This window comes from Streptacidiphilus rugosus AM-16, from assembly GCF_000744655.1.
In the GTDB taxonomy this organism is placed as follows: Bacteria; Actinomycetota; Actinomycetes; order Streptomycetales; family Streptomycetaceae; genus Streptacidiphilus; species Streptacidiphilus rugosus.
In genome coordinates, this window is sequence record NZ_JQMJ01000003.1 from 397,777 (window position 1) to 849,827 (window position 452,051).

415 protein-coding genes, 9 tRNA genes, 1 other RNA gene, 9 pseudogenes and 1 riboswitch (2 of these 435 only partly in view) are annotated in these 452,051 nt (G+C 71.5%); of the genes and pseudogenes, 211 read left to right on the forward strand and 223 right to left on the reverse strand.

Features of this window, described 5'->3' with window-relative positions:
* The 6 genes from BS83_RS05240 to BS83_RS05265 all read left to right on the forward strand — a co-directional run.
* Nucleotides 1–1,042, forward strand: partial view of a PP2C family protein-serine/threonine phosphatase gene (locus tag BS83_RS05240; protein ID WP_037601456.1) — the 3' portion only. Its footprint begins 470 nt before the window's first position; the window shows 1,042 of its 1,512 coding nt (coding positions 471–1,512); the start codon falls outside the window, past its left edge; it ends in the stop codon at nucleotides 1,040–1,042.
* A 34-nt stretch (nucleotides 1,043–1,076) separates the two neighbouring features.
* On the forward strand, nucleotides 1,077–2,453 hold the full coding sequence (locus BS83_RS05245; RefSeq protein WP_037601458.1) for an FtsW/RodA/SpoVE family cell cycle protein: 1,377 nt from the start codon (nucleotides 1,077–1,079) through the stop codon (nucleotides 2,451–2,453).
* 75 nt (nucleotides 2,454–2,528) lie between these two features.
* Nucleotides 2,529–3,986, forward strand: a complete 1,458-nt coding sequence (locus BS83_RS05250) for a peptidoglycan D,D-transpeptidase FtsI family protein (protein ID WP_037601460.1) — start codon at nucleotides 2,529–2,531, stop codon at nucleotides 3,984–3,986.
* 191 nt (nucleotides 3,987–4,177) lie between these two features.
* Nucleotides 4,178–6,160: a Stk1 family PASTA domain-containing Ser/Thr kinase gene (gene pknB / locus BS83_RS05255; protein ID WP_063774096.1), complete on the forward strand. Its 1,983-nt coding sequence runs from the start codon at nucleotides 4,178–4,180 to the stop codon at nucleotides 6,158–6,160.
* A 63-nt stretch (nucleotides 6,161–6,223) separates the two neighbouring features.
* On the forward strand, nucleotides 6,224–6,652 hold the full coding sequence (locus BS83_RS05260; protein WP_037602680.1) for a PPOX class F420-dependent oxidoreductase: 429 nt from the start codon (nucleotides 6,224–6,226) through the stop codon (nucleotides 6,650–6,652).
* 44 nt (nucleotides 6,653–6,696) lie between these two features.
* Nucleotides 6,697–7,359 (forward strand): class I SAM-dependent methyltransferase, encoded by a 663-nt coding sequence (locus BS83_RS05265; RefSeq protein ID WP_037602682.1) that lies wholly within the window; start codon nucleotides 6,697–6,699, stop codon nucleotides 7,357–7,359.
* Nucleotides 7,360–7,368: 9 nt separating this feature from the next.
* On the opposite strand, the gene BS83_RS05270 is transcribed toward BS83_RS05265, so the two are convergent.
* The 5 genes from BS83_RS05270 to BS83_RS05290 form a co-directional block, all read right to left on the reverse strand.
* On the reverse strand, nucleotides 7,369–8,232 hold the full coding sequence (locus BS83_RS05270) for a class E sortase (protein WP_063774097.1): 864 nt from the start codon (nucleotides 8,230–8,232) through the stop codon (nucleotides 7,369–7,371).
* Complete coding sequence (locus tag BS83_RS05275; protein WP_037601461.1) at nucleotides 8,229–8,873, reverse strand: aminodeoxychorismate/anthranilate synthase component II; 645 nt, start codon at nucleotides 8,871–8,873, stop codon at nucleotides 8,229–8,231. The genes BS83_RS05270 and BS83_RS05275 overlap by 4 nt, the downstream gene beginning before the upstream one ends.
* Nucleotides 8,873–9,145, reverse strand: coding sequence for a hypothetical protein (locus tag BS83_RS41440; protein WP_051942661.1), 273 nt, complete (start codon nucleotides 9,143–9,145; stop codon nucleotides 8,873–8,875). Before BS83_RS41440 ends, BS83_RS05275 begins: the two co-directional genes overlap by 1 nt.
* Nucleotides 9,146–9,218: 73 nt before the next feature.
* Nucleotides 9,219–9,926 carry a class E sortase gene (locus tag BS83_RS05285; RefSeq protein ID WP_037601462.1) on the reverse strand — a complete coding sequence of 236 codons (708 nt, stop codon included), beginning with the start codon at nucleotides 9,924–9,926 and terminating at the stop codon, nucleotides 9,219–9,221.
* A gap of 47 nt (nucleotides 9,927–9,973) precedes the next feature.
* Nucleotides 9,974–10,672 (reverse strand): DUF881 domain-containing protein, encoded by a 699-nt coding sequence (locus BS83_RS05290; protein ID WP_037602689.1) that lies wholly within the window; start codon nucleotides 10,670–10,672, stop codon nucleotides 9,974–9,976.
* Between the two features lie 235 nt (nucleotides 10,673–10,907).
* On the opposite strand from BS83_RS05290, the gene crgA reads away from it, so the two are divergent.
* Complete coding sequence (gene crgA, locus BS83_RS05295) at nucleotides 10,908–11,165, forward strand: cell division protein CrgA (protein ID WP_037601465.1); 258 nt, start codon at nucleotides 10,908–10,910, stop codon at nucleotides 11,163–11,165.
* Between the two features lie 203 nt (nucleotides 11,166–11,368).
* On the opposite strand, the gene BS83_RS05300 is transcribed toward crgA, so the two are convergent.
* Together BS83_RS05300 and BS83_RS05305 are read right to left on the reverse strand one after the other, a co-directional pair.
* Nucleotides 11,369–12,181, reverse strand: coding sequence for a rhomboid family intramembrane serine protease (locus BS83_RS05300; protein ID WP_037601468.1), 813 nt, complete (start codon nucleotides 12,179–12,181; stop codon nucleotides 11,369–11,371).
* A gap of 128 nt (nucleotides 12,182–12,309) precedes the next feature.
* The gene (locus BS83_RS05305; protein WP_037601471.1) at nucleotides 12,310–12,834 is read right to left on the reverse strand and encodes a peptidylprolyl isomerase; all 525 of its coding nucleotides are present in this window, start codon (nucleotides 12,832–12,834) and stop codon (nucleotides 12,310–12,312) included.
* Between the two features lie 216 nt (nucleotides 12,835–13,050).
* Here BS83_RS05305 and BS83_RS05310 point away from each other — a divergent pair, with 216 nt between their 5' ends.
* The gene (locus tag BS83_RS05310; protein ID WP_037601474.1) at nucleotides 13,051–13,806 is read left to right on the forward strand and encodes a DUF5324 family protein; all 756 of its coding nucleotides are present in this window, start codon (nucleotides 13,051–13,053) and stop codon (nucleotides 13,804–13,806) included.
* 68 nt (nucleotides 13,807–13,874) lie between these two features.
* On the opposite strand, the gene BS83_RS05315 is transcribed toward BS83_RS05310, so the two are convergent.
* The 11 genes from BS83_RS05315 to dnaA all read right to left on the reverse strand — a co-directional run bounded on the left by BS83_RS05315 (nucleotide 13,875) and on the right by dnaA (nucleotide 27,286).
* Nucleotides 13,875–13,947: transfer RNA gene (locus tag BS83_RS05315), tRNA-Ala, on the reverse strand.
* A 167-nt stretch (nucleotides 13,948–14,114) separates the two neighbouring features.
* Entirely contained in the window at nucleotides 14,115–14,246 is a 132-nt protein-coding gene (locus BS83_RS47240) for a DLW-39 family protein (protein ID WP_232248059.1), read from the reverse strand.
* Between the two features lie 195 nt (nucleotides 14,247–14,441).
* Nucleotides 14,442–14,518 (reverse strand) — tRNA-Ile (locus BS83_RS05320).
* 81 nt (nucleotides 14,519–14,599) lie between these two features.
* Nucleotides 14,600–15,376, reverse strand: a complete 777-nt coding sequence (locus tag BS83_RS05325; RefSeq protein WP_037601476.1) for a DUF3566 domain-containing protein — start codon at nucleotides 15,374–15,376, stop codon at nucleotides 14,600–14,602.
* A gap of 177 nt (nucleotides 15,377–15,553) precedes the next feature.
* Nucleotides 15,554–18,178 carry a DNA gyrase subunit A gene (gyrA, locus tag BS83_RS05330; protein ID WP_037601478.1) on the reverse strand — a complete coding sequence of 875 codons (2,625 nt, stop codon included), beginning with the start codon at nucleotides 18,176–18,178 and terminating at the stop codon, nucleotides 15,554–15,556.
* Nucleotides 18,179–18,219: 41 nt separating this feature from the next.
* Nucleotides 18,220–20,226, reverse strand: a complete 2,007-nt coding sequence (gene gyrB / locus BS83_RS05335) for a DNA topoisomerase (ATP-hydrolyzing) subunit B (RefSeq protein WP_037601480.1) — start codon at nucleotides 20,224–20,226, stop codon at nucleotides 18,220–18,222.
* Nucleotides 20,227–20,504: 278 nt separating this feature from the next.
* Nucleotides 20,505–21,023, reverse strand: coding sequence for a DUF721 domain-containing protein (locus BS83_RS05340; protein WP_037601482.1), 519 nt, complete (start codon nucleotides 21,021–21,023; stop codon nucleotides 20,505–20,507).
* Between the two features lie 203 nt (nucleotides 21,024–21,226).
* Entirely contained in the window at nucleotides 21,227–22,354 is a 1,128-nt protein-coding gene (recF, locus tag BS83_RS05345; RefSeq protein WP_037601485.1) for a DNA replication/repair protein RecF, read from the reverse strand.
* 60 nt (nucleotides 22,355–22,414) lie between these two features.
* Nucleotides 22,415–23,290, reverse strand: coding sequence for a phosphogluconate dehydrogenase (NAD(+)-dependent, decarboxylating) (gene gnd / locus BS83_RS05350; protein WP_037601487.1), 876 nt, complete (start codon nucleotides 23,288–23,290; stop codon nucleotides 22,415–22,417).
* A 167-nt stretch (nucleotides 23,291–23,457) separates the two neighbouring features.
* Entirely contained in the window at nucleotides 23,458–24,600 is a 1,143-nt protein-coding gene (gene dnaN / locus BS83_RS05355) for a DNA polymerase III subunit beta (RefSeq protein ID WP_037601490.1), read from the reverse strand.
* 799 nt (nucleotides 24,601–25,399) lie between these two features.
* Nucleotides 25,400–27,286, reverse strand: a complete 1,887-nt coding sequence (dnaA, locus tag BS83_RS05360) for a chromosomal replication initiator protein DnaA (protein WP_037601493.1) — start codon at nucleotides 27,284–27,286, stop codon at nucleotides 25,400–25,402.
* A gap of 366 nt (nucleotides 27,287–27,652) precedes the next feature.
* On the opposite strand from dnaA, the gene rpmH reads away from it, so the two are divergent.
* From rpmH to BS83_RS05400, 9 genes are all read left to right on the forward strand, one after another.
* Nucleotides 27,653–27,790, forward strand: a complete 138-nt coding sequence (gene rpmH / locus BS83_RS43560; protein WP_034089364.1) for a 50S ribosomal protein L34 — start codon at nucleotides 27,653–27,655, stop codon at nucleotides 27,788–27,790.
* Between the two features lie 30 nt (nucleotides 27,791–27,820).
* Nucleotides 27,821–28,240, forward strand: a complete 420-nt coding sequence (rnpA, locus tag BS83_RS43565) for a ribonuclease P protein component (protein ID WP_037601496.1) — start codon at nucleotides 27,821–27,823, stop codon at nucleotides 28,238–28,240.
* A 26-nt stretch (nucleotides 28,241–28,266) separates the two neighbouring features.
* A complete protein-coding gene (gene yidD, locus BS83_RS05370) occupies nucleotides 28,267–28,563 on the forward strand; it encodes a membrane protein insertion efficiency factor YidD (protein WP_037602691.1) in 297 nt (98 codons plus the stop codon).
* Nucleotides 28,564–28,566: 3 nt separating this feature from the next.
* Complete coding sequence (gene yidC / locus BS83_RS05375; protein WP_051942663.1) at nucleotides 28,567–29,661, forward strand: membrane protein insertase YidC; 1,095 nt, start codon at nucleotides 28,567–28,569, stop codon at nucleotides 29,659–29,661.
* A 43-nt stretch (nucleotides 29,662–29,704) separates the two neighbouring features.
* Complete coding sequence (locus BS83_RS05380) at nucleotides 29,705–30,232, forward strand: Jag family protein (RefSeq protein ID WP_037601499.1); 528 nt, start codon at nucleotides 29,705–29,707, stop codon at nucleotides 30,230–30,232.
* A gap of 112 nt (nucleotides 30,233–30,344) precedes the next feature.
* Nucleotides 30,345–31,085, forward strand: a complete 741-nt coding sequence (gene rsmG, locus BS83_RS05385) for a 16S rRNA (guanine(527)-N(7))-methyltransferase RsmG (protein ID WP_037602695.1) — start codon at nucleotides 30,345–30,347, stop codon at nucleotides 31,083–31,085.
* 371 nt (nucleotides 31,086–31,456) lie between these two features.
* Nucleotides 31,457–32,593, forward strand: a complete 1,137-nt coding sequence (locus BS83_RS05390; protein ID WP_084713151.1) for a ParA family protein — start codon at nucleotides 31,457–31,459, stop codon at nucleotides 32,591–32,593.
* Nucleotides 32,590–33,741 (forward strand): ParB/RepB/Spo0J family partition protein, encoded by a 1,152-nt coding sequence (locus BS83_RS05395; protein WP_037601505.1) that lies wholly within the window; start codon nucleotides 32,590–32,592, stop codon nucleotides 33,739–33,741. Before BS83_RS05390 ends, BS83_RS05395 begins: the two co-directional genes overlap by 4 nt.
* A 299-nt stretch (nucleotides 33,742–34,040) precedes the next feature.
* Nucleotides 34,041–34,658 carry a GNAT family N-acetyltransferase gene (locus tag BS83_RS05400; protein ID WP_037601508.1) on the forward strand — a complete coding sequence of 206 codons (618 nt, stop codon included), beginning with the start codon at nucleotides 34,041–34,043 and terminating at the stop codon, nucleotides 34,656–34,658.
* 137 nt (nucleotides 34,659–34,795) lie between these two features.
* Here the strand turns inward: BS83_RS05400 and BS83_RS05405 are convergent, their stop codons facing one another.
* From BS83_RS05405 to BS83_RS05440, 8 genes are all read right to left on the reverse strand, one after another.
* Nucleotides 34,796–35,968 carry an N-acetylmuramoyl-L-alanine amidase gene (locus BS83_RS05405; protein ID WP_037601511.1) on the reverse strand — a complete coding sequence of 391 codons (1,173 nt, stop codon included), beginning with the start codon at nucleotides 35,966–35,968 and terminating at the stop codon, nucleotides 34,796–34,798.
* Between the two features lie 93 nt (nucleotides 35,969–36,061).
* On the reverse strand, nucleotides 36,062–36,394 hold the full coding sequence (gene trxA, locus BS83_RS05410) for a thioredoxin (protein ID WP_037601515.1): 333 nt from the start codon (nucleotides 36,392–36,394) through the stop codon (nucleotides 36,062–36,064).
* 86 nt (nucleotides 36,395–36,480) lie between these two features.
* Nucleotides 36,481–37,449 (reverse strand): thioredoxin-disulfide reductase, encoded by a 969-nt coding sequence (trxB, locus tag BS83_RS05415; protein ID WP_037601518.1) that lies wholly within the window; start codon nucleotides 37,447–37,449, stop codon nucleotides 36,481–36,483.
* Nucleotides 37,450–37,552: 103 nt separating this feature from the next.
* Complete coding sequence (locus BS83_RS41445; RefSeq protein WP_051942664.1) at nucleotides 37,553–38,599, reverse strand: anti-sigma factor family protein; 1,047 nt, start codon at nucleotides 38,597–38,599, stop codon at nucleotides 37,553–37,555.
* A complete protein-coding gene (gene sigM / locus BS83_RS05425) occupies nucleotides 38,596–39,336 on the reverse strand; it encodes an RNA polymerase sigma factor SigM (protein ID WP_232248061.1) in 741 nt (246 codons plus the stop codon). Before sigM ends, BS83_RS41445 begins: the two co-directional genes overlap by 4 nt.
* 173 nt (nucleotides 39,337–39,509) lie before the next feature.
* Nucleotides 39,510–41,306, reverse strand: coding sequence for a protein kinase family protein (locus BS83_RS05430; protein ID WP_037602702.1), 1,797 nt, complete (start codon nucleotides 41,304–41,306; stop codon nucleotides 39,510–39,512).
* Between the two features lie 463 nt (nucleotides 41,307–41,769).
* Nucleotides 41,770–44,073: a murein biosynthesis integral membrane protein MurJ gene (gene murJ / locus BS83_RS05435; RefSeq protein WP_037601521.1), complete on the reverse strand. Its 2,304-nt coding sequence runs from the start codon at nucleotides 44,071–44,073 to the stop codon at nucleotides 41,770–41,772.
* Between the two features lie 108 nt (nucleotides 44,074–44,181).
* Nucleotides 44,182–46,476, reverse strand: coding sequence for a DUF6049 family protein (locus tag BS83_RS05440; RefSeq protein WP_051942665.1), 2,295 nt, complete (start codon nucleotides 46,474–46,476; stop codon nucleotides 44,182–44,184).
* Nucleotides 46,477–46,831: 355 nt separating this feature from the next.
* On the opposite strand from BS83_RS05440, the gene BS83_RS05445 reads away from it, so the two are divergent.
* Nucleotides 46,832–48,352: a CCA tRNA nucleotidyltransferase gene (locus BS83_RS05445; RefSeq protein WP_084713153.1), complete on the forward strand. Its 1,521-nt coding sequence runs from the start codon at nucleotides 46,832–46,834 to the stop codon at nucleotides 48,350–48,352.
* On the opposite strand, the pseudogene BS83_RS05450 reads toward BS83_RS05445, so the two are convergent.
* The 3 genes and pseudogenes from BS83_RS05450 to BS83_RS05460 form a co-directional block, all read right to left on the reverse strand.
* Nucleotides 48,321–49,654, reverse strand: a pseudogene (locus BS83_RS05450) (MFS transporter). The gene BS83_RS05445 and the pseudogene BS83_RS05450 overlap by 32 nt on opposite strands.
* A 241-nt stretch (nucleotides 49,655–49,895) precedes the next feature.
* A complete protein-coding gene (locus BS83_RS05455) occupies nucleotides 49,896–50,978 on the reverse strand; it encodes an inositol-3-phosphate synthase (protein WP_037601522.1) in 1,083 nt (360 codons plus the stop codon).
* A 155-nt stretch (nucleotides 50,979–51,133) separates the two neighbouring features.
* A complete protein-coding gene (locus BS83_RS05460) occupies nucleotides 51,134–51,742 on the reverse strand; it encodes a PadR family transcriptional regulator (RefSeq protein ID WP_037602709.1) in 609 nt (202 codons plus the stop codon).
* A 457-nt stretch (nucleotides 51,743–52,199) separates the two neighbouring features.
* Here BS83_RS05460 and BS83_RS05465 point away from each other — a divergent pair, with 457 nt between their 5' ends.
* A complete protein-coding gene (locus BS83_RS05465; protein ID WP_037601527.1) occupies nucleotides 52,200–54,818 on the forward strand; it encodes a transglycosylase domain-containing protein in 2,619 nt (872 codons plus the stop codon).
* 142 nt (nucleotides 54,819–54,960) lie between these two features.
* Nucleotides 54,961–56,538: a glycosyltransferase family 87 protein gene (locus BS83_RS05470; RefSeq protein ID WP_084713154.1), complete on the forward strand. Its 1,578-nt coding sequence runs from the start codon at nucleotides 54,961–54,963 to the stop codon at nucleotides 56,536–56,538.
* Between the two features lie 128 nt (nucleotides 56,539–56,666).
* Here the strand turns inward: BS83_RS05470 and BS83_RS05475 are convergent, their stop codons facing one another.
* The 3 genes from BS83_RS05475 to BS83_RS05485 form a co-directional block, all read right to left on the reverse strand.
* On the reverse strand, nucleotides 56,667–57,701 hold the full coding sequence (locus BS83_RS05475; RefSeq protein ID WP_037601530.1) for an alanine racemase: 1,035 nt from the start codon (nucleotides 57,699–57,701) through the stop codon (nucleotides 56,667–56,669).
* 70 nt (nucleotides 57,702–57,771) lie between these two features.
* Nucleotides 57,772–58,890 (reverse strand): lipid II:glycine glycyltransferase FemX, encoded by a 1,119-nt coding sequence (locus BS83_RS05480; protein ID WP_037601532.1) that lies wholly within the window; start codon nucleotides 58,888–58,890, stop codon nucleotides 57,772–57,774.
* Nucleotides 58,891–59,047: 157 nt separating this feature from the next.
* Nucleotides 59,048–59,365, reverse strand: coding sequence for a hypothetical protein (locus BS83_RS05485; protein ID WP_037601534.1), 318 nt, complete (start codon nucleotides 59,363–59,365; stop codon nucleotides 59,048–59,050).
* Nucleotides 59,366–59,662: 297 nt separating this feature from the next.
* Here BS83_RS05485 and rpsF point away from each other — a divergent pair, with 297 nt between their 5' ends.
* From rpsF to rplI, 4 genes are all read left to right on the forward strand, one after another.
* Nucleotides 59,663–59,953, forward strand: coding sequence for a 30S ribosomal protein S6 (gene rpsF, locus BS83_RS05490; RefSeq protein WP_037601535.1), 291 nt, complete (start codon nucleotides 59,663–59,665; stop codon nucleotides 59,951–59,953).
* Between the two features lie 103 nt (nucleotides 59,954–60,056).
* Nucleotides 60,057–60,644: a single-stranded DNA-binding protein gene (locus BS83_RS05495; RefSeq protein WP_037601537.1), complete on the forward strand. Its 588-nt coding sequence runs from the start codon at nucleotides 60,057–60,059 to the stop codon at nucleotides 60,642–60,644.
* Between the two features lie 82 nt (nucleotides 60,645–60,726).
* A complete protein-coding gene (rpsR, locus tag BS83_RS05500; protein WP_030254746.1) occupies nucleotides 60,727–60,963 on the forward strand; it encodes a 30S ribosomal protein S18 in 237 nt (78 codons plus the stop codon).
* Between the two features lie 19 nt (nucleotides 60,964–60,982).
* Nucleotides 60,983–61,429 carry a 50S ribosomal protein L9 gene (gene rplI, locus BS83_RS05505; RefSeq protein ID WP_037601539.1) on the forward strand — a complete coding sequence of 149 codons (447 nt, stop codon included), beginning with the start codon at nucleotides 60,983–60,985 and terminating at the stop codon, nucleotides 61,427–61,429.
* A 241-nt stretch (nucleotides 61,430–61,670) separates the two neighbouring features.
* Here the strand turns inward: rplI and BS83_RS05510 are convergent, their stop codons facing one another.
* Nucleotides 61,671–63,029, reverse strand: coding sequence for an MATE family efflux transporter (locus BS83_RS05510; protein WP_051942666.1), 1,359 nt, complete (start codon nucleotides 63,027–63,029; stop codon nucleotides 61,671–61,673).
* A gap of 309 nt (nucleotides 63,030–63,338) precedes the next feature.
* On the opposite strand from BS83_RS05510, the gene dnaB reads away from it, so the two are divergent.
* The 3 genes from dnaB to BS83_RS05525 are packed head-to-tail and all read left to right on the forward strand — an operon-like array spanning nucleotide 63,339 to nucleotide 65,882.
* Entirely contained in the window at nucleotides 63,339–64,880 is a 1,542-nt protein-coding gene (dnaB, locus tag BS83_RS05515; protein ID WP_051942667.1) for a replicative DNA helicase, read from the forward strand.
* A 26-nt stretch (nucleotides 64,881–64,906) separates the two neighbouring features.
* Nucleotides 64,907–65,263 (forward strand): cyclic-phosphate processing receiver domain-containing protein, encoded by a 357-nt coding sequence (locus BS83_RS05520; protein WP_037601545.1) that lies wholly within the window; start codon nucleotides 64,907–64,909, stop codon nucleotides 65,261–65,263.
* A 4-nt stretch (nucleotides 65,264–65,267) separates the two neighbouring features.
* Complete coding sequence (locus tag BS83_RS05525; RefSeq protein ID WP_051942668.1) at nucleotides 65,268–65,882, forward strand: hypothetical protein; 615 nt, start codon at nucleotides 65,268–65,270, stop codon at nucleotides 65,880–65,882.
* A gap of 133 nt (nucleotides 65,883–66,015) precedes the next feature.
* Here the strand turns inward: BS83_RS05525 and BS83_RS05530 are convergent, their stop codons facing one another.
* Nucleotides 66,016–67,254, reverse strand: coding sequence for a GNAT family N-acetyltransferase (locus tag BS83_RS05530; protein WP_037601551.1), 1,239 nt, complete (start codon nucleotides 67,252–67,254; stop codon nucleotides 66,016–66,018).
* 185 nt (nucleotides 67,255–67,439) lie between these two features.
* Between BS83_RS05530 and BS83_RS05535 the strand changes: the two genes are divergently transcribed.
* Nucleotides 67,440–70,676 (forward strand): BTAD domain-containing putative transcriptional regulator, encoded by a 3,237-nt coding sequence (locus BS83_RS05535; RefSeq protein ID WP_037601554.1) that lies wholly within the window; start codon nucleotides 67,440–67,442, stop codon nucleotides 70,674–70,676.
* Here the strand turns inward: BS83_RS05535 and BS83_RS05540 are convergent.
* Nucleotides 70,660–71,424 (reverse strand): ABC transporter permease, encoded by a 765-nt coding sequence (locus BS83_RS05540; protein ID WP_037601557.1) that lies wholly within the window; start codon nucleotides 71,422–71,424, stop codon nucleotides 70,660–70,662. The two genes, BS83_RS05535 and BS83_RS05540, sit on opposite strands and share 17 nt — an antisense overlap.
* The gene (locus BS83_RS05545; protein WP_084713155.1) at nucleotides 71,421–72,443 is read right to left on the reverse strand and encodes an ATP-binding cassette domain-containing protein; all 1,023 of its coding nucleotides are present in this window, start codon (nucleotides 72,441–72,443) and stop codon (nucleotides 71,421–71,423) included. Before BS83_RS05545 ends, BS83_RS05540 begins: the two co-directional genes overlap by 4 nt.
* Nucleotides 72,444–72,601: 158 nt before the next feature.
* Between BS83_RS05545 and BS83_RS05550 the strand changes: the two genes are divergently transcribed.
* Nucleotides 72,602–73,591 carry a sigma-70 family RNA polymerase sigma factor gene (locus BS83_RS05550; RefSeq protein WP_051942669.1) on the forward strand — a complete coding sequence of 330 codons (990 nt, stop codon included), beginning with the start codon at nucleotides 72,602–72,604 and terminating at the stop codon, nucleotides 73,589–73,591.
* Between the two features lie 135 nt (nucleotides 73,592–73,726).
* The gene (locus BS83_RS05555; protein ID WP_037601562.1) at nucleotides 73,727–73,939 is read left to right on the forward strand and encodes a DUF4287 domain-containing protein; all 213 of its coding nucleotides are present in this window, start codon (nucleotides 73,727–73,729) and stop codon (nucleotides 73,937–73,939) included.
* A 19-nt stretch (nucleotides 73,940–73,958) separates the two neighbouring features.
* On the opposite strand, the gene BS83_RS43570 is transcribed toward BS83_RS05555, so the two are convergent.
* On the reverse strand, nucleotides 73,959–74,444 hold the full coding sequence (locus tag BS83_RS43570) for an SsgA family sporulation/cell division regulator (RefSeq protein ID WP_051942670.1): 486 nt from the start codon (nucleotides 74,442–74,444) through the stop codon (nucleotides 73,959–73,961).
* Between the two features lie 394 nt (nucleotides 74,445–74,838).
* Here BS83_RS43570 and BS83_RS05565 point away from each other — a divergent pair, with 394 nt between their 5' ends.
* Entirely contained in the window at nucleotides 74,839–75,219 is a 381-nt protein-coding gene (locus BS83_RS05565; protein WP_037601564.1) for a GatB/YqeY domain-containing protein, read from the forward strand.
* A 144-nt stretch (nucleotides 75,220–75,363) separates the two neighbouring features.
* On the opposite strand, the gene BS83_RS05570 is transcribed toward BS83_RS05565, so the two are convergent.
* Nucleotides 75,364–75,978, reverse strand: coding sequence for a TetR/AcrR family transcriptional regulator (locus BS83_RS05570; protein ID WP_051942671.1), 615 nt, complete (start codon nucleotides 75,976–75,978; stop codon nucleotides 75,364–75,366).
* 111 nt (nucleotides 75,979–76,089) lie between these two features.
* On the opposite strand from BS83_RS05570, the gene BS83_RS05575 reads away from it, so the two are divergent.
* The 6 genes from BS83_RS05575 (at nucleotide 76,090) to BS83_RS05600 (ending at nucleotide 82,719) form a co-directional block, all read left to right on the forward strand.
* A complete protein-coding gene (locus BS83_RS05575; RefSeq protein WP_051942672.1) occupies nucleotides 76,090–77,124 on the forward strand; it encodes an ABC transporter permease in 1,035 nt (344 codons plus the stop codon).
* A gap of 182 nt (nucleotides 77,125–77,306) precedes the next feature.
* Nucleotides 77,307–78,725 (forward strand): serine hydrolase domain-containing protein, encoded by a 1,419-nt coding sequence (locus BS83_RS05580; RefSeq protein WP_051942673.1) that lies wholly within the window; start codon nucleotides 77,307–77,309, stop codon nucleotides 78,723–78,725.
* Nucleotides 78,726–78,814: 89 nt separating this feature from the next.
* Entirely contained in the window at nucleotides 78,815–79,813 is a 999-nt protein-coding gene (locus BS83_RS41450; protein WP_051942674.1) for an MBL fold metallo-hydrolase, read from the forward strand.
* A 147-nt stretch (nucleotides 79,814–79,960) separates the two neighbouring features.
* On the forward strand, nucleotides 79,961–80,422 hold the full coding sequence (locus BS83_RS05590; protein ID WP_037601566.1) for a MerR family transcriptional regulator: 462 nt from the start codon (nucleotides 79,961–79,963) through the stop codon (nucleotides 80,420–80,422).
* Complete coding sequence (locus BS83_RS05595) at nucleotides 80,422–80,778, forward strand: thioredoxin family protein (protein ID WP_037601568.1); 357 nt, start codon at nucleotides 80,422–80,424, stop codon at nucleotides 80,776–80,778. The genes BS83_RS05590 and BS83_RS05595 overlap by 1 nt, the downstream gene beginning before the upstream one ends.
* Nucleotides 80,779–80,961: 183 nt before the next feature.
* Complete coding sequence (locus tag BS83_RS05600; RefSeq protein WP_084713157.1) at nucleotides 80,962–82,719, forward strand: globin domain-containing protein; 1,758 nt, start codon at nucleotides 80,962–80,964, stop codon at nucleotides 82,717–82,719.
* A 46-nt stretch (nucleotides 82,720–82,765) separates the two neighbouring features.
* Here the strand turns inward: BS83_RS05600 and BS83_RS05605 are convergent, their stop codons facing one another.
* The gene (locus BS83_RS05605) at nucleotides 82,766–83,260 is read right to left on the reverse strand and encodes an NUDIX hydrolase (RefSeq protein WP_332262313.1); all 495 of its coding nucleotides are present in this window, start codon (nucleotides 83,258–83,260) and stop codon (nucleotides 82,766–82,768) included.
* 250 nt (nucleotides 83,261–83,510) lie between these two features.
* Here BS83_RS05605 and BS83_RS05610 point away from each other — a divergent pair, with 250 nt between their 5' ends.
* Together BS83_RS05610 and BS83_RS05615 are read left to right on the forward strand one after the other, a co-directional pair.
* Nucleotides 83,511–84,263, forward strand: coding sequence for an IclR family transcriptional regulator (locus BS83_RS05610; RefSeq protein ID WP_037601573.1), 753 nt, complete (start codon nucleotides 83,511–83,513; stop codon nucleotides 84,261–84,263).
* A gap of 103 nt (nucleotides 84,264–84,366) precedes the next feature.
* Entirely contained in the window at nucleotides 84,367–84,786 is a 420-nt protein-coding gene (locus BS83_RS05615) for an SsgA family sporulation/cell division regulator (RefSeq protein ID WP_037602730.1), read from the forward strand.
* A 51-nt stretch (nucleotides 84,787–84,837) separates the two neighbouring features.
* Here BS83_RS05615 and BS83_RS05620 read toward each other — a convergent pair whose 3' ends face one another.
* Nucleotides 84,838–85,215 (reverse strand): phage holin family protein, encoded by a 378-nt coding sequence (locus BS83_RS05620; RefSeq protein WP_037601576.1) that lies wholly within the window; start codon nucleotides 85,213–85,215, stop codon nucleotides 84,838–84,840.
* A gap of 126 nt (nucleotides 85,216–85,341) precedes the next feature.
* Here BS83_RS05620 and BS83_RS05625 point away from each other — a divergent pair, with 126 nt between their 5' ends.
* On the forward strand, nucleotides 85,342–85,659 hold the full coding sequence (locus BS83_RS05625; protein WP_037601579.1) for a cupin domain-containing protein: 318 nt from the start codon (nucleotides 85,342–85,344) through the stop codon (nucleotides 85,657–85,659).
* A gap of 181 nt (nucleotides 85,660–85,840) precedes the next feature.
* Complete coding sequence (locus BS83_RS05630; RefSeq protein ID WP_037601582.1) at nucleotides 85,841–86,041, forward strand: DUF5326 family protein; 201 nt, start codon at nucleotides 85,841–85,843, stop codon at nucleotides 86,039–86,041.
* 102 nt (nucleotides 86,042–86,143) lie between these two features.
* Here the strand turns inward: BS83_RS05630 and BS83_RS05635 are convergent, their stop codons facing one another.
* Nucleotides 86,144–87,451, reverse strand: a complete 1,308-nt coding sequence (locus BS83_RS05635) for a YibE/F family protein (protein WP_063774098.1) — start codon at nucleotides 87,449–87,451, stop codon at nucleotides 86,144–86,146.
* Nucleotides 87,452–87,663: 212 nt separating this feature from the next.
* Here BS83_RS05635 and thiC point away from each other — a divergent pair, with 212 nt between their 5' ends.
* Nucleotides 87,664–89,466, forward strand: coding sequence for a phosphomethylpyrimidine synthase ThiC (gene thiC, locus BS83_RS05640; protein ID WP_037602733.1), 1,803 nt, complete (start codon nucleotides 87,664–87,666; stop codon nucleotides 89,464–89,466).
* Nucleotides 89,467–89,541: 75 nt separating this feature from the next.
* On the opposite strand, the gene BS83_RS05645 is transcribed toward thiC, so the two are convergent.
* Nucleotides 89,542–90,900: a hypothetical protein gene (locus tag BS83_RS05645; protein WP_037601585.1), complete on the reverse strand. Its 1,359-nt coding sequence runs from the start codon at nucleotides 90,898–90,900 to the stop codon at nucleotides 89,542–89,544.
* A 149-nt stretch (nucleotides 90,901–91,049) separates the two neighbouring features.
* On the opposite strand from BS83_RS05645, the gene BS83_RS41455 reads away from it, so the two are divergent.
* The gene (locus BS83_RS41455) at nucleotides 91,050–91,613 is read left to right on the forward strand and encodes an ATP-binding protein (protein WP_051942676.1); all 564 of its coding nucleotides are present in this window, start codon (nucleotides 91,050–91,052) and stop codon (nucleotides 91,611–91,613) included.
* Between the two features lie 821 nt (nucleotides 91,614–92,434).
* Nucleotides 92,435–92,737, forward strand: a complete 303-nt coding sequence (locus BS83_RS05655) for a hypothetical protein (RefSeq protein ID WP_037601588.1) — start codon at nucleotides 92,435–92,437, stop codon at nucleotides 92,735–92,737.
* A 441-nt stretch (nucleotides 92,738–93,178) separates the two neighbouring features.
* On the opposite strand, the gene BS83_RS43575 is transcribed toward BS83_RS05655, so the two are convergent.
* The 5 genes from BS83_RS43575 to BS83_RS05675 all read right to left on the reverse strand — a co-directional run bounded on the left by BS83_RS43575 (nucleotide 93,179) and on the right by BS83_RS05675 (nucleotide 96,014).
* Nucleotides 93,179–93,469 (reverse strand): ribosomal protein L7/L12, encoded by a 291-nt coding sequence (locus BS83_RS43575; RefSeq protein ID WP_198035146.1) that lies wholly within the window; start codon nucleotides 93,467–93,469, stop codon nucleotides 93,179–93,181.
* 187 nt (nucleotides 93,470–93,656) lie between these two features.
* Nucleotides 93,657–94,091, reverse strand: coding sequence for an SMI1/KNR4 family protein (locus BS83_RS05660; protein WP_198035147.1), 435 nt, complete (start codon nucleotides 94,089–94,091; stop codon nucleotides 93,657–93,659).
* 280 nt (nucleotides 94,092–94,371) lie between these two features.
* Nucleotides 94,372–94,575 (reverse strand): hypothetical protein, encoded by a 204-nt coding sequence (locus tag BS83_RS05665; RefSeq protein ID WP_157596933.1) that lies wholly within the window; start codon nucleotides 94,573–94,575, stop codon nucleotides 94,372–94,374.
* A gap of 285 nt (nucleotides 94,576–94,860) precedes the next feature.
* Nucleotides 94,861–95,331: a PH domain-containing protein gene (locus tag BS83_RS05670; RefSeq protein WP_037601597.1), complete on the reverse strand. Its 471-nt coding sequence runs from the start codon at nucleotides 95,329–95,331 to the stop codon at nucleotides 94,861–94,863.
* A 263-nt stretch (nucleotides 95,332–95,594) separates the two neighbouring features.
* Complete coding sequence (locus BS83_RS05675) at nucleotides 95,595–96,014, reverse strand: hypothetical protein (RefSeq protein WP_037601600.1); 420 nt, start codon at nucleotides 96,012–96,014, stop codon at nucleotides 95,595–95,597.
* 1,012 nt (nucleotides 96,015–97,026) lie between these two features.
* On the opposite strand from BS83_RS05675, the pseudogene BS83_RS48820 reads away from it, so the two are divergent.
* Both BS83_RS48820 and BS83_RS05680 read left to right on the forward strand, forming a co-directional pair.
* A pseudogene (locus BS83_RS48820) lies at nucleotides 97,027–97,194 on the forward strand (transposase domain-containing protein); the annotation flags it as partial.
* Nucleotides 97,195–97,243: 49 nt separating this feature from the next.
* Entirely contained in the window at nucleotides 97,244–98,392 is a 1,149-nt protein-coding gene (locus BS83_RS05680) for an IS4 family transposase (protein ID WP_051942677.1), read from the forward strand.
* 402 nt (nucleotides 98,393–98,794) lie between these two features.
* Here the strand turns inward: BS83_RS05680 and BS83_RS05685 are convergent, their stop codons facing one another.
* Entirely contained in the window at nucleotides 98,795–99,118 is a 324-nt protein-coding gene (locus tag BS83_RS05685; protein ID WP_157596935.1) for a hypothetical protein, read from the reverse strand.
* Nucleotides 99,119–99,293: 175 nt separating this feature from the next.
* Between BS83_RS05685 and BS83_RS05690 the strand changes: the two genes are divergently transcribed.
* The 9 genes and pseudogenes from BS83_RS05690 to BS83_RS05730 all read left to right on the forward strand — a co-directional run bounded on the left by BS83_RS05690 (nucleotide 99,294) and on the right by BS83_RS05730 (nucleotide 110,085).
* Nucleotides 99,294–100,310 (forward strand): IS110 family RNA-guided transposase, encoded by a 1,017-nt coding sequence (locus tag BS83_RS05690; protein WP_051942372.1) that lies wholly within the window; start codon nucleotides 99,294–99,296, stop codon nucleotides 100,308–100,310.
* A 585-nt stretch (nucleotides 100,311–100,895) separates the two neighbouring features.
* The gene (locus BS83_RS05695) at nucleotides 100,896–102,149 is read left to right on the forward strand and encodes an IS701 family transposase (RefSeq protein WP_051942678.1); all 1,254 of its coding nucleotides are present in this window, start codon (nucleotides 100,896–100,898) and stop codon (nucleotides 102,147–102,149) included.
* A gap of 253 nt (nucleotides 102,150–102,402) precedes the next feature.
* Nucleotides 102,403–103,400, forward strand: a pseudogene (locus BS83_RS43585) (IS5 family transposase).
* Between the two features lie 536 nt (nucleotides 103,401–103,936).
* Nucleotides 103,937–104,052 (forward strand): annotated as a pseudogene (locus BS83_RS45135) (IS5/IS1182 family transposase); the annotation flags it as partial.
* 793 nt (nucleotides 104,053–104,845) lie between these two features.
* The gene (locus BS83_RS05710) at nucleotides 104,846–105,334 is read left to right on the forward strand and encodes a hypothetical protein (RefSeq protein WP_037601609.1); all 489 of its coding nucleotides are present in this window, start codon (nucleotides 104,846–104,848) and stop codon (nucleotides 105,332–105,334) included.
* Nucleotides 105,335–105,464: 130 nt separating this feature from the next.
* Nucleotides 105,465–107,105, forward strand: coding sequence for a hypothetical protein (locus BS83_RS05715; RefSeq protein ID WP_157596937.1), 1,641 nt, complete (start codon nucleotides 105,465–105,467; stop codon nucleotides 107,103–107,105).
* A gap of 6 nt (nucleotides 107,106–107,111) precedes the next feature.
* On the forward strand, nucleotides 107,112–107,840 hold the full coding sequence (locus tag BS83_RS05720) for an ABC transporter ATP-binding protein (protein WP_063774099.1): 729 nt from the start codon (nucleotides 107,112–107,114) through the stop codon (nucleotides 107,838–107,840).
* A 68-nt stretch (nucleotides 107,841–107,908) separates the two neighbouring features.
* On the forward strand, nucleotides 107,909–109,054 hold the full coding sequence (locus BS83_RS05725) for an ABC transporter permease (RefSeq protein ID WP_232248064.1): 1,146 nt from the start codon (nucleotides 107,909–107,911) through the stop codon (nucleotides 109,052–109,054).
* Nucleotides 109,048–110,085, forward strand: a complete 1,038-nt coding sequence (locus BS83_RS05730) for a hypothetical protein (RefSeq protein WP_037601617.1) — start codon at nucleotides 109,048–109,050, stop codon at nucleotides 110,083–110,085. Before BS83_RS05725 ends, BS83_RS05730 begins: the two co-directional genes overlap by 7 nt.
* Before the next feature lie 27 nt (nucleotides 110,086–110,112).
* On the opposite strand, the pseudogene BS83_RS43590 reads toward BS83_RS05730, so the two are convergent.
* Together BS83_RS43590 and BS83_RS05740 are read right to left on the reverse strand one after the other, a co-directional pair.
* Nucleotides 110,113–110,431 (reverse strand): annotated as a pseudogene (locus BS83_RS43590) (IS630 family transposase); the annotation flags it as partial.
* Between the two features lie 9 nt (nucleotides 110,432–110,440).
* Complete coding sequence (locus BS83_RS05740; protein ID WP_037601623.1) at nucleotides 110,441–111,217, reverse strand: GntR family transcriptional regulator; 777 nt, start codon at nucleotides 111,215–111,217, stop codon at nucleotides 110,441–110,443.
* A gap of 228 nt (nucleotides 111,218–111,445) precedes the next feature.
* Here BS83_RS05740 and BS83_RS05745 point away from each other — a divergent pair, with 228 nt between their 5' ends.
* From BS83_RS05745 to BS83_RS05765, 5 genes are all read left to right on the forward strand, one after another.
* Nucleotides 111,446–111,871: a hypothetical protein gene (locus BS83_RS05745; RefSeq protein ID WP_051942679.1), complete on the forward strand. Its 426-nt coding sequence runs from the start codon at nucleotides 111,446–111,448 to the stop codon at nucleotides 111,869–111,871.
* Complete coding sequence (locus tag BS83_RS05750; RefSeq protein WP_037601626.1) at nucleotides 111,868–112,119, forward strand: hypothetical protein; 252 nt, start codon at nucleotides 111,868–111,870, stop codon at nucleotides 112,117–112,119. The genes BS83_RS05745 and BS83_RS05750 overlap by 4 nt, the downstream gene beginning before the upstream one ends.
* A 155-nt stretch (nucleotides 112,120–112,274) precedes the next feature.
* Entirely contained in the window at nucleotides 112,275–113,645 is a 1,371-nt protein-coding gene (locus tag BS83_RS05755) for an FtsK/SpoIIIE domain-containing protein (RefSeq protein ID WP_232248065.1), read from the forward strand.
* On the forward strand, nucleotides 113,642–113,833 hold the full coding sequence (locus BS83_RS05760) for a hypothetical protein (protein WP_037601629.1): 192 nt from the start codon (nucleotides 113,642–113,644) through the stop codon (nucleotides 113,831–113,833). Before BS83_RS05755 ends, BS83_RS05760 begins: the two co-directional genes overlap by 4 nt.
* A 133-nt stretch (nucleotides 113,834–113,966) precedes the next feature.
* Nucleotides 113,967–115,388, forward strand: coding sequence for a replication initiator (locus BS83_RS05765; protein WP_084713161.1), 1,422 nt, complete (start codon nucleotides 113,967–113,969; stop codon nucleotides 115,386–115,388).
* A gap of 131 nt (nucleotides 115,389–115,519) precedes the next feature.
* Here BS83_RS05765 and BS83_RS05770 read toward each other — a convergent pair whose 3' ends face one another.
* Nucleotides 115,520–117,157: a recombinase family protein gene (locus BS83_RS05770; protein WP_232248066.1), complete on the reverse strand. Its 1,638-nt coding sequence runs from the start codon at nucleotides 117,155–117,157 to the stop codon at nucleotides 115,520–115,522.
* Between BS83_RS05770 and BS83_RS05775 the strand changes: the two genes are divergently transcribed.
* Entirely contained in the window at nucleotides 117,156–117,305 is a 150-nt protein-coding gene (locus BS83_RS05775; protein WP_037601632.1) for a hypothetical protein, read from the forward strand. The two genes, BS83_RS05770 and BS83_RS05775, sit on opposite strands and share 2 nt — an antisense overlap.
* Nucleotides 117,306–117,908: 603 nt before the next feature.
* Entirely contained in the window at nucleotides 117,909–119,834 is a 1,926-nt protein-coding gene (locus BS83_RS47245; protein WP_063774101.1) for a putative Ig domain-containing protein, read from the forward strand.
* A gap of 176 nt (nucleotides 119,835–120,010) precedes the next feature.
* Here BS83_RS47245 and BS83_RS41460 read toward each other — a convergent pair whose 3' ends face one another.
* Nucleotides 120,011–122,044: a TolB family protein gene (locus BS83_RS41460; RefSeq protein WP_051942680.1), complete on the reverse strand. Its 2,034-nt coding sequence runs from the start codon at nucleotides 122,042–122,044 to the stop codon at nucleotides 120,011–120,013.
* Nucleotides 122,045–122,365: 321 nt separating this feature from the next.
* On the opposite strand from BS83_RS41460, the gene BS83_RS05795 reads away from it, so the two are divergent.
* Nucleotides 122,366–124,177 (forward strand): PKD domain-containing protein, encoded by a 1,812-nt coding sequence (locus BS83_RS05795; protein WP_198035148.1) that lies wholly within the window; start codon nucleotides 122,366–122,368, stop codon nucleotides 124,175–124,177.
* A 70-nt stretch (nucleotides 124,178–124,247) separates the two neighbouring features.
* Here BS83_RS05795 and BS83_RS45145 read toward each other — a convergent pair whose 3' ends face one another.
* A complete protein-coding gene (locus BS83_RS45145) occupies nucleotides 124,248–124,397 on the reverse strand; it encodes a hypothetical protein (RefSeq protein WP_157596941.1) in 150 nt (49 codons plus the stop codon).
* Nucleotides 124,398–124,421: 24 nt separating this feature from the next.
* On the reverse strand, nucleotides 124,422–124,712 hold the full coding sequence (locus BS83_RS05800; RefSeq protein ID WP_157596943.1) for a hypothetical protein: 291 nt from the start codon (nucleotides 124,710–124,712) through the stop codon (nucleotides 124,422–124,424).
* 302 nt (nucleotides 124,713–125,014) lie between these two features.
* Between BS83_RS05800 and BS83_RS05805 the strand changes: the two genes are divergently transcribed.
* Nucleotides 125,015–126,046: an aspartate-semialdehyde dehydrogenase gene (locus tag BS83_RS05805; RefSeq protein WP_037601637.1), complete on the forward strand. Its 1,032-nt coding sequence runs from the start codon at nucleotides 125,015–125,017 to the stop codon at nucleotides 126,044–126,046.
* An 86-nt stretch (nucleotides 126,047–126,132) separates the two neighbouring features.
* Here the strand turns inward: BS83_RS05805 and BS83_RS05810 are convergent, their stop codons facing one another.
* The 3 genes from BS83_RS05810 to BS83_RS05820 form a co-directional block, all read right to left on the reverse strand.
* Nucleotides 126,133–127,047, reverse strand: a complete 915-nt coding sequence (locus tag BS83_RS05810) for a hypothetical protein (RefSeq protein ID WP_051942682.1) — start codon at nucleotides 127,045–127,047, stop codon at nucleotides 126,133–126,135.
* A 242-nt stretch (nucleotides 127,048–127,289) separates the two neighbouring features.
* A complete protein-coding gene (locus BS83_RS05815) occupies nucleotides 127,290–128,477 on the reverse strand; it encodes a metallophosphoesterase (RefSeq protein WP_084713243.1) in 1,188 nt (395 codons plus the stop codon).
* Between the two features lie 161 nt (nucleotides 128,478–128,638).
* Nucleotides 128,639–129,748 carry a LacI family DNA-binding transcriptional regulator gene (locus BS83_RS05820; protein ID WP_037601640.1) on the reverse strand — a complete coding sequence of 370 codons (1,110 nt, stop codon included), beginning with the start codon at nucleotides 129,746–129,748 and terminating at the stop codon, nucleotides 128,639–128,641.
* A 306-nt stretch (nucleotides 129,749–130,054) separates the two neighbouring features.
* Here BS83_RS05820 and hisC point away from each other — a divergent pair, with 306 nt between their 5' ends.
* Nucleotides 130,055–131,146, forward strand: coding sequence for a histidinol-phosphate transaminase (gene hisC, locus BS83_RS05825; RefSeq protein WP_037601643.1), 1,092 nt, complete (start codon nucleotides 130,055–130,057; stop codon nucleotides 131,144–131,146).
* A gap of 116 nt (nucleotides 131,147–131,262) precedes the next feature.
* Here hisC and BS83_RS05830 read toward each other — a convergent pair whose 3' ends face one another.
* The gene (locus BS83_RS05830) at nucleotides 131,263–131,823 is read right to left on the reverse strand and encodes a hypothetical protein (RefSeq protein WP_051942683.1); all 561 of its coding nucleotides are present in this window, start codon (nucleotides 131,821–131,823) and stop codon (nucleotides 131,263–131,265) included.
* A 204-nt stretch (nucleotides 131,824–132,027) separates the two neighbouring features.
* On the opposite strand from BS83_RS05830, the gene BS83_RS05835 reads away from it, so the two are divergent.
* From BS83_RS05835 to BS83_RS05880, 11 genes are all read left to right on the forward strand, one after another.
* A complete protein-coding gene (locus BS83_RS05835) occupies nucleotides 132,028–133,386 on the forward strand; it encodes an efflux RND transporter periplasmic adaptor subunit (RefSeq protein WP_157596945.1) in 1,359 nt (452 codons plus the stop codon).
* Nucleotides 133,383–134,138, forward strand: a complete 756-nt coding sequence (locus BS83_RS05840) for an ABC transporter ATP-binding protein (RefSeq protein WP_037601649.1) — start codon at nucleotides 133,383–133,385, stop codon at nucleotides 134,136–134,138. The genes BS83_RS05835 and BS83_RS05840 overlap by 4 nt, the downstream gene beginning before the upstream one ends.
* Nucleotides 134,135–135,349, forward strand: a complete 1,215-nt coding sequence (locus tag BS83_RS05845) for an ABC transporter permease (protein WP_037601651.1) — start codon at nucleotides 134,135–134,137, stop codon at nucleotides 135,347–135,349. The genes BS83_RS05840 and BS83_RS05845 overlap by 4 nt, the downstream gene beginning before the upstream one ends.
* Nucleotides 135,342–135,755 (forward strand): hypothetical protein, encoded by a 414-nt coding sequence (locus BS83_RS45150; RefSeq protein ID WP_157596947.1) that lies wholly within the window; start codon nucleotides 135,342–135,344, stop codon nucleotides 135,753–135,755. Before BS83_RS05845 ends, BS83_RS45150 begins: the two co-directional genes overlap by 8 nt.
* On the forward strand, nucleotides 135,752–135,928 hold the full coding sequence (locus BS83_RS45155; RefSeq protein ID WP_157596949.1) for a hypothetical protein: 177 nt from the start codon (nucleotides 135,752–135,754) through the stop codon (nucleotides 135,926–135,928). The genes BS83_RS45150 and BS83_RS45155 overlap by 4 nt, the downstream gene beginning before the upstream one ends.
* Nucleotides 135,929–136,184: 256 nt before the next feature.
* Entirely contained in the window at nucleotides 136,185–136,892 is a 708-nt protein-coding gene (locus BS83_RS05855) for a response regulator transcription factor (RefSeq protein WP_037601656.1), read from the forward strand.
* Nucleotides 136,867–138,378, forward strand: a complete 1,512-nt coding sequence (locus BS83_RS05860; protein WP_084713164.1) for a sensor histidine kinase — start codon at nucleotides 136,867–136,869, stop codon at nucleotides 138,376–138,378. The genes BS83_RS05855 and BS83_RS05860 overlap by 26 nt, the downstream gene beginning before the upstream one ends.
* Nucleotides 138,379–138,660: 282 nt before the next feature.
* A complete protein-coding gene (locus tag BS83_RS05865) occupies nucleotides 138,661–140,202 on the forward strand; it encodes a cytochrome ubiquinol oxidase subunit I (protein WP_037601659.1) in 1,542 nt (513 codons plus the stop codon).
* Between the two features lie 21 nt (nucleotides 140,203–140,223).
* The gene (cydB, locus tag BS83_RS05870) at nucleotides 140,224–141,219 is read left to right on the forward strand and encodes a cytochrome d ubiquinol oxidase subunit II (protein ID WP_037601662.1); all 996 of its coding nucleotides are present in this window, start codon (nucleotides 140,224–140,226) and stop codon (nucleotides 141,217–141,219) included.
* A gap of 28 nt (nucleotides 141,220–141,247) precedes the next feature.
* A complete protein-coding gene (gene cydD / locus BS83_RS05875) occupies nucleotides 141,248–144,970 on the forward strand; it encodes a thiol reductant ABC exporter subunit CydD (RefSeq protein ID WP_037601665.1) in 3,723 nt (1,240 codons plus the stop codon).
* Between the two features lie 48 nt (nucleotides 144,971–145,018).
* On the forward strand, nucleotides 145,019–146,815 hold the full coding sequence (locus tag BS83_RS05880) for a GAF domain-containing sensor histidine kinase (RefSeq protein WP_051942685.1): 1,797 nt from the start codon (nucleotides 145,019–145,021) through the stop codon (nucleotides 146,813–146,815).
* A gap of 29 nt (nucleotides 146,816–146,844) precedes the next feature.
* Here BS83_RS05880 and BS83_RS05885 read toward each other — a convergent pair whose 3' ends face one another.
* Nucleotides 146,845–147,837 carry a helix-turn-helix transcriptional regulator gene (locus BS83_RS05885; protein WP_037601668.1) on the reverse strand — a complete coding sequence of 331 codons (993 nt, stop codon included), beginning with the start codon at nucleotides 147,835–147,837 and terminating at the stop codon, nucleotides 146,845–146,847.
* Between the two features lie 257 nt (nucleotides 147,838–148,094).
* Between BS83_RS05885 and BS83_RS05890 the strand changes: the two genes are divergently transcribed.
* The 3 genes from BS83_RS05890 (at nucleotide 148,095) to BS83_RS05900 (ending at nucleotide 150,663) form a co-directional block, all read left to right on the forward strand.
* The gene (locus BS83_RS05890; protein WP_051942686.1) at nucleotides 148,095–148,472 is read left to right on the forward strand and encodes a hypothetical protein; all 378 of its coding nucleotides are present in this window, start codon (nucleotides 148,095–148,097) and stop codon (nucleotides 148,470–148,472) included.
* A gap of 127 nt (nucleotides 148,473–148,599) precedes the next feature.
* Complete coding sequence (locus BS83_RS05895) at nucleotides 148,600–148,818, forward strand: hypothetical protein (RefSeq protein ID WP_037601671.1); 219 nt, start codon at nucleotides 148,600–148,602, stop codon at nucleotides 148,816–148,818.
* A gap of 180 nt (nucleotides 148,819–148,998) precedes the next feature.
* On the forward strand, nucleotides 148,999–150,663 hold the full coding sequence (locus BS83_RS05900) for a CHAP domain-containing protein (RefSeq protein ID WP_037601674.1): 1,665 nt from the start codon (nucleotides 148,999–149,001) through the stop codon (nucleotides 150,661–150,663).
* Between the two features lie 72 nt (nucleotides 150,664–150,735).
* Here the strand turns inward: BS83_RS05900 and BS83_RS05905 are convergent, their stop codons facing one another.
* Nucleotides 150,736–151,536 carry a Cof-type HAD-IIB family hydrolase gene (locus BS83_RS05905; RefSeq protein ID WP_051942687.1) on the reverse strand — a complete coding sequence of 267 codons (801 nt, stop codon included), beginning with the start codon at nucleotides 151,534–151,536 and terminating at the stop codon, nucleotides 150,736–150,738.
* Between the two features lie 68 nt (nucleotides 151,537–151,604).
* Between BS83_RS05905 and BS83_RS05910 the strand changes: the two genes are divergently transcribed.
* The 6 genes from BS83_RS05910 to BS83_RS05930 all read left to right on the forward strand — a co-directional run bounded on the left by BS83_RS05910 (nucleotide 151,605) and on the right by BS83_RS05930 (nucleotide 160,199).
* On the forward strand, nucleotides 151,605–154,847 hold the full coding sequence (locus tag BS83_RS05910) for an AfsR/SARP family transcriptional regulator (RefSeq protein ID WP_063774131.1): 3,243 nt from the start codon (nucleotides 151,605–151,607) through the stop codon (nucleotides 154,845–154,847).
* A gap of 149 nt (nucleotides 154,848–154,996) precedes the next feature.
* Nucleotides 154,997–156,385 (forward strand): MFS transporter, encoded by a 1,389-nt coding sequence (locus tag BS83_RS05915; protein WP_063774102.1) that lies wholly within the window; start codon nucleotides 154,997–154,999, stop codon nucleotides 156,383–156,385.
* A gap of 44 nt (nucleotides 156,386–156,429) precedes the next feature.
* Nucleotides 156,430–156,579, forward strand: a complete 150-nt coding sequence (locus BS83_RS45160; protein WP_157596951.1) for a hypothetical protein — start codon at nucleotides 156,430–156,432, stop codon at nucleotides 156,577–156,579.
* 112 nt (nucleotides 156,580–156,691) lie between these two features.
* Nucleotides 156,692–157,207 (forward strand): hypothetical protein, encoded by a 516-nt coding sequence (locus BS83_RS05920; protein WP_157596953.1) that lies wholly within the window; start codon nucleotides 156,692–156,694, stop codon nucleotides 157,205–157,207.
* A gap of 11 nt (nucleotides 157,208–157,218) precedes the next feature.
* Nucleotides 157,219–159,561: a bifunctional polysaccharide deacetylase/glycosyltransferase family 2 protein gene (locus tag BS83_RS05925; RefSeq protein WP_084713165.1), complete on the forward strand. Its 2,343-nt coding sequence runs from the start codon at nucleotides 157,219–157,221 to the stop codon at nucleotides 159,559–159,561.
* A 35-nt stretch (nucleotides 159,562–159,596) separates the two neighbouring features.
* Nucleotides 159,597–160,199 carry a hypothetical protein gene (locus BS83_RS05930; RefSeq protein WP_037601684.1) on the forward strand — a complete coding sequence of 201 codons (603 nt, stop codon included), beginning with the start codon at nucleotides 159,597–159,599 and terminating at the stop codon, nucleotides 160,197–160,199.
* A gap of 19 nt (nucleotides 160,200–160,218) precedes the next feature.
* Here the strand turns inward: BS83_RS05930 and BS83_RS41465 are convergent, their stop codons facing one another.
* Entirely contained in the window at nucleotides 160,219–161,082 is an 864-nt protein-coding gene (locus BS83_RS41465) for a heavy metal-binding domain-containing protein (protein WP_051942688.1), read from the reverse strand.
* A gap of 131 nt (nucleotides 161,083–161,213) precedes the next feature.
* Here BS83_RS41465 and BS83_RS05940 point away from each other — a divergent pair, with 131 nt between their 5' ends.
* A complete protein-coding gene (locus BS83_RS05940; RefSeq protein ID WP_037601687.1) occupies nucleotides 161,214–162,101 on the forward strand; it encodes an LLM class flavin-dependent oxidoreductase in 888 nt (295 codons plus the stop codon).
* A 249-nt stretch (nucleotides 162,102–162,350) separates the two neighbouring features.
* Nucleotides 162,351–165,218: an AfsR/SARP family transcriptional regulator gene (locus BS83_RS05945; protein ID WP_232248067.1), complete on the forward strand. Its 2,868-nt coding sequence runs from the start codon at nucleotides 162,351–162,353 to the stop codon at nucleotides 165,216–165,218.
* Between the two features lie 90 nt (nucleotides 165,219–165,308).
* On the opposite strand, the gene BS83_RS05950 is transcribed toward BS83_RS05945, so the two are convergent.
* The 12 genes from BS83_RS05950 to BS83_RS06005 form a co-directional block, all read right to left on the reverse strand.
* Nucleotides 165,309–165,560, reverse strand: coding sequence for a hypothetical protein (locus tag BS83_RS05950; protein WP_037601690.1), 252 nt, complete (start codon nucleotides 165,558–165,560; stop codon nucleotides 165,309–165,311).
* A 90-nt stretch (nucleotides 165,561–165,650) separates the two neighbouring features.
* The gene (locus tag BS83_RS41470) at nucleotides 165,651–166,553 is read right to left on the reverse strand and encodes a hypothetical protein (RefSeq protein ID WP_051942689.1); all 903 of its coding nucleotides are present in this window, start codon (nucleotides 166,551–166,553) and stop codon (nucleotides 165,651–165,653) included.
* Nucleotides 166,547–166,765, reverse strand: a complete 219-nt coding sequence (locus BS83_RS05960; RefSeq protein ID WP_037601694.1) for a tautomerase family protein — start codon at nucleotides 166,763–166,765, stop codon at nucleotides 166,547–166,549. The genes BS83_RS41470 and BS83_RS05960 overlap by 7 nt, the downstream gene beginning before the upstream one ends.
* A gap of 42 nt (nucleotides 166,766–166,807) precedes the next feature.
* Nucleotides 166,808–167,728, reverse strand: coding sequence for a cysteine synthase A (cysK, locus tag BS83_RS05965; protein ID WP_037601696.1), 921 nt, complete (start codon nucleotides 167,726–167,728; stop codon nucleotides 166,808–166,810).
* Nucleotides 167,729–167,849: 121 nt separating this feature from the next.
* Nucleotides 167,850–169,112 (reverse strand): ATP-grasp domain-containing protein, encoded by a 1,263-nt coding sequence (locus BS83_RS05970; protein ID WP_037601699.1) that lies wholly within the window; start codon nucleotides 169,110–169,112, stop codon nucleotides 167,850–167,852.
* Nucleotides 169,109–169,894, reverse strand: coding sequence for a hypothetical protein (locus tag BS83_RS05975; RefSeq protein WP_037601702.1), 786 nt, complete (start codon nucleotides 169,892–169,894; stop codon nucleotides 169,109–169,111). Before BS83_RS05975 ends, BS83_RS05970 begins: the two co-directional genes overlap by 4 nt.
* Nucleotides 169,891–172,380, reverse strand: coding sequence for an ATP-grasp domain-containing protein (locus BS83_RS46295; protein ID WP_198035149.1), 2,490 nt, complete (start codon nucleotides 172,378–172,380; stop codon nucleotides 169,891–169,893). The genes BS83_RS05975 and BS83_RS46295 overlap by 4 nt, the downstream gene beginning before the upstream one ends.
* A gap of 77 nt (nucleotides 172,381–172,457) precedes the next feature.
* Nucleotides 172,458–173,753 (reverse strand): MFS transporter, encoded by a 1,296-nt coding sequence (locus BS83_RS05990; RefSeq protein WP_037601704.1) that lies wholly within the window; start codon nucleotides 173,751–173,753, stop codon nucleotides 172,458–172,460.
* Nucleotides 173,750–174,775: a PLP-dependent cysteine synthase family protein gene (locus BS83_RS05995; RefSeq protein WP_037602809.1), complete on the reverse strand. Its 1,026-nt coding sequence runs from the start codon at nucleotides 174,773–174,775 to the stop codon at nucleotides 173,750–173,752. Before BS83_RS05995 ends, BS83_RS05990 begins: the two co-directional genes overlap by 4 nt.
* Before the next feature lie 53 nt (nucleotides 174,776–174,828).
* Nucleotides 174,829–174,960 (reverse strand): hypothetical protein, encoded by a 132-nt coding sequence (locus BS83_RS48230; RefSeq protein ID WP_269664836.1) that lies wholly within the window; start codon nucleotides 174,958–174,960, stop codon nucleotides 174,829–174,831.
* Nucleotides 174,957–175,565 (reverse strand): serine O-acetyltransferase EpsC, encoded by a 609-nt coding sequence (epsC, locus tag BS83_RS06000; RefSeq protein ID WP_198035150.1) that lies wholly within the window; start codon nucleotides 175,563–175,565, stop codon nucleotides 174,957–174,959. The genes BS83_RS48230 and epsC overlap by 4 nt, the downstream gene beginning before the upstream one ends.
* A gap of 81 nt (nucleotides 175,566–175,646) precedes the next feature.
* Nucleotides 175,647–176,249 carry an NADPH-dependent FMN reductase gene (locus BS83_RS06005; RefSeq protein ID WP_051942690.1) on the reverse strand — a complete coding sequence of 201 codons (603 nt, stop codon included), beginning with the start codon at nucleotides 176,247–176,249 and terminating at the stop codon, nucleotides 175,647–175,649.
* Nucleotides 176,250–176,563: 314 nt separating this feature from the next.
* Here BS83_RS06005 and BS83_RS06010 point away from each other — a divergent pair, with 314 nt between their 5' ends.
* From BS83_RS06010 to BS83_RS06050, 9 genes and pseudogenes are all read left to right on the forward strand, one after another.
* The gene (locus BS83_RS06010) at nucleotides 176,564–180,466 is read left to right on the forward strand and encodes a non-ribosomal peptide synthetase family protein (protein WP_084713166.1); all 3,903 of its coding nucleotides are present in this window, start codon (nucleotides 176,564–176,566) and stop codon (nucleotides 180,464–180,466) included.
* A gap of 395 nt (nucleotides 180,467–180,861) precedes the next feature.
* On the forward strand, nucleotides 180,862–181,578 hold the full coding sequence (locus tag BS83_RS41475; RefSeq protein ID WP_157596957.1) for a hypothetical protein: 717 nt from the start codon (nucleotides 180,862–180,864) through the stop codon (nucleotides 181,576–181,578).
* Nucleotides 181,579–181,613: 35 nt separating this feature from the next.
* Nucleotides 181,614–182,438 carry a hypothetical protein gene (locus BS83_RS06015; protein WP_157596959.1) on the forward strand — a complete coding sequence of 275 codons (825 nt, stop codon included), beginning with the start codon at nucleotides 181,614–181,616 and terminating at the stop codon, nucleotides 182,436–182,438.
* Nucleotides 182,435–183,229, forward strand: coding sequence for a flagellar basal body-associated FliL family protein (locus BS83_RS06020; RefSeq protein WP_037601711.1), 795 nt, complete (start codon nucleotides 182,435–182,437; stop codon nucleotides 183,227–183,229). Before BS83_RS06015 ends, BS83_RS06020 begins: the two co-directional genes overlap by 4 nt.
* Nucleotides 183,226–184,836 (forward strand): hypothetical protein, encoded by a 1,611-nt coding sequence (locus tag BS83_RS41480; protein WP_157596961.1) that lies wholly within the window; start codon nucleotides 183,226–183,228, stop codon nucleotides 184,834–184,836. Before BS83_RS06020 ends, BS83_RS41480 begins: the two co-directional genes overlap by 4 nt.
* A 129-nt stretch (nucleotides 184,837–184,965) precedes the next feature.
* Nucleotides 184,966–185,916 (forward strand): ABC transporter ATP-binding protein, encoded by a 951-nt coding sequence (locus BS83_RS06035; protein WP_037601717.1) that lies wholly within the window; start codon nucleotides 184,966–184,968, stop codon nucleotides 185,914–185,916.
* Entirely contained in the window at nucleotides 185,909–186,802 is an 894-nt protein-coding gene (locus BS83_RS06040; RefSeq protein ID WP_037601720.1) for a hypothetical protein, read from the forward strand. The genes BS83_RS06035 and BS83_RS06040 overlap by 8 nt, the downstream gene beginning before the upstream one ends.
* 78 nt (nucleotides 186,803–186,880) lie before the next feature.
* Nucleotides 186,881–187,735, forward strand: a pseudogene (locus BS83_RS06045) (ABC transporter ATP-binding protein); the annotation flags it as partial.
* Nucleotides 187,736–187,752: 17 nt separating this feature from the next.
* Nucleotides 187,753–188,472 (forward strand): ABC transporter permease, encoded by a 720-nt coding sequence (locus BS83_RS06050; RefSeq protein WP_037602819.1) that lies wholly within the window; start codon nucleotides 187,753–187,755, stop codon nucleotides 188,470–188,472.
* Here the strand turns inward: BS83_RS06050 and BS83_RS06055 are convergent, their stop codons facing one another.
* The gene (locus BS83_RS06055; RefSeq protein ID WP_084713167.1) at nucleotides 188,473–189,747 is read right to left on the reverse strand and encodes a serpin family protein; all 1,275 of its coding nucleotides are present in this window, start codon (nucleotides 189,745–189,747) and stop codon (nucleotides 188,473–188,475) included.
* A 179-nt stretch (nucleotides 189,748–189,926) separates the two neighbouring features.
* On the opposite strand from BS83_RS06055, the gene BS83_RS42765 reads away from it, so the two are divergent.
* Nucleotides 189,927–192,812, forward strand: coding sequence for an RHS repeat domain-containing protein (locus BS83_RS42765; protein ID WP_063774103.1), 2,886 nt, complete (start codon nucleotides 189,927–189,929; stop codon nucleotides 192,810–192,812).
* Nucleotides 192,813–192,861: 49 nt separating this feature from the next.
* Here the strand turns inward: BS83_RS42765 and BS83_RS06065 are convergent, their stop codons facing one another.
* The 3 genes from BS83_RS06065 to serS form a co-directional block, all read right to left on the reverse strand.
* Nucleotides 192,862–194,112 (reverse strand): CynX/NimT family MFS transporter, encoded by a 1,251-nt coding sequence (locus BS83_RS06065; RefSeq protein ID WP_037601726.1) that lies wholly within the window; start codon nucleotides 194,110–194,112, stop codon nucleotides 192,862–192,864.
* Nucleotides 194,113–194,333: 221 nt separating this feature from the next.
* Nucleotides 194,334–195,152, reverse strand: coding sequence for an HAD family hydrolase (locus BS83_RS06070; RefSeq protein WP_037601728.1), 819 nt, complete (start codon nucleotides 195,150–195,152; stop codon nucleotides 194,334–194,336).
* Between the two features lie 29 nt (nucleotides 195,153–195,181).
* Nucleotides 195,182–196,459 carry a serine--tRNA ligase gene (gene serS / locus BS83_RS06075; protein ID WP_084713168.1) on the reverse strand — a complete coding sequence of 426 codons (1,278 nt, stop codon included), beginning with the start codon at nucleotides 196,457–196,459 and terminating at the stop codon, nucleotides 195,182–195,184.
* A 205-nt stretch (nucleotides 196,460–196,664) separates the two neighbouring features.
* On the opposite strand from serS, the gene BS83_RS06080 reads away from it, so the two are divergent.
* On the forward strand, nucleotides 196,665–197,474 hold the full coding sequence (locus BS83_RS06080; RefSeq protein ID WP_037601735.1) for a polysaccharide deacetylase family protein: 810 nt from the start codon (nucleotides 196,665–196,667) through the stop codon (nucleotides 197,472–197,474).
* Between the two features lie 342 nt (nucleotides 197,475–197,816).
* Here BS83_RS06080 and pheA read toward each other — a convergent pair whose 3' ends face one another.
* The 7 genes from pheA to BS83_RS06115 form a co-directional block, all read right to left on the reverse strand.
* Nucleotides 197,817–198,749: a prephenate dehydratase gene (gene pheA, locus BS83_RS06085; protein ID WP_037601738.1), complete on the reverse strand. Its 933-nt coding sequence runs from the start codon at nucleotides 198,747–198,749 to the stop codon at nucleotides 197,817–197,819.
* 152 nt (nucleotides 198,750–198,901) lie between these two features.
* On the reverse strand, nucleotides 198,902–200,173 hold the full coding sequence (gene efeB, locus BS83_RS06090) for an iron uptake transporter deferrochelatase/peroxidase subunit (RefSeq protein ID WP_037601741.1): 1,272 nt from the start codon (nucleotides 200,171–200,173) through the stop codon (nucleotides 198,902–198,904).
* A gap of 69 nt (nucleotides 200,174–200,242) precedes the next feature.
* Nucleotides 200,243–202,312, reverse strand: a complete 2,070-nt coding sequence (locus tag BS83_RS06095; RefSeq protein ID WP_051942695.1) for a copper resistance protein CopC — start codon at nucleotides 202,310–202,312, stop codon at nucleotides 200,243–200,245.
* Between the two features lie 10 nt (nucleotides 202,313–202,322).
* Nucleotides 202,323–202,805 (reverse strand): copper chaperone PCu(A)C, encoded by a 483-nt coding sequence (locus BS83_RS06100; protein WP_051942696.1) that lies wholly within the window; start codon nucleotides 202,803–202,805, stop codon nucleotides 202,323–202,325.
* A gap of 20 nt (nucleotides 202,806–202,825) precedes the next feature.
* Complete coding sequence (locus BS83_RS06105) at nucleotides 202,826–203,515, reverse strand: SCO family protein (protein WP_051942697.1); 690 nt, start codon at nucleotides 203,513–203,515, stop codon at nucleotides 202,826–202,828.
* 95 nt (nucleotides 203,516–203,610) lie between these two features.
* Nucleotides 203,611–204,363: a YcnI family copper-binding membrane protein gene (locus tag BS83_RS06110; RefSeq protein ID WP_037601746.1), complete on the reverse strand. Its 753-nt coding sequence runs from the start codon at nucleotides 204,361–204,363 to the stop codon at nucleotides 203,611–203,613.
* 204 nt (nucleotides 204,364–204,567) lie between these two features.
* The gene (locus BS83_RS06115) at nucleotides 204,568–205,374 is read right to left on the reverse strand and encodes a hypothetical protein (protein ID WP_037601749.1); all 807 of its coding nucleotides are present in this window, start codon (nucleotides 205,372–205,374) and stop codon (nucleotides 204,568–204,570) included.
* A gap of 277 nt (nucleotides 205,375–205,651) precedes the next feature.
* Between BS83_RS06115 and BS83_RS06120 the strand changes: the two genes are divergently transcribed.
* The gene (locus BS83_RS06120; protein ID WP_037601751.1) at nucleotides 205,652–206,182 is read left to right on the forward strand and encodes an ATP-binding protein; all 531 of its coding nucleotides are present in this window, start codon (nucleotides 205,652–205,654) and stop codon (nucleotides 206,180–206,182) included.
* A gap of 93 nt (nucleotides 206,183–206,275) precedes the next feature.
* Entirely contained in the window at nucleotides 206,276–207,043 is a 768-nt protein-coding gene (locus BS83_RS06125) for a MerR family transcriptional regulator (RefSeq protein ID WP_037601754.1), read from the forward strand.
* Between the two features lie 31 nt (nucleotides 207,044–207,074).
* Here the strand turns inward: BS83_RS06125 and BS83_RS06130 are convergent, their stop codons facing one another.
* From BS83_RS06130 to BS83_RS06145, 4 genes are all read right to left on the reverse strand, one after another.
* Nucleotides 207,075–208,076, reverse strand: a complete 1,002-nt coding sequence (locus BS83_RS06130; RefSeq protein ID WP_051942698.1) for a helix-turn-helix domain-containing protein — start codon at nucleotides 208,074–208,076, stop codon at nucleotides 207,075–207,077.
* A gap of 743 nt (nucleotides 208,077–208,819) precedes the next feature.
* Entirely contained in the window at nucleotides 208,820–210,295 is a 1,476-nt protein-coding gene (locus BS83_RS06135; protein WP_037601757.1) for an aminopeptidase P family protein, read from the reverse strand.
* Nucleotides 210,296–210,490: 195 nt separating this feature from the next.
* Nucleotides 210,491–211,768: a PP2C family protein-serine/threonine phosphatase gene (locus BS83_RS06140; protein ID WP_063774105.1), complete on the reverse strand. Its 1,278-nt coding sequence runs from the start codon at nucleotides 211,766–211,768 to the stop codon at nucleotides 210,491–210,493.
* 212 nt (nucleotides 211,769–211,980) lie between these two features.
* Nucleotides 211,981–212,577, reverse strand: a complete 597-nt coding sequence (locus tag BS83_RS06145) for a hypothetical protein (protein ID WP_051942699.1) — start codon at nucleotides 212,575–212,577, stop codon at nucleotides 211,981–211,983.
* A gap of 397 nt (nucleotides 212,578–212,974) precedes the next feature.
* Between BS83_RS06145 and BS83_RS06150 the strand changes: the two genes are divergently transcribed.
* Nucleotides 212,975–213,628 carry a bifunctional DNA primase/polymerase gene (locus BS83_RS06150; protein WP_037601760.1) on the forward strand — a complete coding sequence of 218 codons (654 nt, stop codon included), beginning with the start codon at nucleotides 212,975–212,977 and terminating at the stop codon, nucleotides 213,626–213,628.
* Nucleotides 213,629–213,887: 259 nt separating this feature from the next.
* Here the strand turns inward: BS83_RS06150 and BS83_RS06155 are convergent, their stop codons facing one another.
* The 4 genes from BS83_RS06155 to BS83_RS06170 all read right to left on the reverse strand — a co-directional run bounded on the left by BS83_RS06155 (nucleotide 213,888) and on the right by BS83_RS06170 (nucleotide 218,232).
* Entirely contained in the window at nucleotides 213,888–214,862 is a 975-nt protein-coding gene (locus BS83_RS06155) for a DUF5926 family protein (protein ID WP_037601763.1), read from the reverse strand.
* 214 nt (nucleotides 214,863–215,076) lie between these two features.
* Nucleotides 215,077–215,580 (reverse strand): ATP-binding protein, encoded by a 504-nt coding sequence (locus tag BS83_RS06160; RefSeq protein WP_037601765.1) that lies wholly within the window; start codon nucleotides 215,578–215,580, stop codon nucleotides 215,077–215,079.
* A gap of 319 nt (nucleotides 215,581–215,899) precedes the next feature.
* Complete coding sequence (locus BS83_RS06165; protein ID WP_051942700.1) at nucleotides 215,900–216,766, reverse strand: glycerophosphodiester phosphodiesterase; 867 nt, start codon at nucleotides 216,764–216,766, stop codon at nucleotides 215,900–215,902.
* 68 nt (nucleotides 216,767–216,834) lie between these two features.
* Nucleotides 216,835–218,232: a purine-cytosine permease family protein gene (locus BS83_RS06170; protein ID WP_051942701.1), complete on the reverse strand. Its 1,398-nt coding sequence runs from the start codon at nucleotides 218,230–218,232 to the stop codon at nucleotides 216,835–216,837.
* Between the two features lie 284 nt (nucleotides 218,233–218,516).
* Between BS83_RS06170 and BS83_RS06175 the strand changes: the two genes are divergently transcribed.
* The 3 genes from BS83_RS06175 to BS83_RS45165 all read left to right on the forward strand — a co-directional run bounded on the left by BS83_RS06175 (nucleotide 218,517) and on the right by BS83_RS45165 (nucleotide 221,471).
* The gene (locus tag BS83_RS06175; protein ID WP_037601768.1) at nucleotides 218,517–220,073 is read left to right on the forward strand and encodes a S1C family serine protease; all 1,557 of its coding nucleotides are present in this window, start codon (nucleotides 218,517–218,519) and stop codon (nucleotides 220,071–220,073) included.
* 92 nt (nucleotides 220,074–220,165) lie between these two features.
* Nucleotides 220,166–220,252 (forward strand) — tRNA-Ser (locus BS83_RS06180).
* Between the two features lie 478 nt (nucleotides 220,253–220,730).
* Nucleotides 220,731–221,471, forward strand: coding sequence for a hypothetical protein (locus BS83_RS45165; protein WP_157596963.1), 741 nt, complete (start codon nucleotides 220,731–220,733; stop codon nucleotides 221,469–221,471).
* A 107-nt stretch (nucleotides 221,472–221,578) separates the two neighbouring features.
* Here BS83_RS45165 and BS83_RS41485 read toward each other — a convergent pair whose 3' ends face one another.
* Entirely contained in the window at nucleotides 221,579–221,965 is a 387-nt protein-coding gene (locus BS83_RS41485) for a DUF6221 family protein (RefSeq protein WP_051942702.1), read from the reverse strand.
* Nucleotides 221,966–222,032: 67 nt separating this feature from the next.
* Here BS83_RS41485 and BS83_RS06190 point away from each other — a divergent pair, with 67 nt between their 5' ends.
* Nucleotides 222,033–222,800 carry an IS5/IS1182 family transposase gene (locus BS83_RS06190; RefSeq protein WP_037601771.1) on the forward strand — a complete coding sequence of 256 codons (768 nt, stop codon included), beginning with the start codon at nucleotides 222,033–222,035 and terminating at the stop codon, nucleotides 222,798–222,800.
* A gap of 554 nt (nucleotides 222,801–223,354) precedes the next feature.
* Here the strand turns inward: BS83_RS06190 and BS83_RS06195 are convergent.
* The 3 genes from BS83_RS06195 to BS83_RS06205 form a co-directional block, all read right to left on the reverse strand.
* Entirely contained in the window at nucleotides 223,355–223,627 is a 273-nt protein-coding gene (locus BS83_RS06195) for a hypothetical protein (protein ID WP_157596965.1), read from the reverse strand.
* 286 nt (nucleotides 223,628–223,913) lie between these two features.
* A complete protein-coding gene (locus tag BS83_RS06200; RefSeq protein ID WP_037601777.1) occupies nucleotides 223,914–225,485 on the reverse strand; it encodes a hypothetical protein in 1,572 nt (523 codons plus the stop codon).
* 267 nt (nucleotides 225,486–225,752) lie between these two features.
* On the reverse strand, nucleotides 225,753–226,166 hold the full coding sequence (locus BS83_RS06205; protein WP_051942703.1) for a hypothetical protein: 414 nt from the start codon (nucleotides 226,164–226,166) through the stop codon (nucleotides 225,753–225,755).
* A gap of 345 nt (nucleotides 226,167–226,511) precedes the next feature.
* Here BS83_RS06205 and BS83_RS06210 point away from each other — a divergent pair, with 345 nt between their 5' ends.
* The 5 genes from BS83_RS06210 (at nucleotide 226,512) to BS83_RS06230 (ending at nucleotide 231,686) form a co-directional block, all read left to right on the forward strand.
* Nucleotides 226,512–227,486 (forward strand): hypothetical protein, encoded by a 975-nt coding sequence (locus BS83_RS06210; protein ID WP_037601780.1) that lies wholly within the window; start codon nucleotides 226,512–226,514, stop codon nucleotides 227,484–227,486.
* Nucleotides 227,487–227,709: 223 nt separating this feature from the next.
* A complete protein-coding gene (locus BS83_RS06215) occupies nucleotides 227,710–228,006 on the forward strand; it encodes a hypothetical protein (protein WP_037601783.1) in 297 nt (98 codons plus the stop codon).
* Nucleotides 228,007–228,139: 133 nt separating this feature from the next.
* Complete coding sequence (locus tag BS83_RS47250) at nucleotides 228,140–229,450, forward strand: OB-fold domain-containing protein (RefSeq protein WP_063774106.1); 1,311 nt, start codon at nucleotides 228,140–228,142, stop codon at nucleotides 229,448–229,450.
* Nucleotides 229,447–230,631, forward strand: a complete 1,185-nt coding sequence (locus tag BS83_RS06225; protein ID WP_037601787.1) for a lipid-transfer protein — start codon at nucleotides 229,447–229,449, stop codon at nucleotides 230,629–230,631. Before BS83_RS47250 ends, BS83_RS06225 begins: the two co-directional genes overlap by 4 nt.
* Nucleotides 230,632–230,672: 41 nt before the next feature.
* Nucleotides 230,673–231,686: a GNAT family N-acetyltransferase gene (locus BS83_RS06230; protein WP_037601790.1), complete on the forward strand. Its 1,014-nt coding sequence runs from the start codon at nucleotides 230,673–230,675 to the stop codon at nucleotides 231,684–231,686.
* Nucleotides 231,687–231,787: 101 nt separating this feature from the next.
* Here BS83_RS06230 and BS83_RS06235 read toward each other — a convergent pair whose 3' ends face one another.
* Entirely contained in the window at nucleotides 231,788–232,792 is a 1,005-nt protein-coding gene (locus tag BS83_RS06235; protein WP_084713169.1) for an EamA family transporter, read from the reverse strand.
* Between the two features lie 137 nt (nucleotides 232,793–232,929).
* On the opposite strand from BS83_RS06235, the gene BS83_RS06240 reads away from it, so the two are divergent.
* Both BS83_RS06240 and BS83_RS06245 read left to right on the forward strand, forming a co-directional pair.
* On the forward strand, nucleotides 232,930–233,748 hold the full coding sequence (locus tag BS83_RS06240) for a DUF1906 domain-containing protein (protein WP_063774133.1): 819 nt from the start codon (nucleotides 232,930–232,932) through the stop codon (nucleotides 233,746–233,748).
* 184 nt (nucleotides 233,749–233,932) lie between these two features.
* Nucleotides 233,933–235,600, forward strand: a complete 1,668-nt coding sequence (locus BS83_RS06245) for a long-chain fatty acid--CoA ligase (protein ID WP_037601796.1) — start codon at nucleotides 233,933–233,935, stop codon at nucleotides 235,598–235,600.
* 73 nt (nucleotides 235,601–235,673) lie between these two features.
* On the opposite strand, the gene BS83_RS06250 is transcribed toward BS83_RS06245, so the two are convergent.
* From BS83_RS06250 to BS83_RS06275, 5 genes are all read right to left on the reverse strand, one after another.
* Nucleotides 235,674–236,552, reverse strand: coding sequence for an RNA polymerase sigma-70 factor (locus BS83_RS06250; RefSeq protein ID WP_037601799.1), 879 nt, complete (start codon nucleotides 236,550–236,552; stop codon nucleotides 235,674–235,676).
* Nucleotides 236,553–236,609: 57 nt separating this feature from the next.
* Nucleotides 236,610–238,229, reverse strand: a complete 1,620-nt coding sequence (locus BS83_RS06255; RefSeq protein ID WP_051942704.1) for an LCP family protein — start codon at nucleotides 238,227–238,229, stop codon at nucleotides 236,610–236,612.
* A gap of 47 nt (nucleotides 238,230–238,276) precedes the next feature.
* Complete coding sequence (locus BS83_RS06260) at nucleotides 238,277–239,035, reverse strand: class I SAM-dependent rRNA methyltransferase (protein WP_051942705.1); 759 nt, start codon at nucleotides 239,033–239,035, stop codon at nucleotides 238,277–238,279.
* 67 nt (nucleotides 239,036–239,102) lie between these two features.
* On the reverse strand, nucleotides 239,103–239,612 hold the full coding sequence (locus tag BS83_RS06270) for a SigE family RNA polymerase sigma factor (RefSeq protein WP_037601801.1): 510 nt from the start codon (nucleotides 239,610–239,612) through the stop codon (nucleotides 239,103–239,105).
* 169 nt (nucleotides 239,613–239,781) lie between these two features.
* The gene (locus tag BS83_RS06275) at nucleotides 239,782–243,258 is read right to left on the reverse strand and encodes a PAS domain-containing protein (protein WP_063774107.1); all 3,477 of its coding nucleotides are present in this window, start codon (nucleotides 243,256–243,258) and stop codon (nucleotides 239,782–239,784) included.
* A 184-nt stretch (nucleotides 243,259–243,442) separates the two neighbouring features.
* Here BS83_RS06275 and BS83_RS06280 point away from each other — a divergent pair.
* Nucleotides 243,443–243,533 (forward strand) — tRNA-Ser (locus BS83_RS06280).
* On the opposite strand, the gene BS83_RS42770 is transcribed toward BS83_RS06280, so the two are convergent.
* Nucleotides 243,524–243,808, reverse strand: a complete 285-nt coding sequence (locus tag BS83_RS42770; protein WP_157596969.1) for a hypothetical protein — start codon at nucleotides 243,806–243,808, stop codon at nucleotides 243,524–243,526. The genes BS83_RS06280 and BS83_RS42770 overlap by 10 nt on opposite strands.
* A 316-nt stretch (nucleotides 243,809–244,124) precedes the next feature.
* Here BS83_RS42770 and BS83_RS06285 point away from each other — a divergent pair.
* Nucleotides 244,125–244,200, forward strand: a tRNA-Arg gene (locus BS83_RS06285).
* Nucleotides 244,201–244,253: 53 nt separating this feature from the next.
* Here BS83_RS06285 and BS83_RS06290 read toward each other — a convergent pair.
* The 14 genes from BS83_RS06290 to BS83_RS06355 all read right to left on the reverse strand — a co-directional run bounded on the left by BS83_RS06290 (nucleotide 244,254) and on the right by BS83_RS06355 (nucleotide 255,109).
* Entirely contained in the window at nucleotides 244,254–245,549 is a 1,296-nt protein-coding gene (locus BS83_RS06290; RefSeq protein ID WP_037601805.1) for a tyrosine-type recombinase/integrase, read from the reverse strand.
* Nucleotides 245,549–245,737 (reverse strand): helix-turn-helix domain-containing protein, encoded by a 189-nt coding sequence (locus BS83_RS06295; protein ID WP_037601807.1) that lies wholly within the window; start codon nucleotides 245,735–245,737, stop codon nucleotides 245,549–245,551. Before BS83_RS06295 ends, BS83_RS06290 begins: the two co-directional genes overlap by 1 nt.
* 230 nt (nucleotides 245,738–245,967) lie before the next feature.
* Nucleotides 245,968–247,401: a DNA primase family protein gene (locus BS83_RS06300; RefSeq protein WP_084713170.1), complete on the reverse strand. Its 1,434-nt coding sequence runs from the start codon at nucleotides 247,399–247,401 to the stop codon at nucleotides 245,968–245,970.
* Between the two features lie 154 nt (nucleotides 247,402–247,555).
* Entirely contained in the window at nucleotides 247,556–248,458 is a 903-nt protein-coding gene (locus tag BS83_RS06305) for a bifunctional DNA primase/polymerase (RefSeq protein WP_037601812.1), read from the reverse strand.
* Between the two features lie 107 nt (nucleotides 248,459–248,565).
* Entirely contained in the window at nucleotides 248,566–248,820 is a 255-nt protein-coding gene (locus BS83_RS06310; RefSeq protein ID WP_037601814.1) for a hypothetical protein, read from the reverse strand.
* Nucleotides 248,820–249,035, reverse strand: a complete 216-nt coding sequence (locus tag BS83_RS06315; protein ID WP_037601815.1) for a hypothetical protein — start codon at nucleotides 249,033–249,035, stop codon at nucleotides 248,820–248,822. Before BS83_RS06315 ends, BS83_RS06310 begins: the two co-directional genes overlap by 1 nt.
* Before the next feature lie 19 nt (nucleotides 249,036–249,054).
* Complete coding sequence (locus BS83_RS41490) at nucleotides 249,055–249,462, reverse strand: hypothetical protein (RefSeq protein ID WP_051942706.1); 408 nt, start codon at nucleotides 249,460–249,462, stop codon at nucleotides 249,055–249,057.
* A 209-nt stretch (nucleotides 249,463–249,671) separates the two neighbouring features.
* Nucleotides 249,672–251,801: an FtsK/SpoIIIE domain-containing protein gene (locus BS83_RS06325; protein ID WP_408640980.1), complete on the reverse strand. Its 2,130-nt coding sequence runs from the start codon at nucleotides 251,799–251,801 to the stop codon at nucleotides 249,672–249,674.
* 135 nt (nucleotides 251,802–251,936) lie between these two features.
* A complete protein-coding gene (locus tag BS83_RS06330; RefSeq protein WP_037601818.1) occupies nucleotides 251,937–252,173 on the reverse strand; it encodes a hypothetical protein in 237 nt (78 codons plus the stop codon).
* A gap of 47 nt (nucleotides 252,174–252,220) precedes the next feature.
* The gene (locus BS83_RS06335; RefSeq protein ID WP_037601821.1) at nucleotides 252,221–252,589 is read right to left on the reverse strand and encodes an RRQRL motif-containing zinc-binding protein; all 369 of its coding nucleotides are present in this window, start codon (nucleotides 252,587–252,589) and stop codon (nucleotides 252,221–252,223) included.
* The gene (locus BS83_RS06340) at nucleotides 252,586–253,398 is read right to left on the reverse strand and encodes a DUF2637 domain-containing protein (RefSeq protein WP_037601824.1); all 813 of its coding nucleotides are present in this window, start codon (nucleotides 253,396–253,398) and stop codon (nucleotides 252,586–252,588) included. The genes BS83_RS06335 and BS83_RS06340 overlap by 4 nt, the downstream gene beginning before the upstream one ends.
* Nucleotides 253,395–253,610, reverse strand: coding sequence for a hypothetical protein (locus tag BS83_RS06345; protein WP_037601827.1), 216 nt, complete (start codon nucleotides 253,608–253,610; stop codon nucleotides 253,395–253,397). The genes BS83_RS06340 and BS83_RS06345 overlap by 4 nt, the downstream gene beginning before the upstream one ends.
* Nucleotides 253,607–253,885 carry a hypothetical protein gene (locus tag BS83_RS06350; protein ID WP_037601830.1) on the reverse strand — a complete coding sequence of 93 codons (279 nt, stop codon included), beginning with the start codon at nucleotides 253,883–253,885 and terminating at the stop codon, nucleotides 253,607–253,609. The genes BS83_RS06345 and BS83_RS06350 overlap by 4 nt, the downstream gene beginning before the upstream one ends.
* Nucleotides 253,886–254,329: 444 nt before the next feature.
* Nucleotides 254,330–255,109, reverse strand: coding sequence for a GntR family transcriptional regulator (locus BS83_RS06355; RefSeq protein ID WP_037601833.1), 780 nt, complete (start codon nucleotides 255,107–255,109; stop codon nucleotides 254,330–254,332).
* 17 nt (nucleotides 255,110–255,126) lie between these two features.
* Here BS83_RS06355 and BS83_RS06360 point away from each other — a divergent pair, with 17 nt between their 5' ends.
* Nucleotides 255,127–255,588: an NUDIX hydrolase gene (locus BS83_RS06360; RefSeq protein ID WP_037601836.1), complete on the forward strand. Its 462-nt coding sequence runs from the start codon at nucleotides 255,127–255,129 to the stop codon at nucleotides 255,586–255,588.
* Between the two features lie 231 nt (nucleotides 255,589–255,819).
* A complete protein-coding gene (locus tag BS83_RS43610; RefSeq protein WP_198035151.1) occupies nucleotides 255,820–257,598 on the forward strand; it encodes an AAA family ATPase in 1,779 nt (592 codons plus the stop codon).
* 412 nt (nucleotides 257,599–258,010) lie between these two features.
* Here BS83_RS43610 and BS83_RS06365 read toward each other — a convergent pair whose 3' ends face one another.
* On the reverse strand, nucleotides 258,011–258,280 hold the full coding sequence (locus tag BS83_RS06365) for a hypothetical protein (RefSeq protein ID WP_037601839.1): 270 nt from the start codon (nucleotides 258,278–258,280) through the stop codon (nucleotides 258,011–258,013).
* On the opposite strand from BS83_RS06365, the gene BS83_RS06370 reads away from it, so the two are divergent.
* A complete protein-coding gene (locus BS83_RS06370; protein WP_232248069.1) occupies nucleotides 258,267–258,572 on the forward strand; it encodes an Imm32 family immunity protein in 306 nt (101 codons plus the stop codon). The genes BS83_RS06365 and BS83_RS06370 overlap by 14 nt on opposite strands.
* Nucleotides 258,573–258,684: 112 nt before the next feature.
* On the opposite strand, the gene BS83_RS06375 is transcribed toward BS83_RS06370, so the two are convergent.
* Nucleotides 258,685–259,377: a DUF6348 family protein gene (locus tag BS83_RS06375; protein ID WP_037601842.1), complete on the reverse strand. Its 693-nt coding sequence runs from the start codon at nucleotides 259,375–259,377 to the stop codon at nucleotides 258,685–258,687.
* Nucleotides 259,378–259,620: 243 nt separating this feature from the next.
* On the opposite strand from BS83_RS06375, the gene BS83_RS06380 reads away from it, so the two are divergent.
* On the forward strand, nucleotides 259,621–260,154 hold the full coding sequence (locus tag BS83_RS06380) for a hypothetical protein (protein ID WP_198035152.1): 534 nt from the start codon (nucleotides 259,621–259,623) through the stop codon (nucleotides 260,152–260,154).
* Nucleotides 260,155–260,218: 64 nt separating this feature from the next.
* Here the strand turns inward: BS83_RS06380 and BS83_RS43615 are convergent, their stop codons facing one another.
* Nucleotides 260,219–260,371, reverse strand: a complete 153-nt coding sequence (locus BS83_RS43615; RefSeq protein WP_408640973.1) for a hypothetical protein — start codon at nucleotides 260,369–260,371, stop codon at nucleotides 260,219–260,221.
* Nucleotides 260,372–260,505: 134 nt separating this feature from the next.
* On the opposite strand from BS83_RS43615, the gene BS83_RS06385 reads away from it, so the two are divergent.
* A complete protein-coding gene (locus BS83_RS06385) occupies nucleotides 260,506–261,108 on the forward strand; it encodes a hypothetical protein (protein WP_157596971.1) in 603 nt (200 codons plus the stop codon).
* Entirely contained in the window at nucleotides 261,077–261,712 is a 636-nt protein-coding gene (locus BS83_RS06390; protein ID WP_063774109.1) for a DUF4240 domain-containing protein, read from the forward strand. Before BS83_RS06385 ends, BS83_RS06390 begins: the two co-directional genes overlap by 32 nt.
* Here the strand turns inward: BS83_RS06390 and BS83_RS06395 are convergent.
* From BS83_RS06395 to BS83_RS06405, 3 genes are all read right to left on the reverse strand, one after another.
* Nucleotides 261,694–262,359, reverse strand: coding sequence for a pyridoxamine 5'-phosphate oxidase family protein (locus BS83_RS06395; RefSeq protein ID WP_037601846.1), 666 nt, complete (start codon nucleotides 262,357–262,359; stop codon nucleotides 261,694–261,696). The genes BS83_RS06390 and BS83_RS06395 overlap by 19 nt on opposite strands.
* On the reverse strand, nucleotides 262,356–262,802 hold the full coding sequence (locus BS83_RS06400; RefSeq protein WP_084713173.1) for an ACT domain-containing protein: 447 nt from the start codon (nucleotides 262,800–262,802) through the stop codon (nucleotides 262,356–262,358). Before BS83_RS06400 ends, BS83_RS06395 begins: the two co-directional genes overlap by 4 nt.
* A gap of 151 nt (nucleotides 262,803–262,953) precedes the next feature.
* Entirely contained in the window at nucleotides 262,954–264,477 is a 1,524-nt protein-coding gene (locus BS83_RS06405) for a S53 family peptidase (protein ID WP_037601848.1), read from the reverse strand.
* 278 nt (nucleotides 264,478–264,755) lie between these two features.
* Here BS83_RS06405 and BS83_RS06410 point away from each other — a divergent pair, with 278 nt between their 5' ends.
* From BS83_RS06410 to mscL, 3 genes are read left to right on the forward strand one after another with little or no spacing between them, the layout of a single operon-like run.
* Nucleotides 264,756–265,304: a MarR family winged helix-turn-helix transcriptional regulator gene (locus BS83_RS06410; protein ID WP_232248070.1), complete on the forward strand. Its 549-nt coding sequence runs from the start codon at nucleotides 264,756–264,758 to the stop codon at nucleotides 265,302–265,304.
* Nucleotides 265,301–266,998, forward strand: a complete 1,698-nt coding sequence (locus tag BS83_RS06415; protein WP_157596972.1) for an MDR family MFS transporter — start codon at nucleotides 265,301–265,303, stop codon at nucleotides 266,996–266,998. The genes BS83_RS06410 and BS83_RS06415 overlap by 4 nt, the downstream gene beginning before the upstream one ends.
* Before the next feature lie 36 nt (nucleotides 266,999–267,034).
* The gene (gene mscL, locus BS83_RS06420; protein ID WP_037601850.1) at nucleotides 267,035–267,463 is read left to right on the forward strand and encodes a large conductance mechanosensitive channel protein MscL; all 429 of its coding nucleotides are present in this window, start codon (nucleotides 267,035–267,037) and stop codon (nucleotides 267,461–267,463) included.
* Between the two features lie 3 nt (nucleotides 267,464–267,466).
* Here mscL and BS83_RS06425 read toward each other — a convergent pair whose 3' ends face one another.
* Entirely contained in the window at nucleotides 267,467–268,096 is a 630-nt protein-coding gene (locus tag BS83_RS06425; RefSeq protein WP_037601852.1) for a nucleoside/nucleotide kinase family protein, read from the reverse strand.
* Between the two features lie 139 nt (nucleotides 268,097–268,235).
* A complete protein-coding gene (locus BS83_RS06430; RefSeq protein ID WP_037601854.1) occupies nucleotides 268,236–269,189 on the reverse strand; it encodes an aldo/keto reductase in 954 nt (317 codons plus the stop codon).
* 125 nt (nucleotides 269,190–269,314) lie between these two features.
* Between BS83_RS06430 and BS83_RS06435 the strand changes: the two genes are divergently transcribed.
* Nucleotides 269,315–269,512, forward strand: coding sequence for a hypothetical protein (locus BS83_RS06435; protein ID WP_037601856.1), 198 nt, complete (start codon nucleotides 269,315–269,317; stop codon nucleotides 269,510–269,512).
* 57 nt (nucleotides 269,513–269,569) lie between these two features.
* Here BS83_RS06435 and BS83_RS45170 read toward each other — a convergent pair whose 3' ends face one another.
* Together BS83_RS45170 and BS83_RS45175 are read right to left on the reverse strand one after the other, a co-directional pair.
* Nucleotides 269,570–269,854, reverse strand: a complete 285-nt coding sequence (locus tag BS83_RS45170) for a hypothetical protein (RefSeq protein ID WP_037601858.1) — start codon at nucleotides 269,852–269,854, stop codon at nucleotides 269,570–269,572.
* Nucleotides 269,851–270,330, reverse strand: a complete 480-nt coding sequence (locus BS83_RS45175; protein WP_051942708.1) for a hypothetical protein — start codon at nucleotides 270,328–270,330, stop codon at nucleotides 269,851–269,853. The genes BS83_RS45170 and BS83_RS45175 overlap by 4 nt, the downstream gene beginning before the upstream one ends.
* 162 nt (nucleotides 270,331–270,492) lie before the next feature.
* On the opposite strand from BS83_RS45175, the gene BS83_RS06450 reads away from it, so the two are divergent.
* Nucleotides 270,493–271,323, forward strand: a complete 831-nt coding sequence (locus tag BS83_RS06450; RefSeq protein ID WP_051942709.1) for a tyrosine-protein phosphatase — start codon at nucleotides 270,493–270,495, stop codon at nucleotides 271,321–271,323.
* A gap of 168 nt (nucleotides 271,324–271,491) precedes the next feature.
* Here BS83_RS06450 and BS83_RS06455 read toward each other — a convergent pair whose 3' ends face one another.
* The 4 genes from BS83_RS06455 to BS83_RS46300 all read right to left on the reverse strand — a co-directional run bounded on the left by BS83_RS06455 (nucleotide 271,492) and on the right by BS83_RS46300 (nucleotide 274,218).
* Nucleotides 271,492–272,328 carry an RNA polymerase sigma factor SigF gene (locus tag BS83_RS06455; RefSeq protein ID WP_198035153.1) on the reverse strand — a complete coding sequence of 279 codons (837 nt, stop codon included), beginning with the start codon at nucleotides 272,326–272,328 and terminating at the stop codon, nucleotides 271,492–271,494.
* 215 nt (nucleotides 272,329–272,543) lie between these two features.
* Nucleotides 272,544–273,491 (reverse strand): RNA polymerase sigma factor SigF, encoded by a 948-nt coding sequence (locus BS83_RS06460; RefSeq protein WP_232248163.1) that lies wholly within the window; start codon nucleotides 273,489–273,491, stop codon nucleotides 272,544–272,546.
* Between the two features lie 217 nt (nucleotides 273,492–273,708).
* Nucleotides 273,709–274,002: a Dabb family protein gene (locus BS83_RS06465; protein ID WP_037601860.1), complete on the reverse strand. Its 294-nt coding sequence runs from the start codon at nucleotides 274,000–274,002 to the stop codon at nucleotides 273,709–273,711.
* Nucleotides 274,003–274,053: 51 nt separating this feature from the next.
* A complete protein-coding gene (locus BS83_RS46300) occupies nucleotides 274,054–274,218 on the reverse strand; it encodes a hypothetical protein (protein WP_198035154.1) in 165 nt (54 codons plus the stop codon).
* A 469-nt stretch (nucleotides 274,219–274,687) separates the two neighbouring features.
* Here BS83_RS46300 and BS83_RS06470 point away from each other — a divergent pair, with 469 nt between their 5' ends.
* From BS83_RS06470 to BS83_RS06490, 5 genes are all read left to right on the forward strand, one after another.
* Complete coding sequence (locus BS83_RS06470) at nucleotides 274,688–275,518, forward strand: pentapeptide repeat-containing protein (RefSeq protein WP_051942710.1); 831 nt, start codon at nucleotides 274,688–274,690, stop codon at nucleotides 275,516–275,518.
* Between the two features lie 107 nt (nucleotides 275,519–275,625).
* On the forward strand, nucleotides 275,626–275,979 hold the full coding sequence (locus tag BS83_RS06475; protein WP_037601862.1) for a YciI family protein: 354 nt from the start codon (nucleotides 275,626–275,628) through the stop codon (nucleotides 275,977–275,979).
* A gap of 148 nt (nucleotides 275,980–276,127) precedes the next feature.
* A complete protein-coding gene (locus BS83_RS06480) occupies nucleotides 276,128–277,366 on the forward strand; it encodes an RNA polymerase sigma factor (protein WP_037602905.1) in 1,239 nt (412 codons plus the stop codon).
* 382 nt (nucleotides 277,367–277,748) lie between these two features.
* Complete coding sequence (locus BS83_RS06485) at nucleotides 277,749–278,243, forward strand: hypothetical protein (protein ID WP_037601864.1); 495 nt, start codon at nucleotides 277,749–277,751, stop codon at nucleotides 278,241–278,243.
* Nucleotides 278,244–278,521: 278 nt separating this feature from the next.
* Nucleotides 278,522–279,991 (forward strand): AAA family ATPase, encoded by a 1,470-nt coding sequence (locus BS83_RS06490; protein ID WP_037602908.1) that lies wholly within the window; start codon nucleotides 278,522–278,524, stop codon nucleotides 279,989–279,991.
* A gap of 104 nt (nucleotides 279,992–280,095) precedes the next feature.
* Here BS83_RS06490 and BS83_RS06495 read toward each other — a convergent pair.
* The 4 genes from BS83_RS06495 to BS83_RS06510 form a co-directional block, all read right to left on the reverse strand.
* Nucleotides 280,096–280,182, reverse strand: a tRNA-Ser gene (locus BS83_RS06495).
* Nucleotides 280,183–280,267: 85 nt separating this feature from the next.
* Nucleotides 280,268–280,768: a tRNA adenosine(34) deaminase TadA gene (gene tadA / locus BS83_RS06500; protein WP_157596974.1), complete on the reverse strand. Its 501-nt coding sequence runs from the start codon at nucleotides 280,766–280,768 to the stop codon at nucleotides 280,268–280,270.
* A gap of 40 nt (nucleotides 280,769–280,808) precedes the next feature.
* The gene (locus BS83_RS06505; RefSeq protein WP_037601866.1) at nucleotides 280,809–281,381 is read right to left on the reverse strand and encodes a tRNA adenosine deaminase-associated protein; all 573 of its coding nucleotides are present in this window, start codon (nucleotides 281,379–281,381) and stop codon (nucleotides 280,809–280,811) included.
* Nucleotides 281,382–281,598: 217 nt separating this feature from the next.
* Nucleotides 281,599–281,850 (reverse strand): hypothetical protein, encoded by a 252-nt coding sequence (locus BS83_RS06510; protein WP_037601868.1) that lies wholly within the window; start codon nucleotides 281,848–281,850, stop codon nucleotides 281,599–281,601.
* Nucleotides 281,851–281,971: 121 nt separating this feature from the next.
* Between BS83_RS06510 and upp the strand changes: the two genes are divergently transcribed.
* Nucleotides 281,972–282,610 carry a uracil phosphoribosyltransferase gene (gene upp, locus BS83_RS06515; RefSeq protein ID WP_037601870.1) on the forward strand — a complete coding sequence of 213 codons (639 nt, stop codon included), beginning with the start codon at nucleotides 281,972–281,974 and terminating at the stop codon, nucleotides 282,608–282,610.
* 166 nt (nucleotides 282,611–282,776) lie between these two features.
* Here upp and BS83_RS06520 read toward each other — a convergent pair whose 3' ends face one another.
* The 4 genes from BS83_RS06520 to BS83_RS06535 all read right to left on the reverse strand — a co-directional run bounded on the left by BS83_RS06520 (nucleotide 282,777) and on the right by BS83_RS06535 (nucleotide 285,323).
* The gene (locus tag BS83_RS06520; RefSeq protein WP_051942711.1) at nucleotides 282,777–283,478 is read right to left on the reverse strand and encodes a LytR C-terminal domain-containing protein; all 702 of its coding nucleotides are present in this window, start codon (nucleotides 283,476–283,478) and stop codon (nucleotides 282,777–282,779) included.
* A 129-nt stretch (nucleotides 283,479–283,607) separates the two neighbouring features.
* Entirely contained in the window at nucleotides 283,608–283,904 is a 297-nt protein-coding gene (locus BS83_RS06525) for a type II toxin-antitoxin system VapB family antitoxin (protein WP_030253738.1), read from the reverse strand.
* Nucleotides 283,905–283,919: 15 nt separating this feature from the next.
* Nucleotides 283,920–285,086 (reverse strand): hypothetical protein, encoded by a 1,167-nt coding sequence (locus BS83_RS06530; protein WP_037601874.1) that lies wholly within the window; start codon nucleotides 285,084–285,086, stop codon nucleotides 283,920–283,922.
* Nucleotides 285,087–285,110: 24 nt separating this feature from the next.
* A complete protein-coding gene (locus BS83_RS06535) occupies nucleotides 285,111–285,323 on the reverse strand; it encodes a hypothetical protein (protein WP_037601876.1) in 213 nt (70 codons plus the stop codon).
* A gap of 347 nt (nucleotides 285,324–285,670) precedes the next feature.
* Here BS83_RS06535 and BS83_RS06540 point away from each other — a divergent pair, with 347 nt between their 5' ends.
* On the forward strand, nucleotides 285,671–287,095 hold the full coding sequence (locus BS83_RS06540) for an MFS transporter (protein WP_084713174.1): 1,425 nt from the start codon (nucleotides 285,671–285,673) through the stop codon (nucleotides 287,093–287,095).
* A gap of 43 nt (nucleotides 287,096–287,138) precedes the next feature.
* A complete protein-coding gene (locus BS83_RS06545; protein ID WP_037601878.1) occupies nucleotides 287,139–289,034 on the forward strand; it encodes a S9 family peptidase in 1,896 nt (631 codons plus the stop codon).
* Between the two features lie 235 nt (nucleotides 289,035–289,269).
* Here the strand turns inward: BS83_RS06545 and BS83_RS06550 are convergent, their stop codons facing one another.
* The 6 genes from BS83_RS06550 to BS83_RS06575 all read right to left on the reverse strand — a co-directional run bounded on the left by BS83_RS06550 (nucleotide 289,270) and on the right by BS83_RS06575 (nucleotide 296,236).
* The gene (locus BS83_RS06550; RefSeq protein WP_037601881.1) at nucleotides 289,270–290,049 is read right to left on the reverse strand and encodes an SURF1 family protein; all 780 of its coding nucleotides are present in this window, start codon (nucleotides 290,047–290,049) and stop codon (nucleotides 289,270–289,272) included.
* Between the two features lie 20 nt (nucleotides 290,050–290,069).
* On the reverse strand, nucleotides 290,070–291,350 hold the full coding sequence (locus tag BS83_RS06555) for a hypothetical protein (protein ID WP_037601883.1): 1,281 nt from the start codon (nucleotides 291,348–291,350) through the stop codon (nucleotides 290,070–290,072).
* The gene (locus BS83_RS06560; RefSeq protein ID WP_232248077.1) at nucleotides 291,350–291,985 is read right to left on the reverse strand and encodes a SigE family RNA polymerase sigma factor; all 636 of its coding nucleotides are present in this window, start codon (nucleotides 291,983–291,985) and stop codon (nucleotides 291,350–291,352) included. The genes BS83_RS06555 and BS83_RS06560 overlap by 1 nt, the downstream gene beginning before the upstream one ends.
* Before the next feature lie 202 nt (nucleotides 291,986–292,187).
* On the reverse strand, nucleotides 292,188–293,264 hold the full coding sequence (locus BS83_RS06565; protein WP_037601885.1) for an aspartate-semialdehyde dehydrogenase: 1,077 nt from the start codon (nucleotides 293,262–293,264) through the stop codon (nucleotides 292,188–292,190).
* Nucleotides 293,261–294,580 carry an aspartate kinase gene (locus BS83_RS06570; protein ID WP_037601887.1) on the reverse strand — a complete coding sequence of 440 codons (1,320 nt, stop codon included), beginning with the start codon at nucleotides 294,578–294,580 and terminating at the stop codon, nucleotides 293,261–293,263. The genes BS83_RS06565 and BS83_RS06570 overlap by 4 nt, the downstream gene beginning before the upstream one ends.
* 135 nt (nucleotides 294,581–294,715) lie before the next feature.
* Nucleotides 294,716–296,236 carry an MFS transporter gene (locus BS83_RS06575; RefSeq protein ID WP_084713176.1) on the reverse strand — a complete coding sequence of 507 codons (1,521 nt, stop codon included), beginning with the start codon at nucleotides 296,234–296,236 and terminating at the stop codon, nucleotides 294,716–294,718.
* 87 nt (nucleotides 296,237–296,323) lie between these two features.
* On the opposite strand from BS83_RS06575, the gene BS83_RS06580 reads away from it, so the two are divergent.
* Nucleotides 296,324–296,824, forward strand: a complete 501-nt coding sequence (locus BS83_RS06580; protein WP_037601888.1) for a MarR family winged helix-turn-helix transcriptional regulator — start codon at nucleotides 296,324–296,326, stop codon at nucleotides 296,822–296,824.
* Between the two features lie 114 nt (nucleotides 296,825–296,938).
* Here BS83_RS06580 and BS83_RS06585 read toward each other — a convergent pair whose 3' ends face one another.
* The 5 genes from BS83_RS06585 to ffs form a co-directional block, all read right to left on the reverse strand.
* Nucleotides 296,939–297,601 (reverse strand): DUF5063 domain-containing protein, encoded by a 663-nt coding sequence (locus BS83_RS06585; protein WP_051942712.1) that lies wholly within the window; start codon nucleotides 297,599–297,601, stop codon nucleotides 296,939–296,941.
* Nucleotides 297,594–298,193, reverse strand: a complete 600-nt coding sequence (gene recR / locus BS83_RS06590) for a recombination mediator RecR (protein WP_037601890.1) — start codon at nucleotides 298,191–298,193, stop codon at nucleotides 297,594–297,596. The genes BS83_RS06585 and recR overlap by 8 nt, the downstream gene beginning before the upstream one ends.
* A 179-nt stretch (nucleotides 298,194–298,372) precedes the next feature.
* Complete coding sequence (locus BS83_RS06595) at nucleotides 298,373–298,717, reverse strand: YbaB/EbfC family nucleoid-associated protein (protein WP_037601892.1); 345 nt, start codon at nucleotides 298,715–298,717, stop codon at nucleotides 298,373–298,375.
* 243 nt (nucleotides 298,718–298,960) lie between these two features.
* Nucleotides 298,961–300,970, reverse strand: a complete 2,010-nt coding sequence (locus BS83_RS06600; protein WP_157596976.1) for a DNA polymerase III subunit gamma and tau — start codon at nucleotides 300,968–300,970, stop codon at nucleotides 298,961–298,963.
* Between the two features lie 46 nt (nucleotides 300,971–301,016).
* An RNA gene (gene ffs / locus BS83_RS42775) (signal recognition particle sRNA small type) lies at nucleotides 301,017–301,113 on the reverse strand.
* 120 nt (nucleotides 301,114–301,233) lie between these two features.
* Between ffs and BS83_RS06605 the strand changes: the two genes are divergently transcribed.
* The 4 genes from BS83_RS06605 to BS83_RS06620 all read left to right on the forward strand — a co-directional run bounded on the left by BS83_RS06605 (nucleotide 301,234) and on the right by BS83_RS06620 (nucleotide 302,542).
* Nucleotides 301,234–301,318, forward strand: a tRNA-Ser gene (locus BS83_RS06605).
* 85 nt (nucleotides 301,319–301,403) lie between these two features.
* Nucleotides 301,404–301,967 (forward strand): SMI1/KNR4 family protein, encoded by a 564-nt coding sequence (locus BS83_RS06610; protein WP_051942713.1) that lies wholly within the window; start codon nucleotides 301,404–301,406, stop codon nucleotides 301,965–301,967.
* A 33-nt stretch (nucleotides 301,968–302,000) separates the two neighbouring features.
* A complete protein-coding gene (locus BS83_RS06615; RefSeq protein ID WP_037601894.1) occupies nucleotides 302,001–302,279 on the forward strand; it encodes a type II toxin-antitoxin system Phd/YefM family antitoxin in 279 nt (92 codons plus the stop codon).
* Nucleotides 302,276–302,542, forward strand: coding sequence for a Txe/YoeB family addiction module toxin (locus BS83_RS06620; RefSeq protein ID WP_037601897.1), 267 nt, complete (start codon nucleotides 302,276–302,278; stop codon nucleotides 302,540–302,542). The genes BS83_RS06615 and BS83_RS06620 overlap by 4 nt, the downstream gene beginning before the upstream one ends.
* 504 nt (nucleotides 302,543–303,046) lie before the next feature.
* On the opposite strand, the gene BS83_RS06625 is transcribed toward BS83_RS06620, so the two are convergent.
* The gene (locus tag BS83_RS06625; RefSeq protein ID WP_037601899.1) at nucleotides 303,047–303,667 is read right to left on the reverse strand and encodes a TetR/AcrR family transcriptional regulator; all 621 of its coding nucleotides are present in this window, start codon (nucleotides 303,665–303,667) and stop codon (nucleotides 303,047–303,049) included.
* 114 nt (nucleotides 303,668–303,781) lie between these two features.
* Here BS83_RS06625 and BS83_RS06630 point away from each other — a divergent pair, with 114 nt between their 5' ends.
* The 3 genes from BS83_RS06630 to BS83_RS06640 are packed head-to-tail and all read left to right on the forward strand — an operon-like array spanning nucleotide 303,782 to nucleotide 307,858.
* Entirely contained in the window at nucleotides 303,782–305,239 is a 1,458-nt protein-coding gene (locus BS83_RS06630; protein WP_051942714.1) for a purine-cytosine permease family protein, read from the forward strand.
* Entirely contained in the window at nucleotides 305,236–306,309 is a 1,074-nt protein-coding gene (locus BS83_RS06635; protein WP_037601901.1) for a DUF917 domain-containing protein, read from the forward strand. The genes BS83_RS06630 and BS83_RS06635 overlap by 4 nt, the downstream gene beginning before the upstream one ends.
* Entirely contained in the window at nucleotides 306,299–307,858 is a 1,560-nt protein-coding gene (locus BS83_RS06640) for a hydantoinase/oxoprolinase N-terminal domain-containing protein (protein WP_037601902.1), read from the forward strand. The genes BS83_RS06635 and BS83_RS06640 overlap by 11 nt, the downstream gene beginning before the upstream one ends.
* A gap of 532 nt (nucleotides 307,859–308,390) precedes the next feature.
* Here BS83_RS06640 and BS83_RS06645 read toward each other — a convergent pair.
* From BS83_RS06645 to BS83_RS06660, 4 genes are all read right to left on the reverse strand, one after another.
* Nucleotides 308,391–308,672 (reverse strand): type II toxin-antitoxin system RelE family toxin, encoded by a 282-nt coding sequence (locus BS83_RS06645; protein ID WP_037601904.1) that lies wholly within the window; start codon nucleotides 308,670–308,672, stop codon nucleotides 308,391–308,393.
* Nucleotides 308,673–308,877: 205 nt separating this feature from the next.
* A complete protein-coding gene (locus BS83_RS06650) occupies nucleotides 308,878–309,585 on the reverse strand; it encodes a hypothetical protein (protein WP_037601906.1) in 708 nt (235 codons plus the stop codon).
* Between the two features lie 94 nt (nucleotides 309,586–309,679).
* The gene (locus BS83_RS06655; RefSeq protein WP_157596980.1) at nucleotides 309,680–310,417 is read right to left on the reverse strand and encodes a hypothetical protein; all 738 of its coding nucleotides are present in this window, start codon (nucleotides 310,415–310,417) and stop codon (nucleotides 309,680–309,682) included.
* 8 nt (nucleotides 310,418–310,425) lie between these two features.
* Nucleotides 310,426–310,971 (reverse strand): RNA polymerase sigma factor, encoded by a 546-nt coding sequence (locus tag BS83_RS06660; protein ID WP_037601908.1) that lies wholly within the window; start codon nucleotides 310,969–310,971, stop codon nucleotides 310,426–310,428.
* Between the two features lie 67 nt (nucleotides 310,972–311,038).
* On the opposite strand from BS83_RS06660, the gene BS83_RS06665 reads away from it, so the two are divergent.
* Nucleotides 311,039–311,914, forward strand: a complete 876-nt coding sequence (locus BS83_RS06665; protein WP_051942715.1) for a serine/threonine-protein kinase — start codon at nucleotides 311,039–311,041, stop codon at nucleotides 311,912–311,914.
* A 140-nt stretch (nucleotides 311,915–312,054) separates the two neighbouring features.
* Here BS83_RS06665 and BS83_RS06670 read toward each other — a convergent pair whose 3' ends face one another.
* Complete coding sequence (locus tag BS83_RS06670; RefSeq protein ID WP_037602936.1) at nucleotides 312,055–312,786, reverse strand: SDR family oxidoreductase; 732 nt, start codon at nucleotides 312,784–312,786, stop codon at nucleotides 312,055–312,057.
* A gap of 95 nt (nucleotides 312,787–312,881) precedes the next feature.
* On the opposite strand from BS83_RS06670, the gene BS83_RS06675 reads away from it, so the two are divergent.
* Both BS83_RS06675 and BS83_RS06680 read left to right on the forward strand, forming a co-directional pair.
* Nucleotides 312,882–313,733, forward strand: coding sequence for a LysR family transcriptional regulator (locus BS83_RS06675; protein WP_037601909.1), 852 nt, complete (start codon nucleotides 312,882–312,884; stop codon nucleotides 313,731–313,733).
* Nucleotides 313,734–314,064: 331 nt separating this feature from the next.
* A complete protein-coding gene (locus BS83_RS06680; protein ID WP_232248079.1) occupies nucleotides 314,065–315,006 on the forward strand; it encodes an AraC-like ligand-binding domain-containing protein in 942 nt (313 codons plus the stop codon).
* 219 nt (nucleotides 315,007–315,225) lie between these two features.
* Here BS83_RS06680 and BS83_RS06685 read toward each other — a convergent pair whose 3' ends face one another.
* Nucleotides 315,226–316,467, reverse strand: a complete 1,242-nt coding sequence (locus BS83_RS06685) for an MFS transporter (RefSeq protein ID WP_198035155.1) — start codon at nucleotides 316,465–316,467, stop codon at nucleotides 315,226–315,228.
* Nucleotides 316,468–316,808: 341 nt separating this feature from the next.
* Here BS83_RS06685 and BS83_RS06690 point away from each other — a divergent pair, with 341 nt between their 5' ends.
* From BS83_RS06690 to BS83_RS41495, 3 genes are all read left to right on the forward strand, one after another.
* Complete coding sequence (locus BS83_RS06690; protein ID WP_157596982.1) at nucleotides 316,809–317,336, forward strand: TIR domain-containing protein; 528 nt, start codon at nucleotides 316,809–316,811, stop codon at nucleotides 317,334–317,336.
* Nucleotides 317,337–317,484: 148 nt separating this feature from the next.
* Nucleotides 317,485–318,027 carry a hypothetical protein gene (locus tag BS83_RS06695; RefSeq protein ID WP_037601917.1) on the forward strand — a complete coding sequence of 181 codons (543 nt, stop codon included), beginning with the start codon at nucleotides 317,485–317,487 and terminating at the stop codon, nucleotides 318,025–318,027.
* Entirely contained in the window at nucleotides 318,024–319,049 is a 1,026-nt protein-coding gene (locus tag BS83_RS41495) for a sigma factor-like helix-turn-helix DNA-binding protein (protein ID WP_051942717.1), read from the forward strand. Before BS83_RS06695 ends, BS83_RS41495 begins: the two co-directional genes overlap by 4 nt.
* A gap of 56 nt (nucleotides 319,050–319,105) precedes the next feature.
* Here the strand turns inward: BS83_RS41495 and BS83_RS45180 are convergent, their stop codons facing one another.
* The gene (locus BS83_RS45180; RefSeq protein WP_157596984.1) at nucleotides 319,106–319,258 is read right to left on the reverse strand and encodes a hypothetical protein; all 153 of its coding nucleotides are present in this window, start codon (nucleotides 319,256–319,258) and stop codon (nucleotides 319,106–319,108) included.
* Between the two features lie 324 nt (nucleotides 319,259–319,582).
* Between BS83_RS45180 and BS83_RS06705 the strand changes: the two genes are divergently transcribed.
* Nucleotides 319,583–319,816, forward strand: a complete 234-nt coding sequence (locus BS83_RS06705; protein ID WP_037601919.1) for a hypothetical protein — start codon at nucleotides 319,583–319,585, stop codon at nucleotides 319,814–319,816.
* Nucleotides 319,817–319,866: 50 nt separating this feature from the next.
* On the opposite strand, the gene BS83_RS06710 is transcribed toward BS83_RS06705, so the two are convergent.
* Entirely contained in the window at nucleotides 319,867–320,433 is a 567-nt protein-coding gene (locus tag BS83_RS06710; RefSeq protein ID WP_037601920.1) for a hypothetical protein, read from the reverse strand.
* A 164-nt stretch (nucleotides 320,434–320,597) separates the two neighbouring features.
* On the opposite strand from BS83_RS06710, the gene BS83_RS06715 reads away from it, so the two are divergent.
* Together BS83_RS06715 and BS83_RS06720 are read left to right on the forward strand one after the other, a co-directional pair.
* Nucleotides 320,598–321,263: a DUF6000 family protein gene (locus tag BS83_RS06715; protein ID WP_051942718.1), complete on the forward strand. Its 666-nt coding sequence runs from the start codon at nucleotides 320,598–320,600 to the stop codon at nucleotides 321,261–321,263.
* Nucleotides 321,264–321,359: 96 nt separating this feature from the next.
* Nucleotides 321,360–322,535, forward strand: coding sequence for a hypothetical protein (locus tag BS83_RS06720; RefSeq protein ID WP_037601922.1), 1,176 nt, complete (start codon nucleotides 321,360–321,362; stop codon nucleotides 322,533–322,535).
* Between the two features lie 52 nt (nucleotides 322,536–322,587).
* Here BS83_RS06720 and BS83_RS06725 read toward each other — a convergent pair whose 3' ends face one another.
* Nucleotides 322,588–322,908, reverse strand: coding sequence for a hypothetical protein (locus BS83_RS06725; RefSeq protein ID WP_037601923.1), 321 nt, complete (start codon nucleotides 322,906–322,908; stop codon nucleotides 322,588–322,590).
* Nucleotides 322,909–323,041: 133 nt separating this feature from the next.
* On the opposite strand from BS83_RS06725, the gene BS83_RS06730 reads away from it, so the two are divergent.
* Nucleotides 323,042–323,620 (forward strand): RNA polymerase sigma factor, encoded by a 579-nt coding sequence (locus BS83_RS06730; RefSeq protein WP_232248081.1) that lies wholly within the window; start codon nucleotides 323,042–323,044, stop codon nucleotides 323,618–323,620.
* The gene (locus BS83_RS06735) at nucleotides 323,617–324,276 is read left to right on the forward strand and encodes an anti-sigma factor (RefSeq protein ID WP_037601925.1); all 660 of its coding nucleotides are present in this window, start codon (nucleotides 323,617–323,619) and stop codon (nucleotides 324,274–324,276) included. The genes BS83_RS06730 and BS83_RS06735 overlap by 4 nt, the downstream gene beginning before the upstream one ends.
* Before the next feature lie 83 nt (nucleotides 324,277–324,359).
* Here the strand turns inward: BS83_RS06735 and BS83_RS06740 are convergent, their stop codons facing one another.
* A complete protein-coding gene (locus BS83_RS06740) occupies nucleotides 324,360–326,021 on the reverse strand; it encodes an FAD-dependent monooxygenase (RefSeq protein WP_037601926.1) in 1,662 nt (553 codons plus the stop codon).
* A gap of 142 nt (nucleotides 326,022–326,163) precedes the next feature.
* Between BS83_RS06740 and BS83_RS06745 the strand changes: the two genes are divergently transcribed.
* Nucleotides 326,164–326,628 carry a hypothetical protein gene (locus tag BS83_RS06745; RefSeq protein WP_037601927.1) on the forward strand — a complete coding sequence of 155 codons (465 nt, stop codon included), beginning with the start codon at nucleotides 326,164–326,166 and terminating at the stop codon, nucleotides 326,626–326,628.
* Nucleotides 326,629–326,858: 230 nt separating this feature from the next.
* On the opposite strand, the gene BS83_RS06750 is transcribed toward BS83_RS06745, so the two are convergent.
* The gene (locus BS83_RS06750) at nucleotides 326,859–327,908 is read right to left on the reverse strand and encodes a LysR substrate-binding domain-containing protein (protein WP_084713181.1); all 1,050 of its coding nucleotides are present in this window, start codon (nucleotides 327,906–327,908) and stop codon (nucleotides 326,859–326,861) included.
* A 70-nt stretch (nucleotides 327,909–327,978) separates the two neighbouring features.
* On the opposite strand from BS83_RS06750, the gene BS83_RS06755 reads away from it, so the two are divergent.
* On the forward strand, nucleotides 327,979–329,073 hold the full coding sequence (locus tag BS83_RS06755) for a YeiH family protein (protein WP_037601929.1): 1,095 nt from the start codon (nucleotides 327,979–327,981) through the stop codon (nucleotides 329,071–329,073).
* 48 nt (nucleotides 329,074–329,121) lie between these two features.
* Here BS83_RS06755 and BS83_RS06760 read toward each other — a convergent pair whose 3' ends face one another.
* Together BS83_RS06760 and BS83_RS06765 are read right to left on the reverse strand one after the other, a co-directional pair.
* Entirely contained in the window at nucleotides 329,122–330,465 is a 1,344-nt protein-coding gene (locus BS83_RS06760) for an MFS transporter (protein WP_084713183.1), read from the reverse strand.
* On the reverse strand, nucleotides 330,462–331,697 hold the full coding sequence (locus BS83_RS06765) for an aminotransferase class V-fold PLP-dependent enzyme (RefSeq protein ID WP_037601931.1): 1,236 nt from the start codon (nucleotides 331,695–331,697) through the stop codon (nucleotides 330,462–330,464). Before BS83_RS06765 ends, BS83_RS06760 begins: the two co-directional genes overlap by 4 nt.
* On the opposite strand from BS83_RS06765, the gene BS83_RS06770 reads away from it, so the two are divergent.
* A complete protein-coding gene (locus BS83_RS06770) occupies nucleotides 331,696–333,114 on the forward strand; it encodes an aminotransferase-like domain-containing protein (protein WP_037601933.1) in 1,419 nt (472 codons plus the stop codon). The two genes, BS83_RS06765 and BS83_RS06770, sit on opposite strands and share 2 nt — an antisense overlap.
* A gap of 106 nt (nucleotides 333,115–333,220) precedes the next feature.
* On the opposite strand, the gene BS83_RS06775 is transcribed toward BS83_RS06770, so the two are convergent.
* The 4 genes from BS83_RS06775 to nicT form a co-directional block, all read right to left on the reverse strand.
* Complete coding sequence (locus BS83_RS06775; RefSeq protein ID WP_037601935.1) at nucleotides 333,221–333,901, reverse strand: vitamin K epoxide reductase family protein; 681 nt, start codon at nucleotides 333,899–333,901, stop codon at nucleotides 333,221–333,223.
* Between the two features lie 32 nt (nucleotides 333,902–333,933).
* The gene (locus BS83_RS06780; RefSeq protein WP_051942719.1) at nucleotides 333,934–334,788 is read right to left on the reverse strand and encodes a thioredoxin domain-containing protein; all 855 of its coding nucleotides are present in this window, start codon (nucleotides 334,786–334,788) and stop codon (nucleotides 333,934–333,936) included.
* 129 nt (nucleotides 334,789–334,917) lie between these two features.
* Nucleotides 334,918–335,574 (reverse strand): hypothetical protein, encoded by a 657-nt coding sequence (locus BS83_RS06785; protein WP_157596986.1) that lies wholly within the window; start codon nucleotides 335,572–335,574, stop codon nucleotides 334,918–334,920.
* A 76-nt stretch (nucleotides 335,575–335,650) separates the two neighbouring features.
* Nucleotides 335,651–336,787: a Nickel transporter NicT gene (gene nicT / locus BS83_RS06790; protein WP_037601939.1), complete on the reverse strand. Its 1,137-nt coding sequence runs from the start codon at nucleotides 336,785–336,787 to the stop codon at nucleotides 335,651–335,653.
* A gap of 32 nt (nucleotides 336,788–336,819) precedes the next feature.
* A riboswitch (cobalamin riboswitch) is annotated at nucleotides 336,820–337,021 on the reverse strand.
* An 80-nt stretch (nucleotides 337,022–337,101) separates the two neighbouring features.
* Between nicT and BS83_RS06795 the strand changes: the two genes are divergently transcribed.
* From BS83_RS06795 to BS83_RS06805, 3 genes are read left to right on the forward strand one after another with little or no spacing between them, the layout of a single operon-like run.
* Nucleotides 337,102–337,455 (forward strand): ArsR/SmtB family transcription factor, encoded by a 354-nt coding sequence (locus BS83_RS06795; RefSeq protein ID WP_037601941.1) that lies wholly within the window; start codon nucleotides 337,102–337,104, stop codon nucleotides 337,453–337,455.
* A gap of 36 nt (nucleotides 337,456–337,491) precedes the next feature.
* Complete coding sequence (locus BS83_RS06800; protein WP_037601943.1) at nucleotides 337,492–338,448, forward strand: sigma-70 family RNA polymerase sigma factor; 957 nt, start codon at nucleotides 337,492–337,494, stop codon at nucleotides 338,446–338,448.
* 57 nt (nucleotides 338,449–338,505) lie between these two features.
* Nucleotides 338,506–339,078 (forward strand): dihydrofolate reductase family protein, encoded by a 573-nt coding sequence (locus BS83_RS06805; protein ID WP_037601945.1) that lies wholly within the window; start codon nucleotides 338,506–338,508, stop codon nucleotides 339,076–339,078.
* 46 nt (nucleotides 339,079–339,124) lie between these two features.
* On the opposite strand, the gene BS83_RS06810 is transcribed toward BS83_RS06805, so the two are convergent.
* Nucleotides 339,125–340,252 (reverse strand): cation diffusion facilitator family transporter, encoded by a 1,128-nt coding sequence (locus tag BS83_RS06810; RefSeq protein ID WP_084713184.1) that lies wholly within the window; start codon nucleotides 340,250–340,252, stop codon nucleotides 339,125–339,127.
* Between the two features lie 147 nt (nucleotides 340,253–340,399).
* Between BS83_RS06810 and BS83_RS06815 the strand changes: the two genes are divergently transcribed.
* Nucleotides 340,400–341,161: a maleylpyruvate isomerase family mycothiol-dependent enzyme gene (locus BS83_RS06815; protein WP_232248084.1), complete on the forward strand. Its 762-nt coding sequence runs from the start codon at nucleotides 340,400–340,402 to the stop codon at nucleotides 341,159–341,161.
* Nucleotides 341,162–341,439: 278 nt separating this feature from the next.
* Here BS83_RS06815 and BS83_RS46305 read toward each other — a convergent pair whose 3' ends face one another.
* On the reverse strand, nucleotides 341,440–342,189 hold the full coding sequence (locus tag BS83_RS46305; RefSeq protein WP_051942720.1) for a MerR family transcriptional regulator: 750 nt from the start codon (nucleotides 342,187–342,189) through the stop codon (nucleotides 341,440–341,442).
* 72 nt (nucleotides 342,190–342,261) lie between these two features.
* On the opposite strand from BS83_RS46305, the gene BS83_RS06825 reads away from it, so the two are divergent.
* The 6 genes from BS83_RS06825 to BS83_RS06850 all read left to right on the forward strand — a co-directional run bounded on the left by BS83_RS06825 (nucleotide 342,262) and on the right by BS83_RS06850 (nucleotide 348,030).
* Nucleotides 342,262–343,242, forward strand: coding sequence for a daunorubicin resistance protein DrrA family ABC transporter ATP-binding protein (locus tag BS83_RS06825; RefSeq protein WP_037601946.1), 981 nt, complete (start codon nucleotides 342,262–342,264; stop codon nucleotides 343,240–343,242).
* Between the two features lie 53 nt (nucleotides 343,243–343,295).
* Nucleotides 343,296–344,099, forward strand: a complete 804-nt coding sequence (locus BS83_RS06830; protein WP_037601947.1) for an ABC transporter permease — start codon at nucleotides 343,296–343,298, stop codon at nucleotides 344,097–344,099.
* A 263-nt stretch (nucleotides 344,100–344,362) separates the two neighbouring features.
* Nucleotides 344,363–345,325: a metal ABC transporter solute-binding protein, Zn/Mn family gene (locus BS83_RS06835; RefSeq protein WP_037601948.1), complete on the forward strand. Its 963-nt coding sequence runs from the start codon at nucleotides 344,363–344,365 to the stop codon at nucleotides 345,323–345,325.
* A gap of 5 nt (nucleotides 345,326–345,330) precedes the next feature.
* A complete protein-coding gene (locus BS83_RS06840) occupies nucleotides 345,331–346,224 on the forward strand; it encodes a metal ABC transporter ATP-binding protein (protein ID WP_232248086.1) in 894 nt (297 codons plus the stop codon).
* Nucleotide 346,225: 1 nt separating this feature from the next.
* Nucleotides 346,226–347,122, forward strand: a complete 897-nt coding sequence (locus BS83_RS06845; RefSeq protein ID WP_037601950.1) for a metal ABC transporter permease — start codon at nucleotides 346,226–346,228, stop codon at nucleotides 347,120–347,122.
* Nucleotides 347,119–348,030 carry a metal ABC transporter permease gene (locus BS83_RS06850; protein ID WP_051942721.1) on the forward strand — a complete coding sequence of 304 codons (912 nt, stop codon included), beginning with the start codon at nucleotides 347,119–347,121 and terminating at the stop codon, nucleotides 348,028–348,030. Before BS83_RS06845 ends, BS83_RS06850 begins: the two co-directional genes overlap by 4 nt.
* On the opposite strand, the gene BS83_RS06855 is transcribed toward BS83_RS06850, so the two are convergent.
* On the reverse strand, nucleotides 347,975–348,502 hold the full coding sequence (locus BS83_RS06855) for a MarR family winged helix-turn-helix transcriptional regulator (RefSeq protein ID WP_232248087.1): 528 nt from the start codon (nucleotides 348,500–348,502) through the stop codon (nucleotides 347,975–347,977). The genes BS83_RS06850 and BS83_RS06855 overlap by 56 nt on opposite strands.
* A 114-nt stretch (nucleotides 348,503–348,616) precedes the next feature.
* On the opposite strand from BS83_RS06855, the gene BS83_RS06860 reads away from it, so the two are divergent.
* Complete coding sequence (locus BS83_RS06860; RefSeq protein ID WP_232248089.1) at nucleotides 348,617–349,636, forward strand: EamA family transporter; 1,020 nt, start codon at nucleotides 348,617–348,619, stop codon at nucleotides 349,634–349,636.
* On the opposite strand, the gene BS83_RS06865 is transcribed toward BS83_RS06860, so the two are convergent.
* Complete coding sequence (locus tag BS83_RS06865) at nucleotides 349,612–351,009, reverse strand: dipeptidase (RefSeq protein WP_051942722.1); 1,398 nt, start codon at nucleotides 351,007–351,009, stop codon at nucleotides 349,612–349,614. The two genes, BS83_RS06860 and BS83_RS06865, sit on opposite strands and share 25 nt — an antisense overlap.
* A gap of 128 nt (nucleotides 351,010–351,137) precedes the next feature.
* Here BS83_RS06865 and BS83_RS06870 point away from each other — a divergent pair, with 128 nt between their 5' ends.
* The 3 genes from BS83_RS06870 to BS83_RS06880 all read left to right on the forward strand — a co-directional run bounded on the left by BS83_RS06870 (nucleotide 351,138) and on the right by BS83_RS06880 (nucleotide 353,006).
* Nucleotides 351,138–351,653 carry a MarR family winged helix-turn-helix transcriptional regulator gene (locus BS83_RS06870; RefSeq protein ID WP_037601952.1) on the forward strand — a complete coding sequence of 172 codons (516 nt, stop codon included), beginning with the start codon at nucleotides 351,138–351,140 and terminating at the stop codon, nucleotides 351,651–351,653.
* Entirely contained in the window at nucleotides 351,650–352,114 is a 465-nt protein-coding gene (locus tag BS83_RS41500; RefSeq protein ID WP_051942723.1) for a winged helix DNA-binding protein, read from the forward strand. The genes BS83_RS06870 and BS83_RS41500 overlap by 4 nt, the downstream gene beginning before the upstream one ends.
* Nucleotides 352,115–352,190: 76 nt before the next feature.
* Nucleotides 352,191–353,006, forward strand: a complete 816-nt coding sequence (locus tag BS83_RS06880) for an SDR family oxidoreductase (RefSeq protein ID WP_037602980.1) — start codon at nucleotides 352,191–352,193, stop codon at nucleotides 353,004–353,006.
* A gap of 303 nt (nucleotides 353,007–353,309) precedes the next feature.
* Here BS83_RS06880 and BS83_RS06885 read toward each other — a convergent pair whose 3' ends face one another.
* Nucleotides 353,310–355,340 (reverse strand): glycosyl hydrolase family 28-related protein, encoded by a 2,031-nt coding sequence (locus tag BS83_RS06885; RefSeq protein ID WP_037601954.1) that lies wholly within the window; start codon nucleotides 355,338–355,340, stop codon nucleotides 353,310–353,312.
* 228 nt (nucleotides 355,341–355,568) lie between these two features.
* Here BS83_RS06885 and BS83_RS06890 point away from each other — a divergent pair, with 228 nt between their 5' ends.
* Together BS83_RS06890 and BS83_RS06895 are read left to right on the forward strand one after the other, a co-directional pair.
* Nucleotides 355,569–356,600 carry a hypothetical protein gene (locus BS83_RS06890; protein WP_037601956.1) on the forward strand — a complete coding sequence of 344 codons (1,032 nt, stop codon included), beginning with the start codon at nucleotides 355,569–355,571 and terminating at the stop codon, nucleotides 356,598–356,600.
* A gap of 44 nt (nucleotides 356,601–356,644) precedes the next feature.
* Complete coding sequence (locus tag BS83_RS06895) at nucleotides 356,645–357,124, forward strand: SRPBCC family protein (RefSeq protein WP_051942724.1); 480 nt, start codon at nucleotides 356,645–356,647, stop codon at nucleotides 357,122–357,124.
* Nucleotides 357,125–357,133: 9 nt separating this feature from the next.
* Here BS83_RS06895 and BS83_RS06900 read toward each other — a convergent pair whose 3' ends face one another.
* The gene (locus BS83_RS06900; RefSeq protein WP_037601958.1) at nucleotides 357,134–357,946 is read right to left on the reverse strand and encodes a hypothetical protein; all 813 of its coding nucleotides are present in this window, start codon (nucleotides 357,944–357,946) and stop codon (nucleotides 357,134–357,136) included.
* 123 nt (nucleotides 357,947–358,069) lie between these two features.
* Nucleotides 358,070–359,746, reverse strand: coding sequence for an APC family permease (locus BS83_RS06905; RefSeq protein ID WP_051942725.1), 1,677 nt, complete (start codon nucleotides 359,744–359,746; stop codon nucleotides 358,070–358,072).
* A gap of 217 nt (nucleotides 359,747–359,963) precedes the next feature.
* Here BS83_RS06905 and BS83_RS06910 point away from each other — a divergent pair, with 217 nt between their 5' ends.
* The 3 genes from BS83_RS06910 to BS83_RS06920 all read left to right on the forward strand — a co-directional run bounded on the left by BS83_RS06910 (nucleotide 359,964) and on the right by BS83_RS06920 (nucleotide 362,623).
* The gene (locus BS83_RS06910) at nucleotides 359,964–360,191 is read left to right on the forward strand and encodes a hypothetical protein (RefSeq protein WP_037601960.1); all 228 of its coding nucleotides are present in this window, start codon (nucleotides 359,964–359,966) and stop codon (nucleotides 360,189–360,191) included.
* Nucleotides 360,192–360,263: 72 nt separating this feature from the next.
* Entirely contained in the window at nucleotides 360,264–361,409 is a 1,146-nt protein-coding gene (locus BS83_RS06915; RefSeq protein WP_037601962.1) for an SPFH domain-containing protein, read from the forward strand.
* Between the two features lie 149 nt (nucleotides 361,410–361,558).
* The gene (locus BS83_RS06920) at nucleotides 361,559–362,623 is read left to right on the forward strand and encodes a TolB-like translocation protein (RefSeq protein ID WP_037601964.1); all 1,065 of its coding nucleotides are present in this window, start codon (nucleotides 361,559–361,561) and stop codon (nucleotides 362,621–362,623) included.
* Here the strand turns inward: BS83_RS06920 and BS83_RS06925 are convergent.
* Both BS83_RS06925 and BS83_RS06930 read right to left on the reverse strand, forming a co-directional pair.
* The gene (locus BS83_RS06925) at nucleotides 362,614–363,165 is read right to left on the reverse strand and encodes a hypothetical protein (protein WP_037601966.1); all 552 of its coding nucleotides are present in this window, start codon (nucleotides 363,163–363,165) and stop codon (nucleotides 362,614–362,616) included. The two genes, BS83_RS06920 and BS83_RS06925, sit on opposite strands and share 10 nt — an antisense overlap.
* A gap of 53 nt (nucleotides 363,166–363,218) precedes the next feature.
* Nucleotides 363,219–364,136: a trypsin-like serine peptidase gene (locus tag BS83_RS06930; RefSeq protein ID WP_051942726.1), complete on the reverse strand. Its 918-nt coding sequence runs from the start codon at nucleotides 364,134–364,136 to the stop codon at nucleotides 363,219–363,221.
* 159 nt (nucleotides 364,137–364,295) lie between these two features.
* Between BS83_RS06930 and BS83_RS06935 the strand changes: the two genes are divergently transcribed.
* The 4 genes from BS83_RS06935 (at nucleotide 364,296) to BS83_RS06950 (ending at nucleotide 369,090) form a co-directional block, all read left to right on the forward strand.
* Nucleotides 364,296–365,099 carry a sulfite exporter TauE/SafE family protein gene (locus tag BS83_RS06935; protein WP_051942727.1) on the forward strand — a complete coding sequence of 268 codons (804 nt, stop codon included), beginning with the start codon at nucleotides 364,296–364,298 and terminating at the stop codon, nucleotides 365,097–365,099.
* Nucleotides 365,100–365,286: 187 nt separating this feature from the next.
* On the forward strand, nucleotides 365,287–366,870 hold the full coding sequence (locus BS83_RS06940; RefSeq protein WP_051942728.1) for a N,N-dimethylformamidase beta subunit family domain-containing protein: 1,584 nt from the start codon (nucleotides 365,287–365,289) through the stop codon (nucleotides 366,868–366,870).
* 46 nt (nucleotides 366,871–366,916) lie between these two features.
* Nucleotides 366,917–368,461, forward strand: coding sequence for a glycosyltransferase (locus tag BS83_RS06945; RefSeq protein ID WP_051942729.1), 1,545 nt, complete (start codon nucleotides 366,917–366,919; stop codon nucleotides 368,459–368,461).
* A 32-nt stretch (nucleotides 368,462–368,493) separates the two neighbouring features.
* Nucleotides 368,494–369,090 carry an acyltransferase gene (locus BS83_RS06950; RefSeq protein ID WP_037601968.1) on the forward strand — a complete coding sequence of 199 codons (597 nt, stop codon included), beginning with the start codon at nucleotides 368,494–368,496 and terminating at the stop codon, nucleotides 369,088–369,090.
* Between the two features lie 69 nt (nucleotides 369,091–369,159).
* Here the strand turns inward: BS83_RS06950 and BS83_RS06955 are convergent, their stop codons facing one another.
* The 6 genes from BS83_RS06955 to BS83_RS06980 all read right to left on the reverse strand — a co-directional run bounded on the left by BS83_RS06955 (nucleotide 369,160) and on the right by BS83_RS06980 (nucleotide 378,443).
* Entirely contained in the window at nucleotides 369,160–370,443 is a 1,284-nt protein-coding gene (locus BS83_RS06955) for a nucleotide sugar dehydrogenase (protein WP_037601970.1), read from the reverse strand.
* Nucleotides 370,444–370,445: 2 nt separating this feature from the next.
* Nucleotides 370,446–372,041, reverse strand: a complete 1,596-nt coding sequence (locus BS83_RS47260; RefSeq protein WP_037601971.1) for a glycosyltransferase family 2 protein — start codon at nucleotides 372,039–372,041, stop codon at nucleotides 370,446–370,448.
* On the reverse strand, nucleotides 372,038–373,570 hold the full coding sequence (locus BS83_RS06965) for a glycosyltransferase family 4 protein (RefSeq protein WP_037603000.1): 1,533 nt from the start codon (nucleotides 373,568–373,570) through the stop codon (nucleotides 372,038–372,040). The genes BS83_RS47260 and BS83_RS06965 overlap by 4 nt, the downstream gene beginning before the upstream one ends.
* A 144-nt stretch (nucleotides 373,571–373,714) precedes the next feature.
* Nucleotides 373,715–374,722, reverse strand: coding sequence for a Gfo/Idh/MocA family protein (locus tag BS83_RS06970; protein WP_037601973.1), 1,008 nt, complete (start codon nucleotides 374,720–374,722; stop codon nucleotides 373,715–373,717).
* Nucleotides 374,719–375,831, reverse strand: a complete 1,113-nt coding sequence (locus BS83_RS06975; protein ID WP_037601975.1) for a DegT/DnrJ/EryC1/StrS family aminotransferase — start codon at nucleotides 375,829–375,831, stop codon at nucleotides 374,719–374,721. The genes BS83_RS06970 and BS83_RS06975 overlap by 4 nt, the downstream gene beginning before the upstream one ends.
* A 395-nt stretch (nucleotides 375,832–376,226) precedes the next feature.
* The gene (locus tag BS83_RS06980) at nucleotides 376,227–378,443 is read right to left on the reverse strand and encodes a terpene synthase family protein (RefSeq protein ID WP_037601977.1); all 2,217 of its coding nucleotides are present in this window, start codon (nucleotides 378,441–378,443) and stop codon (nucleotides 376,227–376,229) included.
* Between the two features lie 151 nt (nucleotides 378,444–378,594).
* Between BS83_RS06980 and BS83_RS06985 the strand changes: the two genes are divergently transcribed.
* Nucleotides 378,595–379,779, forward strand: a complete 1,185-nt coding sequence (locus BS83_RS06985) for an ROK family transcriptional regulator (RefSeq protein ID WP_037601979.1) — start codon at nucleotides 378,595–378,597, stop codon at nucleotides 379,777–379,779.
* Between the two features lie 64 nt (nucleotides 379,780–379,843).
* Here the strand turns inward: BS83_RS06985 and gltX are convergent, their stop codons facing one another.
* Together gltX and BS83_RS06995 are read right to left on the reverse strand one after the other, a co-directional pair.
* Nucleotides 379,844–381,202, reverse strand: a complete 1,359-nt coding sequence (gene gltX, locus BS83_RS06990; protein ID WP_232248166.1) for a glutamate--tRNA ligase — start codon at nucleotides 381,200–381,202, stop codon at nucleotides 379,844–379,846.
* Between the two features lie 179 nt (nucleotides 381,203–381,381).
* Entirely contained in the window at nucleotides 381,382–382,587 is a 1,206-nt protein-coding gene (locus BS83_RS06995) for an alpha/beta hydrolase (protein WP_084713189.1), read from the reverse strand.
* Between the two features lie 436 nt (nucleotides 382,588–383,023).
* Here BS83_RS06995 and BS83_RS07000 point away from each other — a divergent pair, with 436 nt between their 5' ends.
* Nucleotides 383,024–384,385, forward strand: a complete 1,362-nt coding sequence (locus BS83_RS07000; RefSeq protein WP_157596988.1) for an MFS transporter — start codon at nucleotides 383,024–383,026, stop codon at nucleotides 384,383–384,385.
* Nucleotides 384,386–384,470: 85 nt separating this feature from the next.
* Nucleotides 384,471–384,938: a nuclear transport factor 2 family protein gene (locus BS83_RS07005; protein WP_232248091.1), complete on the forward strand. Its 468-nt coding sequence runs from the start codon at nucleotides 384,471–384,473 to the stop codon at nucleotides 384,936–384,938.
* Between the two features lie 113 nt (nucleotides 384,939–385,051).
* Here BS83_RS07005 and BS83_RS07010 read toward each other — a convergent pair whose 3' ends face one another.
* On the reverse strand, nucleotides 385,052–385,723 hold the full coding sequence (locus BS83_RS07010; RefSeq protein WP_037603015.1) for an enoyl-CoA hydratase-related protein: 672 nt from the start codon (nucleotides 385,721–385,723) through the stop codon (nucleotides 385,052–385,054).
* A gap of 107 nt (nucleotides 385,724–385,830) precedes the next feature.
* Here BS83_RS07010 and BS83_RS07015 point away from each other — a divergent pair, with 107 nt between their 5' ends.
* Nucleotides 385,831–386,760, forward strand: coding sequence for a glutaminase (locus tag BS83_RS07015; protein WP_037601980.1), 930 nt, complete (start codon nucleotides 385,831–385,833; stop codon nucleotides 386,758–386,760).
* Nucleotides 386,761–386,781: 21 nt separating this feature from the next.
* On the opposite strand, the gene BS83_RS07020 is transcribed toward BS83_RS07015, so the two are convergent.
* Nucleotides 386,782–387,258, reverse strand: a complete 477-nt coding sequence (locus BS83_RS07020; RefSeq protein ID WP_037601982.1) for a hypothetical protein — start codon at nucleotides 387,256–387,258, stop codon at nucleotides 386,782–386,784.
* A 103-nt stretch (nucleotides 387,259–387,361) separates the two neighbouring features.
* On the opposite strand from BS83_RS07020, the gene BS83_RS07025 reads away from it, so the two are divergent.
* Nucleotides 387,362–388,120, forward strand: coding sequence for a methyltransferase domain-containing protein (locus BS83_RS07025; protein ID WP_037601984.1), 759 nt, complete (start codon nucleotides 387,362–387,364; stop codon nucleotides 388,118–388,120).
* A gap of 122 nt (nucleotides 388,121–388,242) precedes the next feature.
* Here the strand turns inward: BS83_RS07025 and BS83_RS07030 are convergent, their stop codons facing one another.
* Entirely contained in the window at nucleotides 388,243–388,899 is a 657-nt protein-coding gene (locus BS83_RS07030; protein WP_157596990.1) for an AfsR/SARP family transcriptional regulator, read from the reverse strand.
* A 206-nt stretch (nucleotides 388,900–389,105) separates the two neighbouring features.
* On the opposite strand from BS83_RS07030, the gene BS83_RS07035 reads away from it, so the two are divergent.
* Nucleotides 389,106–392,090 (forward strand): AfsR/SARP family transcriptional regulator, encoded by a 2,985-nt coding sequence (locus BS83_RS07035; RefSeq protein ID WP_037601987.1) that lies wholly within the window; start codon nucleotides 389,106–389,108, stop codon nucleotides 392,088–392,090.
* A gap of 82 nt (nucleotides 392,091–392,172) precedes the next feature.
* Nucleotides 392,173–392,334, forward strand: coding sequence for a hypothetical protein (locus BS83_RS45190; RefSeq protein ID WP_157596992.1), 162 nt, complete (start codon nucleotides 392,173–392,175; stop codon nucleotides 392,332–392,334).
* A 167-nt stretch (nucleotides 392,335–392,501) separates the two neighbouring features.
* Here BS83_RS45190 and BS83_RS07040 read toward each other — a convergent pair whose 3' ends face one another.
* Together BS83_RS07040 and BS83_RS07045 are read right to left on the reverse strand one after the other, a co-directional pair.
* Nucleotides 392,502–393,821 (reverse strand): RNA polymerase sigma factor, encoded by a 1,320-nt coding sequence (locus BS83_RS07040; protein WP_232248092.1) that lies wholly within the window; start codon nucleotides 393,819–393,821, stop codon nucleotides 392,502–392,504.
* Complete coding sequence (locus tag BS83_RS07045) at nucleotides 393,818–394,153, reverse strand: YciI family protein (protein WP_037601988.1); 336 nt, start codon at nucleotides 394,151–394,153, stop codon at nucleotides 393,818–393,820. Before BS83_RS07045 ends, BS83_RS07040 begins: the two co-directional genes overlap by 4 nt.
* 200 nt (nucleotides 394,154–394,353) lie before the next feature.
* On the opposite strand from BS83_RS07045, the gene BS83_RS07050 reads away from it, so the two are divergent.
* Together BS83_RS07050 and BS83_RS07055 are read left to right on the forward strand one after the other, a co-directional pair.
* Nucleotides 394,354–395,544 carry an acyltransferase family protein gene (locus BS83_RS07050; RefSeq protein ID WP_051942732.1) on the forward strand — a complete coding sequence of 397 codons (1,191 nt, stop codon included), beginning with the start codon at nucleotides 394,354–394,356 and terminating at the stop codon, nucleotides 395,542–395,544.
* Between the two features lie 120 nt (nucleotides 395,545–395,664).
* A complete protein-coding gene (locus BS83_RS07055; RefSeq protein WP_051942733.1) occupies nucleotides 395,665–396,741 on the forward strand; it encodes a S1C family serine protease in 1,077 nt (358 codons plus the stop codon).
* 86 nt (nucleotides 396,742–396,827) lie between these two features.
* Here the strand turns inward: BS83_RS07055 and BS83_RS07060 are convergent.
* Nucleotides 396,828–396,901, reverse strand: a tRNA-Pro gene (locus tag BS83_RS07060).
* A 132-nt stretch (nucleotides 396,902–397,033) separates the two neighbouring features.
* Nucleotides 397,034–397,107 (reverse strand) — tRNA-Pro (locus tag BS83_RS07065).
* A 179-nt stretch (nucleotides 397,108–397,286) separates the two neighbouring features.
* On the opposite strand from BS83_RS07065, the gene BS83_RS41505 reads away from it, so the two are divergent.
* The gene (locus BS83_RS41505) at nucleotides 397,287–398,306 is read left to right on the forward strand and encodes a LysR family transcriptional regulator (protein WP_051942734.1); all 1,020 of its coding nucleotides are present in this window, start codon (nucleotides 397,287–397,289) and stop codon (nucleotides 398,304–398,306) included.
* A gap of 37 nt (nucleotides 398,307–398,343) precedes the next feature.
* Here BS83_RS41505 and BS83_RS07075 read toward each other — a convergent pair whose 3' ends face one another.
* Nucleotides 398,344–399,303 (reverse strand): metallophosphoesterase, encoded by a 960-nt coding sequence (locus BS83_RS07075; protein ID WP_037601990.1) that lies wholly within the window; start codon nucleotides 399,301–399,303, stop codon nucleotides 398,344–398,346.
* 141 nt (nucleotides 399,304–399,444) lie between these two features.
* Between BS83_RS07075 and BS83_RS07080 the strand changes: the two genes are divergently transcribed.
* A complete protein-coding gene (locus tag BS83_RS07080; protein ID WP_037601993.1) occupies nucleotides 399,445–399,912 on the forward strand; it encodes a GatB/YqeY domain-containing protein in 468 nt (155 codons plus the stop codon).
* Nucleotides 399,913–400,030: 118 nt separating this feature from the next.
* On the opposite strand, the gene BS83_RS07085 is transcribed toward BS83_RS07080, so the two are convergent.
* A complete protein-coding gene (locus BS83_RS07085; RefSeq protein WP_037601995.1) occupies nucleotides 400,031–402,295 on the reverse strand; it encodes a transglycosylase domain-containing protein in 2,265 nt (754 codons plus the stop codon).
* 400 nt (nucleotides 402,296–402,695) lie between these two features.
* On the opposite strand from BS83_RS07085, the gene BS83_RS07090 reads away from it, so the two are divergent.
* Nucleotides 402,696–403,016, forward strand: a complete 321-nt coding sequence (locus BS83_RS07090; RefSeq protein ID WP_037601997.1) for a WhiB family transcriptional regulator — start codon at nucleotides 402,696–402,698, stop codon at nucleotides 403,014–403,016.
* Nucleotides 403,017–403,182: 166 nt separating this feature from the next.
* Here BS83_RS07090 and BS83_RS07095 read toward each other — a convergent pair whose 3' ends face one another.
* Nucleotides 403,183–404,316: an ArsA family ATPase gene (locus BS83_RS07095; protein WP_037603028.1), complete on the reverse strand. Its 1,134-nt coding sequence runs from the start codon at nucleotides 404,314–404,316 to the stop codon at nucleotides 403,183–403,185.
* 65 nt (nucleotides 404,317–404,381) lie between these two features.
* Nucleotides 404,382–405,413 (reverse strand): ArsA-related P-loop ATPase, encoded by a 1,032-nt coding sequence (locus BS83_RS07100; RefSeq protein ID WP_037601999.1) that lies wholly within the window; start codon nucleotides 405,411–405,413, stop codon nucleotides 404,382–404,384.
* A gap of 95 nt (nucleotides 405,414–405,508) precedes the next feature.
* On the opposite strand from BS83_RS07100, the gene BS83_RS45195 reads away from it, so the two are divergent.
* The 4 genes from BS83_RS45195 (at nucleotide 405,509) to BS83_RS07115 (ending at nucleotide 407,827) form a co-directional block, all read left to right on the forward strand.
* On the forward strand, nucleotides 405,509–405,664 hold the full coding sequence (locus BS83_RS45195; RefSeq protein WP_157596993.1) for a DUF4177 domain-containing protein: 156 nt from the start codon (nucleotides 405,509–405,511) through the stop codon (nucleotides 405,662–405,664).
* A 5-nt stretch (nucleotides 405,665–405,669) separates the two neighbouring features.
* Nucleotides 405,670–406,134, forward strand: coding sequence for a RidA family protein (locus BS83_RS07105; RefSeq protein ID WP_037602001.1), 465 nt, complete (start codon nucleotides 405,670–405,672; stop codon nucleotides 406,132–406,134).
* A gap of 68 nt (nucleotides 406,135–406,202) precedes the next feature.
* Nucleotides 406,203–407,060, forward strand: coding sequence for an NUDIX hydrolase (locus BS83_RS07110; protein WP_051942735.1), 858 nt, complete (start codon nucleotides 406,203–406,205; stop codon nucleotides 407,058–407,060).
* Entirely contained in the window at nucleotides 407,057–407,827 is a 771-nt protein-coding gene (locus BS83_RS07115; protein ID WP_232248094.1) for an MBL fold metallo-hydrolase, read from the forward strand. Before BS83_RS07110 ends, BS83_RS07115 begins: the two co-directional genes overlap by 4 nt.
* 262 nt (nucleotides 407,828–408,089) lie before the next feature.
* On the opposite strand, the gene BS83_RS07120 is transcribed toward BS83_RS07115, so the two are convergent.
* The 5 genes from BS83_RS07120 to BS83_RS07140 form a co-directional block, all read right to left on the reverse strand.
* A complete protein-coding gene (locus BS83_RS07120) occupies nucleotides 408,090–408,764 on the reverse strand; it encodes a Crp/Fnr family transcriptional regulator (protein ID WP_037602003.1) in 675 nt (224 codons plus the stop codon).
* 137 nt (nucleotides 408,765–408,901) lie between these two features.
* Complete coding sequence (locus tag BS83_RS07125) at nucleotides 408,902–410,527, reverse strand: LCP family protein (protein WP_037602005.1); 1,626 nt, start codon at nucleotides 410,525–410,527, stop codon at nucleotides 408,902–408,904.
* A complete protein-coding gene (locus BS83_RS07130) occupies nucleotides 410,520–410,924 on the reverse strand; it encodes a DUF6542 domain-containing protein (protein ID WP_198035157.1) in 405 nt (134 codons plus the stop codon). Before BS83_RS07130 ends, BS83_RS07125 begins: the two co-directional genes overlap by 8 nt.
* Nucleotides 410,925–411,365: 441 nt before the next feature.
* Nucleotides 411,366–411,980 (reverse strand): NUDIX hydrolase, encoded by a 615-nt coding sequence (locus BS83_RS07135; RefSeq protein WP_084713190.1) that lies wholly within the window; start codon nucleotides 411,978–411,980, stop codon nucleotides 411,366–411,368.
* Nucleotides 411,981–412,091: 111 nt separating this feature from the next.
* On the reverse strand, nucleotides 412,092–413,324 hold the full coding sequence (locus tag BS83_RS07140) for a hypothetical protein (RefSeq protein ID WP_408640975.1): 1,233 nt from the start codon (nucleotides 413,322–413,324) through the stop codon (nucleotides 412,092–412,094).
* A 124-nt stretch (nucleotides 413,325–413,448) separates the two neighbouring features.
* On the opposite strand from BS83_RS07140, the gene BS83_RS07145 reads away from it, so the two are divergent.
* Both BS83_RS07145 and BS83_RS07150 read left to right on the forward strand, forming a co-directional pair.
* A complete protein-coding gene (locus BS83_RS07145) occupies nucleotides 413,449–414,186 on the forward strand; it encodes a COG4280 domain-containing protein (protein ID WP_037602008.1) in 738 nt (245 codons plus the stop codon).
* On the forward strand, nucleotides 414,183–414,383 hold the full coding sequence (locus BS83_RS07150; protein WP_037602010.1) for a hypothetical protein: 201 nt from the start codon (nucleotides 414,183–414,185) through the stop codon (nucleotides 414,381–414,383). Before BS83_RS07145 ends, BS83_RS07150 begins: the two co-directional genes overlap by 4 nt.
* Nucleotides 414,384–414,615: 232 nt before the next feature.
* Here BS83_RS07150 and pdxR read toward each other — a convergent pair.
* Nucleotides 414,616–416,021 (reverse strand): annotated as a pseudogene (gene pdxR / locus BS83_RS07155) (MocR-like pyridoxine biosynthesis transcription factor PdxR).
* 47 nt (nucleotides 416,022–416,068) lie between these two features.
* Here pdxR and BS83_RS07160 point away from each other — a divergent pair.
* Nucleotides 416,069–416,557, forward strand: coding sequence for a carboxymuconolactone decarboxylase family protein (locus BS83_RS07160; protein WP_051942737.1), 489 nt, complete (start codon nucleotides 416,069–416,071; stop codon nucleotides 416,555–416,557).
* Nucleotides 416,558–416,833: 276 nt separating this feature from the next.
* Here the strand turns inward: BS83_RS07160 and BS83_RS48825 are convergent.
* The 3 genes and pseudogenes from BS83_RS48825 to BS83_RS07175 all read right to left on the reverse strand — a co-directional run.
* Nucleotides 416,834–417,247, reverse strand: a pseudogene (locus BS83_RS48825) (UbiD family decarboxylase domain-containing protein); the annotation flags it as partial.
* Between the two features lie 142 nt (nucleotides 417,248–417,389).
* Entirely contained in the window at nucleotides 417,390–418,271 is an 882-nt protein-coding gene (locus tag BS83_RS07170; protein ID WP_037602014.1) for an aldo/keto reductase, read from the reverse strand.
* Nucleotides 418,268–419,182, reverse strand: coding sequence for an NAD-dependent epimerase/dehydratase family protein (locus BS83_RS07175; protein ID WP_037602016.1), 915 nt, complete (start codon nucleotides 419,180–419,182; stop codon nucleotides 418,268–418,270). The genes BS83_RS07170 and BS83_RS07175 overlap by 4 nt, the downstream gene beginning before the upstream one ends.
* Before the next feature lie 71 nt (nucleotides 419,183–419,253).
* Here BS83_RS07175 and BS83_RS07180 point away from each other — a divergent pair, with 71 nt between their 5' ends.
* Nucleotides 419,254–420,189 carry a LysR family transcriptional regulator gene (locus BS83_RS07180; protein ID WP_051942738.1) on the forward strand — a complete coding sequence of 312 codons (936 nt, stop codon included), beginning with the start codon at nucleotides 419,254–419,256 and terminating at the stop codon, nucleotides 420,187–420,189.
* Nucleotides 420,190–420,380: 191 nt separating this feature from the next.
* Here the strand turns inward: BS83_RS07180 and BS83_RS07185 are convergent, their stop codons facing one another.
* On the reverse strand, nucleotides 420,381–421,388 hold the full coding sequence (locus BS83_RS07185; protein WP_198035158.1) for a DUF5937 family protein: 1,008 nt from the start codon (nucleotides 421,386–421,388) through the stop codon (nucleotides 420,381–420,383).
* A gap of 178 nt (nucleotides 421,389–421,566) precedes the next feature.
* Between BS83_RS07185 and BS83_RS07190 the strand changes: the two genes are divergently transcribed.
* The gene (locus BS83_RS07190; protein WP_037602020.1) at nucleotides 421,567–422,409 is read left to right on the forward strand and encodes an isocitrate lyase/PEP mutase family protein; all 843 of its coding nucleotides are present in this window, start codon (nucleotides 421,567–421,569) and stop codon (nucleotides 422,407–422,409) included.
* Nucleotides 422,410–422,639: 230 nt separating this feature from the next.
* On the opposite strand, the gene BS83_RS07195 is transcribed toward BS83_RS07190, so the two are convergent.
* The 3 genes from BS83_RS07195 to BS83_RS07205 form a co-directional block, all read right to left on the reverse strand.
* Complete coding sequence (locus BS83_RS07195; RefSeq protein ID WP_037602022.1) at nucleotides 422,640–423,227, reverse strand: HhH-GPD-type base excision DNA repair protein; 588 nt, start codon at nucleotides 423,225–423,227, stop codon at nucleotides 422,640–422,642.
* 139 nt (nucleotides 423,228–423,366) lie between these two features.
* Nucleotides 423,367–424,296 carry a hypothetical protein gene (locus tag BS83_RS07200; protein ID WP_037602024.1) on the reverse strand — a complete coding sequence of 310 codons (930 nt, stop codon included), beginning with the start codon at nucleotides 424,294–424,296 and terminating at the stop codon, nucleotides 423,367–423,369.
* Between the two features lie 68 nt (nucleotides 424,297–424,364).
* On the reverse strand, nucleotides 424,365–424,991 hold the full coding sequence (locus BS83_RS07205) for an RNA polymerase sigma factor (RefSeq protein ID WP_232248096.1): 627 nt from the start codon (nucleotides 424,989–424,991) through the stop codon (nucleotides 424,365–424,367).
* Between the two features lie 184 nt (nucleotides 424,992–425,175).
* Between BS83_RS07205 and BS83_RS07210 the strand changes: the two genes are divergently transcribed.
* From BS83_RS07210 to BS83_RS07225, 4 genes are all read left to right on the forward strand, one after another.
* Nucleotides 425,176–425,937 (forward strand): response regulator transcription factor, encoded by a 762-nt coding sequence (locus BS83_RS07210; RefSeq protein ID WP_084713191.1) that lies wholly within the window; start codon nucleotides 425,176–425,178, stop codon nucleotides 425,935–425,937.
* Nucleotides 425,934–427,319 (forward strand): HAMP domain-containing sensor histidine kinase, encoded by a 1,386-nt coding sequence (locus tag BS83_RS07215; protein WP_037602026.1) that lies wholly within the window; start codon nucleotides 425,934–425,936, stop codon nucleotides 427,317–427,319. The genes BS83_RS07210 and BS83_RS07215 overlap by 4 nt, the downstream gene beginning before the upstream one ends.
* A 132-nt stretch (nucleotides 427,320–427,451) precedes the next feature.
* Nucleotides 427,452–429,680 carry an MMPL family transporter gene (locus BS83_RS07220; protein WP_198035159.1) on the forward strand — a complete coding sequence of 743 codons (2,229 nt, stop codon included), beginning with the start codon at nucleotides 427,452–427,454 and terminating at the stop codon, nucleotides 429,678–429,680.
* The gene (locus BS83_RS07225) at nucleotides 429,677–430,381 is read left to right on the forward strand and encodes an LmeA family phospholipid-binding protein (RefSeq protein WP_037602027.1); all 705 of its coding nucleotides are present in this window, start codon (nucleotides 429,677–429,679) and stop codon (nucleotides 430,379–430,381) included. The genes BS83_RS07220 and BS83_RS07225 overlap by 4 nt, the downstream gene beginning before the upstream one ends.
* A gap of 321 nt (nucleotides 430,382–430,702) precedes the next feature.
* On the opposite strand, the gene BS83_RS07230 is transcribed toward BS83_RS07225, so the two are convergent.
* A complete protein-coding gene (locus BS83_RS07230) occupies nucleotides 430,703–431,173 on the reverse strand; it encodes a DIP1984 family protein (RefSeq protein ID WP_037602029.1) in 471 nt (156 codons plus the stop codon).
* A 192-nt stretch (nucleotides 431,174–431,365) separates the two neighbouring features.
* Entirely contained in the window at nucleotides 431,366–432,814 is a 1,449-nt protein-coding gene (gene argG, locus BS83_RS07235) for an argininosuccinate synthase (protein WP_037602031.1), read from the reverse strand.
* A 368-nt stretch (nucleotides 432,815–433,182) separates the two neighbouring features.
* Between argG and BS83_RS07240 the strand changes: the two genes are divergently transcribed.
* From BS83_RS07240 to BS83_RS07255, 4 genes and pseudogenes are all read left to right on the forward strand, one after another.
* Entirely contained in the window at nucleotides 433,183–435,543 is a 2,361-nt protein-coding gene (locus BS83_RS07240; RefSeq protein WP_037602033.1) for a molybdopterin cofactor-binding domain-containing protein, read from the forward strand.
* Between the two features lie 73 nt (nucleotides 435,544–435,616).
* Nucleotides 435,617–436,093, forward strand: a complete 477-nt coding sequence (locus tag BS83_RS07245) for a (2Fe-2S)-binding protein (RefSeq protein WP_037602035.1) — start codon at nucleotides 435,617–435,619, stop codon at nucleotides 436,091–436,093.
* A gap of 222 nt (nucleotides 436,094–436,315) precedes the next feature.
* Nucleotides 436,316–437,107: an SDR family NAD(P)-dependent oxidoreductase gene (locus BS83_RS07250; protein WP_037602036.1), complete on the forward strand. Its 792-nt coding sequence runs from the start codon at nucleotides 436,316–436,318 to the stop codon at nucleotides 437,105–437,107.
* Between the two features lie 114 nt (nucleotides 437,108–437,221).
* Nucleotides 437,222–437,713 (forward strand): annotated as a pseudogene (locus BS83_RS07255) (endonuclease III domain-containing protein); the annotation flags it as partial.
* Between the two features lie 138 nt (nucleotides 437,714–437,851).
* Here the strand turns inward: BS83_RS07255 and BS83_RS45200 are convergent.
* The 6 genes from BS83_RS45200 to BS83_RS48830 all read right to left on the reverse strand — a co-directional run bounded on the left by BS83_RS45200 (nucleotide 437,852) and on the right by BS83_RS48830 (nucleotide 442,055).
* Nucleotides 437,852–438,592 carry a hypothetical protein gene (locus BS83_RS45200; protein ID WP_157596995.1) on the reverse strand — a complete coding sequence of 247 codons (741 nt, stop codon included), beginning with the start codon at nucleotides 438,590–438,592 and terminating at the stop codon, nucleotides 437,852–437,854.
* Nucleotides 438,593–439,036: 444 nt separating this feature from the next.
* On the reverse strand, nucleotides 439,037–439,438 hold the full coding sequence (locus BS83_RS07260; RefSeq protein ID WP_063774112.1) for a DUF6527 family protein: 402 nt from the start codon (nucleotides 439,436–439,438) through the stop codon (nucleotides 439,037–439,039).
* Nucleotides 439,435–440,604, reverse strand: coding sequence for a ThiF family adenylyltransferase (locus BS83_RS07265; RefSeq protein ID WP_037602038.1), 1,170 nt, complete (start codon nucleotides 440,602–440,604; stop codon nucleotides 439,435–439,437). The genes BS83_RS07260 and BS83_RS07265 overlap by 4 nt, the downstream gene beginning before the upstream one ends.
* The gene (locus tag BS83_RS07270; protein WP_037602040.1) at nucleotides 440,579–440,839 is read right to left on the reverse strand and encodes a multiubiquitin domain-containing protein; all 261 of its coding nucleotides are present in this window, start codon (nucleotides 440,837–440,839) and stop codon (nucleotides 440,579–440,581) included. The genes BS83_RS07265 and BS83_RS07270 overlap by 26 nt, the downstream gene beginning before the upstream one ends.
* A 249-nt stretch (nucleotides 440,840–441,088) precedes the next feature.
* A complete protein-coding gene (locus BS83_RS07275; protein ID WP_037602042.1) occupies nucleotides 441,089–441,607 on the reverse strand; it encodes an ImmA/IrrE family metallo-endopeptidase in 519 nt (172 codons plus the stop codon).
* Entirely contained in the window at nucleotides 441,594–442,055 is a 462-nt protein-coding gene (locus BS83_RS48830; protein WP_084713192.1) for a helix-turn-helix domain-containing protein, read from the reverse strand. The genes BS83_RS07275 and BS83_RS48830 overlap by 14 nt, the downstream gene beginning before the upstream one ends.
* Before the next feature lie 213 nt (nucleotides 442,056–442,268).
* Here BS83_RS48830 and nth point away from each other — a divergent pair, with 213 nt between their 5' ends.
* From nth to BS83_RS07295, 4 genes are all read left to right on the forward strand, one after another.
* Nucleotides 442,269–443,177, forward strand: a complete 909-nt coding sequence (gene nth / locus BS83_RS07280; RefSeq protein WP_084713193.1) for an endonuclease III — start codon at nucleotides 442,269–442,271, stop codon at nucleotides 443,175–443,177.
* Nucleotides 443,174–443,920: an NUDIX hydrolase gene (locus BS83_RS07285; protein ID WP_051942740.1), complete on the forward strand. Its 747-nt coding sequence runs from the start codon at nucleotides 443,174–443,176 to the stop codon at nucleotides 443,918–443,920. The genes nth and BS83_RS07285 overlap by 4 nt, the downstream gene beginning before the upstream one ends.
* 183 nt (nucleotides 443,921–444,103) lie before the next feature.
* The gene (locus tag BS83_RS07290; RefSeq protein ID WP_037602043.1) at nucleotides 444,104–445,282 is read left to right on the forward strand and encodes a MarP family serine protease; all 1,179 of its coding nucleotides are present in this window, start codon (nucleotides 444,104–444,106) and stop codon (nucleotides 445,280–445,282) included.
* 173 nt (nucleotides 445,283–445,455) lie between these two features.
* Complete coding sequence (locus BS83_RS07295; protein ID WP_037602045.1) at nucleotides 445,456–446,154, forward strand: metal-dependent hydrolase; 699 nt, start codon at nucleotides 445,456–445,458, stop codon at nucleotides 446,152–446,154.
* A gap of 69 nt (nucleotides 446,155–446,223) precedes the next feature.
* Here the strand turns inward: BS83_RS07295 and BS83_RS07300 are convergent, their stop codons facing one another.
* From BS83_RS07300 to BS83_RS07325, 6 genes are all read right to left on the reverse strand, one after another.
* A complete protein-coding gene (locus BS83_RS07300) occupies nucleotides 446,224–446,376 on the reverse strand; it encodes a hypothetical protein (RefSeq protein ID WP_232248098.1) in 153 nt (50 codons plus the stop codon).
* 168 nt (nucleotides 446,377–446,544) lie between these two features.
* Nucleotides 446,545–447,486 (reverse strand): alpha/beta fold hydrolase, encoded by a 942-nt coding sequence (locus tag BS83_RS07305; RefSeq protein ID WP_037602049.1) that lies wholly within the window; start codon nucleotides 447,484–447,486, stop codon nucleotides 446,545–446,547.
* Nucleotides 447,487–447,642: 156 nt separating this feature from the next.
* Nucleotides 447,643–448,089, reverse strand: a complete 447-nt coding sequence (locus tag BS83_RS07310) for a phage holin family protein (RefSeq protein WP_084713194.1) — start codon at nucleotides 448,087–448,089, stop codon at nucleotides 447,643–447,645.
* A gap of 82 nt (nucleotides 448,090–448,171) precedes the next feature.
* Nucleotides 448,172–449,461, reverse strand: coding sequence for a Na+/H+ antiporter NhaA (nhaA, locus tag BS83_RS07315; RefSeq protein WP_051942742.1), 1,290 nt, complete (start codon nucleotides 449,459–449,461; stop codon nucleotides 448,172–448,174).
* A gap of 105 nt (nucleotides 449,462–449,566) precedes the next feature.
* Nucleotides 449,567–451,525 (reverse strand): acetate--CoA ligase, encoded by a 1,959-nt coding sequence (gene acs, locus BS83_RS07320; RefSeq protein WP_232248100.1) that lies wholly within the window; start codon nucleotides 451,523–451,525, stop codon nucleotides 449,567–449,569.
* A gap of 124 nt (nucleotides 451,526–451,649) precedes the next feature.
* Nucleotides 451,650–452,051: the 3' portion of a carbonic anhydrase gene (locus BS83_RS07325; RefSeq protein WP_051942743.1), read on the reverse strand. 357 nt of this gene lie beyond the right edge of the window; the window shows 402 of its 759 coding nt (coding positions 358–759); its start codon lies off the right edge, out of view — the gene reads right to left on this strand; its stop codon occupies nucleotides 451,650–451,652.

The following is a 452,051-nucleotide window of genomic DNA, read 5'->3' on the forward strand; positions in this document are numbered from 1 at the left end:
GCTGATCATGCGCGCGCTGATGGGCACCGGCGAGGTCGAGTCCGACCTGTCGATCCGCGAGGTCCGGGCCGGCGACCGCTACCTGCTCTGTTCCGACGGCCTCTCCGGCGTGGTCAGCCACCAGACGCTGGAGGAGACGCTCGGCAGCTACTACTCGCCCGAGCAGACCATCGCCGAGCTGATCCAGCTCGCGCTGCGCGGCGGCGGCCCCGACAACATCACCTGCGTGGTCGCCGACGTCCTCGACGTCACCGACCAGGACACCATGGCGGCGCAGTTCACCGACGCCCCCGTCGTCGTCGGCGCGGTCGCCGACGGGCCGCCCACGCTGGCCCACCCCGTCGTCGCCAACACCCCCGCCTCCCGCGCCGCCTCGCTGGGGCGCCGCAAGCCGGACGCGTCGGCGGGCGAGGAGCAGCCCGAGGGCGGCTACCAGGAGTACCAGGAGTTCGAGGGCGGCTTCGACGACGACTACGAGCCGGAGGGCCGCCGCAGCCGGCGCCGCGCCAAGGAGCGCAAGCGCCGCGGCTGGCTGATGCCCACGACGCTGGGCGTCACGGTGCTGGCGCTGCTCGGCGGCGGCTCGTACTTCGGTTACCAGTGGACGCAGTCGCAGTACTTCATCGGCGCCAACGGCGACCACGTCGCCATCTACAAGGGCGTCTCGCAGAGCCTGGCCGGCCTCAAGCTCTCCGCGGTCTACCAGGACGAGCCCGGGGTGCCGCTGAAGTTCCTGCCGGTCTACCAGCAGACCGGCGTCAAGGACACGATGTCGGCGTCGAGCCTGAGCGACGCCCAGCGGCAGATGGACGTCCTGAAGCACCAGTCCGACGTCTGCCGCACGGTGGCGGCGCAGAAGGCGACGCCCGCGCCGTCGACGCCCGCCCCGAGCCCCAGCCCGTCGGCGAGCGGAAAGACCGTCCCGCACCCCAGCGGCTCGGCGAGCCCGAGCGCCACGGCGCACCCCTCGCCCACGGCCTCGTCCGGGCCCACGCTGAGCGCGGCGGACCAGAGCCTGGCCCAGCAGTGCGTGTCCTCCTGACCCGGCCGCCGGCCCGGTCCTGGCGGCCCCGACGGTGACGACCACGGGGAGCCTGACTGCCACGATCACCCCGCAAGGGGCGCCCAACCGTCGCAACACCGAGCTCTCCCTGCTCGTCTTCGCCGTGCTCGTGCCGGTCCTCGCCTACGCGGAGACCGGCATCGCCATGGACGGCCGGCTTCCCGCCGGCATGCTGGGCTACGGCCTGGGCATGGGCGCCTTCGCGCTGCTGGCACACCTCTCGGTGCGCCGCTGGGCCCCGCACGCGGACCCGCTGATGCTGCCGATCGCGGCCCTGCTCAACGGGCTCGGCCTGGTCTTCATCTGGCGGCTGGACAAGGCCGCCCAACTGCACCCGAACTACCCGGCGGCGGAGAACCAGCTGCTCTGGTCCGGACTCGGCATCGCGCTGTTCATCGCCGTGATGGCCCTGGTCGAGGACCACCGGCTGCTGCAGCGCTACACCTACCTCTCCGGCTTCGCCGCGCTGGTCCTGCTGGCGCTGCCCGCGTTCTTCCCGGCCCGCGCGAGCGACCACGGCGCGAAGATCTGGCTGCACCTGGGCGGCTTCTCGATCCAGCCCGGCGAGTTCGTGAAGATCCTGCTGCCGGTCTTCTTCTCCGGCTTCCTCATGGTCAAGCGGGACGCCCTGGCGCTGGCCAGCCGCCGCCTGCTCGGCCTCTACCTGCCGCGCGGCCGCGATCTGGGCCCGATCGTGGTGGTCTGGGCGCTGAGCCTGCTGATCCTGGTCTTCGAGACGGACCTCGGCACCTCGATCCTCTTCTTCGGGATCTTCGTGGTGATGCTCTACGTCGCCACCGAGCGCACCAGCTGGGTGGTGTTCGGACTGCTCATGGCGGGCCTCGGCTTCTGGGCCGTCGCCCTGACCGAGGGACACGTCCAGTCCCGGATCCACGAGTGGCTGCACCCGCTGCCGGCCTCCGGGGGCGGCGTCGGCCAGATCGCTCAGGCGCTGTTCTCCCTCGGCGCCGGCGGCACCGTCGGGACCGGGCTGGGGGAGGGCCACTCCTGGCTGATCGGCTTCGCGGCCAAGAGCGACTTCATCCTCGGCACCATCGGCGAGGAGCTGGGCCTGGCCGGGCTGATGGCGGTGCTGCTGCTCTACGCGCTGCTGGCCGAACGCGGGCTGCGCACGGCGCTGGCTGCGCGCGACCCCTTCGGCAAGCTGCTGGCGGTCGGGCTTGCCGCCGCCTTCACGTTGCAGGTGTTCATCGTCGCCGGCGGAGTGACCGGTACGATCCCGTTGACCGGTATGACCCTGCCGTTCATCGCCCAGGGCGGCTCGTCCGTGATCACCAACTGGGCGCTGGTCGCCATCCTGCTGAAGATCAGCGATGTCGCCCGCAGGCCGCCGCCGGGGACGGCGGTGCAACCGAACGAGGGTCCGTAGCCGTCGTTGTATCGTGCCAGGAGTCCGACCAGGTCCTGGTTGTCCCGCCTGTCCGCCGACCGGAGTGAGCGCCACGTGAACAAGCCGATCCGCAGGGTCTCCGTGTTCTGCCTGCTCCTGGTGCTGGCGCTGATGATCCGCGCCAACTGGGTGCAGGGCGTCGACGCGACCGCGCTGGACGCGAACGTGCACAACCAGCGCACCGTCATCGAGGCCTACAGCTACCCGCGCGGCGACATCATCGTCGGCGGCCAGCCGGTCACCAAGGACCTCCTGGTCAACGGCAACAGGTACAAGTACCGCCGGGCCTACGTGAACGGCCCGATGTACGCACCGGTGACCGGCTTCTCCTCGCAGGCCTACGGCAGCAACCTGCTGGAGAACGTCGAGAACCCGATCCTGGCCGGCACCGACTCGCGGCTCTTCTTCCGCAACACCCTGGACCTGCTCACGGGCAAGCAGAAGCAGGGCGGCAACGTCGTCACCACCATCAACCCGAAGGTCCAGCTGGCGGGCTGGAACGGGCTCCAGGGCAAGAAGGGCGCGGCCGTCGCACTCGACCCGAGCACCGGCCAGATCCTGGGCCTGGTCAGCTTCCCCTCCTACGACCCGACCAGCATCGCCGGCATCACCGACGTGCAGAAGACCTGGGTCGCGCTCAACGACGACAAGAGCCAGCCGATGCTGAACCGGGCGCTGCGGCAGACCTACCCGCCCGGCTCGACCTTCAAGCTGATCACCGCGGCGGCGGCGCTGGAGACCGGACGCGTCACCGACATCGACGCGGGCACCGTCACCCCCGACCCGTACCCGCTGCCGAACACCAAGACCAACCTGAACAACGAGGCGGGCGACACCGGCTGCCTGAACGCCTCGATCAACGAGGCGCTGCGGATCTCCTGCAACACCGTCTTCGGCAAGCTGGGCGCGGAGATCGGCACGGACCGGATGGTCCAGGAGGCGCAGAAGTTCGGCTTCAACAGCTCCAGCCTGACCATCCCGGTCGGCGTCACCGCCAGCAACTACGACACCAAGATGGACCTGGCGCAGACCGCGCTCTCCTCCATCGGCCAGTTCGACACCCGGGCCACCCCGCTGCAGATGGCCATGGTCGCCGGCGCGATCGCCAACGACGGCTCGCTGATGAAGCCGTACCTGGTCGCCCAGGAGCGCTCCGCCAACAACACGGTGATCTCGCAGACCTCCCCGCAGCAGCTGTCCCAGGCCACCACGCCCGACGTGGCGGCCAAGCTGCAGACGATGATGGTCAACGTCGTCCAGAACGGAACCGGAACCACCGCGCAGATCCCCGGCGTCCAGGTGGGTGGCAAGACCGGCACCGCCCAGCACGGTGTGAACAACAGCGACAACCCGTACGCGTGGTTCGTCTCCTGGGCCAAGGCCCCGAACGGCAAGCAGATCGCCGTCGCGGTCGTGGTCGAGTCCAGCAACACGCTGCGCAACGACATCTCCGGCATGATGCTGGCGGCCCCGATCGCGAAGGCGATGATGCAGGCGTACATCGGTCAGTGACCTGCTGCGGACCCGGCGTGACCGATCCCACGTTCGGCGCGTTCGTCCAGCGCAGACGTATTCCAGTCTTGTATCAGGTACGTCGGCGAATCCGCTTTGACTCCCGGGCCCGGTAGCGTATCCGCCAGCAGCGGTCTGTCCGCCTGCGCCACCGACAGCCGGGCAGAGCGAAGAGGGAGAGGGCTCGAACCATGGAAGAACCGCGTCGCCTCGGCGGCCGGTACGAGCTGGGCGGCGTCCTCGGGCGCGGCGGCATGGCCGAGGTCTACATCGGCCACGACACCCGGCTCGGGCGCGCCGTCGCCGTCAAGACGCTGCGGGCCGACATGGCCCGTGACCCGTCTTTCCAGGCCCGGTTCCGGCGCGAGGCCCAGTCGGCCGCGTCGCTGAACCACCCCTCGATCGTGGCGGTCTACGACACGGGCGAGGACTACATCGACGGCATCTCCATCCCGTACATCGTGATGGAGTACGTCGACGGCTCCACCCTGCGTGACCTGCTGCACAGCGGTCGCAGGCTGCTGCCGGAGCGCGCGATGGAGATGACCATCGGCATCCTCCAGGCGCTGGAGTACTCGCACCGCAACGGCATCGTCCACCGCGACATCAAGCCCGCGAACGTCATGCTGACGCGCACGGGCCAGGTCAAGGTGATGGACTTCGGCATCGCGCGCGCCATGGGCGACGCGGGCATGACGATGACGCAGACGGCCGCGGTGATCGGCACCGCCCAGTACCTCTCCCCCGAGCAGGCCAAGGGCGAGCAGGTCGACGCCCGCACCGACCTGTACTCGACCGGCTGCCTGATCTTCGAGCTGCTGACGCTGCGCCCGCCCTTCGTCGGCGACTCGCCGGTCGCGGTGGCGTACCAGCACGTGCGGGAGGAGGCGCAGCCGCCGTCCGCCTACGACCCCGAGGTGCGCCCCGAGTACGACGCGATCGTCATGAAGGCGCTCGCGAAGGACCGCGACTACCGCTACCAGTCCGCCGACGAGATGCGGGCCGACATCGAGCGCGCCCTCGACGGCCTCCCGGTCGCGGCGGCCGCCGCGCCGACGGTCGCCTTCGGCATGGGCGGCTACGGCCAGCAGGCCCCGCAGCAGGACCAGTACGGCCGCACCATGGCCATGCCCCAGCAGGGCGGCGCCGCGGCCCAGCCCGGCGCCACCAGCATCCTGCCGGGCGTCGGCCAGGGCTACGACGCCGGCGGCGACGGCTACGACCCGTCCGGCGGCGGCTACGACGACGGCTACGGCGGTCGCGCCAGCCGCAGGGCCGGGAACGGCGGCGGCGGCCGGAACAAGAACACCTCGGTGATCGTGCTGATCGTCGCGGCGGTCCTGGTGCTGCTCGGCTCGTTCTTCGTGGCGAAGTCCATGTTCGGCGGCACCGCGGACCACGCGCAGAGCGTGCCCTCCTTCAAGGGCCAGGCCTACGCGGACGTGAAGACCCAGGTCACGAACATGGGCAACAACATCCAGCTGGTCAAGGGCCCGCCGGAGCAGTGCGACGCGAACGTGGCCCAGAAGGACCAGGTCTGCGAGCAGTCCCCCGCGGCCGGCACCACGATCCAGCCGGGCGGCACCATCACGGTCCGCCTCAGCAGCGGTCCGCTGACGGACGGCGTGCCGAACATCGCGGGCATGTCGGTCCAGGACGCGACGAACGCGCTGCAGGCCAAGGGCTTCCAGCTCGGTCAGACGACGCAGCAGGCGTCCGACACCGTACAGAGCGGCCAGATCATCAGCTACTCCCCGAGCGGCTCGCAGCCCAAGGGCACCTCGATCAACATCGTGGTCTCCACCGGCCAGGCCCTGGCCAACGTCCCTTCGGGTCTCGAAGGACAGAGCCCGGACGCGGCCTGCCAGCAAATCACGGCGGCCAAGCTGAACTGCAGCCGGCAGAACTCGACGAACTACGACGCCCAGTACCCGGCGGGGACGGTCTCGGCGGTACTGGTCAACAACCAGCCCGCCGACGGACAGCAGGTCAAGGCGGGCACCGTGGTGGTCATCATGATCAACCCGGCCGACCCGAACGCCGGCGGCAACAACAACGGCGGTCAGACCGGGAACCCTACGGGAACCGGCACCCCAGGCATCATCGGGGGCCGGGTAACGGAAACGGCAACGGGAACCCGGGCGGCGGCTGATCACGTCCGCCCGACAGCCTGACGAATCGCACCGAGGACGCCGTCCTCGGTGCGATTCGCTTGTCCGGAGGGGATCATGGACGCCATGGCCACCAGGATGAACGAGACCGAATGGCGCGCCTTCCTCAGCGCCGGCACCCGCACAGGCAAGCTCGCCACCGTCCGCAAGGACGGGCGCCCGCACATCGCGCCGTTCTGGTTCGTGCTGGACGGCGACGACCTGGTCTTCAACACCGGCAAGGAGACCGTCAAGGGCCGCAACCTCGCCCGGGACGGGCGGGTCGCGATCTGCGTCGACGACGACCGTCCGCCGTTCTCCTACGTCATCGTCGAGGGCACCGCCACGATCAGCGAGGACCTGCCGGAGGTTCGCCACTGGGCGGCCAGGATCGGCGGCCGGTACATGGGCGAGGACCGGGCGGAGGCCTTCGGGGAGCGGAACGGCGTACCGGGGGAGCTGCTGGTGCGGGTCCGCATCGAGAAGGTCCTCGCCGAGGGCCGCGTCGCCGACTGACCGGCCACTTGTCGGCGGCGCTGCGGGTTCAGCAGACTGGCGCGGTGAACGTCAGCACCGCGGCGGACTTCATCCGCGCCCGCACCCGGCTCGTCGCCAACCCGTTCGTGCCCGAGGTCCTGCTCCACTGCGCCGACCAGGTCTTCGACCTCTGGTCGGAGACGGAGCGCAGTACCGGCACGACCGACGCCCCGCCGCCGTTCTGGGCCCAAGCCTGGGCGGGAGGGCTGGCCCTGGCCCGCTACGTTCTGGACCACCCGGAGACCGTCGCCGGGCTCCGCGTCCTCGACCTGGCCTCGGGCTCAGGGCTGGTCGCCGTCGCGGCGGCGAAGGCGGGCGCGCGGAGCGTCGCGGTCAGCGAGATCGACCCGCTCGCGCTGGACGCCCTCGCCCTCAACGCGGAGGCCAACGCCGTCAGCCTGGGCCCGAGCCTCGGCGACGTCCTGGACGCCCAACCCCCTTCCGTGGACGTCGTCCTGGTGGGTGACGCGTTCTACGAGCGCACCATGGCCGCCCGCGTCCTCGCCTTCCTCCACCGCGCCCGCTCGGCGGGCGCCACGGCCCTGGTCGGCGACCCGGGCCGAACCTACCTCCCCCGCACGGAGTTCGACGCCCTCGCCTCCTACGCCGTGCCCGTGCAGCGGGAGTTGGAGGACGCTGAGGTCAAGCAGACCGCGGTGTGGCGCCTGGCCGACGTCGGCGGGTGACAGCGGGCGTCAGCCGGTCAGCGCGGCGGGCTGCTTGCCCTCGCTCTTGGGGAGGTCCTCGACCAGGGTGCCCCAGACGGCCATGCGGTAGGTCGAGGTGAACTCGGGGGTGCAGGTCGTCAGGGTGATGTAGCGGCCGGGCTTGGTGAATCCGCTCTGCGGGGGGACCGGCGCGATGACGCTGACGTTGTTCGGGGAGGTCTGCGCGAGCGATCCGGTGACCTGGTAGGTGTACCAGTCGTAGGCCGTCTCCACGACGATCTTGTCGCCGGGCACCAGACGGGGGATGTAGCGGAACGGTTCACCGTGGGTGTTGCGGTGGCCGGCCAGTGCGAAGTTGCCCGAGGCGGCCCACGGGAAGGCCGTCTCCTGGGCGCCGGTGTAGTGGCCGACCAGGCCGTTGTCGAGGACGGACTCCTTGTCCACGCCCTCGGCGATCGGGGTCTTCACGTCCAGCTTGGGGATGTAGATGATCGCGAACTTCGTGCCGACGGGCTCGGACGCCGGATACGGCGGGTGCGCGGTCGATCGGGCGTTGCCGCCCCACTGCTGCTCCAGCGTCGCGGCCTGCCCGTGGGCGTAGTCGTCGGCACGGACGTTGGTCCACCACAGCTGGTAGGCGACGAAGAGGATCATCACCACGCCGAGCGTGATCAGCAGTTCGCCGAAGGCCCGCACCGCCAGGATGCCGGGGCCGTCCTGACTGCGCCGTGCGGCTCTGCGCCGGGCCGCCCGCCCGCCCGCACGCCCGCCCGTGCGGGACGACGGCGCGGGAGTCGGCGGGGGGTCCGGGGGGACGGCCCGCAGCTGGAGGGTCCGGTCGTCCTGCCAGTGGTCGTCCTGCGCCTCGGGTTCCGGGCGCAGCGCGGTCACGCGACCGCCGCCCGGCCGATCACCGGAGCCAGCCCGACGGAGCGGGCGACCGCCTCCGGGTCTCCGCAGCGGACGAGCCAGTTGGCCAGCATCCGGTGGCCGCCCTCGGTGAGCACCGACTCCGGGTGGAACTGGACGCCCTCGACCGGCAGCTCACGGTGGCGCAGGCCCATGATGACGCCGCTCTCCGTCCACGCCGTCACATGCAGCTCGTCGGGCACCGTATCCCGCTCGACGGCCAGCGAGTGGTAGCGCGTCGCCGTCAGCGGCGAGTGCAGGCCGGCGAAGACGCCGCCGTCCTCGTGGCTGACGGGCGAGGTCTTGCCGTGCAGCAGCTCGGGCGCCCGGCCGACCACCGCGCCGTAGGCGACGGCGATGGACTGCAGGCCCAGGCAGACGCCGAAGACCGGCAGGCCGACCGACGCGCAGTGGTGCACCATCTCCACGCAGACCCCGGCTTCCTCCGGCGTGCCGGGACCGGGGGAGAGCAGCACCCCGTCGTAGGCCTCGCGCGTCACCGAGGCGACGTCCACCTCGTCGTTGCGCAGCACCTCGCACTCCGCGCCCAGCTGGTACAGGTACTGGACCAGGTTGAAGACGAAGCTGTCGTAGTTGTCGACGACGAGGATGCGCGCGGTCATCAGGCTGGAACTCCTGGGTTCAGGTTCGCGACCGGGAGGCGGTGCGCGCCGTTGAGCGTGGACGGGGACGGCCCGGGGGAGGGCGAGGTGGAGGAGGAGCCGGCGCCCCCGCCCGTGCCGTTGACCGTCACGTCGCCGAAGGGGAGCAGCGGCTCCACCGCGGGGAAGACGAACTGGAACAGCACGAAGACCACGGCCAGGAAGAGCAGCAGGCACTGCAGGGCGCGCACCGGCACGCTGCCGGGCAGCTTGCGCCACAGAAAGCCGTACATCGAGCGAGCCTCCTCCGCTCCTCCTGTTCGCACCAGATTAACGGGCGCGTCCGTGCCTTCGGACCGCATCGCGTCAAGCCCCGGACAAGCCCGTCGGGGTGCCCGCCGAGACGGGCGAAGTCGAAACGAGACGGCCCCATTCGATCAACCGATGACTGTGTCCCCACGCCGGGTCACAGGTCGTCAGCGTCAGGTAGGAGCCCGGCGACCTGTAGCCGGACTCCGGCGGCACCGGGTCCAGCACCCCGATGTCGGTCGGCAGTGTGCGCAGGGGTGTGCGGTCCAGGACATAGACGTACCAGAAGTGGCCGTCGTCGATGTAGATCCGGTCCCCCGGACGCAGCAGCGGGAAGTCGTTGAAGGGGTTGCCCCACGTCCGGCGGTGGCCGGCGAGCGCGAAGTTGCCGGGCTGGCCCGGCTCCGCGGTACCGGTGTAGTGGCCGATGCCCTTCTGCAGGTCGGTCTCGCCGGTGCCCTCCACGATCGGCTTCTTCCAGCCCCGGCCCAGGCGCGGGATGTAGAGGACCGCGAAGGCCTCACCCGGCGGGTACGCCACCAGCGAGGGGGCGGCGGAGGGCGCGGCCGACGGCGCGGCGGCCGGCGCGGACGGGGTCGGCTGCTGCGGCTGGTCCCACTGCTGCTGGAGCCGGTCCATCTCTCCCGCCATCGCGTTGTCGGCGGAGATGTTCGTCCAGAACAGCAGATAGCAGGTGAGGAGCACGATCAGCGCGCCCGCGGTGATGCACAGCTCGACGAGCGTGCGGCCGATCAGCCGTCCCACCCCGGGCCTCCCCCACCAGCGGGTCACGGTCTGCCGTGACCACCGCGCTACTGCGCCTTGGCGTACTGGAGGTCCACTGTGCCGGAGTAACCGGGAAGAGTCATCGCCTTCGACTGATCCAGTTTCCATCCCAGCCCGTAGGCCGCCACGTACTGCAGGTAGTTCTGGATGTAGCTGTCGCCGTTGAGCGAGGCGACCAGCGCGCTCGGCGTCCCGACGGCCTTGACCACGTAGGGAGGGGAGTAGACCCGACCCTGGAGGATCAGCTGGTTGCCGACGCAGCGCACCGCGCTGGTGGAGATCAGCCGCTGGTCCTGCACCTGGATCCCGCGGGCGCCGCCGCGCCAGAGGGCGTTGACCACGGCCTGCAGGTCCTGCTGGTGGATGACCAGGTCGTCGGGCTGCGGCTGGGGCACGCCGGGGATCTTGGCGGTGGCGTTGGGCGGGGCGTCGTTGAGGGTGACGGTCACGCCGGCCCCGGAGAGCGGGTCCAGGCCGGCGGCCTTCTCCAGCACCGCGAGCCTGGCGGCGTCGGCGGGGTTGTTGGAGTGCTGCTGGGCGAGCTGGTCGACCTGGGCGCGCAGGGCGGCGACGTCCGCGTCGGCCGTGGCGTTCTGCTGGCTGCGCTGCTGTATCAGGTCGGAGAGCCGGAGCAGGGTGTCGTCGTTGCGCAGATCGGTGCCCTGGGCTGTGTGGGCGCTCGTGTAGAAGAGGAAGCCGGCCAGCCCGAAGATCAGGCATGTCAGGACGCGACCGACATATCGCCCCGGTCGACGGACCTCGGGCGTTCCCTCGTTCGGAGAAGTTTCCGCGACTGGCGGAACTTCTTCGGAATCTGCCACGTACCCTTATCTCCTTCCGACTCCGGGAACCACTACGCTAACGGACGCTGGCGTAGTGTGCGGTGCCCGGTATCTCGCTCGGGTGCCTCGCGAAGTTGCCGCACCTGCTGTTGGCCCACAGTCCCCGGGAGCCCTTCTCGTGCCGAAGTCACGCATCCGCAAGAAGTCGGACTACACCCCGCCGACCACGACGACCGCCACGCCTGTGAAGCTGAAGTCCGGCCGCGGTTTCGTCGCGCCGATCATGCTCGGGCTCTTTCTCGCGGGCCTGGTGTGGATCGTCGTCTACTACGTGACCAGCGCCCAGTGGCCGATCAGCGCCATCGGCAACTGGAACATCGTCATCGGCTTCGGGTTCATCGCCGCCGGGTTCGGTGTCTCCACACAGTGGAAGTGACTTGTCCACAGGCTTGTCCACACTGGGGAAAACCCCGACTATCTGTGGATAACTTGAACCGGACGATCGCCCGCCCGCTCCAGGGATCGGGCACAATGCGCAGGTGAACGCGCGTAGCGAAGCTCACATCGAAGAGGCCCGCACAGCTGTGCGGGCCTCTTCGTCGTACTTGTGGAAAACCTCACCCTGCGATCACGCCGTGCTCACGTGATCTGCACCGCCGCGTACAGGCTGACCCCGGCCACCAGAGCCGCCACCAGCACCACCCCGAGCCCCTGCACCGCGTTCCTGCGGTCGGCCGGCGCGTAGGCGTAGCCCGCGGCGATGAGCATGCCCGCGACCAGGCCGCCGATGTGCGCCTGCCAGGCGATGAAGCCGAGGGAGAAGGTCGCGACCAGGTTGACGACAAGCACCGCGATGATCGGCCCGAGCTGGTAGCCGCGATGGCGGTGGATGACGATCACCGCGCCCAGCAGTCCGAAGATCGCTCCGGAGGCGCCCAGCACCATCTTGGCCGGATCGGTCGCCATCACCAGCGCCGAGCCCGCCAGCCCGGAGACCAGGTAGAGGGCGAGGAAGCGCATCCGCCCGAGCACCTTCTCCAGGTACGGGCCCAGCACCCACAGCGACCACATGTTCATCGCGATGTGCAGGATGTTCTGGTGCAGGAAGACCGAGGTGATCATCCGGTACCACTGGTGCCCCAGCACCACCGCGTCGCCCTGCATGATCCAGCGGGCCACGAAGCCGTCGCCGCCGGTGAACGCCAGCAGCCACACCACCAGGTTGGCCGCGATCAGCGCCTTGGTGACCAGCGCGCCGTCGCGCACCACCTGGCCGCCGTACTCGGTGCGCGGCGCGGCGACCCGCGCCGAGGAGCGGCCCTCGTGGAAGCAGTCCAGGCAGTGGAAGCCGACCGCGGCCTCCACCCGGCACTCGGGGCAGACCGGCTTCTCGCAGCGCGAGCAGCGGACGCCCGTCTCGCGCCCCGGGTGCCGATAGCAGTCCGGCAGCATGTTCGCTGGATCCCCCTTCGATCGTGCAGATCCTCGGATGTCACGGACGGCGGATGCCGACAGGGCCCAGTCTCCCTCAGCGGAGGCGGGGCCCTGTACGTCGCGGTGATGAGAATCCGCGCAGCGGATCAGCGGCGGGTGATCTCCACCGACTCGATCACGACATCCTGCGCCGGGCGGTCGTTGCCTCCGGTGGCGACGCCGGCGATGGCGTCGACGACCTTCCTGGAGGCCTCGTCGGCGACCTCGCCGAAGATGGTGTGCTTGCGGTTCAGCCAGGTGGTCGGGGCCACCGTCACGAAGAACTGCGAGCCGTTGGTGCCCGGGCCGGCGTTCGCCATGGCGAGCAGGTACGGGCGGTCGAAGACCAGCTCGGGGTGGATCTCGTCGTTGAACTCGTAGCCCGGGCCGCCGACGCCGACGCCGAGCGGGTCACCGCCCTGGATCATGAAGCCGGGAATGACCCGGTGGAAGATCGTGCCGTCGTAGAGCCGGTCGTTCGTCTTCGCGCCCGTGCCCGGGTGGGTCCACTCGCGGGTGCCCTCCGCCAGCTCCACGAAGTTCGCCACGGTCTTGGGGGCGTGGAAGGGGAGGAGCTTCAGCTCGATGTCCCCGTGGTTGGTGTGGAGAGTGGCGAGCAGTTCCTGAGCCACGATGCGCCTTCCTTGAGTCCTTCGTGGGAGCGGACGCGCGCGTGGGCGCGCGACAGCCGACAGAAGGATCCTCCCACGCCCTGTGCATCGGCTCCCAAAGGAGCAGGATGCGAAGTGAAGGATCCGTTTTTCAGCGCGCCTGGGAGCGTTTCAGGCGGCATGATCTTTCATTGGGTGGATAGGTGACAAACAGGACGCCCGAGGAGGAGGTTTCCGGTGACCCGGATCGACACAGCTCGCGAGGCAGCCAGTCGCACCCGTGAGCAGCTCACGCCCTATGCCGTGAACGCGAAGGACGCCGCGACACAGTACGGCGAGGAGGCCTGGCAGAAGTGGGCTCCCGTCATCGGCTCGAAGGTGGAGCACGCACGCCTGGCGGCCCAGAGCCGGGTCCAGGGCCAGGTGGTCCCCCTGTGGGACCAGGCGCGCGGCAACGTCCCGCCCGCCGTCGACGAGGCCGTGGTCAAGGCGGCCCGGCAGGCGAAGGCGGCCGCACAGCAGGCCAAGGTGGCCGCGGCGGTCGCTGCCGAGCAGGCGCGCAGCGTCGCGCAGGAGAGGGTGCTGCCGGCCACCCAGCTGGCGGCCCACCAGGTCCACGACCGGTCGGCGGCCGCCCTGCCGGTGCTGCGCGGCCAGGTGTCGCTGGCCGAGATCGAGGCGCTGACGGCGGCTCATGCGCGCGCGGCGGCCCGCAAGGGGCGCTGGGCACGGCGCGGATTCACTCTGCTGGCCGTAGGCGCACTGGCCACCGGCGGCCTCGCGGCATGGCGGTGGTACCAGCGGCAGAGTAACCCCGACTGGCTGGTCGAGCCGCCGACCACGCCGATCCCGCTGCGGGAGACCCAGCCGGGCTCCGGCGGCTCCAGCGCCAGCGCGGCCGTGAACGGCTCACTTCCGCTCGACCCCGAGGTCGAGGCCAAGGAGGCGAAGGAAGCCGAGGCCAAGTCGAAGGAGAAGAAGCCGGAGAAGTGAGCGCGATGCGCCCCCGGCAGCACGAAGGGCCCCACCCGCGGACGGGTGGGGCCCTTCGTGTCGATCTGTGGAGCCTAGGGGAGTCGAACCCCTGACATCCGCCATGCAAAGACGGCGCTCTACCAACTGAGCTAAGGCCCCGCGAACTGCCGCGGACAAGCGTACCCGCTCGACACGGCAGCGCAGACCACCTTTACGCACCAAGATCGCTAAATGTCACACGTGAAGCATTTGGCGATCATGCTCGACGCGATCACGCTCGGCGTGACCGTGCTCCGAGCGATCCTGCTCGGTGCGCGTCGCTCGGCTCAGCGCGAGCCGGCCGGGATCGGGTCGGTGGCCTCGGTCCACAGGTCCTGCTCGGCGCGGTCGGCCTGGACCTGGCGGTAGACGAAGTACCCGCCCAGAACGGCCAGAACAACCAGCAGAAGCTTCTTCACCGCGAGACCTCGACTTCCTCGATGACGTCCTTGCCGCGATGCTACACCCCAGCGAGGAGGCCCAAGACCGGCTCAGGCCAACGTAAGAACGCCGTCGCCCCGCCGAGCCCCCGCCCGGCCGCGACCCGGCGGGGCCCTCCCCCGGAGGGGAAAATGCTGATGCCCCGGATGGAGAACCATCCGGGGCATCCACGCTGGTGGGCCTAACAGGACTTGAACCTGTGGCCTCTTCCTTATCAGGGAAGCGCTCTAACCGTCTGAGCTATAGGCCCGCGCTGCGTTGCGTTGAAAGATTAGCGCACCTGCAGCGGTCTGCCCAAATCCGTTCCCTGAGGTCAGCCGATCAGGGCCGGTCAGTCCTCTTCGGCGAGGGTCAGTTCGACGCCTCCGGTCATGCCGGCGGCGGTGTTGTAGATGAACGAACCCAGCGTGCACAGCGCCGTCAGCAGCACCACGTCGATCACCGCGATCAGCAGCGTGAACATGAAGACGTTGCCGAAGGACAGGTACGACTGGAGGTCGAAGCCGCTGGAGGCGTCCGCACCGGTGGTGGCCTGCTTGAGGGTGCCGCCCAGCGAGCTGAAGACGCCGGCCGCGTCCAGGACCATCCACAGCAGCGAGACGCCGACGATGGTCACCACGCCCAGCGCGATGGACAGCAGGAAGCTGACCTTCATCACCGTCCACGGGTCGGTCCGCACCACGCGCAGGCGCGCGCGGCGGGTCCGGCCGGACGGCGGGGCCGCAGGGCTGGGACGGCCCGCTGCGGGCCTGTTGGCGCCGCCGGGGGCGCGGTCGGCCGCCGCGCCGGGCACGGGGGTGCCCCGCGGCGGCGTGGGCTGGCCCTTGGCGTACGTCGTGGGCGTGGAGTAGCCGCCGCCCGAGGTGGCGGGCGCGGTCGCCGGGGCCGCCGGAGTGGCCGCCTCCGCCGCGGCGCGGGCCTGCGCCTGCTCGCCGTTGGGGCCGCCCTGGCGGCGACGGGGGGCCTGCGGGCCGCTGTCAGCCCCGACGGCCGGCATCACCGACGTCGAGCCCGCGTCACGCCCGGCACCGCCGGCACCGCCGTTCGCCGCACCGGCGGCGTTCTGCGCCCGCCCTGCGGCACCAGCCGATCCCGTGGGTCCACTCACCCTGGTCCTCCCGCATTCCCCTCCAGGGCCGGGGAGGCCCTGGTGTGTCGTCACGCCCTCACGCTGCACACGTGATGGTTCAAAGCGCAAGCAGTCAACCTGGACAGAATCCTGACACGGGCCTCGGTGCGATGCACCGGGGCCCGTGGCTCAGTCCTCGTCAGCGCTGGTCAGCACTCACTCGGCGTCGGTGTCGGAGGGCGGCGTGCCCTCCTCCGGCGCGACGGTCCCGATCGAGTCGACCGGCCCGTCCTCGCCTTCCTCCACCTCGTCCTCGGCCGCCGCCTCCGCGTTACGGGCGATGCCGACGACCGCGTCCTTCTTGCCCAGGTTGATCAGTTGGACGCCCATCGTGTCACGCCCGGTTTCACGTACCCCGGAGACCCGCGTACGGATCACCCCGCCGCCGAGGGTGATGGCCAGGATCTCGTCGGCCGCCTCGACGACCAGCGCGCCCACCAGCGAGCCGCGGTCCTCGACGATCTTCGCCGCCTTGATGCCCAGGCCACCACGGCCCTGGACGCGGTACTCGTCCACGCTGGTCCGCTTGGCGTAGCCGCCGTCGGTGGCCGTGAAGACGAACGTACCGGGACGGATCACGCTCAGGGACAGGAGCTCGTCGTCCTCACGGAAACTCATGCCCTTCACACCTGAGGTCGCCCGGCCCATCGGGCGCAGCGCGTCGTCGGTGGCGGTGAAGCGGATCGCCTGCGCCTTCTTCGAGATCAGCAGCAGGTCGTCCTCGGCGGAGACCAGCTCGGCGCCGATCAGCTCGTCGTCCGCGCCGGTGACCTCGTCCTGCCGCAGGTTGATCGCGATCAGGCCGCCGGAACGGGGAGAGTCGTAGTCCTTCAGCGCGGACTTCTTCACCAGACCCGAACGCGTCGCCAGCACCAGGTAGGGCGCCGCCTCGTACGTGCGCACCGCCATCACCTGGGCGATCTGCTCGTCCGGCTGGAAGGCCAGCAGGTTGGCCACGTGCTGGCCGCGGGCGTCACGCCCGGCGTCCGGCAGCTCGTAGCCCTTGGCCCGGTAGACCCGGCCCTTGTTGGTGAAGAAGAGGATCCAGTTGTGCGTGGTGGTCACGAAGAAGTGGTCGACGATGTCGTCCTGCTTCAGCTGCGCACCGCGCACGCCCTTGCCGCCGCGCTTCTGCGAGCGGTAGAGGTCCGAGCGGGTGCGCTTGACGTAGCCGCCGCGGGTGATCGTGACGACGATGTCCTCTTCGGCGATGAGGTCCTCGACGGACATGTCGCCCTCGTAGGGGATCAGCGTCGAACGCCGGTCGTCGCCGTACTTCTCGACGATCGCCGTCAGCTCCTCGGAGATGATCTGACGCTGCTTCGCCGGCGAGTCCAGGATCTCGTTGTACTCGCGGATCTTGGCCATCAGCTCGTCGTACTCGGCCGTGATCTTCTGGCGCTCCAGGGCGGCCAGACGGCGCAGCTGCATCTCCAGGATCGCGTTGGCCTGGATCTCGTCGATCGCCAGCAGCGTCATCAACGCCTGGCGGGCCACGTCGACCGTGTCCGAGCGGCGGATCGTCGCGATGACCTCGTCGATCGCGTCGAGCGCCTTGAGCAGGCCGCGCAGGATGTGCGCGCGCTCCTCGGCCTTGCGCAGCCGGAAGCGGGTGCGGCGGACGATGACGTCGATCTGGTGGTTGACCCAGTGCCGGATGAAGGCGTCGATCGAGAGCGTGCGCGGCACGCCGTCGACCAGGGCCAGCATGTTGGCGCCGAAGTTGGTCTGCAGGTCGGTGTGCTTGTAGAGGTTGTTCAGCACGACCTTGGCGACCGCGTCGCGCTTGAGCACGACCACCAGGCGGGTGCCGGTGCGGGCCGAGGACTCGTCGCGGACGTCGGCGATGCCGCCGATCCGCGCGTCCTTGACCAGGTCGGCGATCTTCAGCGCCAGGTTGTCCGGGTTGACCTGGAACGGCAGCTCGCTGATGACCAGGCACTGGCGGCCGTGGATCTCCTCGACCTCGACCACCGCGCGCATCGCGATCGAGCCGCGGCCGGTGCGGTAGGCGTCCTCGATGCCGCGGCGGCCCACGATCAGCGCGCCGGTCGGGAAGTCCGGGCCCTTGATCCGCTCGAGCAGGGCCTCCAGCAGCTCCTCGTTGGAGGCCTCGGGGTTCTCCAGGTACCAGAGCGCGCCGGAGGCGACCTCACGCAGGTTGTGCGGCGGGATGTTGGTCGCCATGCCGACCGCGATGCCGGTGGAGCCGTTGACCAGCAGGTTGGGGATGCGGGCCGGCAGGACCTGCGGCTCCTGCGAGCGGCCGTCGTAGTTCGGCGAGAAGTTGACGGTCTCCTCGTCGATGTCCCGCATCATCTCCATGGCGAGCGGCATCATGCGGCACTCGGTGTACCGCATGGCGGCGGCCGGGTCGTTGCCCGGGGAGCCGAAGTTGCCGTTGCCGTCCACGAGCGGCATCCGCAGCGACCACGGCTGCGCCAGGCGGACCAGCGCGTCGTAGATCGAGCTGTCGCCGTGCGGGTGGTAGTTGCCCATCACGTCGCCGACGACGCGGGCGCACTTGTAGTAGCCCTTCTCGGGGCGGTAGCCCCCGTCGTACATCGCGTAGAGCACGCGCCGGTGCACCGGCTTCAGGCCGTCGCGGACCTCGGGCAGCGCACGGGAGACGATCACGCTCATCGCGTAGTCGAGGTACGAGCGCTGCATCTCCGTCTCGAGCTCGACCGGCTCGATCCTGGTGTCCAGCTGACCGGGCAGCCCGGTCACGTCGGGGTTTTCCTCCGGCTGCGCGCCTTCGGGGCGGTTGTCGTCGACCACGGGTGGTCAGTTTCCTTTCGCTGGCGGTACTGCCGGACCTCTTAGACGTCGAGGAAACGGACGTCCTTGGCGTTGCGCTGGATGAAGGAGCGGCGGGCCTCGACGTCCTCGCCCATGAGGATCGAGAACAGGTCGTCGGCGCGGGCTGCGTCCTCCAGGGTGACCTGGGAGAGCAGGCGCACGTCGCGGTCCATGGTGGTGACCCGCAGCTCCTCGGCGTTCATCTCGCCCAGACCCTTGAAGCGCTGGATCGCGTCGTCCTTGGGCAGCTTGCGGCCGCCCTGGCGCCCGGCCTCCAGCGTGGCCTCCTTCTCGCGCTCGGTGTAGACGTACTCGACGTCGTCGCGACCCCACTTGATCTTGTACAGCGGCGGGCGGGCCAGGTAGACGTGGCCTCCCTCGATCAGCGGCCGCATGAAGCGGAAGAGCAGGGTGAGCAGCAGCGTGGAGATGTGCTGGCCGTCGACGTCGGCGTCCGCCATCAGGATGATCTTGTGATAGCGGAGCTTCTGCAGGTCGAAGTCGTCGTGCACGCCGGTGCCGAAGGCCGAGATCAGCGCCTGGACCTCGGTGTTCTGCAGCACCTTGTCGATGCGGGCCTTCTCGACGTTGAGGATCTTGCCTCGGATCGGCAGGATCGCCTGCACCCGCGGGTCACGGCCCTGCTTGGCCGAGCCGCCGGCGGAGTCACCCTCGACGATGAAGATCTCGCACTCGGTCGGGTCCTTGGACTGGCAGTCCGAGAGCTTGCCCGGCAGCGAGGCCGACTCCAGCAGCCCCTTGCGCCGCGTCAGGTCCCGCACCTTGCGGGCGGCGACGCGGGCCGTGGCGGCGGTGATCGCCTTGCGGATGATGTCCGCGGCCTCGTTCGGGTTGCGGTCCAGCCAGTCGTTGAAGTGCTCGTGCACGACTTTCTGCACGAAGGTCTTCGCCTCGGTGTTGCCGAGCTTCGTCTTGGTCTGGCCCTCGAACTGCGGCTCGCCCAGCTTGACGCTGATGATCGCGGTCAGACCCTCGCGGATGTCCTCGCCGGTGAGGTTGTCGTCCTTCTCGCGCAGCAGCTTCTTGTCCCGCGCGTAGCGGTTGACCAGGCCGGTCAGCGCCGCACGGAAGCCCTCCTCGTGCGTACCGCCCTCGTGGGTGTGGATGGTGTTCGCGAAGGAGTACACGCCCTCGTTGTACGAGGTGTTCCACTGCATGGCGATCTCGACGGAGATCTTCTTGTCCTTGTCCTCCGCCTCGAAGTCGATGACGGTGGGGTGGATCACCTCGCCCTTGCGGGAGTTGAGGTACTTCACGAAGTCGGAGATGCCGCCCTCGTAGTGGTACCGCACCGCGTTCGGCTTGCCGTCGTCGTCGGTGTGGTCCGGACGCTCGTCGGTCAGCGAGATCGCCAGGCCCTTGTTCAGGAAGGCCATCTCCTGGAAACGCCGCGAGAGCGTGTCGAAGGAGTAGTCGGTGGTCTCGAAGATCTCCGGGTCGGCCCAGAAGGTGACCGTGGTGCCCGTCTCCGAGGTCTCCTCGTGCTGGGCCAGCGGGGCCACGGGGACGCCGCTCTTGTACTCCTGCGTCCAGCGGTGGCCGTCGGTCCGCACCTCGACCGCCAGGCGGGTCGACAGCGCGTTCACCACGGAGACGCCGACGCCGTGCAGACCGCCGGAGACGGCGTACCCGCCACCGCCGAACTTGCCGCCCGCGTGCAGCACGGTGAGCACGACCTCGACGGCCGGCTTCCCGGTGGTCTTCTCCACGCCGACCGGGATGCCACGGCCGTTGTCGACCACGCGCACCGCGCCGTCGGGGAGGATCGTCACCTCGATCGAGTCGGCGTGCCCGGCCATGGCCTCGTCGACGGAGTTGTCCACGATCTCCTGCACCAGGTGGTGCAGACCCCGCTCGCCGGTCGAGCCGATGTACATGCCCGGACGCTTGCGGACGGCCTCGAGCCCCTCGAGCACCTGGATGGCACTGGCGTCGTACGACTTCTCGCCGTCGCCGCTCACGCCGTTCTCGTCGGGAGACTGGTTGGGGTTGCCGGACTCGGCCACGAAACGCCCTCTCTGGCACAACGCGGGCCGCTTCCCAACCCAGTGGGCAGGCTGGAGGCGGCCACGGCGTTCGACTCAATACCGCAAGCGGCAGTGTTTGAGTTCCAGTCTACCGGTACGACTGACATAGATGGGGCTTTGCCGCCCTCTGAACGGCCCGTGCCGGACGTCAACCACGCCCCGACATGTCCCCACACCCGGCCGGGGGGCCTACGCCGCTCTGGAGCCCGTTTCTCGGCTCCGCCGCCTACGGCGCGTCACACCCCCTCCTGTGTGCGTCAGCCCCAGGTGTCCCCGGGCCCCTTGCTGCCCGGCGCCCGCAGCCGCCCCCGGTACCGGGCCGGCCCCGCCGACGGGCCCTGGACCTTGATGAACCGGACCGTGCCGTCCCCCAGACCGGTGTTCAGTGTCTTGAGCAACTGCGGTGCCATCAGGCGGAGTTGGGTGGCCCAGGCAGTGGAGGAACAGCGCACGGTGAGCACCCGCTCGTCCTCGTCGAAGGTCTCCGGCTCGCAGTGCGCGGCGATGTCCTTCCCCACGATCTCCGGCCACCGACCCATCACCCCGCCGACGGCCGCAGGCGCCTCCCACCCCCGCTCGGCCAGCAGGCGGCTGATCGCCGACCCCAACGGCTGCGGATCCCGCCCGTCCGCCCGCGCGCCCGACCTCAGCCCGGTCCGGCGGGCCTGCTTCTTCTGACTGGCGGCCTCACCGCGGGCACGGGCCTGCTCCTTGGCCGCACGAAGCGCGACGCGGGCGAGGTCCACACCGCTGAGCTCGGGAGTCTCCTCCGCCATGTCGCGTCTCGCCTTCCCCGGGGGGCACCTCCCGGCCGAAGGCTGGGGGACTGTGGACAAAGAAACAAGAGTACGCGGCAGCCCCCTCAGGGGCGCGAGGAACTGTGCGACGAGCCACCCACGCAGGTCGAGCCCGGAACGCGCAGGGCCATCCGCTCGTCAGTGGTTGCTCGCGCAGTTCCTCGTGCCCCTGGACAGTGCAACTACAGCTTGGTGACTTCGCCGTTCAGGACGGAGAAGCGGGTGCCGCTCAGCGCATCAGGGACGTCCTCAGGGACCGCCGCCGTGACCAGGACCTGCTCGCCGGTGACCACCCGCTCGGCAAGCCGCTCGCGCCGCCGCGCGTCCAGCTCCGCGAAGACGTCGTCCAGGATCAGCACCGGCTCGCCGCCGTCCTCCCGCAACAGGTCGTAGGAGGCCAGCCGCAGCGCCAGCGCGTACGACCAGCACTCGCCGTGCGAGGCGTACCCCTTCGCCGGCAGCTCGCCCAGCCGGAGGCCGAGCTCGTCCCGGTGCGGGCCCACCAGCGTCAGCCCCCGCTCCAGCTCCTGCTTCCGCGCGGCCCCCAACGCCGCCAGCATGGCCGCGTGCAGCGCCTCACGGCCGCCGCCCAGCGGAACGCCCTCGCCCATCGACGAGCGGTACTCCAGCAGCGTCGGCCCGCCGCCGGGCGCCAGCTCCTCGTACGCCCGCGCCACCAGCGGCTGCAGGGCCGCCACCAGATCCAGCCGCTGCGCCAGCAGCTCCGCGCCGGCCCGCGCCAGGTGGTCGTCCCACACGTCCAGCGTCGACAGCTCCACCCGGCCGGACGAGCGCCGCGCCATCGCCGCCGTCTTGAGCAGCGCGTTCCGCTGCTTCAGCACCCGCTCGTAGTCCTGCCGCACCCCGGCCAGCCGCGGCGCCCGCAGCGTCAGCAGCTCGTCAAGGAAGCGGCGGCGCTCGCCGGGATCGCCCTTGACCAGGGCCAGGTCCTCCGGGGCGAACAACACCGTGCGCAGCAGGCCCAGCACGTCGCGCGGCCGGACGTTGTCGCTGCGGTTGATCCGGGCGCGGTTGGCCCGGCCGGGGTTCAGCTCCAGCTCGATCAGCGTCTGCCGCTCGTCGCGGACCACCATGCCGCGCACGATCGCCCGCTGCGCGCCCGCGCGCACCAGCGGGGCGTCGCCCGCGACGCGGTGGCTGCCGAGGGTCGCCAGATAGCCGACCGCCTCGACCAGGTTCGTCTTGCCCTGGCCGTTGGGACCGGTGAACGCGGTGACGCCCGGGTCGAGCGGAACCTCGACCCGGGCGTAACAGCGGAAGTCGGCCAGCGAGAGATGCGCGACGTGCACAGCTTCCTTCGCAGGTTGTGGATAACTCTGTTGGAACAGTAACGACTTGAGCTGCGTGGGCTACTTGCTCTCGACCGCGTGGCCGCCGAACTCGTTGCGGAGCGCGGCGATCATCTTCATCTGCGGGGAGTCGTCCTGACGCGAGGCGAACCGCGCGAAGAGCGAGGCGGTGATCGCGGGCAGCGGCACCGCGTGGTCGATCGCGGCCTCCACCGTCCAGCGGCCCTCGCCCGAGTCCGCGGCGTAGCCCTTCAGCTTGCCCAGGTGCTCGTCCTTGTCGAGGGCGTCCACGGCCAGGTCCAGCAGCCAGGAGCGGATGACCGTGCCCTCCTTCCAGGAGCGGAAGATCTCGCGGACGTCGGTGACGCTGTCCACGGCCTCCAGCAGCTCCCAGCCCTCGGCGTAGGCCTGCATCATGGCGTACTCGATGCCGTTGTGGACCATCTTCGCGAAGTGGCCGGCGCCGACCTTGCCCGCGTGGACCGAGCCGAAGTCGCCCTCGGGCTTGAGCGCGTCGAAGATCGGCTTGACCTTCGCGACGTCCTCGACGGAGCCGCCGTACATCAGGGCGTAGCCGTTCTGCAGGCCCCAGACGCCGCCGGAGACGCCGCAGTCGACGAAGCCGATGCCCTTCTGCGCGAGGTCGGCCGCGTGCTTCTCGTCGTCGGTCCAACGCGAGTTGCCGCCGTCGACGACGATGTCGCCCGGCTCCAGCAGCTCGGCCAGCTCGTCCACGGTGGACTGGGTCGGACCGCCGGCGGGGACCATGACCCACACCACGCGCGGCGCGGCCAGCGAGCCGACCAGCTCCTTCAGGCTCGTGACGTCGGACAGGGCGGGGTCGCGGTCGTAGCCGACAACGGTGTGGCCCGCGCGGCGGATGCGCTCGCGCATGTTGCCGCCCATCTTGCCGAGACCGATGAGTCCGAGCTGCATGACTAGTCCTTTGTTCCGTGGTGACTGTCCGCGGCCCCGTTGCCGCCAAAGATTGAGCCTAGCTCCGAGAGCCGTTCGCACCACCTCAGGGGCGCGAGGAACTGCGCGACAAGCCACCCGAGTGGCCAGTCCCCGAACAGGCAGTCCTCGCGCCTCCGACGGTGCTGTCAGCCCGAGAGGCGGACCGGCATGATCAGGTACTTGTACGCCTCGTCCGCCTCGGACTCCTGCGAGGCCTTGCCGCTGAGCAGCGCGGGCTTCGTCGCCGTGGTGAAGCTGAGCTGCGCCACCGGGGAGTCGATGGCCGAGAGGCCGTCCAGCAGGTAGGCCGGGTTGAAGGCGATCGAGATGTCGTCGCCCTCCAGGTCGGCGTCCAGCCGCTCGGACGCCTGCGCGTCGTCGCCGGAGCCGGCCTCCAGGGTCAGCACGCCCTGCTCGAAGCTGAGCCGCACCGGGGTGTTCCGCTCGGCGACCAGGGAGACGCGCTTGACGGCGTCCACAAAGCTCTGGGTGCCCACTGTGCCGACCGCGGAGAACTCCGTCGGGAAGAGCGCCCGGAACTTCGGGAACTCGCCCTCCAGGAGGCGCGTGGTCGTCCGGCGCCCGGCGCCCTCGAAGCCGATCAGGCCCTCGCCCTTGCCGCTGCCGGCGAGCGCGATGGAGACGTTGTCGCCCGCGCTCAGCGACTTCGCCGTGTCCAGGAGGGTCTTCGCGGGCACCAGGGCCACGGCCGACAGGCCGGGCTGCTCCGGCTTCCACAGCAGGTCGCGGACGGCGAAGCGGTAGCGGTCGGTGGCGGCCAGGGTAACCCGGTCGTCCTCGATCTCGACCCGGACGCCGGTGAGCACCGGGAGCGTGTCGTCGCGACCGGCGGCGACGGCGACCTGGGCGACCGCGGCGGCGAAGGCGTCGCCGGGGATCGTGCCCGAGACCGTCGGCATCACCGGCAGCGCGGGGTACTCGTCCACAGGAAGCGTGGGGAGTGTGAATCGCGAGCTGCCGCAGACGACGAGCACCCGCACGCCGTCGGTGGAGATCTCCACAGGCCTGTTGGGAAGCGAGCGCGAGATGTCGGCCAGCAGGCGACCGGAGACCAGGACGGTGCCCGCCTCCTCCACGTCCGCCTCCGCCTCGACCCGCGCGGAGACCTCGTAGTCGAATCCGGACAGGCTCAGCTTGCCGGTGTCGTCCTGGCTCTCGGCCGTCAGCAGCAGCCCGGCGAGGACCGGCACCGGGGGCCTGGCAGGGAGACTGCGCGCGGCCCAGGCCACGGCCTCCGCGAGGACGTCACGCTCGACCCGGAACTTCACCGGTAACCGCCTCCTGATGTGGGTAGGACGCTTCTGCGCCCTGGTTGCCGAGGAACAGTCTGACGCATACCACGGACACCTGAGGCAGATGGGCCGAAGTGGGATCGAACGCGTGTCGGGTCAGGCGTTCTCCACAGATCTGGCCCCCACCTCCTTTTGGATCAAGACCGAGCTATCTATGGTGGGTAGTAGTAGTAGGCCTTGTGGAAACCGTGGATAACCCCATTCCGCCCTGGTCGGAGCCGCTTTTCTGTCCACACCGGCTGGGGACGGCCGCGGTGGAAAAACTACGCGCTCTGTGGATTCAGCACCCCCTGTGCACAGGGAAGTTGGGTTGTCCCCAGGTTGTCCACCGCTCCGTCCCCAGCTTTTCCCCCGGTTACCCACAGCCCCTGTGGCAACATCACGGAACCCATTTCCCTCGTCCCGGTGAAATGCCTCGTGATGTTGCCGTTCTGTGGACGTCCGTGTGGAGAACCCGGCCATTCCTGGGGATAACCGCCCCGACCCTGGGGACAGCGCGTGGATAACTCGGGCGGGCGGTTGACGCGGCTTCAGTTCTCCACAGCCTGTGGACGACCGCTTCCCACAAGTCCACAGGGGGTTGAGCTGGGACGATCCTCCCAGAGCCGGCCGTCCTGTGGACCGATTCTGGATAACTCCCTTCTCCCCAGGGTGTGGACGGAGCAAAGTCCCCATGGCTGTGGGCGACGCCGTCCGCGGGACCGGGGAAACGACGATGGGGCGCCCCGGAGGGCGCCCCATCGCACGGCAGCGGTCCGCTCGCGGACCCGCCGCGTCAGCTCTTGATGCGGTTGGTGAGCTCGGTCACCTGGTTGTAGATGGCCCGGCGCTCGGCCATCATCGTGCGGATCTTCCGGTCCGCGTGCATGACCGTGGTGTGGTCGCGGCCGCCGAAGGCCGCGCCGATCTTCGGCAGCGAGAGGTCGGTGAGCTCGCGGCACAGGTACATGGCGATCTGCCGCGCCGTCACCAGCACCCGGCTGCGCGACGAGCCGCAGAGGTCGTCCACGCCGAGCCCGAAGTACGCCGCGGTCTGCTGCATGATGACGCCGACCGTGATCTCCGGACCGTCCTCCTCGCCGCCCGGGATCAGGTCCTTGAGCACGACCTCGGCCAACTGCAGGTCCACCGGCGCCCGGTTGAGGCTGGCGAAGGCGGTGACCCGGATCAGCGCGCCCTCCAACTCACGGATGTTCCGCGAGATCCGGGAGGCGATGAACTCCAGCACCTCGGCGGGGGCGTTCAGTTGCTCCTGGATCGCCTTCTTGCGAAGGATCGCGATGCGGGTCTCCAGCTCGGGCGGCTGGACGTCGGTGGTCAGCCCCCACTCGAAGCGGTTGCGGAGCCGGTCCTCCAGGGTGACCAGCTGGCGGGGCGGCCGGTCGGAGGAGATCACGATCTGCTTGTTGGCGTTGTGCAGGGTGTTGAAGGTGTGGAAGAACTCCTCCTGCGTCGACTCCTTGTTCTGGAGGAACTGGATGTCGTCGACGAGCAGGATGTCCATGTCGCGGTAGCGCTGCCGGAAGCCGTCGCCCTTGTCGTCGCGGATCGAGTTGATGAACTCGTTGGTGAACTCCTCGGAGCTCACGTAGCGGACGCGGGTCCCCGGGTAGAGGCTGCGGGCGTAGTGGCCGATGGCGTGCAGCAGGTGCGTCTTGCCGAGGCCCGACTCCCCGTAGATGAACAGGGGGTTGTAGGCCTTGGCGGGGCTCTCGGCGACGGCGACCGCGGCCGCGTGGGCGAAGCGGTTGCTGGAGCCGATGACGAAGGTGTCGAAGAGGTACTTCGGGTTCAGCCGCGCGGCCGGCTCGTCCTTGCCCGGCAGCGCCGGGGAGCTGCCGCTGGAGCCGGTCCCCGGGCGCGGCAGCGGCGGGGAAGCCGGCTGGGCCGTGGGGACGGCCGGGAGCATGCCGCGCTCCGGCTCGCGCTCGTCACGTTCGGCCTGGCCGCGGTCGGCCGGGTAGCCGGACTGGGGCGGCTGGGTCTGCGACGGCGAGGAGGAGAGGTCGGGCGGCGCCGGCAGGTGCCGCTGCGGCGGCTCGTGCTGCTGGGTGGGCGGCTGCGGCGGGAGCTGGACCGGCAGCTGCGGCACGGCCCACTCGTCCTGGTACGCCGCCTGCTGCTCCTGGTACTTGGGCTCCGGGTACGTCGCCTCTTGGTAGTTCTGCTCCTGGTACGGCTGCTGCTCGGCGTACGGGGCCGGCTGCTGCTCCTGGTACGGGGAGGGGTCGCCGTAGTGGCGCTCCGCCTGGTAGTGCGGCTGCTGGGGGCCGAACGGCGGGGTCTGCTGCGGGTAGCCGTAGGAGTGCGGCGGCGGGGTCGGCTGCTGCGGGGCCTGCGGCTGGTAGACGGCGGGCGGCTGCGGCACGGGGCCGGGCTCGGGGGCCATCAGGCCGGCGTTGGCGTCGACGACGACCGCGATCAGGATCGAGCGCCGGAACTCCTGGCCGAGCAGCTCGGTGATCTGCTGCACCAGGCGGCCCTCGAGCACGCTCTTGCCGTACTCGTTGGGCGTGGCCAGCAGGGCGGTGTTGTGCATCATCCCCATGGGATGCGTCTGCTGCAGCCAGTGCTTGTCCTTGGCCCCGACCTCCGGATCGCTTGCCAGTCGCTCGACGACTCGCGCCCAGGCGGAAGCGAGATCGTTGGTTGTGTCAGCCACTGGTGCACGCCTTCGCTGGCTTGGTCGGGGCAGGAGATCCTTGGAGAGTCTGTCAACGGTAGGCGGCAGGCGTGCCCCGGTTCAAGTTGTTGTCCACAGGCTGTGGGCGACGTGTCGCGGCTGGTCCGTGGGCGGAAGGTCCGGGCAGGTCCGGGCCGGTTTGACCCGTGGACCCCGTTCCGCGTACCGTAACGAGGTCGAGTTGTCGATGGCCGCTGCCGCATGCCCGCGGAGTCTCCGCAGCCGAGGCGCGCAGCTACGGGCGTCGTGGATCACCGTACAGAACGGGTTATGGGGATCGCGCGGACGCACGGTGACGGCCAACCGATGTATCGCCGCCCCTTCGATTGACCCTGGAGTTACCCCGTGAGCAAGCGCACTTTCCAGCCGAACAACCGCCGTCGCGCGAAGACCCACGGCTTCCGCCTGCGGATGCGTACGCGTGCCGGTCGTGCGATCCTCGCGGCTCGCCGCGAAAAGGGCCGCGCCCGTCTTTCCGCCTGATAACCGCCTGATCACCAAGGTCGTGCTGTCGTGCTGCCCTCCGAGTATCGGCTGAGGCGGCGCGAGGACTTCGCGACCGCGGTACGGCGGGGCCGCAGAGCCGGCCGCCCGCTGCTCGTCGTGCATCTCTCTCCGGCCGGTTCCACCGGTCCGGAGGGGGGCGCGGCGACGGAGCCTGCAAACCCGCATGGCGCCGGGGGGAACTTTCTCCCGGCGCGTGCGGGTTTTGTTGTCAGCAAGGCTGTGGGGGTGGCCGTGGTCCGCAATCGCGTCAAGCGACGACTTCGTCACCTCATGGCCGAGCGTATGGGCGACCTGCCCGCAGGTAGCCTGATAGTGGTACGCGCGCTTCCCTCGGCCGCCGAGGCGGAGTACGCGGACCTGGCACGCGATCTGGACTCCGCGTTGCGCAAACTCAAGCCCTCATCGCCGACGGGAGCAGGGCCGTGACGTACCTGCCGTGGCTGGTGGTCGGGCTGGTCGCCCTCTTCGCAGGGAAATACCTGTTGCTGGGGCTGATCAAGCTCTACCAGTGGACCATCAGTCCGCTGCTGGGCCCGGTGTGCCGCTACCACCCGTCCTGTTCCCGTTACGGGTTCGAGGCGATCAAGGTGCACGGCGCGCTGAAAGGCACCGCCCTGACCGCCTGGCGCATCCTCCGGTGCAATCCGTGGAGCGCCGGCGGCTTCGACTACGTCCCGGAACGAAAGCACCCGGTCTGGTACCGGCGGCTTCGGAAGCCGGTTCCCCCGACCACTGCCCAAGGAGTCTGACCCGTGGGGTTCCTCGATACCATTCTCAAACCCCTGTACTACGGCGTCTCCTGGGTCGTGGTGCAGTTCCACACCGTGTTCGGGGCGATCTTCGGCAAGGACTCCGGCGCGGCCTGGGGCCTGTCCATCGTCATGCTGACGGTGCTGGTGCGAGCGGCGATGATTCCGCTGTTCGTCAAGCAGATCAAGTCCATGCGGACCATGCAGGCGCTCCAGCCGAAGATGAAGCTGATCCAGGAGCGCTACAAGAACGACCGCCAGAAGCAGTCCGAAGAGATGATGAAGCTCTACAAGGAGGCGGGTACCAACCCGGCTGCGAGCTGTCTTCCTCTTCTGGTGCAGTCCCCGTTCTTCATGTCGCTGTACGGCGTGCTGAAGAACGTCTCTCAGGACAAGGCCGTCGGTGTGATCACCGGCACGCTGTTGACCAGCGCCAACGCCGCCGTGATCTTCGGTGCGCCGATCTCCGCGACGTTCGTCGGGTCCAGTGAGACCAGTGTGAAGGTCGTCACGGCGATCTTCATCCTGACGATGTGCTTCACGCAGTTCCTCACCACGCGCCAGCTCATGACGAAGAACGTCGACCTCACGGTCAAGACGCCGTACATGCAGCAGCAGAAGATGATGATGTACGTCCTCCCCGTCATCTACATCTTCTTCGGTATCAACATGCCGGTCGGTGTCCTGATCTACATGGTCACCTCCAACGCGTGGACGCTCGGTCAGCAGCTGGTCATCATCCGTCGCAACCCGACCCCGGGCTCCGTCGCCTGGAAGGAGCGCCAGGCGCGTCTGAAGGCCGCTGGCAAGCTGAACGCGGACGGGACCGAGATCAAGACCTCGGTGGCCTCCCTGGTCAAGGGCGGCACCGCCGCTCCCGAGGACGCCGAGCCCGAGCAGGTCGCGGTGCGGGTCCAGCCGAAGCGGCAGACCAAGGCCAAGCGCGCCTCCGGTGGCGGTGGCGGCGGTGGCGGCGGTCAGCAGTCCGGTGGCGGTGGGGGCGGTACCAAGACCGCGCCGGCCCGCGGCCGGGCCACCGGGGGTGCCACTCGCACCCAGGGCACCGGCGGCCAGTCCTCGAACAAGAAGAAGTCCTGAACCTCATCTCCCACCCCCTACTGATCATCGAAGGAGTCGATCCGTGACGGACGGCACCGTGGCCCCCGCCGAGGGCGCCTCGTCCAAGAGCGAGCTGCTGGCCAATCTGGAGCAGGAGGGGGAGATCGCCGCCGACTACCTGGAGGCTCTCCTCGACATCGCCGACCTGGACGGCGACATCGACATGGACGTCGAGGGCGATCGTGCCTCCGTCTCGATCGTCGGTGAGGGGCCGGGCGCCGCGCGTACGCTTCAGCGCCTGGTCGGCCAGGACGGCGAGGTGCTGGAGGCCCTGCAGGAGCTGACCCGTCTGGCGGTGCACCGGGAGACCGGAGAGCGCAGCCGGTTGATGCTGGACATTGCGGGGTTCCGGGCGGCCAAGCGTGCGGAGCTGACCGCGCTGGGCGAGCAGGCGGCCAAGGACGTGAAGGAGAACGGCGAGCCGGTCCGGCTGCGGCCGATGACCCCGTTCGAGCGGAAGGTCGTCCACGACGCCGTGGCCGCGGCGGGTCTGCGCAGCGAGTCGGAGGGCGAGGAGCCCCAGCGTCGCGTGGTCGTGCTCCCGGCCTGATCGGTCCTCCGGCCGATCGGTACGTCTGAAGAGTGGTAGCGGGATTCGTCCGGCCCCGTTCGCAGTTCTGCTGCGGGCGGGGCCGTCGTGAGTAGAGGAGTGGTGCGGCGTGGTGGAGGCCCAGCCCGAGGAGTTCGACACCGACCTCGGGGAGACCCCGGCGGTCGCTGCGGAGATCTTCGGCGAGCGACTGGAGCTGGCCGAGCGTTACGCCGCCCTGCTCGCGGACGCGGGTGTCCGGCGCGGCCTGATCGGTCCACGTGAGGTGCCGCGGCTGTGGGAGCGGCACATCCTCAACTGCGCGGTGCTGGGTGAGGCGCTGCCGGACAAGCGGTCACTCTCGCTCTGCGACGTCGGCTCGGGGGCGGGCCTTCCCGGCATCCCGGTGGCGCTGGCCCGGCCCGACGTGGAGATCACCCTGCTGGAGCCGCTGCTGCGCCGCACGACTTTCCTGGAGGAGGTCGTCCGGGAGCTGAGCCTGGCCAACGTCACCGTGGTGCGCGGTCGTGCGGAGGAGATGGTCGGCAAGGTCCAGGTCGACGTGGTGACCGCGCGTGCGGTGGCGCCGCTGGACCGGCTGGCCGGCTGGGGGCTGCCGCTGCTGCGCCCGTACGGGCAGATGCTCGCGCTCAAGGGCGAGTCGGCCGAGCAGGAGGTGGCCGAGCACAAGGCCGCCCTGCAGAAGCTGGGCGCGGAGACGTGGTCGGTCGAGGTGATCGGCGCGGAGGTGGTCTCCACGCCGACGCACGTGGTGCGGGTCCAGGTGGGCGAGAGCCCCGGCGGTGTGCGGGCGGCCGCGCGCCGTGCGAAGGCGGCGAAGGCCGCCCGTGGCGGGGCTCGGCGCCGGCGGTAGCGGCGGAAGGATTTCATGATCGGCAAATGCTTCACGTGAAGCACTTTGCGATCATGGAGCCCGATCAAGATCCATAACTGTTTCACGTGAAGCATTTAGTGATCTTGGTCGCGCTCCAATGGGTTGGGAGTGACGGAGTGTCGAACCGTCAGATTTGACGTAAAACGGGCATCGTGTTGCTCGTGAAACGTCGCTCCCTGCTCTCCGGCATCCTCAGCCGAAGCCGCGAGGCCGCCAACCGCACCCGTCCTGCCCGTCCTTCGAGTGAAGATCTCGCACCCAGGGGGCCGGAACGTCCCCAACTTCCCCCCAGGCCCCGTGAGCTGCGCGATGATTCTCACGACAGCCCGGAGCGCGAGGGGGGCGGACCCATGTCTGCACAGCACCTGTCAGCACAGCAGCACCTGTCGACGCAGCATCCTGCCGCCGTGGAACCAGTGCCGGGCCCCAGGACGCAATCTCCGTTCGACGACCCTGATCGCAGTGTCCATCCGGCACCGTCGCATGAAACACTGACGGACATGCAGGACTCCGACACTCCGCCGCTCGCGGACGACACTCCCATCGCGCGCGCCGCGCAGGCCGCTGTCTCCGCGATGACGCGGGTCGGCGAGCCGCTGCCGCGCCCCGCCCAGACCAGGGTGATGGTGGTCGCCAACCAGAAGGGCGGGGTGGGCAAGACCACGACCACGGTCAATCTGGCCGCGTCGCTGGCTCTGCACGGCGCGCGGGTCCTGGTCATCGACCTCGACCCGCAGGGCAACGCCTCCACCGCGTTGGGCATCGACCACCACGCCGAGGTGCCCTCGATCTACGACGTCCTGGTGGAGGGAAAGCCGCTCGCGGACGTCGTCCAGCCGGTCGTGGACGTCGAGGGGCTCTTCTGCTGCCCGGCGACCATCGATCTGGCCGGCGCGGAAATCGAGCTGGTCTCGCTGGTGGCCCGGGAGAGCAGGCTGCAGCGGGCCATCGCCGCATACGAGCAGCCGCTCGACTACATCCTGATCGACTGCCCGCCCTCGCTGGGTCTGCTGACGGTCAACGCGATGGTGGCCGGCCGCGAGGTGCTGATCCCGATCCAGTGCGAGTACTACGCGCTGGAGGGCCTCGGCCAGCTGCTGCGGAACGTGGACCTGGTCCGAGCCCACCTCAACCCGGATCTGCACGTCTCCACCATCCTGCTCACCATGTACGATGCGCGCACCCGGCTTGCCTCCCAGGTGGCCGACGAGGTGCGTGGTCACTTCAGCTCCGAGGTGCTGCGGACCAGCATTCCCCGGTCGGTGCGTGTCTCCGAGGCCCCCAGCTACGGGCAGACGGTGCTCACGTACGACCCGGGTTCCAGCGGTGCGCTCTCCTACCTGGAGGCCGCCAAGGAGATCGCGCTTCGCGGCGCGGAGGCGGATGCCGCAGCCGCCGAGGTGGCCTATGCGGCAGGGGCGTCCGGGGTCTATCCCCAGCAGCCCCGCATGATCGACCAGCACAGCACGATGGAGGGGAACCGGTGAGTGAGCGTCGTAGGGGTCTTGGCCGTGGCCTGGGAGCACTGATCCCGGCCGCAGCTTCACCGGTCGGTGCCCCGACCGCCCCCGGGACCCCTTCTCCCGCGGCCGCGCCGGTGCTCGGGTCCGAGCGCGGGATCGCCGCGGTGAAGATCGCCGGACTGAACGGCGCGGGCTCGTCGGCGTCGGTTCCGGTCAGCACCATGGAGCGCGAGCCGGAGTCGGTCGACACCGTGCGGCCGGAGGAGGACCCGAGCGGGCTGCGGCCGGTCGAGGGCGCCTGGTTCGCCGAGCTTCCGCTGGAATCGATCACACCCAACCCGCGCCAGCCGCGTGAGGTGTTCGACCCGGAGGCGCTCAACGAGCTCGTCATCTCCATCAAGGAGGTGGGCCTGCTCCAGCCGATCGTGGTGCGCCAGGTCGGCTCCGAGCGCTACGAGCTGATCATGGGCGAGCGCCGTTGGCGCGCGAGCCGTGAGGCCGGCCTGGACGTCATCCCGGCCATCGTCCGCTCCACGGACGACGAGAAGCTGCTCCTGGACGCGCTGCTGGAGAACCTGCACCGCGCCCAGCTCAACCCGCTGGAAGAGGCGGCCGCCTACGAGCAGCTGATGTTCGACTTCTCCTGCTCGCAGGGTGAGCTCGCGGACCGCATCGGCCGCTCCCGCGCCCACGTGAACAACACGCTTCGGCTGCTGAAGCTGTCGCCGTTCATCCAGCGCCGGGTCGCGGCCGGGGAGTTCGCCGGGGGTCACGCCCGCGTGCTGCTGACGGTCGAGGACGAGGAGCTGCGGGAGAAGCTCGCGGCGCGCATCTCGCCGGAGGGCCTCTCGGTCCGTGGCCTGGAGGAGATCGTCGCGGTCATCGGCTTCGACGAGAACCCCGCCTCCCGCAAGCCTCCGGCGGCCCCGCGGGCCGGGCGTCGGATCTCCCCGGCCTTCGCCAGCCTGGCCAACCGGCTCTCGGACCGCTTCGACACCCGGGTGAAGGTCGAGCTCGGCAAGAACCGAGGCAAGATCGTGGTGGAGTTCGCCTCGGTCGACGACCTCGACCGCATCCTCGGCTCCTTCGCCCCGGGCGAGGGAGCGATGCTCCGCCAGGGGCTGGAGGGCGATGGCGGCCACGCCGAGGCCATCGAGGAAGACCAGGACTGACCTGCACTCAGCTCCCCCGAGGGACCAAGATCACGAAATGCTTCACGTGAAGCACTTTGAGATCTTGGTCCCTTCGTCTTGAGCGGGCTTGGAGCGTGAGGGCTTCTGCATGCGAGCGGGCGTGGCTAGGCTGCGCCCCGAGGAGGCAGCCATGGAGAGGCAGCACCGGAGTACGGAACGCACGTCACAGGTCGCGCTGATCGCCCTGGGGTTGGGCGTCGGCGGTGCGGCCGGATTCCTCGGCGGACTGGTGCGTGATCGCGCTGCCGTCTCGGGCCGGGTGCGCCTATCGTGGATGCATGGGACGCAGGCTGGTACCGCTCACTCTCGACTCGCTCGCCGATCTCCCACTGCCCTGTCGGTCCTGTGTCTTCTGGGAGCTGGATCCGGTCAGTGGTGAGGCTGCCGTCAAGGACGGCCAGGCCGAGCTGGAGAAGGAATCCTGGATCTCCGCCGTGCTGCTGGAGTGGGGTTCCTGCGGACGGATCGCCTATGTCGACGACGTCCCGGCGGGCTTCGTGCTCTATGCACCCCCCGCCTATGTGCCGCGATCGCTCGCCTTTCCGACGAGCCCGATCGCGCCGGACGCCGTGCAGCTGATGACGGCTCGGGTACTGCCGGGCTATCAGGGGCAGGGCATCGGGCGGACCTTGGTGCAGACAGTCGCCAAGGATCTGGTGCGGCGCGGCTTCAAGGCGATCGAGGCCTTCGGTGACTCCCGCTGGGAGGAACCCAGCTGTGTACTGCCGACGGATCACCTGCTGGCGGTCGGCTTCAAGACGGTGCGACCGCATCCCCGCCATCCGCGCCTGCGGTTGGAGGTGCGCTCGGCGATCTCCTGGAAGGGCGAGATGGAGGTGGCCCTGGAGCGGCTCCTCGGGGCGGTCCAGAAGGAGCCCTCGCTCCGGCCGCTCTGAGCCGTCCCGTGCTCGTCCACGGATGCCGGTGCCCTCTGCCGCTCAAGATCTTCAACTGCTTCACGTGAAGCACTTTGCGATCATGAAAGCAGTCCAAGATCACGAAATGCTTCACGTGAAGCAGTTGAAGATCTTGGTCAGGCGAAGGCCGCCGGAAGGTGCAGCACGCCGGTGGGTGCGTCGTCCTCCGGGGGAAGGTAGACCCGCTGGACGGCCACGGCGATCGCCTCGACCGCCTGGGCACGCACCTCGGCCGAGCGCAGCCGCTCCGCGTCCGAGGCATTGGTGAGGTAGCCGAGCTCCAGGCGGACGCAGGGCATCTTCGTGGAGCGCAGCAGCGTCCAGGTGCGGGCATGGCTGCGGAGGTCGCCGAGGCCGCAGCGGGCCACCAGCTCCCGCTGGGCCAGCCCGGCGAACTGCTTGCCGGTGTGGGACCAGCGCCCGCGGCTCTCGTCGCCGTAGTAGTAGCTGGCGACCCCGCCGATGCCGGGGTTGGTGTGGCCCTCCAGATGGAGCGAGATCATGAGGTCCGCACCGGTCTGGTTGGCGAAGCGGGCACGCTCGGTCTCGTCGGGGGCGGTGTCCGCGGTGCGGGTCAGATAGGTGCGCACGCCCAGCGCGGTCAGGCGTCCCTCCAGCCGGCTGGTGATGTCCCAGACGATGGCCGCCTCGTCGGCCTCGTGCGCCTGGATGCCCGGATCGGTGCCGCCGTGGCCCGGGTCGATCACGATGACTTTGCCGTTCAGCGCGGGCCCGGAGTGGCGCAGCATCTCGGTCTCCCGCATCACGTGCGGCGCGCCGCCGACGACGGTCCGGGAGAGACGTTCGAGGACCACGTAGGTGGTCGGCCCGAGTGTGCCGTCCGGGTGCAGACCCATGTTGCGTTGGAACTCGCCGACCGCCTGGGCGGTGGCCGGGCCGTAGATCCCGTCGACGCGGCCGGGGGTGAAGCCCATGTCGAGCAGCCGCTGCTGGAGATGGGCGACGTCGTCGCCGACCTGCATGCTGCTGGGGGTGTAGCTGAGCACGCGATCGCCGAGCCGCCAGCGGGCCTCGTTGAGGTGACGGTAGGTCTCGGGGCCGACGATGCCGTCGGTGGTGAGCCCACGCTGCTGCTGGAAGTGGCGGACCGCCGCGTCCACGGCCGTGTCGAAGAGGGCCTCGGCCGAGGGGATGTGACGGCCCTGGCGGACCGGCGGCGCCTCCGGCAGCAGGCCGAGCAGGCCGAGCTTGAACCGGATCTCGGCAACGGCGGGACCGCTGTCCCCGAGCTTCCAGTGGTACGCGTGAGAAAGGCGCTGCTGGGACATAGCCAAGATCGTACGCCGCAGCCCCCATGTTTCACGTGAAACATGGGGGCTGCGGTGGTGAAGATCCTTTGCGAGTGGGTACCCGCGCAGGCCCTACTGTCCCAGGAACTCGGCCAGGTCACGCAGAAGGGCGCTCTTCGGCTTGGCGCCGACGATGGTCTTCACGACCTCGCCGTTCTGGTAGACGTTCATCGTCGGGATCGACAGGACGCCGTACTTCGCCGGGGTCTCCGGGTTCTGGTCGATGTCGATCTTGGCGATGGTGAGCTGGTCCGCGTACTCGGTCGCGAGCTCCTCCAGGATCGGGGCGACCTGGCGGCACGGGCCGCACCAGGTGGCCCAGAAGTCGACCAGGACGGGCTTCTCGCTCTTGAGGACCTCGGCGTCGAAGGTCGCGTCGGTGACGGTGATGGTGGCGCCGGCCACGGGGGTCTCCTCGGGTTTGCAGGTGCAGGTCGTGTGGTGGTGCGGGGCCCGCTGTCGGGCAGGCGGGCGGCCGTTGGGCCGGTGGGTCAGACCGCGGCGGGCTGCTGCTCGGCCTCGGCATGGGCCAGGGCGGCGAGGTAGCGCTCGGCGTCCAGGGCCGCGGCACAGCCGGTGCCGGCCGCGGTGATCGCCTGACGGTAGGTGTGGTCGACGACGTCGCCCGCGCCGAAGACGCCGGAGACGTTGGTGCGGGTGGACGGCGCGTCCACGCGCAGGTAGCCCTCGTCGTCCAGCTCCAGCTGGCCCTTGAAGAGCTCCGTGCGCGGGTCGTGGCCGACCGCGATGAACAGACCGGTGACGGCCAGCTCACGGGTCTCGCCGGTCTCGGTGTCGTTCAGGGTCACCGAGCTGAGCTTGCCGCCCTCGCTGTGGAGCTCCGCGACCTCGCTGTTCCAGGCGAAGGAGATCTTCGGGTCGTTGAAGGCCCGCTCCTGCATGGTCTTGCTGGCGCGCAGCTCGCCGCGGCGGTGCACAACGGTGACGGACTTGGCGAAGCGCGACAGGAAGGTCGCCTCCTCCATGGCCGTGTCGCCGCCGCCGACGACGGCGATGTCCTGGTCGCGGAAGAAGAAGCCGTCACAGGTAGCGCACCAGGAGACGCCGCGTCCGGAGAGCTCGTCCTCGTGCTCCAGACCGAGCTTGCGGTGCTGCGAGCCGGTGGTGACGATGACGGCCTTGGCGCGGTGGACCGTTCCCTCGGAGTCGGTGACCGTCTTGATGTCGCCGCTGAGGTCGACCGCGATCACGTCGTCCGGGATCAGCTCGGCGCCGAAGCGCTCGGCCTGGCTCCGCATGTTGTCCATGAGCTCCGGGCCCATGACGCCGTCGCGGAAGCCGGGGAAGTTCTCGACCTCGGTGGTGTTCATCAGGGCGCCGCCGGAGGAGACGGAGCCCTCGAAGACCAGGGGCTTCAGCGAGGCACGTGCGGTGTAGAGAGCGGCCGTGTAGCCGGCCGGGCCTGAACCGATGATGATCACGTTACGGACGTCGCTCACTGAATCTCCTGAATGCTTCGCACCGGGGCTGAACACTTCAACCTTTGGGCTGCCGGGTTCCACCCCCGTCAACGGTTCCCAAGTGTCTCGCATTCCCGGCGCTTCACGCGCGCGGCACCGACTGCTGGAGCAGAACGACCGGAGAAGTGCAGGAGTCCTGGACGAGATACACGTCCCAGCGGTGCGCCGGATCGTCCTTGTCGGGGTAGAGCAGAGCGAAGACCTCGACACCGAGATAGCGCCCGACCCCCTGGAGCTCGGGGGGCGTGGACTGCTTCGTGGCGTTCAGGACGCAGGCGGGGGCCGTCGGTTCCGGCGCGGAGGACAGCCTGCCCGCGTCAGGATGCGTCGTCCGGCCCGAGGCCGACGGCGCCGAGGAGGCGAAGGGCGCTGCGGAACCGTTGGCAGCGGTGGCGCCGGGCCCCCCGGCCGAGTTCATCCGCAGGGTGTGGTCGCGCGCCAGCTGCTGGATCTGACCGCTCAGGCCGGCCTGGGTGAACTCGTAGCCGGGCGCCGGGGAGGCGGCGGGGTGAACCGGCCCGGAGACGCTGCCCGCGGCGCTGCTGCTGGCGCCGCCGTCGATGTCGCCGCCACTGGAGACGGCGAGGCCGATGCCCCCGGCGGCCGCGAAGATCGCCAGTGTGGTCAGGGCCCGGCGCAGCCGTGTCCGGCCGCGCGAGCGGCCCGCCGGACGGTTGTCCGCCGGACGGCGACTGGACTTCTGCAGGCCTGCCGCGCTGCCGACCGCGTCGTCGTCCGCTGCCACGTCCGTCGCGTCCGTCGCCGTCACCGCGGGCGCCGGTGCCAGGTTGGCCGCTTCGGCTTCTGCTGCCTCGGCACCACCGGCTTCGGCACCCCCGGCGTCGGCACCCCCGGCTTCGGCAGTCTCCGCAGCGGCGGGGCGGGCGGCCTCGGCGGCCAGGACGGCGTCGAGGCGTGCGGCGACGTCCTCGGGCATCGGGCCGGGATCGGGTTCGGCGCCGAGCAGCTCGCGGAGCTCGACCAGGGCGTCGTGGACCTCGCGGCACTCCGGGCAGTCGCCCAGGTGCGCGGTCAGCTCGGCGCTCTCTTCCGCGGAGAGCAGGCCCTCGATGTGATCGGAGATGAGCTCGGCCTCGGGGTGGGCCGGGTGCACGGTGGACTCGCTCATGCCTTCAGCTCACCTCCTGCTGCCTGGGTCGCGGTCGCTCCTGCCGATGGGACGTGTCTCCCGGCAGGTGGGTTCCCCTGGTCCCTCGCGTGTCCTCGGGAGTCGCCGGGGTCGGGGTTCCGCCGTTCAAGATCGCTAACTGTTTCACGTGAAGCATTTAGCGATCTTGGTCCGTCGGCGCCGCGCAGATGGCTCAGATGGGACAGCAACTTCGCTCTCGCCCGTGCGCAACGGCTCTTCACCGTGCCGACCGGAACGCCGAGCACCTCGGCCGCCTCCGCGACGGGATAGCCCTGCATGTCGACCAGGACCAGCGCGGCCCGCTGTTCCTGCGGCAGCGTCGACAGCGCCTCCGACAGCTCGCGGCGCAGCTCGCCGCGCTCGACGGAGACGTCCGCGCCCTCGTCGTGGCCGGCCGCCTTCTCCAGTGCGCTCTCGTCCTCGACCAGGCGGACCCGGCGGGTCGCGGCGCGCCGGGCGCGGTCCAGGCAGGCGTTGACGACGATCCGGTGCAGCCAGGTGGTGACCGCCGAGCGGCCCTGGAAGGTGTGGGCGGAGCGGAAGGCCGAGATCATCGCGTCCTGGACGGCGTCCGCGGCCTCCTCCCGGTCGCCGAGGGTGCGCACGGCGACGGCCCAGAGCCGGTCCCGGTGGCGGCGGACCAGCTCGCCGAAGGCGTCGGGATCGCCCTCCAGATGGCGACGCAGCAACTCCGCGTCCTCGACCGGCTCGGTCACCCTGCCCTCCACCCCCTCGGCGTCATCGGGACGTCCGTACGAAAGTCGGGGTCAAGCCTGCCATCCCGGAGGTGTCCGCGTCAGCCCGCTGTCTCGATCAGTGGCTGTGACGAAGAGCCCAGGCAACGGGCGGCGGACCGGCCCCGACCGGTCCGCCGGGGCCCGGCCCGCTGTCAGCCGAAGACCTGGATCTCGGAGATGCCGCCCCGGAAGTGCCCGGCCTCCGTGGGGTCCGGCGGCAGCGAGGTGACGTGGACCAGGATGTAGCGGGTCTTCACCGGGGTGGCCAGCACACCGCTGTCCAGCGCGGTGCCGGAGAGCAGTCCGCTGTTGCTGATGCGCTGGCTGAAGCCGCCCAGGTCCGCCGGAGGGGTGGCGCCGGAGGCGTCGCCGGGCGCGGCCAGGATCTCCATGGTCTGCCCCGACGTCGGGATGGTGACCTTGACCTCGGAGACGCTCTGGACGCTGCCCAGGTCGACCAGGATGCCGCTGCCGTCCTTGCGAGGGGGCAGGTTTCCGAAGTTGGCGTAGCCCTGGTAGCTGGAGGTGGTCCAGGCGGTGGTCGGGTTGCCGTCCGCGGCCAGGCTCGCCTGGTTGCCCGCTATCGCCTCCGCCAGCGGGGAGAACTCCGTCGCCCCGGCGATCGTCAGCCGCTTGAGCGCGGGATGGCTCGCGCCGCCGTCGCCCGGGTGGTGGCCCGTGGTGCCCTGGTCGAGCTGGGTGTTGCCGGTGCTGGGGTTGGTCGGGGACATCAGCGCCTCGGCGGTGCCCCAGCTGCCCAGTCCGATGGCGCCCAGCACGACCAGGGAGACGACCCACTTGAGTGCCTTGCCGGAGCGTCCCGGCAGGGCCGGTGGCAGCGGCCGGGCGGCAGTGGCGGTCGGTCCACCGGGACCGCCGTGCGCGCCGCCGTGCGGGCCGGAGGCGGCCCCGGCCGACGCGGCGGGCTGCTGTCCGGCCGGACGGTGGGTCGGGTAGCTGGGCAGGACCAGGGGCTCGGGAGCCGGCTGGCGGACCTTCGGCAGCGCCGCGACGGCCTTGGCCAGGTCCTGCGGTGTGGTGATCGGTTCCAGCTTGCCGCCCGGCTCCGCGCAGAGGGTGCGCGCGGTGAGGTCGGACAGGCCACGGTTCACACCGGCCCTGACCCGCTCGGCCGGAACGGTGCCGAGGCTGCGCGGCAGGCCCTGCAGCCCGTACCGGTCCTCCGGGTAGGGCCAGCGGTGCGTGAGGGCGGCGAAGAGCAGGGTGCCGATCGCGCGGGTGTCCTGGAGCGCGGCGTCGGCGCTGTCCTCGGGGTCGAGTCCGCGCAGCGCCGCGTTCACGGCGATGCCGTCGATCCGGTACTGGCCGCTGTCCGTGCGCAGCACGGAGGCGGGCGTGAGCCGCAGATGGGCCAGGCCGCGCCGGTGGGCGGCGGCCAGCGCGTCGGCCAGCTGACGCACCAACTGGTAGGCGTCGTAAGCCTCCAGCGGCTCCTCGAGGAGCAGCTTGTCGAGGCCGGTCGCGTCGGGCAGCCACTCGCGGACGATGTAGACGATCCCGCCGTCCTCGACCGCGTCCAGCACCTGCACGAAGCGCGGATCGCCCAGGAGGGCGGCCTGGCGGGCGGCGGCGAGCGTCGCCTTGGCCCGCGGATGACCGGCGGAGAGCAGGTGGACGCCGACGGCTCGGCGAAGCTTCTCGTCCGTGGCGCGCCAGGAACTGAACACGCCCGCCTGGGTGATGCACTCCTCCAGCCGGTAGCGGGAGGCGATCCGGTCGCCGCTGTGGCGCTCGGGGGCGGAGGGCAGCGGGGCGGCCGCCCCTGGCGCGGCGGTCTTGTCGGCGGTCTCTTCCGGGGTCGCCGCGGCGGCGGGCGCGGTGGCGTCGCTCCCGTCGGCGGGCTCGGGCTCGGAATCTGCGGCGGCCTCCGACGCGGGGGCATCGGCCGCTTCTTCTTCTTCGGCCGGCTTGTCGTCGGTCGGCTCCACCGGGGTCGACGCGCCGGCCGGCTTCTGTTCGCGCGGCTTCTCGTCGGTCGGCTCTTCGGCCTCGCCCTCCGCCGCTTCGGCCGCCGACGCCCCTGCCGTCGGGTCCGCCGACGCCTCTGCCGCGGTGTCGCGTCGCGCTTCAGCGCGCTTCCCGAACACGGCAGTTGGTTCGTCGTCAGGAGGGGTGTCCGCGGCGGCCAGTTCGGCCGCCAGCGCTGCGGCGGACAGTGGCGCGGTCGACTCCGCCGCCCTGTCCGTCGGCTTCTCGTCCGCCCGAGGGCCGCCCGTGGTCGTCCCCACGGCCGTCTCGCTGCGCTCTGCCACCGTTGTCCTGCCTCCCCAAACCGCACTGCCATCGATCATGTTCCGAGCCCACGATCAATTGTGCCAACTCGCTCCCCCAGGTACGACCGTCGGAGGGGCACCTTGGTTGCTCTGGTGAGCCGAATCGTGCGGTAGGTCCTCAGCGTCCGATTTTCGCGCGAACCATGCCGAGAAGCGAGTTGAGCTCCTCGATGCGCATCCGCTGCGCGATCACGACGAAGAGGGCCAGCTGGGCCAGCCCGCCCACCGCGACGGCGGCGATGCCGCCGACACGGCCGTGGCCCGCCACGTCCAGCACCGCGAAGCAGAGACCCGCGCCGACCAGGGCCGGCACGATGCTCGCGCCGACGAGCTTCGTGTAGGTCTGCTTGATCCGCTGACCGTCGAGGTCGCCGATCCGGCGGCGCAGTCGCGGCACCGCCACCATCAGGCCCACCACGTAGGCGAGGCCGTAGACGAAGGCCATGCCGGTGACCGCCCACTTCGAGGGGAGCAGGCCGTAGCAGATGACCGAGAGGAGCGCCTGGCTGACGGCGACCCAGACCGTGTTGTAGAAGGGCGTCCGGGTGTCCTCGTACGCGTAGAAGCCGCGCAGCAGCACGTACTGCGCGGAGTACGGGATCAGCCCGAGCGCGAAGGCGGAGACCATGTAGCCGATCGACACGTTGTTGTAGATCAGCGCGCCGATGGCAGGACCGAGAGCGAGGAAGGCGAAGGACGCCGGGACGATCGCCACGGCGGAGGTGCGCAGACCGTAGGAGAGGTCGTCGCGCACCGCCGTGCCGTCCTCGTCGGCCGCGGCCCGCGAGATGCGCGGCAGCACCGCGCTCATGATCGAGACGGTGATGACGGCCTGCGGCAGCTGCCAGATCAGCAGGGCGTTCTGGTAGGCGGCCAGACCCTTGCCGCTGTCGCCCGACGCGACACCGGCGGCGGTGGCGAGCTGGGTGACGACCAGGAAGCCGACCTGGTTGGCGAGCACGAAGAGGAAGGTCCACTTGGCGAGCTTGGCCGCGTGCCCGAGCCCGTGGCCGCGCCAGTCGAAGCGCGGCCGGAAGCGCAGGCCCGCGCGGCGCAGGTAGGGCAGCATCGCCAGCGACTGCACGACCAGGCCGAGCAGCGTGCCGATGCCGAGCAGCCGGATGCCCGCCGCGGGGATCGCCATGTGGCCCGGCTCGCCCATGTGGGTGCTGGTCCACGGTCCGTAGACCCAGATGAACATCGAGAAGGTGAAGATGATGACGATGTTGTTGAGGACCGGGGTCCACATCATCGGGCCGAACTTGCCGCGCGCGTTCAGGATCTGGCCCATCACCACGTGCAGACCCATGAAGAAGATCGTCGGCAGGCAGTAGCGGGCCAGGGCGACGGTCGCGTCCGCCGACTCGGGGGTCGACATCGCGGTGTTGGAGACCATCCGCACCAGCAGCGGGGCGGCCACCACGGTCACCAGGACCACGAGTCCGAGGCCGACGACGACCAGGGTCAGGAGTCTGTTGGCGTAGGCCTCGCCCTCGTCCTCGTCGTTCTTCATGCTGCGGACCAGCTGCGGCACGAACACCGCGTTCAGGGCTCCGCCGCCGACGAGGATGTAGAGCATGGTGGGCAGCGTGTTGGCCACGCTGTAGTTGTCGCCCAGCGTCGCGACGCCGATCGCGGCCGCGATGATCATCGTGCGCAGGAAGCCGGTGCCGCGCGAGACGAGGGTGCCCGCCGCCATGATCGCGCTGGAGTTGAGGATGCTCGCGACCTTGCCCTTGGGCGCGGCCGCCTCGGTCGCGGCCGAGGCGTCGGCCGAACCCGCGCCGGCCGGGTCCTCGCCGGAGCGCTGCGGCAGATCGGCCGGGACCAGCAGCGGGATGGTGCTGGTGGCCTCGGCCACCGAGTCGCCGCCGGCCTCGCCGTAGAGGCTGGGTCCGCTGTCGCGGAAGAGGAAGTCGTAGGCCGCGTCCTGCTCGTGCTGCTGCCGCGCCTGGGCCTGCTCGCGCGCCTGCTGGCGCCGTCCGGCCCCGCTGATCAGCTCGTCGACGCCGACGTACGGCTGCTCCTCGCCGCCCGGCTGCTCCGGCCAGGGGCTGTGCCCCGACTGCTGCGGCGGAAGCGGCTGGCCCTGCGGAGGCTGAGGGTGCTGAGGAGGCTGGGGGTGCTGCTGCGGGTCGTGGTAGGCCTGGCTGAAGCCCTGGGGCTGGTGTGGCTGCTGGTACGGCTGCTGCGGGTGTGGCTGCTGGTACGGCGCGTACTGCGGCTGCGGGGCGTCCACGGCCGGGCCCGTGTGGGACTGGGCCTCGAAGGGCCGGGCGTCGAAGCTCTGCTGGTCGTACGGCTGCGCCTGCCCGTAGGGGTCCGTCGCGTAGGGATCGTGCGCATAGGTCTGATCCAGGTACGGATCAGGCGCATGCCCGTCGCTGCCCTGCGGGGTCCTGCCGTCGCGCGGCGCGCTCATGCGTCTCTCTCCGGATCGATGCGTTCCAGTGCCCGTAGCGGGATGCCAGGTTCCAGATTCCAGGTGCCAGGTGCCTACCCTCTCACCTCTCGGACGCCCTACGGCGTCTCACGGCTCCTGGATTTCGGGGTTCGCGGCTTCCAGCGCCGCATTCTTCTTCCGCTTCCAGTACAGCCGCAGCCCGGCCAGCACGACCAGCAACCCGCCGCTCGCGATGACGGTGATCACCCCGGTGGAGACCGACGTGACGTTGACGTTGAACGGCAGCTCGGCGATCGGCTTGGTGGGGTCCTGGGTGCTGTACAGCGTGGCCATCATCGGGACGGTCCCGTTCGCCGTCGTGGTGACCTTGAACTTGAACGTGCTCTTGGTCCGCCCGCCCGCGATGGTGACGTCGTAGTCGACCGAGTCGACCTGCAGACGCTTCGGGCTGGAGCTGTACAGCGAGAGCCGCAGCTTGCTCACGGTCTGCTGGAGGTCGTTCTCGACCGAGACCGCGACCTGAGCCGAGGAGTTGTTGCCCGGCACGACCACGTCGGTCGCCTTGGGGATGATGGTGACCGCGTTCTGCAGCAGCCTCATGAAGTTGTCGGCCGACTGACTGTAGGTGTCGGCGGCGGACCGCTCTCCGCGCCAGCCCGTGGAGACCGAGCGGACCATCGCCGCGCCGAAGGGCTCCCGCAGCCGGTCCGGGCGGGTCAGGATCTGCTGCAGGGTGGCCAGACCGTTCCCGATGTTGTTGACCTGGTCGAAGACCGTGCCGCTCAGCTCGCTCTGGCGCGGGCCCGCCGGGTAGCTCGACGGTACGGAGGTGTTCGCGCCGTCCGTCGCACCGGCGGCGACGACCGCGTTCAGGTCGGCGGTGGTCAGCCACTTGCCGGTCTGGGCCTCGGTCAGCGCCTTGGCCAGGGTCTGCGCGGTCGCCGTCGACATCTGCCGCGGGGCCTGGACCACGATCGAGCGCTGCTCGTTCGGGCGCTCCTCGGTGATCTTCAGGGTCTCGGCCAGGAACTGCTGCGTCGCCGCGGTCTGCCGGGCCTGGGTGGAGAGGTCACCGGCGAAGATGTCGGACAGGGCGCCGTCCGCGACCACCGCGGTCATTCCGCCGCCGATCGGGCGGGCGGCGTTCGGCGTGAAGTTGAGATCGCCGGTGTCGGGCAGCGAGGCGCCGTTGACGATGATCTGGTTGTCACCCATCGACTTCGCGACCTTGACGATCGAGGAGTCGGTGTAGCCCTGGTAGGGCCAGGCCAGGTTGTGCGCGGCGTCGACCTGGAGCCGGTCCAGGCCGAGCGCCCCGGCGGTGAGCGGCAGCAGGGTGCTGAGCTGCTGCCTGCCGGCGGCGTTGTGGGCGAGGGAGGCGATGTCAGGATCGGCGTAGGGCAGCGAGACCACGTCCGGCTTGCCCGCCCCCAGCGTGGTCTGCAGGCTGCTGAGCCAGGCCGCGGCGGCCTTCGACCCCGTCCCGGGCTTGACGCAGTTGCAGCCGCTGTTGGCGCCCTGGCTGTCGTCGGTGGTGGCGACCTGGTAGGGCTTGGTCATCGCGTAGACCGTGTCGATCAGGTCGGGATCGATCACCCAGGTCGGATGCAGGCCGGGGTAGGTCTGGTTGATGCCGGCCAGCTGGTTGAGCCGGCCCTCCTGGGCGAGCGAGGCGGCCAGGTCGTCGTCGGTGAAGACGGGTTCCTCGACGTGGGTCGAGGGGTCGATGTACGTCTGCGCCTGGATCTTGGGGGACTCGGTCAGCGGCCAGAGCGTGGCGACCTTGGTCGGCTTGTCGCTGGAGTTCGCGGCGTGGATCGGCAGGAAGGTCCGGGCGATGCCGAGCGCGGGCTTGCCCTGGTTGACCCGGTCCGCCGTCTGGGCGTCGATGCCCAGGGCGTAGACGCCGTCCGGCTGGGAGCCGAAGAGCTTGCTGACGGGCGCGGTGATGGTGAAGTTCGCGCTGGCGCCGACGGCCAGGGTGCCGATCTTCGCCTGGAGCGCCGAGTCGGTGAGCTCGTCGCCGTCGTCGGAAGAAGGGGTGGGCCCGGCTGCCGCCGTGTCCTCGATCGCGGACCGGGTCCCCAGGGCCTTGCCCGTCGTGGTCAGACCGACGTGGAGCCCGTCGAGCACGGAGCGGCCGTGGTTGGTGACCGTGCCGCTCAGCGACACCTGTCCGGTCGGGGCGGGCGCGGAGGGCGTCACTGTGTTCAGCGTCACGGCGACGGTCGCGCTCGACGCCATGGGCGCGAGGCCGGTGCTCTGGGGGGCGGTACCCACGGCGAGGGGAACCGCGTCGGGCGTCAGGTTGATCTGCGGGGCCGCCTCGGCGGCTGGAGCCAGCGTCGGACCGGCCAGCAGGACCAGGCCGGACGCGAGCGTCAGCCGCCCCCAGGCCGCCAGCCTGCCACCGCGTCGCACTCGCGCGCGAAGGGTTCCGCCGTCCGTTGCCGCCTCGCCCACGCGCCCTCGCCGTTCTTGTCGCTGTCCCCAGGGATGCTCGCCGCGCGTTGCGCGCCCTGGCATGGTAACGACGCCGGGTGGCCCTGTGTGCCGCTGGGCAGGCCCGGATGGGGGCGGAAGCGCAAACTTGTTCCCGTGCGCCCGGTCGGATTGTGCGGCGGCCGGGCGCCTGCTGGGTCCCGCCTGGGTATCCGCTGTGCCCCGACCGCCGCCGCCGCGGGCGGCGACGGGCGGTGGCAGGCGTTCGAGCGGCCATAACTGTGCAGCGCCGGGGCCGTCGGGCCCCGTACCCTTGTCTGTCGTGTCCCACGCTATGCCGTCCGGCTTCCCCGCGCCCGAATCCGCCCCCGCCGCCTCCGTCGTTCCCTCCGCTGCCGCTGTTCCGGCCGCTGCCGACGACGCCGCGCTGAGCGAGACGCAGGCGGAGCAGGTCAGGGAGATCCTGCGCGCCTACCCGGTCGCCGTGGAGCTGGGCGAGCGGTTCCGTGAGGCCGGCTTCGCGCTGGCGCTCGTCGGCGGCTCGGTCAGGGACGCCCTGCTGGGACGGCTCGGCAACGACCTGGACTTCACCACGGACGCTCGGCCCAAGGAGATCCTCAAGCTGGTCAAGGGCTGGGGCGAGGCGATCTGGGACGTCGGCATCGCCTTCGGCACGGTCGGGGTGCGCAAGCACGACCTGCAGATCGAGATCACCACCTACCGCTCCGAGCTCTACGACAGGAACTCGCGCAAGCCCGAGGTGACCTTCGGCGACACCATCGAGGAGGACCTGGTCCGGCGTGACTTCACGGTCAACGCGATGGCGGTCGCGCTGCCCGAGGTCGTCTTCGTCGACCCGCACCGCGGTCTGGCCGACCTGGCCGAGGGCGTGCTGCGGACCCCGGGCACGCCCGAGGCCTCCTTCTCCGACGACCCGCTGCGGATGCTGCGCGCCGCACGCTTCGCCGCCCAGCTCGACTTCGAGGTGGCCCCCGAGGTCGTCACCGCGATGACGGACATGGCGGACCGGATCGACATCGTCTCCGCCGAGCGGATCCAGGGCGAGCTCAACAAGCTGCTGCTCTCGCTGCACCCGCGCAAGGGCCTGACGCTGCTGGTCGACACGGGCCTGGCCGCCCGCGTCCTGCCCGAGCTGCCCGCGCTCAAGCTGGAGCTCGACGAGCACCACCGGCACAAGGACGTCTACGAGCACTCGCTGACGGTGCTGGAGCAGGCGATCGCCCTGGAGGCGACCGGCGAGGGCGAGGGCAGGCCGGACCTCACGCTGCGGCTGGCCGCGCTGCTGCACGACATCGGCAAGCCCCGCACCCGGCGCTTCGAGCAGGGCGGCGGCGTCTCCTTCCACCACCACGAGCTGGTCGGCGCGAAGATGACCAAGAAGCGGCTGCGGGAGCTGAAGTACTCCAACGAGCTGATCGCTGATGTCTCCCGGCTGGTCGAGCTGCACCTGCGCTTCCACGGCTACGGCGGCGGCGAGTGGACCGACTCGGCGGTCCGCCGCTACGTCCGCGACGCGGGCCCGCTGCTGGACCGGCTGCACAAGCTGACGCGTTCGGACTGCACCACCCGCAACAAGAAGAAGGCCGCCGCGCTCTCCCGGACCTACGACGGCCTGGAGGAGCGGATCGCGCAGCTCAAGGGTCAGGAGGAGCTGGACGCGATCCGCCCGGACCTCAACGGCGACCAGATCATGGCGCTGCTCGGCCTCAAGCCGGGCCGTGAGGTCGGCGAGGCGTACAAGTTCCTGATGGAGCTGCGCCTGGAGCAGGGCCCGCTGGGCGAGGAGGCCGCGCAGACGGCGCTCAAGGAGTGGTGGAGCGCCCGGAACGCGTGAGCGTGGGGGCGGCGTCCCGCCAGGGGCGGTGGGCTCCGTAGGCGAGGGCGGTGGCGGCGTAGAGCGCCGCCGCCGTCAGCACGACGGGGACCGAGCGGCCGGACACCGGCAGCACCAGCGCGCAGAGCGCGGCGGCGGCCACCAGCGCGCCGTTGAACAGCACGTCGTAGAGGGCGAAGACCCGGCCGCGGTAGGCGTCGTCGACGCCGCTCTGGACCACGGTGTCGGTGCTGATCTTCGCACCCTGGGTCAGCAGGCCCAGGAAATAGGCGGCCGCCATGGTCGGCCACGGCGTGAAGAAGAGCCCGAGGGCGGCGGTCAGCACCGCGCCCAGCGCGCAGCAGAGCGTCAGCCAGCCGGGGACGGTGAGTCGGCGGCCTGCCCAGGGCGTGAGCGCGGCGGCGCTGAAGTATCCGGCGGCGGAGGCCGCGAGGGCGGTGCCCAGCCAGCGGATCCCGCCGGCCTGGTCGCTCGGCGCGACGAAGGTGTTGCGGCACAGCATCAGCAGGACGACCAGCAGCAGCCCGTAACAGAACCGGCAGACCGTGACCGCCCCGAGCGCGCGGGCAGCGGGCCGCCGCTCGCCCAGCAGGTGCCGGACGCCGTCGACCAGTCCGCGTGCGGTGTCCAGGACGGCGCTGCGGACGGAGGTCCGCGTCGCCTCGTCCAGCTCGGCCCGGTCGGGCCCGAGCGCGTCCTTGCCCAGGGTGGAGGCCGCCAGCGCTGCGGAGGCGTATCCGAGCCCGGCGAGGCAGACCAGCAGCGCGTTGCTCCACGGCCCGGCGGGCAGCCCCAGCCGGACCAGGAACGCGCCGCCGCCCCGACGGTCGCGGCGAGGGTGCCGGCGGTGGGCGCGAGCGAGTTGGCGCCGATGAGCAGGTTGTCGGTGACGACATGCGGCAGTGCGGCGGAGAGCCCGGACAGCACGAACCGGTTGACCCCGGTCACGGCGAGCGCGGCGATGAAGAAGACGGCGGTGGGAGCCTTCGCGGCGACGAGTGCGGCGGTTCCGAGGCAGAACACCAGCCGCAGCAGGTTGCCGCGGACCAGCACCTGCCGTCGCCGCCAGCGGTCCAGCAGCACCCCGGCGAAGGGGCCGACGACGCTGAACGGCAGCAGCAGGACCGCGAAGGCGGAGGCGATGGCGGTGGGCGTCGGCTGCCGCTCGGGCGAGAAGACGACGTAGGCGGCGAGGGCGGCCTGGAAGACTCCGTCGGAGAACTGCGACAGCAGTCGGGTGGCCAGCAGTCGACGGAAACCGCGGAGCGCGAGCAGCGCGCGGAGTGAGGGGGACGTCGACACCGGCCAAGCGTGGCACGGCGGACCTGCGGTTGCACGTGAACGCGAGCAAGATCGCTAAGTGTTTCACGTGAAGCATTTAGGGATCTTGGTGCAGGCGAGCCAGGGGCGAGCCGGTGGCAACAGCCAAGGGGCGCGAGGAACTGCGCGACAAGCCACCGTGTGTGGTGACTCGCCGGACGAGCAGGGCCATCCGCAGTGGATGGTTGCTCGCGCAGTTCCTCGCGCCCCTGGGGGGTGCTGCTTAGCGCTCGACCTCGCCGCGGATGAACTTCTCGACGTTCTCCTTGGCCTCGTCGTCGAAGTACTGGACCGGCGGGGACTTCATGAAGTACGAGGACGCCGACAGGATCGGGCCGCCGATGCCGCGGTCCTTGGCGATCTTCGCGGCGCGGACCGCGTCGATGATGACGCCGGCCGAGTTCGGGGAGTCCCAGACCTCGAGCTTGTACTCCAGGTTCAGCGGGACGTCGCCGAACGCGCGACCCTCGAGGCGGACGTAGGCCCACTTGCGGTCGTCGAGCCACGCCACGTAGTCGGACGGGCCGATGTGGACGTTCTTCGCGCCCAGCTCGCGGTCGCGGATCTGCGAGGTGACGGCCTGCGTCTTGGAGATCTTCTTGGACTCCAGGCGCTCGCGCTCGAGCATGTTCTTGAAGTCCATGTTGCCGCCGACGTTCAGCTGCATGGTGCGCTCGAGGATGACGCCGCGGTCCTCGAACAGCTTCGCCATCACGCGGTGCGTGATGGTCGCGCCGACCTGGGACTTGATGTCGTCACCGACGATCGGCACGCCCGCCTCGGTGAACTTGTCCGCCCACTCCTTGGTGCCAGCGATGAAGACCGGGAGGGCGTTGACGAAGGCGACCTTGGCGTCGATGGCGCACTGGGCGTAGAACTTCGCCGCGGCCTCGGAACCGACGGGCAGGTAGCAGACCAGGACGTCGACCTGGCGGTCCTTGAGGACCTGGACCACGTCGACCGGCTCGTCGGCGGACTCCTGGATGGTCTCCAGGTAGTACTTGCCCAGGCCGTCCAGCGTGTGGCCACGCTGCACCTGGACGCCGGTGGAGGGCACGTCGCAGATCTTGATGGTGTTGTTCTCGGACGCGCCGATCGCGTCGGCCAGGTCGAGACCGACCTTCTTGGCGTCCACGTCGAACGCGGCGACGAACTCGACGTCGCGGACGTGGTAGTCACCGAACTGCACGTGCATGAGGCCCGGCACGCGGCTGTTCGGGTCGGCGTCCTTGTAGTACTCGACACCCTGCACCAGCGAGGCGGCGCAGTTGCCGACACCCACGATGGCTACGCGAACCGAACTCATTCCGGTTGCTCCTTGTTGCTCGTGAGACTCGCGCTGCGGCACGAGTCTCTGCCTTCTCAATGCGGTACGTCTGAAATTCAGAACGTCGGAAAACCAGTGCGTCTGAAATAGCTGCGTCGATGCTGACTGCCGGCAGTCCCCCTGCCGCCCGCGTGCTACTCCTGAGCCGCGCCGCCCGGTGGACCGGGGGCGGGGCCGCGGCCGTTGCGGTTGGCGCGCTCGGTCTCGATCAGCTCGTTGAGCCAGCGGACCTCGCGCTCGACCGACTCCAGGCCGTGGCGCTGCAGTTCGAGGGTGTAGGCGTCCAAGCGCTCGCGGGTGCGGGCCAGTGAGGCGCGCATCCTCTCGAGACGCTCCTCCAGCCGGTTCCGGCGACCTTCGAGCACGCGCATACGCACGGCTCTGTCGGTCTGGCCGAAAAAGGCGAAGTGCACGCCGAAGTGTTCGTCCTCCCAGGCGTCCGGCCCGGAGTCGGCCAGCAGCTCCTCGAAGCGCTGCTTGCCTTCGCCGGTGAGCCGGTAGACGATCTTCGATCGCTTGCCGTTGAGGGCGGTGGCGGGGATGTACTCGGCGTCGGGGTTGTCCTCGACCAGGTAGCCCTGGGCGACGAGGCCCTTGAGGCAGGGGTAGAGCGTGCCGTAGGAGAAGGCACGAAACGAGCCGAGCAGCACGTTGAGCCGCTTGCGCAGCTCGTAGCCGTGCATGGGCGAGTCGTGCAGCAGGCCGAGGACGGCGAACTCCAGGATCCCTGAGCGTCTGCTCATCTCCTGTCTCGCCTCCTTTCGTCACGCCTGCCGTCGTCCCGTCGGGTGGGACCGACACTCGAAGTATGCCACTCCGATGTATCGAGTCGATACATCGAGACGATATGACGCGACCGGAGCGAGGGCAAGAGGGGGTCCGGTGGTGGCGCTCACAGTTGTTGCTTGTGCATAAGGTGCGTGCGGGAGTTGTGCGGTGAACGCGGGAGTTTGGCCGAGCTTTCATAAGGATCTTCCGGCGCTTTGTCCCATATGGCAGCTGACGCCCGATTAGGTACCTTCCCATGCTGCGTACTCTGTCGGCTATGCAGAAAGCCGCCGGGACGTACGGGAACCAGAGTGGTCCAGGGGGCGTCACCGTCCTCGGCGCACTCTGGTCACTTGGGCCCGCGCCTTGGGGGAACCGGACCACCGCCTTCAGGTCAGAGGGCCTGTAGACCGAGGAACAGCTGGAAGCAGGATGAGCGAACACCGGCGCAAACAGTCGCAGCCGCAGAACGGTCGCCGTCCGGACGGGCCCACCTCCGTCGGACGCGGACCGGTGAGCGGTCACCCCAGCGCGGGCATGCCCCCGCGCCGCACCGCCCGCCCCCAGCCCGGCGGGCCCGGCGCGACGTCGGCCCAACCCCGGCTGACCCGCGCCGAGATGCGCCGCGCGGCCCAGGGCAAGGGCGGCGGCCGCGGCGCCGGCGGAGCCGGTGGCGGAGGCCGCGGCGGGCAGCCGCCGCAGGGCCCCAAGCCGAAGCGTTTCATCGACTACCCGCGCTGGGGCAAGTCGGGCGTTCGACGCTGGCTGCCCTCGTGGAAGCTGGTGCTGAGCGGGTTCCTGATCATGTTCGGCGGTCTGACCGCGGTGGTCGGCTACGCGTATGCGCAGGTGACGGTCCCGGACCCGAACGCGGCCTCGACCAGCCAGAGCAACATCTACTACTGGGACGACGGCAAGACCGTCATGGCGTCCACGGGTTCGGTCAACCGGCAGATCGTCCCGCTCGCCGAGGTTCCGGTCCCGGTCCAGAACGACTTCAAGGCCGCCGAGGACGAGACGTTCGACACCAACAGCGGTGTCGACCCGATGAGCATCCTGCGCGCGGTCCGGAACATGGCGACCGGTGGCAGCGTGCAGTCCGGGTCCACGATCACTCAGCAGTACGTCAAGAACGTCTATCTCAACAGCGCCCAGACGGCCACCCGCAAGCTGAACGAGATACTGATCTCGATTCGGATCGCGAACGGCGGCCTGTCGAAGACCCAGGTGCTGACCGGCTACCTGAACACCAACTACTACGGGCGCAACGCGTACGGCATCGAAGCTGCGGCCGAGGCCTACTACGGTGTCCACGCCTCGCAGCTGAACGTCAGCCAGGGCGCGTTCATCGCGGCCACGGTCAACGAGCCGAGCACCATGCAGAACGTCGACACCGACTCCGCGGCGCTGACGCGCGCGACGGGTCGCTGGCAGTACGTCCTCAACCGCATGGTCGTCAACAAGTGGATGACCCAGGCCGAGCACGACGCGCTCTTCGCCAAGGGCTTCCCCAAGCCCATCAAGTGGCTCCACAACTCGCAGCTCACCGGTCAGGTCGGCTACCTCGTCGACATGGCGACCAACTACGCCGAGCAGAAGTCGGGCGGCCAGCTGACCGACGCCAAGCTCGCCCACGGCGGCTACAAGATCTACACGACCTTCAACAAGGCCAAGGTCGAAGCGCTCGAATCCGCCGTCAACACCATGCAGGCCGCGCACATCAACACGAAGAAGCGCTCGGCCGACAACTTCGTGCAGGTCGGCGCGGCCTCGGTGAATCCCGCAACGGGTGAGATCGTGGCGGTCTACGGTGGCCCCGGCATCAACAAGGGCCACTTCGTGAACAACGCGAACACCCAGGGCGTCCCGGTCGGGTCGACGTTCAAGCCCATCGTGCTCGCCTCCGCCATCCAGAACGGCGCCGTACAGGAGCCCGGTGGACAGCCCGTCCCGATCACACCGGACAGCAAGTACAACGCCGACCCCTGTCTGAAGATCCACAACCAGGCGGGCGTCTATCTGGAGGACAGATCCGGCACCTCGGCCTGCCCCGAGCCGGACGGGCTGCTCCACCAGGCCAACGACAGCAACACCAAGTACGGCTACCGGACGCTCCGCTACGCGATGGAGCAGTCGATCAACACGCCGTACGTGCAGCTCGGTGAGGACGTCGGCTACTCGCCCGTCCAGAAGACCGCAGAGAGCCTGGGGCTCGACAACAAGACCCTGGCCGACCAGTCGGCTGGTTTCTACATCGGCACCTCGACGCCGAACGCGGTCCGCATGGCGAACGTCTACGCGACCTTCGCGAACCAGGGGTACGAGCACGACCCCTTCTCGGTCAGGAAGGTCACCTACGAGGACGCGGTCCAAAGCTGGCTTCCGGTGGTGAAGGGCTCGCAGGCGCTGAGCGCGGACATCGCGAACAACGTCACCAGCGTGCTGCAGGGAGTCGTCCAGAGCGGTACCGGCACCAACGCCAAGGACCTCGGGCGTCCGGCGGCCGGCAAGACCGGTACCACCGACGACTACAAGTCGGCCTGGTTCATCGGCTACACCCCGCAGCTGGCCACCTCCGTGGTGATGTTCAAGGAAGACCCCAACCACCCGACGCTGCAGCCCATGAAGGGCGTCGGCGGTTTCCCGAAGGTCTTCGGTGCCGTCATGCCGACGGAGGTCTGGGTCGACTACATGAAGGCCGCGCTGAACGGTCAGCCGACCAAGGACTTCCCGCCGGCGCCGCAACTGCCCAAGGGCGGCAACGAGACCGGAGCGCCGACGGCGTCGCCGAGCCCGTCGACCAGCAGCTCGCCCTCCGGCTCCGCCAGCGCGTCGCCGACGAACACGCAGTCCGGCGGCCCGACCCCGTCGAGCTCGGGCAGCAGCACCTGTGACCCCATCCAGATGGCGCTCGGCAACTGCACCACCGACCCGTCCTCCTCCCCGGGCACGCCGACGTCCTCGCCCGGACATCACCACGGAGGCGGTGGTGGGACCACGCCCACGCCGTCGACGTCGCCCGGGGCGCAGGTCGTGCCTCCAGGCGGCTGAGCTGCCAGGCCAGAAGAGTGACGCGCGGCCCCGACCCGGATTGGGTGGGGGCCGCGTGCCGTACCCGTGAGAAGCCGGTCCAGTCCGGCCGCAGCGCGTTGTCCACAACCCCGGGAAAGGATCGTGCGGCAGGATGAGCGGTATGACGTCGAGTGACCAGCAAGCCGGCGAGGCCGGCGACGCCCGTGAGCCCGTGGAGGCGGCGTGGGCGCCGCAGCCCCGGCTGCCGGTGCCGCCGCCGGAGGACACCGTCGTCGTGCCCGCCGACGAGGACCCGGTCGCGGCCGCGGCCAGCGAACTGATCGGCGGTCCCCCGGGGCGTCGCGCGCTGCTCGGCGTGGGCTGGTGGAACGCGGCCCGGGTGCTGGCCCTGGTCACCGTCGTCGTCTTCGCGCTCGGCATGGTGCAGAAGGCGCCGTGCTACTCCAGCGGCTGGTTCTTCGGCGCCTCGGCGCAGTACGACCACGCCTGCTACAGCGACATCCCGCACCTCTTCTCGCTGCGTGGCTTCAACCTGCCGGGGAACATCCCCTACGTCGACAGGATCCCCGGCTCCACCGACCCGAACATGCAGTACCTGGAGTACCCGGTCCTCACCGGCGTCTTCATCTGGGCCGCGGCCAAGCTCACGCCCGGGGTGGGCACCGAGGTCCACCGCGAGCAGGTCTTCTGGCTGGTCAACGCCGGCATGCTGATGATCTGCGCGGTGGTGACCGTGGTCGCGCTGTCGCGGACGCACCGCCGCCGCCCCTGGGACGCGCTGCTCTTCGCGCTCGCACCGGTGCTGGCGTTGGACAGCACCATCAACTGGGACATGCTCGCCGTGGCCCTCGCCGCCGTCGGCATGGCGCTGTGGGCACGCCGCCACCCCGCCTGGGCCGGCGTGCTGATCGGACTGGCGACCGCCGCCAAGCTCTACCCGGTCTTCCTGCTCGGCCCGCTGCTGGTGCTCTGCCTGCGGGCCGGGCGGATGCGCGACTTCGGCCGGGCCTTCGCCGCCGCGGCGGTGGCCTGGCTGGTCGTCGACGTCCCGTTCATGGTGGCCAACTTCACCGGCTGGGCCACGTTCTACACCTTCAGTGAATCCCGGGGCATCGACTTCGGCTCGTTCTGGTTGATCCTCTCCCAGAACGGCTGGCTGGACGGGGTGGACACGACCACGGTCAACACCCTGATCACGGTCCTGCTCGGGGCCGGCTGCGTCGCCATCGGCTGGCTGGCGCTGGCCGCGCACCGCCGCCCGCGCTTCGCGCAGCTCGCCTTCCTGGTGATCGCCGTCTTCACGCTGACCAACAAGGTCTACTCGCCGCAGTACGTGCTCTGGCTGCTCCCGCTGGCGGTGCTGGCCAGGCCGCGCTGGCGGGACTTCCTGGTCTGGCAGGCGTGCGAGGTGCTCTACTTCCTCGGCGTCTGGTACTACCTGGCCTACACCTCGACCGGCAACCAGAAGGGCCTGCCGCCGGACTGGTACCACGCGGCGATCGCGGTCCACATCCTGGGGACGCTGTACCTGGTCGTGGTCGTCGTCCGGGACATCCTCTCCCCCGCGTCGGACCCGGTGCGGCGGGACGGCAGCGACGACCCGTCGGGCGGTGTGCTGGACGGCGCGGGCGACGTCTTCACCCTGACCCGCGAGAAGGTCCTGGCGGCACCGACGAGCGGGGCGGAGCTGCTGGCCGGGCCGACGAGTTACGCCGTCGGGAACGCGTCAGGGCAGTAGCCCGGGCCGGGTCCGGGGGCGCAGCCCGCGACAAAACGGACCAAGATCGCGAAATGCTTCACGCGAAGCACTTGGCGATCTTGGTCCGTTTCTGCGTTTCTCCGGTCGCCCGCCTCAGTGCCGGTCCCTCAGTGCCGGTCGACGATGCGGTCGAACAGCGTCGTCGTGTGCCGCAGGGTCGCCCGCAGCTCCTCGCCCGGCGCGGGCGGCGCGACCTCGCCGGGGACCCACAGCAGCGAGACCTGCATGTGCGGCGGCTCGGCGAAACCCAGCTTGGCGCCGTTCCAGTTGAACGGCGAGGTGTTGCGGCCCAGGGTGGCCAGACCGGCCCGTGCCAGGTTCTTGGCGCGCGGGGTCAGGCCGCTCATGTTCTTGGGGGCCTCAAGACCGACGCCGTGGGCCGTGCCGCCCGCGACGACCAGCAGGTGGCCGTCGCCCGAGACGCGGTGCTGCCGGTAGCCGAAGCGCTCCCCCTTGGCCAGGCGGTGCACCTCCATGACCGTGCCGCGGCAGTCGATGGCCTCGTGGTCGCCCAGCCAGAGCTGGGTGCCGATCCTGGCCCGGAAGCGCACCTCCGGGTACCAGCCCTGGAGCTGCTCCATCTCGGAGGAGCTGAGGTGGCTGACGAACATGGTGCGCAGCGGCAGTCCGGCCGTGCGCAGCTGGTCGACCCAGCGGGCGGTCTCGGCCAGCGGGTCGACCCCCTCGGGGCGGTCCATCGGCAGGTGGACCGCGAAGCCCTCCAGCCGCACGTCGTCGATGGCCATCCGCAGCTTGCCCAGGTCCTCGGCGGAGACCCCGTGGCGGCGCATGCTGGTCATACACTCCACGATCACCCGGCCGCCGACCAGGGCGCGGACGCCCTCCACGTTGGCGACCGTGCGGATCACCCGGTGCGGCAGCGGGACCGGGTCCTCGCCGAGCCGGTACGGGGTCAGCACGATGACGTCGCGGCCGAAGTAGTCCTTCAGCTCGGCGGCCTCGTAGGCGGTGCCGACGGCCAGCATGTCGGCGCCCAGGCGGGTGGCCTCCTCGGCGAGCCGCGTGTTGCGGAAGCCGTATCCGTTGCCCTTGGCGACGGGGACCAGGCCGGGGAAGGCCCCCAGCACCTTGCGCTGGTGGTCCCGCCAGCGGGGGGTGTCCACGTAGAGACTGAGCGCCATGGGGAGGGGCCTTCCAAACGGGTCGGGTGCGAGCGGAACGGGTTGACGCTGCGTCGGAGCTACTGCAGTGTCAGCGACGCTGCATGTACATGTCGAGAGCCTTGTGCAGCAGCTTGTTGAGCGGGAAGTCCCACTCGCCCAGGTACTCCGCCGCCTGGCCGCCGGTGCCGACCTTGAACCGGATCAGGCCGAAGAGGTGGTCCGACTCGTCCAGCGTGTCGCTGATGCCGCGCAGATCGTAGACCGTCGCCCCCAGCGCGTAGGCGTCCCGCAGCATCCGCCACTGGATCGCGTTGTTCGGCTGCACCTCGCGCTTGTGGACGGTGGAGGCGCCGTAGGAGTACCAGACGTGCTGCCCCACCGTGATCATCGTGGTGCCCGCCAGCGGGTCGCCCTCGTGGTACGCCAGGTAAAGGCGCATCCGGTTGGGGTCCTCGGCGGTCAGCGCGTTCCACTGGCGCTGGAAGTAGGAGAGCGGGCGCGGGATGAACTGGTCGCGCTCCGCGGTCTCCAGATAGAGCTGGTGGAAGACCGGAAGGTCCTCGTAGCCGCCCTGGACGATCTCGACGCCGGCCTTCTCGGCCTTCTTGATGTTGCGGCGCCAGAGCTGGTTGAAGCCCTTGAGCACGTCGTCCAGCGAACGGTTGGCCAGCGGCACCTGGTAGACGTAGCGCGGCTGCACGTCGCCGAAGCCGGCCCCGCCGTCCTCCCCCTGCTGCCAGCCCATCCGGCGCAGCCGGTCCGCGGTGTCGATGGCGCGCGGCTCGTACCAGTCCGCCTCGACGTCGCGCAGCCGTTTGGCCTGGCCGCCGGCGATGGCGTTCTTGATGGTCTCCGCCTGCCAGCGACGGATGATCACCGGCGGGCCCATCTTCACCGTGAAGGCGCCCTGGCCCTTCAGGTGGTCCAGCATCGGGCGCAGCCAGCCCTCGAGGTTCGGGTCGAACCAGTCGATGACCGGGCCCTCGGGCAGGTAGGCCAGGTAGCGCTTGACCTTGGGCAGCTGGCGGTAGAGCACCAGGCCGGCGCCGACGATCCGGCCGCCCTCGTCGAACCAGCCGATGCTCTCGTTGCGCCACTCCGCCTTGACATCGGCCCAGGAGGGCACCTGCATGTGACTCGCGGAGGGCAGGCTACGGATGAAGGCCAGGTGCTCCTCGCGGCTGATGGTCCTCAGGCGCAGGCTCATGTGGGGGTGCTCCTCGGGCGTGGATCGCGTCAACTGCGCAGCCTACTGCCCTGCGGGAGCACCCCATAGAGGCGACGGGCGGGGCGTGTGGTGCGTTGCCGCGCTCCTGCTCCGCGCACCACTGCGCCGTCGCCGCCGTCGGAAGGCGGCTCCGGTCCTAGGTGAGCCCGCCGTGCGCCAGGCCGATGCCCAGGCCCACCGCGGCGGCACCGCCGAAAATCACGATCACGAAGCGTTCGGCCGTCGTGGCCGACTTGTACTGCGCGAATCCCGCGGTGATCACCCCGGCCAGCCCCGTCCACGACGCGAGCATGTGCAGGCCACGGAAGGCGCAGGTCACGATGGCGATCGTGCCGAGCACGGCGGTGATCGCGGTGAGCGTGTTCTCCAGGGGATGCGGCTTGCCGTCGGTGTTGAACATGGCCGCCAGCGGATTTCTGCGGACGACCTGCTGCCGGTCGGTGGACTGAGCCATGGGACCGCCTCCTAGCTCCATAGGGAGGTCAGACGATTACGCACAGTAGTGTGCTCCATACCCGATGTGTACAGATTGCGGCGTTGTGGGGGTGGATTTCAAGCCCCCGTTCGGGTGCCTGTAGGCTGGACCGTCTGCACCGGTGTGGTTCCGTCGGGCATTGTCTGTTCAGCGCTCCCGAGCGCTGGCTTCGCGGACATTGTCAGTGGCGGCCGATACCGTTGCCGACGTGTATTGAAGACCCTCCTGCCACGGAAAGACCGTGGCCGCATGAGTCCAGAGGAGGTGGGTTCCACAATGCGTCACTACGAGGTCATGGTGATCCTCGACCCTTCGGTCGAAGAGCGCGCTGTCTCCCCGCTGATCGAGAACTTCGCCAACGTCGTCCGCACCGGCGGCGGCTCGGTCGAGAAGATCGACACCTGGGGACGCCGTCGCCTGGCGTACGAGATCAAGAAGCAGTCCGAGGGCATCTACTCCGTGCTCGACATCAAGGCTGAGCCTGCTGTCGTCAAGGAGCTGGACCGTCAGCTCAACCTGAGCGAGCAGGTGCTGCGCACCAAGGTCCTGCGCCCGGACACCCACTGAGCATCGCTTTCCGGAAGCGGCACGTTCGAACGCCGTCTCTCTGAAGCAGCCGCAGTAACCGTCACACCCGCACCCCCGCAACGTCTTCTCCGAGAGGTCTGACATGGCAGGCGAGACCGTCATCACCCTGGTCGGCAACCTTGTCGACGACCCCGAGCTGCGGTTCACCCCGTCTGGCGCGGCCGTCGCGAAGTTCCGCATCGCGTCGACTCCCCGCACCTTCGACCGTCAGACCAACGAGTGGAAGGACGGCGAGAGCCTCTTCCTCACGTGCAACGTCTGGCGGCAGCCCGCGGAGAACGTCGCCGAGTCGCTGCAGCGCGGCATGCGCGTCATCGTGCAGGGCCGCCTGCGTCAGCGCTCGTACGAGACCAAGGAAGGCGAGAAGCGGACCGTCTTCGAGGTCGAGGTCGACGAGGTCGGTCCGAGCCTGCGCTCGGCCACCGCGAAGGTCACCCGGGCCCAGCGCTCGGGCGGTCCCGGCGGTGGCGGCTTCGGCGGCGGGCAGCAGGGCGGCGGGTACAACGGCGGCGGTCAGCAGGGCGGCGGCGGCTGGGGCGGCAACGCCCCGCAGTCCGGTCCGGCCGACGACCCCTGGGCGTCCAGCGCCCCGGCGGGCGGCGGTCAGCAGGGCGGCGGCGGCTGGGGTGCCCCGGCCGGCGGCGGTTTCTCGGACGAGCCCCCCTTCTAGAGCGCGCTCGCTCAGCGGTCGGCGCCAGGTGTTCGACACCCGGCGCTCACACAAGACTTGATCACGAACACTGGAGTACACGATGGCGAAGCCGCCCGTGCGCAAGCCTAAGAAGAAGGTTTGCGTCTTCTGCAAGGACAAGATCACCTACGTCGACTACAAGGACACGAACCTGCTTCGCAAGTTCATCTCCGACCGTGGGAAGATCCGCGCCCGCCGGGTCACCGGCAACTGCACCCAGCACCAGCGCGACGTGGCCACGGCTGTGAAGAACAGCCGCGAGGTCGCTCTGCTGCCCTACACCTCGACCGCTCGCTGAATAGGAGGGTGACCGAACAATGAAGATCATCCTCACGAACGAGGTCTCCGGCCTCGGGAACGCCGGCGACATCGTCGAGGTCAAGGACGGGTACGCCCGTAACTACCTGGTCCCGCGTGGCTTCGCCATCCGCTGGACCAAAGGCGGTCAGAAGGACGTGGACGCGATCCGTCGCGCCCGCAAGATCCACGAGATCCAGACCCTGGAGCAGGCCAACGAGGTCAAGGCCAAGCTCGAGGCGCTCACCGTGAAGCTGGCCGTCCGCGCCGGCGACGCGGGTCGTCTCTTCGGCTCGGTGACCCCGGGCGACGTCGTCGAGGCCATCAAGGCCGTCGACGGCCCGCTGGTCGACAAGCGCCGCGTCGAGATCGGCTCGCCGATCAAGACCACCGGTGCCCACCAGGTCACGGTCAAGCTGCACCCCGAGGTTGCCGCTGCCATCAGCGTCAACGTCGTCGCTGCCTGAGGTCCGTAGGACCTTCCAGGGCGCGAGACTCTGCTGACATGCGCCTCCGGCGCGTGGGCGCGACCAGCGTCCGGCAGTAGGGTCCGTTGCACCTTTCGAGGGGCGCGAGGAACTGCGCGACAAGCCACCCCGGTGGTGAGTCGCGCAGCGAGCAGGGCCATCCGCACGCGGATGCCTGCTCGCGCAGTTCCTCGCGCCCCTTTGTGCGCGCTCAGGCGCTCGATGCTCAGGCGCTCGACGCTCAGGCGCGGACCGCGCCGGTGACGAGCCAGGCGCCGGTGCGGGCGCGCAGCGCCATCGAGACCATGCGCACCAGCATGGCGAAGCCGATCGCCAGCCAGAGCGCCACCAGCCCGTGCGGGCCGAAGGCCAGCGCCACCGGCGCGTACAGCGCGAGCGTCGCCAGCATCGCCCAGGCCAGGTACGGGCCGTCGCCCGCGCCCATCAGCACCCCGTCCAGGACGAACACCACCCCGCAGAACGGCTGCATCACCCCGGCCACCACCAGTACCGGCAGCAGTTGCGACCGCACCGAGGGATCCGCGGTGAACAGGGGCAGATAGAGCGGCTGCGCCACCATCAGCAGCGCGCCCAGCACCACGCCGGTGCCCACCCCCCACTCCACCATCCGCCGCGTCGCCGCCCGCGCGCCGGCCACGTCGCCCGCGCCGAGGCAGCGACCGATGATCGCCTGGCCCGCGATGGCGATCGCGTCCAGGGCGAAGGCCAGAAAGCTCCACAGCGACATGGCGATCTGGTGCGCGGCGATCTCCACGTTCCCCAGCCGCGCCGCGACGGCGGTCGCGATCAGCAGCACCGCGCGCAGGCTCAGCGTCCGCACCAGCAGCGGGCTGCCCGCGGTCGCGCAGGCGCGGATCCCCGGCAGGTCCGGCCGCAGGCTGGCGCCGGTGGCCCGGGCCCCGCGCAGCACCACGGCCAGGTACGCGGCGGCCATGCCCCACTGCGCGATCACCGTGCCGAGCGCGGAGCCCGCGATGCCGAGGCCGGCGCCGTAGACGAGGGTGAGGTTGAGCAGCAGGTTGGCGCTGAAGCCGGCGATCGCCACCACGAGCGGGGTGCGGGTGTCCTGGAGGCCGCGCAGGACGCCGGTGGCCGCCAGCACGATCAGCATGGCCGGGATGCCGGCGCTGCTGATGCGCAGGTAGTCCACCGCGTAGGGCGCGGCGCTGGAGGAGGCGCCGAAGAGGCCGACCAGGGGCGGGGCGAGCGGCAGCGCGGCGGCCACGACCACCACGGATATCAGCAGCGCGAGCCAGATCCCGTCGATGCCCTGCTGCACCGCGGCCCGACGGTCGCCGGAGCCGATCCGGCGCGCGACGGCGGCGGTGGTGGCGTAGGCGAGGAAGACGAAGACGTTGACCAGCGTCGCGAGCAGCGCGGCGGCGACCCCGAGACCGGCGAGCTGGGCGGTGCCCAGGTGGCCGACGATGGCGGAGTCGGCCATCAGGAAGAGCGGCTCGGCGATGAGTGCGCCGAAAGCCGGGACGGCGAGGGCGAGGATCTCGCGGTCGTGCTGGCGCAATCGCATGGTCCTACCGTAGTCATCCACAGGTAATGGGCGCAATGGGGCTTGGGTCATTACGTGACACTGCGCCGTGCAGCCGTGCGTGCACCGTTTGTCATGGTCCCCCGCGCCGTGCCGAAGTTTTTCCCCCGAGCTTGGCGCGGTCGCCATCATCGCAGGTCAGCGTGGTGATCGGTAGACGACTGTGTGGTTGTCCACACCTTGTCCCCCGACTCGTGCACAGGCTGGAGCCAGTTGTCCACAGGCCTGGGGCGCTCATCCACACCCCCTGTGGATAACTGCGCTCTTCGGTGTTGGTCAATGTCCGAGCCGTGCCGTTCAATGGAGCGCTAGGCATGGGACAGGCAGCGGAAGGCGGCACCGATGAGCGGGGCACCGTACGACGACGGCGGCTTCGAGGACGTCCCTCCGCCGCCGGACGACGAATGGCCCGCCCCCGGCTCTGCCTCGGGCCCCGGGGACCGTCTCCCCTTCTCCCGCAAGCGCGACGGCGGCGACCGTTCCGACCGAGGTGACCGTGGTGACCGCGACGGCGGACGCGGTGACGGCTCCGGCGGCGGCCGGTCCGCCGACGAGGCCGCGTACGAGCGCGTCCCCCCGCAGGACCTCGCCGCCGAGCAGTCCGTGCTGGGCGGCATGCTGCTCTCCAAGGACGCGATCGCGGACGTGGTCGAGGTCCTCAAGCCGGGCGACTACTACCGCCCGGCCCACGAGCTGATCTACAGCGCCATCCTCGACCTCTACGCCCGCGGCGAGCCGGCCGACCCGATCACCGTCGCCAGCGAACTGGTCAAGCGCGGCGAGATCACCCGCGTCGGCGGCCCCTCCTACCTGCACACCCTGGTCAACTCCGTCCCCACGGCGGCCAATGCCGAGTACTACGCGGAGATCGTCCACGAGCGCGCGGTCCTGCGCCGCCTGGTCGAGGCCGGCACGCGCATCGCCGGCATGGGCTACGCGGCGGAGGGCGACGTCGACGAGATCGTCAACCGCGCCCAGGCGGAGATCTACGCCGTCACCGAGCAGCGGACCAACGAGGACTACGCCCCGCTCTCCGACATCATGGAGGGCGCGCTCGACGAGATCGAGTCGATCGGCTCCCGCAGCGGCCAGATGTCCGGCGTCCCGACGGGCTTCGCCGACCTCGACTCCCTGACGAACGGTCTCCACCCGGGCCAGATGATCGTCGTGGCGGCACGGCCCGCCATGGGTAAGTCGACGCTGGCTCTGGACTTCGCGCGATCCTGCTCGATCAAGCACAAGATTCCGAGCGTCTTCTTCTCCCTGGAAATGGGGCGCAACGAGATCGCGATGCGTCTGCTCTCGGCGGAGGCGCGGGTCGCACTGCACCACATGCGCACCGGCGCGATGACCGACGAGGACTGGACCCGCCTCGCGCGGCGCATGCAGGACCTCAACGACTCCCCGCTCTACATCGACGACTCCCCGAACCTGTCGATGATGGAGATCCGGGCCAAGTGCCGCCGCCTCAAGCAGCGGAACGACCTGCGCCTGGTCGTCATCGACTACCTCCAGCTGATGCAGAACGGCGGCTCCCGCCGGGCCGAGAGCCGGCAGCAGGAGGTCTCCGAGATGTCGCGAAACCTGAAGCTGCTGGCCAAGGAGCTGGAGCTGCCGGTCATCGCGCTCTCCCAGCTGAACCGTGGTCCCGAGCAGCGGACGGACAAGCGTCCGATGGTCTCCGACCTGCGTGAGAGTGGATCGATCGAGCAGGACGCGGACATGGTCATCCTGCTGCACCGCGAGGACGCCTACGAGAAGGAGTCCCCACGCGCGGGCGAGGCCGACCTGATCGTGGCCAAGCACCGTAACGGCCCGACGGCGACGATCACCGTGGCGTTCCAGGGTCACTACTCACGCTTCGTGGACATGGCGCAGAGCTGACGCGTCCCGGCGGGGACAATGCTCGGGTGAACGAGGACCCAGCCGCCGCGCCCCAGCCCGTCATCCTCGGCATCGACGACCTCCGGCCGCTCCCCCGGGCGACGCGGCTCGCCCGGACCAGTCGTGAGGGTGTGCGGCTGCTGGAGGAGCATCGCGACCGGTTCGTCGACGAGCTGTGGCTCGACCACGACCTCGGTGGGGACGACAGCATCATGCCGGTGGTGGCGCTGCTGGAGGAGGCCGCCTTCCACGGGCGGCCCTTCAGGATCGGGACGGTCTTCGTGCACAGCGCCAACCCCATCGGTGCCGAGACCGTCGTCCGCTCGCTCACCCGCTGGAACTACCAGGTGCGGCGGGCGACGGCATCGTCGTCGTTACCCTGACGCGGTGACAACAACGGACGTGCTCTGGATCGCGGTCGCCGACACCCGGCGGCCCACCCTGCGGCCGCTGCCCGTCGAGGTCGCGGAGTTGCTCCGGAGCGTCGACGCCCCGCCCCGGTTGGTCGCTCACCTTCGGGCCGTCCATGACGTCGCGGCGCAGCTCGTCGCGTGGGTGGGGCAGAACTCTCCGGCGCTGGTCTTCGACGCGCATGCCGTGCTCTTCGGGGCCGCGACGCACGACATCGGAAAGGCGCGCTGGACCGAGGAGTTGTCCGGTCCCGGGTCGGCGCACGAGGAAGCCGGGCGGGAGCTCCTGACGGCCCACGGGGTGGGCGCGGACCTGGCCCGCTTCGCCGGGAGTCACGCGTCCTGGGACGCGCCCGGCGTCGGCTTCGAGGATCTGCTGGTGAGCCTCGCCGACAAGATCTGGAAGAACAAGCGCGTCGCCGACCTGGAGGACCTCGTCGTCGCCGCGCTCGCGCGGGCCGGCGGGCGGACGGTCTGGGAGGAGTTCATGAGTCTGGACGAGGCGCTGACCCGCATCGGCGACGCCGCCGAGGAGCGGTTGGCCTACCAGATGTCCCACCCGGTCGCGCGGCCGTCGCGGGAAGCCGGGTGAAGCCGGTTGATGCCGGTCAGGACCGGCACGGAGCCGCCCGCCTGGTAGCGGCACGGGGACGGGAACGTGCGGCTCGCGGCGCCGGTTCGGCGACTGAACCGGAGGCTGTGAACCGCACGTTCCACCGGCCGCCTCAGAACCAGTGCAGGCAGTGCGGGGTGCGGTCGGAGCGGAAGAGCTGGTCGGCGAGGGCGGCCGCGCCAGGGTGGTGGGCGTGGATGTGGCCGGCGCGGACGAGGGTGCTCGGGGTGGTGCCGCCGAGGTAGACGGAGCCGAGGTCGCTGACGTCGAGGGACAGGTCCGGCTCCCGGTCCGTGGGGACGCAGTCGGCCTTGCCGTCGCGGACGGTCAGCAGGTAGCGGGTGTGCTCGCCGAGGAACGGGTCGTCGACGTCGAGGACGAGCTCGCCGTCGGCGAACCAGCCGCGGGCGGTGAGCGCGCGCGGGACGTCGAGCAGGCGCACCCAGAGCCAGTCGGTGTTGCTGCTCGCCTCGGTGGCGTTGAAGTCCGCGAGCTGCCAGCGCAGCGGGTGCTCGGACGGCAGGTGCTTGAACACGACCCTGGTGGCCAGGTCGTGGCCGAGCGCGAACCGGGCCAGGGCTGTCGCGGCGGTGTCGTTGGTGGCGATGGTCTCGTCGACGGTCAGGACGCCGCCGTCGAGCGAGTAGCTCGCGTATCCGTCGGGGACGCCGTCGACGTCGCGGTGGACGGCGACGTAGCGCGGCGTCGGGGCGACCGGAACCTGGCCCGCGCCCCTGGCCCACCAGTGGTGCGGTCGGGAGAGCGCGCCCGGCTGGGCGCGGCGGTAGCGGTCGTAGACCTCTTCCAGGATCTCACCGCACGCGGCACGCCGGAGCACCTCGACCGAACCGGTGTCCGTGCCCGCGGCCGAGGACTCCGCGTCGGTCGTTCGGTGCGCCCGGGGGAGGGCGAAGGCGGACCGGTGGCGCTCGACGGTCAGCCGGCCGGTGTAGGTGGCAGGTCCGTAGCCGAACCTGCGGTAGATCAGGGCCTCGGAGGCCAGCAGGACGGACAGGAACTCCCCGCGGGCCCGCAGCTCGGTGAGCTGATGCCGCATCATCGCGGTGAGCAGGCCCTGGCGCCGGTGGGTGGGAAGGACGCCCACCGCGGTCACCCCGGCCGTGGGGACGAGGACCTCGCCGGGGAGGGTGAGTTCGAAGGAGTACGCGGCGGCGGTACCGACGGCCCGGCCGTCCGGGGTCACGGCCAGCAGTCCGCGGTCCATTTCGAGCGCCGACCACCACACCCCGCCGCCGTTCTCGTCCGGGGTTCCGCCGAACTGCCCGAAGGCGACATGGAGGGTGTCGACGAAGAGGTCGAGGTCCTGGTCGGTGGTGGGACGGATCTGCATTGCTGCCGCTGCCTCCTCGGAATACCGACGTCACGTGTCCTGACGCCGGGCACAGTGCAGCGTGACTCCGCGCGGGAGGCAAGCGATTTATCGGGAGGGCGACATGTCGGGCCGGCCGGGGCACCGCCCGGGCGGGACGGGGACGAGGCGGGTGCCCGGCCGAGAGCCCGTGGCAAAATCGGCGGGTGCAGATCGCGATGCTGGGGCCGTTGGAGGTTCGCACCGACGAGGACGGCGGCGGCCCGGTCGAGGTGCCGGGGGTGCGGCTGCGCGGACTGCTGGTGGCCCTGGCGCTCCGGGCGGGGCATGTCGTTCCCAAGGCGACACTGGTCGACTGGATCTGGGCGGAGCAGCCGCCCGTCGACGCGACGAACGCGCTGCAGCGCCTGGTGTCCCGGCTGCGGAAGCTGCTGCCGGACGGGGTGATCGAGGGGCACACGGACGGCTACCGCCTGGCGGTGGCGCCCGACGCCGTGGACGCGGTGCGGTTCGAACATCTCGTGGCCGGCGCCGGACAGTTCGGCTCCGCAGGACAGCTCGGCTCCGAGGGCGGGGCGGGGCGAGTGCGGTTGCTGCGCGAGGCGCTGGAGTTGTGGCGCGGCGCGGCGCTGCAGGATGTCGGCCTGCAGGACAGCGGCGCGTTCGACGCGGCGGTCGTCCGGCTGGAGGCGCTGCGGCTGACCGCGGCCGAGGAGCGGTTCGAGGCGGAGTTGGGGCTCGGGCGCGGTGCGGAGCTGGTCAGCGAGCTGGCCGATCTGGTGGCGGCGCATCCGGTGCGCGAGCGGCTCGTCGGCGCGTTGATGCGCGCCCTGGTCGCGGCCGGTCGGGACAACGAGGCGCTGCAGGTGTTCCAGCGTGCCCGGGAGGAACTGGCGGACACGCTGGGCGCGGACCCCTCCCCGGAGTTGTCGGCGTTGCATGTCGCGCTGCTGCGCGGCGAGTTGGGGCGGCGGTCGGAGAACCGCCGAACCAACCTGCGGGCGGAGCTGACCACGTTCGTGGGCAAGGAAGCCGATGTCGCCGCGGTCCGCGGGCTGGTCGCCGGGCACCGGCTCACCACGCTGATCGGGCCGGGCGGTGCGGGCAAGACCAGGCTGGCCACCGAGATTGCCCGGACGCTGCTCGGCGAACTGCCGGACGGGGCCTGGTTGGTGGAGCTGGCCGCGATCGGCGCGGACGGAGACGTGGCGCAGGCGACCTTCACCGGGCTCGGCCTGCGGGACACGCTGCTCGGGGAGACGCCCCACGCGGACCTGACGGAACGGCTCGTCGCCGCGGTCCGCGAGCGCGAGGCGCTGCTGATCCTGGACAACTGCGAGCACGTCATCGAGTCCGCGGCGGTCTTCGCCCACCGGGTGCTCGGGGAGTGCCGCAGGCTGCGGATCCTGGCGACCAGCCGGGAGCCGCTCGGCATCACCGGCGAGGCGCTGTGGGTGGTCGAGCCGCTGGACCTGCCGGACAGGTACGCCGGGCCGGAGGAGATGGAGGCCTCCGCCGCCGTCCGGCTGCTGCGTGACCGTGCCGGGGCGGTGCGCCCGGATCTCGCGGTCGCCGTGGAGGGCGCGGACCCCGCGCACGCCGGTGGCGCCGGGCACGCCCCGGTGGACGCGGCCACGCTGGCGACGATGGTGCGGGTCTGCCGGGCGCTGGACGGGATGCCGCTGGCGATCGAACTGGCCGCGGCCAGGCTGCGCACCATGTCCGTCGAGCAGCTCGCGAGCCGCCTCGACGACCGGTTCCGGCTGCTGACCGGCGGCAGCCGCACCGCGCTGCCGCGCCACCGGACGCTGCGCGCGGTGGTGGACTGGAGTTGGGACCTGCTCAGCGACGCGGAGCGGCGCGCGCTGCGGCGCCTGTCGGTGTTCTCCGGCGGGGCGAGCCTGGAGGCGGCCGAGCGGGTCTGCGCCGGGGACGGGGTCGAGCCGGAGGACGTGCTGGAACTGCTCACCTCGCTGGCCGAGAAGTCGCTGCTGCGGGTGGAGCTGCCGGGCGGGGAGGGCGGCGCTGCGCGGTACCGCCTGATCGGCACCATCAGGGAGTACGCCGGGCGACGGCTGGTGGAGGCGGGGGAGTCGGAGCGGGCGCGTCTGGCGCACCTCGCCCACGTCACCGAGCTGGTGGAGACCGCGGACCCGCATCTTCGCCGCGCCGAGCAGTTGGCGTGGCTCGCGGTCCTGGACGCCGAGCACGACGACATCGGCGCCGCGCTGCGCGGTGCGCTCGCGGCGGGTGAGGCGCAGGCGGCGATGCGGCTCGCGGCGGGCGCGGGCTGGTACTGGTGGCTGGGCGGGCACCGGACCGAGGGCATGGAGCTGATCGTCGCGGCGACCGGACTGCCGGGTGAGGTGACCGACGAGGTCCGCGCGATGGTGTACGGGCTGGTCGTGCTGTTCGTCAGCGCCGGTCGGGGCGACGAGCACCAGGCGGCGGAGTGGATCCGCGAGGCACACCGGCTGAGCCGGCGCAGCGCGGGAGGTTACCCGCTGCTCGGGCTGGTGGCGGCCCTGGAGCGGCTGCTGCACGGCCCGGACGCCTTCCTGTCGGCGTTCGCGCCGCTGCTGGAGGACGAGGATCCCTGGGTGCGGGCACTGGCCCGGCTGCACATGGGCAAGATGCGGATCATGCTCGGGCAGGCGGGCGGGGAGGCGGACGCGTACCTGGAGTCGGCGCTGGCCGCGTTCCGGGCGATCGGCGAGCGGTTCGGGATCTCCTTCGCGCTGACCGAGCTGGCCGACCGTAGTGCCGTGCGCGGCGAGTTCACCGTCGCCGGCGCGCACTACGAGCAGGCGGTCGCGGTGGTCGCCGAGCTGGGCGCCACCGAGGACGTCATCCGGATGCGCGCGCAGCAGGCCAGGCTGTACTGGCTGCTGGGCGACCAGGACGCCTGCGCGTCCGCGCTCGCCGAGGCGCAGCGGTGGGCGGAGCGGGTCACCTGGCCGGACGCGCTGGCCGAGCTGGCGCTCACGCGGGCGGACCTCGCCCGGTGGAGCGGCGACGCCGTCGAGGCGCGCGCCCAGCTCGACGTCGCCACGACGCTGCTGGGCGACGAGGCGGAGCAGACGAACATCCGGGCGCTGCGGCACGACGTGCTCGGGTATCTGACGGACGACCTGGGCGAGTGCCGGGCGCACCGCGCGGCGGCCTGCGCGGCGGCGGCCGAGGCGGGCAACGCGCCGCTGGTCGCGCAGGTCCTGGTCGGGGTGGCGGATCTGGCGCTGCGCGGCGACCGGCCCGAGCAGGCCGCGCGGCTGCTCGGTGCGAGCGAGGCGGTGCGCGGGCTGCGGGACCGCTCGCACCCGGACCTCGACCGGATCGAGCGGGCGGCACGGAGCCGCCTCGGCGACGCGGGGTTCGCCGAGGCGGCTCGGGAGGGGGCGGGGACCGACTGGTCCCTCCTGGTCGAGGTCACGCTCGCTTCCTGAAGGTCGACACCGCCCACACGTAGCCGAGGACGCCGAAGGCGACGCACCAGGCGACGGCGGCGATCGCGTCGCCGGTCGAGGCGTGGCCCTCCAGCAGCAGTCCGCGCAGCGTCTCGATGATCGGGGTGAACGGCTGGTACTCCGCGAACTGCCGGATGCCGGCGCCCATGCTGTGGGCGGGCACGAACGCGCTGCTCAGGAAGGGCAGCATGATCAGCGGGACGGTGGCCATGCCCGCCGACTCCACGGTCCTGGCGGCCAGGCCCATGGCGACGGTGAGCCAGCTGACCGCGAAGCCGAGCAGCAGCAGGAGGCCGACGGCGGCGAGCCACTGGGCGGCGTCGGCGTGCGGGCGGAATCCCATCGCGAAGCCGACGCCGATGATGGCCGCGTCGGCGAGCAGTCCGCGCACCGTCGTGGAGACGACGTGTCCGGCCAGCACGGCGCCGTGGGAGACGTCCATGGCCTTGAAGCGGTTGATGACGCCCTTGGTCATGTCGCCGTTGACGGCGGCGGCGGTCGGGCCGAGTCCGTAGCTGATGGCCATGACCAGCAGGCCGGGCACGGCGTAGTCGACGTAGCTGCCCTCGACCTTGAAGGCGCCGCCGAAGACCCAGACGAACATCAGCATGATGACGATGGGGAAGAGGACCGCCTGGAACACCGTGACGGGGTTCCTGACGGTGTGCCGGACGTTGCGGCGCAGCATGATCGCGGAGTCGCCGAGTGCGGTCGAGAGCGTGCTCATCGTGCGATCGCCTCCGTGGTGGCGTTGTCGGTGGGGTCGTCGGTGGACGTGCCGGCGGTGGAGCTGTCCGGTCCGGCGCCGGCGGTCCTGTCGGCCGCGGTGTCGGCGTGACCGGTCAGGGCGAGGAAGACGTCGTCGAGGTCAGGGGTGTGCACCGAGAACTCCTCGGCGTTGAGCGCGTGTTCGTCGAGGCGGTCCAGCACGCCGCGCACCGACCGTGAGCCGCCGTCGCTGGGCACCCGCAGGGTGAGCTCCTGGTCGTCCCTGGTGGCCCCGGCGAGGATCCGCGCGGCCGCGTCGAGGACGGCGGGGTCGGCGAACCTGAGCCGGACGTGAGTGCCGGGGACCTGGCGCTTGAGCTCCGCGGGGGTGCCCTCGGCGACGATGCGGCCCTGGTCGAGCACCGCGATCCGGTCGGCGAGCTGGTCGGCCTCCTCGAGGTACTGGGTGGTGAGGAAGATCGTGGTGCCCTCGGCCACCAGGCCGCGGACGATCTCCCACATGGTGCGCCTGCTGCGCGGGTCGAGGCCGGTGGTGGGCTCGTCGAGGAAGATGATCCGCGGGTCGCCGACCAGCGTCATCGCCAGGTCCAGCTTCCTGCGCATCCCGCCGGAGTAGCTGGAGGCGAGTTTGTCCGCCGAGTCGGCCAGGTCGAAGCGGTCCAGCAGCCCGGCGACGACGCGGTCGCCGGAGCGGACCCGCTTCAGGTCCGCCATCAGGCGCAGGTTCTCCCGGCCCGTCAGCAGTTCGTCCACGGCCGCGAACTGGCCGGTGACGCCGATGACCGCGCGCACCTGCCTGGTCGCGGTCACCACGTCGTGCCCGGCGACCCGCACGGTGCCGGCGTCGGCCTTCATCAGGGTCGTCGAGATGTTGACCGTGGTCGTCTTGCCCGCGCCGTTCGGGCCGAGCATGGAGAAGACCGACCCCTCAGGGACCTGGAAGCCGATGCCGTCCAGGACGACCTTGTCCCCGTACGCCTTCCGCAGTCCGGAGACCGCGATCGCTGAATTCGTCATGCGTCCACGGTGCCGAGCCGCCCTGTCACCCCCCTGTCACCCTCCTGACACGGCCGCTGACACCACGCTCCGTCGCATCGCCGCCGGTCAGGAAGGCGGACCGGTGAAATCGATCAAGGTACTGCCGTGGCCGCCGGGGCAGGCCCTAGGGTGGGAGCGTGGCTGTGACCAGGGACCGCGACGACATAGCCGGGCAGCTCGACCCCTACCGCAGGGAGTTGACGGCCTACTGCTACCGCATGCTCGGCTCCGCCTTCGAGGCGGAGGACGCGGTGCAGGAGACCATGGTGCGCGCCTGGTCCTGGTTCGAGGGCTTCGAGGGCCGTTCGGCGCTGCGCACCTGGCTGTACCGGATCGCCACCAACGTCTGTCTGGACATGGCCCCGGCTCCCCAGCGCCGGGCCAGGCCCATGGACCTGTCCTCCCCCGGCTCGGCCACCGCGCCGGACCTGGCGCGGCTGGAGGAGAACGTCTGGGTCGGGCCGGTCCCCGACGAGCGGGTGCTGTTCGGCGACCCGGCCGAGGTCGCGGTGGGCCGGGAGACGATCAGGCTCGCCCTGGTCTCCGCACTGCAGCGGCTGCCGGCCAGGCAGCGCGCGGTGCTGATCCTGCGTGAGGTGCTCGCCTGGTCGGCCGCCGAGACGGCCGACCTGCTGGAGACCTCCGTGGCCTCGGTGAACAGCGCGCTGCAGCGCGCGCGGGCCACCCTCGCCGACCACGGCGGCGTTCCGTCCAGCGACACCTATCTGCCGCTGGACGAGACCCAGCGGGCGCTGCTGGCCAGGTACGTCAGGGCGTTCGAGGACTTCGACATCCAGGGTCTGCAGAGCCTGCTGCACGAGGACGCGGTCCTCAACATGCCGCCGTACCAGATGTGGGTGCGGGGGGTCGTCGAGCTGGGCGCGTGGTGGCAGGGAGCGGGCTGCGGCTGCCGCGGATCGCGCCTGCTGCCGGTGGAGGCGAACGGCACCCCGGCCTTCGCGCAGTACCGTCCGGCCGAGGACGGCGACGGCTGGACGCCGTGGGGGATCACCCTCCTGGAGATCACCGACGGCAGGATCAGCGCGATGACCAACCACATGGACACCGAGCGGCTCTTCCCACTGTGGGGACTGCCGCCGCGGCTGCCCGCCGGACACCCCGCGTAGAAGATCTCGGAAATCTCCGCGCGCGGCCGATGAGTTCTCCGGGCGTGCTTCGTCCGACCCTGTGAAGCAGCCCACGACGGCAGCGCCGGCAGGCGCTCCGGCCGTCGAAGCGATCGAAGCGACAGGAGATCACCCATGACCCAGCAGGTGAAGGGCCCCGCCAGCTACTTTCCCTCGATCGAGAAGAAGTACGGCCGCCCGATCGTGGAGTGGCAGGAACTGATCCGAGGTTCCGGTCTGACGAAGCACATGGAGCTGGTGAACTGGCTCAAGGCCGAGCACGGGCTCGGCCACGGGCACGCCAACGCTCTCGTCGCCCACACCCTGGCCGAGGCGAAGGGCCGGTGAGGGTTACCGCCCACACGGCTCACGGTGCGCCCCGGAGCCGTGCGATGAGGTCGTCGATGTCGAGGTGCCGTCCCTCCGCGCCGTAGGGGACGACGTGTTCGGTGAGCCGGAGGAAGCCCCGGATCTCCTCCGCCTCGGCGCGCAGCAGGGCCGCGCCCGGGCCGCTGCCGAGGGTGATGGACAGCGACCCGCTGCCGGGACCCGGGCTGATCACCACGTCACCGAGACCGGAGACCCGGCGCAGTCCCGAGCGGAGCGAGGCACGGTCGAGCACCCAGGTGACCGTGGTGCTGGGGCCGGTCAGGCAGTGCAGGCGGACGGCGTAGGGGTCGGCCTGGGTGTAGGTGAGCTGGGCGGACACCGGGATCTCGCCCATGTGCCCCGCCACCAGGTGGAGCCGGATGTCCGCGCCGCAGGCGGCGGCGGTTGCCCGGTCGACGGGCGGACGCGGTGGGCGGGGCGGTTCGGGGGCCTGCGGCGGCTGGGAGGCGTGGGGCGGGTTCAACTCTGCTGCCCTCCCGGTCCTCTGCGGTGCTTGGCGAACAGCGGGTGTCCGTCCCTCGGCGAGGGGAGGGGGCGGCCGGGGACGCGCGTCAGGCGTCGCCATTCGAGGTCGGGCTCGCCCGGGACGGAGCGACCCGTGCTGTGCCACAGCTCGGCCAGATGGGTGTAGATGGGCTCGTCATGCCGAAACGTTTCTTCTCGCCCCGCAGAGGGCCTCAACGAGTCTGCCGTCATGCTCGGTTCAACGAGGGAAACGCCGTCTGGCAACTGTCCGGGGAGATGCGGATGGAGATTCCTGCGGACACGTAGGCGCGGGGTCGCAGCCGCGCGGGTCGCGTGTGTACGGTGCGAAATACGTTCGCCCGATGGGGGCGTGCGAACGTATCGTCGCGGCCATGTCGATCGAATCCCCGTCCGCGCCCGTCCGTCAGCAGCTCAGGGACGCCCTCACCGGGGCGATCAAGGCGCGGGACCGGGCCGCCGCGTCCGTCCTCCGGGCGACGCTCGGCGCGATCGAGAACGCGGAGGCGATCGACCCGGCCGAGGCGCAGGGCGTGGCCGGGATCGGCCGCTCGCTCGCCGTCGAGCAGATCGCGGTCGGCGTCGGGGCGGCCGAGGCGCCGCGGCGGCTGCTGACGGAGCAGGACGTACGCGGGATCGTGCGCGACGAGATCGCCGAGCGGGAGGCGGCGGCCGGCCAGTACGAGCGGGTCGCCCGGCCCGAGCAGGCCGAGCGCCTGCGGGCGGAGATCGCCGTCCTCGCCGCCTTCCTCTGACTCCCTCTGACGCGGGACCGCTGCGGTGACGCGGGAGCCGGAGTGAGGCGGGAGCGTGAGTGAGACAGGGCCGGGGCCCCCTCCCGGCTGCCCGGCCACGTCGAGGCCACCGACCATGATCGCCAAGTGTCAGCTGTGAAGCATTCAGCGATCTTGGTCGGCGGAGGTCGCGGCGGGGAAGAGTGACCTCAGCCCGGAGGCGAAGACCTCGGGCTCGTCCACGCCGAAGGCCGCGCGCTGGAGCAGGTAGCCCTGCAGTGCGGCGATGATCACGCGGGCGCAGGCGGCCGGGTCGGCGTCCGCCGGGAGCTCGCCGCGTCGCCGGTGGACCGAGAGGGTCTCCGCGAGCAGGTCGGCCAGGCGCAGCATGCCGTTGTGCAGGACCTTGGACAACTCCTCGTCGCGCAGGCCCTCGGCCCACACCTGGATGATCAGCCGGTTCAGTTCCGGGTCCCGCAGGGTCTCCACGGGTGCGCCCGGCAGCCCGCCGAGCAGGTCCCTCAGCGGTGGCGGATCCTGCGGGTTCAGGTAGGTGACCAGGCTCTGCGTGACGCTCGCGAGCGCCTCCGCGGCGATGGTGCTGACCAGCTCCTCCTTGCCTGAGAAGTAGCGGTAGAAGGCCCCGGGGGAGAGGCCTATCTCGGTCAGTAGTTCCTGCATCGAGGGGGCGTGGAATCCGTTCGCGGCGAAGCAGCGCCGGGCTCCGGCGAGGATCTGCTGCCGACGGGCTTCGCTGTGCTCCTTGGATACGCGTGGCATGGCTCCAAAATAAAGCGAACGTTCCTTCTTGACAACGCCCTTGCTCCGGCGCAGTCTGAGGTCATAGCAAAACGAATGTTCCTTCTCTTTGGAGAACCGGGAGACCACCCCATGAACGCTCGCCTGCGCCCCTACCTGCTGGTCGTGCTGCTGCCGCTCGTCGCCGTCGCCCTGCTCTGGGCGTTCGTCTGGCCGGCGGCCAGGACAGCTCCGCGTGAGCTGCCGCTGGGCCTGGTCGGGCCGGACCGTGCGGTGGTCCAGGTCGAGCAGGGCCTCGAAGTCCACGCCGGGCCGCACGCCTTCGCGGTCCACCGCTACGCCGACCTCGCCGCCGCCCGAACCGCCGTCGCGGACCGGCAGGTCTACGGTGCGATCGTGCTCGCCCCCGAAGGGACGCGGATGCTCACCGCCTCGGCGGCCTCCCCCGCCGTGGCCACCCTGCTGCAGCAGGTGGCGCACCAGGCGCCCGGCGGTGCGACGGTGACCGATGTCGTCCCCCTGCCGTCCGGCGACCCGCGTGGCAGCGTCTTCGCCTCCTCGGTGCTGCCGATGGCGATCGCCGGACTGGCCCTCGGCGCGGTGACCTTCCTGTTCGGCCGCGGTGTGGGTCAGCGGCTGCTGATGCTGCTGCTCTCGGCCGCGGCGGTCGGCGCGGCGGCGGTGACGGTGAGCCAGGGCTGGCTCGGCGCGCTGGAGGGGAACGCGGCGGCGAACGCCGGAGTGGTGGCGCTGATGGTCCTCGCGGTCTCCTCGGTGGTCTGCGGCCTCGCGATCCGGCTCGGCGCCAAGGGGATCGGCCTCGGCGCCCTGGTCCTGATGCTGCTCGGCAACGCCTGGTCGGGAGTGATGTCCGCACCGGAGCTGCTGCCCGGCTTCGCCTCCTGGGCCGGCCGTCTGCTCCCGGTCGGGGCCGGCGCGACGGCCCTGCGGGACGCCGCCTTCTTCGGCGGGCACCGGATCGGGTTCCCGCTGCTGGTCCTGGCGGCCTGGATCGTCGCCGGTCTGGGCCTGACCGCCCTCGCCGCCCGCGCAGGCACCGGCTCCGGCTCGAAGGCGGTCGCCAGTGCCGAGGACGCGTCCGTCGCGCCCCGCCGCGGTGACGAGGCGGCGGAGGCAGGGCGGGAGGGCCGGCCGGCGGTCGTCTGAGTCGCCGACCTGGGCCGCTCCCCCGCACCCCGAACGACCCGCACCCGGTACGAAGCGCACCCTGCGCGACCCGCTCCCCGCACGACGGAGAGGACCGCCGGAGACCCCGGCGGTCCTCGCCGTTCGGCCGCTCACCGGCAATTCGTTTCCGCGGCTCCGTGCGCGCGGACTAGCGTCGGATCATGTCGACACCGCAACTCCCCTACGCCATCGGCGACGACGACTTCACCGAGCTGCTGCCGGAGACCCGCCGCGCCCTCGCCCACCGCATCGCCGTCGCCCAGCGCGAGGGCCGGATCCCCGGGATCGTGGCCGCCGTCCTGCGCGACGGCGAGCGGCGCTGGTGGGGATCGCGCAGCATGGTCGACGGGCACGCGCCGGACCCCGACACCCAGTTCCGCATCGGCTCGATCACCAAGACCTTCGTCGCCGTGCTGGTGATGCGGCTGCGCGACGAGGGCAGGCTGAAGCTCTCCGACCGCCTCGGGCAGCACCTGCCCGCGGTGGGGCCCGCCGCCGGAGAGGTGACGATCCGCCAACTGCTGTCGCACACCTCCGGGCTGAGCAACGAGCCGCCCGGCCCCTGGTGGGAGCGGTCCGACGGGGCGCTGCGCCCCGAGCTCGGCGACGTGCTGCAGCACCCGCCGCTGCGGCACGAGCCCGGCCGCCTCTTCCACTACTCCAACGTCGGCTTCGCGCTGCTCGGGGCGCTGGTGGAGCAGCTGCGCGGGGACGACTGGTACACCGTGCTGCACCGCGAGGTGCTGCGCACGCTCGGCATGCGGCGCACCAGCGCCCTGCCGGACGCGCCGCACGCGGGCGGCTGGGCGGTGCACCCGTGGGCGGAGGTGATCCTCACTGAGCCGCTCCAGCAGACCGGGCGAATGGCTCCGGCCGGTCAGCTCTGGTCCACGGTGCAGGACCTGACCCGGTGGGCCGCCTTCCTGGCCGCGGGCGACGAGCGGGTGCTGGCGGCGTCGAGCCTCGCCGAGATGCGGGAGTGCAACGCGTCGGGTGAGGAGCGGTACGGGCTCGGCCTCGCGCTCACCGAGGTCGGCGGGCTGGAGCTGGCCGGGCACACCGGCTCGATGCCCGGCTTCCTCGCCGCGCTCTGGGTCTGCCCGGAGGCGCGGCTCGGCGCGGTGGTGCTCAGCAACGCGACCACGGGCCCGGTGGGCGGGATCGGCACGTTGACGGCCGATCTCCTCCGGATCGTCGCCGAGCGCGAGCCGCTGATCCCGCAGCCCTGGCGTCCGCTGGCGGACTACGACCCGCGGGTGCTCGCGCTGACCGGGCCCTGGTACTGGGGGCCGAGCGGCTACGCGCTGCGGCTGGTGGGCGCGGGCGACGAACTGGAGCTGACGCCGCTCGGAGCGGCGGGGACCAGGGAGTGCCGACTGCTGCGCGCCGAGGACGGGGAGTCGTGGATCGCCGAGGGCGGTTACTGGCACGGCGAGACGATGCGCGCGGTGCCGGACGCGCAGGGCGCGGTGGACCATCTCGACCTCGGCACCTTCGTGCTGACCCGCGAGCCCTACCCGCTCGACGGTCCGGTGCCGGGCGGGGTGGACCCGGAGGGCTGGCGCGCCGAGGATTGGTGAAATACCTGCTGATTCGGCGGAATTTGTCATCATGCGGGTAAAGCGGGCATCCCTCGCACGGTGTGCGACGAGCGCGAAGAGGCTGAGTGATGGCGAAGGAGACCCGGGCAGGTCGCGGCAGGAAGCGCCTGGGCCGCCGGCAGGGCGACGACGCGGCGGCGGGTGCCGGGCCGGACGCGGCGGAGCAGGACGCGGCGCAGTCGGACGGCTGGGCCGGAGGACAGGACATCACCGCGGCTGCGCAGGCCGCTGGGACCGGCGCAGCCGGGGTGTCGTCGGCGGCAGCGGACGTGCGGATCACGGTCGACGTCTTCACCGGGCCCGAGTCGGCCTTCTTCGCCACCTCCTCGCTGGTCCACGGGCCGGAGCACGCCGTGCTGGTCGACACCCAGCTCACCCGCAGCGCCGGCCGCGAACTGGCCGAGTGGGTGGCCGGCAAGGCCCGCACGCTCACCGCGATCGTGATCACACACCCGCATCCGGACCACTACTTCGGCACGGAGGAGGTGCTCCGGCTCTTCCCCGGCACCCCCGTCTACGCCGACCCGGCGGTCATCGACGCGATCACCCGGACCGGCCTGGCCAAGGTGGTCCAGTGGCAGCAGGTCCTCGGGGACGACATCACCTCGGCGCCCATCGTCCCGGGGCCGCTGCCTGCGGACACCCTGCTCGTCGACGGCGCGGAACTGCACGTCATGGCGCTGGGTCAGGGTGACTGCGCGGCCACGTCGATCGTCCACGTCCCCGGTGCGCGGACCGTCGTCGCGGGGGACGTCGCGTTCAACGGAACGCACGTCTGGACCGCCGACACGACCAGGGAGGAGCGGGCGGACTGGCTCGCCAGCCTGGAGACGGTGCGCGGCCTCGACCCCGACCGGGTCGTCGCCGGCCATCGTGCGCCCGGCCAGGACGACGACGCGGCCCGGGTCATCGCCTTCACCGGTGACTACCTCCGCGAGTTCGACGCGCATCTCGCCGAACACCCCGGTGACGCCGACGCGCTGTTCGCGGCGGTCACCGAGACCTACGGCGAGCTGACGCTCCCGGCGATCCTGCAGATCGGCGCGCAGGAGAACACGGCGCGCTGAGGTCGAGTGCGGGAAGGCCCTGGCGTTGACGTCGGGGTCAAGGTCTACCGTCGTTCCGAGGGGAAGGAAACGACGGTCGACCAAGATCGCCGAGTGCTTCACGTGAAGCACTGAGTGATCTTGGTCGGAGGCGGGAGGGCGAGGCCCATGCGCATCGGTGAGCTGGCCCGGCGGGTCGGGACGACCACCCGGACGCTGCGCTACTACGAGACGCGCGGTCTGCTGTCCGCGCGGCGCGGGGAGAACGGATACCGCAGCTACGACGAGGACGACGTGCGTCTGCTGCGCCAGATCCGGCTGCTGCAGGACTTCGGCTTCGAGCTGGAGGAGACCCGGCCCTTCGTCGACTGTCTGCGCGCCGGCCACCCGCACGGAGACTCCTGCCCGGCCTCGCTCGACGTCTACCGGCGCAAGCTCGCCGAGCTGGACGCCTGCATCGACCGGCTGCGCGAGGTGCGCGACCAGGTCGGCGCCCAACTCGCCCGTGCCGAGCTGGCCCGTGCCGAGCTGCGCGCGGAGGCGCGGACCGGGTCCGCCCCGCGCTGCGAACTGACGGACCCGAAGGAAGCAGGGGGAGCGATGGAAGCGATGGAAGGGGAGGCGCGCTGATGGCGGGAACGAGTGAGTGGGTGCGCGCGGTCGGGGACGCGGACTTCGCCGCGGAGGTCCTGGCGAGCGAGCTGCCGGTCCTGGTGGAGTTCACCGCGGACTGGTGCCCGCCCTGCCGGATGATGGTTCCGGTCCTGGCCGAGCTGGCGGCCGAGCGGGCCACGGAGCTGCGCGTCGTCACGGTCGACGTCGACGTGAACCCGGAGACCCAGGCCGGCTACGGCGTGCTGTCCATGCCGACCCTGATGCTCTTCAGCAAAGGCGAGCCGATCTGGTCGGCGGTCGGCGCGCGACCCAAGCGGTGGCTGGGACAGGAGTTGACGGAAGCGCTCACCCGGGCGCGCGCGGCAGCGTAGCGCGTGCGCGGCGCGTGCGCCCCGTTCTTCGCCCTAATTGTCGGATCAGCAACGCCGCCGTGCCACGCTCCTGGGAGGTACGAGTCCGACGGGAGATGAAGCTCCAAGGTGTCGATCGGAAGCGCTATCAATCGAAACGGTCGCCCCCGCTCGCGTGGCGCGGGCCGACGAGGCGACAACACGGTGGTCGCGCCCGAGCCGTCCGAGTCGGCGGCCGGGGACTCGGCTCGGGAGCCGGCCGACAGGAACGCCGAGGCCCTGAGCGATCCCACGGCTGACACCCCGGCCGACCTCGACCCTCCGGCCGGAGCGGCGCCCGACCGCACCAGCGGCTCCGAGGGGTCCCCCGCCGCCGCAGCGGCGGCTCCCGCGGCCCGGCCCGAGCTCGCACCGGTGATCGCCAACGCCCCGGCGCGCAACTGGGCCGCCGGGCCCGACGACGCCTGGAGCCGGGCCTGGGCCGCGCCCGCCGTCAGCACCGCCCCCGCCCCGCCGATGCCGATCGTGGCCGCGCCGCCGCCGATGCCCGCGGGCATTCCGGCCATCCCGCTGCCCCCGCCGCCGATGCCGCTCCCCGGCTCGGTCGTGGCGGTGGTTCCGCTGGCCTCGCGTCAGAAGGCCGCCATGGCTCAGCAGGCCGTCCCCCCGTCCCTGGCGCCGCAGCCCCCGGGGGCAGCCGGGACGCCGCCCTCGGCCGCCGCTCCGCCGCCGGCCGAGGTCCAGCAGGCGCCCGCGCTGCGGGCCGCGCCACGGGCGAAGGCGGACACCGGCGGCGTCGGTCCCTCGCCGCAGGACATCGTGCTGATCCGGCGCAGTCTGAGCGTGGTCGAGCCGGTCGCCGACCGCGCCACGGCGCACTTCTACGCCGTGCTCTTCCTGAAGCGCCCGGAGCTGCGCGCGCTCTTCCCCGCCGCGATGGACGTCCAGCGGGACCGGCTGTTCCGCGCACTGCTGGCGGCCGGGCGGGCCGCGGACGATCCGCCGGTGCTGGTGGAGTACCTGGAGCGGCTCGCGCGGGGCCACCGCAAGTACGGCGTCCTGGACGAGCACTACGCACCTGTCGGGGCCTCGCTGCTGGCGGCGCTGGAACGTTACTGCGGGCGGCAGTGGGACGAGGACACCGCGCGTGCCTGGACCAAGGTCTACGCCGTGATCTCCCAGGTCATGATGGCCGCGGCCGCGCGGGACGCGCAGAGTTCGCCGGCCTGGTGGCAGGGCGAGGTGCAGTCGGTGGACCCGGTCGGCAGGGACGTGGCCGTGGTGACCCTGCGGACCGACCACCCCTATCCCTACCGCGCGGGGCAGTACGCGAGCGTCGAGGTGCCCTGGTGGCCGCGGGTGTGGCGGCACTTCTCGCTGGCCTCGGCGCCGGACCGGAGGCCGGGTGCGGACGGGCTGCTGCGCTTCCACGTGAAGGCGGTGCCCGCCGGCTGGGTCAGCAACGCCCTGGTGCACCGGGCCGCCCCCGGGGACGTGCTGCGGCTCGGTCCGGCCCAGGGTTCGATGGTGGCGGACCTGCGCGAGCAGGGGCCGCTGCTGCTGGTCGGCGGCGGCACCGGGATCGCCCCGATGCTGGCCGTGGTCGAGGAGCTGGCGCTGGCCGGCGCACGGCGGACCGTCGAGGTCTACTACGGGGCACGCCGCCCGGACGAGCTCTACGCCGAAGCCGCGCTGCGCGAGCTGGACCAGCGGCTGCCCTGGCTGTCGGTCCGCACCGCGCTCTCGGATTCCCTGCTGGCGTCCCCGCGCGGCTCGGGCGGACCCGAGCGCGGGCAGCTGCCCGAGGTGATCGGCCGCTCCGGTCCGTGGGACGGCTACTCGGCCCTGCTGAGCGGACCCAACGCGATGGTCAGGCGGGTCCGCGGCGTCCTGCTCGACGCGGGCGTGCCGCGCGAGCGGATCGCCTCCGACCTGGAGGACGAGGCCGCGACCGCCGGCTGACGCCCGCGAAGGCGGCCGACGCCCGAACCGCGGGAGGCGTCGTCCCTCACAGCCCCAGGTCGTCCGCGAGCAGGGCGGTCACGCCCTCGATGTTGGCGGCCAGATAGGCGCGCAGGGACGGCGGCACCACGTTGACGGCGGTGACGCCCTCCCTGGTGAACGGCAGCCGGACCACCTCGTACTCGCCGTTGGGCTGCTCGACCTCGGGGCCGTGCCGCCGGGACAGGTCCATCGCGGCCAGCCGGCAGACGAAGAAGTGCTGCACCTTCACGCCGTGGGGGTGCAGTTCGGTGCCGTCCTCGTGGTGCGTGTGGGAGACGGTGTCGACGAAGGCAGGGACGATGTCGGTCGCCTTGCCGCCGAGCTCCTCCGCGAGCTCGCGGTGCAGGGCGTCGACGACCGTGGCGTCGGTGGGTTCCATCCCGCCGCCAGGGGTGATCCAGTAGGGCGGACGGCCGGGCTTGGTCCGCTTGATCATCACGAGTTCCGGTCCGTCCGGACCGGTGTCGAGCAGGATCGCCCTGGCCGTGCGTTTCACCACAGGGCGTACTGCGTGTCGCTGCGCTGCTGCCACGTGCTGTGCCACCACGACAGGAGTGTGCCGCAGGTGAAGCAGGGTGAAACCCGAACAGTTCTCCCCTATGCCGAGGTTAAGAGAGGTTCAAGCTTTCACCCCCGCCGTTTGGCGGGGTCGGATCTACGCCTGGAGTGCGAGACATTACTGTGATCTGACGGGCATTATGTGGAGGAGTTGCGTCCATATGGCATATGCCCAGGGGGGAGAGAAGGCAATGGAGAACGCCGCTCCGACGCTGATCGGATCGGTCCAGCGCGCCCTCCGGCTGCTCGAGGCCGTGGGGGAGCACCGCCAGGGCGCGACGGCCAAGCAGCTCGCCCGGAAGGCCGGACTCCCGCTCGCCACCACCTACCACCTGCTCCGCACGCTCACCCACGAGGGCTACCTCCGCCGGGTCGACGGCGCCTACGTCCACGGTGAGGCGGTGGGGGCGCTGGGCCGCCACCGCGAGGTGCGCGAGGGCCGGGACGCCATCAGCGGCGCCCTGGACCGGCTGCGCCAGGAACTGGGCGCGGCGACCTACTTCGCCACCTACCGCGACGGCGAGCTCGAGGTCGTCGACGTCTCGGAGGCGCCCGGCACGGTGGCCGTCGAGGAGTGGGCCGACTTCCGCGCCACCGGCAACGCGCATGCCATCGGACAGTGCCTTCTCGGCCAACTCGACCGAGAGGGCCGCCTTGACTACCTCTCCCGTCACCGTCCGCAGTCGCTGACCCGGCGCACGGTGACCGACTCGACCACGCTGCTGCGTCGGCTGGAGGCTCGCCATCCGGGGCGTCCCGTGCTGGAGCAGCAGGAGTACCTGGCAGGTGTGGTCTGCGCCGCGGTGCCGATCATGGTCGGCGCAGCGGTCTGCACCATCGCGCTGTCACTTCCCGTCGCGCAGGCCCACCGGCTCCCGGCGACGGCGGACCGGTTGGCGACGCGTGTCGGGGCGGTCGTGGACCGCTTGTCTTTCACTATCTGAAAACTTCGCACTTGGTGCCGACTGCGGACGAAGCGACCATGGGTGTGGACGTTCGCAGGCAGTACCGAGGTGGCGACGGGGATCGAGAGGTACCGCTATGAAGATGCAGAGTCTGGTCAAGGGCCAACTGGTGATGAGCCTGCTGGTCTCCGACGACCTGGCCTTCGACACGCATGTCGAGCTCGTCTACGACCCGAGCGACCCCTTCGCCGTCAGGCTCACCTTCCACCTGCCCGGCGACCCGCCGGTGGCCTGGGTGTTCGGCCGGGAGCTGCTGCTGGACGGGATCACCCGCCCCACCGGCGAGGGCGACGTCAGAGTCGTGCCGGTGCCCGGGACCGACGAGGACTTCCACGACGTCTGCATCGAGCTCCACTCCCCCGAAGGGATGGCCGTGCTGCGCTCCCCCGCGATCCCGTTGATCTCCTTCCTGGGACGCACCGACCGTGCGCTCCCGATGGGCCAGGAGCACACGGTGGCCGATCTGGACCGGCAGCTGGAGCTGATCCTCGGGCGCGCCTGAGCGCCGCCGGCGGCCCGGCGGCCCGGCCGCCCGGGTACCGGTCCTCGCCCGTCAGTCCTCGTCGCGCACGACCAGGTGCAGGGCCCAGGCGACGATGCTGATGATCAGCGAGCCGAGCAGGGCCGGCACGAAGCCGCTGACGTGGAAGTCGAGGTGCATCTTGCCCGAGGCCCAGGAGGTGAGCCAGAGCATCAGCGCGTTGATCACGAAGGTGATCAGGCCCAGCGTGAGGATGAACAGGGGCAGCGAGAACAGCTTGACCAGCGGCTTGACGAAGAAGTTCACCACGCCGAAGACCAGGGCGACCAGCACCACGGTCAGCGCCTGGTGGCCCCAGCTGCCCTTCTGAAGAGTGATGCCGGACACGAGCAGGGCCGCCACCCAGATGGCCGCGGCGTTGATCAGGGTCTTGACGAAGAACTTCACCATGGCGTGATCGTCGCAGCCTGTGACCGGCAGCGGTAGTCCCGAACGGTCATGTCGATGTCACAGCTTTGTGCGGGGCCCCGGGAGGACCGGTGAGGAGCCGGTCGCGCGGCTGGTTGAATGGCGCGCATGAAGGTCTTCCGGATGGACGAACTCGATGCCGAGCGCGCCGCCAACGAGGGCGCCTACCTGCAGTTCCTGCGCGAGCGGAACATGTCCGCCGGGCTCTACGCCCTGGACGCCGGGCAGCAGGACCCACAGCAGCCGCACCACGAGGACGAGTTGTACGTGGTGCTGAGCGGCCGCGCGGCGCTGACCGTGGGCGAGGAGACGAGCACGGTGGGCCGGGGCAGCGTCGTCCACGTGCCCGCGGGGGTGCCGCACCGCTTCCACCACATCAGCGAGGACCTGCGGGTCCTGGTGGTCTTCTCGCCGCCCGAGAGCTGAACGACCGCCCGCCACGGGCCCCTTCCCGACCCCGGGCCCCTGAGGGTGGACCCTGGTGCCCGAGCTGTCCTGATCAGGGTCTTATCCGGGTCTTCTCAGGGGCAGGAACACTTCGAGGGCCGAGTGTCCGCCCGTAGGATCGAAGACGTAACCAGGACACCCGAGGGGGAGGACGGACATCATGACTGAACTGTGGAAGGCACTCCCCAGTTGGGTGCGGAACATCGTGGTCCCGATCATGGCCATAGTGGTCGCATGGTGGGTGCTGTCGGCGCTCGTGGGGATCGTCTTCGGCCTGATGAGCTTCATCATCAAGGCGCTGGTGGTCGTCGGCCTGGGCGCGGTGGTCGTGATCCTGGTGAAGAAGGCATCCAAGAGCTGACCGGGCGTCGGACGACGGCATCCGACAACGGCGAAGGGCCGACCGCGAACGCGGTCGGCCCTTCGCCGTCAGGCGTCAGCGGCGCCGGTGACATCCGTGGCGTCAGCGGCGCCTTCGGTGCGAGGTCGGCGCCCGGCCCTCCGCGGACCGCGTCTCGGGTCCTCCCGCCGGCTGCGGGATCCGGCCGCCGGCCGTCCGCGGTTCGTGACCGGCGTGCGGCTCCCGGCCGTCGCGGGAGGCGACCAGCGCCGCGAGCCCCGTCGTGAGCGGCACCGAGGCGATCAGTCCGATGCTGCCGACCAGGGTGCGCACCACCTCCTCGGCGGCGATCTCGCTGGTGGCCACCTGCCAGACGCCCCGGTGCGAGAGCGAGAAGAGCAGCATCAGCGGCAGTGCCGCGCCCGCGTAGGCCATGACGAGGGTGTTGACCGTGGAGGCGATGTGGTCCCGGCCGATCCTGATGCCCGCCCGGTAGAGGGCGCGGGCGCCCATGGTCGGGTCGGCGGCGCGCAGTTCCCAGACCGAGCTGGCCTGGGTGACGGTCACGTCGTTGAGCACGCCCAGCGAGCCGATGATGACGCCGGCCAGCAGCAGGCCCGGCAGTTGGATGCCGGGGAAGAGCGAGTGGACGAAGGCCGTCTCGTCGGAGGTGTTCCCGGTCAGCCTGGTCAGCTGGATGAACGCCTCGCCCAGGCCGCCGATCAGCGCCAGCGAGACCATCGTGCCGAGCACCGCGACGGAGGTGCGGGCCGAGAGGCCGTGGCAGAGGTAGAGCGCGAGCAACATGATCAGCCCGCCGCCGACCACCGCGACCGCCAGCGGGTTCTCGCCGCCGAGGATCGCGGGCAGCACGAAGAAGGCGAGCACCAGGAAGCTGATCGCCATCGCGACCAGCGCCGCCAGCCCGCGCAGGCGGCCGATCAGCACGACGGCGAGGGCGAAGACGCCCGCGAGAACCGCCATCGGCATGCTGCGGTCCGCGTCCTCGACGGTGTACTGGAGTGCGGCGGGGGCGCTCGGGGAGTAGTCCACCACCACTTTCTCGCCCGCGACGTAGACCGCGCTCTGGTCCGGCGGCAGGATCTGCGTCACGCTGCGGCCGGCGTCCTTGCCGCTGGTCAGGTGGAGGGTGATCTCGGTGCAGGTCGTGGTGGCGCCCTGCGCGCAGGGAACGATCCGGGTCGCGGTCACCGAGCCGTTCACCGTCAGCTGGTCGAAGCCGGTGCCGGTCGGCGCGTGGGCGGGCAGCGGCGCCGGCCAGAGCCACGCCAGCCCGCACAGCACGGCCAGCGCGAACGGCACCAGCACGGCCGCGAGCAGCACGCGCAGCCGCGCGGACGCGGGGCTGGCGGGGCCGTGGTCGTGTGTGTGTCCGTGCGACACGTGGGGTTGGTGGTGGTGCTCTGCCACGCTGGCGAACGCTACCCCGGCGACCGCTCCGCGGACAGCCCTGGCCAAGTGACGTCACCGCTCGCTACGGTGTGTGCATCTCATCTGTAGACGCGGGAGCTCGGAGCACCGGGCTGAGAGGGCGCTGACCGTCGTAGCACGCATACGACGAACGCTTGCGCCGACCGCAGGAACCTGACCGGGTAATGCCGGCGTAGGGAGTAGTGGGTCTGATGACCTTGCACGACGACGCACAGCAGAAGTCTGCCTCCAGCACGGCGGGTGGCTACCCGACCCCGGCCTGGCGCAAGGCGTACCGCCAGGGTGCCCGCCCCGATCTGCGCGTCCCCTATCGCGAGGTGCTGCTCAGCACCGGCGGTACCGTCCCGCTGTACGACACCTCCGGGCCGTACACCGACCCCGACTTCGAGCCCGACGTGCGCCGCGGCCTGCCGCCACTGCGTGACGCCTGGATCAGCCAGCGCGGGGACGTCGAGGACTACCACGGGCGCGAGCGTCGCCCGGAGGACGACGGCCTCAAGCACACCTCGCCCAGGGGCGGGGCCGGACTGGCCAACCTCGACGCGGTCTTCCCCGGCCGCCCGCGCCGCCCGCGTCGCGCCCGCGACGGCGGGGCGGTGACCCAACTCGCCTACGCCCGGCGGGGGATCGTGACGGCGGAGATGGAGTTCGCCGCGCTGCGCGAGGGCATGTCGCCGGAGACGGTGCGCGAGGAGCTCGCGGCGGGACGGGCGGTGCTGCCGGCCAACGTGAACCACCCCGAGTCCGAGCCGATGCTGATCGGCTCGAAGTTCCTGGTGAAGATCAACGCCAATATCGGCAACTCCGCGGTGACCTCCTCGATCGAGGAGGAGGTCGAGAAGATGTCCTGGGCGACCCGCTGGGGCGCGGACACCGTGATGGACCTCTCCACCGGCCGCAACATCCACACCACCCGCGAGTGGATCCTGCGCAACTCGCCGGTCCCGATCGGCACGGTGCCGCTCTACCAGGCACTGGAGAAGGTCGACGGCAGGGCGGAGGAGCTCGGCTGGGAGGTCTACCGCGACACCGTGATCGAGCAGTGCGAGCAGGGCGTGGACTACATGACCGTGCACGCGGGCGTGCTGCTGCGCTACGTGCCGCTGACGGCCCGTCGCAAGACCGGCATCGTCTCGCGCGGCGGCTCGATCATGGCGGCGTGGTGTCTGGCGCACCATCAGGAGAACTTCCTCTACACGAACTTCGAGGAGCTCTGCGACATCCTGCGGGCCTACGACGTCACCTACTCGCTGGGCGACGGCCTGCGCCCCGGTTCGATCGCGGATGCGAACGACGAGGCCCAGTTCGCGGAGCTGCAGACGCTCGGTGAGCTCGGCCGGATCGCCCGGGCGCGCGACGTGCAGGTGATGATCGAGGGCCCGGGACATGTCCCGATGCACAAGATCAAGGAGAACATGGATCTCCAGAAGGAGATCTGCGACGACGCGCCCTTCTACACGCTCGGCCCGCTGACCACGGACGTGGCTCCCGGCTACGACCACATCACCTCCGGCATCGGCGCGGCGATGATCGCCTGGTGGGGCACGGCGATGCTCTGCTACGTCACGCCGAAGGAGCACCTGGGCCTGCCCAACCGCGACGACGTCAAGACCGGCGTGATCACCTACAAGATCGCCGCCCACGCCGCGGACGTCGCCAAGGGCCACCCGAGCGCCCAGGCCTGGGACGACGCGCTCTCCGACGCCCGCTTCGAGTTCCGCTGGGAGGACCAGTTCAACCTGGCCCTGGACCCGGAGACGGCCCGCGACTTCCACGACGAGACGCTGCCCGCCGAGCCGGCGAAGACGGCGCACTTCTGCTCCATGTGCGGGCCGAAGTTCTGCAGCATGAAGATTAGTCGAACCGTAATAGAGATGTTTGCTGGCGATGAGGCCCTGAACAGCGACGATGCCACTGTCGTTGCTGGCATGAAGGCCAAGTCGGAGGAGTTCGCCGCGGCGGGCAACCGGGTCTATCTGCCGGTCGTCGACTGACGGTCGGACACAAGCCAGGGCCAGTGCGCGCGGTCTGGGGGGAGCGCGCGCACTGGCCCTTCTGCGCCGTTGGACCTACGCGGCTGACAGGAACTCCCGGGTTCGCTCGTTGAAGTCAGCGACGAGCTGGTGTTGCCCGAAGGGGATCATGCGGCGCTGAAGATCTTGGACGGCCTCGATGCAGCGGGAGGACTTCACCTGCCTGGACAGGTTGAGTGTCCGGACGCCCGCCGCGTGCGCCGCTTCAAGGTCGCGCCGTTGCAGGTGCGAGGCGGCGAGCGCGGCTTGGGACATGGCTCCCCGGCGCGCCCTCTGCTGGGAGCGAGCGTGGGCAATGGAGCGGCGGGCGAACTCGGCGGCGCGGTCGTTGTCGCCGATGTCGCGGAGGGTGTTGGCGTGTTCGCCGTTCAGGTAGGCGGGGTCGATGAAGCGGGCCCACTCGGGTTCGTCGTCGGGATTGACGCTCTCGTAGATCCGTTCTCCCTCGGCTACGGCGTGGGCGGCGGCCCGTTTGTCGCCGAGTCGTGCCAGCGCCCGGCCTTCGAGAGTCCAGAGATCCGCAAGGCAGGCGCGGGACTCGGGGTTGGTCTTGGACAGGCCGTTGCGTCCGGCTTGGGCCAGCCGGCGACCTTCCTCGGGGTGGCCGAGCAATGTGGCCTGGTCGGCCATTCCCGCGAGCACATGGGCGCCGAGCGCCGGGTTCTGGGACTCCTCGGCCAGACGAAGCGACTGGATCAGATAGCGCTGCGCGGTGCCGTGCTCGCCGTTGTCATACGCCATCCAGCCTAGGAGGTAGGTCTGTTCGGCGGCTGCCTCGCAGAGGGCACGCCGAACCTCCTCGGTGTGTGACTGTCGCAGCAAGGGGTAGACGTGCTCGTTCATGTAGGCGGCCAGCGCGAGGCGGCCGGAGCCGCCGCCCTGGAAGATGTCCATCTGCTGGAAAGCGCCGAACATGTTCTTCACGGCCGTCACGTCTTCGAGGCGGACTTGGCGGCCGGGCTCGGGCATCTGGTCGAGCGTTTGCAAGAGCCAGTCGCGAGACGGCCCGACGGCTGCGGCGATGGCGAAGGTCGATCCTGTCAGGAACTTGCGACGGTCCACGTCAGCTCTCCCAAGGTCAGTGACCGCTTCCACGGTATCTGCGTAGGACTGGCTGTAGACCAGCGCCCGGTCTGCCTCGGACTCGGACGTCAGGCCGAGATCGTAGGCGGTGACGCGGTAGCCGAAGTGGGCCGAGAACACATCTGCCAAGATCTCCGGCACAGGCCAGCGTGGCGTCTCGCCGTTGAGCCAGCGCCGGACAGTCGAGGCGTCGGCGAAGACGTGATGCTGTCCCCGGCCGGCTGCACGCGAGAGCACACGGCGTGAGAGCTCGCTCCGTGACCAGCCGGTTCGCTTCAACCAGTCGTCTAACAACCTATTCGCTGTCGCCATTGCGGCACCCTCGGATCTCGATCCGGCGAACATTCAACAGGCTTCAACACCCCTGTAGACCGTACTCCCATAGCGCGCACGGGTGTTGCCTGAATGTCAACACGGGAAGCGTGGGAGCCCATCCCACTTCAAGTGGTCCGGAGGGTGTGATGACGATCGAGTCCCCAGAGATCCAATCTGCCAGCACGGGGCGCGTCCGCGTCGCCCTGGCGGAGGACGACTGGACGACGACACTCCAGCAGCGGCACTGGTATCGGTGCTGGGCCTGGCGGTCGGCGGGTTCAGAGGTCGCAGGGATCGCGCGGGGCCTCGCCGCTGAAACGCTGGCGGACTGGCGGTTGGGGCCGATGAGTGACGACGTCAAGTTATGTGTCAGTGAGCTCGTCGGCAATGCGCTGTTGCACGGACAGTCGGACCCGGCGTCGCACGACGCTTGGAGCACGCCTCTGTCGCTCGGCCTGCGCTATTTCCCAAGCACTTGCCTGATGGTTGAGGTTGGCGACTCCAGCGTGGCCCCGCCACTCTGGACCTGGCTCGACCCCGAGATTGATCCAGGAGAAGCGCTATTCGCAGACGGCCGCGGCCTGATGATCCTGCGCGAGATCGCCGACCGCGTGTGGTGGCGCTGCCATCCGGGAGCAGGCAAGACCGTGTATGCCCGTCTCGACACGCCCCGCTACTTCGAGGCGCCGGTGTGTGGTGAACATGCGTGAAGGAGAAGAAAGCCGCACGCATGTCCAGCCGGCTAGCTACGTCTGGAGCTACCTCTTCGCTCCAGCGCACCGGCCCGGCTCAGCGATGGCACCCACGACAGGACGTGTCCCACGGCCGGAGGACGGGCCGGACGAAGCCGACGGGATCGAAGTCGAAGAGTCCGAGGAGGGCTGACGAGTGTTCTGGCAGCGTGATCGCGGATCGGCGGCGCAACGGGGACAGCAATTTCGTTGCGGCTACTGCCACGGGAAGCTACGACCACATCGTGCCCGGATAGAGAAGGTTCGCGGGACGGAGCAGTACGTCCACGACTGGCATCCGAGGCGAGGCGCCTGATGGCTCGACCTGTTGCCTACAGGGAACGGGCCGCCGAGAGCGTAGCGGCCATGAGTCGGGGCTGCGACTCAGGCAGCGCCGCCCTCGGCGTGAAGGCAGCGGCCAGCGGCTTCCTGGGACGTCGTAGCCACGGTGATCTCCGGACAGGCGAAGTCCACCTGCGCCAAGTCCGGACGGATCCGGCGGTTCGTCCTTGGTAGGGGACGACTGACCTTCCGGATCCCGGCTCCCGGTCCCCCCTGTGCAGGTTAAAGGCCGGGAGCCACCTACAACCGAAGATCGAACCGGACCACCCCTGAACCTTGGACGGACTGGGGTGGTCCGGTGGGTGATTAACCCGGTACCGATGGTACTCGGGTGATTACGCATGTTCGGCCACGACTGCTCAACTCTGAGCACCAACAGTCGGTTTGGCCTCCGGAGACTCCTCGCCTGAGTCGTGGTGCCGCACGGTCAGCACTGGCATGGGGATCGTGAGGACGGGATGACCATGGAATACGGCGGGGGACAGGCCGGCAGCCAGAGGGAGTGGGAAGCACTGGAACTGGACGGTGGGCCGCTGGTGCCCGGAGTGGACTACGAAGGCGAGTGGCTGCGCGCGCGAGCAGTCGCCCAGAAGCTCAATACCTCGTTCGCCCGGCTCGGCGTCGCGCGCCGACAGATGCGGGCTCAAGCTGACTGGGCGGCGGACGGAAGCGGCTTGGTGCATATCCGCCTGGACACGCTGACGGCCCGGGAGTTAGCGCTGCTGCTGGACCTTCTGGCCGGGCTGGGTCACGCAGCTTGAGACGCTCAGATTCGGGTGGACCCCGCGACGGCCACTTCGGAGGTTGGCAGCTGCTTTGTAAGCCTTCCCGGGGCACGTTCCGTTTGACCAGCTATGCCCTGAGCTGGGCTCTCGTAGCGCCACGTTTCCCCGACCGCCCGCTGTTCCCCGCCGGCGGCAGGCTTCGTGTAGCTTCGCCCCGCCCCCTCACAACAGGGAGCGGCGCGTACACAAGGGAGCATGGAATTGGGCTAGCTCGGGGGTCTACGCGGCATCTGCCCATCCTGAAGTCATGAGCGGATCGTAGCCTGCACGCCCTTTGATCCGTAGCTCTTGTCGAATCGGTCATCTACGGACAACCACGTCTCAGGCACGCCGCCGCCGGGCATCCGCGGGCAGCGCTGGGCGGCTCGGTTGCGGTATCGCGCTGCTGTACAGATGAGTACCAGTCGACTCCTGCGCTCATTCGAGCGGAAGGGGCGTCTTCCCTGGTCGGTAGCGCCACCATGTGCGCACTTCCACGGAAGCACCGACAGCAATCAGCCTCTCGGCCCAGTCGCGAGCTTGCTCCACACTGACCCCTTCGAGGAGGCGAATCGGCGGCCCCTCGGTGACCTTCTCCTTGGCACGCCACAGGCCGACGCCGGTGAGACCTTGGAGCACTCTCGCCGCATCCAGCGGTCGCGGGCCGGCATCCAAGAGAAGCAGATCCTGAGGGATCTCATCGCAGATGAGTTTGAAGTACCTGGTCACTGGCCCCCCAAGGCTGCGCCATAAGCTTGGGAAGACTCTATGCCGGATGTGGACTGACGTGCGACGACGTTGACCTGCACAGTCTCAAGGGGATGACCGCCAGTTACCGCTATGTGCCACCCATTGCCTTCGTGACGGGCACGCAGCGGGCACGGTCTCTCCGCATGAGCCCCTGCTGTGAGATCCCCTACTCGCTCGGAAACGGGAGCATCTTGCCTGCGTTGAGGTAGGCCCCCCGATCCGCTTCCCTGTCGAAGAGGTCGGCGACGCTCCTGAAACAGCTGACGTCTGAGTGCCCCAGCCAGATGATCGGGCCTGGCGCGATGCGGCCCGTCGGGTTGGCCAGGAAGATCGCGTCGGATCCGTCTCCGCCGGCGATGGGGAACAGGTCCTCCAGGGCGTTGGCGATTCCCAGCTCATAGAACAGCGCGTCCTCGTAGTAGCCCTCGCGGATCCCGAGCGCGCGGCTGATCGTTGGACTCTCGGGCCAATCCTGCGTGCTCAGTAGGCGCAGCGAGAAGAAGTAGAAGTCGTCCATGCCGTCGGACAGCAACAGGAACTCCCGATAGTCGGGCGGCAGGTCGAACGCTGCGCGGGCCTCCAGAGCATCCACTGCTGCCACGGAGGCTGCTGGTCGGAGCCGGGGAATCGGGATGTCCCAGCCACGCTGTTGATCAGCTCTGCGGGATTCGATCAACCTGGAGATCTGGAGGGGGAGAGGGGCATCGACTCGGCTGTCCACCATGGCGGACAGTATGCAGCTGTCCGGTTGCCCCTCGATGCGAACTACCGGCAGCTCGGTCGCTAAAGTCTCCTGGCCAGTTCAGTGAGCCTGCGGCGGTCGGCTGCGGCCGACCACGAGCGCCACGGTTGCTGTACTTCCGTGCTGGCAGCACTTGCACTCAGGCCCCGCGCCGGCGGAGCTCCTCATCGACTGCTTGCCGCTTCACGCGCCAGTCCCGTGCAGCCTTGGGATTCCTGCCCTTCCCCCGGGCGTCCGCCTGCCGCTGCCGCTGATCGGCGAAGTCTCGACGCTCGATGAGCTGCTCAACGGTCAGGCCGGCCAGATCGGCGGCCCAGTTGTCGTACAACTTCCAACGGCTCATGGGAGGAGAGTGCCGTGTAGAGGCCGGAGCACGCGAGGCATTTCGGCGACGGCTTTACAGTCGGCTCCGCGAACTGGAGGGACTAGCCTCCTGGTCTGCACGGATTCATCTCGCCCCTGATGCGTCCGGGGGTCTGGTCCGTGACTGGTCCGGATCTTGGCCGTCAGCGTCGATCCATTCCCGGTACGCCCTCTCGATCTCGCTCAGATACTGCCCGAGATCGAACCGAACTTCGTCCACTGTCCGCGGGCGCCGGGGTTGCGGTACGTCGCTGTAGTACGTCAGCTACCGGGAAGCCTCGTGTCGCTGCGCCGCCTCGCGCCGGGCCAACTGGATGGCCTCGACACTGGCTACAAAGCTCGGCTCATCTTCGCGCATGGCCAGAACGCCGGGGAGGATCACCAACCGACCTTTCCCGAGTCCGGCATGCAGTGCGTAGCCGCTACCCCTGTCCATCGCGGCCACCTCCAGAGAAAGCACTGCCTCCCAGCGAAGGTCGCGACGGACCAGGAACCCGCGCGTGTGGATGCCTTCGTCGTCGACGATGGTGGATCCCAAGAAGCGTGCCAAGACGTAGAGCGCGATCGGGGCGGCGAGTAGCCCGGTGACGGCGCAGAGCACGAGGAAGTGCCTCCACGTGAAACCACCCTTGAAGCTGAGCAGCAGTGCAGTGCCGGCCACGACCAGAGGCATGACGGCCAATGCTTGCCAGCCACCCCGCCGGATCTGCGGCGTGCCCCGGTACCGGGTTTCCATCAGCCTCAGCCTCCACTGCCGTGGGGCCGCACGCTAGCACGCGGGCGGATCTTCGCCGATGCTCTGCCCCGTCTTGTGTTCCCGATCGAGAAGGACGCTCCTGGGGCTGTCCAGCCTGCGACAGCGGCTTTAGGAGGCTCCGTCTAGGTAACCTTAGGCTGACCTGGTGTCGCGCCACCTTCGGATATTCACGAGCGACTCCCCGCGAGTCCCTCTGGGGACCTCTCAGATACCGCCCCGTCTGGCACGGATCTGGCACGCGTCTAGCTCGGGTCCTCCGTGGTGGCCACGTTGTAGAAGAAGCTCACGCTGTCTTCAGGGCCGTTGTCCAGCCGCTTGAACGCCTTTCCAATCGGGTTGTAGCTGCACTTGGACGGCATCTCGACAACCATCGGCACGCCAAATACGGACGCCTCCTGCTCCGACGGCCGTCGCCAAGCCCCTCCCCCGTGACGCGTCATGACCTCCCCGATGTAGCAGCCGAAGCTAAACATCGTCTCGGGGATGTCATCGCTCGTGGTCCCATCCTCCCGAATGCCGTCAAGGATCTCGTCCACCTGCCGGAGACTGCCCGGCGTGTAATCGAGCACGGTTCCGCTGACTCGGCCCGCCAGGGCGACTACGTCGGCCGCGAATAGCGCGGCGTTCTCCGGTTCTGCCGCGTAACTCAAGCGGAGTCGCACGTTGCCTCCTGGGGTCGCATACGGTGATCAGTGGGGACTGACGTTAGCTTGCGCCAGAGACAGAGCCTGAGTGGGGTGGTCCCTCCTCGATCGGGCAGCTTTGCCGAGCCGGGGTTCTCCCAGGGCCGCCAGGCTCACCGCGTGACCCTTGGGCTTGGCCTGGCGGCCCTGGGAGGTTCCCGGTACGCCTCCGGTGCGCGATCGAGGAGGGACCACCCCACGACCCCCAACCCCAACCCACCACCACCGCAGCTCTCTCTGCGGAGCGTGGCCCCTCCGAGGAGGGCCGGGGTTTGGGGCGGAGCCCCAATGTCGTTCTGATCAACTTCGCGGCGGGGGCTTGCCTCGTATAACAGAGGCCAAGATCCTTTCCCCGCGTACGGCCGGCTAGCCCTACGCGCACGCGGCCAGGTGTGGTCCCCGGCCTGCCTTGGGTATCACGCAGAGTTATGCCTCGGCGATGTTGCAGCGGCACGCGACGTGTAAGGATGCCCTCCTTGACCTTCGAGGAGGGCTGACAGTGCCGTTGCTGTTCTGGATCGGGACACCCGTCCTCGTTCTGATGTGGTCCCAGACGGCGTGCGGTGCAGCGCATCTTCGCTGGGGACGCACTCCGACCTGGCGGATCGTGCGATGCCGATTCGAGGATCGACGCCATGTGGCCTTCTCGGCGGGACTTGCTGGCTTCATCAGCACGGGGTTCGCGACCACTCATTCGATGCCCTGGCACGCTGACCTCGGGCAGCTGCTGCAACAGGGATCGTGGACCTGGGCAGTAGCGATGGTCACGGCAACTTCTGCATCCGCCGGCGCGACGTGGCTCGTCACACGACCGCAAGGGCAGCGCGGCCGACGAGGCTGACCGTGGCCGCGGTGCCGAAGTGAAAGTGCCGTCACGGACAGTATCCGTCAGCGCGGCCAGCTGATTCCCCAGCAGATAGCCGCAGCGGGGAGTTCCAACTCGCCACTGACACCTCGTTTCGTCGGGTGGGGCGGGCTCGTTTGGGTGTGTATGGGGCATGCGTGGACAGGGCTCTCGGACCGGGTGGCGTTAGGGGAGTTGACGCAGTTCATTCCCCGGGAGCTGGTGGACGAGGCGGTTCGTGGGCGGACGCTGGATCGGTCCCGGCGGGCGGGTCCGTTGCCGATGCGGTTCGCGGTGTACTACGAGTTGGCGCTGGCGTTGTTCCCGGACCAGTCCTATGAGGACGTGGCGGTGGATCTGACCGGTGCCGGAGCTGGCCGCTGTGGTTCCGGCGAAGTCCGCGCTGCTGGGGGCTCGCCGTCGGCTGGGTCCGGAGGCGATGCGGGCCGTGTTCGAGAGGGTGGCCGCGCCGGCTTCCTCGCCGGCGACGGTCGGCGCGTTCTGGCGGGGCCTGCGGACCTGGGCGGTGGACGGACTGCAGCTGGAAGTGCCCGACAGCACGGAGAACCGGGTGTTCTTCGGCGGCCCGACCACCCGCAACAGCGAGGGCGAGATCTTCGTGTGCGGCTACCCGCAGGCCAGGGTCGTGGTCCTGGTGGAGACCGGAACACGGGCGGTCCGTGGCGCCCGGGTCGGCACCTACCACGACGGCGAGCGCGGCCTGGCCGGGGAACTGGCCCAGTTACTGGGACCGGGGGATCTCGTGCTGTTCGACCGGGGCTTTTCCGGCGTCGCCCTGTGGCTGGACTTCCTCGCCTCCGGGGCCGCTGTCGTCATGCGGGGCAAGTCGAACATCGCCCGAGCCCGGACGCGACCGCTTCCCGACGGCAGCTACCTCGCCGAGATGTGGGAGGACGGCCGGGTCGGGCAGGCGAACGCCGCCCACGTCACCGTGCGGGTGATCGAGTACACCCTCGGCGGCGAGAAGATCCGCCTGTTCACCAGCCTCCTCGACGTCGAGGTCTATCCGGCCGCCGAGCTGGCGGCCCTGTACGCGGAACGCTGGCAGTGCGAGGTCGGAATCCTCCAACTGAAGGCCCTGCAGATGAAACGGGCGGCGGTCCTGCGCTCCCACCACCCCGACCAGGTCGTCCAGGAGATCTGGGCACACCTCACCCTCAACCACGCCCTCACCCGGCTGACGACGCTGATCGCCGACGCCCGCGGCCAGGACCCGGCCCGGATCTCCTTCGTCCAAGTCCTCAAGCAAGTCCGCCGCAGCGTGATCCGCCAGCTCACCCGCACCGTCCGCGAAGCAGCCGACGCCGCCCGGGCGATAGCAGCCGACCTTCGTCGCTACCGCAATCCCAGCCGCGGCCCCCGCACCAGCGAACGCCGCGTCAAGCGCATCCGCCACCGCTTCCAAGGACGACGACCCGCCCCACCCGGCACCCCCGTCACCACACCCACCACCCCCGCCCGCATCACCCTGCTCCCCTACCAACCCGGTTGATCAGAACGACATTGGGGCGGAGCCCCATGATCTGCGGTTGGCCGGCGGACTGCTGCTGCTCCGGACCTGCGCGGTGACCTTCCTCGTGACCGTAGGCGCCGCCGCTGGCTGGCTCGACTGTTGGCGGTCCCCGCGTCCGCTCTGCGAAAAGGCTGTTGATCGCGCTCAGCGACCGCCCCTTGTGGGGGTTTGCACTGGGGTGGCTCGTCGTTGTGCGGCGGCCGCCCGCCGCCGGGCCCGGCCGAGCCTAAAAGCGGAGGCGGGCCCGAGCGGCGGGGCGGGCCGCGCCGCGCATGGCGCGGCGTGGTCGTCTTGATTCAGTAGAGAAAGTCATCACAGCATGCTTGGCGAAGCCGGGTGTCCGGTCTCGGGTGATGCTTGACACCGCGTTCCTCGGCTTGGCTATTCGTCCCCGAACGCGAAGGGTTCCACCCTCCATGGCAGCCTGGCATCGTCTCGATAGGCGGCGAAGCCGGACCGCAGTCCTGCCGTCTGCGCGATAGCGGGGTCTCTCTCGGCGATGTGGGCAAGGCAGTAGATGCCGCATGCGTCGGGGACGTTGGGGTCGTTGATTCCGTCACCCACCAGCCAGTCCCCGTCCGGGTCGTGGATCACGACCAATGCGGGCAACTCGCCGTTGGCGACGGTGCGCTGCACCACCGCCCCGAGGCTCGGCGGGAACGTGAGGCCCGTGCCAAGCATCTCCGCACCAAGTTCGTGGTCCACGACCCGGAGTCTGTCACGGTCCGGCCTCGGCGTGAGCGCCCAAACGGAGATCGTCTAGTACTCCAGCAGGACTTTGCTATCTGACCTGACCCTATGAGGGCCGGGCCCCCTTCCGTGCTCAGCCCGGCGGTGCTTATCGTCCGGGTACACACGAGATCGGGAAGGAGGCCCGACAATGTCTGTCTACGTCGGGATCGACGTGCACCGCAAGCGGTCGCAGATCGCGGTGCTGGACGAGGAGGGCGCGGTCCGGATCAACCGGAACGTGTCCAACGGGGTGGGGACGGTGCTCGGGGTGATCGGGGACCTGCCGATCGGCACCCCGGTCGCCTTCGAGGCCGCCTACGGCTGGGGCTGGCTGGTCGAGATGCTGGAGGACTACGGCTACCAGCCGCACCTGGTCCACCCACTGCGGTGCAAGGCGATCGCCTCCGCGAGGCTGAAGAACGACAAGGTCGATGCCGCGACGCTGGGCCGGCTGCTGCGCGCGGACCTGCTGCCGGAGGCCTGGATCGCGCCACTGGACGTGCGGCAGCAGCGGGCCCTGCTGCGGCACCGCTTCCAGCTGGTGCGGCTGCGGACGCTGCTGCGCAACCGCATCCACGCGGTGCTCGCGGACGGGGGCCATGACCGGGCCGGCGGGTTCGCCACCGCGCCGGGGCGGGCCTGGCTCGCCGCGCTCGACCTGCCGGACGCCTCCCGCCGGGTGGTGGACGACCTCCTCATGCTGATCGACGCCATTCAGGTCCCCATCGACGCCCTGGACGCGCAACTGGCCGCGCACGCCCGCGGCGACCCCCGAGTCAAGACCCTCACCGCACTGCCCGGGGTCGGCACCCTCACCGCGCTGGTCATCATCGCCGAGGTCGGCGACGTCACCCGGTTCCCCTCGGCGCGCAAGCTCGCCTCGTGGACCGGACTCACCCCGACCGTCCGCGCCTCGGATCTCACCGTCCACCACGGGCACATCTCCAAGCAGGGCGACACCTGGCTGCGCTGGATCATGTGCGAGGCCGCCCAGACCGCGAAGCGGCACCCCGACTTCGCCGACACCTACCAGGCCATCGCGGCCCGCCGCGGCAAGAAGATCGCCACCACCGCCATCGCCCGCAAGCTCCTCACCCGCGCCTACCACCTGCTCCAGGCCGCCGAGCACGACCACCCGCGCGGCCGGAAGCGAGCCACGCGATGACACTTTCCCGCACTGGTCGCCCGCAAGCCCCGGGGCGCGCTCGCATCTACCCCATGAGACGGCCCTGCCGCGCTCGATGACCTGACTGAGCAGCCCCGACCCCCGCACCACGGTCATGGCGCCGGCCCACGCCGGCCAGACGCCGAATGGGTGGATGTGAACCCTCACGCCGACCGCATACACGGGAACCACTACGCGAACGACCACCACCGCCCGAACACAACTTCACGCTCCCTCAGTCGGCAAGTCTGCGACGCCGCTCGTCGGGCTCCAGCTCGTTCGTCCTCGCCCGCTCGTTCCTCACAGGGCTCCGGGCGCTCCAACTGGACCCCCTCCCACGCGTCATCGCTCATGCCGCGACCAAGAGGGGAGCGGTATCCACCACGCGACCTCGACACCGGCCACCGAAAAACCCGAGGTCACACCCCAACGCGTGCTTGACAGGCTCGGCCTTCATGGGTGGGGCGATGCAGGCGGAGTGGAGTGTAGTCAGGGTGCCAGGCGTCAGGGGCGGCTTCGTGTGGGCTGCCCCTCGATCGTGTGACTGCGCCGTCGGTAGTGGCTGCGGCGGGGCAGCCTCTCGATGTGATCACCGAGACCGTCGCCGAGACGTGGGACCGCGAACTGGACGAACTCTTCTTGACCGTGGGACACCGCTTCCGTCGCGTCGAAGCGCGGCGCCGGATGCGGGACTACGTGCGCGGCCTGCTGGCTCCAGTCGCCAGGAAGAACAGCTGGCAGCTGGCCGAGCAGGCCGGTCACCGCACCCCCGACGGCTTGCAGCATCTGCTCGCCGGGGCCGCGTGGGACCCGGACGAGATCCGCGATGACCTGCAGGCATTTGTCGCCGAGCGGTTGGGCGAGCCTGACGGGGTACTGATCCTCGACGACACCGGCTTCGTGAAGAAGGGCACCACCTCCGCCGGGGTGCAGCGCCAGTACTCCGGCACCGCCGGCCGGACCGAGAACTGCCAGATCGGAGTGTTCGCCGCCTATGCCTCCGTCCGGGGCCGGGCCCTGGTCGACCGTGAGCTCTACCTGCCCAAGTCATGGACCGAAGACCGCGATCGCTGCCGTGCGGCGAGGATCCCCGACGAGCGGGAGTTCTGCACCAAGGGCGAGCTGGCGAAGCGGCTGGTGCTGCGGGCGCTGGGCTCCGATCTGCCCATCGCCTGGGTCACCGCGGACTCGGCCTATGGGCAGGAGGGACGCTTCCGCCGGCTGCTGGAGGAATCCGGTGTCGGCTACGTCCTGGCGGTGCCCAAGTCCCAGTTCAGCCTGGGCGGTCCCCGCATCGACTGGCTGTTCGCGCAGGCCCCGGACGAGGCCTGGGAGCGGATGTCGTGCGGTGACGGCGCCAAGGGCCCGCGCGTCTACGACTGGGCGGCGATCCGGCTGCGGGCCGTGGCGGAGTACGACTACCAGGGCGAGGTCCTGGTCCGAGCACGCTGGGCGATGGCCCGCCGCAGCATCGCCAAGCCGGACGAGATCGCCTACTACCTCGCCTACGCGCCGCCGGAGACCACCGTGACGGAGTTGGTGCGGATCGCGGGGATGCGGTGGGCGATCGAGGAGTGCTTCCAGGCCGCGAAGAACGAATGCGGTCTGGATCAGTACGAAGTCCGCCGTTACACCGGCTGGATGCGGCACATCACGCTCGCCATGCTCGCGCACGCGTTCTTGGCCGCGATGGCGGCCGCCGCGGCGTCAAAAGGGGCTGCAGAAACGGTTCCGGCACCCTGGTCGACCTCACCGTGGCGGAGATCCGCAGGCTCCTGGCAGTTGGCGGCGGCGGTGGCCCGTGTCCGCCACGGCGCTCGCCCCGCACTCACGCGCTGAGCTGGTCCGCCTGGCGTCGACGACGCCAGGCCGTCGCCCGCCGCAGCCACTACCGACGGCGCAGTCACACGATCGAGGGGCAGCCCACACGAAGCCGCCCCTGACGCCTGGCACCCTGACTACACTCCACTCCGCCTGCATCGCCCCAGGTCAGATAGCAAAGTCCTGCTGGAGTACTAGGGCCTGTCTGGAGTTGTGATCAGTCTTGCTCGGTTCGCCCTCGCGAGCTGGGCCGGGCTGGTAGAACGCTCCTGTGACGCGACGCGAACTGAGCGACAGCGAGTGGGAGTTGGTCGAGCCTTTCCTGCCCATCGGCCGGTTCGGCCCGTATCCGCAGCGGCTTCGTGACCAGTTCGAGGGCGTCATCTGGAAGTTCCGCAGCGGTGGCCAGTGGCGGGAGATGCCGACTGAGTTCGGTGCTTGGCAGACGGTCTACGACCGCTTCGCCCAGTGGCGTGACGCGGGTGTGTTCGCCGCGCTGATGGAGGCGATGATCACGGAGGCCGCTCGGCGCGGTCAGGCGGACATGTCGCTGGTCAGCGTGGATTCGACCGTGGCTCGCGCGCATCACGACGCGGCGGGGATGGTGGTCGACCCCGAGGTGCTGGCGGCGTTGGAAGAGGCCGCAGCGGAGGAAAAGGGGCATCGGAAACCGGGCAAACCGCCCCGGTGACCACGACATCAGCAGAGCTGGAGACGAAGCGGGCTGAGCGCCGGAAGTTACGTCGGCGCCGCCGTGCCCGACTCAAGGCAGCGGCGCTCGGGCGTTCTCGTGGCGGACTGACCAGCAAGGTTCATCTTGCGGCAGACCTTCGCTGTCGCCCGTTGGCCTTCGTGCTGACGCCCGGGCAGGCCGCCGACAGCCCTCGGTTCGTCGCCGTGCTGGAGGAGATCAGGGTGTGCGGGCCCGTCGGCCGTCCGCGGACCAGACCCGATGCGGTGGCCGCCGATAAGGCGTACTCGTCGCGGGCCAACCGGGCCTACCTGCGCAGACGCGGTATCAAGGCAGTGATCCCGGAAAAGGCTGACCAGGCCGCGAACCGCAAGAAGCGCGGAAGCGCCGGCGGGCGACCGGTCTCGCACGACGCCGACCAGTACAAGGACCGCAACACGGTGGAGCGCTGCATCAACAAGATCCGGGCTTGGCGAGGCTTGGCAACCCGCTACGACAAGACGCCCGAGAGCTACATGGCGGGGCTTCAACTGCGCGGATCCATCATCTGGATGCGCAGCCTCCGCCCCGCCACATGATCGCGACTCCAAACAGGCCCTAGCCCGAGCGTCAAGCGTCGGTTGAAGCCGAATCGTCAAGCATCAACTGAACCTAGACACAAGCATTCGGACGATCGTCCACTCATCGCGAAGTGGGCGGCTTGCCGCTCGGCCGGGACCGGCCGAAGGCCGCAGCCCGGCCGAGGGCGGCACGGGCCGCCCGGCGGCGCGCCAGCGCCGCCGCTTGAGGATGTAAAGACAGGTTCCGACAGCTCGTCTCCGAGGCCGGTCGTGCGCTACAGCACTTCTCGTCAGGCGCTGAGCGGGGCCCCGGGCAGATGTCCTGTGTGTCTCCCGGCGCGCACATCGCGATCCGCATAGGCATGGTGTACGCGTGTTTTGTGCCGTTGGACTCGTAGTGAGTGGTGACACCACCCAGCACCCCAGTGGAGTGGCTGGTGCGCACGAGTTGAAACCCGATCTCATCGTCGCGGCCCCCGCAGGTCAGCGAGAAATGCTGGGGTCCACCTGCGCGAAAACTGTAGGTGGCCAGGCCGCATCCTCAGCACGTTGACTCGGACAAACACAAACGGCACGGCCTGAACGTGCAGGTCATCACACCGACCCGTTCGGGCGCCTGCTGTTGGCATCACCGGCCCTGCCGGGCGCGGTCCACGACATCAAGGCCGCCGCACCCACCGGATCACCGACCCCCTCACCGCCGAGACCGTTTCAAAGTCCCGGTCTGCAGGTCACGGCAGCACCGAGGCGGACCGGTCACGATTGCAACAAAGCTGGGGTTGAAGGCGGTTGCCTTCCCAAGTCGCCCTGACCGCCGGAGCTTCGATGTGCCGTCAGCCCGCCCCGCCTGCCTGATCACGTCGCCACCCGTGGATAGCGTGGCGGGATTGTCGCTGGTCGAGCGGCGACGGCTCTGCCTGGTGCGCCTCGGCGCAGAGGGGGACGTCACCCTTCGTGTCGGTGCTGCTGGTTGTACCTCAGCCGTGATCACCCGGCGCACGCTCGCATGCAGCCATCGGCCAGTAGTCCGCGAACGCGACGCAACATACCCTGACTCGTCTCGGAGCCCGGACTGCAGGGGCGCTGGGCGTGCGCATCGCGTCGAGCGCCGTCACGGTCCAGCGGGTGATCGGCCTGGGTTGCCCTGACGGAGTCACGGCAATCGCAGGAGGCCAACTCCATTCTTGTGCTTGATCGCTAAGGAGCCACGCAAAGGCGAGCAGAGAACGCCACCGGACCGACACCCGGTTCAGTCACCCTGCTGCGACTATTGACTGCGGTGAGCCGCACATCGAAACGCGTACTGCTGATGTGACGAAGGTCATTTGGCATGTGCCTGTAGACGTGCTAACTTCACCGGGCGATCAACGGGGGGCACGGCAAGGCTTTGTCGTGCTTGATCCTTGCGATCCGACGTCGACGTCATTGCCACATGAGAACTCGACTGAAGGAGAGCACTAAATATGCGCATTTCCATGCGCTCTGCGGCGGGGCTGGCTGCCGCCACGCTGGCCGCGCTCACGCTGGGCACCGGGTCGGCCAACGCGACCACCGCGTCCACCAACTGGAACCTGCCGGGCGGCGACGTCTTCCAGGTCAACGCCTGGCACTGCGGGACCTACGTCAACGCGTGCAGCTGGACTACGTCCACGAAGCTGCTCGGCAGCTCGCCGTACAACGCTTCGTGGATCCGCAACAAGGCGTCGCTCGAAGCGCACGGCATCAGCGCGAGCCTGACGATCTCCTCCAGCCCGAGCGCCGGCATCAGCTGGACCAGCAAGTCGCTCGGCTCGGTGACCTGGACCAACACGAACAACTGGGAAGCGGACTTCAGCGGCCTCATGACGCCGGGCTGGACGACGGTCTACGTGTCCACCCAGAGCTGTGGCTCGGCGAAGGTCAACAGCAGCATCTCCGTCTCGGAGAAGTGCGTGTACGCGGGCGCCGCCTGAGAACTGGCGTGCCGGGGCAGACGCTAACTACCCCGGCACGCCGATCGGACACGCTACCCGCCCTCGACACCTGGAACCAGAGATGCCCCGCCCCGCCCCGGGCTCGGCCCTGCGCGCAGCCGCCCGGGTCATGCTCACCGCATTGCTGTTCTTGCCGCTTTCCGGCTGCGGTTCCGACTCGCCATCCACCGATGCGATGCCTGTCGGGCATGAGCTTGCACTGCTGAAGAGCAGTCGGAATGGTCTCTATTACCAGCCATTCCTCCGCGATGAGCCCGCCGGCCCAGAAGACAATTCATACGCTGCCCTCATTCGTGCGGAGATTGCCGATGGGGTCCAAATGCACCCCAACGCGAAACGAAGTGCCTTCTTCCGCAGCGAGGCTATATCCGTCTCCCCGCTCGTCGGCCGGGCATGGCTTGCGCCACTGGTTGCAGCGGGCGCAAAAGGGTTGCTGGACTCCACGGACACGGATGCGGTTCGGAAGCTGCGCTCCCCTCAGGGCTGGTTCACCGATCCGGGCACGAAGCCGGGCGACGACACGGTGACCAGTCGGGTCGCGGGTACCGTGGCGGCGCTGCAGGTGCTGCAGGCCATTGGTGGTCTCACCCCTGCGGACCGGGCTGCCACGCTGCCGTGGTTGAAGTCGGTTGCGGGTACCGAATCCGGACTCGATGGAACGTCAGCCGAGGTCGCAATCGGCCTGCGGTTGTTGGGCGGGACGGTCCCGGAGCGTCTCATGGCGGCCAAGGCGCCTGCGGTTGGCGACTTCACGTCACTGACCGGCCCTCAGCGCTATCAGGCGCTCGTCGGCTCCTACGCCTACGTGGTGATCCACCGGGAGTCCGTGTCGGGAACCGTGGCGGGCCTGAGCGCTGCTGTGTGGACGGAGGTGTTGGAGCACAACGCCGATACCCTCTCCTATCCCGACCTTTACTCCGCTGTGGTGGTTGCGCATGCCGCGGGCGCAGGCCCGTCGGCCTTCGATCCGGTGCGGTCGCGCCTCTCCGCCGACGTCCTCCCTGACGGCTCGGTTCGCGATCCCAGCGCGTACATCGGGGATTCTGAGGCATCTCTCTACTCCTTGCTTCTGCGGGGACTCGCTGGCGAGAAGACCGCAGACCCGTCCTTGGCGCAGGCACTGGCAACAGCAGAGGGGGATCCGCACGTCGCTGCCGATCCGGTCGCCAAGCTGGTCACGGACACGGCACGGGTCCTGGCCGGGGACAAAAAGGCCTCCGCCGACGCCAGCGCCGACTGCAGGACGACCGGTGTCATCCCGCGTTCCGTCACTGTGGACAACATCGAGGAATGGACGCGCTTGACTCGTGCTTGCCAGGCGGCCGGCGTCCACCTTGCGGCGCCGGGCGCGGCGCCCTGGGGGCTCGCAGACGTTCAGCACGCCGTCGCAGCAGCAACCCTTGTCACCGGACTCTCGGACGGGGGGACCACGCACGGCTTGCCCGCATGGGTGTCCGGAACGGCCTTGTTGCCTTGGGCCGAGCATCCGGAGAGGTTCCCGTCCGCACGCTCGTACGCCACCGTGGTTCAGGCGTACCTGCTCGTGACCGGAGGCCACATGGATCCCGCCCTACGCGGCACCGTGAAGCGGTTCATCGACCCGCGCCGCGGCTGCGACGACTTTCCCGACCTCTACCAGGCGGACAGTGTGGACGGCTGCGATCTGGTGACCACGTGGACCGTCTGGAGACTTGAGCTGGCTCTCGACGGCAAGCTGCCGCTCGCCACCAACCACCCGACCCCGAACTAGGACGTCATGGAACACAGCACCATGCCCCCGCTACAGGCCCGGGGGATCAGCAAGTCGTTCACCCTGCACCAGCGACGTATCGACGCAGTCCGAGAAGCGAACCTGTCCCTGGCCGCGGGCGAGGTCACCGCGCTCGTGGGTCGCTCCGGCTCGGGCAAGACCACCCTGCTGCAGGTCATCGGCCTGCTGACACCCCCCGACGCGGGAGAGGTCCTCATCGCGGGAAACGACGCCTGGTCTCTGTCGGGCGACGCGCGCGCCGATCTACGCGCCCGCACCCTTGGCTTCGTGTTCCAGTCCTTCAACCTGCTCCCACAGCACAGTGCGGTCCTCAACGTTGCGCTCCCCTTCCGCGGGCCGCGACGGGTCGGCCTCCAGCGGGCAGGGCAACTGCTGGAGCGTGTTGGCCTGGCTGATCGTGCCACGCACCATCCGAGCCAGCTGTCGGCCGGCGAGCAGCAGCGTGTGGCTCTTGCGCGGGCTTTGGTGAACGACCCTCAGGCGCTTCTGGCCGACGAGCCGACCGGTAATCTTGACGCGGCCAACGAAGAACAGCTCCTCGATCTCTTTCGGGAGTTGGCGGCAGAAGGTCGCGCGGTCCTACTGATCACGCACAGTGACACCGTAGCGGCCAGGGCGGACCGTGTATTCCGCATGGTCGACGGCGCCCCGACGCCCGTTCCCAGTGCCGCCGCCCCAGACGCGGACCCGATCCTGCCTGTGGAGCAGTCGTGAACCCAATTCTGCTCGCCCTCGCCAACGCCCGCGCGCTGTGGCGACGGCTGACGGGCCTGTCCGTCCTGGTGGCCCTCGCGGTCGGCCTGTGCGTCACCGCGCTGGCCGTTTCCAGCAGCGCCGGCCAGGCAGCACACGACCGAGTCCAGGAAGGCGCGGCCAACCGCAGCATCACTGTGGACCGGCTCATGGACCGCCCTGACACCAAACTGCTCGGTGACGCGGCCTTGTCCGAGCTGTCGCATCTCCCGCACGTCTCCTCGGTGGAGCCGAGGGCTCAGGTCGCCTTCGGGTACAAGGACGCAACCGTTCCCGGTGTGCTCCTGTACGCCACGACCGTGCGCCCTTCACTGCTCCCGCCGGTGGTTCATTCCATCAGGCCGGTACTTTTCCCGCTGCATACCGGGGAGGTGGTGCTTCCCGCGCACAGTCAGGGCAGCGACCTCAGCCCACTGCTCGGCAAGCGGATCACGGTATCCGTCAACCGCCGTACCGGAACCAACGGAGGAACCGGACAGACTGACTCGGTCACCGTCGTCGGCCTCTTCGACAGCAGTTGGCAGATCGACGGCCCCTCGGCCGCCTACGCGGACTCGGCAACCGTGATCCACTGGGCAGCAGGGCTCGAAGGGGTCGCCGTCAACCAGTACACCAGCGTCGTCGGCTACGACCAGGTCACCCTCGTTGCTGACTCAGCGGCCCACGTACCCACACTTCTCGCCGCGGTCCAGCAGCGCGGCTATGCCGCGACGGCGCTCCAACAGGAGCTGACGGCCCTTCCCGGTGTCTTGGATCTGATCCGCTCGGCCGGCCGCATGCTCGTCGCGGTCCTCGGCGTGATCGCACTCGTCGGCGCGTTCGTTGTCAGCGGCGCGGTCACCCGGCAGCGTGTCCGAGAGATCGGCATCCTCAAGGCCGTCGGATTCCGCAACCGCTCGGTGCTGGTCATGCTGCTGACCGAAATGGCCGGGGTCGCCCTGCTTGGCGCCGCAGTCGGTGCGGTCCTTGGGATCGGCGGTGCGGCAGGTTCGACTGCGGCGCTGCGAGGCGATCCCGAGCTCGCCCCTTACCTGCCGAACAGCGTCCCGCTGCCCGGCCTCGGTCTGCTGTGTGGCCTGCTGTTGCTGACTGCCGCCGTCACTGTGGTCGGTGCCTGGCTTCCGTCCCGTCGTGCCGCCCGTCTCGCGCCGAGCGAGGCCATCAGCGAATGGTGAACCTCTTGCCGAACATCCGCTTCCGCGCCGCCCTCGCCACCGCCGCCACCGCCACGATGCTGCCGCTGCTCGGAGCCTGCGATCCGGGTGGCGTGAGCTTGGGCAACGACTGGTCCGGTGCGCAGGTCTTCGTCCTCGCCAAGGTCAACGGGCTCACCACAGTCGTGGGAATCGATCCTCGTGCCCATCGTGCCGAGCCTTTGGCCGTCGTGCCGAGTCAGTCGGACGACGACGACGTGCTCAGCCCCCGGATCACGAGGCTCACGGACGGCCGCTGGATGGTGACGATCCCCAAGAAAAACGGACACGCGAGCACGGTCTACGCCGTCGACACCGCGGGCCACGGTCTGACCGGTGTGGGCACGCTTCCCAGCGGTCACACCCTTCTGGGCGCGGGTAGTGCCGCGGTCGGCCTGGCGAGTTCAGCCACCTCCAGCACGTCGCATGGCCAGGCACTGGTGCTCGATCCAGCAAGCTTGCACCAGCGTGAGGCATTGGTGCCGCCCTTCGACGCAACGCTCGCCTCAGGCGGCCCGGGCGGCGCGTGCATTGCGCAGGTCAGCAACACCGACACCCGGGTCTCTACGCTCGACCCCGCGCGTCTCACCTTCAGCCCCGCCGCCTCCCTCAACGGCTTCCAGGCTCAGGCCTTGGACTGTGCGTCAGGACAGCTTGCAGTCGGAGGCAGCACCAACGGCGCGACCGGAAAAGTGACCTTGCACGTCACGCACCAGGGACCCGCCACGGTAGTCGCCGCATCGACCGGGGACATCGCTCGCATCGCGTCGACCCCCCAAGGTCTCCTCGCAGCAGTGGTCCTGCCGCAGGGCGTGGAACTCATCCGGCTCTCCCCTGACGGACAACGCGAACTCGGGCGCACCTCCATCAGCGGGCTCTCGGGTGTCGACGGCATGACCTCCGCCTCGGGTACGGAGATCCTCACGCACGACACCATGGCGGCCGCCGTCAACCTGACCGACGGCACCGTGAGTACCTTCTCATTGCCGGGGACACTGCTCGACGCCAGCTAGTGTGATGCGCCGCAATCACGAGTGTAATTACTGCTCTGTTGCCTTGCTGGATGGGTTGATCTTGGCGAGGTAGTCGGCGAGGGATTTGAGGATCTCGTCGGCTGCCTTGGTCTAGGTGAATGCCCTGGGGTTGGGGTTCCAGGTGTCGATCCAGGCCTTTGATGTCGTCTTCGAGGGCCTTGACGGAGGTGTGGACGCCGCGTCGGACGAGCTTGTCGGTGAGCAGGGCGAACCAGCGCTCGACCTGGTTGATCCAGGACGAGCTGGTCGGGGTGAAGTGCGCGTGGAACCGCGAGTGCTTCGCGAGCCACGCCCGGACCTCGGCGATGTTGTGGGTGTCGTAGTGCTTGGTGCCCTACGACACGGGTCGTAGGTTTCTGGTGCCGGTCCGGGTAGGGGATGCCGGGGCTTCAGGGGTGAGGTTGTACGTATAGCGGGTGGCATCCGCGGGCGCGGCTGTGGTCTCGATGATCAGCGGCTGCCCCGTGCCCATGGCGGCGGTCACGCGCTGGGCGATCAACAGGGTTTTGGGCTGGTCGAGTTGGAATGCGCTGGTTTCGTCGGGCTGGGGCATGCGGGCGGTGACGGACTCGCGCCACTCGACCGGCCCGTGGGCCTTGATCAGTGCCGCGTACGCCTTGGCAGGCGGCATGGCCGGCGCCTTGGCGAGGGGGGTGCCGGTGATCCGTTCCATGGGCAGGACGGTGCGGTGTAGCACGCGGGCTCCGCTGGTCTCGTGGATCAGCAGGCGGTCGACGCAGAACGCGGCCTCGCCCTCGTCAAGTTCGAGGGCGGCGGCCTGGTCGGCGTTGAGCCGCAGGCGGGTGGCGGAGGCGTCGTCGCTGATGGTCCAGCCGTGCGCGGTGGGATCGGCGTCGCGGGGGTAGGGGGTCGTGCCGGCGGGGTTCTGGGTGGCGACGAAGGTGCCGCGTCCTTGCTGGGCGTCGAGGAGGCCTTCGGTGCGTAGGGCGGCGACGGCTTGGCGGACGGTGGGGCGGGAGACGTCGTAGAGGGCGCAGAGTTTGTCTTCGGTGGGGATCTGCTGGCCTGGGGTCCATTCGCCTTGGGCGATGGAGCGTCGCATTTCGGCTGCTACCTGCTTGTACAGCGCCTGGGCCTTGATGATCGCCATGGGTGCCGCCCCCTTCGCTGGCGTGGCCGGCAGGGGCCGACCCTCCTCGTTATCGAACGGTTATTCGAACCCGTTCATGCTGATCGGGCCTGGTGCACCCGACCTCAATCGTCAGTTGTCAGCATGAATGTGCTTGCGCTTGCGGTCAAGTCGGCGCATCCTCGACCTCGCCAATATTCATCATGACAACTGACCAATGTTGTCTGTGGAATCTGCGAGGTTCACAGGGTGTCGATCAAGAATCTGCCGCTGCACGCGGGGCGGCTCGGGCGGGCGTTGTGCGTGTCCGTGGAGTGCAAGACCGACCCGGAGACCGGCGTCATCAAGACCGACCGCGAGGGCATCGCCGTCTGGACGGTCGGCGTCGCCGTGCGGCCGGACGCCAAGCGGGCCGGGCTGATCGAGGTCGCGGTGTCCGGCGAGCCGGAGGGCATCGCACCGGGGATGTACGTGGAACTGGTCGACCCGGAAGCGTTCATGTGGGAGATGAACGGCCGCTCCGGCCTGTCCTTCCGCGCCGCGAAGGTACTCCCCGGTCCCTCGATCCCCATCCCGCCGGCTTCGGTTGAGAGCGTGCCCGCGGCTGCACCGGCTGCACCGGCTGCACCGGCTGCACCGGCTGCACCGGCTGCGGGGAAGGGGGCGGCGAAGTGAGCGGGCGTACCTGGGCCGACTTACGCGAGCGCCTGTCCGATCTTGCCTCCCTGGGCGAGGAGTTGCACGGCGGGCTGGAGCAGGGGCAGTACCGGTTCCTGCTCGCGGTCATCGCGCCGATGGCCACCGACGCGGGACGGCTCGCCTGCGACCTGGAGACCGAGCTTCGCAACGAGATGGCGGAGAACGGCGTCGACCTGCCGCCCCTCGACCTGGGCGCCCCCGACATGCGGGGCGGTGCGGCGTGAGCGGGGTCAACGTCGGGCCGGGGTGCGGCGGGCTGGTCGGGGTGGCGTGCGAGCTGGCCCGGCACTCGACTCTCGCTTCGGCTGCGGCCAGCGCGGTCCCGGTTGCTCCGGCCGTGTCTGGTGGTGGGTCGGTGGGTGTGCCGGTGTTCCTCACGGTGGTGATCGTGTTTGCGGCGGGGTTTGTGGTGTTGCGGGTGCTGTCGCCGTGGCTGTTCGCCCGCTGGCCGCAGGTGTGGTGGCGGCTGATCGGGGCCCCGCTCACGGTGGCTCGGATCTGGTGGACCTGGCGCAAGCTGACGGACCTGCAGAACCTCGCCGTGGCCAAGCGCCCCCCGTGGGCCCTGCTCGGGGATGACCTGGTGGTCAAGGGGCGGGCGCTCAAGCCGTCGCCGCCCCGGCTGGGGTGGCCGAAGGTCGAACACGGCGGCCTGGTGGTGCGGGTGAAGATGCACCCCGGCCAGGTCCCCGAGCAGTACGCGGCGGCGGCCGAGGCCATGGGCCACGCCTTCCGGGTCTTCCGGGTCCACGTCCACTCCCAGCAGTACGGCTACGTCCACCTGCGGGTGATCGCGTGGGATCCGCTGGCCAGGCCGACGGTTCCGGCGCATCACCGGGGGCAGTTGTTGCGGGCGGCGGTCGGGCAATGGGAGGACGGGTTCACCTGGACCGTGGACCTGCGGGAGATCCCGCACTGGCTGATCGTGGGCGCCACCCGCTCCGGCAAATCCACCCTCATCGCCGCGCTGGTGTCGGAGTGGGCCCGGCAGCCCCTGGCCCTGGTCGGCATCGACCTGAAGGGCGGCATGGAACTGAGCCTGTTCGCCCCCCGCCTCTCCGCGCTCGCCACCACCCGCGCCGAGGCGGCGGACCTGCTCGACTACCTCGTCGACCTCGCCCTGGACCGGATGCGGCTCTGCCGGGAAGCCGGGGCCCGCTCCATCTGGGAACTGGACGAGAAGTCCCGGCCGGTGCCGGTGATCGTGCTCGTCGACGAGGTCGCCGAGCTCTACCTCATGGCCACCACCGCGGAGAAGGCGGAGGTCGGCCGGGTCGCCACGGCGCTGCTGCGGCTGGCGCAGCTCGGCGCCGCCCTCGGCGTGCACCTGGTGATCGCCGGCCAGCGGGTCGGCTCCGACCTCGGGGCCGGGGTGACCGCGCTGCGGGCGCAGCTCGGCGGCCGGGTCTGCCACCGCGTCAACGACCCAGCCACCGCCGAAATGGTCCTCGGCGACATCAGCAAGGAAGCCGTGATCGCCGCGCAGCAGATCAGCCACACCCAGCAGGGCGTGATGGTCACCTACGCCGACGGGCAGGTCATGCGGGCCCGCTCCTGCCTGGTCACCCCCGACCAAGCCCGCAAAACCTCCCTCAAACACGCCCACCTGACCCCGGCCCTGCCGCCACTCGGCGACCACCCCGCCCCGGCCATGCCCGAAGCGCTGGGCGCCCACCCGGCCAAGCCCGACATCCCGGCCGACCAGGACCCCGGTGACGTGGACGCGGTGAGTGGGGTGATCGGGGAATGACGCTCGCCATGCCGCTGGTCGCCTTCCTGGCCGTGGTGGTGTTCCTGCTGATCCGCTCCGGCGAACTGCGCACCTGGCAAGCGGTCCTGCTGACCGTGTTCGGGTTCTACCTCGCCCGCACCCCGCTCGGGAACGTCCTCGCCTACACCGTGCAGTGGCTCGTCACCGGCTTCACCCACAACCACTAGATCGAACTGGAGTTCCCATGCCATCCGACCCAGCCCACCCACACCCAGCCCCCGCCGTGGCCGCCGGCCGCTGCCTGCCCGTTCGTGGGTGGCGGCCGGGGCTACGGCCCCACCCGCCCTGGAGACACCCACCATGACCACCAGCAGCAACCCGTACGACAGTCCCGAGGCCCGACGGGCCTACCTCGACCAGCTCGACCGGATCGCGGCCCTGGACGAGACCGAGCAGGACCTCGTCCGGCTTGGGCAGATGCCCGGCCTGGGGCGCTGGCTCCAGCAGATCGAGAACATCGGCGGCTGCGCCCACCCGATCTACATCCGAGGCCACACCACCACCCGCGACACCCTCACCGGGGCCGTGCTGCGCGAGTACAGCACCACGGGAGAACCCGGGGGCAGGCTCGCCATCCGCTGCCGCAACCGCCGCGCCGGCCGCTGCCCCTCCTGCTCCCGCCTCCACCAAGGAGACAGCTACCACCTCGTCCGCGCCGGCCTGGCCGGCGGCAAAGGCATCCCCGAACACGTCCGCGACCACCCGCGCGTGTTCGCCACCCTCACCGCCCCCTCCTTCGGACCGGTCCACCGCATGGGCGATTGCCACACTCGGCGGCGCGGCACCTGCCGCCACGGACTGCCGCGCCGCTGCACCACCCCCCACACCGGCGACGACCCGAAGGTCGGGCAGGCGCTCTGCCCCGCCTGCTACGACTACGTCGGCCACGTGCTCTGGAACGCCCACGCACCCCGCCTGTGGGGGGCGTTCAGCGACAACCTCTACCACCACTTCGCGGCGGCGGCCGAGGTGAGCCGCTCGAAGATCCGCAAGCAGGTGCGGATCAGCGCCGTCAAGGTCGCCGAGTACCAGGCCCGCGGCGCGATCCACTTCCACACCGTCATCCGCCTCGACGGACCCGAGGGACCCGACACCCCGCCCCCGCCCTGGGCCACCACCGACCTGCTCACCGGAGCCATCCGCACCGCAGCCGGCGCAGTCAGGCTCAGCGCGCCCCCCTCACCCGCCTACGGGCACCGCCACCTCGCCTACGGCGAACAACTCGACGTCCACCCGCTGCGCGCCGACTCCGGCGGACGGCTCACGGATGAGCGGGTGGCAGCGTACGTCGCGAAGTACACCACCAAGAGCGCCCACGACTCCGGCGCCATCGACCACCGCATCGACCACCCCGACCGCATCCCCCACCTCCACGTCGGCCCCCACACCCGGGCCCTGGTCGGCACCTGCTGGCGGCTCGGCGACGTGCCCGAACTCGCCCACCTGAACCTGCACGCCTGGGCACACACCCTCGGCTACCGCGGACACTGCCTCACCAAAAGCCGCACCTACTCCACCACCTACGGACAACTGCGCGCCGAACGCGCCAGGCATCGAGGCGGCCTCTACACGCACGGCGTTGAGGGGGACACGTTTGCCGAGACTGCCTGGTCCTTTGCTGGGGCAGGACACACCTCGGCTGAGGCCGCGATTGCCGAGCAAGTACACGCGGATCACGTAGCGCTGTTAGCGCTGCTCAAGGCGGCCAGCGTCGATGTCTGAGCCCCGGAAACGAGACGACAACGACCGTCTCTGCGACGACGAGTCGGCGCGGCGCTGGATAGAGAGGCACCTGGCCACCGCGCCGCGCCTGAGCGGCCAGCAGCTGCGGGAGATCGGGCAGATCCTTGGACTCACCCTTGTCCCGCGTCGCGCCACACGGGAGTGAGCAGGTCAACGTTGAACTTCTTGTTCCCTGGGCCGCTCGGGACTGCGACGACGGCATGCAGGACTTTCTTTATCAGAGTGCGCTTCTGCGTCAGGGTGCTCCGGGTCCACTCAGCAACGATGTCCACGGCGGCGGCCTCCGCTGCGGCTTGCAGCGCGAGGTGTCGGGTCTGGTCGCTGCGCAGTTCCTTGATCTGCGATTCGAGGCCCGCAAGGAGTCGGAAGAAAGACTCATTGTCCAGGTCGCCCCGCTGCCATCGTTGTTCCAGGTCAGCGCGGCTGGCGGTCAGCCGTTCAAGGTCGGCTGCGCCGCCCCATGCTGGAACGTCCTGTTGAACAGCGGAGGCCTCCTCCTTGAGCTTGGCGAGTACGAGATTCGTGATGTGCTTGTCCGTCTCGTCGCCACGCTTGAAGGTCCCATTGCACCCGCCGTCCACCGTTTTGCGGCAGAAGTAGCCGTGCTCATATTTCACCCATTTCACGGCCTTCTGGCCCTGCATGGGGTGGTTGCAGACCGTGCCATCCTCTTTGCGGGCACCACACCGGAGGATGCCGGTTAGCAGGTACTTGTGCACCATGGGGCCGCCAGGTTGCCCGCTACCCCCGCGAGACCGGATCGTGCCTGCGGCGGCAAACCACTCCTTCGGGGAGACGATCGCTTCCCACTCGCCGACGATCGGCTGTCCGTCCGTGTCCCGCACGAGTTCGCCCTTGATCTCGCGGTACCCGCACAACCGTGCGTTGAGAAGCACCTGCTTCACGCTCTGGTACTGGAAGAGGTTTCCTCGGGCGGTCAGGAATCCGGCCGCCTTCCACTGTCGAGTGATCTCGGAAATCGACGCTCCAGCGATGACGTCACGTACGGCTCTGCGGATGGCTTCCGCTTCGTCGGGACGCAGGGTCAGCTTGTCGTCTGCCCAACCAAATGGCCGCCATGCTGCTACTGACTGTCCGCGGATGGCGCGGCTGTGATGGCTCGCACGTGAGCGACGCTGCTTCTTACGGGTCTCGGCCAGCGACATGGCGACACCAAGGAGCCCTCTGATCTCAAAGCCCTCTGCGTAGAGATCTTGCAGACCGTTGGAGTCCCAGTAGACACGTTCCTCGTAGGTCGTGAACGCGCGAAGGAAACGCTCCCAGTCGCCTGGCCGCCGGTACAGGCGGTCGTCATTGACTGCCATGACGCCGTGGATGGGATAGCCCTCGGGGGTGTGCCCGCCGGCCAGGTCGGCGAGCATCTGCTCGAAGTCGTCGCGGGTGACGCTTTCCTTGCTCGCGCTCTTGTCGTTGTCTGTGTAGCGATAGACGACCAACCATCCAAGAGCGGAGGCACGGGCACTGAGGCCGCGGTGCTGGTCCTCGACGCCGTGGGCGTCCTTGACCCGTCCGTCAAAGGAGATGCGGGCGTAGCAGACTATGCACTTCATCTGCGGATTCGCCGCAAGGAGCGCCTTGACCTCTTCCACGCTGGGAAGATCGGGGGGTAAACCCCGAAGCTTGTTGACCTTCTCGTCTCGCGTAGCCATGTCGGGCCCCTTCCGCCGCATGTAGAGCTTCTGACATGACGTTAGCTCTATATTGGTTGAATTGAAGCTCTGCAGCATGAAGATCTCCCAGAGCATCCGCGACGAGTACGGCGCCGACCTCGCGGTCGACGCGGACGACGCGGCCGCGGCGGAGGCCGGCATGCGGGCCAAGTCGGAGGAGTTCGCCGCCGCGGGCAACCGGGTCTACCTGCCGGTCGTCGACTGACGGTCGGACACGAGCCAGGGTCAGTGCGCGCGGTCTGGGGGGAGTGCGCGCACTGACCCTTTTTGCCGTCGGAGCCACGCGGCCGGCGGTGTTCCCGGGGGAGCGGGGCATGATCCTGCAGGCCGCGGGCGCCGGGCGGTCCCGGTGATGCGTTGCCGAACGACGCTTGTCCTGCCAGGGGAGAGCCGGTCGGAATCGGCACGAAAGGGACCCGGGCCCGCACGCCGCGCATGTTCCCCGGCGGCTGGGGTGGTGACTACTTCTCACAGTCGTGGACGAACCTTCAATCCCCCGGCCGGGGGAGACAAAAACCACCAAGCGGCGGGCTACGCGCGTTGTACCACGCTGAGCTTGCCGTTTGTTCATCCGGGCGCCGCCTGAGAGCTTGCTCCCTGTGAATTGCCTATTGACCCAGATTCGTCAACCCTGGTTTGCTTTCGCCCCAGATCGATCAGCACCACACCAAGTGGTGACACGGTGCCAACTCTAGTGCGCATCAGCGGAGTTGGTGTTCGCGACCTGATCCGACCTGCGAATTCTCCCAGGGCAAGCGGACGCACCCCTCTTCCCCAGCGTCCGTGACGAGAGAGGATCACTCCCCACATGCGCACCTCCCGCACCAGAGGCGCCGCCATAGCCGGCGTCGCCTCGCTCTCCCTGGCCGCTGCCGGCCTCGCCATCCTGGCTGGTCCGGCCCAGGCCTCTTCCGGCGGTCACCACGCCTCTGGCCAGGCCCACCACAACGCGGCCATGGTCGGCGCCAGCCCGATCGACAACGAGTACAACCCGTACAGCCCGTCGCTGAACGCCAGCAAGATCCCCGGGATCAAGCAGTACGAGGCGCAGCAGCGTGCCCGCATCGCGCACCGCGCGGCTGCCGCGGCCACCGGCCAGGAGACGCTGTCCTACGGCGGCGGCGTGGACGGCATCGGCGTCCAGAGCGGTCACTCCAAGGTCTACCTGGTCTTCTACGGAACCCAGTGGGGAACCCAGACCACCGACGCCAACGGCAACGCCAAGTTCTCGGGCGACCAGTACGGTGCGGCGAGCGCCGTGCAGCAGATGTTCAAGGGCATCGGCACCAACGGCGAGAAGTGGTCCGCGGACCTGACCCAGTGGTGCGACGGCCCGAACGTGGCCGCCGGTGCGACCAGCTGCCCGTCGAACGCCAACTTCATCCCGTACCAGAGCGGCGGCGTGCTCTCCGGCGTCTGGTACGACAACTCCGCGGCTTCGCCGTCCGGCGCGACCGGCCACCAGCTGGCGCAGGAGGCCATCAACGCGGCCGGCCACTTCGGCAACACCACCGCCGCGGCCAACCGCGACGCCTACTACATCGTCCTGTCGCCCCACGGCACCGACCCGGACGGCTACCAGGACCCCAACACCGGCTACTGCGCCTGGCACGACTGGAACGGCGACACCACCCTCTCCGGTGGCGCGGCGTCCTCGTCCTACGGTGACATCGCCTTCTCGAACCAGCCCTACAACATCGACGCCGGCCAGAACTGCGGCGTCGGCTTCGTCAACGGCACCGGCTCGGCCGGCCAGCTCGACGGCTACACGATGACCCTCGGCCACGAGTGGCACGAGATGATGTCGGACCAGAACCCGGCGGGCGGCTGGACCAACCACGTCTCCGGCTCGTCCTACAACGGCCAGGAGAACTCCGACGAGTGCGCGTGGCTCCAGCCCGGCACCACCGGCGGCGCGGCCAACGTCTCGTTCGGCTCCTTCGGCACCTACGCCGAGCAGGCCAGCTGGTCGAACGACACCAACTCCTGCGCGATCACCCACACGATCCTGACCCACGGCAACACGGTCACGGTCACCAACCCGGGCACCCAGACCGGCACCGTGGGCACCGCGGCCTCGCTGCAGATGAGCGCCTCCGACTCGGCGAGCGGTCAGACCCTGACCTACTCCGCCACCGGTCTCCCGGCCGGCCTGTCGATCAACTCCTCGACCGGCCTGATCTCCGGCACGCCGACCGCGTCGGGCACCTCCTCGGTGACGGTCACCGCGACGGACACCACCAGCGCCACCGGCTCCGCCACCTTCTCCTGGACCGAGAACGGCACCGGCGGCACCGGCGGCGGTGTCACCAACGGCGGCTTCGAGGCGGGCGCCTTCACCGGCTGGACCACCACCGGCAACGCCACGGTGATCTCCGGCGCGGCCCACTCGGGCAGCTACGGCGCGATGCTCGGTTCGACGAACCCCAGCACCACCTCGACCGCGGCGCAGACCTTCACCGCGCCGACCGGCAGCAGCACCATGTCCTTCTACTACAGCAACACCTGCCCCGACACGGTCACCTACGACTGGGCCACGGCGACGCTGAAGGACAACACCACCGGCGTGACCACCACCGTCCTGGCCAAGACCTGCGCGAGCTCCTCGGCCTGGACCAAGGTCTCCTCGGCCGTCACGGCGGGCCACAGCTACACGCTGACGCTCACCAACAAGGACGACAACTACGCCGGCGACCCGACCTACACCTACTACGACGACGTCACCGTCGCCTGATCGCCCTGACCTGATCAGCGGCGGCTGACGAAGCCGAAGCGCGCGAGCGGGGACCGTCCCACAACGGTCCCCGCTCGCCGCGTTTCCCGAGGATCCCGAAGCAGTCCAGGGATCCTCGACGCCGTCCGGCCCGCGCTCCGGGGGGAGCGCGGGCCGGACGTCATGCGCGGGGTCGGTCAGTCCGTGTAGTAGCCGAAGACGTCCGCGACGACGTCGACGGAGCCGCCGCTCGCGTTGTGGAAGTCGATCTTTCCGTCCACGACGCGCAGCGTGACCAGGTTGGGAACCGTCTGTCCCGCCGACCAGTTGAGGTTGGACGAGGTCGGCAGGTTCGTTCCGTCCGGGTAGGCCGTCAGGAAGCCGCCCAGCTTGGTGTCGGTCGCGGTGACATTGAGGACGACCGCCTTCACGCTCGCCGGGACCACCGTTCCGGCCAGGCTGAGCGAGCGGGTGCCGCGGGCAGCGATGGCGCCGCCGCTCTGGCGGGTGTCCAGCAGGCGGGTGGGGGCCGTGGTGTGGTACGTCGCGGTGCCCGACGCCGAGAAGTAGCCGAAGACGTCGGCGACCAGGTCCACCGTCCCGGCACTGTGGGTGGCCAGTTCGACCTTGCCGTCCGCGCCCACCGGGACCAGCACGTGGTTGGCGATGGTCTGCCCGGCCGTCCAGTTGAGGTTGGAGGCGTTCGGCTTGGGCGTGCCGTCCGGGTAGACCGTGGCGAAGCCCGCCGTCCTGGTGTCGGTCGCCGTCACGTTGAGGACGACGGCGGAGACGCCGGACTGGGGCAGGCCGCCCCGGCCGGCCACCTGCAGCGAGACCGTCCCGTTGGCGGCGACGGGCGTCTTGGTGGTGACGCCGTTCGCCGCGCGGGTGTCCAGGACGCGGGCGGGCCCGGCGGCGGTGAACAGCGCGCCGCTGCCGTCGGCGGTGAAGTAGCCGGAGATGTCGGCGACCACCTGGGCGGTGCCGGAACTCCGGTTGTACAGGTCGATCTCACCGTCCGCGCCGACCGGGACGATCACCTGGTTGGCGATGGTCTGCCCGGCCGTCCAGTTGAGGTTGGACGCGCCGGAGGCGGCCGTCCCCTCGGGGTACGCGGAGAGGAAGCCCGACGCCTTGGTCGAGGTGACCGTGACATTGAGCACCACGGCGCTGATGCCGGACGCGGGCAGCCCCTTCGCTCCCTCGACCAGCAGCGGCACCGTCCCCATCGCCGGCACCGCGTTCGGCGCGACCATCCCGGTGCCGTACCGGGTGTCGAGCAGTCGCGTCGGCCCGGTCGTATGGAAGGTGGACCCGACGCCGAGCGAGGTGGGCGCGGTGGGCTGCTCGGTCACGTCGAAGAGACCGTTAGGGATGAGCGTGTCCGCCTTGGTGGCGAGCACCAGGTGGCGACCGGTCGTGTTGACGTAGTCGGTTCCGGGGTTGGCGTCGTAGTCGAGAGCCAGTCCGCTCGGGGCCCACTTCGGGTGGGTGTGGTTGACCGAACCGCTGGTGAGCTGGGTGGCGCTCCCCGAACCGTCGGCGGCCTGCTCGAAGATCTGGGCGTAGCCGGCCACGGCGCGGACGAAGGCGAGCTTCGAGCCGTCGGGGGAGATGTCCGGCTGGCGTCCGTCGGAGATCAGCAGGCCTGCGGTGTGGTCGCCGTGGTCCGTCCAGACGTCCTTGCCGGTCGCGGTCGTGTGCTCGAAATACACCGTGCCCGTGGTGGCGGACACCGTCGGGTAGCGGTCGGTGCCTCCGGTCGGAGTGGAGAACCAAGGGGTCTGGTTCTCCTTGCCGTTCTGGGCGATCAGATCCCAACTGCTCGGTATGGACCGCAGTTGGTCGCTGTTGGAGCCGGCGTCCCAGCCGGTGGCGATGATCGTCGATCCGTCGGGGGTGAACGCGGGGTCCACGGACGTCTCGGAGACGTCACGCACACCGGTCGCGTTCGGCGAGTAGATCTCGATGCCGGGCGCGCCGTTGACGAGGGCGACGTGCTTGCCGTCGGGCGACCAGGTGACCCCGCCGCCCTGGTCGGTCCCGCCGCTGGCGGTCAGGTCCAGCACCAGGCGGGAGCCGTCCAGCTTCTCGGTACCGGTGGTGACCCCACCGTTCGGCATGACCTTGGAACCCGCCAGCAGCCCGGGCGTCCCGGGAAGCGCGGCCTGCGCGACGGGCGCGGTGAGGATTCCCAGTCCTGAGGCCGCGAGAACCGAGGCGGAAAGCACGGCGAGGGGGGTGAAACGTCGTGAAACTCTTGGAGGCATGTGTGTTGCTCACTCCTGAGGCGATGACTGCTGCGTGATCATATGGCCGCAGGGATTCGCAGAATTGGGCCTTATCGGGATGCAGGGAACATCTGGATTGCGGAGGTCACACCGCATTCTCACCTGGAGTCCACTGGCGGCTGCGAGTAACTCGGTCGCCGTGGGCGGATTCTGACGGATGCCTCGGAAGCGGACATCCGCTACCGCGCATGAAGGTGGGCGGGTCGGCGCTGGTGCTGGTTGGCTGTAGAGTGCGGCTCCCCTTATCTCTCGGAGCGATTCTTGCCCAGCCGATCCGTTGTGATATCAGCAGTCACCGCCGTTCTCGCGCTGGCGGTGGCACCCGCGGCTGATGCGCAGACCAGGGCGTCCGGCCTGATTGCGGGCCACCTCTCGGCCGCTGACGGCGAGCCCACGCTCACAACCGGCGTCGACCATGCCACGCTGCCCACCGGCGCCACGTTGACCGTCACGGCCGCACCGGCCGATCTCAGCAGCAAGACGGTCGTTTCCTACCGCTTCGACTTCGGCGACGGCAGCGGGACCACGGTCTCCGACCCGAGCACGCAGCACGTCTACGACACGACGAGCAGCAACGGCTTGAACGGGCAGTTCGCCGTCCAGGTCACGGCGACGCTCTCGGACGGAACGACGCTTCCAGGCTCTGTGGTTGAGGTACGCGTCACCGCTCCGGGAGCGTTCACCGCCCCGATCTTCGCCTACGGCGGGAACCCGACCCATCCGCTCACGGTGCAGGGCTCGGTCTTCCCCTTCAGCCCTTGGGGCATCGTCGCTGAGACGCTGGACTTCGGAGACGGATCCCCCGCCGTCGACACCACGGCCGAGCCCGACGCCGAGCATCCGCACACGTTTCCGGCAGCGGGGCTCTACACCTTGACCGCGAAGACCACCGACGGGAGTGGAGAGCAGCTCGTCACCACCGCGCAGATGCGCGTCGGAAGCTCGTTCGTTCCACTGGGTCCCGTTCGGATTCTCGACACGCGGAGCGGCATCGGGGCACCGAGGGCCAAGGTCGCTGCGAACGGAACGGTGCGGCTGAAAGTTGCGGGCGTGGGCGGAGTGCCGACCAGCGGCGTGACCGCTGTGGAGATGAACCTGACGGTGACGAATCCGAGCACAGTCGGCTTCGTCACCGCTTTTCCCTCGAAATCGGCGCTTCCGACGGCCTCGAATCTGAACTTCGTGGCCGGAGAGACGGTTTCCAACGCTGTGACCGTTCCGGTGGGCGCGGACGGCTATGTGAATCTGGCAAACCACGCGGGCCGCGACGACCTCATCGCCGATGTACAGGGCTATCGCAGCGACGCCACGACGCTGCCCGGTGGTCTGGGCCTGGCCAGCGGTCTCGCTTTGCCGCAACGCCTGCTTGACACCCGTTCCGGGCTTGGCACGCCGAAGCACAAGCTGGCCGCCGGTGGGTCTGTGAGCCTTCAGCTTCCGGCCGGTGCGCATGCAGCGGTACTGAATGTCACGGTGGTCGATGCGACCGCGAACGGCTTTGTGACCGCCTATCCGAGCGGAGCTCGCCGTCCTGATGCGTCGACGGTCAACTACATGGCGGGGACGACGGTCGCCAACCAGGTGACGGTGCCGGCCGGCCCCGACGGCAAGGTTGTCCTGTACAACTCGGCGACCTCCGTCGACCTGGTCGTCGACGTCCAGGGCTACTACGGAACGCCCACTGGATCCCCCTCGGCGTTGATCTTCACTCCCACCGCACCCACGCGCCTTCTGGACACCAGGGTGGGGGTCGGCGCGCCGGTTGCGAAGCTCGGCCCCGGCGGCAGCATCGCTCTGCATGTCGGAAGGGCCACAGAGCCGGCCCCGATCCGCTACGTCCTGGTCAATCTGACGGGCGTCGACGCCACGGCACGGGGAGCGTTCCTCACGGCCTACGCCGACGGGAGCGCTCGACCGGCCAGCTCTGCTCTCAATCTGATCGTGGGCCGTCCGGTACCCAATCTGGTGCTGGTCCCTGTGGGGGCGGACGGTTCCGTCCGGATCTCCAACTCGTCGGGGACCACCGACGTCATCGCCGACCTGGAGGGCTACTTCACCGAAGCCGGGGTCTGAGCCGAGCCAGCGGTTGTCCACGGACCGGATGGCCTGTGGACAACCGCTGAAGCGATTTCGTTCAGGCAGGTCAGCCCTGGTGGTCGGGCTTATGGCCCGGTCGTAGGGGCGTGACGCGGGCGACATCGTCGCGCAGGGAGCGGATGTCACGACGCATGTCGCGGACGGCCTCGCCCATGTCGTCCAGCTTGCGGCTGAGCGCGCTGGAGACGCGGCCCATGGAGTCGAGGCGTCGGTCGACGCTCTAGGTCCATTCGCGGGTGACGTGGTGGCCCGGCGCGGCCGGAGCCGCCGCCTCGCCGTCGATGACCTGCCGCCAGGCCTCGGCGGCGGGGGCGGTCGAGGTGACCTGGTGCTCGTCCCAGTGGGGACCGGGACGGAGCCGGCGGCCAGGGTGCATGCCATGGCGACGGGGCTGGGGCTCCGTCGGCTCCGGCCGGGTCGTCCGACCGACCTCCGCCTCGAGGTCGAGGAGGTAGGTGCGGGCGTGCTGGGCGACGAGACTGTCGCGCAGCAGCATGGCTATTTGTCGCATCTTCGGTCCGCAGGGCGTCAGTTCAGGGGCCGACGCTCCAGCGCAAGGGGACGAGGCGCTGGGCGAGGTGGAACCGGCGCCGCCCCGCCCGGCCGTGGCCGTGGCCGGATACCGTCCGGGCCGCTTGCGGGGGGAGCCGGGAAATTTTCCACAGGGGAGGGCGGCTCCGCCCGCAGGGCTTGTGGGCGGTGCTCCCCCGGCACCGGAAGGCTTCCTGTTTTCGCAGCTCAGGGCTGTGTGGTCGGCGTTCCGCACTGTGGATAACCGCTCGCGTCGGCGGCGCGGGCGCTTACTGTAGGGGCATGAGGATTGGAATCGTGGGTGCCACTGGTCAGGTCGGCGGCGTCATGCGCCGGATTCTTGAGGAGCGCGAGTTCCCGGTGACGGAGCTGCGTCTCTTCGCGTCCGCGCGCTCGGCCGGGTCCACGCTGCCGTGGCAGGGCCGGGAGATCGTGATCGAGGACGCCGCGACGGCGGACTGGAGCGGTCTGGACATCGTGCTCTTCTCCGCGGGCGGCTCGACGTCGAAGGCCCTGGCCGAGAAGGTCGCGGCGGCCGGCGCCGTCGTGATCGACAACTCCTCCGCGTGGCGCGGCGACCCGGACGTCCCGCTGGTCGTCTCCGAGGTCAACCCGCACGCGATCGCGAACCGCCCCAAGGGCATCATCGCGAACCCGAACTGCACCACGATGGCGGCGATGCCGGTCCTGCGGCCGCTGCACGAGGAGGCCGGACTCTCGGCCCTGGTCGTCGCGACGTACCAGGCCGTCTCCGGTGGCGGTCTGGCCGGCGTCTCCGAGCTGTACCAGCAGGCCTGCAAGGTCGCCGAGGCCTCCGACCAGTTGGCGTTCGACGGTGAGGCGGTCGAGTTCCCCGCGCCGGAGAAGTTCAGCAAGCCGATCGCGTTCAACGTGCTGCCGCTGGCGGGCTCGGTCGTGGACGACGGCACCAACGAGACCGACGAGGAGCAGAAGCTCCGCAAGGAGAGCCGGAAGATCCTGGAGATCCCGGAGCTCAAGGTCTCCGGCACCTGCGTCCGGGTTCCCGTCTTCACCGGCCACAGCCTGCAGATCAACGCTCGCTTCGACCGCGCGATCAGCCCCGAGCGCGCCTACGAGCTGCTCGCGGACGCGCCGGGCGTGGTCGTGTCCGAGGTGCCGACGCCGCTGGAGGCGGCGGGCAAGGACCCGTCCTACGTGGGCCGGATCCGCCGCGACGAGACGGTCGAGAACGGCCTGGCGCTGTTCGTCTCCAACGACAACCTGCGCAAGGGCGCCGCGCTGAACGCGGTCCAGATCGCGGAGCTGGTCGCGGCGGAGCTGCGGAGCGCGTAACGCGCCTCGGGGGCGCGAGGCTCAGGCAGAGCCTCGCGCCCTTGGTGTCGCACCCGCCTGTGGCAGCGAACGGCAGAGCTTCCGACTCAGTCGTCCGCGTTCGGCAGGAACCGGCTCAGGTGGGCCGGGCCTTCGTAGTCGGGCGAGGTGAAGTCAGGGGAGCTGTAGCCGGGCGAGGAGAAGTAGACCTCGTCCTCGCGCTCCTTCTCGGGCTTCTCCTCGCCGTGTCCGTTGGTGATCCCCTCGCAGCCCGGGCTGGTGAAGCCCGGAGAGGTGAAGCCCAGTTTCGGGTGGTGGCGGACCAGGTCGACCTTGCTGCGGTGCTCGCTCGCCTGCGCCGCCGCCCGCGCTGCCAGCTCGCGTTCCAGGTAGGGCAGGATCGCCCGGGTGCGGAGCGCCGCGCGCCAGCTCTCGCGGGCCTTGGCCACCTCCGCGGCGAGTTCCGGCTGCGGGCGTTCGGGCTCCACCGCCGCGTCCCTGCGTGCGGTGAGCACCAGGGCGACCGTCGCCACGACCAGCGCGCCCGCGCCGACCACGGCGAGCACGCCCGCCGCGGTGATCAGCTGCCGGCCGAGCGCCAGCTTCGGCGAGCCCGCCCGGACGGCGAAGCCGGCGAGCAGCAGGACCAGGGCGCTGGTCCAGGACAGTATCGGGACCAGCACCGTCGCCATCGCGGGCAGGCCGGCCCGGCCCGCCGCCTCCAGCGGGGTGTCCGGCTCGACCCACTGGGCCGGGTCCGTGCTGCCGAGGCGGTCGGTGTCCGGGCCTGCGCCGATCCGGTCGAGCTGTTCGCGCAGGCGGCGGTAGTAGGCGTACTCCGGCGCGGCGCCCGCGCTGATGTCGGGCAGCTCGCGCAGGGCGCGGTCGTGCAGCTGCTCAGCGGTGGTGGCGCCGCGGCTGGCCCGGAGGGCGTCGCGGATGTGCGGACTCTGCAGGGCCTCGTCCAGGATCCGCACGTAGTCGGGCTTGTCCTCGGCCAGCATGTGCGGAGCGATGTCCATCGTTCTGCTCCCCCGTGGAAGGATCGACCGGTCGGTCGCGGGCTGGGGGTTGGTGCTGCGGGTGCTTCGGCGTTATGGGCTGTTAACGCACATGCTAGGCGCGGAGGCTGACGCAGTGACAGCGGGTTTCCGGAATTTTCGTGTCGGAAGGGGCAGGAGTTGTCTCTGGCAATTGCCAGAGACATGGCTCGTGCTGCCGGTCCGTCAGGAGACGGCCAGGGAGAAAGGAACGAAAGGGGCGATCAGGCCAACGGCAGGCGGGCGATCAGCAGTTTGCCCTCGCCCTCCATGGTGACGCCGCCGTCCATCGCCACCGCCAGCTCGTCCGCGTAGACGTGCGGGCCGGTGACCTGGACGCCCGAGCGGCCGTCCTCGCTGGACGCGTCGCCGAGCAGGTACGGGATCGGGCTGTGGCCGTGGACGATCCGGTGGCCGCCGAAGGCGCCGAGCAGCTCGCGGGCCGCCTCCGCCCCGGCGTCGCCGCGGAAGGCGAACCGTTTGGTCATCCTGCGGAAGCAGTCCCACCACTCGTCCGCGTCGCCGTGCTGCAGCACCTCGTGGACGGCGTCGTTCACCGCGTCGACCGAGTCCCCGTACTCCAGGTACGCGGTGGTGTCCGAGTGGATCAGCAGGTGGTCGTCCTCGACGGACATCGCCGGCAGCCGGGAGAGCCATGCGACGTGGTGGTCCTCCAGGCGCTCCATGTCGCTGGGCTGACCGCCGTTGAGCCGCCAGGCGGCCAGGAAGGAGGCGGTGCCCGCGCTGGACTGGACGGGGTCGTCGCCGTAGCGGTCCGCGCCGAGCAGCAGCAGTTCGTGGTTGCCCATCAGCGCCCGGCAGTAGCCGCCGGTCGCTGCGGCCTCGGCGGCGAGGCGCATGACCAGGTCGATCACGCCGATGCCGTCGGGGCCGCGGTCGGTGAAGTCCCCGAGGAACCAGACCCTGGCCCGCCCGGCGCACCAGTGGCCATCGGCGTCGATGAGGCCCTGGGCGTGCAGGCCCTGGAGCAGCTCCTGGAGGTAGCCGTGGACGTCGCCGATCACGAAGAGCGGGCCCTCGGGGGGCGGCTGGAGGCCGTCGACCAGGGTGGCCGGGCCCTGCTCCAGCCCGGTGGCGACGTGGCCTCCGCTGCCGTGAGCGACGGCGACGGCGTGCGGGGCGGCGGCCAGAGGCGCGCCGAGCTCGAGCGTGGGCGGGTCCTGCGGTGCGGCGGCCGCCGCGGCCATCGCGAGCGCGGACAGCGGTGCGACCGCGGTGATCGGCGCGTTCGGAGCGACGGGCGGAGCCGCCGGCGGAGCGGGCGGCGGGACGACCGGGACGCCCGCGGGAGGGGTGAAGAAATCGAACGACGTGGACCCGTCCGCTGTCTGCGCGGCGTGCGGGCCTGGGTCCGGCTCGTCAGGCCAGGCGGGACGGTCCACGGGTGTCATGAAGCCCATCGTATAAAGCCGTCCTTCCCGGCGTCCGCACCTGGGAGGGATCAGCCCGTCGAAATCGTTCGTCCGTCGGGATCAGAGACGGATCATCGGGTGACAAAAGGGGGCAGGTCAGGCGGCCTGCCCCAGTTCGTGGTCGTCGGAAGTGCGGTGGTTCACTCCTCGCCGGGCGGGCGTGGCGCGGCCACCGTGGTGCGGGTCGTGCGTCGCTGCGAGGAACGACGCACGATCAGCTCGGTCGGCATCAGCTGCCCCGAGCTGTCCTGGTTCGGCGGCGACGAACCCTCGATCGCGTCGATCAGCAGGTTGACCACGGTGGTGCCGATCCGGCGCGGTTTCAGCGAGAGGGTGGTGATCGGCGGCTCGGTGGCCGCGTAGACGTCGCTCTCGCTGCAGCACACCAGCAGCAGGTCCTCGGGGACGCGCAGACCGTAGCGGCGGGCGGCCGCGAGCAGGTCGGTGCCGTTCGGGTCGAAGAGGCCGTAGACCGCGTCGGGCCGGTCCGGGCGGGCGAGCAGCCGGTCCGCGGCGACCGCGCCGGCGCAGGGGTCGTGCGCCGGGTAGGCCTCGTAGAGCGGCTGCTGCCCGACGCCCCGGCACCAGCCGAGGTAGGCCTCGGTGCTTAGCCGTGTGTAGGTGTCGGTGCTGGTGCCGGTGAGCAGACCGATCCTGCGGGCGCCGGCCTGGGCGAGGTGGTCCAGGATGCCGAGGACGGCGGCGTGGTGGTCGTTGTCGACCCAGGCGGTGACCGGGCAGTTGCCGGGCTTGCCGTCGCTGACCACGGGCAGGCCCTGGCGGTAGAGGTCGGCCACCATCGGGTCGTGGTCCGCCGGGTCGATCACCACCGTGCCGTCGAGCGCGACGTTGCTCCAGACGTCGTGCCGGGAGGAGGCGGGCAGGACGACCAGGGCGTAGCCGCGGTTCAGCGCGGCCGAGGTCGCGGCCCGTGCCATCTCGGCGAAGTAGGCGAACTCGGTGAAGGTGAAGGGCTCCTGCCCGTACGTCGTCACGGTCAGGCCGATCAGGCCCGAGCGGCCGGTGCGCAGGGTGCGCGCGGCGGCGGAGGGGCGGTAGCCCAGCCGTTCGGCGACCTCGCGCACCTTCGTGCGGGTCTCGTCCGGTAGGCGCCCCTTGCCGTTGAGCGCGTCGGAGACCGTGGTGATGGAGACCCCGGCGGCGGCCGCCACGTCCCTGATCCCCGCCCGTTCGAGCCGACGCGCGCGAGTGGTGGCCCGGCGGCCGTGGTGATTCGCTGCTGCTGTCATGTCGGGCCGATCGTATGGCGAGGAACTGTCGTAAGGGGATGGTCTGTCCGGCTTGGCTGGAGATACGTTTCTCCATGAGCATTCGTGCGTTTTCTCCTTGCACCAACGACCGTTTCGGGCGCATTCACCTGCGTTTTGGTCATGTACTCACGGTGTCGCCCAGCGACTTCGCGCGCGGTCGGACCGGCACATGTCACTCGCACGGGTGAGGTTCTTGCGATCGGCTCGTATGGTGATCTCGACCGGTTACGGCGAGGCCGTCACGATGGGGTGACGAGCGTCGCGATTCTCTGGAGGACGACCACGGTGAGCAGCGAAACCACTCCCGGACCCCGACTGCGCGAGGCGCTTGCGGGCGTTCCCGCCTACAAGCCGGGCAAGCCCGCGCAGGGCGCCGACGGCGCTCCGGCCTTCAAGCTCTCCTCCAACGAGAACCCCTACCCGCCGCTGCCAGGCGTGCTGGAGTCGGCCGTCGCGGCGGCGCAGAGCTTCAACCGCTACCCCGACATGGCCTGCACCGGCCTGATCGCCGAGCTGGCCAAGCGCTTCGGCGTGCCGGAGTCGCACATCGCCACCGGCACGGGCTCGGTCGGTGTCGCGCAGTCCCTGCTGCAGTCGACCTCGGGCCCCGGCGACGAGGTGATCTTCGCCTGGCGCTCCTTCGAGGCGTACCCGATCATCACCCAGATCAGCGGCGCGACCTCGGTGCGGGTGCCGCTGAAGGCGGACGAGACCCACGACCTGGACGCGATGCTCGCCGCGATCACCGAGCGGACCCGGCTGATCTTCGTCTGCAACCCGAACAACCCGACCGGCACGGTCGCGCACCGGGCCGAACTGGAGCGCTTCCTCGACGCGGTCCCGGCCGACGTCCTGGTGGTGCTGGACGAGGCCTACAACGAGTTCGTCAGGGACGACGAGGTGCCGGACGGCGTCGAGGTCTACCGTGACCGCCCGAACGTCTGCGTGCTGCGCACCTTCTCCAAGGCCTACGGCCTGGCGGGGCTGCGGGTCGGCTTCGCGATCGCGCACGAGCCGGTCGCCCAGGCGCTGCGGCAGACCGCGGTGCCCTTCGGTGTGAGCCAGCTGGCGCAGGACGCGGCGGTGGCCTCGCTGCGGTCCGAGACCGCGCTGCTGGAGCGGGTGGCCGCGCTGGTGGCCGAGCGCGAGCGGGTGGTCTCGGCGCTGGTGGCCCAGGGCTGGACGGTGGCGACGACGCAGGCGAACTTCGTCTGGCTGCGGCTCGGCGACCGGACCATGGACTTCGCTGCGGCCTGTGAGGCGGCCGGCGTGGTGGTCCGTCCGTTCGCGGGCGAGGGCGCGCGGATCACGATCGGCGAGACCGAGGCGAACGACCTGTTCCTGCAGACGGCGGAACTGTTCCACAAGGGTCTGTGACGGCTCTCCCCGAGGGCTGGGAACACATGAGAACAAGATCGCCAGGTGCTCCACGTGAAGCACTTGGCGATCTTGTTCTGGTCGTGCCCGGGGCGGGGCGGGGCGGGGCGGGGCGGTCAGGCGGTGGGGCTGGTGCTCGGGCTCGGCGAGGCGTTCGGGGCGCGGGTGGGGAGCAGTGGCTTGCAGATGGCGTAGGCCGCGGCGGTCTTGGCGTCCGCGGTGTTCAGCCCGCGGAAGTTGCCGTTGGCGGGCAGGGTGACGCCGTGGTCCTTGAGGCAGCTGCGGAACGCCGCCAGCGCGGTGGAGTTGAAGCCGCCGCCCCGGCCGGCCCCGCCGCTGGGCCGGAGCGACGCGCAGGCCTGCATGGCCGCCTGCATCGCGGGGTCCGGCGAGGCTCCGCCGAAGCCGAAGCCGCCTCCCCCGCCGTAACCGCCGCCGTTGCCGCCGAAGCCGCCGCTGGGACGGCCGCTCGGACGACCGCCGGGGCGGCCGCTCGGAAGGGTGACCCCGTGCTGGCTGAGGCACTGCCGGTAGGCCTGCATCGCCGCGCCGCGACCGCTCGCCGAAGGGGCGGCGGTGGCGGTGGCGGCGCTGGAGGAGGAACAGCCGGACAGCAGCAGCGCGCCGCCGGCGAGCAGTCCTGCCGCGCAGGCGGCGCGAGAGCTGAGTGTCGTCATGGTCCCGAAGGAATCGCACAGGGGTGGTGAAGTCCTGGGTGATTCCTGGGAATCTGCTGGGATCGGGGGCCCTCGCGTCCCCCGGGCAGAGCAGCGGTACGACCGACAAGCCATAGTTTGCATGGGTTTGTCGGGTTCGGGCGCTCGGCGAACTCCAAGGTGCCTCGCAGGACGCCCTTGGTCCGCACGGTCAAGGTGTCCGGCATGAAGGTGCTCCCACGACGGCGCAAGTCCGTCCTGTTGAACTCCGTGCTCGCCGCAGGGCTGCTGGCCACCGCCGGCATCGCCTGGGCGACCGTGGCCCAGGGCTCCAGCACCACCGGCACGTCCACGACGCGCACCGCGACGGTCGCGCGCGGCACGGTCCTCGCGACGGTCTCCGGGTCGGGCACACTGACCTCGCCGTCCGACGCCGGGGTGAACTTCACCACCGGCGGCACGCTGACCGAGGTGGACGTGAAGGCCGGTCAGAAGGTGACCGCCGGACAGGTGCTGGGCAAGGTCGACGCCACCACCGAGAACGAGACGCTCAGCAACGCCAGGGCCCAGCTCTCCGCGGCCGAGGCGAACCTGACCCAGGTCGAGGCCGGCACGCTCCCCGCGTCCGCCTCCAACAGCAACAGCAACAGCAACAACGGCAGCGGCAGCAGCGGAGGCCGCGGCGGCACGACCGTCGCGTCCACGCCGACGCCGAGCCCCACCCCCACCGTGAACCAGGCGCAGCTGGCCAGCGCCGAGCAGCAGGTCACCTCCGCGCAGAACGCCGTGGACGCCGCGGCGCGGGCCGTCGACGGCACCGTGCTCAGGGCGCCGGTCGGCGGCACCGTCGCGTCGGTCAGCGGCAAGGTCGGCGAGACCGTCTCCGGTTCCGGCGGCTCGGGCGGCTCCGGCGGTTCGGGCAGCGGCAGCGGCAGCAGCGGGTCGAGCAGCAGCTCGTCGAGCGCCGGCAGCCTGTCCGGCTTCGTCGTGATCACCAACCCGGCCGGAATGGAGGTCAGCGCCGACTTCTCCGAGAGCGACGCGCTGAAGCTCAAGGCCGGTCAGGGCGCGACCGTCACGCTCAACGCGGACACCAGCCAGGTGCTCAACGCCAAGGTGGTCTCCATCAGCTCGCTGCCGGTGAGCAGCTCGGGCAGCGGCAGCGGCTCCTCCAGCGCGGTCCAGTACGCGGCGCTGCTCGCCATCACCGGCGACACCTCCAGCCTGCGCACCGGCCTCAGCGCCAGCGTCCAGGTCGTCACCGGCGAGGCCTCCGGCGCGCTCTACCTGCCGACCTCCGCGATCAACGGCACCGGCGCCAACGCGAGCGTGCAGCTGGTCCAGGCGGACGGGACGACCAAGCGCACGCCGATCACCCTCGGCGTGCAGGGCGACACGGAGGACCAGATCCTGTCCGGGGTCACCGAGGGCCAGAAGGTCCAGATCACCGTGGTCTCCACCAGCGGCAGCAACGGCTTCCCGAGCACCGGCTTCCCCGGCGGCTTCGGTGGCGGCGGTGGCGGCGGACGCGGCTTCGGCGGCGGCGGCCGGACGGGCGGCGGCGGTACGGGCGGCAGGGGATGAGCCAGGCTCCCGTCCCCGCGCCGGTCATCGCCGCCCGGCAGCTGGTGAAGACCTACGGCATGGGCGACGCGGTCGTGCACGCCCTGGCGGGCGTCGACCTGACCGTCCGCCAGGGTGACTACCTGGCCATCATGGGCAGTTCGGGTTCGGGCAAGTCGACGCTGATGAACATCCTCGGCTGCCTGGACGTGCCGACGACCGGCCGGTACCTGCTCGACGGCATCGACGTGGGCGGGCTGGACGAGCGGCAGCTGTCGCTGGTGCGGAACCGCAAGATCGGCTTCATCTTCCAGTCCTTCAACCTGGTCCCGCGCACGACCGCGCTGGCCCAGGTCGAGCTGCCGCTCGCCTACGCGGGCGTCAAGGCGGCCGAGCGGCGGCGTCGCGCCCTGGCCGCGCTGACCATGGTCGGCCTGGCCGACCGCGCCGACCACAAGCCCAACGAGCTCTCCGGCGGCCAGCAGCAGCGTGTCGCCGTGGCCCGTGCGCTGGTCACCGCGCCCGCGATGCTGCTGGCCGACGAGCCCACCGGCAACCTCGACAGCCACAGCACCAAGGAGGTCCTCGGCATCGTGGACCGGCTCAACCAGACCGGCCGCACCGTCGTGCTGATCACCCACGAGGACGAGGTCGCGCACCACGCCAAGCGGGTGATCCGCCTGGTCGACGGCGTGATCACCAGTGACGTGCGGCAGGCGCCGGTCGACGGCCCGCCGCCGATGCTCCACCCGCTGCAGGAGGTCGCCCGGTGAACCCGCTGGAGACGCTTCGCTTCGCCGTGCTGGGCCTGGCCGCGAACAAGGTCCGCTCCGGGCTGACCATGCTCGGCATCCTGATCGGCGTCGCCGCCGTCATCCTGCTGCTCGCGGTCGGCAACGGCTCCTCGCAGGCCGTGAAGAACTCGATCGACGCCCTCGGCACGAACGCGCTGACCGTGAGCTCCGGCGCCGGCTTCGGCGCGCAGTCGACCGCGACCAGCACCAAGCCGCTCACCGTCGACGACGCCCGGGCGCTGGCCGACCCGAGCCAGGCGCCGGACATCAAGGGCGTGGCCCCCGAGGTGCAGACCTCGCAGACCGCGCTCTACCAGGGCACCTCGCACACGGTCAGCTCGGTGATCGGCACCTACCCGGCCTACTTCGAGGCGTCCAACAGCAAGGTCACCAAGGGCGACTACTTCAGCGCCGACGACGTGCTGGCCTCGCGCAAGGTCGCGGTCATCGGCTCGACCACGGCGACCGACCTGTTCGGCACCGACGACCCGATCGGCAAGAAGATCACCCTGGGCGGCACCCCGTTCACGGTCGTCGGCGAACTGGCGACCAAGGGCAGCGGCACCGGCTTCCAGGACCCCGACGACACGATCGTGCTGCCGCTGCCGAGCGTGCAGAACGCGTTCACCGGCTTCGGCTCGCTGAGCCAGATCCTGGTCGAGGCGAAGTCGGCGGACTCGACGACGCAGGCGCAGAACGAGATCACCACGATCCTGATGGGCCGTCACGGCATCACCAGCTCGTCGGCGGTGGACTTCCGCATCGGCAGCCAGACCACCCTGCTCAGCACCCGCAGCTCCACGACGCAGACCTTCACGGTGCTGCTGGGCGCGGTGGCGGCGATCTCGCTGCTGGTCGGCGGGATCGGCATCACCAACATCATGCTGGTCACGGTGACCGAGCGGACCCGTGAGATCGGCATCCGCAAGGCCATCGGCGCGCCCAAGGGCGTCATCCTCAGCCAGTTCCTCGCCGAGTCGACCTTGCTGTCACTGGTGGGCGCGGGCCTCGGGGTGGTCACCGCGTTGGTCGGCGCGCACTTCACGATCGTGGGGATCAAGCCGGTGGTGATCCCCGCCTCGGTCTGGGGCGCGTTCGGGATCGCGGTGGCGATCGGCCTGTTCTTCGGCAGTTACCCGGCGAGCCGGGCGGCGAGCCTGCGCCCGATCGAGGCGCTGCGGCATGAGTGAGAGGCAGAGGGAGACCATGGGCGTGGACATCGCGGACGTCACGGACGGCATGGAGTCGCCGGAGGCGATCCTGGCCGAGCCGCCGGACGCGCTGGACATCAGCGCGGAGCTGGCGGCCCCGCCGCGGCGCAAGCTGCCGTGGCTGACGCTGGTGCTGGCCGCCGCGGTGGTGGCCGGGCTCGGCTTCATCGGGGGCGTGGAGGTCCAGAAGGGCCAGGCGCCTGCCGCGGGCGGCACGGGACGCTCGTTCACGGCGGGAGCGCGCACCGGTGCGGGCGGCGGCGGCTTCGGCGGAGCCGGTGGTTTCGGCGGCGCGGGCGGCTTCGGTGGGCCGGCGGCGGCGGTGCGGGCGGCGGCGCGACGGTCGGTACCGTCAAGCTCGTCGACGGCACCACGATCTATGTGACGGACACCTCAGGCAACGTGGTCAAGGTCACCACGGGCGGCTCGACCAAGGTCGGCATCTCGAAGACGGGCAAGGTCAGCGACCTGAAGCCGGGCTCGACGGTGACCATCCGCGGCACGACCGACTCCTCCGGCGACGTCGCGGCCACCACGGTCACCCAGCTCGGCGGCTGACGCCTCCCGGCACATGGGCACCGAAGGGGCGCGAGGAACTGCGCGAGAAACCACCGGCGTGCGGATGGCCCTGCTCGTTCGGCGAACCACCTGCGTGGGTGGCTTGTCGCGCAGTTCCTCGCGCCCCTGGGGCAGTGCAACTGTCTCGCCGTCGCGGAGCTCTGGTGCGACCGTCCGTGTGCTGTCTTCATAGAGTCCTCATCTGCGGCGGATAGCCTGCTCGCAGCCAGATCCGACCTCCCCGGGGGCGCGCCCAATGGATACCGCCGAAGCCAGCCTGCTCGTCGTCGACGACGAGCCGAACATCCGTGAGCTGCTCTCCGCCTCGCTCCGTTTCGCCGGCTTTCGCGTCGCCTCCGCCGCGACCGGCGCCGAGGCGGTCGCGCAGGTGGCGCGCTCGCGGCCGGACCTCGTCGTGCTCGACGTGATGCTGCCCGACGCGGACGGCTTCTCGCTGGTGCGGCGGCTGCGGGACGACAGTGAGCGGGACAAGATCCCGGTCATCTTCCTCACCGCCAAGGACGGCGTCGACGACAAGATCAACGGTCTCACCGCGGGCGGCGACGACTACGTCACCAAGCCGTTCAGCCTGGAGGAGCTGATCGCCCGGATCCGGGCGATCCTGCGGCGGACCGGCGGGCCCGCCGAGGACGGGCGGCTGGTCGTCGCGGACCTGGAGCTCGACCCGATCGGTCACCAGGTCACCCGCGGCGGACGGCCGGTCTCGCTCTCCCCGACCGAGTTCAAGCTGCTCGAGTACCTGATGACCAACACCGGCCGGGTGGTCTCCAAGATGCAGATCCTGGACCACGTCTGGGCCTACGACTTCGGCGGCGACCTCAGCATCGTCGAGTCCTACATCTCCTACCTGCGCCGCAAGATGGACTCGGGCGCCGAGGGCTCCCCCAAGCTCATCCACACCGTGCGCGGTATCGGCTATGTCCTTCGCCGCCCCGCTGGGTGACCGCCTGAGGGCGGCCCTGCGCAGGAGCCTGCGGGTGCGTCCGCCGCTGCGCGGGCGCTTCTCGCTGCGGGTGCGCCTGCTCGCGCTCGCGGTCGCGCTGGTCGCGCTCGGGTTGACGGTGAGCGACACCCTCGTACTGGGCGACGTGCGCGGCGAGCTGCTGAACCGGGTCGACAGCCAGCTGCGCCGTTTCGGCACGCAGGCGGCCCGGCAGGCGGAGGATCCGCAGCGCCACTTCTTCCCCACCAGCGGGCGGCGCGCCTACCTGCCCAGTCAGTACGTGGCCGCCGAGGTCGGCGCGGACGGCGGCTACGGCCACCTGCTCGCGCAGCCGCTCGAAGCGGACGACCCGCGGCCCGAGCTGCCGACGCTGAACGCGACGAGTCTCGCCGCGCGGATGGGCACCGCGTTCACCGTGCCCGCCGACCACGGCGGCGGCAGTTGGCGTGTGGTGATCCTGCCGCTGAGCACGCCTTCGGGCGCCGGGGTCGTGGTGGCCGTCTCGCTCGACGACACCGACGCCATGCTGGCCAAGCTGAACGACGGCTTCCTGGTGATCGGCGCGGTCGTGCTGGTGCTGCTGACCGTGGCCGGCTTCTTCGCGGTACGGGCCGGGCTCAAGCCGCTGCGCCGGATCGAGGAGACGGCGCAGCAGATCGCCGCCGGGCATCCGCTCTCCCACCGCGTCCCCGACGCGGACGCCGACCAGCGGACCGAGGTGGGCCGGCTGGCCCGCTCGCTCAACCTGATGCTGGCGCAGATCGAGTCCGCCTTCGCCGCACGTACCCGCTCCGAGGACCGGATGCGTCGCTTCGTCGCCGACGCCAGCCACGAGCTGCGGACCCCGCTGGCGGGGATCCGCGGCTTCGCCGAGCTGTACCGGATGGGCGCGCTGGGCACCGAGGCCGACGTCAAGCGCACCATGAGCCGGATCGAGAGCGAGGCGGTCCGGATGAGCGGTCTGGTCGAGGACCTGCTGACCCTCGCCCGGCTGGACGAGCAGCGACCGCTGCAGCTGGCGCCGATGGACCTGCGCACGCTCGCCGCCGACGCGCTGCACGACACCACCGCGCTCGACCCCTCGCGGCCGGTGCAGCTCACCGGCCCGGCCGGGGCTTCGACCCCGGGCGCGGCGCTGGTGCTGGGGGACGAGGCCAGGCTGCGGCAGGTGGTCACCAACCTGGTGGGCAACGCGGTCAAGCACACCCCGGCGGGGACGCCGGTCAGGATCGGCGTCGGCACGCTGGACGGCGCGGGGGTGCTGGAGGTGGCCGACCAGGGCCCCGGTCTGACGGACGAGCAGGCGGCCCGGGTATTCGAACGCTTCTACCGGGTGGACGCCTCGCGGAGCCGGCAGGACGGCGGGGGAGCGGGCCTGGGACTGGCGATCGCCGCCGCGTTGACGGCGGCGCACGGCGGCCGGGTGGAGCTGGAGACGGTCCCCGGCGCGGGCGCGACCTTCCGGATCCGGCTGCCGCACGCCTGAGCGCGCTGCCGGGACGAGCACCCCCGGGAGGCCCAGCTCAGAGCTGCCGTCGGCAGCAATCGCCGAAGTGGACCGTTTGGCGTGCCCTCCTGTGCCGAATGGCTCTGACGACTTACCCCACCCCCCTGCGAAGCTGCCGCGGACGACATGTAGATAATAGCTTGTGATCGTGTTCACGTTCACAAGCGAACTAGCATTTCGTGTTCGATAGGGACGTCCCACATCAGTGGGTCGAAAAGTGCATACATGGACACGAAGGTCAGCCGATCAGGAGGGACTCCCATGGATCTCGCGCTCGCGCACGAGACGATGGCGCGGTGGCAGTTCGGCATCACCACCGTCTACCACTTCCTCTTCGTGCCGCTCACCATCTCCCTCACCGCGCTCGTCGCGGGGCTCCAGACGGCCTGGGTGCGGACGGGGCGCGAGAAGTACTTCAGGGCGACCAAGTTCTGGGGCAAGCTCATGCTGATCAACCTGGCGATGGGCGTCGTCACGGGGATCGTGCAGGAGTTCCAGTTCGGCATGAGCTGGTCGAGCTACTCCCGCTTCGTCGGTGACATCTTCGGAGCCCCGCTCGCCTTCGAGGCCCTGATCGCCTTCTTCTTCGAGTCCACCTTCATCGGACTGTGGATCTTCGGCTGGGACCGGCTGCCCAAGAAGCTGCACCTGCTGTCGATCTGGATGGTCGCCATCGGCAGCACCCTGTCGGCCTACTTCATCCTGGCGGCCAACTCCTGGATGCAGCACCCGGTCGGCTACGAGCTCGCCAACGGGCGGGCCCAGCTGACCGACTTCCCCAAGGTGCTCTTCCAGAACACCACCCTGGTCGTCGTCTTCCACACGATCACCTCGGCCTTCCTGACCGGCGGCGCGTTCATGATCGGCATCTCCGCCTACCAGCTGCGCAAGGCATCCAGGGCGGCGAAGGCGGATCGCAACCCGGTCAAGGTCGCGGCGATGAGCACCTCGCTGCGGCTCGGTCTGATCACCTGCCTGATCGCCGGTCTGGGCACCGCGGTGAGCGGCGACGCCCTGGGCAAGGTCATGTTCGAACAGCAGCCGATGAAGATGGCGGCGGCCGAGGCGCTGTGGGACACCGACTCGCCCGCACCCTTCTCGATCTTCGCCTACGGCGACGTGGCCAAGGGCCACAACACCGTCGAGGTCACCATCCCCGGTCTGCTCTCCTTCCTGGCCAAGGGCGACTTCTCCTCGCCGGTGCCCGGCATCAACGACACCAACGCCGCGGAGAAGGCCAAGTACGGCGACAAGGCGCCCGACTACAAGCCGAACATCCCCACCACCTTCTGGGCCTTCCGGTGGATGATCGGCTTCGGGATGACCTCCTTCGTGATCGCCCTGGCCGGCCTCTGGCTGACCCGGCGCAGGTTCTGGCTGGCCCCGGAGTTCCGGCGGGCCGGTGACGAGGTCCCGCGCTTCATGCTGACGAAGAACCGGGAGCTCGGCCCCTTCCTGAACAAGTGGGCCTGGCGGGCCGCCATCTGGACCCTGCTCTTCCCGGTGATCGCCTGCTCCTGGGGCTGGATCTTCACCGAGATGGGCCGTCAGCCCTGGGCCGTCTACGGCCTGATGACCACCGCCGACGCGGTCTCCCCCGGCGTCACCATCGCCGAGCAGTGGACCTCGCTGGTCGTGCTGACGCTGCTCTACGGGATCCTCGCCGTCGTCGAGGTCAAGCTGATGGTCAAGTACGCCAAGGCCGGTCCCACGGACGAGGAGCCGCCGCGCGGCAACCCGACCCTGGGCGGTCCGCCGCCGGGGTCCGAGGACGCCGACAAGCCCTTCGCCTTCGCGTACTGATTGCTGACTGGAGACCCTGAGATGCAACTCCACGACGTCTGGTTCGTGCTCATCGCGGTCCTCTGGATCGGCTACTTCTTCCTGGAGGGCTTCGACTTCGGCGTCGGGATCCTCACCAAGGCGCTGGCCAGGGACGAGCGCGAGCGCCGGGTCCTGATCAACACCATCGGCCCGGTCTGGGACGGCAACGAGGTCTGGCTGCTGACGGCGGGCGGCGCGACCTTCGCGGCCTTCCCCGAGTGGTACGCCACCCTGTTCAGCGGCTTCTACCTGGCCCTGCTGCTGATCCTGGTCTGCCTGATCGTCCGCGGCGTCGCCTTCGAGTACCGGGGCAAGCGGGACGACGCGGCCTGGAAGCGCAACTGGGACACCGCGATCTTCTGGACCTCGCTGCTGCCGGCCTTCCTGTGGGGCGTGGCCTTCGGCAACATCGTCCACGGTGTGAAGATCGACGCGAGCAAGGAGTACGTCGGCAGCTTCCTCGACCTGCTGAACGGCTACGCGATCCTCGGCGGCCTGGTCACGCTCTTCCTCTTCACCTTCCACGGGGCGGTCTTCACCGCGCTCAAGACGGTGGGGGAGATCCGCGAGCGGGCCCGCGCGCTGGCGCTGAAGGTGGGCGTGGTCGCGGCGCTGCTGGCGCTGGCCTTCCTGATCTGGACCCAGCTCCACCACGGCGACAACTGGAGCTTCGCGGCGATGGTCGTGGCGGCGCTCGCCCTGGTCGGGGCACTGGTGGCGAACCAGCTCGGCCGGGAGGGCTGGGCCTTCCTCCTGTCCGGCGTCACCATCGTGGCCGCGGTGGCGATGCTCTTCCTGACGCTGTTCCCCGACGTCATGCCGTCCACGCTGAACCCTGCCTGGTCGCTGACCGTCAGCAACGCCTCGGCCTCGCCGTACACGCTGCGGATCATGACCTGGGTGGCCGCGATCATGACGCCCGTGGTCCTGGTCTACCAGGGCTGGACCTACTGGGTGTTCCGCCGCCGCATCGGCGTGCACAACATCCCCGCCTAACCGCTTCCGGTCCCACGGAGGAGTTGTCGTGAAGCCCGTCGACCCGCGCCTGATGCGGTACGCCGCAGCCACCCGGATCTTCCTGCTGGCCTCGGTCGCGCTGGGCGCGGTCGGCGCGGGCCTGGTGATCGCGCAGGCGATGCTGGTGGCGCAGATCGTCGTCGGCTGCTTCCAGCAGGGTCAGGGGCTCGGCAGGCTGGCCGGGCCGCTGACGGCGCTCGCGGCCGTCTCGCTGGGCCGGGGCCTGGTGGCCTGGGCGACGGAGACGGTGGCCCACCGGACCTCGGCCACGGTCAAGTCGCAGCTGCGCGAGCGGTTGCTGGCGCGGGCGGCGGAGCTGGGCCCCGCCCGGGTGTCGCGGCGCCGCAGCGGTGAGCTGGTGACGCTGGCGACGCGCGGCGTCGACGCGCTGGACGAGTACTTCGCCCGGTACCTGCCGCAGTTGGCGCTCTCGGTGGTCGTGCCGGTCGCGGTGCTGGCCAGGATCGTCTTCGCCGACTGGCTCTCAGCGGTGATCATCGTGGTGACACTGCCGCTGATCCCGATCTTCATGATCCTGATCGGCCTGGCCACGCAGAGCCGGATGGACCGCCAGTGGCGCACGCTGGGACGCCTCTCGCACCACTTCCTCGACGTGGTGGCCGGACTGCCGACGCTCAAGGTCTTCGGTCGGGCGAAGGCGCAGGCGGAGTCGATCAGGAGGATCACCGACCAGTACCGCCGCGCGACGCTGCGGACCCTGCGGGTCGCCTTCGTCTCCTCCTTCGCGCTGGAGCTGCTGTCGACGCTGTCGGTGGCCCTGGTCGCGGTGAGCATCGGGATGCGGCTGGTCGACGGCGGGATCGACCTCTACACCGGGCTCGTGGTGCTGGTCCTGGCTCCCGAGGCGTACCTGCCGATCCGCCAGGTGGGCACCCACTACCACGCCAGCGTGGAGGGGCTCGCGGCGGCGGACCAGATCTTCGAGGTCCTGGAGGAGCCGGCCCCCGTCCACGCGGTCACCCCTGCGGACGCGGTGTCGGTGAGCGGCCTCACCGTCCGCTACCCGGGCCGCGAGGAGGCCGCGCTGGACGGCGTCTCGCTCACGGCCGCACCGGGCGAGATCCTGGCGATCACCGGCCCCTCGGGAGCCGGCAAGTCGACGCTGCTGGCCGCCCTGCTGGGCTTCGTGCCCTTCGAGGGGCAGGTCGCCGCGCCCGCGCACGAGCGCATCGCCTGGGTTCCGCAGCAGCCCTACCTGTTCGCCGGCACGATCGCCGACAACGTCCGCCTCTCCCGCCCGGACGCGACCGACGCGGAGGTACGCGCGGCCCTGACGGCCGCGCAGGCCTGGGACTTCGTCTCGGCGCTGCCGCTGGGCCGGCTGACCCTCCTCGGCGAGTCCGGCGCGGGGCTCTCCGCCGGGCAGCGCCAACGTCTGGCCCTGGCCCGCGCGTTCCTCGCCGACCGGGAGCTCGTCCTGCTCGACGAGCCGACGGCGGGTCTGGACAACGAGAACGAGGCGGCGGTCGTCGCCGCGATCCGCGAACTCGCCGTCGGCCGCACGGTGATCCTCACGGCCCACCGCCCGGCGCTGCTCGCCCTGGCCCACCGCCGGGTGGACCTCCCGGCCACGGGCGCCGCCGACGACCATGGCGCGTGGCCGCACACCGACGGCGGGGCGGCTCGGGACGGCGGCTTCGCGACTGTCACGCCCGGCGCACGCCGGGCCGTCCTGACGGAGCCTGCGGCCGACTCCGAGGTCGAGGTGGCACACCCTGTGCGGCCCCGCGTGGATGGGCTCGGCGCACGGGACGCCGGCTTCGCCGCCGTCTCCCCCGGCGCGCGGCGGACCGTTGCGGCCGGGGCGGCGGTGGGCGACCCCGGCGTCGAGGCGGAAACCGCCGGGTGGCCCCGGGTCGATGACGTGCCCGCACGTGAGCACGGCTTCGCACCCGGTGCGCGGCAGGGCGTCCCGGCAGGGGCGGGTGCTGCTCTGCCGGACGCCGAGGTCGCGCTCGTGGCCCCGTCCGCCTCCGGGTTCGCCTCGGGGCGGATCCGGTGGCCGCGGCCCAGGCTCGCCGGGGCGATCCTGCTCGGTGCGCTCGCGCTCAGCTGCGCCACCGCGCTCATGGGCACCTCGGGCTGGCTCATCTCCCGCGCCAGCCAGCAGCCGCCGGTGCTCTACCTGATGATGGCCGTCACCGCCGTCCGCGCCTTCGGCATCGGCCGCTCCGTGCTGCGCTACGCCGAGCGGCTGGTCGGTCACGACGCGGTCTTCCGCAGCCTGGGCGCGCTGCGGGTCACCGTGTACCGGCGGCTGGAGCGTCTCGCCCCCGCGGGGCTGGGCGCGACCTTCCGCCGGGGCGACCTGCTCGCGCGCATGGTCGCGGACGTGGACGCGATGCAGGACCACTACCTCCGCTACCGGCTCCCCCTGGCCGCCACGGCGCTCGCCGGCCTGCTGACCGTCGGCGTCACGGCCTGGCTGCTGCCGCTCGCCGGGGCGGCCCTCGCGGTCGGCCTGCTGCTCGCCGGGGTGGCCGTGCCGCTGCTCGCGCTGCGGCTCTCGCTGCGCGCGGAACGGGCCAGGGCGGACGCGCGCGGGCGGCTCAGCGGCGAGGTCGTCGCCCTGCTGGACGGCGCGGCCGAACTGACCGTCAGCGGCGCGCTCCCCGCCCGCCTGCGCGCGCTGCGGACCACCGACGCCGAACTGACCGGGCTGCAGCGCCGCTCCGCCGCCGGTCTCGGCCTCGGCACCGGCCTCACCACGGCGCTCACCGGCCTCACCGCGGTGGCCTGCGGAGCGGCGGGCATCGCAGCGGTCTCGGCGGGGCGGCTGCACGGCGTCTTCCTCGCCGTCCTGCTGCTGACGCCGCTCGCCGCCTTCGAGGGGGTCACCGGTCTGACCGCCGCGGTCCAGACCCGGCAGCGCAGCGCGCAGTCGGCCGCACGGCTGGCGGAGCTGGTCGAGGCGGACGAGCCGGTGCGCGAGCCCGAGCATCCGGCCGCGCCGCCCGCCGAGCCGCTGCCACTGCGCGTCAGTGACCTGACGGCCTGCTGGCCAGGGCGCACCACCCCGGCGCTCGCCGGGCTGGACCTGGAGCTGACCGCGGGGCGCCGCGTCGCGGTCGTCGGTCCCAGCGGCTCGGGGAAGACCACGCTGGCCCACGTGCTGCTGCGGTTCCTCGACCCGGCCTCGGGCGAGGTCACCCTCGGCGGCGTCGACACCACGACGCTGGCGGGGGAGGACGTCCGCCGCGCGGTGGGACTCTGCGCACAGGACGCCCATGTCTTCGACAGCTCGTTGCGGGAGAACCTGCGCCTGGCCCGGCCGGAGGCGACCGACGCGGAACTGCACGGGGCGCTGACCGCCGCGCGCCTCGCGGCCTTCGTGGACGAGCTGCCCGACGGCCTGGACACCATGGTCGGCGAACACGGCGCGGCCCTCTCCGGCGGCCAGCGGCAGCGCCTCGCGCTGGCCCGGGCCCTGCTGGCGGACTTCCCCGTCCTGATCCTCGACGAGCCGGCCGAGCACCTCGACCTGCCGACGGCGGACGCGCTCACCGCCGACCTGCTCGCCGCGACCGAGGGCCGCGCCACGCTGCTGATCACCCACCGGCTCACCGGTTTGGAGAACGTGGACGAGATCCTCGTCCTGGACGCGGGCCGGGTGGTGCAGCGCGGCAGCTGGGCCGAGCTGGTCGCCGTGGAGGGACCGCTGCGCACGCTCTGGCGGCACGAGAGCGGGGAGCTGCTGGTGGAGGCCTGAGCATGCCTCCGCTGTCGCCATAAATCCGGACAAACTACGCTCTCGACCATGGAACAGAGCGACGCGCACTTCATCCCCGACCTCGGTTCGCTGGAGGTCGACGCGCTGGTCTCCGAGGTGTCCGAGCGGCTGCACGCCGTCGCGGCGGTCAACGACCGGATGCGGGAGCTTCTGGAGGCCGTCGTCGCCGTCAGTTCCGGCCTCGACCTGCACGCGACGCTGCAGCGCATCGCCTCCGCCGCCGCCGACCTGGTCGACGCCGAGTACGCGGCCGTCGGTGTGCTGGCCCCGCACACGCACGGGCTCTCCGACTTCATCCAGGTCGGCATCACCTCCGCGCAGGAGCTGGAGATCGGCGGGCCGCCCTGCGGGCTCGGGCTGCTCGGCTTCGTCACCGAGCATCCCGAGCCGCTGCGGCTGGAGGATCTGAACCAGCACCCCAGCGCGGTCGGCTTCCCGCCCGGGCACCCGCCGATGCGCACCTTCCTCAGCGTGCCGGTCCGGGTCCGCAACGACTTCTTCGGGACGCTCTACCTCAGCGAGAAGCACCACGGCCGGCATTTCTCCGCCGCGGACCAGCAGGTGGTCGAGGCGTTGGCGGCGGCCGCCGGGGTCGCCATCGAGAACGCCCGCCTCTACGAGGAGGGCCTGCGCCGCGAGCGGTGGATCGCCGCGTCCAAGGAGGTCACGACGGTGATGCTGACCGCGGACGACGCGCAGGCCGCGCTCACCACGACCGCCGAACTGCTGCGCGACCTCGCGGGTGCGGCGCTGGGCATGATCCTGCTGCCGACCGGCGACGGGGGCTTCCGCGTCTCGCACGCCTCCGGCGAGGGCGCGGACTTCGTCACCGGCGAGCTGCTGCCGATCAACGAGCGGAACGCGCTCCTGCTGGCCGGCAACAGCGTCATCGTCGACGACATGCGCAACGACTCCGACATGCGCTCCGGCATCCGGCAGGCCTTCGGTCCCGGTATGGCATTGCCGTTGCAGAGTGCGGGCCGGATCCTGGGCGGGGTCAGCGTCTGGCGCCGCCACGGCATGCCGCCCTTCACGGAGGACGAGCGGATTCTCGCCGAGGGCTTCGCCGCGCAGGCGGCGCTCGCCCTGCGGCTGGCCGAGGGGCAGCAGCACCAGCAGCGGCTCGCGGTCTACCAGGACCGCGACCGGATCGCGCGCGACCTGCACGACCTGGTCATCCAGCGGCTGTTCGCGACCGGCATGATGCTGGAGAGCGCGGCGCGGCTGGCGAAGGTTCCCGAGGTCGGCGTCAGGATCGGCAAGGCGGTGGACGAACTGGACGCGACGATCCAGGAGGTCCGCACCACGATCTACGCACTCCAGCACGACGACACCCCTGGCGGCGGCGAGGACCTGCGCAGCCGGGTCCTGCGTGAGGGCGCGCAGGCTGCCGGACCGTTGGGCTTCAAGCCCGCGATCACCTTCGTCGGCCCGGTCGACACGATGATCAGCGAGGCGACGGGCCGCCAGCTGGTCGCCGCGCTGCGCGAGATGCTGTCGAACGCGGCGCGCCACGCGCGGGCCTCGAAGGTCGACGTCCGCGTCGACAGCACCACCCACATCGACGGCGAGGGCCGCGTGACCGAGGGCCCCCGGACGATGTCGGAGGACACCCCCGAACGTCTCGCCGACGCCCTTCGCGCGGCGGGCCGCCCCGCGGTCCTCCTGGCGGTCACCGACGACGGGGTCGGCATCCCGGACGGCGGCCGCCGCAGCGGCCTGCGCAACCTCGCCGAACGCGCCGCCGCGCTCGGCGGCGACGCCTGGTTCGAAACCGGCCCCGACGGCAAGGGCACGACGGTGTCCTGGACCGCGCTGCTGTAGCCGCGACCCGCCGCCCCCTGAGGGTGCGTTCAGAGGTCGCCGGGGAGCAGCCCTTCCTGGACCGCGCGGACGCCGGCCTGGAAGCGGCTGCGGGCGCCGAGGCGTTCGAGCAGGTCGGTCGCGGTGCGACGGGCGCTGCGCGGGGAGACGCCCAGACGTTTGGCGACGGAGTCGTCGGTGTGACCCTGCGCCAGCAGGGCGAGGGTCGCCGCCTCCTGGGGGGTGAGGCCGTGGGAGTCGCGGATCGGCGCGGTGGAGAGCGGCCGCGCGGCGGCCCACACCGTCTCGAAGAGCGCGACCAGCGCGGTGACGGTGCCGGAGCCGGTCAGGACCACGGCGCCCGCCGCGGTGTTGTCGCTGGTCACGGGCATGATTGCGACAGCTCGGTCGGCGATGATCATCCGGGTGGGCAGCGTCGCGGTGGTGCGGACCTGGCCGCCGTGGGCGGCCAGCCAGTTGGCGTAGTCGACCGTGGGCGGGTTGTTGCGCAGGCTGTCGAGATAGATGGTGCGCATCATCACGCCCCGCTCCAGCACCCGCAGGTCCAGGGGACGTGCGGCCTCCATGTTCTCGGCGGTCTGGGCGCCGTCCGGGCTGAAGGCCATCACCTCGGTACTGATCTCGTTGGTGAGGCGGGCGATCCGGGAGCGGATCCTGTCGATGCCGATGAGGTGTTCGACGCCCGGGCTGGCCTCGGTGGGTCGCAGGTCGGCGTACTCGGAGATGAGCTGGGCGGCGGTGGCGCGGGACGCCTCCAGGCGCTGCTGCTGGGCGGCGAGGTCCGCGCTCTGCCGGGCCAGGAGGATCTCGAGGCCGAGGTCGGGGGAGACCGCCCGGATGCCCGGCACACCCTCGGAGGTGCGCACGAGGGAGAGCTCGCTCAACAGGTCGAGGGCGTCGCCGACCTGAATCGCGGCCAGGTCCAGAGCCGCGGCCAGCCCGGCGACGTCGAGCTGCGGCTGGGCCAGCATCGCGCGGTAGACGCGGTCGGCGTCACGGGTCAGTCCGAGTCCGGTCAGCATGAGCGCACGGTCTCCCAGGGGCATGCCGAGGTGGCCGCGTGCCCCCCGGCGTAACGATTTGACGGCCGTTCAACAAGGTCGCACGCGGAGGGGTGCGGAGGAAAGCTTTTCGGTTCTGCGGCTAAACACCGACGTGGTGAGGGGCCTGCGGAGGGGGCCACGCACCGCTCCGAGGCGTGGACGGAACCGGCCGGGGACGGAACCGTCCCGATAGGTTCCCTGGCTTCCGCTATGCGTGGCTTGGGACGCTCGGCGGCATGTATCTCGTCCACCTCCACCTCCACCCTCCGGCCGCCGCGGATCCGCTGCCCGGAGGGATCCGCGACTGGCTGCGTGCCGCCGCGTCACCCGAGGACCGGATCGAGCACGTCGCCGTCCATGCCGGCGCGCGTCCGGTCCCCGTGGTCGGCGTCTATCTGATCGCCGACAGCCTGGACGACGCGGAGACCTGTGCCGCGCGCGTCTGTGGGCGCGCCCTGGCCGGGCGGCAGGAGCTGGTGGGCTGGCGGCTCACCTGCGCCCAGGTGCCGCTCGTGACCCCCGTGTGGGAGGACCTGTTGGTCGACCGGGCCGGTCCGGGCCGGAACCGTCCGGGGACGGATCCGGCCAGCGGCCGGCCCTTCCACCCCCGCTGAGCTGCGGGGAGAGTAGTACTCGCCGACGGGGCCCAGCGCCCTGGACGGCCACCGGAGCAAGCGTCACCGCGGGACGCGAGCACCTGGACCGGACCTCACGCCCCTTCCCACAGGACAGGAAACGACCATGGTTCGCACCCGTCTCGCCCAGGCCGCCGCGGTCGCCGCCCTCACCGCCTGCACCGCCCTGCTCGTTCCCGCCGCCCTGGACGTCGCCTCGGCGTCGGGCCCGGCCGCGGCCACCGCCACCGCCACCGCCACCGCCACCGCCACTGTCCAGGCCGACGCCGCACCGGTGACCGTCACCGACGCCGGTACCGGACCCGACAGCCTCGGCTGGCAGTAAGCACTCCGGCGGCGCGTCCGACGAGGCTCCGGCCTCCGCCGCCCCTCGGGCCGCATACACGGCTGCTCCTGCAGGGCAGCCGCACCGCCGCCCCGCTCCGTCCACCGGGCCGCCCGGCCCGCGCCGGCGCGCACCCGCGCCGTCATCTCCTTCATTCCGACCACCTCACGGGGGACACCCATGCCTTCCCACCGCTTCACGCTCCGCGCCCTGGCCTGCCTGACCGCCACCGGCCTCAGCGGCGTCGCCCTGCTCGGCCTCGGTGCCGCACCCGCCTCGGCGACCACCAACCGCAGCGCGATCGTCTCGGCCGCCGTCGGTCAGATCGGCGACAACGGCTGCTCGCCCAACAGCTACTACGGCAGTTGCAGCCAGGAATGGTGCGCCGACTTCGCCAGGTGGGCCTGGTCCCAGGGCGGTGTGGACGTCTCGGCGCTCGGCGCGACCGTCACCACCTTCGTCAACTACGGCGACAACAACGGCACCTGGCATGATCCGGGCAGCTACACCCCGCAGCCAGGCGACGCCATGATCTTCGGCGGTTCCGGGTATCCGACCAAGGCCAGCGGCGGCGCCCACGTGGGCCTGGTCGTCAGCGTCTCCGGCAGCACCATCACCGAGATCGGCGGTAACCAGAGCGGCACGGTCAGCGAGATCACCGGTACTGCCGCGTACATCGAATCCCAGCTGGAGGGCGGCTACAACTTCCTCGGCTACGTCAGCCCCGTCGGCGCCATCCCGGCCGGGTTCAACGTCACCGCACACGCCCAGCAGAGCGGCAGCACCGTCAACCTGACCTCCACCGTCACCGCCAACGGCTACGTCAACTACGTCAACTACGTCATCACCGGACCCGGCGGCTACAACCAGACCTTCCGCGCCGGCGGCGGCCCCACCAACCCCAACACCACCGGCTACGCCTACGCCTGGAACACCAGCGGCCTCGCCTCGGGAACGTACTCGATCCAGCCCGTGGCCAACGAGACCGACGGCGCCAACCACACCTACGCCGCCACCACCGTGCAGGTCTCCTCGGGCATGGCCCGACTGGTGTCCGGCGACTTCCTGAACAACGGGCGGATCGACATCGCCGGGATCGACGCGAACAACAACCTGAAGCTCTACACCAACGACGGCACCGGCCACCTGAGCGACAGCGGCGTCTACATGCTGGGCAACACGGGTCTGTGGGCGGGGTTCAAGCAGATCACCGCGGGTGACTTCCTGAACAACGGGCGGATCGACATCGCCGGGATCGACGCGAACAACAACCTGAAGCTCTACACCAACGACGGCACCGGCCACCTGAGCGACAGCGGGATCTACATGCTCGGCAACACCGGCCTCTGGGGCGGCTTCAAGCAGATCGTTGCGGGCGACTTCCTGAACAACGGGCGGATCGACATCGCCGGGATCGACGCGAACAACAACCTGAAGCTCTACACCAACGACGGCACCGGCCACCTGAGCGACAGCGGTGTCTACATGCTGGGCAACACGGGTCTGTGGGCGGGGTTCAAGCAGATCACCGCGGGTGACTTCCTGAACAACGGGCGGATCGACATCGCCGGGATCGACGCGAACAACAACCTGAAGCTCTACACCAACGACGGCACCGGCCACCTGAGCGACAGCGGCGTCTACATGCTCGGCAACACCGGCCTCTGGGGCGGCTTCCGCAGTGTCGTGGCCGGCAACTACCTCGGTGACGGGCGCATCAGCGTCGCGGGGATCGACGCGAACAACAACCTGAAGCTCTACACCAACGACGGCACCGGCCACCTGAGCGACAGCGGGATCTACATGCTCGGCAACACCGGCCTCTGGGCCGGGTTCGGCTCCTGAGCTCCGACCCGACCAGCACCGGGCCTGCGGATCCCACCGGGATCCGCAGGCCCGCCGGCGTTCCGGTCGGCGTCAGAGCAGCGACTCGATGACCCTGGCGACGCCGTCGGTGTCGTGGTCGGTGGTGTGCCGGGGCGTCGCCGCGAGGACTTCGGGGTGGGCGTTGGCGACGGCGTAGGCCGTGCCCGCCCAGGCCAGCATCGGGAGGTCGTTCGGCATGTCGCCGAAGGCCAGCACCCGCTCCGCGATGATGCCCCGCTCGCCGCACCACGCGGCCAGCGCCGCGGCCTTGGTGACGCCCGGCGCGCTGATCTCCAGCATCGGGACCGCCGCCGAGCGCGTCACCTCGCCGAAGTCGCCGACGAGCTCGCGGCCGCGGCGCAGGAACTCGTCGGGATCGATGTCCGGATGCTTGGCCAGCAGCTTGAAGATCTGGTGGCCGGCCGGGCCGGCCAGGATCTCCTCCGCCGGGGCGACCTGGTCCGCCGCGTCCATGTCCCACAGGGTCCGCGGGTAGGCGGGCTCGTGGGAGAAGCCGGCCGGGTACTCGAAGGCGAAGCTCACCTCCGGCAGGGCCTTCCGCAGCGCCCCGACCGTCGCGAGCGCGTCGTCCGCGCGCATCGGGTGGGTCTCCAGCAGCTCCTTGCGGCGCACGTCGTACAGCGCGCCGCCGTTCGAGCAGATGGCGACCCCGTGCGGGCCGATCGCTGTGCTGACCGCGTCCATCCAGCGCGGTGGGCGGCCGGTGACGAAGACGATGCAGACACCCGCCTCCTCGGCGCGGCGCAGCGCCTCCTCGGTACGGGCCGAGACCGTGCCGTCGCTGCGCAGCAGGGTGCCGTCGAGATCGGTGGCGATGAGGGAGGGGAGCACAGGTACATCCTCACATCCCGTTGTGGATCTCTCGGCGGAACCGCGTACGGATGGGTCAGAATCACGTGGTGAGATTCGGCATCCTCGGCACCACCCAGGCATGGACCGACCACGGCGACGAGCTCGCCCTCGGCGGCCCGGGACGCCGCGCGCTGCTGGCGCTGCTGCTGCTGGACGCCGGGCGGACGGTGTCGACGGAGCGGCTGGTCGACGGCCTGTACGGGGAGGAGCCGCCGGGGAACGTCGGCAACGCGCTGCAGTCGCAGGTGTCCCGGCTGCGCGGGGCGCTGCGGCCGGTCGGGGTCGCCGTCGAGGGCGGTCCCGGCGGCTACCGCATCGCCACCGCCCCGGACGAGGTCGACGCGCACGCGTTCGCCCGCCTGGTCGCCGAGGGGCAGACCGGCTGGGGGCGCGGCGACGCGGAGGCGGCGTTCACCGCGCTGACGGCGGCGCTGGCGTTGTGGCGCGGGGAGCCCCTGTCGGACGTCGGCGGTGCGCCCTTCGCCGCGGGCCAGGTGGTGCGGCTGGCCGAGCTGCGGCTCGGTGCGGTGGAGGCGCGGGCGGAGGCCGGCCTCGCCCTGGGACGCGAGCGTGAGCTGATCGCCGAGCTGCGGGCGGCGGTCGCCGAGGAGCCGCTGCGCGAGCGGCTCTCCGCCCTGCTGATGCGCGCGCTCTACGCGGCCGGTCGCCAGGCCGACGCGCTCGCGGTCTTCGCGTCGGTGCGCGAGACGCTGGCGGACACCCTGGGCGCGGACCCGGGGCCGGAACTCGCCGAGCTCCATGTCGCGGTCCTCCGCGCCGACCCGGCGCTGCGCGCGCCCGAGGCGCCGAAGGCGCAGGCCGCGGCGCCTGAAGCAAGATCGCAAAGTGCTTCACGTGAAGCATCTGGCGATCTTGCTCCCGCACCCCGGCCGCAGGCGTCCCCACCCCCCGTGCCGCGCCCGCTGACCAGCTTCGTCGGGCGGGAGCCCGAACTCGCCGGGCTGGCGCACGCCCTGGGCGCGGCGCGCCTGGTCACCCTCACCGGACCCGGCGGCACGGGCAAGACCCGGCTCGCCCTGGAGGCTGCCGCCCGCTATGCGACGGACTCCAGGACGGCCTGCTTCGTCGACCTGTCCCGCGTCGGCGACGAGGCCGCGCTGGTGCCCGCGTTGCTCGGCGCGCTCGGCGTGCGGGAGGGCGGCGTGATCGGCCCCGGCGGGCCAGGTGGTGATCCCGCGGCGCGCCTGGCGCCCGCGCTCTCACGACGTGGCGACCTGCTGCTGGTCCTGGACAACTGCGAGCAGATCGTCGCCGAGGTCGCCGCCCTGGCCGAGGGCCTGCTCGCCGCCTGTCCCGAGCTGCGGATCCTCGCCACCAGCAGGGAGGCCTTGGCCGTCCCCGGCGAGCTGGTCCGGCCGCTCGATCCGCTGCCCGCGGCCGAGGCGCTGCGCCTCTTCGCCGAGCGCGCCGCCGCCGTCCGGCCCGGGTTCGCGGCGGAAGCGCCGGCCGAGGGCGACGCCGTCGCCGAGATCTGCCGCCGCCTCGACGGCCTGCCGCTCGCCATCGAGCTCGCCGCCGCCCGCCTGCGGCTGCTGACCCCGCGCCAGATCGCCGACCGGCTGGACGACCGGTTCCGCCTGCTCACCGGCGGCAGCCGCACCGCGCAGCCGCGCCAGCAGACCCTGCGCGCCGTCGTCGACTGGAGCTGGGACCTGCTGCCCGAGAGCGAGCGGACCCTGTTGCGCCGGGTCTCCGTCTTCTCCGGCGGCTGGACCCTCGCCGCGGCCGAGGCCGTCTGCGACCTCGGCGACGACACCCTCGACCTGCTCGGTGCGCTCGTCGACAAGTCCCTGGTGGTGGCCTACCAGCCGGACGCGGCGGGCGAGATGCGCTACCGGATGCTGGAGACCGTCCGCGCCTACGCCGCCGACCAGCTCGCCGCCGCCGACGAGCAGCGCGCCCAGGCCGACGCCCACCTGGCCTGCTTCCTCGGCTTCGCGGCCGAGGCCGAGCCGTACCTGCGCACCGCGGACCAGCTGGACTGGCTGGCCAGGCTCGCCGCCGACAACGACAACCTGAACGCGGCCCTGCGCCACGCCATCGCGACGGACACCGACAGCGCGCTGGACCTGCTCGCCTGCCTCTCCGCCTACTGGATGCTGCGCGGTCTGCGCACCGAGGGCCGCGCGCCCGCGCAACGGCTGCTCACCGCGCTGGGCGGGGTGATCCCGCCGGCGCGGGAGGAGCAGTTCGTGCTGGCGGTCATGGCGGCGATCTCCGGCGGTATGGACACCCCGGAACTCGCCGGCTGGATCGACAGCTGTCGCCCGGTCATGGACCGCCTGATGTACGCGCATCCGCTGCGCTTCCCGCACCTGATCGTGCAGTGGGCGCCGTTCGTCGGGGTGCCGGACGACGTCTCCATGGCGGCCCAGAACGAGGCGGCCGACGCCGTCCTCACCGACCCCTGGTACCGCGGACTGCTGCACACCGGCATGGGCTTCCAGTACTGGTTCGTCCACGCGGACGCCGAGGCGACCGAGCGCGAGTTCGCGCTGGCGCTGCGGGACTTCGAGAATCAGGGCGACCGCTGGGGCATGGTGATGTCGCTGATGGAGCTGGCCCGGGCGATCGGCCGCCGCGGCGACCGCGAGGCGTCCTCCCGCTGCACCGACCGGGGCCTGGCCCTCGCCGGCGAGCTGCAGTCGCCTGAGGACATGGCGGAACTGCTGTGGAGCCGCGCCGAGCTCAGTCTCGTCGCCGACGACCTGGAGCCGGCGGAGGCGGACCTGCTGCGCGCGGTGAAGCTGGTCGAACCGCTGGGCGTCAGCGACAACCTGGCCCAGGCCCGTCTCGGCCTCGCGGAGGTCGCGCTGCGTCGCGGACGGACGCGGGAGGCACGCGAGCTGTGCGCGCAGGCGCTGGCGAGCCGCCTGGTCGGCTGGGCCAGCGGCGAGTGGACCCAGGCCTCGGTCCTGCTGCTGCTCGCACGGATCGACCTCGGCGAGGGCGCGCGGGACGCCGCGCGCACCCGCCTGCGGGACGCGGCGGCGGCGATCCCCGGCCGCCACAACCTGCCGTACTACGGCTCGCTCGCGGCGCCCGCGGCGGAACTGGCCTTCGGCGACGGCCGGTTCGAGACGGCGGCCGAGCTGTGCGGCGTCGCGGTCCTGCTGGACCCCCTGGGCGGCGAGCCCTCCGTCGCCCGCATCGCCGCGCGCCTCCGCGAACGCCTCGGGTCTGCCGGCTACGACACGTCCTTCACCAAGGGCGCCACCCGCGACCCCCGCGACGCCGTCGACTTCCTCCGCCTCTGGCTCGACACCTAGTTGCACCTCAGGGCGCGAGGCTCTGCCTATTTCCGACTCCGCCGGGCGGGCGCGGCACCTCTCGACGAGGGGCCGGTTGCACGATCCAGGGGCGCGGGCGGTGCGCACGCGGTCAGGGGGCGGTCAGGGGTGGCGGTGAAGCTGCATGCATGACCTCGACCGAGCACATCTCCGGAGCCCGCAAGTGGGGCACCCTCGCCATCTGCTGTGTCGCGTCCCTCGTCCTCGGGATCGACAACACCGTCGTGAACCTCGCGTTCCCGCACCTCGTGCACGACATGCACCCCTCCGCCACCCAGCTGCTCTGGATCGCCGACGCCTACGGCTTCGCCCTCGGCGGGCTCGTCATCGTCATGGGGAACCTCGGTGACCGCTTCGGGCGCAAGCGGCTGCTGTTGCTCGGCGGGGTCGCCTTCGCCCTCGCGTCCGCGCTGACCGCCGAGGCGCCGAGTGCCGGCCTGCTGATCGCGGCGCGTGCCCTCCAGGGCGTCGCCGCCGCGACGATCATGCCGTCGACGCTGTCGCTGGTGCGCAACGCCTTCACCGACCCGAAGGAGCGCACCATGGCCATGGGCATCTCCGGAGGCGTCGCCGCGGGCGGCTTCGCGCTGGGACCGGTCGTCGGTGGGCCGCTGCTCGACCACTTCTGGTGGGGCTCGGTGTTCCTGATCAACATCCCGGTGATGGCCCTGGTCATCGGCTTCGGCGCCGCCCTGCTCGTGGAGTCGCGCAACCCCGCCCCCAGCCGGATCGACTGGCTGAGCGTGCCGCTCTCCGCGCTCGGTGTCGTCGGCGTCATCTACGGGCTGAAGACCGCCGCGAGGGACGGACTCGGTCAGTCCTCGGTCTGGCTCTCCGCCGGGATCGGTGCCGCGCTGCTCGTCGCGTTCGTGGCCCGGCAGCGCCGGATCGCCAACCCCCTCGTCGATGTCGCTCTGCTGCGCGACCGCGGGTTCTCCGGCGCGATCGGGGCCAACACGCTCAGCATCTTCGCCCTCGCCGCCCAGTCGCTGGCCGCCTCGCTCTACTTCCAGGACGTCCGCGGCTACTCCCCGATGGGCACCGGATTCGCACTGCTGCTCGGCCCGCTGGGGGCGATGGTCACCGGTCCGCTCTGTCCGGTCGCGGTGAAGGCGCTCGGGCGGGCCCGGTCGGTGGGCGTCGGGCTGGCGTTGATGGCCGTCTCCTGTTTCGGCTATGTGCTGGTCGGCGTCGACACCAACTACTGGGTGATGGGCGGCGTCATGTTCGTCTCCGGTCTCGGCATCGGGCTGGTCTTCGGGATCTCCAGTGACACCATGCTCGCCAGCACGCCGAAGGAGCGGGCGGGTGCGGCCAGTGCCGTGGAGTCCACCGGCACCGAGCTCGGTGGCGCGCTCGGCATCGCGGTGCTGGGCAGCCTGCTGACGGCCGTCTACCGCGACCGGCTCCAGCTGCCCGCCGGGCTCCCGGCGCAGGCCGCGGCCTCGGCGCACGAGTCCGTCGGCGGTGCGGTCGCCGTCGCCCCGGCCTGCCGGGGCGGCTCGGGGAGGCGCTGACGGCCGGCGCACAGCACGCCTTCGTCGACGGCTTCCACGCCATCGTGATCGCCGGCGGTGCGGTGCTGCTGCTCGGCGCGGGTCTGGTGGTCCGTCGGCTGCGCGGGGTCCCCGCAGTGATCGAGGACCGGCCGGGGGCGGAGGGCAGCAGCGCCGAACCGGCAGCCGTCCCCGCTGCCGCCCAGGTCGCCTGAGCACCGACCGCGGCGAGGCCCGGTGACCCCCAGTCGGGGGGTCGCCGGGCCCCGCGGGTTTCGTCTGCCAGGCGTGGTCAAAGCGTCCAAGCGGCGCTAAGGTCCCGTGCTTGTGCAGAGAACAACGACGGGGCTCGCGAACGCCGAGCCGGGGGCGGTCGGACCCCCCGATCGGCGGGTCCCTGCCCGCCCGGTCTTCGTCGACGCGAGCGGGCGACGGCAGCGGCGGGTGCGCAGGCTCGGCCGGCTCCTCGTGGTGCCCGCGCTGGCCTATGTCGCACTGCTGATCAGTTCGGTGCTGGGCGGGCCCACCGTCAACAGCCCCTATCTGCCACTGCCCCTCGCCCCCAGGGCCTCCCACGCGCCGGTCGCCGATCCGACGGCCACGGCCGGCCCCGGGAAGGGCGTCCACCCGACCCCGGACCGCAGCGGCGCGAACGCGCAGCCGGGCACCGGCGGAGCTTCAGGTTCCGGCGCCGGCACGGGGACCCAGCCCACGCCGGGGACCTCGGCCGCGAGCTCCGCCCCCGGGGCGACGAGCACCGCCACCACGGTCGCGCACGGGCACAGCACCCACACCGCGGCCCCGCCAGGATCCACCCACGTACATCCCACCAAGAAGGCCTGAGCGTACGCACGATGAGCTCCAACAGGCGCAGGTCCCGACGCCGGCGTCGCGGCTCCGGCCGTGAGCTGCCGCTGCGCACGCACTGGCTGCTGCTCGGCACGCTCGCGGTGACGCTGACGCTCGCGCTGCTCATCGAGGGATACACCCAGCACATGTTCGGCAGTACGCCGGACGGTGCAGGGCTCACCCAGGGGCCCTCCGGCCAGGTCCCGAACGCGATATCCCACGGCGGGCCGGTGATCTCCGCCTCGGGCGCGACCCCGCGCACCACCCGGCCGCGGCCCGGCACGGTCGCGCTGACCTTCGACGACGGCCCCGACCCGACATGGACCCCGCAGATCCTCGAGGTGCTGCGCCGGCACGGCGTGCACGCGACCTTCTTCGTCATCGGCGAGAACGTCACCGCCCATCCCGACCTCACCCGCCAGATCGTCGCCGACGGCAACGAGCTCGGCGTGCACACCTTCACCCACCCCAACCTCGGCCTGATCCCGGCCTGGCAGCGCACGCTGCAGTTGCGTGAGACGCAGCTGGCCATCGCCGGGGCGACCGGGCGGACCACGACGCTGCTGCGTCCGCCCTACTCGGCCGGCAACGACTCGCTCGACGACGCCGACTGGGCGGCCATCCGGCAGGCCGGCAGCGAGGGCTACCTCACCGTCCTCACCACCCAGGACACCGAGGACTGGCAGCGCCCCGGCGTCCTGCGGATCGTCGACAACGGCACGGTCCACGGCCGCGCCGGACAGATCGTGCTGATGCACGACGCGGGCGGCGACCGCTCGGAGTCGGTGGCGGCGCTCGACGCGCTGCTGACGGACTACCAGCGTCGCGGCCTGACCGTGGGCACGGTCAGCGCCACCACCGGTCTGTCGTCCCCGATGCAGCCGGCCGCCGCGAGGGACCACTGGATGGGCCTTGCGCTGATCTGGGCGCTGCTGCTGAGCCACTGGCTGCTGGCCGTCATCGGCTGGTGCATGTACGCGGCGGGCGGGCTCAGCGTGCTGCGCGCCGTGATCAGCGTCGTCGCCGCGCGACGTCACAAGAGGTGGACCCGGTACGCCTGGGGCGACCCGGTCACCGAGCCGGCCACGGTCATCGTGCCCGCCTACAACGAGAGCGCGGGCATCGAGGCGGCGGTGCGCTCGCTGGTCGCCTCGGACCATCCGGTCGAGATCATCGTGGTGGACGACGGCTCCACCGACGGCACCGCGGATCTGGTCGAGTCGCTCGGCCTGCCGGGCGTCAGGGTGATCCGCCAGCAGAACGCCGGTAAGCCCGCCGCGCTGAACACCGGCATCGCGGCGGCCTCCTTCGACCTGCTGGTCATGGTCGACGGCGACACGGTCTTCGAACCCGACGCGGTCCGCCGGCTGATCCAGCCCTTCGCCGAGCCGCACGTGGGCGCGGTGTCGGGCAACGCCAAGGTGGTCAACCGCGGCGGCCTGCTCGGCCGTTGGCAGCACATCGAGTACGTGGTCGGCTTCAACCTGGACCGTAGGCTCTTCGACCTGGCCGAATGCATGCCCACCGTCCCCGGCGCGGTCGGCGCGTTCCGCCGGGAGGCGCTGGAACGGGCCGGCGGCGTCTCCGACGCGACGCTGGCGGAGGACACCGACCTCACCATGGCGCTGTGCCGGGACGGTTGGCGGGTGGTCTACGAGGAGCAGGCCGTCGCCTGGACCGAGGCCCCGGCGTCGCTGGGGGCGCTGTGGCGGCAGCGCTACCGCTGGTGCTACGGAACGATGCAGGCGATGTGGAAGCACCGCGGCGCGTTGCTCCAGGGCGGCGCGGCGGGCAAGCTGGGCCGCCGCGGCCTCGGCTACCTGCTGCTCTTCCAGGTGCTGCTGCCGCTGCTGGCGCCGGTGGTGGACATCTTCGCGCTCTACGGGCTGGTCTTCCTGAACCCCTGGTACGTGCTGGCACTGTGGTGCGGCTTCCTGCTGCTGCAACTGCTGATGGGGCTCTACGCCTTCCGCCTGGACGGCGAGCGCCCCGGTCCGCTGTGGAGCCTGCCGCTGCAGCAGTTCGTCTACCGGCAGCTGATGTACCTGGTGGTGATCCAGTCCGCGATCACGGCGCTGGCCGGCGTCCGCCTGCGCTGGCAGCGGATGGAACGCTACGGCTCCCTCCAGGCCCCGGCGACCCCGGCCTCCACCGCCACCCACCCCGCCGCGGCCACCGCCCTCACCAACATCCCGATCCCCGCCCACGCCCTCCCGCCCGAACCGCCCCTCGCTGACGCCTGGGTCTCCGAGGCCTACGCCGCCGAGCGCCTCGGCCACGAGTACGAGCAGCCCAACTACCCGTACACCCAGTACGACTACCGCGACCAGCAGAACGCAGGCCGCTGACCGCGCCCGCGCGCGCGTTCGAGGGGGAGGGCCGGATGCGACCCTTGCTGCTGCTCGACGTGGACGGACCGTTGAACCCGTTCGGCGCGATGCCCGACGACCGCCCCGAGGGCTACCTGGCGCACCGGCTGATGCCGCCCAGCTGGGAGGCGGCCGAGCGGGCCAGGCTGCGTGCCTGGGGCCGCCCGGAGCGGTCGCCGACCCCGCTGCCGGTCTGGCTGAACCCCGCGCACGGGCCGCGGCTGTCGGCCCTGCCGTACGAGCTGGTCTGGGCGACGACCTGGGAGGCGGAGGCCAACGACTTCATCGCCCCGCTGATCGGCCTGCCCGAGCTGCCGTTCGTCCCGTGGCCGGGCCGGCGCCCGGAGTCGCGCCCGGAGCCGGGCGGGAAGCCGCACTGGAAGACGCCCGGACTGGTGGCCTGGGCCGCAGGGCGCCCGTTCGCCTGGGTGGACGACGAGATCACCCCGGCGGACCGGGCCTGGGTGGCCGCCCACCACGGCGCCCCGGCCCTGCTCCTCCGCATCGACCCGAACCACGGTCTCCGGGCGGAGGACTTCACCGCGCTGGAAGCCTGGGCGTCGGCCCTCGGCCGACCGGCCTCCGCCGCGGGGTCGGCCGGGCCGTCCGAGGGGTGAGCGCCGCGTCAGGCTCCGCTCACCCCGGCCCCGCCGTCGCGCAGGGGGAGGACGGTGAGGGGGACGGGCCGGGCGGGGTGGGGGTGAAGGGGGTGAGGGTGGTGCCGATGAGGAGGCACTGGGCGACGCGGTCCGTCGGTTCCTGGTGGCCGGGGGAGAGGAGCTTGGCCGCGCAGGGGTGTTCGTGGACGGTGATCTCGCCGGCGTCGAGGAGGATGCCGTCGCCGCCGTGTTCCCGGGCCTGCCGGAGGAGGCGGGTGCGGGCGTCGGCGCGGATGCCGGTGAGGAGGGCCGTCCAGCCGTCGAGTTCCTGGTTGGTGGCGGCGCGCAGCTGGTCGTGGATCGAGGCGTCCTCGTGGCGCACCCCGATGGAGCGGCCGACCAGCAGGTCCACCGGGACCCAGCCGGCCAGGACGAGCTTGGTGAGGTCCTCGCCGGGAAGGTGCGAGACGAAGGGCCGGGCGACTGGGCCGGACACGCCGCGTGCCCGGACGGCGGTGCCGCTCGCCTGGAAGTCCATGCCCAGCGACGCCACCTCCGACGGCGCGATGTTGACCTGGACGCCCACCACTCCGTGCCCACCCAGCGCCGAGCAGGCCGCGCGCAGCCGCTCCAGGGCCCGGCGGCGCGACCCTTCCAGCACCTGGACCAGGACCTCGCTGGTCGCGCCCGCTCCCGAGAGCCGGATCGGCGCCGGGTCCTTCGGGTTCCTCGGGGCGGTGACGGAGAGGCGGCAGTCGTAGGCGTGCCAGTTCCAGGTCTCGCCGCTGAGTTCGACGTGGTACGAGCCGGTCCCGCGGACCCGGCCGACCGGGTCGAAGCCCGCCGCGCGGATCGCGGCGAAGCCGCGCGGCGGCAGTGTCGCCGCCCACGGGCCGGCCACGGCGGCAGGCTCCGGCCGATCCGTCGACTCCGCCATCGGTCCCCCCGAACCCGTGCGCCCGCCCCTGCCGTCACACCTTCGCAGGCCCGCCACGACCCGACAAGACATCCCGCTCACGTAGGGTCGATGCCATGCGTCTGAGCACGGTGATCCTCCCCATCCACCGGTGGAGCGAGGGACAGAAGATCTGGCGACGGGCCGAGGACCTCGGTTTCCACGCCGCCTACACCTACGACCACCTGTCCTGGCGGTCCTTCCGCGACGAGCCCTGGTTCGGGGCGGTGCCGACGCTGACCGCGGCCGCCACGGCGACCGAGCGGCTGCGGCTGGGGACCTTGGTGACCTCGCCGAACTTCCGGCATCCGGTGACGCTGGCCAAGGAGCTGATGAGCGTCGACGACGTCTCCGGCGGTCGGCTGACGGTGGGGATCGGGGTCGGCGGGGTCGGCTTCGACGCGACCGCGCTCGGGCAGGAGCCGTGGACGCCGCGGGAGCGTGCGGACCGCTTCGACGAGTTCCTGCCGCTCCTGGACGAGCTGCTGACGCAGCCGGTCACCACTCGCGAGGGCCGGTACTACTCCGCCGTCGAGGCCAGGAACATCCCCGGTTGCGTCCAGACGCCGCGCGTCCCCTTCTACGTCGCCGCCACCGGCCCGCGCGGGCTGAAGCTGGCCGCGAAGTACGGCCAGGGCTGGGTCACCTACGGCGATCCGCGCGGCCCGGCCGACGTGCCGGTCGAGCAGGCCCCCGGGGTGATCGCGCAGCAGATCGAGAAGCTGACCGCCGCCTGCGAGGCGGCCGGGCGGGACGTCGCCACGGTCGAGAAGATGCTGCTGCAGGGCTCCACCGCGGAGCGGCCGCTGCAGTCGGTGGACGCGTTCGTCGACTGGGCCGGGCGCTACCAGGAGCTCGGCATCGACGAAGTGGTGATCCACTGGCCGGTGCCTGATTCGATCTTCGAAAACGATCTCGCGGTCTTCGAGCGCATCGCCGTGGAAGGGCTCGCCCAACTGAGCTGACCGCAGCCGACCTGGATTGTTATGGTCTGGACAGCAAGCCTGTCAGCAGGGCTTTTGAGTATGTGAGCAGGAGCCCGCGTTGATCGAAACCGCGCCGCAGACGGTGCATTTCAACATCCTTGGCTCGCTTGAGATTTGGGTCGATCAGCATCGGCTGAGGCTCGGCGGTCCGATCCAGGAGCGGGTGCTCGTCACGCTGCTCCTGGAGGCCCGCCGTGTGGTGCCGGTCACACGGCTGGTGGAGGCCGTGTGGGACGAGGAGCCCCCGGCCACCGCCGTGCACCAGATCCGCAAGGCCGTCGCCGACCTCAGGCGCCGCATCCCCGGGGCGGCGGCCTGCTGGTCACGGACGGCCCCGGCTACCGCGCCGACGTCGACGACGAGCAGCTGGACCTCAACCGGTTCAGCACACTCACCGGCCGGGCCCGGCAGGAGCTGGCCGCGGGCGACGTCGCCGCGGCGGCGGAGCAGCTGCGCGCCGCCCTCGCGCTGTGGCGCGGGCCGGTGATGGCGGGCCTCGGCGGTGACACCGTCACCGCCGCCGCCACCGCGCTGGACGAGCGCCGGCTGGCCGCCGCCGAGCAGCTGTTCCAGCTCAGGCTCAACGAGGGCGAGGCGGCCGAGCTCGTCGGCGACCTGCGCGAGCTGATCGCCGAGCAGCCGCTGCGGGAGACCCTGCGCGGCCAGCTGATGCTCGCCCTGTACCGGTCCGGACGCGCCGCCGAGGCGCTGGAGGAGTACGGGAAGGTCCGCGACCTGCTGGTCGAGGAGCTGGGCATCGACCCGGGACCGCGCCTGGTCAAGCTCTACGAGGCGATCCTGCGGGACAGCGACGAGCTGGCCGGCCCCGAGCGGGCCGAGGCGACGGCCCCGGCCCGTCCCGCCGCCACCGGCACTCCCCCGCCGGCGGCCCAGCCGTCCGGCGGCCCGCTGTCGACCCTCCCCTACGACCTGACCGACTTCACCGGGCGCGACGACGAGCTGCGCCGGCTGCTCGGCTTCGCCGAGGGCGACGCCGAGCACGGCACCCGGATCGTGGCCGTCGACGGCATGGGCGGCAGCGGCAAGACCTCCCTGGCGGTGCGCGCCGCGCACCTGATGGCCGACGGCTACCCCGACGGCCGGCTCTTCGTCGACCTGCGCGGCTACTCGCCGGGCGAGGAGCCGCGCCGCCCCTCCGCCGTGCTGGCCTCGCTGCTGCGCACCCTCGGGGTGCCCGACCAGCAGATCCCCGAGGAGGAGGGCGGGCGGGCGGCGCTGTGGCGCGCCACCCTCTCCGGACGGCGGGTGCTGCTCCTGCTCGACAACGCCCTGGACGTCGCCCAGGTCCTGCCGCTGCTCCCGGCCTCGCCCGGCTGCCTGGTCCTGGTGACCAGCCGGACCCGGCTGATCGACCTGGACGGCGCCGAGTGGATCTCCATCGGCGTGCTGCCCGCCGCCGACAGCAGCAGCCTGCTCGCCGAGACGCTCGGCGCGCAGCGCATGGCGGCGGAGCCCGAGGCGGTCGCCGAGCTGGCCGAGCTCTGCGGTCATCTGCCGTTGGCGCTCCGCATCGCCAGCGCGCGGCTGCGCAACCGGTCCCGGTGGACGGTCCAGTACCTGGTCGACCGGCTGCGCGACGAGACCCGCCGGCTGGGCGAGCTCAGCTCGGGCGAACGGAGCGTCGCGGCGACGATCCAGCTCTCCTTCCAGGCGATGGAGGAGGAGGCGCGGGCCGCGTTCCGGCTCCTCGGCCTGCACCTGGGCGCCGACATCGACGTCCACGCGGCCGCCGCGCTGCTCGGTGCCGATCTCCGCGCGGCGGAGGACCTGCTGGAGCAGCTGCTGGACGTGCACCTGGCGCAGCAGCACGTGCTGGGTCGCTACTGCCTGCACGACCTGGTGCGCAGCTTCGCGCAGAGCCTGCGCACCGAAGCCACCGCGACGGCGGACGGAGCCGCCGTCGAGCGGATCGTCGACTACTACGTGGCGGCCTCGGAGGAGGGCTGCGCCGTGCTCTTCCCCGGACGTGTGCGGCACAGCGTCCAGCTGCCGGCGACCCCGGCGGAACTGCCGGCGCTGTCGCGGCCCGAACAGTCCCGCGGCTGGTTCGACCAGGAGAGCGTCGCGCTGCTGGCGGCCGTGACGTTGGCCCACGAGCGGGGTCTCGACCGTCATGTGGGGGCTTTGGCCCGGAATGTGATGTTCTATCTGAACCTGCGCAGCTCGATCGACGACTACGAGCGCGTGGCGCTGCTGGCCGTGGACTCGGCCCGGCGCCAGGGCGAGCCCAGGGCGCTGGAGATCAGCCTCTCCAATCTGACCAACGCGCACTGGAAGCTCGGCCGCTTCCAGGACGGGATCGCCGTGGCGAAGGAGGCGCTGGAGATCGCGCGGGCCTCCGGCAACACCCACGGGGAGGCCGTCTGCCTGGACCAGCTGGGCCTCCTGCACAGCAGCCTCGGTCGGCTCCGGGAGGCCAGGGCGGACCTGACCCGCGCCGTCGAGCTGCTGGACAACCCGGCGAGCAAGGCCATGGCGCTGTGCAATCTGAGCACGGTGCACGCCTGGCTCGGCCAGTACGACGACGCAGCGGCCGCGGCCGGGGAGGCGCTTCGGCTCGGCTGCGCCGACGGGGCCTGGCTCAACGAGATCACCGCGCTGAACGACCTGGCCATCGCCAGGCTCGGCCTCGGCCGGCCCGACCAGGCCGCGACCTGTCTGGAGAAGGCGCTGCGGATCGGGGACGAGTCCGAACTCCCCGAGGAGCTGGCGCTCGCCTTCGCGCTCGCCGCCGACGCCGCGCACCGGCTGCAGCAGACCACGTCCGCCTCGGCCCACGAGGAGCGGGCGCTGGAGCTGGTGCGGGCCAGGGGCACGGCCGTGCGGCGGTGCCAGGTCGAGAACATCATCGGTCGGCTGCGCCGGCACCGCGGCGCCTACGCGCAGGCGCTGGAGCTGCACGAGAGCGCCGCGCGGTGGGCCGGTGAGATCGACTACCGGGTGGAGCTGGCGCGGGCGTTCGACGGGATGGCCCAGGCGGCGAAGGCGCTCGGCGACACCTCCTCGGCGACCCGGAGCCGGGAGCGGGCCGACGCGCTCTTCGCCGGGATGGGCGTGCCGGACGAGGCCCGCTGAGGGCGCGACGCGAACGACGACGGCGTCCCGTACTCCGAGGTGGAGTGTGGGACGCCGTCGTCGGTGTCGTGCGTGCGCCGCGCGTCGCGGTCAGCTCCCCGGCTGACCGTCGTTCGGGCCGATGCCGTTGCCGTTGCCCGAGGGCTGCGCCACCAGCGGCGCGTTCGGGCCGATGCCGTTCGCCAGGACCTCCACCTCGGCCGGTGCGTTCGGACCGATCCCGTTGCCCGCCGTGACCTGCGTCGTACCCCCGTGCTGTGCCTGCGTCATCGTGATCCCCCCGAAGCCGAGAACCAGTGCCGCCGCGGCGATACCGATGAATCCGGCCTTCTTGATACGCATGTCCCCGCCCCTGAATTCTGCTGTGCCGTGCGCGGCCCGGTTCCGAACCGCTCTTCATGTCCCCCACATTGCTGTCGGCCGTTACTGAACCTATCCCGTTCGGATACCGGACTGATCCCGCCCCAGCAGCTGCCGAACCGAGGCGACGCGTTCCGCTACCAGGGCGGATTCCGGCCCCTCCACGACGACCCTTCCGGTCCCCGCATCAGCGGTGCAGACCCGGACATACGGGAGCTCGGCGACCGCGGCGATGCCCGCGGCGGGGGCCGTCGAGCCGCCTCCGCCGGGCTCGTGCAGGCGGAAGTCGACGGTCGCGGCGGCGGTCTCCGGGCGGGGCGTCGGGACCTGTTCACCGGTCAGCGCACGGGAGAGCCACAGCTCGGGATCGAAGCCCGCGGCCAGCCGCAGCAGCGTCGGGGTGCGGTCGCCCGCGCCGGGTTCGGCGGCGAGGACGACCGCCCCCCGGTCGGTGAGCGCCGCCTGGACGTAACTGAGCCCGAACTCCCAACCGGCGAGGTCGAGCAGGGCGGTGGCGGCCGCCCGCAGCTCGGCCACGTCCGCGTCGTCGAGCACGGCGGGATAGCACTCCTCGACGTCGGCCCTGCCGAAGGGTCCTTCGGACCGCCGCGAGGTGAGGGCGAGGACCTGGTGGGAGCCCTCGACGGTGAGGGTGAGGACGCCGAAGACGGGACCCTCGACCAGCTCCTCCAGGAGGTAGGGCCCCCGCGCCCGTTCCGCGGCCCGCCGCGCGAACCACGCGGTCACCTCCGCCGCGGTGGACAGCAGCCCGACGCGGCGGCGGCCGGCGCCGTCGGTCCGCCGGACCACCAGCGGCAGTCCGAGCTCCCTGATCGCGTCCGGCACCTCGCCGAGCGTCGCGGCCTCGGCCGCCCGGACGCGGCAGCGGCCGCTCTCGTTCAGCAGTCGGCGCAGCGCCGCGTGGTCGCCGAGGAGACGCCCGGCCCGGGCGGCGGCCCGCTCGGCGGTCAGCATCGGTCCCTCTCCGACTGCGCGGCGGTGGCCAGGTGGTCGCAGAGGTTGCCGCCGCTGCCCCAGTGGTCCTGGGCGACGTCGCGGATCAGCACGGTCACGGCCTCCTTGGGGCAGCCGGCGATCCGTGAGGCGCTGGCGGTCAGTTCGGCCACCAGCTCGGCACGGGCGTCGCGGTCGTTGCCCTTCCACCAGTCGACGGTGATCACAGGCACGGGGTTCCTCCAGATGAACGGTTGGACGGGCGAAGTACGGGATCAGGCCCAGAGACTGAGGTAGCGCTCGCCGGTGTCGGGCAGCACCGTGACGACGGTCCGACCCGCGTACGCGGGCTTCGCGGCGAGCCGGGCGCAGGCGTGCACGGCGGCCCCCGCCGAGACCCCGGTGAGGACGCCCTGGCCGCGTGCCAGCGCGCGGGCGGTCCCCATGGCGTCCTCGTCGGAGACCGTGACGACCTCGTCGATCAGCGACACGTCGGTGGTGCCGGCCACGAAGCCGCCGTTGAGGCCGGGGATGCGGTGCTGGCCCGCGGTGCCGAGGGAGAGCACGGGCGAGCTCTCCGGCTCGACCGCCACCACGTGCACCTCGGGCTTGCGCTCCTTGAGGTACCTGGCGATCCCGGTCAGGGTGCCGCCGGTGCCGACGCCGCAGACCAGAACGTCGACCTCGCCGCCGGTCCCGGTCCAGATCTCCGGCCCGGTGGTCTCGTAGTGGGCCCGCACGTTGTCGGGGTTCTCGTGCTGGCAGGTGTACCAGGAGCCCGGCGTGGCCGCGTGGATCTCCTCGGCCCTGGCGATCGCGCCCTGGTAGCCCTCGTCCCTCCCGGTCCGCACCACCTCCGCGCCGAGCGCGGTGAGCAGCGAGATCCGTTCCTGGGTGGCGCTGTCCGGCAGCACGATGACGCAGCGGTAGCCGCGCGCCGCGGCGAAGGCCGCCAGCGCGATGCCGGTGTTGCCGGAGGTGGACTCGACGACGGTGCCGCCGGGACGCAGCTCCCCGCGTTCCTCGGCCGCGCGCAGCATGTAGAGCGCGGCGCGGTCCTTGACGCTGGAGAGCGGGTTGGCCGATTCCAGCTTGGCGAGGACCCGCACCTCGTCGGTGACGCCTTCGAGGCGGAGCCGCAGCAGCGGGGTGGAGCCGACCAGGTCGGTGATGCTGTCGGCGACGGTCTGGGGCATGGTGCGGTCCTCACTGCGGAGAGACGGAGCGGCTTCGTTCCTGGCTTGCACCCAGCCTGGCCGTCCCCGGTCCCGAAGCCTTCCCGTGCCGGTCCCGCCCCAGGACCACGCCCGGTCCCGACTACCGGGTCTCCAGGACCAGTCCGCCGAGGAACCACTGCTCGACCTGCCGCAGCCGCTGCTCCACCTCGGACCGGCTGCGGCCCGAAACCAGCACCGTGCACAGGAAGTCGGAGGAGGTCCTGGCCGCCGCCATGGTCTGCCCCGGCGTGACGAAGACCCGGAAACGCTCGATCCAGGGCAGGTCCGGGGCGGCCTCAGGTACCGCGACGACTCGTCCGGGGCGCTTCATCAGCACCAGCTGACCGGTCATCATGCGCGGTTCCGGCAACCGGTCCTGCTGCGCTTCGGCCACCGGAACCGGCAGTCCGAGCTCCGCCCGCAGCCAGCTCTCGGTCGGATCCGCGCCGAAGAGCAGGCCGACCACGTCGCGGATGGCCGCGCCTCCGGTGCGGCAGGCGATCTCGCAGAGCACCAGCTCGTCGTCGGGGGTGTGGAACACCTCCGCGTGGAAGGCGAAGTTCTCCGGGCCCGGCATCACCTCCAGCAGCCGCTCGGCGAAGGCGAGCAGGCGGTGGGTGAGGGGGTCCTCCGGGTCCAGGGTGAGGTCGATCCGCGGCCCGGTGTCGGTGGCGAAGGTCGCCAGCGGGTACTGGTACTGCGAGGGCCAGGCCATGGCGGTCCGGCCGCCGCGGACCAGGCCGTCCACGTGGCAGAGGGCGCCGGGCACGTACTGCTCGGCGATCAGGTTGGGCTGGCCCGCCCCGTACAGGTCGAAGTCGTCGGCCAGATAGGCGTCCAGCTCGTCCGGGGTCTCCAGGATGCGCAGGCCGACCGAGCCGGCGCTGTCCCTGGGCTTGAGCACGACGGGGTACCCGTACTCGGCGGCGAAGGACAGGATGTCGGTGGCCGTCTCGATCTGCCGGTGCGCGGCCACCCGCACCCCGGCCGCCGCCGCGAGCTCCTTCATGACCGCCTTGTCCCTGAACGGCAGTACCGAGTCCGGCTGCTGGCCCGGAAGTCCGAGGAACTCCCGCAGTGCGGCGGCTCGTTCCAGGTCGCGCTCATGGCTGGCGAGGACGTGGGTGACGCCGCGTTCGCGGGCCAGGTCGACGACCCGCTCCTCCAGCGCGCCGCTGGCGTCGTAGCCCGCGACCGCCTCGGTGTACGCGTAGCCGGAGCCGCTCTCCGGGATCTCCTCGCCGACCCTGGCCAGATTGTCCGGGCAGGCCAGCAGCAGCACGTCGTCCTCGTGGTCGGCGAGCCAGCGGTCGTAGGGGACGGCGTGCACCGAGCCGACCTGGTGCAGGACTATGACACTCATCGGACCGTCTCCAGCAGCTCGTTCGTCGACCGTCGCGCCATCGGGGACGGTCCTTCCACGCCGGCCTGGGCGCGGACCAGGGCGCGGGTGGGCGCCGTGTGGCCGGTGTACCGGACCCGGTCCACCACCCACGCGCCATGGGCGTCCCGCACCGCGTCGACCTCCAGTGGGTGGCCCGCCGACGGGGCGAGGGCGGTCAGCGCGGCGTCGGTCACCGGGAGCCCGGGACCGCGGTGCCGCTCGCCGAGGGTCATCGGCTCCACCACCAGGGCGGCGGTGCTCCGCTCGCCCTCGGTCAGCCCGCCCCGGGCGAAGGCCCGCAGGGCCGCCTCGTCGGTCAGCTCCGCGACGACCCCGCGCTCGGCGCCGCGCCGCCGCCGGACGGCCAGCGGGTAGCCCCAGGCGTGCGCGGCCCGGTAGAGGTCGGGGATCCGGCCCGCCGCCGCGCGCGGCAGCGTGGGAACCCCGGCGGCGGCCAGCAGTTCGCCGGCCAGGATCAGGTCGGCCCCCGCCAGGGCCTGGTCGCGGGTCTGGCCCGGCAGGCACAGGTGGTCGCGGAGCGAGCCCGCCCGGATCTGGTCGTCCGGGTGCAGGGCGATCACGCCTGCGACGGGCGTACGGGCGGCGGTCCGCAGGACCGCCAGCTCGGCGGCGGCGGTGTCGGCGAAGCCGGGGAGCTCGGTGTCGCCGATCCGCACGATGCGGTGGCCGGTGTCGCCGAGCCACTGGCCGTACGGCAGTTCGCCGAGCGAGGCGCGGTGGAGGATCACCAGGGTGGTCATGACTGCTCCTCGCCTTCCATGCGGATGGTCAGCCGGGTCGCCAGCAGCTCCTCGCAGAGCAGCACGGCCTTGTCGGTGTCGGCGGCGGTGACGGCGAGCATCCCGAGGCGGTCCCAGTTGTCCCTGGTCGCCGGCACGACCGTGCCCGGCCGGGCGGCGAGGTCCAGGGCGATCACGTCGGGGTGGGCGCGCAGCTCCGTCACGCCCTCGACCTCGCGGACGGTCCCCTCGCGGCCGATGACGCCGCGGGCGCAGGCGGCGGCGCGGGCCGTCGGCCGCTGTTCCAGTGCGTCGACCAGGCCGAACGGCCAGGCGAGTGCGTATCGGACCAGGTCGATGCCGTAGGCCGCCTCGACCAGGCTCTGGATCCGGCCGCCGCCGTTGCGGTTGTGGCCCTCGATGATCAGCGGTCCCCGGGGCGAGAGCCGCAGCTCGGTGTGGCCGGGGCCGTCCTGGACGCCCATCGCGTCGAGGAACGCGGCGACCGCCTGCTCGACGCCGCGCTCCTGCTCCGGCTCCAGCCGGGCCGGCAGGGCGTGGCCCAGTTCGGCGAAGTGGGTCTCGTCGACGAGCTTCTCGGTGATCGCGACCAGCACGTGGCGGCCGCCGAAGCTGAACGACTCGACGCTGAACTCCGGTCCGGGGATGTACTCCTCCATCAGGTAGTCGTCGAGCCGATAGAGCGTGCTGCCCCGGTCGACGCCGGTCTGCCTGGCCGCGCCGATCCGCTGCCAGACCTCGTCGAGCTGCTCGGGGCCCTGGACCTTGAAGATGCCGAACCCGGCGGTCAGGTCGACCGGCTTCACCACGAAGGGGTAGCCGTGCGCGCGCCCGAAGGCGGCCATGCTGTGCCGGTCCACCAGCGGCTCCGCGCCGATCGCGAACTGCGGCGCGGTCACCGCGAGATGACGTCGCATGGCGAGCTTGTCGCGGAGCAGGTTGGCCGCGGACCAACTGGTCCCGCCCAGGCCGAACATGTCGTTGACCCGTCCGGCGATCTCCAGCCCCGGCTCGGTCAGGGAGAGCGCGGCGGCGAAGGGCCAGCGCTGGTGGGCCGCCCTGACCAGCGGCTCCACCACGGTCCAGTCCGTGAAGTCGGCGACGAAGGTGACGTCGGCGAGCTGCGCCTGCTCCGGCTCGAACCTGTCCTTGTGCTGGATCAGGATCACGTGCAGGCCCAGCGACTTGGCGATCCGCAGCGGCTCGGTGAGGTGGCCGAGGACGAGCAGGGTCTTCGCCGGGTCCATGGCCGCGGCGGATCCTCGGCCGACCGCCGGGGCGTCCGGCCGGGTCAGCCGCAGCAGCGCCTTGGCCGCGGCGGCCCGCTGCTCGGTCTGCTCGGCGTCGGACCCGTCGACGATCACGAAACCGTGCCGGCTGCCCGAGTGCACCGTGACCGGCAGCCGGTCGCCGGGCCCGTAGGGGAAGTTCAGGTCGTGGACGTGGCCCAGCCGGCCGATCGCGTCGAGTCCGCCGACGGCGGTGATCGGCCCCGGCTCCAGCTGGAAGAAGGAGATCGCGGCGGACCTGACGGCCGGAGCGGGCACGACGTCGCGCCCGGCCAGGGCCTCGAAGATCGCCGCCTCGATGTCGAAGCCGGTGGCGATACGGATCAGCTGCGGGATCCGGTCACCGCCCAGCCGCGCCTGCGACTCGACGACGCGCGGCCCGGCCGCGGTCAGGATGATCTCGGTGTGGGCCGGGCCGAAGCGGTGCCCGGCGGCGTCCAGCAGGGCGACGACCAGCTCCCGCACGTCGCGCGCGGTGTCGGCCGGGAGCGGCGCCGGGAAGAGCTGCCCGGTCTCCACGAAGAGCGGCCCGTCGGTGACCCGCTTCGCGGTGATGCCGACGACCTGGTGGACACCGCCGGCGCTGAGCGTCTCGACGCTGAACTCCGGTCCCTCCAGGTACTCCTCCAGCACCACCGGGCCCTGGTAGCCGAAGTCGTCGATCTCGCCGCGCCAGGCGCCCAGGTCCTCGGGTCCGTGCACCAGCCGCACCGCGGCGCTGCCCGCCAGCCGGGTCGGCTTGACCACCGCCGGGTAGCCGAAGGCCTCCATCAGCGCCGGGACCTCGCCCGCCGTCGCGGCCACCGCGGTGCGCACCGGCGAGAGCCCGCGCTCGGCGAGCAGCTGCCGGGTCAGCGCCTTGTCGTTGAGAAAGCGCACCGCCCGCACCGGGTTGACGGCCAGCCCGAGCGCCTCGGCCTCCTCCACCACCGCCAGCATCGTGGCCTCCTGGCCCAGATGCAGGATGTGGGCGACGTCGTGGGCCAGGGCGGTCTCGCGGACCAGGGCCCGCAGGGCGGCCTCGTCCTCGAAGTCGACGTGGAGCAGGTCGGCGGAGTGCGCGGCGACGTCGGCCAGATAGGCCTCGGACTGCAGGGTCGGGTCCCAGATCGACCAGACCTGGAATCCGGCGGCCGCTGCCTTCTCCACCAGCTGGCGGTAGGGCTGGACCATCAGGATCCGGTGGTTGGCGGTCATGGCGGTTCGGGTCCTCTCGGAGGGGTGGGGAAGGTCTCGGGGGTGCGCGGCGGAGCTCGTCGTCGCTCGCTGCGTGCTCATCGGGCCACCGCGGACTCGGGTGCGGCCGAGGCGGCCGGGCCGGCCGCGCGGGCGGCCTCCTGGGCGTCCTGGGCACGGAAGAGGGCGCGGTACAGGACCATGGCCGCGGCGCCGAAGACCGCGTAGAGGACGGCCATGCCCCAGCTGGGCACGACGGCGCTCAGGGTGACGCAGAGGGAGCCGACCAGCAGGCCGAGCCGGATCTGGAGCCCGTAGGCGGCCATGTACTTGGTGCGCGAGTGGTCGGGGACCGCGTTGGCCAGCAGGGTCTGCTTGACCGGCGCGCTCATCAGCTCGCCGGCGGTCACCACGAAGGTCGCCACGATCAGCGTCCAGGCGTCGCCGCTCACCGCCCAGACCATGTAGCCGAGGGTGAAGATCACCAGGCCGACCATCAGCCGCCGCCGCTCGTCGACCCTGCCCAGCAGCTTGCCGAGCCAGAGGGCGCAGCAGACGACCAGCAGGGTGTTGACCGCCCGCATGATGCCGAGCATGTTGACGCCGGTGACGCGCAGCTGCCACGAGCCGATGTGGATCAGGTCCTGGGTGGTGAAGTGGTCGCCGAGCCGCACCGCGATGGAGGAGGAGATCTGCACCTCGACCGAGCGGACCAGCAGCGCGGCGAGGATCAGCCGCAGGAAGACCCGGTCGCGCAGCACGGACACGTAGCCGACCAGGGCCGACTTCACGCCGCGCGGGTTCGCGGTGCCCTCGGCGGGCGCGGTCTCGCTGATGCCGAAGAACGTGGTGGTGAAGTTCGCCCCGAGCATCACCGCGGCGGCAGCCAGGAGTTGGAAGAAGTAGCCGTTGTAGAAGAAGCCGCCGACCAGCGAGCCGAGCATGAAGGCCAGGTTGGTGGACCAGTAGTTGATCGTGTAGACGGCCGTCCGCGACTCGGTCGTGGTGACGTCGACGAGCATGGCGTCGTTCGCCGGCAGCGCGGTGCCCGCGGAGCAGGCGGCGCACAGGTAGAGGACGAACATCGCGACGCCGTCGCCGCCGCCGACCGGCGAGGCGACCAGGGCCAGACCGGCGTAGGCGAGGAAGGCGCCCAGCTCGCCGCCGAGCAGCACCGGACGGCGGCCGTAGGTGTCGGACAGGTGCCCGCCGACCAGGTTGCAGGTGATGGCGGCCAGCGACACGGTCAGCGTCATCAGGCCCGCGGTGGCGGGGCCGTAGAGCTTCGCGAAGTGGATCACCATCAGCGGAACGAGCATGATGTCGAAGAAGCGCTGGACGAAGCCGACGCCGACGCGCAGCCGCAGGTTGGGGTGCAGGTCCTTGAAGTTCATCGGGTCGCTCCCGCGGTGACGAGGTTCTGGGCGGAGGCGCCGGCGGGCGCCTGCGGGGACGGGTCCGCGGACGCCTCGGCGGGCGTCTCCGCGGGCGTCTCGGCGGGCCACCAGCTCAGGTAGCGCTCACCGGTGTCGGGGAAGACGGTCACCACGGTCGAGCCCGCGAGGTCGTGGCGGCGGGCCAGCACCGCGCAGGCGTGGGCGGCGGCCCCCGAGGAGACGCCGACCAGCAGCCCGGCCCGGCGGGCGATCGCCCGGGTCGCGGCGGCGGCCTCCTCGTCGGAGACCGCGATCACCTCGTCGATCAGGGTCAGGTCGGTGACCGGGCTGACGAAGCCGCCGTTCAGCCCGGGGATGCGGTGCGGTCCGGGCTCGCCGCCGGACAGCAGCGCGGAACCTGCGGGTTCGACGGCGACGACCCTGAGCTGCGGATTGCGCTCGCGCAGGTGACTCGCGATGCCGGTCAGCGTGCCGCCGGTGCCGACCGAGCAGACCAGCACGTCGACCCGGCCGCCGGTGGCGTCCCAGATCTCCGGTCCGGTGGTCTCGTAGTGGGCTCGCACGTTGTCGGGGTTGGTGTGCTGGCTCGCGTACCAGGAGTCCGGCAGTTCGGCGGCGCGCCGCTGCGCGTGCTCCACGCAGCCGGCGAAGCCGAGCGAGGAGTCGGTGAACTCGACCTCGGCACCCAGCATCCGCAGCGTCAGCACGCGTTCCCGCGAGGCGTTGTCCGGCAGCACGATCAGGCAGTGGTAGCCGCGGGCGGTGGCCAGCGAGGCCAGGGCGATGCCGGTGTTGCCCGAGGTGGACTCGACGACGGTGCCGCCGGGACGCAGCTCGCCGCGTCGCTCGGCGGCGAGCAGCATGGAGAGCGCGGCACGGTCCTTGATGCTGGAGAGCGGGTTGGCCGACTCCAGCTTGGCGAGGATCCGCACCTCCTCGCCCACGCCGTCCAGGCGCAGCCGCAGCAGCGGGGTGGATCCGACCAGGTCGATGACGCTGTCGGCGACGGTCTGGGGCATGGTGCGGTCCTCACTGCGGAGCGGAAGAGGTCGGGAGCGGGTGGCGGCGGCGTTCACGCGGGCCGTCCGCGGAGGTGCTCGACGCGGGAGCCCTCGACGCGGGAGACGTCCCGCACGAGCCGGTACGCCCGGAGCCTGAGGCGGTGCGTCAGCCGCCGCGCGGCGCGGCGGGCCTGCGCGGTCACCAGGACCCCGCCGAGGCCGTGAGCGAGAAGAGGTCCTCCATCAGCCGGGGCTGGTCGTGCAGCGGCCGGACCACCGCGGTCTGGGCGAGCACCCTGGCGTAGGCGGGCACGTCCTTGTTGACCAGCGCCTGCGCGCCGATGACGGCGTGGTCCTCGATGGTCACCGGGCCGAGCACGGTGGCGTTCGTGCCGAGGACGACGCCGTTGCCCACCCGGGGGTGCCTGCGCTCCCCCTCGGGCCGGTCGTTGTCGCTCCACCAGCCGACCGCGCCGAGTGTGACCTGGTGGTAGATCGTCACGTCGTCGCCGACCTGGGCCGTCTCGCCGATCACCACGGCCGCGCCGTGGTCGATGAAGACCCGGCGGCCGAGCTCGGCGCCCGGGTGGATCTCGACGCCGGTGGCCCGCCGGGCGAGGTAGGCGAGGATCCGGGCGGCCATGCGGCGCCCGCGGCGGTGCAGCCGGTGGGCGACGCGGTGCGTCCACAGCGCCGGCAGGGCGGGGTGGAGCAGCGCCTCGCGGCGGTTGCGGATGGAGGGATCGCGCTCGACGACCACGTGCAGGTCCTCGCGGAGCACGCTCAGGATGCCTGTCGGCTCCGGCATGTCGGATCGGCCCTTCTTCTTGCGGTGCGGGTGAGGGAGGTGTGCGGTACTGCGGAGTGGGAGGTGCGAGCGTTCGGACCGTCAGGCGCCGACGAGGGCGTCGCTGCCGGCCTCGTTGCGGGCGTCCAACGTGGCGAAGACCGCGCGGACCAGGCTGTCCAGGGCGGCCAGCACGTCGGGGTCGGTGAAGCAGGCGGTCCCGCCCGCCTCGGCGCGCAGCGCGCCGGCCCGGCCGACGGCGACCGGCTCGTGCGCCACCAGCTCCGCGCCGCAGCGGCCGAGCACGGCGGTCAGCGTCGGCTGGGCGTCCAGCGCGCCCCGGGCGCCGGGGGAGGCGCTGGTCACGGCCACGGTCTTCCCGGTGAGCGGGCAGGAGCCGCCCGGACGGGAGAGCCAGTCCAGCGCGTTCTTGAGCGCCCCCGACATCTCGCCGTTGTAGGAGGGCGTGCTGATGAAGACCGCGTCCGCCTGCTCGACCAGCGCCTTGGCCTCCCGCACGGCGACCGAGCTGTCCTGCTGCTCGATCTCCGCGTCGTAGAAGGGCAGCAGGCCCACGGACAGCCAGCTGATCTCGTGCGAGGCGGCGTCGGGCCGCTCGCCCACCAGACGGCGGACGGTCTCCAGGACGGCGGTGTTGTGCGAGTCCCGGCGGATGCTGCCGGAGACGAGAACGATCTTGGCCACAGCGGCACTCCCAGTTCGCAGGTTTTCGACTGCTCAGAGACTCGCCGAGGCCGTTCCCGAACGCGTCCCGCGCCGATCCCGGCCCGTCCCGGTATCGGCCCGGGAGGGGCGAGGGAGCCGTCCGCCGCACTGTGATCACCGGCCGCTCAACAGGGGCCGGGTGCCCCGTGGAGGGGAGTGCACCCGGGCCCTGCGCCGCAGCGTTCCCCGGCTCCGTCTCGACGGGCGCCGGGGAACGCCGGGCGCGGCGTCGGGCCACATGTCCACGGGGGCTGGTCTGCCACCCATCGAGCTTCACGTTGCGGGGACGAACCATGAACAGCACGAGCGCACTCACGTACGGCACCAACGGCACCATCGCGTCGGACCGGTCCGGCGCCGCGGTCGCGGACGTCTGCCTGTCCGACCTGCTGGCCCGGCAGGCGGCCGAGCGGCCCGACGCGACCGCGGTCGCCTTCCGGAGCGAAAGGCTCTCCTACCGGCGGCTCCACGAGCTGAGCCGGGAGCTGGGCGCGGGGCTGGCCGGACTCGGGGTCCGCCCGGACGACTGCGTGGGCCTGTTCACCGAGCCGTCGCCGGACCTGATGGTCGGCGCCTGGGGCATCCTCGCGGCGGGGGCCGCCTATCTGCCGCTCTCCCCCGACTACCCGGAGGACCGGCTCCGCTACATGATCGAGGACTCCGGCACGACCGTCGTCGTCACCCAGCCCCACCTGCGCGACCGGCTGCTGTCCCTCGCGCCGCCCGGGACCAGGATCGTCACCCCCGAGGACGAGCTGCACGGCCCGTCGGCCGCCGTGCCGGTGGAGCCCCGCGCGGAGAACCTCGCCTACGTCATCTACACCTCGGGCAGCACCGGCAAGCCCAAGGGCGTGATGATCGAGCACCGCTCCATCGTCAGCCAGCTGCGCTGGCTCGGCTCCTGCGGTCATCTCGGCCCGCAGGTCACCGTGCTGCAGAAGACGCCGATGAGTTTCGACGCCGCCCAGTGGGAGATCCTCGCCCCGGCCGCGGGCGCCAGGGTCGTGATGGGCGAGCCCGGCATCTACCGCGACCCGCAGGCCCTGGTGGAGACCGTTCGCGCCTACGAGGTCACCACCCTGCAGTGCGTGCCGACGCTGCTCCAGGCGTTGCTGGACACCGAGGGCTTCGCCGACTGCGGCAGCCTGCGCCGGGTCTTCTCCGGCGGGGAGGCGCTGACGCACAGTCTGGCCAGGGACTTCTTCCGCGAGATGCCGGGGGTCTCGCTGGTCAACCTGTACGGCCCGACCGAGACCACCATCAACGCGACCGCGCACCAGGTCGATCCCGAGGACCTGGCCGACACGGTCGGCGACTCCTGCACGGTCCCCATCGGCGTGCCCGTGGACGACGTGTCCGCGTACGTCCTGGACGAGAGCCTGGCGCCGGTCGACATCGGCGAGCCGGGTGAGCTGTATCTGGGCGGCGTCCAGGTGGCCCGCGGCTATCTGGGACGGCCCGAGCAGACCGCCGAACGCTTCGTGGCCGCTCCGTTCGGTCCCGACCAGCGCCTCTACCGGACCGGCGACGTCTGCCTGTGGAACCCGGACGGGACACTGCAGTTCGCCGGCCGCACCGACAACCAGGTCAAGCTCCGCGGGTACCGGGTCGAGCTGGAGGAGGTGTCCGCGCGGATCGAGGAGCACACCTGGGTGCGCAGGGCCGCCGCGATCGTCACCGACGACGCGAGGACCGGCCACCAGGCGCTGGTCGCCTGCGTGGAGCTGAACCCGAAGACCGCGGCCGTCATGGACCAGGGATCGCACGGCGGCCATCACCAGTCCAAGGCGTCGAAGCTCCAGGTCAAGGCGCAGCTCTCCAACCCCGGTCTGCGCGAGCCAGAAGAGCTGGCCGGGCGTCAGGTCACCGCGCTGCCCGGGCGGACGGAGACGCCCGAGCAGCGCAGGGAGACCTTCGCCAGGAAGACCTACCGCTTCTACGAGGGCGGCCGGGTCAGCAGGGAGGATCTGCTCGCCCTGCTGGCGCCGCGAGCCGGGTCCGCGTACGCGCGGCGTCCCGACCAGCTCACCTTCGCCGAACTCGGCGAGATCCTGCGCTGGTTCGGCCAGTTTCACAGTCCGGAACGGCTGCTGCCGAAGTACTCCTACGCCTCGCCGGGCGCGCTGTACGCCACCCAGCTCTACCTGGAGTCGGGTGGCGGGGTGGCCGGTCTCCGGGCGGGCGTCCACTACTACCACCCGGTCGACCACACGCTGGTGCGCGTCGGCGAGCCCACCGGACAGTGCCGTGACGGCGGGCTGCTGGTGCACTTCCTCGGCAAGCGACGGGCCATCGAGCCGGTCTACCGGAACAACATCCTCGAGGTGCTGGAGTTCGAGGCCGGCCACATGCTCGGCGTCCTGGAGGAGGTGCTGCCGGGTCACGGGCTGACCGTCACGCCGGTCGGCCTGCTGGAGCCGGTACAGGCGGCGCTGGACGTCGCGGCCGAGGACCACTACCTTGGCACCTTCGAGATCACCGCCAACGACGGCCGCCCGCGCCCCGATCACACCGAGCTGTTCGTCCAGGCCCACGGCGACCTGGTCGGCGACCTGCCCGGCGGCCAGTACCGCTACCGGGACGGACGGCTCGAACCGCTCGGCACCGAGGTGATCGAGGCCAGGCACGTCATCGCGATCAACCAGGGCGTCTACGCGCGGGCCGGCTTCGGCATCAGCGCGGTCAGCCGCGCGCCCGAGCCGTGGCTGGAGTACATCAGCCTGGGCGCCAGGCTGCACCAGCTCCAGCGCACCCCCGGCTTCGGCTTCATGCCCTCGGGCTACTCCTCGAAGACCGGCCACCCGCTGCCCGCCGCCCGCCGCCTCGACGACATCCTGGGCGCGCACGGCATCCCGACCGGCGCCTCGTACTTCTTCCTCGGCGGCCGGGTGAGCGACGAACAGGTCGCCGGCGAGGGGATGTACGAGGACTCCGTGCACACCAAGGGCCCCGCGGAGATGATCCGTGACGAACTGGCCCAGTTCCTGCCCGACTTCATGCTGCCCAACCGGGTCCTGGTGCTGGACGCGCTGCCGTTGACCGCCAACGGCAAGATCGACGCCAAGGCCCTGGCGAAGGCCCCGGAGGTGTGCGCGGCGCAGCAGACGGGACCGTACGAGCCGCCGTCCACGCCCACCGAGAAGTGGCTGGCCGAGGCGTGGGGCGCGGCGCTGAGGTACGAGGACGTGTCCGCGCTGGACGAGTTCTTCTCCTGCGGCGGGAACTCGCTGATCTCGGTGGCGCTGGTCAACCGGGTCAACCGGGAGTACGGCATCCGACTGCCGCTCCAGGTCATCTTCGAGGCGCCCAGGCTGCGCGAGCTCGCGGCCAGGATCGACGACGCCGCGGCGGGCGGCGCCGACACGGGGTCCCGGCTGATCCCGCTCGCCCGCGAGGGCTCGCGCAGCCCCGTCTTCTGCTGGCCCGGCCTCGGCGGCTACCCGATGAACCTGCGCCTGCTCGGCAGCGGGACCGGTGCACTCGACCGCCCCTTCTTCGGCGTCCAGGCCTTCGGCATCAACACGGGTGAGACCCCGTACCCGACGATCAGGGAGATGGCCGCCGCCGACCTCGGCGAGATCCGCGGCGTCCAACCGGCCGGCCCGTACACCCTGTGGGGGTACTCCTTCGGGGCGCGCGTGGCCTTCGAGGCGGCCTGGCAGCTGGAGCAGGCGGGCGAGAAGGTCGACCGGCTCTTCCTGATCTGCCCCGGCAATCCGCAGCTGGGCCGGCCCGGCGGCCAGGACGCCGCCGCGCCCGCACCGAACGGCCGGGCCAGGGAGGCGTCCTGGGCGAACCCCGCCTACGTGACCATCCTCTTCTCGGTGTTCGCGGGGACGATCGAGGGGCCGGAGCTGGCCGCCTGTCTGGCCGCCACCCGTGACGAGGCCGGTTTCGTCGCCTTCGTCCATGACCTGTTCCCGTCGCTGGACCGGGAGACGATTCTGCGGATCACCAGGATCGTGGGCACCACCTACGAATTCGACTACAGCTTCCACGAGCTGAAGGAACGCACCATCGAGGCGCCGATCACCATCTTCAAGGCGCGGGGCGACGACTACTCGTTCATCGAGAGGCACAGCGGCTACTCGACCCGGCTCCCGACCGTCGTCGAGCTGGAAGGGGACCACTACAGCGTGCTGAAGGAGCACGGCGTGGCCGAACTCCTGGCGGCGGTCCACGCCGCGACGGACTGAGTGTCATGGACCGATTGGGGTGGTATCGGAGGACTTTTCCTGTAATCCCGGCAGCCCATTCCCCGGGGTTGCCGGAATGTGACCAGGAATAAGGTCTCGATCATATAAAGAAGTTGGGCACTTCCTGTGGGTCGCGGCATACTCGCAGCTCAGACGCCTTGAGGTGCGATCGTCGGACACCGAATGGCCATTCATCGTTCTGTGGGGGAATTGTCGTGGAACCCGAAAGCACGGGGACGCCCACGGGCGCGCCGGGGCAGCCGCTTCCGCCGGCCGGGTATCCGGCGGTTCCGCCGCCGCCCGTCCCGTACGGACAGCGGCAGCCGATGCCGTACGGACCGCCGTCGCCCGAGGGAGGTCGTCCGCGCGGCCGGGGTGCGTACATCGCGCTTGCGGTGGCCGGATGGCTGGTGGTCGCGGCGGGGACGGCGGGCGCCGTGGTGGCCGTCGGAGGCAGCGGCTCGAAGCACGCCACTGCGCTGGGCGCCGGCCCGAGTGCGAGCGCGACGCCGAGCGGCGGGGCGAGCGGCCACGCCTCCGCGACCCCCTCGCCGACGCCGACAGCGCCGACCGTCGCGCCCAGCCCGACCTCCACCGTCAAGGGCACCGTCAGCGGCAACACCCACAGCGGGGACCTGCGCTTCTTCCTGCTGCCCGTCCCCGACGGCGCCCAGGTGTTCGGTGACGTGAACGGCAACGCGCAGACCTGCGGCGACATCGCCAAGGGCATGAACAACCCGTCCACCAGCCGCCGGATCCTGAACGACTACGGCTGCCGGGGCGGAGCGTTCCGCTCCTTCCGGACCAACGACGGCGTGTGGACCGTCAACGTCCAGCTGATCCACTTCGACGGGTCCTCGCACTCCGCCGACTGGGTCTCCGGACTGTCCTTCGAGCACGGCGACAGCTTCGACATCTCGGGCGTCTCCCAGGCCAAGGGCCAGTCGGTCGCTCCGAGCGGCGCGAACGGCAACAACGGCCTCGTCATCGGGATCTCGCACGACGGCGACGTGGAGTACGAGATCGACATCTCCGGTCCGGGGAAGCCGAGCCGCGCCCTGCTCACCCAGCTGATGCAGCGCCAGGAACAGCGCCTCAACACCGGCCGCTGAACGCCGACGTATCGACGCATCGTCCAGGAGAAGATGTGACAACTCCCGTGCCCGAGCAGTCGGCGCCGTCCCCCGAGCCGGCTCCGTCGGCCCTCCCTTCCACCGGCCTGCCCGCGCCCGACCCGGCTGAGGCCCCGCCGAAGCAGCGCCGCCGCTGGTCCCGTCGGCGCATCGCGCTGCTGCTGTCCGCCGCGGCGGTGCTCGGCGTCGCCGGCGGTGGCGGCGCCGGCTACGCGATCCAGGCCCAGCGTCCGCCCACTCCGCTGCCGCCCCTCGCGGGCGACACGCTCCACTACCCCGCGGGCCGGGGCGCCGTGCCCGCGCTCACCGCCGACCAGGACGACGCCGTGCGCACCGACGGGGACCTGACCAAACTGCTGATCTCCGCCCCGGCGGGCTCCGCCCCCTCGGGCGCCACCATCGTCCCCGACGGCTGGCTCTCGCAGGGCGACTACGCGCGCTACTTCAAGCGCCCGGACGGCGAGTTCCGCTGGCTGCTCGACCACGGCTTCCGCCGTGCGGCACAGGTGAGCTGGAGCCAGGGCAGCCGGGACGTGCTGGTGCAGCTGGTGCAGTTCCAGAAGGCGAACGAGGCGGACGTCAAGACCGACCTGACGGACCTGCAGGGCTACGCGGGCCAGGACTGCGGCCCGAACCCGGTCCCGGTGCCCGACTCCGGCGACGGCATGGTCTACCCGGGCAGCGCGACGCGCAGCTACAGCGACGGCGGGCACTTCTACGTGGGCTGCGCGTACGTGCGGCACGGGGACCTGCTGCTCGACATCCACATCTACGACCAGAACCGGGTCCCGGCGCAGGCCGTCATGGCCCTCGTCCAGAGCCAGTTGGAGCGCCTGTGAGCACCGAGGCACACACCCCGGAGGCGACGCCGGCGCCCGCGACCGAGCCCGCGAAGGCTCCGCGCTCGCGGGGCAGGTTCGTCGCGCTGGCCGCGGCGTTCGTCCTGTCCGCGGTCGCCGTCGGCGGCGGGACCGGCGCGCTGATCCTCGCCGCGCGGTCCTCCGGCACGGCGGCCAAGCCGGTCGCGCAGAAGCCCTACCTCGCGCCCGCGTTCGGCGTGCGCCCGGACGGCAGCCACTTCGGCCCCCTGGACGAACTGCTGCTGCCGGTACCGGCCGCGGACGCGCCCGGTGCGGACGACACCGGCCTGGGCGGCTTCGACGTGCTGGCGCCGAGTCAGTACTCCGCCGCGTTCCTGGAGGAGTACCGCTTCCTCGACGCGGGCAAGCGCGGTGACCTGCAGAGCCGGCTGGGGCTGAGCGACCTCCAGGGGTACGCCGTCGCCGGGTACGCGGACAGCGACGACGGCCTGGAGTTCCGGATCTCCCTGATGCAGGAGAGCCCGGCCCACCGCGACGCCGCGTCCGCGGCGCTGCAGCGGCTCGCCTCCCTGACCGGCGGCTACCGCGCCGGCCCGACCGTCACCGGATACCCGCACGCCCACTGCTACTTCCCGCCGAACCCGTTCGGCGCGTCCTCCTCGCTCGAGCGGCTCCGCTGCGAGGACGTGGAGGGCGACCTGCTGATCACGATGCAGGTCGACGGCGTCAGCCCGATCGCCCAGTCGGCGGCGACGGACTTCCTCCGGCAGCAACTGACCCGACTCGCGACCCCGGCGGCCCAGGTATGACGACTCCCACTTCTGACACCCCTCAGCCCGAGCCGACCCCCACGGCGTCCCCGGCGCCGGAGGCGGACACCGCGCCTGCGGACGCGACTCCGGCCCTGGCCGGGGACGACGTGGTGAGCGAGGCCGAATCCGCCGACGCGCCTGCCCTGGAGACGGAGTCCGCTGCGGACACCGTGCCGACGGACGCGGTCCCGGCGGAGGCGGTCACGGACGACTCGGCATCGGGGGACACCACCCCGGCGGATGCCGCGCCTGCTGACGACGCACCGGTCGACGGCGATGCGGCCGGTGCGCCCGCGGCGGAACCGAAGTCCGTGGCAGCGCCGGCGGACCCGGCTTCGGCCGAGGTCGCGGGTGACGCGGTGAGCGAGAGCGCTTCCGGCGCCGCGCCCGCTCCGACGGACACGGTTCCGGCGGATGCCGCGCCCGCGGAGGTGACCCCGGACGATTCGGCCACGGTGATCCTCGCGAAGTCCGCCGCCGCGCCGACGGATGCGGTTCCCGCTGGAGGCGTCGCCGAGGCGGATACCGCCACGGTGATCCTGGCTCCGGCGGCGACGTCCGCCGACGGTTCGGCCGGGGAGCCGGACGCCGCGGCGTCGCTCGTCGTGCTCGACAAGGCCGCCCCCGTGGCGGAGACCGCGCCGCCCACCGTGCCGGCCCAGGCGACGGCCCCGGACCCGCGGGTGCCCGCGCCGGTGCCGGTGGCCGCGGCGGGGGTGCCCGCGCAGCCGTATCCGCAGCCGTACCCGCAGCAGGCCGCGCCGCAGCCCTACGCGCCGCCCGGGTTCGGTCAGCCGTACCCGCCGCAGCAGCCGCTGCCGCCCGGTGGCGTGGTGTGGGCCCTGCCCGCCACCGCGCAGAAGGAGCGCAAGCCGCGGCCGTGGCTGCGGACGGTCGGCCGGTGGAGCTCGGCGGCCGCCGTGACCGCGGTGGTCGGGCTCGTCGCCGCCGTGCTGGTCACCCAGCCCGCGCGGACGGACATCCCCGGGCTGAAGACGCCGGCCGACGGCCGGTACACCTTCCCCGCGCTGACCCTGCCGACGCTGCCGCCCCCGCACGCGGGTCTGCCGACCCCCACCACCGACATCCACCGGGTCGACCTGCGGCAGTTGCTGCTGCCGTCCCCCCTGGGGGCGAAGCCGGACGCGGCACTGCCGGGCAGGAACGGCTGGGTGCCCACCGGTTCCTTCCTCGGCCTGCTCTCCTCGCCGAGCCTGCTGAAGGCCACCTTCGACGACTCGGGGCTGCGCCACATCGCCGCGACGGGCTGGACCATGCCCGACGGGACGCACACCGCGATCTACCTGCAGCAGTTCCGCTCCGCGACGGGCGCCTCCGCCGCGGACACGGTCGAGAGCACCGCGGGCGACCTCACCGCCGCCGTCGGCCCGGAGCCCGACGCCACGGTGACGCTGGTCAGCGCCCTCGACACCGGGTCCGTCCGCAGGGCCCCCGCGCACAGCGGGAAGCCGTCCGTCCTCTACGGCTACTTCTCGGTGGGCGACACCGAGGTGCTCGTGGTCATGAGCAACCCCAAGGCGGTGCCGAGCGTCGACTTCGAGCAGGTCGCCGACCTGCAGTACCGCATGCTCAGCGCGTCCTGAGCCGACCGGCCCGCCCGTGTGGGGGTGCGTCCCCTAGGGGACGCACCCCCACACGTACATCCCAGGGCTAGGGGAAAGTCAGCCATGAACCTGATGTGATCGGCCACACAGTCTGGCTAGTCTCATCCTGTGTCTGTCATCACTACGGACAACCTCACCAAGAGGTTCCCCCGGGTCACCGCTCTGGACCGCCTCACCGTCGAGGTGCAGCCAGGAGTGGTCGGTCTGGTCGGAGCGAACGGCGCTGGTAAGTCCACACTCATCAAGATCCTGCTGGGCCTCGCCCCGGCCACCGAGGGCACCGCGCAGGTGCTCGGCCTCGACGTCGCCACCGAAGGCGGGGCGATCCGCGAGCGCGTCGGCTACATGCCCGAGCACGACTGCCTGCCGCCGGACGTCTCCGCCACCGAGTTCGTCGTGCACATGGCCCGGATGTCCGGCCTGCCGGCCACGGCCGCGCGCGAGCGCACGGCCGACATCCTGCGCCACGTCGGGCTGTACGAGGAGCGCTACCGCCCGATCGGCACGTACTCGACGGGCATGAAGCAGCGCGTCAAGCTGGCCCAGGCGCTGGTGCACGACCCGCAGCTGGTGCTGCTCGACGAGCCCACCAACGGTCTCGACCCGGTCGGCCGGGACGACATGCTCGACCTGATCCGCCGGGTCCACAGCGAGTTCGGCATCTCGGTCCTGGTCACCTCGCACCTGCTCGGCGAGCTCGAGCGCACATGCGACCACGTCGTCGTCATCGACGGTGGCACGCTGCTGCGCAGCTCCTCCACGGCCGACATGACGGCCGCCACCGCGTTGCTCGCCGTCGAGGTCACCGAGCGCCAGGGGGAGCCCGGCTTCGACGCCGACGCCGCCCTGCTCGCCAAGCTGGACGACGCCGGGCTGAAGGCCACCCTCGACGGCGGTCACGTGATCCTGGTCCAGCTGACCGGGGAGGACGTCTACGACGTGATCCGTGACGCGGTCGCGGAGTTGGGCGTCGGTCTGGTCAGGCTGGAGCAGCGCCGCCACCACATCTCCGAGGTGTTCACGGACGCCGCCACCGCCGAGGAGGCCGTCCATGTCTGACACGCTCAACGGCAACGGCCGCGCCGACGTCATCCACGACATCGGCTACCGCCACTACGAGGGCCCCCGGCTCGGCGCGGGCTACGCCACGCGCTCCCTCTACACGGCGAGCCTGCGCGGGGCCTTCGGGCTCGGCCGCTCCGGCAAGTCGAAGATCCTGCCGATGGCGATGGCCGTGATCATGATCGTGCCCGCCGTGATCATGGTGGCGATCTCGATCTACCTCAAGTCCGGCAAGCTCCCGATCGAGTACACCCTCTACCTCACGATCATGCAGTTCGTGATCGCCGTCTTCACGGCCGCGCAGGCCCCGGTCCTGTTCTCCAGAGACCTGCGTTTCATGACGGTGCCGCTCTACTTCTCGCGTCCGCTGCGCTCCTCGGACTACGTGCGCGCCAAGTTCGCGGCGATGACCTCCGCGGTCTTCATCCTGACCATGCTGCCGATGCTGATCATGTGGATCGGTTCGATCCTGGGCTCGATGGCCTTCACCTACAACCTGGAGCACTTCGGCTACGGAGTGCTCGCCGCCGCCCTCTACGCGCTGGTCTACGCGGGCATCGGCTCGTTCATCGCCTCGCTGACGCCGCGTCGCGGCTTCGGCGTCGCGGCGATCATCGCCACCTTCATGGTCTCCCAGGGCCTGGCCCAGGTGATCTTCAGCGTGATGCGGTTCAAGGGCCACGTCTCGGCGGGCCACTGGGTCGCGATGGTCAACCCCGGCCTGCTGATCGACTCCACGGTCCAGTGGATCTTCAGCGTGAAGACCGACCGCCCGATCATCGGCGTGCCGGGCACGCTCGGCGGCGTGGTCTTCCTCGTGTGGATCGCCGTGATCGTCCTCGGCACCTTCGCCCTGCTGGTCCGTCGCTACCGGAAGATCTGAGGAGGCTGCACCATGACCACCATCAGCATCGACCGGGCGTCCCGCTGGTTCGGCAACGTCGTCGCGGTCAACGACGTCTCGATGACGATCGAGCCCGGCGTCACCGGCCTGCTCGGCCCCAACGGCGCGGGCAAGTCCACCCTGATCCACATGATGAGCGGCTTCCTGCCGCCCTCCTCCGGCAGCGTCGTCCTCGACGGCGTGCCGATCTGGAAGAACCAGCAGGCCTACCGTCAGATCGGGCTCGTGCCCGAGCGGGAGGCGATGTACGACTTCCTCACCGGCTGGGAGTTCGTCCTCGCCAACGCCGAACTGCACGGCCTGCCCGACCCGGGCGCGGCGGCTCGGCGGGCGCTGGCCACGGTCGAGATGGAGTACGCGCAGGAGCGCCAGGTCTCCACCTACAGCAAGGGCATGAAGCAGCGCGTCAAGATGGCCTCGGCCCTGGTCCACGACCCGGCCGTGCTGCTGCTCGACGAGCCCTTCAACGGCATGGACCCGCGCCAGCGGATGCACCTGATGGAGCTGCTGCGCCGCTTCGGCTCCGAGGGCCGGACGGTGCTCTTCTCCTCGCACATCCTGGAGGAGGTCGAGCAGCTCGCCCGCCACATCGAGGTGGTCGTCGCGGGACGGCACGCCGCCTCCGGCGACTTCCGCAAGATCCGCCGCCTGATGACGGACCGCCCGCACCGGTACACGGTCCGCTCCAGCGACGACCGCGCGCTCGCCGCGGCGCTGATCGCGGACGGCTCCACGGCCGGGATCGAGCTGGACTACAAGGAGCGGGCGCTGCAGATCCAGGCGATCGACTTCTACCGGTTCACCGAGCTGGTGCCGCGCGTCGCCAAGGAGGCAGGCATCCGCCTGCTGACCGTCTCCCCGGCGGACGAGTCGTTGGAGAGCGTCTTCTCCTACCTCGTCGCCGCCAAGTAACGGAAGGCCGAGACCTCATCATGAACGTCACAGTCGCCCGGCTGACCATGCGCGGCCTGCTCGGCCGCCGCCGGGGCCTGCTGTTGCTGGGTCTGCCCCTGCTGCTGATCGCGCTCTCGGTGGTGATCCGCGCCGTGGCCGGCCAGGACGAGAACACCGCCGGAGGCATCCTCGGCGGCCTCGGCCTGGGCACGATGGTCCCGCTGGTGGGGCTGATCGCCGGCACCGGGGCCATCGGCCCCGAGATCGACGACGGCTCGATCATCTACCTGCTGGCCAAGCCGCAGCCGCGCTGGAAGATCATCGTCTCCAAGCTCGTCGTGGCCATCGGCTGCTCGGTCGTCTTCGCCGCGCTGCCGACGTACATCGCCGGTCTGATCCTCTTCGGCACCTTCGAGAACCTGACGCTGGGCTACACGGTCGCCGCACTGATCGCCGGCATCGCCTACAGCGCGCTGTTCCTGCTCTTCGGAGTGATCTCCCGGCACGCGGTGGTCTGGGGCCTGATGTACGCGCTGCTGTGGGAGACCATCGTCGGCGCGTACGTGCCCGGCGCGCAGACCCTCAGCGTGCACCAGTGGGCGCTGTCCGTCGGACAGAAGATCGCCGATCCTGGCGTCATCACCTCCGCCGTCCACCTGCCGACCGCGATCCCGCTGCTGCTCGTCGCCACCCTCGGCGGCGCGTGGCTCGCGGCCGCACGGCTGAGCCGGCTGACGCTGGCCGGCGAGGAGTGATCAGCGCGGGTCGGTGACCCGCCCGAGGAAGAGCACCTGACCGGTCGTCGTGTCCCGGATGAGGAACACGAACGGCCGGTCGAAGGAGAGTTCCGGCGGCGGGAACTCCGCGGCCGTGGCGGAGAGGCCGACCCCCGTCGCGGCGGCGGCCGTGGTCCCCTGCTCGTCCACGTCCACCCTGGTGCGCTGGACCATCGTGCTGACCTGGATCGGCGTCCCGTCCGCCGGGATGCCGCCCAGGTCGGCCTTCGGGGAGAAGGCGGTGCGCATACCCAGCGACTCCAGGGTCGGTGTCAGTTCCTGCCCGTAGGAGAAGTGGAACCTGGGCAGGTGCACCAGGGCCCGCCGGTCTCCGACGGAGGCGAGGGCGGCGGTGAGCTGCGCGGCCGTCGGCAGCCGGTTGGCGGGGTCGGTCGGAAGCAGCAGGTCCATGGCCAGCCGACCGCCCTGGTAGGGGAGTTCCGCGGTCTGCCAGTCGGCGGTGGCGCCGGCGGGGACGCCGCCGGAGCCGGTCATGGTGGGGGTCTGCACGGTCGTCCCGTCGGCCAGGTGGAACGGCGCCGCCTGGGTCTTCTCCCGGTCGAAGGGCACGGCCCAGTTCGCGTGCAGATACAGGGCGTCGGTGAGCGCGAGCACGGTGGAGGAGTCCAGCCCGCCCCGGTCGAATAGGGTGGGCACCATGCCGTGCGTCTCCTGGGAGACCTGGCCGTTGATCGCCTCGATCGCTCCCTGGGCGTCGTGAGCGAAGTCCACGGTGTGCACGCCGGTGTCGAAGGCTCCGGCGAGGGTGCGGAGATAGGGCGGGCGCAGCCGGAAGCCCTGTTGCGCCCAGAGGTCGTCGGCGAAGCTGAGCTGGTTGTGGTCCGCGGTCGCCTGCGCGACCTCCGCGCGGCGCAGGGCTCCGAGTGCGGCGGCGTAGCGTTCGGCGCCGAGACCGGTCCCGAGGAGCTTCTGGATCTCGGCGGCGGTCTCGCCGCGCGCCCCCGGCAGCAGCATCGCGAGCGCGTCCTCCAGACTCGCGGGCGAGACGGCGACGTTCCCCTTCGCACCGAGCTGCCGCAGCAGCGCCAGCCCCAACGCCCCACTGCCCGCAGCGGCGCCGCGAACGTCCCCCGCCGAGGCGCCGCTCACCGGCGCACTCACCCGCACCAACCCGGCCTCGGCGGCCACCCCACCACCGGGCGCCCCGCCCCCGCCGCTCGCGCACCCCGTCATCGCCAGCAGCGCGGCAACCGTCACCAGGCCGAGCGTCTTCCCCCGCGTGCTCCTCGTCATGCCGCTGTGACGCGCGCGTCGTTTCCCGGGTTCCGCCACGTCGGCGCCGGCGCACGTTCCCGACCTGTTGCGCAGAGCCGGAGCAATTGCCTGTCACAAGGTTTCAATTGCCCAGACGCCGCTACAGTGTTTCCGGCCGAGCGCCTATTCTCTGCACACCAAGAGAGAATGGGGGGCCCGTGTTCAGGCACGGTTTCACACGCCTCGACGGCCGACGCAGACGCGGCCGCGCGGTCGTCGCCGCGGTCACGCTCGGCATGGTCGTCTCGGGATTCGCCGGCACCGCCGCCTCCGCGGCCGCGCCGGTCAAGCCGACGCCGAAGGCGCCGTCGAAGAGCCACGCGGCCAAGATCGGTCGCGACGTCGCACTGCCCGAGCAGCCCTATCTGAACGGCTCGTTCGTTGCGGCGGGGCCGACCCGGCTGCTGGACACGCGTACCGGGATCGGCAACCACGGCGTGGCCGCCAAAATCGGTCAGCACGCCTTTTTTCTGGACGTATCCAAGATTTCCGGTAATTCGTCGGTGACGCCGACGGCGGTCGTGCTCAACGTCACCGTGACGAACCCGACGGCGAGCAGTTACCTCACCGTCTCGCCGTACGAGCAGATCCCGCCGACCACTTCGAACCTCAACTTCACGGCCGGGCGGACGATCGCCAACCAGGTGACGGTGCCCGTCGGCTCGGACGGCACGATCGCCATCGCGGACCGCTCCGGCACCGCCGACGTGATCGTGGACCTCGCCGGGTACTACACGCTGGACAAGGCCGGTGCGAACTACACCGCCGACGGTCCCGCCCGGCTGCTGGACACCCGCATCGCCAAGGGCGCGCCGAAGGCCCCGATCCCCGGCGGTCACGCGATCAGCCTGACCGTCGCGGGTGTGAACGGCGTGCCGAAGACGGGCGTCAGCGCGGTGGTCATGAACGTCACCGCCACCGACACCACCGCGAGCGGCTTTCTGACGGTCTACCCGGACGGGCAGAAGGTGCCGACGGCGTCGAACCTGAACTTCGTGAAGGGCCAGACGGTTCCGAACCTGGTGACGGTGCCGGTCGGTGCGGACGGCAAGGTCGACTTCTACAACTCCGGTGGCACCACCGACGTCGTCGCCGACCTGGCCGGCTACTACCTCACCAAGGCGCCGCAGTCCGGCGGGACCTTCCAGACCCTCAACGCCCCGACCCGGTTCCTCGACACCCGTCAGGGCCTGGGCGCGCCCAAGGCTCCGGTGCACGCGGGCAGGAGTATCGCGCTGCAGATCGACGGCGGTGGCGGCAACGGCGGCGTGTCGACGGCCGACGTCAGCGCGGTGGTCATGAACGTCACCGTCACGGACACGACGTCGAGCGGCTTTCTGACGGTCTACCCGGACGGGCAGAAGGTGCCGACGGCGTCGAACCTGAACTTCGTGAAGGGCCAGACGGTTCCGAACCTGGTGACGGTGCCGGTCGGTGCGGACGGCAAGGTCGACTTCTACAACTCCGGTGGCACCACCGACGTCGTCGCCGACGTGGTGGGCTACTTCTCGACCGGCAAGGACCTGAGGTTCACCTCGGTCGCCTTCGGCTCGCCCACGGTCGACGCGAGCACCGGCTCCGCCACCGACACCCTGACCTGGACGCTGAACGACACCGACCCGGCCGCGACGCAGACCGGCGGCGAGGTCGTCATCCGTCAGCGCGGCGCGACGCCGGACAGCTATATCGGCCAGGCGTACATCGTCGACTTCTCCTCCACCGGCGACACCTACAACGGCGCCGGCCTGGTATCCGGCAACGCCGCGAGCTCCACGTACTCGTACACCTTCCCGGTGCCGCAGTACGCGGGCGCCACCTCGGCGACCTGGGCGGTCTCGACGGCGACGGCCTACGACTTCGCCGATCAGCAGCGCCAGGTGCTGGCCGGTTCCGACCTCGCAGGGTTCGCCGCCTCCCACTTCACCGCGACGGAGCAGGTCGCGACGCAGACGCCGCAGAACGGCTACGTCTGGCTCAACGGCAGCGCCGCCACCCAGCCCGACTACCTCTACAGCGGTGTGAACAACTACGTGCAGTACCTGCTCGACGCCCAGGACTACCAGTCCGGCTTCTGGAAGGGGACCGTGACGGTCTCCGGCCCGGGCGGCAGGACGGTCAGCGGCTCGTTCGAGGAGCTGGACGACAACAACCAGCAGTCCGGCCCGTGCCAGCAGCAGATCACCGACGCCCAGTGCTGGGCGTCCGTGCGGATTCCTGCGGGCTCCCCTTCGGGCGCCTGGTCCGTCTCCTCGCTGACGCTCACCAACAACGCGGGTCAGACGAAGACCTACACCGGGCTGAACCTCGACCCGGTCACCGTCACCGCCGACAGCCCACTCAGCGCGAGCGGCTTCAAGGCCTCGCCGGCGTCCCTGAACAGCTGGACGCAGGCCCAGCCGTTCCAGGTGTCGATGCGGATCGCCGGTGCGCGGTCGGGCGTCAGCTCGATCCAGCTCACCTGGTCCGACACGAGTTACTGCACCCAGACCGCGACGACGCCGACTGTCGATGCGGACGGCGGCTACTCGGTCCCCGTTCGTCTGGCGCAGTCCAACAACGGTCATGCCGCCGGCTGTCAGCTGCTCGGTGTCGTGGTGCTCGACGGGGCCGGCGACGTGGCGCTCTACGGCGCGTCGTACCAGGCGCCGTCCCTCGGTGACGTCACCGTCCAGAGCGTCGCCGACACGACGCCGCCCACGGTCAGTTCGGCGGCGCTGAACGTGACGACCATCAAGCAGAGCCAGATCGGCAGCCAGTCCGTCCACGTCGCGGTGAAGGTCGGCGATCCCACGGCCCCGGTCAACCAGTTCGGCTCCCACCTCTACGACAGCACGGGCGCCGACGCGGGCCAGGAGAGCGGCGCGCTGAGCGTGGGACCGGACGGCTCCGCGTCCATCGACCTCTACCTCCCCAACGGTCTGGCCGTGGGCACGTACACGGTCGGCTTCTCCGTCACCGACGCGGGATGGCTCACCACCACCTACGGACCCAAGGGCCTGCCCGTCCCCGGTGGCGCGCTCACCCTGACCGTCACCGCGGGCTGACCCCCCGAGCGTGCGGAGGCCCGGACCATCGGTCCGGGCCTCCGGTGCGTCAGCGGGCCGTCAGCACCAGCCGCCGGCCCGCGCCCAGGCCGGCGGTCAGGCCGACGGCGCAGCAGCCGAGGAGGATGGTGAGCGGGAGGGCCCAGCCGCCGGTGGCCTGGTGGAGCGCGCCGAAGCCGACCGGGCCCGCCGCGGCGATGAAGTAGCCGACCAGCTGGGACATCCCGGACAGCTGCGCAGCGACCTGCGCGGAGCCCGAGCGGAGCACGATCATCGCCATGGCCAGCCCGAAGCCGCCGCCCTGGGCGACGCCGACGAGGATCGCCCAGATCCACGCGCCCGCGGTCGGGGTGAGGATCAGCCCGGCGACGCCGGTCGCCATCGAGGTGACCATCAGGCCCACCAGCGCACGCTGGTTGCTGACCCGGCCCGCCGCCAGCGGCACCACGAAGGCGGCCGGGATCTGCACCAGCGAGCTGACCGCGAAGACCACGCCCGCCGTGCCGCGGTCCATGCCCTGGCTGGTGAGGATCGTCGGCAGCCAGGCGATCAGGGTGTACGAGAGCAGCGACTGGACGCCCATGAAGACCGCCAACTGCCAGGCCACCGGATGCTTCCAGAGGCCGGGAAGCTTCGTCGCCGAGGCCTGCGCCGCTCCCGGGGCCGCCCGGTGGTTCTTCGACGAGGACAGCTGCGGCAGCCAGGCCACGAAGGCGACCAGCGCGAGCATCGCCCAGGAGGCCAGGGAGCCCTGCCAGCCGCCGAAGGCGTGCTCCAGCGGGACGCTCAGCGCCGCGGCCAGCGTCGCGCCGATGATCATCGAGGTGGTGTAGACGCCGGTCATCGCCGCCGCCCGCTCCGGGAAGTCGCGCTTGACCAGGCCCGGCATGGTGACGTTGAGCAGCGCGATCGCCGCGCCCAGCACCATGCTGCCCGCGAACAGCGCCGCGACGCCGGGCATGACCCGCAGCAGCACGCCGCCGACGAGCAGGGTGAGCGCCGTCGCCACGACGCGCTCCGCGCCGAGGGTCCGGTTGAGCCGGGCGGCGACGGGAGCGATCGCACCCATCATCAGCACCGGGATAGTGGTGAGCAGTCCACCGGCTGTGGCGGAGAGCCCGTAGCCGGAGCTGACGTCGCCGAGCAGCGGGGAGATGGCGGAGATCGCCGCGCGCATGTTCAGTGAGACGAGCAGGATGCCGACGAGCGCGGTCGCCGGGTGGGCGAGGACGCGGGTCAGTCGGGAGACGGAAGGCGCGGGGGCGTGGGAAACGGGCGCGTCAAGGACGGAGCGGGACATGCGTGACTCTCAAGCGGAAACGAAGGGGAAAAGGGGAGAGGAGCCGGTGGGCGCGCGAGGGCGCGGGGCTTCAGCTCTCCGGTCGCTTGATGTTCGCGTCGATCAGCTCGGCCAGCAGGGCGCGGCAGGCTGCGTACAGCTGCGTTCCGCCCACGTCCGGTCCGTCCGTCCTTGCTTCTGATCCAAGGAAGCCAGGTCTGGCTTCGGATCCATGGTAACAATCAGCTGAGGCCGAAGATACCTTCGAGCGCGACGGCCACGCCGTCCTCCTCGTTGCTCAGCGTGATCTCGTCCGAGACGGCCTTGAGGTCGGGGTGCGCGTTGGCCATCGCCACCGCGTGGCCGACCCAGCCGAACATCGGGATGTCGTTCGGCATGTCGCCGAAGGCGATGGTCCGGTCCTTCGTCGTGCCGAGCCGGGCCGAGGCGAGAGCCAGACCGGTCGCCTTGGAGAGCCCGAGCGGCAGCAGTTCGACGAAGCCCTGACCGGCCAGCACCACCGTGACCAGGCTTCCGGCCGCGTCGGCGACCGCCCGGGCCAGTTCGTCGTCGCCCAGCGTCGGGTGCTGGACCAGCACCCGACTCAGCGGCTTGGCCCACAGCTGGGTCAGGTCGGCCACCGGAGCGGCGAGCTCCTCGCCGGCCGAGGGCATGTCGTAGTCCGCGGAGAACAGCACGTCCCCCTCGAGACCGTCCTGGACCACGGCCACGGCCATCGGCCCGACCTGGGCCTCCGCCTTGGCCAGGGCGATCCCGGCCACCTGGCGGTCCAACGTGACCGACGTCACCAGCCGGTGCGCGCCCGCGTCGTAGAGCTGTCCGCCCTGGCCGCAGACGGCGAGGCCGGTGTAGCCGATGCTGTCCAGCGTCGGCCTGGTCCACGCCGCCGAGCGGCCGGTCACCACGATGTGCTGCGCCCCCGTGGCCTTCGCGGCCTCCAGGGCGCGCTGCGTGCGCGGCGACACCGTGTGGTCGTCGCGCAGCAGCGTTCCGTCCAGGTCGGTCGCGATCAGGTCGTACGGCCGGGGGGCGGAGCTCACGTGCGGGGACTCGCTCTCTGTTCTGTCGCCTACTTGCTGACCGGCTCCAGCACCTCGCGGCCGCCCAGGTAGGGGCGGAGCGCCTCCGGCACGACGACGGAGCCGTCGGCCAGCTGGTGCGTCTCCAGGATCGCCACGATGATCCGCGGGACCGCGCAGAGCGTGCCGTTGAGCGTGGCGAGCGGCTTGTTGCCGTCCTCGCCGCGCATCCGGATGCCGAGTCGCCGCGCCTGGAACTCACCGCAGTTGGAGGTCGAGGTGACCTCGCGGTACTTGCCCTGGGTGGGGATCCACGCCTCGATGTCGAACTTGCGCATCGCCGACGCGCCGAGGTCGCCGGAGGCCACGTCGATCACGCGGTAGGCGAGACCGAGCTTGTCCAGGAACTCCTTCTCCCACTGCAGCAGGCGGCGGTGCTCCGCCTCGGCGTCCTCCGGCGCGGTGAAGGAGAACATCTCCACCTTGTCGAACTGGTGCACTCTGATGATGCCGCGGGTGTCCTTGCCGTAGGTGCCCGCCTCGCGGCGGAAGCAGGGCGAGAAGCCGGCGTAGCGCAGCGGCAGCCGGTCCGCGTCGATGATCTCGTCCATGTGGTACGCCGCCAGCGGCACCTCCGCGGTGCCGACCAGGTAGAAGTCGTCCGCCTCCAGGCGGAAGACGTTCTCGGCGGCCTGGCCGAGGAAGCCGGTGCCCTCCATCGCCTGGGGCTTGACCAGGGCGGGGGTGATCATCGGGATGAAGCCGGCCTCGGTGGCCTGCGCGATCGCCATGTTGACCAGGGCGAGCTCCAGCAGCGCGCCGACGCCGGTCAGGTAGTAGAAGCGCGAGCCGGAGACCTTGGCGGCCCGCTCGGTGTCGATCGCGCCGAGCAGCTTGCCCAACTCGACGTGGTCGCGCGGCTCGAAGCCCTCGGCCGCGAAGTCGCGGGGGGTGCCGATCTCCTCGATGGTGACGAAGTCCTCTTCGCCGCCGACCGGGGCCTCAGGGTCGAGCAGGTTGGCCAGCCGGCCCAGCAGGCTCTGCACCTCGGCCTCGGCCTCGCCCTGCGCGGCGTTCGCGGCCTTCACCTCGGCGGCGAGCGCCTGGGTGCGGGTGAGCAGCTCGGCCTTCTCCTCGCCCTTGGCCTTGGCCACCAGCTTGCCCAGCTGGCGCTGCTCGTTGCGCAGTTCGTCGAAGCGGGAACTGGACGACCGGTGCCGCTCGTCGGCGGCCAGCAGGGCGTCGACGAGGGCGACGTCCTCTCCTCGGGCGCGCTGGGAGGCGCGCACACGGTCCGGGTCTACGCGAAGCAGGCGAAGGTCAATCACGAGTACGAGGGTACCGGGCCGGGGGCGGTGAGCTCGCTCACCTTTCTGACGGGACCTTCGACCCGGGTCGTACGGTCCGATCTGTCACATCTTCGTCCCGAGGGCACCTCAAGCCTGTCAGAACGGTAAGAGCACGCCATGTGGGCTGAGAGAGTGAACCGGCAAGCACGGCGGGGAGGGTGGCAACGGGATGAGGACCAGGGGCATGAAGAAGCGCAGGACGGCGGTCGCGGGTACGGCCCTGGCAGCGGTGCTCGCCCTCGCGGCGTGCGGCGGCGGAGCGAGCGCGCAGACGGGCGGCAGCGGCGACCGGGCGACCGGCTCCTCCGCCGCGACGGGCAGCGCGTCGCCGGACCCGAAGAGCACCTCGGGCGACACCGTCCCGACGAGCGGCACGGCCACCGTCAGCAAGGTGCTGGAGTACTACATCTCCCACCCGGGCACCGAGAAGAACGTCGCGCTCACCTTTGACGACGGTCCGAGTGCGAAGTGGACCCCGAAGATCCTCGCGCTGCTGGCGCAGTACCACGCGCACGCCACCTTCTGTGAGATCGGTCCCAACGCGCAGGCCGCGCCGGACACCGTCAAGCAGGTCGTCGCGGCCGGCGACCGGCTCTGCGACCACTCGGTCAACCACAACGAGGCGATGTCGACGCGCGGCCTCGCCTACGAGACCAACGAGATCGTCGGCGCGAAGAAGATGATCGAGGAAGCCGGCGGACCCGGTACCCAGGTCAGCTGGTTCCGTGCGCCGGGCGGGGATTTCACTCCGGAGATTCGCCAGATATCCGCCGTCAACGGACTTCGTCCGCTCGCCTGGAGCGTGGACACCAACGACTGGAGGAGGCCGGGCGTCGCGCAGATCGTGGCCACCGTGAAGAAGCAGGTCCGCTCCGGTTCGATCATTCTCATGCACGACGGCGGCGGTGACCGCACCCAGACGGTGGCGGCGCTGGCGCAGATCCTGCCGTGGCTGCAGCAGCAGGGCTACGCGATCAACTTCCCCGACGCCTGACCGCGCCCGACCGCCTGAGCACCCACCCCTAAGGCCCCGCCTGTGCACAGGTTCGTTCGTGGGTCTGTGGATATCCCCGCTTTATCCACAGGGCAGCTCGACAGCCTGTGGATTGTCCGGAATCACGCCTCTGAGCTCGCTAAACCTCGTGTTTGCGGCCGGAGGCGTGATTTTTGGGTCTCGAAAGGGACCCGGAAGCGGACTTTGGGGAAACAGCGCAGCTGAATCCCTATATGTCCGTCTTGCCCGTTCTGCAAATTTTGGTGTGCAAGGCGTGATTCGCCGGGTTCTCCGGCGAATCCCCAGGGTGTGGATAACCAGCCCGCCTGTGGATAACTTCGGCTACTGCTCGGCGCGCCCGTCCAGGCAGCGGGACAGCCAGTCCGAGGCACGGACGAACTCGGCGTCCGACGTGCCCGGACGCACCGTCGCGGCCTGCGCGTCCGCCCGCGGATAGGAGCCGAGGAAGCGCACCTTCGGGCAGATCCGGTGCAGACCCATCAGCGCCTCGCTGACCCGGCGGTCGCTGATGTGACCCTCCGCGTCGGCGGAGAAGCAGTACTTGCCGAGGCCCTCCCCGGTCGGGCGGGACTCGATGCGCATCAGGTTCACCCCGCGCACCGCGAACTCCTGCAGCAGCTCCAGCAGCGCACCCGGGTGGTCCTCGCCGAGCCAGAACACGGCCGAGGTCTTGTCCGCGCCCGTCGGCGCGGAGGTGCGGCCGGGACGCCCCACCAGCACGAAGCGCGTGGTCGCGTTCGCCGCGTCATGGATCTCGGTGGCCAGCGGCACCAGCCCGTACTGCGCGGCGGCGAACTCGCCGGCGAAGGCGCCGTCGAAGCGACCCTCCTGCACCATCCGGGCGCCGTCGGCGTTCGAGGCGGCGGACTCCCAGTGGGCGTCCGGCAGGTGGTCGGCCATCCAGTGCCGGACCTGCACCTGCGCGGCCGGGTGGCCGGTGACCGTCTTCACGTCCTGCAGCTCGGTGCCGGGCCGGACCAACAGCGCGAACGCGATCGGCAGCAGCACCTCGCGGTAGATCATCAGCGGCTCGCCCTGGGCCAGCTCGTCCAGCGTCTGGTTGATGCCGCCTTCGACCGAGTTCTCGATCGGCACCAGCGCCGCCGCGGCCTCGCCGTTGCGGACGGCGTCCAGCGCGGCGGGCACCGAGACGGAGGGGACCAGCTCGCGGGTCGCCGACTCCGGCAGGGTGCGCAGTGCCGCCTCGGTGAAGGTGCCCTCGGGACCGAGGTAGGTGTATCGGTTCGCGGACAAGGCGACCTCCCAAGCTGCGTGTGCCACGGACGTAACGTTAACGACTCGACGTCCGCCGGGGACGTGGAGTCTTGCGAACTGGACGTGTTCCCCGGCGGTACCGCCCGACCGGTGCGCCCGACCGGTGCGGACGACCGGTGGCGCTGTCGCGCTCAGCTCTCCAGCAGCGCCTGGCCGACGTATCCGCCCGGGCCCGCGCCGCCGGGGAGGGCGTAGAGGCCGCTCGACTCGTGCACGACGAAGCGCGACAGCGCGTCGCCGCGGGCGAGCTTGCGCTGCACCGGCACGAAGCCGGTCAGCGGGTCCGCCTGGAAGCAGACGAAGAGCAGCCCGGCGTCGGGGGCGCCGTCGGGTCGGAAGCCGTCCTGGTACGAGTAGCCGCGCCGGAGCATGGCCGCGCCCTGGTTCGAGTCCGGTGCGGCGACCCGGACATGGGCGTCGCCGGGGATCGCCAGCGAGCCGTCGGGGTTCTGCTTCGTCAGGTCGACCGGGGTGGTCTCGGTGCCGCCCGAGAGCGGCGCGCCGGTGTCCTTGCGACGGCCGATCACCCGTTCCTGCAGCTCGCGCGACTGCTGCTCCCACGGGTCGAGCAGCATCCTGATCCGGCGGAAGACGGCGTAGCTGCCGTTCGCCATCCAGGCGGCGCTGTCCGAGGCGGCGGGCACGGCCGGGCCGCCGGGGACGAACACGCGGCGGGCGAAGTCGGCGTCGGCCGGCTTGGGGTTGTTGGTGCCGTCGATCTGGCCCATCAGGTTCCTGCCGGTCCGCGGCGCGGCGGTCGCGCCCGGCGCCCGGCTGAAGCCGTTCATCTGCCAGCGCGGCGCGGCCTGGCCCGCGGCGAGGCGCTGCAGGGTGCGGGTGGCGTGGAACGCGACGAGCGGGTCGTTCGCGCAGACCTGCACCCACAGGTCTCCGTCGCTGCGGGCGCGGTCGATCCGGTCCTCGGGGAAGGCGGGGAGCGCGGCGAGGGCGTCGGGCTGACGGGCGGTCAGTCCGGCCCTGGCGAAGAGGGAGGCCCCGAAGCCGAAGGTGACGGTGAGCGAGCTCGGTCCGGCGTCCAGGGCGGTGAGGTCGTCGGTCAGGCCGGCCGGCGTCCGGCCCTCGGCCATCGCCGCGGCGGCCGCGGACCAGCGCTTCATCAGCGCGGTGAGACCGGGGCGTCCGGTGCCGGGGGTGAGGTCGAAGGCGGTGGCGTGCATGGTCGCCTGCATCGGCTCGACGATCCCGGCCTGGCGCGTGCCGTGGAAGGGGACGGCGTCGCCGCCCAGGGCGGTGAGCGGTGCGCCGCCCGCCGCCCTGGGCCTGCCGTCCGCGAGCGCGTAGCCGCCGACGCCCAGGGCCAGGCCCGCCGCGCCGCCGACCCCGGCCGCGCCGAGCAGGTGCCGGCGCGAGAGGCCGCCGCGCTTGTCGTTGTCGTCGGTCATGGTGCTGTCTTTCTCGGTCTTTCTCGGGCTTTCGCGGTGTGTCCCGGGTCGTTCCCTGCGGTCCGGATCTCAGCCCACCGCGACCGGGGCGGTCACGGTGGTCTCGTCGATGTCGTCCGAACGGACCGTGACGGCGAGCGTCCAGTCCCCGGGCAGCGGCAGTTGGAGGTCGGCCGCGCCGTAGTGGCCGATGTCGAGATGGTCCAGCTTCACCGGCAGGGGGCCCAGGTTCCTGGCCTTGAGGGTGAGCGCGACGTCGATCTCGGGGACGTCGACGGGCTTGCCGGTGGCGTCGTAGAGGTAGGCGTGCAGGCTGTTCTGGCCGGTCCTGGCCGGGTCGATCTCGACGGTGACCTTGCCCTTGGCGGCCGGGGTGCGGCCGCCGGTGTCGTACGGCAACGTCACGTCGACCGGCCCGCGCGAGGCGGCGGCCGCGGCGGCCTGCTGCTCGGCCACGGCCCGGCCGGGCGCGGAGTTGGTCAGCAGGGTGGTCACCACCAGGACGACGACGGCGAACATCGCCTCCAGGCCGACGGACCGCAGCAGCATGCCCCGCGCCGGGGCGGCGGCCCGCGCGTTGCGCAGGCCGGCCTGCTCCCTCGCCTTCGCCTGCCGTGCCAACTGTGCCGCCCGCTCCGGGTCCTCGGGAGCCGAGCCGGCCCCGGCGGAGGAGACGGAGGCGGCTCCGCCCGCCTTCGCGGCGGTCACGGCGGCGGGCGCCGGTGCGGCATGGGCTTCGACCGCCTCGACCGTTTCGGAGTCCGTCCGCGCCGTCTCCGGCGCCTCGACGGAGTCGGTCGAGCCCGCCGTTCCGGCGGCCTCGACGCGGAGCAGCGCCAGCCAGCGGCGGGAGATCCAGGCGGCCGCCAGGATCACGGTGACGGCGCCGAGCTTGACGAGCAGCAGCCGGCCGTAGGTGGTGGCGGTGAGTGCGGACCAGGAGCCGAGGCCACGCCAGGCCTGGTAGGTGCCGGACGCGGCCAGGGTGGTGATCGCGCAGAGCGCCAGGGTGGAGAAGCGCTGGACCGAGGCGACGCCGATGCCGCCGTCCGCGGCGGAGCGGCGCAGCCCGAGCAGGACGGTGGTCAGGCCGCCCAGCCAGAGGCTCATCGCCAGCACGTGCGCGGTGTCGACGGGGACGGCCAGCGGCACCTGGAGGCCCACCGACGCGTGGTCGCCGAGCGGCCAGGTGACGGCGATCGCGACGGCGAGCACCGCTCCGGTGACGCCCAGCCAGATCCGGCGACGCTGCTCCGCGTCGCGAGCACCGTTCTCCGCCTTCGCCTCCGTCGCCGGTCCGGCGGAGCCGTCCGGGGAGGCGTCGCCGTCGCCGGAGGAGCCGGAGAGCAGCGCGAGGAAGACGCCGGCGCCCGCGAGCAGCAGGACCCGCACGGCCAGCAGTTCGCCCAGCTTCTCGCCCAGCACCTGCCGCAGCAGGGTCAGGTCGAAGACCCGGCCGAGGCCGGTCCCCGCCTCGTACGTTCCGCGCAGCGCCAGCTCGGCCAGCGTCGCCAGCAGCAGCCCGGCCCAGCCGGCCAGCATCAGCCGCTGCACCGAGCGCAGCCGCAGACCGCCGGGCCAGCAGAGCAGTACTGCCCCCACCGAGCCGGCCAACAGCGCGAAGGTCCCGTACTGCACGGAGCGTGAGACGCCGTAGAGAAAGCCGGTCGCCGTCGTCCCCGACGCGCCGCCGTCCGCCCCCGGCACCCCGCTCAGTGTCGCGGGCGAGGAGGTGCGGCCGATGGAGAAGGTGTACGCCCCGGCGACCGGGTGGGTGTCCGCGGAGATCACCCGCCAAGCCACCGTGTACGTGCCCTGCACGGACGCCGCGTCCCCGCCCAGCCGCACCCGGGCCGTGGACGCGTCGCTGCCGGCGTGCGCGGCGCCGCCCACGTCCACCCGCTTGCCGCTCGGGTCGAAGACCCGCACCGCGTCCGGCTCCAGCGTCACCGTCTCGCTGAACCGCAGCGTGACCGCGCTCGGCGCGACGGCCAGGAGGGTGCCCTGCGACGGGTCGGTCGACAGCAGTGCGGCATGCGCGGAGGCGGTGCCCGCGCCGCCCAGCAGCAGCAGGACCAGCAGTCCGAGCAGGGCGGCCGCCGAGCGGGCCGGACGAGCCGGGCGAACGGTGCGCTTCATCGGGTCGTCCTCACTGCCCTGACTGGTCCGGCTGGTACGTCATCGGCTGCACGGTCGCCTCGACGGTAACCGGAGGGGCGCCCTGGAAGGCGAGTTTCAGCTCGACCCGCTCGCCCACCTTCGGCTGCGGATGGAGGCCCATCAGCATCAGATGCCGCCCGCCGCGCGCGAACGCGACCGAGCCGTGCGCGGGCACCGTGACCTGCTGCAGGTCGACCATGGTGGTGGCGGTGCTCTCGTGCATCGTGACGCTGCCGGCCTCGGGGCTGGTCACGCCGGTCAGTGTCACCGCCGTGCCGCCGCCGTTGCGCACCACGAAGTACCCGGCCGCCATGTCCGGCATGGACGGCAGCGGTATGTACGCGCCGGAGACGGTCACCGCGGCGGTGCTCGCCGAGGCGGCCGCCCGGTCCGAGGAGGGGTTCGACGACGAGGCGCCGCAGCCCGCGAGGCCGGACACGGTCGTCAGCGAGGCCAGTGCGACCGTCGCCACTACGCCGCGCGCCCGCCGCGTCACGCCGTCACGCCCTTGATCAGCAGTGGCAGGTCGTGCTCGAAGACGGCCGTGGTGGTCCCGCTGGTGTAGAGCAGGTGGGCCTTGTCGTCCGAGGGCAGGTAGCCGAGCGTCTGCGCACCGTGCACCGGCTCCTGGCCCTTGACCGGGGCCGCGACGTAGACGCCCACGGACTTGGCGGCCGCAATGATCGTTCTGATGTCGCCGGTCAGTCCGACGAAGCTCGGGTTGAAGGCGTCGAGCCAGCCGCGGATCGCCGCCGGGGTGTCCCTGGCCGGGTCGGTGGTCACGAAGACCACCTGGATCTCGTTCTGCTGCGCCTTGGGCAGCTTGCTCACGGCCACGGCGATGTCGCCCATCGTCGTGGGGCAGACGTCGGGACAGTGGGTGTAGCCGAAGTAGAGCAGCATCGCCTTGCCGGCTGTGCGGGCGGCCAGGTCGAAGGGCCTGCCGCTGGTGTCGGTCAGCGTGACGGCGGGCTTGTCGAAGGTCCGGCCGAGGTAGACGCCCTGGTAGGGCCCGGACTGGCCCTGCAGGGACGGGGTGATCTCACCGGACGGCGATCCGTCCGACGAGGAGGAACCGGAGGAGCCGCAGGCGGCCAGCAGCAGCGCGGCGGCGCCGCCGAGCGAACCCAGCAGCACCGAGCGGCGACTGGGGGCTCCCTGGAGGTTCGGGAGAGGGGACATGGGGTCGGGACTCATCTCTCTGGTGCGGAAGGAGGCGGAGCGGGGGTGGCGGGCCGGGGCGACTGCGCCCGGCCCGCCGACGCGGGGTCAGGCCGTCACGCGGCGCCCTGACCGCCCCGTCCGCCACGTCGCCAGCCGAGGAAGCCGAGGGCCACGCCGCCCAGGCCCACGACCACGCCGACCCCGCCCAGCACCCGTGCCGCCGTGTCGCTGCTGTCGCCGGTGTCGGAGGAGGCCGCGGTCTGCGTGCCGCCGGTGGCGCCCGCGGCGCCCTTCGCGTCCGCGCTGTCGGCGTTCGCACCGGCCGCGGTCAGGTTGAGCGTCGGCGCCGGGTGCTGCGGCTCGGTGCCGCCGGAGCCCGCCGGGGTGTCGATCCAGCGGACCACGCTGCCGTCGGAGTAGGTCTGCAGGGTCTTGAACGCCAGCTGCTTGGCGTCCTTGGGGAGCTGACCGAAGTCGACGGTGAAGTCCTGGTATTCACCGGGCGCGATCTTCCCGCCGGTCCAGACGATCTCCGAGACCGCCTCGGTGACCGGGCCGTCGTCGGTCTGGATCGGGGTGGCGAGCTTCGTCGTCTTCACCTCGCTGGTCCACCCCGGCACGGACTCGACCAGCGCCGAGGCGATCGGGTGGTCGGTCGGGAAGTAGACGTCGACCTTGACGGTCGAGGCGGTGTCCGACTCGTTCGGCACACGGAAGGCGAAGGCCTGGTCGGCGGCGCCGGCGGCGGCCGAGTCCGGCTGCACCGTCACGTGCGCGCTGGCCGGACCGGCCAGCAGCAGCACCGCGCCCGCGCCGAGCGCGACGGGGACGGCGAGACGACGAGGGACGCTGATGAGCTTGCGCATGGGTGGATCTCTCCTCAAGGAAGACCTGGTGCCGCCTCAGGGCGATGGCCCGGGGCAGGCGGGAAACGGAGGCCTCCATCTCAAGATCATCCAATGTTTCACGTGAAACACTTGGCGATCTTGGTCCGGGGCTTCCACGGCAGGGCGCAGGGCCTGTCGCCGCCCCACCAGGTCCGTACTGCGGACGTGAGAAGAGACGAGCGGTCAGGCCGGGAGAGCGCGTGGCGGACCGCGGCGGACCAGCTGGTGCCGGAGCAGCGCCCGGCCGGGCAGCCGCCAGTCCTGCGCCCTTCGGCGGGGCGCGGAACCCGAGGCGTCCCCGGGCAGGGCGACCAGCGCGAGCAGCAGCCGGAACAGCGTCCGCAGCGGCGCGAAGGCCAGCGCGAGCAGCCGGAACAGCGCCTGCTCACCGCGGCGCAGCCACCAGCCCGCGACCAGGGCGGCCAGCAGGTGGCCCAGCAGCATCAGCGGGCTGAGACCCAGCACCGCCCACGCGCCCCCGTGGGAGACGGTGAGCGAGGAGGGGAGGGAGGCCAGGTAGAGGTGCGGGTCGATGCCCGCACGGCTGACGATCTGGGCGGCGGTCGTGCCGGGCGGCAGGTAGAGGTCGCCCGCGCCGGCCGGTCCGCAGATCAGCTTCGCGGCCAGCTGGGTCAGCGGATCCGCCGCGGCGGAGGCGCCCCCCATGCCGCTCATGCCACTCATGCCGGGCATCGAGGCCGACATCGCGTCCATGCCGGACCGGCCGAGGTGGAAGAGGGCGTGCAGGGCGAGCTCGCCGACGGCCAGCCCGGCGGCGATCGCCGGCAGGCCCCGTTCGCGCCCGGCCAGAGCCGTCGCCGCGACCAGCACCAGGACCAGGCCGATCAGCAGCGTCGGCAGCGGCACCGTGCCGCCGCCCCCGAGCGTGTGCCCGAGTGCGGACACCAGAACGCAGACCGTCGCGAAGGGCAGGGCCCTGAGCAGGCGAAGGTCCAGGCTGGCGGCGCGCGCGGCGCTGGGGGCGGTCATGACGCCCGCCAGTCTCTCAGAGGGGTGCTCGACGAGGACTCGCGGGGGAGGAAATGACCGGAGTTTCCGGTTTCCGCGTCCGCCGAGGAGCGCTCGAGCGCGCCCGCACGCCCCGGCGTGCGCCCACCGGAGCCCGCCCGCCCCCGCGCGACCCGATCAGCTCCCCCGCCCCCGCGTATCCGCCAAGAGAGCGACAAGATCCGAGCGAAGCGGTTCGTTCCTGTGCGGCTCGGCAATACCTACTGGTATGTGGCGGCACAGCCAGGAGGAGCCTTCCGTGGACATCTGGTGGTCTCTGCACCTCCGGCGTGAGCCGGCGAGTGTGCCGCTCGCCCGCCGCGTCCTGCTCGGCACCATGGCCACCGTCGGCGTCGACCCCGAGATCTCCTACGAGGTCGGCATCGCGCTGACCGAGGCCTGCGCGAACGCCGTCGAGCACGCCGCTCCGGGCGCGGCCGGCAGCGAGGACGACGGCTTCCACGTGACCGCCACCATCGAGGGCGACCGGCTGCGCATCGAGGTCACCGACTCGGGACCCGGCTTCGCCCCCCGCGTGCGAAGGGAGCGGACCGCCAGGTCGGGCCGCCGTCCCGAGCCCGCCGAGCGCCCCGAGCGTCCCGAGCGGACCGTTCCCCGGCGTGCCGCGGTCGTCACCGCCGACCCCTCCGCCGAGAGCGGTCGAGGCCTCTTCCTGATCCGCGCACTGGCCGATCACGTGCAGTTCCGCAACCATCCGCGACGGGGTGCGGTCGTCTCCTTCGACAAACTGCTCACCTACCAGGACCGGCCGCTTGCCCGCGCCTCCTGACCGCGCCGCCGCGGAGCCCGTCCCGACCGGGCTTGACTCTCACGTGACGTGAGGCCGCAGGCTGGGTGACACGAGGGAGAGGAAAGGGCCCCCATGAGTTACTCGGTCGGTCAGGTCTCGCGGTTCGCCAAGGTGACCGTGCGCACCCTGCACCACTACGACGAGATCAAACTGCTCAGCCCCCGTGGCCGCACGCCGTCCGGCTACCGCCGTTACGACGACGCGGACCTGGACCGGCTGCAGCAGATCCTCTTCTACCGGGAACTCGGCTTCTCCCTCGACGACATCGCGTCCATCCTGGACGACTCGGACGTCAGCCCCAGTGAGCACCTGCGCCGCCAGCACCGGTTGCTCACCGAGCGGATCGAACGACTCAAGGAGATGGCCGCGTCCGTGGAACACGCACTGGAGGCGAGGAAGATGGGGATCCAACTGACCCCGGAGGAGAAGTTCGAGGTCTTCGGCGAGGGATACGTCGACTACGAGGACGAGGCGCAGGAACGCTGGGGCGAGACCGACGCCTGGAAGCAGTCGCAGAAGCGCGCCTCGAAGTACACCAAGGCGGACTGGGTCGAGATCAAGGCCGCGGCCGACGAGCTGGACCGCAGGATCGGCGCGGCGGTGCGCGGCGGCGTCGCCGCCGACAGCGAGGAGGCCATGCAGCTCGCCGAGGACCACCGGCTGCACATCGGGCACTGGTTCTACGACTGCTCGCACGCGATGCACCGCTGCATGGGCGAGATGTACATGGCGGACCCGCGGTTCACCGAGTACTACGAGAAGATCGTGCCCGGCGGCGCCGCCTGGTTCCGTACCGCCGTGGTGGCCAACGCCGACCGGGCCGAGGCCGCGCAGGCCTGACCGCCGGTCGCCGGATCCCTGCGGAGGGCGTTCACGCCGCGCGCGTGAACGCCCTCCGGTATGCCGTGGGAGTGGTCCGCATCGCGCGGACGAAGTGGTGGCGGTAGGTGGCCGCGCTGTCGAACCCGACGGCCGCGGCGACCTCGTCGATCGGCGCCTCACCCGACTCCAGCAGCGGCAGGCTCGCGGCGACCCGCTGCGCGATCACCCAGCGGATCGGGCTGGTGCCGTTGCGCCGGGTGAAGTGACGCAGGTAGGAGCGCTCGGACATGCGCGCCGCGCGGGCGAGTGCGGGGACGGTCAGCGGCTCGCCGAGCCGGTCCATCGCCCAGGCCATCGACCGCGCCACGCCGTCCTCGTCCTCCCGCACCGGCCGCACCGCGGCCTCGATGAACTGCGCCTGCCCGCCCTCGCGGTGCGGCGGCACGACGAACCGCCGGGCCACGGTGTTGGCGACGAGCGCGCCGTGGTCGGAGCGGACCAGGTAGAGGCACAGGTCGATCCCCGCGGCGCTGCCCGCGCTGGTGAGCACGTCCCCGTTGTCGACGTAGAGCACGTCGGGGTCGACCTCGATCTCCGGATGGCGCTCGGCCAGCAGTGCCGAGTAGCGCCAGTGCGTCGTGGCCCGACGTCCCGTCAGCACCCCGGCGGCGGCCAGCGCGAAGGCCCCGGAGCAGATCGACACCAGTCGCGCCCCGCGCGCGTGCGCGTCCCGGAGGGCCGCCACCAGCGCCGGGGACACCTCGCCCCCGGCGTTCGGCACGCCGGTCACGATGACGGTGTCGGCGGCGGCGAGTGCGTCCAGGCCGTGCTCGGCCCTCATGGTGAAGCCGCCGACCACCCGCAGATCCCGTCCCGGCTGCTCGGCGCAGACCTTCAGCTCGTACCAGGGCAGCTCCCCGAGCTCCGGTCGGTGCAGCGCGAACACCTCGACGACGACGCCCAGTTCGAAGGGCGCCATGCCGTCGAAGGCGAGCACCGCGACGGTGTGGGCGGGCGTCGGGCGGGGGCCGAGAGCGAGGTCCAAGGTCATGGCGAGATCTTAGCGGGGCAGGATTTTTCCGCCATCCCGAAAATCTTCTGATTCACCTGCAACCCCCGCCGGGGATGCGCGTCTATGGAGACGAGAGAGCGGGAAGCGCCCGAAGAACCGGGCGCCCCGCCTCGGCCGAAAAACCCGAACGACCGTCACCCTGGGGGGACTCCGTCATGAAGTTGCGCCTTTCGTCCCGGTTCGCGAAGTTCGCCACCGTCGCCGCGACCGCTCTCGGCCTCGCCGCCGGCGCGACCGGCACCGCCGACGCCGCAGCCGTCTCGCCCTGGCTGACGGGCAGCCAGATGCCGCAGGCCGCCGCCTTCCACTGGCAGGCCCAGCCGCAAGGCCAAGGCCGCCCTCGCGCGGATCGAGGCCGACTACGCCCACTGCACCGCCGAGCTGGACCGCTTCTCCGACCTGGACACCGGCAAGCGCGTCCACGCCCGTGTCGACCGCACCGCCTGGCTCCCCGGCGGCGTCGCCTACCGCGTCGAGATCCGCAACAACCTCGGTCGTCCCGCCGACCTGCCCGACCTCCCCTCCGACGCCCAGGAGCTCTTCGTCCAGCGCGGCGCCACCATCTCCTACATCGCCCTCGACGGCGCCAACCCCCGTATCGACGCCGTCAACGGCTCGCTGCAGGTCCTCAAGACCATGGCCGCCCGCCTGGGCTGAGCCGTACGCACGAAGGGCGGGCGACCACCGGTCGCCCGCCCTTCGCGGTCCTGCTCCTGCTCAGGTCAGCCCTTCAGGCTCGCCATCCAGCTCTCGACCTCGTCGATCGTGCGGGGCAGACCGGACGAGAGGTTGCGGTTGCCGTCGGCCGTGACCAGGATGTCGTCCTCGATCCGGACGCCGATGCCGCGGTACTCCTCCGGCACGGTCAGGTCGTCGGCCTGGAAGTAGAGGCCGGGCTCGACCGTCAGCACCATGCCGGGCTCCAGCACGCAGTCGACGTACGCCTCGACGCGCGCCTGGGCGCAGTCGTGGACGTCCAGGCCGAGCATGTGGCCGGTGCCGTGCAAGGTCCAGCGACGCTGCAGCCCGAGCTCGAGCACCCGCTCGACCGGGCCCTCGACCAGGCCCCACTCCACCAGCCGCTCGGCCAGCACCTGCTGCGAGGCCTCGTGGAAGTCGCGGTAACGGGCCCCCGGCTTGACGGCCGCGATGCCCGCCTCCTGGGAGTCGTAGACGGCCTGGTAGATCTTCCGCTGCAGGTCGTCGAAGGTGCCGTTGATCGGCAGCGTGCGGGTGACGTCGGCGGTGTAGAGGGTGGACGTCTCCACGCCGGCGTCGAGCAGCAGCAGCTCGCCCGGGCGGACCTCGCCGTCGTTGCGGACCCAGTGCAGCGTGGTCGCGTGCGGACCGGCGGCGCAGATCGAGCCGTAGCCGACGTCGTTGCCCTCGACGCGGGCGCGACGCCAGAAGGTGCCCTCGATCCAGCGCTCCGAGGTGGCGACGGCCTGCGCGAGCTCGCGCACCACGTCGGTGAAGCCGAGCACGGTCGCGTCGCAGGCGGCCTGCAGCTGGCCGAGCTCCCACTCGTCCTTGACCAGGCGCAGCTCGCTCAGGAAGACCTTGAGCTCGTTGTCGCCGTGCTTGGTGGTGTGCGCGTCGAGGGCGGCCTCGATCCCGGCGTCGTGGCCGCGGAGCACGCGGGTGCGGGCGGGCGCCTCGTCGGCGCGCTCGGCCAGCTCGGCCTCGGCGTTCCGCACGTCCTTGGCGGGCAGGCCGAGCAGCACCTCGGCCTCGGTGAGGCTGTGCCGACGACCGACCCAGAGCTCCCCCTGACCGCTCAGCCAGAACTCGCCGTTCTCCCGGTCCGAGCGCGGCAGCAGGTACAGGTAGGCGTCGTGCCCCTGGTCCCCGCCGTCACGAGGCTCCATCACGAGGACGGCGTTCTCGGTCTGGTCGCCGGTGAGGTGCACGTACTCCGTGCTGGCGCGGAAGCTGTACTCGGTGTCGTTGGACCGGGTCTTCAGCTTCCCCGCGGGGACGACGAGCCGGTCGCCGGGGAACCGCGCGGAGAGCGCGGCCCGCCGCTTGGCCGCGTACGCGGACTGCTCGGCCGGGACCAGATCCCGCAGCTCGGTGTCGGCCCAGCCGGTCTTCATGACGGCGGTCAGCTCGTCGGAGATGGCCGGGTAGAGCCCGTTCTTCCGCTGCTTGATCGGCTTCGGCTCGGTCTCCTCGGGAGCGAGGTCGTCCTCGGTCACGCTGTGTCGCCTCCTCGTGGTACGGGGGAACCGCGCCCTGTCAGGGGTGTTCCGGGCATGCGGTCCGTACAAGGGTACGGGGCAAGACCGTTTGCACGACAGAGCCAGGTGCGGTTCAGGGCGTCGCGCTTCGCGAGGGCGGGCGACTCGCACGCACCAGGGGCGCCCCGCGCCCCTGGAGGTGCAACCGGCTCGTCAGTCGAAGCGTGCGGCGAGGAGGACGATGTCGTCGCCGCCCGGGGACGGGGCCTTCGCGCCGACGCAGGTTTCCAGGAGGTAGTCGCAGAAACGTTCCGGGTCCTGGCGGACCTCCCGCGGCGCCTCCGCCGCGGCCGCGCGGAGGCGGGCCTGGCCGGAGTGGAGGCTGGAGCCGCAGCGTCGGGCCAGACCGTCGGTGTAGAGCAGCAGCACGTCGCCGCGGTCCGCCCGCAGTTCGACACCCGGTGCTTCCCAGCAGCTCAGCATGCCCAGCGGCGCGCTCAGCGAGGTCTCCACGAAGGAGGCCCCGAACGAGGTCACCAGCAGCGGGGGACACTGCCCGGCCCCCGCCAGGGACAGTCGCCGGGCGCCCGGTTCGACGTAGGCGTACAGCGCCGTCGCCGTGCGGGCCGGTTCCGTGCTCTTCAGCAGCAGTTCGAGATCGCCCAGGACGGCGACCGGATCCTCGCCCTCCAGCACCGCGTACGCGCGGAGCGCGGCCCGCAGCCGGCCCATCGCGGCCGCGGAGTCCGCGCCGCCGCCGGTGACGCTGCCGACGCTGAGGGCCAGTGCGCCCTCCGGCAGGGAGATCGCGTCGTACCAGTCGCAGCCGCCCGCGCCGTCGAGGCCGGCGGCGATGCAGCGCGCGGCCAGCGCCATGCCGGTGGGCCGGGGCAGGCCGCTCGGCAGGAGCCCGCGCCGCAGCGCGTCCGCGGTGCGCTGCAGGCGGTCCCTTTCGACCTCCTTGGCCAGCAGGCGTGCGGCCGAGGCGCAGTAGAGGCCGGCCAGGCGCTGCTCGCGCTCGGTCGGCTGCGCGGGGGTGTCGTAGAACCAGACCACCGAGCCGAGGTCGGCCAGCGGCTGGGCGTAGGAGGCGCCGATGCCGAGCTGGCCGGCCACCTCCTGGAAGCGGTCGCCGGTGGGCTCGCCCCCGGAGGGACGCAGCACCTGGGCGGTGGGGACGGTCTCCAGCGCGCCGAGGGCGGCGTGGTCGAGGCCGAGGCCGAGCGTGGTGGAGGGGTGCGAGAGCATCAGCATGCCGCGGCGCGCGCCGATCAGCGCCGCGCCGTCGGCCAGGACGCCGGCCAGCGCGGCCGCCAGGTCGGGCGCGGAGCTGAGCCGGTCGGTGAGGTCGTAGAGGGTGGTCAAATCAGCCAGGGGGTCGGCGGAGCGCTCACGGAACGCGCTGATGTTGTCTCCGCTGATCGTTTCCGCAGGGCTCGTGGGCGCGGGGAGGCCGAGGGCCGTCTGAGCGGCCGCCTGGGGCTCAGCCATGGTCCGCACCTGCGATAACTACAAAGAGTGATGCTGGATTCTTACTATATTGTCTGAATTGAATCACTATGCACCCCCATGTCATGCCATACGGCAATTAATGAGTCTCTTCTACACACACCGATCGGGTGATGTCCAGAACTGTCCGCTGCCACGTGGTTGGTGTCTTTGCCCGAATATTTGGCCGAAAAACATCGGTGCGACTGATCGTTTCAGCGATCGATTACGGGCACCGTCCGTCGTCCGCGGAGCGCCCTGGACACCTCCCGGCGGCCCCGGAGCCCGCGCCCCGGCTGCGCCCTGGGCGCTTCGAGCGCGACCGGTACGACCTTCGGTCCGGCGCGCATCAGATCGATGATCATTCCGGTCAACGCGCCGGCTCCCCCGGCCGGCGGTCGCGTCGCCGCGAAGGCCGCGCTGCTCACGCAGAACTCCCCGGTGAGCACCCCCGCCGCGGTGAAGCCCGCCCGCGCCAGTCCCCGCTGCTCGCGCCGGGCCGCCGCGTCCCCGCGCCCGGTGCCCACCGCGACCGCCGCGTCGGCCGCGCCCGCCGCGACCGGGGCCAGCAGCACGAACGCCTCCTCCACGGCCGGGCCCCGGCCCGCGTCGACGAAGAGCAGCGGCAGGGGTGCGTATCCGGCCAGCTCCGCCTCGTCGTGCAGCAGGACCGCGCCGCTGTCCGCGGCGACGCGACGGGTCGAGTCGGTGGACCCGGCCTCCAGCACCAGAACCGCCCGAATGGCGGGCAGCGCGCGGGCCGCGAGCACGGTGAGGGCGATCCGGGCCGCGTCGTTGCGCGCACGGATCACGACCGCCGCTTCGGGAGCGGGAATTGATGTGGGGTCAGCCTCGTGGGCCGACGAGAAATCCGGGTCCATCCCCGGATCGTACGTTTGCCGACCCCTCTAGCAGAGCCCCCCGTAGCAGGCCGCCGGAATACCCCGAACGGAGGAACCATCCTGACTCGCCGTGCGTCATTCCGGACGATGCGTCAGTCTCGTCAGAGAACGTGCTCGTGAGTGCCCTCGGTGGGTAGAGAACCGTTACGGGGCGGCGCCGCCCAGGCCGATCGGCCGACGGGGCGGGCGCATTCGCCGCCCCCGCACCGCCACCCGCCGGGTCCACGGGCGCGATGGGCGTGGTGCGCTTCTCGTTGCGCGAGGTCACGTACCGATCCTTGACCGTCACGGAAAGGAACGAGTGCTCATGCGCGGGGTATCAACACTCGTCAGAAACGCCAAGCAGCGGCGGTCGAGGGCGCAGCTGCTGAACGCGGCCAGGGTCGCCGCGCGCGGCTGGGGTTGGCCGGTGGCGCCCGCGGTCGGGCTCACCGCCGAAGGGGACTGCCGCTGTCCCAGGATCGACTGCCCGGTTCCCGGGGCCCACCCCCACGACCCCAAGCTGCTCGCCGCCACGACGGACGACCGGATGATCAAGTGGTGGTGGTCCCGCCGTCCCACGGCGCCGGTGTTGGTGGCGACGGGCTCGCAGGTCTGCGCGCTGAGCCTGCCGGCCGAGGCGGGCGCACGCGTGCTGGACTACTTCGACGCGCTCCGGGTGCCGACGGGTCCGGTGATCGCCACGCCCACCCGCTACGTCCTGCTCGTCGCGCCCTACTCGCTCCCGGAGTTGGCCGACCTGTTGGTGGCCCAGGAGTGGGTGCCGAGCAGTCTGCGCTACCACGGTCCAGGCGGCTTCGTCGTGCTGCCGCCCTCGGAGACGGGCGCCGGCGCGCTGCGCTGGATCCGCCGCCCGCTCTCGGCGCGGCGCACGCCGTGGCTACCGGCGGTGAGCGATCTGGTGGAGGCGCTGGTCGAGGCGAGCATCGCCACGCCCGACGGGGCCACTCTGGCGCCGTGACGGATGGTCTTGCCAACCCTGGACGCAGACAGGAAATGCCCGGCCGCTGGCGACGGGGGATGCACCAGCGACCGGGCTGTTTAAACCGTAACAAACGAAGGGCCGCAAGCAAATTCCCTGGGCCCGACCTTTTCCCCGGAATTCTGCCCTCCACCCGGTGAATGTGACGCAGATCACTGAATTGAGGGACGATCTGACGGCCCATCCACCGGGCCCGGGCGGGATTACGGGCGGAACGGTGGCCGAAGGTGAGGGGAATTCAGCTCAGCGTGACCTGACGGCTGGAGAGCGACGCACGAGCCTTCCGCTGTTCCGCCGTCAGCGGCTCGGAGACCGCGAGCGCGGCGGCGAGCCGCTCGGCGAAGGCGGCGGCCGGCTTCTCGCAGTCGTCGGCCGTCATCGTCTGCGGCAGGTCCCAGACCGGCACGACCAGCCCGTGCGCCCGGAACGAGCCGACCAGCTTGGTGCCCTCGCCCAGGGAGGCCTCGCCGGAGGCGGAGAGCCTGGCCAGCGCGTCGAGCAGCGGCTCCTCGGCGTGCGGCATCACCCAGCGCAGGTGGTTCCGGTCGGGCGCCTGGCACCAGTACGCGTGGGCGACCGACTCCAGCTTCTCGGTCGGGATGACCGCGGCGTTGGCCTGTTCCAGCGAGGCGGCCACCTCACCCGTCGCGTTCTCCGCGTCCTCCAGCCAGAACTCGAAACCGGTGTGCACGGCGGGCTCGAACGCGGCGTCCACGTCCAGGAGTTCCTGAAGACGCGGTCCGCCGGGCGCCGGGCGGCGCGGCGGCACCGGGGAGCCGGGCTCGGCGGCCAGCGCCAGCACCAGCGCGTCGGCCAGATCCCGGCTCAGGTCGCCGGAGGAGGTCTGCGTCTGCAGGCCCAGCATGATGCTGCCGTCCTGGCGGCGCATCGCCGGCCAGGCCATCGGGAGCACCGTGGCCAGGGTGACCGAGGGGACCTCGCCGTTCGCCGTGGCGAGCGTGGCGGCGTTCAGAGTCAGCGGCACGGTCGCGGCGGGCACCAGCTCGCGCAGCGCGACCCAGTCGCCCTCGCCCGGCAGTCCTTCGAACGGGCGCTGCACCAGCTCCGCGACGGCGTGGGCGGCTTCGCGCCCGTGGCACGCCTTGTAGCGACGCCCGGAGCCGCAGGGGCAGGCTTCGCGCGCGCCGACGACGGGGATCGGCCCGTCGGTGACGGCCGGGGCGGTGCGGAGGGGGGCCTTCTTCTTGGCCATGGTGCGTACTCCCGAGGGAACGGAGGGGTTTCCTTCCGCAGAGGTTACGGGCTCGGCCCCGTGCCCCGCGGCGCGCGGACGGCGCGCCCGCGCCCTGGCGGCGGGTCCGCGGGGTGCGCGGAACCGCACCTCCGGCCCCGGCCCCACTCGCCGTCAGCCCTGCTCGAAGCCCCGGTCGGCACCCGTGCCGCACGCCCCCGTACGCGGTGTCCGCTCAGCTCGCCGCGGCGGCCGGTGTCTCGGGATCGCGTCGGGCGTGCCGGGCCCTCACCCTGAGCACCGCCCATACCGTCACTTCACCGGGGGCGTCCCTGACGCCCCACTCCGTGGCCAACTGGCCGACGATTCCCAGCCCTCGGCCGCCCTTGGCGGTCAGCGAGGGCGAGGCTCTGCGCGGGCGGGTCGGCCCGCCGCCGTCGGTCACCTCCACGGTGAGCAGGCCGTCGCTGTGCAACTCCCAGCCGACCACGACCTGTTCGAACTGCTCCGCCTGACTCGGGTGGTCCCGCTCGCGCTCCAGCGGCCGCGCGTGGCGGCAGGCGTTGCTGAGCAGTTCCGACAGAATCAGCACCGCGTCGTCTATGACGCCCTCGGGTACCAGATGCTCGCCAAGGTCGTCGCGCAGGCGACGTCGCGCGGCACGCACACTCTCCGGACCATAGGGCACTGCCATGGTCGACGAAGAAGTCGGCACATCATGCGCCACCACCACGGCCACCCCCGGACCTCCTCCTTCGTTTGCGCCAGGGTGTGAATGCCCGGTGCGAGCAAGTCGAAAACTGAAATCTCCGCACCTTGGCGGGCTTTCCGGGAGCCCGGGCCGGGCGCGAGGAGCGCATTTCACAGCGCGTCACCGCTTTGTGACGCTGTGCATTCACGGAGTGGTTCAGAATAGCGATCCGGCCAGGATCCAGATGAATTTCCAGCCATTTTCGCCCGTCTACGCGTGCGGTCTCCCCGATCGGGATCCGAGGCGCTCGCGAGGCGGCGCGGGGCCGTCCCCAGGGCGGTCCGCGAGCGGATCCGACCTGCCGCGGCTACCGTCCGAGCTGGTCCAGCACCCGCTGCGGATGGTTGGTGATGATCGCCTCCACGCCCAGCCGCAGGCACAGCTCGACGTCCTCGGGCTCGTCCACCGTCCAGACGTGGACCCGGTGGCCGGCCCGGTGCAGTGCCGCGACGTAGCCGGGGTTCGCGCGGACCAGATCGATGCCCGGCCCCGCGATCCGCGCCCCGTGCGGGAGCGAGCCGTCCCTGAGCCAGGGCAGCACCCGCTCCATCAGGAAGACCGTCGGCAGCTGCGGCGCCATCTGGCGGACCCGGCGCAGCGACATCTGCGAGAAGCTCATGATCCGCACCGGCGAGGAGTCCTCGTCCGCCTCGCCCCGGCCGGCACCGCCTCTGCCCGCCTGGCCCGCGCCCTCCGGCACGAGGCCGAACCGGCGCAACAGCTCCAGCAGGCGCTTCTCCACCAGGCCCGCGTAGCGCGTGGGGTGCTTGGTCTCGATGGCCAGCTCCACCCGGCGGCCGGCGTCGGCGTGGAGTTCGAGCAGCCGTTCCAGCGTGAGCACGCTGGTGTGTTCGGGAGAGGTCCAGTCGGCCTCCTCCGAGCCGCCGAGCTTCCAGCCGCCGAAGTCCAGCTCGGCGAGCTGGGCGAGCTCCAGGGTGGAGACGACGCCACGCCCGTTCGAGGTCCGGTCGACCGTCCGGTCGTGGACGCAGACAAGGTGCCCGTCGGCGGTCAGCCGTACGTCGCACTCCAGTCCGTCCGCACCCTGCTCGATGGCCAGCTGGTACGCGGCGAGGGTGTGTTCGGCGAAGGTCCCCGACGCGCCGCGGTGCGCGATGACGCGTGTGGCGGCGCGGTTGGGGACGGAGGCGATCGGGCCGGGCGGGGTGTGCACGCCACCACGATAGGGGGCCCGCGTGTACCGGAGGTGAACGTCCGCCGCGGACCCCTGACCTGGCCGGGCTAGGCCCTGTCGGACGGGGCCTGGGCGCCCGTGCCGGTGGGCAGCGCGTCCTTGCGCAGCAGCGGCGTGAGCGCCAGCGTCACGCCGCCCGCCGCGAGGAAGGAGAAGAGCGAGGCGGAGGTCCACGGCGTCCCGTGGATGTGCGTGAGGTTCTGCGCGTGCGTCCAGAAGTGCTTCCACCAGGCGTAGGGCAGCGCCGCCGGCGAGATCAGCTCGTAGAGGGTGAAGCCGATCACCCACGGCAGCGGCATCAGCCAGCGGGTCGGCGCGTTCTCGCCCATGTCCCAGCCGTCGCGGCCGCGGCCGAGGAAGAAGTCCACCGCCAGCACGGCCAGCAGGGGTACGAAGACCGCCCCGATCAGCCCGAGGAAGGCGTAGTAGGTGTCGGTGAACCCGTCGATGGCGAGCGCGCCCGCCGTCACCAGCGCGCCGATGCCCAGGGTCAGCCAGCGCCGGTCCACCTTCGGGAAGAGGTTGTGGATCGACATGGCGGTCGAGTAGACGTTGGCGAAGGACTGATCCGCCTCGCGCAGCACCAGCACCAGGAAGAAGAGCCAGCCGGCGGTCAGGCCGGTGAAGGTCGAGAAGATCTTGTTCGGGTCGCCGCCCACCTGGGTCAGCGCGACCACGCCGACCAGGTAGCACCAGATCTGCGCGACGGTGTAGCCGGTGAAGGTGCCCCAGTACGCGCCCTTGGCCGTGCGGGCGTGCCGGGTGTAGTCGGCGGCCAGCGGCACGAAGGAGATGGACACCGCGATCACGTAGTCGGTCGCGCCGAGGAAGCCGTTCCAGTTGCCGCCGCCGGGGTTGTGCACCCCGTGCCGGACCAACTGGACGGTGAAGAAGAGCATGGAGATACCGACGGCGATCGCGACGTAGCGCCGCAGCACCGCGATCGAGCCCAGCGGCCGGATCGTCATCGCCGTGGTCAGCACACCGGCCGCGACCACGTAGACCCAGCGCGGGACGCCCCCGTAGAGCGCCTGGGCGCCCTGGGTGATCACGATCAGCTCGTAGACGCCCCAGCCGACGCACTGGGCGATGTTCAGCAGCGTCGGGACGTAGGAGAGACGGGTGCCGAAGAGGCCGCGCAGGATCGCCATCGCCGGGGCGCCGGTCCGCTGGCCGATCAGGGCGGCCAGGGCGAGCATCAGCGTGCCGACGACGGTGCCCACGACGATGGCGGTGATCGAGGCGGCCAGCGCGAGGTTCTTCCCGTTCGCGTCGACCATCACCGTGGCGGCGCTGGAGAACCCGATCAGACTCACGCCGAGGTTCGCCCAGAAGGCCCCCTGGTCGCGGAAGCTGAGCGTGCGCGGGGGCGCGGTGTCGAGGACGAGCGGGGCCTCGGCGTGCGCGTCGCCGGTGGCGGGACCGTGTTCGAGGGTGGCGGACATGACCGTCTGCAGAGCTCCCTACGCCGGCATTACCCGGTCAGGTTCAGGCGGTCGGCGGCCCTGCCGCGTGGTGCGGCCCGCTGCCCTCTCAGCCTGGAATGAGGTCCAAGCTCCCGCGAATATGATGCGTGTGTTCGAGGGCATGGTACGGCTGACGGCCGGGTACGGCCAAGACCTGTCCACGGCTGTCACCATGCCGTACGCACGGCTGGGACTTACGATGCCCCGACAGCCTGTGCGGAATGCTTAGGGACGTGTAGGTCCCTCATAAAGGAGGTCATTTCGTGAGCACCGAGCACGAGGGTGGGCTCGACGGGTCGGAGCGCCCTGCCCCCGATGCGGTTCCGGCGGATGGTTCGGATCGTCCGGCGGAGCAGGCGCCCGCGAGCAGCCCGGTCGCGCCCCCGGCCGACCCCGACCTCGCCGGCTACCCGGCGCCCGCGGCCCCCACGCAGCCGCCCGCCGACGAGCAGCCGACGGCCGTCCAGCCGCCGGTGCCGCCGGTTCCGGCCGCAGCGCAGCCGCCCGCGCACACGCCGTCGGCCGGCCACCTGCCTCCCCCGCCGCCGCAGCCCCCGTACGGCGCGCCCGCGGCCCCGCCGCAGCCGCCGCACCAGCCGCCGCACCAGCCCTACTGGCAGACCGCCCCGATGCCGCCCGTCCCCGACACCCCCGCCGGGCTCTTCGGTGAGGGCCAGGTCGTCACCAAGCCCAAGCGCAGCGGCCGCAGCGGCTTCATCGCCCTGCTCGCCGCGACCGCGATCATCGCGGGCGGCGTCGGCGGAGGCATCGGCGCGTGGGTGGAGAGCCGCAACACCGGAAGCGGCGGCGGCGACAGCACCACGGTCAGCACCACCACCGACCCGAGGCAGCTCAGCCGCCCGGCGGGCTCCATCTCGGCCATCGCCGCCAAGGCGCTGCCCAGCGTGGTCACCATCGAGGCCAGCGGCTCCTCCGAGTCCGGCACCGGCACCGGGTTCGTCTTCGACACCCAGGGCCACATCCTCACCAACAACCACGTCGTCGCGCCCTCGGTCGGCGGCGGCAAGCTGACGGTGAAGTTCGCCGACGGTGCCAGCTACGGCGCCTCTGTGGTCGGCCGGGCGCAGGGCTACGACGTGGCCGTGATCAAGCTGGACTCGGTGCCGAAGGAGAAGCTGGTCCCGCTGCCGCTGGGCGACTCGGACGCGGTCCAGGTCGGCGACTCCACGATCGCCATCGGCGCGCCCTTCGGGCTCTCCGGCACGGTCACCTCCGGCATCGTCAGCGCCAAGAACCGCCCGGTCGCCTCCGGCGACCAGACCGGCGCGCAGACGTCCTACATGAACGCCCTGCAGACCGACGCCTCGATCAACCCGGGCAACTCCGGCGGTCCGCTGATGAACTCCCAGGGCCAGGTCATCGGCATCGACTCGGCGATCCAGTCCACCGGCCAGTCCAGCGGCGGCGGCCAGTCCGGCAGCATCGGCCTCGGCTTCGCGATCCCGATCAACCAGGCCAAGTGGGTCGCCCAACAGTTGATCAAGACCGGCACCCCGGTCTACCCGATCCTCGGCATCCTGCGCGACGACACCTTCACCGGCGACGGCGCCCGCATCAACACCAGCCCGGTCCAGGGCACCCCGCCGGTCACCCCCGGTGGCCCGGCCGACCAGGCCGGCCTGAAGCCCGGCGACGTCATCACCTCCCTCGACGGCGTCCTCATCGACTCGGGCCCCACCCTGGTCAGCGAGATCTGGGCGCACCACCCCGGCGACAAGGTCGCCGTGATCTACACCCGCGGCGGCCAGTCCCACACCACGACGGTGACCCTCGGCTCGCGCGTCGGTGACAACCAGTAATCACCACCACCTTCGGCCCGAGTCATGAGAAGATCCCTGGCGTGGACCGTGATCGCGTCAGAACGTGACGCGCGATCGCGCCGTCCGCGCCAGGAGTCTTGCCCGAGCGGCCTAAGGGAACGGTCTTGAAAACCGTCGTGGCAGTGATGTCACCGTGGGTTCAAATCCCACAGACTCCGCAGTAGGACGGCCCCCGACCAGCAACAACGGTCGGGGGCCGCCTGCTGCCAGTGTGGCCGTGAGTGGCCCTTGAGGACCGGGGCTTACCGCCGTATAGGGCACGTGAGGGGCACGGCCACAGGAATGGATGAGGCGGCCCGTCGGCTGGTGCGCTCGGCAGGATTCGAGCCTGCAACCTTTGATCCGTAGCTCTTAGCAATTTAGTCATATGCGGACAACTTGTGACTAATCCCGGCACGATGAATCCGTGGCGGTCGGCCTCGGGTGCAGCGGTTGCTGTACCTGGCTGAGGTACAGCACCTGAGCTGGGGAAGTTCACGTCGGTCGTTGAGCCCTGGCGCGGGTTCTGCAATGTTCCCCGACTCTTCCTTGTCACCGCCGGGCCTGGAGGCGTCTTCAGAGCCCTCTGCTCACCCCTGTTGAATCAGATTCCACTGAGAGCCGCACGGAGGGCAGGCAACCTGCTTGGATTGGGCCATGGTGACTGCTGAGACCTGGTATGACCATCCCGCCTGGGGCTTTGTCGGCGTCGTGATCGGAGTCGTTGCGATCGTTGCGGGGATTTGGGCTGCATTTCGCGCAGCCACTCCGAAAATGCGTTTGCGATACAAACTTTCGGGACTAACCCCCCTTATTGCCCAGGTGTCAGGCGTAGATCTGACGGTTACGCGAAACGGACGCAACCTGACGCATCCGTACGTAGCCACAATCACGCTTGCGGCCGAGGGGCGTCAAGATATACCGGAGGATGCTTTTTCAAAGGAACGCCCCCTTGTGCTCGACCTAGGCGCAGAGATTCTAGACATTCTAGATGCGCAATATTCTATTGAGCACGCCCCTGCCCCGGCCCTTTGTCTTAAGGGAGAACAGCTGCTCATCGGCCCGGACCTCATCCATCGCAACTCCGTTCTATCCATCTCAGTGCTCGTTGATGGAAGCGATCCGAAGCTGCTTCCGCCATCAAAAACCCTGGTGGACGTTCGCATCGAAGAGGGGGCGACGCCAATCAGGCAATTTCGCCAAGAACTTTCGATCCTGATCAGCTGTCTAGCCCTTCAGCTTTTCCTTGTTTTCTACGGCGTAGAATACCAGCATATTGACATGTGGAGCTTGACGATCTCAACGCCAGCCGAGTGGTTCGGTGCGATTGTCTCGGGGATCTTGGGTGCAATTGCCGGCGTCACATTTGCGCGTGTTCAGGCAAGGAGGCGTCGGTAACGGTAGCGGTCCGACTCCGCGACATTCGCCAGAAGGCACCCCATCTCGACTGGTTCTCTTGGTCGGGCACATTCGACTAAGGGCTGTCCCGCAATCGCTGAGGAAGATCAGGGGCGCCACTCTTCGCGGTAGTCGGCGTGATCGGCGTAGACCGAAGCGAGCAGGAGGACAGCAGTGTGCAGCCCCTCGTGGGAGGACACCTTTGCGCCGGCGTTCGCTGGTGAGTGGTCGTAGGCATCTACGATGGCCCGCTTGGCGTCGACGTCCGTCATGACGCGTGCTGGGTCGAAGCGGGCGATGTGGTCTGCCGGGCCGAGGAAGACGTCCGCGATCTCAGCGCCCGTGTCCAGCACAACGACCGTTCTTTCGGCTGTCCAGCATCCGCTGCTCGTCATGGCGTCACGGGCGTAGTTCCAGTCGTCCTGGAGTCGTGCCCTGAGGAAGGCTGCCACTTCCGCGGCCGACGTCTTGGAGGTGTCGTCGTCTCGGGTCATGGATGGATCCTCCCGGCCGGCTGCTGGTCGCGTCTACGCGGCCGTCTCCACCTGACATGATCTTCAAATGGCAAGTGTGATCACGGCTTCGGACCCTTCGTGGATAGGCCCGTTCGCCGGGCTGAGCCCCCGCGTGTTCCGCAAGCTGATCACCGTGCTGCGACGTGAAGGCGCCGATGAGGTCCGCCCCGGGCGCCCCTGGTCGCTTTCCCTGGAGGACCGGGTTCTGTTGGTAGCTGCTTACTGGCGCACCAACCTGACACTGCGGCAGCTTGCACCGCTGTTCGGCATCTCGAAGTCCGCGGCCGACCGGATCGTCGACCACATCGGCCCGCTGCTGGCGCTCAAGCAGCGGCAGCGTTTCCGCAAGGGAGCCGTGCTCATCGTCGACGGCACTCTCGTGCCCACCCGGGACCACTTCGTCGCGGAACAGTCCAAGAACTATCGGTACTCCACCAACCACCAGGTCGTCATCGACGCCGACACACAGCTGGTCGTTGTCGTGGGCAGACCGCTCCCGGGCAACCGGAACGACTGCAAGGCATGGGCCGAGTCCGGCGCAAAGGCGGCGGTCGGCAAGACCATCACGATCGCCGATGGCGGCTACCCGGGCACCGGTCTCGTCATGCCTCACCGCCGCTCGCCCGGCGGCGAACTCTGCGACTGGAAGCGGGAGCACAACCGCTCCCACAAGCAGGTCCGGGCCCGCGTCGAGCACGTCTTCGCGCGCATGAAGACCTGGAAGATCCTGCGCGACTGCCGCCTCAAGGGCGACGGGGTCCACCATGCGATGCTCGGCATCGCCCGCCTGCACAACCTCCTCCGGGCCGGATAACCAGCTGGCCTGCCCTCCGGCACGACAGCACGCCCACCCGGGAAGATCGATTACGGGACAGCCCTTAGGCGGCTCTGCCGATAAGGCAGGATCCAGGCTGAGTTGGGTGGTTTCTCCTCGATCGGGCAGCTCTGCCGGCCCTGGGAGGTTCCCGGTACGCCTCCGGTGCGCGATCGGGGAGGAGTCGCCCCTCCGCAGGAGGCCGCGCGCTTGGTCGCCTGCACAGGGCATGAACGACTGGCTTACCGAGGGGCACGGGGCGTCCGATGGGGCACGAATGGTGCACGCAGACGACTCGACTGCGCAGAGTGACTCGTCAGGGCCAGCTTGACCAGCGCGTTCGCGAGTGCGAAGCGCTTCGGCGCGGTTGTCTTGAAAACCGTCGTGGCAGTGATGTCACCGTGGGTTCAAATCCCACAGACTCCGCCGAGGTCGGTCTGAGCACCGGCCGGAAGGGGCACCCCGGCTGTCGGGGTGCCCCTTCGACGTTCGAGGGGCCCGCGTTCGGCGGCTGGGGCCGCCGTACCGCGGGCGGTCTGACCTGGGGATATCCCCTATCCGACTATCGTCCCGGTCGATGCGAGCGGAAAGGTCAGCATCCTGGTCCACGGCAGCAGCCATGTGGTCGCCGACGTGGTCGGCTTCTTCACCTCCGGCTCAAGCGGCGCGAAGTTCACCAGCGTGACGCCGAACCGTCTGCTGGACACCCGCAACGCGACCGGTGTGGCCACCAAGACCGTGATCCCGGCCGGGCATACGATCGCGCTCCAGGTCGTGGGGAAGGCCGGTGTCCCGGCCGGGATCACTGCGGTGGTCTTGAACGTCACGGTCACCCGGACCGCTGGCAGCGGCTTCCTCACCGTCTACGCCGACGGCACGACGGTGCCCGGGGTGTCCAGCCTCAACTGGACGGGGGGCGACGGTCCCCAACCAGGTCGTCGCGCCGGTCGGGGCGGATGGCAAGGTCGACCTGCACGTCAGCGGAGCCACCGCCGTCATCGCGGACGTTTTCGGCTACTTCAGGTAGCGACTACCCGAGCAGTGACGGATGGCGTGAGGCCCGGACCACCATGGTCCGGGCCTCACGCCGTGCGGCAGTGCGGGTGGTGCGGATCAGGCGAAGTAGCCCGCCACGTCGATGAGGAGGTCGGTGCTGCCCGAGGACATGTTCGCGAAGGCGAGTTCGATGCCGCGGGGGCTGCCCTCGGTGATGGCCATGAAGCCGTTCGACACGGCCTGGTGCGGGACGTAGTTGGCGCCCGAGGTCGCCTTCGCGCCCGACTGGTCGAGGTAGTCGACCCAGAGCCAGCCGGTCGTGTCCGGGTTGACCGTGGTCAGGTTGAGCACCATGGCCTGGGCCGGCGCGCCCTCGTTCACGAAGGCCGGGACCACGGTGTACAGCGGCTTGTAGGCCCCGATCCTGCCCTTCGGGACGGCGTTCTGCCAGGAGAGCCCGGTGCGGGTGTCCAGGATCCGGGTCGCGGCGACCGGGGTCGCGTTGGAGCCGGTCAGCCCGGGCGCCACCTGGGCCGGGACGAAGTCCAGGCCGGGGGTGGAGGTGTAGTAGCCCTCGATGTCGGCGACCAGGTCGATCGGCTTGCCCGAGCCGTTGAAGAACCGGACCTTGCCGTCCGCGCCGAGCGGGACGACGACCAGGTTGGGGACGTCCTGCTTGGCGGCGAAGTTGAGGTTCGAGGCCTGCGGCACCGCCGCGCCGTCCGGATAGGCGGTGACGAAGCCGGGCGCGGTGGATCCCGTCTCGGTCAGATTCAGCGCGACCGCCGTGACGCCCTGGGCGGGGACCGCCGGTGCGCCCTCGATCGCGAGGGTGGCCGAGCCGCGGCCCGGGACCTTCGCCGCGGCGCGGCCGTTGAGGGTGGTGCGCGTGTCCATCAGGCGCGTCGGCACCAGCGGGTGGTAACCCTGCCCGGCCTGGGCGGCGTAGTAGCCCTGGAGGTCCGCGAGCAGGTCGACGGTGCCACCCTGGTTGTACAGGTGGATCTTTCCGTCGGGGCCCACCGGGACGGTCACCGAGTTGGCCCGGGTCTGTCCGGCGAGGTAGTTCAGGCTGGAGCTGGTCGGGCGGCCGCCCGAGATGTCGGACCAGGCGGTGACGTAGCCGCTTCCGCTGGGGGATACGGCGGTCAGGTTCAGCACCACCGCGGACAGTGGCCCGCCGGGTCGGGCGGGGAAGGTCGCCGGGTCGATGGTGACCGTGTGGCCCGAAGCAACCCGGGCGGCGGTGCCGGTCCCGGTCCCGGTGCGCGTGTCGAGCACCCGGGCGGGCGTCACAGGGAAGAACTCGCCGCCCTGCGTGGTCAGGGACACCTGCTGGGAGGCGATCTGACCGGCCTCGGAGACGGTCACCTGGACCTTGTAGGCGCCGGGCTCCGCGTAGGTGTGCGGAAAGGCGGTCTGCTCCCAGCGGTTCGCGGCGTCCGAGTAGTCCAGCGTCGACTGCTTGCCGTCGCCCCAGTCGACGGTGAGCGAGCCCGTCCCGGAGACCTGGGACTCCTGGACGTTGGTCGCGAGCCGCACCGAATGGGTGCCCGTCGCCTGCGCGACGGTGCCCCAGACGCGCAGCGGGTAGGCGGTCGCTCCGGTCGGGTGCGCGGAGGCCGGCAGCCAGGCGCTGATCAGGCAGACGACTGCGGTGCAGCCGACAACTACGGCACTTCTACGCACACGTTCTCCAGCGATCTGTTCACTCATATGGTCGATCGCGGTGATCCTGTCACAGCCGAAGTCCCTGCGGCGCGGCGTAACTCCGCAGCCCACGCCCGGTTTTCGGGCATACCGGGCCAAAAGGCGGACACGTCGTCCACGACGGGAGCGGCCCCCGACCGGAAGGGTCGGGGGCCGCTCGCCCGGCCTGCGTCGCGCCGGTCGCGCCGGGTCGCGCCGGGTCGCGCCGGGTCGCTCCGGGTCGCGCCGGGTCGCGCCGGGCCGCGCTCAGCGCACGACGTGCACCGTGACCGGGGCGGTCTCGGCGAGCTGCCAGGTCCTGCCGCCCCACGGGTGTTGGACCTCCTGGAGGACGCCCCGCAGCTCCAGCGTGCCCAGGTGACCGGCACGGACCGAGCCGTAGGCGGTCGCCTCCTGGCGGGTGGAGTCGACGATCCGACCGCACCACGTGGTCTGCCAGGCGCCGCTGCTCCCGTAGCGCTCCTGGACGCAGAACCGTTGCAGGCCGGTGCTGTCGGAGATGCCTGCGCCGTGCACGCCGAACCACTGCCCGACGTGCTGGGAGCGCGGGCCGACCTGGATGTCGATGGTGCTCTTCGCCGAGGCGGTGCCGATCCCGGCGACCGCGACGGCGCCGGCCATGACGCCGACGGTGAGCAGTCGGGAAGCTGTCCTGAACACGGTGGTCCCCCTCTGGAGCCGTCCTTGCTGACATCGGCCCCCACGTGTCCCGTGCGATGCGCGGTTGCGGCGACGCCGCGAATCCGGCCGTTCGGCGGGGGCCGCCCCGCCGAAGGACCGCTCTGCCTCACGCCTCTCCCCGCCGGTCGGCGATCTGCCGGATCTGCCCTGGTCACAACTGATTTGACGGGCCGTCTCTTACTCTGCTCTCACTCCGGGGCCGGGGGTCGATGCGCCGGCTGTCACTAGTGTTCGGTACACGGAGCAGGACGCCCGGGGGGTCGGGGCGCCGCTCCGTACTGACGTTTCCGGCGTCTGCCGGACGATCGAGGGGAATCCGTGCCCGTGCGCTCTCGCACCCTTCTCGCCGCCGTGACGGCAGCCCTGCTCTCCGTCGGTGCGGCCGCCGCCGTTCCCGCCGCTGCCCACGCCGCCGGTCCCGTTCCGCCGAAGCTGCCGTTGACGCTGTCGGTCACCTCCGACACTCCGGCCGAGCCGCTCCAGCCCGGCGGCGGAGCCAGGTCCGTGACCATCAAGATCAACAACCCGGGCGCCAAGACGGTCGACCTGAACCTCGACGACATCGAGCTGACCGCCGGCCCGCTCGCGATCGACCCGAGCGAGATCTCGGCCCGACTGGTGGCCCGGGCCGGGACGCCGGCCACCGGCTTCTCGATCTTCCCGAAGGGCCACGGGCCGCACTTCGGCACGGGCATGACCGTCTACCCCAAGGGCAACCCGAAGGGCGCCTTCGAGGTGCCGGCCCACGCGACCTTCGTGTGGAAGCTGAACGTCGGGGTCGGCAGGACCTGGCCGGCCAACGACGGGCAGATCGGCGTCGGGGTGGTCGTCGAGGAGCAGCACATGAGCATGCACCAGATCCTCGGGACCACGCTGTACGTCGGAAAGAGCAGGACCGGCGGCCCGATCCTGGAGTCGCTGTCCGGTGCCACGACGCTCTCTCCGCGCCGGAACGCCATGGAGAAGTTCACCGTCACCAACCACTCGGGCGCGCCGATCGCCGGGCAGCTGCACTATCACCCCGACGCGTTCGCCGACCAGGCGGGCGTGGCCCTGAAGGTCTACCAGTGGATCCCGGCCAAGGGTGTCGTCAAGGCGCACTGGCAGGACGTCACCAAGACCGGGTTCGCCCTCGCCGGGATGGCGAACAACGCCTCGACCACGGTCTGGCTGCAGGTCCGGGTGCCGTCCTACACGGCCAAGGCCCCGTCGACGCACGGCATGCTGTGGCTCTTCAGCGATGAGGTCATGCCGACCCCGGACTCCATGCCCGACGTTCAGCTGACCGTCCTCCGCTGACGCCGACGGCGCCGGTGACGCGGCCGCTGTGGCAAGGGTTCTTACTCGTCCCGGTGACAGGTGCCGGATATGCCGGAGATCCTCCTGATCCACACCAACGGGCGAAAAGGCCTGGTAGGTCTGGCTCTTTGTCGATTCGTTGAGGAATCTGAGAGTGCGACGTCGCAGTCCCTGAAGTCACGTCAAGTCCCGCAAAGGGCACTTCGCACTCCCAGGAGGACGCATGTCCCGTATCCGTACCGCCCTTGTCGCCGTTCCGCTCGCCGCCGCCGCGCTGATGCTCGGAGCGGGGGCCGCAGCCGCCGACAACGGGGCGTTCGCGGGTGGGAACTCGAGCAGCACCACCGTCTCCGACACCGGTTCGGGCAACCTTTCCGGGTGGGTCGACGGCAATGCCAACTGGGCTCAGCAGACCGCGACCGGCGCGGGGGCGTCGAACCAGGACAACACGCTCGGGGTGAAGGGCAACACCGGAACGCTGTACAGCTCGCAGTCCAACGTGCGGATCTTCTTCGGGTGATCCGACGTCGCCGCTCCCGCTGAGACGGGGTGCAGGCCGTAGCAGGAGGCAGGGCCCCGGACCGTCCCGTCCGGGGCCCTGTCGTCGCCTGCGTCTCTTGACAGCGCACAGTATCTGACGCACTGTCAGATCCGTGAACTTCGACGCTTACCAGGGGCTCCCCTCGGCCGACGGCGGGGTCGCGCCCGATCTCGTCAACGCGCCGATGATCCGGCACTGGTGCGAGGCCATGGGCGACGCGAACCCCGCCTACACCGGCCCCGACGCCGTCGCGCCGCCCGCGATGCTGCAGGCCTGGACGATGGGCAGCTCGGGGCGCAGCCCGCACTACGACGCGCTGCTCGGAGGGCTGGAGCAGGCCGGCTACCGGTCCGTCGTGGCGACCGACTGCGAGCAGGAGTACCTGCGGCCGCTGCGGATCGGCGAGCGGGTGCTCTTCGACGCCGTCATCGAGAGCGTGTCCGCGGCGAAGCGGACCGCCCTCGGCACCGGCCACTTCGTCACCACCAGGACGGACCTGCGCGCCTACGACGAGGCGGGAGGCGAGAAGCCGGACGACGCGACGCCACTGGGGTCGCACCGGTTCAGGATCCTCAAGTTCACGCCGGCGGAACGCCCACCGGCTGGTTCGGAAGGAGAGCAGCCGCGTCCGCTGCGTCCACGTCCCGTGGTCAACCGGGACAACGCCGGATTCTGGGACGGGGTCGCCGCGGGCGAACTGCGCTTCCAGCGCTGCGAGGAGTGCGGTACGCCGCGTTTCCCCTGGCTGCCGGGCTGTAACCGGTGCGGCAGCGACCGCTGGCGGGCCGAGGCGGCGTCGGGGGACGGCGTCGTCTACTCCAGGGTCACCGTGCACCACCCGATGCCCGCCGCCTTCGGCCGTCCCTACGCGGTCGCGCTCGTCGAACTCGCCGAAGGCGTGCGGATCGTGGCCAACGTCGTGGGCGTTCCGCCCGAGCAGGTCGGCATCGGCACGCCGGTCAGGCTCGGCTTCCAGCGCTTCGACGAGGAGCTCGAACTTCCGGTCTTCCACCCGGGTGGCCCGGACCGGCTGCCGCCGCTGCGGGTCCCGCTGACCCGGACCCTGATCGTCGCCGGGGCCATCGCCTCGCGCGACTACCAGGACGTCCACCACGACGCGGAACTCGCGCGGGTCAAGGGCGCGCCGGACATCTTCATGAACATCCTGACCACCAACGGCCTGGTCGGCCGGTACGTCACCGACTGGGCCGGTCCGGACGCGCGGGTCGAGGCCATCGCGATCCGGCTCGGGGTCCCCGCCTACCCGGGCGACGAGCTGCAGTTCGGTGGTGAGGTCGTGCGGAGGTCGGACGAACCGGCCGGCGAGCGGGTGGAGCTCGCGGTGCGCGGGACGAACCGGCTCGGGGTCCATGTCAGCGGGACCGTCCAGGTCCTGATGCCGAGGAAGGGCGAGCACGCATGAGTCTGCACCGCGCCGACGCGCTGGGCGGTCGCGCCGCCGTCGTCGGCATCGGAGCGACCGAGTTCTCCAAGGACTCGGGCCGCAGCGAGCTCAAGCTCGCCGTCGAGGCCGTCCACGCCGCGCTCGACGACGCCGGGCTGACCCCCGCCGACGTCGACGGGATGGTCAGTTTCACCATGGACACCAACCCGGAGATCACCGTCGCCCAGGCGGCCGGGATCGGGGAGCTCTCCTTCTTCAGCCGGATCCACTACGGCGGCGGCGCGGCCTGCGCGACCGTGCAGCAGGCGGCGATGGCGGTGGCGACCGGCGTCGCCGAGGTGGTGGTCTGCTACCGCGCCTTCAACGAGCGTTCGGGCCACCGCTTCGGCTCCGGGCTCCAGGCGAGGCAGCCCTCGGCCGAGGGCGCGGCCATGGGCTGGACCATGCCGTACGGGCTGCTCACCCCCGCCTCCTGGGTCGCCCTGCACGCCGCGCGCTACTTGCACACCTACGGGCTCGGCCCGGAGGTCTTCGGTCCGGTCGCGGTCGCCGACCGGCGGCACGCCGCGACCAACCCGGCGGCCTGGTTCTACCAGCGGCCGATCACGCTTGAGGAGCACGCCGCCTCCCGTTGGATCGTCGAGCCGCTGCGGCTGCTGGACTGCTGCCAGGAGACCGACGGCGGCCAGGTGATCGTGGTCACCTCCCTCGAACGGGCCCGCGACCTGCCGCACCCGCCCGCCGTGATCGCCGCCGCCGCGCAGGGGGCGGGCCGCGGGCAGGAGGCGATGACCAGCTTCTACCGCGACGACCTCACCGGGCTGCCGGAGATGGGCGTCGTCGCCCGCCAGTTGTGGCGCACCAGCGGCCTGCGGCCCGAGGAGATCGACACTGCGGTGCTCTACGACCACTTCACCCCCTTCGTGCTGATGCAGCTGGAGGAGTTCGGCTTCTGCGGTCGCGGCGAGGCGGCGGACTTCGCCGCGGGCGGAGGGCTGGAGCTGGGCGGCCGGCTGCCGGTCAACACCCACGGCGGGCAGCTCGGCGAGGCCTACCTGCACGGCATGAACGGCATCGCCGAGGGCGTCCGCCAGGTGCGCGGCAGCTCCGTCAACCAGGTGGCGGGTGCGTCGAAGGTGCTGGTCACGGCAGGGACCGGGGTGCCGACCTCGGGGCTGGTGCTGACGGCGGACCGGTAAATGCTTTGCCTACGGACACTGGGCGCGCGCAGACTCCGGGTATGAGTGCTGACGGAGCGACGGAGCTCACCTGGCGTCCACTGGAACGCGGGGACGTCGCCGCGTGGCGGCTGCTGCTGGAGATCATCGAGGCGGTCGAGCGGGAGGACGAGCACCCCTCGGAGCAGGATCTGCTCGAGCGCTTCGACGACCCCTACGTCGACACGGCCCGCGGCAGCATGGCCGTCTGGGACGGCGACCGGATGGTCGGCTATCACTGGATGAAGGCCCGCACGGCCGCCGATCCGCAGCACGACTTCTGGCAGGTCGGCGGCGTGGATCCGGAGTACCGGGGCCGCGGGATCGGTGCGCGGCTGCTCGGCTGGGCGGAGCAGGCGGCGCTGCCGTTGCACGAGGAGCGCTTTCCCGGCGCCCCACTGGCGCTGATGGACGGCTGCGTGGTCGGCTCGGCCTCGGAGGCGCTGTTCCGGCAGCTCGGCTACGAGCAGGTCCGCTGGTACCACAACATGGTCGTGGCCGATCTCGCGACCGCCGTCGCCGAGCTTCCCGCGTCCCCGGTGCCGGACGGAGTCGTGTTCCTGCCCTTCACGGCCGAACGCTCGGCGGACGCCCTGCGGGTGCGCAACGACGCCTTCCGCGACCACTACGGCAGCGTCCCGCAGAGCTCGGAGGGCTGGGCCCATTTCGTGGGCGGCACCGCGTTCCGGCCCGACGGGAGCTTCATCGCCTACGAGCGCGGCCAGGAGGGCGGGGCCGGAGCGCCGGGTCAGCCGCTGGCCATCGTGCTGGCCGAGGAGTACGACGGCCATCGGCAGGCCACCGGCAGGCGCGACCTCTACGTCGCCCTGGTGGGCACCGCCCGGGCCGGCCGCAAGCGCGGCATCGCCTCCGCGCTGCTCGCGCACGCACTGCGCCGCGCGGCGGCGGACGGTTTCGACACTTCCACGCTGGGCGTCGACATGGACTCCCCGACCGGCGCCGTCGGCCTGTACGAGCGGCTCGGCTACCGGCCGGAGCAGAGCTATGTCGCGCAGCAGAAGTTCCTGCGCAGGTAGGGCTCGTCGCGACCGGAACAAGATCGCTGGATGCTTCACGTGAAGCATCCAGCGATCTTGTTGCGCTTCTCCCGAGGAGCGGGTTCCGGTTCCGCTCCGTCTCAGCCGCGCTCGGTCAGCGTCGCACCCGCGCTCGCCGCGATCACACAGCCGATGCCGGCCAGCTGCGGCAGCGTCAGCACCTGGCCCAGCACCGCCAGCCCGATCAGCGCGCTGACCGCCGGTTCCAGGCTGGCGATCACGCTGAAGACCCGCTGCGGCAGTCGGCGCAGCGCCGTCATCTCCAGCAGGTACGGCGCCACGGGGAAGAGCAGCGCCACCCCGGCGACACCCAGGAGCAGCAGCCACGGGTGGGCGCTCGCCGCAAGGCCGTGCCACGCCTCGCCGAATCCGAAGGGCGCGAGGACCACTGCGGCGACGGTCAGCGAGAGCGCCAGGCCCTCGAAGCCGCCGAACGCGTTGCCCACCCGGTGCGTCAGCAGGATGTAGAGGGCCAGACAGACCGCCGCGCCGAAGGCGAAGGCCAGGCCGGACGGGGTGACCCGGGCGCCTCCTCCGCCCACGACGGTGAGCAGCACCACTCCGGCCGCCGCGAGCAGCGCCCACAGCACATGGCCGAGCCGTCGCGAGAAGCCGAGGGCGACGGCCAGCGGGCCGAGGAACTCGATCGTCGCGGCCGTCCCCATGGGCAGCCGCGCGACCGCGCCGGCGAACAGCAGGGTCATCCCCGCCGAGGCGAGTCCGAGCAGCGCCGCCGAGCCGAGATCGTGCGCGCTGCGGCCGCGCAGGCGCGGCCGGGTCGCGACGAGCAGGACCGCGGAGGCCGTCACCAGCCGGAGCGAGGTGGTTCCGGCCACGCCCAGCAGTGGGAAGAGCGGCGTGGAGAGCGCGATGCCCAGCTGCACGGTGAACATCGCCGCCAGACAGAAGAGCGGCGCCGGAATCCCTCTCCGGCGCCGCTCTCCTTCTGCCCCCGCCGCCGCTGCGGGCGGCAGGACTGCTGAGGGTGACGGTGGTGCGCCGGAGGGCAGCCCGCCCGTGCCGTCGCTCCAGCCCCCGTGCTCCTCGAAGGGCGCGGTGCGGGCGGAGGAGGAGGGCGTGGTCATGCCGACGAGTATGCGGTAAGGAGCATATAAGTAGCAAGCAACTTACCCTGGCGTGTCATATCGTCAGATAACGGACAATCAGCTCACGATCGCTTGTGACCAAACCGCGAACCGTTCTGCGCTCCCTTCTCGCCACGATGCTTGCGCTCCTCTGCGTTCCGGCGCTGGCATCCCCCACCGAGGCGGCCGCCGCCCAGCGCCGGCTGCCCCAGGTCTTCACCGGTCAGGCCTTCGACACCTGCTCCGCCCCCGCCCTCTCGCTGCTCCGCGCCTGGCGTCAGAGATCGCCCTACGGCGCGCTCGGCATCTACATCGGCGGCAGCAACCGCGGCTGCGCCCAGCCACGCCTGAACCGCGCCTACGTGCAGGCGGCGAACGCCATGGGCTGGCGCCTGCTCCCGCTCTACGTCGGCGCGCAGGCCCCCTGCGTCACCGGCGCGCACGGCAAGGGCCATCGGATCGGCTACTGGTCCGCCCTCGGCCAGGGCCAGGCCGAGGGCGCGGACGCGGTCCGGCAGGCGCAGGCGCTCGGACTCGCCGACACCAGCCCGATCTACCTCGACATGGAGGCCTACGCCAGGGACCGGGGCAGGTGCAGCCTGGCGGTGCTCCGCTACACCACCGCCTGGTCGCGGACCGTCCACAGCGGCGGCTACGTGTCCGGTTTCTACAGCTCCGCGGACTCCGGCGTCGCCGACCTCGCCTCGCTCAGCGCGTACCGGGACGTGCCGCTCACCCGCGCCGCGGAGCAGATCGGCGGCCTGCCGGACGTCATCTGGTACGCCCGCTGGGACCACCGCTCCTCCACCGACGGCTACCGGGCGCTGGGCCAGAGCCAGTGGACCGGACACCGCCGGGTGCACCAGTACGTGGGCAACCGGACCGAGAGCCACGGCGGCGTCAGGGCCAACATCGACCGCAACGCCGTCGACGCGCCGGTGGCGCTCGTCGAGTAGGCCGGGCGCCGGTAACGGGCGGATGTGGCGCGCACTGGTTCCACGCAGCGGCCCGGACCATCGTCCAGGGGCATTGTCCTGGGGCCGGGCGGCGACGAGAATCAGCCCCACACACTCCGCTACCCGCCAGTAGGACGCGGGCGGGTGGCGCGGCCAGGTCAGGTCAGGTCAAGGAGGCCCCCAGGTGCTCAGCACGATGCAGGACGTCCCGCTCACCGTCGGCCGGCTCCTCGCCCACGGCGCGGGCTTCCACGGCTCCGCCACCGTGGCCACGTGGAACGGGTCGACCGCGGACAGCCGCACCTTCGCCGAGGTCGGTGCGCGCGCCGCCCAGCTGGCGCACGCACTGCGCGACGAGCTCGGCGTCAACGGCGACCAGCGGGTCGCCACCCTCATGTGGAACAACACCGAGCACCTGGAGATCTACCTCGCGGTGCCGTCCATGGGCGCCGTCCTGCACACCCTGAACCTCCGGCTGCCCGCCGCCCAGCTCTCCTACATCGTCAACCACGCCGCAGACCACGCGATCTTCGTCAACGGCAGTCTGCTGGGGCTGCTCGCCCCCCTGCTGCCGCAGCTGGAGCCGACCCTGCGGCACGTCGTGGTGGTCGGGGAGGGCGACCGCGCCGCCCTGGACGACTTCAGGGCCCGCGGCATCGCGGTCCACGAGTACGAGCAGCTGATCGCCGACCGGCCCACCACGTACCCGTTCCCGGCCGACCTGGACGAGCGCACCGCCGCGGCCATGTGCTACACCTCCGGCACGACGGGCGACCCGAAGGGCGTCGTCTACAGCCACCGCTCGATCTACCTGCACTGCCTCCAGGTCATCTCCGCCGAGGACTTCGCGCTGACCTCGGCCGACAAGGCGCTGCCGGTGGTGCCGATGTTCCACGTCAACGCCTGGGGTCTGCCGCACGCGGCCTTCATGGTCGGCACCTCGCTGCTGATGCCGGACCGCTTCCTGCAGCCGGCCCCGCTCGCCCAGATGATCCAGGCCGAGCGGCCAACCGTCAGCGGCGCGGTGCCGACGATCTGGAGCGGCCTCCTCGACGAACTGGACCGCAACAGTTACGACACCTCGTCGCTGCGCCGCGTGGTGATCGGCGGCTCCGCCTGCCCGCCCTCGCTGATGAGGGCCTTCGAGGAGCGGCACGGGATCACCCTCGTCCACGCCTGGGGCATGACCGAGACCTCGCCGCTCGGCTCCTTCGCCCTGCCGCCCGGCAACCTGACGCCGGAGCAGGAGTGGCCCTACCGGCTCACCCAGGGCCGCTTCCCCGCCTCCGTCGAACCCCGCATCATCGGCCCCGACGGCACCCCCGCCCCGCACGACGGCGTCACCGCCGGCGAGCTGGAGGTGCGCGGCCCGTGGATCGCCGGCTCCTACTACGGAGACGAGCAGCAGTCCTCGGAGAAGTTCAGCGAGGACGGCTGGCTCCGCACCGGCGACGTCGGCACGATCACCCCCGACGGCTACCTGACCCTCACCGACCGCGCCAAGGACGTCATCAAGTCCGGCGGCGAGTGGATCTCCAGCGTCGAGCTGGAGAACCACCTTATGGCCCACCCCGACGTCCTGGAGGCGGCCGTCGTCGCCGTCCCCGACGAGAAGTGGGGCGAGCGCCCCCTGGCCACCGTCGTCCTGCGCGAGGACGCGAAGGCCGGCTTCGCCGAACTCCGCGCCTTCCTCGGCGAGCGCGTCGCCTCCTGGCAGCTCCCCGAGCGCTGGTCGCTGATCGCCGCCGTGCCGAAGACGAGCGTGGGGAAGTTCGACAAGAAGGTCATCCGCGCCGAGTACGCGGCGGGCGAGCTGGACGTCACCCTGCTCGGCAAGAGCGACCAGGCCTGAGGTCTGATCCGGCGCGACGTGGACGGACGGAGGCACCCGCCGGTGACGGCGGGTGCCTCCTGCGCGTGAGCCGTCAGGACAGGCCGCGGAGCTTGTCCGGGTTGACCTGGAAGCGGAGGTTCAGCAGTCGGCCGTCGGCGAGGTCGTAGGTGAGCGCGCCGACCGGGTGGCCGCCCATGGCGAAGAGGACGCTCTGTTCGCCGTTGATGGTCGCCGGTTCCAGGGTCATGCCCTGGAGTTCGGGCTTGGCCAGCACGCCGAGGATCCAGCGCGCCACCGGGTCGGTGCCGTGCAGGGGGCGGCGGGCGGCGGTGACCTTGCCGCCGCCGTCGGACCAGGCGGTCACGTCCGGGGCCAGCAGTTCCATCACCGCGTTGAGGTCGCCGCCGGTGCAGGCGGCGAGGAAGCGCTCGGTGACCTCGCGGCGCCGTGTGGTGTCGCTGTCGAAGCGCGGGCGCCGGGCCTGGACGTGCGCCTTGGCACGGTGGGCGGTCTGGCGGACCGTCGCCTCGTTGCGGCCGAGGATGTCGGCGATCTCGGCGTGGGAGTAGCCGAAGGCCTCGCGCAGGACGAAGACGGCCCGCTCCACCGGGGTCAGGCTCTCCAGCACGACGAGCATCGCGGTGGAGACGGTGTCGGCCAGCTCCGCCTCGTCGGCCACGTCCGGGCCGGTGATCAGTGGTTCCGGCAGCCAAGGGCCGATGTAGGACTCGCGGGTGGCCCGGGCCGAGGTGAGCCGGTTCAGCGAGAGGTTGGTGACCGTGCGCACCAGGTAGGCGCGCGCGTTGGTCACCGTCTCCCTGTCGGTCCCCGACCACTTCAGCCACGCGTCCTGCAGCACGTCCTCGGCGTCCGCGACGCTGCCCAACAGCCGGTAGGCGGTGGAGAAGAGCAGGCGGCGGTGCCGGGTGAAGTCGTCCAACAGGTCGGCGGACGCGGGTGTGTCGATCACGGTCCTTCAGGCTGCCACCGGGGGCCGGTGGGGGCAAGGGAGTTGAGGTCCTCCGGGTCAGGGGGCCGAGTTGGGGACGTGCGGATAGTCGTCGAACATCATCTGCGGGGTGTGGCCCGGCTGGGTGTACTCGGTGCTCACCTGCACGCAGCCTGCGGACCGCCCGTTGTTGGCCTGTGCCCCGGCGAGTGCGGCCGCGGTGTCGAGCGGGGCGGCGGAGGGGTGGCCGCCGGGGTAGGCGGTGCCGGTCGTCCAGTCCGCCCCGATCACCAGCTTCAGCCCGGCGGCGGAACCGGGCCGCAGCGCCGTCGCCGGGAGGCCCAGCGTCGCGGCCACCGCGTGCGCGGCTGCGGCGTCGCTGGGGCCGTAGTCGAGCGTGGTGGTCGCGGCCGGTGAGGGTTCGGTCAGCGCGGTGCCGCGGTGACTGAAGCCGGCGCGCTCCAGTACGGCCAGCACTGCCGCCGCGCGGCCCCTGGCGCCGCTGCCGTTGGAGACGGCGACGGCGACCGTGGACGGCTGGACCGTGGCGGCGGGGGAGGCGGTGGCGGAGGCGCCGGTGCTCGCGGCGCCGCCGGGGCCGGCCGTCAGCGAGTGGTCGTCGGCGATGGCACGGAAGAGGGTGGCGGCTCCGGGGCCGGCCACCACGTGCTTGCTGTGGGGGGCAGGGTCGGGGGAGTTCTGCATGGTGGTGAAGGTGATCCGCTCGGTGGGCACCTTGTTCAGCTCCCCGGCGAGATCGACCAGCTTGAGCGGGGTGTCGAAGTTGTCGCTCACGGTCAGCGACTTGGTCGCGGCGTTCGCGATCCGGTACATCGCGGGGAGATCGGTGAGGGTGCCCGCGCCCTTCAGTCTGTTGATCATCGCCGTGAAGAAGAGGTGCGTCGCGAACGTCCGGCCGCGGTTGTCGCTGCCGTCGCCGAAGGAGTCCCTGGTCCGCAGGAACTGGAGCGCGGAGGTGCCTTCGAGGACGTGGTGGCCCGCGGTCAGCTTCAGTCCCGAGTTCCTGTCGTAGAACCGGCTGGTGAAGCAGAGGTCCACCCCGCCCAGCGCCTGCGAGATGCCGATGACCCCCGCGAAGTCCACCATGGCGAAGCCGTCGATCGGGATGCCGGTGAGCTTGTGGACCGCCGTGTCCGTGCAGCCGGGCCCGTACTGGAGCGTGGAGTTGATCTGGCCGTAGCCGCCGCTCGTGTGCGCGCCGGTCCGGGCGTCGGTGCAGGCGGGCAACTGGGTCATCAGATCGCGCGGGATGCTCATCACCGTCATGTTGCTGCGGTCGGCGGAGAGATGGACCAGCATCTCCACGTCCGCCCTGGCCCCCTGGGCGTCCGTGCACGCGCCGCCGAGCCGGCAGTCGGCGGCGGAGGAGCGGGTGTCCGAGCCGAGCAGCATGATGTTGAGCGGCGTCCGGCCGAAGGGGTCGGCCTTCTCCACGCCCACGGCGGCCGCCCTGTCGCTGCCGGAGTAGGACGAGTCGGTCCTGATGTTCCCGGCCAGCTGCAGGTACAGGTAGACGGCGCCGCCGCCGGTCAGGACGAGGACCACGGCGAGGGACCACCCGACGATCTTCCACGTCCGGCGGCGGCCGCGGCGGCCGGCCCTGCGCAGCGCGGCCCGCCCCTGAGCCGCGGGAGCGGCCGGAGTCGCCTCGGCCGCCGGTATTCGGTCGGTTCGCATGCTTCCTCTCCTGTTCCTGCTGCCGGTGCGGTGGTCGTCGACGCCGTTCACGACGCACCCGCTCGGACCGCGGCCATGGCGGGATCCCAGGCCGGGCTGGTCACGATGTCCATCAGGTCGGGGAACGACAGCGCGGGATCGGGCCCCGCGGTGCGGACCTCCCGCACGGTCCACCGGCGGCCGTCCGCGGCGGTCCGCACCGCGGACCAGCGCTGTTGCCCCGGGGCGCCGTCCGCGTGCGCGGAGGACCGCGTGGTGACCAGGACCGAGCCGTCGGGAAGCGTCCAGGCCTCGCACACGTCGTGCGACGCGGCCGCGTCGGGCGGGCACCCCTCCTGGAGCGCCGGGACGATCCCGGCCGCCGGCAGCCGGGACAGCGAGACCCGGACCAGCGAACCGCCCTGGGCGTTCCGGTAGGTGAGCGCCGCTGCGGGAGTGCGGACGTCGGGTGTGCCGGATGCGTCGGAGACCGTGCCTCCGTGCGGCAGCAGGCTCTCCAGCGCGGCGACGAGCCCCTGCGCGCCGACGGGGGCGGGGACCGCGCTCGGGGTGGACGGAGCGGGCGACGCGGTCGGGTTCGCCGCGGTCGGACGGCTGAGACTGTCCGTGTGCCGGGTGACCCCGAGCGTGCTGACCAGGACGGCGACGGCGAGCACGGCCGCCGCTCCGCCGAGCGTCGCGGTCAGCTGACGGCGACGGCGGCGGCGTCCGCTGCGCAGCGCGCCCTGGAGGAGCGACGGGGTGTCGGGCTCGACCGCGCTCAGCTCGGCGCGCAAGGCGTTGGTGAAGTCTTCTTCGACGGGCATGGCCGATCCCGGTTTCCGTTGGTCGGAGGGAAGCAGAGGGCAGTTCGGGTGGTGCGCGGCGCGGAGGTCAGTGGTACGCGAGCTCGGCGATGTCGTGGCCGAGCAGGTCCCTGACCCGGCCGAGCGCGCGCATGCTCCTGTTGCGGACCGCACCGGGCCTGATCTGCAGGATCTCCGCGGTCTCCTCGACGCTGCGGTCCTCCCAGTAGCGCAGCAGCAGGACCGCGCGGTCCTGCGGGGCCAGCCTGCCCATCGCGTCCAGCAGGGTGAGCCGCAGCGAGGTGTCCTGCTCCTCGGCCTCGCGCTCGTCGGGAAGCGTGTCGGTGGGCCGCTCGGTGCTGCTGCGCCGCCGACGGTGGGTCAGAAAGGTACGAACCAGGACGGTCTGCGCGTAGGCCGCGGGATTGTCTATCTGGGAGATCTTGCGCCAGGTCGCGTACATCCGCCCGAGGGTCTCCTGCACCAGGTCCTCGGCCAGATGGACGTCACCGCTGCACAGCACGCACGCGGACCGGAACAGCGGCCCGGAGCGCGCGGCGGCGAACGCCAGGAACTCCTCTTCGTCCCGGCGCCTCATCCATGATCCCGTCCGTCGTCCACACTCTGACGACGCGCTGGGACACGCCCCGCGTCCCAGCCTTCCGCAGAAATCTTTCGCGGGGTCGCGGCCGGGCGCGAAGGTCACCGCGTCGCGGCCGTCGCGAGGTCCCGACGTGCTGAGGTCCCCAGATCCCGAGGTCCTGAGGTCAGGCCTCCGCGAGAGAGCCGATCTTGCCGAGCAGGTCGACGATCCTGGCCTGCACCTCGGGGGAGGTGGAGCGTTCGGCGAGGAACAGCACGGTCTCGCCCGAGCGCAGGCCCGCACGCTGCTCGGGGCCGTCCACCGAGGTGTAGACGACGAGCGGGGTGCGGAACAGCCGGTTGTTGCTGCGCAGCCAGTCCACGATGCCCATCCGGCGGCGACGGATCAGCATCAGGTCCATCACCACCAGGTTCGGCTGGACGCTGCTGGCACGGGAGACCGCGTCGTTCTCGGACGAGGCGTGCTCGACGTGCATGCCGCGGCGCTCCAGCGTCGCGGTGAAGGCGGCGGCGACGTGCGGGTCCTGCTCGACCAGCAGCACGCGGGGCGCGTGCCGCTCGCTGTCGCGCGGGGCCAGCGCGCGCAGCAGCACCGCGGGGTCGGCGCCGTAGGCGGCCTCGGGGGTCGCCTGGCCGAGACCGGCCGTCACCAGCACCGGCACGTTGGCGTCACCGGCGGCGCTGCGCAGCGACTGCAGGGCGGTCCTGGTGATCGGGCCGGTCAGCGGGTCGACGAAGAGCGCGGCCGGGTATCCGGCGACCTGCGCGTCCACCTCCTCGCGGGAGCTGACGATGACCGGGCGGTAGCCCCGGTCCTGCAGCGCCTGACGGGTGGACGGATCGGGCTCCGGCCAGACCAGCAGTCGGCGCGGCCGCCCGTCGGCGGCGGGCGAGATCATCGTCGGGTAGTCCGCGCCCGCGATGAACTCCAGCCGGCTCTCCGTGCCCGGGCCCTCGTCGCCCGGCTGCGGACCGGAGGGGAAGGCGGGGCGGCCCGGCAGTTCGGGCAACGGCTGCTGCGGATGCTGGGGGTGCTGCGCGGGCTGGGACTGGTGCGGCAGCTCCGTGCCCCTGGGCGGGGTCTGCACGGACTGGAGCGGCGACTGGGACAGGCTCATCACGCCGCTGCGGCCGCCGAAGGTGCCTCCGGACGCGGCGGGAGGCAACGGCAGCGCGCCGTGGCTGCCGCCCCGGGGACGCGCCTGCTGCGGGACCGGCGAGGCGCTCGGCGCGGCCGGAGCCGGAGGGGCCGGAGCGGCAGGTGCGGGCGGTGTGGGCCCGGGGCCGAGGGCGAAACGTCCGCCGAACGGCTCGGGCGCGGACGGGTGGCTCGGCTCGCTGTCCGGAGACATCTCCGGCAGACCCATCGGCGGCAGCGGCTGCGCCTGCTGCGGCGGCACCGGGATGGCCGGCGGCACGGGCTCCAGCGCGGCCGGTCCCGAGGCCACGGCCTCGGGCGCGCCGTTCCGGCCGCCCTGCGGGGTCGGGTTCTCGTCGCCCGCGGCGGGGCCGAGCGCGAGGCGGCGTCGCCGGCCGTTGCCCGCGCTGGCCTGGCGGCGGGGCTCGGGCGCGACCATGCTGCCGGCCGGGGGCAGCGCGTGTTCGAGACCCGGGTAGGCCGGAGCGCCGATCAGGCCGGGGAAGCCTTCCTGTGCCCCGGGCTGCGGCTGCTGTGCCTGCTGGCCCTGCTGTGCGTGCTGCGCCTGGGCTGCGGCTTCGGCCTCTGCGGCGGCCGCGGCCTGGGCCGCCGCCTCCAGCTCCGCCTCCATCGCGCGCGGCGGGCGGACCACCTCGGGAGCGGGCAGGCGGTTGCGGCGGCGGGAGCGGTCGGTGCCCTCGGCCGGGGTGGGCGACGGCGCGGGCGCGGCGGCGTCCGGCGGCTGCGCCGGCTGCGCCTCGGCGGGCGCGCCGGCTGCCGCTCCGTCGGTCTCGGCGGGAGCGGGCGCGGGTGCGGCGGCGGCCTTGCGACGTGAAGGTGCGGGAAGCTCCATCGGAAGGTCGGGCAGGATCGCCGTCGCGTTGTCCCCCGGTGCGGGCAGCGGGCGCTGGACCGCCGCGTTCGCCGGGTCCAGCGGCAGTTCGACCACGTAGGTGCGGCCCTGACGCCCTGGCAGCTCGTGCGACTGCAGCACGCCGCCGTGCCGCTCGACGATGCCGCGCGCGATGGGGAGATGGATCGGGCTGCCGTCGCCGCCGGGGCCGCGCACCTCGATCCGGGCGACCTCGCCCCGCTGCGCGGCGGCGATCACGACGCCGACGCCCGCGCCGCCCGCGGAGCGGGCCCCGTGCCGGCGTCCCGACAGACCGGAGGCCACGCCGACGGCCATCCCGTACAGGCCGCCCTTGGCGGCGGGGTCCGCGTCGTCCGCGGTCACCGCCACGTCGGCGACCAGGTGTCCGAGCGCGACGGCGAGCCGGTCCGCGTCGACGACGACCTCGACCGAGGACGGGTGCACCGCGAACTCCACCCGGCCGGTGCCGAGCATCGCGGTCGCGGCCTCCACGGCGTCGTCGATCACCTTGTCCAGGGCGACCGGCTGCCGGTCCAGCTGCTCCTTGCCGGCCTCGGCGGCCGCGTCGAAGCGCTGGTAGTCGAGGACGCCGTCGACCAGGTCGGAGGTGCGGCGGCACTCGTCCGCCAGCCGCCGCAGCACCCAGTTGGCCTCCGGCCACAGCTGACCCGCGGGGTCACGGGCCAACTGCTCCAGGGTGTCGTTCAGCCGGTCGAGCGGCTTGCGCAGCTCCTGCTCGAGCACGGCGGTCAGGTGCTCGTGGCGGGCGTGCAGGGAGAGGTAGGCGCTGCGGTCGGTGAAGGTCATCACCGCGCCGACCAACTGGTCCCCGTCGCGCACCGGCGCGGTGGACAGCTCCACCGAGACCGGCCGTCCGTCCTTCCGCCACAGCGTGGCCGAGCGGACCCGGTGGCGGCGTCCCGAGCGCAGCGTGTCGGCGAGCGGCGACTCCTCGGCGGGCAGCGGCGTGCCGTCCGCACGCGAGTGCATCACCAGCGGCAGCAGTTCCTGGCCGCCCAGCTCGCCGGCCCGATGGCCCAGGATGTGGGCGGCGGCGGGGTTGACCAGCACCACCCGGCCGTCGGTGTCCACACCGACGACGCCCTCGGCGGCGGCCCGCAGGATCATCTCGGTCTGCTTGTGCTGACGCCGCAGCTCGGACTCGACCTCGAGCCGCGCGCTCAGGTCCCTGACGACGATGAGCAGCAGCTCGCGGTCGCTGGGGGAGGGCATGGAGAGGGAGCTGGAGCCGTAGTAGGCGCCGGTGGAGCCGATGCCCTGGGTGCGGCCGTCGTCCTCGAACTCGTTGGCCTGCACCTCGACCACGAAGGCGGAGCCGTCCGTGCGGCGTGCGGTCATCCGCACCGGCGCGGTGTCGTCGGCGGCCTCGCCCGCGGCGTTCTTGCCGCGGGGGCGCATCGAGCCGGGAATCCGGCTCGGATCGAACTCAGGGAGGAGGTCCAGCACGCCCCGGCCGACCAACGACGTCCCGGGAGCCTGCAGACTCCGCACCGCCGCGTCGTTCGCGTCGACGACGGTGCCGTTGCTGTTCACCAGCAGCAACGCGTCAGGGAGGGCGTCGAGTATCGCTGCGAGGCGAGCAGTGCCTCGGGTCGGCCTGCTGCTCACGACGGGAGGTCCTCCTACTCGCATCCGTGCGGTCGGCCGCGTCGGCCAACCAGCACTATCGCATTGTTTTTGCGATCCCGGCGACCCGCCTAGTAACGTGGTCGAGGGTTAGCCCCGACCCCCAGGGTTGTGGCATCATCCATGCAGACGGTCGTGATCGCCACCTGGCGACGCGAACGACTGAGGAGGCTTCGCCTAGTCCGGTCTATGGCGCCGCACTGCTAATGCGGTTTGGGTCTTAAAGCCCATCGAGGGTTCAAATCCCTCAGCCTCCGCTCCTCACCGAGGGCCCGGCCTGCACACCGCAGGCCGGGCCCTCGGCGTTTTCGGGGCGGGCGCGCAGGCAGAGCCCACCCTGCTCGGCCTCGGCCGCCTCCGCGACCGGCCCGCCCTGGCGGTCCACGACGCCGATCCGGCCCGCGCCGCGGCGGCGCCGTCGCCGCCTCCCCGGCGGCGCCGTCGCCGCCTCCCCGGCGGCGGTCGGCGCGGCCTCGGGCCCGGTCCTGTGCGCGACCTGGTCCCGGACCCCGCTCCCGTCCCTGACGGACACGCGCCCCGGCCAGCACCTCACCGCCCTCGGCGCGGACGAACCCGGCAAGCTCGACCTCTCCCCCGACCTGCTCGCCGCGGCGGTCCTCACCCTCGCCGCCCACCTCCGTCCCACCCTCCTGGCTCGCCTACCGCCGCGCGACCGCGGCGGGCCTCGGCGCGGTGGCCGACTTCCTGGAGTGACCGCAGGTGGGGGGCGGTGTCGGGGGCGTGAATACTCGATTTCGCCTCCGGCCGGGTCTCGTGTAATGTTCTTCTCGTGAGGCCGCGAGGGGCGAACGAGAGAAGCCCTGAGAGACCACGCACCAACTGAACAAGCGCTCGTAGCTCAACGGATAGAGCATTTGACTACGGATCAAAAGGTTGCAGGTTCGAATCCTGCCGAGCGCACCAGCTCAGAAGCCCCGCACCGGATGGTGCGGGGCTTCTGACATCAACGGCTGACATCAACGCCGTGCCAGGGCTCCCGCGGTGGGCGGTTCGTCGTCCCCATTCCCGGATGTGTCGGCCGCGGTGCCGAGCGCCCTATCCATCCGGTCGGCCGCGTCGCGGAGCGTGGTCTCCATCACGTGGCCGTACACGTCCATGGTCATGCTGATGTTCGCGTGGCCTAGGGTCTCCATGATCGTGCGAACGGCCACGCCTTCCGCCAGCATCAACGACGCTGCGGTGTGCCGCAGGTCGTGCACCCGAACGGGGCGTACATGCGCCGTCCTGCAGAGCACGGTGAGCATGCGGTTCAGCCCGCGCGGGTCGATGGCGCGCCCGGTAGAGGTGGTGAAGACCAACCCGTTGGGCTGGAACGTGAACGGCTCCCAGTCCTGGCCTGCCTGCGCACGCTCCGCCTCCTGCTCCACCAGGTGGCGCTTGAGCTGGGCGACGCACGACGCGGGGAGCGCGACGGTCCGCAGCGACCGGGCCGTCTTCGGCGTGCCGAAGATCAATCCCCTGTTCAGCCTCTGCAGGTTGCGCCGCACCCTGAGCTGCCGGGCCGTCAGGTCGATGTCTCCCCAGGTCAACCCGAGAACCTCGCCGCGACGCAGGCCGGTGGCCACCAGCAGATGCCAGAGGGCATGGAGCCTGTGGGAGCCGGCGGCCCTGAGCAAGAGCAGCGCTTCGCCGCGGTCGAGCGGCTGCACCTCGGCATGCGGGACCCTGGGCGTCTCGACCACCCGGGCGACATTGCGCACGATCAACTCCTCTCGCACTGCCTGCTGCAGAGCGGAGCGCAGCACGGCGTGGGTGTACTGCACGGTCCGGGGGGCGGGCCGGCGGTGGCAGCACTTGCCGACGGCGCAGCACTCGCGGTCCTCGACCGGGCGGGCCTTGTCCACCCCGCGGAGGCAGCAAAGGCAAGCGCCCTCGAAGTCGGCGACGAACTTCCGGACGTCGGTGGGCGAGAGCCGGTTGAGGCGCTTTCGCCCCAGCGCGGGCGCGATGTAGAGCCGCACCATCGGTTCGTAGCTGGCAAGGGTGGCGGGCTTGAGTCGAGCCGGGGCGATCCGGGTGAGCCACTGGGAGAGGAAGTCTCCCAGCGGCATCGCCGACGTAAGCGCGGGCACACCCTTGCGGGTGAGGTCCTGCATCTCGATGAGCTGATCGGCCACTTCCTCCCGGGTCTTCCCGTAGACGAACTTGCGGGCCCGGGTGCCGTTGGGGCGGTACACGTAGGCCGCTGCCTGATAGCGGCCGTCCTTGCGCTTGGTGATGGTTCCTTCGCCATTGGCGCGGCGCTTGGCCATTAGCTGTTCTCCAAGGTCCGGGTCTGCATGTAAGCGGCGAGGCTGTCTGCGGAGACTCGCCGCAGGCGGCCAACGGTGAAGCTGGGCAGTTCGCGGGAACGGATGAGGTCGTAGACGGTGCTCTTGCCGACCCTGAGGGCGGCCATGACCTCGGGCACGGTCAGTGCTTCGGGCGTGGCGGTGGTCACTGCGACGTCTCCTTAGAGCAGGGCGCGAGCGAAGTTGGGTTCGCATTGCTCTGAGTCGCGACTCAACCGTCTCAGTGCAGGTCAGAGGCTTTCCGCTGAGTCGTGTATCGCGACTCAGGAGCACGCTGGCGCGACCGTGGCAGCGTGGCTGGTGTGTTCGCTGAGTCGCGATGTGAGCGCGGGCGAAACCCTGTCTGACCTGGGCTGAGACGGTTGAGGCGCGATGTTCTCTACTGCGGGCTCAATGGGGCGAGCGTGATGCCGCTGTACGTGGGCACCTGCTGGCCAGCGGCGTCCCGCGGCCGGGTGCGGTGAAGCTGCGGTACGACGGATTGCAGGTTGCGGCCGAAGATCTGCTTGTTGCCGGCCGGGATGCCGCTGTCTTCGGCCCACTCCCGCCACACGGTCCACAGGATGTCCACTGGGACCAAAGTGTGCGGGCCAGTGGCGCACCTCTCGCGGATGAATGCGCTGATGGGCGAGGCGGTGTCCTGCATGATGAGCACGGACTCGCGCGAGGATTCCGGGTCGGTGATCCGTCCGTTTCGCTCCAAGCGCGCCAGCCCGTCGAGGGCCCAGTTGAGGATGCCGGGCATCTCCGCGGCCAGCTTCTCCGTGAGACCCGTGTCCTCTTTGCCGAGCCAGCTCACGGTCATGTTCAGCACGACGAACCGCCGTGCGATCACGCCGCTGCTGTCGCCGAAGCTGGGCAGCTCGTTGGTGAGGATCACCAGCCGGGTCGGCAGCTTGCCGGTCCAGGGGTCGCGGAACTTCCGGTCAATGTCGATGGTGTCCTCACCGGAGATGGTGAGCAGCCGCTCGACCACTTGGCCACCGTCTTTGCCGGACAGGCGCGCGTCGGAGATGACCGCGAGCGGCTTGCCGATCAGGCTGGACAGGCCGAAGTTCGAGCCCATCCCGGCCAGCGTGGGCCCGGCGAGGTTCTTCCGGCCGACCAGCTCCGCCAGGACGCGGGCGATGGTGCCCTTGCCCGACCGTGTCGGACCCTTGATGAGCAGGATCTTTTGCTGGTCGGTGCGGCCGGACAGGACATAGCCGAACCACTCCTGCAAGGCCCGGACCGCGTCCGCGTCGTCCGGCCAGATCCGCCGCAGGAACGTTTCCCACTCAGGTGCGGTGGCCTGCGGGTCGAAGTCGTAGGGGACGGAGACGATGTTGAAGAAGCCGGGGCCGTGCTGCAGCAGCGCCCGGTCACGGACGCGCAGCAGGCCGTTCGCGCAGGCCACGATGGGCCCACCGTCCGCGTGCTCCGCCTCGTCGATCCAGGACGGGGCATCGACCTCGCTCGACAGGAGCGTGATCGCGGCAAGCGCGTCGAGCAGGTTGGAGATCTTCGTCCGGGTTGGGGCCCAGTCACGGACCTGCGACCGGCCATCCTTGTCCTCGCCCGCGTCGTAGACGGCGTGCTCCAGACGCTCGTACATGTGGGCCCGCACCTGCGCTTCGTCCCACTCGCGCCAGGCCGTGCCGGTCCAGCGCATCCAGCAGCCGCGCCAGCGCCGGCAGGTCAGTGCCCCGGTGTCGTCCTGTCGCCAGTCGGTGAGCAGGTGGCGGGCGACGGCGAGCGGGTTGGACGGGGGCGGCATTTCCTCGGTCGGGCTCGCCCCCGGATCGGGGCCAGCTTCGGGCACGGTAAAGGACATGAGGAACCTTCCTGAGCCAGGTGAGCGGGTGCGGGTCAGGACGAAGAGCAGAAGGGGCGGCCTGCGGCCGACGCCCCTCGGTCGCCCACTGCAGCAGCGGGGCCGGACGACCGTGGGCGGGGTGCGGGCCGGTCGTGGCGCGGGTGTTGGGCTCTTAAGCAGAGGAGCGGGCCGGGCCGGGGTTGTGGGCGATCGACCAGTTCAGGGCGTTGGTGATCGTGGCCCGGCACTCGCGCTCGGTTAGTCCGCAGGCGCGCCCTGCCTCCTTAAGAGCCTCCTCAACTCGCCCGCGGGTGAGCCGGCCATCGGCGACGAACCGCCCCAGCGCCCGCGCCGCCCGGGTCAGCCGCGCGTTCCGCTGCCCCTCACCCGCACCCGAAACGGCGTTGTACTCGCTGGTCAGCGCCGCTTCCGCGTATCCGCTGCCCTGCCCGCGGGGCGGGGTGCGCAGGCTGGTCACGGCCAGGCGGGGCGCGGGGGTGAGCAGGGCGAGCATCCAGGCGGGCAGCGGGGCCGGGTCGGCGAGATCGTGCGCGGCGTACATGCCGGCGGGGGTGACGCTGCCGGGGGCGACGACGTAGCCGCCGCTTCCGCGGGTGTCGATCAGGGGCCCCAACTGGCCTGCGGTGTTGCCGAGACGTGCCCCGGGCGGAGCGGTGAAGTACAGGTGCCATCCGCCGCCCGCGGTCCGCACGGTGCGGGTCGTGGGCAGGTGCTGGCCGGCGCGCTCGCAGAGCGCCTTGAAGGTCGTCATGCCGCAAGGCATGTCCCCATCGCTCTTCGGGGCGTCCAGGTCGATGACCAGCAGACCGGCCGGCCCGGTGGCGATGCCGACGTTGCAGCCGGGCTGCTGCCGCCACCACCCGCGCACCGTGGCCGGGTCGAGCGTGGCGCGCTGCTCCCACTTGGCGTGACCCCGGGCGCAGGGCCCGGTGTTAGGGCAGGTGGTTTCACCGTGTAGGGCGGGCTTTTTGGTGCCCGGTCGGAGCGGAAAGACGGGCCAACCGCGCTGTACGGCCGCCAGAGCGGCGTTCGTAAGGTCGAAGGTGGATTCCATCTAGCAGACGCCTCCCAGGGCCCCAGAGGGCCCTTTCTGGGCCCCGGTGCCCCTGCATGGGATCTTCAACTCCCCTGCAGGGCACCAGAGTTGAGATCAACGAGGGTTCAGGCGGCGCGCCGGCCGCTCTGCCGCTGCTGCGCCGCGGGTACATCCGCGTGCGCGGTGGCCATGTGGTCCAGGTACTCGCGGATCAGTGCCTGCACTTCCATCGCGCCGATCACGGCCCGGGTCTGGCCGCAGCGGCACACGTAGTGCGCCCGCGGCAGCGACGACGGGGCCCCGGAGTTCCAGCGCGCCCATGGGTTGAACGGGGCGTAGACGTAGATACCGGGGTTGTCATTGCTCGCCCAGCTGCGCATCACGCGTCCGGGGCGGTGCCCTCGGTGGCGCGGGCGATGAGGGCGGGCACGCTGGTGCCCAGCTCCCGGAGGCGGGCGGCGATCGCGGTCCAGGACTCCGAGTCGATGGACATGAGCGCGCCTACGGCGTCGGGGAGGCGCTGTTCGGTTGCGGCGGTGAGCGCGTCGCGCAGATGCGCGGCGGCAAGCGGCCGGATGCTCGCGGGAACGTCCACAGTCGTGCTCCCTTCCGCCTCAGCGGTTCCGGTTGCGGTTGTGGACGGTGATGTTCACCGCGCCGCCGCCGCGGCCGGCGCCGGAGTGGGCGAGCAGCCAGATGAGGGCGAGGATGCCGAGCAGGATGCCCAGCGCTGTGGTGGCCGCGGCGAGTGCGGAGAGCAGGAAGCCGAGTCCGATGCCGGCCGCGCCCGCGCCGATCCCGCCGGCGAGCAGCCGGGCGGCGATCGGGTCGCGCAGCACGCTGTACCCCTGCGCCGGCAGGTCGGGGAGTGGCGCGGGCTGGTGGACTTGCGCGGGCTGCGGGCTGGGCTGGTAGGGCATCAGCGGAGCAGCGGCCGGCTGCGGGAAGGCGTACATGGGGCGGCCGTCGGCGTCGTAGACGACGGTGGGGATCAGTGGCGGGGTGTGCTGCGGCGCGTTCATGGCGTGTGCCTCCGTAACGTCAGCGTGTTCACGGTGTGTGACAGGGAGGGAGGCGCTTCAGGGCGCGAACACCCGTTCCTGGGGGTGTTTGGGCAGGTCAGCGGCGCGCTGAAAGCGCCTCCCTGTGACGTGTTGTCACTGTTCAGGGCAGGGATGGGGGTTCAGGGAGGCAGTGAGGGACTTCTCCCTGCCTCCCTGCGCGCCTCCCTCTACTCTGCGTAACCGTCCGTGGGCGTGGCGTCCCGTCGGGCCAGGGCGTCGAGCACCTTGGTCCGGGTGACGACCATCTGTCCGTCCGACTTGTGCGGGGCCGCGCGGGCGCTCTCCAGGAGCTGCTTGAGGTCCTGCGGGGTCCACGCCCGGTAGAAGCCCGGGGTGCGCTCCGCGAGTCGCTGAAGCACCTCACGCGTCAGCATCCGCGACGCGTCACCCAGGACCGCGGCCACGTCGGCAAGCGGATCGACCTGCACGGCGTCCTTCTCGGTCGCGGCCCGAGTGGCGACCGCGGACCGGGCGGCCTTGGCCCGGTCGGTGATCTCAATTGCCTCGGCGTCGGGGATGTAGTGCGTCCGCACTGTCACCGACGACTGCCCCGGGGCGAGCTTGATCCCGTCCCCGGTGACGACCAGCGTGCCCTTGTCCAGCCCCTGGCGGAGCAGATGCGGGGCCGCGCCCCCGTCAACGGCCTTGTCCCCGAGGGCCATGCGGGCCTGCGACTCGGTGCCCACGACCAGCGAAGCGCGGATGTGCGCACCCTCGCGGATCAGCTTGGGCAGGTTCTGGTCCGTGGGGTCCTGGGTGCCCTGCCACAGCAGCACGTTCACCACACGGCCCTGGTTGTGGATCTTCCGGCCGGCCATGAAGTACCGCGACGTCGCCTTCGTGCCGCCGTAGGGGCGCTTGTCCGCCCCGATGATCGGGCACATGAACGCGTTCTGCGCCTCGTCCACGATGCCGATGAGCGGCGGGAACACGGTGCCGGCCGGGGCCTGCAACCGGCGCTCCATCTCCTCGACCATCTCTTCGAGCATCTCGGTCGCGTCGATCACGTGGTCATCGGTCGGACCCTGAATCAGCACCGTGGCCAGACCGTCGAACATGCCCCAGTCGCCCACGCCCTTGAGGTCCGCAATCCGGAACTCGACCGTGGGGTCCAGCGCGAGCCACAGCGCCAGGGAGCGCAGCGACACGGTCTTGCCCTGGTTCGACAGGCCCGTGACCAGCAGGTGCCGCTGGTACAGGCTGATCAGTGCCGCGTCGCCGCGCAGGTCCTGGCCCCACGGGGCTCGCCCCGTCTTGTAGTTCGCCGTGCTGCTGGCGTCGGTGACCAGCGGGGAAGGGCCGATCGGCTCGTCGAGCGCCCCGGCGTCCGCGATCCACAGTCGCACCGTGCGCGCCGCGGCGGGGATCGTGATGAACACCTCGTGCTCGTGCCGGTTCAGGTTCTCCGCCAGCTTCCGGCGGCGCTTCTGGATCTCGTCGGTGGAGACGCCGGTAGGGAGCGTGACGTCCACCTCGACACCGCACCCGGCGATCACGATCGGCGAGAGCATCGCGGCGCCGGCGTCGCCCATCTCCAGGATCGACTTCCGCAGCGGAGCGATCCCCAGGTCGCGCAGGGCCAGCACCACGCTTGAGGGGGTGATCGGCTCACCCTCCCCGCCCGCCTTGGCGGGCAGCGCCCATGCCGGGGCGGCCTGGCGGCGGCGTCCGGTGTTCCAGCACGTCAGCAGCGTCAACCACGGAAGCGCGGTCAGCAGCGGGCCCCAGACCACGGACGCGATGAACACGACCATGTTGGCCAGGTGGACCGCGAACACCATCGGGGCGATCACGTCCCCGATGTGGTGCGACGTGCAGGCCATGGCGATTCCTAAGGCGAGCAGGATCGCAGCCCCGGCAATGGAGCCAGCAAGCAGGCTCTTGGCGAGCTTGATCGGGGCGGTGATCCAGTCCATGCGGCGCTGATGCCGGGCGGAGCGGAACGCCGCGGCGCGCTGCTCCCAATCCATCGCCACCTCGGGCTGACCGGCCGCCTCCGCGGCCCGCATCATCCGCTCGTAGCGGGCGGTGGTGCGCGACTCCCAGCCCCGGCGGGCGAGAACGCCGGCGCCGCCCAGGGCGTACATCCCGTGCCGCACCGTGAACCGGGCGACAGTGGCGGTGCGCTCGTGCTGCGCGAAACGGCGGGCGAGCCGGCCCGCGGTCACCAGCCGCGCCGGCAGCACCAGCCTGCGCCGTATCGACGCCGGCGCGAGCGCGGCCGGGGCGGGCACGGTGGGCTCTTTGGTGAGGCGGTCGGGGAACGGCAGCACCGCCGCACCGCCTGCTGCGGCCACCGCGGAGGGGGCCGAGTCGTTCAGCGGATCGTGGTTCACTGAAGCGTCCTTCCTCGCAAGAGATGGGCGGCCGGGGCGCGTCATAGCTGGCAGGCGACACGCGCCCCGGGCCAATTGCCGGGCCGTACAGGTGGATCAGGTGGTGGGTTCGGGCTGGGGCAGGGCGCGGCAGGTGCCGGCGTGGGTGTTGGCCTCTTCGCGGTTGACCCGCAGCTCCCGGCCCAGCCGTTCGGTCAGGCAGCCGGTGCAGTGCCACCGGTAGGAGGTGCGGTGCCCTTCCTCGGTGGCGATCACGATCACCAGCGCGCCCAGCAGGTTCGCGAAGCGGATCAGGGTCAGCGACGGGGCGTTGTCCTTGTCGATGTGCGACACGATCGATCTCCAGATCAGTGGCAGGGAATCGGGGTAGCGCCGTTCCTTCAGGCGGCGAGCGCCGCCGAGTCGTCGCAGGTCACGCAGCAGCCGAGCGAGCGCGGGATCACGTAGCCCGCGTCGCGTCGGCAGGCGGGGCAGGTGCGACGGGCCAGGTTCGCCGCGGCCAGCGCCGCAGCCTTCCTGGGGGTCATCGGGCGAACCGGCCGGGCCAGATCCACGCGGTACAGGTACGCGCACCGGATCTCGCCCCGCGCCTTCCGCGACCGCCACATGAGCTGAGCTGCGACCGGCTGACCGCCGGGGCGCAGTCCCCGGGCCCGCAACTGGCGGCGCGTCGCCAACCCCTGCGGAGCGAGCCGAAACGGGTAGGTGGGCAAGCCGAACCGCTTGCCCGTCGGGTCGTAGAACCTCACGCCGCACCCTCACCCGCGGCCGGGTCCGGCACGGAGTGCAGCGTCCGCCCGTCGGCACGCTCCGACTTGAGCGCGTCGCGCAGCGTGCGGCCGTTGGCCGCGGAGGTGCGCAGCTCGGTCCGCAGCCGGTCCGCGGTCAGCGCCGCGTCCGACCAGTCAGCCGTCAACGCCCGCGCCTCCGACAGAAGTTCGTCCATGCTGCGAGTCGGACGCTTGGCCCGCGCCGCCACCGGAACCGCGCCGGTCGCCCGACGCGGACGCGCCACAGGCGTGGTCGGGGCGGGGTCGGGCGGGGTGTAGACCGACGGCATGGGGTCCGGGTCGGTCGACTCTCCCAGCTCAGACCCCGACCGATTTGCCCGCATATCCATGGACTCACGGGGTTCGGACTGGTGGTGCAGCACCTTGGCCACAAGATCCGACCCGAAGAAGATCGAGCCGACCGGCAGCGACGTGGCCAGCAACACCAACGCCCAGTCGGCAGGCGCCCAACTCGCCAACTGCACCCGGCCACCCGACTGGATCGCCGGGACAAGCCCGTGTACGTAGTTCAGCACCAGCGACGCGACCGTGTAGCCGGCCAGCACCCGCAAGGCGAACTTCCGATCCCGCCCGTCCGGGAGGATCAGCGCCGCGATCAGCGCCAGCGCCATCAGCCCATCCACAACCAGTGGATAAACCGCAGCGCCCACCAGATCCGCGCCGATCGCGTGCGCCACGTCCCGCAGCGCGTGCCACGAGACCCGGAACGCCATGCCGACCACAGCCAGCAGACCAGCCACCAGGGAACCCTTCGCCCAGCGATTCATCCGCGCCGCCCCCCGAACACCGCGTGCAGCAGGATCAGCGTGAGCAGGTACGCCCCCGCCGCCCCGGCGAGCGCCGGCATACCGAAGTGGTGGAACTTCCAGATCACCGCCGCCGCGGCGATCCCGGCCACCCACTGCGCGCCCGGGCGGTCACCCGTCCCGCGAGCGGTGGTGTGGTCGCAGGTGCAGTGCGCGTGCTTCTGGCGCTTCATGCCGCCACCCCCGTCCTGGCGGGCCGGCGGCGGACAACGGCCGGCCGCCGCAGCGGCACCGGGGCGGTACGCATCAGCTCCGCGGCGAACCGCGCGGCCTGGGGGTCGATCTCGTCCAGCTCCGCCAGCACCTCCGCGGCCACGTCCAGCCGCGCGGCCCTGGCAAGGGGCGTTTCGCCCGGCACGCCGGCGAAGAGCTGCCGGTCGATGCCGAACGCGAGCGCCACGAACTCATTCGTCGTAGCGGCCTCGTGGCCTGCAACAATGTGCTTCACGGGTCGTGCTCCCTTCGCAAAGGAACGGCCCCGTCAGCGGCTCCGGTGTTCCAGCACCGGAGCCGCACGCCGTTAGTGGAACCAGCTGATTCCGGCTCCCCTCAGCCCCGCCCGTACGAGACGGGCGGAGGAGGCAACCGGCCGTCGCATGCGCGACGGAAGGTCGATCGCTCTGTTCCTCACGCGGAGATCCGCGTGGCCGCCTACTTGGCCGAGGAGAGGCGGCGTGATCCCCATTCAGTTGTCAAAGAACGAGCGCGTCCCTGGCCCTGCGACAGGCTTCCGGGCGCATCAGTGCAGCTCAGAGCAGCCCAAAGAAGGGCCTCTCCTATACTCCTGCACTCATGTGCAGGAGTGATGTGTATAAGAGTGCACGGCTCCTGTATATGAGTCAACCCGCCGCGTGAAGTTCGATGCGGCGGGTTGCTCAGGTGTGATGGATGATCAGTCTCCAGCTGGGATACGGTAGTCAAGAATGAACTGGTCAGCGGCCATGATGGTGTCGCACACCTCGACCACTCGCCCATCCTCGGTCAGCGCGTTCCGAGTCAGGTGGATGACGGGGGAGCCGGGGCTCAGGCTGAGAGCCACCGTCTCTTGCTTCGTCGCGAGGCGGGCACGCACGGTCTCTCGGAGCTCGGCGAGAACGTGCCCGTGCTCCTCAAGCCGCGCGTAGATGCCTCCGCCGCCCGGATTCTCGGCGAAGAGCTCCGGGATGTCTTGGGCGATGTCCCAAGGCAGATAGGACGTCGCTTCTTCTGTCGGTACGCCGTCGGTGAAGTACAGGCGCCGTCGCGCCAGTACCTGTGCGCCCGGAAGGACGGACAGGCGATCGGCGATGTCCTCGGGCGCTTCGGCCGGCCCGACGAACAGCACGGTGACGCTCGGGGTTGATCCTGCCTGCTCCGCTTCGGCGAGGTATGCGGCCTTGCCAGCGAGCCGATGTGAACGGCGGAACCGGTCGGATGACTTGCGGTTCACGGGCGGTCGGGTCTTCACGTAGGAGCCCTTGCCGTGGTGCGTCTCGATCAGGCCCGTGGTGCGGAGTTCGGTCATGGCCTTGCGTACGGTGCCCTGTGCAACCCCGTAGCGGTTCATCAGCTCGGCTTCGCTCGGCACCTGCTCGCCTGGGCTGATCACCTTGGCTCTGATCTGCTGAGCCAGGTCGTCAGCGATTTGCAGATAGCGTGGCTTGCCAGAGTCACGCGCGTCAGAGCTCGCCATGTCCTTGAGTTCCTCCTATGCTCCTGTATATGAGTCAAGCTACTCTCGGTGGTCCTGCTGTGTCACTGCACTCGGTCTCCGTCGCGGGAGCGGTTGTCCGCGAGGATGGTCGGATCTTGGTGATTCGCCGCGCGGATAACGGGGCGTGGGAGCTGCCCGGGGGAGTGCTTGAACTCGCCGAGACGCCGGAAGCTGGGGTGCTCCGCGAAGTCTGGGAAGAGACGGGCATCCGGGTCGCGGTTGAGCGGCTGACCGGTGTGTACAAGAACATGCACCGCGGCGTTGTGGCTCTCGTATTCAGGTGCCAGCCCATCGGCGGTGAGGCCCGCGCCTCGGACGAGTCCACGGATGTGGAGTGGATCTCGATCGAAGAGGTGAAGCAGCGGATGGATGAGGCGTTCGCAGTTCGTCTGCTGGACGCCCTCTCCTTGGACGCTCCCCATGTTCGCGCTCACGACGGACGGCGCTTGCTCAAGTGACCAAGCACGGGACTTAGCACAGCGCTACCACGTTCGGGACATTGCACGTCCCATGTAAACCGGTCTCGTTGACTGCCCCATGCTGTCGCCCGGATTCAAGGTAGGCAATCGCATCGAATTGGATGCTCGTAGTGACCTCGCCTGACATGATGTTCCGGTGCTGATCGCTCACGATCGTGGGACAGTCTGGCACGGCGCCTAGTTCCTCAATCAACCTCCAGGGTGGCTGTCGTGAACGCTAAGATTGCAAGTGTCACAGTCGAAGGCTTCAGGGGCGTTTCGAAGGCCACCACTCTGAACTTTTCAAATCGGGAAGACCTCCCCGCATCATCCTGCCTTATTATTGGGGAGAATGGCAGCGGAAAGTCAACCTTTGTTGACGCTATTGAGTTTTGCCTTGCCGGACGTCCATCGAGCAATCCAGGAATGACCAGGGCAGAATTTACCAGGCGGCAAGTGAATCTCTCGGGGCATGCGAGCAATCCGCGAGTGACTGTGACATTCTCCGACGAGAAAACGTTCACTAGGGAGCTTGAACTCAATGGCGACGGGGAACCAGTCGGCATGCACCCGGAGGCCCCGCATAAGCTATTCAAGGGCAGCGGATTCGTGCTGCGCCGTCAGGATATCATTAGCTTTCTTCGGGCTTCCCCGGGCCAGCGGTATCCAATCTTCGCATCTTTCATGAAGGGCGTGGCAAGTAATGTCCTTGGTCTGTCTGTGGAGGCAGAGCAGCGTCTAGAAGAGGCGGCAGCAGAAAAGGTCGAGCGCGTCGAAATCCGAGAGCGCGAGATCGGAGAGCTGGCCTCCTTGCTGCAGATGAATCCGGATCGACTCGCTGCCCATGTCCTGGATGCGGGGACGTTTCGGATGTGGGTGACTGCTAATGGGCTTAGCAGGGCTCAGACGCGCCACAAGACGGCGCGCAGGGCGAACTATCGAGCTATTGCGGCTCAGGTCGAAGTTGTTCGGAAATCAATTGAAGAGTATGTGAAAGCGAGCCAGGAACTTGCGCGCCTGCGGAAGATTGCATCCGTAACACCGCTCGGTAATGTCTTGAGAGAGGTCAGCGAGACTCTCTCAGAGAGCTTTCTTGAGATTTCACCACAGGCGCAGTCGGTTGCCAAGGTGGAACTCCATCTTTCGAGCGATGCAACTGAGATCGACCTTTTTGCGACCCTTGCGAATGGGGTTCGCGTGAAAGCCGAGGGCTACTTCAGCGAGGCCAATCTCGATTTGCTGGCCCTATTGTTGTTCCTGTCGCTCCTCAAGTTCGCGGGGCAGCATGGCCAAGCCAAGTTCATGGCTCTAGATGACGTACTGCAAAGCGTCGACTCTCCCGTGCGTGTCAAAGTCGCCCAATTTCTTGTCAGGGAATTTGCCAATTGGCAGCTCTTGATCACATTTCATGATCGACTGTGGAAAGAGCAGTTTGGTGCAATCCTCTCGCCTGGTCAGCCTTTTGTGGAGAGAGAGATCAAGGCATGGTCTCTGGATTCGGGGCCGCATCTCGTCCAACTTCGACGCAATGCCTCCAGTGACCTGAGGGAATCCCTTGCTTTGGGTGGGACTCGGTCTATCTGTGGCGATGCTGGGTATTTGCTGGAAGTAATGTCGGACTGGCTCAGTAAGAGCCTGCAGACCTCGGTTACTCGCCGACATGGCGATAAGTACACTCTGGGCGATACCTGGCCATCTGTTGCCAGCTCGCTAAAGAAAACCGTTGCAACAAGCCTAGTTGAGAATGTCGAAAAGTATTCTTGGCTGAGGAACGCCCACGGGGCTCACTATAATGAGTGGGCTGAGAGCCTTTCGATTGAGGACGCGCGGGCGTTTGGCTCGGCCACGATAGCGTTGTGGGATGCGGTGTGGTGCGAGAAGTGCAGAGAGCCCGCCGGCAAGCACGGCGACTTGATCCACTGCCGGTGTGGTCTCGTGTCGTTGCCGAAGAAGGTGAAGAACTCGCAGAGCGCGGATGACGCATCGGGACGCCAGCCCGGAAGCGATTGACATCAGCCGTTGACATCAACGGGGGTGGACCACCGCGGACTCAGGCAACCCCGTTCCTGCTTGGATGCAGTCGCTTGGACTTGTTCGACTAGGCAGAGCATGGGGTGGGCAGCCAGCGACAAGGCGTTGGTTCGGTCTACGGATCAAAAGGTTGCAGGTTCGAATCCTGCCGAGCGCACCAGCCAAGAGGCCCTCCCCGAAGTGAACGGGGAGGGCCTCTTGCCGTTGCGGGGGGCCAAAGCCCAGCGACGTACAGCGAGCGCCCTGGCCGGAGTCAGCCGAGAGCGTCCCAGAGGTGCTGAGCTGCCCGATCGAGCAGGGACCACCCCACTCGGACCGATCCGTGCCGCGAGCCGTCGGCGACGGCTCGCGGCACACTCCGTACGATCTGCCTACATTGGCTGATGCGGCGTCAGGCGTTCCCGGCGATGGAACCGAGCAGGCCGAGGACCGAGATGAGCAGACCGAAGCCACCCAGGATCATGAGGATCGTGCCGATCTTGCGGTTCTTGCCGAAGACCAGGAAAAACCCGGCGTCGTGGCCCTTGAGGACCGCGTCCTCGACGGCGGCGCGGTTGCGGGCGGTGTAATGGGTGGCAACGCCCCTGAAGTCGGTGAACAGGGCGAGGCCGAAGGCGAAGAAGCCGAGCATGACCGCAGTGAGCAGAATGAAGATCAGCATGGCCGGAGGATTCCAGGATGACCCGCTACCGTCCAGCACTCGCATGACTGTGACCAACGACAACGTGGCTCGAGTCTTCCGGTGGGAGGAGGACGCGGAAATCAACGTGCGCGTGTTGGGCTCCGAGGTCGTCATCGAGGCCAATGCCGCCGGACTGAGAACCCTTGCCGGCCATCTGCTGACCCTTGCGCAAGACGGAACGCCCGACGGCACCCATCTCCACCTTGATCCGGACAGTGGCCTTGCGGAGGAGTCCGCCAGCCTGGTTCTGGAACGTGACGACGAGAGGTAACCCGGACCGGGGGCGGACCGGGCGATCTTCCGGGCGTGGCCACACCAAGGCCGCCGCAGGAGTACCCGCCGCACGCGTGGGTCCACCATCGGGAAGGCAGGCCCTTACGGTTCTACGCCCGTCTGTCCAGGACGAAGTAGGTCCGGGCGTAGGACGCTCCCGACTCCGGGCGCGGCCAGTCGGCGGCGAGCAGGGCGGCGGCAGCCGGCGCGTGGTCCTGACTGTTGATCCGGACTTCGGCGACGTCCTTGCCGTGGGAGCTTCCCCAGAAGAACTTGATGCCGATCGGTCCCGGGCCGTTGAGCTGCTCCTCGGTCACCGTCGGGGCGATCAGCCGCAGGAGTGCCTGCCGGCCCGCCCACATCATCACGGCTTGGCGCTCGGGACCGGTCCCCGCGCCGACGACGCCGCCCTGGATGGAGTGCCATCCGGTGAAGCCCTTGGGATCGTCCGGCGCGAACCGTTCTCCGTGCCAGCCCCGGCCTTCGAGCAGCTCCAACACGGCCGCGGCCGTGGTCGTCCCCCAAGCCCGTACCGCGCTTTCGAGCCTCTCCTCGCGGGTCGCGCCGGTCCCTGAGACGCAGTCGCAGAGCGTGGTGCTGTCCGGGCGATCGGTGTCGAGCACGAAAGCCAGGTCGACGTGTCCGTCGGAGACCGCGTGCTCATGTCCTGATCCGAGCACGACGGCGGCCTTCCCCGGCCCGCGGACCCGGTCACCCTTCACGTGCCAACGGGCGCTGCTCGTGTCGTTCAGTCGCCGCGCCACGAAGGGCAGCACGTCCAGCCCCGCGCGGTCCTCGCTCATGGTGGCTACGGCTGCACCCTCGTTGCGCCAAGATCTCCACTTCATGGCGGTAGACCATAGTGGGCCGCACCTGACCGATCGTCCGCCGCACGTGTCACAGTCGGTTCGCCTGCCTGCCCAACTCGGGGGAGAGATGATCCTCCGCAGGCCGATCCAAGGAGTAGCCGTGTTCGCCGTGGTGAGGGGTTCGTCGGCGATTTCGCGCTCGACAACAGTCTCGTCGTCCGACCTCAGGTGAAGCCGATGCACGGCTTCTCCTTCCGGCACGTCGGCGACCGGGCCCGTACCCTCGCGTACGCGTGGAACGCCGAGCCGGGAGGACACATGCGGTACGTGGTCGTGGAGTGGCAGGACCGGGGGACACTCGTCCATGACCCCAGCGCCTACCTTGCCGCGCTGCCGAGCTTGCAGGACGCGCTCCCTCCCGGTGCGAGGGCGCACGCGTGCGATCCGCAGCACTACGACTTCTCCGCAGCGCGCTGCGTCAAGGACCTCCGACTGACGGCGGTGCCACCGACGGACGGTGTCCCGGCGTCCCTCACGGTTCGGTTCGAACCGAACCCGTGGAAGCACGCCGAGGGCCTCACCATCCGCTATCGGGGCGTTGCCTCCGTGCGCGTGGACACCGACGGAGGAGAGCACTTCGACGTCGCGGACGCCAACAGCCTCAGGCTGGACGAGGTTCTCCCCCACCAGGTCGGCTGCAGCCACGAGCTGCGGTTCGTCGAAGGGACCGTCCGGATCCTGTGCGAGGACTTCGAGGCTTGCTGGGAGTAGGCGTCGGCCCGGCCTCGGACCGATGCGGTCGGGCGCACCGGCTGCGGGCCAGGCCGACGGGCCGTCAGGTGGTGGCCTCCAGGGTGAAGAAGAGGAAGCTCGGGTTGTCGGAGAGGGCGCGGAACTCGTCGGGGAAGAGGTCGCGGGCCGCTGGGGCGGGTTGGGGTTCGCTGATGACGGAGATGTGGAAGCCGGCTGCCGTGAAGGCGTCCGTCATCGCGTGGATGGGGTCAGGCAGCGGGCCAGGTTCGACCCGTCGCTGCACCGGGCGTCAACGCCTGAGGGAACCGGCGGCCGGCGCTGTCCGTCTCCTGGCGGGACGGGTGGGGAACGGAGAGCCGGAGGAGTCGCGTGAGGGGAACGGGCGGGGCGGGCGCGGCGCTGCCGGTGCGGACGAGGCGGTGGATCGCCGCGGGAGTGACCGGCACGGCCGTGCTGCTGGGAATCTGGGTCACGCCGATCGCGGTGCACGCGGCCCAGGACGTGCTGGACGGGCCGGACGCGTCGGAGCCCTCGTGCTCCTGGACGGCCGTGCGCCTCAGCGGGGCCGACGCCGACCAGGCACGGCTGGTCCGCTGCTACCTGCGGGCCGTGGCCGAGCACAGCACGGACGGGCTGCGCGCGGTGGTGCGATCGCCGGACAACGGCGGCCCGAGCGGGTTCTCGGCGGCCGACTTCGCCCATGCCTCGGTCGTCGCGGGCGGTGTCACGACGGTCACCGTCGTGGGGAACACCGACCCGGACCCTGCCGACGCCGCCGTGAACATCCGGTACGCGGACGGGTCGCGGCAGGTGCTGGAGATCCACATCGCCAACCCGGCGTCCGCGCACTCCTGGCGGTTCGAGGACGTCGGCACCTATCCGGACGACGGTCCGCCGCCGACCCAGATGCTGTCAGTGGTGGGTGCCATGCTCGGATTTCATGGAAACCGAACCGTTCTGGCAGCTCATTGAGGACGCCCGCGCGCGGCACGCGGCGATCGTGGCGAGCGCGTCCGTCGACTGCGATCCGGTCGCGGTGACGGCCTCGGCGCTGCTGGCCGTCCGCCCGGAGGAGGCGATCCTCGCGGCGCAGCGCGCGCTGTGGGCGCTGATGGGTGAGTCCTACCGCAGTCCGCTCTGGGCGGCGGCGTACCTGATCAACGGCGGTTGTTCCGACGACGGGTTCGACTACTTCCGTGGCTGGCTGATCCTCCAGGGGCGGGAGGTCTTCGAGCAGGTCGTCGCCGATCCCGACACGCTGGCCGGTCTGCCCGTCGTCCGGGCGGCCGCCGCGTGCGGGGAGGAGCTGGAGGCGGAGTCGGCGCTCGGCATCGCCTGGAACGCCTATCGCGCGCTGCGGGGCGCGGAGATGCCCGCCGGCGCGTTCAGCGTGCGGTATCCCGAGCTCGACCAGGCGTGGAACTTCGACTTCGACGACATGGCCGAGATGCGGCGAAGGCTCCCCCGCCTGGTGTCCCTCTACAGCGATGCGGACATGGACGTGGACGTGGACGTGGAGGCGGACGCGGACTCCGATGCGCCCGCCGGCGCCGCTCGTCAGTCCGTCGTGCCGTAGAGGTCGCCGCCGTACCCCGGGCCGTAGTACGCCTCCAGCGCGGTGAGGTCCTCGTTCTGGCGTTCCAGGCTCTTGGCGATCACCGCGCGGGAGGGCGCGGCGTCGGGCGCCCAGCCCTCCGGCTGCCACAGCCCGGAGCGGAGGAACGCCTTGGAGCAGTGGTAGAAGACCTCCTCGATCTCCACCAGCAGGGCCAGCCGCGGGCGGTGGCCCTTCACGACCAGCCGGTCGAAGAACGGCGCGTCGCGCAGCAGCCGGGCCCGGCCGTTGACGCGCAGGGTGTCGCCGCGGCCGGGGATCAGGTAGAGCAGTCCGACGTGCGGGTTGACCAGCACGTTGCGGAACCCGTCCGCGCGGCGGTTGCCGCGTCGCTCGGGCACCACGATCGTCGTGTCGTCGAGGACGAGGGTGAACCCGGCCGGGTCGCCCTTCGGGGACGCGTCGCAGTTGCCCTCGGCGTCCGCGGTGGAGACGAGGCAGAACGGGGCGGCGGCGAGCCAGGCGCGGTCGTTCTCGTGGAGGCGGGTCCGGACCTTGGCGGCGTCGCGGGCGGAGGGTTCGCCGAGCACGGCGGCGAGTTCCGCCTCCGTGGTGACCTCGACGGCGCCCGCGGGGAGTGGTGCGGCGCCGGTGCTGAGCTGCGTCAAGGGGACTCCTCCTGGGTGAGACGGTGCCCGGCCGCCCGCAGCGCGGCGGTCGCCTCGCCGAGGCGCGCGGCGGGGACGAGGACGAGGTCGGCCGCGTAGGTGGAGGCGACGAATACCGGCACCGCCGCGGCGGCCAGCGGGTTCAGCAGGGCGGCCAGCATGCCGGGCACGTCGAGCCCGTGCGCGGTGTCTCCGCCGTAGAGGGCGCGCCAGCGCTCCAGACCGGCCGGATCGTGGGACCGCTCCGCGCGGATGACGGTCAGTCGGCCCTCGGGGGCGCGGACCAGGGCGAGCCAGTCGTCCGCGCCGTCGCCGATCCCTCCCCGTTGCTCGTCGACGGATCGGCCCTCGACGGACTGCCCCTCGAGGGACTGCGGCTCGACGGGCTGCCGCTCGACCACGACGAACCTGCCGGGGAGCACACCGAGAAGCTGCGACGTCATGTGATCACACTAGCCAACTCCCCTCGGCGGCAACGCGCACGCGCCCCCGCCGGGGAGGGACCCGGCGGAGGCGCGCGCTCCGACCGGCCGGGTGAGCGGCCGGTGGAGCCGGTGGAACTGATCGAGCGTCAAGCCCGGTGCCGCAGCTGCTTCAGTGCGAGGCGGCGACCAGGTCGGGCAGCAGCAGCGCCGCGTTCGGCGTCCCGAGGCCGGTGACCGGGTCCCAGCCCGTCGTCGCCGAGTAGCCGGGGACGGCCGGGTTGGCGGCGTTGTTGCCGACGGTGATGTCGTTGAAGTCCGCCGCGTACTGCGCCGGGTTCGCCGCCACCTTGTAGAGCGCCGGGTTGATCAGGCCGAGCCCGCCGCCGTTGATCTGGTCCGCGATCGCCACCAGGCCGGCCCACTGCGGGCAGGAGAGCGAGGTGCCGCCGATGTCGTACCAGCCGGTGCTGCACGGTGTGCCGGCACAGCTCAGGCCGCCGCTGCCGTCCGGCGGCAGGGAGACGTAGACCAGCATGCCGGTGCCGGAGCTGGCCTGCAGGCTGATGTCCGGCACACCGCGCATCGCGCCGATGGCGGTGCCGCCGCCGGCCGGCAGGGTGTCCTGGTAGGAGGGGCGGCTGAAGATCGAGCTGTAGCCGCCGCCGCCGTCGAGCCAGCCGATCTCGGCCTGGCCGGGGTTGGCCGTGCACTTGGCCGGGTTGCTGGCGCTGTCGGTGGTCCGGCCGGAGGTGGCGTTGGCGTCCGTGCACAGGTAGGTGCCGCCGACGCCGGTCACCAGCGGGTCGGAGGCGGGCCACTCGACGCCGGGGTCGGGCAGCACCGTGCCGCCCTTCTTGACCGGCTCCTTGGTCGAGATCGCCGAGCCGCTGTCGCCGGAGGAGCCGAGCACGGTGACGCCGTTGGCCGCCGCGTCCTGGTAGGCGTACCGCAGGTTCAGCAGCGCCTGGGAGCTGGCGAACGCGCCCTCGCCGGAGGCGAAGGACTGCGAGATGACGTTGGCCAGGTGGTTCTGGACCACGTAGTCCTCGGCCGCCATCATCTGCGGCAGCCCCTGCACCCCGAGGGTCTCCGCCGTCGGCGTGGTGACCAGCAGGATGTTCGCGCCGGGTGCCATCGCGTGGGCGGTCTCGACGTCGAGGGCGACCTCGAGGGCCCAGGCGGACTTGTTCTCCTGGCCCGGGCTCTTGGCGTTGGGCGGCGGGGCCTTGGTGGCCGGCGACCCCTGCAGATGCAGCTCGCTGAAGGTCGGCATGCCGGGGGCGCAGGTGACGCCCTCCTCGCCGCACATCGCGGCGACGCCGAAGGCCTGGTCGTAGACATGGAGGTCGTGGGCCATGGTGTCGCTGCCGTAGGAGTCCACGATCGCGATGGTCATGCCCTTGCCGTTGTAGCCCGCGGAGTAGAGCGGGCCGACGTTGTAGGCGGCCTGCACCGACAGCGGGTTGAAGCACCGGCGCCCGGCCGAGTTGCACTGGGCCTGGGTCGGCGGAGTGGTGCCGGTGGTCAGCTGGGTGTATTCGGCCACGGTCGGCTTCAGCGACGGATACGCCGCGGCGGAGGCGGTCGTGGCCACGGAGAAGGCCGCGGTCGCGCTGACCGCGGCGCTCGGGACGGCGAGGGTGAGGCCGCCCACGACCGCGGCCAGCAGTCGACGTCGAACGGGTGGAACCATGAGGCCCTCCAGAGGGTGTGAGGGAGCAGGTTCGTTCGGTCGTGCGGGGCCACGCTAGAGCGGGTCGAGGCCGCTCCGATCGCACATGTCAGGGCTGACACACGTCTGCAACAGATGTCGGCGCCCATGCCTCCCCGCCGCGGGGTGGTTTCCTGACCAGCAGCCCACTCGTCGCGTGGCGGAATCCGGTGGTTCCCGAACGGACTGGTGTGGGGTACATTTACTTGCTGGGAACAAGCAACTATATGAACAGCGAGAAGCAGAGGGGGGCGATCGGCATGGGAGCTCGCGCCGCGCACGGCACGCAGAGCACCGGCGCCGAGGAGGCCGCCGCGCTCGTCGGAGAGCAGATGGGCCGGTTCTTCCGGCTGATCCAGGCATGGAAGCACCGCTCCCGCGACGAGCAGGGCGGCGACCGCCTGCTGCTCGCGACCCTGGTCCGGTGCGGCCCGAAGCGGGCGACCGATCTCGCCGCCGAGACCTATCTCGACCTTTCCACCGTGAGCCGTCAGATCCGCTCCCTGGTCGATCGCGGCCTGGTCGAGCGGACTCCCGATCCTGACGACCGGCGTGGTGCACTGCTCACGGTGACCTCTTCGGGGGCCGCCGTGTTCGAGGCGTTCCGGGCCCAGCGCAACCAGGAGCTGGCCGGGATCCTGCGGGACTGGCCGGGCGAGGATCGGCACGAACTGGTGCGCCTCTTCACCCTGCTGAACGACGGCTTCGCCGAGCACTACGCACTGCACCACCACCAGCAGCAGCACGCAGCACAGACAGCACACGCAACGAACACCGCACACGCAGTGCAGCAGGGAGCGGCCCGATGAGTCACGGCAGCAGCACGGCGGCCCAGCCCGCCGCCACGCCGTCCATACCCGGCACGGCCAAGGACGGCCTGAGCCACCGCCAGATCCTGACCATCCTCTCCGGTCTGATGATGGGGATGTTCCTGGCCTCGCTCGACCAGACGATCGTCACCACCGCCATCCGCACCATCTCCGACGACCTGCACGGTCTGAGCGAGCAGGCCTGGACCACGACGGCGTACCTGATCACCTCGACGATCGCCACGCCGCTCTACGGCAAGCTGTCCGACATCTACGGCCGCAAGCCCTTCTTCCTCGCTGCGATCAGCATCTTCATCGTCGGCTCGGTGGCCTGCACCTTCTCCACCTCGATGATCGAGCTGGCCGCGTTCCGCGCCTTCCAGGGCATCGGCGCCGGCGGTCTGATGTCGCTCGCGCTGGCGATCATCGGCGACATCGTGCCGCCGCGCGAACGGGCCCGCTACCAGGGCTACATCCTCTCCGTCTTCGCCACCTCCAGCGTGATCGGCCCGCTGGTCGGCGGCTTCCTCGCCGGGCAGGACACCATCCTCGGCATCTCCGGCTGGCGCTGGGTCTTCCTGGTCAACGTGCCGATCGGGATGGTCGCGCTGTTCGTCGTGGCCAAGGTGCTCAACGTCCCGCACGTCCGCCGCGCGCAGCGGATCGACTGGTGGGGCGCGGTGACCATCGCGGTCGGTGTGGTGCCGCTGCTGCTCGTCGCCGAGCAGGGCCAGAGCTGGGGTTGGACCTCGCCGCGCTCGATGGCCTGCTACGCGATCGGCGTCATCGGCGTGATCGCCTGGATCCTGATCGAGCGCCGGATGGGCGACGCCGCGCTGATCCCGATGCGGCTCTTCTCCAACGCGGTCTTCAGCAAGACCAGCATCCTGTCGGTCCTGGTCGGCATGGCCATGTTCGGCGGAATGATGATGATTCCGCAGTACCTGCAGATCGTGAAGGGCGCCAGCCCGACCAAGTCCGGTCTGATGATGCTGCCGCTGATGCTCGGCATGATGATCACCTCGATCGTGGTCGGCCGACTGATCGCCAGGACCGGCCACTACAAGATCTTCCCGGTCGCCGGCACCGGCGTCATGATCGTGGCGATGCTGCTCTTCCACTTCGAGGTGCAGTGGAACACCCCGCTGGCCGAGACCATGGGCTACATGGCCGTCTTCGGCGTCGGCCTCGGCCTCACCATGCAGACGCTGACGCTCGCGGTCCAGAACGCGGTCCCGCCGCAGGACATGGGCGTGGCCACGGCCTCGGCCACCTTCTTCCGCCAGCTCGGCTCGACCGCCGGAACGGCGATCTTCCTCTCGGTGCTGTTCAGCACGGTCGGCGACAAGATCAGCGCGGCCTTCAGGTCGGCGCAGACGACTCCGGCGTTCCAGCACGCGCTGGCACAGAACCCGCACGCGCTGTCGGGCGCCGACTCGTCCTCGGTTCTGAGCGACTCGTCCTTCATCCAGAAGCTGCCGGAGGCGCTGGGCGCACCGTTCAAGATGGGCTTCGCCGACTCGATGCACATCGTCTTCCTGCTGGCCTCGGCCGTGGCCGCGGCGGCGTTCCTGCTGTCGCTGGTCATCAAGGAGGTGCCGCTGCGCAAGGTCTCCGGCATCCAGGCGCAGGCCGCCGAGGGTGAGGCGGGAGCGGGGGCCGCGGTGGCCGTGGAAGCGGACAAGTCGGCGTAACTTGGATCATTCGTACGGGTGATACGGTGACCCGCCATGAAGGGTTTCCGGAAGTTTCTGCTCCGCGGCAATGTCGTTGATCTCGCCATCGGTATCGTCATCGGTGCGGCGTTCACGGCGATCGTCACCAAGTTCGTGGCCGCGTTCCTGACGCCGATCGTGGGAGTGATAACGAATCACTCCGGCGACTTCAACGGGGCCGTGTTCCACATCCGGAAGACCGCTTTCCCCTACGGGGACTTCATCTCCGCGGTCATCAGCTTCGTGATCGTGGCCGCGGTGCTCTACTTCTTCGTCGTGCTGCCGGTCAACAAGCTGACCGCCCGCTTCGAGACCAAGACCGAGGTCGACGCGCCGAAGAAGGACTGCCCGGAGTGCCTCAGCTCCATCCCGGCGGCCGCGACCCGCTGCTCCTTCTGCACCGTCCAGGTGCCGGTGCACGCGGTGAGCTTCCCGAAGCAGTAGCCGTCACGTATCGCTGACCACCAGTGCGGGCCGACGAGGATCGTCGGCCCGCACTGTCATGTCGGCCGCCTGCTGGGGCTGTTGCTCGGCCTCGTAGCGGGCCAGGGCGGGCAGCGTCCAGTGCTGCTCGGGCGCGGTGCGGCGCTCCAGCGCCGCCGGGCTCAGATGCAGATGGACCGTCAGGTCCAGCGGGAACCAGCGGCCCAGCAGCAGTGGGCCGTCCAGCAGCAGCACGCCGCCCGGCGGCAGCGGGACGCGCTCCGCGCGGGTGGCGCGGTCCGTCGCGGCGTCCCAGAGCGTCGGCAGCACCAGGCCGCTGCCGCCCGGTTCCAGCGGGTCGAAGACCTCCCGGAACAGCGCGCCCGCGTCCAGCCAGCGGTCCAGGTAGGCGTCCGCGTCCTGACGGCCGAACTCGAAGCGCAGCGAGGCCGGCCGCAGGAAGTCGCGCGCGTGGACCCGCTGCACCGGACGGCCGCGCAGGCGCAGCGGCGCGACCAGTGCGTCGGCCAGCTCACCGGGACGGGCCGCGTCGGCGCCGTCGACGGCGACCCGCGCCCACGGACCGGGCAGCGCGGCGATCCGTTCCGCGAGCTCCTCGGCGAGCAGCTCCGGGGCCAGCGGGCGGATCTGCATCGACTCTCCCGTTCCTGTTCCTTCGTGCTGATGGTCGGCGGCGCCCGGGGTGACCGGGCGACCGACGCCGCCGTCCGAGCCGGTCGCGGTCGGCCGGCTCGGACCGCGGGTCAAGGCCGGCCGACGAGGGGGACCCGGCTCAGGCCGAGGCGGCCGTCAGCGCGTCCAGCTCGGGGGCGGTGAGCGTGAGCGAGGGGAAGGCGACCAGGTCGGCCAACTGCTCCACGGTACGGGCGGAGGCGATCGGCGCGGCGACCGTCGGCTGCGCCGCGAGCCAGGCCAGCGCGACCGTGGCATGCGCGACGCCGCGCGCGGACGCGACGGCGTCCAGCGCCGCCAGCACCCGCTGTCCGCGCTCGCTCGCCAGCAGCTTCGCCGCGCCCCCGGCGCGGACGCTGTCCACCGCGGGGCCGCCCGGCCGGTACTTGCCGGTCAGGAAGCCGGACGCCAGCGCGTAGTAGGGCACGCAGGACAGGCCGAACTCCGCCGCGACGGCCGCCGGCTCGCCCTCGTAGGTCTCCCGCGAGACCAGGTTGTAGTGCGGCTGCAGCGCCACGTAGCCGGCCAGGCCCTCGGCCGCGGCGAACTCCATCGAGGCGCGCAGCCGGGCCGGGGATATGTTGGACGCGCCGATCCGGCGGACCTTGCCCGCGCGGACCAGGGCGTCCAGTGCGGTCATGATCTCCTCGACGGGGGTGCTCTCGTCGTCGAAGTGCGTGTAGAGCAGGTCGATCCTGTCGGTGCCGAGACGCAGCAGCGACTCCTCGGCGGCGGCGGTGACGGTGTCGGCCTTGAGGCCCCTGAACTTCGGGTGGGCGCCGATCTTGGTGGCCACCACGATGTCGTCGCGGTTGCCGCGGGCGGCGAGCCAGCCGCCGATGATCCGCTCGGACTCGCCGCCCTCGTTGCCGGGCGCCCAGGCCGAGTAGGAGTCCGCGGTGTCGAGGAAGTTGCCGCCGGCCGCGGCGTAGGCGTCGAGGACCGCGTAGGAGGCGTTCCGGTCGGCGTTCCAGCCGAAGACGTTGCCGCCGAGAGCGAGCGGGAAGACGGAGAGGTCCGAGGCGCCCAGGGGCGTGCGGGGAGAGTCGGTCATGACTGGGGCAACGGCGGCCGAGGCGGCCGGTGTTCCCGTCTGTCGCGACCGCGTCAGGGTTCTGGTACAGAGCTGCGACATTGGGGGGTCCAGGTTCCGCTCCTGATTGGCTAGAGTCAGGCCACATGTCGAACTACCAGAACTTCCCGCCCGCGAACGAGGACACCTCCGCGAGCACGCAGATGTTCCGCGCCTTCGTCGACGAGCCCGTCGCGCAGCCGGCCACGGCGCCGAGCGAGACCCGTCGCACGGGCCTGCTCGCCCTCGTGGCGGTCGTCGTCCTGGCCGTGGTCGTGGGCGTCGTCTACCTGGCGATGAAGTAGTCCCTTCCGGTCCTCACCCGCCGCGTCCCGCTCACCGGCTTCCACCGGCGGCGTTCCTCAGCCGAGGGACGCCGCGCGCGTCTCCATGTGCATCCCCGCGGGGACTCGCCAGGAGTCCAGGCAGACGGTCCAGCTCTCGTTGACGCTGCTGTGTCCGGCGACGGGCGCGGCCAGCGGCTGGCTGGTCTGGTACGTCCACCAGTCGACGCCGAGCGAGCCGATCACATGGGTCGCGAAGGTGACCGTGCCGCCGCTCGCGGCGCGGTCGCCGCTGTTGGCGATCCCGAGGGTGACCCGCTGGCACCAGCGCTGACCGGTGTCGGCGGTGTGCAGCGCGGTCACGGTGAGGCTGGCCTGGGACTGCGGCGGGCCGCTGGTCGGGCCGCCGCCGGGGGCGGCGTCGGCGTGCCGCTGCCGCCTGCGCTTCCGCCGCCGGTGCTCCCGCTGCCGCCCGTGCCGGTGGCCCCGGTGGAGCCTGTGCCGCCCGAGGGCGTGCTGCCGCCGCCGGTGCCGGTACTGCCGCCGGTCGAGGACGGCGGGCGGCCCGTGGTGGAGCCGGACGCGGTGCCCGCCGGAGCTGTGCTGGTGCCGGGGCTGCCAGGGACGCCGGTGGGGGTGCTGCCGGCCGAGGCGCCCGGCGTCGGCGAATCGAGTGGGACGAAGACCACACCGCTGCTGGAGGGCGTCGTCGCGAGGGGCGCGGGCGGTGCGCCGCCGATCGCGACCGAGCCGGCGCGGTCGGCCCCGCAGGCGGACAGCGCGAGCAGCGTCGCGCCCAGCAGCCCGCCGACGAGCGGACGAATCGCGGAACGCCCCATCACCGCTCACCCTCCCCGGGAGTCGTTCGGTGGCGCCAGTTTACTGATGGGTCATCAGATGAAAAGGGCGCGCTTCGGTTGCAATCCGCACCCGCCTAGACTGGCGGGTGCCCCACCCCGTATCTTCCGAGCCCCGGCCGGGGCTGTCCCCGAGGAGCCCACGTGACCGACCAGGACCGCGCCGCCGACCTCGTCCCCGGCCGCAGCCTTGGCCTCCAGGGCGCCGTGAACGCCCGTGACCTGGGCGGATACCGCAACGACGAGGGCCGGACCGTCCGTGCGGGCGTCGCCCTGCGGGGCGACGCGCTGCACCGGGCCACGGACGAGGACATAGCCACGCTCGCGGCGCTCGGGCTCCGTACGGTGATCGACCTCCGGGGCCTGAACGAGGTCGCCCAGAACGGTACGGACCGCGTGCCCGAGGGCGCCGTGCTGGAGGCGCAGCCGGTCTACGCGACGGACCACGACATCTACGTGGCGCTCCGCGACAGCCTGGCGGGCAAGGACGCCGACGCGCAGCGGGCCCTGCTGGGCGACGGTGGCGCCGAGCGGCTGATGATCGAGATGTACGGCTGGTTCGTCACCGACCCGGAGATCCGCGGGCGCTTCGCGGAGACGGTCCGGGCGCTGTGCCGGCCGGAGCGGGTCCCGCTCTTCTTCCACTGCACGGCGGGCAAGGACCGCACCGGCTGGACCGCGGCGATCGTGCTGACCGCGCTGGGTGTGGACCGCGGGACGGTCTACGAGGACTACCTGCTCACCAACGACCGCACGGCCGCGCTGATCGCGCGGATCATGGAGTCGATGGGCACGCAGGGCGTCATGCGCGAGCCCGAGCTGATGCTTCCCGTGATGCGGGCGGACCGCGCGTACCTCGACGCGGCGTTCGCGGCGGTCGCCGCGGGCTGGCCGACCTTCGACGCCTTCCTCTCCGACGGCCTCGGCCTCACCGACGAGGACCTCGAAGGCCTCCGCAAGAACCTCCTGGCCTAGCTGTTCCCCAGAGGGGACGTTGCAGGCACCTCACGGGCGCGGGGAACTGCGCGAGAAACCCGCCGACGCGGATGGCCCTGTCCGTTGAGGACCATCCACACACCGGTGGCTTGTCGCGCAGTTCCCCGCGCCCCTGAGGCAGTGCAACGAGCGCTTTGCCGGAAGGCCTCACCCTTCCGAGATGAGGCCTTCGCGGAGGGTGGCGAGGGTGCGGGTCAGCAGGCGGGAGACGTGCATCTGGGAGATGCCGATCTCGTCCCCGATCTGCGACTGCGTCATGTTCCCGAAGAACCGCAGCATGATGATCCGCCGCTCGCGCGCCGGCAGGCGCGCCAGCAGGGGCTTGAGGGACTCGCGGTACTCCACGCCCTCCATCGCCGCGTCCTCGTAGCCCAGGCGCTCCGCCAGCGGGCCGTCGCCGTCCTCCTCCGTGGGCGCGCTGTCGAGCGAGGACGCCGTGTAGGCGTTGCCGACGGCCAGGCCCTCGACGACCTCCTCCTCGGTGACGCCCAGGCACTGCGCCAGCTCCGCGACGGTCGGTGAGCGGTCCAGCCGCTGGCTCAGCTCGTCGCCGGCCTTGGTCAGCGCCAGGCGCAGCTCCTGCAGGCGGCGCGGCACCCGGACCGACCAGCTCGTGTCACGGAAGAAGCGCTTGATCTCGCCGATGATCGTCGGCATCGCGAAGGTCGGGAACTCGACACCGCGGTCGTGGTCGAACCGGTCGATGGCCTTGATCAGGCCGATCGTGCCGACCTGGACGATGTCCTCCATCGGCTCGTTGCGGCTGCGGAAGCGCGCCGCCGCGTACCGGACCAGGGGCAGGTTCAGCTCGATCAGGGTGTTGCGCACGTAGGCGTAGTCCGGGTGCGCCGGGGTGAGCTCCGCGAAGCGGAGGAAGAGTGAGCGGGACAGAGTGCGGGTGTCGAGTCCGTCCTCTCCCGCGGAGGCCGCCCGTGGGGCGGGGAGGACCCGCTGTGCGGCGCCGGTGAACAGAGCGTCGGACACGCTACTACCCCCTTCAGCTCAGCCATCGATGAGTCGACATGGCGACGACTCCGTACCTCCACTGGGATACCGGCACAGCATCCACTGCAAACCCCGACACGGCCAGATGTCACGCGACAGCAACGCGACGTCATGAGTAAAACACGAGGTCAATTAATAGGACGATTAGTGCATTTGACGGAAAGTCGACTACGCACAGCGATGATCCCCGCGGGTCAGCTCTCCCAGCTGTTGCCGTTGCGCAGGCGGGCGAAGATCCGTGCGAGCAGCCGCGAGACATGCATCTGGGACATGCCGAGCTCGGTCGAGATCTGCGACTGGGTCAGGTTGCCGAAGAAGCGCAACATCACAATCTGTCGCTCCCGGTCCGGGAGTTGGACCAGCAGATGGCGCACCATGTCGCGATGCTCCACATGGGTGAGTGCGGAGTCCTCGTAGCCCAGCCGGTCGAGCAGGGCGAGGCCGCCGTCGTGCTCCTGCTGGGCCTCCAGCGAGGTGGCGTTGTAGGCGCGGCCGGCGTCCAGACAGGCGCGGACGTCCTCCTCGGGGATGCGCAGCGAGGCGGCGATCTCCGGCACCTTGGGCTGGCGGCCGTGAGTGACCGTCAACTCCTCCATCGCGCCGCTGACCTGGACCCACAGTTCCTGGAGTCGACGCGGTACGTGCATGGTCCGGACGTTGTCGCGGAAGTAGCGCTTGATCTCGCCGAGGATCGTCGGCAGCGCGTAGGTGGGGAACTGCACGCCCCGGGTCAGGTCGAAGCGGTCGATCGCGTTGATCAGACCGATCGTGCCGACCTGGACCACGTCCTCCATCGGCTCGCTGCGGCCGCGGAAGCGCGCGGCCGCGTAGCGCACCAGCGGGAGGTTGACCTCGATCAGCGCGGCGCGGACCCGCTCGTGCTCCGGCGAGCCCGGCGGGAGTTCGGCCAACCGCTCGAAGAGCACCCGGGTGAGCGCACGCACGTCCACCCGCGACTGCTCGATCGCCTCCGTCAGCGGTACGGACGGGGGTGCGGGCTGTGTTTCCTTCGGCGGCCCGGACTGGGCCGGGGGCCCCTGGGGTCCCTGCGGACCCGGGCCCGGTGGCTCCGCCGGAGCGGCCGGGGTGGGCAGGGACGCGGGCTCCCCCGGCGTCCTGGGCGCATCGCCCTGTGCCTGCATCGCCACGCCGCCCCTCGAGTGCTCCTGCGAGCCGGGTCGTTGCCAGTCCCATATCTGGCAAAACTGGTCATAGCATCACAAGCCGGTCACGGGGCGAGCAAGCACCAGGGTTACGCGTGTTGGTGGAATCCGGGATTCCGTTACTGCGTCCGGCGGCACCTCGCGGAGGCCGGGGGGCGGCTGAGGGCAGCGGTGGACTGTGGCGGACGGTCGGGGATCAGACCTCGAAGTCGGCGATGACCCAGGTGGCGAACTCGCGCCAGAGCTGCGCGGCGGCCTGGTGGTCGGGGTGGGTCAGGTAGGCCTGCAGCGCGTCGCGGTCCTCGACCAGGCTGTTGATCGCGAAGTCGTAGGCGATGTCGCGGTCGGTGATGTTCCAGCCGATCTGCCATTCGCGCAGCTCCGGCACGGTCTGGCCGACCTTCTCGAAGGCCGCGACGGCGTCGGGGACGCGTGGGTCGTCCTGCGTGACGCCGGCGTTGAGCTTGAAGAGGACCAGGTGGCGGATCATCGGAGGCACTCCTTGAGGGGTTGAGTGCCCCGAGGGTACTTCACCTGCGGATTACTTGATCAGGTTGGTCATGAACGTACCGAAGGCCTTCGCCGCGTGCGAGATCCCGGTGAAGCCGACCTGGACCAGGTCCGCCGCCCGCACCGGCGAGGTGATGATCGTGTAGAGCACGAAGATCACAACAGCCCAGGTGGCGATCTTCCTTGCCTGCCCCATCTCGCCGTGCCTCCCCGCGCCCGGTCCACACCTGATGCCCATTCACTCCTACGGGCGAAGCCTAGCGCTGCCCGCCCGCAGGTCACGCCCTGCTGACCTAATCAATCCGTCAACCCGGAAGGACCAAGGTCCTGACACAAGGGGTCCAATGCGGCATGCGCGGGCCTCCGCGGCGAGGGAGAGTTGAACGTGTACCGGGCAGGTCTGGCAGGAACCGTCCGGTGCGTGGATCCGGAGCCCCCGCTGTGGGATCGGCCGGCGCGTCTCCCCCGACGTGTCGCCGATTGTGGGGCTCCGCCGGGGGAGCGGCTTCGTCCCCCAGAGCCGCTTCCCCCTCCTCGTGAGGCCCTGCTCCCGGACATGGGTGGTCAAGGTTCGGGAGCAGGGCTTTTCGCGTCCCCGGCGCTCCGCGCCCGTCCCCGCGGGGCCGTCCGGCGTTCGCGTGCGGGCCGTCCGGGAGAATGGACGCATGCCGGACCATCTGCCCTCCACCGACGAACTGTCGCTGATCTCCGACTGCGGCTCCTGCTTCGGCCTGTGCTGCGTCGCGCTCCCCTTCGCCGCCTCGGCCGACTTCGCCGTGGACAAGCGGGCGGGAACGCCCTGCTCGCACCTCGACGCGGACTTCCGCTGCGGCATTCACACACGGCTGCGTGGCTCGGGCTACCAGGGCTGCACCGTGTTCGACTGCTTCGGAGCGGGGCAGAAGGTGTCGCAGGTGACCTTCGGCGGCGTCGACTGGCGGCGCGAGCCCGGCTCCGCGCCGGAGATGTTCCAGGCCTTCCCGGTCATGCGGCAGCTGCACGAGCTGCTCTGGTACGTCCGCGAGGCGCTGTCCCTGGCCGCGGTCGCGCCGCTCCACGAGCGGCTGCGCCGTGCGCTCGACGACGTCGACGCGATGACCCGCGGCGACGCCGCCGCGCTCGCGGCCCTGGACGTGCCGGCGGTCCGGGCGGGCGTCAACGAACTGCTGCTGGAGGCGAGCGAGCTGGCCCGCGCCGACGTTCCCGGCCGCCGACGCAACCACCGCGGCGCTGACCTGATCGGGGCCAGACTCCGCAACGCGCAACTGCGCGGCGCCAACCTGCGCGGCGCCTACCTCATCGCCGCCGACCTGCGCGGCGCGGACCTGCGCCGGGCCGACGTGATCGGTGCGGACCTGCGCGACGCCGACCTGCGCGGCGCCGACCTGACCGGCGCGCTCTTCCTCACCCAGGCCCAGCTCAACGCCGCCCGCGGCGACGCCGCCACCCGCCTGCCCGCGGCCCTCGACCGGCCGGGTCACTGGGCCGCGGACTGAAAAATCTCGCGCGCTCCCGCCCGGCTGTCGAAAACAGCGGGTCCCGTTCGTGTAGAGGGTGAGACCACCGGGCACCGGCCCGGTGGCACGAGCCCGAGGAGAGCGCGATGAAGCAGTATCTGCTCAGCATGTACCAGCCCGAGGGCCCCGTCCCTTCGCCGGAGTTCCTGGAGCGGGTCATGGCCGATCTCGGTGTGCTGCGCCGGGAGCTGGAGTCCACCGGATCCTGGGTCTTCGGCAACGGCCTGCACGCCCCTGACACGGCGACGGTGCTCCGGCCCGGCGAGGGGGAGGTGCTGGTGACGGACGGACCGTTCACCGAGGGCAAGGAGTACCTCGGCGGCGTCACCGTCATCAAGGCGCCGGACCTGGACGCCGCGCTGGCCTGGGGACGGCGCTACGCGCTGGCGACCGGGCTGCCGATCGAGGTGCGACCGTTCCAGGGCGAGGTCGGGGACTGATCCCGTGGCGGCCACGAACGGCGACGCCGACCCGTCCGGCCGGGACCGGTCCGACCGGACGGGTCCCGGCCGGACGGACCGGGACGACCTGGCCGGTCCTGTTGATCCGGTCGGCCCGGTCCCGGCCGGAGCGGGTGACGGGGCTGCCGTGGCCGACGCCGACATCGCCCGCGTCTTCCGCGCCGAGTACGGGCGGGCCGTCGCCGTCCTGGTCCGCCTCGTGGGTGACATCGACCTCGCCGAGGAGGCGGTCCAGGACGCGTTCGCGACGGCGGCCGAGCGCTGGCCCGCCGCCGGCCTGCCGCCGAGCCCGGCGGGGTGGATCATCACCACGGCCCGCCGTCGGGCCGTCGACCGGCAGCGCAGGGAGTCCTCCCGCGTGGACCGGCACGCCCAGGCACTGCTGATCCATAGCCCCGGCGAGGAACCGGCCGAGGAGGGCCCCGTGCACGACGACCGGCTGCGACTGATCTTCACCTGCTGCCACCCGGCCCTCGCCGAGTCCGCGCAGGTGGCGCTGACCCTGCGGCTGCTCGGCGGGCTGACCACCGCCGAGATCGCCCGCGCGTTCCTGGTCGCCGAGCCGACGATGGCGCAGCGACTGGTCCGGGCCAAGGCCAAGATCCGGGACGCGGGCATCCCGTACCGCGTCCCCGCCGACGCGGACCTGCCGGACCGGCTGCGACCGGTGCTGGCCGTGGTCTACCTGATCTTCAACGAGGGCTATCTGCCCTCGGGGCCCGGACCGGATCCCGTCGAAGGCCCGGTGCGGGCGGAGCTCTGCGCCGAGGCGATCCGCCTGGCCCGGCTGCTCGCGGAGCTGATGCCGGACGAGCCCGAGGTCCTCGGCCTGCTCGCGCTGCTGCTCCTGATCCACGCCCGGCGTCCGGCCCGCACCACCGCCGACGGCGACCTGGTGCTCCTCGCCGAGCAGGACCGCACCCGCTGGGACCGTGAGCTCCTCGCGGAGGGACAGGCCCTGGTCCGCCGCTGCCTCCGGCGCGGCCGGCCGGGCCCGTACCAGATCCAGGCGGCGATCAACGCCGTCCACAGCGACGCACCCACCGCCGCCGACACGGACTGGCGGCAGATCGTCCAGCTCTACGACCAGCAGCTGGAGTTGGCCCCCAGCCCGGTCGTCGCCCTGCACCGCGCGGTCGCCCTGGCCGAGGTCGAGGGCCCGGCCAGGGCGCTGGAGACGGTCGAGCGCCTCGACCTCGACGGCTACTACCTCTGGCACGCCCTCCGCGCCGACCTGCTGCGCCGCCTCGGCCGTGACGCCGAGGCGGCGCTCGCCTACGAGACCGCCCTCGCGCTCACCCACAATCCCGCCGAGCAGGCCCAACTCCGGTGCGGCCTGCGGTCGGTGACACGGCGGGACGGTTGACCCGGGGGTGCCCGCCACTCGTCAGGCGGCGGCTCCGCGGTCAAGTGGCCCCGCACGCCTACGCGTTCTGCCGAGTCCGGTTCGTGCCTGACCGCTGCGGTGTCAGTCGCAGGTCGGAGTGGCCGCGCAGATCACCGTCGGACCGCTTGGTGCTGAGCCGAACGCGATCCGAACCGGGACTGCGGCTCGCGGCCCCGGCTCAGATCCCTGCCATGGCGGGGGCTGTGCCCCGGTGGGCACCCCGGCATGGGATTGCCCTGCATCGGGTGAGAGCGTTGCTCCGCACGCTGGCGGATCCGGTTGCTCCGGACCTCGGGACACGGAGACACGAGTGGCGAGTCGACCAACTCTTCGGGAGGCGGCCAGGGCAACGGACAAGCCTGTGGGGATCCTGGCGACCTTCGTGCTCCTCCTCCTCGCGGTGGGGGTTGCCGCGCTGCTCTCCAGCGTGCCGAACGTCGCCTACGCAGGACGATGGGCTGGGAACCCGGGCCTGTTCACCGTCGGCTCCTGCACACAGGTCGGGGAGGGCAAGGAACGACACACGGAGTGCGCCGGTACGTTTCGGCCCGACAACGGCGGGCCCGTGGACACCCATGCGCTCATCACCAGGGATCTGGCCGCAGGTGAAGCCGTTCCGGTGCAGCAGACATCGGACGGCGGGTACACGCGCGTGGGAGTCGCACCGTTGCTCGGGTGGCTGACTGTCGCTCTCTTCGGCCTCGCCGTGATCCAGGCCTGCGTCCTGATCGTCGTCGCGGCACTGCGCCGGGTCTGGTCGAAGGCGGCCTGGTGGGCTCCGGGGCTCTGTGTCGCGGCGGCCCTGCTCTGCGCCGTGATCGGTGCAGTCAGCGGTGTCATCGCCGGCGGTACCTGAGCCTGAGTGGCGACTACGTCGAGGATGGCCGCCATCACGCTCGATTCATCTGGCGACGAGCGTGTGCGGACGAGCCCTTGTTGTGCCGGGTCAGCGCACTGCGGCGCAGTTGCTGGACGCGGCGCAGGAGCGCGCCGCAGGGCGGCGTTCGCACCGGTAGGGGCGTGCAGGGAAGCAGTGATGCGAGACAGGCGCCGACGCGCGGGCGAGCCGCGTGGCGTCCGGGGGAGAGAGAAGTACAGTTATGGCAACTGTACTTCTCTCACATGGTGGCCTCCGTGCTGAAGCCTGCAGACATGTTCGACCGGGACCGGGAATGGGCCCAGTTGGTCGGCTTCGTGGAGGACGAGCGGCCAGGTGCCACCCTCGGAGTCGTCTCGGGGCGACGGAGGCAGGGGAAGAGCTTCCTGCTGGAGGCGGTCTGCCAGCAGGCCGGGGGTTTCTACTTCTCGGCGCAGGAAGCGACCGAGGCGGAGTCGCTGGCGCTGATGGGTGCGGCTCTGACGCGGTACCTGGACCCGGTTGCGCCGATCGAACCGAGAGACTGGCCCACGGTGCTCGACACCTTGTTGCGGATCGGCCGGGATCGGTCGGTGCCCGTGGTCATCGATGAGTTCCCGTACTTGGCGCGTACCTCGCCGGCTCTGCCCTCGATGATCCAGGCGGCCTACGCGCCCCGACGCGCGGAGCGGGTGGACTCCCGGACGCGGTTGCTGCTGTGCGGATCGGCGATGTCCTTCATGGGGGGACTGCTCTCCGGCGACGCGCCCCTTCGCGGCCGGGCTTCGCTGGACCTCACGGTTCACACACTCGACCACCGTGCCGCGGCACGCTTCTGGGACATCACCGAACCACGACTCGCGCTGCTCGTGCACGCGGTCGTCGGTGGCACTCCTGCCTATCGGACCGAGATGATCCGTTACGACGCCCCGAGGGACCTGGCCGACTTCGACGCATGGGTGTCCCGCGCGATCCTGTCGCCGGGCAGCCCGATGTTCCTGGAGGCCCGGTACCTGCTCGCCGAGGAGCCGGATCTGCGCGACGGGGCTCTGTACCACTCGGTGCTCGCGGCGATCGCGGAGGGGAACACCGGGCGGGGCGGCATCGCAGGGCATGTGGGACGCAAGAGCAACGAGCTCGCTCACCCGCTCACTGTGCTCGAGGATGCCGGACTCGTCCTGCGGGAGCAGGACGCTTTCCGGGGCAACCGGACCGACTTCCGGATCAACGAGCCGCTCCTTGCCTTCTACCACGCGATCATGCGCCCGTACTGGTCCCAACTGTTGAGGGGGACCGGAGCCGACCGGATCTGGGAACGAAGCCAAGGACGGTTCGCCGGCGGCATCCTCGGACCACACTTCGAGAGGGTCTGCCGGGAGTGGACGCTCTACAGCTCGGGGGACCGCTTCGGCGACTGGCCCACCCAGGTCGCGGCCGGAACCGTCAACGACCCGAAGAACAAGACCACGTGCCAGGTCGATGTGGCCGTGGTCGGCCACGCGGACGGGGCCCGTCCACCGCTGCTTGCCATCGGTGAGGCCAAGTGGAACGAGGTCATGGGATTGGGTCATCTGGAGCGCCTTCGCCGTATTCGCGAGCTGCTCGCGGCCAACGGCAAGTACGACACGTCCGGCACTCGGTTGGCGTGTTTCTCCGGTGCCGGATTCTCCGAGGACCTGCACGCGCGGGCGGTGCGAGGGGAGGTCGAGTTGATCGGGCTCGACGATCTCTATGCCGCCGCGGACTGACGCGGCCCGCCGATGCCGGTACTCGCGGGCGACTGCCGGCGAGACCGAAACGCCGAGGGCCCGTCAGATCACTGACGGGCCCTCGGCGTTCGTCCTGCTCAGAGCGGTAGCGGTGGGATTCGAACCCACGGTGAAGTTGCCCCCACACACGCTTTCGAGGCGTGCTCCTTTGGCCGCTCGGACACGCTACCGTGGGACAGCCTACCGGACGTCGGGCAGTGCTCCTAAACGCGTTTCCGGCGCGGCCGCGGTCCTGAGGGGTCCGAGTGGTGCAGGTCACTCACGGTGGCCGTCGAAGAAGTCGCGCAGTTGCTCGGCGCAGGCGTCGGCGAGGACGTCCGGGATGACCTCGGGCCGGTGGTTGAGGCGGCGGTCGCGGATCACGTCCCAGAGGGAGCCCGCCGCGCCGGCTTTCGCGTCCAGGGCGCCGTAGACGACGCGGTCGAGGCGGGAGAGGACGATCGCGCCCGCGCACATCGTGCAGGGCTCCAGGGTGACCACCAGCGTGCAGCCGGTCAGCCGCCATTCCCCCACGGCCTGCGCAGCCTCGCGGATGGCCAGGACCTCCGCGTGGGCGGTCGGGTCGCCGACGGCCTCACGGGCGTTGTGGCCGCGGCCGATGACCGTGCCGTCCGGGCCGAAGATCAGCGCGCCGACCGGGACGTCGCCCGTGGCCGGGGCGAGCGCGGCCTCCGCCAGGGCGAGGCGCATGGCCGGCTCCCAGCGGGTACGGACGGGATCGGGGCGGTAGGGCAGCTGACCGGGCATGCGGGACATGCGATCAGTCTGTCCTACCCCACGACCTCACGGCGCCGCGCTACCGCACGGCCTCCAGGACCTCGCCACAGCCCAGGGCGTCGGCGATGTCGGTCAGGGCGTCGCCGGGCACGGAGCCCTCCGCCGCCAGGTCCATCAGCTCCTTGGCGCCGAATCCGAAGTCGATCAGCAGACCCGCGTCGCCCAGCGGCCCGGCGGGGATGCCGTCCGAGCCCGCGGCGGCCGCGCCGTCGGTGTCGTCCTCGTCCTCGTCCGAGGCGCCCGCGGAGGCCTCCTCGTCGTCGAGATCGACCACCAGACGGTCCAGGTCGCCGAGGTCGTCCTCGCCGTCCCGGCCCAGCAGTTCCTCGGTCAGCACGAGCTCGCCGTAGGCGCTGCGCGAGGCGGCGGCCGCGTCGGAGACGAAGACCCGCGGGTCCTCCTCGCCGTCCACGCGGACGACGGCGAACCACGCGTCCTCCTGTTCGATGAAGACCAGCACGGTCTCCTCGTCCTCGGCGGCCTCGCGCGCCAGGTCGGCCAGGTCGGCGAGGGTTTCGACGTCGTCGAGATCGGTCTCGCTCACGTCCCACCCGTCCTCGGTGCGAGCGAGCAATGCAGCGAAGTACGCCACCAGCGACTCTCCCAGGTCATTGGCCGTTGGGACCGGTCGTGCGGTCCAGGGCCGCCAGGTACGGAGGCCCCATCGGCATCGTGACAGAAAGCAGCGCCCTGCGGGGAGTGTTCTGGCGCGCGTCTTCGCTGGTCGTGTCACGGAGTTGGGAATCGGCGACGAACGGTGGGCGCCCGAATACCCGCCGGTGGACGGGAAGAAACGGATCTGTGGCCGATCAGAAACGGAACGTGCGCATCCGGGCAGCCTGCCGCAGCCGCATCGCCTTCGTCCGGCGCGGATGGACGCGCTCACGCAGCTCTCGCGCCTCGGCGAGCTCGCGCAGGAACCGTGCGCGACGCCTGCGGCGCTCGGCCGGATCCTCGGGGACGGGTATTTCCGTGGTCTCGGGCTCGTCCTCGGGCGCGGCGGCGTCCGCCCGGGCTTCGTGGGCGGGCTTGGGGCGGGCGGCGCGCTTCGGCTTGGCCATCGTCGGTCAGCCCCCTGGGGGTCGCGGATCGTTCTCCCTTCACTTTCCCTCGCGATTCCAGCGGATACCAGTCCGGTGCAGTGTGGGCTTCGACCCGGTCCGCTCGGATAATGTCGTGTCTATGCGGATTCATGTCCTGGACCACCCCCTGGTCGCGCACAAGCTGTCCACCCTGCGCGACGAGCGCACCGACTCGCCGACCTTCCGTCGTCTCACCGACGAGCTCGTGACGCTGCTGGCCTACGAGGCCACCCGGGACGTCCGCACGGACCAGGTGGAGATCACCACGCCCGTCGCGGTCACCACCGGCGTCAAGCTGAGCTATCCCCGCCCGCTGGTGGTGCCGATCCTGCGCGCCGGCCTCGGCATGCTGGACGGCATGACGCGGCTGCTGCCGACGGCCGAGGTCGGCTTCCTCGGCATGGTCCGCAACGAGGAGACGCTCGAGGCCTCCACCTACGCGACGCGCATGCCGGACGACCTCTCCGGGCGGCAGGTCTACGTCCTCGACCCGATGCTCGCGACCGGCGGCACGCTGGTGGCGGCGATCCGCGTGCTGATCGAGCGCGGCGCCACGGATGTGACGGCGATCTGCCTGCTGGCCGCGCCGGAGGGCGTCGCCGTCCTGGAGAAGGAGCTGGCCGGCCTTCCGGTGACCGTCGTGACGGCGGCGGTGGACGACCACCTCAACGACCAGGGCTACATCGTCCCCGGCCTCGGCGACGCGGGCGACCGCCTGTACGGCACCGCCGGCGACTGATCCTTTTCAGCAGCGGGCTCGTTGCAACCGCCCAGGGGCGCGAGGCCCTGCTTGATCAACTGCGTGCGCGACAAGCCACCGGCGAGCGGATGGTCCTCAACGTGCAGGGCCATCCGCACAGGGTGGTTGCCCGCGCAGTTCCTCGCGCCCCTGGGGTCGTGCAACCTCAGCAGTGCGCGCCGGCGGAGGCCGAGGGGGACGCGGCGAGGGCGAGGGCCTGGGAGACCTGGGCCGGGGTCAGCAGCGCGGTGAAGCCGTTGCCGATGTAGAGGTCGACGCTGGCGTCCTTGCGGGCGTCCGTCGTCGACGTCGCGCCGGAGACCTCAGAGCCGACCAGGGACATCGCCGCGTGGCCCGTCGCTCCGCCGGTGACCTGGGCCGAACCGGTGATTTTGTTCTCCAGCGTGGCGGGGGCGTTACCGATCTTGCCGATCTTGAAGCCGCGCAGCCGCAACTGCGCCGCCGTCTGGCCGGCCAGGCCCGCGCGGTTGGTCGCGTTGAAGACGTTCACCGTGATCGTCGCCGGCTGCGGCACGCCGCTCGGCAGCACCAGCGGCGCCGCAGCTGCCGACGCACCCGCGCTCGCGCCGGCCGAGGCGCCCGCGCTCGGCGTGGCCGAAGGCTTCGCCGCGTCGGCCGCCGAGGCCTTGGCCGGATGCGTACAGTCCTTGCCCGCCGCCACCGGCTTCTTCTTGCCGCCGAAGACGGTGACCAACTGCACCGTGCCCCAGCCGAGCACCGCGACGGCGACGACCGCCGCCATGATCTGGAGCACCCGACGGCGTTTCTGACCCGGCCGCGAGAGCCGCGGATAGGCCTTGCCGCTGATGCGGTACTGCTTTCCCTTGAGACCGGGGGGAGTCAACATGCTCACCGCGGGTTGCCCCCTTGTGCGCGTGGGCTGGATTGCCGTCGTACGTGTTGTGAGGCCCACAGTAGACCGGCTGTCGGGCCCCGCGCCTGCGCAGGCGTACTAACGGATGATCAGTGAACCCGTTCAGTCCATTTCCAGCACGCGCGCATGCAGCACCTGACGCTGCTGCAGCGCCGCGCGGACCGCGCGGTGGAGGCCGTCCTCCAGGTACAGGTCGCCCTGCCACTTCACCACGTGGGCGAACAGGTCGCCGTAGAACGTGGAGTCCTCCGCCAGGAGCGTCTCGAGGTCGAGTTGGCCCTTGGTGGTGACGAGTTGGTCCAGGCGGACCGGTCGCGGTGCGACGTCCGCCCACTGGCGGGTGCTGACCCGGCCGTGGTCGGGGTACGGCCGCCCGTTGCCGATGCGCTTGAAGATCACACGGAAAGCCTACCGTCAATGACCCAGTGCCGCGCCTATCCGGTCCATGGATGCGAGCCGCATCAGCCCGTAATGGTAGAACTCGACCTCCGGAACCCCGAGCTCGCGCAGCGCCGCGACCTTGTCGGCGAGGTTCTCCGGGCCGTCGCAGTCCTGCGCCATGGGGCGCAGAATGACCGCGAGCGCGCCCGGGTCGACGCCGTGCAGCGCGAACGCCGCGACCTTCTCCCGCACCTGAGCGGCGGTCGGGGCGTAGCCGAGCGTCTCGATCTGCGGTACCGCCTTGGTCAGGGCCGGCAGGTCGATGCCGGAGAGCCAGCCCTTGCCCGGGCCGCCGCCGTCCATGAAGCTCAGTCGCATGCCGAGGGAGGCGGCCGTCTCGGCCGCCTCGGCGGCGAGCGAGGTGACCGTGCCCGCCGACGCGTCGACGTACGCGGCGACCGCGCCGTCCGCGAGCTCGTCGAGTGCGCAGGGCTCCGCCGCGGCGGTCTCGTCGGCGAGCCGTGCGCGGATCGCCGTGCGGACGGTCTCGCGCACCTCGTCGGCGGGGACGCCCGCGGCGCGGGCGGCGGCACGGCAGTGCGTGCAGAAACAGAGGCCGAGCAGAGCCTCGGCGACCGGTCCGAGCTGCTCGAAATAGCGTTCGTGGTGGTAACCGTGACGCAGGCCGTGGAAGTGCAGCGACTCGGCGCGGATCGCGTCGACGCCGTAGCGGGCGTGCTCGGCGACGAGGGTGCCGACGTAGGCGCGCACCTCCGGGTGGGCCGGGCAGAGCTCGGTGAGGTGGCGGTCGCCGAAGGCGTTCTCGGGGGCGCAGTCGGGGTGCAGGAAGCCGAGGCGGTCGTTGTGCAGGAAGACGGTCCAGGCGTGCAGCTTCATCCCGCGTGACTGTGCCTCGGCGGCGGCCAGGGCGAAGGGGTCGCTGTCGCCGATCGCGGTGGACGGCGCGGGCCGCAGCCGGCTGTCCGCCCAGGCGGCGGGGTCGGGCCGGAAGTAGGCGGCGCCGGGTTCGAGGTAGCGCAGCACCCGGCGCGGGTTGTGCGGGAAGACGTCCCGTGCCTCGTGGTAGACGGAGGCCAGGGTCACCCCGCCGACGCCGGCGCGGTCGCGGAGGTTGCCGAAGAAGGCGTCGGGCCCCTCGTCCAGCAGGTCGGTGGCGAAGGCGAGGACGGACGACTGCACGGCGGTGCTCCGGGGATCGGCGGATCAGGGGGAGGTGCGCGCGCCGACGCCCGGATCCTGCGTGGCCGCGGGTGCGGCGGGCGCCGACGCGGTCAACGCTAGCGAGTGCGCCGCGGCTGGTCTAGACCTGCTGGCGGCATGGGCGGAACTCGGCAGCAGCGAGGTGCCGAAGGTGACGACGGCGGTCAGCAGCACGGCGACGACGGTCGCCGCCCGGCGGCGTGCGCGGGGATCCATGCCTCAAGCCTCCTCCGGCCATCCCCCGATTCCATGATCCCGCCGTCACAGCTCCGCTACAGCGCTCGGGCGCGAGCCTTCGTGCAAGGAGGATATTGCAGCCTCCAGGGGCACGGGGAGCTGTCCGACAAGCCACCGACGAGCGGGTGGTCCTCAACGCGCAGGGCCGTCCGCGCACCGTGGTTTCTCGAGCAGTTCCCCGCGCCCCTGGGGGTGCAACTGCTCTCTGGTCGAAGGTTCCTCGCGCCCTGGGGGTGCCGTGGCCGGCCGGGGCGTCGCCTGGAGTCCACCCAGTGGACACTTGCATCCCCTTCCGATTATGTCTGTGCCCGATATAAACTGGTCGTATGGCTATCGGCGAGCAACCCCAGCTGCCCCTCCCGGGCGTCACCCCGCGCGGGTGGCAGCTGCTGACCAGCGAGAGGCCGAGGCCGGAGGCCATCCGCGGACGGTCGTGGGCCTGGCGGCTCGCCGTCGCGACGGTCTGCTTCGGTGCGTTCATGGGGCAGCTCGACGCCAGCATCGTCACGCTCACCTACCAGCCGCTGGGCGCCGAGTTCCACGCCTCGCCCGCCGCAGTCGAGTGGGTGTCGCTCGCCTACCTGCTGACCCTCGTCGCGCTCCTGGTGCCCGTCGGCCGGTTCTCCGACGCGCACGGGCGCAAGCTGATGTACCTCTACGGCTTCGGCGTCTTCACGCTCGCGTCCGCCGCCTGCGGCCTCGCGCCCACCCTGCTGGCGCTCGTCGCCTTCCGCGTGGTGCAGGCGCTCGGCGCGGCCCTCATGCAGGCGAACAGCGTCGCCCTGGTCACCACGAGCGCGCCGCCGGGACGGAGGCGCAGCGCGCTCGGGATGCAGGCGGCCGGCCAGGCGATCGGGCTCGCGCTCGGGCCGACCGTCGGCGGGGCGGTCGTGGCGACGCTCGGCTGGCGCTGGGTGTTCCTGGTCAACGTGCCGGTCGGCCTCGTCGCGCTCGCCGCCGGTCACTACCTGCTGCCGCGCACTCGGCAGCGCTGCGCGGGCGCCCGCGTGGACGGCCTCGGAGTGCTGCTGCTGGCGCTGACCACGACCGGGATGATGCTGACCCTGTCGGTGGTCTCCGGCCTCGGCTGGCCGCTCTGGTCGGTCGCCCTGCTGGTGCCGGCGGCGCTGGCGGCCGGGGTCGCGTTGACGAGGCGTCAGCGGAACTGCAGCCGTCCGCTCGTCGATCTGGCTCTGCTGCGGGCGAACGCCCGCGGCCTGCTCGGCGGGCTCAGCGGGTATCTGGTGCTGTTCGGCCCGCTGGTGCTGGTGCCGGTCGTACTGACCCGTCAGGGGGTCGGTCTGATGACCGCCGGGCTGGTGCTGACCGCGCTGCCGCTCGGCTTCGCCCTCGCCGCCACCGGCGCGGACCGGGTCCTGCCCGGCACGCTCACCGACCGCGACCGCGCCCGCCTCGGCGCCGGGATCTCCGTCCTCGCGCTCGCCGCGCTCGTACTGCTGCCGATGACCACCGGGCTGCTGCCCTGCACCCTCGGCCTGCTCGGGCTCGGCCTCGGCGTCTTCACCCCGGCCAACAACTCGGCCGTGATGGGCGCGTTCCCTGCCGAGTCGGCCGGAACCGGCGGCGGGATGGTCAACATGGGCCGCGGGCTCGGCACCGCGCTGGGCGTGGCCGCGGTCACCCTGATCCTGCATCTGGTTCCCGGCACGACGGGCGAACAGGCGGCCGCCGCGGTGCTGCTCGCCTTCGCCGCGCTGATGTTCCCCGCCCGCCGGGTCTCCCCGTCCTGACGAAGTCGGCTGCGCCCGTACGTCCGTGCCCGATGATGTCCCCATGAGCAGTGAGAGCAACGCGCGCAGCGAGAGCACCGAGACCCGGCACGCCACAGCCGCCGCAGCCGCCGCGGCGGCCTTCGACGCCCTCCCGGCCTGGGAGCAGCGCTTCCGTGCGGCCAGGGTCGGGCTGCCGGAGTGGGCGGAGGACGCCCCCGACCGGTCGCTCTTCCTGTCGAACGCCACCGGCACCTACGAGATCTACGCCTGGAACCGCGCGGACGGCGCCCAGCGCCGGGTGACCGACCGCCCCAACGGCACCACCGAGGCGACGCTGACGCCGGACGGCGAGTGGATCTGGTGGTTCGACGACACCGACGGCGACGAGTTCGGCGTCTGGCGCCGCCAGCCCTTCGCCGGGCCGGACGGCGAGGGCCGGGAGGCGTTCGCCCAGGACGCCGAGGCGGTGCCCGGGCTGCCCCCGGCCTACCCGGCGGGCCTGGCGCTGGGCCGCCGCGGCGAGGCCGTCGTCGGCCGCTCGACGGACGAGGACGGCTCCACGCTCCACCTGGTCCGCCCGGACTCCGGCGAGCCGCTGGAGATCTACCGCCACCGCGAGTCCGCGGGCGTCGGCGACCTCTCCCACGACGGCGCGCTGATCGCGGTCGACCACACCGAGCACGGCGACGCCATGCACTCCGCGCTCCGCGTCCTGCGGGTCGACGGCGACGCCGTCTCCGTCGTCGGCGAACTGGACGACGCCACCGGGCGTGAGGAGCCGCTGGGCCTCTCCTGCCTCGGCTTCGCCCCGCTGCCCGGCGACCCCCGGATGCTCGTCGCGCACCAGCGGCGCGGCCGCTGGGAGCCGCTGATCTGGGACACGGCGAGCGGCGAGCAGCAGGAGATCGTGCTGGACCTCCCCGGCGACGTCACCGCCGAGTGGTATCCGGACGCGGGCTCGCTGCTCATCGAGCACGGCTACCGCGCGCGCAGCGAGCTCTACCGCTACGAGCTGGAGTCGGGTGTCCTGACACTGCTGGAGACCCCGCCCGGCACCGTCTCCGGTGCGTCCGCGCGCCCCGACGGCTCGGTCGAGTTCCTGTGGTCCTCGGCGGAGCGGCCGCCGGTGGTCCGCTCCACCAGCGGGGCCGTGGTGCTGGAGGCGCCCGGCCCGCAGGCGCCGCCCTCGGTGCCGGTCGAGGACGTCTGGGTCGAGGGTCCCGGCGGGACGGTCCACGCCCTGGTGCAGCGCCCGGCGGGGGCCGGCGAGGGCCCGCTGCCGTGCGTCTTCGAGATCCACGGCGGCCCGACCTGGCACGACTCCGACTCCTTCGCGGCGGGCCCCGCGGCCTGGGTCGACCACGGCTACGCGGTGGTCAGGGTCAACTACCGCGGCTCGACCGGCTACGGGCGCGCGTGGACCGACGCGCTGCGGCACCGGGTGGGCCTGATCGAGCTGGAGGACATCGCCGCGGTGCGGCAGTGGGCGGTCGACAGCGGCCTGGCCGATCCGGCCAGGATCGTCCTGGCGGGCGGCTCCTGGGGCGGCTACCTCACCCTCCTCGGCCTGGGCGTCCAGCCGGACGCCTGGGCGCTGGGCCTGGCCGCCGTCCCGGTGGCGGACTACGTGACGGCCTACCACGACGAGATGGAGGCGCTGAAGGCGATGGACCGCACGCTGGTCGGCGGTACGCCTGAGGAGGTCCCCGAGCGGTACGCGGCGTCCTCGCCGCTGACGTACGTGGACGCGGTGACGGCCCCGGTCTACATCAGCGCGGGCGTCAACGACCCGCGCTGCCCGATCCGGCAGATCGACAACTACGTGGTCGAACTGGAGAAGCGGGAGAAGACCCACGAGGTCTACCGCTACGACGCCGGGCACGGCTCCCTGGTCGTGGAGGAGCGCGTCAAGCAACTCCGGCTCGAACTCGACTTCGTGGCCCGCCACCTGCGCTGACGCTCGGCACGAGAGGCAGTTGCAGCCACCTGGGGGCGCGGGGAACTGCGCGAGAAACCACCCTCCGCGGATGGCCCTGCGCGTCGGGGACCATCTGCGCGCGGTGGCTCGTCGCGCAGTTCCCCGCGCCCCTGGGTGGTGCAACGGGCCCTTGGCTGCAAGGCCCGCGTCCGCGCGGCCGAGCCGCGCAGTTCCTCGCGCCCCCCAGGGGAGTGCCACGGGCCCTTTGAGAGACCTACTGGGGTTCGAGACCCAGTTCGCGGTCGCGGGCCTGTTCGACTTCGCGGCGGAAGAAGCGGAACCACATGAAGACCACGAAGCCGGCGAAGACGAACCACTGCGCCACGTAGCCCAGGTTCTGGATCGCCTGGAGGCTGATCCCGCCGCTGTCCGTCGTCGCGGACGGCGGCGGGAGCGGGGTGAGTCCGGACGTACCGGCGGTGCCGGAGTCCAGGGCGACGGAGCCGTTCCAGACGGTGTACGGCAGCAGGTTCACCAACGTCACCGAGGAGATCATGCCGAGCTGCCCGGCCGGCAGGCCGCCCGCCGCGATGACGCCCGTCGAGTCCGCGGTCTCCGCGGCCTGCATCCGGGCGGTGACGGAGACCACGCCCGTCGGCGGCGCGGGGGCCTTGGACGGTGTGCCCGGGACCCAGCCGCGGACGACCGCCACGTATCCTCCGGCACCGTCCAGCTTCAGCGGGGTGAGGATCAGCGAGCCGGTCCGGCCGTTCAGCGTGCGCTGCGGCACCACGAACTGGTGCGCCGCGTCGTACGTCCCCGCCAGGGAGACCCGGCGGCCGGCGTCCGCGCCGACGCCGTTGCGGTCGCCGGAGGCGATCAGCGGGGCGAGCGGCGAGGGCGCGGCGTCGGTGGAGACCTGGGTCCGGTGCGGGTGACTGTGCAGCTCGTAGCGGCTGAGCTGCCACAGGCCGAGGACGACGCAGACCGGAACGGCCACCAGCGCGAGCAGGTGGATGCCCAGCCAGCGCGGGGTCAGAAGGAACCGGTACACCCGTCTACGGTAACCACCGGCTACCGCGGAGCGGCCAGCGGGTCCGTGCGGTAGATGGTCCCGGCGCAGGCGTTGGTCAGTGTCGTGGTCGCCGCCGCCTTGCCGCCCGCGGCCGGGACGAGCCCGAGCTGGACGCTCGGACCGCCCGGCGCGACGCTGCTGCCGGGACCGGGCGACCCGGTGGCCGCGGAGCCGCTCGGACTGTCGGTCGCCGCCGCCGGCACGTAGCCCGCCGTCGCACCCGCGGCGCCCTCGGTCGCGGCCGACGCCGCGGCGGGGGTCGGGGACGACGAGTCGGTGGGGCTGCCGCTGGGGCTGGTGGACACGCCCGACGCGCAGACCCCCGGCACCCAGGCGAAGTCGATCACGTAGGACTGGCCGGGGGCGAGGGCCGCCACCGGATGCCGCGGGTTCGGCGCGGGCAGCGCGCCCGCCGGGTCGTTGAGGGTGTGCGGCAGCACGGTGAACCGGGTGCTGTCGGTGCCGACCGCCGCGAGCACGGCGATCACGCCGGCCCCGCTGACCTGGCAGGCGCTCGTGGAGACGTTGCTCACCGCGAAGGACCCGTAGACCACCCCGGACGCGTCCGGCTGCGCCACCCCGGCCGCGCCGTTGCCGAGCTGGCTCCGGCCGCACTCCGGCAGCGGCCCCGACGGCGTCAGGGTGTGCGAGGCGGTCGCGACGGAGGTGACGCCGCCGGAGGGCAGCGGGACCAGGACTCCGCCCGCGGTCGGGCTCGGCAGCAGCGAGGCGAGGATCGTGCCGCCGGGCGTCGGGTTGCCGCCGGTCAGGCTGCTGCCGTCGGGGCGGTCCCGGCCGGTGCCGGACGGATTCGGTCCCGGCAGCTGCCGTCCCGGTTCGCTGGACTGGGCGATGCCCACGGTGTCCGGGCTGATCGTGTGCAGCGTGGTCAGCCCGAGCAGCACCAGTGCCGCGGCGACCGCCGCGCCGCCGTACGCGCGCCGACGCAGCGCCCGGCGCTGCGGCACCGCGTGCCGCAGGCGCTCCAGCGAGCGGGGGGCGGGCTGGAGGCCGCCGACCGCGCTGTGCAGCCGCGCCCGCAGCGCGGCCGCGACCGGGTCGTCGGGTTCGTCGATCGGCACGGTCCGGCCGGTGCGGCCGATCTCGCCGTTCTGCCCCGGCGGGTTCGCCGGGCGGGGCGGGAGCGGCCGGTCGAGCCAGAGCGGCGGGGTGCTGGGCGGCTCCATCGGGAGCGGCGGGGTCGACGGCGCGGCGTCGGGCGAAGCGCCCGAGCCGGGTCGCACGACGCGCAGGTAGCGCGAGCGCCGGTCCGCGCTCATCACTGCCTCCCCTCCGCACCGAATCCCGTGCCGGTACCCGTGGTGCCGTTCTTCGCGGTGCCGCCGCTGCCCGCGCCGCCCCCGTTGCCGTCGCTGTCCATGGTGATCCGGAGCGCGGCCAGTCCGCGGGATCCGTAGGCCTTGACCGAGCCTACGGAAATGCCGAGCGCATCCGCGACCTGAGCCTCCGTCATGTCGGAGAAGTAGCGCAGCACCAGCACCTCGCGCTGGCGTCGCTGCAGCCCGCGCAGGGCCAGGATCAGCTCGTCCCGCTCCAGCGCGTCGTAGGCGCCCTCCTCGGCGCTGGCCATGTCGGGCATCGGCTTCTGCAGCAGTCGCAGGCCGATGATCCGGCGGCGCAGCGTCGAACGGGAGAGGTTCACCACCGTCTGGCGCAGGTAGGCGAGCGTCTTGTCCGGGTCGCGCAGTCTGCGGCGCGCGGAGTGCACGCGGATGAAGGCCTCCTGGACCACGTCCTCGCAGGAGGCGGCGTCGTCCAGCAGCAGCGCGGCCAGGCGCAGCAGCGAGCCGTAGTGGGCCTGGTAGGTCTCGGTGAGATGGTCCACGCTCGCGCCGACGGCGGCGGGCGCGGCGGCGTCGGCCGCCGCCGTGAAGGGCGTGAAGGGCGCCGTCATCGGAAGCGCCAGGGTCTGTGGCACGCCAGTTGGACGCATGACCCGCCCCGAGGGTTGTACGTCACCCGGCCCCTCCGTGACACCGTGTTCAGGGACACTACGGTACGGGCCACGTCAGCGGTGCGAAAGCCGGTTCCGAGGTCTGCACGAACTCCCCTTATTCGGGCAGGTTCCGTGCGCTCCGGCGCCCCGCGCCCGCCGCTCACTCCGCGGCGACGAGCTCGGCGATCTGCACGCAGTTCAGCGCCGCTCCCTTGCGCAGGTTGTCCCCGCACAGGAAGAGCTCCATCGCGTGCGGGTCGTCCAGGGAACGCCGCACCCGGCCGACCCAGGTGGGGTCGGAGCCGACGACGTCCGCGGGGGTCGGGAACTCGCCCTTCGCCGGGTCGTCGTAGACCACAACGCCGGCCGAGGAGTCGAGGATCTCGTGCACCCGCGCCACGTCGGGCTCGTTCTCGAAGACCGCGTGCACGGTGAGCGAGTGGCCGCTGACGACCGGCACGCGCAGGCAGGTGGCCGAGATCGGTAGCTCGGGCAGGCCGAGGATCTTGCGGGTCTCGTTGCGCAGGCCGAGCTCCTCGCTGGACCAGCCGTCCTCGGCCGTGTCCCCGGCCCAGGGCAGCAGGTTCAGGGCGAGCGGCGCCTCGAAGGGGTCGTCCTCCTGCTCGGAGACGGCCCGGCGCAGGTCGCCGGTGCGGCTGCCGACCGTCGGGTCCGCGCCGACCTCGGAGGTCTGTCGGCGAAGCGTGTCGATGCCGATCCTGCCCCGGCCCGAGGCGGCCAGCGCGGCCGTGACGACCAGCTCGCGCAGCTCGAACTCGGCGTGCAGGGCGGCCAGGGCGACGGTCAGCACCAGCGTCGCGCAGCGCGGCGCGGCGACGATCCCGATCCGCCGCATGCGGGCGGCGGACGGGTTGATCTCGGGGACGACCAGCGGCACGTCGGGGTGCAGCCGGAATGCGGCGGAGCCGTCCACGGCGACCGCGCCCGCCGCCACGGCGAGCGGGGCCCAGACCCTGACGACCTCCTCCGGCGCCTCGAAGAGGGCCACGTCGACGCCGTCGAAGCAGCCCGGCTCCAGGGCGCGTACCGGCTCGGTGCGGCCCAGGATCGGCAGTTCGGTGCCGACCGCGTCGGGGGAGGCGAACAGGCGCACCTCGCCCCAGACGTCCGCACGGGTGGCGAGCAGCTCCACCAGCACCCGTCCCACGGCACCGGTGGCGCCGATGATGGCCAGGGTGGGCCGAGCACCGCCCGTACGGGCGTCCGGTCGGCTCATCGGCCGGTGCCTCCGTAGACGACCGCCTCGTCGCTCTCGCTGTCCAGGCCGAACGCGGTGTGCACCGCCTGGACGGCGGCGGTGACGTCCTCGGAGCGGGTCACGACCGAGATGCGGATCTCGGAGGTCGAGATCAGCTCGATGTTGACGCCGGAAGCGGACAGCGCCTCGAAGAAGGTGGCCGTCACCCCGGGGTGCGACCGCATGCCGGCGCCGACCAGGGAGATCTTGCCGATCTGGTCGTCGTAGCGCAGTGCCTCGAAGCCGATGGACTCCTGGACCCGCTCGAGCGCCTCGATGGCCTTGCGGCCCTCGTTCTTCGGCGCGGTGAAGGAGATGTCGGTCAGCCCGGTCGACGCGGCGGAGACGTTCTGCACCACCATGTCGATGTTGATCTCGGCGTCGGCGACGGCGCGGAAGATGCGAGCGGCCTCGCCCGGCTTGTCGGGGACGCCGACGACCGTGACCTTCGCCTCGGAGGTGTCGTGGGCCACGCCGGAGATGATGGCCTGCTCCATGTCGGATTCGCCCCCTTCGGGCTTGGTCTGGAGGTTGGCGGACTGCGCGTCCAGGGAGACGCGCGGCCGGTTGGAGACCCAGGTGCCGGTCAGTCCGGAGAAGGACGAGCGGACGTGGATCGGCATGTCGTAGCGGCGCGCGTACTCGACGCAGCGGGCGAGCAGCACCTTGGAGCCGGACGAGGCCAGCTCCAGCATGTCGTCGAAGCCGATCCAGTCGATCTTGCGGGCCTTCTTCACCACGCGCGGGTCGGCGGTGAAGACGCCGTCCACGTCGGTGTAGATCTCGCAGCACTCGGCGTCCAGCGCGGCGGCCAGCGCGACGGCGGTGGTGTCCGAGCCGCCGCGGCCGAGCGTGGTGATGTCCTTGGTGTCCTGGGACACGCCCTGGAAGCCGGCCACGATCGCGATGTTGCCGCCGTCGAGCGCGGCGCGGATACGACCCGGCGTCACGTCGATGATGCGGGCCTTGTTGTGGACGGAGTCGGTGATGACGCCGGCCTGGCTGCCGGTGAACGACTGGGCCTCGTGGCCGAGGTTTTTGATCGCCATCGCCAGCAGGGCCATGGAGATGCGCTCTCCGGAGGTCAGCAGCATGTCGAGCTCGCGGCCCGCCGGGAACGGCGACACCTGCTCCGCGAGATCGATGAGCTCGTCCGTCGTGTCACCCATGGCGGACACCACGACGACGACCTCATGGCCGGCCTTCTTGGTGTCGACGATCCGTCGGGCGACCCGCTTGATGCCCTCGGCATCCGCTACGGATGAGCCGCCGTACTTCTGCACGACAAGGCCCACGTGCGCTCCTCGACTCTTGTGGTCCTGGCCGCACCGAGTGGGATCCGGCAGGCCTGTGGTCGTCCGCCAGTCTAGCGATCGGCCCTGTGGCGGCGGATGCTGTCCGATCCGTGGGACGGCCGTATCAGATAGTGATCATCGGGCGTTCGGGGCGGCGACGGCCGGGGCGGAAGATTTGCCGGGCGCGGCGACGGCGGGAGCGGGATTTGCGGGAGCGGCGGCCACGGGTGCGGTCGCTGTGTCCTTGGACACATTCTCGCCGACCAGGAGCGAGGTCGGGTAGACCGCCTCCGCGGGGAGCCGACGGGTCAGCCGGAGCAGCAGCGCGGCTCCGGTCGCGGCGGCCGCCGCGACGATGAGCCAGGGCAGCCGGCCGTCGACGGCGAGCGTGCTGGTGTAGAGGCCGGCCGAGAGGCTTTGGGCCAGCGACCAGCTCAGCATGTAGGTGGCCAGGTAGCGGCCGCGGGCGGGGGCCGGAGCGGCGCTGCTCGCCATGGCCGAGGAGCCCGCCGAGTAGAGCAGTTCGCCGGCCGTCGCCAGCAGCACCCCGCCGAGCAGGGCGGCCAGCGCCACGGTGGTGTTCTGCGGGCGCAGCGTGCCGAGCAGGGCCTGGCCGAGGAAGGCGGCCGCGAAGAGCGCCGCGCCGATGGCGCCGGTCCGGGTCCGCGTACCGATCCTGCGGATCAGCCGGGTGGCCGGGACGGCGGCCAGGGCGACGACGGCGGTGTTGAGGGCGAAGGCGGTGCCGGTGAGCGCGGCGGGCAGGTGCAGCACCCCCAGCGCGAAGATCGGCAGCAGGGTGGAGAGGGAGGTGAAGCCGAAGGAGACCAGGAAGTTGACCGCGGTCAGGGCCAGGTAGGGGCGGTCCCGCAGGACCGTGCGGTAGCCGACCGCGGCCGTGCCACCCGCGGCCGTGTCGGCGTGGGGCGTGTCGGCTCGGGCTGTGTCGGCGTGGGGTGTTTCGGCTCGGGCCGCATCGGCGCGGGCTGCCGTCCGTGGCTGTCCGGCGGCGTGGGCGGGCGGCTGGACCCGCAGCATCAGCAGGCCGGCGCCGAGGAAGCTGGCCGCGTTCAGCCAGGCGGCGGCGAGGAAGCCGCTGTCGCCCAGCCCTCCGATCAGCGCCGAGGCGAGCAGTGTGCCGCCGCCCATTCCGGCGTTGCGCAGCGAGCGGCTGAGTGCCAGCAGCCGGTCCATCGCGCTGCCCGAGGTCAGCTCGCCGATCCAGGCCGGCTGCGCGGCGGCGTAGCCGCGGTCGCCGAGGCCGGTCACGAGGGCGAGCAGGGCGAAGAGCGGGAGCCCGGTGGCGAGTGGGTAGAGCGCGAAGCCGACGGCTCGGGCGGCGTAGAGCCCCAGGATCACCGGCTTCGCGCCGAAGCGGTCGACGGCGCTGCCGATGGCCGGGAGGAAGGCGAGGGAGAGCAGTCCGGTACCGGTGAGCACGGCGCCGATCAGGGCCAGTGGCAGGTGCGTCACATGCTGGAAGAAGACCAGGTTGAACGGGATGTACATGCCGGAGCCGAGCGAGTCGACGGCCATCCCGGCGAGCAGGATCCGCCGGCCCCTGAAGCCTCGCGCGTCGACCCGGTCGCGCCCCTGGCCGCCAGTCCTGCTGCTGTTCCTGCTGCTGTTCCTTGCGCCGTCGCGCCTGACTGCCATCGCCCGCCCCCGTGGTGAGTAGCTTGTTGAAAATTAACTTACCACTAAGCTACTTATCGGCAAGCGATTTTCTGGCATGCTGGTGCCATGGACAGTGGGGGCGACGCCGTGGACAGGATCATGGGGCAGTGGGCGCAGGTGCGTCCCGACCTGGAGACCGAGGTGATGGAGCTCTTCGCCCGCGTCCACCGGTGCGCGCGGGGCATGGGCGAGCGGATGGAGACGGCCTACCAGGCCTACGGCATCAGCCGCGGCGAGTTCGACGTGCTGGCGACGCTGCGCCGTGCCGGGGAGCCGTACACGCTCTCGCCGCGCGAGCTCACCGCCACGCTGATGCTCACCAGCGGCGGTATGACGGGGCGTCTGGACAGGCTGGAGAAGGCCGGGCTGGTGCGCCGCTCACCCGATCCGCACGACCGGCGCGGGCTCCGCGTCACGCTGACGCCTGCGGGTCTCGACCTGCTGGACCGCGCCGTCACCGGCGGCGCGGAGGTGCAGCGGCGCAGCACGGAGCAGTTGACCCCGGACCAGATCGCGCAGCTGAACGGGCTGTTGCGGCGGCTGCTGGCCGGGGTCGACGCCATGTGAGGCGCCGATGCCATGTGAGACGCCGCCGCCACGTCGTGGCGGCGGCGCAGGGTGCGGGTGACGCGCGCGGGCGACGCGCGCGGCAACGGCGTGCGCACCGGGCGTGGACCGGGGTCAGATCCCGAGCTCGGCCGCCATCAGGTCGCCGGCCTGCTGCTCCAACTGCTCGTCGGTGAGCCCGTCGTGGTCGGTGTCCGTGCCGTCGACGGGCGCCGAGATCGGGCTGTCCATCCGCACGTGCGCCACCAGGGACTGCAGTGCGCGCAGCACGCTCGTCGCGGTCGAGCCCCAGTTCGCCAGGTAGGAGAACTGCCACCACCACAGCGCCTCGGAGACGCGGCCCTCGCGGTAGTGCACCATGCCGTGGCGCAGCTCGGTGACGACCTCGGCCAGGTCGTCGGAGATGCGGCAGGGCATCGGCTTGTCCGGCGGCCCGTACGGGTCGAAGACCTCGTGGTAGACGTCGATCGGCGCGAGCAGCTCGGCGAGGCGCTGCCGCAGGTCGTCCTCGTCCGAGTCCGGGCCGGTGTCCGGCTCGTAGCGGTCCTCGGGCAGGACGTCCTCGATCGCGCCCAGGCGGCCGCCGGTCAGCAGCAGCTGGGAGACCTCCAGCAGCAGCAGGCTGATCGCGCTGCCCGGCTCGTCGCCCTTGGCGATCTCGGGGAGCGAGAGCAGGAAGCTCTCCACCGAGTCGGCGATCTGCACCGCGAAGTCGTCGGGCATGCCGTCGCCCGGCGCGGAAGGCGGCAGGGACGGTGTGGAGTGCGTGTCAGACATCGAGAAGTCGTCTCCCTTCGAAGGCCCGTCCGAGGGTGACCTCGTCGGCGTACTCCAGGTCTCCCCCCACCGGCAGGCCGCTGGCCAGACGGGTCACCTTCAGGCCCATCGGCTTGAGCAGCCGGGCCAGGTAGGTGGCGGTGGCCTCACCCTCGAGGTTGGGGTCGGTGGCCAGGATCAGCTCGGTGACCGTGCCGTCAGCGAGCCGGGTCATCAGCTCGCGGATCCGCAGGTCGTCCGGGCCGACGCCCTCGATGGGGCTGATCGCGCCGCCGAGCACGTGGTACCGCCCGCGGAACTCGCGGGTGCGCTCGACGGCGACGACGTCCTTCGGTTCCTCCACGACGCAGATCAGGGTGGGATCGCGTCGCGGATCCTGGCAGACGCGGCAGAGCTCCGACTCGGAGACGTTCCCGCAGACGGCGCAGAAGCGGACCTTCTCCTTGACCTCGTTCAGCGCGTGCGCGAGCCTGCGCACGTCCACCGGATCGGCCTGAAGGATGTGGAAGGCGATCCGCTGCGCGCTCTTGGGCCCGACGCCGGGCAGCCTGCCCAACTCGTCGATGAGGTCCTGGACCACGCCCTCGTACACGCCGCGCTACCTGCTCTCTCTCGTCCTCGGGCGGTCGTTCTCGCCGCCCGCTCGGATGCTCTGCCGGCTGTGCCGGGTTTCTGCCTTTTCGGGGCCCATCATCCTCCGGTCGGGGTGCGCGTCACAGCTCTACGACACGACCACTTCCGGGTGCCCGGTGCACCCGCCGCGCGGTGGCGTCAGAAGGGCAGACCGGGGATGCCGCCACCGCCGCCCAGGCCCTGGGCCAGCGGGCCGAGCCGCTCGGCCGCCAGGCGCTGCGCGGCGGCCGTGGCGTCCCTCACGGCGGCGAGGACCAGATCGGCCAAGGTCTCCGTGTCCTCAGGGTCGACCGCCTTGGGGTCGATCACCAGGGCCTTGAGCTCACCCGCACCGCTGACCGTCGCCTTGACCAGGCCACCGCCGGCGGAGCCGTCGACGACGGCCGCGGCGAGCTCGGCCTGTGCCTGGGCGAGCTGCTGCTGCATCTGCTGTGCCTGCTGGAGCAGGGCCTGCATGTCGGGCTGGCCACCACCGGGGAACATGGGCGCTCCTGTCGTGCCTGTCGGTCGGACTCGGGGGAGCGGGACCGCTCCAGGGTGAGCCTACGTGGTCGGTGCGTCGGATCGGCGTCAGTCGCGGACGAAGCCGGTTGACCGGGCTCGCAGCCGTCTGCCGCCGGATGCCGCAGCCGCCCGTCGCCGCGTGCTGGACCCGATGCGACCGGACCTACCGGTCCCTGTCCTTGGTCATCTCCTCGATCACCGTGGCCCCGAGCTCGCGGATGATCAGATCGTGGCCCGAGACGGAGGCGATGTCCTGCTCGGGGATGTCCTCCTCCGGATCGAAGGGGGGCGGCGGCATGTCGTCGTCGTCCGGGCCCTCGTAGGCGGAGGGAGCGGGCGGCGGGGACGCCGGCTGCGCGGGCGGCGGCGTCTGGGCGGGGCGGGCGCCGGCGCAGGCGTCGGCTGGAACGCCGGCGGCGCGGCCGGGGCCTGGAACGGCGCGGGAGTCTGGGCGGGCGCGGCCTGCGGCCGCGCCGGCGCGGAGGACCGCCCGGCGGCGCCTCCGGCCGGGCCGATCAGGCACTCCACCTTCCAGGAGACCCCGAGCGCCTCCTGCAGCGCCTGCCGCAGGATCTCGTCGTGGCCGCCGTTGACGAAGCCGTCGCGCGTCCCCGCGTGCTCGAAACCGAGCTGCAGCGCGCCGTTGTCGAAGCCGGCGACCTGGGCCTGCTGCAGCAGCATCCAGGTGACCCGGCGGCGGCCCTTGACCGCGTCGAGGATCTGCGGCCACACCTGGCGCACCTGCGCCGCGCTCACTCCCCCCGCGCCTGCGCCGCCGGACTCGGCGGCGGCCGGCGCGGGAGCCTGCGGTTGGGCGGGCGTGGGTGTGGGGGCGGGCGCCGCCTGCGGCTCCGGCCGCGCCGGGGGCTGCTGGCCGAAGCTCGGCGCCACCGGCCACGCGCCGGGCGCTCGTCCGGTGGCCGCCGCCGACGCCACCGGGGCGGCCGGTGGCACCGCAGCGGCGGGCTGCACGGGCGTCGGCGCGGGCATCGCGGGCGCTGCGGCGATCGGCGTCGACTCCGGGGCCGGCGCGGCGGCGAACACCGGGGCGCCTCCCGCCACCGCGCCGCCGACCAGGCCGCGACGCTCCAGCTTCTCCAGTCGCGCCTGCAGCGAGGTCTCGTCGGAGAAGGCGGCGGGCAGCATGACCCGGGCGCAGATCAGCTCCAGCTGCAGACGGGGGGAGGTCGCGCCGCGCATCTCGGTGAGGCCGGTGTTGACGATGTCGGCCGCGCGGCTCAGCTCGGCGGCGCCGAAGCGCTGCGCCTGCTGGTCCATCAGCGCGACCCGGTCCGCCGGGGCGTCGATCAGGCCCTTCTCGCCCGCGTCGGGGACGGCGGCGAGGATCACCAGATCCCGCAGCCGCTCCAGCAGGTCGGCGACGAAGCGCCGCGGGTCGTGACCCCCCTCGATGACCCGGTCGACGATCCCGAAGACCGTCGAGCCGTCCTGGGTGGCGAAGGCATCGACGATCTCGTCAAGAAGGGTGGCGTCGGTGTAGCCGAGCAGGGCCGTGGCCATGGCGTACGTCACACCGCCGGCGTCGGCGCCGGCGAGCAGCTGGTCCATCACCGACATCGAGTCACGCACGGACCCCGCGCCCGCGCGGACGACCAGCGGATAGACGGAGTCCTCGACCTGGATGCTCTCGTGCCCGCAGACCTCGGCGAGGTAGTCGCGCAGGACGCCGGGCGGCACCAGCCGGAAGGGGTAGTGGTGCGTCCGCGAGCGGATCGTGCCGATGACCTTCTCGGGCTCGGTCGTGGCGAAGATGAACTTGAGATGCTCCGGCGGCTCCTCGACGACCTTGAGCAGGGCGTTGAAGCCGGCCGTCGAGACCATGTGGGCCTCGTCGATGATGTAGATCTTGTAGCGGCTGGAGGCGGGCGCGAAGAACGCCTTCTCCCGCAGGTCGCGCGTGTCGTCGACGCCACCGTGCGAGGCGGCGTCGATCTCGATCACATCGATGGACCCGGGGCCTCCGCGGGCCAGGTCCAGACAGGACCGGCACTCCCCGCAGGGTGTCGGCGTCGGGCCCTGCTCGCAGTTCAGGCAGCGGGCCAGGATGCGCGCACTCGTCGTCTTGCCGCAGCCGCGCGGCCCGCTGAACAGGTAGGCGTGATTGACCCGGTTGTTCCGCAGCGCCTGCTGCAGCGGCCCGGTGACGTGCTCCTGCCCGATGACCTCGGCGAAGGTCTCGGGGCGATAGCGGCGATAGAGAGCGAGCGACACGTCACCGACCCTAACGGTCCCCACCGACAATGCGGTGGCCTTACAACGCAAGGACCCCCCGTGCACCCGCCAGAGCTCACCTACCCTTGCTGCCTTCCGGCCCTGGGGGGGTTCAGCGAGATAGCGCCACACGAGGGGCTGACGCCCACACTACCGGATCCCGGCCCCACTTCTCACCGCCCCTCCCCCCGATCACCCGCCCGCCCCCGACCTGCGTCGACCGTGTGCACGAGCACCCCCAAACATCTAGTAAGCTCTCCCACGGAGGATTCGCCTAGTGGCCTAGGGCGCACGCTTGGAAAGCGTGTTGGGGACAACCCCTCACGAGTTCGAATCTCGTATCCTCCGCAGGTAGAAGGCCCGCACCGGGAAACCAGTGCGGGCCTTCTGCATTTTCGTCTGACTGTCAGTGGGCAGCGCTACGTTTCGGGGCATGGCAGACCAGGACGGGCGGCACGGCCAGTGGGCTGGAGCCGTAGAAGACTTTTCGGGACTCATCGCTCGGGTTCGGGAGCGGGCGCAGCGGGAGAGGGGCGGATTGCCGGCGCCGGTGGGTGCCCGCGAGGTCGCTACGGCCGAGCGTGAACTGGGTTTCGCGCTCCCGCCATTGCTGGCGCGGCTGTACCAGGAGGTGGCCAATGGCGGCTTCGGCCCCGAGTACTTCCTCTTTCCGCTGATCGGCGAGGGGCGGACGGCGGTCGCCGAGTACGGGCCCTGCGAATACTGGCCGCAGGGCCTGCTGCCGCTCCTGGACTGGGGTTGCGGCATGTCCGCAGCGGTGGACTGCCTGGATCCCGTTGCGCCGGTCCTGCTCTTCGAGCCGAATGCGGGCCCCGACGACTGGGCCGAGGCCTGGTTCACGGACTCGCCGTCCCTCGCACAGTGGTTGCAGTCCTGGCTCGACGGCACCGGATGGTGGGAGGAGGAGGTCATGCTGTCCGCCGACGCGCCCGAACCCCAGCCGTGGTCCGACGCCGCGAGGCGGCTCGCCCTCTAGCCCGAGCCAATAACGTACGTTATTCTGTACGCCATGAAGACGATGAGCGCGACTGAGCTCCGCAGTAACCTCGCCGCCGCCCTCGACTCTGTCGAGGACGACGCCGAAGAGCTCGTCATCACCCGGGCCGGCCATGAGCCGCTGGTCGTCGTCTCCCTGGCTGAGTACGCCTCGCTCCGCGAGACCGACTACCTGCTGCGTTCTCCCGCCAACGCCGATCACCTGCGCCAGTCCCTTCGGGACTACGAGGAAGGCCGGATGCAGAGCCGCGAACTGATCGACCCCGAGGACGCCGCCGAGCAGTCGGCATGAAGATCCAGTTCACTGACGGCGGCTGGGCCGACTACCTGTACTGGCAAGCGAACGACCGCCGGCTGCTCAGGCGCATCAACCAGTTGATTGAGGACATCCGCCGCAACGGCCAGCAAGGGATCGGCAAGCCCGAACCCTTGCGTCACGAACTCGCCGGGGCCTGGTCCCGTCGGATCGACCAGGAGCACCGCCTGGTTTACGTGCTCGACGAGCAGGCGGACACCGTGTGCGTCATCGCCTGCCGATACCACTACAGCAAGTAGCCCTGGCAGGCCTGCCGGTCTCAGTTCGGGTCTCGTTCATGCCCGTGCGCCAGGGTGCACTGGCCTCAGCGAGGCCCACTTCGCTGCAGGTCAGAACGGGTGCGCGCCGCACCGGACAGCGCCGAGGAGAATTGGAAAGCGTGTTGAGGGCAACCTCTCACGAGTTCGAACCTCGTATCCTCCGCACCCGCCCGCCTGGGCAGACGAGGACCCGGACGCATCGTGTCCGGGTCCTCGTCGTTTTCGGGGTTGCAGTTGCCCTGGCCCAGCGACACCTCATCGCCGGGCACGTCGGTGATTCCGGCCGAGGGCGTAGTTACCCCAGCTCTCTCACTCGGATCGGCTGCCGGTGCAACTGCGCAGTCAGAGCGGGAACCTGCTCGCCGGAACGGGGACGGACGGACAACGCGCACCTCGCGAATGGGTCGGCCTGCACCACCATCACGAGCCTGCCCACTGACCACGCTCGCCAGCCCGACCGACCGAACAAGATCACCGACAGAGTCAAGCTTGGATCGTCAGATCGCCTCTGCTAAGGCCGAGTTGATCTTCCAGCAGGTTGCGCACGGTGGCCGTGACGTCGATGCGCGGAGCGTTGATCTGCAGTGAGCTGTGGACGATGAGTCCGTCCAAGAGGGTGAGCAGTGTCCAGGCGACAGCTTCGGGGTCATGGGGCCGGAACGTGCCCTCCTGGATGCCGGCGGTGAGTATGCCTGAGACCAGGCGGTGGCCGTCCCCCATGCGCTGGTCGATCGCCTGGCGCAGGGCGGGGTTCTCGGCCGCGAGGCTCCAGGCGTCCAGCCAGAGCAGGCCCATCCGGTCGCTGTCTGGGCGGACCCAGCGTGCGAGCAGCAGTCGCAGCTGTCCGAGGGCGGTGCCGCCGGTCGAGCAGTCGCGCTCGGCATCCTGCCGGTCACGGGTGGCAAGCACGGAGAACGCCTCTGCGACGAGGTCGTTCACGGCGGGGAAGTAGTGGTTGACCAGCCCGTAGGTGATGTTCGCCTGGGTGGCGACCCGGCGCAGCGTCACATTGGCCAGGCCTTGGGCCCACGCGACTTCGGCGGCTCCGTCGATGATCTGGGCGCGGCGCTGGGCGGGTGCCATGCGGGCGGGGGCCTGGGGCATGGCGGCGACTGTAGCAAACCCGGACGGGTCGGCCATTGACAGTGTGAGCAGGTGCGGTGCACAGTCTCCCGCAAGTGTTGTTCGGGTGAACAACAACGGGACGAGGTGCTCGCCATGGAAAACACGCAGTCGCCGCCCGCGCACAGACCAGCGCAGCAAGCGGAACCGCACGACTTCCCCGGCCGGATCGAGGCACGGGGTATCGACTGGATCCCGCCGGCCGAGCGCCACGGGCACCCCCGCGAGTTGTTCTGGGTCTGGCTCGCCGCCAACATCACCTACCTCTACTTCGTGCTCGGCGGCACGATGATCCTTCTGGGCCTGTCGGTGTGGCAGTCCCTCGCGGTCGTCGTCGCCGGGAACCTCCTGTGGCTCGGGGTCGGCGCGCTGGCCGTCACCGGCCCGACCTCCGGCACGCCCGGCGTCGTCGTCAGCCGGTCGATGTTCGGCATTCGCGGCAATCGGGTGCTGAGCGCGGGGACGGGCTGGGCGATCGGCGTCGCCTACGAGGCGGTCAATCTCGCCCTCGGGTCACTGGCTGGCTTCGCCTTGGCCGACCAGCTGGGACTGTCGGTGGGCTGGCCGGTCAAGGCGGTCATCCTCGCTCTGATCGCTGCCGTCACCTTCACCGTCAGCGTCTACGGCCATGCCACCATCGTGCGGCTGAGTACCTGGTTCAGCGCCCTGCTCGGCCTGGTCATGGCTGTCGCAGGCGCCTTCGTGATCGCCCATGTCCGCACCGGCTACCGCCCCGTCCCGCCGCTGCACGGCACCCATCTGCTGAGCACCGCGCTGATCGGCTTTACGATCATCGCCTCGAACCCGCTGTCCTGGGGCACCGGCGCGGACTATGCGCGCTACCTCCCGGCCACGGTGTCCAAGCCGAGGGTGATGCTGTTCACCGCTGCCGGCGGTTTCGTGCCTGCGGTGGTGCTCGCCGGCCTCGGGGTGCTGGCCGGTACCCGGATCGACATGAACGACCCGCAGACCTCGATCGCACAGATCGTGCCGGGCTGGTTCTATCCCCTGTTCCTCGGCGTTGTCGTCATCGGATCGGTCACCAACAACATCCTCACCACCTACTCCTCCGGACTGTGCCTGCAGGCCCTGGGCATCCGCGCCAGCCGCTCGCGCACCGTCCTGATCGACGCCGCGGTCGGCGGGGGCGTCGCCGTCTACGCCTTGTTCGCCTCCCACTTCTTGGACACCCTCAACTCGATCCTGCAGTTCACCGTCGCGTTCCTCGGTCCCTCGATGGCGGTCTACATCACCGACATCATGCTGCGCCGCAACCGCTACGACGGCCTGGAACTGCACGACGAGACACCCGCCGGACGGCACTGGTACCGCCGTGGGGTCAATCCCGCGGGCGCCGCCGCGCTCATCGCCGGCACCGCCGTCGCGGCCCTGTGCGTCAACACCACCGCATGGACCGCCCCCGTCGCGCACGCACTTGACGGCGCCGACCTGTCCTCCATCACCGGCCCTGTCACAGCCTGCCTCGTCTACCTGGCGCTGTGGCGCTACCGCCACCCCCGCTCCCAGCAGCCCACCACCCAGGACCCCCGATGACCACCCTCACCGAAGCCGACCTCTCCGCCTACGCAGCAGGCTGCGCCCTGCTCAGCACCGGCGGCGGCGGAGCCGTCGACTCAGAAGTCCTGGGCGCTGCCAAGGTCCTGCGCGACCACGGACCCGTCACACTGATCGACGTCGACGCCCTCGGCCCCGACGACCTGGTGCTGCCTCTGTCCGCTATCGGCGCCCCCACCGTCGCCGACGAGATGCTCTTCTCCGGCCGAGAAGCCCAGTTGGTCCGCGACGAGGTCGAGCGCCAGACCGGCCGTCGCGTCGCCGCCGTCATGGCCACCGAGATCGGCGGCGCCAACGGCGTCGCCCCCGTCGGCTGGGCCGCCGCCCTCGGCCTGCCCCTGCTGGACGCCGACGGCATGGGCCGGGCCTTCCCCGAACTGCCCATGGTCTCCATGAACGTCGCCGGCATCCCCACCGACCTCGTCGTCCTGGCCGACGTCCAAGGCAACGTCGCCACCCTGCGCCCCACCGGCAGCGACTGGTCCGAGCACTGGTCGCGCGCCCTGTGCGTCGCCTCCGGCAGCTCGGCCGTCATGGCCGACTACCTGATGACCGGTGACCAGGCCCGCACCGCCGTCATCCGCGGCACCCTCACCCGCGCCTTGCACCTGGGCCGCCTCCTCCACGGCGGTGACCCCCTCGCCGCGGTCATGGCCGACCTCGGCGCCATGGTCCTGGCCGAAGGCAAGATCACCCAAGTGCGTCGCGACACCCTGGAGGGCTTCACCCGCGGGCACGTCACCATCACTGGCACCGGAACGTTCCACGGCCGGACCGCCATCGTCGACCTGCTCAACGAGAACCTCGCCGTCCGCGAAGACGGACACATCCGCGCCAGCATCCCCGACCTCATCACCCTGCTCGACACCCACACCGCCACCCCACTGACCACCGACACCCTTCGCTACGGCCAACGCGTGACCTGCCTCGCCTGGCCCTGCGACCCTTTGTGGCGAACCCCCAAGGGCCTGGCCACCGCGGGCCCGGCCGCCTTCGGCTACACCTTCGCCTACCACCCCGTCGAGGAGCACCACACCCATGCAGCCTGACCTGCGCATCGGCATCGACGTCGGCGGTACCAACACCGACGCCGCCGTCCTCGACGCCCACCACCGCATCGTCGCCCGCACCAAGACCCCCACCACCCCCGACGTCACCACCGGCATCCGCAACGCCCTCAGCGACGTCACCGCCCAACTCGGCCCCGACGCCGAACGTGTGCGACATGTCATGCTCGGCACCACCCACGCGACCAACGCCGTAGTCGAACGCCACGACCTCGCCCGCACGGGCGTCGTCCGTATCGGCTCACCCGCGGGCGACAGCCTCCCTCCGACCGAGGGCTGGCCCGACGACCTGCGCGACGCCCTTCTGCTGGACACCTGCCTCATCGCCGGCGGCAACTACATCGACGGGCGTCCGCTGCGGCCGCTCGACCACGACGCGCTGGACCGCTTCCTGCACCGGATCGCCCCCCACGTCCAGGCCTTGGCCATCACCAGCGTCTTCGCCCCCTCGTTCCCCGAACACGAGACCGAAGCCGCGGCCAGGGCGCGCGCCATTCTCGGACACGCCGTCCCGATCTCGCTCAGTCACCAGATCGGCGCCCTCGGCCTACTCGAGCGGGAAAACGCCACCATCCTCAACGCGGCCCTCCACCACGTCGCCTCCCGCGTCACCGACGCCCTGACCACCGCCACCGGCGAACTCGGCCTGAACGCCCAGATCCACTTCGTTCAGAACGACGGCACCCTGATGGACACCGCCCGCGCAGCCCGCTTCCCTGTCCTGACCATAGGTTCCGGGCCCGCCAACTCCGTCCGCGGCGCCGCTGTCCTCAGCGGCATCACCGACGGCATCGTCGCCGATGTCGGCGGCACCACCACCGACCTCTCCGTACTCGTCGGCGGATACCCCCGACAGAGCACCACCGGAGTCACCATCGGCGGCATCCGCCTCAACTCACCCATGCCTGACACCCTCTCCATCCCCATCGGCGGCGGCACCCGAATCCACTCCACCGGACGAGGCGTTCGCCTCGGCCCCGACTCCCTGGCCCATCGCATCAACCCCCAGGCCCTCGCCTTCGGCGGCACCACCCTTACCCTCAGCGACGCCGCCGTCCACGGAGCACGCCTCAGCCTGGGCACCCACACCCCGGCCCCAGACCACGCACCTCTGCTCGAAGCAGCCCTCGCCGCCATGGACGAGCAGATCCAACTCGCCATCGAGAACATGATCACCAGCAGCACCTGCCAGCCCCTCGTCCTCGTCGGTGGAGCCGCCCCCCTGATCGCCCGCGCCATAGACGGCGTGTCCCAGGTTCACACTCCGCCGCACTCCGACATCGCCTGCGCCGTCGGAGCCGCCTCCGCCCACATCGGTGCGAGCACCGAACACGTCCTGCCCTCCGACGACCAACTTCAGGACGCCATCGACGCCCTCTGCGACCAAGTCCGTCTCCAGGCCATCGAAGCCGGCGCCGACCCCGACGCCACCGTCATCACCCACCTCGCTCAAACCCCGATGGCCTACCTGACCAACCCCAGCGTCCGCCTCCAGATCCGTGCAGCCGGCCCGCTCACAGCAGTTGCATAGCTCATCCAGGACAGACCAAGCCGGGCGGCACACGCGACTGGACCACGACTCTTAGCGGGCGCGCCGCCCCGCCCGAGAGGGCGCCAGGTACACCCCAAAATCCCTGGAGGAGGCCGCCGAAGAGGTTGTTCTCGCCGGTCGTGATCGAGAGATGGGCATGCGCTGACCGACCTGAGGGAGGGTTGCAGTTCGGGTTGCATTCAGCTCCGTACGAGGGGGTTCAAGCGCCCCCGCGTCAACCACCGCGCCGCAGGTCAGGACGCTGGCGAACCCGCCCGGACCCCCGGACGAACAGTTGGAAAGCGTGTTGGGGGCAACCCCTCACGAGTTCGAATCTCGTATCCTCCGCACCCGCCCATCAGGGCAGACGAGGACCCGGACGCTACTGCGTCCGGGTCCTCGTCGTTTCCGGGGTTGCAGCTGCCTGGATGTCAACTGCAAGCCTTCGCGCCTCCGAACGCGATGCCGGAGGGGACGAGGGCCTCGACCGTTCTTCGGTCGGGGCCCTCGCCGTATCGAAACCACGCCTGGGTCAAGGGTTCTGGCGGTAGATGCCGCCTCGGTCGGCCACGGCCACGACCCAGATGATCAGCTGACCGTTCTCGATGGTGTAGATCACCCGGTAGTCGCCCACCCTGAGCCGCCATCGGTCCGCTTGCCCCTGCAACGCCTTGACGTCGAGCATGCCCGTGTTGCCGGCATCCATCGCCTTCTGCCATTCGGAGAGGCGGCGCAGGATGCGCAAGGTGTCGGAACGGTCGATCTTCAGCAGTTCACGCTGCGCGTGCGGGGTGAAGCGCATGACGTAGCCCATCGGACATCAGCCCTCCTGGCCACGAAGGAGAGCCGCCATTTCCTCCAGTGAGACGGACCCCTGGACGCCTTCGTCGTGTTCCGGGTGGCTTCGTGGAACGTGGCGTCGGGCGCGGTGGGCACCTCCTCCACCCCCGTGAGGAGGTGCCGGCTCCCGCCCCGGCGGCCTCGACACACCGCGGCGGAGGCCGCGGTGTGTCGAGGGGTCATCCGGCCAGTCGGTGGATCGCGGCGGTGACGAGGCCCTTGAGGGAGGCCGGGTCGTGGCTGGGGGCTCCGGTCAGCTCGACGATGGCGGAGCGGTGGCCGCTGCGGATGACGGCGACGCCGCCGGACAGCACGCCGTCGCCGCTGTAGGCCGGGTACCAGTGGCCCTCGCCGCCGGTGACGGCGAGCGCCTGCGGGGCGCCGTAGTGCCAGTGGCCGGCCGGCTCCTTCCGGCAGCTGCCGACCAGTGCGTTGAGCTGCTTCTCGAGCGAGGTCGCCGAGGCGACGGTGGAGCTGTCCGCGGCGGACTCGGTCAGCAGGCCGGCGCGGGTGTCGAAGGACCAGCTGACGTCGGCGTAGCCGACCGCCTTGCCCTTGGTCAGCACCCGCATGGTCTCCTCGCCCGAGCACGCCGAGAGGGCCTGCTTCCCGGCCAGGCCGATCGTCGCGGCGGCCGGAGCCAGGCCCTGCTGGAAGAAGTCGCCGCTCTGGAGCAGGTTCTGCGAGCCGAGGCCGGGTGCGGCGAGCGCGGGTGCGGCCGCCGGCGCCGAGTAGGCCGAGCGGTGCGCGGCGTGCGCGGCTCCGTCGGCGGTCGCGGGCTGGACGGAGACGCCCACCGCGACCAGGGCGGCGGCGACGCAGGACACGGCTGCCGCGACACGGCCGCGACGGGCGAACTTCTTGCGGGTCGTCTGGTTCTCGGACATCTCATCCCCCTGGTGGTCGGGACGCGCTCTGCGTCCTCGTACAACCGGGGAGATGTCGGCCCGGAGGGAGAAGTTGGACCGGTCGGCCGCTGTTTCAGAGCTGTGACACGGCGGTGCGGACCAGCGTCGTCATCGCCTCCGTGCCCAGGCAGGCGTCGACCTCCAGGACGGCGTAGTGCGAGCCGCTGCGCAGGAAGGAGACGCCGCCGCACGGCTCCCGGCCCGGCGGCGCGGTCCCGGTGGTGTTCCTGGCCCCTTCGTAAAGGCCCATCCAGCTCGCGCTGACGCCCGGCGCGAGAGCGAGGGTGTGCGTGGGCCCGTAGACCCAGTGGCCGGGCGGCTCGTTCTGGCAGGGCAACTCCTCCAGCACCAGGCGTTCGGCGAAGTTCTGTGCCAGCGCCGGAGTTCCGGCGTCGGCGGCGACCTCCCTGGCGATCTGCGCGTGCTGGTCGACGGCGATGGTGGCGTCGTCGGCCGAGGCGGCGGCGGACGTCATCAGGCCGCGAAAGTGCGCGACCGGCCCGCCGAGGGCCTGGCTGAGGGTCTTCTCCCCGGCGCAGTCCCCGTTGGCGTAGTGCCCGTCGCCGACCCGGTCCCGGACGTAGAGGTGGCCGGTGACGCCGACACCCGCGAGGGTCTTCGCGGACAGCAGGTTCCGCTCTGTCACCGGTCCGGTGGCGGCTTTCGGGCCGGTCACGCTGCGGCTGGGAGCCGCTGCCGATGCGGCCGATGCCGCAGGGGACGGAGACCGGGCGGGCAGGACGAAGCGGCCGCTCAGCACGCCGAGCACGGCGGCTGCGACAAGGACGGCGACGACGGCCCGTGCTCGCACCCGAGCCTTCAGACGCTGTCGGTGAGGCGGTCGCGCATGAAGCGGCGAGCCTGGTGGATACGGTCCTTGACGGTGCCGAGCGGCGTGTCCAGGGTCTCCGCGATCTGCAGGTAGGTCAGGTCCCCGAGATCCCGCAGCACGAAGGACTCCGCCAGCGCCGGATGCTGCCGCTCCAGGACGGTGAGGGCTTCCATCAGGTCGATCCGGGTGCCCGCGATGACGCTGGTCGTCCGGGGGTCCACGTCCTCGGGGAGGACCGCGTGGCTGTCCTCCGCACGGCGGCGCATCGAACGGTAGGTGGACCTGGCGGCGTTGGACGCGATCACCGTCACCCAGCCGAGGAACGAGCCGCGCCCGCCGTACTCGTGCAGATGCCGGCTGACGGACAGCAGGGCGTCCTGGGCGGCCTCCTCCGCGTCGGCGTGGTGGGGCAGGAACTTGGCGCAGCGCCGCATGACCAACGGCCGCAGCTTGAGCAGCAGGTGTTCCAGTGACGCCTGGTCACCCGCCTGGGCAGCAGCCACCAACTGCGTCAGCTCGCTCTCGTCGAGCACCTGTCGCCCCCGTTCCGCTCCGTTCGGGAGTTCCGCGTCCCCCGTGACTCCGGCAGAATGCTGCCACATGCAGAAGCTGGGCCGTTATCTCCTGGTGGACCGGCTGGGAGCCGGCTCCTTCGCGACCGTGTGGCGGGCGTACGACCCCGAGCTGGACACGGACGTCGCGGTCAAGGTGCTGGCTGACAACTGGGCGTCGAACGCCGACGTCAGGGAGCGGTTCCTGGCCGAGGCGCGACTGCTGCGCCGGATCGCCAGCCCTCGGGTGGTGCGGGTGCACGACGTCGGGGTCCACGAGGACCGGCCCTATTTCGTCATGGACTACGTCCGCGGCGGCACGCTGGCCGAGCGGATCGGGCAGTGCCCGCCGGAGGAGGCGCTGCGGCTGGCCGCCGAGGCCGGGTACGCGGTGCACGTGCTGCACACCGAGGGCGTGGTCCACCGGGACGTCAAGCCGTCGAACCTGCTGATCGACGACGAGCAGACGCCTGCGGGCGTGCTGGTGGCGGACCTCGGCAGCGCGAAGCAGTTGGCCGACGCGTCGGGGCTGACCGTGACCACGGGCACCCCCGCCTACATGGCGCCCGAACAGGCCTTCCAGACAGGAGGGTTCGACGGCCGTGCCGACGTCTACGCCCTGGGCGTGCTGACCTTCGAGCTGCTGACCGGACAGAAGCCCTTCGGTCCCGGAGGACGCACCACCTGGCTCACCGGCGGCGCGCCGGCGCCCGCGCCGTCGTTGCCTCCCGGCGGACCACAACTTCCCGACGGCGTCGAGGAACTGCTCGGCACGGCGATGGCGGTGGACCCGGAGCAGCGCCCGCCCACGGCTCGGGCCTTCGCGGACGCGCTGCTCGCACCGGGGGCCGGGACCGGGAAGCGGGCCGGACGGCCGGGCCGGGCCGGCTCGCGGTCGGTTCCGCGGCGGCGCTGGTCTTCCTGACGACCATGATGCTGACCTGGCTGCTGCGCTGAGTCGGAGCCCACGCCCTGAGCAGGGCGGAGGTGGCCCGCCCGCTGCCGGGCGGCGGAGTTGCCGGGCAGTGGGCGGGCGGCGGCCGCACCAGGTGGGTGCGCCGCGCGTCACCAGGGCACGGGGCCGGCGTCGTCGAAGAACTGGCCGGTCGGGCCGTCGTCGGGCAGGGTTGCGAGTTTGACGGCGATCGCCGCGCCCTGTTCGGGGGTACGCACGCCGCGGAAGCCGTTGAGGTCGGTCGCGACGTAGCCGGGGCAGCCGACGTTGATCAGGATGTTCGTGCCGCTCAGCTCCCGGGCGTACTGGAGCGTGACGGCGTTCAGGAAGGTCTTCGACGGCGCGTACACCACGGCCACGGGACCTGCCGTCTGCTCCGCGTCAGGTCCTGACTGCCGGGTGAGGGAGCCGACGCTGCTGGACATGTTCACGATCCGGGGGGAGGCGGAGCGCCGCAGCAGCGGCAGCATCGCGTTGGTGACGCGGATGACGCCGATCACGTTGGTCTCCACGACCGTTCGGACGGTGGCGGGGTCGACGCCGGTGGGCTCCTGCGGCATGACGCCCGCGATGGCGGCGTTGTTGACGAGCACGTCGAGGCGCCCGGCCTGCGCCTCGATCAGTCGGGCGGCGGCGGCGACGCCTGCCTCGTCGGTGACGTCCAGCGGTACGCCGAAGGCGTCGACGCCGGCCGCGCGCAGGCGCTCCACCGCGGCCTCGCGGCGCAGATCGTCGCGAGCGCCGACGCCGACGCTCCAGCCGAGGGCGCCCAGACCCTCGGCGATCTTGTAGCCAATTCCCTTGTTGGCGCCGGTGACCAGCGCAATCGTTCGCTCAGGCATGCTGACCATGCTGCCCTCGGACGCCAGGGGGCGTCCAAGACCGATCGGGTGGGCATCGATACCGACAGGGTATGGATCCGGAGTAGCGTGGCGGGATGGAGACCAGGGAGCTGCGCTACTTCGTCGCCGTCGCCGAGGAGCTGCACTTCGGGCGGGCGGCGCAGCGGCTCGGGATCGCGCAGCCGCCGCTGTCACGGGCGATCCAGCAGCTCGAACGCCGCCTCGGGACGGCGCTGCTGGACCGGACCAGCCGCATCGTCACGCTGACCGAGGCCGGCTCGGTGCTGCTGGTCGAGGGCCGGGCGGCCCTCGACGCGGTCGACGCCGCCGAGCGCCGGACCCGCCGCGCCGCCCTGTCCGCGACCGGCCGTCCCGGCCTGGTCCTGGTCACCAAGGCCAGCGCGTCCAGCGAACTACTGGCGAGACTGCTCGACGCGTACGCCGCCGAACCCTTCGCCGTCTCCGTCGACGTCATCTTGTCCGGCCCGGCCGAGCAGGAGCGGATGCTGCGGGAGGGCCGGGCCGACGTGGCGCTGCTGCACCGGCCGTTCGACTCGACGGCCGGGCTCCACACCGAGGAGCTCAGCACGGAGGGCCAGGTCGCGGTGCTGCCCGCCGGACATCCGCTGACCGCCCGGTCCCACGTGCACATGGCCGACATCACCGCGCTGCCGGGCCTGCCGCTGCCACGCTGGCCCAACCCCGACGGCACCTACCCGCCCGGTTCAGGCCCGCAGGTCCGCGACCACGCGCAGTTGCTGCAGCTCGTGGCACTCGGCCGGGCTTGCGCGGTCTCGCCTGAGTCGAGCCGACCCCACCTGCACGCCGGCCTCGCCGCCGTGCCCGTGCTGGACGCGCCGCAGGTCACCACCGTGATCGCCTGGCCACCGCACAGCCGGTCCAGAGCCGTCGCCGACCTGGTCCGGACCGCCACGCGTCTCCAGTAGATCCACCCTGCCCGGCCGGCCTGCCCGCGGGGCCGACCGGAGAGTCGGCGTGCCTGGTGCGCTCCGGGGGAGTCGGTGGCGGGTCCTACCCTCCTGCCCATGGACGAGCAACTGTGGTGGGGTGTGAGCGTCGTGAGTCGTTCCTTGCGGTCCCGAAGCAGCCCTCCGTCGTGACGACGTCGCTCGCCGAGCCCTGTGGTCCGGATGGGAAGGTATGACCGATCGGCGAGGGAATGTGTGGAGAGGGGAGCGCGGCGTGGCCGCAGGGGTGGAGGACGGGGCCGGGGGCGGGGGTGTGTCGGGGAAGGAACGATTCGACCGCTGGCGGGAAATGATCGGCCGTAGCCGCGCCGGCGAGGTGATCAGCGAGCACACCGACGACTTCTCGGCGGACATGCGGCGCCTGGAGCTCGGGCCGGTCACTCTCCTGCGCACGTCGTTCCCGCCGACACTGTTCCGGCGGACCGCGAGCATGGTGCGACGGTCGGATCCGGAGGTGTACAGCCTGACGCTCCTGCTGGACGGAGGCATGGCGCTGACGCGTGGCTCCGATCCGACCACGACCTTCGGTCCGGGGGAGCTGCATCTGGCCCACAGCTCGCAACCGTTCGACCTGCGCGCGTTCGGCTCGGGCTCCACCGATCCGGGGCGGAGCCGGATCGACGCCGTGGGCATCGACTTCCCCGCGTCGTTGTTGCCGCTGCCGCCGCAGCGGCTGCGCAACGTGCTGGGGCGCGGGTTCTCGGGGCGGGAAGGCACCAGCGCGCTCCTCTCGGACTTCGTCGTCGGCCTGGACCGGCACGCCGCCGCCCTCGGACCCGCCGAGGCGCCCAGGTTGGGGACCGTCGTGGTCGACCTGGTCGCGGCCTGGCTGGCCAGGGAGCTGGAGGCCGAGGCCGAAGTGCCGGAGGACGTACGGCGGAGCGCCCTGATGGCGAGCATCCGGTCGTTCGTCCGGCAGAACCTGCAGGATCCCGAACTGACGCCGGCCGTGATCGCCGCCGAGCACCACATCTCCGTCAGCTATCTGCATCGGGTCTTCACCCGGCAGTCGCGAGGTGAGACCGTCGCCGCCTCGATCCGCGGCCAACGGCTGGAGCAGGCACGCCGCGACCTCGGTGATCCCGCGTTGTCCGCGATGCCGATCCACGCCGTCGCGACCCGGTGGGGCATTCCCCGCGCCTCCGACTTCAGCCGCGCCTTCCAGGCCGCCTACGGCCTCTCACCCCGCGAGCACCGGCACCGGGCGCTGTCCGGGAGCGCGAGCCGGTAGACGCAATGCCAAGGAATCGTCGACGCAGTGCCAACACCGCAGCGCGGCGCCCTGGAATGCTCGGTCGGGAGCGGGAAGGTGGACCGCCGGGATGCTGTCTTCCTGCTCCTCTCCGACAGCTGCGCCGAAGGTCGGAACGCCGCACAGGCGGGCGGCCCGGCACTCCACGGGGGAGGTGCCGGGCGCCGACGGGCCACGACCGGGCATCGGGCCGTCCGGTCAGGTGGTCGGCGCGGTCCGGTGGCCGGCGGGGGACAGGGTCAGCCAGAGGCCGGTGCAGGCCAGGGCGGTGGTGGCCAGCCAGAGGGTGGGGCGGAGGCCGATCCAGGTGCCGAGGACGCCGCCGAGGAGCGCGCCCAGGGGCATCGTGCTCCAGACGATCCAGCGCAGTGCGGCGTTGACCCGGCCGAGCAGCTCCGGCGGGCACGCGGCCTGACGGTAGGCCATCTGCGCGGCCTGGTAGACCGAGCCGCCGGCGTTGAAGACGGCCCAGCCGAGCGAGTAGAGGATCAGGCCCCAGCCGGGCGCGGCCAGCGGCATGAGCAGCGCGAAGGGCGTGCAGACGACCAGGGGCACCCACATGGCCCGGACGGGCCCGAGCCGCTGGGCGACGGGCTTGGCCAGGGTGCTGCCGACGACCCCGCCGACGATGCCTGCGCCGAGGACGAGACCGACCTGGGTCGGGGAGGCGTGGAGCTGCCGGATCAGGTACACGACCTCCAGCGAGATGACGGCGAGGATCCCGAGGTTGGCGGTCGCCGTGGTCGCCGCGACGGCGCGCAGGACCGGGTCGCGCCTGACGTGGCCCATGCCCTCGCGCATCGCGGCGCGGAAGGTGACGCGGGGTCCGTTCGGGCGTGTCGCCGCGGGTTCGGGGGTGCGGATCGCCAGCAGTGTGGCGGCGCTCACGGCGTAGGACACCGCGTCGGCGGCGACGGCCTTGGCCGCGCCGAACGCTCCGGCCAGCAGGGCGCCGAGAGCCGGGCCCGCGGTGTCGGAGCCGGTCTCGGTCAGCCGCAGTTTCCCGTTGGCGTCCACCAGCTGTGCCTGGCCGACCAGCGAGGGCAGCACGCTCTGGTCGGCGATGTCGAAGACGCTGCGGACCGCGCCGATGACCGCCGTGACCGTGTAGAGCTGCCACAGCGGCACCCGGCCGCCTGCCCAGGCCACGACGGGCACCGTCGCGATCGCCAGCAGGCTCAGGAGGTCGCAGGCGATCATCAGCGGTCGGCGGCAGGTCCGGTCGACGAGCACGCCGGCGGGCAGGGCGACCACTACCGCGGGCAGCCGCCGGGTCAGTCCCAGCACGGCGACCTGCAGCGTGGTGGCGCGCAGCCCCTGAACGGCGATCAGGGGGATCAGCAGGGTGGAGAGGGCGCTGCCCAGGTCGCTGGTGGCTCCCCCCGCCCACAGCAGCAGGAAGTCGCGGTGGCGCCACAGCGAACCGGGGGCCGTCGACACCGCTCCCGATTTTGGCATGGTCTGTTCAGGCACCATGTATGACTACACCGTCGCACATGTCCGGGCCAACCGCGGGGCGATCGCCTTTCTTGAAACATCAATGATCCGTGGGGAGAATCTGACCTCTGACCACCCCTTACCCCGCGACCCCAATCGGCGGCGGGGTGTCCGCTTGGGGTCTGGCACCCAGATGCCGCGAGGGAAGCATTGTCACGGGCGTGACGCTCGCGAAAGCATCGAGTCATCCCCCCAAGGGCCCCGGCGCCGGAGCCTGTTTCACTCTCGATCCCCGCGACACACGGCTGTTCGTCGCGTGGATACCTTCCCTGTTGGAGCTGACCGTGACCGAGCTGTCCGACGCCGAGATAGCGGCCGATGCACGCCGCACCATGCGCGTCTTCCTCGCTGCCCCGTCGCTGCGCCTGACCGGCCCGGCGGACGGCGTTTTCAGCCTGGCCCTGCGCGGCCGCCTCACCGCCCTGCGCGATGCCCTCCTCGACAGCGGCGTGAGCGTCTTCAGCGCCCAGCACGACGACGTGTGGACCACCCGCGGCGTCGGCATCGGCCTGAGAGTCCCCTCGGCCTTCCGCGCGATGCACGCGGCGGACCTGGCCGTCGCCTACGTCGGATCGCCGCTGTCGGCCGGCGTCGGCATGGAGCTCGGCTGGGCGACGGCACTGCGCAAGCCGGTCGTGCTGCTGGTCGACAAGGCGGTCTCGCACAGCCCGATGATCACCACGCTCGAAGAGGTCTCCCCGGTGCTGCCGCTGGAGTTCGACCCGAACTGGACCGCCGCCCAGCTGCGTCACACCATCATCACGGCGCTGGACTGGGCCGACACCTCGCTCAGCTACCCGGAATCAGCCTGAGCCACCCCTGGTCGGGGCCGGTGCGCCGGTCCCGGCCGTGGCGATGCCCGCGGTCCTGGCGCGAATCGGACTGCCCCTGCGGACACTGACTCTGATATGTGTAGCGCATGGATCTACGGGCCCTGCCCGGCATCTCAGGGAGGCCCGGATGACCTGCACACCCCAGCAGCACGTCTGCGAGTGGGCGGAGTCCGCCGACCAGGTCGAGCGGATCCTGGCCCGCTGTCTGGCGGGAACGCCCCCGCAGGCGCTCGCCACCGAGTACGGCGTGGCCGTGGCGGAGATCAGCGCGATCTGCGAGGACCACGGTCTGCCCCTGCGGCACGACGGTCTGGCCCGCGGGCGGATCGGCGTCGGCCCGGACGGGTGCGGGAACGGTGTGCACACCTGTTCCTGGTCGGACCGTGCGGACGTCGTCGAGGACCTCGTCGACGGTTACGCCCAGGGCCGCTCGATCAACGAGCTCTCCAAGCTGTTCCCGTACTCCAGGGCGACGGTGACCCGGATCCTGGACGCCCACGAGGTGCCGCGCCGCTCGCGTTCCGAGCAGTGCACGCGGGTGCAACTGCCGATCCAGGAGATCGAGCAGGCACTCGCCGACGGCGTCACCATGAAGACCATCGCGGCCCGCCACCAGCTCTCGCGGCAGATGCTGCTGCGTCGCCTGAACCAGGCGAGGGCAGCCGCATGACCGATCTGCCGTTCCGGCTGCCCAGCTCCCTGTCGAAGGAAGCGGTCGAGGCCTGGCTCGAGGCGCTCGAACACGGCAGCGTCCCCCAGGCTCCGAGCGGGGAAGGACGTCCTTCCCCGGGGGCGCATCCCCGCTCGGTGTACGACGAGCTGCTCCGGGCCGGCCTGCTGCGCCACCACGTCGACACGGACATGCTGGTCCCGGTCGACCCGGAGGCCGCGGCGCTCCAGGCCGAGCGTCAGGCCAGGGAGATGTGGCTCCAGGCCTCCCGTCTGCAGGACGAGTGGAGTCCGCTCGCCGACGCCTACCGCGACGCCCGCCGCAAGGACGGGGTCAGCGGTTCGCTCGTCCGCTACGTCGAGGGCAAGCCCGCCATCGCGCAGCAGATCAACCTGATCGCCTCCTCGGCCAAGACCCGGGTCTTCGCCGTCCAGCCCGGCGGATCGCGCACCAAGGAGTCGCTGGACAACAGCTTCCCGATCGATCTGGCCCTGCTGCGCCGCGGAGCCCAACGCCGGGTCATGTACCAGACCCCGGCGCGCAAGCATCCGGACACCCGCGACTACGTGCGCGCCCTGGTCGAGGCGGGCGGCGAGGTCAGGACGGCCGACGAGCTCTACGACCGGGTCGTCATCGCGGACCGCACGGTGATCCATCCCGTCGACGAGACGATGGATTCGGCGGTGGTCATCACCGAACCGGCGATCGTGGAATTCCATCTGCGGTTGTTCGCGCAGGCGTGGAGAGCGGCGGAGCCCTTCCTTGAACCGGTCAGGAAGACCGATGTGCCCGACGGGCGGCGCGGTGATCAGCTGACCGCGATGCAGCGAAGAATCGTGCGGATGGCCGTTCAGGAAAAACTCAAACACGAGGTGATCGCGAGAGAGACGGGCCTGTCGCTGCGGACGGTTCGGCGACAGTTGGGGGAGGCCCGGAGAGTGTTCGGGGGCGCGCCCACGACGCACGCTCTCGCTTGGGAGATCCGCGGAGAATACCCTGAGGGATTCCCCGCGGATTGGTAGCCCACGCGCCGGGGATGCGCCGACTTCCGGACGTTCGGACGATTCCCGCGCGCTGATCAGGGCGCGCTGGGGCCCGCCGATTGCCAGCCCAGGTCGGCGACGGTGATGCTGTGCCGCTGCCAGCCCAGATCTTGCGCAGCGTTGATGCCGACTACGGCTGCCGCTGCGAGGACTACCGAGATGATCACCGCGCGGATGCGACGCGACATCTCAACTCCTCTCTGGCGGGCCAGGCCCGCCGCCAAAACGTGCGTTCTACCGGGGAAAGTAATTCCGAACCGGATGTTACCGCCATTGAGTTGGCCTGACTCCCCCTGCCTGGCGGGGATTACCAGCGGGTTTGCGATCACATGGCGACTCAATCACCTTGAGCCACGGCGGCAGTGCATCGCTTGGCTCGCGACCGAGGCGACCGCCGATGCCGGAGCGGGGACATGACCGCCAACACCAGTGCGGGGACAACAGGTTGCTCATTCTCGCCACGACTTCGCGTGACACTCCCCCCGGATGGCGGTAGAGGGCAAGATGGGTGCATGCCAAGCGCCGACCGCCATCGCCCCCGGACCGTGCTGGAGGCCCAGGGCCACCTGCACCGCTGGAACATGGAACTGGTGCGTGAGCGTGAGGTCAGATTCCGTGAGGCCAGGGAGGCCGGCGTCACGCCCGATCAGATCGCACTGATCACGGGCGCCCCGGTCGAGGACGTCCTCGACGTCCTCGGGGAACGGGCCACCAGCGCATCGCTTTCGGTCGTCGGCTGGTCCTGAGGGCCGAACAGCTCGAGAGCCGGACAGCCGGAGAGCCTGAGCGCCTGACGTCACAGCAGAGCGGAGAGCTCCCGGTCGTCGAGCGGGTGCAGGGTGCGGGCGATCGACGGGTAGTCCGGATCGGTCCAGTCGTCGGTCGTCGTCAACACCAGCAGGACGCCGTCGCGGCGGACCGCGTAGCCGCTCCGGTCGGAGCCGGTGGCGTGGAGGGTCCAGGCGTCCCGCCCGGCCGGGGTGCAGCTGACCGCGGTGTCCGTGGTGCTGCCGAGCAGCCGGGGATCGGCGGGGGTGGCCCCGTCGGTGACGAAGGTCGGCATCACCCGGCAGGGGTCGGTGGCGGCCGGAGCCACCCAGACGATGGCGCCCTGGTCGGCGTCGTCGTCATCGCCGAACTTCAGCACCGTGCGGAAGCCCGAGCCGCGCGCCTCGATCCGCTCGGGGTGGGCGCCTGGCCAACTGACGCCGCGCACCAGGGTGCTGGGCAGCTCCGGGTGGGCGGCGCGCCAGTCCGCCGCCGACCGCGCGTCGGCCGAGCAGGCCGTGGCCAGACACGCGACGGCTGCGCCCGCGCCGGCCAGGCGGAGCGTCGGTCTCAGGGCCTGGGGTCTCTTCGTCATGGCGGCGCGGCCTCCGTGGGTGCGATCGGTTGGCGCCATGGTCGTCGTCGGTCCGTGCCTCCGCCTGAGTAGGCGTGCTCAGGCGGGCCCGGCCGACAGCTCAGCCGGGATCGGAAAGCGGATTGCGGTGGTCGGGCGACGGCGGCCGGGGCGAGGATGCACGGGTGACCCGTGCGCATGAGGAACCTGAACTGCTGGAGCTGATCCACCGTTATGTCACGGTCGATCAGCGGTATCTGCGCCTGGGCGTCGGGCTCACCGGTCTGACGGGCAGGGAGCGGAGCCGCGCGGTGCAGGACCTGGCCGCCGCTGCCGCCCGCATCACCGACGCCGAACTGACGGTCCTGCTGGACCAGGGCGGATGGCGCGAGCGCAAGACCGCCGCCTGGCTGGTGGCCGCCTCCGACCGGCGGTGGTTCAGGCCCCGGCTGGGGGAACTGCTGCTCGCCAGCGACGGACCCTACGCCGGGGCCGCGTACTGCGTGGCGCTGGCGTCCTTCGGGACGGAGGCCGACGCGCAGATCCTCTGCGACTACCTCGACCTCTACCTGCGCCGCCCGGACCTGGACTACGACCAGGGCGTGGCGATGGGAGCGCTTCGGCACGTCGACGCCGAGCTGGGCGGCGGCCACCCGGCCCGGTACCTGGCGCCCGGCGGACCGTGGGAGCTGTGGCACGCGGCCGTTCCTTCCAGGCCCGACGAGTCGGCGATCCAGCGGACGACCGCAGCGCTGGTCGGCTTCGCGCGGGAATGCGTCCGCGCGGCCGGCGCGGCGGCCCCACCCCGTCGCCGGTGGCCGGTGCTCCGTCAGCGGCGTCGGTCGCAGTGAGCCGCGCCTCCGCTCCCGGTTCGCCTCCGTGCGGCGTCGATTCGTGACCGAACGGGGTCTCGATCCGTGAGCGGCCGCGGCCCTACCGTCAACGCCATGACGACGGCCAGGGCGGCGACGGGCGGGAACGACATCTTCGGTGAGCTGCTGCCGGGCGAGCAGGTGCGTTGGGAGGCGCAGCCGGGGCCAGGGCGGCGGCGGGCGGCCTGGAACCTGGCGCCGCTGCTCGGGGCGTCGGTGGGGGTGCCGGTGCTGGCGGTCCTCACAATGAGGGACATCGTCGGCGGCGGGCAGTCCGTGCCGGTCCGCCTGGTCTGGGGGCTGGCCCTCTGCGCCGGGGCGGCGCAGTGGCTGTGGTACCTGGCCGGGGCGTTCCGTGACCGCAGCCGCTTCACGGTGGTCCGCTACCGGCTGACGTCGGACCGTCTGGTGATCGTCAGGGGCGAGGGCTCGCGCGCCGTCGCCGAGGCCTGGTGGGTGTGGGACCTGCGGGAGCCCCGGCTGGTCGAGCGGCGCGGAAAGCACGGCCACGACCTGGTCGTGCACGCCGCCGCCGGGCCGGATGCGCCGACGGTCAGGCTGGAGGCGCTGCCCGACGCGGCCGCCGTGCGCGAGCTGCTGCTCAGCGGGCGCGCCGAGGCGGCGCACGGTCCCCGGCCGGAGGGCGCGCGACCGGAGGACCTGCGGGTCGCGCCGGGCGAAGGTCTGCCGCAGGGCGTGCGGCTGGATCCGGACGAGCGGCTGCTGTGGGCGGCCCGCGCCCGGACGGCCTGGTGGTACACCGGCGCGGACCGGCTCAACTCCGCCGTCGGCGCCCTGACGGTTGCCGTCGCGGTCCTGCTCTCCGTCGGCCTCTCCTCGAACGGGTCCTATCCGTCAGGCCCCGGCCTTCCGGTCCTGCTGCTCGGCGTCGTCCTCGGCGGCTACGCCGCGGTCGGCCGGTTGTTCCGGCGCCGGTACCGCGCGCGCCGATCCAGCTACGGTCTGACCGACCGGCACCTGCTGACCGTGGTGGCCGGGGCGCGCGGCGCGGAGCCGACCGTCCACCGCCTGCCGCTCGCCGACCTGCGCCCGCCGTTCGTGCGGGACGGGCTGGTGATGAGCGACGTCAAGGGCCTGCCGACACAGGGCCGGCCCAGCACCGGGCCCTGGCCGTTCACGGCGTGGAGCGCGGGCGCGCGTCGGCTGGTCAACTGGGTGGCCCTGGCCGTGCCGGAGGAACCCGAGGCGGTGGCGCGTCTGATCGCCCTGGCCCAGCGCGCCGCACGCTGAGCCGCCCGGGCGGCTGCCCGCCTCACGCAGCCCTCCCGGCGCACCGGTCTGCTCAGCCCACGGGCGGCGCGGTCCCTTCGGAGGGTGAGCCGGGCTGCCAGAGGGTGAGCCTGAGCTCGCCGGAGTCCGCGCCGGGGGCGACCTCGACCAGCGCCCTGACGCCCGGTGCGAAGGTCAGGGTGAAGAGCGGGTCCATGGCGGCCAGTTCGAGCAGTGCCGCCCGCTCCGAGGCGGTGACCTGCGGGTCCGGTCGCGCGATGCCGGTCCACACGTCGTCGGTGCAGTCCACCACCACGTGCAGGTCCGGGCACCCGACGCTCGTAGAGTCGTTCATCTCCCATTCCAGGGTGGCGGGCCCCTCATAGATCAGCACGGAGCGAGTCTGCCGTACCGAGGCATCCCCGTGGCACCGATCCGAAGCGGACCACGGAACCGCGTGTAACGCTTTCGGGCGCCGGAGCCAAGGAGAGATGTAAGGCAGTGCTCGTCGTCCCAAGGAGCAATCCGTGCCAACGGACCAACCGACCGCCCCACCCGTGCGGGACCCAGCCGGGTTCGCCGTGTTCTACCAGCAGCACTTCGACGCGGTGCTCGGCTTCGTCACCCGTCGCACCGACAGCGCGCACCTGGCCGCGGACCTGACCGCGGACATCTTCCTGACCGCGCTGGAGCAGGCGGACGGCTACGACGCCCGGCGGGGCGCGCCCATCGCCTGGCTGTACGGGATCGCCCGCAACGTCCTGGCCGCGCACTTCCGCGGCAGCGTGCGTGAGCGGCAGGCCGTCTCCAGGATCGCCGGTCGCCGGATGCTGGACGACCAGGACGTCGCCGCGATCGAGGGGCGCATCGACGCCGCACGCGCCGCGCGGCAGTTGGCCGGCCGGCACGCCGCCCTCTCCGAACCGCTGCGCGCGGTGCTGGACCTGGTGGCCGTGGACGGGCTGACCATCCGCGAGGCCGCCCAAGCGCTGGGCATCAGCTCGGCCACCGCCCGGGTGCGCCTGCACCGGGCCCGCAAGGCGCTGCAGAGCGTCGTGCCGCAGACCCACTCGTCCCTGAACGCCCTCATGGAGGCCGCCTCGTGAACGCTCCCCTGAACTTCCAGCAGCGGCTCGGCGACGAGCTCACCGCCCGCGCGGCGGCCCTGTCCGCTCCGACCCTCGTCGCGACCCCGATCCCGGTCCGCACCCGGCCGCGTCACGGCCGTCGCGTCGCGGTGACCGCCTTCGGGCTGGCCGCGGCGGTCACCGCGGTCGTCCTGGGCGCGCACGTCGGCGGCAGCCCGGCTCCCGGTCAGGCGGCGCCGACCGCCAAGCCCGTCGCGGGCAACCCCACGCCGGCCGTCGAGAACGCCTCCTTCACCGTGACGGTCCGCAAGGGCGGCACGGTCGCCCTCCAGGTGACCGGCTCCAAGCTGTCCGGGCTCCAGTCGGCCCTCCGGGGAGCGGGCCTGAACGCGGTCGTGCTGAACCCCTCGGCCTCCTGCCACACCCGGGTGGTGAGCGTCGGCGGCGACCAGCTCGGCAAGGTGATGTCCCTGGACCCGAAGAACGGCCGCATCGCGCTGCTGACCCCTGGCGCCGTCCCGGACGGGGAGACCCTGCTGGTCGTCAACGAGAACCCCGCCAACGGGCTCCACAAGAGCACCGTGGGCAGCCTCGCCTACATGCTGGTCAAGCACGTGCCCAGCTGCTTCCCCGCCTCCCAGGTCGACATCGGCGAAGGCTACGTGCCCCGCTGACCACGGGCGTGACCTTCGCCTGACCACCGTCCGCCACCGCCGTGCGGCCCGTCCGGGGCCGTGCGGCGGTGGCGGCGCGCGGGTCAGGCGAAGGTGCGGCGCAGCAGTGCCGTCAGCCGGTCGGGGGTGGCCGGGTGGAGGCGGCCCGCGAGGTGGCCGTCGGGGCGGATGACGAAGGCCTCGCCGTCCCGCGGAGCGTAGGCGGCGCGGAAGCCGTCGGCCCGGTCCAGCACACGGGGCGGGCGCAGCCCCGGCCGGCTGCCGGCTTCGGGGACGTCCGCGGCGAGGATCACGTAGGTGTCGAGCAGACCGTGGGCGGCGTGGCGGGCCGCGGTGGCGCACTCCTGCAGTCGCGCCGCGCCCGGGCCGGAGGCGTGCTCGGGGCCCGCGTGCAGCAGCAGTGTGTGCCGCGGGCTGCGGAGCAGGTCGAAGAGCCGCTGGGGGTACTGGGCGAGGTCGCGGACCAGGCCGCGGCAGTCCGGCGCCCGGTCCCCCGGGGCGGGGCCGCCCGCCGCTCGGTCGTCCGGGGGCTCCGGCTCGACGAGCGGGCTGTCCGGGTAGCCCACCAGCAGTTGCGCCTCGCCCAGCAGGAGCGTGTCCACGGCGTCGGCGCTCTCGGCGTCGTATCCGGAGCGTGCGTGGCGGACCGTGCGCCCGACGACCTCCTCGCCGACCGGGTGGCGTTCGGCGTGGTAGCTGTCCAGCAGGCCTTCGGCGCCGAGGCCGCGGACCGTCAGGGCCAGCTTCCAGGCGAGGTTGTAGGCGTCCTGCACCCCGGTGTTCATGCCCTGGGCGCCGGTGGGCGGGTGGATGTGCGCGGCGTCCCCGGCGACGAGGAGCCGGCCGTTGCTATAGCGGTCGACCAGCCGGTGGCTGATCCGGAACGTCGACGACCAGCGCAGCGTCGACGCGGTCGTGGGCTGCGGGGAGAGCCGGTCGAGCACGGCCTGGATCTGCCCGAGGTCCGGACCGCGGCCGCTCGCGAGTCCGTGCACCACCCCCTCCGCCGGACCCGTGCGGTCCCCCTGAAGGACGGCCAGTTCCGGGGGGACCGTCATGGACATCCGGTAGCGGCGCTCGCCCGGCAGCGGGATGCACACCAGCAGGTCGTCCGTCGCGCCGTCCGCGTCCAGGTGCGAGGACCGTACGGCGTAGCCGGCGGGCAGCTCCCAGTCCACCTCGACGTCCCCGAGCATGTACTGCTCGGGGAAGGCGTCGCCCTCGAAAGCGAGACCCGCGGCCTTGCGGACCAGGCTGTGGGCGCCGTCGCAGCCGACGAGGTACCGGGCCTGCACCCGCTCGATGCGGCCGTCCTCGCGGACGAGCGTGGCCTCGACCCGGTCGGGGTGCTGCGCCGCCTCCTGGAGCCTGGTCCCGCGCTCCACCGACGTGCCGAACCGGGCCAGCTGCTCGGTGAGCAGCCGCTCGGTCGTGTACTGGGGGAGGGCGGCGAAGGTGTAGGGGACCTCGGGCGGCAGCCGCAGCTCCAACCGCGGCGCCGCCTTGCCGTCGACGAAGGCCAGCTGCCCGAGCAGCGGCACGGCCTCGTCCAGCGCCTCGCGGACCAGGCCCATGGCGTCCCAGACCTCCAGCGTCCGCGGCTGGACGCCGACGGCCTTCGCGTAGTGCTGGGGCGTGGACAGGGCGTCGACGATCCGGCATTCGACGCCGTGCCGTCGGAGCTCCGCCGCCGCGGTCAGGCCCACCGGCCCGGCCCCCACCACGAGAACGTCGACATCGGCCATGATCAGGCTCCTCGTCGTCCGGGGGCCCGGCTCCGAGAGCCGCCCGCTCCCAGGTTGCGCCCGGACCACCTGGCCCGCCACCTGCGGAGGCGCGCTCCCTGGCGCTCTGGAACGATGGGGGCGGTTGCTGTGAGGAGGATGTATGCCCTACGTGGTCGACTTCGAGAACGTGTCCACTTCCGGCCTGGAATCGTCGCCCGTCGCGGACGCGCTCGCGGGCCTGCGGGCCAACGAGGCCCGCTACTACCGGAACAAGTACGACCACGTGTTCACGGTGAGCCCGGCCGGCGAGGCGCCCGAGGTGCTCGACCGGGTGAACCGGATCCTGTCCGAGGAGCGCGACCTCGTCATCTCCGCCCGCCCGCTCGAAGTGACCTCCTTCGAGGTGGACGGCTTCCGGATGGCCTATGTGTTCTACGAGTCCGGGCTGTCGGTCAACGTGATGTACGGCGTCGAGGCCGGAGCGAAGCGCGCCGTGGGGTTCAAGCTCTCCGAGGGCATGGAGGTCCCAGAGGAGCTGGCGGACCGCTTCAAGTTCGCCCGCCAGAAGTCGAAGCTGGCCGGCACGATCCGCGGCACCTTCTTCGTGATCAAGGGCGAGTACTAGGCCCGGCGCGCTCGGTCGCCGGGAGCTCTCCGCGCAGGAACCGGCCGGGGTCGCCGACGAGGACTCGCCCGAGGGCACGGACGGCCCCACCAGGCGCACCTGCGCGCCGGGCAGTTCCCACTCGCCTTCGGAGGCGGGCCCCCAGGTGCCCTCTGCCGGGCGAGGCGACGGCCGGGGCGGATCCGGCGGGAACGGTCGGGCGAGGCCAGGAGGAGGGAGCGCGACCGGCGTCACGTGCGGTGGCGCCTGGCCACGTCGAGGAGGAGCTTGGCCGGCGGGGTGAGCTCCGTGTCGCTGCGCCAGACCGCGCGCAGCACGCGGGTCAGTGCCACCTCGGGGGCGACGGGGATCTCGACCAGGCGGCCGTCGGCGAGGTCGTCCGCGACGGCGAGCAGGGACAGCACGGCCGGTGCCGCGCCCTGGGCCGCCGCGCTGCGCAGCGGACCGGTGGCCCCGAGTTCCAGGACCGGGACGGACGGCCCGACCCAGGGGCGCAGCGCCCGCTCCAGCGTCTCGCGGGTGCCCGAGCCCGGCTCGCGCAGCAGCAGCGGCGTCTCGGCGAGCTCCGCGCCGGAGACGGGCGTGCCGCGCAGGGCCCAGGGGTGGCCCGGTGCGGTCACCACGGCCAGGCGGTCGCGTCCGACGGGGAGCGAGCGCAGGTCACGGGGCACGAACGGGCCCTCTATGAAGCCGAGATCCGCCTCGCCGTGCCGCAGCGCCTCGATCACCTGGTGGCTGTTGGTGACCCGCAGTCCGACGTGCGTCGCGGGGCTCACCTGACGCAGGCTCACCAGCCAGCCCGGCAGCAGCTGCTCGGCCAGGGTCAGGCTGGCGGCCAGGCGCAGCTCGCCGCGCTGCTGGGCCTGGAGGGCGGCCAGGGTCTCGGCCAGCACGTGGGCCTGGTCCAGTACGCCGCGCGCCCACTCGGTGACGACCAGCCCCGCCCCGGTGAGCCGCGAGCCGCGGCGTGAGCGGTCCAGCAGCTGAAGCGAGAGCTTGCGCTCCAGGGTGCGCAGCCGGGCGCTGGCGGCCGGCTGGGTGATCTGCTGCTGGGCGGCGGCGCGGCCGATGCTGCCGGTGTCGGCGACGGCGACGAGCAGCTCCAGGGTCTCCAGATCGGGCAGCCGCCGGGAGGCCGGGGCTCGCGTCGGACTGCCCGCTCCCTCGGCTCCGCCGTTGCCGCCGCCGTGCCCGCCGCCGTTGCGGTTGCGACGGCCCGCAGCGGTGGGGTCGCCGTTCCGGCCGCCCGGCCGCCCTGCCTTCGCCGCGTCGTCCGTCATAGGGAAACCCTATGACGTGTGCGCCGGTTTACGGCTACCGACCCGGGGCCGCGCGCCCAAGAGTGGACTGGTGACGATCATCCCCGCGCGCGTCGGCCAGAGCCCCGGTGCCCTTTCCTGGCGTTCCCCCCGAGCGGCGCGCTCGCGCGCGGCGGTCGGACGGACGGCGCCGGGACTGCTCGCCGCCGGGCTCGCCGTGGCCGTCGCCGCCGGGGTGCACCGTCTCGTGCCGACCGTCTCGCCGATGACCGCCGCCGTGATGCTGGGCGTCCTCGCGGGCAACCTGCGGGCGCGGGAGATCCGCGCACTGCCGGCGGCCACCCGGCCGGGGCTGGGCGTCGCCGCGAAGCGGGTGATGCGGCTGGCGGTCGTCCTGCTCGGGCTGAAGCTGGCGCTCGGCGACGTGCTGTCGCTGGGCTGGCCGACGCTGGTCCTGGTCTGCCTCGTCGTCGCGGCCACCTTCTTCGGCACGATGTGGCTCGGTCGCAGGGCCGGGCTGCCGGGCGACCAGCCGCTGCTCATCGCGACGGGCTTCTCGATCTGCGGAGCCTCCGCCGTCGCCGCGATGAACGGTGTGACCGAGAGCGAGGAGCGCGACACCGTCACCGCCGTCGCCCTGGTGACGCTCTGCGGCACCCTCGCCATCGCGGTGCTGCCGCTGCTGCACCACCCGCTCGGGCTGAGCGCGGTGCAGTTCGGCCGCTGGACCGGCGCGAGCGTGCACGATGTGGGACAGGTGGTCGCCATCGGGCAGACCGCGGGGGCGGCCGCGCTCGGGCAGGCCGTCGTGGTCAAGCTGATGCGGGTGGCGCTGCTAGCGCCGCTGGTCACCGGTGTCTCCCTGGTGCGGTCCCGCCGCGCGGCCAGGACGCCGGGCGGAGGCGGCCGGGCGGCGGGTGAGAAGCGTCCGGCGTCGCTGCCGCTCTTCCTGGTCGGGTTCCTCCTCTGCATGGCGGTCCGCAGCACGGGCCTGCTCTCCCCCGGTTTCGTGGACGCTGCCAACACCGTCGACGAGCTGCTGATGGCGGCCGCGCTCTTCGCCCTGGGCAGCACCGTCGACGTGCGGGCGCTGCTGCGCACCGGACGCCGCGCGCTGCTGGTCGGACTCGCCTCCTGGGTCCTGATCGCGGCGGTCTCCTACGCGGGCGTCCTGCTCACCACCTGAACAACCGGTGACGGCCCCGGCCGCGACGCGGCCGGGGCCGCCCCGCGTTCACGAGGCCACCGGCTCCTCCCGCCGCACGGAGGGCAGCGCCTTCAGCCGGCTGACCGGGGAGACCAGCAGGGCGACCACGACGGCGGCGGAGCCGACCGCGGCAGTGGTCAGGGCGCCGTGGGCGCCGAGCCGGCCGGTGAGCAGCCCGGCGGCGAGGCCGCCCAGGGCGCCGCCCCCGAAGAGCAGGGTGCGGAACGCGGCCGTCATCCTGCCCATCATCGACTGCGGCGTCATGGCCTGGCGGAGGCTGACGATGACGACGCCGGCCACGCCGAGGCCCAGGTAGGTCGCGAAGAACGACAGCACGAACATCGCGACCGTCACCGGCCGCGGTCCGGCCGCGAGGGGGATCAGCGAGGGACCGAGCAGCAGCACGGACTGGGCCACCAGGTAGACGCGGCCGAGCGGGAAGCGCGCGATGACCTTCCGCGAGAGCAGCGCGCCGATCAGGCCGCCCACGGAGGCGGTCGCGAACACCGCCCCGAGGGTCGCCCCGCCCAGGTGGAGGTCGTGGGCGCCGTAGAGCAGGAACATCGTCCAGACGGTGATCATCGAGAAGTTGCAGCAGAAGCCGATCAGGGCGAGCGAGCGCAGCACCCGGTCGCGCAGGACCCAGCCGAGGCCGTCCCCGAGCTCGCGCCACAGGCGTCGTTCCGCGACCGGCCCGGGGCGCGGCTCGGGGGTGCGGATGAGCAGCAGTGAGACCAGGGACACGGCGTAGGAGCAGGCGTCGACGACCACGGCGACCGGCGCGCCGAGGGCGGAGACCAGGACGCCCGCCAGGCCGGGGCCGGCCACGTCGGCGGCGGACGCGCCCGCGCTCATCCGTGCGCCGGCCTCGACGTACTGGGCGGGGCTCCGCACCAGCACCGGGACGTACGACATCCAGCACACGTCGAACACCACCGAGGCGATGCCGACGGTGCAGGCGATCGCCATCAGCACCGGCAGGTCGAGCGCGTGGGCCCAGTACAGCAGCGGCACGAGCGCGAGCAGCACCAGCCGGACGAGGTTGGCGCCCAGCATTACCGGCCGTCGGCGGACCCGGTCGGTCCAGACGCCGATCAGCATGGCCAGCCCGAGGTAGGGGACGAGCTGCAGGAAGCGCAGCAGTCCGACCTGCGCGTCGGTCGCGCCGAACGCGCCTATGGCGGTCAGCGGAAGCGCGAGGTTGGTCACCTGGGTGCCGAGCAGCGAGACGGTCTCCCCCACCCAGAACCGGGTGAAGTCCCTGTTGCGCCACAGGCTCGCCTGCGGCGTCGGGGTCGAGGCGGCCGGGTCCGGAGGCTCCGACAGCTCCGGGGAGGCGGGTGTGTCGGCCGGCGGCGGGACGCGGGTCATCGGGCGCTCCTCGCGAGTTCGGCGACCGCCGCCGCCACCGCGTCCACCTCGTCCTCGGTGTTGTAGTAGTGCGGCGACAGGCGCAGGCACCAGGCGACGTCCTTGTCGGCGAAGTCGTACTGGGCGAACTCCCGGTAGCTGAGCGCGGAGTTGACGCCGCACGCGTCCAGCGCCGCCTTGAAGGGCGCGGGCTCCCAGCCCTCGATCGCGAAGGTGACCAGCGCGGCGGGGGCGGGACCGCGGTCCAGGGTCCGGACGCCGGGGAGCGCGGCCAGTTGCTCGCGCAGCCGCCCGGCCAGGGCCGGCGTTCGGCGCGCGACCGGCTCCAGCCCGAGGCGCAGCGCGTAGCGGACCGCCGCGGCGCAGCCGAGCACGGTGGCGTAGGGGAACTCCCACTCCTCGAAGCGGGCGGCCGTGTCGACGGGACGGTAGTCCTCGGGAGCGGTCCAGCGTGCGCCGTGCATGTCGATGTGCAGCGGCTCGTACCCCGCCGCCAGGGCCCGGTCCGAGACGTAGAGGAAGCCCGAACCCCTGGGCCCGCGCAGGAACTTGCGGCAGGTGGCAGTGAGCAGGTCGCAGCCGGTCTCCTCGACGTCGATCGGGTACTGCCCCACCGACTGGCAGGCGTCGACCAGGTACAGCAGGTCGAGCTCCCTGCAGTGCGCTCCGATCTCGGCGATCGGCTGCACCAGACCGGAGTTGGTGGGCACGTGGGTGACGGCGACCAGCCGCGGGCGGTGCGCGCGCATCAGCGCGGCCATCGCCTCGACGTCGACGCCGCCGCCGTCCGGGCGGTCGGGGGCGTGCACCAGCCGGACGCCGTGCCGTTTGCGCAGCGCCAGGAAGGCGATCTGGTTGGAGATGAAGTCGTTGCGGGTGGTGAGGATGACGTCGCCGGGCCGGAAGTCGATCGCGGAGAGGGCCTTGGTGTAGGCGTGCGTCGCGCTGGCGGCGAAGGCGATGTTGCGGGGCTCGGCGCCCAGGAGTTCGGCGAGCGAGGCGTGGAAGTCGGCGATCTCGGCGGCCTTGGCGGCGGCGGCCTCGTAGCCGCCGACGGCCGCCTCCAGGTGCAGATGGTCGAGCATCGCCCGGAGCACCGGACGGGCCATCAGGCCGCAGCCGGCGTTGTTGAAGTGGATCACCTGCTCGCAGCCGGGGGTGTCGGCCCGGAGCGAGGTGACATCGAGGAGCGGTTCCGGTGTACGGACGAAAGCGCTATCGTGTTCCTTCATGTATGACGGTAGCAGTATCGAGGCGTTGGTGGCGATCCTCCGTGGTGAGGTCGCCCGCCTCGCGCCGGGCGACCGCCTGCCCAGCAGCCGGGATCTGATCGCACGTCACGGGGTCGGGCCGGTCACGGTCTCCCGGGCGATCGCCCTGCTGGCCGCCGAGGGCGTGGTCGTCACCCGCCCCGGCAGCGGCACCTATGTGGCCGCCCGGCGCGCCCGTCCCGCCGACGCCGAGCCGGACACCTCCTGGCAGACGGTCGCGCTGGCGGGCCGTCAGTTCCCCGCCGAGCGACCCGACGAGCAGGCGGGGGCGCCTGCGCCCGGCACGATCGCTCTCTCCGGCGGGTACCTGCACGAGAGCCTGCAGCCCACCCGCCTGCTCGGCGGAGCCCTCGCCCGCGCCGCGCGGCGTCCTGACGCCTGGCACCGCGCCCCGGCGGCGGGACTGTCGACGCTGCGCACGATCTTCGCCAGGCAGACCGGCGGGGACGTCGGCCCGGAGGACGTCCTGGTGACCGGCGGCACGCAGGGGGCGCTCTCGATGCTCTTCCGCGCCCTCGCCGCGCCCGGCAGCCCGGTCCTGGTCGAGTCGCCGACCTACCCGGGCGCGCTCGCCGCCGCGCGCTCCGCCGGGCTGCAACCGGTGCCGGTGCCGATGGACGAGCACGGGCTCCGCCCCGACCTGCTCGCCGACGCCTTCGCGATGACCGGCGCCCGGCTGCTCTACTGCCAGCCCACCTTCCACAACCCCACCGGCAGCGTGCTCAGCCCCGAACGGCGCCGGCAGATCGTCGACGTGGCGCGCGCCGCGGGGGCCTTCCTCGTGGAGGACGACTTCGCCCGCCACCTCGGCCACGGCCGCCCGGTGCCGCGCCCGCTGGTCGCCGATGACAGGGAAGGGACGGTCGTCCACCTCACCTCACTGACCAAGCCCGCCTCGCCCAGCCTGCGGATCGGCGCGGTCGTCGCCCGCGGACCGGTGATGCGGCGGCTGCTGGGCATGCGGCGGGTCGACGACTTCTTCATCGCCCGGCCGCTCCAGGAAGCCGCCGTCGAACTGCTCAGCACGCCCACCTGGGACCGTCATCTGCGCAGTCTGGCCGGTGAGCTGCGGCAGCGCTGCCTCGTCCTCGCGGACGCGCTGGCGCGCGAACTGCCCGACTGGTCCCTGCTCCGCGTCCCCGAGGGCGGCCTGCACCTGTGGCTCAGGCTTCCGCCCGGTCTCACCGAGGCGGCCCTCGTGGACGCGGCCCGGACCCACCGGGTCGCGGTCGACCCCGGGCAGCACTTCTTCGCGGCCGAGCCGCCGGCCCCGCACCTGCGCCTCGGCTTCGCCGCCGCGGCCGACCCCGCCGACCTCACCGAAGCGGCCGCCCGCCTGGCCACGGCGGCCGGGCGGGCGGGGACGGCGGGAGCCTGAGGCAGGCAGGCTCGGAGACCTGGTTGTAAGGATCAGCGGATTACGGCGGTGAGGGCGGCTGCCACACCGATGAACGTCCTAATGGTGCCTACGCGAAGCATTGAAGTCAGAGCAGGGTCGACCAGTAGTACCAGAAGCGGTTGAGCACCAGGAGCGCGATGACCAGGTAGCAGGCGACCGGGGCGAGCCAGTACAGGCCCGCCGCCGACTCCAGCCCCGCCCGGGCCCGGTCGGACAGCGGGATGACGCCGGTGCGCAGGTTGTGGACGGTGGTGTACCAGAACAGCGCGATGGTGGCCGCCCACACCACCATGCAGTAGGGGCAGACGGCGCCGATCGAGTAGAGGGTCTGCCCGATCAGCCAGCTGATCATGCCCATCCCGAACACGGTGCCCGCCTGCAGGCCCAGCCAGAACCAGCGCGGGAGGCGGGCTCCGGTCAGTGCCACCACCCCGATCGTCACGACGGCCGCGAACGCGCCGACCCCGATCAGGGAGTTGGGGAAGCCGAACGCCGACGCCTGCCAGGTGCGCATCACCGAACCGCAGCTGATGATCGGGTTGATGTTGCAGCTGGGGACGTAGTGGGGGTCCTCCAACAGCCGGATCTTGTCCAGGGTGAGCGTGATCGAGGCGCCGAGTCCGAAGACGCCGGCGATCAGCAGCAGCCAGCCGAATCCGCGGCCGGCGCGGACCCGGGGGTCGGGGCCGGACTCCCGCGCGGCGTCGTCGTGAGCTCCTGGGGCCTCAGGGGTCTCGGCGGCCTCGGGGGCGCGGTCGGTGGTCATCGAGGTGTCTCTCCCGTCCATGGCGGCGCGGTTCACTTTCCGGTGACGGTCTGCTGGACCAGCGCGGTGAACTGCGCGGGTGTGACCGGGTTGCCCTGGCTGTCGAAGACGTTGATCTGGGTGCCGTCGAGCTTGAGGGTCGGGGTGCCCTGGACGCCGCTGGCGTTGAAGGCGGCGGAGACCTTCTGCGCCCAGGGGGCGTAGACGCGGTTCTGGACGTCCTTGGTGAACTGCGGGGTGACCAGACCGGGCACCTTCTTCGCGAGGTCGAGCAGGGTGTTGAGGTTCCCGAAGCCGTCGGTGCTCTCCTCCGGCTGGTTGGCGTAGAGCACGTCGTGGAAGGCCTTGAACTTGGCCGGGCTCTCGTTGATCGCGGCCCCGGCGACCTGGAGGGCGTCCATCGAACCGGTGCCGCCGAGGTTGTCGTCGAGGAACGTGGCCAGGTGGTAGTTGATCTTGTAGGTGCCGTTGTCGGCGAGCTGCTGGATGGTGGCGCCGTCGGCCTTCTCCAGCTTGTCGCAGATCGGGCAGCGGAAGTCCTCGTAGACGTCGAGCGTGTGCTTCGCGTTCGGGTTCCCGTAGACGATCACGGTCGAGTCGGTGCCGCTGGTGTGGGCGGGCGCGACCAACGGCCCGGCCGCCGAGCCGGTGCTGCCGCCGCTGCCGCCGGCCGTGCCGATCGCGACCGCCGCGCCGGCGGCGACCGCGACGACGGTGACCGCGACCGCCGCGATCCCGATCCGGCGCCTGCGGGCCTGGGCCTGCTGCTGCCGGGCCCGTTCCTGGGCGAGCCGCTCCCGCGCCGAGGCCTGGGCCTGCCGGGCGGTGGGCTTGGAGTGGTCGGTGGTGCCGGTGGTGCGGGTCTTGCTGGTGTTCTTGGCGCTCATGGCGGCCGTCCTCACAGACGAGAAGGTCAGGAAAGGTGAGGAAACGGGCCGGGAACGGCTGCACGCACCACCCGGCGGCGCGTGCAGGGCACGCACCGCGATCAGGGGTGGAGAAAGGTCGGCCGCCGCTCAGCGGGCCCGTGCGAGCACGGGCGGGCCGCGCCGGGAGGCGGCGCAGAGCACGGTGTCCTGCGGACCGCGCAGGCCCTCCGCCACGGCCGGTGGTGTCCAGGCGGGCGCCTCGGGCAGCGCGACCGGCGTGACCAGCCACGCCAGCAGCGCGCTCACGCCCGGCCAGGACAGCACGGCGACGGCGTGGACCACGGCGAACAGCGCGGCCTCGCCCCGGCGCAGCCACCACGCGGCGACCAGCGCCAGCGCGAGGTGGAGGACGAGGAGCAGCAGCGCCTGGCCGCCGGTGACCGACACCAGCGCGTGCGGCGTCTCGGTCAGGCCCAGCAGTCCGGGGCGGATCGAGCCGCCGCCACAGGCCAGCACGCTCCAGCCCGGCATCGCACTGCCGGCTCCCTGGCTCGGCGGGCAGCCCTGCTGACCGGCGTTGAACAGCGCGTTGAGGCCCACCTGGAGCGGGATCATCACGGCGACGAGCGCCCAGTAGCGGCGCTCGGCGGCGAAGAGGATCAGTGCCACGCCCAGGGTGAGGCCGTAGGCGAGCCCCAGGATCTCCAGCGGCACCGGCTGTCCGGTCACGATCAGGCGGGCTCCGGTGGAGAGCAGCACGGCCAGCGCGGCGAACATCGCCGCGCGCAGGATCCGAAGCCCCAAGCCGTCCATCATTCGGAGTATCGCACCGGAACCTGTGTCCCGGAGCCGTTCCGTCCGACGCGGCGGTCGGCGCAGGTCAGTCGGAGGGGCTCGGCGTGGCGGCCCGGTGCCAGCGGTGCTCCACCCTGGCGAGTCGCCAGTAGCCGATCGCGACGGCCCAGACGACGACGAACAGCCCGACGATCACGAAGCCGACGTTGTTGAGGTCGATGCCGGAGATCCATCCGCTGACCGGGTCGGTCAGGTTCAGCTGGTCGTGGAGGATGCCGACCAGCTCGATGGTGCCGATGAGGAAGGCGACCGCGATGGAGAGACCGGTGATGGTGAGGTTGTAGTAGACCTTGCGCACCGGGTTGGAGAACGCCCAGTGGTAGGCGAAGTTCATGAAGGTGCCGTCGAGGGTGTCGAACAGGCTCATCCCGGCCGCGAACAGCAGCGGCAGGCAGACGATCGCGTACCAGGGCAGTCCGGCGGCCGCGCCGGAACCGGCCATGACCATCAGGGTGACCTCGGTGGCCGTGTCGAAGCCGACGCCGAACAGCAGCCCCACCAGCCACATCTGGCCGGGGCGGGTGATGGACCTGGTGAGCCTGCCGAGGATGCGGTTCATGAAGCCGCGGTTGTCGAGGTGCTTCTCCAGCTCGTGCTCGTCGAACTGGCCGGCGCGCATCGCCTTGAAGACCCGCCAGATCCCGACCAGGGCGAGCAGGTTGAGCGCCGCGATCAGGTACAGGAAGCTGCCGGAGGCCAGGGTGCTGACCAGGCCCAGGTGCTGGCGCACGCTGGAGTTGTCGTTGGTCAGCGTCGTGGCCTCGCGCACGCCCGTCGCGATCCCGGCGGCCAGGACGATCACGATGGACGAGTGGCCCAGGGCGAACCAGAAGCCCACCGAGATCGGCCGCTTGCCGTCGGCCATCAGCTTTCTGGTGGTGTTGTCGATCGCGGCGATGTGGTCGGCGTCGAAGGCGTGCCGCATGCCGAGGGTGTAGGCGGTCACGCCGAGGCCCAGGCCGAACACCTGTCCGCCGACGTTGTAGTGATGGGGCGCCACCAGCATGGCCAGGATGCCGAAGGCGAGGACGTGCAGAGCGGCGATCACGGCGAGCAGGCCGCCGGTGCGCCACCAGTCCCTGCGCTCCCAGCGGAGTACCGGGGCGGCGGATGTCGCGCCGGGCAGGACGGCGGTCGCGGAGCCGTTTTCGGGCAGGGTCATATCAGGGCAGCCTCTCCAGCACCTCGTGGATGGTGTGTTGCGGTGCCGTGGCCGGTCTCCTGGCTGACGGGTGGTGCCGCCCCGGCATCCGGCCTTCCCAGGCGCGACTGCGCCCAGTGGCCCCCCGCGGTCACCAGGACCGCGGGAACGATGCGAGGACTTCCCGATCACAGTGGCGAGGGCCGCTCCGGCTTTGAACCGGTCTTCCCGAACACCACGGCACAGCCACCCTAGGGCCGTGGACGAATCGCCCACAAGCCTGCACAGGTGCGCAGGTGTTGCAGATCACCTCCTGGGACAGGTGGAATGGCCGAATGCATCTCGTTCCCGCTGAGCGCGCCCACCGCAAGGTCATCGACGACCACACCGTGTGCGAGGCCATCGAGGGCATCGGCGACCCGGACCGGCTGCCCGCGTGGGCCGACCGCTTCGCCCTGCTCGGCGAGCCCCACCGGCTGTCCGTCCTGCTCGCCGTGCACCACGCCGGACCCATCGCCGTCACCGACCTGGCCACCGCCACCGGGCTCGACGACACCACCGTCTCCCGGATCCTGCGTCTGCTCCGCGCCTCGGGCACCGTCGCCGCGGACAAGGACGGCCGCATCGTCCGCTACCGGCTGACCGAACCGCTCATCGCCGCGCTGCTGGACCGGATCGCGATCGTCTGACGCCGCCGCGGTGCGGGGCTGGGGCATGATGGGCTGGTGGATGTCGAGCCGTACCGCGGTGAGCTGTTGGCCTTCTGCTACCGGATGCTGGGCTCGTTCCAGGAGGCGGAGGACCTCACCCAGGAGACGATGCTGCGCGCCTGGAAGGCGCGGGACCGCTACGACCCCGCGCGCGCGTCCGTGCGCACCTGGCTCTACCGGATCGCGGCCAACGCCTGCCTGACCGCTCTCGACGGGCGAGGGCGGCGACCGCTGCCCTCCGGCCTCGGGGCGCCCGGCGACGATCCTGGCGGCGCGTTGCCGCCCGCACTCGACATCCCGTGGCTGGAACCGTTCCCCGACGCGCGGGTCGAGGTCGACCTGCGGGCCGACCTGCGGCTGGCCTGGGTCGCGGCGGTCCAGACGCTGTCCGCGCGGCAGCGGGCGGTCCTGGTGCTGCGGGAGGTGCTGCAGTTCAGCGCGGCCGAGGTGGCCGGGCAGCTCGACACCACCGTCCCCGCGGTCAACAGCGCCCTGCAGCGCGCCCGCGCGACGCTGAAGGACGCGCGCCTGGACGAGGGATCGGGGGTGCGCGAGCCGGAGGACCCCGAGGTGCGGGCGGTGGTGCAGCGGTACATGCGGGCGTTCGAGTCGGCCGACGTACCGGCACTGGTGCGGTTGCTGGCCGAGGACGCGGTCCTGGAGATGCCGCCGGTCCCGCTCTGGTTCGTGGGCGCGGACCACTACGGGCGCTTCCTGGAGTGGGTCTTCGCGGTGCGCGGCACCGGTTGGCGGATGCGGGCGGTCACCGCCAACGGCCAGCCGGCGCTGGCCGCTTACGCGGCGGACCCGGAGGGCGGCGATCCGCTGCTGCACTCGATCCAGGTGCTCACCGTCGCCGGGGGCCTGGTGAGCCGCAACGTCGTCTTCACCGACCCCGGCATCCTGGACTCCTTCGGACTGCCGCCGCGGTTCGGCGGAGATTTCACGGAAGAGGTCCGCGAAGCGCGATGAGTCCGCGCGGTGCCGCCGGTATGTACCGGTGAACACCGAGACGAAGGGATCATCGCCATGAGCGTCATCGTTCTTGCCTTCACCACCCTGGACGGAATCGTCGAGGACCCGGACGGCGCGGCCGGCACCCCGCGGGGCGGCTGGATGTTCTCGCACGGACGGGAGGTCGTCGCCGGGGACAAGTTCCGCCTCGGCCGCACCCTGGACGAGGGGGTGCTGCTGCTCGGCCGCCGCACCTGGCAGCACTTCGCGCAGCTGTGGCCCAACCGCGACGACGAGTTCGCCGCGCGGATGAACGCCGCGGCGAAGCTGGTCGCGTCCGGCACGCTGGACGACGCGGACGTCACGACGTGGAACAACTCGCGGTTGCTGCACGGCGACCTGGTCGAGGTCGTGAAGCAGGAGCGCCGGGACGTGATCGTCGCCGGCAGCCTGGGCGTCGTGGAACGGCTCGCGGCGGCTGATCTCGTCGACGAGTACCGGCTGGTGACCTTCCCGGTCCTGCTCGGCGCCGGTCGCAGGCTCTTCCCCGCGGAGGGGCCGCAGCGGGAGCTGGAGTGCCTGCAGGCGGAGGCGGACGGACCGATCGTCCGCAGCCGCTTCCGCCGGAGGGCCGAGGCGTTCGCGTAGTCGCGGGACGGGGCGGCCGTCCGGGAGGCGCCTGACGGCTCAGGCCTCAGGCGTGCGCGTGGGCGTGGTGCGCCAAGGCGGCGTGGGGGTCCGCGCCGTGGCCGTGGCCGTCCGGGAGGTGGTCCGTGTGCACGGTGGCCGCGGTGAGCCGCGGCACGGCGTGGATCAGCGCGTGTTCGGCGGCGACCGCGATCCCGTGCGCCCGGACCACGGTCAGGTGCGGGTCGACCACGATGTCCGCCTCCGCGCGGAGCGCGTGGCCGATCCACCGCATCCGCACGCTCCCCACCCGCAGCACGCCCTCGACCTGCCCGAGGGCGTGCTCGGCGGCGTCGATCTGGGCGGGGTCCACGGCGTCCATCAACCGCCGGTACACCTGGCGGGCGGCGTCCCGCAGCACCATCAGGATCGCGAAGGTGATCAGCAGGCCGACCACCGGGTCCGCCCACCGCAGGCCGAGCGCCGCCCCGCCGGCGCCCACCAGCACGGCGAGGGAGGTGAAGCCGTCGGTGCGCGCGTGCAGTCCGTCGGCGACCAGGGCGGCGGAGCCGATCCGCCGCCCGGTCCGGATCCGGTACCTGGCCACCCACTCGTTCCCCACGAACCTGACCCCCGCGGCGACGGCCACCGCCCACAGGTGCGAGACGTCACGGGGGTGCAGCAGCCGCTCCACCGCCGCGAACGCGGCGAGCGCGGAGGAGGCGGCGATGGTGCCGACGACGGCGATCCCGGCGAGATCCTCGGCCCGCCCGTAGCCGTAGGTGTAGCGCCGGTTCGCCGCCCGCCTGCCCACCCAGAACGCGATCCCCAGCGGCACGGCGGTGAGCGCGTCAGCGGCGTTGTGGATCGTGTCGCCCAACAGCGCGACCGACCCTGACGCCGCGACCACCAGCGCCTGCACCAGCGTCGTCCCGCCGAGGATCAGCAGCGAGAGCCACAGCGTGCGCAGCCCCTCCCGCGAGGTCTCCAGTGCGGAGTCGACCTTGTCCATCGCCTCGTGGCTGTGCGGCGTCACCGCGTGCGCGAACCGGTGTCGCAGACGCGCCCACCGGCCGGCTCCGTGGGCGTGGTCGTGCGCGTGGGCATGGCCGTGCTCGTGCGGGTGCTCTTCGCCCGGGTGCCCGTCGTGGTGACCGTGCGAGTGCCGGCCGTGGGTCTGCGCGGAGTCCTCCATGGGCCCACGGTGGCACGCGAATCCCGTTGCAGCCACTCTCGTTCAACCACCTCTGACCAGGTGCGACTCCCTCGCAGGAGCGGCCGTTCGGCAGTCGCCACCTGCTCTCGGAACGCCGACGCCCGCATGGCCGTAGAGTTCTGGCCCGTGACCGTCCCCGAGAGCGACACCGCCGACCTCGACCCGGCGGACCTCGCCGCCCTGCTCGACGCCGTGCACGGTTCCGCCGCGCGGCTCGGCGCGACGCTCGACTCCCTCACCGACGCCCGGGCCCGCGAGCCCGCCCTGCTGCCGGGATGGGGCCGCGGGCACGTGATCACTCATCTCGCCCGCAGCGCCGACGTCTACCGCTGGCTGCTGACTCTGGCGCGCACCGGCGTCGAGCCCGGACCGCGCGCCGACGGACCCGCGCTGGAGCGCGCCCTGCGCGAGGGTGCGGGTCGGGCCGCGGCCGATCTCGTCCGGGATGTGCGGGTCAGTACCGGGGCGATGCTCGCCGAGGCGGCGATGCTGCCTGCCGAGCGCTGGTCCACGATGGTCAGCGCGCTCGCCGGCTGGCGGCATCCCGCCTGGTTCACCCTGCACCGCGCCCGGCGTGAGCTGGAGACCCATCATGTGGATCTCGATCTCGGCTACACCCCGGCCGACTGGCCCGTCGACTACGTCGCCTGGGGTCTCGACGCCACGGTCGCCACGATGACCACCCGAACCGTCGGCCTGGCGCGCGTCGAGGCCACCGACCTCGGCCGCGTCTGGATCCTCGCCCCGACCGGCGCCACCGTCACCGGCACGGGCCATGCCCTGCTGGCCTGGCTCGCCGGCCGCGCCGGTCCGTCCGCCCTCCGGTCGGACGGACCCCTGCCGACACCGCCGCCCTGGCCGCTCCCGCCGTATCCGGCTTGGCCCTGAGCCGCCCGATCCTGGGGCGGCCACGGGCCGTCAGCCGTCCACGGCGACGGGATGGGCGGCGTCCAGGCTCGCGGTGGGGCAGCGGTCCGCGACGGCTTCGGCCCGGGCCGGCGGCGCTCCGGTCCGCGGCCGCCCTGCTGCTCGGCGCCACGACCCTGCGCCTGCGGGACGCCTGACCACGCACGCTCTCTCCGGGAGGGCGGCCGTTTTCGTCTACCCGGTCAGGTCGATCTGACCGGGTAGACGAAAACGGACGAGGGGTACCCGGCCCGCGCGTCTCAGGCGGGCCCCGGCTGGGCGCGGGCGCGGCACAGTTCGACCAGCCGTTCCAGCGCCGGGACCGGGCGGCCGCTGTGGGTCGCCATGAGGGTGACGGCGACCAGCGCGTCGATGGCCAGGATCGGCTGCGCGCCGGGCGAGTCCGGCGCGACGAGGCCGCCCACGTGGTTGACCTCGTCCGCGAGGGCCTCCAGGCGGGGGTCGTCGCGGTCCCAGCCCGCCGCCCGGTCGCAGGTCAGGTACAGCGCCTGGAAGGCGGGTTCGTCGAACATGGCGCGCTTCTGCTGGGCCCAGCCCGGCACCTGGTCCGGGTACTGCGCCATCAGCAGGATCCAGGTGTCGCGCTCGGTGCTGACCGTCTCCCGGCTGACGCCGAGCTGCTGCAGGCGGTCGAGCAGGTCCGCGACCTCCTGCGGCAGGAAGAGCCGGTCGCCCGCCGCCAGGGAGGCGATCCGGCTGCGGCGCCGCTTCAAGTCCCTGATCTGCGCCTTCAGCTCGTCGTCGATGGCCGCCACCGAGGCGGAGAACTGCGCGGGCGCGGCGCCCATCAGCTCCTCGATCCTGGCCAGCGGCACCCCCGCGTCCGACAGGGTCCTGATCCGTACCAGGGTCACGATCGCGTCCGCGTCGTAGCGGCGGTAACCCGAGGTGTCGCGCGGCGGTTCGGGCAGCAGGCCCCGCTGGTGGTAGTGGCGGATGGCTCGCACGGTCACGCCCAGATAGGCCGCGACCTGGCCGATCGTCAACATCGACAGTCCCCCGCACACTCGTCGCACAGACCGCTTGACCTTGACCCTGCGTCAGGGTCGGACGCTCTACCCATGAACACGACGACGACGTATCGACAGGCCGCCGAATCCCTCTTCGCCGCCCCCGCCGCGATCTCCGCGACCGGGCTGCGCAAATCCTACGGCGAGCAGCTCGTCCTGGACGGCATCGACCTGACGGTCGCGGCCGGCACGGTCTTCGCCCTCCTCGGTCCCAACGGGGCCGGCAAGACGACCACCGTGCAGATCCTCTCCACGCTGATCGCGGCCGACGCCGGCGAGGCGCAGGTGGTCGGGCACGACCTGACCGCGGAGGTGCGGGACGTGCGGGCCGCGATCGGGGTCACCGGCCAGTTCTCGGCCGTGGACGGCCTGTTGACCGGGCGGGAGAACCTGATCCTGATGGCGGACCTGCACCACCTCGGCCGCCGCGAGGGCCGCCGTCGCGCCGACGAGCTGCTGGACAGGTTCGACCTGGTCGACGCGGCGAAGAAGCCGATCGCGAGCTACTCGGGCGGCATGAGGCGGCGGCTCGACCTGGCCATGACGCTGATCGCGGACCCGCGGCTGATCTTCCTCGACGAGCCGACCACCGGCCTGGACCCGCGCAGCCGCCGTGACCTGTGGGCGATCATCCGCGGCCTCGTCGCCGACGGGGTCACCGTCTTCCTGACCACCCAGTACCTGGAGGAGGCGGACCGACTCGCGGACCGGATCGCCGTGTTGGACCGGGGAAAGCTGGTCGCCGAGGGCACCCCGGCCGAGCTCAAGCGCCTGGTCCCCGGCGGCCACGTCACGCTCCGCTTCGCCGACGAGGCCCGGCTCGCCGAGGCCGCCCTGGTCCTCCCGGTGATCGCCAGGGACGACGACGCGCTGACCCTGCAGATCCCGGGCGACGGCGGCGTCGGCTCCCTGGAGACCCTGCTCGGCCGGCTCAGGGCCGCGTCGATCCAGGTCGAGGAGCTCACGGTGCACACCCCCGACCTCGACGACGTCTTCCTCGCCCTCACCGGCGACCGCCACGCCTCCGCCTGAACCCGCCCCCGTACCCCCGCCGACCGCAGCACCGCCGAGAAGGAGACCATCCGATGAGCGCCCTGACCGCGACCCGCCAGCACGCCCTGACCGACACCGCGACCCTGCTGCGCCGCAACCTGCGGCACACCCTGCGCTACCCGTCCATGACCCTCGGGTCCGTCTTCGGCCCGGTGATCATGCTGGTGCTGTTCGTCGCGGTCCTGGGCCGGACCCTCGGCGCCGGGCTCGTGTCGGCCGGCGGTCACCATGGCGGGTACGTCGACTACCTCGCCCCCGGCATCATCGTCATGGCCGTGGCCTCGGGCAGCATGGCCACCGCGGTGGCGGTCTGCGTCGACATGACCGAGGGCATCGTCGACCGGTTCCGCACCATGCCCATCGCCAGGGTCTCCATCCTGACCGCGCATGTGATCAACAGCGTGCTGACCACGGTGGTCAGCACCGCCTCGGTGATCGCCGTGGCGATGCTGCTGGGCTTCTCACCCGACGCCGGGCTGCGCGGCTGGGCCGCCGCCGCGGGACTGCTCCTGCTGCTGACCTTCGCGCTGACCTGGCTGGCCGTCGCCATCGGACTGGTCTCGGGCACCCCGGAGGCCGCGAGCAACAGCCCGATGCTGATCGTCTTCCTCCCCTTCGTCGGCAGCGCCTTCGCCCCGGCGGGCGGGATGCCGGTCGGCGTCCGGCAGTTCGCCGAGTACCAGCCGTTCACGCCCGTCATCGAGACGGTCCGGGGTCTGCTGACCGGCAGCCCGACCGGGCACAACGCGGTGATCGCCGTCGCCTGGTGCTTCGTGATCGCCGCGGGCGGCTACGCCTGGGCCCGCGCCGGATTCCGTCACAACCGGGCCCGCTGACGCCCGGCAGTCGCACATGCGAGAAGGCCGGCCCCGAGGGGTCGGCCTTCTCGCATTGCGGAGCCTGGGGAGCAGGCGACGAGCACGTCCTCGGTAGCATGCGCGCACGGTTCCGCGCGCAGGCTCGAGCGCGCCCGGTCACGATTTGGCAATGGTTTTCATTCTGTCTCGACGGAGGGCTGGCAATGAAAACGATTTCCATCTAGCGTGAAGGGGTCGGCCCGCACCGGGCCGGTGTCACAGCGGCTCCGGAGGAACCCCCCATGCGCGCGCCCGTCCCGACCACGTCCGCCCGCCGTCGTGCCCGCCGGATCGCGCGGGGTGCGGCGGTGCTCGCCTTCGGAGCCGTGGTCAGCGGCTGCTCCACCGCCCACTCGTCGGCCCCCTGGGGTGACGCCGCCCGAGGCACGGTCGTCAAGGTGGTCGCGGCCGAGAACTTCTGGGGCAGCATCGCCGCCCAACTCGGCGGCAGACACGCGCAGGTGACCAGCGTCATCGCCAACCCCGACACCGACCCGCACTCCTACGAGCCCACAGCCGCCGACGCACGGGCCGTGGCGGACGCGCAGTACGTGCTCGTCAACGGCATCGGCTACGACGCCTGGGCGGACAAGCTGCTCGCGGCCAACCCGGCGCGCGGCCGGGCGGAGTTGAAGGTCGGCGACCTGGTCGGCGTCCAGCCGGGAGGAAACCCGCACCGCTGGTACGCGCCCGCCGACGTGCAGCGGGTGATCGAGCAGATCACCGCCGACTACAAGCGGCTCGACCCCGCCGACGCCCGCTACTTCGACCAGCAGAAGCAGACCTTCGAGACGCAGTCGCTCGCCGACTACGACCACCTCGTCGCCAAGATCCGGGCGACCTACGCGGGCACCCCGATCGGCGCCTCGGAGTCGATCGTCAGCCCGCTCGCGGAGGGGCTCGGGCTGAAGCTGCTGACGCCGGCCGCCTTCCTGGGGGCGATGAGCGAGGGCGCCGACCCGACGGCCGCGGACAAGGCCCTGATCGACCGGCAGATCGCGGCCCGGCAGATCAAGGTCTACGTCTACAACAGCCAGAACTCCACCCCCGACGTCGTGGCCCAGGTCAATCTGGCCAGGGCGGAGGGTATCCCGGTCGCCACCGTGACCGAGACGCTCGTGCCGGCGAACGCCACGTTCCAGCAGTGGCAGACCACTCAGCTCCTCGGCCTGGAGAAGGCGCTGCACCAGGCCACGGGGAGGTGACGCGGGTGCTCCCGATCCCGCCGAACGCCACCGCGACCACCGCCACGGCCCCGGACGTCGGGGCGACGTCCGATCCTGTGCTGCGACTTCGCGGCGCGGCGGCCCGTGTCGGCGGGCGGACCCTCTGGTCCGGGGTCGATCTCGACGTCCTGGCAGGCGAGTTCGTCGCCGTGCTCGGGCCGAACGGGGCGGGCAAGTCGACGCTGGTCAAGGTGCTGCTGGGGCTGCTGCCGGCCGCCGAGGGCGAGATACGCGTGCTGGGCCGTCGCCCCGGCGAGTCCGGCGGCCGCGTCGGCTACCTGCCGCAGCGGCGCAGCTTCGACCCCGGCCTGCGGATCAGAGGCGTCGACATCGTGCGGATGGGCCTGGACGGCGACCGCTGGGGCGTCCCGCTGCCCTGGGGCCGGAACCGGCGCGCGCAGCGCGACCGGGTCGCCGAGGTGATCGAGCTGGTCGGCGCGAGCGCGTACGCGGACCGGCCGATCGGGCAGTGCTCGGGCGGCGAGCAGCAACGGCTGCTGATCGCGCAGGCGCTGGTCAGACGACCCGAGGTGCTGTTGCTCGACGAGCCGCTGGACAGCCTTGACCTGCCCAACCAGAGCGCGGTCGCCGCGCTGGTCGGCCGGATCTGCCACCAGGAGCACGTCGCGGTCGTCATGGTGGCGCACGACGTCAACCCGATCCTGCACCACCTGGACCGGGTGGTGTACCTCGCCGAAGGCGGCGCGGTGAGCGGGCCGCCCGGCGAGGTCGTCAACTCCGAGACCCTGTCCCGCCTCTACCGCACCCCGGTGGAGGTGCTGTCCACCCGCGACGGCCGCCTGGTGGTCGTCGGACAGCCGGAGGCCCCCTCCGTCCACGCCGACCGCCGTCGGCCCGGCCGTCGCCAGGGGAGTTGACGTGGGGTCGACGTCCTTCTCCTGGAACCTGCCGGCCGACTTCCAGCAGATGTGGTCCTACGCCTTCATGGTCAACGCCTTCCGCGCGGGGGCGGTCGTCGCCGTGGTCTCCGGCGCGGTGGGCTGGTTCGTGGTGCTGCGGCGGCAGACCTTCGCCGCGCACACCCTGTCCGTGGTGGCCTTCCCCGGCGCGGCGTTCGCGACCCTGGCCGGATTCGCGCTGAGCCTGGGCTACTTCGGCTTCGGCCTGGCCGCCGCCCTGGTCGTCGCCGCACTGCAACGCGGCGACAGCAGGGCCCGCGGCGGGGAGTCCGCCGCCGTCGGCGTCGTCCAGGCCTTCCTGCTGGCCTGCGGTTACCTGTTCATGGCCCTCTGCAAGGGACTGCTGGAGGGGCCGCAGGCGCTGCTCTTCGGCAGCTTCCTCGGTATCACCGACGGTCAGGTCGTGCTGCTGGCCGTCGCCGGGCTGGTGGTGCTCGCGGCGCTGGCCGTGGTCGGCCGGCCGCTGCTGTTCGCCTCCGTCGACCTGGACGTCGCCGCCGCGCTCGGGGTCCCGGTGCGGGCCCTGTCGACGGTCTTCCTGGTGCTGCTGGGCGCGACCACGGCCGAGGCCGCCCAGATCACCGGCGCGCTGCTGGTCTTCGCGCTGATGGTGCTGCCCGCCGCCACGGCGCAGGCACTCACCGCCAGGCCCGCCCACGGTCTGCTGCTCGCGGTGGCCGTCGGCTTCGCCGTCACCTGGACGGGGCTGATCGCCGCGTACTACTGGAACTATCCACTCGGATTCTTCGTGACCAGCTTCGCCTTCGCGCTCTTCCTGCTCGCCCACGGCTTCCGCGCGCTCCGTTCGGCGGCCGGTCGCGGACGCGTCGGGCCCGTGACGGCGGGTGCGGCATGATCCTGCTCGCCGCCGACGGCACGTCGGCCGTCCCCGCGCTCTCCGCCGTCTCGATCTGGGGGCAGCCGTTCTTCCAGCACGCCCTGCTGGCGGGCACGTTCATCGCGCTCGCAGCCGGCCCGGTCGGCTACTTCCTGGTGCTGCGCGCCCAGGTCTTCACCGCCGACGCGCTGAGCCATGTCGCCTTCACCGGCGCGATGGCCGCTCTGGCCACCGGGTTCGACCTGCGCCTGGGCCTCTTCCTGGCCTGCGTCCTGGTCGCCCTGCTGCTGGGCGGGGCGGGCCGCCGCGGCAGGCCGGACGACGTGCTGACCGGGAGTGCCTTCGCCTGGATCCTGGGCCTCGGCTCCTTCTTCCTGACCCTCTACACGGCCTCGGCCAGCGGGCTCGGCAACGGCGGGGCCGGCACCTCCGTCCTCTTCGGCTCGATCTTCGGCCTCGACGGCGGCAGCACTCTGCTCACCGTGCTGGTCGCCGCCGTGATCGCGGGGGCGGTGCTGCTGATCGCGCGTCCGCTGCTGCTGGCCACCCTCGACGAGGGCGTGGCCGCGGCCCGGGGTGTGCCGGTGCGCGTGCTCGGGGCGGTGTTCCTGGTCCTGGTCGGGGTCACCGCGGGCGAGGCCACCCAGGCGGTCGGCTCGCTGCTGCTGCTCGGCCTGTTGGCGGCCCCCGCCGGGGCCGCGGTCCGGCTGACCGACCGTCCGTTCCGCGGCCTGGCGCTGGCCGCCGCGCTGGCGGTCGGCGAGATGTGGGCGGGGCTGGCTGCGGCGGCCTGGATCCCGCGCTGCCCGCCGAGCTTCGCCGTCATGGCCGCCGCCACCCTCGTCTACGCGGCGGCCCACCTGCGCGGATCTAGAGCAGCCGCGTGTCGCCCTGGGCGGCGAGGAGTTTCCGCAGCAGGACGGTGAGCTGCTCCCGCTCCTCCGGAGAGAGGACCGCGACCAGACGTTCCTCGTTGCGGACGTGGCCCAGCACGATGTCGTCGACCAGCCGCCTGCCCGCCGGGGTGAGGCCGATCAGCACCGCGCGCCGGTCCGTCGGGGACGGCCTGCGCTCGACCAGCCCCTTGGCGGCCAGCCGGTCGACCCGGTTGGTGATCGCCCCGGAGGTCACCATCGCGGACCTGAGCAGGGCGCCCGCGTTCAGCTCGTAGGGCTCGCCCGAGCGGCGCAGCGTGGCCAGGACGTCGAACTCGGAGACGTCGAGGCCGTGTTCGGCGAAGTACTCGCGCAGGGCCGTCTCGACGTGGGCATGGAACCGCTTGATCCTGCCGATCAGCGCCATGGGGCCGGTCGCGATCTCGGGCCGGGCCGCCTTCCACTGGTCGACGATGTCGTCGACGGCGTCGCGCAGCGGCGCGGCGCCCTCTTCCTCCGGCACGATGCGCCTCCCTCTCGAACCCCGGATGTCTCAACATTAAGATACTTGACGTTCGCAGGCTCCGGGCGCAGAATTTATCTCAACGTTCATATAGTCAACGTTGGGGTGATTGCGGTGGGGACGACGGCGAGGACGGCAAGGGCCACGAAGACGCGCGGCGGCCGGATCGGTGTGGCGGTCACGGCGGCGCTCGCGCCGGCGATGTGGGGCACGACGTACCTGGTCACGACGCAGGTGCTGCCGGAGGGGCGGCCGCTGCTGCTCTCCGCGACGCGGGCGCTGCCCGCCGGTCTGCTGCTGCTCCTGCTCGGCAGGAAGCTGCCGCGCGGGCGGTGGTGGGGGCGGGTGGCCGTGCTCGGGATGCTGAACATCGGCCTGTTCTTCCCGCTGGTCTTCTTCGGCGCCTACCACCTGCCCGGTGGCGTGGCCTCGACGATCGGCGCGATCCAGCCGCTGCTGGTCGCCGGGTTCGGGATCGGTGTGCTGGGCGTGCGGCCGGGGCGGCGGGCCGTCGTCGCCGGGCTGGTCGGCGTGGTCGGCGTCGGGCTGCTGGTGCTGAAGGCCGGCGCCGCGCTGGACGGCGAGGGGGTCGCCGCGATGGTGACTGCGATCGTGCTGATGGCGATGGGGACGGTGCTGATCCGCCGCTGGGGCATGCCGGAGGGGGCCGGCTTGGTCGATCTGACGGCGTGGCAACTGGTCGCGGGCGGGCTCTTCCTCGCGCCGCTCGCCGCTCTGGTGGAGGGCGTGCCGCCCGCGCCGACCGGCGCGAACCTGCTCGGCTTCGCCTATCTCGGGCTTTTCGGCACCGCCCTGGCGTACGTCCTGTGGTTCCGCGGCATCGGGCGGCTGGGCGCGGGCCCCGCGTCCTTCCTCGGGCTGATCAATCCGCTGGTCGCGACGGTGGGCGGACTGGTCGTGCTGCACCAGACGCTGACGGGCTGGCAGGTGCTGGGGCTGGTGCTGGCGCTGGGCGCGATGCTGGTCGGCCAGGCTCCGGCGCGCCGGCGGCCGGCACCGTCACCCGAGGGGGCTCCGGCGCCGGTCGCCGTCGGCGGAGCGGCGCGCGAGGCGCACGAGGCGCACGACGGGCGCCGGGCGGCCGCGACTCAGCCGCGCTTGCCCGCCGCGTAGCCGCGCAGGAACAGCGCCTCGGCGAGCGAGAGCCGCTCCAGCTCCTGCGGCGAGACGCTCTCGTTGACCGCGTGGATCTGCGCGTCCGGCTCGCTGAGGCCGATCAGCAGGATCTCCGCCTCCGGGTAGAGGGTGGCCAGGGTGTTGCAGAGCGGGATCGAGCCGCCCTGGCCGGCGATCTGCAGCTCCTCGCCCGGGTAGGCGACGCCCATGGCCTCCGCCATCGCCGCGTAGGCGGGGCTGCCGGTGTCGGCGCGGAACGCCTGGCCCTGGCCGCGCGGGGTCACCTCGACCCGTGCGCCCCAGGGGGCCGCTGCCGTCAGATGGGCCGTGAGCGCCTCCTCCGCCTCGGCGGCGTCCAGGCCCGGCGGCACCCGCAGGCTGACCAGGGCCTTGGCCTCGGCCTGGACGGACGGCGTGGCGCCGACGATCGCCGGGCAGTCGATGCCGAGCACGGTCACCGCGGGCCGCGCCCAGATGCGGTCGGCGACGGTTCCGGTGCCGATCAGGCCCACCCCGTCCAGCACCTTGGCGTCCGCACGGAAGGCGGACTCCTCGTACTGCAGGCCCTCCCAGCCCTGCCGCGCCTGCTCCTCCAGGCCGCGCACCGCGGTCGCGCCGGTCTCGTCGCGCAGCGAGTCGAGCATCCGGATCAGCGCGGCGAGCGCGTCCGGTGCGGCGCCGCCGAACTGACCCGAGTGCAGGTTCCCGCCGAGGGTCTTCACGCCGACCTCGACCATCGTCATACCGCGCAGCGTGGCCGTCACCGTCGGCAGGCCGACCCTGAAGTTGCCGGTGTCGCCGATCACGATCGCGTCGGCGGTGAGCAGCTCGGGGTGCGCCTCGGCGTAGCGTTCGAGACCGCCCGTGCCCTGCTCCTCCGAGCCCTCCACGATCACCTTGACGGTGACCGGCACGCCGCCCTCGGCGCGCAGCGCCCGCAGCGCGGTGAGGTGCATCAGGAAGCCGCCCTTGCAGTCGGCGGAGCCGCGCCCGTACCAGCGTCCGTCCCGCTCGGTCAGCTCGAACGGCGGCGAGACCCAGGCCTTCTCGTCCAGCGGCGGCTGCACGTCGTAGTGCGCGTACAGCAGCACCGTCGGCGCGCCCTCGGGGCCGGGCAGCAGCCCGTAGACGGACTGCGTCCCGTCCGGCGTGTCCAGCACCGCGACCTCGTCGAACCCCTCCGCGCGCAGCGCGTCGGCGACCCAGGTGGCCGCCTTCTCGCACTCGCTCACGGGGAACTGCCGCGGGTCCGCGACCGACCGGTACGCGACGAGCTCGGCCAACTCGTCCTTGGCGCGCGGCATCAGCGCGGCGACGGCCTGCGCGAGCGGGGTCGGGTCTTCGAGGCCGGCGGGGTGTGCCTGGGGCATGAGGTGCGCTCCTTGTGGGTGCGACGGCGGAACTCAGTTCGAGGATCAGCCTAGGGCGCGCCGGTGGAGGCGGGACGCAGGGAAGAAGATAGTAGCCATGTACTTCATCTCCATGTACTGTATCTCTCATGAGCAACGCACCGAAGGGCCCGACGCCCGGCTTCCTGGTCTGGCGGCTCTCGCTCAAGTGGCGAGTGGCCGTCGACCGGGCGGTCGCGCCGCTGGGGCTCACCCACGCGAAGTACTCGCTGGTCTCCTCGCTCTACGGCATGCAGCTGGCCGGACGGCGCCCCAGCCAGCGGGAGCTCGCCGACCACACCGGTCTGGAGCCGCTGTACGTGTCCAAGCTGGCCCGTTCGCTGGAGTCGGACGGACTGGTCGAGCGGGTGCGCGACGAGGTGGACACGCGGGCCGTCCGGCTCGCGCTCACCGAGCGCGGGACCGGGACGGCGCAGCAGGCCGTCGAGGTGGTGCGGCGGCTGCACGAGGAGCTGCTGGAACCGCTCGGCGGGCTGTCCGGAGAGCGCACCGGGGCCTTCGTCGCGGAACTGACCGCGCTGCTCGACGTACCGATCGGGATCGACAACGCCTACGAACCGAACGCATCGAACACATCGAACGTCTCGCACGAGGAGAAGTCATGAACGCCGTCGCACCCACGCTCACCCCCCGCATCATCGGCGAGGTCGAGAGCGCCCACCTGGCCCACCTGCGCCTCACCCTGGCCCCCTACGGGATCGACCGTGAGCGGTCCATCGCCCTGAACGCGACCGCGGCAGGCGACGGTGTCGCCGAGGTCGACGCCCTGGTGCGGCGGCTGGTCGGCGGGCTGAAGATCACCCCCGAGCAGGCGCACGAGGCGGTCGCCGCGCTGGTCGCCGACGGCCTGCTCGCCTCCGAAGGCGAGGACCGGGTCCGGGCGACCGAGGCCGGACAGACGCTCGTCGCGGAGGTCGGCGCCGTGGCCGCAGGCGTGATCGCCGGGGCCTACGGCGGTGTCCCGGAGGCCGATCTGGCCGTGGCCGCGCGGGTGCTGACCGAGATCACCGATCGGCTGAACGAGCAGCTCGTCGCCCGCCTGGAGCAGCGGAACGCCGCCGCCTGAGCGTCGTGTCACCTTTCCGGCGCCCCGCCTGTCCATGCTGGTGAACGGATGGGACCGGCTGGAAGGTGAGGCGACCATGGGCGACGCGGAGATCGTGGTGACCGGCGGGACGGGCGTGCTGGGCCGGGCCGTGGTCGCCCGCCTGCGGGAGCGCGGCGAGGCGGTCCGGGTGCTCAGCCGCAGGGAGCGTCCCGCGGACGCCGAGCCGGGGCTCGGCTGGGCGAGGGCGGACCTCTCCACCGGCGAGGGCGTGGACGCGGCCCTCGCCGGAGCCGCCGCCGTGGTGCACTGCGCCACCGGTTTCGGCGGCGACCAGGAGGCCACACTCATGCGGAACCTGGTCGCGGGCGCCCGTCGGGCGCCCGGCGTGACGGCGCCTCACCTGGTGTACGTGTCGATCGTCGGCGTCGAACGGATCCCCTTCGGCTACTACCGCGCGAAGCTGGCGGCGGAGGAACTGCTCAGCCGGTCGGGCCTGCCGTGGACCGTTCAGCGGGCCACCCAGTTCCACGACCTGCTGCGCGCCCTGTTCGCCGCGACGGCCAGGGCCCCGCTGATGGTCGTCCCCGACCTGCGCTTCCAGCCGGTCGACGTGCGGGACGTCGCCACCCGCCTCGCCGAACTGGCCGTCGCCGCGCCTCTCGACGGCTGGGCCCTCGACATCGGCGGCCCGGAGACCCGCACCGCCCCCGACCTGGCCCGCGCCTACCTCGCCGCGACCGGCCGCCACCGGCCGCTCCTGCCCTTCCGCCTGCCCGGCCGCACCTTCTCGGCCTTCCGCGCGGGCGGCAATCTGGTGCCCGGCGAGCCCTACGGTCACATCGCCTTCGGCCAGTACCTGTCCGAACTTCCCGCCCCGCGCAGCCTGCCCTACCGCAACCGCCAGGGCTGACCCGCGGACGCGGTCACGGCGTGTCCGCGCCGAGCTCCCGGCGGAGCAGGTCGCGGGTGCGGGAGTCGAAGCGGGCGCCGGGGTCGAGAGTCGAGAGGATCCGGCCGTCCGCCGAGAACCCCTCGATCGCCGGCGCGGTCGGCCGATACGGGCTGCCGGGGGCGCCACACGACGACGGCGAGACCGTGCCTCGGGTCTAACGCGGATCGCGCAGACGCCGGTGCAGGGAGCGGGCCAAGGCGGACATGACGTCACGGTAGGTCGGTCCGGTCCGCCGGGCCAGGGGGCGTCACACGCCCCGGTTCACCAGGGGGAGGGAGCCGGCGGGGCGACGACCGTGGGCCGGTCGGCGCAGGTGATGGTGTTCGGCAGCTCCCACGGGGCGAACCACGGACCGGTCGTGCCGCCGCCGGTGTTGCCGCCGAGGTCGGTCAGCGAGAACTCCGAGCCGGCCGGGGTGAAGTGGAACGAGCCGCAGTTGTTGACGCCCACCGCGCCGACGTTGCGGGCGACCACGTGTCGGAAGGTGGCGTTCCCCGCGGCGCGGGCGCTGACGACGTCGGTGCCGGTGCCGTCGACCTTGATGTCGCGGAAGTGGACGTCGGTGATGGAGTAGAGGTCCTTCACCGGCCAGTCCGCGACCAGCATGATCGCGTTGTAGGTGTTGTCGAGGAAGTTGTCGCCGACCACCTCCACGTCGGCGTCGATGTTCCGCTCCAGGGCGTAGAACCAGATCGCGCCGAGGCCGATGTTCCAGTTCAGCTCGTACGTCCCGGCCCTGACGGTGGTGTTGTCGGTGATCCACAGGTGACCGGTGAACGCCTGCGCGCCGAAGCGGGAGCCGACCTGGATCGCGCTGCCCTCCCGGATCGGGTCGGCGACCAGGTTGTCCGACAGCGTGTTGTCCGTTCCGCCGTAGACGGCGAGGCCGTTGGCGAGCACGGGGGTCTGCACCGTGTTGTGGTCGATGGTGTCGTCGGCGTCCTCGGCGGTCTCCGACCACAGCGCGATGCCGTCGTCGCCGGTGTTCCGCACGAAGTTGTTGCGGACGACCGAGTCCGTCACCCCGCTGTGGAAGTTGACGCCGTCGGCGATCTGGTCGGCGATCTGGTTGTTCGTGATGGAGAGGTTGTGCATCGGGCCGTCGAGCCAGATGCCGACCTTGGTGTGGTGCAGGTAGAGGCCGTCGATGCTGGAGTCGCTGAACGCGCCGCCGATGGCGTTGACCTGGTCGGTGTCGATCCGCTCGCGCACGTCGCCCTCGACGGCGAAGCCGGAGAGGTGCACGTTGTGGCTGCCGCCCGCGCTCGCGTCCTTGCCGTAGAAGCCGACCCCGGTGTGCACGCTGCCGTCCGGAGAAGGCGTGGCCAGGGTGACCTGGTGGCCCTTGATGACCGTGTACCAGCTGCCGGCGCCCTCGATCGTCACGTCGTCGACCAGGATGTGCCGGTTGACCTGGTAGGTCCCCGGCGGGATGTAGACCTTCAGGTGCGTCCGCCTGGCGAAGGCGATCGCCGCGTCGACGGCGTCCGCGGAGTCCCGGCGGCCGGTCGGGTCCGCGCCGAAGGCGAGCACGTTCGCGGCGAGGAGGTCGATCTTCGGCGCGGCCACGAGCTGCGAGTCCATCAGGTCGACGGTGGTGGTGACGGCGTCGGCACTCCGCGGCACGGCGAGCCTGACCGTCTCGCCCGCCCGGTAGGTGCGGCCGAGCAGCAGGCGCTGCTCGTCGTAGAAGTGGTTCGGCCGGAAGGGCTTGGCGACGACCGGCGCGGGCGTGGTCTGGTCCGGCACGCACGAGCACTCGGTGATCCACCAGTCCGGGTGCAGCAGGTCCGCGTTGGGGTCGTTGGTGAACGGGTACTCGTTGTAGAGCCAGGCGTACTGCGAGGTCAGCGCCATCGTGGCCCGGTGGTGTCCGTCCACGCTGACGTCCAGCGGCGCGGTGAGCCCGCCGCCCGCGGGGGCGTCGGGAAGGCTGTAGCGGACGGTGATCGCGTTCGCGTCCCTGGGCAGGGTGAACTCGACGTACTGACCCGGCGTCAACTGCACGGCGCTGCGGCCGGACGCCTCGGCGGCGAGGGTGTAGGCGTCGCGGCCGGGGCCGATGACGGTTCCGTCGGTGGCCGCCTTCTCGGCCTCCTGCTCGACGAAGCCGAGGTCCGCGCCGCGGCCGGCGACCAGGGCCGGGTCGAGCTCGGCCCGGGTGACGACGGGCGTGGCGGGGCCGGTGGTCGCGGCCGTAGGGGTGGCGGCTCTCGCGGTGATCGCGCCGCTGAGCGCGAGGCTCAGTCCGGCGGTGGCCGCGGTCAGCGCGGCCAGGGTGCTGCGTGACATCGCATGCTCGTTTCTCTGGGCGGGGGGAGGGAGTGCGTGCGGACGCGCGAAACGAGGCGAGAGTAGGGCGTATCGGAGCCTGTTAACAAGACTTGCGCGGAATACTTTCGTCCGGCAGTACCAAAGATTCTCATCACTGTAGATTTCTTGCGTCACCCAGCTCGTCCGGCGCCCCCTGTCGCGCGTGCCCGAAGCGCTGGATACTCACAGGCGGCGAGGGGGGCAGGGATGGGCATGCTGTGGCGCGGGGTCACCGCGCGGACCGGGGCGGCGGGGACGCGGTGGCTGCGGCCGGTGCGGTGGATCTGGCGGCCGCCGGAGCGGGGCCTGCCGGACGCGCTGCGCCTGCGTCGGCTCTCCGCCTGGACCGCCCGGCGGCTCGCTGGCGCGCTCGCGCTGGCGGCGCTCGTGCTCGCGCTGCTCGGGAGCTCAGGAGCGGCGCCGGCCTGGCTCGCGCCGGTGCCGCTGCTGCTGGACCTCGTCCTGTGGCGGGTGCTGCCGCGCCCGCTCCGGCTGGCCGTGCGCACCGCCGGGCTCGCCGAGGAGACCAGGAGGCTGAACACGCTGATGGGCTCCTGGGGCCCCAAGCTGGAGTTCGACCCCGACCTCGGTCACGCGGGCAGGCCGCTGCCCGAGGTCTCCGACCCCGCACTCGCCGCGTTCGGCGCGGAGTGCCAGGCGGCCCCGCTGCCGCGCCTGCTCGCCGAGGAGGCGGGGACCCGGCGGCCGGGCCCGGAGTTCGACGGCTGGCTCCGGTTCGGGAAGCTCAGATGGGCCGGGGGTTCGCTGGTGCTGGTCGGGGGCGGATCCACGCTGGTCGAGGTCGACCTGACCGATCCGGACCCGGGTCCTCGCCCCCGGCCCTGGAGGCGGTCCCGGTCGACGCTGCCGGACCGCCCGACGGAACTGGTGCTGCTGCGCGAGCGGCGGCCAGGACGGGGCCGGGGCCTTGAGGTCCGCGTGCTGCTGCTCGACGCCGGCGGGCGGCGGCTGCTGACGATGCCGGGGATCGGCCTGGACGAGACGCAGCTGCGGAAGGTCGCCTCCGCGGCCCGGCTCTCCTACAGCCGGTACACGTTCCTGCTGCCCTGGGAGGCGCCCGGACGCGGCCTGGCCGCCAGGCTCTTCCCGCCGCGTCGCGGTCACGTCCGGATCGGCGGCCCGGTCGCGGTGACCGCTGCGGCGACCAGGGAGACCGCGCGGACCCGGCCGACGAGACCCGCCGAAACCGACGGGGACATCGACAGGTTGACGCGGTGACCTCCGGCGCGGTGCGATGCCGCCCACACCTTCAGGAGGGCGCCATGAGCACACGCCGCGATTCCGTCTCCGTCCGCACGGAGATCGCCGCCACCCCGGACGCGGTCTGGGCGGCCGTCGCCGACGTGACGAGGATGGGCGAGTGGAGCCCCGAGTGCACCGGCGCGGTCTGGCGCGGGGAGCCGGCCGGGCCGGTGGTGGGCGCGCGGTTCCAGGGGCGGAACCGCAAGGGCGCCGTCCGCTGGAGCACCATGTGCCGGATCGTCGAGGCCGAGCCGGGGCGGGCCTTCGCCTGGGACGTCGACTGGGGTGTGCCGATCGCCCGTTGGACGTTCCGGATCACCCCGGGCGCGGACGGCGGTGCGACGGTCGTGGAGCAGTCCTGGCAGGACCGCCGCGGCCGGGTGATCGCCTGGCTCACCGAGGCCGCGCTCCGCACCGGCCGTCGCGTCGACTGGAACGAGACCACGATGACGGCGACGCTCGCCGCCCTCAAGCGCTCGCTGGAGACCGCGGACGTCTAGGGCTTCCGGCTACTGCTCTTCGAACTGCAGCCAGGAGCGGTGCCAGAGCAGGGCGCACTGCCGGTCGCAGCTCAGTCCGGCCAGCGGTTCGCCCAGACAGCGCAGGCCGTCCAGCTGGTACCACTCGCCGACCGGGTACTGCCAGCGCGGCAGCGCCCGCGGGCGGACCTCGCGGAGCACCGGCAGCCGCAGCCCGACGTAGCGGGCCATCGCCGCGTGGAACGGGACGCCGAGCAGCGTGCCGTCCGAGCCGAGCGTCTGCTGGATCTCCTGCAGGCTGCGGACGGTGGCGTGCCTGGTCGGCGTGGGCAGCGGGGCCGGGGCCTCGGCCGGGCGCAGCCACGCGTCGCGGAAGAGCAGCGCGCAGCCGAGTCCGCAGCCCTCGTCCTCCGGCCCCGCCCCGGCGCAGGTGCCGCCGCGCAGGGTGACCGTGCGGCCGATCCTGCGCATCCGGTAGTGATCGTCCATCATGCGCCGCACCACGTGCTCGACCTGGTACGTCCCGCCGCAGAAGGACCACTGGCTGCCGGTGAACCAGAGCCCGCCCAGCCGGTCGTCGGCGTCGAGCGTGGCCCGGATCTCCTCGGCGCCGAGCACCGTCACCCACGTGCCGACCGCGAACGCGGAGGCCGTGCCCTGGGCCGGCAGGCCCGACAGCCGCAGCCTCGCGTGCTCGCGGATCCGGCGGGTCGGCCGCAGCACGCTGAACGGGGGGCGGGCGTGGATCGGCAGGCCTTCGTACTGGCAGCGGGCCGCCTGCATCGAAAGCCGGTTCGCAGGCGGCCGCTGGACGGCGGGCGCGGGGCTGGGGGACTGGGGCATCGGACGACTCCTCGACGGCTGGGTCGGTGGGTACCGGCTCGCGCTGCCGATGGTAGCCAGCCGACTACGGATTGGAGTCATCCCTCGCCCTTTCGGGCGACGCCTTGTGTCGGTCGGTTGACCTCAGAAGGTGGGCTTGCTCGGCGGCAGGTGCGGGTCCTCCGGCTCGGTGAACTGGTCGCCCGCGCCGATGTACTCCTGGGTCTCCGAGGCGGGCAGCCTGACCGCCTGCGCCCAGTAGTAGATGACCAGGCTGAACAGGGCCACCAGGCCGATGTCCCACCACAGTCCGATGTTGTTGGTGGCGCCGCAGGACACCGTGGACGCCGGACCGGAGCTGCAGAAGCCGCCCTGCCAGGAGATCAGGCCGAGCCCGACCAGGTAGACCGGCAGCCACTGGGCCGCCCGCCAGTCCAGGTGCGGCGCCTTCGGGTTGAGCTTGAACGCCGTCGAGGCGCCCAGCAGCAGGTAGCCGAGCACGATGCCGATGCCGAGCCGCCACAGCGTGTCGAAGCCGGACCAGTAGATGATCAGGTTGGCCACGATGAAGGCGACGGGCGACCAGAAGTTGCCGCCGGGCAGCCGGTAGGGGCGCTCGCGGTCCGGGTCGTTCTTGCGCAGCGCTCCGAAGGCCAGCGGCGCGCCCGCGTACATCAGCACGCTCGCCGAGGTGATGAAGCCGACCAGCTTCTGCCAGGTCGGGAACGGCAGGAAGACGATCAGGCCCATGGCGAAGGCGAAGAAGAGGCTGAACCACGGAACACCGCGTTTGGTCGTCTTCTCGAAGATCTCCGGCACGTAGCCGTTGCGGGACAGCCCGTAGGAGACCCTGGAGGTCGCGGTGACGTAGATCAGGCCGGTTCCGGCCGGGGAGACGACCGCATCGATGTAGAGGATCGTGGCCAGCCAGCCGAGCCCGACCGTGGTGGCCAGGCCGGCGAACGGGCCCGCCTTTCCGGTGAAGGTCAGGTTGGCCCAGCCCTGGGCGAAGGCGCTGTGCGGCAGTGCCGCGATGAAGACGACCTGCAGCGCGATGTAGATGAACGCGCCGATGAAGATCGAACCGATCACCGCGCGGGGGATGTCGCGTTTGGGATTCGCGCTCTCACCGGCCAGTTGGTCGGCCTGCTCGAATCCCAGCAGGGCGAAGATGATTCCGCTGGTGCTCACCGCGGAGAGCACGCCCTTCGCGCCGAACGGGGAGAAGCCCTGGTAGCCGAAATTGCTTCCGTGGAAGTTGGTGATCGCGAGAGCCGCGATGGTCAGGAGCGGCACCCCGATTTTCCACCAGGTGGCCGCGCTGTTGGTGTGCGCGAGCACCTTGATGCCGAACCAGTTCACCAGCACGAAGAAGGCCATGAAAGCCACGGCCAGCGCGTATCCGGCGCCGGTCAGGTGGTTCTTCCCGGTCTGGATCCAGTCCGCGTGGACGCTCAGGTAGTTCAGTGAGGCCATGACCTCGATGGGGGCGACGGTCACGGCCTGCAGCCAGGAGAACCAGCCGAAGGACGCGCCGGCCGCTGTGCCGAACGCGTAGTGAGGGAATCGGCCCGTGCCGCCCGCCACCGGATAGGCGGCGCCGAGTTCGGCGTGCACGAAGGCCAGAATGGTGATGGCGACGGCGCCGATACCCCAGGAGACGAGAGCCGCGGTTCCGGCGGCCTGTGCTGCGAAGAGGGCGCCGAAGAGCCAACCTGAGCCGATGATGGACCCCACCGAGGTCCAGGTCAGTCCGATCAGCCCGATTTCACGTTTCAGGGCGTGCTGGGGCGTTCCGGAGGGGGCTGTCGACGTGGCCATGAGGGATCACCTTCGTTCCGACCGGGTCGGAGTCGGCGATATCGGTGAGCCGAAGGGTTGTTCGGCCCCCTGGATATCGGAGCCTGGCGACGACTGGCTTGTTGCACACGTTGGACAAGTCCAGCATAGGAGCGGAACGGCTCCTCGGCCGTTTCAGCGGGCACGGATCGGCGCTAGGGTCTTGATCGCCAGCGAGAGCGGGAAGGGGCGGCCCAGAATGCCAGCGGACGAGGCCGTGATCGGCTGCACCGGTCGGCTGCTCATCGGCACCCGTGGAATCGAAGGCCCGGGGGAGGTACTGGTGCGGGTGCGCGGGGGCACGGAGGCCTTCATGGCCTGGTCCGCGGAGCCGCTGCCGGTCGGGGCGACGGTGCTGGTGATCGAATCCAGAGGGGCGCGACAGGTCGACGTGATCGAGTGGGTCGATCCCCTCGACGCTCCTTGACGCGTGCAGCAGACTCGGCGCACGCGTTCCCGCAGCAGTCATCAGGCAGTACCAACGGAGGAGACGAGAAGGATGTTCGGTTACCGCGTTCCGGCCCCCGACGAGGCGATGTTGATCTCCGGCGGCAGGCGTGGGCTCGGGGGTGCACCGTTCCGCGTCGTCACCGGCCACGGCAAGTTCGTGCTGCCGGTCTTCCGCAAGACCCGCTTCCTGACCCTGGCCATGTGCGAGTCCGAGGTCGCGGAGACCTGTGTGACCCGCCAGGGCATCGCGCTGACCGTGCGCGCCGTGATCGCCTTCAAGGTCGGCAACGACCACGAGAGCATCGTCAACGCGGGTCAGCGCTTCCTGTCCGACCAGGACCAGATGTCCATTCTGACCGGCCGGATCTTCGCCGGTCACCTGCGTTCGATCATCGGCTCGATGACGGTCGAGGAGATCGTCACCGAGCGGCAGAAGCTGGCCACCGAGGTGCTGGAGACCTCGAAGCCGGAGATGGCCAGGATCGGCCTGATCGTCGACTCGCTGCAGATCCAGTCCATCGACGACGGCCAGACCGGCTACATCGCGGCCATGGCCGCGCCGCACAAGGCCAACATCCAGCGGGCCGCACAGGTCGCCCAGGCCGCCGCGACGCAGGCGTCCGCCGAGGCGGAGCAGGCCGCGGCGCGGAACCAGGCCGAGTACGCGCGGCAGACCGCCGTCGTCAAGGCGCAGTACACCGCCGAGATCGACCGCGCGCAGGCCCAGGCCGCGCAGGCCGGTCCGCTGGCCGCCGCGCACGCGCAGCAGGAGGTGCTGGAGGCCCAGACCGAGCTGGCCCAGCGTGCGGCGGAGCTGCGGCAGCAGCAGTTGGTGGCGGAGATCGTGAAGCCCGCGGAGGCGGAGGCCGAGCGGATCAGGGTGCTGGCCCTGGCCGAGGCCGAGCGGATGAAGATCCAGGCCGAGGCGGCGGCCTCGCACGACAGGGTCGCGCTGGACCGGATGCTGATCGACCAGCTGCCGCAGATCGTCAAGGAGGCGGCCGGCGGCCTGAAGGGCGCCAACGTCAACGTGCTCAACGGCGCGGACGGGCTGGGCGAGATCGCGGCCGGACTGGTCGGCCAGGGTCTGACGATCCTCGACTCGGTGCGCCGCAACCTCGGTGCGCCGCAGGGGCAGGAGGACGACAAGCCGGTCCGCAAGGAGCTGAACGGCGGTCAGATCAACGTCGACTGACGTCAAGTGACGGTGACGGTGCGGCTGTTGCGCGGTTGTGACAACGGCCGCACCGTTCCGGGATGAGTGCGGGGCACTCTCTTCCCAGACACCCGATCGAACGGATCGGACGAAGGATCGAGACTGCCTGAATCCTGGGGGACCCCGCCATGCGCGCTCGCCGCAACGTCGCCGCCATCGCCCTCGTCGCCGCCGTGACCGGCTGCGGGCTGCTGACCGCCTGCGGCCCGGACAAGGGCCACGCGGTGGGCGCCTCGCCCGCCGCCTCGTCCTCGTTCTCGGGTAAGGGTGCGAGTGCGGGTGCGGGCGGTGCGAGCCCGCAGCCGAGCGCGAGCGCGAACGGCTCCGGCAGCGGCTCCGGCGGGACGACGGCCGCGCCGGTCGCGCTGAACGGGACCGGCGGCACCCTGCTCACCATCAGCAACGGCACCAGCCACGTCCTGATGAACGGCGCCTCCGTCGACTTCGGCGTGACCGTCCGCGATCTGAACTGGTCGCCCGACGGCCGCAAGGCGATCTTCATCGACGGGAACGGCAACCTGGACAGCGCCAACCCGGACGGCAGCGGCCGGATCACGGTCGCCCGCAACCCCGGCAACCAGACCTGGTCCCACCCGACCTGGCAGGCCCCCGCGGACCGCGCGGAGTTCCGCGAGGTCAACATAGCCAAGATCTTCTTCGTCGCGAACGGCGGCGGCGTCACCCAGCTCATGAGCGTCCCGGCGGAGCGGGCCGACGGCGCCCCGGCCCTGCTGTCGCTCGGCAACTACGCCGGGGCGAACGTGGCGCAGCTGCCGCAGACGGGCAACATCTGGATCAACGGCGGCGGCGGGAACGGCACCACCGTCTACGCCAACACCGGCACGGGCGAGGTCTACCTGCGCGACGACTACATCCGTCAGCAGGGTGCGGCGAACACCAACGGCTCGGAGCCGGCCCTGATCCCCGGCACCGGGGGCGAGCCGGGCGGCATCGTCTTCGTCCGCTCCGTCGCCGGGCACGACCACGTGTTCGTCGAGGAGTTCACCAACTCCGGCCGCCCCGTGCGGGATCTCACCCCGAACGCGACCACCGACTACACCGAGCCCGCGGTCTCCCCTGACGGCCGCACGGTCGCGCTGCGCACGCCGAACGGCGTCGCCGTCGTCCCGCTCAACGGCTCCGCCGCGCCGCGCCCGGTCTCCACGACCCCCGGCCTGCCCGCCTACCGCTGAGCGTCCAGCTCCGCCTGAAGCGTCGTCAGGTGCGTCGTCGCGGCGTCGTCGTGGGGGAGGAACTCGACGACCTCGACGAAGCGGAAGAGCACCTGCGTGTCGGTCACCGCGTACTCGTAGTCGGCGAAGCCGACCACCGCGCCGGTGGTGCCGCGCGCGGTGCCGCGGTCCAGCACCTTGCGGCGGGCCTGCGGGCGGGCGAGGTAGGGGCAGACCATCGACGCGTAGAGCATGCAGGCGCGGTGTCCGGGGCCCTCCCAGGTGGGGGCCATATTCCGGTAGGGCCGCGACTCGGCCAGCGCCGCGCCGATCGCCTCCGACTCGGCTGCCCCGACGACCCGCCACACCGGCCCGGCCGGCATCGCGTCGCCGCAGACCGAGCAGAGCCGGTTCGTGGCGCAGTCCGCGCTCTTCGCGTAGTCGGTGCGCGCGAACCGGTGCTCGCCGTCCTCGAACGGCGTGATCGCGGGCACCGGATAGCCGCGCGGATCCTGCGGACGGGCGGCTATCTGCGGGGGCTTCGGCACGGCATCGAATCGCACCCCAGCACTATGCAGCCACCCCCGCCCCGCTGACCAGCCCGGCCGAAGCCCGCTCAGCTCGCCAGGGCCTGGGCGTAGAGGTCGGCGGCGGTGGCGTCGAAGACGATGCTGTAGGAGGTGTCGGCGGTGTCGCCGCCCTGCTGGTAGCCGCCGATGACGCCGATGACGCTGCCGGAGTCGTTCGCCGCGTCGTAGTCGGCGACCCAGGCCGTGCCGCTGGTGCCGCCGGTGAACGCGGTGCAGTCGACGATCAGCTGGGTGCCGGAGTAGGCCGCGGCCGTGCCGGTGCAGGTGATCGGTTCGTCCGTCTGCGACGGGTAGCCGGTGAGCTGGACCGTCGCGGCGGTGGTGCCCGTCGTGGAGAGGGTGTAGCCGCCTCCGACCGAGGCCTCCAGACTGCGACCGGACTGCGGGGCGACGAGGGCGAAGGCCACGTCGTCGTCCTGGTCGCCGTCGTCGGTCCAGGAGGAGTCCTCGATGACCCGGGTGATCTGCCAGACCCCGTTCGGCGCGCTGCCGTCGCGGTAGCCGGGAACGAAGACCGCGCCGGTGCTGCCGCCGGAGGCGAGGCAGTGGGCGGCGGTGACGATCACGTCGCCCGCCGGACTGTCGACCACGCTGGCGGTGCAATGGTGGTTGCCCGACGTGATCGAGTTGGAGGAGAAGATCGCGCCGACCTTCGCCGTCTGCTGTGCCGCGGCGAGCACCTGGGACCGGCCCGTGGTGGTGACAGGGAGGGCGCCGGAGGCCGTCGTGGCGGTCGGCGTGGTTGCCGCCTTGGTCTTGCCCGCCGCGGCCTTGGCCGTCCCCGCTGCGGTCGCCGTGGGCGTGGGCGCCGCCGCGACGGTCGCCGGAGTCGGCGCGGACGCGGACGCGTTCGGGCCGCTGGTGAAGCTGAGGCTCACCGCGCCGAGCAGCAGGCCGCTGACCAGGAGAGCTCCGCCACGCCTTCCCGCTTCACCGCGTGTCATCCGGGCGTCCTCTCTGCTGCCCCCCGTTCCGAGTACTGAGACTTCCCCCCGGTGCTGAGACCTCTGTGGGAGCCGCATGGGAGCTTGATGAGAAGCTCGCCTCAGGACCGACCGGTACCGCCTGCGGGTGGACAGGATCGCGGAGCAAGGGGAATCGGGATGAGCGGAGTGCTGTACACGGCCGCCGCAGGGCTGGCCGGTGCGTCCGGCTGGACCCAGCTGGGGGTCGCACTGGCCGGCGTGGGGGCCGGGATGATCAACGCGGTGGTCGGGTCGGGAACCTTGATCACCTTTCCGGTGCTGCTGGCCGCGGGGCTGCCGCCGGTGACGGCGAACGTGTCGAACACGCTCGGGTTGGTGCCCGGCTCGGTCAGCGGGGCGATCGGCTACCGCCGCGAGCTCGCGGGCCTCGGCCCGCTGCTGCGCCGGCTCGGCGCGGCCGGTCTGGCCGGCGGACTGACCGGCGCGGTGCTGCTGCTGGCCCTGCCGGCGAAGGCCTTCGAGGCCGCTGTCCCGGTCTTGATCGCCGGCGCGCTGGTGCTGGTGCTGCTCCAGCCGCTGCTGGCCAAGCGGCTGGCCGCCCGCGCACAGCAGCGGCCGCGCCCCGCGAACGGCGGTTGGGCGCTGCTGGTCGGCGTCTACCTGTGCGGGATCTACGGCGGTTACTTCGGCGCCGCGCAGGGCGTGCTGCTGCTCGGGCTGATGGGGGTGCTGCTGGAACTTCCCCTGCAACGGATCAACGGCGTGAAGAACGTCCTGGCCCTGTTCGTCAACGGGATCGCCGCCGTGTTCTTCCTGGTCGACGGTCCGATCGACTGGCGCGCGGCGCTGTTGATCGCGGGCGGCTCCGTGGTCGGCGGCCAGCTGGGAGCGCTGGTCGGGCGGCGCCTGCCCGCCCAGGTGCTGCGCGGCGTGATCGTCGCGGTGGGCCTGGTGGCCATCGGCCGCGTGGTGCTTGGCTGACGAACGGTTCCCGCCTCCGCACAAATAGTCGTTGAGAACCTGGTAGTAGAGCCGTATGTCCCGGTGGGAGGGGCCTCTGTCCCCTCTGCGGGCTGGCTAAACTCACAGGATCGCCGAGAACAGGGGTTTGCGGCGGGCGCTCGCGGCACCGCTCCGAGCAACAGGACAGAGGGGGCGGCAGGCCGCGATGCGCGATTTCTCGCGACGGATGGTGCTGGAGGGGCTGGTGGGGGCCGCGGGAGCCGCGGTGCTGGCCGGCTGCTCCTCGGGCGTCACGCCGCGCACCGTGGTCAGCGCCCGGCCCGTCACCGGAAACCCGGTCAGCCGCGAGAACCAGTTGCCGGGAACGACCGCGTGGATGGTGAACCACGAGGGTCTGAAGCCGACCAACGACGCGGTCGGCCAGATCCAGGGCTTCGCCAGTGCGACCAGCGCCCGGGTCGGCGAGCGGCTCGCGTTCTTCGTCTCCACGGCGCTGCCCCAGGCCTACACGATCTCGATTCACCGCATGGGCTACTACGCGGGCGCCGGCGGGCGGCTGATGACCAGCAGCCCCAAGCTGCAGGGCTTCCCCCAGCGGGCGCTCCGGGTGGATCCCGGCAACGGCATGATCGAGTGCCCGTGGCAGCAGTCCTGGTCCCTGGAGATCCCGAAGACCTGGCTCTCCGGGTTGTATCTCGCCTGCTTCACGTCCGCCGACGGCCACCGCGCCGTCACCCCGTTCGTGGTGCGGGACGACCGGCAGGCCGAGTTCAAGGTCGTCCTGCCGTTCACCACCTACCAGGCCTACAACCTGTTCCCCAACTGCGGCGTCGGGCGCAGCCTGTACTACGGCTTCCTGTCGTCCGCGCAGTCGCCGCTGGTGCAGAAGGTGAGCCCGGACGGTCACGCCTATCCGGTCCGCACGGTGCCGGGGCAGAAGTACGTCATGCACTACCCGGAGCGGGCCAGGACGGTCTCGTTCCGGCGGCCGTACAGCGACCACGGTTTCCCGAAGGTCTTCGGCATCGACCTCTCCTTCGTCATGTGGGCCGAGTCCCAGGGCTACGACCTGAGCTACGCGACGAGCCTGGACCTGGACGCGGGGTCGGTGGATCCCAGCCGGCACCGGGCCTTGTTGTTCCCCGGCCACGACGAGTACTGGTCCTCGAGCATGCGCCGGGTGGCCGAGGCCGCCGTGCGCTCCGGCACGCATCTCGCCTACTTCGCCTCGAACAACGTGTACTGGAAGATACGCACGGGTACCGGCGACTCCGGCTTCTCGCAGATGACCTGCTACAAGGACGACCACGACCCGGTCCAGGACCCCACCGGCGCGACGACCATGTGGCGCAGGGTTCGTCCGGATCGTTCCGAGGCGGAGCAGGGCCTGCTCGGCACCCAGTACAACGGCATCCTCGACCGCGCGGTGCCGCTGGTCGTGACCGAGCCGGGGCACTGGTTCTGGTCCGGCACCGGGCTGGCCGCCGGGGACCGCGTCACCAACCTGGTGGTCGGCGAGGCCGACGGGCTGACCCCCGGCATGCCGAGGCCCGCAGGGGCCCGCGAGCAGACCCTGCTGTCCGCCTCGAAGTTCCTCTACGGCAAAGAGCCCGCCGTCCAGAACACCAGCGTCTACCAGTCGGCCGGCGGATCCTGGATCTTCACCGCCGGCACGTTCGGCTGGACCGCCGCCCTGACCGCGGCGCCGGTCCCCAACCCGTTCTGCACCCCCGTGGACGCCCGGATCCAGCACGCGACCCAGAACCTGATGTCAAGACTTCGTTCATGAGAAACGGGGCGTTCAGGTCCACGGAATGAGCCATTACCCTGAGCGCGTGTCCTTCAGACTGCCGCACTTCATGACGTCCGCCGGCAAGCGCCTCGCCGCGGGGCGGCAGCGGCCCACGTCACCCACCGCAGCCGCCCCCGCGCCCTCGAAGCCGGCCGAGACCGAAGGCGCGGCCCTGCGCCGGCGGGCCGACGAGCTCGCCGAAGCGGCCCGCGGGCAGTTGGAGCGAGGCGAGATCCCCGACCACCTGGCGGACGCCTACGCCGCGGAACTGGCCTGTGCGGACTCCGCGTACGAGGCCGGAAGGTCCGCCGAGGCCGCGGGCTCGCTGGCCAAGGCGCTGCTCCTGGCCTTCCACCGGGTCCCCCAGGTCGACAGCCTGACCACCCCGGTCAGCGACGACGCGTCGGGTTTCACCGCGCCGCTTCGCGCGAGCAGCACGGCCATGGCCGTCGTCGCTCCGCGCGGCCGCCGCACGCCGGCCGCGCGGAGGCCCGCCGACCGGCCGCTGCGGTTGCTCTTCGTCACCCATGGCAACGCGAACTTCCTGAAGCTCCTGGTCGAGCACTACCAGGACCATCCCGAGGTCGACGTCCGCACGCTCGACCTCGGCCAGGACGAGGAGATGGCTCCGCTGGCCAAGGGCCTGAAGCGGATGGCGCACGCGGCGCTGGGCGGGGAGGCGGAGTACCGCGAGGCGGTGGAGCGGGCCCTGCGGCCGCACCTGGACTGGGCGGACACCGTCTTCGTCGAGTGGTGCACCGGCGCGGCCGCGTTCCTCACGCTGGTCGACCCGGGCAGCACCCGGATCGTGGTCCGGCTGCACAGGTTCGAGACCTTCAGCTTCTGGCCGCATGTCATCGACTTCAGCCGCGTCGACGACCTGCTGTTCATCGCCGACCACATGATCGACCTCACCACCGACGTGGTGCCGCGCCTGCTGGAGGCCGGCGGCCCGCGGCTCCAGCGCACGGACAACGCGGTCGAGCTCGGCAGGTTCGTGCGGCCCAAGGGCGAGGGGGCCCGCTTCACCGTGGGTCTCGTGGGCATGGCCCAGGTCGCCAAGGACCCGCTCTGGGCCGTCCAGGTGCTGCGCGCGCTCCGCGAGCAGGACGAGCGCTACCGGCTGGTCCTGGTGGGCAACGGGATGAACCCGGACGTCAGCCCGGCCGCCCGTGCCTACCACGACAGACTGGAGGCCGAGCTCACCGAACTGGAGGCCACCGGCGCGGTGGAGCGCCTGGGGCAGAGCGACGACGTGCCCGGTCTGCTGACCGGCGTCGGCACCATCCTCAGCAGTTCCGTGCGTGAGGGCTGCCATGTCGGCCTGATGGAGGGAGCCGCCAGCGGGGCCGTCCCGGTCGTCAGGGACTGGCCGATGGTGGCGGGCCGCCCGCACAGCGCCCGCACCCTCTTCCCGCAGGAGTGGGTGGTGGACACCCCCGAGCGGGCCGCCGCCCGGATCCTGGCCCTGACCGGTGACGAGGAGACGTGGCGCAAGGCCGGTCAGGAGGCGTCCGCGCATGCGCTGGCCACCTGGGACTGGGAGGTCGTGCGGCCCGACTACGATCGGCTTCTGCTCGGCAGCTAGTCCGGCACCGCCGCACCTCGAAAGGCACTGCATTGGCTCTCAGGATTCAGCCCACCGCCCAGGTCGACGAGACCGCTGAGCTCGGCGACGGCACGTCCGTCTGGGAGCTCGCGCAGATCCGCGAGAAGGCCAGGCTCGGCACCGGGTGCGTCATCGGCCGAGGCGCCTACGTCGGCACCGGCGTGCAGATCGGCGACAACGTCAAGCTGCAGAACTACGCCCTGGTCTACGAGCCCGCTGAGCTCGGCGACGGTGTCTTCGTCGGTCCGGCCGTGGTGCTCACCAACGACCATTACCCGCGCTCGGTGGACCCGGACGGCAAGCTCAAGCGTGGCGGCGACTGGGAGGCCGTCGGCGTGAAGGTGCGGGAGGGCGCCTCGTTGGGCGCACGGTCCGTCTGCGTCGCGCCGGTGGTGGTCGGGCGCTGGGCGCTGGTCGCCGCCGGGGCCGTGGTCACCAAGGACGTCCCCGACTTCGCGCTGGTGGCCGGCGTGCCCGCGAAGCGGATCGGCTGGGTCGGCCGGGCCGGGGTCAAGCTGGTCGAGCGGGCGGACGAGCCCGGCGTCTGGCAGTGCCCGCAGACCGACGCCCTCTACGACGAGCGGGACGGCGTGCTCACCGAGCGCTGAGCACGCGGCGGACCGTGGATACGCCGACGGCCGGGGCGCCCCTCGCGGGGCCCCGGCCGTTCGCGCGCGTCAGCCGCCGATGACGACCCGGCGGACGCCCTCCCAGCGGGCGGGGTCGGTGGTGCGGCGACCGTCGACCAGCACCGAGACCTCCGGCAGGTCCGTGGCGGCCAGCTCGCGGTACTCGGCGTGGTCGGCCTGGAGGATCGCGGCCGTCACGGTCTCGCCCTGGTGCGGGGTCAGGCCGTGCGCCGAGATCTCCTCGGCGGTGTACATCGGGTCCGAGACGAAGGGCACCGCACCGCGGGCGCGCAGCGCCTCCACCGTGCCGAAGACGCCGGAGAACGCCATCTCCTTGACGCCGCCGCGGTAGGCGGCCCCCAGCACCAGCACGTTGACGCCGTCGAGGTCCCCGTAGGCGGCCGCGAGCAGGTCCACCGCGTACTGCGGCATCGCCGCGTTCGCCTCGCGGGCGGCCCGGACCACGGTGGCCGCCGGGTCGTTCCACAGGTACATCCGCGGGTAGATCGGGATGCAGTGTCCGCCGACGGCGATGCCGGGACGGTGGATGTGGCTGTACGGCTGCGAGTTGCAGGCGTCGATGACCTTCAGGATGTCGATGCCGGTCTGGTCCGCGAAGCGGGCGAACTGGTTCGCCAGACCGATGTTGACGTCCCGGTAGGTGGTCTCGGCCAGCTTCGCAAGCTCGGACGCCTCCGCCGAGCCCAGGTCCCAGACCCCGTTCGGGCGGTCGAGGTCGGTGCGCTCGTCGAAGTCCAGCACCTGCTCGTAGAAGTCCACGCCGTGACGGGCGGAGGCCTCGTCGATGCCGCCGACCAGCTTCGGGTAGCGGCGCAGGTCGGCGAAGACCCGACCGGTCAGCACCCGCTCCGGGCTGAAGACCAGGTGGAAGTCCTTACCGGCGGTCAGGCCCGAGCCCTGCTCCAGCATCGGCGCCCAGCGGTTGCGGGTGGTGCCGACAGGGAGCGTGGTCTCGTAGCTGACCAGCGTGCCGGGACGCAGCCCGGCGGCGATCGCCTTGGTGGCGTCGTCCATCCAGCCGAAGTCCGGCACGCCCTCGGCGTCGACGAACAGCGGCACCACGACCACGACGGCGTCCGACTCGGCCACCGCCGCCGCGGTGTCCGTGGTCGCGGTGAGCAGACCGGCGTCGACGGCGGCCTTGAGCTTCACGTCCAGCTCGGCCTCACCGGGGAAGGGCTCCACACCGTTGTTGACCAGGTCGACGACCGTGGCGTTGACGTCGGCGCCGATCACCCGGTGCCCCTTGTCGGCGAACTGCACTGCCAGCGGCAGGCCGATCTTGCCCAGGGCCACGACACAAATCTGCACGGTTACTTCCTTCCAAGGGCCTGCAGGCGGCGCAGGCGTTGCGCTATGACCCGGGTGGCCCGGATCTGGGCGAGGGCGAGGACGGCGCGCCCGGCCCGGTCGCCGACGAGGTTGACGCGGTGGTAGCGGTTGCGGAGCCACAGCTTGAGCTCCGGCAGGGTGGCGGCCGTGACGGGGAAGTCGAAAGCGCCCTCCTCGTCCGCCAGCGTGAGCCTGACGGACCACCGGCCGGCCACGGGCCTGCCCGGTGTCGACAACTCGGCCAGGGGGATCCGGAACCGGATCCTGGTGCCCGCGTCGGCGGGCGTCCCGGGAAAGGCCGGGGCGAAGGTCCGCTCGGACGCGGGACCCCCGTCCCCGTGGTGCTGGGTGAGCCGGACACTGAGGTGGGGGCCCCACAGCCGCGCGTAGTCCGGAGCCGGACTGTGGGCGGTGAGGAGCAGGGCCGCGTCGGCGCCGGCGCTGTCCCAGGCCGGCGTGACGTCGTTCAGGGTGGTCCGGGTGCGGTCGAACCAGCGGTCCTCGACGGAGGCGTCGGGATTCCGGAACGCCGGGTGCTCCAGGTACACCCGGCCGTCGATCACCTGCGTGGAGTCCTGCGGGTTCGCCTCGTCGAAGCGCACCGCCTCCAGCAGCGCGTCCAGGTGGCGTCCGCGGGCCAGCAGCACCCGGACCAGCCGGCGCCAGGCCAGCCGCTCCAGGACGGCCTCGTCGATGTACTCCTCGATCAGGCGCCCGACCGTCTCCAGCAGCCGCTCCTGGTCCTCCCGACGTTCGAGGACCGGGATCCGCTCGCTGAGCGTGATGATCATCTCGTTGTTGACGTAGCGGGTGAACACCGCGGTGCGCTGCTCGTCCGACGCCCCGAGCCGGATCGCCGTTGCCATGCTGCGCTCGAGCGCGACCAGCATGTTCTCGTCCCGGCCGCGGTAGGTGAGGTTGCTCTCGTCGTCCCGCTTGACCGCGTAGTAGTACTCGTAGTCGCCGAGCACCGAGATCTTCGCCGAACGCAGCACGCACTCCAGGGTGAACGCCTGGTCGCACAGGATCGTCAGATCCTCGTGGTACCGGATCGTGTGCCGTTCCAGCAGCGCGCGCCGGAACAGCTTGGTGTCCGAGAGCGCCCAGGGCAGGTCGGAGTCGGTGAGCCCGATGTCGTAGCGGTTGCCGTGGGCGAACACCGACTTGGGCACGACCCGGCCGTTCACGCCGACCATGGTGCCGAGCACGATGTCGCTGCCGTGCTCGTCGGCGGTGGCGACCATGCGCTCCAGCGCCTCGGCGCCGAGGTAGTCGTCGGCGCCGATGAAGAAGACGAAGCGCCCCCTGGCCGCCTCGATGCCGCGGTTCTGCGGCGCCGCCGGGCCACCCGAGTTGGGCTGGGTGATCACCTTGACGACCTCGGGGTAGGCCGCCGCGAAGCGGGCCAGCTCCTTGGGCGAGTCGTCGGTGGAACCGTCGTCCACGGCGATGATCTCGAGCCGGTCCAGCCCGATGGACTGTCCGATCAGCGAGTCCAGACACTCCGTCAGGTACGGCATGGTGTTGTAGACCGCGATCACCACGCTGACGTCGGGAGGCGCGGTCCGGGCTCTCATGACCGGGTGCCGATCGTGCCCCGGGGCGCGGAGACCACCCGGCTGTAGACCTCGTCCAGGACCGTGGCCTGGTGCTCCCAGGTCCACTGCTCCAGCAGCCCCGGCTGGTCGTAGACCTTGGCGTAGCGCTCCGGGTCCGCGAGCACCGCCCGCACCGCGCGCAGGAAGTCGTTCAGGTCCTCGGCCTTGAAGATCTCACCCTGGCCGGTGCGCTCGGCGACCTCGCTCATCGTCTTCACGTCGCTGACGACCAGCGGCAGCCGCGCGTGGGAGTACTCGAAGTACTTGGTGATCAGCGCGATCTCGTGGTTGGGCCAGTGGTGGATCGGGATGACGCCGACGGTCGCACCGGAGAGGAAGGGGACCACCTGGTAGTGCGGCACGTAGCCCATGACGTGGACCCGGTCGGAGACGCCGAGCTCCTCGGCCTTGGCGACCAGGCTGCGCAGGTAGGCGGACTTCGGGTCGAGCACCACCAGGGCCGTGTGCACGCCGGGCAGCTCGGGCAGGGCCTCGACCATGATGTCCAGGCCGCGCTGCGGTGCCGCGGCGCCGCTGTAGACCATGAGCGGGACGTCGGCGCCGATGCCGCACAGCTCCCGGATGTCGGGGACGGCCTCGTCCGAGACGTCCTCGGGGGCCTCCCCACCGGGGGCGTTGAGCACCACGGCCGGCTTCTCGGGGAGCGCGTGGGACTCCTGGAGCATGTCCGCCAGGGTGTCCGAGACCGTGATCACCGCGTCGGCGTACGGGGAGTACTCCCGCTCGTGGTGCACGTTGGCCGGGCGCCAGCGGGCGTTGTCGGTGTACGGCCGCACGCCGGGCAGGTACTCGTGGGCGTCCCAGACGAGCTTGACGTCACGGCCGGTGGCGCGCTGCCGGATGGTGGAGCGGGCCCCGACGCCGAGCATGCGGAAGTCGTTGGCGTGGATCAGCTCCGGCTTGAGGCTGTCGATGACCGGGCCGAACGCGAGCTCGTAGTCCCACAGCTGCGGGTCGAGCTGGCGCCAGGCGCGGTTGCCGCGGGCCTTCACCAGCACGCGGGCCCAGAGCTGGTCGAGGCGCGTGTCGGTGTTCTTCCGCGACTCCTTCATGCGCCTGGTCTCCCCGGCGCGCAGCCGCACCCAGCGGTACGCCACCTGCGCGGCCAGACGCGGTGGGACGAGCGCGGCCTTGCCGAGCGCGCGCCCGGCAGGCGACTTGGCCTTCTTGGCGTTCGGGCTGAGCTCGGCGAGTCGCACCGCGAGGTCGGCCCGCCAGGCCTTGACCTGCTGGGTCCGGTACTGCGCCACGTGGTAGGGCGGGTAGGCCAGCGGGCGGCGGAGCCAGGAGCGGCGGAACCAGTGCCGCTGCATGCCCAGAGGGGTCGGCATGTGGATCAGCCGGACGTCGGCCTCGCCGATCTTCCAGGTCTGGGTCTCCCCGGTGTACGAGCGACCGAGCAGAGTCACCTCCCACCCGGCCTCGGCGGCCGAGCGGGCGGTCTTCTGGACACGGGAGTCGCCGTGGACCCCGTTGTCGACAAGCATGACGACCCGTCCACGATGGGCTCGCGGGGCGACACCGCTGTCCGGCTCCATGAAAAAGACACTCCTCTGTCGTGTGTTGCCGGGTCGTGCAGGAGAGAACGTGAGCGGCGGCCGGACATCCGTCGGCCGCCGCGGACCGCCCCGTCAGACGCCGTCGGCGGCGATTCTTATGGTGCGGCCCTGGCTGGCGGAGTCCAGGACGGCGGCGGAGACCTCGACGGTGCGCAGTCCCTGACGCAGTGTGACGATGCCCGCGTCCTTCCCCTCCACCGCGTCGCGGAAGCGCTCGTGCTCGACGAGCAGCGGCTCGCGCTTGGGGATGGCGAAGCGGATCATGTCGCCCTCGGAGACGCCGCGGAAGGCGCGCAGCGCCTCCCACTCGGTGTCGACCATGCCGTTGGCGTAGAAGGTCAGGTCGGCGGTCAGGGTGTCCGCGACGAAGGTGCCCTTGTCGCCGGTCACGACCGTGGACCGCTCCTTGAGCGGGCTGAGCCAGTTGACCAGGTGGTTCGCCATGGCGCCCTGGGAGAGCTGGGCGACGACCGCGACCATGTCCTCGTGCACGCGGCCGCTCTTGGAGACGGTGTGCGCGGACACGGACAGGTAGTCCTGGCCGGTGACCCAGCTGGTCAGGTCGATGTCGTGGGTGGCCAGGTCCTTGACCACGCCGACGTCGGCGATGCGGTGCGGGAAGGGGCCCTGGCGGCGGGTGACGACCTGGAAGACGTCCCCGAGCTCGCCGGCCTCCAGCCGCGAACGCAGGCTCTGCAGTGCCGGGTTGAAACGCTCGATGTGGCCGACGCCGGCCACCAGGCCGCGCGACTCGAACGCCTCGACCAGCCTGCGCGCGCCCTCGACCGTGTCCGCCAGCGGCTTCTCGATCAGCGCGTGCACACCGGCCTCGGCCAGCTCCAGGCCGACCGTCTCGTGCAGCCCGGTCGGGCAGGCGACGACCGCGTAGTCGACGCCGAGGGCCAGCAGGTCCGACACGGTCGGCACGACCGGCACGCCGCGTGCGGCGCCGCCGGGGTCCCCCGCGGGGTCCACCACGCCGACCAGGTCGACGCCGTCCAGCGCGCCGAGCACCCGGGCGTGGTTGCGGCCCATCGCGCCGACGCCGATCAGGCCGGCCCGCAGCTTCGACGCCTTCACAGCTGACCCTCCAGCGCGTTGACGGCCGTCACGATGCGGTCGAGCTCGTCCTGGGAGAGGGACGGGTGCACCGGCAGCGACAGCGCCTGGGCGGCGGCCCGCTCGGTCTCCGGCAGGTCCCACGCGCGGAGCGAGGACGGGCCCTGCTCGGCGAACGGCTTGAGCCGGTGGATCGGCGTCGGGTAGTAGACGGCGTTGCCGATCCCCTTGGCGGTCAGCTCCGCCTGGACCGCCTCGCGGTCGGCCGGCACCCGGACCGTGTACTGGTGGTAGACGTGCTCGGCGCCGTCGGCGACGGGCGGGACGACCAGCGTCTTGATGCCCTCGCTCAGGAACTTGGCGTTCGCCTGCCGCTGGGCGGTCCACGCGGGGAGCTTGGACAGCTGCACCCGGCCGATCGCGGCGGCGACGTCGGTCAGCCGGACGTTGGCGCCGACGATCTCGTTGGCGTAGCGCTGCTCCATGCCCTGGTTGCGCAGCAGTCGCAGCGTGCGGGCCACCTGCGCGTCGCCCGTGGTGATCATGCCGCCCTCGAGCGAGTGCATGTTCTTGGTCGGGTAGAAGCTGAAGGCAGCGGCGTTGCCGAAGGCGCCGACCGGGGTGCCGTTCAGTGCCGCGGCGTGCGCCTGGGCGGCGTCCTCGACCACGGCGAGGCCGTGCTGCGCGGCCAGGGCCTGGATCCGGTCCATGGCGGCGGGGTGGCCGTAGAGGTGAACCGGCATGATCGCGGCGGTCTTCGGCCCGATCGCGGCGGCGACCGCGTCCGGGTCCACGCAGAACGAGTCGGGCTCGATGTCGGCGAAGACCGGCTCCGCGCCGACCAGCCGGACCACGTTCGCGGTGGCGGCGAAGGAGAACGAGGGGACGATGACCTCGTCACCCGGGCCGATGCCCAGGGCGAGCAGGGCCAGGTGGAGGGCGGAGGTGCCGGAGTTCACCGCGACGCAGTGGCGTCCCGCCACCAGCTCGGAGAACTCCTCCTCGAACGCCGCAACCTCTGGTCCCTGGACGACCATGCCGCTGCGCAGCACGCGCACCGCCGCTTCGATCTCTTCTTCGCCGATCACGGGGCGCGCCGGGGGTATGGGCGCGAAGCCATGGTCCTGCATGGGCCCGTCCTTCTGGTGGGGCGGGTCAGCATCGAGCTGCCCTGGGATCTCCGACGACCCCGCGTCGATCCGCTCGTACAAGCGAAGGGATGGATGGCTCGGCCGCAGGAGGACGGTAACCCATCACCGGAGCGTGTATCCAGCGGCATCGGGCAGCAGAAGTGCGAGCTGCGGGTGAACGCCCGGCCCATGGGGACGCACCGTCAGTGAGCGTGTACGCACCGCGCGCGAACACCGGTGCGTGTCCAGGCAAAAGGGACGGACTGCCCTGTGTCCCAGGCCTCGTTCGTCCGGCGACGGATTCGGCCCGGGAGTGGAGACGATCATGCGAGGCGCCGGAGGGCCGGGAGGGGAGACCCCTCCCGGCCCTCCGGTCGGACGGCCGCGCCTCGCCGCTAGGGCCGGACCGAGGCGGTCCCCAGACCGGTCGGTCCGCGTGGGATCGTGCGGGTCAGGGCGACGGACCGGCCGCCGCCGAAGCGGGCGAGCAGCTCCGGCTCCGGATAGCGCCGGGTGTCCGCGTGCCAGCGGACGATGCCCGCGATCCAGTTCTCCAGATCGCGCAGATACGCGGCGACCGAATCGCGCCCGGTGGCGTCGAGCCGCAGGTCGTCGACGACGACCGGGAGCTCCTGCGCGACCAGGTGCTGGAACTCGCGCAACCGCGAGTGCATCAGGTCGTCCGTGATGCCGACGGCGGCCTCGTAGTCGCAGTCGAAGAAGTTCTGCACGACCAGGACGGCGTTGTGCACCTCGCCCTCGAACTCGATCTCCTTCTGGTACGAGTACAGGTCGTTGAGCAGACAGCAGAAGTCGCTCGCCGCCTTCTCCATCGAGCGGACGGTGCCGCTGTCGAAGAACGCCTCCGGCAGTTCGCCGTGCCGGGCGAAGCGGCTCAGCGCCATGGTCAGCGGGGAGCCGAAGGTCTCCCTGCGCATCTCGACGTAGTCGACCGGGTCCGGGATCCGGTGCAGCAGTTGGTTGTCCAGCTCCCAGAGCCAGCTCTCCAGCATCCCCTCGACGCAGTCCCTGACGGCGCGGCGCCGGTCCGGTCCCAGGCCGGGCACCGTGCGCCGCCACAGGTCGGCCAGGCCGCGTTCGGTCGGCGTGGTCGGTTGTCCCGCCGTCTCGCCCGGCTCGACCGGCATCAGGGACCGCAGCCGGGCGTTGGCGAGCCGCGCGGCGACCGGGCTGCTCGACCGCCCGAAGACCAGCGGGTAGTAGTCGTCGGCGTAGGTGCCCCAGGTCAGCCAGTCGGTGGTGAGTTCGACGCTCTCGCGGCTGCCGTCGGGGTGGAGTCCGGCCGCGCACAGGGCGAAGTCGAAGGAGGCGAGCTGCTGCGCCGTCCAGACGCCCTCGCTGTGCAGGCCCATCGCCTCCGCCCAGGCGAGCGTGTGGGCCCGGGCCGCGTGCAGGTGCGGGCTGAGCCGCAGGGGGAAGGGCGAGACGACCGGCGGCACCTGCGAGGGGCCGACCTTCTGGTGCGGGACGTGCGTGAAGTTCCTGATCCGCTTGAGTCCCAGACGGTTGGTCAGCGTCCTGAGGTCGGCGGCCGACAGGCCGAGGCCCCGCGGCCCGGGCAGCCACGGGCCCGGGCCGCCGTCGAGGGCGCCCTCGTTCATGTAGCGGGAGGAGCGCAGGTGCCACTCGTGCCCGCCGGACTGCCAGTCCTGCAGGCCCTTGGCGTAGCCGAGCACGGCCGCGCACTCGGCCGGGTCCAGGGCGTGCTCGGCGAACAGCGCGGGCAGCTCGGTGAGGGTCGTGTGCTCGAACTGCTGCAGCCGCGAGGTGAGCAGGTCGTTGACGGCGTCGGCGGCGTCCTGGGTCGCGCAGCCGAGGAAGGTCTCCAGCACCAGCACGCCGTTGCTGAGCTCGCCCTCGTCCTCCACCTCGCGCTGGTACGAGAAGAGGTCGTTGCGCAGGTGCACGGCGTCGGAGAAGGCGTCGCGCAGCACCCGCAGCGGACGACCGGCGGCGACCCGCTCGGGCACCTCCGCCCGGGCGGCGAACTCCACCAGCCCGGCCGACCAGGGCGCGCCGCCGACCTTCCGGCGCATCTCGATGTACTCGACCGGGTTGGCGATCCGCCCCGCGTGGATGTTGGAGAGCTCCCACAGCGACTCGTTCAGCAGGTTCCTGGTGCTCTCGGCGAAGCGCGCCCGCCAGCCGGCCGAGAGCTGCGGCACGGTCCTGCGCCACAGGTCGGCGAGCCCGGCCTCGACCGGGTTGGCCGGCTCGGGCGTCGGAGCGGCGGGGTCGAGCGGCATGAAGGCGGGCAGCCGGTCGAGGTACGCCCTGGCCCCGGCGCGGTCCTGGGTGCGCTTGAAGAGCTCCAGGAAGTGGTCGTCGAAGAAGAAGACCCAGACGTACCAGTCCGTCACGGTGTCCAGATCCTCGGCGGAGGCGTCGGGATGCGTGTACGAGCAGAGCAGCGCGTAGTCGTGCGCGTCCAGATCCCGCTCGTCCCAGACCCCGGACCCCTCCAGCATGCCCATCGAGCGGGCCCACTGTTTGGTGTGGACGCGGGCCCGCTCCAGGTGCGGACTGAGGCGGGCGGGGTGCGGGACGTAGAACTCGGGCAGCACGAAAGGCTGTTGCGTGGCAGCGGTCACGCGCTGGGACTACCCCTGCGAAGATCGTGCTATCCGGGGACAGAAGTAGTCATATCGTCATCCTGTGCGTTCTTCCTGAGCACTGGGCAGCGGCCACCAAAGTTAAGTACTTTTACTTTGCGGGCGGCGACGACGAACGGATACGGGGCGCATGGACGAGCAACCGTGGAGCAGACAGCGGCTGCGCAGCAACAACGAGTGGCTGCTGCTGGAACGGCTGCGGTCGGCGGGCCCGGCGTCGCGCGCCCAGCTGGCGCGGGACAGCGGGCTCTCCAAGCCGACCGTCTCCTCCGCGCTCGCCGCGCTGGAGCAGGCGGGTCTGGTCCGCGAGGCCGGACTGCTGGCCCCCGATCGCGGCAGGGTCGCCGTGCTGTACGAGCCCGACCCGACGGCGGGCTACGTCCTCGGCGTGGACATCGGCCGGGCACGGCTGCGGACGGCGGTCGCCGACCTCTCCGGCCGGATCGTCGCCCGCGTCGACGTACCCAACCGCGGCCGCAGCGCGACCTCCGTCGCGGACGCGGCGATCGCGGCGGCGGAGCGGACCCTCGCCGAGGCCGGGATCGACCGCGCCGACGTGGTCCAGGGCGTCGTCGGCGCACCGGGCGTCTTCGACCCCGACAGCGGCCGGGTCCGCTACGCGGTCAACCTCCCGGGCTGGGGCCGCCCGGGACTCTTCGAGCGGATGCAGGAGCGGCTGGACACCGCCCTCTCCCTGCACAACGACGCGAACCTGGCCGCGCTGGGGGAGTACGCCTTCGGCGCGGGCGCGGGCAGTCGCCTCTTCGTCTACGTGCTGATCGGCACCGGCCTCGGCATGGGCGTCGTGGCCGACGGCGAACTGTTCGCCGGCGCGCACGGCGCGGCGGGCGAGATCGGCTTCCTCCCCCTGCTGGACGCCTCCGCCCTGGAGGGCGACGGCGCGGTGCCGCGCCGCGGCATGCTGGAGGACGCGGTCTCGGCCGACGCGGTGGTCCGCGCGGCGCGCGCGTTCGGCGCGCAGGGCCCGCTCACGGCGAAGCGCGTCTTCGACGACGCCCGCCGCGGCGAGGGCGCGGCGGTGGCCGCGGTCCGCCAGGAGGGCCAGCGGCTGGCCCTGGTGGTGGCCTCGGTCTCGGCCGTCCTCGACCCCGACCTGGTGGTCCTCGGCGGCGGCGTCGGCCACAGCGCGGACCTGCTGCTCGCGACGGTCACCGAGACCCTCCACCGCGTGACGCCGCTGCGCCCGCGCGTCGCCCCCAGCGCGCTGGGCGAGGACGCGGTCCTCCTCGGCGCCATCGCCACCGCGCTCCGGGCTGCCCGCCCGGCGGTCTTCGAACGCCGGGCCACCACGTAGCCCTCACCGCAGAGGGCCAGTTGCACTGTCAGGGGCGCAGCCCCGCGCCCCTGGCTGGTTGCGACTACAGCTTGGCGATCGCCGCGTCCAGGCGGGCCAGGACGCGGTCGCGGCCGAGCAGTTCGAGGGACTCGAAGAGCGGGAGGCCGACCGTGCGGCCGGTCACGGCGACGCGGACCGGGGCCTGGGCCTTGCCGAGCTTGAGGCCGTGCTGCTCGCCGACGGCAAGCAGCGTCTCCTTCAGCGGCTCCGCCGCCCACTCCGCCGCCTCGAACGCCGTCCGCGCGTCGCGGAGGATCTCCGCCGCGCCCGGCTTCATCGCCTTGGACCAGGAGGCCTCGTCCTCCACCGGCTGGTCGAGGAAGAGGAAGTCCACGTTCGCGGTGATCTCCGAAAGCACCGCGAGCCGCGTCTGCGCCAGCGGGGCGACCGTCTCGAACAGCGCCTGGTCGAACCGCTCGGGGGCCCAGTTCGCGTAGGGGGCCGCCAGGTACGGCGCGCAGGCGGCGACGAAGTCGGCCGGGCTCAGGGCGCGGATGTACTCGCCGTTGAAGGCGGTCAGCTTCTTGATGTCGAAGAAGGCCGGCGAGGTGTTGACGTCCTCGATCCTGAAGCGGCGCTCCAGCTCCGCGAACGGCAGGATCTCCTCGTCGTCGCCCGGGGCCCAGCCCAGCAGCATGAGGTAGTTGACCATGGCGTCCGGCAGGAAGCCCTCGGTCAGGTAGTCCTCCAGCGCGACCTTGTCCCTGCGCTTGGACAGCTTCTGCCGCTTCTCGTTGACGATCACCGAGAGGTGCGCCCAGACCGGCGGGGTCGCCCCCAGCGCCTCCCACAGCAGCTGCTGCTTCGGCGTGTTCGAGAGGTGCTCCTCGCCGCGGATGACCTCGGTGATCTTCTCGTCCAGGTCGTCCACGACGTTGGCGAGCAGGAAGACCGGGGAGCCGTCGCCGCGGGCGACGACGAAGTCCTCGATCGCCTTGTTCGGGAAGGAGGTGTCGCCGCGCACCACGTCCTTGACCACGGTCTCGCCCTCGTCCGGCGTGCGGAAGCGCAGCGCGCGGCCCTCGGCGTAGGCCAGGCCGCGCTCGCGGCAGAAGCCGTCGTAGCCCAGGTGCTCGGAGCCGGTCCGCTCGGCCAGCTGCTCGCGGGTGCAGTCGCAGTAGTACGCGCGCCCGGCGTCGCGCAGCTGCGCCGCGGCCTCGCGGTGGCGGTCGGCCTGCTGCGACTGGAAGTAGGGGCCCTCGAACGTCGGGTCGTCCTTGTGGATGCCGATCGCGGCCAGCGCGTTGATGATGCCGTCGATCCACTCCGGCTTGTTGCGCGCCGCGTCGGTGTCCTCGATGCGCAGCACGAAGACGCCGCCGGTCTGTCGCGCCACGGCCCAGTTGTACAGAGCGGAGCGCGCGCCGCCGACATGGAACATGCCGGTGGGCGAGGGGGCGAAGCGGACACGGACCGGGGTGGCTGCAGACATGGGCCCAGCCTATCGGCCCGCCGGGTGATCAGCTTTCGGATTCCCCGCCGGCCGGGCCGGGCCGCCGGCGCATGAAGGGATGTTCATGTGTCGTGGCCCGGGCCTTGTCGCCGGTCCTGTCGCCGGTCTCAGGGCGAGGGGGTGGGGCCGATGAGCTGGTCGCTGATCCACTCGATCGGGCCGTTGCCCATCGCCGGCACGTACGTGTAGGCGTTGTGCCGTCCGCCCTGGATCACGTTGACCGTGGTGTGGATCGGGCCCTTGTTGCCGAAGACGGTCAGGAAGTTCCTGATCGCTTTGATCTCCGCGGTGCCCTCGCGCGTCCCGTACTGGAAGGCGAGGTAGACGTCGGGGCCCTTCCTCGCGAGCAGCTGCTTGGCCAGCAGCAGCGGGTTGTTCTGCTGCTGCTCCTTCTCGTGGCCCTTCCAGAACGGCGAGTCGGGCACGATGTCGGGGCCGGAGACCAGGGCGGCCTTGAACTGGTCCGGGTGCATCAGCACGGCCTTGAGCCCGGCGAAGCCGCCGCTGGAGGAGCCCAGGAAGCCCCAGCCGTCGCGGGTCCTGATCGTCCGGAAGTTCTGCCGCATCAGGTCCGGCACGTCCTCGGTCAGCCAGGTGCCCATCTTCGGCTGACCGGGGATGTCGCTGCCGTCCCAGTAGTGCGCGTGGTCGTCGGGGCCGGGGTTCAGCACCGGCATCACGAGCAGGAAGGGCTTGCTCTTTCCGTGCTGGTACCAGTCGGTGATGCTCTGCTCCAGCTTGAGCCCCGGGTCCTTCCAGTAGTTGTCGTTGTAGCCGGGCCCGCCGGGCAGGGCGATCAGCACCGGGAAGCCGCTCCTGGCGAACTTCGGGTCGCCGTACGCCTTGGGGGCCCAGACCCAGACCTTCCCCGTGTAGCCGGACTTCGGCCCCTTCAGGGTGACCACGGCGATGTGGGTGCCGTCGTCGAGGGTGTGCTCGATCTTCCACGGCGCCGCCGGGCCGGTCGGCAGCTGGGTCCTGGAGTCGGCGAGAGCCGGTTTGCCGTCGCCGGCGTTCTTCCCGCCGGATCCGCCCCCCGGGGCGGGGGTGTCGAAGGTTATCGGCTCGCCGCGCTGGCTGAAGGGCGGGATCTCGTAGTGCTGCATCACCGGGATGCCGACTCCGACGAGCACGCCGACGCAGGCCACCAGCGAGGTCCACAGGAGCAGGCGGCGTCGCCTGCTCCCGCCTGCGCGCAGGCGACGACCGGCCGATCCACTGCCGGCCGGGTCGGCCGCGCCGGCCGGACCGTCCGTCAGGTGCGGCTGGGCCTCCGGCTCGTACTGCTCCGGACTGGTGGACTGGTGGGTCATCGCGCTGCTCCGGCTGGTTCGGCCCGGCGAGGGGCCGGTCGGGTGCGTGCTGGCTCGCTGATCGGGGTGATCAGTGTGATCAGACTGATCACCTTTGTGCCTGTTGCGATGGCTTAGACAGCGCGCCCACAGTATTCGGTTCCGCGTTGTTCGAATCTACTGTTCGTGCATGTCCCATCTCTTTCGGTGCGTGCTCCGCCCAGGTCAGACCGGGTCTCCCGGCCCGTCGGACCGTCAGATCGCCACCCGGTCGGCGGACCGGGGGACGGTGCCGGCCGTCCGCCGGGCCGACTGCGACGTCCGGGTGATGTCCCTCACGCCGACCGGGCCGGACCCCGAGAAAATATCTTGACATCAAGAGAGATGGTCGGCAGGCTGACCATGGATATCTTGATGTCGAGATACCGGCGAGGATGCGCCGGAGACGGGGGCGGGCATGCGGGCGGCGGGCGAGGCCGGACTTCTGGGGCAGCTGCGGAACCCGCCGGGCGGGCGGGACGCGCGCACCATGCTGCTGGCCCTGTGCGTCGACCGGACCGGCACCGGCGTCTGGGCCGCCTCCGCCGTCCTCTACCTCACCTTCGTGGCCCGACTGGACGCGAGCCGGATCGGCCTGCTGCTCGGCGCGGCGGGCATCGCCGGCATCGCGGGCTCGCCGCTGGCCGGCTGGCTGGCGGGGCGGTACCCGGCCAGGACGCTGCTGATCGGCAGTCACCTGCTGCGGCTGGCCGCCTTCGGCACGATGCTGACCAGCCGCTCCGTCGCCGTGCTGCTGCCGGTCGTCGCGGTCACCGCGCTGGGCGAGCGCGGCGCGAAGATGCTGGAGATGCTGTTCGCCACCAGGGTCGCGGGCGAGCGCCGGTCCGGTTACCAGGCCCTGGCCCGGACCGTCGCCAACGCGGGCTACGCCCTGGGCGCGGGCATCGCCGCGATCGGACTCGCGGTGGGGACCGACTCCGCCTACCGGGCGCTGGTGCTGGCCAACGGCCTCTCCTTCCTGGTCTCCGCGGCGCTGGTCCGGCGGACACAGGAGCCGGAGGCAGTCCCGGCTGCGGCTGCGGCTGGGGCCGTGACATCGGCGCCCGGTGGGGCGAAGCCGGCGCGTCCGGCCGGACCGTGGCGCGACCGGGGCTACCTGCTCTTCGTCCTGCTGGACATCCCGATGTGCCTGGACGACTCCGTGCTCAATGTCGGCCTGCCGCTCTGGCTGGTCGGCCACACGACCGCGCCGCACGCGCTCGTCCCGGCCTTCCTCGCGGTCAACACGGTGCTCGTGGTCGTCCTGCAGCTCCGTGTGTCCGCCGCCGCGGAGGGTCCGCGCCGGGCGGTGCGGGCGGTGCTCTGGTACGGCGGCTCCTTGCTGCTGACCTGCGCCGTCCTGGCGGTGTCCGGAACGGGCGGCGCGGTGCTCGCCTCGGTCGCGCTGCTCGCCGGAGCCGTCCTGGTGACCGTCGCCGAGCTGCTGCGCTCGGTCAGCTCCTGGGAGCTCTCGGTCTCGCTCGCCCCCGAGCGCGCCCGCGCGCCCTACCTCGGGGTGGCCGGGATGTCGCAGTCGGTGCAGAAGTCGGTGGGCCCGCCGCTGCTCACCGGCGTGGTGATGGCGGCCGGCCCGGTCGGCTGGCTGGCCATGGGCGCGGGCGTGGCCGCGCTCTCCGTCGTCCAGAACCGCGCCTGCGCCCGTCGGCTGGCGGCGATGCCGGTCCTGGTCCGTCCGCTCGCCTCCTCGGCGTCGGCGCCGGCGCCGGCACTGACGCCGGTCCCGGCCGATGGGGAGCGGGCTCATGCCGAGTCGGCATAGGTCCAGGAAGAACCGGTCTTTCCCTCGGGGGCCGGTCGTTCCCTAGGGTCGAACCAGACCCCAAAGGCCCTACCAGGGAGCGGACATGAGCCTCACCACGCAGATCGTCGCCGAGCCGGAGGCCGTCTCGGCGCTGGAGATGCAGAGCCGGGTCACCGAGGCGAGCCGGGCCGTCATCCGCGACTACCTCGCCTCGGTCTCGCTCGGCCCCGGCGCCAGGATCGAACGGTTCTTCGCGGAGGACGCCACCTGGACCCTCCACGGCGACCTGCCCATGTCGGGCGTGTGGCGCGGCCGGCGGGCCATCCTGGAGGAGTTCATGCCGACCGCCTTCGCCCGCGTGGACGTCGCCTCGTTGAAGCTGGAGGTGGTGGACATGATCGCCGAGGGCGAGCGGGTCGTCCTGGAGTGGACCTCGCAGGCCGACGTCCGGGGCGGGCTCCGCTACGACCAGCACTGCCTCGGTGTCTTCACCGTGCGCGACGGCCTGATCGTCTCGGTGCGCGAGTACTTCGACACCGAGCACGCGCGCCACACTCTCTTCGCGGCCTGAGCCCCCCGAGGGCGTCAGCGCTGCGGGCGTCGGGCGTCGGGGGTCGGGAACGTCGGGGATCCGGAGCGACGGGGCTCCGGGGTGACGGGCCGCCACCCCGGAGGCGGTCGGTCTCAGCCGAGCGGGACGTCCTTCTCGCGCAGCGCCTCCAGCGCCGTCGCGTACATCCGCTCCTTGATCGTGCCGACGGTCCGGCCCGCCTTGGCCGCGTGGGGGCGGGCCAGCTCGATCGCGGCCTGGCGCAGCCCCGCCTCGTCCGCCGTCGCGTCGACGATCCCGGCGGCGTGCGCGTCGACGCCGCCGTAGCGGTGCGCGGTGACCATCGCCTCGTGGGCGGTCCGCGCGGTCAGCCGGGACTGGATCAGCGCCGACATGCCCGTGGTGAAGGGGATGTTGATCTCGGCCTCGGGCAGGCACCAGAAGCCGCGGTCGGCGCGCATGATCCGGAAGTCGTGGGTCAGCGAGAGCATCGCGCCCGCGGCGTAGGTGTGGCCCTGCAGGGCGGCGACCGTGACGAACGGCAGCGTCAGCACGCGGGCGAAGAGGGTCTGGACGCTCTCCACGTAGGAGCCGGCCTGGTCGCCGTGGGCGAAGAGCCAGTCCAGGTCGAGCCCGTTGGAGAAGAACTTGCCCGTCGCGGTCGTGACCAGGGCCTTCGGGCCGTCCGCGCCCTCGACCTCGTCGAGCAGGCCGTTGACGGCGACCAGCCAGTCGGGGTGGAAGCGGTTCTCGGTGTCGCCGAGGTCGAGAACGAAGACGTCCGCGTCGCGGCCGAGCGTGGGCATGGGCATGAGCTTCTCCTCGTTTGCTACCGGCTGGTAACTATGCCGTATGTCATAGCCCGTGGGAAGCCCCCTCGCGGCTCCCGAGCCGCGCCCGCCTCTCCGCCAGAATGACCCCCGTGGACTTGGACTACCAGCAGCTGCTCGACGCCTCCCTGGACGCCGCCCGCCGCACCGCCGGCGCGGGCAAGGTCGCCGACTACATCCCCGCGCTCGCCCGCGAGGACCCGGACGCCTTCGGGATGGCCCTGGCCAGCGTCGAGGGCGAGGTCTACGGCGTGGGCGACTGGCAACGGCCGTTCTCCGTCCAGAGCATCTCCAAGCTGTTCACGCTCACGCTGGTGATGGCCCGCGGCGGCTACGACGTCTGGCAGCGGGTTGGCCGGGAGCCCTCGGGAAACCCGTTCAACTCGCTGGTCCAGCTGGAGACCGAGCACGGCATCCCGCGCAACCCGTTCATCAACGCGGGCGCCATCGTGATGACCGACCACCTGCACAGCCTCACCGACGGTCAGGCCGCCGAGACCGTCCGCGCGTTCCTGCGCGCCGAGGCGGGCAACCCGTCGCTGGGCACCGACCCCGAGGTGGCCGCCTCGGAGGCCGAACACGGCCACCGCAACGCCGCGCTGGCGCACTTCATCGCCAGCCACGGCAATCTCGTCAACCCGGTCGAGACGGTCCTCTCCGAGTACTACGCGCACTGCGCGATCGAGGCCTCCTGCGAGGACCTGGCCCGCGTCGGCCTGGTCCTGGCCCGGCACGGCCTCCGCGCCGACGGTTCCCGCCTGCTCTCGCGCAGCGAGGCGAAGCGCATCAACGCGATCCTGCTGACCTGCGGCACCTACGACGCCGCCGGCGAGTTCGCCTACCGGGTCGGCCTCCCCGGCAAGAGCGGCGTCGGCGGCGGCATCCTCGCCGTCCTCCCCGGCCGCGCGGCGATCTGCGCGTGGAGCCCCGGCCTCGACCCGGCCGGCAACTCCGTCGCGGCCGTGGCCGCGCTGGACGCCTTCACCACGCTGTCGGGGCTCTCGGTGTTCTGACCGCCGCGTGACCGCTGTCGCTCAGCGGTCGCCGGTGGTCCCGTCGGGGAGCGAGTCGGCGAGATACGCGTCCAGGTCGGGCACCTCGGGCGCGAACACGTGACGCACCCACGCGTTGCGCTCGTGCACGACCGGCGGCAGTTCGTAGACGCAGCCGACGAGCGGCTGATCCAGCTTCATGAAGTGGGTCGGATCCTTGTCGGGGCACCCGAGGAACGGTTGCCCCGCACTGGCGCAGCCGAGCCAGAGGGCGTTGCCCCAGTACCAGCTGTACACGTTGAGGTAGGCCGCGCCGTCCCCTCCCCTGTGGAGGACGGCGAAGCCACCCGGCGTCGTGTCGTCGACCGGCGGAAGCAGTCTCGGCAGGATCGCGAGGGCAGCGTCCTCGATCTCCGCCTCGATCGGCTCCGGGAACGGCGTGACGTGGTACCGCTTGACGAACCGCCCAGCGATCTCGACGGGCGGACGGACGGTGAGTCGCTTCTCCTGGAAAGCCATGACCGCACCGTAAGCCGGGTCTCCTGACACCCTCTGTCAGCGAATGCGAACGGGCCGGTTGCACCCAGCCCCTGAGGGTGCGCCGGGCGGCGATACTTCGTTCATGAAGCGTTCGTTCGAAGAGTTGGTCGCCGAGGCCGACGCCGTGTCGGTGGCCGGCTGGGACTTCTCCTGGCTGGACGGCCGGGCCACGGAGGAGCGTCCGTCCTGGGGGTACCAGCGGCTGCTCGGCGCGCGGCTCGCCCGCGCCTCCGCCGCGCTCGACATCCAGACCGGCGGCGGCGAGGTGCTGGCCGGAGCGGCGAGCGTCTTTCCGGCGACGACGGTGGCCACGGAGTCGTGGCCGCCGAACGTGGCGAAGGCGACCGCGCTGCTCCACCCGCGCGGGGTCGTCGTGGTCGCGGACCCCGACGAGCCGCCGCTGCCCTTCGCCGACGGGGCGTTCGACCTGGTCAGCTCGCGTCATCCGGCGTCGGTGCGGTGGAGCGAGATCGCCAGGGTGCTCTGCGCGGGCGGCGTGTACTTCGCCCAGCACGTCGGTCCGGCGACGTCCTGGGAGCTCGTCGAGTACTTCCTCGGCCCGCAGCCGACCGCCCGTCACTCCCGGCATCCGGACCTGGAGACCGCGCAGGCCCGTGCCGCGGGCCTGGAGGTGGTGGACGTCCGCACGGAGCGGCTGCGGATGGAGTTCCACGACATCGGCGCGGTCGTGTACTTCCTGCGCAAGGTCATCTGGACGGTGCCCGACTTCTCGGTCGAGCGCTACCGCGACCGTCTGCGCGCACTGGATCGGCAGATTCGGTCGGAGGGCGTCTTCGTCGCGCATTCCACGCGCACGCTTATCGAAGCGCGAAAAGCCTGATCGGCCTGATCGTGCGAGCGATCGACCAGGCTGGTCGATCGCTCGCACGATCAGGCCGAGTTCCGGGCGGCTCCCCTGAGCGCCCCCCGAGCGCCCTGGGGAGCCGAGCCCGGATCCGCCGCTCAGCGCCGGAGCAAGCGCAGTCGACGGAGCATGACGGAGGCCTCGTCATGCAGGTCCCAGAGCCGGATCCGCTCCCACTCCGCGAACGGCCCGGGGACGCCCTGGAGCGGAGCGCCCCGCCAACGCCCGAGGGCGTCGTCCAGCAGCAGCTCGGCGGCGTCGGGGTCGATCCCCACCAACACCCGCGCGTCGCCGATCGCGTGCTCGAAAGCGATGGCGTCCACCAGGATCGGGCTGATCGCCAGTCGGTAGCCGCCGCCGGTCGACCGCAGGGCGCCCCCGTCGCCCGTGCGGCGCAGGAGTCGCCGCACACGCGCGGCGAGCACGTGCAGCTCCTCCTCCAGGGGTCCGGCCTCCCCCTCGGCGACCGGACCCGCGATCCCCTCGACCAGCTCCCCGACCGACACCTCCATGCCGGCCCGCAGGGCCAGCATGGTCAGCAGCGCCTGCTGCACGGGCGTCCCCGGGAACAACGGGCAGCCCCTGTCCCACGCCCGCACCGGACCGAGCAGTGAGATCTCCACCCCGTGCCTTCCCTGTCCGGCGGCCCCCCGGGCAACCGACCGGATCCAGGGCGTGCGGGCCTCGTCGTGGCCGGACTCGGCCGTACTCGACGTGGGCCTGGTGCGCGGGAGTTCGAGGATGCTGCTCGTCATGGTCCTGTTCGCTCTGCGTCGTCGGCGGGACGTTCCCCCTCCTCGGGGCTGCCACGACAGAGCCTGGCAGGGCCCGATACACAACGGATCAACGCCGGAGAGCCGCACGAAAGGGGTATTCCTTCGCACACTGGTGCTACCCTCCGAGGCGCAGTACGGGGAGCAGGCGTCGCAGGTGGACGCGCGCGGATGACCGGGGGACTCACATGTCCGGGTCGGAAGGATCGGCGGGCAAGGAGCTGGAGTTCGCCCTGCTCGGCGAGGTCGTGGTGCGACGCGACGGCGAGCCGCTCAACGCCGGTTCACCGCAGCAGCGCGCCGTGCTCGTCCGGCTGCTGCTGGCGGAGGGCAAGGCCGTCCCCGCCCAGGAGCTCGTGGACGCCATCTGGGGCGAGGGTTCGCCCGCCCGCGCCGTCGGCACCGTCCGCACCTACGTCTCGCGCCTGCGCACCCTGCTGGCCCCCGAGGCGGCCGGTCGGGACCGCGTGGGCCTGCTGGTGTCCGTCGGCGACGGCTACGCACTGCGGCTGCCCGCACTCTGCACCACGGACGTGGGCGATTTCGAGCGCCTGACCGAGGCGGGCGCGGCGGCCCGCACCGCCGGGGACGCGGCGCGCGCCGCGACCCTGCTCACGCAGGCCCTGGCCCTGTGGGGCGGCGAACCGCTGGCCGGCGTGCCGGGTCCCTTCGCCGAGCGCGAGCGCGACCGGTTGGCCCAGGCCAGGCTGACCGCACTGGAGTCGCTCGCGGGCGCGGAGGCCGACAACGGCAACCACGACCAGGTGCTGGCCCTGCTGGGCCCGCTCGTCGCCGAACACCCCCTGCGCGAACGGCCGCGCGCCGCGTTGATGCTCGCCCTCTACCGCAGCGGGCGGCAGGCCGAGGCGCTCGCCCTCTTCGACGCGGGCCGACGCCTGCTGATCGACGAACTCGGCATCGAGCCCGGTCCCGAGCTCACCGACCTGCAGCGGCGCATCCTCGCCGGTGACCCCGGCCTGCTCGCGACGGAGGGCGCACAGCCGGGCGACGCCGGGGCCGAAGAACCCGAGCCCGACCCGATCCCCGCCCAACTGCCGAGCGACACCCTCGATTTCACCGGACGCACGGCTCTGGTCGACAGCATCTGCCACTCGCTCTCCACCGCGGCCGAACGCTCGGCCGTCACCCTGCACGGCCTCTCCGGCATCGGCGGCGTCGGCAAGACCACCCTGGCCGTCCGCATCGCCCACCGCGCCCGCGCGGCCTTCCCCGACGGCCAGCTCTACGCGGAGCTCAGCGGAACCTCACCGGCCCCCGCCGACCCGGCGGCGGTGCTCGGCGACTTCCTGCTGGCCCTCGGCGTGCCCGCCGCCCAGCTGCCCGACGCCACCGCCCAGCGAGCCGCGCTGCTCCGTTCCCGGCTGGCCGACCGGCGGGTGCTGATCGTGCTGGACAACGCGAGGGACGCGGCGCAGATCCTCCCGCTCATCCCCGGCACACCGGGCAGTGCGGTCCTGGTCACCAGCCGTGCCCGGCTGGTGGGCATCCCCGGCGCGCTGCTCACGGAGCTGACCGCGCTGGAGGAGCTGGAGGCGCTGGAACTCCTGGCGGCCGTGGCCGGCTTCGCCCGGGTGGCGGCGGAGGGCGCGGCCGCCGCGGAACTGGTCGCCGCCTGCGCGCACCTGCCGCTCGCCGTCCGGATCGTCGCCTCCCGCCTGGCCACCAGGCCCCGCTGGACCGTGGCCTCGCTGCTGGACCGGCTCCGCGACGAGCAGCGCCGCCTCGCCGAACTGCGGGTGGGCGACCTCGCGGTGGAGTCCACCTTCGAGCTGGGCTACCGGCTGCTGAGCGAACGGCAGGCGTGGGCGTTCCGGATGCTCTCCGTCCCCGCCGTCTCCTGGTTCTCCCTCTCGGCGGCGGCCGCGGTGCTCGAACTGCCGCTGGCGGAGGCGGAGATCCTGACGGAGTCCCTGGTCGACTCCGGCCTGCTGGAGGCCGAGTCTGCGGGCCGCTACCGCTACCACGACCTGGTCCGCGTCTTCGCCCGCGCGCGGGCCCGGGCGTCCGAGCCCGAGCAGGTGCGCTCGGCGGCGGTGCTGCGGCTGTTGGAGCAGCAGCTGGAGTACGTCTGCGCGGCCTGGCGTGCCGCCAACGAACAGGCACCGCTCAGCTGGCGCCTCCACCCGCCCCGTCCCGGCGCGGACGAGGAGGCGACCCGCTTCGGCGACGGCGCGCTGGAGTGGGTCACCCTGCGCGGCGACCGCACCGTGCTGCACGAACTCGCCCAGCAGATCCTCCGCGTCGAACCCCGGCTCGGCATGCGCCCGCTGGTCGACCTCCTGCTCGCCTGGGTCTGGCTCTTCGAGGACGAGTCCGCGGGCCCGGGCCTGCGCGACATCCTCCCCTCGGCGACGCTGGCCGCCGAACGCACCCACGACCCCCGCGCCCTCTCCCGCCTTCGCTACCTCACCGGCCTCCGCCACTCCCTGGCCGGCCGCGTCGCCGAGGCCGAGTCGGAGTTCCGCGCGGCGCTGCGGCTGCTGCCGGGCGACGAGAGCCTGGAGATCCGCTACACGCTGGTCGCCGAACTGGCCGTGAACCTGAACGCGGCAGGCCGCGCCGAGGAGGCGCTGGAGCACCTGCGGCTGGCCCGCAGTCTCGCCGCCCGGCTGGGCAACGTGGCCGACGAGGCCCGCCTGCTGGGCAACATCGCGCGCGGCGAGCTCACGGCGGGCCGACCGGAGCCTGCAAGGCGGGCGGCGGAGGAGGGTCTGACGACCGCGCTGAACTCCGGCAGCCGCCGGTCCGAGGCGGACGCCCGCTACCAACTGGGAATCGTGCTCAGCAGCTCCGGGGACACCGGTGCGGCCGTGGCGCACTTCGCCGAGGCGTTGGCCCTCTACCGCGCCCAACAGCGGCTCGGCCTGGAGGCGTTGGTCCTGGCGCGGCTGGCGCACTGCCGGCTCGACCTGGGCGAGGCCAGGGCCGCCCAGGAGCTCGCCGCCAGGGCCCTGGACCTGCTGGACGCGTCCGAGCTGCACTACCACCTGTCGCTGGCGCGTTGGGCGATGGGAAGGGCGTTGCTGGCGTTGGGAGACGCGCACAGGGCGGCGGACCATCTGACCCTGGCGCGGGACGGCTTCCAGCGGCTCGGAGCCCCCGAGGCGGCGGAGGTCAGGGGCGTGCAGCTCGTCGCCGGCCTCGTTGATTGAATGTTGACCCTGACCCGCGAAGATACGCCCTGGCCGAGCGCGTCTCGGCCGTCGATGACGTGAGCACCTTGAGAGGAACAGCATGAGCACGCCGGAGCAGCCGCAGCAGTCCGACCAGACCGAGGCCGTCGCGGCCCCCGTCACCGCCGACGACGCGGTCGCGGTCGACCCCACGACGGACCCGACCGCCCCGCCGCGCAAGCCGGGCACGGTCAGCCCCAACGAGGTCCGCACCCAGCCCTGACGGGGGCGGTGCCACCTCTGACGCCCGGCGCGCTCGCGTCCGGGCGTCACGTCGTTCCGGCACCCGTCACCATTGTTGGTAGCACCGCCGGGGTCACCTGCTGTGAACCCCTCGGGCGCGGACGGTAGCCCACAACATTATGTGTGCGCACGCGAACAGACGAGGCATCAGCCCTGCGGGGATCCAGGCGGCCCTCCGTTGTCCTCCTCCTCGGCCCGGACCAGCAGTGCCGCGCGTTCGGACGCGCTGTGGGTGCGGGCCGCCGCCTCGCGGAAGAGGGCGGCCGCGCGGGGGTGGTCGCCGGTGCGGGCGGTGAGGTCGGCCTCGACGGCCAGGGCCGGCGGGTAGTCGTCCAGGGCGTGGCCGTCCTGGCCGCGCGCCGCGGCGAGGAGCGCGAGGCCGGAGCGGGGGCCGTGGGCGAAGCCGTGGGCCACGGCCCGGTTCAGCTCCACGACCGGGCTCGGCTGGCGCTGCGCCAGCTCGTCGTAGAGGGAGGCGATCCGGGGCCAGTCGGTGTCCGCCATGGCCGGCGCCGCGGCATGGCAGGCGGCGATGCGGGCCTGGAGCAGGTACGGGCCGTCGAGCGGGCCCGGCTCCAGCCGGGACAGGATGCCGATCGCCTCGCCGATCGCCGCATGGTCCCAGCGGGCACGGTCCTGGTCCTCCAGGGAGACCAGCCTGCCGTCCGCGTCGCGGCGGGTGGCGCGGCGCGAGTGCTGCAGCAGGAAGAGCGCGAGCAGCGCGGACGTCTCCGACGGCTCGGGCAGCAGCCGCGACAGCAGGCGCGCCAGCCGGATCGCCTCCTCGGCGAACGCCGGTTCGCCGTCCGGGTTGTAGCCGTGGGTGAAGAGCAGGTAGAGCACCGCGAGCACCCCGGGCAGTCGCTCGGCGAGCTGCTCGCCGCCGGGGACCCGGTAGGGGATGCCCGCCTGCGCGATCTTCGTCTTGGCGCGGGTCAGCCGACGGGTCATGGTGGACTCGCTGACCAGCAGCGCCCGTGCGATGTCCGCCGTCGGCACCGCACAGATCGTCCGCAGCGTCAGCGCGACCTGGGCCTCCAGCCCCAACGCCGGGTGGCAGCAGGTGAAGAGGAGCCGCAGCCGGTCGTCGACGAGCTCGCCGCCCGCCGCGTCCCCGGCCGGCGCCTCGGTGGCGGCGGTCAGCGCCAGCACCGCCACCTCGCGCAGCTTCCGCCGCTCGACCGTCGCGCGCCGCAGCAGGTCCAGGGCCCGGTTGCGGGCCACGGTCATCAGCCAGCCGCCGGGATTCGCGGGCACGCCGTCGACCGGCCAGCGCACCAGCGCCTGGGCCAGGGCGTCCTGCGCGCAGTCCTCGGCCAGCGTCCAGTCACCGGTGATCCGGATCAGCGCGGCGACGATCCGCGGATACCCCTCTGCGGCGACGTCCGCCGCGACGCCCGCCGCACCCGCCGCGGACGCGGCGGTCCCCCGCACCGCCGCGTCCGTTCCGTGAAGAGGGTCGCTCACTGCTCGAAATCGGCCAGGGGGCGGATCTCGATGCGTCCGCCACGGGCCATCGGATGAGTCCGGGCGACCTCGATCGCCTCGTCGAGGTCGGCGCACTCCAGCAGGTCGAAGCCGCAGATGACCTCCTTGGTCTCCGCGAAGGGCCCGTCCGAGACCAGCAGCTCCCCCTTGCGCACGCGCACGGTCGTCGCCGTCGACTTCGGCGCCAGCACCATGCCCTGCAGCCGCCGACCGGCCGCGTCGTTCTTCTCGACCCACTCGTCGATGTCCGGAATGTTCTCGGTGTCGGGGTCACGGTCGGGGTCGCTGCAGACGAACATCATGTACTTCATCGCGTGGGTCTCCTCGGTGGGGTCTCTCGGTACTGTCTCTGGGTTCTGTCTCCCTGTGCACCACTGTGACGATCGGGGCGGCCGCGTCCGGACAACACCCGCGAAGATTTTTTCCGGGCCTCTGTGAGTAGTCTGTGGGCTGGTCGCCGGCCGAGGACAGGCATACGCGCGTCCCCCCACCCACTGCCCCCGGAGACCTCATGCGCAGGCTGACCCACGCCGAGTTCCTGGCTCTGCGGCGGTTCGACGCCCTCGACGGCCTCCGGGCCCTCGCCGCGCTGATCGTGGTCTTCTACCACACCGGCGGTCCGCAGAGCCGGTTCCTCTCCGGCTGGATCGGGGTGCACGTCTTCTTCGTGGTCTCCGGCTTCCTGATCACCACGCTGATGCTGCGTGAGCACGACAGGAACGGCCGCATCTCGCTGCGCGACTTCTACCTGCGCCGGGCCTTCCGGATCATGCCGCTGTACTACCTGGTCCTCGGCCTCAGCGTGCTCAGCGTCTACGGGCAGCGCGGCGAATGGCCCGCGATGCGGCAGCACCTGCCGCACTTCCTGCTCTTCATGAACGAGTACCACCTCCCGCCGCGGGTGGCGTACCTGCACACCTGGACCATCGGCATCGAGTGGAAGTTCTACCTGGTCTGGCCGCTGCTGCTGGTGGCGGTGACCGCCGTCTCGCGGCACCTGCGCATCCCGCTGGCGCTGCTCGTCGCCGCGCTGGCACTGGTCCCCTACACCACGACCTGGGCCGGCATGGGCGTGCACTACGCGGTCCTGCTCACCGGCGCGCTGCTCGCCCTGGTCCTGCACACCCGGCGCGGATTCGCGCTGCTCAGCCCGCTGACCCACCCGCTGGTCGCGCTGGCCGTCACGGCGGGCTTCCTGGTCCTGCACGCCGAGATCCCCGACCTGGTCGCGCACTTCCACGGCGACCAGCCCCCGGTGCTCATCTACGGCGTGGGCGTCGCCCTGCTGCTGCCGGGCCTGCTGGCACCCGGCCCGGGCCGCTGGCTGCTCTCGCGGCGACCGCTCGTCCTGATCGGCGAACGCTCCTACGGGCTCTACCTGGTCCAGGGCCTCGCCGCGGCCCTCGCCGTCGTCCTGGTGCCGTCCCTCCCGCACCCCGCTCCGCTCTTCGCCACCGTCGTGGCGCTGCTCTCGTTGGCCGTCGCGGACCTGCTCCACACCCGGGTGGAGTCCCCGATGATCGCCATGGGCCGACGCCTGATCAGGAAGCTGGCCGGGCCCGCCCCGACGCCCGCCCCGACGCCCGCCCCGACGCCCGCCTCCGGCCGTCCCGGCGGTCCAGGCCTTCCCGACCGGGCCTCGGTGGCTCCGGCCCGGGCGACCTCCGCAGCCGAGCCCGCCAAGGCCTCCCACAGCGCCTGAGGCCCCGGACCGCTGGTCCGGATTGCATGAGAATGCCCTTCAAATCCCCCCGGGCGCGCGTGGCGGCGGCACGGACCGGGCACACGTCGGACGAGGGAGCGCCGAGCACGAGGAGGCGCCATGAGGACGAGCGTCCTTGGACTCACGACCTGCGCGGTCGCCCTGTCCTGCGCGATCGCCGGGTGCACGTTCACGCCGTCGGCGGTCTCCCACGCGAGGTCGCCGGGGCCGTCCGCGCCCGCCACGCCGACCAAGGCGGGCAAGCTGTCCCTCGCCCAGGTCGCGGCGGGCAGCGTCGACCTCGTGAGCGAGCAGGGTCTGCAGGGGACGGAGGCCGCGGGCACCGGGATCGTGCTCACCCCGGACGGCGAGGTCCTCACCAACAACCACGTCATCAGCGGCGCGACCTCGCTGACCGCCGTGGACATCGGCAACGGCCACAGCTACACCGCGTCCGTCGTCGGCTACGACCGCAGCCACGACCTGGCGCTCGTGCAGTTGCACGGGGCCTCGGGCCTGCAGACGCTGTCCCTGGCCGCCAACACGCGGGTGGCCGTCGGCGAGGCGGTGACCGCCCTGGGCAACGCCGGCGGACGCGGCGGCGCGCCGAGCACCGCTGCCGGCTCGGTCACGGCGCTCAACCGGCGCATCGTCGCGACGGACGAGTTCAGCGGCAGCTCCGAGCAGCTGAGCGGACTGATCCAGGTCGACGCGCCGATCGAGGCCGGGGACTCGGGCGGCCCGCTGGTCGACTCCTCGGGCCAGGTCATCGGCATCGACACCGCGGCCTCGGTCGGCTACCGCTTCCAGTCGGCACCGGTCGAAGGCTTCGCGGTTCCGGCCGCCCGGGCCAAGTCGGTGGCCGACGCCATCGCCGCGGGCCGCGCGTCGGCGACCGTGCACATCGGCGCGACCGCATGGCTGGGGGTGGCCGTCGGCAGCCCCGACGCGGCCTCGGCCGCGACGAGTGGCGCCGCGATCGTCCAGGTCGTCCCCGACTCGCCCGCCGACCGTCTGGGCCTGGTCGCCGACGACGTGGTCACCTCGGTCGACGGCGTGGGCGTCGGCGACCCGAACGCCCTGACCACGCTCCTGGACCGCCACCACCCCGGTGACACCGTCAAGGTCGGCTGGACCGACACCAGCGGCCAACCCCAGTCCGCCGACTGCCCACTCGGCACCGGCCCGGCCGGCTGAGCCGGCGCGGCCGCGGGCTGCGGGCCGCGTACGACAGGAGGCCCTGCCGATGCTCTCGGCAGGGCCTCCGGCCTTGCGTTACCCAGTCGGGGTGGCGGGATTTGAACCCACGACCTCTTCGTCCCGAACGAAGCGCGCTACCAAGCTGCGCTACACCCCGATGCAACGACACGTACTCTACCCGACCCGAGGGCCCCGTTCGCCGCGCTCGCTCCCGGCCCGATCCACAGGGGTGGACGCAGTGAGGGCGGCCTTCCTGTCGGAAGGCCGCCCTCAGCAGCTGTTTCATCAGTCGGGGTGGCGGGATTTGAACCCACGACCTCTTCGTCCCGAACGAAGCGCGCTACCAAGCTGCGCTACACCCCGATGCAACGAGCTTTACTGTAGCGGACCTCCCCCCGATGGACGAAATCCGATTCCGCAGGCAGGCGGCGTGCGGTGGAGAAGGGGCCGGGCGGGCGTGGCGTCGGGTGTTCAGGGGTTGTTCGTTCCGACGGGTGGGCGCTTCATGCCGAGACGGCATGACCGAGTCCTAAGATGGACGCATGTCCGAGCTGCGCCGCCTGCGTTACTTCCTGGCCGTCGCCGAGGAGCGGAACTTCACCCGCGCCGCCGAGCGCCTGCACATCGCGCAGCCCGCGCTGAGTCGGCAGGTGCGGGAGCTGGAGCGGGAGCTCGGCGTGGAGCTGCTGGCGCGGACCACCCACAAGGTCGAGCCCACCGAGGCCGGGCGGATGCTGCTGGAGCGCGGGCCCGCGCTGCTGGAGGCGGCGGACAGCCTGTGGCGGGGCGTGCGGGCCTTCGCCGACGGGCGGCTCGGCAGCGTCAGTCTCGGCTACGGCATGAGTGCCGGGTACGAGACCGCGCCGCAGCTATTGCTGGCGATGAGCGAGGAGGCCCCGGGGATCGAGGTCTCCGCACGGGTGATGGCCTTCGCCGACATCGTGGACTCCGTCGCCGCAGGGACGCTCGACGTCGGCATCGTGCGCTCGGCCCAGCGGGACACGCTGCCCGACGTGCAGCTGACGCTGCTGCGCCGGGAGCGGCAGGGCGTCATCATCAGCCGGGACCACCCGCTCGTCCAGGGCGGCGTCGAGAGCATCGACCCGGCCCAGCTGGACGGCCTGAAGCTGCTGCTGCACCCGCGCGCGCACAACCCCGGCCACTACGACGAGATCATGGAGATCTGCGCGAGCGCCGGCGCGCGGCCCGAGGTGCTCTACCGGGGCCTGGACTTCGACGCCTCCTACACGCCGGTCGCCTCCGGCGCGGCCGTGACCATGGTCGGCCTCTCCGGCCGGATCGGCCTGCCCAGCGGACTGATCTGGCTGCCGGTGACGCCGCCCGCGTACATCGAGGTGCATCTCGTGACCCGCGGCACCAGCCACTCGCCGGCCGTCAACCGGCTGCTGCGCGTCGCCGAGCAGACCAGCACCCGGCACCGCTGGCTGGACGGCTCACTCGACGGCGCGAGCAGCGACGGCCGGCGCGGCGGCGCGGTCGGGGTGGACGTCGGCGCGATCGACGGCGCCTACGAGGTGAGCTCGCGGCGGCCGGACGCCTGACCCGGGCGCCCGGACCGTTCGTCGGCGGCGCGGGGCGTCAGCCCCGGTCGCGGGGCGTCAGGGTCAGCAGGGTCGCCTCCGGCGGGCAGGCGAAGCGGACCGGGGTGTAGCGGTTGGTGCCGCAGCCCGCGGAGACGTGCAGGTAGGCCTGCCGACCGCCTGCGGCGTGGCGGGAGAGGCCCTTGACCCGGCGGCGGTCGATGTCGCAGTTGGTCACCAGCGCCCCGTAGAAGGGGACGCACAGCTGGCCGCCGTGGGTGTGCCCGGCGAGCACCAGCGGATAGCCGTCCGCCGCGAAGGCGTCCAGGACCCGCAGGTACGGCGCGTGCACGACGCCGAAGGAGACGTCCGCGTCGGGGGAGGGCCCGCCGGCGACCTCGTTGTAGCGGTCGCGCCGGATGTGCGGGTCGTCCAGCCCGGTCAGCTCCAGCTCCAGGCCGTTGACCTTGAGCTGCCCGCGCCGGTTGGTGAGGTTCAGCCAGCCCGCCGCGTCGAAGCCGTCGCGCAGGTCCGTCCACGGGTTGTGGACGGCGCCGTCGATGCCCCTGCGGGCGCTGCCGTCGGCGTTGTTCATGCCGTGGTTGCCGGAGAACATCGCCGACAGGTACCGGGTCGGGCTCTTGGGCTGCGGGCCGTAGTAGTCGTTCGAGCCGAAGACGTACGCGCCGGGGAAGTCCATGAGCGGACCGAGCGCGTCCAGTGTCTGCGGCACCGCCTCCGGGTCGGAGAGGTTGTCGCCCGTGTTGATCACCAGGTCCGGACGGAGCGCCGCGAGGCCGCCCAGCCAGACCTGCTTCTTGCGCTGCCCGTTGACCATGTGGATGTCGGAGACCTGCAGCACGCGCATCGGCTTGGCCCCCGGCGGCAGCACCGGCGCCTCGACCCGCCGCAGTCGGAAGGACCGCACCTCGTACCCGGCGGCATAGCCGACACAGGCCGCGCCGACGGCGGCGGTGACTCCCAGGGCCTTCAGCGGAACGGCGTAACGGGTGCGCATCCGTACATGGTGGCAGACGCCCGGACGGACGCGTACGGCGAGGTCGGCGGGGGCGGCCCCGAGGCGACGGGAGAGGGGACAGGAGGGGACGGCGCGGTTATTCGGGGCGGAGGGGAGCCGGGAGGTGACAGACTGGGCGGCATGACCAGCAAGCTCAAGCAGCAGCTCCAGGAGGACCTCACCGCCGCGATCCGCGCCCGTGACGAGCTCCGTTCCGGCACGATCCGGCTGACCCTCACCGCCATCACCAAGGAGGAGGTGGCCGGCACCTCCGCGCGCGAGCTCAGCGACGCCGAGGTGCTCCAGGTGATCACCCGTGAGGCGAAGAAGCGCAGGGAGGCCGCCGAGGCCTTCGAGCAGGGCGGCCGTGCCGAGTCGGCCCAGCGCGAGCGGGCGGAGGGCGAACTGCTGGCGGAGTACCTGCCGAAGCAGCTCACCGACGAGGAGCTCACTGCGATCGTCGCGGACGCCGTCGCCGAGGCCAAGGCCTCCGGCGCGGAGGGCCCGCGGGCGATGGGCGCGGTCATGAAGATCGTCAACCCCAAGGTCTCCGGCCTGGCCGAGGGCGGCCGCGTCGCGGCCCTCGTCAAGCAGGCCCTGGCCGGCTGACGCCGGCTCACCTCTCCACTTCCGACCTGACGCCCCCAGGGCGCCGGACACGACGAAGGCCCGGCCGATCGGCCGGGCCTTCGTCGTGCGCGTGGACGGTGGGGGCGGTGCGGCGGGGTCAGTGGCCGCCGGCGCCGCCGTTGCCCTTGCCGCCGCCGGCGACGCCGACCCAGCCGGTGCCGCCGAAGACCGTGCCGTTCGTGCCTCCCGGCTGGCCGCCGTTCTGACCGCCGGCCTGGCCGGCCGTCTGGCCGCCGTTCTGACCGGGCTTGCCCTTCTTCGCCTTGTCGCTGGAGGGCGCCTTCGGCAGCGACACGGTGTTGAAGTAGCCGAAGGGGACCCCGGAGAGCGCGTCACCCATGGCGTCGTGCCAGATCGGGCCGGCGACGGTGGAGCCGAAGGCGGGCGAGATGATGCGACCGCCGATCGGCTGCTCCGACAGCGAGGTCTGGTTGGCGGTGTCGCTGACCACGACGGCGCCGGAGATCTCCGGGGTGAACCCGACGAACCACACCTGCTTGTGCTCGTTGGTGGTACCCGTCTTGCCCGCGCTCGGGCGGTTGTCGGAGAAGCCGTCCTGGGCGCCGGTGCCGTCCTCGACCACGCCCTTGAGCATCGTGGTCACCGAGTCGGCGGTGCTCTGCTGCATCACCTGCTGGCAGTTGGCCTGCGGCACGGCAAGCGTCTTGTGGTCGGCCGTGGAGACCGAGGCGATCGCGGTCGGCGTGCAGTACAGGCCTCGCGCGGCGAAGGTCGCGTAGACGTTCGCCATCTCCAGCGGTGTGAGGCTGTTGGTGCCGAGGGTCAGCGACTGGACCTGGGCGATCGGCAGCAGGTTCCCGTCCTTGCCGTAGGTCGCCTGGGTGGTGATGCCGAGCTTGTTCATCATGTGCACGACGTTGCAGAGCCCGGCGTCCCGCTCCAGCGGCACGAAGTAGGTGTTCACCGACTTCTTCATGGCGTCGACCATGTTGAACGGACCCTTCAGGTCCGTGGAGTCGTTGGTGTCCGGCGGGTTGTCGGACGCGAGCAGCGTGTTGCCGTTGCAGTCCGTCATCTCCGGGTACGGCTCGGAGTACGGGGACGGGTAGACCTTGTCCATGCCGATGCCCTGCTCCATCGCCGCCGCGGCGGTGATCGGCTTGAACGTCGAACCGGTCGGGAAACCGCCGCCGCCGCCCATGGTGCGGTCGACGTTGTAGTTCAGCGTGGTGATCGCGTTGCTCGTGCCGACGCCGTACGGGCGGCTCTGGCCCATGGCCAGGATCTGGCCGGTGCCGGGCTGGACCATGGTCATGGCCGTCGCGGCCCGCTCGTCCGCGTGGACGTGCGAGGTCACCGAGTCGTAGACGGCCTTCTGGGCCTTCGGGTCGAGCGTGGTGTGGATCTGCAGACCGCCCTTGTCCCAGAGCGCCTGCCGGTCCACGGTCGTCTTACCGAAGGCCGGGTCCTTGAGGATGATGTGCTCGACGTAGTCGCAGAAGAAGGCCTCGCCGTACTGCTTGGCGGTGATGCAGCCCTCCTGCGCCTTGTGCGGCTTCAGCCCGAGCGGCAGCGCCTGCGCGGCCTTGGACTGCGCGGCCGTGATGCTGCCGTACTCCGCCATCTTCTCCAGCACGACGTTCCGTCGCTTGAGCGCGACGTCCGGGTACAGGATCGGGTCGTAGTAGGTCGGCGACTGCACCATGCCGGCGAGCACCGCGGCCTGCTGCACCTTCAACTGGCCGGCGTGCACGCCGAAGTAGCGCTCGCTGGCAGCTTCGATGCCGTAGGCCTGCTCGCCGAAGAAGGTGATGTTGAGGTAGTTGGTGAGGATCTGGTCCTTGGTCAGGGTCTCCTCGACCTTGATCGCGTACTTCAGCTCCTGGATCTTGCGGCCGATGGTCTGCCGCTGCGCCTCCAGCACCTTGGCCTGGTCGTTGCCGGCCTCTTCGACGAAGACGTTCTTCACGTACTGCTGGGTCAGCGTCGAACCACCCTGGACCGAGCCGCCGCTGCTGTTCTGGGTCAGCGCGCGCAGGGTGCCCTTCAGGTCGATGGCGCCGTGCTGGTAGAAGCGGTTGTCCTCGATGTCGACCAGCGCCTGGCGCATCACCGGGGCGATCTGGCTCTCCGGGACGACGGTGCGGTCGCGCGAGTAGACCTTGGCGATGACGTTGTTGTCACGGTCGTAGATGTACGACGCCTGCGACAGTGGCGGGGCGGTGAACGCGTCCGGGATGTTGTTGAAGTCGTTGACGGCGGACTTCGCGCCCAGGCCGAGTGCACCGACGGCAGGCAGGGCCAGACCGGCGACCAGGCCGCCGGCCAGCACGCTCGCACCCAGCAGTCGGGCTCCTAGCGAGATCTGCTGCATGGGGGACACGTTGCGCTTCGCTGCCATGGCAGAACCTTACGCGGCGTTCCTCGGACAGGCGGCCAGGTGTTCGCCTACTCTTGTCACAAGCGTGCGACAAGTTGCTGTGCGCCCGTTCGATTCACTCTTGTGGGTGATGAGAGATGACCGAATCGTGGGTATATGGGTGGCATATGCCAGCCGTATGGCCCCGAGTGGCCGCACGGAACGGAGGGAGTGGGTCCCCGAAGCCCGCTCCGTGCCCGCTCACCTGCGCTCACTCCAACGGGTGATCTCCTGAGCACGCATAGTCCAAATGGGCCATAAGGATTGGGCCCCGGGGGGGCTGTTGCAACGCCCACTTCTTCCGTAACGTCCTCAACTGGCAACGGCATATTCGCCGTTACCGCCGTGGGGGAGCCTCGATTCGGGAGAGGACGGCGCCAGCATGAGCTGGGTTGAGGACTGGAGTGCGCAGGCCGCCTGCCGCACCAGCGATCCGGACGAACTGTTCGTCCAGGGGGCGGCACAGAACCGCGCGAAGGCGGTGTGCACGGGATGCCCGGTGCGCACGGAGTGCCTGGCCGATGCGTTGGACAATCGCGTCGAGTTCGGCGTGTGGGGGGGTATGACCGAGCGCGAGCGCAGAGCGCTGCTGCGGCGGAGGCCCACGGTGGTCTCCTGGCGGCGACTGCTCGAGACGGCGCGCACGGAGTACGAGCAGAGCTACGCCGTCTGCGACGCGGTCGACTTCGCCGAAGCAGGCTGAGCCTTCCGGCACGCGAGTGCCGTCGGGGCGCGAGGCTCTGGTGACATGCGGCTCCGCCGAGTGGGCGCGAGAAACCACCGGCATGCGGATGGCCCTGCACGTTCGGTGACTCACCACGCAGGGTGGCTTGTCGCGCAGTTCCTCGCGCCCCCGGGCAGAGCGCAGCTCACTCGCCGGTGAGAAGTGAGCCGACTTCGCGAAGGCCGTCGAGGTCGTGGACGTCGCCGGCCAGGGCGGAGACCTCGGCCACGCGGACGTCCGGGTAGACGGACACGAAGCGGTCCCGCATGCGGCGCTCGCGGGTGATCACCTGCATGCGCTCCGCATGGAGCCGCAGCAGGCCGGCGGCCAGCTGTTCGCCGTCGCCCGGAGGGCCGTCGTCGAGGGCCTCGGCCGCCGCGCGGGCGCGGTCCGCGCTGAGCTGGGGCGCGCCCGTGTGGTGGACCCGGTTGAGGACGAGGCCGGCCAGCGGCATCCGGTCGGCCTCCAGACGGTCGACGAAGTACGCCGCCTCCCGCAGTGCGTCCCGCTCCGGCGCGGCGACGACCAGGAACGCCGTGCCCTTCGCCTGCAGCAGCGCGTACGTCCGGTCCGCGCGCTCGCGGAAGCCGCCGAACATGGAGTCCATCGCCGCGACGAAGGTCGAGACGTCCTGCAGCACGTTCGCGCCCAGCACCTTGCTGAGCACGCCGGTGAACATCGTCATGCCGACGTTCAGCATCTTCATCGCGCTGCGCCCGCCCACCTTCGCCGGAGCGGTCAGCACCTTGATCAGCCGGCCGTCCAGGAAGGAGCCGAGCCGGTTCGGCGCGTCCAGGAAGTCCAGCGCGGAGCGGCTCGGCGGGGTGTCCACGACGATCAGGTCCCACTCGCCGGTGGCGTGCAGCTGCCCCAGCTTCTCCATCGCCATGTACTCCTGCGTGCCGGCGAAGCCGGAGGAGAGCGACTGGTAGAAGGGGTTCTCCATGATCTGCCGGGCCCGCTCGGGGTCGGCGTGGGCGAGCACGACCTCGTCGAAGGTCCGCTTCATGTCCAGCATCATGGCCTGCAGTTCGCCCGAGCCGCCGACCCCCTTGACCACCCTGGGGGTGTTGTCCAGCTCGGTCAGGCCCATCGACTGGGCCAGCCGTCGCGCCGGGTCGATGGTCAGCACGACGACCTTGCGACCGCGCTCCGCCGCCCGCAGGCCCAGCGCCGCCGCGGTGGTCGTCTTGCCGACGCCGCCGGAGCCGCAGCAGACGATGATGCGGGTGCCGCGGTCGTCCAGCAGCGCGTCCACGTCGAGCCGACGCGACGTCAGCGCGTCGGCCCCGTGCCCGTTCCCGTGGTTGCCGCCCTGTCCGTGGCCGTTCCCCTGACCGCCGCTCACGCCGCCCCCTGGTTCCGCAGTTCCGCCGCCAGACGGTAGAGGCCGCCGAGGTCCACCCCGCCCGCCAGCTGCGGCAGTTCGTAGGTGGGCAGCTTCAATCCCTGGATGTCCACCCGCTGTTCCCGCTCCAGTTCCACCCGTGCGGCGTGCTCGCGGCCCTGCGCCAGCAGCGGGCCGACCAGCTTGCGCACCGCGGGGCCGGGGCCGCTCGCGCTGCTGGACCGGCGTCCGCCCAGCCCGGCCTCGGTCAGCGCCAGGGCCAGCTCCTCCTCGTGCTCGCCCTCGGCCGCCAGCACGGCGGCCGCGTCCAGCACCGGCGGCCGGACCATGTTCACGAAGACCCCGCCCACCGGCAGCTTCGCCGCCTGGAGGTCAGCTATCCCGTCCACGGTCTCCTGGACCGGCATCTCCTCCAGCAGGGTGACCATGTGGACGGCCGTCTCGGGGGACTGGATCACCCGCATGACCGCCTGCGACTGGGTGTAGATCGGCCCCATCCTGGCCAGCCCGGCGACCTCGGTGTTGATGTTGAGGAAGCGGGTGACCCGGCCGGTCGGCGGCGCGTCCATCACCACCGCGTCGTACACGCGTCGCCCGTCCGGGCGACGCCGCCGCACCGCCTCGCAGGCCTTGCCGGTCAGCAGTACGTCCCGGAGCCCGGGCGCGATCGTCGTCGCGAAGTCGATGAAGCCGAGCTTGCGCAGGGCCTTCCCGGCGCGCCCGAGCTTGTAGAACATCTCCAGGTACTCCAGCAGCGCCTGCTCGATGTCGATCGCCAGCGCGTACACCTCGCCGTGGCCCCGGCCGCCGGCGACCTTGCGCTCCTCGTAGGGCAGCGCCGCGATCCCGAACAGCTCGGCGATGCCCTGGCGCTCCTCGACCTCGACCAGCAGCGTCCGGCGGCCCTCCTTGGCCAACGCCAGGGCGAGCGCGGCGGCGACCGTCGTCTTGCCGGTGCCGCCCTTGCCGCTGACGACGTGAAGGCGGACGCCCTCCCAGTCCGGTCCTGCGGGTGGGGCTGCGGGCATGCGGCGTGCCTCCCTGCACTGTCGGTCCTCGTCCGGTCCTCGTCCTGCCGAGCGTAACCGGTAGCCGTGCGGCGGACGGGCTAGAGTCCAGTGTCATGACCAAGTGGGAATACGTGACGGTGCCGCTGCTGGTGCACGCGACCAAGCAGATCCTCGACACCTGGGGCGAGGACGGCTGGGAGCTCGTCCAGGTCGTGCCCGGGCCGAACAACCCGGAGCAGCTGGTGGCGTACCTGAAGCGGGAGAAGTAAGAGCGATGAGCAAGGTTGAGAGCCGCCTGGCCGAACTGGGTCTGACGCTGCCCGAGGTCGTCCCGCCGCTGGCGGCGTACGTCCCGGCCGTGCAGACCGGCGAGTTCGTCTACACCTCCGGCCAGCTGCCGATGGTGGCCGGCAAGCTGGGCCTGACCGGCAAGGTCGGCGCCGAGGTCACCGCCGAGGAGGCCAAGGAACAGGCGAAGATCTGCGCGATCAACGCCCTGGCCGCCGTGAAGTCGGTGATCGGCGACCTCGACCGCATCGAGCGCGTCGTCAAGGTCGTCGGCTTCGTCGCCTCCGCCCCCGACTTCACCGGCCAGCCCGGCGTCGTCAACGGCGCGAGCGAGTTCCTGGGCGAGGTCCTGGGCGAGGCGGGCGTCCACGCCCGCAGCGCGGTCGGCGTCGCGGTGCTGCCGCTGGACGCGCCGGTCGAGGTGGAGATCCAGGTCAGGGTCCGCGGCTGACCCGCGCCTGACCCCTGGCCCCCGGGGCTGCTGTGTGCATTTCGCGTCCTGCGCCGTACGATCCGGCCATGAGTGATCGACTCCCGTCCAACTGGGCGGACCGGATCGCGGCGCAGGCGCGCGGCGAGCTGACGCCCGTCGAACCGCGACGCGCAGCGACGGTGGTGCTGCTGCGTTCCCGCCCGGAGGGCACCGAGGCGTACCTGCTGCGCCGCCGCGCCTCCATGGCCTTCGCGGGCGGCGCGTACGCCTACCCCGGCGGCGCCGTGGACCCCCGCGACAGCGTGCCGGAGATCGGCTGGGCCGGCCCGGACGCGGCGGCCTGGGGCGAGCGGCTGGGCGTCGCGCCGGACGAGGCGCGCGCCGTGGTCTGCGCGGCGGTACGGGAGACCTTCGAGGAGTCCGGCGTGCTGCTGGCCGGTCCGGACGCGTCCTCCGTGGTCGCGGACGTCTCCGGCGAGGAGTGGCGCACGGCGCGGGCCGCGCTGGAGGCGCACGAGCTCTCCTTCGGCGAGTTCCTCGCCAAGCGCGGCCTGGTGCTGCGCAGCGACCTGCTGGGCGCGTGGTCGCGCTGGATCACCCCGGCGTTCGAGGAGCGCCGCTACGACACCTGGTTCTTCGTCGCGACCGTCCCAGAGGGCCAGCGCACGGCCGAGGTCCCCGGCGAGGCGGACCGGGTGGTCTGGATGACGCCGACGGAGGCCGTGGCCCACCACGCGGCGGGCGAGTTCTTCATGCTGCCGCCGACCATCACCACCCTGCGCGAGCTGGAGTCCTTCGCGTCGCCCGAGGCCGTGCTGGCGGCGGCGGACGAGCGCCAGGTCCGGCCGATCCTGGCCGAGGCGACGGTGCGGGAGGACGGCGGCTTCGTGATCACCTGGCCGGGCCATCCCGGCCTCACGCTGCAGGGCGGCGGCCCGTCGTGATCACCGAGCGGGCGGCCCTGGTCCTGGCCCCCAACCCGTCGCCGATGACCCTGGAGGGCACCAACACCTGGATCCTGGCCGAGCCGGGTTCCACGCAGGCGGTGGTCGTCGACCCGGGCCCGCTGGACGAGGGCCATCTGGCGGCGGTCCTGGCCGCGGTCGAGGCCCGAGGCTGCCGGGTCGCGGCGACGCTGCTGACCCACGGGCACCCGGACCACGCGGAGGGCGCGGAGCGCTTCGCCGCCCTGTCGGGCAGCGGGGTGCGGGCCCTCGACCCGGCCCTGCGGCTGGGCGAGGAGGGCCTCTCCGACGGCGACGTGCTGGAGTACGGCGGCCTGGAGGTCCGCGTCGTCGGCACACCGGGGCACACCTCGGACTCGCTCTGCTTCACGCTTCCCGCGGACGGCGCGGTCCTGACCGGCGACACGGTCCTGGGCCGCGGCACGACGGTCGTGGCCCACCCCGACGGGCGTCTGGGCGACTACCTCGACTCCCTCCGCCGCCTGCGCGCGCTGGCCGCGGACCGGGACGTGACGACGATCCTCCCGGGCCACGGCCCGGTCCTCTCGGACGCGCTCGGCGCGGTGGAGTACTACCTCGCCCACAGGGAGAACCGCCTCGCGCAGGTCGCCGCCGCGGTCGCCGCCGGCGCCAGGACCCCTGCGGAGGTCGTCGCCACGGTCTACGCCGACGTCGACCGCGCGCTCTGGCCCGCGGCGGAATGGTCCGTCCGCGCCCAACTGGAGTACCTCCGCACCCAGGGGTGACTTGCACCCCGCCCAGCGGCGCGAGGTTCTGCACGCGAGGAACCCGGCAAGCGCCTGCAGGGGCGCGGGGAACTGCGCGAGCAACCGCCGTGCGCGGATGGCCCTGCGCGTTGAGGACCATCCGCTCATCAGTGGCTTGTCGCGCGGTTCCCCGCGCCCCTGAGGTGTTGCAACTTCCCTATGCCGAGACGTGCCGCGCAGCTCCTCGCGCCCCTGTGAGGCGGTGCAACTGCGCCGCTGTCGCGGAGCGTGCCTCGCGGGGTCAGCGGGAGCGGCGGGCGAGGCGTTCGACGTCGAGGAGGATCACGGCGCGAGCCTCCAGGCGGAGCCACCCGCGCTGGGCGAAGTCGGCCAGCGCCTTGTTCACCGTCTCGCGGGACGCGCCGACCAGCTGGGCCAGCTCCTCCTGGGTGAGGTCGTGCACCACGTGGATGCCCTCGTCCGAGGGGACGCCGAACCGCCGGGAGAGGTCGAGCAGCGCCTTGGCCACGCGGCCGGGGACGTCGGAGAAGACCAGGTCGGACATGACGTCGTTGGTCCGGCGCAGGCGGCGCGCGATCGCGCGGAGCAGGGCGATGGCGACCTCGGGGCGGGTCGTCAGCCACGGCTGCAGATCGCCGTGGCCGAGGCCGAGCAGCTTGACCTCGGTCAGCGCCGAGGCGGTCGCCGTGCGCGGTCCAGGGTCGAAGAGCGACAGCTCACCGATCATCTCGCTGGGGCCCACCACCGCGAGCATGTTCTCGCGGCCGTCGGCCGAAGCGCGGTGCAGCTTCACCTTGCCCTCGACGATGACGTACAGCCGGTCACCCGGGTCGCCCTCGTGGAACAGCGACTCGCCACGCCCGAGCGTCGTCTCCGTCATGGAGGCGCGCAGCTCGGCGGCCTGCTCGTCGTCCAGCGCGGTGAAGAGCGGTGCCCGCCGCAGAACGTCGTCCACTCGGTCCTCCTAGTCGGCCGTGCAGGCTTGAGGTGCGATCCCCATCATGCCCGACCGGGAAACAGTGCGATCAATCACAACAAGTGTGTCTTACGGGTTTCCCGATCTCCTAACGGGGTGCGGTGTGAGTTGTGGGATCAGTCCACACAGGGGATCCCCCGGCCCATCTCGACGGCCGACCCTTGGAAGGGAATGCTCGAACCGGGCGTCGCGTCCGGCGTGCCGGATCCCCCGCCCACGCCGCCTTCCCCGGCCCCGGCCCCTGCTCCCGTCCCGGTTCCGGCCGAGCCGCCCGCCGCCGCGGCGCCCGTGGGGGCGTCCTTGCCGAGGATCACCTCGACGTGGCCCGCCGCCACCGCGCCCGACGCGGTCGGCGCCGTGACGCCGGCGCCCAGCTTCGCGGCCACCTCCGCGGCGGCCTTCTCCGCGCCCGCGCCGTAGCGGACCACGGTGTGCGTGCGGGGGGCCGCGTTGCCGGTGCGGCCTGCCGTCCAGCCCGCGTCGACCAGGGCCTTCTGCTGCTCGGCGGCCAGACCGGTGAGACCCGAGCCGTTGAGCACGTCGACCGTGGCCGGTGCGACGGGCGTCCCCGGCGCGGCCGGCGCCGGGGTTCGGGCCGGGGTGGAGGGGGTCGGCTCGGGGCTCGGGTCGTGGCTGGTGAGCCGTTCGATGATGCGCTGGATCTGGGCGGCGTCGACGAGGTTCACCGACTCGCCGTTGCGGGTGGCGAAGCCCTGGATCGGCAGGGTGTTGAAGACGACGTTCCCGCCGGTCAGGTTGGGCACCTGCTGGGCGAAGTCGAGGATGTTCCACTGCGAGTCGAGGACGACGTCCTTCTTCACGACGTCCAGGAGCCCCTGCATCTTGCCCAGGTCGCCGAAGAGGCCCTGCTGCTTCAGCTTGTACATCACCGAGGAGATGAAGGCCTGCTGCCGGTGGGTGCGGTCCAGGTCGCCGTTGGTGAGGTTGTGCCGCTGCCGGACGAAGGCGAGGGCCTGGGCGGCGTTCAGGGTGTTGTAGCCGGCGTGGAAGTCCGCGCCGGAGCCCTGGCCGGCCATCGCCGGGTCCTTGGTGGCGTGCTTGAGGCAGACCGTGACCGGCTGTACGACCTTGGCGATGTCGTAGAAGCCGAGCAGGTTGACCTCGGCGAAGTGGTCGATGCGGATGCCGAGGAACTGCTGCACCGTGGCCAGCGTCGCCTCGCGGCCGGCCTCCCTGCTCTGCTGCTCCAGATCGGCGCCGGTCACGCCCGCCGCCTTGAGCCTGGGCTCGGCGGCGGCCTTGGCGAGGCCGTAGGCCTCCTTGATCTTGTGGTGGCCCTGCGAGCTGCCGTCCCCGTTGAGCGTCTCCACGTAGTCGTCGCGCGGGACGGAGAAGGCCTGCACCTTTCCGCCGTTGGCGGGGATGTGCAGCATGATCAGCGTGTTGGTGTTGTAGCCGCCGATGTCGCTGGAACCGGCGTGCAGGTCCTGTTCGACGAACTGCTTCGGCAGGTCGTTGCCGTTCATGTCCTTGCGGCTGTCGAGGCCGATCAGCAGCAGGTTGATGGAGTTGTCGAGCTTCGGCGGGGCGTGCCGCTGGGCGATGGCCAGCGCGTCGGAGGTGTTGAGGCCGTCCACCAGTGAGTTGTAGGTGAACCAGGAGACGCCGCTGATCAGCAGCACGCCGGCCGAGGCGGTCGCCACCGCGACGCGCCCGGCCTTGAGCAGCGGCGGCGTCGCCGGCGGGCGTCCCACCACACGGCCGCGTGGGCGTTCAGCCATGGTGGCTCCTTCGCGGAACGGGAACCTGCCGGGCCTCCGCCGTGCGGGCGGCCCCGGCGGAGCGCCGCGCGGTGCGGCCCACCAGCCACCGCCGCAGGCCGAGCGCGGCGACGGCGGCGAGCACGGAGAAGAACATCACAGGGAAGCCCTTCACGGCCCAGGTGAGCAGCGTGGTGGCCAGCTTGGTGCCGGAGAGGGCCACGTCGTGGAAGAGCAGCTGGGTCACCGCCGTGACGCCCGCGACGACCAGCGGCGGTGCGGGCAGCACCCACCACAGTCCGTGGCGCGACGTCAGCAGCGCGGCCCACGCGGAGGCGAGCACCGTGCAGAGGGCGAAGACGGGGCCGAGCGGGGAGCCGATCAGCTCGTCCACGAGCGCGCCGAGGACCGGCAGCACCGTCAGCACCCACCGGGCACGCGGCCGGACCGGGGGTCGCGCCGCCGGCCGTGCGGAAGGACCGCCGGGCCGACGCTCGGGCTGACGGCGCGTCGGAGCCGCCGGCCGGGACGGCCCGGACCCGGAGGACGCCGATCGAGCCGACGCGGACCGGGGCCGACGGGCCGACTCGGGCTGCGGCTCAGCCAGCTGCTCGGGCATCCGTCTCCTCTCTCACGGCTGTCGTACGCGGCGGTCGGCGGCGGCCGGCGACGGAACGGAACCGGAGCACCGCGGGTCTGCCGCAGCCTCATTTGTACCGAATCCGCCGGGAGATCTCCGGGCACTCCCCGGCAATTCCCTCAAGCGCAGGCTTACCAGGTGTAACAGACGCACTCGGGACATACACGGTTCCCCGCGCGAGCCGCCCGCGAGCCGCATCCGGGCCGCAGCGTCACCCGGTCACGCGCCGGGAGTGCGCGCCCCCGCGCGTGACTCCACCGCGAGCGCGACCAGTTCCGCCCACCACTCGTCCCTGCCCCGCGCCAGCAGCCGCTGCGCCTCGACCGGGGGCACGACGCGGACCTCGACGACCGGCTCCCCGTCGGAGGGGTTGGTCGGCTCGGAGTCCACGACCACCTCCGCCCAGCCCCACAGCCAGGCCTTCTCCGGGTGCGGCTGCCACGGGCGGTAGGGCGTGGGCCGGTCCGTCACGCAGTGGTGCGCGCCGATCCAGACCGGCGCTCCGAGCATCCGCGCGCCGGCCTCCTCCCGCAGTTCACGGGCCAGGCAGACCTCGACGCTCTCGCCGTCCTCGCGGGTGCCGCCGGGCAGGAACCAGTGGCCGCGGTCGTCCCGGCAGAGCACGATGCCCGCGCCGCCGGCCGGATCGCCGGGGTCGGGGGCGAAGCCGACCAGGTGGATGTTGGTGACCAGCCGGTCCTCGGGCATCTGCGCGGAGAACTGGGCGTCGAGACCGCCCCAGCTCCACCGTTGCGGCGCGTACAGGCGCGGGAACCGGCGCGCGAGCGCCACGGGCGATGTCGGATCGTCAGGCCGTTCGGACGTTGTGGTCATTCGCCGAGCGTAGCCGGGCGACTCCACTTTCGGATGGAGGGATCTTCGTCCGTCCGGCTTGACGGGACGTCACCGCGTCCGAGGTGGTGGGGGTGCGGGGCCGGGCGCCGGTCAGCAGGTGGCGTCGACCCTGGCCGGCCGTACCGGATCGGAGGTGTGCGCGGCCGGACCCGCCGGGGGCCGGCGACGTTTCCGCAGCCGCTTGCCGGGCGTGGGCCAGAGCAGCACGTACAGCGTCGACAGGCCCACGAAGGCCAGCCGGACCAGCCCGCGCGTCGCGTCGGACGGGATGACCAGCGTCCCGCCGTAGAGGGAGAGCAGTGCGATCCAGCTCCACCACGGCACCAGCCGCCGGGCGCCGACCGCGTCCCACAGCAGCGTGCCCAGCAGCACGGAGGCGCTGTAGTAGGTGTAGACGCTCGGGTCGAGCAGGATCCGCGCGTTCGCGCCCAGCAGCACGACGGCCGGCCAGCGGCCGCGCAGCACCGCGAGCGCGCCGAGCACGGCGCCGAGGGCGAACTGGGCGGGCCGGTCCCAGAAGGGCGTGTCCGGCGCGTTGACGCCCAGCCAGCGCAGCGAGGAGGCGGCCTGGTTGGGTATGGCGAACCTCGCCGCCGCCACCGTGTCGAGGTTGCCCAGGTAGAACGGCAGCCAGGCCACCGCGACCAGCCCGCAGAAGAGCAGGAACGGAGCCCGCCTGCGCCCGCACGGCAGCGCGAGCAGCAGCACCGCGAAGGGGACGGCCCACGGCTTGGCGTCCACGGCCAGCGCGAGGAACACCGCCACGGCCCAGGTCCGGCCGCGCGCCAGCGCGTGCACGGCGAGCATGGTGCAGAACAGCGCGAGCGCGTCGTCGAGGTGGGCGAAGCGGACCGTCACCTCGATCCACATCGGGATGAAGGCCAGCCCGGCGATCAGGATCCGCTGCTGCAGGCGCCGGTGGTTGGTGCCGGTGCCCAGGTGGTGGGAGGCGGCCGTGCGGCCGACCAGGATCACCGTCACCAGCCCGAACGCCGCCATCGTGGCCTCGGCGACGAGCTGACCGGTCGCGGGGGCGAACGGCGCGAAGACCCGCGCCACGGCCAGGCTGAAGGGACCGATCTGCAGTTCGGGGTGGTCGGCGTAGAGGGACAGCCCGCCGCCGGGCCCGCTGCCGAAGAGCAGCTGCTCACCCTGGCGCAGGTAGTGCCACGACACGCCGCCGCTCGGCGCGACCAGCACGAACCACAGTGCCGTCCACCCGGCCAGCAGCACATGGTGCCTGCGCACCGGCAGCCAGCGCAGGATGCGACCGGCGTGGCGGCTGTAGTCGGGGAGGCTGGACTCCTCGCCGGCTCGGCTCACGTTGCTCTCTCTCACCCGAATCAACTGTTCTTCCCCCCGGGCGCCGGTCATCTTAGACGTGGGAAGAAAGAACGATGAGCGGATGATTCCGCTCGGAGTCTTACCGTCCGTTCGGAGGTGGTGCGTGACCTCGTGGGTCCTTTTCCTCACGGTCCTGCTCGCGTGCGCGGTGGAGGCCGTGGAGGCGTTGACCATCGTGCTCGCGGCCGGCACCGGGAGGGACTGGCGTTCGGCGGGTCAGGGCACGGTCGCGGCGTTGCTGGCCCTGGCGGTCACGGTGGCCGCGCTGGGACCGGCGGTCGGCCTGATCCCCTTGAGCGCGCTGCGCCTGGTCGTGGGCGCGTTGCTGCTGGTCTTCGGCCTGCAGTGGCTGCGCAAGGCGGTCCTGCGGGCCTCCGGCCACAAGTCGCTGCACGACGAGTCGGCGGCGTACGCGCGCGAACTCGCGGCGGCGGAGTCCGCGGAGCGGGGCGGCCGGGGGCGGGTGCGGGACTGGTACGCCTTCACCCTGTCGTTCAAGGGCGTCTTTCTCGAAGGGCTGGAAGTGGCGTTCATTGTCGTGACGTTCGGCGGCAATGAACGAAATGTTCCGGTGGCTGTCATCGGCGCGGTGGTCGCGGTGCTGATCGTCACGGGAGTGGGATTCGCGGTACGGGCGCCGTTGGCGCGGGTTCCGGAGAACACGATGAAGTTCGTGGTCGGCACGATGCTGACCGCGTTCGGCGTCTTCTGGTCGACGGAGGGCGCGGGCGCGCACTGGCCGGGGTCGGACGCCGCGCTGGTCGCGATCGTCCCGGCGGTGGCGCTGCTGGCCCTCGGCTGTGTCGCCCTGCTGCGGGCGGAAGGGAAGGCGGAGCTGTGAGGGCGAGGATCAGGGCCTTCGGCCGCTTCTGGTACGACTTCGTCGTGGGGGACGACTGGCGCGTCGCGGCGGGCGTGGCACTGGCGCTGGGCGCGACCGCCCTCCTGGTCCACTCCGGCGTGAACGCCTGGTGGCTGGTCCCCTCCGCCGTCGTCCTCCTCCTCGGCCTCTCCCTCCACCGCGCCACGAAGCGCTGACGCAAGCCCGTGGCAGGCGGCCCGGCCCTCCGGGCCGCGGGGGGTTCTGCAGGCGAGAACCAGGCAGTGCCTCAGGGGCGCGGGGAACTGCGCGGGCAACCACCCTGGGCGGACGGCCCTGCGCGTTGAGGACCACCCGCACGCCGGTGGCTTGTCGCGCAGTTCCCCGCGCCCCCGGGATAGTGCAACTCACCCTCCGCTGTGAGGTGCCGCCCTCGCGCGCCGGAGGCGGTCACCCGCCCAGCTCGGCTGCGAGGAGGTTCGTGAGGGTGGTGACCGCCGCAGGGAACGCGGCCTCGCGCGGGGTGCCGTAGCCGAGGATGAGGCCCTGGCGGTGGGTGGGGTCGGGGGCGTGCCAGTGGTCGGCGAGGGTGTCGAAGGAGAGACTGTGCGCGGCGGCCCTCCGTAGGAGGGCCTGCTCGGGAGGCGCGCCCGCAGGCAGGCCGAGGAGAACGTGCTGGCCGGCCGCCACCCCCTCCAGCGTGCAGCCCGGCAGCCGCTCGCCCGCTGCCAGCAGCAGGTCCCGGCGTCGGCGGTACCGCGCGCGACTCGCGCGCACGTGGCGGTCGTAGGCGTGGGAGGTCAGGAACTCGGCCAGGGTCAGCTGGCCGAGCGACTCGGTCTGGAAGTCCGTCAGCCGCTTGGCCCGCATCACGGGTTCGACCAGCCGGGCCGGCAGCACCAGCCAGGCCAGCCGGACGCCGGGCGCGAGCGTCTTCGCCGCCGTGCCCACGTAGACGACGGAGTCCGGCGCGGTGCCCTGGAGGGCGCCGACCGGCTGCCGGTCGTAGCGGAACTCGCCGTCGTAGTCGTCCTCCACCACCACGCCGGAGGCGTCCCGCGCCCAGGCGATCAGCGCGCGGCGGCGGTCAGGATGCAGGGTGACCCCCGTCGGGTACTGGTGGGCCGGGGTGACCACCGCGGCCGCGACGCCCGTCGTGGCAAGCGCGGCGGCGTCCGCTCCGAGCCGGTCCACCGGCAGCGGCACCACCTCCCGGCCCGCGAAGCCCGCCACCTCGCGGTGGAAGGCGAGACCGGGGTCCTCCATGGCGAAGGCACCCTCCGGCAGCACGCGGGCGAGCAGGCCCAGGGCCTGCACATAGCCGGAGGTGATCACAATCCGGGCCGGCGTCGCGTCCACCCCGCGGGCCCGGCCGAGGTAGTCGGCGAGCGCGGCGCGCAGCTCAGGGCGACCGCGGGGGTCGCCGTAGTCGAACGCGGCGGGCGGGCCGCGCCGAGCGCGCGGCGGGAGGCCCGCAGCCACTCCGCCACCGGGAAGGAGCCCACGTCCGGCCGGCCGGGCCGCAGGTCGTGCCGGGGCGGCGTCGGGGTGCCGCGGGTCGCGGGACGCTCGGCGCGGGTGACGTCGGCGACGCGGGTGCCGGAACCGTGACGCGCGATCAGATAGCCCTCGGCAGCCAACTGGTCGTAGGCGGCGCTGACCGTGCCGCGGGCGATGCCGAGCTCGGCCGCGAGCGCACGGGTCGCGGGCAGTCGCGTGCCCGCCGCGAGTCGTCCGGCGCGGACGGCCTCCCGCAGTGAGCGCTCCAGCGCGGCGCGGACGCCCTCGCCCGGGTCGCGTCCCGCGGTGAGGTCGAGATGGAGATCGACTCCGAAAGTGGACCAGTCATCGGCCATGGGAATGGACCTTATCAGCGGTCCATTGCCCTTCTAGGGTCATACACATGACGACAACGACGAAGAACCCGACCGCGTCCGAGACCCCCACGATCACCGTCCGCCTGGCCGCCGACAAGCTGGCCCCGGCCGCCATGCGGGCCATGTCCGGCCTGGACCGGGCCACCGCGGGGAGCGATCTGGAGGCCGGTCTCAAGGAACTGGTCCGCGCCCGCGCCTCGCAGATCAACAACTGCGCCTACTGCGTCGACATGCACACCACCGACGCGCTGACCGCCGGGGAGACGCAGCACCGCCTCTTCCTGCTGCCGGTGTGGCGTGAGACGGGCATCTTCACCCGCCGCGAGCGCGCCGCTCTCGCCCTCACCGAGGCCGTCACCCGCCTCTCCGAGGGCCAGGTCACCGACGAGGTCTGGGCCGAGGCGGCCGAGAACTTCGAGGAGACCGAGCTCGCCGAGCTGCTCTGGCTCATCACCACCATCAACGCCTGGAATCGCATCAGCGTCGCCGCCCAGGCTTGGCCGGTCAACGAGTGACCGCCCACGGACGACGCACGGCGGAGGCCGAACCTGTCGCGCAAGCCGCGACACCTTCGGCCTCCGGGCGTCCCTACGCCTCGGGGTAGCCGTACACCGTGCTCCAGTTCGCGAGGACGCGCTGCTGGATCTCCTGCGGCCAGCCGTTCTCGAAGCTGCCCTTGACCGGCTTGCGGCCCTCGGGAAAGACGTCCGCCAGCAGGCAGTTGTAGATGACCTCATCGGGCCCTCCATCGCGGTGCCGTCGAGGGAGATGTGCCCCTCGATGATCATCTCCGCGCTGGCCGGCACCAGCAGGTCCACGGTCTCGGCGGGGACCAGTTCCAGGCCCTCGCCGAACAGCGCGCCGAGGAAGTGGCTCTCGTCGGCCCCCTCGGGCAGTGGCGTCCCGCCGACGGAGGGCAGCCCGGGCTCGACGCCGACGCCGACGCCGACGGCGAGCGCGATCGGCATCGGCTCGCCGCGCTCGGTCCACTTCGAGCGGATCACCCCGAGGTGCTGCGGCGGCGGGATCAGGCACGCCAGGGCGGCCCTGCCGTCGATCACCATCCGGTTGACGGACCAGTTGGTCCACGTCCCGTCGGGGGTCCTGGCGATGTTCATCCCGTAGGTCTCGATGTACCGGCCGCCGTCGTTGCCGTGGATCAGCGGCGTCGGGAAGGCGAACAGGTCGATGTCCTCGCCGGTCATCACGTTCTGCTTGCACGGCGCCTCGGCGCGGTCCACCACCACCGGCGGGATGCCCTCCGCGTCGCGCGCCGCGACCAGCGCCTCGACGATCTCCTGGCCACCGGCCGAGGCGTCGAGGCCGAGCGCCAGCGCGATCCATCCATCAGATGCCCAGCGCGACAAGCTCTTCCGGTGTCAGCGCCAGCTCCGCTGCCGCCGCCGAGTCGCGGGCCGAGGCGGGGCGACGGGCACCCGGGATCGGGATGACGGCCGGGGACTGGGCCAGGTGCCAGGCCAGGGCGAGGCGCTGCGGGCTGACGCCGCGGGCGCGGGCCAGTGCGTGGAAAGGGGTGTCCGTCGAGGGCGCCGCGCTGCCGGGATCGTCGACCGCGCTGGCGGAGATGCCGCCGAGCGGGCTCCAGGGGAGGAAGGCCAGGCCACGTTCGGTGCAGAGGTCGAGGGTCGGGCGGGCCTCCTGGAACGCGGGGGAGAAGCGGTTCTGCACGGAGGCCAGGCGTTCGCCCAGCAACTCGTGGGCGAGCCGGATCCGCCCGGTGTCCACGTTGGACACCCCCACCGCCAGGACCTTGCCCTCGTCGTACAGGTCACGCAGCGCGCCGAGCGATTCCGCGAACGGCACCGCCGGGTCCGGCTTGTGCAGCTGGTAGAGCCCGATCGCGTCCACGCCCAGCCGCCGCAGTGAGGCCTCGGCGGCGGCGCGCAGCCGGCGCGGGTCGCCGTCGACGGTCCAGCTGCCGTCCCCTGGACGCCCGCGTCCGCCCTTCGTGGCGACCAGCACCTCGCCGCGGTTCCCCGGCCAGGTGGCCAGGGCCCGGGCCACCAGCCTTTCGTTGTGGCCGAGTTCACCGGCGTGCCAGTGGTAGGAGTCGGCCGTGTCGATCAGGGTGACGCCCGCGTCCAGCGCGGCGTGGACCGTGGCGACGGCCTGCTGTTCGTCCGGCCGGCCCTCGACCGAGAGCGGCATGGCGCCCAGACCGACCGGGTGGACCGGCCTGCCGCCCACGAACCTGACCTCGCCGCTCACGCGCGTGCCTCCTCGGCGACGGCGGGCAGCCAGTCGGCGGTCCGTGAGAAGACGAAACCGAGCCGCGCCGCACGGGAGACGTTGAGCGGGTAGCCGCGGTCGAAGGAGAACGGCGAGGCCGCCGTGCCCGGCGTGACGAGCTCGAACACCGGCTCCCTTCCGACGGCGAGGGCGAGGCCCAACGCGCGGACGTCCAGCGGGTCCTGCGAGGCCGCGTTGACCGGCCCGGTGAAGTCCGCGGCGGCCGCCCAGGCCAGAAAGCGGGCGATCTCCGCCTCGTGGACGAAGGAGGCCGGCTGCGGCCGGGCGTGGACCAGCACCGGCAGGCCCAGGTCGATGCGCTCGACGTAGTGGGCCAGGCGGCCGGTGAAGTCGGCGCCGCCGAGCACGTGGGCGGTCCTGACCGCGGCGAAGTCGAACCCGCGCTGCGCCGAGAACACGGCCTCGGCCTGCCGCTTGCCCTCGCCGTAGTGCGATTCAAGGAAAGCGGGTTCCTCCCAGGGCAGTTCGAGATCCACCCGCTGCGCCGCCAGGTCCAGCGCGTCCTCGGCGAGCGGCGCGCCGCCGGGGCGGCCCAGCTCGGCGTAGACCTCGACCGTCGAGGTCATCACGTAACGGCCGGTGCGCCCCGCGAAGACCCGACTCGCGACACGGGCCTGCCGCGGCGTGTAGCAGACCTGGTCCACCACGACGTCGAAGCGGCGGTCGCCGAGCGCCGCACGCAGGGCGGCCTCGTCGTCGCGGTCGGCGAGCAGGTGGGTGACGCCGGGCGGGGGCGGTGCGGAGCCGCGGTTGACGACGGAGACCGCCGCGCCCGCGTCGCGCAGCTCCTGCACCAGGCGCCGCCCGAAGTAGCGGCTGCCGCCGATGACGCACACCTGTCGGCCGTCGAGGCTGATCGGACTGTTCATGCGGCCCAGCCTGCCCGGCCAGGGCCATCAGCAGTAGTGTCGAGATCGATCACTCGTCATCAGGAGGACTGTTGATCGACGTCCAGCGGCTCGCGGTGCTCCGCGAGGTGGCCCGGCAGGGCAGCTTCAACCGTGCGGCCGCGGAGCTGCGGTTCACGCCCTCCGCGGTCTCGCAGCAGATCGCCGCGCTGGAGCGCAGCCTGGGCGCCGCCGTCGTCGAACGCAGCACCCGCGGTGTGACGTTGACCGAGGCGGGCCGGCTGCTGGTCGAGGCCGCCGACGCGATCGCCGCCGAACTGGTCGACACCCAGCAGCGCATCGACCGGCTGACCGCCCCGCGTGCCGCGCTCACGGTGGCGACGTTCGCCAGCGGCGGCCGCCACCTGCTGCCGTCCGCGCTGGGGGACTTCGTCGTCGATCATCCCGAGGTGGAGCTGACCGTCCTGGAGCTGGAGCCCGAGGAGAGCCTGCCGTCGGTCCGCGAGGGGCGCGCGGACCTGGCCCTCGCCTACCACTTCGGCGGTCCGCCGCCCGCCCGCCCCGGCGACCGCTCCGGCCTGGACTGGACCCCGCTGCGGGCGGACCCGCTCCGCGTGGTGCTGCCGCGCGCGCATCCCGCCGCCGGCCGCGACGTGCTGCACCTGGCCGAACTGGCCGAGGAGCGCTGGGTGCTGGGCTGCCTCAAGTCGGCCGCGCAGCTGGCGCACCACGCGGACCTGGCCGGGGTGGAGCTGCACGTCTCGTGCAGCTCCACCGACTACGCCTTCGCGCAGTCCCTCGTCCGCGCGGGCATCGGCATCGCCCTGATCCCGGAGATCGCGCTCTCCCACGCCCCCGACCTCGCCGTCGTCCCCCTGGCCGCGCCCAGTCCCGTCCGCCATCTCGGCCTCGCCCTCTCCCGCCGCCGTCGCGGCCCGTCCGCCCGCCTGGCGGAGGAGCTGGCGGACCGGATGGCGCGGCAGGGCGCCGGTGGGTGGGAGCGGGCCGTCGCCGGCCCCGCCTCGTAGGCGGTGATCACGCGCTGCACCCGGTCGCGCGCGTGCGGCTCGGAGCGCAGGCGGGTGACGGCCGGGGCCGTCGGCGGCGCGCTGCCGGAGGTCCGCCTCGGCGGCAGCCGGCGCGGGACGTGTGAACGTGCGCCGGCGAATGCGACCGGTCGTGGGGTGGCCGCCTCGGGCGGGTGGTTCAGGCGGCCGACTCAGGCGGAGTCAGGCCCGGCCAGCAGGGCGTCGGCCAGCGGCGTGCGGGCGTACAGCACCGACCGCCCCGCGCGGTGCGCGGTGGCCAGGCCGGCCGCGCGCAGCGCGGTGAGGTGCTCGGACACGCTCGGCGCGGACAGCCCGGCCCGGGCCGCGAGCTCGGTGGTCGACGCGGGCGCGTCCAGCTCGGTCAGCAGCTGCGCCCGGGTCCGGCCGAGGACCCCGGCGACGGCCGACCCGGCGTCACCGCCCCGCTCGGGCCGCTCCCAGAGCGTGGCGATCCCGTCGGCGGGATAGGCGATCTGCGGCGGGGCGTCGGGAACGGCGCGGGTCAGCACGCACGGCCAGGCGAAGACCGAGGGGATCAGCAGCAGCCCGGGACCCGTCCCGGTACGGGAGATGACGCAGTTCCGGCCGCTGAGGGTGAGCGTGTCGTCCTTCCAGCTCAGCGCCGGATGCAGCTCGTCCAGCAGCCGGCCTGCCCCCTGCGCGGCGACCAGCCGGGCCCGGCGGGCGATGTCCGCCTCCAGCAGGGCGCGGATCCTGGCCCAGTAGGGCGCGACGGCGAGCTGCCAGTAGCTCTCGATCTCCGCCGCCAGCCGGGCGAGCCCGGCCTCGGGATCCCGGCGCAGCGTACGGGCGCCGGCGGGCAGTCGGCCGCCGAGGTTCTGCGCGAGGAAGTCGAGGTCGCGGTGGACCGTCCCGGCGGGCGTGGCCCGGACGTCGGCCAGCTCCTCGGCGAGGGTGGGCGCGGGCGAGGCGGGGGTCGGGTTCAGGAAGTCCGGCAGGTAGCCCGACTCCGGAACCAGTTCGGCCAGCCGCCCGCGGTCGAGCCCGGCGGCCGCGAGCCGGGGCCGCACCTGCGCGGCCCAGCGACGGTGCAGGGACGGCGTGTGGGCGGGAGGCGCGGCGAGAGACCGCAGGCCGGTGACGGTCTCCCAGAGCGGCGAGACCGCGAAGCGGGTCTGTGCGAGATCCCCGGTGGAGAACACCAATTCTGCCTGCACGGTCACTCCTGGGCCTGGCGAGGGCGGAAAGGATTCGGCGACAGCCTAATCCGTGGAGCGGTACGGGTCGCGGGCTGCACGATGGTCCCGCATCACGCACCAAGCACGACGCACCCAGCACGGCCCACCGAGCACGACGCACGAGGTACCACTCCATATGCGAAGGCGGTTGCTTCCCATGTCTGTTGACGCTTCCCCCGGGACCCGGGAGAAGGCGCTGCGCCTGCGCGCCCTGGCCGACTCCTCCCTGCTCGTCCTGCCGAACGCGTGGGACGCGGGCAGCGCGGCGGTGATCGCCTCGACCGGCGCGCCCGTCGTCGCCACCACCAGCGGCGGCGTCGCCTGGTCGCTGGGCCGCGGCGACGGCCAGCACGCGAGCCGGGAGGCGATGGTCGCCGCGGCGCGGCGGGTCGTGGCGGCGGTCGACGTGCCGGTCACCGTCGACGCCGAAGGCGGTTACGGCGCCGAACCGGACGCGGTGGCGACGACGGTGACCGCGCTGGTGGCGGCGGGCGCGGTCGGCGCCAACCTGGAGGACTCCCGCGCGGTGGGCGGCCCGCTCTTCTCCGCCGACGACCAGGCCGCGAGGCTGCGCGCGGCACGCGAGGCGGCGACGTCGGCGGGCCTGCCCGAGTTCTGGCTCAACGCCCGCACGGACGTCTTCCTCTTCGGCATCGGCGAGCCGGAGGACAGGCTCGCCGACGTGCTGCTGCGCGCGAAGGCCTACGCGGCGGCGGGCGCGGACGGCATCTTCGTCCCCGGCCTGCTCGATCTCGACGCCCTGCGCGAGCTGTGCGCGGCGTCGCCGCTCCCGGTCAACGCGATGCTGGTGCCAGGCGGTCCGACCGTGCCCGAGCTCGCGGCGACCGGCGTCCGCCGCGTCAGCGCGGGCACGGCCCTGGCCCAGTCCGCGTACGGCGCTGCGCGCCAGGCCGCCGCAGAACTCCTGGGCCCGGGCACGTTGACCTCCCTCGACGCCGGCCTGGGCTTCGGCGAGCTGAACGGCCTCTTCGACGCGTAGCGTTCTGGGGCGCGGGGCTCTGCCGATGTGCCGCTCCGGCGGGTGGGCGCGGCCGAGCGCCGCGGGCGCGAGCCTGGTTCTGAGGGGTCGGGTGCACCACCGCAGGGGCGCGAGCTCTGCCCCGGCGCGTGGGTGCGGCCGAGCCACCGGCGTGCGGGTGGTCCCCGGTGCGCAGGGCCCGTTCGCAGGAGGTGGTTTCTCGCGCAGTTCCTCGCGCCCCTGGAAGCCCCTTACGGGGCCTTCGCGGCCTTGGCTGCGGCCTTTGCTTCCTGCTTGAACGCGCGGACCTTGGTGAGGGACTCCGGTCCCGTGATGTCCGCGACCGAGCGGAAGCTGTTCTTATCGCCGTAGGCGCCCGCCGCCTCGCGCCAGCCCTTGGGCTGGACGCCCAACTGCTTGCCGAGCAGCGCGAGGAAGATCTGCGCCTTCTGCTTGCCGAAGCCCGGCAGCTCGACCAGCCGGTCGAACAGCTCCGCTCCGCTGCCGACCCCGCTCCAGACCTGGGTGACGTCACCGTCGTACCGCTCGTCCAGGAACGCGCACAGCTGCTGGATCCGCTTCGCCATCGAACCGGGATACCGGTGCACCGCAGGCTTCTCCGCGCAGACGGCGGCGAACGCCTCGGGGTCGAGGGTCGCGATCGCGTGGGCGTCCAGATCCTCGCCGCCCAGGCGTTCCAGCAGCGTGTAGGGGCCGGTGAACGCCCATTCCATGGGCACCTGCTGGTCCAGCAGCATGCCGATCATCGCGGCCAGCGGACTGCGGCTGAGCAGCGCGTCGGCCTCGGGGTTCTGGGCGAGGCGGAGGGCGTTCGCCATCGCGGACTCTCCTTCGTTCGACCGGATCGTGCGTCCGGGGACGGTTCACGCCCATTCTCCGCGCCGCCTCGCGCTCCCGCCTGCAGCGACAGGCGGGAGCGCGAGGCGGTGGCGGCAGGAGAGGGTGGCGGCGGTGGCGTCAGCCGATCGACATGGCCGGGCCGACGGACAGGATCGTCGCGCGGGAGACACTGCCCGCCTGCCAGAAGACCGTCTCGAGCACCGTGGCCGTCTTCGGGTCGATGATCACGGCCTCGCTGCCCTGGGGGTCGCCGTAGGCCAGCTCCGTGCCGCTGCGGCCGACGCTGTCCTTGACCGGGCCGACGACCTTGACACCCTTCAGACGACCCAGGGCCTTGAAGAGCCCGGCTCGCAGCGCCGGGTCGGCCGGCGAGAGGGCGAGGATGCTGCCTGCCTGCTCGAAGACGCCCTCGCCACGGCTCGGCTGCGCGACGGACATCATCGACAGCAGCGTCGCCGGGTCCGTCGGGAGGCGGTCGAGGCCGTTCCAGTCGACGAGCTTCGATCCGACGCTCCAGGAGGGCGCGCCCTTGTGGTAGATCTTGCCGCGGCTCAGGATCACGTAGCCCTGACGCGAAACGTACGTGGTCACCGTGCTGGTGCGAGTGCCTGTCACGGCCCTGGTCTGCGCCTTCCAGTACGGGGCCGTGGAGGCCGACCGGGTGGCGGCCACCTCGGCGACGCCGTTCAGGAACGTGGCTGCTCCCTCCGACGCCGACTGCCGCGCGGTCGCGCTCGGGCGCTGCGCCGTCGGTGCGGACGTCACGCCGTTCGTGCCGACGACCACGCCCGCCGCCGCGGCGGCCAGCGCGAACACCGCCGCGATCCGTCGGCCGGACATCAGGCGACGCGTCCGGACCGGCGTGACCACCAGGTCGCGTCCGCCGTCCGCCGCCCCCGCTCCGGCCGGCCGCGCCTCTGCCGCGGTCGCGGCGCGGACCGCGGCGCGGGCCCGGTCCACGGCCTGCGCCGACGGCGGGGCGACACGGCCCGCGGCCTGCAGCGCGTCCGCGCCGGGGAAGTCGAGGTAGGTCGAGGTCTCGTTCATCTCGGTGGGGAGTCCCTTCGGGGCAGAGGAAGTGGGAAGGAGGGGCGGGGCGGGACGGGTGCGGCGCCTCACGCCGGTTCACCGGTCACGCTGAGGCGTGCCGGGTGCCACGAGGGCGTCAGCCGCTCACGCATCCGGCCTCTGGCGCGGTGGAGCCGGGAGCGGGCCGTCCCGGCCGGGATGCCCACGACGGCGGCGGCCTCGCTGGGCGTGAGCTGCTCCCAGGCGATGAGCAGCATCAACTCGCGCTCCTCCGCCGGCAGATCGGCCAGCGCCCGACGCAGCTGTGGTGCCAGCGCGCCGGCGTCCAGCCGCTGGTCGACCGCCTGCCAGGGGTCGGCGACCTCCGGCGCGGGCGCCGGCGTGCTCCGCGCGGTGCGCCGCAGGTGCAGCAGCAGGACGTTGCGGGCCACCCCGAAGAGCCAGCCGCGTGCGGTCCCCAGGGCGGGGTCGAAGCTGCGGCGCGCCGTGAAGGCCTGCAACCAGGTCTCGGCGAGCAGGTCGTCGGCCGCGTGCGGCGCCCGGCGGACGAAGTAGCCGTGCAGAGCGGTCGAGTGCTGCTCCACCAGCGGCGCGAAAGCGGCGGCCTCGTCGGCCGAGCGGACCAGCTGGGCGTCGTCGCCCGCGTCGCCCGCGTCGCCCGCGTCGCTCCCTTCGCGACCGGGGACGTCGGGAGCGCGATGGTGCGGTTCCACGGAGTCTCCGTCTCCGACCGCCCGGCGGCGGTCTCACCCCGTACTTGACGCCCGGGCCGCGAGCGTTCGCGGGCCCCCATTGTTCGGGATTGTTCGGGCTTCGTACGGGCTGCGGCGCGCTCGTGGGGAAGGATGCGGGAGGTGGTTAGCATCGTTGGCGTTCCCGCAGGTGAGAGAGGCGACGATGACGGAGTCCCGGGGCCTGGTCCTGGTCGTCGAGGACGAGCGGCACATCGCCGACGTCCAGCGGCTCTATCTGGCCCGCGAGGGTTACGGCGTGCACGTGGAGAGCGACGGGGCCGCCGGGCTGGCGGCGGTCCGGCGGATGCGCCCGGTGGCGATCGTGCTGGACATCGGCCTGCCTGGACTGGACGGCCTGGAGTTCTGCCGGACCCTGCGCGAGGCGGGGGACTGGACGCCGGTGCTGCTGGTGACCGCGCGGGGCGAGGAGGCGGACCGGATCCTCGGTCTGGAGCTGGGGGCGGACGACTACCTCACCAAGCCGTTCTCGCCGCGGGAGCTGGTCGTGCGGCTCAAGACCGTGCTGCGCCGGGCGGCGGGCCCGCCGGAGCAGCCCGTCGGCCGCCTCGGTCGGCTCAGCGTGGACGCGGCGGCCCGCACGGTGCTCCGCGACGGCGAGCCGGTGGAGCTGACCGCCACCGAGTTCAACCTCCTCGCCCACCTGCTGCAGCGCCCCGGCCAGGTCTTCACCCGGGAGCAGCTGCTCGCCCAGGTCTGGGGCTACGCGGGCTATCGGGACACCCGGATGGTGGACGTCTTCGTCTCCCAGCTCCGGTCCAAGCTCGGCGACGCCAGCCCGATCCGCACCGTGCGCGGCGTCGGCTACAGCGCGAAGGACCCGGGAGTGGGCGAGCCCGGCGCGAAGGCTCCCGGTACGGGCGCCGGCACCGGCACCGGCCATGGCTCCGAGGACCCCGGAGCATGACGGCGGCCGAGGGCGCCGGGCGTCGGCGCGGTTCGCTCGCGCGCAACATCGTCGCGCTGACCACGCTCGTGGCCGCCCTGGCGGTCGCGCTCACCGGGCTGGTGGCCTGGCAGACCGCCGCGCACGGCGCCGAGCAGCGCGAACGCGACCAGCTCGCGCGGCACGCCAAGGTGCTGAGCAGTCTGCCCGCCCTCTCGGGGGTGATCTTCGCCGGCGGCCAGCTGCTGGGCGGGCCGAACGGCACGCAGCTGGCGGTCATCGCCGCGGACGGCACCGTCACGGGAACGGCCGGACCGGCCGTCGACACGACCTCCAGGGCGGAGCTGCTCGCGGGGCGGCCCGTCTCGGGGACCGGTCTGCTGGCCGGTCAGAAGGTGCTGCTGGTGGGCGAGCCCGGCGTGCGGGGCGGGGCCGTCGTGCTGACCGAGCCCTACACGATCGTCAGCGACGACGTGGACCGGATCAGACGCAACACCCTGCTGCCGCTGCTCGTCGGCATGCTCGGAGCCGGCCTCGCCGGCGCGCTGCTGGCCCGGAGGACCGCCCGGCCGCTGGTCTCGGCCGCCGGGGTCGCGCACCGTCTCGCGGCAGGGGAACGCGGCGTCCGGGCACCGGTCGACGGCCCGCGTGAGGCCGCCGAGATCGGACGGGCGCTGAACGTGCTGGAGGAAGCCCTGGCCCACAGCGAGGACCGGCAACGGCGGTTCCTGCTCTCGGTCTCGCACGAGCTGCGGACCCCGCTGACCGCCCTCCAGGGCTACGCCGAGGCGCTCGCCGACGGACTGGTCGAACCGGACCGGCTGCCCGAGGTCGGCGGGATCCTGGCGGGGGAGACCCGCCGACTGGACCGCTTCCTCGCCGACCTGCTGGACCTGGCCCGGCTGGAGGCCGACGACTTCCGCCTCGAACCTGCCCCCACCGATCTTGCCGCGCTGGTCGGCGAGGCGGCGGCGTTCTGGACCGGCCCGTGCGAACGGCAGGGCGTCGAGCTGCGGTTCGAGGAACCCGGGCAGCCGGTCGTCGTCACGACCGACGCCTTCCGGGTGCGCCAGCTGATCGACGGCCTGGTCCAGAACGCGCTGCGGGTCACTCCTGCCGACGCGCCGCTCGTGCTCGCCGTCCGGCCCGCCCCGGACGGCGGCGCGGAACTCCAGGTCCGCGACGGCGGACCAGGGCTCACCGAGGCGGACGTCGCGGTGGCCTTCGACAGTGGTGTGCTGACCGAGCGTTACCGGGGAACCCGCACGGTCGGCAGCGGTCTCGGCCTGGCCATCGCCCACCGCCTCTCCGGCCGCCTCGGCGGCGTCATCACCGCCCACGGGCACGGCCCCGAAGGCGGCGCCGCCTTCACCGTCACCCTGCCGCCCGCGCCGACCACCTGACAGCTGCGCGCCGGGTCGCACCGTCAGGGGCACGACGCTCCGCCGCTGTGCGGCCTGCCGAACGCGCGCCCGTACACTCCCCGAACAATCCGCCAACGCCGTCCTTACACCCGTGCCCCAGAGTCAGCGCTCATGAACACCGCATCGGGCGCCGTCCGCGGCCCAGGGCTCCTGCACCGTCTCGGTCGCTGGTGCGCCCGGCACAGCCTGCGCGTCGTCGCCGCCTGGCTCGTGCTGCTCGTCGGACTCGGCGTGGCCGACGCCCGCTGGGGCGGCGACTTCGTCGACAGCTTCTCACTGCCAGGCACCAGCACCCAGACCGGCACCGACCTGCTCAAGGCCCACGGCGGCCCGACCTTGTCGGGGACCGCGGCACCGATCGTGATCAGGTCCGGCCAGGGTTCGCTCGCCGAACACCGGGCGGCCGTCGACGCCGCCGTGGACAAGCTCGCGCACCTGCCGAACGTCCTGTCCGCGAGCAGTCCGCTCACCACCGGGGCGGTGTCCGCCTCCGGCGACATCGGGCAGATCGCCGTCCACTTCAGCAGCAACCCGGCGAGTTTCCCCCACTCCTACATCGCCCAGGTCGACGCCGCCGTCGCGCCGCTCCGCGCCGACCACGTGACCGTCGAGTACGGCGACCCGCTCGGACAGCTCGCCGCCCCCAAGTCCGCCGACCGGACCTCGGAGGCGATCGGCCTGGCCGTCGCCGTACTGGTGCTGCTGATCGGCTTCGGCAGCGTCGCCGCGGCCGGGCTGCCGCTGGTGACCGCGATCCTCGGGCTCGCGGTCGGCATCGGCGGACTCGGCCTGCTGGCCGCGCACGTCAGCTTCGGGCAGGCCGCGCCGACACTCGCCGCGATGATGGGCCTGGGCGTGGGCATCGACTACGCGCTCTTCCTGACCACCCGCCACCGCGCCCTGCTGGAGGACGGCCTCGAACCCGCAGAGGCGGTCGGCCGCACCGTGGCCACCAGCGGCCGGGCCGTCCTCGTCGCCGCGGCGACGGTGGCGATGGCGCTCGCCGGACTCTACGTCTCCGGCATGAGCTTCATCGGCACGCTCGGCGTCGCCGCCGGCCTCACCGTCGTCGTGGCGGCCGCCGCCTCCCTCACCCTCACCCCCGCGCTGCTGGGCCTGCTCGGCCGCCGCATCGACCGCCTCCGCGTCCGCACGCCGGTCGCCGAGCCCACCGGCGACGGCGACCTCTGGCACCGCTGGGCCGCGACCGTCGGGCGGCGGCCGTGGCTCCATCTGACCGCCGGTCTGCTGCTGCTCGGCATCCTGGCCGTCCCCGCCGCCTCGCTGCGGCTCGGCCACATCGACGCGGGCGCGCAGCCCACCAGCAGCACCGATCGGCATGCGTACGACCTGATCACCGAGGGTTTCGGCCCCGGCGCCAACGGCCCGATCACCGTGGTCGCCCAGCTCGACAGCGACCTGGCCGCTGACCAGACGCAACGTCAGACACTCGCCGACACCCTGCGGCAGGACCTCGCGGCCGTGCCCGGCGTCGCCTCGGTGACGCCGCCGAAGACCAGCCCCGACGACGACCTGCTGATCGCCACGGTCACCCCGACCACCGGCCCGCAGGACCAGGCAACCGCCACCCTGCTGCACACCCTGCAGAACGACGCGGTACCGCACGCGCTCTCCGGCAGCGGCGCGGTCGGCTTCGTCACCGGTGTCACCGCGGCAGGGCAGACCTTCACGGACACGCTGGTGTCCAAGCTGCCGCTGATCATCGGCGTGGTCGTGGCCGCGGCGTTCCTGCTGCTGCTCACCGTCTTCCGCAGTCCGCTGGTCGCACTGAAGGCCGCGCTGCTGAACCTGCTCTCCATCGGGGCGGCCTACGGCGTGGTCGTCGCGGTCTTCCAGTGGGGTTGGGGCGGCTCGTTCCTGGGCGTCGCCGAGAAGGTCCCCGTCGAGTCCTACGTGCCGATGATGATGTTCGCGATCGTCTTCGGACTCTCGATGGACTACGAGGTCTTCCTGCTCGCCCGGATCCGCGAGGCGTGGTTGCACGGCGGCGACAACGGCGCCTCCGTCGCCACCGGCCTGGCGGCCACCGCGCGCGTCATCACCTGTGCGGCGCTCATCATGACCAGTGTCTTCCTGGCCTTCATGCTGTCGACGAACGTCGTGGTGAAGATGCTCGCGCTGGGGTTGGGGGTGAGCGTGATCATCGACGCCACGGTCGTCCGGCTGCTGCTCGTCCCGGCGACGATGTACCTGCTCGGGAACGCCAACTGGTGGATCCCGGCCTGGCTGGACCGGCTCCTGCCGCACCTCGACCCGGAAGGCACCGCGGGAGAGGCCCCCTCGTCCGCCGCGGAGCTCGCCGGGCAGGGGCAGCGATGAGCGGCCGCTTCGCCAGGACGCGGGCCTCGCTGCGCCGGCGCCGCGCGATCGTCGTCACCGTGTGCGCGGTGTTCGTGATCACGGCCGTCAGCGGGGAACTGGCCGCCCGTCAGCTGATCCGGGACCGGATCGCGGGCTCGGCCCATGCGCTGGGCGGGGACCTGACCGTCGGGGAGGGTGGTGACCTCGCCCTGTGGGACCTGGTCAGTCAGAACATCGCCCGTCTCGATCTGAGCAGCGACGACGCGACCCTCGGCCCGCTCTCCCATGTGGCCGTCCGGGCGAGCCTGGACGACATCCGCCTCGGCGGCGCCCGGCCGACGGTCGGCAGCACGCACGCCCGGGTCACCGTGTCCACCGACTCGATCACCGAGGCGATCCGGAGCGCCGCACCCACGGTGTCGGTCTCCTCGGTGACCGGCGAACCGTCGAACGGGACGATCCTGGTGGCTGTCGGTCCCGGCGGTATCGGGCAGCTGACGCTGCATCCGCAGGTCAAGGACGGCAGGTTCACGCTGGCGGTGGCAGGACTGACCGTCTTCGGCCGTCCGGTCCGGACGACCGGCCTCGGCGGCGCCGCGCTGGGGTCGGGACCGCAGCCGGCGTACCCGCTCGGCCTGCACGCCACCGCGGTGACCGTCCGGCCGGACGCCCTGCTGATCGATCTGACCGGCGGCGCCGCCACCCTGTCCGCCGCCTGAGGGTGCGATCGCCGACGGGCGCGCCTCCGGGCCCGGAAGCACGCGGCGCGCGCACCTGATGGGGTGCGCGCGCCGAGCGTCGCCGGTGTGGAGGCCCCGAGCCCGCCCTCGTCGTCGCGGATCTGCACGCGGTGATGTGCTGTTCCCTGTGCACGGTCACGTGTACGGAGTGCTGAGCTGCGGTGTGACCAGGGGATTCGAACCCCCGCGCTGCTCTCCACGCGCCAGGAAAGGGGCCGGATTGACCGCCGGCCCGCGGTCTGTGCACGCCTCCGCGACGACTACCTGCTCCACACCGGACAGTTGAGTCCTGCCGGAGGGTCAGTCCAGCAGGTCGACCTCCCAGTTGGTGCGCTGGATGGCCACGTCCGTCTCGCGGATCTCGCGGGCCAGCACGTCCGCCTTGGCGCGCAGCTCCGCGACCGGCAGCGCGGAGAGCATCCTCAGCTCGGACCGCAGTTGGCGACCCATCCCGCGCTGGTCCCGGCCCGCGGCCGCGTCCGCCGCCGCGGTCACCACCGCGTGCCGAAGTCGCAGCACGTCCCGGCGGGCGAGAGCGTCGGTGAGCGTGCCGCCGCCGACCATCCGCGCGCTCGCGTTGGTCCGGTTGATCCTGCGGATCAGCGACTCGAGGTCGTCGAGTACGGCGTCCGCGTCGCCGAGGAGTTCCGCCGCGTTCTCCGCAGGCTCCTCCCCCTCCTGGAACCGGGCACTCGCCACGGTCCGGGCCCGCAACTGCTCGACGTGTCGGGTCGCGTCCGCGCGCTGTGCCAGCGCTTCCGCCAGCTTCACCGCTCCCACCTCCGTTCTGGTCCGTCGTCGCGCCAGTATGCGGACCGGGGTGTCGGGGCCGCACCTGTTTTTCCAGGTCAGACAGGTGTGCCCGGCCGTGGGTACGGCCGGGCACAGGTCTGGCGGCATGCGGCGGAGCCCGGTGGGGTCCGGCGGCGTCCGGCTGACTCCGCCGGAGCGAGGCGGGACCGGTCAGTCCGTGCCCGCCTCCATGGCGGCGGAGTCGAGGAGCTCGTCGTTGCCGGCCGGCTTGCCGCGGGAGGCGATCGCCTCGGCGCCACCCTCGGGGAGCGAGCCGAGCAGCGCGGTCGAGGCGCCCAGCGCCGGGGTCTCGGAGGCGGGGCCGCCGGAGCCGATCAGGCCGAGGGAGGTGTACTGCTCCAGCTTGGCGCGGGAGTCGGCGATGTCCAGGTTGCGCATGGTCAGCTGGCCGATGCGGTCGGCCGGGCCGAAGGCCGAGTCCTCGGTGCGCTCCATCGACAGCTTGTCCGGGTGGTAGCTCAGCGCCGGGCCGCTGGTGGCGAGGATCGAGTAGTCCTCGCCGCGCCGCAGTCGCAGCGTCACCTCGCCGGTGATGGCCGCCCCCACCCAGCGCTGCAGCGACTCGCGGAGCCGCAGCGCCTGTGGCTCCAGCCAGCGGCCCTCGTACATGAGCCGGCCGAGGGCGCGGCCGTCGTTGTGGTAGCCCGCGACGGTGTCCTCGTTGTGGATCGCGTTGACGAGCCGCTCGTAGGCCGCGTGCAGCAGGGCCATGCCGGGGGCCTCGTAGATCCCGCGGCTCTTGGCCTCGATGATCCGGTTCTCGATCTGGTCCGACATACCGAGCCCGTGCCGGCCGCCGATCGCGTTGGCCTCCAGGACCAGGTCCACGGGGGTGGCGAAGGTCCGGCCGTTGATCGTCACCGGGCGGCCCTGCTCGAAGCCGATCGTGACGTCCTCGGCGGCGATCTCGACGGCCGGGTCCCAGAACCGGACGCCCATGATCGGCTGGACCAGCTCCACGCCCACGTCGAGGTGCTCCAGCGCCTTGGCCTCGTGGGTGGCGCCCCAGATGTTGGCGTCGGTGGAGTAGGCCTTCTCGGTGCTGTCCCGGTAGGGGAGGTCGTGGGCCAGCAGCCACTCCGACATCTCCTTGCGGCCGCCCAGCTCGCTGACGAACGCCTCGTCCAGCCACGGCTTGTAGATCCGCAGCGCCGGGTTGGCCAGCAGCCCGTAGCGGTAGAACCGCTCGATGTCGTTGCCCTTGTAGGTGGAGCCGTCGCCCCAGATCTGGACGTCGTCCTCCAGCATCGCGCGCACCAGCATCGTGCCGGTGACGGCCCGGCCGAGCGGGGTGGTGTTGAAGTACGAGCGACCGCCCGAGCGGATATGGAACGCGCCGCAGGCCAGGGCGGCGAGCCCCTCCTCGACGAGGGCGGCCCGGCAGTCGACGAGCCGCGCGATCTCGGCGCCGTAGGCGGTGGCCCGGCCCGGCACGGAGGCGATGTCGGGCTCGTCGTACTGCCCGATGTCAGCGGTGTAGGTGCACGGCACGGCACCCTTCTCGCGCATCCACGCGACCGCTACCGAGGTGTCGAGGCCCCCGGAGAAGGCGATACCGACACGGTGACCGACGGGCAGGGAGGACAGCACTTTGGACATGTGCACGAGTATGCATCGAACCGCATGATCATGCAATCCCAAACCCGGAACGGCACGCCGACGTGCTGCCCGCCGTCGGTCGCCCGCCGGCCCGTCGGGCCTGGCGGCGCGGTTCTGCCGTGGCGGGGTGGCGCCGGTGGTGCGGCGGCCTGTCGGTCGGGGCGGCGCGTTTCTGTGGGGTGGTGGTGGGGCGGCGGGTGCGCGGGCCGGAGGCCGGGACGGTCGATCGATCGCAGGCCGTATATCGGACGCCGTCGTCCGGATATCGGTGTTGACGGGCTTCGGTCACAACAGGTCTGGCGGAGCCGGACCGCCCTGTGCCAGGCTCCGGCCCGACAGGGCGGCCGTGGAGCGGGCGGGGGAAACAGGTGCAGGGTGAACGCGAGCCGGAGTCCGTGGACGGGATCGGTCGGCGCACCTTCCTCGGCTACGTCCTCGCCGCCTCGACGCTCACCGTGGCGGCGTCGCTCGGCGAGGCGGGAGTCGCCCCCGCGCAGGCCACGGCGGCCGCGCTCACCACGACGACACCGGCCATGGCTCCGTCCGTGGTGCCGTCCCTGCCGGAACCGTCCGAGATCTACGACCTGAACGACATGCTCACGGACGCGGCGCTGCCCACCGCCGACCTGATCACCGTCCAGGTCGGCGCGGACGGCATCGCCACCCTCGCCCTGCCGCGAGCGGAGGTGGGGCAGGGCATCACCACCTCCTCCGCCATGCTGATCGCCGAGGAGTTGGACCTCCCGCTCGACCAGGTCAGGGTCACCCTGGCCGACGCGCGGCCCGAACTGCTCTTCAACCAGCTCACCGGGGCGTCCAACACCACGATCTCGACCTTCACCCCGATCCGGGTCGCCGCTGCGATCGCCCGGGGCCGGCTGCTCCAGGCCGCCGCCACCGCGCTCGGCGAGCCGCTCGCCGCACTGACGGTCAGCGCCGGAGTCATCACCGCGACCAGCGGAGCGAGCCTGACCTATGCCCAACTGGCCGTCCCGGCGGCTGCGGTGGCCACGACCCAGGTGTCCGTGACGCTGAAGGCCCCGGCGCGGTTCGGCGTCATCGGCACACCGCAGAACCGCATCGACGCCCTGGACGCCGTCACCGGCCGCAAGCAGTTCGCCATGGACCTCTCCGTGCCCGGCGCCCTGCCGACCATGGTCTGCCGCCCGCCGACGATCAACGGGACGGTCCGATCGGTGCAGAACCTGGCCGCGGTGCGGGCGATGCCGGGGATCACCGACGTCGCCGTCGTCTCCACCGGGGTGGCCGTGCGCGGCGCAACGTTCGGGCAGTGCATCGACGCCGTCCGCGCGCTCCAGGTCGGCTGGGGGCCGGGCACCGAGGACAACGCCTCGGACGCGAGTGTCCTGGCGGAGCTGGCCGCCGCCGAACTGCCGCTGGTCGTCCCGCCGCTGCCGCTGCTCACCGAGGCCGTGGACGCGCGCTTCACCTTCCACTTCGCCAGCAACAGCGCCCTGGAGCCCAACTGCGCCATCGCCGACGTGCGGCCCGACTCGGCGGAGATCTGGGCCTCGCTCAAGTCGCCCGTCGTCGCCCAGGAGCACATCGCCGCGCAGCTCGGACTGCCCGTCTCCGCCGTCACCGTCCACGTCACCCAGGGCGGCGGCTCCTTCGGCCGGAAGCTCTTCTTCGACGCCGCCAGGGAGGCCGCCGAGGTGTCGCAGGCGATGGGCAAGCCCGTCAAGCTGATGTGGCACCGCACCGACGACTTCCGCCAGGGCCGCACCCACCCCATGGCGACCTCCAGGGTGCGCGCGACCTACTCGCTCGGCCAGGTGCTCAGCTACGAACAGCGGCACACCTCCGTCGCTACCGACTTCAGCCACGGGCTCGGCGAGATCATCACCGCCATGGCCGCCAAGCTGCCGGTCGGAGACATCGGCTTCTCGGAGACCATCTTCGAGCTGACCCAGCAGACGCCCTACGAGTTCGGCGTCACCACGCAGTTGCTCAGCGAGGTCGACAAGGGCTTCAACACCGGCAGCATGCGCAACATCTACTCGCCGAACGTGCGCTGCGCCCAGGAGCTCGTCGTCGACCGGCTGGCCGCCGGCATGGGCCAGGACCCGTACCGGTTCCGGCGCGCCTTCCTGAAGGACGCGCGTGCCCGCGCCGTCCTCGACCAGGTGGCCCAGGCGGGGAACTGGGGGCGCACGATGGCGCCCGGTACGGCCCAGGGCATCGCACTGCACCCTGAGTACCACGGGTTCGTCGCCGTCCTCGCCGAGATCGACTGCACGGCGGCCACCACCGGCCGCACGATTCCCGACGCGTACACCGGACCGCGCGTCACCAAGGTGGTCTGCGCCGTCGACGTCGGGCTGGCCGTCAACCCGCGCGGCCTGGAGGCCCAGATGATGGGCGGCATCATGGACGGCATCGCGATCACCCTCAGCGCCGGCCTCCACCTGCAGAACGGTGTCTTCCTGGAGGGCAGTTGGGACAACTACTTCTACACCCGCCAGTGGAACACCCCGCCCGAGCTGCAGGTCATCGTGATGCCGCCGACGACGGGGACGCCGGGCGGCGCCGGCGAGCTGGCCGTCGCGGGCGCGATGGCGGCCGTCGCCTGCGCCTACGGCCGGGCCACCGGCACCATGCCGACCAGCTTCCCGATCAACCACGGGGGCCCGCTCGGCTTCACCCCGCTGCCCACGGTTCCGCCGATCCCCGCCTCGCCGACCGACGGCCTCAGCCGCGCCTACTGAGCCCCGCCCCGGTCGTCGTCGGCCGTCATCGCTCGTCATCGCACGTCATCGCACGTCCCGAAGGAGCCACCCAGTGCCGCAGCACAGTTTCGTCCTGAACGGACGTCAGGTCACCGTCGACGTCGAGGACGACGTCCGGCTGCTCTGGGTGCTGCGTGACGTCCTCGGTGTCACCGGGCCCAAGTACGGCTGCGGGCTCGGGGTCTGCCAGGCCTGCACCAGCCACGTCAACGGCAAGGCGTTCAACCCGTGCAGCGTCCCGGTCTCCGACCTGCAGCCCACCGACGAGATCACCACCATCGAGGGCCTTCCCGCGACCGTCGGCAAGGACCTCCACCCGATGCAGGAGGCCTGGCTGGAGTTCGACGTCGCCCAGTGCGGCTACTGCCAACCCGGCCAGATCATGGCCGCGGTCGCCAAGGTGCTCCAGGCCCGCGCCGCCGGCCATGAGATCGGCGACGCGGACCTGGACCAGATCCGCAACATCTGCCGCTGCGGCACGTACCACCGCATCCGCGAGGCGATCACCGCGGCGGCGAAGAACTTCTGACGTGCGCGGCCCCGTGCCTCCCCGCGCGCCCCGCCCCTCCCCGTCCCTCCCCGTGCCTCCCCGCCCCTCCCCGTCCGGGTGAAGTCGGCGGCCGGAGGACCGCACAGGAGGCCACCGGCGCGGGGATGTTGCTAGACAGGGCGGTACGGCCGCGTCGACCTTCGCGTCCGACGACCCCTGCGGGCGCACCGCCCCGGCCGACGAGGTGAAGGCAGGCTGACGATGACCACGACGGCGGCACAGCAGGGGTACGGGCTGCGGGACAGGTCCTGTCTGGTGACCGGGGCGGCCAGCGGCATCGGCCGCGCCACCGCGTCGCTCCTGGCCCGGCAGGGCGCCCGGGTGGTCGCCGCCGACCGGGACGCCGCCGGGCTCGCCGGGCTGGTGCAGACCCTGGACGCCGAGGGCCTGGCGCTGACCCGCGTGGAGGGCGACGTGACGCGTGCGGAGGACGTGCGCCGCATGGTCGACGCCGCGGTCAGGGCCTTCGGCCGACTCGACGTCGCCGTCGCGAACGCGGGCATCCTGCCGCTCTCCGGTCTGGAGGAGACCAGCCCCGAGGACTGGGACGCCGTCATGGCCGTCGACGGCAGGGGCATGTTCCTCACCTGCAAGTACGCCATCGCCGCCATGCAGGCCCAGGAGCGCCCCGGCGGCTCCGTCGTGTGCGTCTCCTCGATCTCCGGCATGGCCGGCCAGGCGCGCCAGGCGGCCTACGGACCCGCCAAGTTCGTGGCCACCGGCCTGACCAAGCACCTGGCCGTCGAGTGGGCGGCGCGAGGCGTCCGCGTCAACGCGGTCGCCCCCGGCACCATCCGCACCGAACGCGTTCTCCGCCTCGACGACGAGCCCGGCGGCCCCGAGTACCTCCGGGAGGTCACCGGCGCCCACCCCATGGCCCGCCTGGGCGAGCCCGAGGAGGTCGCCCACGCCATCGCCTTCCTGGCCTCCGACGCGGCCTCGTTCATCACCGGTGCCGTGCTTCCCGTCGACGGCGGCTACCTGGCGCAGTGACGCGCCGCGGGCGGCACGCGTCGGGCGCTGCGGGGAGACCGGGTCGGACCGCGGTCGGGCGATCTTGCCCCGCATCGCCGTTGGGCGTCCGTGCCGGGTCGTAGGCTGGCGGGTATGGCGAAGAGTGGCGTGTCCGTGAAGGCCGGGGCTGCTGGTGGGCCGGGGTTCAAGAAGGCGAAGGTGCCCGCGACGCACACCGGGTTGGTGCGGCAGGCGCGGAAGATCAACCGGGCGCTGGCGGAGGTGTACCCGTACGCGCATCCGGAGCTGGACTTCGAGAACCCCTTCCAACTGCTGGTCGCGACGGTGCTGTCCGCTCAGACGACGGATCTCCGGGTGAACCAGACGACGCCGGCGCTGTTCGCGAAGTACCCGACGCCCGAGGACATGGCGTCCGCCGCCCCCGAGGAACTGGAGGAGATCCTCCGCCCGACCGGGTTCTTCCGGGCCAAGTCGAAGGCGGTGCTCGGACTCTCCGCAGCCCTGCGGGACGACTTCGGCGGGGAGGTCCCCGGGCGGCTGGAGGACTTGGTCACCCTGCCGGGCGTCGGCAGGAAGACCGCCAACGTCGTGCTCGGCAACGCCTTCGGCTTCGCCAGCATGACAGCTGCCTGAGCACGGGCAACTGTCCGCGCTGTCGTTCTTGATTGCGGAGAACCTTCGGCGGGACCTGCCAACAAGAGTGGCGATCCAGCTCGGATGCTTGATAGTTGAGAGCACTCAGGTGCTCGAAGGCGCGGCGTCCTAGAGTGTGGGTGAGTTCCTCCACGCCTTGGCCGCGAGGGCACCTGCCGTTGTGTCCTTGAGCCGCCGTGCCCAATCTGCGTCGTCCATAGCTCTTGACCACCGGAACTGGCCCTGGAGTTGTAGGTGATCGGACAGTCCGTGCGTTGTGAGAATCGCCATCTGCAGGAGCACACTTAGCGCGTTGGATGCATGGTGCGAGTGGATCGAGATCTTGCCGCCGGGAGTCAGTGTGACGATCCCAGGGAATCCAGAGCTGCTCTGAGATTTGTCCTGGTGTGCAAAGCCGTGACGAGCACTCACCATGGCGTTGAGGAACTTGGACGTGTCCCGTCCGGTGTATCGGTGGACGGGGCCGCGCCAGTTGCTACCTGGCCCGAGTTCCGAGGGCGATACTTCGACAGCCCACTCCCAGTTGGCAGTTGGATCGAACCGGAAGAAGGTCCAAAACATCTTGCGCAGGTTCTCGGGGGTTGGCGTCTGAACCATCCCGCCCCCTCCGGTGATCTTGTACCAGGCCGTCGGCGGATTTGCCTGCGGGTCCAGGGCCTGGGCTGTGACTGCTAGGTCTTCGCTGAACGCTTCCAGCGCCCCGACGGTGGCGACTACTGCGGCACGGTTGAGCGACGGGTGCTTTACCCCAGGGTTTCCGGCGCCAGTCTTGCCCTGAGCCCGCCGGGCTTCAGCGGTCTGTCCGAGCAACTCTAGGAGCACCTGCTCGATGTTGTGCCCGTCGCGCATGTAGTCGATCAGGTTGTCCAGGGGAGCCTGGAGAGGATGAAGCCTAGATGGCACTACATGCACCCTTCTAGAGGCGGGGGCCGCTTGCCCGGGAGGTGCCAAGGTACCGTCATGGGCTGGTGGTTGGGAGGTGATGGTTCGTGGGGCCTCGGCTCCCGTGACGTCCGACTGCCTCCGGGATGTGGGCTCTCGCACAGCGCGCTGCTCAGAGCGGCGGTGGTAAGGAGGCACCTGGCGCGGGTGTTGCGTACAAGCGCAGGCTTGAAAGGCCGACGGACGGCCCGACGTTTGGGTCGAGCGTGACGAAGGACGAGGACGGAACGGGCAGGCTCGTGGATGGGTCCGGTTGCTAGCCGTAAGCCCGCCGCGCTGACCTGGGCGGGAGCGCGGTTGGATGGGTGCAGGGTGGCCCCCCGGACATCGGGCGCAGGCCACCCCTCTGCCTCAGCCGCCTTGGCCTCGCACCCGACGGTAGAGCCGGTCGAGCCGGCCGTAACGACTCTCGCCGAGTTGCTGCTGAAGGACCTTGCGGTCGCGTTCGCGGTTGACGTCGATCTCGTGTGCCGTGTAACGGCGACTCCAAAGCACCTTTCCTTGGGTGATCCAGTAGTGGGACCGGCAACGCAAACCCCAGTTCCCTATGGACGGCATGAGTGACACGGTTTCGCCGTCGTAGGTGAGTGCCCACTGCGCGGGATTCAGCGGGGTGACGACCTCTTCCCCACAGCCGCATGCGCACAAGTGCCCGCAGGTGGAGTATGGGATCGATACGTAGAGAACCCCGGTGTCCATGACCGGCGGGAAGGTGTCAACGAACTGCGGACGGAGGAAGTTGACGGCCTTCACGGCAGGTCCTCGCTGGCGATTTCGTTGGTGATCAGCGAGAAGGTTGAGAACGCCTCCTCCGTTGCATCGGCGTAGACGCCCAGGTATCGCTTCCAACGTACAACTGCGAGTATCGCGTTGAGCGCGTTCAAGTCGGCGGTCTGGATGTTGCGGTCGTAGTCGTCGCGCTCCGGGGCAGGGGCCGGTATCCGGCTGCGAGCCTGTGCCCGGCGCCCCGACAGCATGGTGGAGACTCGCAGCAGGCCGGTCAGTTGGCCGTCGACTTCCTCCACGCCCAGGCCGACGTCGATGTACGCCACGTCTCGGGCGTCCAACCAGTTCATGATGGCCACCTTGCTCAGAGCGTCGTCTGAGGCGAGGAACACGAACGTCGCACCTGCGAGCACGCCGAGGTTTTCCTCATCGAGGAACTCCTCGCACGTCGTGATGCCCCGATGCATCTGGGAGTAGATCGAGGCGAAATAGGACGCCTTGTTCGGTCGGCCACGCAGGATCTCCAGCGAAGCCGCACCCGGCGCACGGAAGGCGTTGTGGTTGTCGAAATGGTCGCCGTCGATGAGAAGGATCGAGTCAACCTCGGTCTTGGCGACCTGATCGAGGATGTAGCCGCCGGTGCCGCCGAGCCCAACGATCGCGATCCGGTGTCCTCGGAAGCGGCGGTTGATCGCCGCGAGTCCTGCCCGCGACGTCGCGGTGTCCCGATAGACGAACGGGGAATCGTCCTCGATCTCCTGCCAGGCCGCGCCCGGCGTGGCTGTGACCGTCGGGTCCACCGCCTGTGCCTGGTCGGCGATCATCCGGGTGTAGGCCGTCACCTTCGAGTACTGGTCCGGATACCCCGACGGGCCGGGCTTGGACGACAGCATGAACTCCGCCCGCAGACCCTCGCCGATCACCCGGGTCTCGGCGTTGGCCATGGGGAGTCGCCGACCGTGCTCGTCGCAGGGTGCCGAGTCGCCGAACCAAATGCGGTGGTCGGTGTCCGACACCACCCGGTCACCGCTGACCGTCACCGGATAGGCGAGGAAGCCGTAGCGGACCTCCCGCTCATCGGTGACGTAGGGGATGCGCCTGACGATGAGGTGCCCTGCCTGCACGACGACGTCGTACCCGTCGTCGAGCAGGCGGGACAGGTCAGGGTCACGAACGAGAGGTGCGGAGGACATCGAAGACCATCCCGTTCTTCACAATGACGCTGTGGCCGGCCGTGAGACTGCCCGAACCGTGTCCGTCCTGGCCGCGGCTGTACCGGACGGTGTACGTGTCCTGGTCCGTCGGCGGCTGGCCGGGGTAGGCGAGCTCGACGACCTGCTCGAAGGTGATGGCTCGCTCGCTCCAGGTGTGCGGGCGGGCGTTGACGATGATCGCGACGGACGGGTGCTCGTGGTCGCTCTGAGGCATCTGATGACTCCTGCGGGGATTCGAGTGTCAGCGGTCGCCAGGGGTGACGTATGCCTGACGCGCTGGCGCCTTGTTCGGACGGGGATCGCTCGGGTGGCATCCGGGGCTCATGTGGCTGATGAGTCGGAACGCCTGGTTCCAGGAAACGACTCGGAGTGCGTGTGATACAAGCCCTTTGAGGGACAGTTTAGCTGTCGTAGATTCCTACAAAGAAGGCCCGCCTGGGCGGGCCCCTCTGTGTGTTGGTGTTCAGCTGGGGTCGGAGATGATGCCCAGGTTCATGAGTCGGTAGTTCATAGCTGTCTGGCTCACCGAGAAGCGCTTGGCGAGCTTCGCGACGAGTTCCTCAGAAGTGGTGACGTGCATGTCGCGAACGGCCCGTCGCACCATCTGTTCTGGGGCGAGGAGTGCTGCGGCGAAGCGGTTGGCTTCGATCTCCTCGCGGTCCGTCGCGGCGCTTGAGACGGCATCTCGCAGATTGACACGGGTCTGAGTGTCGAGGATCAGCGGTCGGCCCCGGTGGAGCAGCAGATGTCCGAGCTCATGGGCGATAGTGAAGCGCTGTCGGGCCGCAGGGTGGGCCTCGTTGACGCCGATGACCTTCTGCTCGTCGCCTCGGCGGACCAGCATGCCCGACACGTCGTTCTGCATGTCTTGGTAAACGACCAGCACCCCTAGGCGCTTGGCCAACTCTTCAGGCTCAATCGGCGGTTCTTCGACTCCGAAACGGCGGAGCAGGCTCTGAGCCTCGACGTCAGCTCTGGCCATCGCGTTTCCCTTGTTCCTCTGCCGCGGACATAACGGACTGGACAGCGTCTGCCCAGCCGCCCGGTAGATCACTCAACGGCCCGGAGGCCTGCTCGTCTGCTGCGGACATGACGGATTGGACGGCATCTGCCCAGGCCTCCGGCAAGCCTGCGGTCGGTCCCGTCTCCACAAGCGGTGGGAGCAGGTCAGCCGGAGCTACGGACAGCGCCTCCGCCAGTAGCGCCAGTCGGTACGGTGGAGGCGCTTGAGCCCCTGACTCAATATTGGTGATCGAGCCGCGGGTCAGTCCGGCTCGCCGAGCCAGGTGCTCCTGGGTCAGCGAAACTCGCAGCCGGGCGGCGCGCACGCGGGCTCCAAGGCCCTCGTTGAAGGTCTTCTCGTCCACGCTGCTCCCGGATGACAGTATCGCTGTCATCCAACCTAATGCACACCGCCGCGCGAGAGCCATGCCCCTGCCTGCCAATGGTGAAGGGTCCCCATTTCGGTCTTCTTGTTTCCGGTCCAGGCCGATGGCTCAGAACTCAGCGAACGCGAGGAGCACCGGGCCGCTGGGTCGGGAGTGGGTGCTGTGCACCCTGCAGGCTCAGTCGATGAGCGCTGCCCGATCGGTAAACGCCGCGACCTGGCCAAGCGTGACAGGGTCGGGTCGTAGGCTCTCGGTATGGCGAAGAGTGGCGTGTCCGTGACCGCTGGTGCTGCCGGTGGGCCGGGGTTCAAGAAGGCAGCGTTCCCGAAGACGCACATCGCAAAGGTGCGGCAGGCGCGGAGGATCAACCGGGCGTTGGCGGAGGTGTACCCATACGCGCATCCGGAGTTGGACTTCGAGTCGCCGTTCGAGTTGCTGGTGGCGACGGTGCTGTCGGCGCAGACGACGGACCTGCGGGTGAACCAGACGACGCCGGCGCTGTTCGCCAAGTACCCGACGCCCGAGGCGATGGCGGACGCCGATCCGGAGGTGCTGGAGGAGCTGATCCGGCCGACGGGGTTCTTCCGGAACAAGGCGAAGTCGTTGCTGGGGCTGTCGAAGTCGCTGCGGGACGACTTCGGGGGTGAGGTGCCGAAGACGCTGGAGGAGATGGTCACGCTGCCCGGCGTGGGGCGGAAGACGGCCAACGTCGTCCTCGGAAACGCACGTGATCCTAAAACGGGAGAACCTTTCGGCGTGCCGGGCATCACCGTCGACACCCACTTCGGCCGGCTCGCCCGGCGGTTCGGGTGGACCGAGTCCGACGACCCGGTCAAGGTCGAGCAGGAGGTCGGCGCGCTGGTCGAGAAGAGCGAGTGGACCATGCTCTCGCACCGCGTCGTCTTCCACGGCCGCCGGATCTGCCACGCCCGCAAGCCGGCCTGCGGAGCCTGCCCGATCGCGCCGCTTTGCCCCTCCTACGGAGAGGGCGAGACGGATCCGGTGAAGGCGGAGAAGCTGCTCAAGTACGAGAAGGGCGGGCAGCCCGGTCAACGCCTGCAGCCGCCCGCCGACTACCCCGGCGAGGCCGCGGCACGCGCGGCCTCCACCGGCGGGGTCGGACCGGACGCCGCCGACGTGGACCGGGCCGGAGCGGCCGGGTGAGCGCGGCGGCCGAGGTGGGGGTCGTCCGGGAGGGGATCCCGGACTGGCTGTTGCCGGTACGCGACGTCGCCGAGTCGGTCGAGCCGCGACAGCTGAGCCGGTTCCTGCCGCCCGCCGAGGGCGGGCGGCGGTCCGCGGTGCTGGTGCTCTTCGGGGAGCAGCCGGGCCTCGGCCCGGACCTGCTGCTGATCGAGCGCGCCCGACAGCTCCGCTCGCATGCCGGGCAGCCGTCGTTCCCCGGCGGTGCGCTGGACCCCGAGGACGGCGATCCGAAGGGCGAGGGCCGGATCCGCGCCGCGCTGCGCGAGGCGCGCGAGGAGACCGGACTGGACCCGGCGGGCGTCCAGGTCTTCGGCGTTCTGCCGGACCTCTACATCCCGGTCAGTGACTTCGTGGTCACGTCGGTGCTCGGCTGGTGGCACTCACCGGTTCCCGTCGGTCCGGTGGACGAGGGCGAGGTGGCCGAGGTCTTCCGGGTCCCCGTCGCCGAGCTCGCCGACCCGGCGAACCGCGCCAGGCTCCGGCATCCGAGCGGGTTCCGCGGCCCGGCCTTCCTTGTCGACGGCCATGTCGTCTGGGGCTTCACGGCAGGCGTCATCGACCGCCTGCTCCATCACGCGGGGTGGGAACAGCCGTGGGACGGCGCCCGCGAGGTCGAGCTCGGCGACTCCGCCGTCTTCGCCTCGCGCGAGGAGCAGGAACGCGCCCGCGCCCTGATGCGGGGCGGCGGCGAAGGAGCCTGATCCGCAGGGGCGGCCTCGCCCGGCGGGTGTCCGGAGGTAAGCGTCACGGGGCCACCTCGCGCGGCGGCCCCGGACGGGACGGCTGCGGGCGGCGGCTCGTGCCACGCGCCGACGTGTCACGAGTTGTCCACAGGCTGGGGAGGGGGCCTGCGCCCACTCGGGTGGGCGTGGCAAGGTAGCCGGGTGAACGTCCTCGATGTCCTGCTGATCCTGGCCGCCGTCGGATTCGCTGTGAGCGGCTACCGGCAGGGCTTCGTCGTGGGCGTGCTCTCGGTGATCGGCTTCCTCGGCGGCGGGGTCCTGGCCGTGCAACTGCTGCCGCTGCTGCTCACACACCTCTCCCCGGGCATGGTCTCCTCCGTCGTCGCGGTGGTCGTGGTCATCGTCTTCGCGGCCTTCGGCCAGGCCTTCACCACCCACTGGGGCTGGAAGCTCCGCGGCCGGATCGGTCGCAGCCGGGCCAGGGTGCCCGACGCGATCGGCGGCGCCCTGGTGAACGTGCTGGCGATGCTGCTGGTCGCCTGGCTCATAGGCTCGGCCCTGGCCGGCACCTCCCTGCCCACGGTGGCGCACCAGGTCCGCACCTCCAAGGTGCTGAGCAGCGTGCAGGACGCCCTGCCGGGCGACGCGCCCTCCTGGTTCTCGGACTTCACATCCACCCTGGCCCGCAACGGCTTCCCCCAGGTCTTCGACCCGTTCCAGAACGAGCCCATCACGGACGTCCCCGCCCCCGACCCGGCCCTGGCCAACAGTGCCGCGGTGCGGACGGCGCAGAAGAGCATCGTGAAGGTCATCGGCACCGCGCCCTCCTGCAGCAAGGTCATCGAGGGCACCGGCTTCGTGTACGCGCCGCACCGGGTGATGACCAACGCCCACGTCGTCGGCGGCGTCACCACCCCGACCGTGCGTCTCGGCGGCCGGACCTTGGACGCGCGGGTCGTCCTCTACGACTGGCAGCGGGACATCGCGGTCCTCGACGTCCCCTCGCTCACCGCCCCGGCGCTCACCTTCGCCGGAAGCGCGCGCACCGGCGCGGACGCGATCGTCGCCGGCTTCCCCGAGAACGGCCCCTTCAACGTCCAGGCCGCCCGCGTCCGCGGCCGGATCCAGGCCAACGGCCCGGACATCTACCACCGCGGCACGGTCAGCCGCGACGTCTACTCGATCCGCTCGACCGTTCGCCAGGGGAACTCGGGTGGCCCGCTGCTGACCTCCGACGGCGAGGTCTACGGCGTGGTCTTCGCCAAGTCGCTGGACGACGCCCAGACCGGCTACGCCCTCACCGTCGACGAGGTGCGGTCCGACGCGGAGCGCGGCGCGAGCCTCACGTCGGGCGTGAACACGCAGTCCTGCGCCCTGTAGCCCCCCGCCCCGCGCCCGGGGGCCCCAGGCGTGGACGCTCGCTCCCGGTCTGCGCGCCGTGCTTCCGTGCGCCGCAGTCCTTCGTATGCCGTGGCCTCTCGGCCCGTGCGATCTTCCTGGTACGGTCGGGCCCGATCGTGAGAACACGTCACTTACCGGGAGGACGACCAGTCATGATGGGCCACTCGCACGCGGTGAGCGGGGCACTGCTCTTCGCGGCCACTTCGCCCTATCTGCCTCCGCTGGTGATGCACGCTCACCTGAAGCCGCAGGAGATCCTGATGGGCACGGTGCTCTGCGCGGGCGCGGCGCTGCTGCCGGATCTGGATCACCACGACGGGACGATCGCGAACTTCCTCGGCCCGATCAGCAAGTTGCTGTGCCGTTTCATCGCCTGGATATCGGGCGGCCACCGCCACGCGACGCACTCCCTCCTGTTCGTCGCGCTGATGACGGTCGGCACCTGGGCGGGCGTCAGCTACGTCGGGCGCGGCTTCACGCTGGGCATGACGTTCTTCCTGCTGGCGATGGCCGTGCGGGCGCTCAACCTCTGCCCGCCGGGGCACGGCTTCAACGCCTGGGGCACGGTCGTGGCCATGGCGGCGATCGGCACCGGCGTCATCGCCAAGTTCATTCCCTCGGCGCCCGGTTGGCTGCCGTACGCGGTGGGCCTCGGCTGCGTGGCGCACCTGCTGGGCGACTCCATCACCAAGATGGGCGCGCCCTGGCTCTGGCCGATCAAGACCCGCTACGAGATCGAGATCATCAAGAGCAGTGGCAACAAGCTCGAGACGGAGATACTCGTACCGCTGATGGGCGTCGGCACCATCGCCCTGCTCTGGTTCACCGCGCTCTCACCGCACTCGCTGTAGCCGCCGGTCCGGGGGCCGACCGCTCCGCCGCTGCTGCGGCGCGCGGTCGGCGGCCCGGGCCCGCGCCGGTCAGCGCTGGCGCAGCCGGGAGGTCACCCACCTGGCGCGCCGGCCGAGAATGCGGGGGATGCCGACGTGGCCCAGGGGCTCCAGCAGCCCGACGGCCAGGCCGGCCACCTCTTCGGGGGCGGCCCCGGAGGGAATGCCTGGGGAGCTGGTCACCGCTGTGGTCTGCTGCGAGCGGCGACGGTTTCGGGGCGCGACGGCGCGATCGTGCATCCAGCTCATACTGCGAAGGTGCCCGCCCTGGCCCATCGGTAACCTCGAGCACAGGTTCCAATTGGCCTATGCGCGTGGCGTATTTGCCTGCTGACAGACCGTCGTACCCGGTCAGCCGCCGGCCGAGGCGTCCTTCAGCCAGTCCAGCAGCAGACCGGAGAACGCGTCGGGCGCCTCCTCCTGCGGGTAGTGGCCCACCCCGTCCAGCACCCGCCAGGAGTACGGGGCGTCCACGTAGTCGCCCGAGCCTGCCGCCGTGTCGGCGAGCAGCACCGGGTCGTCCGAACCCTGCACGTGCAGCGTGGGAACGTGCAGCGTCCGGTTCATGCGCCGGGAGAACTGCAGACCGTCGGGACGGCCCATGGAGCGCATCAGCCAGCGGTAGGGCTCGATCGAGCAGTGCCGGGTGTTGGAGAGCTGCATCGCCTGGCGGTAGGTGCGCAGGTCCGCCTCGTCCGGCTGGTGCCGCGGGGAGGTCCAGGCCCGCAGGTACTCCGCCACCAGCGCGGAGTCGTCCGCCGCCAGCTGCCGCTCGGGCACCCAGGGCCGCTGGAACCCGAGCAGGTGCTCCGCCGCGACGATCTGCCGCCGGTCGGTCAGCAGCGAGCGCCGGAACCGGCGCGGGTGGGCGCTGGAGACCACCGCGAGCCGCCGGACGAGGGCCGGCCGCATGGCCGCCGCCGTCCAGGCGAGGAAGCCGCCCCAGTCGTGCCCCACCACGGTCGCGTCGTGCGCGCCGAGGGAGCGGATCACGCCGGTGAGGTCCAGCGCCATGTTCGACGGGTCGTAGCCGCGAGGGGTCCGGTCGCTGCCGCCGACGCCGCGCAGGTCGACCGCGACGGCGCGGTAGCCGGCCCCCGCCAGGGCGGTCAGCTGGTGCCGCCAGGTCCACCAGAACTGCGGCCAGCCGTGCACCAGCAGCACCAGGGGGCCCTCGCCGAGCTCGGCGATGTGGAAGCGCGCGCCGTTGGCGGCGACGTCACGGTGCGTCCAGGGGCCCTCGATGCGGGGATCGAAGGCTTCGCTGCTGGAGGTGGCGGGATCGAAGGCCATGGGGAGAGGGTGTCACACCCGCGGCCCTCGACGGGGCAGCGGCTCGGACCGTAGGGGGCCCTCCTGCGACCCCCGGGCGGTCGGTCCGGCGCTCGGTCAGGCGGTCGGCCAGGCCGTCGGTCCGGCGGTCGTGCGGCCGAAGCTGTCGGACCAGCCCTAGCGGGTGAGCACCTTGTGGCCCTCGGGGGTGGTGATCGGGGCCGGGCGCGGCTTGGCCGTCTTGAGCACGTCCACGGTCGCCTTGGTCGAGGCGATGGTCCGCTCCGGCGGCGAGAGCTTCTTGAAGAACCGCACGGCGAGCAGGGCCGCGATGACCGCGATGAGGACGAAGGCCCCGCCGACGATCAGGAAGCACCAGGCCAGGCCGAGGCCGGTGGCGTGCAGCCCGTAGGCGGCGGCGAAGCTGAACATCGGGATCGACGCCAGGGCGATGACCGCCGCGACGGCGCCGGCGGTGCCACCCATCGCGCCGCGGGTGACGTCCTTCTTGATCTCCTGCTTGGCCAGCGCGATCTCGTCGTGCACCAGAGCCGAAAGGTCCGCGGTCGCCGAGGCGAACAGCTGACCCACCGTACGCTCGGTCCCGGTCTCGGGAGCGACCATCTCGCGTCTCCTCATCCTGTGACGTGCTGGCTGTTGCTCTATCAGATCATGCCGCTACTCGACGGTACGTCACCACCGGACACTACGCCGTCTCCGCGTCCTCTTCGTCACACAACCGCTGGTACTTCCTGTTGCGCCGACGCAGCAGCAGGGTGGCCGCCACCGCACAGAGCAACGAGCCGACCAGTACGGCCGCCTTGGACCGTTCGACCAGTTCGAGGTCGTCGGGGAAGGCCAGCCCGGCGATGAGCAGCGACACGGTGAATCCGATGCCGGACAGGACCGACACCGAGAACAGGTCGGCCCACTCCAGCTCCGGGTTGAGCTCCGCGCGAGTGAACCTGGCGGTCAGCCAGGTACCGCCGAAGACACCGAAGCTCTTGCCCAGGACCAGACCGAGCACCACGCCCAGCGGGGCCGCCTCGGTGAAGACCTGGCCGATCGCCTCGGGGCTGATCGACACACCCGCGGAGAACAGGGCGAAGACGGGGACGCAGAAGCCGGCCGAGAACGGTCGCACCAGGTGCTCGATGTGCTCGCCGGGAGAGTGCTCCTCGCCCGGGTCCTTGGTGACCCGCAGCATCAGGCCCATGGCCACACCCTCCACGGTGGCGTGGACGCCGCTCTCGTGCATCAGCGCCCAGATCACGAGCGCCAGCGGCACGTAGAGGTACCAGCCGTGCACCCGGGCCCGGTTCAGGAGGTAGAAGACCCCGAGGCCGAGCAGGGCCAGGCCCAACGCCCACAGCTTGACGCCGCTGCTGTAGAAGATCGCGATGATCAGGATCGCGATGAGGTCGTCGACCACGGCGAGGGTGAGCAGGAACGCACGCAGCGCGGACGGGAGATGTGAACCGACCACGGCCAGCACGCCGAGCGCGAAGGCGATGTCGGTGGCGGTGGGAATGGCCCACCCGCCGGGGTGGCCGCCGGGCGCGCTGTTGACGAGCGCATAGATGACCGCGGGCAGCGCCACTCCGCAGACTGCGGCGACAACGGGCAGCGCGGCCGTGCGCGGGTCGCGCAGCTCGCCCACCACCAGCTCACGCTTGAGCTCGATCCCGGCGACGAAGAAGAAGACCGCGAGCAGTCCGTCCTGGGCCCAGGCCTCCAGGGGAAGGTTCAGGTGGAGTGGCGTGCTGGGCCCGATGGTGAACTCGACGACCGTCTCGTAGGAGTGCGGCCAGACGTTCGCCCAGACGAGTGCCACGAGGGCGGCGGCAAGGAGCAGGACGCCGCCGACGGTCTCCGCTCGCAGCGCGTCGGCGATGAAAGCGCGTTCCGGCAGGGGCAGCCGGGCCAGGAACTGGCGGCGCGGCGGCGGCGTCGGGGCGCTGCTCACTCGGGCATACCTCGCTTCTGTCGCATACATCCGTTTTGGCACATGCTACGGAAATGCGACAGAAGGGTGGAGCGTCCCCCGCCGTGGGCCGGCAGGAGACGCTCCGGGGACCCGGTCCGATCGGAGCGCTGCGGCTCAGTCCTCGCTGGGGGCGGAGGGGAGCTTGCTCTGGATCAGGTCCATCACCGTGGAGTCCGCCAGGGTGGTGACGTCGCCGACGGCCCGGTTCTCCGCCACGTCGCGGAGCAGGCGCCGCATGATCTTGCCGGAGCGGGTCTTGGGCAGCTCGCTGACCGTCAGGATCCGCTTGGGCTTGGCGATCGGGCCCAGCACCTTGGCCACGTGGTCGCGCAGCTCGGCCGTCAGCTCGTCGCTGTCTTGGGCGGTGCCGCGCAGGATGACGAACGCGACGATGGCCTGACCGGTGGTGGCGTCGGTGGCGCCGACCACGGCGGCCTCGGCGACCTGCGGGTGCGAGACCAGCGCGGACTCGACCTCGGTGGTGGAGATGTTGTGGCCGGAGACCAGCATGACGTCGTCCACGCGGCCCAGGAGCCAGATGTCGCCGTCGTCGTCCTTCTTGGCGCCGTCGCCGGCGAAGTAGCGGCCCTCGAAGCGGGACCAGTACGTGTCGATGTAGCGCTGGTCGTCGCCCCAGATGGTGCGCAGCATCGACGGCCACGGCTCGGTCAGCACCAGGTAGCCGCCGGAGCCGTCGGGGACCTCGTGCGCCTCGTCGTCGACCACGGTCGCCGCGATGCCGGGCAGGGCGACCTGGGCGGAGCCGGGCTTGGTCTCCGTGACGCCGGGCAGCGGGCTGATCATGATGGCGCCGGTCTCGGTCTGCCACCAGGTGTCCACGATCGGGGTGCGGCTGCCGCCGATGTGCTCGCGGTACCAGACCCACGCCTCGGGGTTGATCGGCTCGCCCACGCTGCCCAGCAGGCGCAGCGAGGACAGGTCGAACTTCGCGGGGATGTCGTCGCCCCACTTCATGAAGGTGCGGATCGCCGTGGGGGCGGTGTAGAGGATCGTGACGCCGTACTTCTGCACGATCTCCCAGAACCGGCCCTGGTGCGGGGTGTCCGGGGTGCCCTCGTACATGACCTGCGTGGCGCCGTTGGAGAGCGGCCCGTAGACGATGTACGAGTGGCCGGTGACCCAGCCGATGTCGGCGGTGCACCAGTAGACGTCGGTCTCCGGCTTGAGGTCGAAGACCGCGTTGTGCGTGTAGCTGGCCTGCGTCAGGTAGCCGCCGGTGGTGTGCAGGATGCCCTTGGGCTTACCCGTGGTGCCCGAGGTGTAGAGGATGAACAGCGGGTGCTCGGCCGCGTGCGCCTCGGGGGCGTGCTCGGTCGACTGACGCGCCGTGATCTCGTCCCACCACACGTCGCGGCCCTCGGTCCAGGCCGTCTCCTGCCCGGTGCGACGGACCACCAGGACGTGCTCGACCTGCGGGCACTGGGTCAGCGCCTCGTCGATGGCCGGCTTGAGTGCGGTCGCCTTGCCGCGGCGGTAGCCGCCGTCGGCGGTGATGACGAGCTTGGCGTCCGCGTCCTGGACCCGGGAGGCCACCGCGTCGGCCGAGAAGCCGCCGAAGACCACCGAGTGCGGGGCACCGATCCGGGCGCAGGCCAGCATCGCGACCACGGCCTCGGGCACCATCGGCAGGTAGATGGCGACCCGGTCGCCCTTGGCGACGCCGAGCTCCAGCAGCGCGTTGGCGGCCTGGGAGACCTCGTCCTTCAGTTGGGCGTAGGTGATCGCGCGGGAGTCGCCGGGCTCGCCCTCGAAGTGGATCGCGACCCGGTCGCCGAGGCCCGCCTCGACGTGGCGGTCCACGCAGTTGTAGGCGACGTTGAGCTCGCCGTCGGCGAACCACTTGGCGAAGGGCGGGTTGGACCAGTCCAGCGTCTCGGTGGGCTCCGTGGCCCAGTTCAGCCGCCGGGCCTGCGCGGCCCAGAACGCCAGGCGGTCGGCCTTGGCCTCCGCGTACGCGTCGGCGGTGACATTCGCGGCTGCGGCGAGCGCTGCGGGCGGGGCGAACCGCCGCTCCTCCTTCAGCAGGTTCGCCAGGCTCTCATTGCTGCTCAACGCAACACTCCTCATCGATTTCATCCCGGTACCGTGAGATAGCTCACCAGGTCAATGGGGGTGCTGACAAGGCCCTGGCCCAAATTGGTGTAGACCTTTGGACACCTGGAGGGCACTCTCCGGCTCAGGCCGCGGTGCCCACCTGCGGTCGTACCGGCAGGAACGCCTGGTTGCCCGCCGACCACACGTAGCTCTGCGCCGTCGTGAGCTCGAAGTACAGCCCGGTCAACCGGACTGCTCCGGCGTCAGCCTTGCGGGCGACACTCGGATGCGCCCGGAGGTTGTCCAACTGCTGGACCACGTTGGTCAGGCAGAGCCGCTCCAGCGGGTCGGTCGACGGCGGCCGGCCATGGAAGCGGGCGGGGGTGTGGCGCACCCGGTGCAGGGAGTCCTGGCCGTGGCGCAGCCAGCGGGTCAGCGGCGTCCCTGCCCGGCCGTCGCGACGGTGGGCCCCGTGGAGCAGCGACTGCATGGCGCCGCAGCCGGAGTGTCCGCAGACGGTGATCGAGCGGACGTTCAGGACGTC

Coding starts and splice junctions, on each gene's coding strand:
- pknB (WP_063774096.1), top strand. CDS start 4,178: ATGGAAGAACCGCGTCGCCTCGGCGGCCGGTACGAGCTGGGCGGCGTC.
- BS83_RS05260 (WP_037602680.1), top strand. CDS start 6,224: ATGGCCACCAGGATGAACGAGACCGAATGGCGCGCCTTCCTCAGCGCC.
- BS83_RS05275 (WP_037601461.1), bottom strand. CDS start 8,873: ATGACCGCGCGCATCCTCGTCGTCGACAACTACGACAGCTTCGTCTTC.
- BS83_RS41440 (WP_051942661.1), bottom strand. CDS start 9,145: ATGTACGGCTTTCTGTGGCGCAAGCTGCCCGGCAGCGTGCCGGTGCGC.
- BS83_RS05300 (WP_037601468.1), bottom strand. CDS start 12,181: ATGCTGCCGGACTGCTATCGGCACCCGGGGCGCGAGACGGGCGTCCGC.
- BS83_RS05340 (WP_037601482.1), bottom strand. CDS start 21,023: ATGGCGGAGGAGACTCCCGAGCTCAGCGGTGTGGACCTCGCCCGCGTC.
- gnd (WP_037601487.1), bottom strand. CDS start 23,290: ATGCAGCTCGGACTCATCGGTCTCGGCAAGATGGGCGGCAACATGCGC.
- BS83_RS05390 (WP_084713151.1), top strand. CDS start 31,457: ATGTCTGCACAGCACCTGTCAGCACAGCAGCACCTGTCGACGCAGCAT.
- BS83_RS05400 (WP_037601508.1), top strand. CDS start 34,041: ATGGGACGCAGGCTGGTACCGCTCACTCTCGACTCGCTCGCCGATCTC.
- BS83_RS05405 (WP_037601511.1), bottom strand. CDS start 35,968: ATGTCCCAGCAGCGCCTTTCTCACGCGTACCACTGGAAGCTCGGGGAC.
- BS83_RS41445 (WP_051942664.1), bottom strand. CDS start 38,599: ATGAGCGAGTCCACCGTGCACCCGGCCCACCCCGAGGCCGAGCTCATC.
- murJ (WP_037601521.1), bottom strand. CDS start 44,073: ATGAGCGCGCCGCGCGACGGCAGGACCCCGCAGGGCAGCGACGGGCAT.
- BS83_RS05445 (WP_084713153.1), top strand. CDS start 46,832: ATGCCGTCCGGCTTCCCCGCGCCCGAATCCGCCCCCGCCGCCTCCGTC.
- BS83_RS05455 (WP_037601522.1), bottom strand. CDS start 50,978: ATGAGTTCGGTTCGCGTAGCCATCGTGGGTGTCGGCAACTGCGCCGCC.
- BS83_RS05460 (WP_037602709.1), bottom strand. CDS start 51,742: ATGAGCAGACGCTCAGGGATCCTGGAGTTCGCCGTCCTCGGCCTGCTG.
- BS83_RS05465 (WP_037601527.1), top strand. CDS start 52,200: ATGAGCGAACACCGGCGCAAACAGTCGCAGCCGCAGAACGGTCGCCGT.
- BS83_RS05470 (WP_084713154.1), top strand. CDS start 54,961: ATGACGTCGAGTGACCAGCAAGCCGGCGAGGCCGGCGACGCCCGTGAG.
- BS83_RS05475 (WP_037601530.1), bottom strand. CDS start 57,701: ATGGCGCTCAGTCTCTACGTGGACACCCCCCGCTGGCGGGACCACCAG.
- BS83_RS05480 (WP_037601532.1), bottom strand. CDS start 58,890: ATGAGCCTGCGCCTGAGGACCATCAGCCGCGAGGAGCACCTGGCCTTC.
- BS83_RS05485 (WP_037601534.1), bottom strand. CDS start 59,365: ATGGCTCAGTCCACCGACCGGCAGCAGGTCGTCCGCAGAAATCCGCTG.
- rpsF (WP_037601535.1), top strand. CDS start 59,663: ATGCGTCACTACGAGGTCATGGTGATCCTCGACCCTTCGGTCGAAGAG.
- BS83_RS05495 (WP_037601537.1), top strand. CDS start 60,057: ATGGCAGGCGAGACCGTCATCACCCTGGTCGGCAACCTTGTCGACGAC.
- rpsR (WP_030254746.1), top strand. CDS start 60,727: ATGGCGAAGCCGCCCGTGCGCAAGCCTAAGAAGAAGGTTTGCGTCTTC.
- rplI (WP_037601539.1), top strand. CDS start 60,983: ATGAAGATCATCCTCACGAACGAGGTCTCCGGCCTCGGGAACGCCGGC.
- BS83_RS05510 (WP_051942666.1), bottom strand. CDS start 63,029: ATGACCCAAGCCCCATTGCGCCCATTACCTGTGGATGACTACGGTAGG.
- dnaB (WP_051942667.1), top strand. CDS start 63,339: ATGAGCGGGGCACCGTACGACGACGGCGGCTTCGAGGACGTCCCTCCG.
- BS83_RS05530 (WP_037601551.1), bottom strand. CDS start 67,254: ATGCAGATCCGTCCCACCACCGACCAGGACCTCGACCTCTTCGTCGAC.
- BS83_RS05540 (WP_037601557.1), bottom strand. CDS start 71,424: ATGAGCACGCTCTCGACCGCACTCGGCGACTCCGCGATCATGCTGCGC.
- BS83_RS05545 (WP_084713155.1), bottom strand. CDS start 72,443: ATGACGAATTCAGCGATCGCGGTCTCCGGACTGCGGAAGGCGTACGGG.
- BS83_RS05555 (WP_037601562.1), top strand. CDS start 73,727: ATGACCCAGCAGGTGAAGGGCCCCGCCAGCTACTTTCCCTCGATCGAG.
- BS83_RS05565 (WP_037601564.1), top strand. CDS start 74,839: ATGTCGATCGAATCCCCGTCCGCGCCCGTCCGTCAGCAGCTCAGGGAC.
- BS83_RS05570 (WP_051942671.1), bottom strand. CDS start 75,978: ATGCCACGCGTATCCAAGGAGCACAGCGAAGCCCGTCGGCAGCAGATC.
- BS83_RS05575 (WP_051942672.1), top strand. CDS start 76,090: ATGAACGCTCGCCTGCGCCCCTACCTGCTGGTCGTGCTGCTGCCGCTC.
- BS83_RS05580 (WP_051942673.1), top strand. CDS start 77,307: ATGTCGACACCGCAACTCCCCTACGCCATCGGCGACGACGACTTCACC.
- BS83_RS41450 (WP_051942674.1), top strand. CDS start 78,815: ATGGCGAAGGAGACCCGGGCAGGTCGCGGCAGGAAGCGCCTGGGCCGC.
- BS83_RS05590 (WP_037601566.1), top strand. CDS start 79,961: ATGCGCATCGGTGAGCTGGCCCGGCGGGTCGGGACGACCACCCGGACG.
- BS83_RS05595 (WP_037601568.1), top strand. CDS start 80,422: ATGGCGGGAACGAGTGAGTGGGTGCGCGCGGTCGGGGACGCGGACTTC.
- BS83_RS05610 (WP_037601573.1), top strand. CDS start 83,511: ATGGAGAACGCCGCTCCGACGCTGATCGGATCGGTCCAGCGCGCCCTC.
- BS83_RS05615 (WP_037602730.1), top strand. CDS start 84,367: ATGCAGAGTCTGGTCAAGGGCCAACTGGTGATGAGCCTGCTGGTCTCC.
- BS83_RS05620 (WP_037601576.1), bottom strand. CDS start 85,215: ATGGTGAAGTTCTTCGTCAAGACCCTGATCAACGCCGCGGCCATCTGG.
- BS83_RS05625 (WP_037601579.1), top strand. CDS start 85,342: ATGAAGGTCTTCCGGATGGACGAACTCGATGCCGAGCGCGCCGCCAAC.
- BS83_RS05630 (WP_037601582.1), top strand. CDS start 85,841: ATGACTGAACTGTGGAAGGCACTCCCCAGTTGGGTGCGGAACATCGTG.
- thiC (WP_037602733.1), top strand. CDS start 87,664: ATGACCTTGCACGACGACGCACAGCAGAAGTCTGCCTCCAGCACGGCG.
- BS83_RS05645 (WP_037601585.1), bottom strand. CDS start 90,900: ATGGCGACAGCGAATAGGTTGTTAGACGACTGGTTGAAGCGAACCGGC.
- BS83_RS41455 (WP_051942676.1), top strand. CDS start 91,050: ATGACGATCGAGTCCCCAGAGATCCAATCTGCCAGCACGGGGCGCGTC.
- BS83_RS05655 (WP_037601588.1), top strand. CDS start 92,435: ATGACCATGGAATACGGCGGGGGACAGGCCGGCAGCCAGAGGGAGTGG.
- BS83_RS05665 (WP_157596933.1), bottom strand. CDS start 94,575: ATGAGCCGTTGGAAGTTGTACGACAACTGGGCCGCCGATCTGGCCGGC.
- BS83_RS05670 (WP_037601597.1), bottom strand. CDS start 95,331: ATGGAAACCCGGTACCGGGGCACGCCGCAGATCCGGCGGGGTGGCTGG.
- BS83_RS05690 (WP_051942372.1), top strand. CDS start 99,294: ATGTCTGTCTACGTCGGGATCGACGTGCACCGCAAGCGGTCGCAGATC.
- BS83_RS05710 (WP_037601609.1), top strand. CDS start 104,846: ATGCGCATTTCCATGCGCTCTGCGGCGGGGCTGGCTGCCGCCACGCTG.
- BS83_RS05715 (WP_157596937.1), top strand. CDS start 105,465: ATGCTCACCGCATTGCTGTTCTTGCCGCTTTCCGGCTGCGGTTCCGAC.
- BS83_RS05720 (WP_063774099.1), top strand. CDS start 107,112: ATGGAACACAGCACCATGCCCCCGCTACAGGCCCGGGGGATCAGCAAG.
- BS83_RS05730 (WP_037601617.1), top strand. CDS start 109,048: ATGGTGAACCTCTTGCCGAACATCCGCTTCCGCGCCGCCCTCGCCACC.
- BS83_RS05740 (WP_037601623.1), bottom strand. CDS start 111,217: ATGGCGATCATCAAGGCCCAGGCGCTGTACAAGCAGGTAGCAGCCGAA.
- BS83_RS05760 (WP_037601629.1), top strand. CDS start 113,642: ATGACGCTCGCCATGCCGCTGGTCGCCTTCCTGGCCGTGGTGGTGTTC.
- BS83_RS05765 (WP_084713161.1), top strand. CDS start 113,967: ATGACCACCAGCAGCAACCCGTACGACAGTCCCGAGGCCCGACGGGCC.
- BS83_RS05775 (WP_037601632.1), top strand. CDS start 117,156: ATGAAGATCTCCCAGAGCATCCGCGACGAGTACGGCGCCGACCTCGCG.
- BS83_RS05770 (WP_232248066.1), bottom strand. CDS start 117,157: ATGCTGCAGAGCTTCAATTCAACCAATATAGAGCTAACGTCATGTCAG.
- BS83_RS47245 (WP_063774101.1), top strand. CDS start 117,909: ATGCGCACCTCCCGCACCAGAGGCGCCGCCATAGCCGGCGTCGCCTCG.
- BS83_RS45145 (WP_157596941.1), bottom strand. CDS start 124,397: ATGGGCCGCGTCTCCAGCGCGCTCAGCCGCAAGCTGGACGACATGGGC.
- BS83_RS05800 (WP_157596943.1), bottom strand. CDS start 124,712: ATGCGACAAATAGCCATGCTGCTGCGCGACAGTCTCGTCGCCCAGCAC.
- BS83_RS05805 (WP_037601637.1), top strand. CDS start 125,015: ATGAGGATTGGAATCGTGGGTGCCACTGGTCAGGTCGGCGGCGTCATG.
- BS83_RS05810 (WP_051942682.1), bottom strand. CDS start 127,047: ATGGACATCGCTCCGCACATGCTGGCCGAGGACAAGCCCGACTACGTG.
- BS83_RS05815 (WP_084713243.1), bottom strand. CDS start 128,477: ATGACACCCGTGGACCGTCCCGCCTGGCCTGACGAGCCGGACCCAGGC.
- BS83_RS05820 (WP_037601640.1), bottom strand. CDS start 129,748: ATGACAGCAGCAGCGAATCACCACGGCCGCCGGGCCACCACTCGCGCG.
- BS83_RS05830 (WP_051942683.1), bottom strand. CDS start 131,823: ATGACGACACTCAGCTCTCGCGCCGCCTGCGCGGCAGGACTGCTCGCC.
- BS83_RS05835 (WP_157596945.1), top strand. CDS start 132,028: ATGAAGGTGCTCCCACGACGGCGCAAGTCCGTCCTGTTGAACTCCGTG.
- BS83_RS05840 (WP_037601649.1), top strand. CDS start 133,383: ATGAGCCAGGCTCCCGTCCCCGCGCCGGTCATCGCCGCCCGGCAGCTG.
- BS83_RS45150 (WP_157596947.1), top strand. CDS start 135,342: ATGAGTGAGAGGCAGAGGGAGACCATGGGCGTGGACATCGCGGACGTC.
- BS83_RS05855 (WP_037601656.1), top strand. CDS start 136,185: ATGGATACCGCCGAAGCCAGCCTGCTCGTCGTCGACGACGAGCCGAAC.
- BS83_RS05860 (WP_084713164.1), top strand. CDS start 136,867: ATGTCCTTCGCCGCCCCGCTGGGTGACCGCCTGAGGGCGGCCCTGCGC.
- BS83_RS05865 (WP_037601659.1), top strand. CDS start 138,661: ATGGATCTCGCGCTCGCGCACGAGACGATGGCGCGGTGGCAGTTCGGC.
- cydB (WP_037601662.1), top strand. CDS start 140,224: ATGCAACTCCACGACGTCTGGTTCGTGCTCATCGCGGTCCTCTGGATC.
- BS83_RS05880 (WP_051942685.1), top strand. CDS start 145,019: ATGGAACAGAGCGACGCGCACTTCATCCCCGACCTCGGTTCGCTGGAG.
- BS83_RS05885 (WP_037601668.1), bottom strand. CDS start 147,837: ATGCTGACCGGACTCGGACTGACCCGTGACGCCGACCGCGTCTACCGC.
- BS83_RS05890 (WP_051942686.1), top strand. CDS start 148,095: ATGTATCTCGTCCACCTCCACCTCCACCCTCCGGCCGCCGCGGATCCG.
- BS83_RS05895 (WP_037601671.1), top strand. CDS start 148,600: ATGGTTCGCACCCGTCTCGCCCAGGCCGCCGCGGTCGCCGCCCTCACC.
- BS83_RS05900 (WP_037601674.1), top strand. CDS start 148,999: ATGCCTTCCCACCGCTTCACGCTCCGCGCCCTGGCCTGCCTGACCGCC.
- BS83_RS05915 (WP_063774102.1), top strand. CDS start 154,997: ATGACCTCGACCGAGCACATCTCCGGAGCCCGCAAGTGGGGCACCCTC.
- BS83_RS05925 (WP_084713165.1), top strand. CDS start 157,219: ATGAGCTCCAACAGGCGCAGGTCCCGACGCCGGCGTCGCGGCTCCGGC.
- BS83_RS05930 (WP_037601684.1), top strand. CDS start 159,597: ATGCGACCCTTGCTGCTGCTCGACGTGGACGGACCGTTGAACCCGTTC.
- BS83_RS05940 (WP_037601687.1), top strand. CDS start 161,214: ATGCGTCTGAGCACGGTGATCCTCCCCATCCACCGGTGGAGCGAGGGA.
- BS83_RS05950 (WP_037601690.1), bottom strand. CDS start 165,560: ATGCGTATCAAGAAGGCCGGATTCATCGGTATCGCCGCGGCGGCACTG.
- BS83_RS41470 (WP_051942689.1), bottom strand. CDS start 166,553: ATGCTGACCGCCGAGCGGGCCGCCGCCCGGGCCGGGCGTCTCCTCGGC.
- cysK (WP_037601696.1), bottom strand. CDS start 167,728: ATGCCCCAGACCGTCGCCGACAGCATCACCGACCTGGTCGGCTCCACC.
- BS83_RS05970 (WP_037601699.1), bottom strand. CDS start 169,112: ATGAGTGTCATAGTCCTGCACCAGGTCGGCTCGGTGCACGCCGTCCCC.
- BS83_RS05975 (WP_037601702.1), bottom strand. CDS start 169,894: ATGACCACCCTGGTGATCCTCCACCGCGCCTCGCTCGGCGAACTGCCG.
- BS83_RS46295 (WP_198035149.1), bottom strand. CDS start 172,380: ATGACCGCCAACCACCGGATCCTGATGGTCCAGCCCTACCGCCAGCTG.
- BS83_RS05990 (WP_037601704.1), bottom strand. CDS start 173,753: ATGAACTTCAAGGACCTGCACCCCAACCTGCGGCTGCGCGTCGGCGTC.
- BS83_RS05995 (WP_037602809.1), bottom strand. CDS start 174,775: ATGCCCCAGACCGTCGCCGACAGCGTCATCGACCTGGTCGGATCCACC.
- epsC (WP_198035150.1), bottom strand. CDS start 175,565: ATGCCGGAGCCGACAGGCATCCTGAGCGTGCTCCGCGAGGACCTGCAC.
- BS83_RS06010 (WP_084713166.1), top strand. CDS start 176,564: ATGAACAGCACGAGCGCACTCACGTACGGCACCAACGGCACCATCGCG.
- BS83_RS41480 (WP_157596961.1), top strand. CDS start 183,226: ATGACGACTCCCACTTCTGACACCCCTCAGCCCGAGCCGACCCCCACG.
- BS83_RS06040 (WP_037601720.1), top strand. CDS start 185,909: ATGTCTGACACGCTCAACGGCAACGGCCGCGCCGACGTCATCCACGAC.
- BS83_RS06055 (WP_084713167.1), bottom strand. CDS start 189,747: ATGACGAGGAGCACGCGGGGGAAGACGCTCGGCCTGGTGACGGTTGCC.
- BS83_RS06065 (WP_037601726.1), bottom strand. CDS start 194,112: ATGTCCCGCTCCGTCCTTGACGCGCCCGTTTCCCACGCCCCCGCGCCT.
- BS83_RS06080 (WP_037601735.1), top strand. CDS start 196,665: ATGAAGAAGCGCAGGACGGCGGTCGCGGGTACGGCCCTGGCAGCGGTG.
- efeB (WP_037601741.1), bottom strand. CDS start 200,173: ATGACCGACGACAACGACAAGCGCGGCGGCCTCTCGCGCCGGCACCTG.
- BS83_RS06095 (WP_051942695.1), bottom strand. CDS start 202,312: ATGAAGCGCACCGTTCGCCCGGCTCGTCCGGCCCGCTCGGCGGCCGCC.
- BS83_RS06105 (WP_051942697.1), bottom strand. CDS start 203,515: ATGTCCCCTCTCCCGAACCTCCAGGGAGCCCCCAGTCGCCGCTCGGTG.
- BS83_RS06110 (WP_037601746.1), bottom strand. CDS start 204,363: ATGCGCAAGCTCATCAGCGTCCCTCGTCGTCTCGCCGTCCCCGTCGCG.
- BS83_RS06115 (WP_037601749.1), bottom strand. CDS start 205,374: ATGACCGCCCCCAGCGCCGCGCGCGCCGCCAGCCTGGACCTTCGCCTG.
- BS83_RS06125 (WP_037601754.1), top strand. CDS start 206,276: ATGAGTTACTCGGTCGGTCAGGTCTCGCGGTTCGCCAAGGTGACCGTG.
- BS83_RS06130 (WP_051942698.1), bottom strand. CDS start 208,076: ATGACCTTGGACCTCGCTCTCGGCCCCCGCCCGACGCCCGCCCACACC.
- BS83_RS06140 (WP_063774105.1), bottom strand. CDS start 211,768: ATGGCTGAGCCCCAGGCGGCCGCTCAGACGGCCCTCGGCCTCCCCGCG.
- BS83_RS06150 (WP_037601760.1), top strand. CDS start 212,975: ATGCGCGGGGTATCAACACTCGTCAGAAACGCCAAGCAGCGGCGGTCG.
- BS83_RS06155 (WP_037601763.1), bottom strand. CDS start 214,862: ATGGCCAAGAAGAAGGCCCCCCTCCGCACCGCCCCGGCCGTCACCGAC.
- BS83_RS06170 (WP_051942701.1), bottom strand. CDS start 218,232: ATGTCCGCCACCCTCGAACACGGTCCCGCCACCGGCGACGCGCACGCC.
- BS83_RS45165 (WP_157596963.1), top strand. CDS start 220,731: ATGGTGACTGCTGAGACCTGGTATGACCATCCCGCCTGGGGCTTTGTC.
- BS83_RS41485 (WP_051942702.1), bottom strand. CDS start 221,965: ATGACCCGAGACGACGACACCTCCAAGACGTCGGCCGCGGAAGTGGCA.
- BS83_RS06190 (WP_037601771.1), top strand. CDS start 222,033: ATGGCAAGTGTGATCACGGCTTCGGACCCTTCGTGGATAGGCCCGTTC.
- BS83_RS06215 (WP_037601783.1), top strand. CDS start 227,710: ATGTCCCGTATCCGTACCGCCCTTGTCGCCGTTCCGCTCGCCGCCGCC.
- BS83_RS06225 (WP_037601787.1), top strand. CDS start 229,447: ATGAGTCTGCACCGCGCCGACGCGCTGGGCGGTCGCGCCGCCGTCGTC.
- BS83_RS06230 (WP_037601790.1), top strand. CDS start 230,673: ATGAGTGCTGACGGAGCGACGGAGCTCACCTGGCGTCCACTGGAACGC.
- BS83_RS06235 (WP_084713169.1), bottom strand. CDS start 232,792: ATGACCACGCCCTCCTCCTCCGCCCGCACCGCGCCCTTCGAGGAGCAC.
- BS83_RS06240 (WP_063774133.1), top strand. CDS start 232,930: ATGCTTGCGCTCCTCTGCGTTCCGGCGCTGGCATCCCCCACCGAGGCG.
- BS83_RS06255 (WP_051942704.1), bottom strand. CDS start 238,229: ATGCGAACCGACCGAATACCGGCGGCCGAGGCGACTCCGGCCGCTCCC.
- BS83_RS06260 (WP_051942705.1), bottom strand. CDS start 239,035: ATGCCCGTCGAAGAAGACTTCACCAACGCCTTGCGCGCCGAGCTGAGC.
- BS83_RS06270 (WP_037601801.1), bottom strand. CDS start 239,612: ATGAGGCGCCGGGACGAAGAGGAGTTCCTGGCGTTCGCCGCCGCGCGC.
- BS83_RS06290 (WP_037601805.1), bottom strand. CDS start 245,549: ATGGCCAAGCGCCGCGCCAATGGCGAAGGAACCATCACCAAGCGCAAG.
- BS83_RS06300 (WP_084713170.1), bottom strand. CDS start 247,401: ATGTCCTTTACCGTGCCCGAAGCTGGCCCCGATCCGGGGGCGAGCCCG.
- BS83_RS06305 (WP_037601812.1), bottom strand. CDS start 248,458: ATGGAATCCACCTTCGACCTTACGAACGCCGCTCTGGCGGCCGTACAG.
- BS83_RS06310 (WP_037601814.1), bottom strand. CDS start 248,820: ATGCGCAGCTGGGCGAGCAATGACAACCCCGGTATCTACGTCTACGCC.
- BS83_RS41490 (WP_051942706.1), bottom strand. CDS start 249,462: ATGAACGCGCCGCAGCACACCCCGCCACTGATCCCCACCGTCGTCTAC.
- BS83_RS06340 (WP_037601824.1), bottom strand. CDS start 253,398: ATGAATCGCTGGGCGAAGGGTTCCCTGGTGGCTGGTCTGCTGGCTGTG.
- BS83_RS06345 (WP_037601827.1), bottom strand. CDS start 253,610: ATGAAGCGCCAGAAGCACGCGCACTGCACCTGCGACCACACCACCGCT.
- BS83_RS06355 (WP_037601833.1), bottom strand. CDS start 255,109: ATGGCGAGCTCTGACGCGCGTGACTCTGGCAAGCCACGCTATCTGCAA.
- BS83_RS06360 (WP_037601836.1), top strand. CDS start 255,127: ATGCTCCTGTATATGAGTCAAGCTACTCTCGGTGGTCCTGCTGTGTCA.
- BS83_RS06370 (WP_232248069.1), top strand. CDS start 258,267: ATGAAGATCAGCATGGCCGGAGGATTCCAGGATGACCCGCTACCGTCC.
- BS83_RS06365 (WP_037601839.1), bottom strand. CDS start 258,280: ATGCTGATCTTCATTCTGCTCACTGCGGTCATGCTCGGCTTCTTCGCC.
- BS83_RS06375 (WP_037601842.1), bottom strand. CDS start 259,377: ATGAGCGAGGACCGCGCGGGGCTGGACGTGCTGCCCTTCGTGGCGCGG.
- BS83_RS06380 (WP_198035152.1), top strand. CDS start 259,621: ATGCACGGCTTCTCCTTCCGGCACGTCGGCGACCGGGCCCGTACCCTC.
- BS83_RS43615 (WP_408640973.1), bottom strand. CDS start 260,371: ATGACGGACGCCTTCACGGCAGCCGGCTTCCACATCTCCGTCATCAGC.
- BS83_RS06390 (WP_063774109.1), top strand. CDS start 261,077: ATGGAAACCGAACCGTTCTGGCAGCTCATTGAGGACGCCCGCGCGCGG.
- BS83_RS06400 (WP_084713173.1), bottom strand. CDS start 262,802: ATGACGTCGCAGCTTCTCGGTGTGCTCCCCGGCAGGTTCGTCGTGGTC.
- BS83_RS06405 (WP_037601848.1), bottom strand. CDS start 264,477: ATGGTTCCACCCGTTCGACGTCGACTGCTGGCCGCGGTCGTGGGCGGC.
- BS83_RS06410 (WP_232248070.1), top strand. CDS start 264,756: ATGGGAGCTCGCGCCGCGCACGGCACGCAGAGCACCGGCGCCGAGGAG.
- BS83_RS06415 (WP_157596972.1), top strand. CDS start 265,301: ATGAGTCACGGCAGCAGCACGGCGGCCCAGCCCGCCGCCACGCCGTCC.
- mscL (WP_037601850.1), top strand. CDS start 267,035: ATGAAGGGTTTCCGGAAGTTTCTGCTCCGCGGCAATGTCGTTGATCTC.
- BS83_RS06425 (WP_037601852.1), bottom strand. CDS start 268,096: ATGCAGATCCGCCCGCTGGCCCCGGAGCTGCTCGCCGAGGAGCTCGCG.
- BS83_RS06430 (WP_037601854.1), bottom strand. CDS start 269,189: ATGACCGACTCTCCCCGCACGCCCCTGGGCGCCTCGGACCTCTCCGTC.
- BS83_RS06435 (WP_037601856.1), top strand. CDS start 269,315: ATGTCGAACTACCAGAACTTCCCGCCCGCGAACGAGGACACCTCCGCG.
- BS83_RS45175 (WP_051942708.1), bottom strand. CDS start 270,330: ATGGGGCGTTCCGCGATTCGTCCGCTCGTCGGCGGGCTGCTGGGCGCG.
- BS83_RS06460 (WP_232248163.1), bottom strand. CDS start 273,491: ATGCAGGCACAGGGCGATGCGCCCAGGACGCCGGGGGAGCCCGCGTCC.
- BS83_RS06465 (WP_037601860.1), bottom strand. CDS start 274,002: ATGATCCGCCACCTGGTCCTCTTCAAGCTCAACGCCGGCGTCACGCAG.
- BS83_RS46300 (WP_198035154.1), bottom strand. CDS start 274,218: ATGGGGCAGGCAAGGAAGATCGCCACCTGGGCTGTTGTGATCTTCGTG.
- BS83_RS06470 (WP_051942710.1), top strand. CDS start 274,688: ATGCCGGACCATCTGCCCTCCACCGACGAACTGTCGCTGATCTCCGAC.
- BS83_RS06475 (WP_037601862.1), top strand. CDS start 275,626: ATGAAGCAGTATCTGCTCAGCATGTACCAGCCCGAGGGCCCCGTCCCT.
- tadA (WP_157596974.1), bottom strand. CDS start 280,768: ATGTCCCGCATGCCCGGTCAGCTGCCCTACCGCCCCGATCCCGTCCGT.
- BS83_RS06510 (WP_037601868.1), bottom strand. CDS start 281,850: ATGGCCAAGCCGAAGCGCGCCGCCCGCCCCAAGCCCGCCCACGAAGCC.
- upp (WP_037601870.1), top strand. CDS start 281,972: ATGCGGATTCATGTCCTGGACCACCCCCTGGTCGCGCACAAGCTGTCC.
- BS83_RS06520 (WP_051942711.1), bottom strand. CDS start 283,478: ATGTTGACTCCCCCCGGTCTCAAGGGAAAGCAGTACCGCATCAGCGGC.
- BS83_RS06535 (WP_037601876.1), bottom strand. CDS start 285,323: ATGGATCCCCGCGCACGCCGCCGGGCGGCGACCGTCGTCGCCGTGCTG.
- BS83_RS06540 (WP_084713174.1), top strand. CDS start 285,671: ATGGCTATCGGCGAGCAACCCCAGCTGCCCCTCCCGGGCGTCACCCCG.
- BS83_RS06545 (WP_037601878.1), top strand. CDS start 287,139: ATGAGCAGTGAGAGCAACGCGCGCAGCGAGAGCACCGAGACCCGGCAC.
- BS83_RS06555 (WP_037601883.1), bottom strand. CDS start 291,350: ATGAGCGCGGACCGGCGCTCGCGCTACCTGCGCGTCGTGCGACCCGGC.
- BS83_RS06560 (WP_232248077.1), bottom strand. CDS start 291,985: ATGACGGCGCCCTTCACGCCCTTCACGGCGGCGGCCGACGCCGCCGCG.
- BS83_RS06565 (WP_037601885.1), bottom strand. CDS start 293,264: ATGAGCCGACCGGACGCCCGTACGGGCGGTGCTCGGCCCACCCTGGCC.
- BS83_RS06575 (WP_084713176.1), bottom strand. CDS start 296,236: ATGGCAGTCAGGCGCGACGGCGCAAGGAACAGCAGCAGGAACAGCAGC.
- BS83_RS06580 (WP_037601888.1), top strand. CDS start 296,324: ATGGACAGTGGGGGCGACGCCGTGGACAGGATCATGGGGCAGTGGGCG.
- BS83_RS06585 (WP_051942712.1), bottom strand. CDS start 297,601: ATGTCTGACACGCACTCCACACCGTCCCTGCCGCCTTCCGCGCCGGGC.
- BS83_RS06595 (WP_037601892.1), bottom strand. CDS start 298,717: ATGTTCCCCGGTGGTGGCCAGCCCGACATGCAGGCCCTGCTCCAGCAG.
- BS83_RS06610 (WP_051942713.1), top strand. CDS start 301,404: ATGGCAGACCAGGACGGGCGGCACGGCCAGTGGGCTGGAGCCGTAGAA.
- BS83_RS06615 (WP_037601894.1), top strand. CDS start 302,001: ATGAAGACGATGAGCGCGACTGAGCTCCGCAGTAACCTCGCCGCCGCC.
- BS83_RS06620 (WP_037601897.1), top strand. CDS start 302,276: ATGAAGATCCAGTTCACTGACGGCGGCTGGGCCGACTACCTGTACTGG.
- BS83_RS06625 (WP_037601899.1), bottom strand. CDS start 303,667: ATGCCCCAGGCCCCCGCCCGCATGGCACCCGCCCAGCGCCGCGCCCAG.
- BS83_RS06630 (WP_051942714.1), top strand. CDS start 303,782: ATGGAAAACACGCAGTCGCCGCCCGCGCACAGACCAGCGCAGCAAGCG.
- BS83_RS06635 (WP_037601901.1), top strand. CDS start 305,236: ATGACCACCCTCACCGAAGCCGACCTCTCCGCCTACGCAGCAGGCTGC.
- BS83_RS06640 (WP_037601902.1), top strand. CDS start 306,299: ATGCAGCCTGACCTGCGCATCGGCATCGACGTCGGCGGTACCAACACC.
- BS83_RS06645 (WP_037601904.1), bottom strand. CDS start 308,672: ATGGGCTACGTCATGCGCTTCACCCCGCACGCGCAGCGTGAACTGCTG.
- BS83_RS06650 (WP_037601906.1), bottom strand. CDS start 309,585: ATGTCCGAGAACCAGACGACCCGCAAGAAGTTCGCCCGTCGCGGCCGT.
- BS83_RS06665 (WP_051942715.1), top strand. CDS start 311,039: ATGCAGAAGCTGGGCCGTTATCTCCTGGTGGACCGGCTGGGAGCCGGC.
- BS83_RS06670 (WP_037602936.1), bottom strand. CDS start 312,786: ATGCCTGAGCGAACGATTGCGCTGGTCACCGGCGCCAACAAGGGAATT.
- BS83_RS06675 (WP_037601909.1), top strand. CDS start 312,882: ATGGAGACCAGGGAGCTGCGCTACTTCGTCGCCGTCGCCGAGGAGCTG.
- BS83_RS06680 (WP_232248079.1), top strand. CDS start 314,065: ATGATCGGCCGTAGCCGCGCCGGCGAGGTGATCAGCGAGCACACCGAC.
- BS83_RS06695 (WP_037601917.1), top strand. CDS start 317,485: ATGACCTGCACACCCCAGCAGCACGTCTGCGAGTGGGCGGAGTCCGCC.
- BS83_RS41495 (WP_051942717.1), top strand. CDS start 318,024: ATGACCGATCTGCCGTTCCGGCTGCCCAGCTCCCTGTCGAAGGAAGCG.
- BS83_RS45180 (WP_157596984.1), bottom strand. CDS start 319,258: ATGTCGCGTCGCATCCGCGCGGTGATCATCTCGGTAGTCCTCGCAGCG.
- BS83_RS06705 (WP_037601919.1), top strand. CDS start 319,583: ATGCCAAGCGCCGACCGCCATCGCCCCCGGACCGTGCTGGAGGCCCAG.
- BS83_RS06710 (WP_037601920.1), bottom strand. CDS start 320,433: ATGACGAAGAGACCCCAGGCCCTGAGACCGACGCTCCGCCTGGCCGGC.
- BS83_RS06720 (WP_037601922.1), top strand. CDS start 321,360: ATGACGACGGCCAGGGCGGCGACGGGCGGGAACGACATCTTCGGTGAG.
- BS83_RS06740 (WP_037601926.1), bottom strand. CDS start 326,021: ATGGCCGATGTCGACGTTCTCGTGGTGGGGGCCGGGCCGGTGGGCCTG.
- BS83_RS06745 (WP_037601927.1), top strand. CDS start 326,164: ATGCCCTACGTGGTCGACTTCGAGAACGTGTCCACTTCCGGCCTGGAA.
- BS83_RS06750 (WP_084713181.1), bottom strand. CDS start 327,908: ATGACGGACGACGCGGCGAAGGCAGGGCGGCCGGGCGGCCGGAACGGC.
- BS83_RS06760 (WP_084713183.1), bottom strand. CDS start 330,465: ATGACCCGCGTCCCGCCGCCGGCCGACACACCCGCCTCCCCGGAGCTG.
- BS83_RS06770 (WP_037601933.1), top strand. CDS start 331,696: ATGTATGACGGTAGCAGTATCGAGGCGTTGGTGGCGATCCTCCGTGGT.
- BS83_RS06765 (WP_037601931.1), bottom strand. CDS start 331,697: ATGAAGGAACACGATAGCGCTTTCGTCCGTACACCGGAACCGCTCCTC.
- BS83_RS06775 (WP_037601935.1), bottom strand. CDS start 333,901: ATGACCACCGACCGCGCCCCCGAGGCCGCCGAGACCCCTGAGGCCCCA.
- BS83_RS06780 (WP_051942719.1), bottom strand. CDS start 334,788: ATGAGCGCCAAGAACACCAGCAAGACCCGCACCACCGGCACCACCGAC.
- nicT (WP_037601939.1), bottom strand. CDS start 336,787: ATGACCCTGCCCGAAAACGGCTCCGCGACCGCCGTCCTGCCCGGCGCG.
- BS83_RS06795 (WP_037601941.1), top strand. CDS start 337,102: ATGCATCTCGTTCCCGCTGAGCGCGCCCACCGCAAGGTCATCGACGAC.
- BS83_RS06805 (WP_037601945.1), top strand. CDS start 338,506: ATGAGCGTCATCGTTCTTGCCTTCACCACCCTGGACGGAATCGTCGAG.
- BS83_RS06810 (WP_084713184.1), bottom strand. CDS start 340,252: ATGGAGGACTCCGCGCAGACCCACGGCCGGCACTCGCACGGTCACCAC.
- BS83_RS46305 (WP_051942720.1), bottom strand. CDS start 342,189: ATGTTGACGATCGGCCAGGTCGCGGCCTATCTGGGCGTGACCGTGCGA.
- BS83_RS06825 (WP_037601946.1), top strand. CDS start 342,262: ATGAACACGACGACGACGTATCGACAGGCCGCCGAATCCCTCTTCGCC.
- BS83_RS06830 (WP_037601947.1), top strand. CDS start 343,296: ATGAGCGCCCTGACCGCGACCCGCCAGCACGCCCTGACCGACACCGCG.
- BS83_RS06835 (WP_037601948.1), top strand. CDS start 344,363: ATGCGCGCGCCCGTCCCGACCACGTCCGCCCGCCGTCGTGCCCGCCGG.
- BS83_RS06850 (WP_051942721.1), top strand. CDS start 347,119: ATGATCCTGCTCGCCGCCGACGGCACGTCGGCCGTCCCCGCGCTCTCC.
- BS83_RS06865 (WP_051942722.1), bottom strand. CDS start 351,009: ATGCCCCAGGCACACCCCGCCGGCCTCGAAGACCCGACCCCGCTCGCG.
- BS83_RS06870 (WP_037601952.1), top strand. CDS start 351,138: ATGAGCAACGCACCGAAGGGCCCGACGCCCGGCTTCCTGGTCTGGCGG.
- BS83_RS41500 (WP_051942723.1), top strand. CDS start 351,650: ATGAACGCCGTCGCACCCACGCTCACCCCCCGCATCATCGGCGAGGTC.
- BS83_RS06880 (WP_037602980.1), top strand. CDS start 352,191: ATGGGCGACGCGGAGATCGTGGTGACCGGCGGGACGGGCGTGCTGGGC.
- BS83_RS06885 (WP_037601954.1), bottom strand. CDS start 355,340: ATGTCACGCAGCACCCTGGCCGCGCTGACCGCGGCCACCGCCGGACTG.
- BS83_RS06890 (WP_037601956.1), top strand. CDS start 355,569: ATGGGCATGCTGTGGCGCGGGGTCACCGCGCGGACCGGGGCGGCGGGG.
- BS83_RS06895 (WP_051942724.1), top strand. CDS start 356,645: ATGAGCACACGCCGCGATTCCGTCTCCGTCCGCACGGAGATCGCCGCC.
- BS83_RS06900 (WP_037601958.1), bottom strand. CDS start 357,946: ATGCCCCAGTCCCCCAGCCCCGCGCCCGCCGTCCAGCGGCCGCCTGCG.
- BS83_RS06905 (WP_051942725.1), bottom strand. CDS start 359,746: ATGGCCACGTCGACAGCCCCCTCCGGAACGCCCCAGCACGCCCTGAAA.
- BS83_RS06910 (WP_037601960.1), top strand. CDS start 359,964: ATGCCAGCGGACGAGGCCGTGATCGGCTGCACCGGTCGGCTGCTCATC.
- BS83_RS06915 (WP_037601962.1), top strand. CDS start 360,264: ATGTTCGGTTACCGCGTTCCGGCCCCCGACGAGGCGATGTTGATCTCC.
- BS83_RS06920 (WP_037601964.1), top strand. CDS start 361,559: ATGCGCGCTCGCCGCAACGTCGCCGCCATCGCCCTCGTCGCCGCCGTG.
- BS83_RS06930 (WP_051942726.1), bottom strand. CDS start 364,136: ATGACACGCGGTGAAGCGGGAAGGCGTGGCGGAGCTCTCCTGGTCAGC.
- BS83_RS06935 (WP_051942727.1), top strand. CDS start 364,296: ATGAGCGGAGTGCTGTACACGGCCGCCGCAGGGCTGGCCGGTGCGTCC.
- BS83_RS06940 (WP_051942728.1), top strand. CDS start 365,287: ATGCGCGATTTCTCGCGACGGATGGTGCTGGAGGGGCTGGTGGGGGCC.
- BS83_RS47260 (WP_037601971.1), bottom strand. CDS start 372,041: ATGAGAGCCCGGACCGCGCCTCCCGACGTCAGCGTGGTGATCGCGGTC.
- BS83_RS06965 (WP_037603000.1), bottom strand. CDS start 373,570: ATGCTTGTCGACAACGGGGTCCACGGCGACTCCCGTGTCCAGAAGACC.
- BS83_RS06975 (WP_037601975.1), bottom strand. CDS start 375,831: ATGCAGGACCATGGCTTCGCGCCCATACCCCCGGCGCGCCCCGTGATC.
- BS83_RS06985 (WP_037601979.1), top strand. CDS start 378,595: ATGGACGAGCAACCGTGGAGCAGACAGCGGCTGCGCAGCAACAACGAG.
- gltX (WP_232248166.1), bottom strand. CDS start 381,202: ATGTTCCATGTCGGCGGCGCGCGCTCCGCTCTGTACAACTGGGCCGTG.
- BS83_RS06995 (WP_084713189.1), bottom strand. CDS start 382,587: ATGACCCACCAGTCCACCAGTCCGGAGCAGTACGAGCCGGAGGCCCAG.
- BS83_RS07000 (WP_157596988.1), top strand. CDS start 383,024: ATGCGGGCGGCGGGCGAGGCCGGACTTCTGGGGCAGCTGCGGAACCCG.
- BS83_RS07005 (WP_232248091.1), top strand. CDS start 384,471: ATGAGCCTCACCACGCAGATCGTCGCCGAGCCGGAGGCCGTCTCGGCG.
- BS83_RS07010 (WP_037603015.1), bottom strand. CDS start 385,723: ATGCCCACGCTCGGCCGCGACGCGGACGTCTTCGTTCTCGACCTCGGC.
- BS83_RS07015 (WP_037601980.1), top strand. CDS start 385,831: ATGACCCCCGTGGACTTGGACTACCAGCAGCTGCTCGACGCCTCCCTG.
- BS83_RS07020 (WP_037601982.1), bottom strand. CDS start 387,258: ATGGCTTTCCAGGAGAAGCGACTCACCGTCCGTCCGCCCGTCGAGATC.
- BS83_RS07025 (WP_037601984.1), top strand. CDS start 387,362: ATGAAGCGTTCGTTCGAAGAGTTGGTCGCCGAGGCCGACGCCGTGTCG.
- BS83_RS07030 (WP_157596990.1), bottom strand. CDS start 388,899: ATGACGAGCAGCATCCTCGAACTCCCGCGCACCAGGCCCACGTCGAGT.
- BS83_RS07035 (WP_037601987.1), top strand. CDS start 389,106: ATGTCCGGGTCGGAAGGATCGGCGGGCAAGGAGCTGGAGTTCGCCCTG.
- BS83_RS45190 (WP_157596992.1), top strand. CDS start 392,173: ATGAGCACGCCGGAGCAGCCGCAGCAGTCCGACCAGACCGAGGCCGTC.
- BS83_RS07045 (WP_037601988.1), bottom strand. CDS start 394,153: ATGAAGTACATGATGTTCGTCTGCAGCGACCCCGACCGTGACCCCGAC.
- BS83_RS07050 (WP_051942732.1), top strand. CDS start 394,354: ATGCGCAGGCTGACCCACGCCGAGTTCCTGGCTCTGCGGCGGTTCGAC.
- BS83_RS07055 (WP_051942733.1), top strand. CDS start 395,665: ATGAGGACGAGCGTCCTTGGACTCACGACCTGCGCGGTCGCCCTGTCC.
- BS83_RS41505 (WP_051942734.1), top strand. CDS start 397,287: ATGTCCGAGCTGCGCCGCCTGCGTTACTTCCTGGCCGTCGCCGAGGAG.
- BS83_RS07075 (WP_037601990.1), bottom strand. CDS start 399,303: ATGCGCACCCGTTACGCCGTTCCGCTGAAGGCCCTGGGAGTCACCGCC.
- BS83_RS07080 (WP_037601993.1), top strand. CDS start 399,445: ATGACCAGCAAGCTCAAGCAGCAGCTCCAGGAGGACCTCACCGCCGCG.
- BS83_RS07085 (WP_037601995.1), bottom strand. CDS start 402,295: ATGGCAGCGAAGCGCAACGTGTCCCCCATGCAGCAGATCTCGCTAGGA.
- BS83_RS07090 (WP_037601997.1), top strand. CDS start 402,696: ATGAGCTGGGTTGAGGACTGGAGTGCGCAGGCCGCCTGCCGCACCAGC.
- BS83_RS07100 (WP_037601999.1), bottom strand. CDS start 405,413: ATGCCCGCAGCCCCACCCGCAGGACCGGACTGGGAGGGCGTCCGCCTT.
- BS83_RS45195 (WP_157596993.1), top strand. CDS start 405,509: ATGACCAAGTGGGAATACGTGACGGTGCCGCTGCTGGTGCACGCGACC.
- BS83_RS07105 (WP_037602001.1), top strand. CDS start 405,670: ATGAGCAAGGTTGAGAGCCGCCTGGCCGAACTGGGTCTGACGCTGCCC.
- BS83_RS07110 (WP_051942735.1), top strand. CDS start 406,203: ATGAGTGATCGACTCCCGTCCAACTGGGCGGACCGGATCGCGGCGCAG.
- BS83_RS07125 (WP_037602005.1), bottom strand. CDS start 410,527: ATGGCTGAACGCCCACGCGGCCGTGTGGTGGGACGCCCGCCGGCGACG.
- BS83_RS07135 (WP_084713190.1), bottom strand. CDS start 411,980: ATGACCACAACGTCCGAACGGCCTGACGATCCGACATCGCCCGTGGCG.
- BS83_RS07160 (WP_051942737.1), top strand. CDS start 416,069: ATGACGACAACGACGAAGAACCCGACCGCGTCCGAGACCCCCACGATC.
- BS83_RS07175 (WP_037602016.1), bottom strand. CDS start 419,182: ATGAACAGTCCGATCAGCCTCGACGGCCGACAGGTGTGCGTCATCGGC.
- BS83_RS07190 (WP_037602020.1), top strand. CDS start 421,567: ATGTCTGTTGACGCTTCCCCCGGGACCCGGGAGAAGGCGCTGCGCCTG.
- BS83_RS07195 (WP_037602022.1), bottom strand. CDS start 423,227: ATGGCGAACGCCCTCCGCCTCGCCCAGAACCCCGAGGCCGACGCGCTG.
- BS83_RS07200 (WP_037602024.1), bottom strand. CDS start 424,296: ATGAACGAGACCTCGACCTACCTCGACTTCCCCGGCGCGGACGCGCTG.
- BS83_RS07210 (WP_084713191.1), top strand. CDS start 425,176: ATGACGGAGTCCCGGGGCCTGGTCCTGGTCGTCGAGGACGAGCGGCAC.
- BS83_RS07215 (WP_037602026.1), top strand. CDS start 425,934: ATGACGGCGGCCGAGGGCGCCGGGCGTCGGCGCGGTTCGCTCGCGCGC.
- BS83_RS07220 (WP_198035159.1), top strand. CDS start 427,452: ATGAACACCGCATCGGGCGCCGTCCGCGGCCCAGGGCTCCTGCACCGT.
- BS83_RS07225 (WP_037602027.1), top strand. CDS start 429,677: ATGAGCGGCCGCTTCGCCAGGACGCGGGCCTCGCTGCGCCGGCGCCGC.
- argG (WP_037602031.1), bottom strand. CDS start 432,814: ATGTCCAAAGTGCTGTCCTCCCTGCCCGTCGGTCACCGTGTCGGTATC.
- BS83_RS07250 (WP_037602036.1), top strand. CDS start 436,316: ATGACCACGACGGCGGCACAGCAGGGGTACGGGCTGCGGGACAGGTCC.
- BS83_RS45200 (WP_157596995.1), bottom strand. CDS start 438,592: ATGCGCGACGGGCACAACATCGAGCAGGTGCTCCTAGAGTTGCTCGGA.
- BS83_RS07265 (WP_037602038.1), bottom strand. CDS start 440,604: ATGTCCTCCGCACCTCTCGTTCGTGACCCTGACCTGTCCCGCCTGCTC.
- BS83_RS07270 (WP_037602040.1), bottom strand. CDS start 440,839: ATGCCTCAGAGCGACCACGAGCACCCGTCCGTCGCGATCATCGTCAAC.
- BS83_RS07275 (WP_037602042.1), bottom strand. CDS start 441,607: ATGGCCAGAGCTGACGTCGAGGCTCAGAGCCTGCTCCGCCGTTTCGGA.
- BS83_RS48830 (WP_084713192.1), bottom strand. CDS start 442,055: ATGGCTCTCGCGCGGCGGTGTGCATTAGGTTGGATGACAGCGATACTG.
- nth (WP_084713193.1), top strand. CDS start 442,269: ATGGCGAAGAGTGGCGTGTCCGTGACCGCTGGTGCTGCCGGTGGGCCG.
- BS83_RS07295 (WP_037602045.1), top strand. CDS start 445,456: ATGATGGGCCACTCGCACGCGGTGAGCGGGGCACTGCTCTTCGCGGCC.
- BS83_RS07305 (WP_037602049.1), bottom strand. CDS start 447,486: ATGGCCTTCGATCCCGCCACCTCCAGCAGCGAAGCCTTCGATCCCCGC.
- BS83_RS07310 (WP_084713194.1), bottom strand. CDS start 448,089: ATGGTCGCTCCCGAGACCGGGACCGAGCGTACGGTGGGTCAGCTGTTC.
- nhaA (WP_051942742.1), bottom strand. CDS start 449,461: ATGTATGCGACAGAAGCGAGGTATGCCCGAGTGAGCAGCGCCCCGACG.